Genomic DNA, 454,608 nt, shown 5'->3' on the forward strand with positions numbered 1-454,608 from the left:
GTCCCGTGCCGCGCTGTCTGCGCCGCCGGTGAGGGGGTATTTACGGTTAGACCCACAGAGTCGCAAGCCCCTTTTTCATCTTTTTTGATTTTTTTGTGACGGCCCGCGCCAAACGCCTGTTTCTTAGGGCTTTCGCGTAAAACGCGGGCTTTGCCCCCTCGGCGCACAAGCCTGCGTTGCGGGGGATCTGCGCGGGAAACCCCCGGATTTCGGCCCGAGTCGGGGCAAATCAGCGGGCAAATCACCCCCCGGAGGGCTCACTTTGAGCAAATCACCCCCAAATCGGGGGGCGATTCATTGGCAGAATCTTGAAAAAAACCTGACGGGCTCGGAAATGACCCTCCCGAGGCCTGATTTGGGGCGACTCGCCCGCCGAGCGGCAGGGTGAGTCATCGGGTCACCCGCCACCTCGCCCCCACCCCTCTCTATAGGGTCCTCTATAAGGCCCCCTATAAGGTCGCCTTCAAATGTCCCCTGAGGCCCCTTTCGCGGCGCTTTCTTTGCACTCTCTATAGACGCGTCTCTTTATAGAGGGAGAGACAGAGACCAGACCGGGGCGCGCGCACCGCCCTGCCCCGCCCCGCCCTGCCCCCACTATAGGTGCGACGGCGATTGCATTGGCTGCCCCGGCTCGGCACTAATAGGGATCGGCCCCAATCAGGCCCGACCCCGCCCTGTCCTTTGGCCCGTCCTTTGGGCCGCGCCGATGGCGTTGCAAATGGCTCGGCGGGGCAAGACCCAGGAAAGCAGACGACACGTGACCGACCAAGCCGCCTCCCCCGCCCCCGCATCGCCCTCTGAAGAGCGGCGGCCGAGGGTGTTCGAAATCCTGGTGGAACCCGGCTTTGCCCCGCTCGAGCTCGCCTCGATCATCTCGGTGCTGCAGACCGCCAATGAATTGCAGCCCGGTCTGCGCTTTGACTGGCATGTGACCTCGCCCACCCCGGGCCTCGTCAACAGCCGCTCAGACATGCTGGTCCGGGCCGAGCCCGCCATCGGCACCGATTACCTGCGCGACTATCTCTTTGTGGTGGGCGGCAGTGCCGGGCGGCCCGAGGCCTGGCTGCCCCGGGTCCGCGCCATGCAGAAACTGCAGCGCCCGGTCTTTCTTCTGTCCGAGGCGGCGCGCGACTATATCAAACTGGCCGCGCCGCTGTCCGGTCCGGTCACCGCCCATTGGCGCGATGCCCGCACCCTGACCGAGACCGGCGATTACCCGACGCTGAGCCAGGCGCTTGTTGAGAACAATTCCGGCATTCACACCTGTGCCGGCCGCGCCCATACCGCCGAGATCGTGATCCGGCTTCTGGCCGAGACGCTTTCGCCGCAATATTGCGCCGAGCTGACCAGCGCGATGATCCTCGAGACCGCCCGTGGCTTTTCCGGCGATCAGCCGAGCGGCGCGGGCCAGAACGCCAATTTCCTCGGCAGCCGTCTGGTCAAGGCCATCGCGGTGATGGAACAGAATATCGAGCACCCGCTGCGCACCGCCGAGATCGCCGATGAGGCGGGGATCTCGATCCGCCAGCTCGAGCGGCTCTTTCTCACCCATGTCCAGACGACGCCCGCGAAATATTACACGCGGCTGCGGCTCAAACAGGCGCGCAAGCTCGCCAGCGATACCAAGCTCACCTTTCTCGAGATTGCCATCGCCTGCGGCTTTTCCTCGTCCACCGCGCTCAGCAATGCGTTTCAGCGCGAATTTGGCCTCACCCCCCGGCAGGCGCGCAAGGGCGACAACGCGCCCTCGCGCTAGGATTTCGCCGGCTCGCGGCGGGCTGAAAGGGGCGCAAATCACCACTGTCGTTTTACCGCCGTATTACCGACGGGTTACCGACATGGCATTTTGGCCGGTTTCCTAGCTCGCGTCTTTCGCCGGGGGCAGGATGGTCGATGGCTCGATCCCGCGTTTCTCGGCGCTCTCGCGCACCGCCTTGCGCAGCGCCTTGCTCCGCCCGAGAAGCCGCCGGAACCGGTCTTCGTCCAGAACGAGAAGCGTCGTCGGCGCAATCGCCTTGGCCTCGGCGCGCACGGATTTCTGCATCAAGATGGCCATCTGCCCGAACATCTCGCCGCGCCCCAGCCGCCAGGTCTGGCCCGCGCTTTCCAGCTCGACCGCGCCCGAGGCGATAAAGAACACCCGCTTCGCCGCGCTGTCCTTGCGAATGATCGCCTCGCCGACATTGGCATAGCGCGTCTCGAGCCCCCGGGCCAATTGCCTCAGCGCCCGGTCGCTGAACTCGGCAAAGAGCGGGAACTGCCGCACCAAAGCCGTTCTTTGCAAGGCGATATCGAGCTTGGGCCGGGTCTCTGCCGCCGCCCGCCGCGCGCCAAGATCGGCCATCAGGGACATATAGACCTCGGCCCCGATCAGCCCGTCCTCGCGCATCATCATATATTCGCGCTCTTCGAGCCGCAGCGCCGTGCGCCGGATGAACCGCCGTTCCAGCTCTTCGGCATAGCCCGGATATTGCAGCCGCAACCCTTCGAGCGCGGTCTCCACCGCCTCGATCCGCCGCGACAACAGCTCATGCAAGAGCTCGGCCACCCGCCGGCCATGGATCCGCCGAATGCGCCCGTCGATAAAGCCGCCAAGGTCGCGCAGGATAAGCCGCTGCGACAGCATGAGCTCGAACCGGTCGGTGGTCATCTGCGCCAGCGGCGCCGAGATCCCCAGCCGCCGATTGAGCCAGACCGCCGCCCGAAACCCCTTGCCATAGGCCACGCTCCGCCGCGCCGCCCGCTGATAGCCGCTCCGCCCCTGACTGCGCGCCCCCTCGATGAGCCGCTCGGCATCCGACATGACCTTCTCGGCCATCCGCGCCGAAATCGTCCGCTCGCGGACCCGGTCGATGATCGTGTCGCGCTCGTGACCCGCCAGCACGATCAGGCCGAGCGCGATCCGGTCGCGGTCGAGAATATCGGCACTGTCCTCGGCGGTCTTCACCGCCTCGTCGAGCCGCTCGCCAAAGCGCTTGGCCTCGGATCGCACGATATCGCGGCTGAGGTCGTAATTCTCCGTGGTGCTGGCCAGATCCTCGCGCACGGTCTGCAGCGCCACCGCCACCACCTGCCGCGACAGCGCCTCGTCGATGGGCGACAGCCGGTCAAGCCCGAGCCGCCCGATCACCCAGCGCAGCGTCGTCCCCTGCACAATCAGGGTAAAGAGCGTGAACCCGGTGGCGAGAATGCCCACCACCCGCTGAATATCGCCGGGCACGCGAAAGCTCTCGGTCACCGCCAGCGCCAGCGCCAGTGTCACCGCCCCGCGCAACCCGCCCCAGAGGATGGCCACCCGATAGGGCCGATCGACCGGCGGCGACAGGCGCAGCCTTGCAAGCAGCGGCAAGAGGCCAAAGAGGATCACCATCCGCGCCACCACCGCCGCGACGATCACCACCGCCACCAACAGGATATCGCCAATCCGCACCTCTTCGAGAAGCCGCGGGATCAGCAGGGCCGCGAGAATAAAGATGAGCGCCCCGGCCCAATGCGCCAGCACCCCCCAGAGCTCGCGCAGATTGGTCCAGCTCTGCGGCGGCAACCGCCCCGGCGCCACGAGGTTGAGCGTCAGCCCTGCCGCCACCACCGCGATGACGCCCGAAGCCCCGACAATCTGCTCGGCCCCGATATAGGCGAGATAGGGCAAGGCCACCGACACCGAGATCTGCGCCAGCTCATGCCGGCCAAAGAGCGCCATGATCCAGACCGCAACCCGCGCACAGAGCCAGCCGGTGATCGCGCCCCCGGCAATCAACAGCGGAAACCGCAGCAGCGCATCGCCCAGTTCCGGGTCCGGCGTGCCGAGCATCACGAAGCCCATGAACAGACCAAAGAGCGCGATGGCCGCGGCGTCGTTCAAAAGGCTCTCGCCCTCGATGATCCGGGCCAGACGGCGCGGCGAGGAGATCGAGCGAAAGATCGAGACCACCGCCGACGGGTCCGTGGTCGACACGATCGCCCCGATGAGCAGACAGGCCGCCAGCGGCAGCGCGCTGACCCAGGCCAGCGCATAGCCGACGCTAAAGGTCGCCACCACGACCGCTACCACCGCCAACATGAGGATCGGCACCCAGTCATCGATCATCCGGCGCAGGTTCATGCCCAAGGTCGCCTGAAAGAGCAGCGTCGGCAGAAACACATAGAGGAAGACGTTCGACCGGATCGGCAGATCGAGAATCGCCTCCGCCACCGGGTTGAGCGCATCGGTCAGCTCGGTATGCAGGAAAAACGTGGCCCCGACCCCGATCAGCACGCCAAGAACCGCGAGGATCACGCTATAAGGCAGCCGCAACCGCGCCGCCAAAGGCTCGGCCGCGCCAATCACGAGGAAAAGCGACGCAATAATCGTGGTTATAAGAACGATATCCATAGGTCTGGATTACCAGAAGTAGCCGCCGACGCACCCCCGATTTTCTGTCGCAGGGCGTAGAAAAACGTCAATCTGCGCCCCTGCCTCTCTGAGCGGCACTGTGGCCCGATCGTGATGAGCATTGCGGCAGACGTCCCCAGACATCTGGCGGCTGTGGTTGCATTCCCCGGGCAGCTACTTCTTTACTGAGACGCAGGGACCTCGCGGGCCTTTTTGTGAAATTTTGGTTTGTTGAGATGAAATTTATTCGAATTCTTCTGATTTCAGCCGGCGTTGCCCTGATCCTGATCGCCCTCACCGGCACCGCGCTCCGGCTCAAGGACCGGGCCGATACGAAAAACGCATCCCTGCGGATGACCATCCTGCCCGAGGCCCGTTCACCGGGGCGATATACGGAAAGGCGCAACACCAGCTTTCCCGTCACACAGCCGCAGGTCTATGAGTTCACCCCCTCAGCCGCCATCCGTGACCGTGCCACTCGGCATTGGGGGGTCAATGGGATCACGCCGCGCAATTGGTACACGCTCGTCCCAGCCGCAACCTCCGACTTGCCGCTCGTCATCCTCCTGCACGGGGCGGGCCGCGACGGGTTGTCGATGATCGAGATGTGGCAAGAGGTCTCCGACCGGCACGGGGTGGCGCTCTTGGCGCCGAATTCCTTCGGCTCGACCTGGCCCTTCTCGGCGCCCAACCCCCGTTTCTCCTCGAGATGATCGAAGACCTGCAAACCCGCCATGCCATCGACCCGGCTCGGATCTATCTCTTTGGCCATTCAGACGGCGCGGCCTATGCCCAGCTCCTGCTCAATCGCAGCCAAGGCCCGTGGCAAGCCGCCGCGCTCCATGCGGGCTATCTCCCTGCCGAGGCCGTGCGCGCCCCCGACACGCCCAAGCCCTACCGGCTCTACCTCGGCGACCGCGACCATATCTTCCCGGTCGTAACGGCCCGTGACGCCGGTCAAGCCATGGCCCGAAACGGCCATGACAACAGCCTCATCCTCATCCCCGGCCACACCCATTGGTTCTACACGGCCGGGCCGGAGATTTCTTCGGATGCCTGGCAATGGCTCGATGCGATGCGTGAACGCTGAGCGGCCAGCGCCCAACGCTCGGACGGGCCAAGCCCCTAGAGCTATCGGGAAAATCTCAAAAAAAGGGGATAGTGGCGGAGGGGAAAGGACTGGATTCGGAAGTTCTCCATTTCTTGCGTAACGCCCCTCATATCGGCTGCGCAATCTTGCGCAAATCCGACACGCATTTGAACTTGGGCTGGTCAGCCAAGCCCGAAATCATCTCGGATGCGGTCGATCTGATGCATCCGCTCGTGCAGGATAGTCACGATCCCGATATCGCCATTCGAGAGATGACGCCAATAGACGAAATGGCGCTCATACCGAAAGAAGAAACCATCGACCCCGAAATCGGCCGGGATCGGTTTCGAGGCGACACCGTGGCCCGCGATTTTGTCGAAGGCAGCGAACAGACCGGTGATGTATTTCTCGGCCTGATCCTCGCCCCACCGGTCGCTTGTGTAGCGGTAGATGTCGTCGAGGCGGTGAGATGCCGCCTCCTGGATGCGAAAGGCGGGCACTTGGTCAGGACCGGTTCCGCGCGATCACATCATCCGCCGTCAGGGGCTGATAGCTCTCCTCCGGTGCGGCAAATGCGTGGGTCAGTTCGGCCCTCAACCGGTCGAAGGCTTCCGCCTCCACCCGTTCCTTGTCGCGCCGGATCAGGTCTCGGATGTATTCGCTAACGTTCTCATAAGCGCCATCGTCACCAGTATTCGCCGCGACGAAATCGTTGAGCGCGCCGCTGACGCGGACTGTCATTGTGGTCGTTTTTGACATGGCGTTTTCCTCTCGCCCAATACGTATTCAATATAACCAAAAAAGAACACACAACAAGTGGCCAGCAAATTGAGCGCCTTGCCAGGCAACGAGCCCCTGCGAATAAGAGGCCTTGCCGATTGACAGGCCCAAATCCAATGAAGTGAGCAACCAACTGACTTGCATACCTTTTTTAACTACGCATTCGTCCTCTTGCGGCCACGTGGGTCGTGCGAAAGGAGACGAAAATGCGAGAAACTTGCCTCAATCAGACCGAGCGGGGCAGTTCGGTGGAAGATCAGTCCCAGAACACTTGAGCGGTGGCGTTGGATCAACGAAGGTCCCCAATTCCTGAAAATCGGAGGCAGGGTGATCTACCGCCTCGAAGACATCGAAGCCTTCGAACGCGAAGCATTGAAGTCAGCGGAGGACGAAAGAGACGGTCGATAATCCGATTAGCTACGGTGGGATATACGCCAGTCAGAAAGCGGCTCCTATCTCCCGCTACCCCGATACGCCTAAAGCGGTCGAAAAAAGGGGCTACCTATGCGGTTCCCCCCCGACCGTCCGTACTTCCAAGTTAAGCGTCACAGCTACCGAGTTGACGCACGGCAACCAGCAATTCCGTAATCGCGTCCTCGGCCGCCTCGAGCTTGATCGCCACCATCAGGTTTCCCGCCCCGCCACGCGCTGGAAGCGATTATGGGGTACAGTGCGCCTCTTCTGTTTGGTCGCGATCCTTGCGGTGGCGTTGTCCGTAATCGAAGGAAACAAGCCGGGACAGGTTGCCGTCCCGCGCGATTAGATGGGCCAGCGACACGGAATCGAGCCCGCCCGAGCAGATGACTAAGGTTTTCATTTTTCAGTCCTTGTTTTGATAACCGGGCAGGCTGCGACCGGTGGCAGTGTGAATAGCGAACCACTGATCAAATGGCAACAATCGGAAGAATCCACAACTACCTGCCGAAATTTACCACAGCAAAGACAATCTCCCTTTGCGTAGTTCGGAGACGTTGGCTGCTTAGGTAAAGAGTAACCCGATGTAAGTCTTCCAGTGAGTTCCATTTCTTCGATCCTGTCGGCGAAGGTCGTGATACTGCGCATTTTAGCCCCCGTCGTGGCAGCAGCATTGAGTGAGCCACTGCGCCGAACGGCAGCATTGTCCCACCTTGGTTGAGTTCAGACTTCGCGCGGCGAACATTCGCCTTCCGTTCCTTCTCCGCGTGTGCCACTGGGATCGAAGTGTTTAGGATGCAGGGCGCAAACTATCATGATTTCAAAATCTTACAAGGTGTTCACCAAACCGACGCGGTCAACGCCTCTAGAGAAAATCGGGCTGAAGAGAATGAGTTCGGCACTGCAGCATCAACGCAAGTGCTCAGCCCCACCCGCATAACTCACGAAAACAACGGAAAAACCCGGCCGTGGCCGGATCAGGAGAACGCTTTCGCAGGGGTATCTGGCGGAGCGACAGGGATTCGAACCCTGGAGACGGTCTCCCGCCTACACACTTTCCAGGCGTGCGCCTTCGACCACTCGGCCACCGCTCCGTTGGGCTGCTAATAACGTCAGTTTCGGGGCCTCTGCAAGGGGGGGCGCGAAAAAACGCACCTAGCCCAGTGTGAGGGTCACACGACGGGTCCGGCGACCCCGGCTTTCGATGCGCGAAATGCGCAGATGACCGATCTCTCCGGTGCGTGCCACATGGGTGCCGCCACAGGGCTGCAGGTCGATCTGATCGCCCCCGGTGCCGATCCGCACGAGACGCACCCGGTCGACCCCGCGCGGCGGCATGGCGCCCACGGTCTTGATCAGCTGCGGGTTCTCGGCCAGCGCGGTCTGGGTGATCCACTCTTCCTCCACCGGCAGATCCCGGTCGACCGCCTCGTTGAGCAGCTCTTCGAGCGTCTCGACATCCGCCGAGGCCTCGCCCATGTCGAAATCGAGCCGCCCGCGCCCGTCGCCCACCGCGCCACCGACCACCGGCAGCGGGATCACCACCGACAGGATATGCAGCGCCGTATGCATCCGCATGTGGCGGTGGCGGCGCTCCCAATCGATGCGCTGTTCGAGATGCGCGCCCACCGGCGGCAGGCTGCGCGGCTCGGCCGGCACCAGCACCACCTGATCGCCCTCGCCCCGCACCGCCGTGGCAATGGTCATCTCGGACCGGTCCCAGCTCAACCGGCCGCTGTCGCCCGGCTGACCACCGCCCGCCGGATAGAACACCGTCTGATCGAGCACGATACCGCCCTCGGGCGTATGGGCCTCGACCCGCGCCCGCGCCTGCGCCGCATAGGCATCTTCGTGATAGAGCGCCCGCGTCATGACCTAGCGCCCATCGCCATCGGGATCGGCCTCGGCGCCCACATCGCCATCGGTGAGATGGACCGAGCCCGAGCGTTTCGCCGGGCTGGCCTCGTCCGCCGCGCCCTCGCCACTGGTCCAGCCCTTGCCCGTCTTGGGCCCCACCAGCGTCTCGGGGTTGCGCAGCCAGAGATCGCGCTGGGCAAAGGGCACTTCGATGCCTTCTTCGGTAAAGCGGCGGGCAATTTCGTGGTTCATGTCCGAATGCACGCTCAGCATCCAGTTCACATCGCGCAGGATCGCCCGCACTTCGAATTCGAGCGCATCGGCGCCGAAACTGCGGAAGATCACCGCTGGCGGCGGGTTGATCACCACCATCGGATGCGCCTCGGCAATCTCGCGCAGGATCGCCTCGACCTTGCGGGTGTCGGTGCCATAGGCCACGCCCACCGGCACGATGACCCGGCCCACGGTGTTGCCGCGCGTATAGTTGGTGACGGTGCCGCTGACGAGATCGGCATTGGGCACGATCACATCCGAGCGGTCAAAGGTCTCGATCCGGGTCGAGCGCACCGAGATATCCTTGACATAGCCATGCTGGCCGCCAACCTCGATCCAGTCGCCCTGGCTGATCGGCCGCTCGATCAGCAGGATGATGCCCGAGACAAAGTTCGACACGATGTTCTGCAGGCCAAAACCGATCCCGACCGAGAGCGCACCAGCCACCAGAGCGATATTGCTGAGGTCGATCCCGGCGCTGGTGATGGCGATGATCGCCGACAGGAAAATCCCGATATAGCCAAGGCCCGACACCACGGCGGTGCGGCCGCCCGCATCCATCCGCGTCTTGGGCAGGACGGTGTTGCGCAGCGTGCTTTGCAGGAACCTTGTGAGGATCACACCGAGGGTAAAGACGATGGCCAGCGTCATGAAGACCGAGGGCGAGATGGTGAGCCCGCCCACCGACATGCCGCGCATGAACTTGCCCCAGAGCTCGGTCAGATCGGTCAGCCGCGCGCCCCAGATGAGCGCAAAGACCGGCATCGACAAAAGCACCATGAGAAAGCCCAGGAGCACTGGCACCAGCTCGTCCGAGGTGCCATCGCGGTGCCGCGTGGCAAGCACATAGAGCTCGCCGATGATGCGCTGAACGACCAGCAGACCGCCCAGCACCATCAGCGACAGGAGAGACGGCAGCATGATCGCCGTCGCCGCCTTGAAATAGCCGACCGCCGCCAGCACCGGCGAGATCACCGCAAGGATCATCAGCACCCGCGCCAGAAGCTTGCTCAACCGGCTGCGATAGGTCTCGTTCTCTTCGTCCTGCGCCGTGCCCGTGCCCTGCCGGCCCAGCACCCGCGCCAGCCACAGAAGCAGCAGCCCGGCCACCACGATCACCGGGAAGAGAATGACGACCGAGGCCTCGGTGCTCCATTCGAGTTCCTCGGCCAGCGCATCGATGAAGTAGAAAATCGCGATGACCAGCCCGAGAAACGCGCCATAGACCCGCCCGGCCCGCCGGTCCGCCGCATTGAGCTGCAGCGGCAGGCGCTGCTGGTCGATCCGCGGGAAAATCCGCACCGAGAGCCAGCGCGCCACGAGAAAGATGAAAAACGCCGGCGCCAGCACCGCCAGCACAAGCTCGCTCGTCTCCCCGGTGAGCCCCCCGACCTCGAGCGCCGCGCTGGCAAAGACCAAGCCCAGATAGGGCACGACGATCTCGCCCACCGACACCAGCAGCGACACCAGCCATTGCAGCGGCGTGTTCTTGCGCAGCAGCAACAGCCGCACCAGCCGTTCGACCCAGAACCGGCTGCGGATCATGAACAACAGCCCGACCAGCACCACGAGGATCACGAAGGGCAGCTCGCTCATCACATCGGCGCGGCGCTCTTCGTCCTGAAACGGCGCACTGACCTCGGTGCCGACCTTGCCCACCGTGTCGAGGATGGCGCTGATCCCGACGCTCCAATTCGCCGGGTTGAGCGGCGACGGACCAAGCTCCAGAAGCTCGCGCGCCTGACGTTCGCGGATGATCGTATCGATGGATTTGATCAGCCCATCGGCCCGGCTAAAGGCCACTTCGGCGCGCTGCCGCGGGGCGCGCAACGTCGCAAGCTCTTCGGTCAGCCGCTCGCGCTGCTGGGCGATGGCCTGATCTTCGGTGCCCTCCTCGGGCTTGGCCCCCAGCGCATCGAGCTGCGCCTGCGCGGTCTCGATCGCCGCGCCATTGATCCGCTGCGCCGCCACGAAGACATCGCGCCACCCGGCCAGCTCGGCCCGCAGCTCTTCGAGCGCGGGCGACGACAGCCGCGCCTGCTCGACCGCCTCATCGGCCTTTTGGGCGAGCGTGTCCCAATCGTCGTAATCCGGCTCTGCCGGGGGTTGCTGCGCCTCGGCCACATCCGGCGCGACCAGGGTCATCGTCACGGCGACCGGCAGGGCCAGCGCCAGAACAAGGGCCAGCAGGCGCAGCAGTTTGATCATTCTTCAAACACCCCGGGGATCGAGCGCGGCGCTTCCGAGAGCCAGCCAGGCACCGGCAGGCCTTTCTCGCGCAGGAATTCGGGGTTGAAGAGTTTCGACTGATAGCGCGTGCCGTAATCGCACAGCGGCGTCACGATCGTGTGGCCCGGGCCCATTTCGCGGGCCATGCGGATCGCCCCGGCGACGTTGATCCCCGACGACCCGCCAAGGCAGAGCCCTTCTTCGGCCAGCAGGTCGAAAACGATGGGCAGCGCTTCGCTGTCGGGAATGTTCCAGGCCATGTCCGGCGTAAACCCTTCGAGATTGGCGGTGATCCGCCCCTGCCCGATGCCTTCGGTGATCGAAGACCCTTCGGATTTATGCTCGCCATGTTTGTAGAAATTATAAAGCGTCGCGCCATCGGGATCGGCGAGGCCGATCTTGACGCCCTTGGGCTGTAGCGCCATGCCGACCCCGGCCAGCGTCCCGCCCGAGCCCACGGCACAGACGAACCCGTCGACCTTGCCGCCGGTCTGTTCCCAGATTTCGGGGCCGGTGGTTTCGATATGGGCCTGCCGGTTGGCGACATTGTCGAACTGGTTGGCCCAGATCACGCCCTCATTGGAATGCCGCGCCATCTCTTCGGCCAGACGGCCGGAATAGCGCACATAATTGTTGGGGTTGCGATAGGGCGCGGCGGGCACTTGCACCAGCTCGGCCCCCGCCAGCCGGATCATGTCCTTCTTTTCCTGGCTCTGGGTCTCGGGGATCACGATGACCGTGCGAAACCCCATCGACGCGCCGACAAGCGCCAGACCGATGCCGGTGTTGCCCGCGGTGCCTTCGACAATCGTGCCACCGGGCTTGAGATCGCCGCGCGCCACCGCATCCTTGATGATATAGAGGGCGGCGCGGTCCTTGACCGACTGACCGGGGTTCAGAAATTCAGCCTTGCCCAGGATGTTACACCCTGTCTCTTCACTGGCCCGGCGCAGCCGGATGAGGGGTGTGTTGCCGACCGCAGCGGCCAAATCCTGTGCAATACGCATGTTGTCTCTCCAATTCCGTCCGCCCTGATGTAGGCCCCAGCATAGCGGAACTCAAGCGGATGCACGCAGCCTTTCACGTTCTCTTTGCAGCCACAGAAGCGACAGGATCAACGGCCCGTTGTCTGCCTCGCCACTGTCGAGCAACCCTTGCGCGACCTCATAGTCGATCACATGGGTGCGAATATCCTCATGTTCCGCATCAAGCCCGCCTTGCCCATGGCCCAGCTCGGGAAGATCGCACAAGCCGAGGAAGAGATGGAAATATTCGGTCGAGGCCCCGGGCGTGCAGTAATGCGAGCTGATCCGCTCGATCCCATAGAGCTCGACCCCCGCCTCCTCGCGCGCCTCGCGCCGGGCGGTGGCCTCGGGGCTCTCGCCGCCATCGACCCGGCCGGCAATCGGCTCGAGGATCCAGGGCCGCGGATCGCCCCGCCCATAGGGCCCCATGCGGAACTGCTCGACGAGCAGCACCCGGTCGCGCTTCGGGTCATAGGCCAGCAAAATCGCCGCATCGGTGGCGACAAATACCTCGCGGCGCAGCACATCGCTCATGCCACCGTCAAAGCGCGGATGCCGCAGCTCCATGGCGCGAAAGGTGAAAAACCCTTCGTGCATATTCTCCGACCGGATCAATTCGACCGTCTCGGCGCTTTGGTCGCTGCGCTGCGTCGCAGGCACCCCCGGTGCCGCCGCGATCCGCGCCGCCGCCCGCGACAGGATCATGCCCCGCCGCTGATAGAGCGTCTCGGGCGCAATCCGGCCAAAGCCGCCCATGATCTCCTGCGCCGCCAACCGCTCGAGCGCCCCGGCCCCGCCCTCTTCGGCATCGCCATAGCGTTCCCCCGACACATGGCTGAGGCCGGTGGCCCGCGCATAATGGTCGAGCCGCGCAATCTCGGTATCGCCGATCTCGGCCGGCGCACAGCCATTCAGCACGATGTCGCGCAGTTCCTTGTCGCCCAGAGGGCCATCAAGCTTGGGGGATGTCACAGATCAGCTCCAGCGCCGGTGCAGGGTTTCGGCCAGAAGACCTATCACGATGCCGCCCCCGATCAACAGCCCCAAGAGCGGCAGGTTCAGCAGGTAATAGGCATATTCGGTGGCGATCTCGAAAATCCCGGTCAGCGCGTCCATCAGACCTTTGTAATCGCGGTCGAGCGCATTGGCGAGCATCTGGTTGCAGCTATGGGCAAAGAGCACCCAGAACACCATCGCGCCGACCCCGGTGAGCCCGGTGCTGATCGCGTCGCTGAACCCGGTGCCGAGACGGCTGCCGATCACGGTCCAGCCGCAAAACAGGCCGATCGCCGCGTTCACATAGTTGAACCAGCCGAAATTCGTCTCGGGCGGCATGGTGGGGCGGACGATCTCCGACCCGATCCAGCCGATGGCCGCCAGGCAGAGCGCCGCCACCAGCCGCGCAATCGTGGGCATCTTGTCCGAGGGACGCATGGTGTGATTTCCTCGCCTGCCTGTCCTGTCCTCGCCCTCACTTTCGGGACAAGTCGCGCGTTGCGCAAGGGCGGCGATCACTTTTCGCGCGCTCTGTGGCGCGGGTGGCTCAACCGGGTTTGCGCGCCTCATAGGCCGCCAGCGCCGCCTGCCGCCCCTCTTTCAGCCCGACAATGGGACTGTCGGGATACCGACGCGATACCGACAGGTTCCAGCTTTGCGGAATCGCCTCGAAATAGGCCAGCGCCGTCTCGGGCGGCGCGTCCTGACCTTCGGCAATCCACGCCCGGCGATAGGCCCCGCCCTTGTCGAATTTCTCGGCCTGAGTGTCCGGGTTGAAGACCCGAAAGAACGGCGCCGCATCCGGCCCCGACCCGGCCACCCATTGCCAGCCGAGCGCGTTCGACGCCACATCCCAATCGGTCAGATGCTCCTCGAACCAGCGCTGCCCGACGTGCCAATGGGTCAATAAATGCTTGGTCAAATAGGAGGCGACCACCATCCGCGCACGGTTGTGCATCTTGCCGGTCACATACATCTCGCGCATCGCCGCATCGACGAATTCGACGCCCGTCCGCCCCTGTTTCCAGGCCAGGACCTCCGGGCTGTCCCCCGCCTCGCGCCATGGAAACCCGTCCCATTCCTCGCGCCAATTGCCCGAGACGAGACGCGGCGTGTGATAGATCAGGTGATAGGCAAACTCGCGCCAGACGAGCTCTTTCGCCCATGTCTCCGCCCCCGCCGCCCCCTCCTGCCGCGCCCGCATCGCCGCGTGCCAGCATTGGCGGATCGAGATCTCGCCAAGGCTCAGGTTTTCCGACAGGCCCGAGGTCCCCGCTTCGCCCGGCAGGTCGCGCCGCGCGCGATACTCCGCGATGCCCTGCGCCATGAACGCCCCGAGCCGCCCCTGCGCCGTGGCTTCGCCGACATGCTGATGCGGCAGGCAAACCGCCGCCCCGCGCTGCATCGCCGCCCCCAGCGCCCAGTCGTCCAGATCCTCGCTCTCGGGCCAATGCGCGGGCGCTGTGATCTCCGCAGGCGCCGTCAGCGGTGCCGCCACATCGCGCGACTTCACCGCGTTCCAATAGGGCGTGTAGACCTTGTAATAGCTGCCCTGCCCGGTCTCGACCTCCCAAGGCTCAAAGAGCAGATGCCCGGCATGGCTCTGCGCCTCGACCCCTGCCGCAACCAGCGTCTCTTTCACCCCCCGGTCGCGCGCAATGCTCTCGGGATCATAGGCCCGCGTCCAATAGACCGCGCCCGCGCCGGTCTCCTCGGCCAGCGCCATGAGAACCTCCGCCGCCTGCCCGCTGCGCAGGATGAGACGACTGCCTTTCTCGGCCAGCGCGCGGCCCATGGCCTCGATACCAAGCCCCAGACGCCATTTCGGTGCCGCGCCCATCTGCGCCATCTGATCATCGCGGATCATCACCGGGATCACCGGCCCGCCCCGCGCCACCGCCGCCCGCAGCGCCGGGTGATCGCTCAGCCGCAGATCGCGCCTGAGCCAGAGCAAGGTCGGATTGGTCACCGGGCGCGATCCTTTCTGGACTGGGTTCGTCCAGAGATAGGGCGCGGGCTTACCGGGTCAAAGAATATCGTCCAGCGCGTTGAGCAGCGCATCGATCTCATCGCGGCGCGTGTAATGCACGAAGCTCAGCCGCAGCACGCCGTGACCCGGATCGATCCCCAGCGCCTCGAGCGCGCGCACCGCATAGAAATCGCCGCCCCCCGCCATGATGCCCCGCGCCGCGAGCTGCTCTGCCGCTGCCTCGCCGTTCATGTGGCTCAGCGCAAGCGCCACGGTAGGCGCACGGCGTTCGGCCTGATCGGGCCCCAAAAGACGCACGGCATTACGCCCTTTCACCCCGTCCAGCAGAGGCTGCAACAGCGCCGCCTCATGGTCCCGCATGAGCTGATGCACCCCGTCACAGCGGCTCGCCGCATCGCCCGCGATCCCGTGATGCTCGGCCACCGCGTCGATATAATCGGCCATGCCGGCACAGGCCGCGATCTGCGCATGATCCGGCCCCGCCGGGGTGAATTTCTTGGTCAGGCTCTCGGCGTTGAAGTAATGCGCCTGATTGGGCAATTGCCGCGCCAGTTCACGGCGCATCACCATGATCCCCTGATGCGGGCCATAGGTCTTATAGGCCGAAAACAGGTAAATATCCGGCCCCATCATCCCGACATTGCAAAACCCGTGCGGCGCATAGCTCACCCCGTCGACACAGACAAAGGCCCCCGCCGCATGGGCGCGCGCGGTGATCTCGACCACCGGGTTTTCCTCGCCCACCACGTTCGAACAATGGGGAAAACAGACAAGCCGCACCTTCTCATCCAGCAGATCGTCGAGATCATCAGGGTCAAGATGCCCGGTCTCCGGGTTCATCTTCCATTCGCGGATCTCAAACCCTTCCTCGGCCAGCCGCCGCCACGGGCCGCTGTTGGCCTCATGATCCTGATTGGTGACGATGATCGCCTCGCCCTTCTCCATGAACCCGGCAAAAGCCCGCGCCAGCACATAGGTATTGGCGGTGGTCGACGGGCCAAAGCTCAGCTCGTCCTCGCCCACCCCCAGCAACCCCGCCAGCCGCGCGCGCGCCTCGTCCATCTCGGCCCCGCCGAGACGACTCGCCTCATAGGGCGCATAGGGCTGCACCTTGCGGGCGTTATAGAACCGCGTCAGCCGCTCGATCACCGGGCGGCATGTGTACGACCCACCGGCATTCTCGAAGAACGCCTGGCCCTTGAGGCTCGGCTCGTCAAAGGCCGGGAACTGACCACGCACATATTCAATATCCAACATTGCCATCTGACTGCCTTTCGTCTCTGTCGCCCGCCTCTCTTCTCAGCAGGCCAATTTCGTCTCGTGACAGAACCACCATTGCCCGCAGGGTGCAAGCCGAGGGGCCGCGCGCGGGGTTTGATCTGGGCAGAACCGCCCAAGCTGACCCGACGGCAATTCAAGAAATCCGAAGAAAATTGTAGAAATATGAAATTTACTCCAATTTAAGCCGGTTTTAACCTTGGCTCAGGTCGCTTATAGATACGGAAGCGCCGTTCACCGCCACATGACGGCATGGGCCGCATGGAAGACTATGCGCCACTGACCAAATTCCCTCTCCGCCGGCAGCCTTTCAAAAAGGGAGGAACAGGCTGCCCGAGAGAGACGTTAACCAGAAAAATCCTAACAAATAGGGGACAGAAGGTATGAGTGTAAAACCGCCTTTTACCGATCTCGAGATCAAGACACAGGATTCGGGATTCTACGAAAACAACAGCCTGCCCATCGCACTGGTCTCCAAGGGGATCATGGTTTTGCTGGTGGTCTGGGCGCTGGCCTTCCCGGCCAATGCCAATGGCATGCTGGGCAAGATCAACGGCGCACTGCTCCAGTATTTCAACCAGTTCTACATCGTGATCGTCGGCTTCTTTGCCTTCTTCCTGCTGGTGCTGGCGATTCTTCCCGCCACCGGAAGCAAGCTGATGGGCACCGAGGGCGAAAAGCCCGAGTTCTCGACCTTCTCGTGGTTCTCGATGATGTTCGGTGCCGGTCTCGGCGTCGGTCTGATGGTCTTTGCCACCGCCGAGCCGCTCGGCCTGTGGGGCTCGAACCCGCTGGTGATCGCCGGCGAGGTTGCGCCCAACACCGAAGAGGCGCTCACCGGGGCCTATCGCTGGACCTTTGCGCATTACGGCTTTCACGCCTGGTCGATCTATGTGGTGACCGGGCTCTGCCTGGCTTATTACGCCTATACCCGTGACATGCCGCTGACGATCCGCTCGGCGCTGACGCCGATCTTTGGCAGCGCGCTGAACGGCTTTCTCGGCCATGTGTTCGACGTGCTCGGCGTGGTTGCCACGATCCTCGGCGTGTCGGTCACCATCGGCTTTGGCGTGAGCCAGTTCGTCGACGGTCTCTATGCCATCACCGGCATGGAGTGGATGGTCAGCACGGACGAGGTTCCGGTGCCCACGAAAACCGGCCTGATCGCCGCGCTTCTGGCCATCATGTTCCTGTCGATCCTGTCGGCGGTTTCGGGCGTGGGGCGTGGGGTGAAATACCTGTCGAACCTCAACCTCGTGCTGTCGCTGATCCTGCTGGCAACCTTCGTGGTCTTTGGCTCCTTTGCCTTTGCCATGACGACCTATGGCTCGGCTCTGGTGGATTACATCCTGAACTTCGCCTCGCTGAGCTTCAACGCCTATGGCCCGCAATCGGCCGACGCCTTCGCCGCAGCCCTGCCCGAAGCCGCCCGCCCGCTCGCCGATCAGCTCTATGCCGGCGCCACCAACCCCTGGGGCAGCTTTGCAGGCTTCACCGGTGGTCTTGAGGGCGCCGCAGCCGAGCTCGACGAAGCCACACTCGCCGCCGTCTACGAGGCGGGCAACGCCGGTCGCCAATTCGCTTGGCAGTCGGGCTGGACCACTTTCTACTGGGCCTGGTGGATTGCCTTCTCGCCCTTCGTCGGTCTCTTCCTGGCGCGGATCTCCAAAGGCCGCACCGTGCGCGAGTTCATCATCGGCTGCGTTCTCGCACCGGCGCTGGTCTGCTTTGCCTGGATGACCATCCTCGGCGGCACGGCGATCGACCTCGAACTTTCCGGCGTGGCCGAAGGCGCGATCACCGGCGCATCGCAAACCAATCAGCTCTTCGCGACGCTCGGTCAGATGATCGACGGCGGCCTACTGCAGGGTCTGACGGTGATGTGCGTGGTGCTGATCATGACCTTCCTCGTGACCTCGGCCGACTCGGGCATTCTCGTGATGAACACGATCATGTCGGGCGGCAGCCAGGAAACCTCGATCCGTCACCGCATCGTCTGGGGCATCATCCTGACGCTGGTGATCGGCACGCTAATCCTGGCGGCGGGCGAAAACAACCCGCTCGACGCGCTGAAAAACGCGATGATCATCGGCGCGCTGCCCTTCACCATGGTCATGGGCCTGATGTGCATCTCGCTGATCAAGGCGCTCTGGATGGACAACAAGCGCGAGAAATACGGCGTGGCCGAACAGCCGGCGGAATAACCCCCGCCCCCATGCCATCGGCCTTGAACGGCGCCGCCTCTCGCGGCGCCGTTTTTCTTTGGTCCAAAGCCTCGCCGCATTTGCGCAGGAACCGGGTCGCCCGAGGGCGGCAGCCCCGCCAGATTGGCCGTGCGACCGCCATAGGAGCCCCGCCCATGTCCTTTCAGTCCTTTCAGATCACCGCCCTGCCCCGCGCCCGCTTTGCGCCGCTCTTCGCCCTCACCGACGCCGCGCTGGCGAAACGCGCCATCCACCGCGTCACCGCCGAGGCCGATCATGGCTACCCCTGCCGGATCAGCCTCGAGGACGCGCGCGCCGGTGAAACGCTGCTCTTGCTGAACTATCAGCATCTCGACATCGCCTCGCCCTATGCGGCGCGCCACGCGATCTACCTGCGCGAAACCGCGCCCGAGGCCCGCCCCGCCCCGGGCGACATCCCCCCGGCGCTCTCCTGCCGGATGCTGTCGCTGCGCGGCTTTGACGAGGCGGGCATGATGCAGGCGGCAGAGCTCGCCCAGGGCGGCGATTGCGGGCCGATCCTGACCGCGCTGCTCGCCCGGCCCGACATCGCCTTTGTCGATCTGCACAATGCCGCGCCCGGCTGTTTTGCCGCCCGCGCCTATCCATGCGAAGCTACGGGACACTGACGCGAAAAAGGCGCCGCTCGCGCGACGCCTTCCCCGTTGCTGGCTTGTAAAGCCGCTGCCCCTCGACCGTTACTCGTCGTCCAGCGACAAGGCCACGAAACGCGGCTCGCCGGACCGACGCACCAGAAGCAGCAGCGATTTGCGCCCCGCCTCTTTCGCGTCTTCGATACGGGTTTCGAAATCTTCGACCGTGGCCAGGCTCTGCTGGCCGGCTTCGGTGATCACATCGCCGCCCCGGAGACCCTTTTCATAGGCCTCGCTCTCGGGATCGACATCACGTACCACGAGACCATTGGCCTCGGGCTTGAGATCCAGTTGCTGACGCAGCTCATCGCTCATCTCGCTGAGCGTCAGACCCAGAACATCGCGCTCCACCGGGGCGGGATCTTCGGCATCTTGCGTCTGCGCGGCGGGCACGGTGCCCTCGGCCTCTTCACGACGGCCCAGCGTCACCTTGAGTGTCGTCGTCTTGCCGTCGCGGAACACCACGACGCGCACCGCCTTGCCGACCTCGGCATTGCCAACGCGCCGGACGAGACCGCGGGTGTCTTCGACATCCTTGCCGTCAAAGCTCAGGATCACGTCGCCGGATTTCATGCCGCCGTCCATCGCCGGGCCTTCCGGCACATCGGTGACCAGCGCGCCGCGCGCCTGTTCAAGCCCGATCGCCTCAGCCACATCCTCGGTCACGTCCTGAATGCGCACCCCAAGCCAGCCACGGCGGGTCTCGCCGAACTCCTTGAGTTGTTCGACCACGCGGGTCACCACATTCGACGCCATCGAAAAGCCGATCCCGATCGAGCCGCCATTGGGGCTCAGGATCGCGGTGTTCACGCCGACAACCTCGCCGCTCATGTTGAACAGCGGCCCGCCCGAGTTGCCCCGGTTGATCGCGGCATCGGTCTGAATATAGTCGTCATAGGTGCCGCTCAGCGCGCGATTGCGGGCCGAAACGATCCCGGCCGAGACCGAGAATCCCTGGCCGAGAGGGTTGCCCATGGCCATCACCCAATCGCCAACCCGCGCCGTGTCACTGTCGCCAAAGCTGACAAAAGGCAGCGGCCCATCCGCCGTGACCTTGAGCAGTGCAATATCGGTCTTGGGGTCGGTGCCGATCACCTCGGCCTTGAGCTCGCCGCCCTCGTAGAACTCGATGATGATCTCATCGGCGCTCTCGATCACATGGTTGTTGGTGACGATGAACCCGTCCTCGCTGATGACAAAGCCCGAGCCCAGCGCCGAGGTCCGGCGCGGCTGATCTTCGCCGCCATTGCGATCCCGGAACTCGCGAAAGAAATCCTCAAAGGGCGAGCCTTCGGGCACCATGGGAAGCGTGTCGGTATTCGCGGCGACCACGGTCGAGGTGGTGATATTGACCACCGCCGGGCTGACCTTCTGGGCCAGATCGGCAAAGCTCTCGGGGCGGGCCTGCGCCGCGAGGGTCTGTGCCAGCACCAGGGCCAGGGCGACAGCCCAGAACCACAGGGCGCGCATGGCGCTCGTCGTTTCATGTTTCGCGGTTAGGGCAAGGGCTCTCACGCTTTCCTCCTCTTGAAAACTGCCAGCTCATCTTGCCGAAGATCGGTCTCCGATCCGTCTCCGGCCGATGTCTCTCGTCTCTATGTAGGGTGTCATCCAAAGATAACAAAGTCACAATGGTCCAGTCACGACGCTGTGAAGCCCACGCCTCGGCAAAACCGCGCCGGTTGTGCGCCCTGGCCCCACAGAACCGCCGGGCTCACGCCCCGAGGCTCTTGCCGAGCCAGATCAGAACAAGCCCCAGCGCCATCGCAGCCAACCCCATCAGACGCCGCTGGTCAATCGGCAGTTGCCGCAACACCACCAACATCCGCTCAATAAGCGAAGGGGCCAGCGCATAGGCCAGCCCCTCCACCAATAAGACAAGCCCGAGGGCAAGTGCGGCAACCCCGATCATTGCCGGGGGCTGTCGCTCTTGAAGTAGTTAAAGAACTCGCTGTCCGGCGACAGAACCATGGTCGAGTTCTCGCCCTTGAGCGCCTCGCGATAGGCATTGAGCGAACGGTAGAATTCAAAGAATTCTTCATCCGCGCCAAAGGCCTCGGCAAAGATGGCGTTGCGCTTGGCATCGGCCTCACCCTGGATGATCTCGGCCTGACGCTTGGCGTCCGACACGATCTCGACCTGGGTCCGGTCGGCCTGGGCACGCACCCGCTGCGCCGCCTCGTTACCGCGCGCCACCTCGTCCGCGGCTTCGCGTTCGCGCTCGGCCCGCATCCGGGCAAAGGTCGCTTCGAGGTTCTCGCGCGGCAGGTCGGTCCGCTTGAGCCGCACGTCGATGATCTCGACCCCGAGCGCCTGCGCGTCCCGAATGGCCACGTTACGAATCCGCAGCATGAGAGCCGCCCGGTCCGTGCTCAGAATATCGTTCGAGCTGACCGACCCGAGGATTTCCCGCGTCTTGGCGCGCAGGATGGAATCGAGCCGCTGCTCGGCGAGCGGAATGCCCCCGGCACCGACCGCCTGACGGAAGGTCTGCACATCGCGGATCCGGTAGCGGGCAAAGGCATCGACCACCAGACGACGATCGTCGAGCGGCGTCACCTCGAGAGGCCCGACATCGCGGCTCAGGATACGGTCGTCATAGCGCACCAGCTCCTGCACCAGCGGGATCTTAAAGCCGAGACCGGGGTCTTCCTTGACCTTGACCACCTTACCAAACTGCATGACGAGAACTTTTTCACGCTCGTCCACGATAAAGATCGAGGATAGGGCACCGATGATGACGATCACGAGGATCGGGAAAAGATACTTCAACTTGCTCATCTCATTCACCTCCCGAGCGACGCAGCTCGTTCAGGGGCAGATAAGGCACGACACCGCTGCCCCCCTCCGATGTTTCGTCCAGGATAATCTTGTCCATCCCGCCGAGAACATCTTCCATCGCTTCGAGATAGAGACGCTTGCGGGTCACGTTCGGGGCCTTCTCATATTCGCCCAGAACCGCCGAGAACCGGCTCGCCTCACCCTCGGCCTCGTTGACCACACGGGCGCGATAGCCCTCGGCCACCTCGAGCGTCTGCGCCGCTTCACCGCGCGCCTCGGCCAAAACCTTCGCCGCATAGGCATCGGCCTGTTTCTCGAGACGGTCACGCTCCTGCGCCGCGGCCTGAACGTCGCGGAAGGCGTCGATCACCTGCTCCGGCGGGTCCGCCTTGTCAAAGTTGACCCGGATGATGCTCACACCGCTGTCATAGCTGTCGAGCGTCAGCTGGATCAGATCCTGCAGCCGGTCGGCAATCGATTCACGGTCCCGGTTGAGGATCGGGGCCAGCTCGGATTGCGCGATGATCTCGCGCATGGCGCTTTCGCTCACCGCGCGGATCGTCGCCTGCGGATCCTGCAGGTTGAACAGGTATTTCGCCGGGTCGTTGATGTTCCAGACCACCTGGAAATCGATCTCGACGATGTTCTCGTCGCCGGTGAGCATCAGATTGGCTTCGCTGCCGCGCGGGCCGACGCCAATGTTTTCGCTCTGCTCGCGGGTCACCGCGATCACCTCTGCGGTGACCAGGGGCCAAGGCGCAAAGTTGAGACCGGGACCGGTCGTGTTGCTGTATTCCCCGAGGAAGAGCTCGACGCCCTGCTCTTCGGGTTTCACCGTGTAAAAGCTGGAAAAGGCCCAGAGCCCGATCACCGCCAGAACACCAAGGCCCACGGTGCCGCGCGAAAAGCCGGGGCCGCCTGCGCCGCCCCGGGGGCCGCGCGTGCCATTGCCGCCGCCTTTGCCGCCCATGAGGACGCGCAGCTGATCCTGACCCTTGCGAACCAGATCGTCGATCTCGGGCAACCCGCCACCTTCAGGGGGCTTGCGGCCGCCGCCATTGTTGCCGCCGCCTCCGCCGTTGTTGCCGCGGTTGCCACCGCCGCCCGATTGTCCGCCGCCCCATGGGCCGCCAGAATGTCCAGCCATCAAAAACCTTCCTTTTTCATCCACTCGCCCTGCTCTACGCTGTCCCGGGCGCTCTTCATACCTGTATATGACCGCGCGAAAATCAAGCGCGGCGCACGGGTTCCTTCATGGTCACCAGTTCCTCGGACATGGTCGGATGCACCGCCACGGTCCGGTCGAAATCTTCCTTGGTCGCGCCCATCTTGACGGCGATCCCGACCATCTGGATCAGCTCGCCCGCCCCCGGTGCCACGATGTGACAGCCGAGAACCTTGCGATTGGCACGGCTCACGATGAGCTTCATGAGCACGCGTTCCTCTTGCCCGGCAAAGCTCTCGCGCATCGGTTTGAACGAGGTCGCATAGACTTCGATCTCTTCTTTCTCACGCGCCTCTTCCTCGCTGAGCCCCACGGTGCCCATCTCGGGCTGGGTGAAGATCGCGGTCGGGATGAGCTCGTGATCGACCGGCGTCGGGTTGCCCTTGAACACGGTCTCGACAAAGGCCATGCCCTCGCGGATCGCCACCGGCGTGAGGTTCACCCGGTCGGTCACATCGCCGATCGCATAGATCGACGGCACCGCGGTCTGGCTATACTCATCGACCTTCACCTCGCCCCCCCGGCCAAGCTCGACCCCAAGCTCCTCGAGGCCGAGCCCCTCGGTGTTGGGCGCCCGCCCGGTGGCGAAAAGCACCTTGTCAAAAATCTTCTCGCTGCCATTGGTGGCCTTGGTCCAGATGCCGCCATCGCGCGGCTCCAGCTCGAGGATATTGGTGCCGAGATGCAGATCGACGCCGCCCCGGATCATCTCTTCGGCCACCAGCCCGCGCGCCTCGTCGTCAAAGCCGCGCAGCACCTGCGCACCGCGATAATACTGCGTGACCTGCACGCCCATCCCGTTGAGAATACCGGCAAATTCGCAGGCGATATAGCCGCCGCCGATGATCAGGATCGATTTCGGCAGCTCTTCGAGATGGAAAATGTCGTTGCTGGTGATGCCATGTTCGGCGCCGGGCATATCCGGTTTGACGGGCCGCCCGCCGGTCGCCACCAGAATATGCTTGGCGGTCTTTTCCTCACCGGTCGAAAGCCGCACCGTATGGGCATCCTTGACCGTGGCGCGCACATCATAGGTCTCGACCCCGTTCGAGCCGAGGATCTTGCGATAGACGCCCTCGAGCCGGTCCAGCTCGGCATGAAGCTTGCTGCGGAACGCGCCCCAGTCAAAGCCGCCGGCATGGACGGTCCAGCCATATTCTGCCGCCTGTTTGATCGCGCCGGGAAATTCGCTCGCATAGACCATGAGCTTTTTCGGGACACAGCCGCGGATGACGCAGGTGCCGCCATAGCGGTCTTCTTCGGCCAGCGCGACCTTGGCCCCGGTCTGGGCCGCCACGCGCGCCGCGCGCACACCGCCCGAACCGCCACCGATCACGAACAGGTCATAGTCGAAACTCATCATCTTCCTCCCAAGGCCCGGCCCCTCGGCCCGGCGCAGTCGCTTGTCTCATCCGGACCCTAGCCGCTTTGCCAAGGCACGCCAACCGGCGCGGGCTCAGTCCGACAGGTCCGAGAACAGATTGTCGCTTTCCACGAAATCGAGCCGGTCCTGGCGCACCGTGCCGTCATTGATGTCCCGCACTTCCACGCGGCCATCGCCATAGCCCACGCAGACAATGTCACAGATATCAATGAATAGCCCGTTTTCAACGACCCCCGGCACTTGATTGAGCACCATCGACAATTGCCGCGGGTTGCCGATCCGGCCCAGGTGCAGGTCGAGAATGTGATTGCCCTCATCGGTCACATAGGGCCGGTCGCCGCTCATCCGCAGCGTCACGTCGCGGCCCAGCACATCCATCGAGACCAGCATTTCCTCGACCAGCGCCCGGGTCGTCTGCCAGCCAAAGGGGATCACTTCGATGGGCAGCGGGAAATGCCCGAGGCTTTCGACCTCCTTGCCGACATCGGCGATCACGATCATCTGGTCGCTGGCGGTGGCCACGATCTTTTCTTGCAACAGCGCGCCGCCGCCGCCCTTGATCAGGTTCAGCTCGCCATCGAACTCATCCGCCCCGTCAATCGTCAGGTCGAGCCATTTGGCCTCGTCGAGGCTGACCACGTCGATGCCCAGCTCCTGCGCCAGCGCGGCGGTCCGGGTCGAGGTCGGCACGCCCTTGATGCGCAGCCCGTCCTCGCGCACCATTTCGCCAAGGCACCGCACCATCCAGGCCGCCGTGCTGCCAGTGCCGAGCCCGACGCGCATGCCGTCCTCGACATATTCCACCGCCTTCTTCGCGGCGACGAATTTGGCCTGATCGATGGGCGACAATTCCCCTGACATGATGACGACTCCCCAAATGTCTCGCCGGAGTTATAGGCGAGACATCCGCGCCGTGCGAGGGGCTTTCGCCCGGTTCCGCCCGGTTCTGCCCGGTAGGCGGGGGGCAAAGCCGCGACAAACGGCCCCCATCGGCCCTATCGCCGCCCGGCGCGCCGCGCCGGGGCCGGTCCATCGCTCACGGAGAGGACCAGCCGCGATAGGCCACCTCCGGTCGGCCCGCCTCCCAGATGGCGGCCAGCGCCACCACCGGCAGCGAGAGCAGCAAGAGCAGGCTGAACATTCTCAAGTTGATCCGCATGGGTGCCTCCATTCCAGTGGCTCCCAGGATGGCTGATTCCGGTAAAATCGCGGTTAACCGTGCTTACCCGTGGCCCAGTTCATCTGCCCCGGCGTCTCGACCGCCTCGGGCTGCACCGCCCGCAACCGCTTGAGTGCCGCCACCGGCCGCTCGCCCCCCGCGATCATCAGCCGCAGCGCGATCATCCCCGACCGGCCCCGCCCGGCGCGGCAATGGATGAGCACCCGCCCGCCGCCGCGCAGCGCCGCCAGCGCCCGCGCCTCGATCTCGCCCCAGGTCTTGGTGTCGATCTCGCCGGGCACGCCGTAATCCTCGATCGGAAAATGCAGCCAGCGCGCGCCCTGTTCGACGAACCGCGCGCCCAGATCGGCACAGCCCAGCGCCGCCATTTCCGCGCTTGGCGTCAGGCTGATCACCAGCGCCGGCTTCCAGTCGCGGATATGCGCCATATCGGCGTCGAACTCGCCGTCGCCGCCGGGACAGGGGCAGATCGCGACGATCCCGCCCGCCACCTGCAACGCCTTGATGACCACGCTCATCGCCGGGTCAGAGCCGATCGGCCCCGAACGTGTCGCAGGCCTGCATCCGGCCACTGCGATAGCCCTTGGTGAACCAGCCCGACCGCTGCTCGGACGTGCCATGGGTAAAGGTATGGGGCTGCGGCACCCGCCCGGCGCTGCGCTGCAAATGATCATCGCCGATCATCCGCGCCGCATTCAGCGCCTCGTCGATATCGCCGGGCTCCAGCAGCCCGCCCACCGCCTGCGCCCAGACCCCGCTCAGGCAATCGGCCTGCAGTTCGAGCCGCACGGTGAGCGCATTGGCCCGCGCTTCGCCACTGGCTTGCCGCGCCTCATTGACCTGCCCCAGAATGCCAAGCTCGTTTTGCACATGATGCGCCACCTCATGGGCGATCACATAGGCGGCGGCAAAATCGCCCCCCGCCCCGAGCCGCTGCGCCAGCGTGGCGAAAAACGCCGTGTCGAGATAGGCCTTGCGATCCGCCGGGCAATAGAACGGCCCGGTCGCCCCCGAGGCGCCGCCACAGGGGCTCTGCGTCACCCCGGAATAGAGCACCAGAACCGGCGGGCGATACTCTTGGCCAAGCTGCTCGCGAAAGAGATCGGCCCAGACCTCCTCGGTGGTGGCCAGCACCTTCGAGGTGAACTCGGCCGCGCGTTCCTCTTCCGCCGTCGGCGCGCGCCCCGATTGGCTCTGGGCGTAAGGGTCCTGCCCCTGCAAGAGCGGCGTCACATCGATCCCCGCGAAATAGCCGATGGCGAGCACCACCAGAAGACCGACACCGCCGATCCCGGCCTTGGCGCCGCCCCCGCTGCGGCGGCGATCCTCGATATTCCGGCTGCCCCGGATATTTCTCAAACGCATGTGACCCCCCAAGGTCTGACAGAGATACGCCGTCACGATACGCCCGCGCGGGCCCATCACCAACCAAAAGATGGGGCAACCCGCGCCCCGGTCAAACCGCCCTGCGCGCCCCGCCTCTGGACCCCGCGCGCAAACGCGCCATTATCTACGGCACCTCACAAGGCATCGGATCATGGCCCGCGACGACGACATCTCCAACACGGACAAGGCCACCTTGCGCACCAACTGGGCCGAGGATCGCACCATCATGGCCAATGAGCGCACGTTCAATTCCTGGATGGGCACCGGGCTCGGCTCGGTCGGCGTGGCCATCGCGCTCAAGGCGGTGTTCGGCGATTTCGATCCCACCTGGGCCGCGAAACTCGTGGCGACGCTCTTTTTGCTCACCGCCATCGTGATCTTCTGGGCGGCACGACGGCAAGCGCATAAGACGCTCGACCGGCTGTCGGAAAACGACGCCTGTTCGATGCCGACCAAGAATTTCACCCTGATCACCTCGGTGATGACGGTGGCGACACTGGCCACCGGCGCGGTGCTCTGGGGGCTCTGACCGCCCCCGCCAGCTCACAGGCCAGCCCCCCGCCCAGCTCCCCGTCCTGCGTCCCGACCGAGACCCCCATGGACCAACCGCCGCGCAGGTCTTAACTTGGGGGGCGATCCATTCACGAATCCCGTCAGGACATCTTCATGCAGGATACCGCCAGCGGCGCCTATCAGGTCCTCGCCCGGAAATACCGGCCCGAAACCTTTGCCGATCTCGTCGGCCAGGACGCCATGGTGCGCACCCTGAAAAACGCGTTTCAGGCGGACCGCATCGCGCAGGCCTTTATCATGACGGGCATCCGCGGCACCGGCAAAACCACCACCGCGCGGATCATCGCCAAGGGGATGAACTGCATCGGCCCCGACGGCAATGGCGGCCCGACGACCGAGCCTTGCGGCCAATGCGAACATTGCACCGCCATCATGGAAGGCCGCCATGTCGATGTGCTCGAAATGGACGCCGCCTCGCGCACCGGGGTCGGCGACATCCGTGAAATCATCGACAGCGTCGCCTATCGCGCCGCCTCGGCCCGCTACAAGATCTACATCATCGACGAAGTTCACATGCTCTCGACCAGCGCCTTCAACGCGCTGCTCAAAACGCTCGAAGAGCCGCCCGAACATGTGAAATTCATCTTCGCCACCACCGAGATCCGCAAGGTGCCGGTCACCGTTCTGTCGCGCTGTCAACGCTTCGATCTGCGCCGCATCGAACCCGAGGTGATGATCGCCCTGCTGCGCCGCATCGCCGATTCCGAGACTGCCCAGATTTCCGACGACGCGCTGGCGCTGATCACCCGCGCCGCCGAAGGCTCTGCCCGCGACGCCACCTCGCTTCTCGATCAGGCGATCTCGCATGGGGCCGGCGAAACCACCGCCGAACAGGTGCGCGCCATGCTCGGCCTCGCCGACCGGGGCCGGGTGCTCGATCTCTTCGATCTGATCCTCAAGGGCGACGCCGCCGGCGCGCTCACCGAGATCAGCACGCAATATGCCGACGGGGCCGACCCGCTGGCGGTGCTGCGCGATCTGGCCGAGGTCACCCATTGGGTGTCGGTGGTCAAGATCACCCCCGAGGCCGCCGAAGACCCGACCATCGGCCCCGATGAACGCGCCCGCGGTCAGCAGATGGCCGAGGCGCTGCCGATGCGGGTGCTGACCCGGATGTGGCAGATGCTGCTCAAGGCGCTCGAAGAGGTCGCCGCCGCGCCCAACACGATGATGGCTGCCGAAATGGCGGTGATCCGGCTCACCCATGTCGCCGATCTGCCAAGCCCCGAGGACCTGCTGCGCAAACTGCAATCGACGCCACAGCCCCCGGCACCCGGTCCCAATTCTGGCCCCGGCCCCAATGGCCCCGGCGCAGGCGCGCCCTCTGGCGGCACTCAGGGCAGCGCTCAGGGCAGCACTCAGGGCAGCGCTCAGGCCTCCTCCGGCGCACCGTCGTCTTACCGACAGGATACCGACGCCATGCCGACAGGCGGATCCGGCTATGCGCCCACCGCCTCCGGCTCGGGTTCTGGTTCGGGCTCCGGCTCTGGCGGCGCCCAGACCGCCACCGCGCTCGCCGCCGATCAGGCCCTCTCCCGCTACCCGAGTTTCGAGCATGTGATCGAACTCATCCGCGCCAACCGCGATGTGAAACTGCTGGTCGAGGTGGAAAACTGCCTCCGCCTCGCCGCCTACCGCCCCGGCCGGATCGAATTCGCCCCCACCGAAGACGCCGCCCCCGATCTCGCCCAGAAACTCGGCTCCGCCCTGCAACGCTGGACCGGCAACCGCTGGGCGGTGACCGTGGTCGCCGAGGGCGGCGATGAAACCATCGCCGAGAAACGCGACGCCGCCCGGCTCGCGCTCGAGGCTGAGGCCAAGAAACACGCGCTGGTTCAGGCGGTTATCGCCAATTTCCCAAGCGCCAAGATCCTCGACATCCGCACCCCCGACGCCATCGCCCAAGAGGTGCAGGCCGACGCCCTCCCCGAGGTCGACGAGGAATGGGATCCGTTCGAAGACGACTGAGCCGCCCATGCCACGATCCGCGCATCGCAGCGCCCGGTACGCCCCGCCCTTGTCCCGGGCGGCGCGGACCCGTATCTAGAGCCCAAGCACGCAATTCAGCAAAACCAGCGGAGACAGCACATGTTCAAGGGATTGGGCCAGATGGGCGATATGGCCAAGATGATGAAGGCCGCCCAGGAAATGCAGCAGAAAATGGCCAATCTGCAGGAAGAAATGCACAGCATGACCGTCACCGGCGAAAGCGGTGCCGGTCTGGTCAAGGCCGTCGCCACCTGCAAGGGCGAGCTCAAATCGCTCGACATCGACCCGTCGATTTTCAACACCGATGACAAGGAAGTGGTCGAAGACCTGATCCTCGCCGCGATCAAGGACGCGCAGGGCAAGGCCAGCGACAAGGCGCAGGAGGAAATGGGCAAGCTGACCGAAGGCATGGGCCTGCCCAAGGACATGAAGCTCCCCTTCTAATCGCCTGATCCGACAGGATGAAGGCCGGGCGCCCCTCGCGGCCCCGGCCTTTTTCTTGCGCGCCGTTCAGGTGCTCAGAGAAAGAGCTTGATCACAAAGGCCAAGAGCCCCACCGCCGCGACCCCCGCCAGCCAGAGCGCCACGAACCACGCCCCCTTGCGCAGCCGCGCGCCCATCAGTGATAGCCCTCTTCCGGGTCGACCTTGCCGCGAAACACCCAATAGGCATAGGCGGTATAGCCAAGGATCAGCGGCACCAGAACCACCGCCCCCACAAGGGCAAAGCCAAGGCTCACATCCGGCGCGGCGGCCTGCCAGATGGTGACGCTCGGCGGCACCATCATCGGGTAGAAACTGATCCCGATGCCGATGAAACTCACCACGAAAATCCCCAGCGCCGCAAAGAACGGCTCGTGATCCTTCTCGGCCTTGAGCGAGGCAAAGAACCGCCATGTCAGCACCAGCATCAGCAGCGGCACCACCATGGTCCAGAGGCTTCCGGGCAGGTTGAACCAGCGTTGCAGATAGACCGGGTCCTGAAACGGCGTCATCAGGCTCACCACCCCGATGAGGCCAAGCGTCGCCGCCCCGAGATAGACGGCAAAGCCGCGCATCTGCGCCTGCACCTCGCCCGCCGTCTTCATCACCAGCCAGGCCGCCCCCAAGAGCGCATAGCCCACCACCACCGCCACACCGGTGAGGATCGAAAACGGTGTCAGCCAATCGAACCAGCCGCCCGCATAGGCGCGTTCGCTGACCTCGATCCCCTGCACCAACGCCCCGAGCGCGATCCCCTGACAGAAGGCCGCGATGGTCGAGCCGCCAAAGAATGCCGCGTCCCAGACCTTGCGCCAGCGCGTCGTGCGCCAGCGGTATTCAAAGGACACGCCGCGAAACACCAGCGCCAGCAGCATGAGGATGATCGGCATATAAAGCGCCGGCATGATGATCGCATAAGCCAAGGGAAACACGGCGAAAAGCCCCCCGCCCCCGAGCACCAGCCAGGTCTCGTTGCCATCCCAGACCGGCGCCACCGAATTCATCATCACATCGCGGTCCCGGTCGCTCTTGGCAAAGGGAAAGAGGATGCCAAGCCCAAGGTCAAACCCATCGAGAATGACATAGGTGAGCACCGAAAAGGCGATGAGACCGGCCCAGATGAACGCAAGATCGAATTCCATGTCGCTGCTCCTTAATCCAGAACCGAGGTGTCATGGGACACCTGCTGGGTTGGGGTGATCCCGGCGGCCCGCACCGGCCCGTCGCGCAGACCGAGATGCCGCGTCGCGGCCGGTTTGTTCATCATCCGCAGGATGTAATAGGTGCCCGCCCCGAAGACGAAGAAATAGACCACCACAAAGGCGATGAGCGACGCGGCCACCGCCGGCGCTTCCACCGGCGCAATCGAATCCGAGGTGCGCAACAGCCCATAGACCGTCCAGGGCTGCCGCCCGACCTCCGTCGTCACCCAGCCCGCCAGCACCGCGACAAAGCCGCTCGGCCCCATCATCAGCGCCGCCCGGTGCAGCCAGCGATCCTCATAGAGCCGCCCCCGCGCCCGCCGCCACAGCGCCCAGAGCCCGACCCCGAGCATGGCAAAGCCGAGGCCGACCATCACCCGAAAGCTCCAGAAGACAATCGCAATGGGCGGCTCTTCATCATCGGGCACGGTGTCGAGCCCGGCCAGCGGCGCGTTCAGATCATGCTTGAGGATGAGCGAGCTGAGCTTGGGGATTTCCACCGCGTAATCAATGCGCTTCTCCTCCACATTGGGGATGCCAAAGAGGATGAGCGGCGCGCCATGATCATGGCTGTCGAAATGCCCCTCCATCGCCATCACCTTGACCGGCTGATGTTCGAGCGTGTTGAGCCCGTGCTGATCCCCCGCGAGGATCTGCAAGGGCGTCACGATCACCGCCATCCACATCGCCATGGAAAACATCCGCCGCGCCTCGGCATCGCTGCGGTCGCGCAAAAGATGCAGCGCCCCCACCGCCGCCACGACAAAGGCCGTGGTCAGGTACGCCGCCAGCACCATATGCACCAGCCGATAGGGGAAGGACGGGTTGAACACCACCTTCCACCAATCCTCGGGGATGAACTGGCCCACCTCATTCATGCCATAGCCCGCCGGCGTCTGCATCCAGCTGTTGACCGACAGGATCCAGGTGGCCGACATCAACGTGCCAAAGGCCACCATGAAGGTCGCCAGCATATGGAGCTTGTCACCCACCCGCTCGCGGCCAAAGAGCATGATGCCCAGAAACCCCGCCTCGAGGAAAAAGGCCGACAGCACCTCATAGGCCATCAGCGGCCCGATCACCGGCCCGGCCTTGTCGGAGAACACCGACCAATTGGTGCCGAATTGATAGGACATCACGATGCCCGACACGACGCCCATGCCAAAGGCCACGGCAAAGATCTTTTTCCAATAGGTGAAGAGCCGCAGATAGGTCTCGTCCCGGGTCCGAAGCCAGAGCCCGTTGAGCACCGCCAGATAGCTGGCAAGCCCGATGGAAAAGGCCGGGAAAATGATGTGAAAAGATACGGTAAAGGCGAATTGAAACCGCGCCAGCAGCTCCGCGGAAGCTCCGTCAAACATCTCTGCTCTCCTCGTCGCCACGCGTCACCCGTGCGGCTCTACACAAAATACTGCCCCGCCTGCGAAGGGCTCGGGTACCGGCGGTTGCGGCCAAATGGGCCGCCCCGACATGACTGGGGTACATGGGCATGATACGCTCCTGCGGCTGCTTCCGTACATCCCCCGCAGATCATCCGCGGCGGACCTGTTGCCCAGACGTTGCCACAGCACGCGCCGCAGCCCGATGGCACCAAAGGTCGCGCCCTGCGCGCGCCCGCGCCGAAACCCTTTGTTTTCAGGGATGTAGCACGCGCGCCCCGCGTCACCGTGCCGCGTTTCGACGCGCCGGACCGGGCCCAGCACAGGCAGGACCGGCGCGAGACAACCGGGCACTTCTTCGGCCAAATCCCCGGTTCATCTCCTCCCCGCGATAGGGTAAAACGGCCCGACCCACCCCTGCAAAGGCTTGCGCAGATGAGCAGCACCAAGGATATCGACGCGCTGATCGACATGATGGCCAAGCTGCCCGGCCTCGGGCCGCGCTCGGCCCGCCGCGCCGTGCTGCATCTCATCCGCAAGCGCGAGCACAAGCTGCGCCCGCTCGCCGATCTGATGCAGATCGTCGCCGCCACCGCCCGCGAATGCGACCGCTGCGGCAATGTCGGCACCACCGACATCTGCGACATCTGCCGCGATGACCGCCGCGCCACCGGGCTTCTCTGCGTGGTCGAAGATGTGGCCGATCTCTGGGCGATGGAACGCGCCGGCGCCTTCAAGGGGCGCTACCATGTGCTCGGCGGCACGCTCTCGGCGCTCGATCAGGTGGGCCCGGACGAGCTGCGCATTCCCGGCCTCGTCGCGCGTCTCGCCGAGGAGAACATCACCGAGGTGATCCTCGCGCTCAACGCCACCGTAGACGGTCAGACCACCGCCCATTACATCGCTGATCAGATCGAGGACCGGGTGACGCTCACCTCGCTCGCCAAGGGCGTGCCCATCGGCGGCGAGCTCGACTATCTCGACGATGGCACGATCACCGCCGCGCTCTCGGCGCGCAAGGCCTTCTAGGCCGCTAGCCTTACCCCCAAAAGAGGTAAAGCCGCCTGCCCCTCCCGTGGCAGACGGCCCTTTCCCGCGCGGGTCGGTGGCTCAGAGAACCACGACCTCGAGCGGCGGAAACCCGTTGAAGCCCACAGAGGAATAGCTGCTGGTGTAGGCGCCACAGTTGCGGATCATCACCCGATCCCCCGATTGCAGCGAGAGCGGCAGCTGGATGGGCCGTTTCTCATAGAGAATATCGGCACTGTCACAGGACGGACCGGCCAGAACACAGGGCCCGGTTTCCTCGCCATCGCGCAGCGTGTCGATCTTATAGCGGATCGCCTCGCCCGCGCATTCCGCGAGACCCGAGAACATGCCGATGTCGAGATAGACCCAGCGGTGCAGATCGTCCGGCGACTTGCGCGAGACAAGCATCACTTCGGCGGCGATATGCCCGGCTTCGGCGACAAGGCCACGCCCCGGCTCTGCCATCACATACTCGGGCTGACCGAACCGCGCGCGCACCGCCTCCATCACCTCGGCGGCATAGGCCTGCGGGCCCTGCACGCTCTGGTCGTAATGGGCCGGGAAGCCGCCCCCGAGGTTCAGCACACGCATGTCATGACCGGCGGCACGGGCGGCATGCCACAGCTCGGCCACCTGATCGAGCACCGGCAGCCAGTGACGCGCTTCCTTGGTCTGGCTTCCGACATGGAAGGACAGGCCCACGATATCCACGTCGAGACCGCGCGCATAATCCATCAGCTCGGCCATCGCGCCCGGCGCACAGCCGAACTTGCGGCTCAGCGGCCAGTCGGCATTCTCGTTCTCGACGATCACCCGCAGATAGACCTTGGCGCCCGGCGCGTGCTGGGCAATCTTTTCCAGCTCGGCGTCGCTGTCAGCCGAGAAAAGCTCGACCCCCACCGATTGGGCAAAGGCGATGTCCGAGGGACGTTTGACCGTGTTGCCAAAGGAAATATCCGACCCCTTGGCGCCCTGCGACAGGCAGAGCTCGATCTCGCCACGGCTCGCCGCGTCGAACCGCGCGCCGCGCTGCACCAGCATGGCGATGATTTCCGGGGCCGGGTTTGCCTTGACCGCATAGTGAATGCGCGCCTCACCCAGACCTTCGGCCAGGGCGTCATATTGCTGCGCGATACGACCACGGTCGACGACAAGCGTCGGACGGTCAAACCGGGTCACAGCGATATGGGCTGCTGCTGCGTCGATTCGGATGGCTTCGCCGGCGCCAAAGGCGCCATTCATGGTAGCGGTCATGGTCATCTCCAGAATAGACCTGCCCAATCCCGGGCGTGGATCACAAAAAGGAAACGTTACCGTCGCTACTTAAACTCATGCCCAGAAGGGCCGGCCAGAGGCGCGCGCGTTGGCGTCTGACGGCGCATATAAGGCGTTTTCAGATTCGCGCAACAGGTTTTCTACCCCTTGGGTAAATTTCTCCCGCTCGTCGCGGCGTGAAGGCCGCACCGTCGCTTTACTGTCGCAGTGCCGACGCGATACCGACAGGGCATCCGGCACGAAAAACCCCGGCCCGCACATGCGGCGCCGGGGCTTTATTTCCTAAGGGATGACGCGGCTTAGCGGTCGTCCTCCTCCTCATCATCGCTGCTGTCCGGCAGGTTGAAGAAACTGTCCGCATCCGGCACATGATCGCGGCTCTTGTCGTCCTCGTCATCATGGCTTTCGCTGAGCGTGAAGGTCTCAAGCCCTTCAATTGCCGTGGGCATTTTGGGCTCGAGATCCATCGACAGGCTCTGCTCGGTCGACAGCAGCTTGCGACGCTCGTCATCGCTCATCGTCTCGCCGTCCTTGGCCTTTTTGGCGGCGGCTTTCTGCACGGCCGCGTCCAGCTCGGACTGTTTACACAGGCCCAGAGCCACCGGGTCGATCGGCTGCATATTCGCGATGTTCCAATGGGTGCGCTCGCGGATCGTCTGGATCGTCGGCTTGGTCGTGCCCACCAGCTTGGCGATTTGCGCATCGGCCAGCTCGGGGTGGAACTTCACCAGCCACAGGATCGCGTTGGGCCGGTCCTGCCGCTTGGAGAGGGGCGTATAGCGCGGGCCGCGCCGCTTTTCCTCACCGACAGCCGCCGGGTTGTGCTTGAGCTTGAGCTTGTGCAGCGGGTTCTTTTCCGCCTCGTCGATCTCGTCCTGGGTCAGCTGGCTGTTGGCGACCGGGTCGAACCCTTTGACGCCCTGCGCCACATCGCCATCGGCGATGCCCTGAATTTCCAGCTCGTGCATGCCAACGAAATCGGCAATCTGCTTAAAGCTGATCGTGGTGTTGTCCACCAGCCAGACGGCTGTGGCCTTTGCCATGAGCGGTTTTGCCATCTCTCGCATCTCCTAAACAAATCTCTCCCGTCGCCTGGAAAGGCTGTCCCGGGATTGGGACGGTTTCCGTTGTCGGGGAACTTGGCGCGTATATAGTCGCAGGCAAGACGAAATGAAAGCGGAAATCATGCGCACCCTTCTGATCTGGCTTTTCTCCGCCACCTTGGTCCTCCCTCTGGCCGCCCCTCTGGCCGCCGCCGAGGGCGACCGCCCCGGCGCCTTTGATTACTACGTTCTGGCGCTGAGCTGGTCGCCGACATGGTGCGCGCTCGAAGGCGATGCGCGGCGCTCCGAGCAATGCGAGGACAGCGCCGACACCGGCTGGGTGCTGCATGGTCTGTGGCCGCAATATCATCGCGGCTGGCCGAGCTATTGCCAAAGCGCCGAACGCCCGCCATCCCGCGCCCTGACCCGCGACATGGCGGACATCATGGGCAATCCCGGTCTCGCCTGGTATCAATGGAAGAAACACGGGCGCTGCTCGGGCCTCTCGGCCCCGGCCTATTTCGCCCTGTCACGCGAGGCCTATGACAGCGTCACCCGCCCCGAGGTGTTTCGCAAGCTCAAGGACCCGGTGCGCCTGCCCGCCCATGTGGTCGAAGAGGCGTTTCTCAAGGCAAATCCGTCACTTGAGCGCGACATGATCACCATCACCTGCCGCGCGGGCCGCATCCAGGAGGCCCGCATCTGCCTGTCGAAATCGCTCGATCCGGTGCCTTGCGGGCGCGACGTGATCCGCGACTGCAGCTTGCAAGACGCGCTCTTCGATCCGATCCGGTGACGGCTTTCTTGCAAAGAAAGCCGCCCGAAATCCCTTCAGGATTTCGCCCTAGATCTCGCCCGCCTCTTCCAGAACCTTGCGCGCCACCCGGAAACATTCGAGCCCCTGCGGCACCCCGCAATAGATCGCGATCACATGCACGATGGCGCGGATCTCGTCGCGGCTCACCCCGTTGTTGAGCGCCCCGCGGCAATGCGTTTCCCATTCATGCAGCTTGCCCAGCGCACCCAGCATGGCCAGGTTCATCATACTGCGCGTCTTCGGCTCGATCACCTCATCGCCCCAGCCAAAGCCCCAGCACCACGCGGTCATCGCCTCTTGGAACGGCCGGGTGAACCCATCCGCCGCCGCCAGGTTCTTTTCGACATATTCCGCGCCAAGCGTGCCCTTGCGCTGCTCCAACCCCTTGAGGAAAAGATCCTCGTCAAAAACGCTCATAACCTCATCCTTTGTTGCCCTGTTGTTGCCCTGTCCGGCCCGTCACCTGACGCGGATCGCCACGTTCTTGGTCTGGACGTAATTCCACAGCGCCTCGCGGCCCTTCTCCCGTCCATAGCCCGATTTGCCATAGCCGCCAAAGGGTGTTTCGACCCCGCCGGCGAACCATTCATTGACGAAAACCTGACCGGCGCGGATCTTCTGCGCGGCCCGCGTCGCCCGGTCGAGATCGCGGGTGAACACCCCGCCGACCAGCCCATAGGGCGTGCCGTTGGCAATGGCGATGGCCTCGGCCTCGTCGCGAAAGCTCAGCACCGAAAGCACGGGACCAAACACCTCTTCCTGCGCGATACTCATCTCCGGGGTCACCCCGCCGAGAACCGTCGGCTCGAGAAACGCGCCGGGGATGTTCATCTTGCGCCCGCCCGCGGCCAGCGTCGCCCCTTGGCCCTCGGCCGCGGCCACCATATCGGCGGCGCGATCCCGCTGCGCCTCGCTCACCATGGCGCCCATCGTCGGGCCCATCTCGCCGCGCTCGATCCCCGGCCCGACCGAGAGCGATCTCGCCACGTTCACCGCCCGCTCGATCAACTCGTCGCGGCGGCTTTCATGGACGATCACCCGGCTCATGGCGCTACAGACCTGGCCCGCGTTGAAATAAATCCCCCAGCGGATGTCATTCTCAAACGCCTCGAGATCGGCATCCTCATAGACAATCGCCCCGGATTTACCGCCAAGCTCGAGCACACAGGGCACCACATTCTGTGCCGCCGCCGTGGCGATGGCGATGCCGGTGCGCACCGATCCGGTGAAGACGATCTGGCGCACGCCGGGATGCGACGACAGCGCCGCCCCCGCCTCATGCCCCCAGCCACAGAGGATATTGACCGCCCCCTTGGGCAGGCCCACCGCCTCGGCCGCATGGGCGAAATAGGCATTGCTGAGGGGTGTCAGCTCGGGCGTCTTGATCACCGCCGTATTGCCGGTGGCCAGCGCCGCCGACAACGACCGCGCCGTCATCTCGAGAGGGTAGTTCCACGGGATGATCTGCGCCGACACGCCAAAGGGCTCGTAATGGGTGAAATCGAAATAATTCGCGCCCAGCGGGATCGACCGGCCTTCGACCGTCTCGGCCTGATTGCCGTAATATTCGAAATAGCGCGCCGCACCTTCCACCTCGATCCGCGCCTCCCAGAGCGGCTTGCCCTGTTCCAGCGACAGGATCGGCGCGATCTCCTCCACCCGGTCCAGCAGATAGCGCCCCATGGCCTGCACCATGCGCCCCCGCTCCACCGGCCGCAGCGCGGTGAGCACGCCCGAGAGATGCACCCGTTCCGCCGCCGTCACCGCGCGGTCCACATCACCGGCATCGGCCAGCGCCTGTTCGGCGAGCACCGCGCCAGAGCCGGGGTTGATCACCTCAACCCGCCCCGCGCCGCCATCGACCCATGCGCCGTCGATGTAATTCTGCCAATAGGATTTAATCTCGCTCATGCGGCGCCCTCTCTGTCACAGCCCCCGGCGCAGCCCTCTGCGCGGCGGCTTGCCTGTCCTTACCGGGGCCAGACCTGCCTGCATTCGCGCGTCTGGGCTTTTACCATGGCGACAGAGCTTGCACATTTGCGACTCACCTCCATTTTCTCCGGTCTATCCGCCCGGTGGCCCAGATAATCCCCGGCCAAATCCGCGAGTTACGAGCTCCGCCGCGCCTCGCGATCCTGCCGCATGGACGGTTCGAAATTGCGAAAACAGCCGCGCCCCGCGCTCTTCGCCGCGTAGAGCGCGATATCGGCATCCTCCATGATCCGCGCCTCCGCCGCTTGCGGGTGTGGATAGCGGCACGACAGCGCCCCGCCCGCGCTGGCCGAAATCTGGCAGGGCTGTCCGTCATAGTCGATCGGGGCCTCGAGCCGGGCGATCACCCGCTCGGCAATATCGCGCACTCGCGCCGCATCGGTCACCCCGCTGAGGATGAGAACGAACTCATCGCCGCCCACCCGCAGCAGCACATCCTCCTTGCGGGTCTCGGCCCGCATCGCCCTTGCTGCCAGCTGCAGCACATGGTCGCCCGCCGCATGGCCGAACTGATCATTCACCTCCTTGAAATAGTCGAGATCGAGCTGCACCAGCGCGAAATCCGTCTCCGACGCCATCAGCTGTGTCAGCACCGGGTCGAGCGCGCGGCGATTCTTGAGACCCGTGAGCGTGTCGGTAAAGGCCTGTTCCTCCGCCGCCGCCTTGGCCCCTTGCAGCCGCAGGTTCAGCAATCGCGACGCCTCCATCGCCGCCGTCTTGGCCTCGATGAGATAGAGCATCTCGACCGTCAGATCCGTCGCCGCGAAATCCCGCGCCGTGAGGTTGAGTTGCCGGATCGCCTCGGTCACCGCGATGCCAAAGGACATGTTGACGAGCGCCCCGCCCGATGGGCCGAGCGTGCCGCCCTCCGGCAAGGGGGTCAGCACCGCCTTGAGCGGCAGCCGCGGCGCGCCCCGTGTCATGAGATGCAAGCCCCGCCCGGCCAGTGCCCGCAGATCGTCCATCGTGGCGCTGCGCGCCGGGCGGCGCAGCTCGAAAAGCTCGAGAAACCGCGCGCCGGTCATTTCCTCCTTGGGGCAGAGCCGCGCCAGCGTCGGCCCGGCATGGGCGATATGGCCCGTGGCATCGAGCAGCGCATGCATCGGGCAGAGCTGATCGAGCAGCCCGGCGAGCCCCTCCGCCGCCCCGCTCATGTCCCCTGCCCCGCGGCAAGATCGAACATTTTCCCGCTGCTATACGCCTCGCTCAACAGTTGGATTTGCAAAATCTCCACATCCTTGCCGCCGCCCGCGTGATCAAGCACCACCAGAGCGCCGTAATCATCCGCCATCGCCCGCAGCACCCCGACGAGCACATGCCCAAACCCCGGCCCCGCCGCCGTCGGCACATCACAGCGCAGCTGATAGATATTGCCGCCATGGGCGCTGAGCTCGAGATTGGGAATGTCGAGATCCGGCACGGCGAGCCGCGCCCGCCCGGGCAATTCATCAAGCGATTGCAGGAACTCGACAAAATCGACCCCGCCAAAGCGCAGCAACCGCCGCAACGGGTCGAGCTTTGGGTGCGACACGAGATAGGTCCCGATATCTTCGAGGATGGTGTCCCGCGTCCGGTCGAGCACCTGCTCGGCCCCCGCCAGCACATCACAGGTCAGCGCCGGCTCATAGCTGAGCATCGCCTCGAACTCGGAAAACCCAAGCCCCGCCCGCGCCACGATCAACGCCCAGACATCGCGCCCGTATGTATCGCGAATGAACCGTTCTATCGCGCGATTGATCAGCCCGTGCATCGCCGCCTCCTGAACGTCTGCCCCTTATCTCACCGGGGCAGACTGCCAGAGCGGTCTTAACGGGTGGCAAACAGGTTCAATTGTAAGGATAAAACTCCTGATCGCCGATCCGAAGCGCCTTGCGGCTGACCGGTGCGATCTCAAACTCGCCGTTCAGCACCCGCTGGATATCCTCTTCCTCCAGCGTCGCGGTGCTGCCGATGACAGAGACCCGATGGCTGCCTTCGTCGGGAAAAATCCGCAGCCCGAGCACCTGCACGGAGTTATAACCCGAGCGCCACAGTAAGATCCCCTCGATCTCCTCCACATTCGGATCAAAATCCGCCACGACAAGGACACAGCCCGGCTGGCCATCGCTGAACTTGCGCGCACAGCCCTCCCGCAAACTCATGCGTTCATAGATCGAAACCCGGTCGAGACTGCCCTCGGGCAGCCGCACCCCGACCGGGCGCAGCGGCACGATCTCATGCAGGCTGACCTGACTGGCCTCCTCAGACTCCTGCCTGAATTCATACTCGAATTGCGTCGCTTCCGCGCGCTCGATCATCGCCACGAGACGCGCGTGCTCCGGATGGGTCTCCAGCGCGCGCAGCTCGGCCAGCCCCGCCGTCCCGGCCCGGCCCCAGTCCTGCGCCATCTCCCACAGTGGCAGCTCCTCCACCGCCCCCCCGGCCCGCGCCCGGTCGAGCTGGCTCGCGACGCTCATCCGCTCGGGGTTGAGGAGCGGCGTCAGCCACAGCGCCGAGACCAGAACCACCAGCCCCGCCAGCGCGAGGTTCGCCTGCCGCAGCCGCCCCATCCAGTCGCGCCCCAAAAGCGCCAGCACGGCATAGCTCGCCCCATACCCCAGCACCACCAGCGCCGCCACCAGCGCCGCGATCCGGTCCGGGGTCAGCCCGTATTGCCCGATCCGCACCGCCACCGCATAGACCGCCAGCACCGCGGGCACCGCGATCACCCCGCTCAACACCCGCGCCGCCAGCCGCATCACCGGGCTTTGCACCTCGCCCGCCGTCCCGCCATGCACCGCCGCACTGACCAGCACCACACCGGCGAGGCTCACCCCCGCCAGCGTCACCGCCGGCGACAGCCCGCCCAACAGCCCCGACAGCCCGCGAAACGGCAGCGCCAGGATGAAAATCACCACCACCCCGAGAACCAGCGGCGTCAACAGCCGCAACAGCTGCACAAAGAGATCGGCCGAGATATAGTCGCGCAGCTCGTAGAACACCGACAGGCCAAGCCCGAGCGCCACGCCGCTGATCAACCACGGCATCGGATCGAGATCGATCAGATCGTCGATGATGGTGATCCCCACGAGGCCGAGGAACGTGTCCGACAGGTACAAAAGCCCCCAGACCAGCCCGGTGAAAAGCCCCCCCGCCACATAGCGCAGAACGCTTTCCCAACTGGTGTCGAACAACAGCTGATAATGCCGCCAGCCGCCCCGCTCGCGCAACAGCGCCGCAATGAACGGCGCCGCGATCACCGCCAGCGTGGCCACCGCGACCAGTGGCTTACCGCTGTCGAGAAACTCCGACACATGATCGAAGCGCAGGCTCGCCCAGAGCATGAGCGCGGCACAAACCGCCGCCAGCGCCCCGGCCCCGGCCATCGCGCGGCCCGGCCGCACCGGGCCGAGCATCATCATCAGCGCCGCGAAAAACACCACCACCGCCACCCCGAGCCCGAGCACCAGCCGGTCATAGGCGAGATGATCCGTCAACAGATCGAACACCGCCCAATGGGCGAGCCCCGCCACCGCGCCGACGGCAATCAAGAGCCAACGGGTGCCGAGCACAGAGGCGGCGGGATCGGGCCGGGAATCAGGGGTAAAATCGACGGGCATAGACTGTCCTCACCTGCTGGAACGGCCCCACCTTGCCCGCCCCACCCCCGGTGTCAATGTTTCCGCACCGCCTCCGGCTTGATCGCACGCGCCGGATTTTACAGCGAAACGCCGCTTTTGGATCAGATGCCCCCCCGCGCATCCGCCATGGCTATGCGCGACGCCGGGAATCGCGATTGACAAGACTAGACAGTCATGTCCACCTGCCCGGATTAATCTTCGTTTCCGGTTCAGAGGGGACCGGAACCACCTTGGAGGGGACATTATGTTTCTCAAAAATCTTCTGGCTGCCGGCGCGGCAGCCGCGCTCTTGGCAGGGGCACCGGCCTGGGCCGAGACCCAGCTCAAACTGGCGACCGATTCCGGCGCCAAAGGCTCGCCCTCGGGCGATGCGCTCGACCGTTGGGCGGCGCTGATCGAAGAAGGCACCGGCGGCGAAGTGCAGGTCGATGTGTTCTACCAGAACGAGCTTGGCAGCCAGGCCGAAGTGCTCGACCTGCTGGTCGCGGGCGATCTCGACATGATGATCAACTGGCCGATCACCGCCTATGACAACCGTCTCGGCGTGCTCTTCACCCCCTATATGGTGCGCAGCTGGGACGAGGCGTTCGACGCCTATAAACCCGGCGGCTGGGTCAACGAGATCCTGACCGGCGTCTTCGCCGATCTCGGCCTGCGCTTCTTTGGCCCCTGGCCCGAAGGCTTTAACGGCATCGCTTCGCGTGACAAATACGCGATGACCCCGGAAGAGGCCGCCGATCTCAAGATCCGCGTCCCCGCCATGTTCCCGATGGCGGAATCGGTGCAGGCGCTCGGCTATCAGACCGAAACCATCGACTGGTCCGAAGTCTTCACCGCGATCCAAACCGGCGTGGTTGATGGCGACGGCGCCAACATCATCTACTGGGATTACGAGTATTTCCGCGATGTGCTGGATTACTACAACCAGACCAAGATGCAGTTCATCACCGGCGTGATGACGATGAACGAAGGCTCCTGGGCCGGTCTCTCGGAAGAGCATCAGGCCGTCGTGGCCGAAGCCGCCAACACCGTGATGGAAGAGGCCTTTGCTCAGGCGCAGGAACGCGATCAGTTCTATATCAACAAGGCCAAAGAGGCCGGTATGGAATATATCGAACCGACGCCGGAACAGATCGACGAGATGGCCCGCAAGGTCCGCGCCGAAGTCTGGCCCATGATGGAAGAGCGTGTCGGCAAGGAGATCATGGATCTCGTGCGGGCCAACGCGGCCAAGCTCTGACATGACCGGCGCATTCGCCCGTATGGAAACGATCATCGCCAGCACGCTCAACGTGCTGGCGGTGGTTTCTTCGGCGGTGGTGGTGGGGCTCATGGCCTTTCTCGTCATCGCCCGCTACGTCCTGGAAATCTCTGTCGTCGGCCTGCACGAGCTGATCATGCTCGCGGCCGTCATGCTCTATATGGTGGGGGCCGTCATCGCCTCGCGCAAACGCGAACATCTGACGGTCGACTGGGTCGCGAGCCAGATCACCGACCCGCGCCGCAAGGCCTGGCATGATCTGCTGATCGCGGTGCTCACCGTGGTGATCACGCTCTTCTTCATCACCTGGGCCTATTACATGTTCACCTGGGGCATGAAACGCCCCCAGACCACCCCGGCCTTCCAGATCCCGCTCTGGGTGCCGCAGCTGGCCATCGGCCTCGCGGCGGTGGGGTGTTTTTGTTACGGGCTGCGCGACATTCTCGGCGCGCTCAAACGGCTGAGGCAGGGCTGATGGACGGATTATACGCACTCTACGCCCTGATGCTGCTCATCGCGCTGATGGGCATCGGCCTGCCGGTCGCCTGGTCCTTTGCCGGGGTTCTGGCCTATCTCACCTTCATCTATGACGTGAACCTCAACACGCTGATGTTGCAGGGTTTCCGCTCGCTCAACTCACTGGTGCTGGTGGCGCTGCCGCTGTTCATCCTGACCGGCTATCTGATGCAATCGGGCGGTATCGCCCAGCGCATCATCGCCTTCGTGTCGCGCATGGCCACCGGTCGCGGCGGCATGGGCACGGCGCTGGTGCTCTCGGCGGCGATCTTCGGCGCCATCGCCGGCACCGCCACGGCGGCCATCGCCTCGATCGGCCAGATCATGACCGATCCGCTGGTGGCGCGCGGCTATCCGCGCGGCCGGGTCGCGGCGCTCTTGGGCATCTCGTCGCTCTTGGGCATCCTGATCCCGCCCTCGATCACCATGATCCTCTTTGCGGTGGTCACAAGGCAATCGGTCGCCGCCTGCTTTGCCGCGACCATCGGCCCGGCGATCCTGCTGATCATCGGCCTCGTGCTCTACAACCGCTTTCTGGTGGGCCGCGCCTTTGACGAGATCGACCTGCCCGAGACCGGCAGCCGCGAAGGCTTTGGCCGGGTGACGCTCAAGGCACTGCCGGCGCTGTCGCTGCCGCTGATCATTCTCGGCGGCATCTATGGCGGCATCTTCACTCCGACCGAGGCCGCGGCCGTGGCAGCGGTGACGGCGCTACTGGTGGGCGGGCTCATCTACCGCGAGTTCACCTTCCGCAGCCTCGGGTCGAGCTTTGTGCAGGCCGCCGAGACCACCGGCACGATCATCCTGATCCTGCTCTTCTCGTTCATGATCTCGCGCATCCTCGCCTTCGAGCGGGTGCCGCAGGACCTGACCGAGGCGATCCAATCGGTGGTCACCTCGCCCATCGCGGCGCTCTTGATGGTCAATCTGGTGCTGATCGTGGCCGGCGCGCTGATGGATGACGTCTCGGTCACCGTGGTGATCGCGCCGCTCTTCCTGCCGCTGATGATCGCCAATCAGGTCGACCCGGTGCATTTCGCCGCCATCGTCGCCTGTTCGGTGGTGATCGGGGCCAACAGCCCGCCGGTGGCGCCGACGCTCTTCCTGTCGTGCAAGATCACCCGCGCGCCGATCATGCAGGCGGTGATGCCGGCGCTCGGGCTGATGGGCTTTGTGGCCTTCCCGGTGATGCTGATCACCACCTTCTGGCCGGACCTGTCGCTGGCCATTCCGCGGGCGCTCGACCTGCTCTGAACCGGCTCTGAAATCGGGCCCCTGCCCCCGCATTCGGGGGGCAGGGGCGCACCGTCGTCTTACTGTCGTGATACCGACGTGGTACCGACAGGGGGCAAATCATAGTAATCCCCCCGATCCTCGCCATGCCAATTGCTCTCGACCCGCAGCCCCGTCGGCCCATCGAGCGTGCCCGCCATGATCGAGACATGCCCGCCATGATCCGGCTTCCAGAAGAGGTTGCTGCCACAGGTCGGACAGAACCCCCGCTGCGCCTCTTCTGACGAACGACACCATTGCACTTGGCCCTTGATATCAAGGTCTTCGGGCGCCGCCGCCGTCGCCGCCACATGATGCCCAGAGGCCCGTCTGCATTGGCTGCAATGGCAATAGATCACCTCGCGCAGCGGCCCCGTGACGCGGTATCGCACCGCGCCACAGAGACAGCCGCCCGCCTGCGCGCGCGCCATCAGAAATCCGTCGGCGCACCGCCCTCGGCCTTGCGCCGGGCGACAAACGCTTCCAACTCCTCACGCACCGCCTCATCCATCGGCGGCGCTTCGAATTCGGCCAGAATATCCTTGTAAACTTGGTGCGCCCGCTGCGCCGTCCAGACCGACCCCGCGGCCTCCCAGGCCTCGAAATTGCGCCAGTCGCTCAGGAACGGCTGATAGAAGGCGGTGGTATAGCGGTCCTGCGTGTGCTGGATGCCAAAGAAATGGCCCTGATCGCCCACTTCGCGCACCGCTTCCGTGGCAATCTCATCGGGGCCGGTCGCGGTGATCATCGGATCCATATAGCGCTGAATTTGCTGCAGGATTTCGCAATCCATCACGAATTTCTCCGGGCTGGCGATCAGCCCGCCTTCGAGCCACCCGGCCGCGTGATAGATCATATGCGCCCCCGACTGCACCCCGGACCAGAGGCTGTTCGAGGTCTCCCAGACCGCCTGCCCATCCGGCACGTTGGCGGCACAGACCCCGCTCGCCCGCATCGGCAGCTTGTAGAACCGCGCCATCTGGCCGGTCATCTGCGTCGCGCGCATATATTCCGGCGTCCCAAAGGCCGGCGCGCCCGATTTCATATCCACATTCGAGGTGAACGTGCCAATCGCACAGCCGACCCCGGGCCGGATGAGCTGCGCCAGAACCACCGCGATCAGCCCCTCGGCCAGGCTCTGCGCCACCGCCCCCGCCATGGTCACCGGCGCCATCGCACCGGCCAGCGTGAAGGGCGTGACGACAAGGCCCTGATTGCGCCGCGCCAGCCGCATCCAGCCGTCGAGCATCGGATAGTCATGCTTGAGCGGCGAGGTCGAATTGATGTTGGAATACATCTTCGGGCTGGCTTCGAACTCTTCGTCGCTGTGGCCGCCCGCGATGCGCACCATCTCCATCACATCCTCGACCCGCTCGCGGCCGAGACAATAGGCATGGGCCACCTTGTCGGTCAGCGTGAGCTTGTCATAGAGCACGTCGAGATGGCGGATGCTGGCATGGATGTCCTGCGGCTCCACCGGATAGCCGCCGACGAAATGGATGCAGTTGAAATACTGGCTCAGCTTGAGGAAATTGGCGCACATCTCGCGCGTGCCAGTCACCTTGCGGCCAAGCTCCATGTCCCAATAGCTCGGCGGCGACGAGACATTGCCAAAGTTGAGATGCTTGCCGCCCAGCGTGATCGCCCGCGCCGGGTTGCGCGGGGTGATGGTGAATTCCTCAGGCGCGAGCGCGATCTGCTCCATGACGAAATCGCGGCCCATGCGGACGTTCTCACCGTTGATCGTACAGCCCCCAGAGGCGCGAAAGATCTCGAGCGCTTCGGGGTTCAGGATCTCGATGCCGATCTCTTCGAGAATGCGCATCGTGCCGTCGTGAATGGCGGCGATCCCTTCCTCGGTGAGCGGTTCGGTCGGCCGATCGGTGTTGATCGGCGGGTTCCATGGCATCTGCTCGATGGCCCCCGAGCCGCGCCGCTCGGCATTGCCCGCGCGCCCGCCACCCCGTTTTCTACGTGTCTTGACCTCGGCCATTCCTGTCACTCCCTGCTGGACTGAGGAATAGCAAACACCCAAATTCGGGGCATGGGTCGCAGTTTTGCGACAAGGTGTGTCGTTTTTGATTTTAGCGCCGCGCCCGTCGCGCCCGATGCAACAGGAAGAGCGCCAAAGCGCCCACCACCAGCGCCCCACCCCAGAGCATCCGCGCCCCCGGCGCCTCGCCCACCGCGAGCCAGACCCAAAGCGGACCAAGCACGGTCTCGAGAAGCAGCAAGAGGCTCACCACCGCCGCGCTCACCTGCCGCGACGCCTGCGACAAGAGCATGAAGGACGCGGGCAGCACGACCGCCCCGGTCAGCAGCATCGGCCAGACCGTTCCCACCCACATCGCCTCACCATAAAAAATCGTGGCCCCGACCCCCGCCACCAGCGCCCCGGCCCCGATGGCCAGCGGAATGGGTACATGGTGATGTTTGCGCAGGATCACGAAATTCAGCGCCAGCATCAGCGCCACCAACAGGCCAAGCCCGATGCCAAGCCCCGCCCGCGCGTCCCAGCTGATCCCGTCGCCGCCATGGCCCGACATGGCGATGGCAATGCCCAATAGAACTGCCGCAATCGTGGCCCAGGTCCGCAGCCCGGCCCGCTCGCCCAACAAGAGCCAGCCCAACAGCGCGGCCCAGACCGGCACCACCGCCACCCCCAAGAGCACCGCCGCCACCGGGGCGAGCGCAATGCCAAGGCAGAAAAACAGCGAGTTGAAGAACTGACAGGCCGCGATGCCAAGCCCCGGCGCGCTGCGCAATGCCGCCAGATCGCCCCGCCGGTCGCCCGTGCTGAAGCCCCAGAAGATGACCAGAACCGACCCCATGCAGAGCCCCCGCCAGCCGAGCATCGCCCCGGTCTCCAGCCCCGACAGCCGCATGAGCATCGCATCGGGTGTCAGGATCAACGCCCCGGCCAGCGCCAGCCACAGGCCGCCAAGACCCGTGCCGCGCCCGCCGGCACCGCTCATCCGCGGCTGTCCAGCCAGGCCGGCAAATATCCGATATCGGGCAGCACCACATCCGCATAGGGCGCGAGCTCTGCCTCGGGCGCGGTCCCGGTGAGCACCGCCACCGTCACCATCCCCGCCGCGCGCCCAGCCACGAGATCATGGGTGCTGTCGCCGACCATCGCCACGCGCTCGGGCGCGACCCCCGCGGCCCGGGCAAAGGCCAGCAAGGGCGCGGCATCGGGCTTGGCGCCATGGCCGGAATCAAACCCTGCGATGAAATCGAACGCCTCGCCGATGCCCGAGGCCGCCAGATGCGCCCGCGCGCTGAACTCCGCATCATTGGTCATCACCCCAAGCCGCAGCCCCCGCGCCCTGAGCCCGGCGATGAAATCCACCAGATCGAGCACCGGCACCAACGGCGCTGTCGCCGAAGAGGTCATAAGATAGGTCTCGATCCGCCCGGCCTCCGCCCCCGGCAGGCAGTCCGCCAAGAGCTCGGCCACCTCGCGGTTGGTCCCGGCAATCGCCGGGCTCGTGTCGTGAAACTGCCGCGCGCCAAGATCATAATGGATCGCCCGCGCCAGGTCGGCCGCACGCCCGGCATCGCCGCCGCTCAGATGGTCGATGACGCCGCCCGCCCAGACACCCCAAGTGCCGTGAAAATCGAAAAGCGTGCCATCCTTGTCAAAGAGCAGGCCCTCGATTGCCCGGGCCCCGGCCCCTGCCGCATCCGTTTTCATGTCCAATTGACCGCCTCCCCGCCCGGCAGCGCCTGTCGCGCCCGACCGAGTTTTTCCGGCGCAATCCCCGCCGCTTCGCTGAATTCGATGACCCAGGCATCGTCCATCAGGATGAAATCGAGAACCGAGCCGAGAAAGACCGGATCGCTGGCCCCGGCGCGCAGATCGCCCTCGCTCGCGCCCGAAGCGCCAAGGAACACCGGCAACAGGTCGTCATGTCCGACCAGCCACCCCAGCGCCCTGAGACCGATGGTTTCGGCTGAATTCAGCTCATTTTCTCGCATTTAAACTAACCCGGAAAGGATTTCTTAACTCCCTGCATGGATAGATGGTCACAAGAAAAGGGCAAGTCAGAAAGGCACCCTATGCCGGGCAAGATACTCATCGCAGAGCCGCTGGCGACCAACAGGATCCTCCTGAAGGTCAAGCTGGCGGGTGGCCATTTCGAGGTGATCCAGGCCTCGGATGCGGCCGAGACCCTGCGCGCCATCCGGCTGGAGGCGCCCGATCTCGTGCTGCTCAACAGCGGGCTTGCGGGGAACAATCTTGCCACGCTGATCGACGCCATTCGCGCCCTGCCCGGTCAGGCCGATCTGCCCATCGCCGCGCTGATCACCGAACATCTGCCCGAGGCCGCGCGCCGCGACCTGGCGGGCCGGGTCGATGCGCTTCTTGTGCGTCCGACCACCGACACGCTGCTGCTGGCGCGATTGCGCGGGCTCTTGGTGCAGCGCAACACGCTGCGCGACCTGCGCCTGCAATCGGGCGGCGGCGCGCCGGGCTTTGCCGAACCCGCCGTGCCGCGCCTGCAACCGCCCGGCCATATCGCCATTCTCGCGCCGCAGGGCGCGCCCGGGCAGATGCTTCTGCGCGGGCTGTCGCGCCATCTGCGGCACAGCCTGCGGCTCGTCGATGCCGCCCGCCCCTTTCCCGACCTCACTTCCGGGCCGCGCCCCGATGTGGTGCTGCTCTACCTGCCGGATATGAGCGACCGCGCCGCCCGCGAATTGGTGGCCGAGCTGCGCGCCGCCCGCTCGACCCGCCACGCCGCCGCGCTGGCCCTGCTCGACAGCGGCGCGGAGGAAACCGCGCTCCACCTGCTCGAGGCGCGGGTCGAGGATGTCATGATGGGCCGCACCGATGCCCGCGAACTGGCCGCCCGCTGCGACCGGCTCCTGACCCAGGCGCAGGAGCTCGATCATCTGCGCCGCCAGACCCGCGACGGGGTGCGCGCCTCGGTCACCGACCCGCTCACCGGGCTCTACAACCGCCGCTTCGCGCTGCCCTTTCTCGAACGGGTCTGCTCGGGGCAAGAGGGCGCCGGCACCGACACTCTGGAAACCGGCTTTGCGGTGATGCTGGCCGATCTCGATTTTTTCAAGAATATCAATGATAAATACGGCCATTCCGGCGGCGATCAGGTGCTGCGCCAGGTGGCCGATCATTTCCGCGCCATCCTGCGCGATTGCGACATGGTGGCTCGGATCGGCGGCGAGGAATTCCTGCTGGTCTGTCCCGGCGTCACTCCTGAAGAGGCCCGCCAGACCGCCGACCGCATCTGCCGCGAGATTGCCGACACTGCCATCCCACTCACGGGGTATAGCCAGCCCGTTCATATCACGGTGTCCATCGGGCTGGTGATGGGCCGCGCCGGTCGGGGAGAGCTGTCCCCCACCGGCGGCGAAGCCGAGAAGCTGCTGGCGCGCGCCGATGCGGCGCTCTACGCCTCCAAGGCGCATGGCCGCAACACCGTCACCTATCAGCCGCGCAGCGCCGCCTGAGCCCTGCCCTGAAAAAAATCTGCGCCTTCACCCGGGTCTGACCCGGCGTTACTGCGCGCCCTCCGCGGGCTTGTCCTTGCCACGTTTGCGCATCTTGCGATGCTCTTCCACCCGATCGGCAAACGCCGCGCGCTCGGCGTCGCTCATCTTTGCCAGATGCCCAACCAAGAGCGCCTGACCGGTGGCAATATCGGTCTCGAACATCTGCCGGTGCTGGCTCATCGCCGCGCTCAGCGCTTCGGCGTCAAAAGGCTGCGCCCGCAACGCCGTGAGGATTGCATCATAGGAGGCCCCCCGCTCTTCGCGGCTCGGCCCGTTGGCCTGCCGCGCCGCCCGCAGCGCATCACCCAGCGCCCGCTTGTCCTCGGGCGCGAGCGCCCGGGTCAGCGGCCCGCCAAAGCTGCCATGGCTCTTGCCGCCGCGCCCATGCCCGTCATGCATCCAGACCATGGTGCCGATCGCCCCCGCCACCAGCAGGTTCACCCCCAGCGACAGGGTCAGCAAGAGGCCCAGCCCGCGCCGTTTGCGCGCCGCTGTGGGCCCGTTTCCCGGCATGTCATTTCGCTCGCTCATCAGAACGCTCCTTCCAGGCTCGCATAGGCGTCGCCAGCCATCACGTCGAACACATAGACCTCGCTCTCTCCGGACCAGTAGCCGGTGATCGCCTCTGACGCCAGATCGGGGGCCACACTGCCAACCCAGATCCCCGCCACCGTCGCCGCCGCCAGCCCGGTCATCGCAGGCCAGCCGCCCATCTCCTGCCGCAGCCCCTGCGCCCGGGTCACCAGCCGCGACCAGAGCCCGGCCGAGGCCGCGCCCTGCGGCTGCAAGGCCGCCGCATCCGCCAGAACCCGCGCCATCAGATCATCGCCCGGCACCGGGCTCTGCGCACGCGCCGCCTTGAAAAAGAGCTCGAGCCCGGCAGCCTCTCCGGCGCCCGTTTCCGGCCCTGATTCCGGCCCCCGCATCTCGCCCGTCATGTCTTTCCGGTCCGTCATCCGTCCAACCCCAGTTCCTCGCGCCTCGGTGCCAGCTCCGCCTGCAAGGCGCGTTTGCCGCGCGCGGTCAGGCTTTCCACCGCCTCGGTGCTGATCTCCATGATCCCGGCAATCTCGGGATTGCCCAGACCTTCGATATGCCGCAACACAACCGCTTGACGCTGCCGCTCCGGCAGGCGCATCAACGCCTCTTGCAACGCCTCGGCCCGCGCCTCCTGATGCAGCGCCGCTTCGACGCTCATCTGGCTTTCGTCCACCGGCTCGGCCACCTCGTCGAGCGCCACGCCGCGCCGCCGCCGCAGCCGATCCGTGCACAGGTTCGACGCCACCCGGTAGAGCCAGGTCCCGATCTGGGCCCGGCCCGCTTCCCAGCGCGGCGCGATCCGCCAGAGGCGCAACATCGCCTCCTGCGCCACATCCTCGGCCTCGGCCCGGCTGCCGAGCATCCGCATCGACAGCGCCAGCACCCGCGGCAAATGCCGCTCGGTCAACGCGCGCGCCGCCGCCGCATCACCCGCAGCATAGGCCGCAAGCAACGCCTCGTCATCCGCCAGCCCCGCGCCCTTTGGCGCAGATTTCCGAAACGGTCCTATCATGGGGCCGCGGCCTACCCTTTAATCGTTCCACCTTCAATCCGGTCCAGAGCTTGCCCGACCGGGATCGGCGGCGGGGGACACACCCCCCGCCACCTGAGACACAGCGCAGTCTTACTGCTCTTTCTTGCCGTGTTTCTTGCCGTGACGCTCGCCCATTTTTTCCTTCATGGCGTCGAACTCGGCCTTCGAGATGCCGCCGTCGCCATCGGTGTCGGCCTTTTCGAACATCTTGGCGCCGCGGTCATGGCCCTTCTTGCCCTTCATACCGGCTTTCATCTCGTCCTGGCTGAGCTGCCCATCGCCATCGGTGTCATGACGCTCGATCATCTTGGCGGCATGTTTCGCGGCACGCTCGCTGCCCTTCGCGGCAAGCTCGTCCTGGCTGAGCATACCGTCGCCATTGGCATCCGCCTCCTTGAACCGCGCCTCGCCGCGCGCTTTCATCTCGTCTTGGGTGATCTTGCCATCGCCATTGATGTCGAGCTGCTCAAAGCTCGGACGCTCGTGCTTGCCGGGGCCAGCCGCCACCGCCATCGGCAGGGTCAGGGCAATCGCCGAGCTGAGGGCAACCATTTTGAAAATGTTGTTACGTGTCATCTTTGGGTCTCTCCAAGTCTTTCGGCCCGATCTCTCGCGCCATCTTGTTTGCGGTTTCAGACACCGTTTTCTGCCCGATGTCGCACTTTACACGCAGGGGCTCGGGGCTTCCGTCGCAAAAACTTTGATTTTTTTTTGCAGCCCCCGACGTGTGCCCCACCAAACCGCCTCACCCATGCAACGCCCGGCTGTCGTCCGGGGCCTCCGCCCGCTCGGTCATCCCGTAATCGCGGATCACCTGCGCCACCCGCAGCCGGTAATCGGCAAAGACCCCGCCGCGCCCCTGGCCCTGCGCCGCCCGGTGCTGCACCCGCGCCCGCCACGCCGCCACCGCCGCCTCGTCCCGGAAAAACGACAGCGACAATATCTTGCCCGGCATGCTGAGGCTTTCGAACCGCTCGACCGAGAGAAACCCGTCGCTCTCCTCAAGGATCGGCCGCAGCCCCGATGCGATGTCGAGATAGGCCGCCCGCTGCCCCGGCGCCGGGATCACCTCAAAGATCACCGCGATCATTGCCAGTCCTCCTCGCGCTGCGGTGCCGAGGCCAGCCGCAGAAACGTCCGATCCTCGCGCAGGATAAACCCCTCCGCCTGCGCAAAGGCGTAATTCTCCCGGCCCAGCGGATCGGACGCGAGCCGCGCGCGGTAGGCCTCATACTCTGTCAAGCTCGCCACATTATAGAGCCCATAGGCCAAGGTGCTCGATCCCTCATGCGGCGCGTAATAACCAATGAGATCGGCGCCACAGCGCGGAATGGCTTCGCCCCAATTGCGCGCATAGCGTTTGAACTGCGCCTTTTTCGTCGGATCGATGTGATAGCGGATGATACAGGTCAGCATGATGTTCTCCTTTTGCCATGCCCCTGCCTAGCATGTTGACCCCGTGTCATGGTTCGATTTGGATCGAACTATGAAAAACGGTCCAGACATCGCCCCCATCGCCGCATTGATCGGCGATCCCGCTCGCGCCAACATGCTCACCGCGCTGATGAGCGGCAAAGCCCTCACCGTGAGCGAGCTCGCCGCCGAGGCCGGCGTGACCTTGCAAACCACGAGCTCGCATCTCGCGCGGCTGGAACAGGGCGGGCTGGTGCGGCCCCGCAAATCGGGCCGCCATAAATATTTCGCCCTCACCAGCTCCGAGGTCGCCCATGTGCTCGAGGCGCTGATGGGGCTCGCCTCGGGTGCGGGCCATCTGCGCAGCCGCACCGGCCCCCGCGACGCCGCCCTGCGCAAGGCGCGCAGCTGCTACAATCATCTGGCGGGCGACATGGGCACCAAACTCTATGACGGCCTGCTGGCCCAGGGCCTCCTGATCCACACCGGGGATCAGCCCCAGCTGACCGAGGCCGGCCATGCTGCCATGACCCGCTTCGGCATCGACATGGCGGCGCTCACCTCCGCCAAAACCCCGCTCTGCCGCGACTGCCTGGACTGGAGCGAACGCCGCTCGCATCTTGCAGGCTCCCTTGGCCGCGCCCTGCTCAGCCGGATCGAGACCCGCGGCTGGGCCAAGCGCGTGGCCAAATCCCGCGTCATCCGCTTCTCCCCCACCGGCGAAGCCGCCTTTCTCAATTGGCTCGCCGCCCCCTAACCCTCTCACCACCCCCTAACCGCCCAAAATCCCCCCACGCTTCTTCTGGCCCCAAATATCCCGGGGGTCTGGGGGCAGCGCCCCCGCCTTCCCCCCCCGCCTCACCACAGACCCCTCAACAGGCCTCACTCCCGGCAAATCCCCCCCAACACCCCCCTGCCAACCTGTCGCGCGACATGGCGCCGCAAGCGCCCCATCCCCCCTTTCGCCGCACCGCCGAATGGGCCACATTGCCCCCATGCCGCAACGCGAAGCCCCCGGGACCCCCATGACTGATCAGACCGTGACCACCGCCGAACTGGCCGAGGACCGCCCCATGAAACAGGCGCTCTGGCGCGGCTTTTGCCGCAAATGCCCCAATTGCGGCTCCGGCCCGATGCTGAAAAGCTATCTCAAGGTGCGCGACACCTGCACCGTCTGTCAGCAGGACCTCTCGCATCACCGCGCCGATGATGGCCCGGCCTATCTGACCATCCTGATCGTCGGCCACCTGATGGCGCCGCTCCTGCATGTGATGTTCGTGAATTTCCGCCCCGATCCGCTGGTGCTGGCGACCACATTCACCATTGGCTGCGTCGGGCTTTCGCTCTACCTTCTGCCGAGGCTCAAGGGCGCCGTCGTGGCGTTCCAATGGGCGCGGCGGATGCATGGGTTCGGCACGGCAGACTAGGCCCGCGCCCCCGGCCCGCCCGCCGTCACAGACCGGACCGAAACCAGATAAAGGGCGCCGCCATGAGTATCGACAAGACCGCCATCCGCCACGCCGCCACCGTCATCGTGCTGCGTGACCGGCTGGGCGATCCGCAGGTGCTGATGGGGCAGCGCGGCGCCAAGGCCGCCTTCATGCCCAATAAATTCGTCTTTCCCGGCGGCGCCGTCGATCGCGAGGATGCCGATATCCCGCTGGTGCGCCCGCTGCCCGGGCTCTGCGCCACCCGTCTCGGCGAGGATTGCGACGATGATCTGAGCCATGCGCTCGCCGTGACCGCGATCCGTGAGCTCTGGGAAGAGACCGGCCAGATCCTCGGCACGCCCGGCACTTGGGACGGCACGCCGCCCGAGGATTGGCAGAGCTATGCCGCCACCGGCCATCTGCCCACCGCCCATGCGCTGCAATTCTTCTTTCGCGCCATCACCCCGCCGGGCCGCCCGCGCCGCTTTGACGCGCGGTTCTTTCTGCTGGATGCCGATGAGCTGCAGAGCGATCCCGATGATTTCTCGCAGGCCTGCGACGAGCTGAGCCATCTGCAATGGGTGCCGCTCGCCCGCGCCCGCGAGTTCGACCTGCCCTTCATCACCGAGGTGGTGCTGGCAGAGCTCGCCGATCATGCCAAGCGCGGCGCCCCCCCCGCCTCGGTGCCCTTCTTTCGCAATGATGACGAGGAAAGCCTCTTTCTGCGCCTGCGCGGCCATGCGCCCAGAGCTGCTGACTGATCGGAGCGGCTGACTGATCAGCCAAACACCACCAGCGCCAGAATACTCGTGGTCAACAGCGCAATGCCGAGCATCTCGCGCCCGGTGATCCGCTCGCGAAACACCGCCACCGAGACCAGCATCGAGAAAATCACCTCGACCTGCCCGACCGCGAACACCATCGCCGCGTTTTGCAAGGTGAAGGCGGTGAACCAGCACAGGCTACCGCCGAGCCCCATCACCCCCATCCAGACCGCCTGCCGCCGGGCGCGCCAGACGCGGGCGATCTCCCCCGGTTCGCGCCAGCCGAGCCAAGCGCCAAGCCCCAGCGTCTGCGCCGAGGTCACCATCGCCAGCGTCATCGCCGCCCGCATGAGCGCATCGTCGGATCCGATTTCCAGCGTCGCACCGCGATAGCCCACCGCCGAGATCGCGAAAAACGCCCCCGAGGTCAGCCCCAGCGCCGCCGAGCGATTGGCAAAGCGCCGCCAGCCGCGCCCGCCCGTGGCCACCCCGTCCGACAGGACCAGCACCCCGATCAGCCCCAGAAGGATCGCCGCCAGCGCCCAGAGGCTGATCCGGTCGCCCAGCACGATAAACCCGACAAGCGCGGTCTGGATCACTTCGGTCTTCTTGAACGTAATGCCCACCGCGAAATTGCGCCGCGCAAACAGCGCCACGACACACCATGTGGCAAGGATCTGCGCCAGCCCACCGGTGAGCGCATAGGCCCAGAACAGCGGCCCCATCCCCGCCGGCCGCCAGCCGATCATCACCGCATAGCTGGCCGCCAGCAACAAGGCGAAAGGCGCCGCATAGACGAACCGCGCCCAGGTGGCGCCGCCCGCTGACAGCGCCCCCATGCTGAGCCGTTTTTGCACCATGAACCGCAGCGTCTGAAACGCGGCAGCGGCGATTGCGAGGAGGATCCAGAATTCCATGCCGCCCTCTTGCCCGCATTCCCGGGCCAAGACCAGCGCCTTGTGACAGGCGGCACTTTAGGGGCGGCGTTACTCGCTCGGCAGGAACGGATGCGGTACGGGATCCTTGGCGCGCAGGAAATGCGCCCGGAACACCTCGCCATAAGAGCGATAGCGATAGCCCTCGTTGCGCCGCAGGTAATGCGCTCGGTTGCGCGCATAAAGCCCCGGAAGCTCATACCACGGCGCTTTAGGATGCATGTGATGCACCACGTGGAAATTGTTGTTGAGAAAGAGAAAGGCGAGAATGCCGCGATCCTCGATCACCACGGTCCGCCCCCGCGCCCGCTCATGCGCCCGATGTTCGAGAAAGGTCCGGATCTTCAGCACCGCAAGCGCGCCATAGCAGGCCAGCAGATAGGCCCAGAGCGGCAGCGGCGACAGCGCCACGAGCCACAGCACCGGCAGCACCGCCGCGAGATGCAGCGCCCAGGCCGCCATCACCGCGCGATCCCCGGCCCGGATCAGCCGCCAGTCGCCCTGCACAAAGGCGATCTGCCCCAGCACCGGCCCGATCACGATCCGCCCCAAAAGCGTGTTGTTGAACCGCAGAAGCGCCCGGAACCAGCCCGGCAGCCGCGCCCAGACTTTCGGATCGAGGAAATTCGATTCCGGATCGTCATAGGGATCGGTCAGGATGGAATCGCGATGATGTTCAAGATGTTGCGCCTTGAACCTGAGATAGGGGATGAAGAGCCCCAGACAGGGAAAGAGCAGCGCCGCGTTGACCACCGGATGCCGCGTCGGATGGCCGTGCAGCGCCTCATGGCTGAGCGAGCTGTGCAGCGCCAGCACCGGCACCGGCGCCAGCATCGCCAGCGCCGGATGAACCCCCGCCAGCCCAAAGAGGCACAGCCCCCAGGCCGCATAACAGCCCGCCAGCACCGCAAGCGTCGGCCATTCGACCGCCCGCCGTCTCGTCAGGGATGGCGCGCGACTACCCATGTTCCCGTCCCCAAGAAATCCGCGCCCAGACACGTTCATAGAGCACATAGACAGCAAACCCGATACTCGTGTTCACTAAGGCAATCATACTGCCCATTGCCGCCGATCCGGTTAGGTAAAACCCCACAAGGGCCATGGATAGTAGCCCCAGCACTTGCCATAACACTGCCTTGACCAGGGTCCGGCGACGCGTCTCCATCTTTGTCCTCATATCTGTCCCAACTCCTTGATACCGCGCCGATTTTGCGCTGGGCAGTCGGGAAACAGTTAACAAAGCCCGCGTTATGTGATAAAACTCAACACATGATTGATAAAATCGACAAACGTGATCGCGCCCGGCTGTTTCGCACCCGTCTCGCCGAGGCGCTGCGCCGCGAAGGCCTGTCGCAAACGGCGCTGGCCCGGCGCATCGGCGTCGATCGCTCCACCGTGTCGCAGCTCTTGGGCAGCGATGGTGCCCGGCTGCCCAATGCGCAGGTGGTGGGCGAATGCGCAGCGGTGCTCGGGGTCTCGGCGGATTGGCTCCTGGGGCTCACCGACCGGTCGGAAACGGCGGCGGCGGTGCTGGCGCAATCGGTCACCCTGACCCAGGCCCGCCGCTCGCATGCCGATGACCAGATCTTTCGCTGGCACGAAGAGGCCGAGGGCTACAAGATCCGCCACGTCCCCGCCGGCCTGCCCGACCTGCTCAAGACCCGCGAGATGCTCGAATGGGAATATGCCCCGCATCTGGGCCGCAGCATCGATCAGGCCGTCGCCGCCTCCGAGGACCGGCTCGACTGGGCGCGCCGCACCCAATCGGATTACGAGATCGCCCTGCCGATGTTCGAGCTTTATTCCTTCGCCCGCAGCGAAGGCTATTACGCCACACTCCCCGCCGACATCCGGGCCGCGCAGGCCGAATATCTCGCCCAGACCGCCGAACAGCTCTACCCGCGCGTGCGCCTGACGCTCTTTGACGCGCGCCAGATCTATTCCGCCCCGGTCACCATCTTCGGCCCGCTGCTCGCGGTGATCTATATCGGCCAATCCTACATGGTCTTTCGCGACCGCGAACGGGTCCGCGCCCTCACCGATCATGTCGACCACCTCGTGCGCGAGGCCCAGGTCACCGCCCGCGAATTCCCCGCCCATCTGCGCCGCCTGATGGAAGGCTAGCTCTCGCGCCCCATCAGGGACCGCCGGTAGAGCGCCGGCGTCACGCCGGTTTCGGCCTTGAAGACGCGGGTCAGATGGCTCTGACAGGCAAAGCCGCAGGCGCTCGCGACCTCGGCAATGCTGCCCGCTCCACGCAGCCGCGCTTTCGCCGCCTCGACCCGCCGCATGGTGACCCATTTATGCGGCGAGGTGCCGCGCGACGTCCGGAACATCCGGTGAAAATGATACTCCGAGAGCCCCGCCGCCTCGGCCAGATCCGCCAGCCGGATCGGCCCATCGAGATGCGCGGCGATCCACTCCTCCGCCCGGCCAAGCTGCCGCGAGGTGAGCCCACCGCGCAGCGAGACCCGGCGCTCGGGCAGGCGCTGGATCAGATCGGCCATCGCCTCATCCCCGGCCAGCGCATCCGCCGCCACCGCCGCCTGCGCCAGCCGCAGCAAGGGCTCCGACAGGTCCGGCGACGCCGCATACATCAGCTCCGGCAGATCGAAATAGCGCGCGTCCCGGTCGTGAATGCGCGAAAACCCGGCCCGCAACGCCGCATCCGGCAGCACCAGATGCAGGAACCGGAATGGCGTGGTGATGTCCCACTCAGAGCTCTGCCCCTCCGGCAAGACGCAAATCGCTCCGGGCCAGCCCGCGATCCCCCCGGCATCGAGCCGCCGCGTCCCGGTCCCGCCCCTGAGATAGAGGCTGAACGCATGGCCCTCGGGCCGGTCATAGAACACCCGGTCATTGTGGTTTTCCCAAATGGTCACCGCCCGCCCGGCCCCAAGATCGAGCCGCGCCCGCGCCCGTGCCGTCGGCGATCGTTCAAGATATTCTGATACCGTGTGTCCCATGCCGCCAATCTAGCGCTATCTTCGCCCCGACCAAAACCGCCAAATCGCCCCGCCCGGCGATAACCGCAAGATCGTGCAAGCGCCCCCCGCCGCCACCTGATACCGCCAGCGCAGGAGGCCCCCATGAACAGCACGCTCTTATTTCTCATCACCGTCTTCATCTGGGGCACCAGCTGGATCGGCATCGCGCTTCAGATCGGCCCGGTGCCGGTCGGCGTCTCGGTGCTCTACCGCATCGCGCTGGCGGCGGTGCTGCTGCTTTTGGGGCTGGCCGCGATGGGCCGTCTCAGACGCCCCGCGCAATGGCGCTTTGTCGCGCTACAGGCGCTGTGCCTCTTCAGCCTCAATTTCATCGCGCTCTACAATGCCGCCGTGCTCATCCCCTCGGGGCTTTTGTCGGTGGTGTTTTCCCTGGCCTCGATCTTCAACGCGCTCAACGCGCGGCTCTTCTTTGGCGAGAGGATCACCGCGCGGGTGCTGCTCGCCGGCGGCATCGGGGTCACCGGCCTCGTCTTGCTGTTCTGGGAGGGGCTCGCCATCTCCTTCGATCCCGACACGCTGCGCGGTCTGGGCTGGGCGGCGCTCGGCACGATGATCTTTTCCTGGGGCAACATGGCCTCGCGCCGCAACAGCGCCGCGGGCACGCCACCGATCATCGCCAACGCCTGGGGCATGGGCATCGGCGCGCTGGTGCTCCTCGGCCTCGCCTTCGCCACCGGCCAGACGCTCACCCTCCCGCAAAGCCCGATCTATCTCGCGGCGCTCCTCTATCTGGCGGTCTTCGCCTCGGTGATCGGCTTCACCACCTATCTGATGCTGGTGTCGCAGATCGGCTCGGCGCAGGCGGGCTATGCTACTGTCATGTTCCTCATCGTGGCCCTCGCCGTCTCGACCGTCTTCGAGGGCTATGTCTGGACGCCCACCGCCATGCTTGGCGCCGGTCTCGCGCTCTTGGGCAATGTCGTCATGTTCGCCCAGCCCCGCCGCAAACGCGCCGCCCCGCCCCGCCGGGCGCGGCCTGACCCGCGCGAGATCGGGGTCTTGGCGCGGGCTAAGCAGGGCCAAAACCCCGCAAAACCCCCACTGTCGCTTTACCGACGCAATACCGACGTGCTGCCGACCTGCCGTTTTCGCCCGTCTCAATAGGGCATCGGATGCTGCTTATGCACCTCGTCGAGCGCGCTCAGCACCTCTTGCGAGAGCGTCAGATCCATCCCCGCGATCACATGCTCAAGCTGCTCGAGCCGCGTCGCGCCAAAGATCGACGAGGTCACGAAAGGCCGCTGCACCGTCCAGGCCAGCGCCATATGCACCGGGTCGAGATCATGCTCGCGGGCCAGCGCCAGATAGGCGTCGACCGCGGCAAACACCCGCTCCGACTTGCGCCCACCCATCGTCTCATTGACCGACATGCGTGATCCCTCGGGCACCGCGCCGCCTTGATATTTCCCGCTCAGAAACCCCGCGCCCAGCGGCGAAAACGGCAGCAAAGACACGTCCTCATTGACCATCAGCTCGGCCAGATCGGTATCCGCCATCCGGCACAGAAGCGAATATTCATTCTGGATGCTGGCGACCCTCGGACCCTTTGTTTCCTTGGCGATGCGCAGCCATTCCGCCGTGCCCCAGGTGCTCTCGTTCGACAGGCCAAAGGCGCGGATCGTGCCCCGCTCGACCTCGCGCCCGAGCGCGCCCAGCGCATCCTCCATATGCGCCCGCGTGGCCTCGCGGTCCTGCTCCCAAGGCGCATAGCTCCAGTTTTGCCGGAACATATAGCTGCCCCGGTTCGGCCAGTGAAACTGATAGAGGTCGATCACATCGGTCTTGAGCCGCTTGAGCGATCCCTCGATGGCCTCCGGGATGGTCTGCGATGAAATCAACGCCCCGTCCCGCGCCCCCTTGAACCCCGCACCGGAATGCTTGGTGGCGAGCACGATCTCCTGCCGCTTGCCCGAGGCCGCGATCCAGTCGCCGACGATGCTCTCGGTCACGCCCGTGTCCTCGGGCAGCACCGGATTGACCGGGTACATCTCGGCCGTATCAATGAAATCGATCCCCGCCTCCAGCGCCCGATCAAGCTGCGCATGGCCTTCTTTTGCAGGGGTTTGCCGGCCAAATGTCATCGTCCCGAGACAGAGCGCGCTCACCTCGATCCCCGTGCGTCCCAGTTTGCGTCGTTGCATCACTACCCTCGTTCCGCGTGTCATTCTCTGGGCCGGACCCTAGCGCGATCTGCCGCGGATGGAAGGGCCGGGCCGGACATCGGGGCGGAAAACGACGCAAGTTTGTCGAATTGGGGCTTGCACCCTTTCGCGTCCCTGCCAAGGTGGCCCCGACATGCGCACCTTGATTTCATTCGCCTCCCTTTTCCTGTCTGTCGCCCTGCTTCAGCTCTCCTCCGGTGGTGTCGGCCCGCTCGACGCCCTCTCCGGCATTGCGCTCAATTTCTCCACCGAACAGATCGGTATCCTCGGCTCGTCGCATTTCTTCGGCTTTTTCATCGGCTGCTGGTGGGCACCCCGGCTGATGGGCTCGGTCGGCCATTCGCGCGCCTTCGCGGTGCTGACGGCGGCGGGGGCGATCGGCCTTCTGGCGCATATGCTCTTTATCGACCCCTATGCCTGGGCGCTGATGCGGGTGGCGACGGGGCTTTGCGTGGCGGGCTGTTACACGGTCATCGAAAGCTGGCTCAACACCAAGCTCACCAACGAGACGCGCGGCCGCACCATGGGCATCTACCGGGTGGTGGACATGGGCGCGTCGCTGGTGGCGCAGATGCTGATTTCGGTATTGGATCCCGCAAGTTACGTCTCCTACAACATCCTCGCGATCCTTTGCTGCGCCTCGCTCTTGCCGCTCACCATGACCCGCGTGCGCCAGCCCGAAATCCCCCATGCGCCGCGCCTGCGCCCGATGCTCGCGATCCACTGCTCGCCGCTCGCCGCCGCCGGTGTCGTCGTCGCCGCCCTGTCGAGCGCCGCCTTCCGCATGGTCGGCCCGGTCTATGGCCAACAGGTCGGGCTCGCCACCGATCAGATCGCCTGGTTTCTCGCCAGCTTCGTGCTCGGCGGCGCGCTGGCGCAATATCCCGCGGGCCTGCTTTCGGACAAATACGACCGCCGCCATGTGCTCATCGGGCTGTCCATCGGGGCGATCATCTGCTGCATCATCACCGCGCTCATGCCCACGCTGAGCACCAGCGGCGCGATGCTCGCGGCCTTTGCCTTTGGCCTGTTTTCCTTTCCGATCTTCTCGGTCTCGGCGGCCCATGCCAATGATTTCGCGACCTCCGATCAGCGGGTCGAACTGTCGGCTGCGCTGATGTTCTTCTACGCGCTGGGCGCCATCGCCGCGCCCTATCTCGCGTCAGAGCTGATCGAGGCCTACGGCCCCGGCGCGATGTTCTCGATGATCGCCACCGGCCACGCCGGGCTCATCATCTTTGGCCTCTGGCGGATGCGCGCCCGCCCGACACGGCATCGGCGCACCCGCTATGTCTGGTCGCCGCGCACCAGTTTCATCATCGGCCGCCTCACCGGCCAGAGCCGCGACAGAAACGGGCCCTGACCCCTCTGGCACAGCCGCGCCCCTTGCGCTAAACGGGGCGCAACGAACCGCGAGGCAGGACAGAACCCAATGGCACGCCATCTCATCACCTCCGCCATCCCGTATATCAACGGGATCAAACACCTCGGCAATCTCGTGGGCAGCCAATTGCCCGCCGATCTCTTCGCGCGCTACCTGCGCGGCCGCGGCCACGAGGTGCTGTTTCTCTGCGCCACCGACGAACATGGCACCCCGGCAGAGCTGGCCGCCGCCAAGGCCGGCAAGCCGGTCGAACAATATTGCGCCGAGATGCATGAAATTCAGGCCGAGATCGCCAAGGGCTTCCGCCTGAGTTTTGATCATTTCGGCCGCTCGTCGAGCCCGCAGAACCACCGGCTGACCCAGCATTTCGCAGGCCGCCTCGCCGAGGCCGGGCTGATCGAGGAAGTCTCGGAAAAACAGGTCTATTCCAACGCCGATGGCCGCTTCCTGCCCGACCGCTATATCGAGGGCACCTGCCCCAATTGCGGCTATGACAAGGCCCGGGGCGACCAATGCGAAAACTGCACCAAACAGCTCGACCCGACCGATCTCATTGAGCCGCGCTCGGCGGTCTCCGGCTCGACCGATCTCGAAGTGCGCGAAACCCGCCACCTCTACCTGCGCCAATCCTCGATGCGCGACGAGCTCAACGCCTGGATCGACGCCAAGAAAGACTGGCCCATCCTGACCACCTCCATCGCCCGCAAATGGCTCAATGATGGCGACGGGTTGCAGGATCGCGGCATCACCCGCGATCTCGACTGGGGCGTGCCCGTCAAGAAGGGCGAGGCCGACTGGCCCGGCATGGAAGGCAAGGTCTTCTACGTCTGGTTCGACGCGCCCATCGAATATATCGCCTGCTCGCAGGAATGGGTTGATGCTGGCAAGGGCGACGATTGGGAACGCTGGTGGCGCACTGACAAGGGCGCCGAGGACGTGACCTATACCCAGTTCATGGGCAAGGATAACGTCCCCTTCCACACGCTGAGCTTTCCGGCCACGATCCTCGGCTCGGGCGAGCCGTGGAAGCTGGTCGATTACATCAAGAGCTTCAACTACCTGAACTACGACGGCGGCCAGTTCTCGACGAGCCAGGGCCGCGGCGTCTTCATGGATCAAGCGCTCGACATCCTGCCCGCCGATTACTGGCGCTGGTGGCTGCTGAGCCACGCGCCCGAAAGCTCGGACAGCGAATTTACCTGGGAAAACTTCCAGGCCTCGGTGAACAAGGATCTCGCCGATGTGCTCGGCAATTTCGTCAGCCGGGTGACCAAGTTCTGCCGCTCGAAATTCGGCGAAGAGGTGCCCGCAGGCGGCGCATTGGGCGCGGAAGAGACCGCGCTCATCGAGACGCTGACCACCCGCATCCGCGCCTATGAGGGCCATATGGAGGCGATGGAGGTCCGCAAATCCGCCAATGAGCTGCGCGCCATCTGGGTCGCGGGCAATGAATACCTGCAATCCGCAGCCCCCTGGGCCACGTTCAAGGACGATCCCGAAAAGGCCGCGGCCCAAGTCCGTCTCGCGCTCAACCTGATCCGGCTTTATGCTGTGCTGAGCGCACCCTTCATCCCCGATGCCAGCGCCGCGATGCTCAAATCGATGCAGACCGAGGACGATCAATGGCCCGAAGATGTGGGTGCCGCGCTCGAGACCCTCGCGCCGGGGCATGGCTTTACCGTGCCCGATGTGCTCTTTGCCAAGATCACCGACGAGGCCCGCGAAGACTGGCAGGCGCGTTTCTCCGGCACCCGCGACTGATTGGCCGCCCGAGGGGGCGCTGCCCCCTCGACCCCCGGGATATTTCCCGCCAGAAGAAACAATCAACTGTCCCCCGGCGCTTCTTTTGGCCGAAAATATCCCGGGGGAGGCCGCAAGGCCGGGGGCAGAGCCCCCAACCACGCAGGCTCTTCACGCTTCGCCGCGAGTGCCATGGCGTCAATCCGCCACGCCCCCACCATGCCGCCTTCCCGGCGCACGCGATTTGCGCGATGATCGCACGAGCGAGGAGGAGCCATGATGATCGACCGCCGCCAGTTTCTGAGCCATGGGCTCGCCGCCACCACCGCACTCAGTGCCCTGTCCCCACGGGCCTTTGCCAGCGCGACGGCCAGTACGACCGACAGCGCGACCGACATCCTGCGCGCCGCGCCGGTGAGGGCGCAGATCGCCCCTAGCCCCTACCCCGAGACCGAAATTTGGGCCTATGGCGGCACGCTGCCCGGCACCGAGATCCGCCTTCGTCAGGGCGCGCCCCTGCGCCGCATCTTCGACAACGCCCTGCCGGAGCCAAGCACGATCCATTGGCACGGGATACGGCTCGACAATGCGATGGACGGGGTGGCAGGCCTCACCCAGGAGGCCGTCGCGCCCGGCGCGCAATTCACCTATGAGTTCACCCCGCCGGATGCCGGCACCTATTGGTATCACGCCCACACCCGGTCGTTCGAGCAGGTGGCGCGCGGTCTCTACGGGCCGCTCATCATCGAGGAACCCGAGCCGCCGCAGGTCGATGGCGAAGAAGTTCTGGTGCTCGACGATCTCCTGCTCGATCCGGAGACGGCGCAGTTCGATCCCGATTTCGAGGCCCCGCATGATCGCAGCCATGCCGGGCGGCTTGGCAATCTCATCGTGACCAATGGCCAGTTCGCCCTGCGCCGCGAGGTGCAGCAGCACGCGCGGCTGCGGTTGCGGCTCATCAACGCCGCCAATGCGCGGGTCTTCACCCTCGGTCTTTCGGGGCTCGAGGGCTGGGTGATGGCGCTCGACGGCATGCCACTCGCCACGCCCCTGCCCGCAAGTGAGCCGCTCGCGCTCGGCCCCGGTCAGCGCGCCGATCTCTTTGTCGATGTGGTGGCCGCCGAGGGCGAGATTGCCGATCTGGTGCAGTTCACCCGCGAGGGCGGGCTGTCGCAGGTGGCCTTTGCGGTCACCGGCCGGGCGAGCCTTGCGCGCCGTGACGCGCCTGCCCCCCTGCCGCCCAACCCGGCGATGGAGGTGACCGGGCTGGCCGGGGCCCGCCGTCTTGCCATGCCGATCGAGGGCGGCGCCATGGGCGGGCTGCGCGCCGCGCAGTATCAGGGCCGCGAACAGGGGATGGGCGATCTCGTCGCCGCCAATCAATTCTGGGCGCTGGGCGGCATCGTCGGCCTGTCGGATGCGCCGCTGGCCGAGATGTCCCGGGGCGAGACCGTGCAGCTCGATCTCGACAATCGCACCGCTTTTCCGCATGCGATGCATCTGCACGGGATGCATTTCCGCGAGGTCCTGGCTGATGGCGGCTTTGGCCCCATGCGCGACACGATCCTGATGCAGCGCGGCGAGCGGCGCTCGGTCGCCTTCATGGCCGACAATCCGGGCAAATGGCTCTTTCATTGTCATATGCTGGGCCATGCCGCCTCTGGCATGACGAGCTGGATCGAGGTCAGCTGAGCCGCGTCTCGCGCCACCAGAGGTAAAGGCCTGACCCGATGATGATGGCGCAGCCCACAAGCGTCGCCGCCCCCGGCCGCTCGCCAAAGAGCAGATACCCCGCCACGCTCGCCGTGACGATCTGCGCATAGGTGAACGGGGCGAGCATTGAGGCCCGCGCCAGCTGATGCGCGCCGGTGCTGGCGATATGGCTGAGCCCGCCACAGACCCCCATGAAGAGCACCACGGCCAGCGCCGTGCCGCTCTCGGGCCAGACCCAGGTGCCAAGGCTCAGCGGCAGAAAGACCACGCTCGCCAGCCCCGAGGACCAGAGCTGGATCGAGGCGTTGCTGTCCACCCCCGCCAGCATCCGGGTGAGGATATAATAGAGCGAGGCAAACCCCATCGACCCGACCGAGTAGAGCACCGCCGGATCAAACCCCACGCCCCCGGGCTGGATCACCACCAGCACGCCGCAAAACCCCAGGAGCACCGCCACCAGCCGATGCGCGCCAATGCGCTCGCCCAGCATCGGCACCGACAGCACCGTGATGAGGATCGGCCCGGCGAAAAGGATCACCGTGGTGAGGGTCAGCGGCAGATGCTGTAGCGCCAGAAAATTGAGCAAGGTCGCGAGGATCAGCACCAAGGACCGCAGCAAGAGCCGCCCCGGCGCATTGGCACGAAACACCGCAACGCCTTGTCTGGGCAGGAAAATCGCGCAGGCCATGGCGAAATGCACCGCATAGCGCAGCGCCACCACCTGCAGCGCGGGCCAGGCCAGCTCGGTCAAGAGCCACTTGGCCGAGGCCGAGAGCGAGGTGGCGAACACCGCCGCCACCAGCATCAGCAGAATACCGAGCCCGGCGCGGTCGCCGCTCCGACAGCCAGCCTCCCGGTCAGCTCTCGTAGCGGTCGGCACGGGTGTAGTAATCGTTGAACCCGATCCGGTCGCGCAGCTCGCCAAACTCCATGAGCCGCCCGGTCTCGACCCGGTCCTCGCGCAGCGCCGCCAGCGTCTCGACCGCCGTCGCCATCACCGCCGACAAGAGCGTCAGAGGATAGGCCGCGATCCGGAACCCGATGTCGCGCAGCTCGGCATGGGGCAGGATCGGCGTCGCCCCCCCTTCGAGCATATTGGCCATCTGCGGCCCCGGCAGCTCGTCACAGATGCGGCGCATCTCGGCCTCGGACTGCGGCGCCTCGACGAAAATGATATCGGCGCCAAGCTCGTGGAACATCGCCGCCCGCTCCATCGCCTCGCCGAGCCCATGATCATGGCGCGCATCGGTCCGCGCGAGGATGAGAACATCCTGCTCCTGGCGCGCGTCGACCGCGGCGCGAATGCGGTCATAGGCCACGTCGCGCGACACCACCGCCTTGCCCGGCGTATGGCCACAGCGTTTCGGCGCCACCTGATCCTCGATCATCACCGCCGCCGCCCCGGCCCGGCCAAGCCCCTTGACCGTGCGGATCACATTCATCGCATTGCCATAGCCGGTGTCGCCATCGGCCACGAACGGCAGCCGCGTCGCCTCCGCGATATTGCGCGTATGGTCGAGAACCTCGCCATAAGACATGAGCCCCAGATCGGGCATCCCGATGCGCGAGGCCGAGGCGGCAAAGCCCGACATAAAGCTCATCTCGAACCCGGCCTGCTCGATCATCCGCGCCGAGAGCGCATCATAGCAGCAAGGCGACAGCAAGAGATCATCCCCAGCAAGAAGCTCGCGCAGACGGTCGGCGCGGGGGTTGGGAAATGTTGTCGTCATCGAGCCACCTCATAAGGAATATAGAGCGCCAGCGCCGGCCAGAACCACAAGAGCACCGCCACACAGAGCATGATGCCCGCGAAGGGCAACGCACCCTGCGCCACCTCCTGCAGCCGCGCCCGGGCCACCGCCTGAATGACAAAGAGGTTCATCCCCACCGGCGGCGTGATGAGCGCGGTCTCGATCAGCACCACAAAGAAGATGCCGAACCAGATCGGATCGATCCCGGTGTTGAGCACCGCCGGCAGCAGCACCGGCACCATGATGAGAAGCATCGACAGCGATTCGAGGAAAAACCCCATGATCAGCAGAACCACCCCGACCGCGAGGATGAAGAGCCCCGGCTGCGAGATGTTCTCGGTCAGAAACGCGCTGATCGATTGCGGAATGAGATAGAGCGTGATCGCATAGGAAAACACCTTGGCCCCGGCCACAATGATCAGCACCATCACCGAGGTCTTGAGCGAACCTTCGACCGCCTCGCGCAGCTTGGGCCAATCCATCCGCCCCATGGCAAAGGTGATGATCAGCGCCAGAACAAAGCCAAGCCCGGCGCTCTCTGACGGGGTGGCGATGCCGGTATAGATCGAACCGACGATGGCCACCGCCAGCGCCACCGTGGGCAGCGCCAGACCGGTGGCGCGCATCCGCTCGCCCCAGGTCGCCTTGGCCATCGGCTGATAGGCGGTGGAAAACCGCGAATAGATCACGCCATAGACGATGAAACAGCCCGCGAGGAAAAGCCCCGGGCCGACCCCTGCCAGAAACAGCGTCGGGATCGAGGTTTCGGTCACCACCCCATAGAGGATGAGAGGGATCGACGGCGGAATGAGAATGCCAAGCGTGCCACCGGCCGCCAGCATCCCATAGACGAAACGCCGGTCATAGCCGCGGCTCGACATCTCCGGAATGGCCACCGTGCCGATGGTCGCGGCCGTCGCCACGGACGAGCCCGAGATCGCCGAAAACAGCGTGCAGGACAGGATCGTCGCCACGCCAAGCCCGCCGGGCCAATGGCCGACCCAGCTCTGCACCGCCGCATAGAGATCGCGCCCAACCCCGCCCTTGAGCAACACATTGGACATCAACAGGAACATCGGCACCGCGAGCAGCTCGAAACTGTCCATCGAGCCATGCAACCGCTGCGGCACCGCCACCATCGGCAGACCCTTGAGCGCCAGAAGGATCACCCCCAGCCCGCCCAGCGCCAGCGCCACCGGCGTGCGCAGCAAGAGCAGCGCCATCAGCGCCACAAGAATGAAAACCGCTTCCATCAGTGCTGCCCTTCCAGAATATCATCTTCGGGCAGACCCTCGGTCCAGACCCGGTAAAGCTGCACCCCGCCCTGCAGCATGAGCAGCACGCTGCCGACCCAGACCGGCGCATGGGTGATCATCTTGGGCGGTGCGAGATAGGTGTCGGTCGTATGGCCCGCCAGCGTCGCCTTGAGCCAGATTTGAAAGCCGAAATAACAGGCGGTCCCGGCGAAGATGAACAGCACCAGAATGGCAAAGCTCTCGGCCAGCTTGCGCCAGATCGTGTCGGGGTTGCTCAGGATGATCTCGATCGTCACCATCTCGCGATGTTTGAGGACATAGGCCACGCCGAGATAGACGACCCAGACCTGCAGAACCCGGCTGATCTCGTCGACCCAGACCGTCGGCGCGTTGAACACATAGCGCATCACGATCTCGAAGGTGATGAAAAAGCCGATGGCAAAGAGACACCAGGCGCTGAGCTTGCCGGTCGCCTCGGAAATCGCGTCAATCGCGCGGACAATCATCCCACGTCCCCCGTGATAATTGGTTTTGGTCGCTGAAATAATGGGGCGAGGGAAAGCGCATCGGGCGCTTTCCCTCCTGTCGCGTCACGCGGGCTTATTGCGCGTCGGCGGCCTTGACGGCGTCGACCGCGGCTTTGCCGGTCTCGCCGGTTTCCTCGACAAAGCGATCCACCACGCTGGCAGTGGCCGCGACCCATTCGCCGCGCTGCTCTTCCGAGAGCTCGACCACGGTCATATGGGCCTTCATCTCTTCGATGGTCTCGGCCTCTTCCTTGTAGATCTGGTCGCGCAGCTTTTGCTCAACTTCACGCGCCGCCTCGTCGATGATCGCCTTATGCTCATCCGACAGGGCTTCGTAGAAATCATTGTTGATCACGGCCACGAATTCGATCGCGCTGTCAAAGGTCAGGGTCATGTGATCCATCACCTCATAGAGCTTGCGCGACTTGACCCCGGACGAGCCGGTCATGCCGACATCGACCGCGCCCTGCTGATAGGCCAGAAACTGTTTCGAGCCCGACATCAGCGTCGGCGCGCCGCCCAGGGCCTGCACGGTCCAGCCATGCACCTTGCCATAGGTCCGCACCTTCTTGCCCTCAAGATCGGCGGGCACGGTGATGGCCGAGCCGTTGTTGAGATAGATGTTGCGGCCATAGGCCTGCCACCAGAGCACGCGGTTGTTGGTCTCTTTGAGGATCGCCTCGTCGATGGTCTGACGCAGCGCCGAACCGGGGGCCACGGCGGCCCGGATATGCGCCTCGTTCGAGAAGATGAAGGGGATCGACACCACGTCCACCGCCGGAACCGACCCGGCAAAGCGCCCGATAAAGGCAGAGCCCGCCTCAACCGCACCGCTGCCCACGGCGCCCGGCACTTCCTTGTCCTTGAAGAGCTGCGCCGACGGGAACAACTGCACCTCGAGCGCGCCGCCCGATTTCTCGCCTATGATGCTGGCAAATTCGTTCCAGTTCTGACCGAGCGAATGGGTTTCCGGCAGCTGCAGCGTGACGCGGATGGTCTCGGCCATCGCGGAAATCGGAGCCACGGCAAGCCCGGCGGCGGTGACAGCGCCCATAATCCAATGTTTCACTTTCATTCCTCCCATGAAAATCTAATGGCTACTTCTAAGCATAGATTCTCGGGAGGTGGAATATCTGCGCTGCCCGAATAATAGGCAGTCGCGCCGGGACTTATCACCCGTGATCACCTTGCGTGATCACAGCCCGTGCTCACGCTGCAAAATCACATAGGCGCGCCCGCAATGAACCGCGCCGCCACCTCACCGCTCATATAGCTGACAGAGCCCCCGGCAATCGTCGCCCCGATGCGCCGCGTCTCGGGGTCCACCACTACCAGATCGGCCCGCAGCCCCGGCGCAATCCGCCCCCGATCCAGCAGCCCGAGCATCCGCGCCGGCCCCTCCGAGATCATCGCCCAGGCCGCGCTGAGCGAGGCCAACCCGCCGCGCTCAATCAAATGCACCGCCCGCATGAGCGACGGGTAATGATAATCCGAGGCCAGCGCGCCGACATAACCCATCGCGACCATCTCCATCGCCGAGACATTGCCCTTATGCGACCCGCCGCGCACCAGGTTCGGCGCCCCCATGATCACCGGCTCGCCCGCCTCCGCCGCCGCCTCGACCGCCGCCATCGTCTCGGGAAACTCGGCAATCGTCACGCCGCGCCGCCGCCAGATAGCCCGATCCTCCGCACTCCGATCGTCATGCGAGCCAAGCCGCAGCCCCCGCGCCCGCAGCCGCGCACAGAGCCCGTCGAGCGCCTCACCCACCTCGCCCATCGCCGCATGCATCGCCTGCATATCCGCCAGATGTTTCTCCGGATTGCGCCCGATCCGCAGCGCCTGCCCCGTCAACCGCGGCGGCCGCTTGCCCTTAGCAAGCTCCTCATGCGGCAGGTGATCGTTGAACACGAGATACTCGACCCCATGCCGCGCAACGAAATCCTCCAACGCCGGATAGTGATCGAGCATGGCAATCTCGAACCGCAGCTGATGCCGCAGATCGGTCGCCACACTGCCGCGCAGCGCCGCGATCCCGGCAAAGACACGCTCGGCGAACTCCGGCCCGCGCATCCCCCCTTCCCAGCTGTAGAACTGCGCCATGACGGCGGTGGTGATGCCATTCGCAGCAAGCTCCGCCTCCGCCACCACAAGCCCTTGGTCGACATCCTTCATCGCGCCCCGGCGCGGCGCCAGATGCCGCTCGAACCCGTCGCCATGAATATCGACGATCCCCGGCAGCACCCAAAACCCCGAAAGATCGACCTCACGCCCCGGCGCATCCGCCTCGATCACGCCGCCCGCCACTCGCAGAGGCCGCGCCGCCAGTCCCTCAGGCCACAGCACCTCCGCCCCCACCAGACGCAGATCGAGCCCAGCGCTCATTCGCTCTCGCCCCAGAACAGATCACCCAGCGCCATGTCGCGCTCAAACGCGCCCTTGCGCAAAAACGCCAGAACCTGCGCGATCACCACCGGGTTGTTCATCATGAACGTATGGGTCACCGGCAGCTCGATATGATCCGCCATCCCCGCCACCTTGGTCGAGGCGACCGAGACCTTGCCATCATCCGGCCCCTCGATGAGCGAGGAATAATAAGGGTTGAGTGACCGCGTCCCGGCAATCACCCCAAGCTCGAAATCCACATCCGGAAGCCCCTCGGGCACGCCCCCCGGCCCGGTTTCGAGCTGCGCCCCTGCCGGCCCGTTGATCCATCTGAAAAGCTCAAGACCGCCGAGCTCATCGACAATCTCCGAGCCATGGTTCGGCGGCCCGAGCATCACCACCCGACCGAGCCGCTCCGGCCGGTTGTCGCGCAGCCAATGGCGCAGCAGGATGCCGCCCATCGAATGGGTGACGAAATGCACCGGCCCCGCGCCACATTGCGCCATCGCCCCGGGCAGGGTCTGCCGCGCCAGCTTGTCGATCTCCGCACTGGTCGAACGGTAGCGCGGCGCAATCACCGCATAGCCCTGCGCCTCCAGCGCCTCCTGCAGCACAAGCATCGAATTCTCGGTGCGCGCCAGCCCATGCAAAAGCACCACACAGGCCCCCTCCTCGGCCATCGCCTGAGCGGGAAGAAAACACGACAGAAGTACAGAGATCACACGTTTCATAGCTCTGGAATACGGCTTTTGCGCCGCCCGTAAAAGCCCTGACCCCGCGTCTTTCTGGTGTCAAATACCCCAGCGCCACCTTGCGCCCGGGCGCTGACACCCATCAGTATTCCTGCGCCCGCAACTTGCGCTTTTGCGCCATGACCACCTCGCGCGGCACCCATTTATAGCGGGTGTCGTCGCGCAGCTCGTCCCAGAAAAGCTGACCGCCCAACCGCCAGGGATCGAGCACGATCCCGTCATACATATCGGCCCCCTTGGCGCTGATGATGGCGGTGGAATGCTCGATGCGGAACGGGTTGCTGGCATTGGCAATGGCGCGGTGCATCTCGAGCGTCTCGAACCGCTCGGCCTTGAGCCGCTTTTCCATATCCTGCGCCCAGTGATAGCACAGGCCGCGCGGCTTGATGCCCATATTCACCTTGGAATTATGCACCAAGGGCGGGTCGGTGATCTCATATTGAATGGCAAGCTCACGGCTGTGCTCGAACGAGATCTTTGCGGCACGATAGGCCTCCTCCGGGTCGATCTCCGGGCTCATCGCGGCAATCGCCACGGCGAGCTCCTGCACCTCATCGGGCGTGGCCGTCCCCGGCCCCGTCCCCGTGCCACAGCCCATCACCAGGCTGAGCGCCAGAAAACACAGAAGACCCCAGAATTTACGAAGCATCACAGACCCCTTACCGAATTTTTGCGCGACCTTAGCCGCCCTGTTTCCGCTTGTCGAGCGGCCCGCCCCCGCCGCGTTTCGGCGCCATCACCGACAGCGCCACACCGCCCAGAACCAGCCCCCCGGCCAGCACGAAACGCAAGGTGAGCACCTCGCCAAGCAAGACCATGCCGCCCGCCATGGCGATCACCGGCACCGAGAGCTGCGCCACCGCCGCGACCGAGGCCTCGATGCGCGGCAGCACCGAATACCACAGCGCATAGCCCATGCCCGAGGTGACCGCGCCGCTGAGCACCGCCAGCCAGGCGCCGGTGCTGTCCCAGACCGGCGGCAGGGCGCCCGTTTGGCTGAACCCGAGCCAGAGCAGCACCCCCAGCGGCGCGGTGAGCAGGAAATTCGCCGCCGTCGCATTGAGCGCATCGCGGCTCGCCCGCCCGGCCAGCGAATAAAGCCCCCAGCCGACCCCGCCCAGCGCCATCGACAGCCCATGCCAGAGGCTCACCGTCACCGCCCCATCGGGCCACAAAAGCCAGACCAGCCCTGCCATGCTGAGCGCCGCGCCGAGCCAGCGGCGCGCCGGCATGGTCTCGCCCCTGACGAGGCCGCCGGCGAACATGGTGATCTGCACCACGCCAAAGAGGATGATCGCGCCAAGCCCGGCATCGAGCCCATCGGAGGCCGCCGAGAACGCATAGAAATAAAGAAGAAGCGCCGCCACGCTGAACGCCCGTCCCGGCCCCCAGAGCCGCAGCCCGCCGCGCAGCAAAAGGCACAGGATCAAGAGCGTCAGCGCCCCCGCCACCAGCCGGATCGTGCCAAAGCTCACCGCATCCATCCCCTCGCCCACGAGCCCGGCGCGCGTCAGCACGGAATTGCCCGCAAAGGCGATCATCGTCAGGCAGATGAGCAGGACAAGGCGCATTCAGAGGCTTTCGAACTCGGGCGGATAGACGAGGGTCTCCTGTGGCACATCCGTGCCCGGCCCGGCCAATAACGTCTGCGTGACCGGATAGGGGCTGTGCAGCTTGGCCGCCCGCTCGAGGCTGAACCCGGCGCGGCCATAGAACTCGGGCTGGCCCAGCACCACCACATATTGCCCGCTGAGCCGCGCCCATTCCGCCAACATGCCGATCATCCGCCGCCCGACGCCGCGCCCCTGATGGTCGGGGTCCACCGCCACCGGCGCAAGGCAGAGCCAGCCTTTTGGCCCGCGCATCTGCGACAGGGCGTAATAACCGATGATCGCCTCGCCCTGCGGCTGCACCACCTCGCCCGCCATCCGCCCCGATTTGCGCAACTGGGCGACAAGCTGCGCCTCGGCGCCGCCGCCAAAGGCCGCGCGCAGCAGCGCCTCGACCGCCGGTTCGTCGCCGCGCCGCATCTCGCGGCTGAATTCCTGCCCGATCATCGCTCGTCCCTGTGCCCAATTTATGTGCAACTTATGCGCAACGGCAGGCCTCTGCGCCCCGCCTCCGCCGGTTTCGGCCCATCCCATCCCGCCATACGCGATCCGCGCGGCGCATTCACGCCGAATTTACCATTCTGCCATCGCCCAAGCCGCAACCTGCGTTAAGATGGGCACAGTCATTTCCCCTTCAGGAGTTTTCTGTCATGACCACATCTCTCTCCCGCCGCAGCCTCATCGCCAGCGCCGCCGCCCTGCCGCTCGCCGCAGGTCTCGGCAGCATGGCCCGCGCCACCGCGCCGATGCTCGGCGCCGGGCTCGCCCCCTATCGCCGGGTGACGCTGGGCGAGTTCGAGGTCACCACGATCCTCGCCGGTAGCCGCACCGTGCCCGACCCGCAGACGATCTTTGGCCTCAATGTCGAGCCCGCCGAGTTTGCCGAGGTCTCCGAGGCCGCCAACATCCCCACCGACGCCGCGCGGTTCTATTTCACGCCGACCGTGGTCAACACCGGCGCCCAGCTGGTGCTCTTTGACACCGGGCTCAACGCCGAAGGCACGCTCGCCGCGCTGAGCGCCGCGGGCTATGAGGCCGATCAGGTCGATCTGGTGGTCATCACCCATATGCATGGCGACCACATCGGCGGCTTGATGCGCGAGGACGGCACGCCGACCTTCCCCAACGCGAGCTATGTCACCGGCGCGCAGGAATATGACGCCTGGGCCGCGATGGGCAATGAAGGCTTTGACGCCAAGATGCGCCCGCTCGCTGAACAGACCAAGATGCTCGCCCCCGGCGAAGACGCCGCCCCCGGCATCACCGCCGAAGCGGCCTTTGGTCATACGCCCGGCCATATGAGCTATACGCTCGACAGCGGCGGCAAGAGCCTGGTGATCGGGGCCGATTTCGCCAACCATTATGTTTGGTCGCTGGCCCATCCCGACTGGGAGGTGAAATTCGACATGGACAAGGCCGAGGCCGCCAAATCGCGCCGCGCCCTGCTCGACCGGCTGGCGGCGGACCGCACGCCCTTTATCGGCTATCACATGCCCTTCCCGGCGCTCGGCTATGTCGAGACCCGCGGCGACGGCTATGCCTACGCGCCCGAAAGCTATCAGCTCAGCCTTTGATCCCCGACTGACGCCAACCACCGCCTTAGAAAAGAGGGGCACGCGAGCGCCTGCCCCTCTTCCCCCTGCCGCCCCGCTCTGCCATACTCGGGCCCAACCAAGAAAAGCAGAGCAGCCGCATGTCAGACGACCTCCTCACCCAGATGCCGGATTCCGGCGATTACGATGCCTCCTCCATCCAGGTGCTCGAGGATATGGAGCACGTCCGCCTGCGCCCCGGCATGTATATCGGCGGCAAGGACGACCGCGCCCTGCATCACATGGTGGCCGAGATCATCGACAACTCGATGGACGAGGCGGTCGCCGGCCACGCCACCTGGATCGAGGTCGAGCTGCATGAAAACGGCCATGTCTCGGTGCGCGACAATGGCCGTGGCATCCCCACCGGCCCCCACCCCAAGGACCCGAGCAAATCGGCGCTCGAGATCATCTTCTGCACGCTGAACGCAGGCGGCAAATTCTCCGGCGACAGCTACGAGACTTCGGGCGGTCTGCACGGGGTCGGCTCGTCGGTGGTCAACGCGCTGTCGGATCACCTGCGCGTCGAAGTGGCCCGCAACAAGGAACTCTTCGCGATGGAGTTCTCGCGCGGCGTCCCACAGGGCAAGCTCGAGAAGATCGGCGCCGCCCCCAACCGGCGCGGCACGGCGGTGACCTTCCACCCCGACCCCGAGATCTTTGGCTCGCTCAAGCTCAAACCGCACCGCCTGTTCAAGATGGCGCGCTCCAAGGCCTATCTCTTTTCCGGGGTCGAGATCCGCTGGAAATCCGCCATCCCCGATGGCGACACGCCGATGGAGGCCAAGTTCCACTTTCCCGGCGGTCTCTCGGACTATCTCAAAGAGGCGATGGGCGGGGCCACCACCTATGCCGAAGTGCCCTTTGCCGGCACCGTGTCGTTTGAGAAATTCAACGCGCCGGGCAAGGTCGAATGGGCGATCAACTGGACGCCCGCCCGCGACGGGTTCATCCAATCCTATTGCAACACCGTGCCCACCCCCGAGGGCGGCACCCATGAGGCCGGGTTCTGGGCCGCGATCCTCAAGGGGATCAAGGCCTATGGCGAGCTGGTCGGCAACAAGAAGGCAGGCCAGATCACCCGCGAAGATCTGGTGACCGGCGCCGGGGCGCTCGTCTCCTGCTTTATCCGCGAGCCGGAATTCGTCGGCCAGACCAAGGACCGTCTCGCCACCACCGAGGCCCAGCGCATGGTGGAAAACTCGGTGCGCGACCATTTCGACAATTGGCTCGCCTCCGACACGAAATCAGCCGGCGCGATCCTCGATTTCCTGGTGCTGCGCGCCGAAGAACGGCTGCGGCGGCGTCAGGAAAAGGAAACCCAGCGCAAGACCGCCACCAAAAAGCTGCGCCTGCCCGGCAAGCTGGTGGATTGTTCGACCAATGTGCGCGACGGGACAGAGCTCTTCATCGTCGAGGGCGACAGCGCCGGCGGCTCGGCCAAGATGGCGCGCAACCGGGTCAATCAGGCGCTCTTGCCCTTGCGCGGCAAGATCCTCAACGTGCTCGGCGCGGCCAGCTCGAAGCTTGGCACCAATGCCGAGATCAGCGATCTGACACAGGCGCTCGGCGTCGGGCTTGGCACCAAGTTCAACCTCGACGATCTGCGCTATGACAAGGTCATCATCATGACCGACGCCGATGTCGACGGGGCGCATATCGCCTCGCTCCTGATGACCTTCTTCTTTACCCAGATGCGCCCGATGATCGACGCGGGCCATCTCTACCTCGCCTGCCCGCCGCTCTACCGGCTGACCCAAGGCGCGAAACGCGTCTATTGCCTCGACGAGCCCGAGCGCGACAGCTGGCTTGAAAAAGGCCTTGGCGGCAAGGGCAAAATCGACGTCTCGCGCTTCAAGGGTCTGGGCGAGATGGATGCGAAGGACCTCAAGGAAACCACCATGGACCCCAAGACGCGGAAATTGATCCGCGTGACCATCGACGAGGACGAGCCCGGCGAGACCGGCGATCTGGTCGAGCGTCTGATGGGCAAGAAACCCGAGCTGCGCTTTCAGTATATTCAGGAAAACGCGCGATTTGTTGAGGAATTGGATGTTTGAGTGAGCTGCAACTAGGGAAGCTATATTGAACTATACCCTTGTCGAAGGAATGCTCCCGGCGCGTTTGTTAACTGGCATCGGGATTTACATGCAAACAGCCGCGCATTTAGAGCTGGCTATTTGGCAGATAGTGAACCTTGTAAATGGCATCGATGATACCTCATCCAAGGCCTTTACTGACTCTCTGGAAACCAAGCGGAAAACCGATAAACTTGTAAGAGAATTGCGCGCTTGTGCTAGCCAATGTCGTCTGGGTCTCAATCTGCGAGTTACCAATCTGGCAAACAAAATTAGTTCCGGTCTCGCTCATCGAAATCTTGCTGCGCATGGAGCATTCTTTGTTGAGGCAGGAAGCGGCTCCCTAAAGGTTTCCCATTTCATTTCTCAAGGCAGCAGGCCGAACAAAGAATGGTTCTCGACTGTCGAATCTCTATCCCTTGAAGCCATAGATGAAGCAGTCGAGGAGATAGATCTACTTCTGCGCGAAGCTGTTTCAATCCGCGAGAGCTTGAGAGGAAAAGGCCGCGCTCTTCCGACTTAGGAATCTTGAGGATGGAAATTCGCCGCGTCCCCCAGCCGAAGTAAAAGCTTGCACCCTCCCACACCACAAGGCCCGGGCCTGACCTTGGGAGGGCGCGAATGCGCCTTCCCGGGGGGAAGGTCAGGCGCGGGCCGTGCCGCTTCGCGCCACGTCCCAAGGGGCGCAGAACGCCATCGCCGCCTTCCAAAACTTCGACATCTGCGACAAACTCAAGGGAAGCGCATGAACGGGCGAAACCCAATGCGCTTTCACTGCACCCTCCCACACCACAAGGCCCGGGCCTGACCTTGGGAGGGCGCGCATGCGCCTTCGTCATGCTGAAAGCATGCCTCAGGCATGACGGGAAGGTCAGGCGCCGGGCCGTGCCGCTTCGCGCCACGTCCCAAGAGACGCAGAACGCTCACGGCATTCCTCAAAAAACGGCCCCCCAACAAAAAAAGCCCCGCGAACATCGCGGGGCCAGCCACTCACTCCTGAAACACCCGTGAGGGCCATGGGCCCAATGCGGTGCGTACCGGTCGCTTACTGCGGGATCCGCAGGCGCTGACCGGGATAGATCTTGTCCGGGTCGCTCAGCATCGGCTTGTTGGCCTCGAAAATCTCCGGATAGCGCGCGCCATTGCCAAGCGTCGCCTCGGCGATCTTCCACAGCGTGTCGCCCTTTTTCACCTCGTGGAACTTCGGATCACTGCCCCCGGCATTGTCCTCGACCGCCGCCACGCCATCGGCATTGCCCACGGCCATGATGATCTTTTCCTTGGTCTCCTGATCGACCGCCTCGCCCGAGACCTTCACCACGTCGCCCTCGACATCGATGCTCAGCCCGGCGGTGTTGAGACCCATGCCCTCAACTTCTTTCTTCAGCTCTTCTGCCTTGGGCGTCTTGTCCCCGCCCTTGAGAAAATCCCAAAACCCCATCTGTCATCCCCTTTTGTTTGAAATGGATTGCATGCGCCCATCTTGCCGATCTCCGGTCGGCGCGGAAGGGGAATTGCGGCGGCGATCTCACCCTTGCGCGGGGCTTGGCCGATGGAAAATCCGCACCGTCGCTTTACCGTCGCAATACCGACGTGCTGCCGACATCGCGTTTTGCCCCTCGTCGCGGCAAAATCCCTTTGCTAGGGTCGGCCCATGCGTGCCGTGATTTTCCTCTTCCTTCTCCTCGCCGCCTGTGGTCGCCCCCTGACACCGGCCGAGAAAAACTTTGCAAAACAGATACATGGCGACACGATCGCGGCAGACCGCGTGCGGCTCGTCCAGGGGCTGCCCGTCGATGCGGTGACATTCCGGCGGCAAAAACGCCCCCGGCTCACCTGCCGCGAACGGATCCTCCCCGAACCCGAGGACGAGATCATCACCACCACCCCCGCCGCCGTCGCCCTCTGGAACCATATTCTGCTGTCTAAACCCTATTATCTAAAGGATTATTTCGACAATTACCCAGAGGAAATGGGGCTGCTCTCGGCGATGTTTTTCGCCCATGAGATCACCCATGTCTGGCAATGGCAGAACCGCGCCCGGACCCAATACACCCCCTGGCGCGCCGGCCGCGAACATGGCGGCGGCAAGGACCCCTATCTCTTTGATATTTCATCAGATACGCGGTTTCTCGACTATTCCTACGAACAGCAGGCGAGCATCGTCGAGGAATATGTCTGCTGCGCCACGCTCGACCCAAAGGCGCCGCGCACCGAGAGGCTCAAACGACTGATCCAACAGGAAATGCCGCTGCAGGGGATCTATATTCCGAAAACCGTCTACCTGCCTTGGGACGGGGTCGAGATCAAAGGGATCTGCCGCTAAGTCACGCGGCAAATCCCATGTTCTTACAAGACCTTAGGACAGATCTCCGGCAAGACCCTTGGCAATCAGATCGCGGGTTTCCTGCACCCCGTAGAGCGCCGCAAACGACCCGAAACGCGGCCCCTGGCTCTGCCCCAACAGCACCTCGTAGAGCGCCTTGAACCAGTCACGCAGATTGTCGAACCCGTGGTTCTTGCCGACCGCGAAGACCACCGACTGCAGGAAATCGCCATCCGCGAAATCCGCCTCAGGCAGCGGCTCATCATTGCCCATCATCTTGTTTTTGCGGGCAATCTGATCAAGCGCCACCTCGGCCGAGCCAAAGGCCTCGGCCAGATCCGCCATCGCCGCACGTTCCTGATCCGTCGGCGCGCGGAAGGTCTTCTCGGGCTTCACGAAATCATTGTAATAGCGCACCGCATAGCCCGCCGCCTGATCGAGCTGCGGGTTGGCCTCGGGGCTCGCCTCCGGCGCATAGCGGCGGATATAGCCCCAGAGCGCGTCCTTCTCCTCGGCCCCGGCCACCGACGCAAGGTTGAGCAGCATCGAGAACGGCACGACCATATCGCTCGCCGGCACATCGCCCTCGTGGATATGATAGACCGGATTGGCGAGCTGCTGATCGGCGCTCTGCCCCGCATAGGCGCGCAGCTGCTGGTGATATTCGTCCATCGCCCGCGGAATCACGTCGAAAAACAGGCGCTTGGCCGTTTTCGGCTTTTGATACATGAAATAGCTGAGGCTCTCGGTCGAGGCATAGGTCAGCCATTCATCAATCGAAATCCCGTTGCCCGAGGATTTCGAAATCTTCTGGCCCTTGTCATCGAGGAAGAGCTCGTAGGTGAAATGCTCGGGCTTGCGCCCGCCGAGGATCTCGCAGATGCGGTCATAGATCGGCGTGTTGGTGGAATGGTCCTTGCCATACATCTCGAAATCAACATCGAGCGCCGCCCAGCGCGCGCCGAAATCGGGCTTCCACTGCAGTTTCACATTGCCGCCGGTCACCGGCAGGGTCCATTCCCGCCCGTCTTCGTCGTCAAAGGTGATCGTGTAATCGGTGGCGTTGACCTCTTTCATCGGCACATAGAGCACGCGACCGGTCTCGGGATGGATCGGCAAAAAGATCGAATAGGTCTGGCGACGCTCTTCGCGCAGGCTCTTGAGCATGACTTTCATCACGTCGTCATAGCGTTCGACCGCGCGTTTCAGCACCTCGTCGAACTGGCCGGATTTGTAGAATTCCGTGGCCGAATAGAACTCATATTCGAACCCGAACGTGTCGAGGAACCGGCGCAGCATGGCATTGTTGTGATGGCCAAAGCTTTCATGCGTCTCGAACGGGTCATAGACACTGGTGAGAGGGCGCTGGATGTCCTCTTTCAGGCGCTCCTGATTGGGCACATTGCCCGGCACTTTGCGCATCCCGTCGAGATCGTCGGAAAAACAGATGAGCCGCGTCGGAATGTCCGAGATCACCTCAAAGGCGCGGCGGATCATCGTGGTGCGCAGCACCTCGCCAAAGGTCCCGATATGCGGCAGCCCGCTCGGACCATAGCCGGTCTCGAAGAGCACATAGCCCTTTTCCGGCGGCGCTTTCTCATACCGTTTGAGCACGCGGCGCGCTTCTTCAAAAGGCCAGGCTTTCGATTGCATCGCGGCATCGCGCAGATCAGACATGGGAAACACTCCGGTTGGCCGCGCACCCCTTGTGCGCTTGGGCAAGGCGCTTCCTATTGCCCCTGCCCCCCAAGGTCAATAATCTGCGCACCAACAGCCCTCCGGCCCCAAAGGAATTTCTGATGACCCAACCCGCTCCGCACCCGCTCAGCGCCCAGGATTGCCTGGTCGCGGTGATGATCGCCGTCTCGGCCTCGGATGAAAACATCCGCACGGCCGAGCTCATCAAGATCGAGGTCGCGGTCAACAACCTGCCGATTTTCGCCGATTACGATCTCGACCGGATGCGGCAGACGGCCAATGTGGTGTTTGATCTCTTCGGCCAGGAGGACGGGCTTGATGCGCTCTTTGGGCTGGTGCGCGACAACCTGCCCGAGCCGCTGTTCGAGACCGCCTATGCGCTGGCCTGTGACGTGGCCGCCGCCGATGGCGCGATTGCCGAGGGCGAGCTGCGGCTCTTGGAAGAGATCCGCTATGAGCTCAATATCGACCGGCTCCATGCCGCCGCCATCGAACGCGGCGCCCGCGCCCGGCACCTGACGCTGTGAGCGCTAAGACCATGAGCGCCGACACCCTGACCCCCATCGACGCATTGAGCGCCATCGTCGGCGCGGCCCATGTGCTCACCGGTGACGCCACCGACAGCCACGCCCGCGACTGGGCGGGCGAGCATCAGGGCACGCCGCTGGCCGTGGTGCGGCCGGGCAGCACCAAAGAGGTCTCCGAGGTGCTGAAATGGGCCAATCGCACCGGCACCGCCATCGTGCCGCGCGGCGGCGGCACCGGGCTCACCGGGGCAACGGCAGCGGGCGGCGCGGTGCTTTTGTCGATGGAACGGATGCGCGCCATCCGCGAGATCCGCCCCGAGGCCCGCGTGGCCGTGGTCGAGGCGGGCGCGATCCTGTCGACGATCCATGACGCGGTGGCCGAGCACGATCTGATCTTTCCGCTTTTCTTCGGGGCGCGCGGCTCGGCCATGCTCGGCGGGGCGCTGTCGACCAATGCCGGCGGCTCGAACGTGCTGCGCTATGGCAATACGCGCGATCTCTGCCTCGGCATCGAGGCGGTGCTGCCCGACGGCCAGATCGTCAACCTGATGAGCCAGCTTCACAAGGACAATTCCGGCTATAACCTGCGCCAGCTTCTGGTCGGGGCCGAGGGCACGCTCGGCGTGATCACCGCCGCCGTGCTGCGGCTCTACCCCCGGCCCCGCGCCTATGCGACCGCCATGGTTGCCGCACGCGATGTGAGCGCAGCGCTGCGCCTGCTCAACCGGCTCAAGACCGAAAGCGGCGGCGCGGTGGAGGCGTTCGAATATATGCCCGGCAGCTATGTCGAGGCGCATATGGCCCGCTTCCCCGAGGCCCGCGCCCCCTTTGATGCGCCCCATGACGTCAACATCCTGATCGAGCTCGGCGCCACCGCGCCGCGCGATGCGATCCCGGCCGAGGATGGCACGCTGCCCATCGCCACGCTGCTCGAAACCGCGCTGGCCGACGCCTTTGAGGCGGGCGAAATCCTCGACGCGGTGGTGGCCCAGAGCGACAGCCAGCGGATGGAGATGTGGGCCCGCCGCGAAGCCTCTGCCGAGGTCTGCCTACTGCGCGACCCACTGGTGCATAATGACGTGGCAGTGCCGCTCGACCGGATGCAGGAGCTTCTGGACGAGATCGCCGCAATCATCGCCAGGCTCGACCCCGGCGCGCAGGACATTTCGGTCGCCCATCTCGGCGATGGCAATCTGCATTTCGCCGTCTGGCCCGAAAACCCCGATCCCGCCCTCCATCAAACCATCCATATGGCCGTGGAAGAGGCGGTCGTCGCGCTCGGTGGCAGCTTTTCCGCCGAACATGGCATCGGCACCGAGAAACTGCCCGAGATGCAGGCCTTCAAGGACCCCGCCGCGCTGGCGGCAATGCGCGCGATCAAACAGGCGCTCGATCCCAAGGGCATTCTCAACCCCGGCAAGCTTATCCCGGCGGGCTAAGCCCCGCCAAATGCGTCAGGAAATCTGATCGGCGGGGCGCGCAGCCCCGCCAGTTTCAGCCCCGCCAGATCAGCCCCGCCAGTCAAAGAAATCCGGGCCTGCTTGCGCCAGAAGATCGACCGCCATGGCGCGGCCAAGCTCGGCCCCATCCTCGACCGGCGCGCTGCGATCATCGCAGAGCCGCTCGCTGCCATCGGGGCGCAGGATCTCGCCGCGCAGGCGCAACATGCCGCCCTGCAACTCCGCCAGCCCCGCAATCGGCGTCTCGCAAGACCCGTCGAGCGCCGCCAGAAACGCCCGCTCCGCCGCAAGACGTTGCCCCGTCGGCCCGTGATGAATCGCCTCGAGCATCATCGCCGCGCCGCTGTCGTCGCGCCGCCGCTCGATGCCGATCGCGCCCTGCGCCACGGCAGGCAGCATTTCCTCGGGCTCGAGCGCGCGGGTGATGACCTCGGTCCGCTTGAGCCGGTTGAGCCCCGCCATCGCCAGAAACGTACAGGCCGCCACGCCCTCGTCGAGCTTGCGCAGACGGGTCTGCACATTGCCGCGAAATTCGACCACCTCGAGCTGCGGATGCGCCACCAGAACCTGCGCCCGACGGCGCAGCGACGAACTGCCCACCTTGGTGCCCGGCGCCATCTCCGACAGGTTGCGCCCGGTCGGACAGATAAAGGCGTCGCGCACATCTTCGCGCGGCAAATAGCAATCGATGATGAGCCCCTCGGGCTGCAGCACCGGCATGTCCTTCATCGAATGCACCGCAAGGTCGATATCCCCGGTGAGCAGCGCATCCTCGATCTCGCGGGTAAAGAGCCCCTTGCCACCGATCTCCTTGAGCGGCCGGTCAATGACCCGGTCGCCGGTGGTGGTGATGATCACGATCTCAAAGGCCGTCTCGGGCAGATCAAAGGCCGCGACAAGCCGGTCCCGGGTCTCATAGGCCTGCGCCAAAGCCAGGGGCGAGCCACGGGTGCCGATTTTCATAGGGTGCGACGGAGAGGGTAATTTATGTTCCATGACGCCCGGTTTAGTGATCTGCCAAGGCCGAGGCAAGCCGCCTGCCCTTGACATTATGCCGCCGGGGCGGGACCACGGCGGCACGTGCCGATCCGCACCCGCAAAGGAGATGCCATGACCCGTTCCGACAAACCCATCCTGCGTGCGCTCGCGGGCGAGACCCTGCCCACCCCGCCGATCTGGATGATGCGTCAGGCCGGGCGCTACCTGCCCGAATACCGCGCCACCCGGGCCGAGGCGGGCGATTTCCTGTCGCTGTGCTACAACAGCGATCTGGCGACCGAGGTCACGCTGCAGCCGATCCGCCGCTACGGGTTCGATGCGGCCATTCTCTTTGCCGATATTCTTCTGGTGCCGCAGGCGCTCGGCGCTGATCTGTGGTTTGTCACCGGCGAAGGCCCGCGCCTGTCGACCATCACCGATGCCCAAGGGCTCAACGCGCTGAAACCGGTGAGCGACATCCATGAGACGCTGAACCCGATCTACCAGACGCTGCGCAATCTCTCTGGCGCCCTGCCGTCCGAAACGACGCTCATCGGCTTTGCCGGGGCGCCCTGGACCGTGGCCACCTATATGATCGCCGGGCGCGGCACCCCGGACCAAGGCCCGGCCCATGCGCTCAAAGCGGAAAACCGCCCGGTGTTCGAGGCGCTGCTCGACCGGATCACCGAGGCCACGATCGAATATCTCTCGGCCCAGATCGACGCCGGGGCCGAGGTGATCAAGCTCTTTGACAGCTGGGCCGGCTCGCTCAATGACGAGGATTTCGCGGCCTACGCCCTCGCGCCTGCGCAACGCATCATCGCGGCGCTCAAGGCGCGTCACCCAGAGACGCCGATCATCGCCTTCCCGCGCGGTGCCGGCCCCCGCTACGAGGGGTTTGCCCGCGCCACCGGCGCCGATTGCGTGGCGCTCGACGATGGGGTCGATGCCGCCTGGGCCGCCGCCCATGTGCAGATCGACGGCTGTGTGCAGGGCAATCTCGCTTCGTCGCATATGGTGACGGGCGGCGAGGCGCTGGTGCAGGAAACCCGCGCCATTGTCGACGCGTTGTCACATGGGCCCCATATCTTCAATCTCGGCCATGGCATCACGCCGGACGCCGATCCCGACAATGTACAACGCATGATCGACGCGGTGCGCACCCGCTGATCCCGCCGCCGCTGCAAGGAACCTGACCCATGACCCGCATCATCACCGCCCTGTCCGAGATTTCCGCCAGCTACGACGCGCTCTTCGTCGATCTCTGGGGCTGTCTGCACAATGGCATCACGGCCTTCCCCTCGGCGGTTCAGGCGATGCAAGACTATCGCGCCTCGGGCGGTCTCGTGGTGCTGGTGACCAACTCGCCCAAGCCCCGCGCCGGGGTCGAGGCGCAGTTGTCGCAATTCGGCGTGCCGCGCGAGGCTTATGACACGATTGCCACCTCCGGCGATTCGGCCCGCGCCGCGATGTTTCGCGGCATGGTCGGCGAAAAAGTCTGGTTCATGGGCGAATGGGCGCGCGACGCCGGGTTCTTTGAGCCGCTCGAAATCATCGACAACCCGGCGGCCATCGAACGGGTCGAGCTCAAGGACGCCGAAGGCATCGTCTGCTGCGGCCCTTTCGATCCGCAGGCCGACCCCGAGGTCAACCGGCCCGAGTTCCTCTTTGCCAAGCAAAAGGGGATGAAGCTTCTCTGCGCCAACCCCGACATCGTCGTCGACCGGGGCGACACCCGCGAATGGTGCGCAGGCGCACTGGCGCGGCTCTATACCGAAATGGGCGGCGAAAGCCTCTATTTCGGCAAGCCGCACCCGCCGATCTATGATCTCGCCTATCGCCGTCTCGCAGCCCTTGGCCGTGACATCGACCGGTCGCGCATTCTCGCCATCGGCGACGGCATCCTGACCGACATCGCAGGCGCGCAGGGCGAAGATATCGATTCGCTCTTCATCTCGGGTGGGCTCGCCGCCGCCGAGACCAAGACCGCCGATCATCCCGACCCGCAGGCGCTCGAGACCTATCTCGCGACGCAAGAGGCGCATCCCACCTTTACCATCGGGCGGCTGCGCTAAGGCGCGGCCCCCGGGGAAAATAGGGCTTGATTTTCTGCACCTGCAAAGTAATAAAGTTGCCAACCCGAGGGCGACGGCATTGCAAAATTGCGCGGCGACCTTCGGAACTTTGATCAACGGAGGGTCGGATGTTGGACAATCTGCCGCGCGGAACCATCACCATCGAACAGATCGAGATGGGCATGATGCGCTACCTGCAAAAGGTGGTGACCGACGAGGATATCGAGATGTTCGCGCAGATCTCGACCGACCGGAACCCGGTGCATCTCGACGATGATTACGCGCAGGACACGATCTTTGAGGGCCGCATCGCCCATGGCATGCTCACCGCCGGGCTGATCTCGGCCGTCATCGGCGAACAGCTTCCCGGTCACGGCACGGTCTACATGGGCCAGAGCCTCAAGTTCCTCGCCCCCGTGCGCCCCGGCGACATGGTCCGCGCCGAGGTCGAGGTGATCGGCATCGACCACGCCAAGCGCCGGGTGCAGCTCGACTGCCGCTGCCTCGTCAATGGCAAGAAGGTGCTTGTCGGCGAAGCCACCGTGCTCGCGCCCTCGGGCAAGTTCGACTGATCCCGACGCCCTTCTAGGGCGCGGGTGTGTCGAGATATCTCGAATAGATCCAGCCGCTTTGCGTCTCGGCCCCCGCGCCGACGCTGATCCGGCTCCAATTGCCCCGCGTGCCAAGCCGCAGCACCGGCGCGTCGCGCGTGAGCTTGGCCAAGACCTCATGCCAGACCGCCGGCCCGCCGCGCAGATGCACCGCATCGCCGGTCACCCGCATCGCCTCGGGCAAGGGCAGCTGCGCGGGCAGCCCCTCCGCCATCGACATGGGCAAATCCGGCAGGCGCATCGCCAGCGGCTGCGGCTCAACCCTCGGCCAGAGGATCGCCCTTGCAGGCTCCTCTCCCGCCGCGCCCCCAAGATCCGGCGCGAGAACCGCCCGGCTCTGCGCCGACACCGGCGGCAGGCGCGGCACCGGGCTTGGCGGCGCATCCTCGCCCATGATCATCGACAGGCGCGGCGCAAACCCTGCCGCCACCGGCGCAGGTAAAATCCCCGCCAGCCCCGCCAGATCGAGCCCCGCCAGATCTCCCGACGCCGACGCCTCGCGCGGTACGCTGCCCAGCGGCGCGCGCTGCACCGTTTTCATATCCATTCTATCTGCCGGATTGGCCAACCCGTCGGGACCGGGCTGCATCACGATCGTATAGATCGTGAGCCCAACAAACACGATCGGCCCCATCGCAGAGCCGCGCTGCTCCAACGCCGCGCCGCTCATGGCCCCACGGCCCGCAACGGGGCCCGTCTTTGATCTCTGTCACACATACGCACGCATCCCTCGCACGCGCGCCAGTAAAGCGGCCCGCCCCCCATCGGGCAAGCTGGAAAATAGGGACATTCCTAACGATCCCCCGTTGCACCGCCCCCCGCCCCGCGCTAGGCAACCAGCATGAGGATCATCCGCGACCACAGCTATGTCGATGCCGCCGACCGGGGCGCATCCGTGGCCATCGGCAATTTCGATGGCGTCCATCTCGGCCACCAGGCGGTGATCGACCTTGCACGCAAGGCCGGAGAGGCCGCCGATGCCCCGCTCGGCGTGCTCACGTTCGAGCCCCACCCGCGCCAGTATTTCGCCCCCGAGGCCCCGCCCTTTCGCCTGATGAGCGCCGAAGCCCGCGCCAACCGGCTCGAGAAACTCGGCGTCGAGCGGCTCTACGAGCTCAATTTCAACGCCGCCCTCTCGGCGCTCAGCCCCGAAGAGTTCGCCCGCAATGTGCTCTGCGACGGGCTCGGCCTCGCGCATGTGGTGGTGGGGGCGGATTTCTGCTTTGGCAAGGGGCGCGCCGGCAATGCCGCCGATCTCAAACGCTTTGGAGCCGAGATGGGCTTTGGCGTCACCGTGGCCGAACTTCTCGAAGGCGATCAGGGCGAGGTCAGCTCGACCGCCATCCGCCAGGCCCTCTCCGAAGGCCGCCCGCGCGACGCCGCCGCCATGCTTGGCCATTGGCACCGCATCGACGGGCCGGTGGTGGGCGGCGAACAGCGCGGCCGCGAGCTGGGCTATCCCACCGCGAACATGTCCATCGCCGGGCTGCACCCGCCGAAATTCGGCGTCTACGCGGTGCAGATCGAGGTCATGGATGGCCCCCACAAGGGGCGCTACCACGGCGCGGCAAGCCTCGGCATCCGCCCGATGTTCAACGGCGAGGTGCCCAATCTCGAAACCTTCCTCTTTGATTTCTCCGGCGATCTCTATGGCGCGCATCTCTCGGTGGCGCTGGCCGAATACCTGCGCCCCGAAGAGGTGTTCGACAGTCTCGAGGCCTTCATCGCCCAGATGGATGCCGATTGCGCCCGCGCCCGCGAGATCCTCGAGGCATCATGAGCAGGGCGTTCTCGGACGGGCCAGAGGATCCGATCAACCGCGACGGGCTGCGCCCCCGGTTCTGGGAGACCACGCCGCTCAACCGGATGACCCGCCCGGAATGGGAGGCGCTCTGCGACGGCTGCGGCAAATGCTGCCTCAACAAGATCGAGGATGAGGACAGCGGCGAGGTGGCGCTGACCCGCGTCGCCTGCCGTCTCTTCGACGACACCACCTGCCGCTGCGCGCACTATCCGATCCGCCACCAATTCGTGCCGGAATGTATCTCGCTCGACGCCAACACGCTCGAAACCCACCTCTATTGGATGCCCGAAACCTGCGCTTACAAACTGCTCTGGCAGGGCAAGCCGCTTTATGACTGGCATCCGCTGATCTCCGGCACCGCCGAGAGCGTGCATGAGGCGGGCGTCTCGATGCGCCACCGCACCGTGCCCGAATTCGAGGTCGGCGAGGATGATTGGGAAGACCATATTATAGAGGAGCCAACCTGATGTTTTTCGCTTCCGACAATGCCGGCCCGGCCCACCCGCAGGTCATGCAGGCGCTTCTCGACGTCAATCAGGGCTATGCCAACCCCTACGGGGTCGAGCCGCTGATGGGTGTGGTGCGCGATCAGGTCCGCGATCTTTTCGAGGCCCCCGAGGCGGCGGTCTATCTGGTGGCTACCGGCACGGCGGCCAATTGCCTCGCCCTCGCCACCCTGACCCAGCCTTGGGACACGGTGTTCTGCACCCGGTTCGCCCATATCCACGAAGATGAATGCAACGGGCCGGAATTCTACATGTCGGGGGCCAAGCTCACCCTCGTGGGCCAAGACGACAAGATGAGCGCCGCCGAGCTGCGCGCCGCCATCGACTATGAAGAAACCCGTGGCGTCCATGGCCCGCAGCGTGGCCCGGTCTCGATCACCCAAGTCACCGAACGCGGCCGCGTCTATACGCTCGACGAGCTGCGCGCCCTGACCGAGCTCGCCCATGGCTATAACCTGCCCGTCCATATGGATGGCGCGCGTTTTGCCAATGCGCTGGTGACGCTCGGCTGCACGCCCGCCGAAATGACATGGAAGCTCGGCGTCGACGCGCTGAGCTTTGGCGGCACCAAGAACGGTGCCCCCGGCGTCGAGGCGGTGATCTTCTTCAACCCGGAAAAAGCCTGGGAGTTCGAGCTGCGCCGCAAACGCGGGGCGCACCTCTTTTCCAAGCACCGCTATATGGCGGCGCAGATGAACGCGCTGCTGACCGGGGATCTCTGGCTCAGCTCGGCGCGCCGTGCCAATGCCAATATGGCAAGGCTGGTGGCGGGGCTCAAAACCGTGCCCGGCATGGAATTTCACTTCGAGCCGCAGGCCAATATCATCTTTGGCGCCCTGCCCCGCGCCGCGCATCAGCGGCTGCATGCGGCGGGCGCGGTCTATTACCTGCTCGAGGGCGGGCTCGAGGGCGACCCGGACGAGGCCCTGCCGATGCGGCTCGTCTGCGACTGGTCGATCAGCGACGATCTCATTGATCAATTCGTGGCGCTGGCGCGGGGCTGACCCCGCGCCTCTTCGCGCCCTATCTCACAGACGAAATCTCACAGACGAAATGTGCGGATATGCTCCGGCATCTCGACGCCGGGCAGGTTGCGCGGGTCCGGCTCGGGCGTGCCGACCGTTGTCGTCACCGGGATCACCCCGGCCCAGATCGGCAATTCGTAATCCGCCTCCTCGTCCTTCGGCGGGCCGGTGCGGATCTTGGCGCTGCCCTCGGCAATCTCCATCCCGAGCAGCGTCGTCGCCTTGAGATCCTGCGCATGTTCCTCGCGCAGCCCCTCATAGCGCCCGGGGAACAGCCCGTTCACAAACCGCGCCAGCTTGGCATGTTTCTCCGCCGGGTCTTCGACCTTGAACGCCCGACCAAAGAGCATGACCGACCGCGAATTGACCGAATGATGCATCCCCGACCGCGCCATCACGAACCCGTCGAGGATCGACACCGTGAGGCAGACCTCCGCATCGCGCGAATTGCGCAAGGCCCGGCTCGCCGACGAGCCATGCCAATAGACATGATTGCCCTCGCGCCATTGCAGCGTAGGGGTGACATAGGGTTTCCTATCAATCACATAGCCGACGCTGCACATGGGCTGCGCGTCGAGGATGGCGTTGATCGTCTCACGGTCGAAATGCCCGCGCTCATGGCTGCGGCGCAGGCGGGTTCTGTCGGTGATGTCGAGGGTCTGGGTCATGGCTTGGGCCTTTGTCTTGTCTTGATGGACTAGGCTTAGAGGGGTATTGGTCTATGCAACATGGCCAGTATCGACAAAAAATCTCAGTCCAATTTGACGCAGCCCGGCTTCGAGGCGGCGCTCTTTGCGCTGACGCTCGACCGGTCCCAGCCCGCGCCGCTGCACCAACAGCTCTGCGACGGGCTGCGCGCGCTCTTGCTGCGCGGCGGCGATCTGGCGGGCCTGCCATTGCCGCCAAGCCGCAGCCTCGCGGCGGAACTCTCGGTATCGCGGATGACCGTCACCACCGCCTATGATCAGCTCATGGCCGAGGGCTATCTCACCGCCCGGCGTGGCAGCGGCACCTTTGTCGCGGCCGACCTGCCGCATCTCGCCCCCGCTCCGCAAAACGCCCCGCCGCCCGCGCCGCCCCCCGCCGCGTGGCAGATCTTTCAGACCGGCCTGCCCGATCAATCGCTTTTCCCGCACCGCGACTGGGCCCGCCAGATGGACCGGGCGTGGCGCGCGCCCGACCCGGCGCTTCTGGGCCGTCCCGATCCGTTCGGTTGGATGCCCCTGCGCCGCGCCATCGCCGCGCATCTCGGGGCGTGGCGCGGGCTCGACTGTCAGGGCGAACAGGTGGTGATCACCGGCGGCGCCTGGGACGGGGTCGATATCCTCGCCCGGGCGCTGCTGCCCCCGCCAGCTCAAACCGGTCCCAATCAAACCGGCCCCGCCCAAATCGCGCTCGAAGATCCGGGCTGGGCGAGCCTGCATCACGCGGTGCGCGACACGGGCCACATCCCCCTGCCCCTGCGCATCGACGCAGAGGGCTTTGACCCGGCGCTCATCCCGGACCCCACCGCCGCTGCCATCGTCACCCCCTCGCGCCACTACCCCACCGGCCACCCGATGCCGCTCGCCCGACGGCTCGCCCTGCTCGACTGGGCCGCGGCGCAGGGCACCCTCATCGTCGAGGATGATTACGACAGCGAATTCCGCTACCAGGGCCAACCCCTGCCCGCCCTCGCCGGTCTCGATCAACAGGGGCGCACGATCTATATGGGCAGCTTTTCCAAATTGCTGAGCTCCGCCCTGCGGCTTGGCTATCTCGTCCTGCCAGAGCCCGCCATCGCCCCGGTCCACGCCTATCTCGCCCAGCGCGGCGCGCGGGCCTCGCTCGCGCCGCAACCGGCGCTGGCGGGGTTCATGGACAGCGGCGAATTCGCCACCCACCTCCGCCGGATGCGGCGCAGCTATGCCCGCCGCCAGGTGGTGCTCCTCGACGCGCTCGCCCCCTTGGCCCGCTGGCTCGATCTCGCGCCCGATCCCTCCGGCATGCATCTCTGCGTCCCGCTGCGCCCGTGCCTGCGCGCGCGGACCTGCGACCGCGCCATCGCCGAGGCGGGCCGCGCCCTGGGGCTCCGGATCGGCGCGCTTTCGGCCCATGCGGTGCTGCCCGACGCGCCGCAGGCCCTGCTCTTGGGCTATTCCGGCTTTGACGAGGCCGCGCTGCGCGACGGGGCGGCGCGGCTCTGCCGCCTCATCACAGGGCTCACTTAGGACCGGCTGAGCAGCGCGCCAATCGCCTCGGCCACCGGCTCGGGATGGGTGATGGGCAGCATATGCCCCGCCCCCTCCACGACCACCCGCTCGGCCTGCGGCAGCCGCGCCGCAATGCCATCGAGAATGGCCGGTATGATCGCGGGCGACGCGCCGCCCTCCATGAGCAGCACGGGGCAGGCAATCGCCTCGATCCGCCCCGGGCGCAGCATCCCGCCCGCATCCTCATAAAGCGCCGGACCCGAGCCCGCGATCAGATGCATCTGATCCGCCAGCCTGCGCTGCTGCGGCTCCGGGATCGTGTCCCAATCGGTGCCATCGCCCCAGAGCGCGGTAAAGGCCCGCGCCGCCGCCGCATGATCGCCCGAGGCGAGCCCCGCCGTGATCGCCCGCGTGTCGCCCTCGAACGCCGCGTCGAGCCCCGGCTGATCCGCCAGCGCCAGCGCAAAGAACACCGGCTCGATGAGCGTCAGACTGCGCACCAGCTCGGGCCGCTCCAACGCCAGCCGCAAACCCACCGTCGCGCCAAAGGAATGCCCGATCACATCCACCGGCGCGCCGCCCCCCATCTCGGCGGCAAGGCTCGCGGCAATCTCGGCGCTGAGCCCCTGCAGCTCGGTCTCGCCATCCCAATCGGCACTGCGGCCATGGCCGGGCAGATCAAAGGCCCGCATCGCCAGCCGCTCCGACAGCCGCCGCGCCACCCCGGCCCAACTGCCGCCATGGGCGAGCGAGCAATGAATGAGCAGCGCACCACGCGGCCCGCGACCGAACTCGGTCCAATGGGTCTCGACCCCGGCCATCATCCCCTGTGGCATCGGATCAGAGCTTGCCCTGCAAATGCGCCTGCAGATCGTCGAGCCGGTCCTGACCCCAGAACATCTCGCCACTGTCGACCACATAGAAGGGCGAGCCAAACACCCCGACCGACACCGCCTCTTCGAGATTGGCGGCATAGGTCTCGGCCCCCGACAACAGACCGCTATCGGCCAGCGCCGGATCGAACCCCGCCTGTTCGAGGCAGTCGCGGATCACCGCATCCTCGGCAATGTCGCGATCCTCGGCCCAGCACGCCCGAAGCACCCCATGCACCAGCGCCCCCATATCGCCGCCGCCCGCCGCCTGCGCCGCGATGATCGCATAAGAAGAGGGCGCCGCGTTGGTCGGCCAATGGGCGGGCTGAAAGCTCATCTTCATGCCGGTCTTCTTGGCCTGACGGCGCACTTCCTGATTGCGATAGGCCATGCGCGACGGGTGGCGATCCTTCGGCGCCTGACCGCCCGTGCGGGAAAACAGCGCCATGATATCGAGCGGCTTGTAGGTGATGCTCGCGCCTTCGGCTTCCGCGATTCGCTCGAGCCGCTGGTCGGCGAGATAGGCGAAAGGCGACAAAGTGGTGAAGTAATAGTCGATATGGGCCATTTTCCGGCTCCTCCCTGTGGGGTCACACTTTGCCCGACCCTAAGCGCGTGCTAAGCGGGGTTCAACGTCACGAATCTGTCATTCAGCTCCCCGGACAGGAACCGCACATGCCCCAGACCGCCGAACCCAAGCTTATCACTGGCAATGCCAACAAACCCCTCGCCAATGCCGTGGCCCGACGCATGTCGATGCATCGCGGTGTGCAGGTGGGTCTGTGCGACGCGAGGATCGAGCGTTTCAACGATCAGGAAATCTTTGTCGAAGTTTACGAAAACGTTCGTGGCGAAGACATGTTCATCATCCAGTCGACGTCGAACCCGGCGAATGACAACCTGATGGAACTCCTGATCATGGCCGACGCGCTCCGCCGCAGCTCGGCCCAGCGCATCACCGCCGTGATCCCCTATTTCGGCTATGCCCGTCAGGACCGCCGCACCAAGGCCCGCACGCCGATCACCGCCAAGCTGGTGGCCAACATGATCTATGGCGCAGGCATCGAACGGGTGCTGACCATGGATCTCCACGCGACGCAGATCCAGGGCTTCTTCGACATCCCCGTCGACAACCTCTATGCCTCGCCGATCTTTGCCCTCGACGTGAAGGATCAGTTCAAGGACTGCATGGACGAGGTGATGATCGTGTCGCCCGACGTCGGCGGCGTGGCCCGCGCCCGCGAGCTGGCCAAGCGCATCAACGCGCCGCTCTCCATCGTCGACAAACGCCGCGAAAAGGCCGGCGAAGTGGCGGAAATGACCGTGATCGGCGACGTCTCGGGCAAGAAATGCATCATCGTCGATGACATCTGCGACACCGCCGGCACGCTCTGCAAGGCCGCCGAAGTGCTGCTCGAACATGGCGCCTCCGAGGTCCACGCCTATATCACCCATGGCGTGATGTCCGGCCCCGCCGTCGAACGGGTCAGCAAATCGGTGATGAAATCTCTGGTTCTGACCGACACGATCGCGCCGAGCGAAGCGGTGCGCAACGCGCCCAATATCCGCATCGTGCCGACCGCGCCGATCTTTGCCCAGGCGATCCTGAACATCTGGAACGGCACCTCGGTCTCGTCGCTGTTTGAAACCGACACGCTCGGCCCGATCTATGACGGGATGTATTCCGCGAGCTAATCCTGCCACTTCATGCAGTGAATCAACTTAGGCCGCCAACCCTTGGGTTCGGCGGCCTTTTCATGTCTTGCGGTCCGGGGTGTCAGTAGAGGTCCCAATCATCCTCATGGGCCAGCTCGCCAATCGACATCCAGCGCATCCGCGCCCGCGCCACCCGGGTATCGGCCCAGGTCCGGAACACGCAATCAAACCCGATCTCGGTGATGTTCTCGGCCGAAATTTCCATCCGCGCATTGGTCGAACTGTCGGTGTCCCACATCGACAGCGACACATGCACCATCGGCGGCAGGCGATAGGCTTCGGCGAAATGGATCGAATGACGGCGCGTGCGCTCGCCCGTGCCGGTCCACATCTCGCCACCCTTCTCGTAATCCGAGAAGAGCACCAATTCGCCCTGATCGATTCCGATCAGCCTGTTATCGAGTCTTTTCATTCTTCCAACCGCTCGCACCACTCAAAGTTGATCTAATTAACCAATCTGGCGAAAAAAAGAAGTCTTATGTACAAAAAAGGGCCCGCCATGGCGGACCCTTCTCTATTTTCGCCTGCCGCCGCTTAATGCGAGGAGAGGCCGATTTCGTCGCCCATGGCCACCATATCGGCGAGCAGCTTGGCCGCGTCATCGACAGGGCCCGGCTCGTTCTTGAAGGTTTCCTGAGCGCGGTCGAGCTTTTGCTTGGCGTCATCCACCAGCGCCTTAAAGCTGTCCTGCGTCATGTCACCGCGCGGCACGGCGCGCTCGGCCAGCACCGAAATGCCATCGGCGTTGATCTCGGCAAAGCCGCCGGTCACGACATATTCGCTCTCACCGTCCGGGCCGCTTGCGCGAAGCACACCGGGGCGCAGCGAGGTGATCAGAGGCGCGTGGTCGGCCATCACCGTCATGTCGCCATCGGCGCCGGGGATCTGCACCTCGGTCACCTGAACCGACGCCAGACGGCGTTCCGGGCTGACGAGGTCGAATTGCACTGTTTCAGCCATCTTGGCCTCCGCTTTGGGCACCGGGGGGCGTGGCCCCCCTATGCCGGGATGGTCTGGTCAGGGTGGGCCTGGGGCCCACCCCGCGTCTCTTAGGCCGCGTCGGCAGCCATCTTCTCGGCCTTGGCCACCACGTCGTCGATGCCGCCAACCATGTAGAAGGCACCCTCGGGCAGGTGGTCATATTCGCCGGCAACCACGGCCTTGAACGACCGGATCGTGTCTTCGAGAGGCACCTGAACACCGTCCGAACCGGTAAAGACCTTTGCCACGTCGAAGGGCTGGCTGAGGAAACGCTGGATCTTCCGGGCACGGGCCACGGTCAGCTTGTCCTCTTCCGACAGTTCGTCCATGCCAAGGATGGCGATGATGTCCTGCAGCGACTTGTAGCGTTGCAGGATACCCTGCACGTCACGGGCCACTTGGTAGTGCTCTTCACCAACGATCGCCGGGTCCATCAGGCGCGACGTACTGTCGAGCGGGTCCACCGCCGGGTAGATGCCCAGCTCGGAGATGGCACGCGACAGAACGGTCGTGGCGTCGAGGTGCGCGAACGAGGTCGCAGGCGCGGGGTCGGTAAGGTCGTCCGCGGGAACGTAGACGGCCTGCACCGAGGTGATCGAGCCCGATTTGGTCGAGGTGATGCGTTCCTGCATCGCGCCCATGTCGGTCGCCAGCGTCGGCTGATAGCCCACAGCCGAAGGAATACGGCCAAGAAGGGCCGACACTTCCGAACCGGCTTGGGTAAAGCGGAAGATGTTGTCGACGAAGAACAGAACGTCGGTCCCGGACTGGTCGCGGAACTGCTCGGCCAGGGTCAGACCGGTCAGGGCCACACGCATACGCGCTCCCGGAGGTTCGTTCATCTGACCGTAGACGAGGGCCACTTGGCTCTCTTCCAGGTTATCGGGGTTGATAACGTTGGATTCGATCATCTCGTGATAGAGGTCGTTGCCCTCACGGGTCCGCTCACCCACACCGGCGAACACCGAGAAACCCGAGTGCACTTTGGCGATGTTGTTGATCAGTTCCATGATGAGAACGGTCTTGCCCACGCCGGCACCGCCGAAGAGGCCGATCTTGCCGCCTTTTGCGTAGGGGGCCAGCAGGTCAACCACCTTGATCCCGGTGACCAGAACTTCCGACTCGGTCGACTGTTCTTGGAACTCGGGCGCTTCTTGGTGGATGGCGCGGGTTTCGGTTGCCTTGATCGGGGCCCCCTCGTCCACGGGCTCGCCCACGACGTTGAGGATACGGCCCAGGGTGGCGTTGCCGACGGGCACGGTGATCGGGCCGTCGGTGTCGGTCACTTCCTGACCGCGCACGAGACCCTCGGTGCTGTCCATCGCGATGGTCCGCACGGTGTTCTCACCAAGGTGCTGGGCCACTTCGAGGACCAGTTTCTTGCCGTTGTTGTCGGTGGTCAGGGCGTTCAGAATTTCGGGCAGGTGGTCGCCGAACTGAACGTCCACCACGGCGCCGATCACCTGAGTGATTGTGCCTTTTGCATTTGCCATGTTTCGTCTCCGGTCTCTTAGAGCGCCTCAGCGCCCGAAATAATTTCAATAAGCTCGTTGGTGATGACGGCCTGACGCGAGCGGTTGAACTCGATGGTCAGCTTGTCGATCATCTCGCCGGCGTTGCGGGTGGCGTTGTCCATGGCGGACATCCGCGCGCCCTGTTCCGAGGCCCCGTTCTCCAGCAGCGCGCTAAAGATCGCAGTGGCCACACCGCGCGGCAGCAGATCGGCCAGAATGGCCTCTTCGCTGGGTTCGTAGTCATAGACCACGCCCGCTGCGGCATCCTCGTCACCAGCCTCGGCCTCGGCCACATCGGCAGGGATCACCTGCTGCATGGTCGGGACCTGGCTCACAACGTTTTCGAAACGCGAGAAGAAGATCTTCGCCACGTCGAACTCGCCCGCGTCAAAGCGTGCCAGAATATCGGCGGCGATGGATTGCGCATCGCCATAGCCGAGATTCTTCACTTCGCTCAGGTCGACATGACCAACGAAATGCGCGCTATATTCGCGTTTGAGCGCGTCGCGCCCCTTCTTGCCAACGGTGAGGATCTTGACGGTCTTGCCCTCGGCCAGAAGCTTTTGCGCCTCGACCTTGGCCCGCTTCACGATATTCGTGTTGAAGCCGCCGCACAGGCCGCGCTCGGCGGTCAAGACCACCAAGAGCTGAACCTGATCCGATCCGGTGCCGCGCAGCAGACGGGGGGCGCTATCGCTATCCCCGACCGAGGCGGCAAGCTTGGCCATGACCGCGTTGAACCGCTCCGTATAAGGGCGCGATTGTTCGGCGGCATCCTGGGCCCGCCGCAGTTTTGCGGCGGCCACCATTTGCATGGCCTTGGTGATCTTGCGGGTCGATTTGACCGACTCGATCCTGTTTTTAAGGTCCTTAAGACTCGGCATTGCCTCGTCCCCCCTTATTCGAAGTCGGCCGCGAACTCGTCCAGAGCAGCCTTGAGCTTGTCCTCGGCCTCACCCTTGATCTTCGGATCTTCGTTGGTGATCCAGTCGAGCACGTCCTTGCGCTTGGTGCGCATGTGGTTCAGCAGACCCTCTTCGAAACGGCCGACCTGATTGACGGCGATCTTGTCGAGGTAGCCGTTGGTGCCGGCGTAGATCACGCAGACGATTTCGGCGTTGGTCAGCGGCGCGTATTGCGGCTGTTTCATCAGCTCGGTCAGGCGCGCACCACGGTTCAGCAGCTGCTGGGTGGCGGCGTCGAGATCCGACCCGAACTGGGCAAAGGCCGCCATCTCGCGATACTGAGCGAGCGACAGTTTCACCGGACCGGCGACCGATTTCATCGCGTTGGTCTGCGCCGACGAGCCGACGCGGCTCACCGACAGACCGGTGTTCACGGCGGGGCGGATGCCCTGGTAGAACAGCTCGGTCTCGAGGAAGATCTGACCGTCGGTGATCGAAATCACGTTGGTCGGAATAAAGGCCGACACGTCGCCACCTTGGGTTTCGATGATCGGCAGAGCCGTCAGCGAGCCCGCGCCATTGTCTTCGTTCAGCTTGGCCGAACGCTCGAGCAGACGCGAGTGGAGGTAGAAAACGTCACCGGGATAGGCTTCACGCCCGGGCGGGCGACGCAGCAGCAGCGACATCTGACGATAGGACACGGCCTGTTTCGACAGGTCATCATAGACGATGAGCGCGTGACGGCCGTTGTCGCGGAAATGCTCCGCCATGGCGGTTGCCGAATAGGGCGCGAGGAACTGCATCGGCGCGGGGTCCGAGGCGGTCGCGGCGACGACGATGGAATATTCCATGGCGCCGTTCTCTTCGAGCTTCTTCACCAGCTGCGCCACGGTCGAACGCTTCTGACCCACGGCCACGTAGACGCAGTAGAGCTTCTTGCTCTCGTCGTCGCCGGCGGCTTCGTTGTAGGATTTCTGGTTCAGCATCGTGTCGAGCGCGATCGCGGTCTTGCCGGTCTGACGGTCGCCGATGATGAGCTCACGCTGGCCACGGCCAACGGGGATCATCGCGTCCACCGACTTGAGGCCGGTCGCCATCGGCTCATGCACCGATTTACGCGGGATGATGCCGGGGGCCTTGACGTCGGCGAGGCCACGCTTGGCGGCACCGATCGGGCCTTTGCCGTCGAGCGGGTTGCCGAGCGCGTCAACGACGCGGCCGAGCAGCTCGTCCCCGATCGGAACGTCCACGATCGACTTGGTCCGCTTGACGACGTCGCCTTCCTTGATCTGACGGTCAGAGCCGAAGATCACGACACCGACGTTGTCGGTCTCGAGGTTGAGCGCCATACCCATGACCGCGCCGGGGAATTCCACCAGCTCACCGGCCTGAACATTGTCGAGACCATGCACACGGGCAATACCGTCACCGACCGACAGAACCCGGCCAACCTCGGCCACTTCGGCATCCTTGCCGAAATTCTTGATCTGGTCCTTAAGGATCGCAGAAATCTCTGCAGCTTGGATACCCATTTATCCGACCTCTTTCATTGCATTCTGGAGAGAATTGAGACGCGAGCGGATCGAGGTATCGATCATCTTCGAGCCCATTTTCACGACAAGACCGCCAATGAGGCTTTCATCGACGGTCGCATTGATTTTGACATCCTTGCCGACGCTGGATTTCAGCGTCTTGGCCAGCTTGTCCGCCTGGGTCTTGGTCAGCGCCTTGGCACTGGTCACCTCGGCGGTCACTTCACCCTTATGCTCGGCCAGCATCGCACGCAGCGACTTGACCAGCTGGGGCAGCGTGAACAGACGGCGCTTTTCGGCCATCAGCGCCAGACCCTGGCTCAGCTCAGCCGGCAGTTTCATCTTCTTGGCCAGCGCGGCGATCGCCGCACCTTGCTCGGCCCGGCTGATGACCGGCGAAGCAATCATGGCACGCAGATCGGCACTGGTCTCCAAAGCCTCAGCGAGCGCGTCAACGCCTGCCTCCAGCTTCGGCAGCGCGCTGCTGTCCTGCGCGAGTTCAAAAATCGCCGTCGCATAGCGCGCGGCGATACCGGAGGAAATCGAAGCTGTTTCCGACACGTCCACCCTTCCGACAGTTGGCCCCGGTATTCAGGCAGACACCTGCCTCCGGGGGCGTTGGAGAGCCTTGAGCGGCTCAAATCACTGTGATCGGCGTGGGTCTAGCAGAGCCTTGCCAAGCGGGCAAGCGGCTTGGCCTCCGGGCCAAATCCCGGAAAACTGAGACCGGCCAAGGGCTTACCTTAGGTGCGACGGTTTGTGTCAAGATTGCAGGGTAAAAAAATTACCCGGATTCCTCCCAAGAATCGTGACATGGCGCGGATCGCGGCAAAATCGAGGGTGCGGCGTTACCGCTATCGTAAAACTTTTGCGACAAATCCCTCGGCTCAGCGCACATTCCAATGTCGCAAACCGGCACGGCCCCGGCCCGTCGCCCGCGGATGCCACAGCCACGCCCCCGCGCTCCGAGATGCGCGCTCGCAGCGATTCCCTTCCGCATGCCCTGCGACAATGCCCGCCCATCCGCGCCATTGACGCCCTTTGCGAAACAATGGACGTCGGAGGGCGGCGAATTTACCATCATTTCGACATCCACCTTGACAGGTTCCACCTTTCTGCCTTGATTAAACTTTATTAACGCCTCGTTAAGAGGTTGTGGTTTTTGAGCGTGCGCCTTGGGTTTGGCCCCGACTGTATTCGGCGGCCCTGTTCCCCGCCCAGTGGTTCACGCGATCGACCTTGGTTCGATGCAAGTGGCGTCGAGGCGCGTGACTTTGATGCGCGTGACTTCGATGCGCGTGACTTCGATGCGCGTGACTTCGATGCGATTGACAATGTTAACAAGTACACAGGTGTGTGATGGAAATTATAATACTGGCCAGCCTGGCCCTGATTGGCGGTACCTTCTTCCTCGTTGATGCTCTGACCGACGACGATGACGACAATCCGCCCGAAGAAAACCCCGATATGGAACTCCCCGGCATGGCCGGTGACGACTTCACCGGCGACGACGAAGACGTCGTGCACGGAACCCAGGGCGATGACACGCTCACCGGCTCCGGCAATGCCACCATGCTCGGCCGCGACGGCAATGACACGATCACCCTGACCGACAGCGCCACCGGCTTTGGCGGCGCCGGCGATGACACGATCCATGCGGCCAACACCGCGCAGGCCTCGGGCCATCTGGGCAATGACACGCTCTTTAGCACGCATCAGGCCACCATCGCCGGCGGCGAGGGCAATGACACGCTCACCGCCACCGACAATTCGCTGGCCCAGGGCGGCACCGGCGACGATCTGCTGACACTCGACGACAACGCCCGTGGCGATGGCGGCGTCGGCAATGACACGCTGAACGCCACCGAAAACGCCCGCGCCAGCGGCGGCTCCGGCCACGATACGCTGACCGGCGACGGCAGCACGCGACTGGCTGGCGAGAACGGCAATGACACCCTGACCCTCTCGGGCGAGGCCACCGGCTTTGGGGGCGAGGGCAATGACACGCTCAACATCTCCGGCGAGGCCCATGGCCATGGCGGCGCGGGCGATGACCTGCTGACGGTCTCGGAGGCGGCTCTGGGCAATGGTGGCGCGGGCGATGACACGCTCACCGCCGCCGAGGACAGCACCGCCACCCTGCGCGGCGGGTCCGGCGACGACAGCCTCTCGGCCTATGCGGGCGCGACACTCGACGGCGGCGCAGGCGACGATCTGCTCTCGATCACCACCCCCTCGGAGGCCGATGGCACCGAGACCAGCAGCCTCACCGGCGGCGAAGGGGCCGATACGTTCAACATCACCCACGAGACCGAAGGCGCCACGCGCGAAGAGCTGGCCGCCATCGTCATCAGCGATTTCGACCCCGAGGAGGACATGCTGCAGATCACCAGCGAAGAGCCCTCGAGCGTCGACATCACCCCCGGCACCGATGAGAGCCCAACAGAGCTGCGGCTGAGCTATGAGAACCGCCCCGATCTGCTGATCCAGCTCACCAATGGCGCGACGATCACCCAGTCCGACATCAGCTTCGTGGCGCCCGCCGCCGACACCAGCCCCGAGACAACTCCGGACGCCAGCCCCGAGACAACGCCGGCGGCAGCCCCTGAGGCCACTCCGGCGTCCACCCCCGAGGCGACCCCTGAGGCCACTCCGGCGGCTGATGAGGCGGCGGCCACCGTCTAAAGCCCGGGCCGAGCCCGATCTGATCAGGTCTGATCTGGGCTGTTCTGACCTGATCCGCGCTGGTCCGGCGGTGACACCTGCCGCCGGCCCTCCCCCCCTCCAGAGCGCGCAACGCGGCCGGGTCTCCGGCCGCGTTTTTTTGCGTCCGCCAGAGCCGCGCCGGACCTCGGAGCCACCCGCCTGAGGGCGCCGCCAGGCGCGCCCAATACCCGCAAAACGCGAGCTGCCTAAAAATCGCCGCAATTTAAGCCTTAAATTATAAGAAAATCACAAGTTCGACAAAAACGCGGGCAGCAGGTTCATGGCGTTTATCTCAGAACTGAATTTCAGAGGATCGGCCGCCGCGACCGAATGGGTCGAGATCACCCTCGGTCCCAATGACGACCCCGACGATTTCGTGGTCAGCGTCTACCGCCACAATGGCAACCTGCACAGCAACGCCGGCATCCCCGGCGGCGAAGTGCGCCTGTCGAGCCTGTCCCCCGTCCCCCATCCCGACAACCCGAATTTCACCATCTATATCGTCTCCGTCGGCATCAAAAGCGGCACCAGCGACGGCAATGAAGGCTCGGCCATCGCGCTGACCAACACCACCGAAGGTCAGGTCGTCGATTTCTACGGTACCAAGAGCCAAGGCGCCATCGTTGCCAAAAGCGGTGCCGCCGATGGGGCGAGCTCGGATCCGGTGCTCGACTTCACCAATCTCAACATCGGCCAGAGCTATCAATGGGATGTCTATGGCAATGAATATTACGGCACGATTTCCCTCGGCAGCTCGATCCTCTGCCTGACCTCGGAGGTGTCGGTGCGCACGCCGCTCGGCTATCGCCCCTGCCACAAGCTGCGGCCGGGCGATCTGGTCTGGACCCTCGACCATGGCTATCAGCCCTTGCGCTGGATCGGTCAGGCCAAGATGCCCGCCGCGCTCTTTGCCGCCGAGCCCAAGACCCGGCCGATCCTGCTGCGCCGCGATGCGCTGGCCCCCGGGGTGCCGCTGGCCGATCTTTATCTCTCGCGGCAACATCGCGTGCTTTTGCGCAGCAAGGTGGCCGACCATATGGGGGGCGAGGACGAGGTGCTGATCCCCGCCATTCAATTCGCCACCTCCGAGATCGCCGAGATCGACAACACTCCGCCCGATCTCATCTATATGCATCTGCTGTTCGACCGGCATGAGGTCATCGACGCCAGCGGCGCGCTGGTCGAAAGCCTGATGCTCGGCCCGCAATCGAGCGAGGCGCTCACCCTGGGCCAGTTTCGCGACGCCGCCGGCCACCGCCTGCCCCGCGCGCTCTATGGCTGTGCCAAGACCCCCGCCCGGCCCTTGCTCACCGGCAAGCAAGCCCGCGCCCTGATCGACCGCACCCTCGCCCGGGGCGCGCATCTACAGCCGCCCTGCGACGACCAACCCGCCACCGCGCTCGCCGCCTTCTTCTGATCTGTCGGGTCTCCGCTGGGCCTCCGCGCCCTCACCTCAGCGCTGCTTTTTGCTCTCAAGCCGCCGAATCCGGTTGGTCAATTGCCGCGCCCGGCCATAATCGCCCCGCCGCAATGCCCGCAGCCCGCACTGCCGCAGCAGCAGGACATAAAGCGTGAGACAGAGTCGTTTCATAAGCGTCATGGCCACCTTGCCGATGGGCTGGGTTGTTGTCCGGGGTCACTGGCTGGCAAAAGGCAACCGGGCCTGTGTGAGCAAAGCCGGTGCACGGGGCCCGCGCTCTCGCACACAAGCCCTCAAGTACTTCGTATGCAAATGAAATTGGCAAAGATCGCGTTGGAAATCCAGATGGAATTTGTCTCAGCGCGGGAAATAATCCTCGGGCGTGATCCCCGGTCGCAGCCCCCACCGAGAGGGCAATTTCCGCCACAGTCGCGATACTGTCGTTTTACCGACGGGATACCGACAGGCCATTTTGCGGCTCAGATCGGCTTTACCTTGGGCTTCGGCTGCAGCACTTCGAGCGGGTTGCGCACCGCGTCCTTGACCCCGGTCCCGGTCTGCCCCTGCACCCGTTTGCTGGCCTCCACCATCAAAACCCCGCCCGCGCCGATGATCTCGATCTTGCCGCCAAGCCGCTCCCACATCCCGGCGGTCTTGCGCCAGAACCGCCGCTCGCTCGGCGGCTGATAGAGGGTCGTGACATGGCGCTCAGGCAAGAAACCCTTGGTTTTCAACAAGGTTTCGAGCTGCCCTTGCGAATAGGGACGGCCATAGCCAAAGGGCGTGCGGTCGCTCCGCGACCACAGCCCGGCCCGGTTCGGCAGCACGAAAATTGCCGACCCCCCCGGCCCCAGCGCCCGCCAGCATTCCTCCAAAAGGTCGCCGGGCCGCTCGCTCACCTCCAGCGCATGCACCAGCAAGAGCTTGTCGATCCGCCCGGTTTCCAAGGGCCAAGAGGTCTCTTCGCATAAAACGCTGACATTCGGCATCCCCTGCGGCCAGGCAATCACCCCCTGCTGCGCCGGCATCAGCCCCACCACCCGCCGCGCCTCACTCAGATAGGGGCGCAGGAAGGGCACCGCAAAGCCAAAGCCCGCCACCGTCTGCCCCTTGGCTTCGGGCCAGAATTTCAACAGCTCTTGGCGCAAGGTTTTCTGCGCCGCGCGGCCCAGCGCGCTGCGGTAATAGAAATTCCTCAGATCCTGCACGTCTAGATGCATTGCAGCCCTGCCCCGGATCAGTCACCATGACCCTAGCAGCATTGCATCGAGGGGGAAATATCATGGCGCTGGAAATCGTTACCGTCCCATGTCTGAGCGACAATTATGCCTATCTCGCCCATGATCCGGGCACCGGCACCACCGCCGTGGTCGACGTGCCCGAGGCCGCGCCGATCCTTGCTGCGTTGGCCGAACGGGGCTGGCAGGCCAGCCTCGTGATCCTCACCCATCACCATGACGACCATGTGCAGGGCCTGCCCGAACTGCTGGCTGAACATGCGGCCCAGGTCGCCGGAAATGCCGCCGATGCCCACCGCCTGCCGCCGCTCGACATCGCGCTTGAGGCCGGCGGCACGGTCGACATCGGTGGTGAGACCGGCCATGTGATCGACGTCTCAGGCCACACGATCGGCCATATCGCCCTGCATTTTCCGCAAAGCGCCGTGGCCTTCACCGCCGATAGCTTGATGGCGCTGGGCTGTGGCCGGGTGTTCGAGGGCACGATGGATCAGATGTGGCAGAGCCTGTCGAAACTGGCCTCCCTGCCGCCCGAGACGACGATCTGCTCGGGCCATGAATATACCGCCGCCAACGCGCGCTATGCCTTGTCCATTGACCCGGCGAATTCCGCGCTTATATCAAGAGCCGAGCGGATCGCCACCGCGCGCTCTGCCAACCAACCGACCGTCCCTTCCACCCTATCCGACGAACTGGCCACCAATCCGTTTTTGCGGGCTTCCGACCCGGCGCTCAAATCCGCCCTCAACATGGGCGATGCGTCCGATGCCGAGGTTTTCGCCGAAATCCGACACCGCAAAGACCGTTTCTGACCCGCGCCACACGCATAAGTGCAGCATTGTCAGGAAAAGTGAGCATTTTGTGACAGAAAAACCTTGAAGCTACGGGGATATCGACCAAACTTTAAGGGTATGAGGCCAAGGTCAAAGGACATGCCGTGTCCGGGACCAAATAAGAAGGAGCACAACAGTGCCTTCATTCTCAAACACACTTGAGCAGGCAATTCATGCCGCGCTGGCCCTTGCCAACGCGCGACGCCATGAGTTCGCAACATTGGAACATCTTTTGCTGGCGCTGGTCGATGAACCCGACGCAGCCCGCGTGATGAAGGCGTGTAGCGTCGACACCGAAGAACTGCGCGGCACGCTCGTCGATTTCATCGACGAAGAGCTGAGCAATCTGGTCACCGACATCGAAGGCTCCGAGGCGGTTCCCACCGCCGCATTTCAGCGCGTGATTCAACGCGCCGCCATCCATGTCCAATCCTCGGGCCGCACCGAGGTCACCGGCGCCAATGTGCTGGTGGCGATCTTTGCCGAACGCGAAAGCAACGCCGCCTTCTTCCTGCAAGAACAGGACATGACGCGCTATGACGCGGTGAATTACATCGCCCATGGTGTCGCCAAGGATCCCGCCTTTGGCGAGAGCCGCCCGGTCACCGGTGCGGATGCCGAAGACAGCAGCAGCAGCCACAGCGGCGGCGACGGCACCGAACAGGTGCAGGAAGGCGAAAGCGCGCTGGCCAAATACTGCGTTGATCTCAATCAGAAATCGCGCGCCGGCGATGTCGATCCTCTGATCGGCCGCGCCTCCGAGGTTGAGCGCTGCATTCAGGTGCTCTGCCGCCGCCGCAAGAACAACCCGCTTCTGGTGGGCGATCCCGGTGTTGGTAAAACCGCCATCGCCGAAGGCCTCGCCTATAAGATCGTCAAGGGCGAGACCCCGGAAATCCTGTCCAAGACGACGATCTATTCGCTCGACATGGGCGCGCTTCTGGCGGGCACCCGCTATCGCGGCGATTTCGAAGAGCGGCTCAAGGCGGTGATGACCGAGCTGGAAAACCACCCCGACGCGGTGCTCTTCATCGACGAGATCCATACCGTGATCGGCGCCGGGGCCACCTCGGGCGGCGCGATGGATGCGTCCAACCTGCTCAAACCCGCGCTGCAAGGCGGCAAGCTGCGCTGCATGGGCTCGACCACCTACAAGGAATTCCGCCAGCATTTCGAAAAGGACCGCGCCCTGTCGCGCCGGTTCCAGAAAATCGACGTGGTGGAGCCTTCGGTCGAAGACGCGGTCAAGATCCTCAAGGGGCTCAAACCCTATTTCGAGGATCACCATTCGGTCAAATACACCAATGACGCGATCCAGACCGCCGTTGAACTGAGCTCGCGCTATATCAACGACCGCAAGCTTCCCGATAAGGCGATTGACGTGATCGACGAGGCGGGCGCGGCGCAGCATCTGCTTGCCGCCTCCAAACGCCGCAAGAGCATCGGCACCAAGGAGATCGAAGAGGTCGTCGCCAAGATCGCGCGCATCCCGCCCAAGAACGTCTCCAAGGACGATGCCGAGGTGCTCAAGGATCTCGCCGCCTCGCTCAAGCGGGTCGTGTTCGGTCAGGACACCGCCATCGAGGCGCTCAGCTCGGCGATCAAACTCGCCCGGGCCGGTCTGCGCGAGCCCGAGAAACCCATCGGCAACTATCTCTTTGCCGGTCCCACGGGCGTCGGCAAGACCGAGGTCGCCAAACAGCTCTCCATGACACTGGGCGTGGAGCTTCTGCGCTTTGACATGTCGGAATATATGGAGAAACACGCCGTGTCGCGTCTCATCGGCGCGCCTCCGGGCTATGTCGGGTTCGATCAGGGCGGTCTTTTGACCGACGGGGTCGATCAGCATCCCCATTGCGTGCTGCTCCTCGACGAGATCGAAAAGGCGCATCCGGATGTCTACAACATCCTGCTGCAGGTCATGGATCATGGCCAGCTCACCGATCACAACGGGCGCACCGTGGATTTCCGCAACGTGATCTTGATCATGACCTCGAACGCCGGGGCCGCGGAACAGGCGAAAGAGGCCATCGGCTTTGGCCGCGACCGCCGCGAGGGCGAAGACACCGCCGCGATCGAGCGGACCTTCACCCCGGAATTCCGCAACCGTCTCGATGCGGTGATCAGCTTTGGCGCCCTGCCCAAGGAGGTCATCCTGCAGGTGGTCGAGAAATTCGTGCTTCAACTCGAGGCGCAGCTTCTCGATCGCAAGGTCACCATCGAACTCACGCCCAAGGCCGCCGAATGGCTCGCCGACAAGGGGTATGATTCCAAGATGGGCGCGCGCCCGCTCGGCCGCGTCATTCAGGAACATATCAAAAAGCCCCTCGCCGAAGAGCTGCTCTTTGGCAAGCTCGCCAAGGGCGGGATCGTCAAGGTCGGCATCAAGGACGGCAAGATCGATCTGCGGCTCGACGGGCCGGATCACCCCCGGATCACCCGCAAGAAGCCACCGCTTCTCACGGCCGAGTGATCCTGGGCCTCACCCCACCCCGGGCCGCCGCGTGTCTCATCGCGGCGGCCTTTTCATGGGCAAGCGCCGCACAGGCCGACCCGCTGCCGCGCTTTGCCCTGCCGGTCGATTGCAGCCTCGGGCAGGACTGTTTCCTCCAACAATATGTCGATCACGACCCCGGCCCCGGCACGCGCGAACTCACCTGCGGCAATCAGACCTATGATGGCCACAAGGGCACCGATTTCGCCCTCGCCACCGAGGCCGATCTCGCGCGTGACGTGGGCGTTCTGGCCATCGCGCCGGGCCGCGTCACCGCCGCCCGCAGTGACATGAAAGACGCAACCTATGAACGCGACGCGCCGGAGGCGCTCGGCGGTCGCGATTGCGGCAATGGGCTGATCCTTGAACATGCGGGCGGCTGGACGAGCCAATATTGCCATATGGCAGAGGGCTCGGTCACGCTCGCCCCCGGCGACACGGTCACCACCGGCACGCCACTGGGCCGCATCGGCCTCTCGGGGCGGACCGAGTTTCCCCATCTCCACCTCACCCTGCGCCACGAAGGCCGCGTCGTCGACCCTTTCGCGCCCGACGGCCTGACGGGCTGCGACACGGTGCCCGAGGCCACGCTCTGGGCCCCTGACATCAGCGCCACGACCGGCGGGGTGATGGATCTGGGCTTTGCGCCCCTCGTGCCAGAGTATGACGCGATCCGCGCCGGCACCGCCCCGCGCGAGATCACCTCCGAGGCCCCGGCGCTGGTGCTCTGGGCCTTTGCCCATGGCGGACGCCAAGGCGATGTGATCGAGCTTGAGATCACCGGCCCCCAAGGCCAGATCATCCGCCACCGCGCCCTGCTCAAAAAATCGCAGTCCCGGCTCTTTCGCGCCGCAGGCAAGAAACGCAAATCCGACCGCTGGCCGCCCGGCACCTACCTCGGCCGCGCAACCCTATGGCGCGGCGACCAGATGATCGGTCAGCGCGACACAAGGTTTACCCTGCCCTGATTGCGCCCTGAACGCGCCCTGACGGGTTACTTCCGCCGCCGCTCGACCTTGCGTTTCATCTTGGCGCCCTTGCGCTTGGCTTGCCCCTGCTTGCGCCGAGGTGCCGATCCACGCCGTGCCGAGGCGCCGCGCTTGACCGCCTTGCCCTCGATCGAAATCAGCTCGAGCGCGATCCCCCCCGTCACCGGCACCGCCTCGGCAAGCTTCACGGTCACCCGCTGCCCCATGCCGATCACCCGGCCACTGTCCTGCCCGGTGAGCGTCGCGCTCTCCGCGTCAAAATGGAAATACTCGCGCCCAAGGCTGCGCATCGGGATGAGCCCGTCCGCCCCCGTCTCGTCCAGCCGGACAAAGACGCCAAACCGCGCCACACCACTGATCTTGCCGGAAAATTCCTCGCCGACCCGCTCGCTGAGAAAGGCCGCGAGATAGCGGTCATTGGTGTCCCGCTCAGCCAGCATCGACCGCCGCTCGGTCTGCGAAATATGCTCCGCCGTCTGTTCGAGCCGCTCCACCTCCTGCGGCGACAGCCCATCCTCGCCCCAGCCATGCACCGAAATCAGCGCCCGATGCACCACGAGATCGGCATAGCGCCGAATGGGCGAGGTGAAATGCGCGTAAGATTTGAGAGACAGGCCGAAATGCCCGAAATTCGCCGGCGAATAATAGGCCTGGGTCATCGCCCGCAGCGTCGCCATGTTGATCTGCTCGGCATGGTCCGTGCCCTCCGCCGCCTTCAAAAGACGGTTGAGATGCATGGTCTTGAGCCCCTGCCCCTTGGCCAGGCTAAGCCCCGCCGTCTCGGCCACGTCGCGCAGCGCATCGAGCTTTTCAGGCGCGGGCTCTTCATGCACCCGCAACAGCAGCGGCGATTTCTTCGCCAGCAAGGTTTCCGCCGCCGCCACATTGGCGAGGATCATGAACTCTTCGATCAACCGATGCGCATCGAGCCGCTCGGTGAAATTCACCGACAGAACCTCGCCCTCCTCGCTGAGCACCACTTTGCGCTCCGGCAGGTCGAGATCGAGAGGCTGGCGCGCCGCCCGCGCATCGCAGAGCGCCTCATAGGCGGCATAGAGCGGCCGGATCACCTCCTCCATCAGGGGCGCGACTTTCTCATTCGGCGCGCCATCCATCGCCGCCTGCACCTCTTGGTAATGCAGCGAGGCGGGCGACTTCATGAGCCCCCGCACAAAGCGATGACCGATCTTCTGACCATGGGCATCGATCTGCATCCGCACCGCCAGACAGGCGCGCGGCACGCCCTCATGCAGCGAGCACAGATCACCCGACAGCCGATCCGGCAGCATCGGCACGACACGATCGGGGAAATAGCTGGAATTGCCGCGCTTCTTCGCCTCCCGGTCGAGCGCCGAGCCCGGCGTCACATAATGCGCCACATCGGCAATCGCGACCCAGATCACATGCCCGCCGGCGTTCTTCGGGTCGTCATCCTCATGGGCGAAACAGGCGTCATCATGATCCCGCGCATCCGACGGGTCGATGGTGACCAGAGGCAGCTCGCGCAGATCCTCCCGCCCGTCGAGCCCCGCGGGCTTCATCGCATCCGCCTCGGCGATCACCTCATCGGGAAACTCATCGGGAATGCCATGCTGATGGATCGCGATGAGCGACACGGCCTTGGGCGCGCTCGGATCCCCGAGCCGCGACACGATCCGCGCCCGCGGCAGGCCCATACGGCCCTTGGGTCCGGCCTGTTCCGCCTCGACGAGCTCGCCATCCTTGGCCCCCGCCACGGCCTCCGCCGCGACGATCCATTCCTTGTCGTCGCCCTTGTCGATCGGGTGAATGCGCCCACCCTCGGACCCGGCGCGAAAAATCCCCAGCACCTTGCGCGGGTTGGTCCCAATCCGCCGGATGAGCCGCCCTTCATAGGCGTGGTCCTCATCCGCCACCTCCTGCAGGCGCAACAGCACCTGATCGCCCTCGCCCAGCGCCGGATCGCCCGGCTTGGCCACGATCAACGCCACCGGCGCCGCGCCCTCGCCCGCCCATTCCATCGGATGCGCGAAAAGATCGCCATCGGCATCGGGCACGCCGACCCGCATCACCGCCACCGGCGGCAAACGGTCGGGATCGCGATAGGTCTTCTTGCGTTTCTCGAGATGACCCTCGGCCTCAAGCTCCTTGAGGATGCGTTTGAGGTCGATCCTCGCCGCACCCTTGATGCCAAAGGCACGGGCGATGTCACGTTTCGAAGTCTCGGTCGGGTTGTCCGAAATCCATTGCAGGATCTCGTCCTTACTGGGCAGCTGGCTCATGCCCTTGGCCTAGCACACCCCCAGATGGGCGTCACCCGCAATCGCCGCCCGCCCGCCGCATCGCGCGCGCCCCTGCTCTTTCTGGTGGCAAATACCCCTGCACCGCGCGGGCACCGGGCGCAGAGGCCTGAAATGGCACGGCAAGAACGCCCGAAAAATACCCCTTGACCCTCCAGTGACTGGAAGCCTTATATGAGATGTCGATCGGCCCCCGCATCGGGGCCCAGCGACTCATAGGACATCAGCCATGACCACGGCCCAGACATATCAGCTTTCGCTCTCCAACCTCTCCTGTGCCTCCTGCGTGGGACGGGCCGAGGCGGCGCTCAAATCCGCCCCCGGCGTCTCCGAGGCCCATGTGAACCTCGCCAATGAAAGCGCCCGCATCACAACCGACGCCACCGGCCTCGCCGCCGCCATCGCGGCCCTGCAAAAGGCGGGCTACCCGGCCCGCACCCAAGAGCTCCGGCTCGACATCGCGGGCATGTCCTGCGCCTCCTGCGTCGGCCGCGTGCAAAAGGCGCTGGCCGCCGCCCCCGGTGTGATCGACGCCCATGTGAACCTTGCCGCTGAAAGCGCCTCGGTCACCCTCGCCGAGGGCGCAGGCAACGTGCAAGCCGTGCTCAAAGCCGCCCGCGACGCGGGCTACCCGGCGACATTGCGCTCGGGTGGCCCGGATGGCGGCCCCGACGGCGGTGGCGGCACCGGTGACGCCCCCACGCCCCGCCCGACGCAAAGCGCGCGCAAGGCCGAAGAGGCCCGCCATCTCGCCCGCCGCACCTGGTTTGCCGCCGCCCTCGCCCTGCCGGTCTTCGTGCTGGAAATGGGCAGCCATGTGATCCCCGGCATGCACGCGCTGATCGGCCAGAGCATCGGCCATGAGACGAGCTGGATCCTTCAGTTCCTCCTCACCAGCCTCGTGCTCTTCATCCCCGGCCGCAGCTTCTACACCAAGGGCTTTCCCGCGCTCTTTCGCGGCGCGCCCGACATGAACAGCCTCGTGGCGCTCGGCACCGGGGCGGCCTATCTCTACTCGCTGGTGGCGCTCTTTGCGCCCGCGCTGCTGCCCGCCTCGGCCCGCGCCGTCTATTTCGAGGCGGCGGCGGTGATCGTCGTGCTCATCCTTCTGGGCCGCTGGATGGAGGCCCGCGCCCGCGGCCGCACCGGCGCCGCCATCGAGAAACTTCTCGGCCTGCAGGTCAAAGAGGCCCGCGTCCGCGTCGATGGCGAGATCACCACCCGCGCCGTCGACGATCTGCAACCCGGTGACATCCTCGTGGTGCGCCCCGGCGAACGCATCCCCGTCGATGGCGAGCTGACCGAAGGCCGCGCCAATATCGACGAGAGCATGATCACCGGCGAGCCGCTGCCCGTGGCAAAAACCCCCGGCGACGCGGTCACCGGCGGCACTGTCAACGGCACCGGCAGTTTCGAATTCCGCGCCACCCGTGTCGGCGCGGACACCACCCTGGCCCAGATCATCCGCATGGTCGAAGAGGCGCAAGGCGCCCGCCTGCCGATCCAGGGCCTGGTGGACCGGATCACCCTCTGGTTCGTCCCCGCGGTGATCGCCGTGGCGCTGGCCACGCTCGCCGCATGGCTCGCCTTCGGGCCGAGCCCGGCGCTCTCGCACGCGCTGGTGGCGGCGGTCTCGGTGCTGATCATCGCCTGCCCCTGTGCCATGGGGCTCGCCACGCCGACCTCGATCATGGTCGGCACCGGCCGCGCCGCCGGGCTCGGCGTGCTGTTCCGCAAGGGCGACGCGCTGCAACAGCTCTCCGAGATCGACATCGTCGCCTTCGACAAGACCGGCACCATCACCGAAGGCCGCCCGGAACTCACCGATCTGCATCTGGCCGAGGGCGTGACCCGCGCCGATCTTCTCGCCGCCGTCGCGGCGGTCGAGGCCCGCTCGGAACACCCGATCGCCGAAGCCATCCTGCGCGCCGCCCGCGCGGAAGGCGTGGCAACGCTGGAGGCCAGCGATTTCGAGGCCATCGCAGGCCATGGCGTCACGGCCATGGTGGCCGGCCAAGAGGTGCTCGTCGGCGCCGCCCGGCTGCTGGCCCGCGAGGGCGTCGACAGCTCTCATCTCGACCCGGTGGCCGAGGCCATGGCCGAGCGCGGGCGCACCGCCTTCTATGTGGCGCTCGACGGAGAGGCCGCCGCTGTGATCGGCGTCTCGGACCCGATCAAACCGGCCAGCCGCGCCGCCATCGCCGCGCTGCATGACCGGGGCCTGCGGGTCGCGATGATCACCGGCGACAAAGAGGCCACCGCCCGCGCCATCGCCCGCGAGGCCGGCATCGACACGGTGGTCGCCGATGTGCTGCCCGACGGCAAGGTGGCGGCGCTCGACCACCTGCGCACCCATGGCGAAAAGCTCGCCTTCGTCGGCGACGGCATCAATGACGCGCCCGCCCTCGCCCATGCCGATGTCGGCATTGCCATCGGCACCGGCACCGATGTGGCGATTGAAAGCGCCGATGTGGTGCTGATGTCCGGCGATCTGCGCGGCGTGGTCAACGCGCTGCATGTCTCGGGCGCCACGCTGCGCAACATAAGGCAGAACCTCGTCTGGGCCTTTGGCTATAACGTGGCGCTGATCCCGGTGGCGGCGGGCGTGCTCTACCCGGCCTTTGGCCTCCTGCTGTCGCCGATGCTGGCGGCCGGGGCCATGGCGCTGAGCTCGGTCTTCGTGCTCAGCAATGCGCTGCGCCTGCGCGGGCTCAGCGCCGCGCTCGCAGAAACCCCCGGCGGCACCACCCCCGCCGGGCAGGCCCGCGCCACACAGGAGGTCACCGCATGAATATCGGAGATGTCGCCGACCGCGCCCGGCTGCCCGCCAAGACGATCCGCTATTACGAGGACATCGGCCTCGTGACGCCCGCGCGCCGCCCCAATGGCTACCGCGACTATAGCGAACAGGACATGCACAAGCTGGCCTTTCTCGGCCGCGCCCGGGCGCTTGGCTTTTCGATCGAGGATTGCCGCCTGCTGATGACGCTCTACGAGGATCGCAACCGCGAAAGCGCCGAGGTCAAGGCGCTGGCCAGCGACCACCTCGCCCGGATCGACGAGAAAATCGCCGAGCTCCGGCAAATGCGCGCCACGCTCGCCGATCTGGTCGAGGCCTGCGCCGGCGACCACCGGCCCGATTGCCCGATCCTCGCCGATCTTGGCAAAACGCCCTAGCGGCCCAAGCGGCTCAGCATCTCGCGGGCGGCGGCGCTCACCGCCATGTCGCCCGCGGCCACCGCCTCGGCAAGCTCGGCCATATCCTGCCGCGCCGGTCCGTTCTGCAACTGCGCCAAAAGCGCATGCCGCACCTCTTCCCCGAACCAATAGCGCGCCTGCTCGGCCCGCCGCGCCGCGAAATGCCCGGTCTCACGCCGCCACTGGGTGAGCGCGCACATCTCGCCCCAAGCATCTGAAAACCCGGCCAGTTCCAGCGCCGAGACCGTCATCGCCTTGGGAAATCCCTCCGGGTCCTGCGCCCGTTTGCGCAACAGACGCAATGCGCCCGCGTAATCCGCACAGGTCCGTATCGCGGTGGATTTCAGATCGCCATCGGCCTTGTTGACGAGGATCAGATCGGCAATCTCCATGATGCCGCGCTTGACGCCTTGCAACTCATCGCCCCCCGCCGGGGCCAGCAGCAGCAAGAACAGATCGGCCATCTCGGCCACCATGGTCTCGGACTGGCCGACGCCCACCGTCTCGATCAGCACCACATCGAACCCCGCCGCCTCGCAGAGCGCCACCGCCTCCCGCGACCGCCGCGCCACACCGCCAAGCTGGCTTTGGCTCGGCGAAGGCCGGATAAAGGCGCCCTTGGCCCGCGACAGCCGCTCCATCCGGGTCTTGTCACCAAGGATCGAGCCGCCCGAGCGCGCGCTCGACGGATCAACCGCCAGAACCGCGACGCTCTTGCCCTGCTCGAGCAGATACATGCCAAAGCCTTCGATGAAGGTGGATTTGCCCACCCCCGGCGTGCCCGAGAGCCCGATGCGCAGCGCCTCGCGCCCGCTGCCGCGCAACAGGTCGAGCAGCTCCGCCGCCTGCGCGCGATGGTCGTCGCGGCTGCTTTCCACAAGGGTGATCCCCCGCGACAGCGCCCGCCGGTCGCCGCGCGTGATCCGCTCGCTCAGCTCTGTGATATCCATGTCGCGCCCGGTCCCCCCGCCTGCCATTTCTTGCCGACCCGATACATGCACGGGGCCGCGCGCAGATGTCCAGCCCGAACCGCCCCGCGCCGCCATCGCGCCGCCACCGCACCACTGGCCAATCCCCCGCCGATGACGGATAAAGCGGCCATGACCACGACCCTGCCCATCCATGACTGCCTGCCCGAATTGGTGGCTGCCCTGCGCGCCCATGGCCGCGCCGTGCTGCAGGCCCCGCCCGGCGCGGGCAAGACGACCGTGGTGCCGCTGGCGCTCTTGCAGGCCGGGCTCACCCCGGGGCGCATCCTGATGCTCGAACCGCGCCGCCTCGCCGCCCGCGCCGCCGCCGAACGGCTGGCGGAAACGCTGGGCGAGCGCCCCGGCGACACCGTCGGCTACCGCATCCGGGGCGAGGCAAAATGCGGCTCCCACACCCGGATCGAAGTGGTGACCGAAGGCATCCTGACGCGGATGATCCAATCCGACCCCGACCTGCCCGGCGTCGGCGCGGTGCTCTTTGATGAGTTTCACGAACGCTCGCTCAATGCCGATCTCGGCCTCGCCCTCTGCCTCGAAATCCGCGAGGCGCTGCGCGACGATCTGATCTTGCTGCCGATGTCCGCCACGCTCGACGCAGGCCCCGTCGCCGCGCTCATGGGCGATGCGCCGGTGATCACCTCCGAGGGCCGCAGCTACCCGGTCGAAACCCGCTGGCTCGACCGCCCGCTCGGCCCCAAGGCCCGGCTGCCCGAGGCAACCGCCGACCTGGTGACCGAGGCCCTTTCTGAGACCGAAGGCGGCCTGCTCGTCTTTCTCCCCGGCGAGGGCGAAATCCGCCGAACCGAAGCGCTGCTCGCCCCCCGCCTGCCCAAAGGCTGCGTGCTGCGCCCGCTCTATGGCGCGATGCCCTTCGCCGAGCAACGCGCCGCCGTCGCGCCCGTGGCCTCCGGGCGCAAGATCGTGCTCGCCACATCGATCGCCGAAACCTCGCTGACCATCGAAGACATCCGCGTCGTGGTCGACGCCGGCCGCGCCCGCCGCGCCCGGTTCGATCCCGGCGCCGGCATGTCGCGCCTTGTTACCGAACGCGTCACCCGCGCCGAGGCGACCCAACGCGCCGGCCGCGCCGGCCGTGTCGCGCCGGGGATTTGCTACCGGCTCTGGACCCGCGGCGAAGAAGGCGGGCTCGCCGCCTTCCCCCCGGCCGAGATCGAGGCCGCGGATCTCGCCGGTCTGGCGCTCGATCTGGCGCTCTGGGGCGCCGCACCCGACGCCCTGCCCTTCCTGACCCAGCCCAACCCGCGCAGCTATGCCGAGGCACAGGCGCTGTTGCAGCTCCTCGGCGCGCTCGATGAGACCGGGCGCATAACCGATCATGGCCGCCGCCTCGCCACCATGCCGCTGCACCCGCGTCTGGCGCATATGCTGGCACTGGCCGGTCCCGAGGCCGCGCCGCTCGCCGCCCTGCTGGCCGACCGCGATCCGCTGCCGCGCAGCGCGCCGAGCGATCTGACCCTGCGCCTCGCCGCCCTGCGCGATCCCAAGGGCTTTGCCGCGCGCTCGCCCCACACGCCCAACCGCCCGGCGCTGGCCCGCATCACGCAAGAGGCCAAACGCCTCGCCCGGCTCGCGCCGAAACCGGCGCATCCCGATCTCAGCGCCGCGCAAATGGCCGCGCTCGCCTATCCCGACCGCGTCGGGCTGCGCCGCGCGGGCGACGCGCCGCGCTATGTGCTCTCGGGCGGCAAGGGCGCGATCTTTGCCGAGGAGGACACGCTCGCCGCGACCCGGCTCATCGTGGCCACCGATCTCGACGGCGACCGCCGCGAGGCCCGCATCCGGCAGGCCATCGCCCTCTCCGAGGCCGAGCTGCGCACGCTCTATGGCGACCGCATCGGCTGGCAGGACATCTGCCTCTGGGACAGCCGCGACCGCAGGGTGCTGGCGCGGCGTCACGAACGGTTCGGCGCGCTGGTGCTCGACGACCGCGTCTGGAAGGACGCCCCGCCCGAAGCGCTGGCCCGCGCCATGCTCGACGGGGTGCGCGAGCTGGGGCTGAGCTGGTCCGACCCGGCGCGCCGCTTCCGCGCCCGCGTGATGCTCGCCCGCGCGGGCGGGATGGACCTGCCCGACATGTCCGACGCGGCGCTCCTCGACACGCTCGAGAGCTGGCTACTCCCCTATCTCACCGGCCTGCGCAGCGCCGCGGATTGGAAGCGCTTCGACATGCTCGACGCGCTGCGCGCCCGGCTCGACTGGGGCCAGATGCAGGCGCTCGACCACTCCGTGCCGGGCCGCTTCACCACGCCGCTGGGGCGCGACATCCCCATCGACTATTCCGGCGAGGCCCCGGAAATCTCGCTCCGCCTGCAGGAAATGTTCGGCCAGAAAACCCACCCGAGCGTCGCCGGCACGCCCTTGCGCGTCACGCTCCTGTCCCCCGCGGGCCGCCCGGTGCAGACCACGATGGACCTGCCCGGTTTCTGGGCGAGTTCCTACGCCGACGTGCGCAAGGACATGCGCGGCCGCTATCCCAAACATCCCTGGCCCGAGGACCCGACCGAGGCCGACCCCACCTTGCGCGCAAAGCCGCGCGGCAGGTAGTTCACGCTCTCGACAGCCGCCCATCGCTGTCAGCCCGACCCTGAGCGCCGCCGCATTGTTGTCCCTCGCCCCTCACATCTACCCCAGAGAGGTTGCGACTTTGCTAACGGCCGAGCGAAAAAAACGTCCGATCACAGGCGCGATTTTGACGGGATGTTAACATCCAGATGGCAAGGTTGAGTCAACGCGCGGTGACGAAAGGAGGCGGAAACACGCTCTTGCCGGGGTCGATCACGGAGGTCTCAAGAGCTCATTATTTGATATCTCCCTGAAAACACCCTATATTGCCCTCATCAACGACAAAAACACGAATGGCTCTGCGAGCAGCCGACAGGATAGCTATGACCGATGGATTGAAACGTGCCTGGGCCGAAATGGTCCAGCCCCTGCTGCGGCGACCGCCCGAGCTTCAGGTGGCGGCGCTCTGCCTGCGGACCGGCGACGCCGGGCTCGAAGTGCTGATGATCACCAGCCGGGACACCGGCCGCTGGGTGCTGCCCAAGGGCTGGCTGATGGATGGCTGCGCCACCGCCGAGGCGGCGCTGATCGAGGCTTGGGAAGAGGGCGGCGTCACCCCGACCGAGACCGAGCCCGCCCATATCGGCCATTACCATTACGACAAGCAGCTCGATGGCGGCTACCCGGCCCCGGTGCGGGTCGAACTGTTCCGCGTCGAGGTGGCCGATCTTGCCCGTGACTATCCCGAACGGGCCGAACGCGCCCGGCTCTGGCTCAGCCCCGAACAGGCCGCCGACCGGGTGGACGAGCCGGAACTGGCCGAAATCCTGCGCGCGCTCTGATCCCCACGCCCCACGGCTCCGGTGTCAAAAATTCGTTACAAAATTGTCACGAAGCCCCGGGCAGCGATTGAAACCCGCGGCCAAAGGCTCTAGCGGTCTGCGCGACCATAGCAAACGGGGCCGCGGATGAGCGAACCGACCAGCCACAATCAATGGAAGACCCTCGACAAGGATCTGGGGCGTATTTCCCATATGGAATACGCCACCAGCTATGTGTCGCGCCCGCTTGTCGGCATGGGGATTTCGCTGGCCTTTCTGGTGATCGCCGGGCTTCTCGCCTCGCTCTTTCTGGGCACCGAACCGGAACGCTTCGTCGTCATCACCGCCGCCGTCTTCGGGGCCTATATGGCGCTCAACATCGGCGCCAATGACGTGGCCAACAACATGGGGCCGGCGGTGGGCGCGAACGCGCTCAGCATGGGCAGCGCCATCCTCATCGCGGCGGTCTGCGAAAGCGCCGGCGCGCTCTTGGCGGGCGGCGACGTGGTCTCGACCATCTCCAAGGGCATCATCGACCCCTCCGGCATGTCCGAAACCCGCACCTTCATCTGGGCGATGATGGCGGCGCTTCTGTCCGCCGCGCTCTGGGTCAACCTCGCGACGAAACTCGGCGCGCCGGTCTCCACCACCCATAGCGTCGTCGGCGGCGTCATGGGCGCGGGCATCGCGGCGGCGGGGTTTGGCGCGGTCAACTGGCCCACCATGGGTCAGATCGCCGCCTCCTGGGTCATCAGCCCGGTGCTCGGCGGCATCATCGCCGCCGCCTTCCTCGCGCTGATCAAGGACCGGATCATCTACCGCGACGACAAGATCGCCGCCGCCCGCGTCTGGGTGCCGGTGCTGGTTGGCGTCATGGCCGGCACCTTCGCGGCCTATCTGGCCCTCAAGGGGCTTAAGCGGGTGATCTCCATCGACCTGCCCTCCGCGCTGCTGATCGGGCTCGGGCTCGGGCTGCTGACATGGCTCATCACCCGGCCGCTCATCCGGCGTCAGTCGGAAGGGCTCGAAAACCGCAACCGCTCGCTCAAGACGCTCTTCGGCCTGCCGCTCATCCTCTCGGCGGCACTTCTCTCCTTCGCCCATGGCGCCAATGACGTGGCCAATGCGGTGGGCCCGCTCGCCGCCATCGTCCATGCCGCCCAAGAGGGCAATTTCGCCGACAAGGTCGCGATCCCGCACTGGGTCATGGTGATCGGCGCGGCGGGGATCTCCTTCGGCCTCTTCCTCTTCGGCCCGAAACTGATCCGCATGGTCGGCAGCCAGATCACCAAGCTCAACCCGATGCGCGCCTATTGCGTGGCCCTCTCGGCGGCCATCACCGTGATCATCGCCTCCTGGCTCGGCCTGCCGGTGAGCTCGACCCATATCGCCGTGGGCGGCGTCTTTGGCGTCGGCTTCTTCCGCGAATGGTATATGGAGCGCCGCCTGCGCCAGGGCCTCGCCGCCTCGGGGCAAACCCGCCGCCTGCCCGCCGAAGAACGCCGCCGCCGCAAGCTCGTCCGCCGCAGCCATTTCATGACCATCGTCGCGGCCTGGGTGATCACCGTGCCCGCCGCCGCCGCCATGTCGGCCCTGATCTTCATCCTGCTCAACAGCGCCACGGGCTGATCGTGGAGGCCCCGCGCCCGGCCCCGGCCCGTGCCCCCTTGTGGTACGATATAGTATAACATATCAATTCCGGGAGATTCCCAACCCGGACGCCATCATGCCCCGCACCACAGGCCGCAACTCTCGCCGTAACACGGGCCGCTCGACCCTGCCCGCCAAACGCCACAGCCGGCCCGCGATGCAGGAATATGACCGCCTGCCCGCCGAGCTGCGCCGCTGGCTCGCGGGCGCGCTCTTGCCGTGGCGGCCGCGCTCGGTCGCCCGCGCCTTTGACAAGGCGCTGGCGCGCACCGGCGACCGCCGCCGCGCCCTGGCCGAGCTCGATCAGCTGCAGCGCCGCCTCATCGCCCGCGACGCCGCCGCCATCTGGGGCCGCGACCACCCCGACGCAGGCTAGCGCCCGCCGCCTCAGCCCGGCCGCCCGCGCCGCGATTTGAGCCGCTCATGCGCCTCTGCTGTGCCATCGTGGAACGAGCCGAACCACTTGTCCCAGGGCACTTCGAGATTGCCGTAATTCACCTCGAAATAGCGATGATGCATCTGGTGATGAAACGTCCCCAGCGCCAGCGCCTGCCGATCTTTGACCAGAAGGCTCTCATAGCCCGTATGCGAGGTCGCCGCCGTCAGCGCCTGATGCTGCATATGAAACAGGATATGCAGCGGATGCGCCGGCACGATGACATGGATGAGCACCGAGCTGAAGAACATCAAATGCTCCACCGGATGCATCGACAGCCCCGACCACGGCCCGACATTGACGTTGCGATGATGCAGCCCATGCGCCAGCCGATAGAGCGGCCCCCAATGCAGCGCCCGGTGAATCCAGTAGAAATGGAACGAAATCCACACCGGCGTCAGCGGGAACAACAGCACGAACCACACCGGGCTCCCGGCCCAGCTCAGATGCGGCGCCCAGCCGTTCGCCATGGCCCAGAACATCAGCACCTCATAACCGGTCCAAAACCCCACCCCGCTGGTGAGGCTCCAGAACATATTGTCGCGCACCTGGCCGCCGAAATTGAATTGCCGCCCCTTGGTCATCAGGGGCCGCGCATCGTATTTGAGCCGCTTGCCCTGTCCGTGCCGCATGTAGAAAAACCAATGCAGCCCACCGGCCACGAGACACATGAGCACCATGTTGCGCAGCCAGATCGCCGCGATCCAGTCGAGAGACAGCGTGCGCGCCGCCTCCATCGACGGCTGAAACCACGCCCAGGACACAAGCGCGATGCCGACGAGGATCACATTCTCGGCCAGCGCGAACCAGCGCAGCCGGACCCAGCGCACCATCCGCCGCGGCTCGGGCGGCCAGCTGAAAAACGGCGACACCGCCACCGGCACATCCGGGATATGGTTCCAGCCGGGCAGATGCGGCGCGGGGCTCTCATTCTCGCTCATGGGGCAGCCTTTCCAAGCAGTCTTACTGACAGGTCTCACAGGCCGCCATCCTGCCACGCCGCTCGATCTTGCAAAAACAGAATTAATGTTGAAACTACCTCTGATTATCAGAGGATACGCCATGCCCCACGACCTGCGCCTGTCGCTGCGCGCGCTCCGCGCCTTTGTCACCGTGGTGGATTGCGGCTCGATCACCGGGGCCGCCGCACAGCTTCATATCGCGCCCTCCGCCGTCGCCGCCGCGCTCACCCAGGTCGAGGAAGAGATGGGCGCCGATCTCTTGATCCGCAGCCGCGCCAAGGGGATCACGCCGACGCCCGAGGCACGGGCGCTCGCCGCCCGGCTCCGCGTCCTGCTCGAGGAGTATGGCGAGACGCTCGACTGGGGCCGGCAACAAGCCCGCCGCCTCGCAGGTCCGCTGCGCATCGGCTATTACGCCCCGGTGGCGCCCGCCTTCCTGCCGCATGCGCTCGGGCCGCTTTTGCGCGATCATCCCGGCATCATGCTCGAGCTCAGCGAACATGACAATGACAGCGCGCAAGAGGCGCTCTTGTCCGGCGCGCTCGATCTCATCCTCTTCACCGGCGGCGATCTGCGCCCCGGCATCGCGCTCACCCCGCTGCTCGATCTGCCGCCCTATGTGCTGATGCCCGAGGGCCACCCGCTCGGCCTGATCCCCTGCCCAAGCCTCGCCGATGTGGCCGATCACCCGCTGGTCCAGCTCGACCGCCCCGTCGCCCGCCCCTATGTCGAGCGCCTCTTTGCCACCGCCGGGTTGCGCCCCCGCATCGCCGCCCGGGCCACCGCCACCGAAATGGTCCGAAGCCTCGTCGGCGCGGGCCATGGCATCGCCCTGCTCAACATGCGCCCGCTCACCGACCGCAGCTATGGCAATGACGCGCTCCTGGCCCAGCCGCTCTCGGGCGACCTGCCGCCGCTCCAGCTCGCCGCCGGCCACGCGCTCCGCCACCCCCGCCGCACCGTCACCGCCTGCCTCGAGGCGCTGCAAACCTGGCGCAGAACCCCCGAGGCAAGGGCGCTCATCGTGACCTGAGGGGGCGGGGCCGGAGACACGCCGCCTCCACGGTGCAAAGGGCAGCCCTCGCTAGAAACACTGCTCGTCAAAGCCCAGCTCGACATAGCCCGCCGCGCAGCCCGGCGCGTTCTCAAGCGCGGCCTGCGAAAGCTTACGTATCGTTAAAAACGTGGACAATCCGTCACGCCCCGCATGTAGGGAACTGCCCCCGATTGCGAGCCCGACGTCGAGCTGCCTGACCTGAAAGCTGTCAGGGTATGAGCGATAAAATATCGAATCCACCCCCATCCGCGCTGCGGCCTCAGCCAGGTCTGGTGACAGGAGAAACCTGAAGTTTTGGTTCGTTTGAGGATAGGCATGCTTAAATTCAATGACCGCAAGTGCCTCCGGGTGATGGGGATGAATGAAGGCGGTAACACCCTCGGGCGTGGCTTCCCAAGGCCCTTTTTTTGGAAAGAGAACTTCCAGCGTTCCCTGGAACCGCTCTGGCGCGCGTTCTGTGGTATCGGCATCTGCCTCGACCCACCCGCCAGCCATCAACGTTTTGCGCATCATTTCCGCAGTCTTCTCAAAGTTCGGCGAAGCCATTCCATGCGAATACTTCGCGCAAAGCAGCTTGAGCAATTTGAAGGTCTCTGCAATTTCTTTGCCATCCGGGGGCAGTTTCGGCTTTGCCGCCGGTTCGTTCGGAAACCCCAGTTTCCTTGCAATCTGGTCGGACATCTCGGTGATCAAGGCCTGTGCCCTTGCACGTTCCGCATCAGGATCGGGCTGCGCTTCCTGCACCTTCTTCTCCGCCCCTTCCCGCACCAGCAGAGAGAGCAAGATCAGCCCCCAGAGCGCCACGGCGACGATCGCAACCGGGATCTGAAACAGAAGATCGGGCCATGTCCCACCGGTGATCCGCTCCCCGAGGGCGATCATCATAGCGTAGAGAAACGCGAAAACGAGCGGCGTGGCCAACAACACCAGTATCACCCGCACCTCCTCCGGGCGGGCGTCCCGGCTGCGCCGTACCATGGCCGAGACCAACGGCGGCAAGGCCAGCAACAGCACGGGCATCCAACTGTGGGTGATCAGACGCCAGCCAATCGTGAGCAGCAAAAGCCACCCCAGAAAACAGCCGAAATCGGCGCGCGACATGGTTCCGGAATAGTCGAAACAGCGCCTCAGCGCTGCAAAAAACGGAAAATACTCATAGCACTCTCTACACTCTACTCTGTTCACTCCCGCAGTGTTGCAAGGTTTTGAGACGATTTTTTGGCATCTTTGCGTCCCCACGACGCCCCGCCCTTATGGAACCAAGCCCCGCCCCCACTGCGTTTCACCCCATATGGGTCGTCTCAGATCCCCGCCATGAAGGAGTCCCGCCATGCCCGAGACCGCACGCAATGTTGCCGATGTGACCACCGATCCCGCCACGGCGGCCACCGGCAAAACCGCCGTTCTCTACCGCATGGCCCTGCCAGACCATCTCTGCCCGGCGGGGCAAAAGGCGCGCTGGCTTTTGAAGAGCAAAGGGTTCGAGGTCGATGATCGGCTGTTTCGCGACCGCGCCGAGGTCGACGCTTTTAAGGCCGCCCATGACGTGCCCACCACGCCACAGGTCTGGATCGACGGCGCGCGTGTCGGCGGCTATGACGCGCTGCGCCAGAAGCTGACCGGTTACGACCCGGATGCCACCACCTACCGACCGGTGATCTACCTCTTTGCCGTGGCCGCCGCGACCGCGCTGGCGCTCTCCATCGGCTTTCTCGGCGCGCTCACCTGGCAGACACTGGGCTGGTTCATCTCGCTGTCGATGATCCTGCTCGGCATGCAAAAGCTCCGCGACATCGAGAGCTTTACCACGATGTTTCTCAACTACGATCTGCTGGCGCGAAAATGGGTGCCTTACGCCTATGTCTACCCTTGGGTCGAGGTCGGCGCAGGCGTCCTGATGACCGGCATGATCCTGACGCCCCTGTCCGCCCCCGCCGCGCTCTTTATCTCCACCATCGGCGCGATCAGCGTGTTCAAGGCGGTCTATATCGACAAACGCGAGCTGAAATGCGCCTGCGTGGGCGGCGGCTCGAACGTGCCGCTCGGCTTCGTCAGCCTGACGGAAAACCTGATGATGATGGGGATGGCGATCGTGATGCTCCTGCACCTGGCAGTCTGATCCCGCCACAGTCGCGTTACCGTCGCAATACCGACGTGATACCGCACAGCCGCAAACGCCACCTTGGCAGCCAAATCTCCCTTGCCCGAGAGATCACTCTGCAATACAAAGAACTCCATGACCGAGTTACAGCGCGCCCTGGACGACATCTCGAACATCCGCAGTCAGATTGCGGACGTGCAGCTATTTCAGGGGTTTGGCCCTCTGGTGATCGCTCTCACCGGCGCTCTGGCCCTCGGGCTCGCGACGCTCCAGACCCTGACCGGCGGCGACACGAGCCTCCTCCCCTGGATCGCCCTCGCCTGCCTCAGCACCGCGCTCATCGCCATCGAGACCTACGCCCTCACCCGCCGCACCCACGGCCCAAACGCCTCAAATCTGATCTGGGCGATCTTGCAAAAATTCCTGCCCTGCCTCATCGCTGGGGCCGCGCTCGGCTGGATCATCCTGACGCAAACCCCTGAAATCACGTGGATATTGCCGGGGCTCTGGCAGATCCTCCTTGCGCTTGGCCTCTTTGCCGCGACCTCGATGCTGCCGCGCAACACGCTCTTTGCCGCCGGCTGGTATCTCGTCGCGGGGCTGCTCGTCCTCTTGATCTCGGCCCAGGCCACAGCCATCACCCCTTGGGCCATGGGCCTGCCGTTCGGCCTCGGCCAGATCCTTCTGGCCTGCCTGCTCCATTGGGCCCCGGAAAAGCGCAAAGACACCCGCAAAGGAGACCCCTGCCATGACTGAGGATCGCAACCGCGCCCGGTTTTCCTATGACGGGCTCGAACGGACCATTCACGAAAAGGCCCGGCTCGGGCTGCTGACCTCGCTGGTCTCGCACCCCAAGGGCCTCTCCTTCGTCGATCTCAAACGGCTCTGCGACCTGACCGACGGCAATCTGAGCCGCCATATCAAGGTCTTGCAAGACGCCGGGCTGGTCACCGTGGAAAAGGGCTATGAAAACAACCGCCCCCACACCCATTGCACGATCACCGCCGAGGGGCAGAAACAGTTTTTTGACTACCTCGCCGTGCTCGAAAAAATCGTCAAGGACGCGACCCAAGACGCGGCACGCCCCGCCCCCGCCACGCCCCCCAAACCTGTTGTGTAAAAATTTGAAGGTTAACTTTGTGATGCAGAGTAGTTTGCCCGAGGAAATTTCCCTCTTCCCGATCCCCGACACCGCCTCCGGCCCGCTCACAAGCGCGAAACAATCGCGCTTTCTCATCGGCTATGCGATGCTCTCGCTGATCGGCTTTGCCCTGATCCTCATGCCCGGAGAGGCGCTGCAAACTTTCGGTCTCGGGCTCTTGCTCCCCGGCCTCGGGTTCCTTCCCGCCATCACCGGCCAAGGCGATGTCATGGCCCTCATGCTGCTCGTGGCCGGGCTTCTCGCCTTCGGGCTGAGCCTGGTGATCTGGTTCGCCACCGGCAATGTGATCCTGCCCTGCGCCACTTGGCTCGGCCTCGCCCTTCTCGCCATGTGGACAACCCCCGCGGCGGGCAGCGAAAACGTCCTCTGGCTGCCCCCGGTCCTCCTCACCGGCATACTCTGCCATCAAATCTTTCAAACCTGGCGCCTGCCCCGAAAACGCCGCGCCCTCAACCGGGCACTTCAGGGCTATCGCCCGGCAGAGAGCCCTGCCACCGACACCCCCGACGCGCTCACCGACGCAGACCTCGCCGCCCTGCGCCTGCTCCTCGACCGCGCCCTGCAACCGGTCGAGACCTTCAACGGCTTTGACCAGCTCGATCAGTTCCAGACCGCCGCCCTGCGCTATCAGCTCAATTTCACCTCCTACGCCCTCTCGGCGGTTCAGGCCGCCCACCTTCCTGCCTTCGCAGGCTACATGGCCGAGGCCCAATCCAAGCTGAAGGCTAAGCAGGCCGACCCCCGCGTCTGGCGCTATTGGAAGCTCGAAAACAGCTGGGGCAATCTCGACCGCAATGGCGATCCCTTCGCCCGCGACAACATCATGTATTCCGGCTTTGTCGCGGCCCAGCTTCTCTACCACCAAAAGGCCGTGGGCTATCCGCTCGACGAGGACGCCTTGCGGATGACCTGCATCTCCGACAGGGGTGTCCGCTACCGCTACACGATCCACGAGATCATCGAGACGCTGGTCGCCCAATACGCGCGCGCCAGCTATGGATTGCTGCCCTGCGAGCCGAACTGGGTCTTTCCGCTCTGCAATGCGATCACCGCCACCGCGATCCGCGCCTATGACGCGGCCTATGGCACCGCCCATTGGCAGACAATCGCCCCCGCCTTCCGCCAGCATCTCGAGGCCGAATTCATCGACCCCGACGGGCGATTTCTGCCCTTCCGGTCGAGCTATACGGGCTTTGCCCCGCCCGCCATCGGCGGCGCGGTGCTCCAGAGCTTTCCCTGTCTTTTCTTCAACGCCGTCTTCCCCGACATCGCCCGACGCCAATGGGCCGCGCTGCAGATCGCCCGCGCCGGGCGTGATTGGCGCGCGGTCATCTGGCCGGTGGATGTCGGCAATTACCGTTTCACCCGCGTCGCGGGCTATGCCGCCACAGCCGCCGCCGCAGGGGAAATGGGCGACGCGAGCGCCGCCCGCGCGCTGCAGGACTATCTCGCGCGCGATCTGCCGCTTTGTCTCGCCAATGGCATCGCGCACCGGCCCGGGGCCTCGATCTGGGCCCATGCCAATGAGATGCTCGCCCGCGTACTGCGTGCCGACAGCCTGCGCCATCTCGTGACCGCCCCGCTGCCGACACAGACCCCCTATCTCGCCTCAGCGCCCTATCCCGATGTGCTCGTCGCCAAAGCGCGCTGGCAGGATGGGGGCTTGGCCTTGAGCCTCGTGCCCACCAAACCGGGCACAGAGGTCACGCTTACCGTGGCGGGGCTCGCCCCTCGCACGCGTTGCAGGCTCTGCGCGCCCGAGCCCGCCGAGCTTCTCTCCGACACCTCCGGCGAGGTCAGTTTCTCTGTCACCCTCACTGGTCGGACCAGCCTCACCCTGACCCCGGCAAAAGAGGCGGCCCAATGATCTGCTGCGCCCTCATCGCCCTTCTCTTCGGCGCGCTCCTCTGGATCGCCCGAACCCTTCGCCTCCTGCCCGCCGCCGAGACGGCAAGCCCCCTGAGCTGGACATTAGAGCCGACAGATCCGACAAGCCTGACAGAGACCCCAACACCGCCCGCAGCGGCCCGGAAATTCACCTGGCGTCACCGGGCACGGAGCTTTGGCTTTGCCGCCCATGGCATCAAACTGGTCTTGCGGCGCGAACACAGCGCCTGGCTCCACCTCGGCGCAGCGGCCCTCGCCATCGGCCTCGGCTTCATCCTGCAGATCGACCTCGCCGCCTGGCGCTGGATCATCCTCTGCATTGGCCTGGTGATCGCCGCGGAAATCCTCAACACCGCGGTCGAGACCACCTGCAACGCGATCACCACCGCGCCCCACCCGCTCATCGGCCGGGCCAAGGACATGGCCGCCGGCGCCGTCCTCCTCTGCGCCCTCACCGCCCTCATCCTCGGCGCCCTCACCTTCGCGCCCTACCTGCGAGAAAGCACCGCCGCACCGCAATGGGGCCTCTGCAGCAGCTAGGCGAGACCCCGAAAATCCGGACAGTCGCGTTACCGTCGCAATACCGACGTGTTACCGACGTCGTCTATTCGTCCCACCAGGGGCCGTGGAACTGCCCCTCGACGCCGAATTTTTCGAACCCGTGATAGCCAAAGAAATCGCGCTGGGCCTGGATGATATTGGCGCTGCCCCAGCCCTGCCGCATCGTGTCGTACCAGCTCAACCCCGCCGCGAGCGCAGGCACCGCGTGACCGCTATGCACCGCCTGCGACACGACCTGCCTCAGGCTTGGGATGCACTGCGCCAGCGTCTGGGCGAACCGGGGTGCGAGGATCAGCTCGCCATGGGGGATATCCCCTTGGAATGCTTCTGAAATATCGTCGAGAATGGCCGACCGAATGATACAGCCCGCGCGCCAGATCTCGGCGATCCGCGCCATATCGAGCTGCCAGTCATACTCCTCTGACGCCGCCTTGAGGATGCGAAACCCTTGCGCATAGCTCAGGATCCGCGCCGCCATGAACGCATCCGCCAGCACCTCTTCGCTGCACTCCATCGCGCCCCGTGCGCCACCGAGGATTTTCTCGGCCTCGACGCGGGTGTATTTCTCCGACGACCAGCCCCGCGCGCCCACCGCCGCCTCGATCATGCTGGCCGATTGCCCCATCCGCAACGCCTCGATCACCGTCCAGCGCCCCGTCCCCTTTTGCCCCGCCGCATCCCAGATCACATCAACCATGGGATGACCGGTTTCCGGGTCGGTATAGGTCAAGAGTTTCCCTGTGATTTCCAGCAGATAGGACTTGAGGGGCCCGGCATCCCAGCGCGTGAACATGGCGCCGATTTCCTCGGGAATCTTGGCCGCGCCATGATGCTCGAGCGTGTAGATCTCGGCAATCGCCTGCATGTCGGCATACTCGATCCCGTTATGCACCGTCTTGACGAAATGCCCCGCCCCATCCGACCCGAGATGCGCGACGCAGGGGTCCTCGCCATAGCGCGCCGCGATGGCCTCGAGCAGCGGTTTGAGCTGCGCCCAGCTATGGTCCGAGCCGCCCACCATCATCGACGGCCCATGCCGCGCGCCCTCTTCACCGCCCGACACGCCCATGCCGACGAAATGCAGATCCTGCGTGGCCAGCGCCGCCGACCGCCGCCGCGTGTCGTGGAAATTGGCATTGCCGCCGTCGATGATCGTGTCACCGGGCGACAGAAGCGGCGCAATCGCCTCGATCATCGCGTCCATCGGCGCGCCGGAGGGGATCATGAACAGGATCACGCGCGGCGTCACGAGGCTCGCGACAAACGCCTCAAGCCCTTCTTGGGGAACGATATTTTCCGCAAGCGCCCCGGCCTCGGCGACAAAGCGGGCGATCCAGTCGGCCTCGCGGTTGGTGACGGCCACGCGGATGCCGGCCTCGGCCATGTTCAGCGCCAGTGCGCTGCCCATCGTCCCCAGCCCATAGACCCCGATCTGCGCCTTCGCCATGCCCGTCTCCACCGTGATGTGTCGGGTTCAGGCTAGGCCTTGGCGCAGGATTTGCAAGGCCCGTCGGCTCAGACGCCGAGGCACCAGCGCATCACGGCCTTCTGGGCGTGCAGCCGGTTCTCGGCCTCGTCCCAGATCACCGATTGCGGCCCGTCCATGACCTTGCTCGTGACCTCTTCTTCGCGATGCGCCGGCAGGCAATGCATGAAGAGCGCATCCGGCTTGGCATGGCTCATCAGCGCGTCATTCACCTGATAGGACCGCAGAAGATTGTGCCGCCGCTCCTTGGTGGATTGGCTGTCATGCATGCTGACCCAGGTGTCTGTGACCACGAGATCGGCGCCCTCGACAGCCTTGGCCGCGTCGCGTTCGATCGTCACCTGAACCCCCGCGCGCCGCGCCTCGCCGATGAATTCCTCTTCGGGATCAAGCTGTTGCGGCCCGGTATAGGTAAAATCAAACCCGAACTTACCGGCAGCATGGAGGAAGGAGGCACAGACATTGTTGCCATCACCCGACCAGACGACTTTCTTGCCCTTGATCGGCCCGCGATGTTCCTCATAGGTGAGGATATCGGCCATGATCTGACAGGGATGGGTGCGGTCTGTCAGGCCGTTGATCACCGGCACTTGCGAATGTTCCGCCAGCTCGAGCAGGACGGATTCGTCAAAGGTCCGGATCATGATCAGATCGACATAGCGGCTCAGCACCCGGGCGGTGTCGGCGATGGTCTCGCCATGGCCGAGCTGCAGCTCGGCCCCGGACAAGAGCATGGTCTGCCCGCCCATCTGCCGCACGCCCGCGTCAAAGCTCACCCGCGTCCGCGTCGAGGGTTTTTCAAAGATCAGCGCGACCATGTGATTGGCCAGCGGCTGATCATCATCGGGCGCGCCGCGTTTGCGACCCAGACGGGCCTGTTTCATCTGGCTCGCCTGATCGAGAATATCGCGCAGCGCGCCAGCGTCGGTTTTGTGAATATCGAGAAAGTCGGGCATCTATCGGTCCCCCTTGTTGACCGGTATGGAAAATATGGTGAGAGCAGAGGGCCTTAGAGCCGGTCCTTGATGGCGCGCGCCGCATGGTCGAGCCGCGACACCGCCTCGGTCACCTCGTCTTCGCTGAGCGTCAGAGGCGGCAGGAGGCGGATCACATTGTCGCCTGCGGGCACGGTGATGAGCCCGGCGTCATAGCAGGCCGCCAGCACATCGGTGTTCGGCGCCACGCATTTCAGCCCGAGCATCAGCCCCGAGCCGCGCAGCTCTGCGAAAACCTCTGGATAGGCCTCGACGAGCCCGCCGAGCTTTTGCTGAAGCTGGCTCGCCCGGGTGTTGACCGTTTCGAGAAAACCGGGCGCGGTCACCTCATCCATCACCGCACAGCCCACGGCACAGGCCAGCGGGTTGCCGCCATAGGTCGACCCGTGCGAGCCCGCCGTCATGGCCACGGCGGCCGCCTCGGTGGCCAGCACCGCACCGAGCGGAAAGCCCCCACCGATGCCCTTGGCCACCATCATGATATCGGGCGTGACACCGGCCCATTCATGGGCAAAGAGCCGCCCGGTCCGGCCCATGCCGCATTGCACCTCGTCAAAGATGAGCAAAATGCCCGCCTCGTCGCAAATCTGGCGCAGCGCGCGCAGATCGTGATCGGCCATCGGGCGAATGCCGCCCTCGCCCTGCACCGGTTCGAGCAGCACGGCGGCGGTGCGGCTGTCGATCGCGCCCTTGAGCCCCTCGAGATCACCCCAATCGAGATGTTTGAACCCGGGCAGCAGCGGGCCAAAGCCCTTGGTCATCTTTTCCGACCCGGCGGCCGCGATCCCGGCCGAGGACCGGCCATGGAACGAGCCATGAAAGGCAATGATCTCAACCCGTTCGGGGGCGTTTTTCTCGTACCAGTATTTGCGCGCCATCTTGACCGCGAGCTCACAGCTCTCGGTGCCGGAATTGGTGAAAAACACCGTATCGGCAAAGCTGTGCTCGACCAGCTTGTCGGCCAGCGCCTGCTGTGCCGGGATGTGATAGAGGTTCGACGTGTGCCACAGTTTGCCCGCCTGTTCGGTCAGCGCCGCCACCAGCTTGGGGTGGGCATGGCCCAGCGCGTTCACCGCGATCCCCGCGCCAAGATCGAGAAAACGTCGCCCATCCGCCTCGATGAGCCAGCTGCCCTCGCCTTTGACAAAGCTGAGGGGCGCACGGTTATAGGTCGGCAGAATGGACGGGATCATTGGATATACTCCGCTAAAGACAGGGCATTGAGTGCCGCAGCGTCAGGAAAAGGTCAATCTCTGGGGAAGAAAAGGCGCAATCGCGCCGGGGTCAAACGGGGCTCACGCACTCAGGCGTCGGCGTCGGATATGAAGGCGTCGTTTGATCATGGCCATGGGTTTAGCGTCCGCTCAGCCATTCGGGAAGCAAAAAATGCATTCCTTCCCGTTTTGTCTCTTGCGAGGGTCAGGGGCGGCTGTCACCGATGGCCCATGACCTCGCGCCCCCAGAACCCTGCCCTTGCCGCCCTGCTCACGCTCTGTGCCGCCGGGTTTATTGCCGCCACCACGCTGATCGCCAAGGCGCTGGGCACCGGCGTTCTCGGGCCGCCGCTGCACGCGCTACAGATCAGCCAGGGCCGGTTTCTCTTTGCCCTGATGGCGCTCTCCGGGGCGGCCTTGGTGCTGCGCCCCCGCTTCACCCGGCCCGCGCTCGTGTTGCATCTGGGCCGGTCGAGCCTCGGCTGGGGCGGGGCGAGCTTTATGTTCGCCGCCGCGGCCTTTATCCCGCTGTCGGATGCCACCGCCATCAGCTTTCTCAACCCGGTCTTCGCCATGCTGCTGGCGGTGCCGCTCTTGGGCGAAAAGGTCGGGCCGTGGCGTTGGACTGCTGCTGCCGTGGCGCTTTGCGGGGCGCTCATCCTGACCCGCCCGGGGGGCGGCGCGCTCGAGTTCGGGGCGCTGCTGGCGCTGGGCTCGGCGCTTTGCCTCGGGGCCGAGCTGATCTTGATCAAGCGCCTGTCGGGCCGCGAAGGCATGATGCAGATTCTCTTGCTCAACAATGTGATCGGGCTGTGCATCGCGACGCTCGCAGCCCTCGCCGTCTGGCAAACACCGACGCCCGCGCAATGGGCGGCACTGGCCGGTCTCGGCGCGCTCATGGCCTCGGGACAGGCCTGTTTCGTCAATGCCATGGCCCGCGCCGATGCCAGTTTCGTGGCGCCATTCTTCTATGCGGCGCTGGCCTTTGCCGCGCTCTATGATCTGGCGATCTTTGGCGTTGTGCCGGATGCGGTCTCGCTCATCGGCGGGGTGGTGATCCTCTGCGGCGCGGGGCTTCTGGCCTGGCGCGAAGGCCGGCTCAGGACTTGAGCCGATAGCCCCGGCGGAACATCAGCCACGCCAGCGCCATGATCCCGAGAACGGAGGCAAAGGCCACCGAGAGCGCCAGCACCGGCGAGGCGTCCGAGACGCCGATGACGCCGAACCGCGCACCGTCGATGAGATAGAAGATCGGGTTGGCATGGGTGATATCGCGCAGCACCGGCGGCAGCGCCTCGACCGAATAAAACGTGCCCGACAGGAACGCCAATGGCGTCACGATGAAATTGGTGATGGCCGCCATCTGGTCGAATTTATTGGCAAAAATCCCCGCCACGATGCCGACACCGCCGATGAATGCCGCGCCAAGCACGACAAAGCATAGCGCCCAGATCGGATGCGCCGGGGCCTGCCCGAGCACCAGCCACAGGCCCAGCGCAATCGCCAGCGCCACGATCACCCCGCGCGCCACCGCCCCCGCGAGATAGCCCAGCACCAGCTCTCCAGCGCTCAGCGGCGGCATCAGCGTGTCGACGATATTGCCCTGCACTTTCGAGATGACAATCGACGAGGAGGTATTCGCAAAGGCGTTCTGGATCACCGCCATCATCAGGATGCCGGGCGCAATGAAATGGGTAAAGGGCACGCCCATCACATCGCCGCGCCGAGGCCCGATGGCGATGGTGAAAATCAGCAGGAACAGCCCCGAGGTCACGAGCGGCGCAAGGATGGTTTGCGTCCAGACCGCGAGAAAGCGTTGCACCTCGCGCCGCGCCAATGTCGCCAGCCCCAGCCAGTTGACCGCCCCGAACCGTCTTTCGCCCATTTGCTGATACATGCTGCCCTCGTGCCGATTCCGTTGCTCGTGCCTTGTAACTTGGCCCCCAGTGATTAGAATAGGCCCTTGACCGGATTTTTCAGGGCGGCAATGCACAGGGGATGTGCCCCGCCCCTTTTGCACGGAGTTACCATGTCCTGGAACGACGAACGCGTCGAGATACTCAAGAAAATGTGGGCTGAAGGGCAATCGGCCAGCCAGATCGCCAAGGAACTCGGCGGCGTCACCCGCAACGCGGTGATCGGCAAGGTGCATCGCCTTGGCCTGTCCAACCGCAATGGCGGGGGCGGCACAGGCGGCGCGAGCGCGGCGACCGAGGCCAAGCCCAAGCCTGCCAAGGCGGCTGCGAAACCTGCGCCCAAGCCCAAGAAGGCCGCCGCCGCTGCGCCGCAGCCCAAGGAAGAGCCCGCGCCCAAGCCCGAGCCCGCCGCAGAGGCCGCGCCGAGCCCGGTGCCCGGCAGCCGGATCAAGCCGATCATCCCGGCCGGTCAGCCCCTGCCGCCGCAGCCTTCGGCCAATGAGATCGACCCCAAGGCGCTGGCCAAGGTCAGCGAAGTCGAGAAGAAGGCCAAGAAGCTCACGCTGATGGAGCTGACCTCGCGGACCTGCAAATGGCCCGTGGGCGATCCCGCGACCGATGATTTCTGGTTCTGCGGCCTGCCGTCGCAAGCGGGCAAACCCTATTGCGAGGCCCATGTCGGCGTGGCGTTCCAACCCATGTCGTCGCGCCGGGACCGCCGCCGCTAAATCTCTCGCAGCGCAACGCGCGCGCTTTGTTTCCATGACCCGGCGGCCCTGACATAAGGGCCGCCGGATCGCATTTGCGCCCCCCATAAATCGTGGACAGCTGGCGGATCGGTCGCTTACCCTTGCAGATATATTTGCAAGAGGAGTTTCCAATGACGACAGCGCATGGTTCCGAACACGCGGCGCCTTTTTGGTTCACCTCCCCCGGCGGGGGCGACAGTCTGGCCTGGGTGGCCTTGGGCGGTCTTATTCTCGCGCTCTACGGGCTGGTGGTGCTCTATGCATCCTTTGACCGCTGGGCCGAACAACGCGCCCATGGCACGCCGCTGGCCAAGACGATCCCGACACTGCTGACAATCGCCTTGCTCTACGAGGTCTTCCCCCTCGGGCATGTGAGCATCCTGCTGCCGCTCAGCGCCATTCTCATCGCGCTGATGGCCGATTGGGCGCGGTTCCATGTGGGCGAGGGTCCTGCCGGCGCGCCCGAGACGCGGCCTCATGACACCGCTGTGGCAACCGGCCCGGAGACCGCCCATGATTGAGCTGCTCCTGACCTCCTTTCCCGTCCTCATCCGCTATATTCAGCTGCGCCTGCGCGGCGAGGCGATGACCATTTGGAACATGAAAACCGCGCTCTACGCCTGGGCCTGCCTCGCCTTCGCGCTGTTCGTGACGATCTTTTACTTTCATCCGAAATCCTACACCGGCCTCGTGCCCTTTCGCACCATCTCGGTCGTGGCGCAGGCCAATGGTCCGGTGACCGAGGTGGCCGTCGAAAACGGTCAGGCGGTCAAGGCGGGCGATCTGCTCTTTCGCATTGAAAACAGCAGCCAGACCGCCGCCCTGACCCAAGCCAAGGCCGAGCTTGCGCAGCTCGACGCCGCCGAGGCCAAGGCCAAGGATGCGCTGACCCTCGCCAAGGCGAGCGTCACATCGGCCAACGCCAGCCTCGCCAAGCTGCAGCAGGATCTCGATCAGGCGCAGACTCTGCTGGACCGCAATGTCGGCACCCAGGACAAGGTGCGCGAGCTGGAGGCGGCGGTCATTTCCGCCGAGGCCACGCGCGAGGCGGCCGAGGCGCAGACCGATGTGGCCGAAACCGATCTGTCGCAAAGCATCCCCGCTCAGCGCGCCGTGGCCGAGGCAGCCGTGCAACGCGCCCAGGTCGAGCTCGATCACACCGAGGTCCGCGCCTATGCCGATGGCACGGTGACGCAGATGGCGATGAGCGTCGGCAGCCCCGCGTCACAGCTGGTGCTGCGCCCGGGTATGGTGATCATTCCCGAACGGGGCGAGGACGCCCATCTGCGGGTGATCGCCGGGTTCCCACAGGTCGCCCGCGCCACGCTTTACGAAGGCATGCCCGCCGAGATCGCCTGCGAAAGCAATCTGAACCTGTCGAACCGGGATGCGGTGTTGCCCGCGCATATCGTGGCCATTCAGCCCGCCATCGCGTCGGGTCAGGTCACCCCCGGCGGCGATCTTCTCGAGCCCAGCGCCCGGGCGACACGCGGCTCGATCCTTGTCTATTTCGAACTGCTGCACCCGGAACATGAGGCGATCATGCTCGATGGCAGCGGCTGTATCATCCAGACCTATACCAACCGTCTTCCCGGCGTTTTCGGTCACGTGATCTCGGCCACCGGGGTGGTCAAGGCGGCGGGGCTGCGGCTCAAGGTCTGGGGCGCGCTCATCGCCGGTGTCGGGCTTGGCGGCGGCGGTCACTGAGCCCTGCCACAGTACAAACAGAAAGGGGCCGCACATGCGCGGCCCCTTTGCTTTGCCCGGCATGACGCCCGTCAGTCAAAAAGCTTGAACAGCTCTTTCTTGATCGTGTCCTCGGCCTCTTTCTTGAGCGTATCCTTGAGATCGCCGCCCTCGGGCACCGTCACCCCAAGTTCTTTCTCGATGGCCTTCTGAACCTCTTGGCGCGCCTCTTCCTTGAGCTTTTTCTTCTCTTCCTTGAAGTTGAGATCAATCGCCGCCTCAAGATCGGGATATATCTTGGGATTGGCCCAAGGCCCCTTGATGCGTACCGGAATGGCGAGACCCTTGCGGCTGTCGCCCTCGAGAAGGCTCGGCGTGAACGTATAGTTCAGATCCTGCGCCCCAAGCCCGATCCGTCCGGTGCCCGTGGCCCGTGCCAGCGGCATCGACATCTTGAGATCGTCGCCCTGCATATTGCCATCCTTGATGGCAAAGCTCGCCGACATCTCGTCAAACACCGTGGTGCCGCCGGTGACATCGCCCGAGCGCATCAGCTTGTCGAGGTCAAAGCCGCTGATCACGCCGCGCCCGGTGCCAAGGCTGAGACTGCCGCTCAGGCTGTTCATGATCGCATGGACCGATTGCCCAACGCCGAGAAAATTGAGCGTCATGTCGCCCGTCGTGGCAAAGCGCGTGATCCCCGCCGCATCGGTGAGCAGGCGCTCCATATCCATGCCGCGCGCGGTCATGCTACCGCCGACCGAGAGCCCGCTGCGGTTGTTGGCGACGAATTCGCCGGAGACATTGCCGCCATAGCCGCTAAGCTCCTTGAGCGTGAACACCGCCCGCGAGTTGTCGACCGGGGCGATCATCCGCGTCTGGCCAAAGTTGAACGTGCCGAGGTCGATGCTCTTGGCCGAAAGCGCAATCTGCGCATCGGCCAGGCCCAACGCGCTGGCATCAATCGGCGCCTTGGACCAGCCGGTCTCCACCGCCGTGCCGGTCTCCTTGGTGCCGGCCTCGCCGTCGCTCTCGGGTGCCAGCGCACTGAGATCGAGCGCGCCCGCGTCAAGCTGGGCCTCGATCCGGGGCCGCGCCCCGCCCGGGATGAAATCAACCCCGCCCGTCAGGCTATTGTGGTCGAGCTTGGCGCTCAGGTTGCGCAGCGACAGCCGCCCCGCCTCGCTATAGGTCAGGTCCCCCGCCACCGATGCCGCCCGGCCAAGCCCCTCTGGCAGGTCGAGCGCCGCTTGCCCCAGCGAGGTCATAAACCGCGAGCTGTCTGACAGATCGGCGCTGATCCGCCCCGCCGCTTGCGGCAGGCTGCTCACCTTGCCGGTGAAATCGACGGCACCGCCCTTGGTGCTGACCTTGGCCGTCAGATCCGACACCGCCCCGTCGATCAGATGATCGAGCCGCGCGATGCGGCCGGTGATCGACACCACCTCCTGCGCGGGCCGGAACGAGGCGTCGATCGTCGCCTCGCCCGTATAGGACGGCCAGCGCATGTCGAAATTCACATCCTTGATCTGCGTGGTGCTGCCCGCCTGATCATCGATATAGGTGAGCTGCGCCCCGGTGATGAGCGCCCGGTCCAGCGTCAGCGCCAGCTGCGAGGATTGCGCCGGTGCGCTCTCGGTCCCGGCGCCGGTGGTGGTGACCCCCTCGACATTGAGCTCCCAGTTGACGCGGCCCGATTTGTCCTTTTGCAACAGGATATGCGGGTTCACCGCCTCGAGCCCGGTGATCCGGATCGCCCCGCCAAAGAGCGCCTGAGGATCGACCCCGACCTTGAAACTGTCGGCCTGAAACATCGGGCCCTTGTCGGACCAATCGGCATTGGCGACGGTGGTGCGCCCGGTGCTGATGCCCAGCACGGGGTAGAAACTGACCTTGGTCTCGCCGGTCATCTCGACCGTGCGCCCGGTGGCCTGGGCGATCTGGTCGGCGGCAATGCGGGCAATGCGCTCGCTCGGCAACAAGAGAATTGAACCGACGGCAATGACCACGAACACAAGGGCCAGCACCATCAGGCGAATGATCCAGCGCATGGGTGGGCCTCCGTCCTGCTCTGCTGTGTCTTTTCGCAATGATGGAAGCCGCGGCCCTGATTTACAATAACCGTTTCACTCTTTCCGGCCCGCCCCGGCATGGTTATATGCCCCCCATGAGCACAAACCCACCCGATCTGCGCCCCGATCTGGCGCGCGCCCGCGTCACCGACACCTCCCGTGCTGGCCAGCCCACCATTGGCATGGTGAGCCTTGGCTGCCCCAAGGCCCTTGTCGACAGCGAACGCATCCTGACCCGGCTGCGCGCCGAAGGCTATGGCATCTCGCCCGATTACTCCGGCGCCGATGCGGTGATCGTGAACACCTGCGGCTTTCTCGACAGCGCCAAGGCCGAAAGTCTCGAGGCCATTGGCGAGGCGCTCAAGGAGAATGGCCGGGTGATCGTCACCGGCTGTCTCGGGGCCGAGCCCGAATATATCACCGGGGTGCATCCCAAAGTGCTCGCGGTGACCGGGCCGCATCAATACGAACAGGTGCTCGACGCGGTGCATGGGGCGGTGCCGCCCTCGCCGGATCCCTTTGTCGATCTGCTGCCCGCCTCGAGCGTCAGGCTCACGCCGCGCCATTACAGCTATCTCAAGATTTCCGAGGGCTGCAATCACAAGTGCAAATTCTGCATCATCCCCGACATGCGCGGTCGTCTCGCCTCGCGCCCGGCCTTCGCGGTGATGCGCGAGGCCGAGAAACTGGTCGAGAACGGCGTGCGCGAATTGCTGGTGATCAGCCAGGACACCTCGGCCTATGGCGTTGACATCAAACATGCCGAGGATCGCGGCCACCGCGCCCATATCACCGATCTGGCCCGCGATCTGGGCTCGCTCGGGGCTTGGGTGCGGCTGCATTACGTCTACCCCTACCCGCATGTGCGCCAGCTGATCCCGCTGATGGCCGAGGGGCTGGTGCTGCCCTATCTCGACATCCCGTTTCAGCATTCGCATCCCGATGTGCTCAAACGCATGGCGCGCCCGGCCCATACCTCGAAAACCCTGACCGAGATCGCCGCCTGGCGCGACATCTGCCCCGACATCACCCTGCGCTCGACCTTCATCGTGGGCTATCCCGGTGAAACCGAGGCAGAGTTCCAGCATCTGCTCGACTGGATGGACGAGGCCCAGCTCGACCGGGTCGGCTGTTTCAAATATGAAAACGTCGATGGCGCGCGGTCGAACGACCTGCCCGATCACGTCGCCGAAGAGGTCAAGCAAGAGCGTTGGGAACGGTTCATGGAAAAGGCGCAGGCCATCTCTGAGGCCAAGCTCGCCGCCAAGGTGGGCACCGTCCAAGAGGTGATCGTCGATGACATCGACGCGGACGGCATCGCCACCTGCCGCACCAAGGCCGATGCGCCGGAGATCGACGGCAATCTCTTCATCGACGAAGGCACCGAGGGGCTCTCGGTCGGCGATCTCGTCTCGGTCACCGTCGACGAGGCCGGCGAATATGATCTCTGGGGGCGGTTGGGCTAAGCCCCTTCCAAATAGGCCCGCACACAATCCTGCACATGGCGGAACCTGTCGCCGCCCAGATGCTTGCCGCCATACCAGCGGGTGACCACGATCACGTGGTCACGCAGCTCTTCGCGCTCGAGCATCCGCAGGATGACCTGGCCCGCGCCCGCCTCGCCGTCATCGCCCTTGAGAGGGCCCGCCTCCGAGAAATCCACCGCCCAGCTGTTATGGGTCGCCTTCGCGAATTTCTTGTTGCGCTTCAATTCCTTGAGGAAATCGTCAACGGCGGCGCGATCCCGCACCGCCGCCCCGGAGACCGCGTATTTCGATCCCCGGTCGCTGATCACGTTGAGAAGCTGCCGCATCAGAGCCCGGCGTTGACCCGGCGCACCGTTTCGATCCGCGACTTGTTGGGCGGGTGGGTGCCGAGGAAACGATCGCCCGGATCGGGGATCTGGGTAAAGAACTCGGCCCCGCGCACCGGGTTATAGCCCGCATAGCGCGTGATCACTGTGCCCAGCGCATCCGCCTCGAGCTCGTGATTCTTGGAATAGCTGCGCGCGCCGACATTGGCGCCGAGATCCGCCGCCGCATCGACATTGCCCGAGCTTGCACCGGTGAGCGCCGCAAGCCCGCCGAGGATGATCGCCCCGGCCATGGCATTGTTGCGCTGCTGGTCGAGATGGCGCTCGATGTGATGCGCCGCCTCATGGCCCATCACAAAGGCCAGTTCGTCATCATTGCGCACCTGCGCGATCATCGGCAGGTTGAAGGCCAAGATCGGCCGCCCCGATTTGTCGATGGTCTGGAACGCGTTCGGCGATTTCTGCGGGCGATCGTCGATCACCACTTTGAAATCACAGTTGAGGTTCGAGGTCTGTTGGCGGCACATCCGCTCGGCCACCGGCTCGACGCGGGACACCACGGTCTTGAACCGGCTCACCTGCGCGGCGGTCGGTGTGGTGGCCTTGCTCTGGGCCGATTGCGCCTGCGGCTGGCTCGGCTGCGGGCTGGGCGACTGGGTCGTGGTGGTGCTCACGCATCCCGCAAGAACGAGAAAGCTGGCACAGATCAGTTTACGCATGGAAACCTCGGTTCTACTTGGTCGCTGAATAATCTAGCACGGATCAACCCACTTGCCAGTGCCTTCGCGCGGGACGCTGACATCTTGCAATGATCCGCCAAGCAGGTCAGGGTAAACCCATGTTTTCCATTGAACACGAATTCGACTCCACCGTGATCACGCTCGTCGACGAGGGCGCTGCGCCCTTGCAGGAAGACGTGATCATCAACGCCTTTGAGGAATGCGTGACGCTCACCCAGTTTGACGCGCGCACGGATCAAAGCATCACGATCACCCTCTCGGTGAACCAGCTGCAGGATCTCGCCGCTGCGCTCGATCTGCCCGAAGGCGTCTATCAGCGCGCCCGCCAGCCGCGCTAGGCCAGCCGCGCTAGACCAGTCGCACGAGACCGGCCCGCCGCCACAAGGGCTTGACCCCGGACCGCCCTGCCCCGACATACGGGACATTGCAGTTATCATAGAGGCGGACCCCATAGCATGACCGATCAAAGCCCGGCCCCGGCCGTGATGGAGTTTCTTCTCAGCCGCCGGTCGCGCCCGGCCAAGCTCTTGCAAGCGCCGGCCCCGGATCGCGCCGCCCTCACGCCCATTCTCGCCGCCGCCGCCCGCACCCCGGACCATGGCAAGCTGGTGCCGTGGCGCTTTGTGGTGCTCGAGACGGCAGCCCTACGGCGGCTCGGCGATCTCGTGGCAACCTGTGGCGCCGCCAGCGGCCGCTCGGACGAAGACATCGCCAAGGCCCGCGCCTGCTATGACAGCTCGCCCCTCGCCGTGGTGGTGATCGAGGCGCCGAAACCCTCGGACAAGATCCCCGAGATCGAACAGACCTATTCCGCCGGGGCCGTCTGCCTCGCGCTGCTCAATGCCGCGCTGGCCTCGGGCTGGGGGGCGAACTGGCTCACCGGCTGGCCGGTCTTCGACCGCCATTTCGTCGAGGCGGGGCTCGGCCTCAACACCTCTGAGCGGGTCGCCGGGATCATCCATATCGGCACCGCCGAGACCGCCCCGCCCGACCGGCCCCGCCCCGATCTGGCAGAGATCACCACCTGGATGGACGCATGATTTTCACAAGCTTCTTCAAGGCGCTGGGCCAGCTCAGCGATCCTCGGTTCCGACGCGTCTTCTTTCTCGGCATCGGGCTGAGCTTTGCCCTGCTGATCGCCGTCTACGCGGTCTTCCTCGCCTTTCTGCAATGGTCGCTTGGCGAAGGGGCAGAGCTGCCGATCATCGGCCATGTCACCTGGGTCGATGATCTGCTGAGCTGGGGCAGCTTCTTTCTGATGTTGCTCCTGTCGGTCTTTCTCATGGTGCCGGTCGCCTCGGCCATCACCTCGCTCTTTCTCGAAGACGTGGCGCAGGCGGTCGAGGACCGGCATTATCCGGACCTGCCCAAGGGCCGCAATGTGGGCTTTTGGGACGGGCTGCGCGACACGGTGAATTTTCTCGGCGTGCTGGTCGCCGCGAATATCCTCGCGCTGATCCTCTACATCCTGTTCCCGCCCGCCGCGCTCTTTATCTTCTGGGCGATGAACGGGTTCTTGCTCGGGCGCGAGTATTTTCAGCTCGCCGCCATGCGCCATGTCGGACGCGACCGCGCCAAGGAGCTGCGCCGCGCCCATATCGGCCGGATCTGGATCGCCGGCACGCTGATGGCGATGCCGTTGTCGATCCCGCTCGTGAACCTGCTGGTGCCGATCCTCGGGGCCGCCACCTTCACCCATATCTTCCACGCGGTGACGCGCAAAAGCGGGCTCACCCCATCCGGTTGAACCAGTCGATGTCGCGCACCGTCACCGTGCCGGTGAGGATGACATAGGCGCAAATGGCCCAGATCACAAAGGCCACGCCAGTGGTGATCCAGGCCTTTTTCTTGATGTGATGTTGCTGCGGCGATCCCGAATGGGTGCCCTTGACCACTTCGCCCGCCTCGCCCTGCGTCTGGATGCGGATGGGCAGCGCCACGAGAAAGGTCATGGCCCAGATCACCACATAGAGGACAAGACCGGAGACGGGGCCCATCAGACCTGCTCCAGCTCGACGAGGCAGCCGTTGAAATCCTTCGGATGAAGGAACAGCACCGGCTTGCCATGAGCGCCGATCTTGGGCTCGCCCGAGCCAAGCACACGGGCCCCCGTCGCCTTGAGATGGTCGCGCGCCGCGAGAATGTCATCGACCTCATAGCAGACATGGTGAATGCCGCCCGAGGGGTTCTTTTCAAGGAACCCGTTGATCGGGCTGTCATCGCCCAACGGGTAGAGAAGCTCGATCTTGGTGTTCGGCAGCTCGATGAAGATCACCGTGACGCCGTGGTCGGGCTCGTCCTGGGGCGCACCCACCTTGGCGCCGAGCGCGTCGCGATATTGCGCAGCCGCGGCGTCGAGATCCGGCACGGCAATGGCTACGTGGTTCAGGCGTCCGATCATGGTCAGGCTCTCCCTCGGAATGGTTCTGTCGGCGTTTCTTATGAAACTCCGCGCCTCCCATGACAAGGGTCCGTGGCGGGGCGAAGCGCCGCAGCCCCGCGATTAACCTCGCGTTCACCATCGCTCTGCCATGCTGCGACTCGGCCCAGACTGCACCGCGGCCCAGACAACATCAGGAGACGGTCATGGATGACATTGCTTGCTTTCACCCCGCTCAGGCGCCCAACGCGGGCCGACCGTTGCTGGGCATGACGATCCTCGCCGTTGAGGATAGCCTTTACGCCAGCGATGCGCTCCGGCTCATGTGCCTGCACAGCGGCGCACGCATCCGTCGCGCCGATTGCCTGCGCTCGGCGCGGCGTCACCTGCAGGTCTACCGCCCTTCGGCGATCCTCGTCGATCTCGGCCTGCCCGATGGCGCGGGTGAGGATCTCATCTCGGATCTGAGCACCGCCCTGCCCCGTGTCGCCGCCATCATCGGCACCAGCGGCGATGAGGGCGCCGCCTCCCGCGCCATGCAGGCCGGGGCCGATGCCTTCCTGCCGAAACCCGTGGCCAATCTCGGCACGTTTCAGAATATCATTCTCAACGCCCTGCCCCCCGACAGACAGCCCAGCGGCCCGCGCCCCCTGCGCGACGAGGTGATCCATCCCGACCCGATGGCCTATCGCGACGATCTCGGGCATATCTCGCTGCTGGTCGAGGACACGCTCAGCCCCCGGATGATCCGCTACATCAGCCAGTTTCTCATCGGCATCGCCCGCGCCGCCGAAGATAACGAACTGCTGCTCTGCGCCCAGAGCCTGTCCGAGACGCTCGACCGCAAGGAAAGCCCGGCACGCACCCTCGCCCATCTGGCCGCGCTGTTGCAAGAGCGCGTCGCCGACCGCGCCGCGATCTAAAACCGCGCGCCGCTTGGCGGATAGCGCTTTAACCGCCCGCCGCCCCGGCCTAGCATCGCTGTCGCATCCCAAAGGAGGATCGGCATGAAGAGCGACCGCCCCATCGGCCCGGTGATCGAGAACTGGACGCCCCCGCCCGCCCCCGAGGCCGGGCTCGTGTTCGACGGGCGCTATGCCCGGCTCGTGGCGCTCGACGCCGATGCCCATGCCGCGCTGCTCTTTCGCGCCTTCGACGGCCATGACTGGATCTGGGATTACATGCCGGTCGGCCCCTTCGCCTCGGCCGCGCAGTTTCACCGCTGGATGCGCGAGGCCACGCAATCGCGCGACCCGCTCTTCTTTGCCATCCAGAACAAGGAAACCGGCGATTGGGGCGGCTTTGCCTCCTACCTGCGCATCACCCCGGCCTCGGGGAGTATCGAAACCGGCTCCATCGCCCTCGCCCCCTGCCTGCAGCAAACCCGCGCCGCCACCGAGGCGCATTTTCTCATGATGCAATGGGCCTTTGACGCGGGCTACCGGCGCTATGAATGGAAATGCGACGCGCTCAACCGCCCGTCGCGCCGCGCCGCACAGCGCCTCGGGTTCAGCTACGAGGGCCTCTTCCGACAGGCCACCGTGGTCAAGGGCCGCAACCGCGACACCGCCTGGTTCGCCGTCATCGACAAAGACTGGCCCGCGCTCGCAGAGGCCTACCGCCTCTGGCTCGACCCCGGCAATTTCGACGCCGACACCCGCCAGCACGAATCGCTCTCCGATCTCACCCGACTGGTTCGCGTCGCCGACGATCCCTCGCTCACCGGCTGATCTCCGCGCGGGAACCCGCCGCCCCTCGCCTGCGTTGCATGGCAAAGCCAGCCGAGGAGAGACCCATGCCAGATATCTACACCGCCCTGAAATCCGACCATGACGCGCATCGCAAGCTTCTGGACCGGATCGAGGACACCAGCGGCGCCAGCGAAGACCGTCAGGACGCCTGGACGCAGCTCTACATGGATGTCAAAAGCCATTCCGCCGCCGAGGAAGAGACGTTTTACTCCAAGCTCATCTCGAAAACCTGGGGCCAGGACAGCGCCCGCCATTCCGTGCATGAGCATCAGCAAATCGACGACCTGCTCGAAGAGCTCAACGAGATGGACATGAGCCAGGGCGCCTGGCTGCAAAAATTCAAGAAACTGCGCCATGATTACGAACATCACATCGACGAGGAAGAAGACGAGGTGTTCAGCCGCGCCCGCGAGGTCATCCCCGAGGACGAAATCGAAGGCTATGGAAAACGCTTCCAAGAGCGCAAGGACAAGGAGCTCGGCCTGATCGCGGAAAAACGCGAGGACAGTCTCGAAGACTGACCCTCAGGCCGCACGCCCCCCAAGAACGCCAAAGGCCGGGTCCCTGACCCGGCCTTCTCGCATCTCATCGCCCAAGATCACTCTTCGCGCGGCATTACCCGAAGCCCCAGCTCCATGAGCTGATCGCTGGTGGGCTCCGACGGCGCGTTCATCATCAGGTCTTCGGCCCGCTGGTTCATCGGGAACATGATGACTTCGCGGATGTTTTCCTGATTGGCCAAAAGCATCACGATCCGGTCGATCCCGGCGGCACAGCCACCGTGCGGCGGCGCCCCGTAATGGAAGGCGTTGAACAGCGCGCCAAAGCGGCTCTTGACCTCGTCCTCACCATAGCCCGCCAGCTCGAATGCCTTGAGCATGATCTCCGGCTTGTGGTTCCGGATCGCGCCAGACACAAGCTCATAGCCGTTGCAGGCAAGGTCATATTGCCAGCCCTTGACCGCCAGCGGATCGCCCTCAAGCGCCGCCATGCCGCCCTGCGGCATCGAGAACGGGTTATGCTCGAAATCGATCTCGCCGGTCTCTTCATCCTTCTCGTAGATCGGGAAATCCACGATCCAGGCAAAGGCGAACCGGTCCTGATCGGTGAGGCCGAGCTCTTCGCCAATCACATCGCGCGCCTTGCCGGCCACGCGCTGGAACGCATCGGGCTTGCCGCCGAGGAAAAACGCCGCATCGCCCTCGCCGAGGCCGAGCTGCTGGCGGATCGCCTCGGTCCGTTCGGGGCCGATGTTCTTGGCCAGCGGGCCTGCCGCCTCCATGCCGTTTTCGCCCGCCCGCCAGAAGATATAGCCCATGCCGGGCAGACCCTCTTTCTGGGCAAAGGCGTTCATCCGGTCACAGAATTTGCGGCTGCCGCCGGTCGGCGCGGGGATGGCGCGGATCTCGGTGCCGTCTTGCTCAAGCAGCTTGGCAAAGATCGCAAAGCCCGAGCCGCGGAAATGCTCGCTCACATCCTGCATCTCGATCGGGTTGCGCAGGTCCGGCTTGTCGGTGCCATATTTGAGCATCGCGCTCGCATAAGGGATCTGCGGCCAGTCGCCCGGCGCATCGACCTTGCGGCCGCCGCCGAACTCTTCGAACACGCCCGCAATCACCGGCGCCACCGTGTCGAACACATCTTGCTGCTCGACAAAGCTCATCTCGAGGTCGAGCTGATAGAAATCGGTGGGCGAACGGTCGGCGCGCGGGTCTTCATCGCGGAAACAGGGCGCGATCTGGAAATACTTGTCGAAGCCCGACACCATGATCAGCTGTTTGAACTGCTGCGGCGCCTGCGGCAGCGCATAGAACTTGCCCGGATGCAGACGGCTCGGCACGAGGAAATCGCGCGCGCCCTCGGGGCTCGACGCGGTGATGATCGGCGTCTGAAACTCGCGGAACTTCTGGTCCCACATGCGGCGACGGATCGAGGCCACCACATCCGAGCGCAGCGTCATGTTGCGCTGCATCGCCTCGCGGCGCAGGTCGAGATAGCGATAGCGCAGGCGGGTTTCCTCGGGATATTCCTGATCGCCAAAGACCAGAAGCGGCAGCTCCTGCGCCCGGCCAAGCACTTCGACATCGCGGATATAGACTTCGATCTCGCCGGTGGGCAGCTTGGGGTTGATCAGGCTCTCGGCCCGGGCCTTGACCTCGCCATCGATGCGCACACACCATTCGCTGCGCAGCTCTTCGACCTGCGAAAACACCGGGCTGTCAGGATCACAGAGCACCTGGGTGATGCCATAATGATCCCGCAGATCGACGAACAACACGCCCCCGTGGTCGCGGATGCGGTGCACCCAGCCGGCCAGACGAACGGTCTGACCCACATGGTCCTTGTTGAGATCGGCGCAGGTGTGGCTGCGATATGCGTGCATGATGCTGTCTCCGGGCGCCTCGCGGGGCGCGGGTCTGAGTGATCCTTGGTCGCGCCGATACACCTTGCCCACGGCCTAAAGTCAAGGGCACCGGGGCATTCCAAGGCCAATCCTCTGGCAATCCATGGCCAATCCACGGGCATTCGTGCCACGCACGCCACCCGCAAAAAAGTTAGCAAACCGTTTACAGAACGCTCTCTTTGCGCAAAAATGCTCTTCGATTTGAAAGACGTCCTGCAAATTCCGGGGGCTGTCCGGCAACGACTCCTCTGGAACGGCGCGCAATTCCCGCCCGCCGCTTTGGGAGGAGATCGGACCATGTGGGTACAGGTATTCGACGCGTTTCTCGAACATTTGATCCGGCAGGGACGGCTCACCGTGACCCTGCCCAGCGGCCGCACCCAGAGCTATGGCTCGGGCCAAGGCGCGCCAGAGGTGGCGATCACGCTGCATGACGACACGCTGCCGCGCAAGATCGTGCTGTCGCCCGACATGGCGGTGGGCGAGGCCTATATGGATGGCCGCCTGACCATCGCCGGAGACGATCTGCGCGGCTTTCTTAGCCTCGCGCTGATCAATATCCACGCCCAGGGCCAGCCCTGGTTCCGTCGCCCGCTCGAATATCTCCGCGTGGCGCTGCGCCATCTCAAACAGTTCAACCCCGCCAGCCGCTCGCGCGCCAATGTGGCGCATCACTACGATCTCTCGGGCGAGCTCTATGATCTCTTCCTCGACGCCGACCGGCAATATTCCTGCGCCTATTTCCCTGAACCAGGGATGACGCTCGAGGCGGCGCAAGAGGCCAAGAAACACCATATCGCCCGCAAGCTGCTGATCGAGCCGGGGATGCGGGTGCTCGACATCGGCTGCGGCTGGGGCGGCATGGGGCTCACGCTGGCGCGCGACTATGGCGCCGAGGTCACCGGCATCACGCTCTCCACCGAACAGCACGCCATGGCCAACCGCCGCGCCGAAGAGGCCGGCCTCGCCCAGCGCGCCAAATTCCTGCTCACCGATTACCGCGACATCAGCGGCGAATTTGATCGGATCGTCTCGGTGGGCATGTTCGAACATGTCGGCGTGCCCCATTACGAGACCTATTTCCGCAGCCTGCGCCAATTGCTGACCCCCGAGGGCGTGGCGCTCATCCACACCATCGGCCGGTCCGAGCCCCCCGGCTCCACCTCGCCCTGGATCACCAAATACATCTTCCCCGGCGGCTATGTCCCCGCCATGTCGGAAACCCTGCGCGCCATCGAACATCAAAAACTGGTCACCACCGATGTCGAGGTCTGGCGGCTGCATTATGCCGAAACGCTGAGCCATTGGCTCAGCCGGTTCGAGGACAATATCGACCGCGCCCGCGCGCTTTATGACGACCGGTTCTGCCGGATGTGGCGCTATTACCTTCTGGCGAGCGAGCTCACCTTCCGCCATGCCACGCAAGTGGTGTTCCAGTTCCAACTCGCCCGCGACCAGCGCAGCGTGCCGCTGACCCGTGACTATCTCTACCGTGATGCGGGGCTGAGCACCCGGCGCGCCGCCGAATAAAGGCCCCGCGCGGACTCCCCTCCCGCGCCTTGGGTATTTTCCAACCAGAAAGAGGCCCACGCCCCGCCTCTTTCTGGTTCTAAATACCCTCTGCTCCGGTCGCGCCTCGACGCGCGGCAAAGAAGGCGCGAAGCAGCGCCTCGCTCTCGGCCCCGCCGATCCCGTCGTAGATCTCGGGCACATGGTGGCATTGCGGGTGGCTGAAGACCCGCGCGCCATGGGCCACGCCGCCCGATTTCGGATCGCCCGCGCCATAATAGACCCGCGCCACACGAGCCGCAGAGATGGCGGCGGCGCACATGGCGCATGGCTCGAGCGTCACATAGAGATCGCAGCCCGTCAGCCGCTCGACCCCGAGCGCCGCACAGCCCGCCCGGATCACCAGCATCTCGGCATGGGCCGTCGGATCATGGCCCGCGCGCGTCCGGTTGCCATCGGCGGCGATCACCGCCCCATCCGGCCCTACCAGAACCGCGCCCACGGGCACTTCGCCGCGGGCGGCGGCGGCGCGGGCCTCATCGAGCGCCCGGTCCATATGGCTGCGAAATGTCATCCGTGCTTTTTGCCTCGCTTCCCCCACTACCGCAAGCCGGATGGATAGGGTAAGGGACGCAGCATGTCAGAGACTCCTCCTCCCGGCGATCGGATCGCCAAGGTCATCGCCCGTGCCGGCCTCGCCAGCCGCCGCGAAGCCGAACGCATGGTCGAGGCCGGCCGTGTGACGGTCAACGGCCGCAAGATCGACAGCCCCGCGCTCAATGTCACCCCGAGCGACAAGATCACCGTGGACGGGCGTGCCCTCGCCACGCCCGAGCCGCCGCGGCTCTGGCTCTATCACAAGCCCACCGGGCTGGTGACCACCACCCGCGACGAACAGGGGCGCGACACGATCTTCGACAAGCTGCCCGAAGATCTGCCCCGGGTGATGAGCGTCGGACGGCTCGACCTCAATTCCGAGGGGCTGCTGCTCTTGACCAATGACGGCGGCATCAAGCGGCGGCTGGAACTGCCGTCGACCGGCTGGCTGCGCCGCTACCGGGTGCGGGTCAATGGCCGCCCCAGTGACGCGACGTTCGAGCCGCTGCGCAAGGGTGTGACGCTCGAAGGCGAGCGGTTTCAGCCGATGCAGGTGACGCTCGACCGTCAGCAAGGCGCCAATGCCTGGATCACCGTGGCCATCCGCGAGGGCAAGAACCGCGAGATCCGCCGCGCCATGGAAAGCGTCGGGCTGAACGTCAACCGGCTCATCCGGGTGTCCTACGGCCCGTTCCAGCTCGGTCAGCTCAAATCCGGCGAGGTCGAGGAAATCCGCCCCCGCGTGATGCGCGAACAGCTCGGCCTGACCGAGGAAGAGGCCGGGCGCACGCCGGGCCCTCAGGCCAAGGCCAAGCCGCGCGGCAAACCGCAGCGCCGCCGCAAGTAACCCCTAACCCGGTGTCACGCTCCAGCTGCGGCGATAGGCGCCGGGCGGCTTGCCATAGCGTTTGCGGAACCGCGCCGCGAGCAGCGACGTGCCGGAAAACCCGGTGGCCGAGGCGATCTCGGCGATGCTCATATCCGTCTCATTGAGCAGCGCATGGGCCCGCGCGATTCGCAGGTCGATGTAATATTCCACCGGCGACACGGCAGTGTGCTGTTTGAAAAGCCGCTCCAACTGCCGCCGCGACACGCCCACCTCCTCGCTGATGCTGAGAATGTCGCGCGGCGTCTCGATATTCTCCTGCATCAATCGGATGGCCGCGATGAGATGCGGGTTGCGGCTGCCAAGCGCGGCTGAATAGGCAGATCTCTGCGCCACGCCCTGCGCGCCGCTGCGCGCATGCAGGCACATATCGGCCACGATCAATGCCAGTTCCTTGCCGTGATCGCGTTCGATCAGCCCGAGCATCATATCGGTCGCCGCGCTGCCGCCGCCACAGGTGACAAGCCCGCGATCGGCCTCAAAGAGATGCCCGGTCGGCTCGAGCCTTGGGAAGATTTCGACAAAAGACGGCTGATTTTCCCAATGCAGGGTAAAGCTCCGGTCGCGGATCACCCCGGCCCGGGCCAGCGCAAAGGCCCCGGTGCAGATGCCGCCCACCGCACAGCCATGGGCGTCCTGCCGTGCGATCCAATTGACGATGCGCGGCGAGGCGGTGCCCGCCGGCTCGGTGCCACCACAGACAAAGGCCGCCGCATTGCGCGGCACATCGACCAAGCCGCTGTCGGGGGTGATATGCACACCGCAGGAACAGGTCACCGGCGCGCCATCCTCGGTCATCAGAAACCAGCGATAGAGCGCCTTTCCCGACACCTGATTGGCGATGCGCAGCGGCTCGAGCGCCGAGGTAAAGGCGAGAAGCGTCAGCCGCGGCAAAAGCAGGAAATGGTAATCCTTCGGCGGCCCGTCATAGGCCACCTGCAGGCTCGCGGCCCCTTTGGAGATGAAATTCCGTTCCGTCATGACCGCCTGCTTTAGCATCCTTGTGGCATTCGGCCTATAGGCCGCCGCGCGTTTCGTTTTGTCTTAAAGCGACGTCTGCGCTACATCACCCATCATACGCGTAATTATCTCCGGAGCGGAATTATGGCCGACCTTCTGACCATCGAGAACCTGGGTAACCTGCTGATGTTGTGTTTTTTGCAGGCGGTTCTCGGCTTTGACAACCTTCTCTACATCTCCATCGAGTCCCAGCGCGCACCGGTGGCGCAGCAACGCGCCGTGCGCTTTTGGGGCATCATCATCGCGGTGGCGCTGCGGGTGGTGCTGCTCTTCGTGATGATCAGCCTGATCGACAAGATGGCCGAGCCCTTCGTGGTGTTGAACTGGGTCGGTATCCTCGAAGGCGGGGTGAATTTTGCCACCTGTGTCTTTATTCTCGGCGGCGTTTTCATCATCTACACGGCGGTCAAGGAGATCAGCCATATGCTCAGCGTCGAACATCTGCACACCGATGTCGAAGGCAAGAGCGGCAAATCGGCGGCCAAGGTGGTGATGCTCATCGTCTTCATGAACCTAATTTTCTCGTTCGATTCGGTGCTCTCGGCGCTGGCGATCACCGATGTCTTTGCGGTGCTGGCGACGGCGATCATCCTGTCGGGCGTGGCGATGCTGGTGCTGGCCGACAGCGTGACGCGCTTTCTCGAAAAGAACCGGATGTATGAGGTGCTCGGCCTCTTCATCCTGCTGATCGTCGGTGTGGTGCTCTTGGGCGAGGCCGGTCAGGCCGCGGCCCATGCGATGCATGACGACACGCTGGCGCTCAAGTTCTTTGGCTATGAGGTGGTGCCGATGTCGAAGACGACATTCTACTTCTCGGTCATCGTGCTTTTTGCAGTCGAGATCATCCAATCCGGATATACCCGCAAGCTCAACGCCGAGCGCCGCGCCCAGCAAGGCGGCGCCCGTCACTGAACAGGCCACTTGAGCGGGTCAAAGGCTCGACGGCAAGAGACAGCGGCGGGGGCGATGTTTCGCCCCTGCCAATCTTCCCCCTAGCAAGCCTGCCTTGCATCCCCTAAGTTATTGACGAGAAACCAAGGCTTGTGGGGGTTGAATGTCGGGAACCGGGTTGCAGAAACTGGCCTTTTTTCTGCTTGTCATATTGATCCTCTATGTGACCGTCGCAGGAGGCGTGTGATGGCGCAGAGATATGGCGGCAAATATAGCCCCGACCCCACCGACACCGACCCGACCGAGACCACCCCGGACATCGGCACCTATCGCGATGCGAAACGCACCCGCGCCGGGGGCCGCGTCAATTTCCTCTTCCTCGCTCCGCTGCCGCTGATCTGGCAGGCCTTTGGCAACGGCGCCTCCGCCATGGCGCTTAACCTCTTGGCATTGGGCGCTCTTTTGCTCGCCGCTTGGCTCACCCGCGAGGGCATCATCGCGCAAGAGGCCTATGACGCCCGCAAGGTGGCCCGCCGCCCCGGCGTGCCGCGCAAGATGGCCGGCTCGCTGCTGACCGGGATCGGTCTCGGCCTCGCGGGCTTTGCCGCAGGCGGTGGCACGCTCGCCGCGCTGGTCTATCTGGTGGCCGGCACCCTGCTGCACGGCTTTGCCTTCGGGCTCGACCCGCTGCGCGACAAGGGGATGGAAGGCATCGACCAGCATCAGACCGACCGCGTCGCCCGCGTCGTCGATCAGGCCGAGGCCCATCTCGCCGCCATGCGCGACGCGATCCTGCGCTCGGGCGACCGTCAGGCCGAGGCCCGCGTCGAACGGTTTCAGACCAAGGTGCGCGAGATGCTGCGCACGGTCGAAGAGGACCCGCGCGATCTCACCGCCGCCCGGCGCTATCTCGGCGTCTACCTCAAGGGCGCCACCGACGCGACGATCAAATTTGCCGATATCTACGCCCGCTCCCGCGATGCCGGCGCCCGGTCGGACTACATGATGCTGCTGACCGATCTCGAAGAGAATTTCACCGCCAAGACGCGCAAGCTCTTGCAAGACAACAATTCTGACCTCGAGATCGAGATCAGCGTCCTGCGCGACCGCCTGCAGCGTGAAGGCATCCATCTGGACAGCTAAGTACCCCGAGTTGAGAGGACCCGTTATGTCACAAAGCACCCGCGCCAAGGCCGAGGCCACATTGGCCGAAGTCGAGCAAGTCAGCGCCATGATCCTGCCCGAACCCGCCGACGCCAACGCGGTCGTGCCGCTGCAAGAGGCCGATCAACCGACCAGCGCCGCCATCCAGAAACGGATGGACGAGATCAACATGTCGGACACCAATTCGATCGTCTCCTTCGGCTCCGCCGCTCAGGCCGAGCTGCAGGAAATCTCGCAATCCATGCTGCAGGGCGTCCGCAACAAGGACGTGGGCCCGGCGGGCGACAGCCTGCGCTCGATCGTGACCACGATCCGCGGCTTCTCGGTCTCCGAACTCGACGTGCGCCGCGAACGCAGCTGGTGGGAAAAACTGCTCGGCCGCGCCGCTCCCTTCGCCAAGTTCACCGCCAAGTTCGAAAGCGTGCAGGGCCAGATCGACAAGATCACCGACGATCTGCTGAGCCATGAGCACACGCTGCTCAAGGACATCAAATCGCTCGACCTGCTCTACGAGAAAACCCTGCAATTCTATGACGAGCTGGCGCTTTATATCGCCGCTGGCGAGGAAAAGCTGCGGGTGCTCGACACGGTCGACATCCCCGCCAAAGAGGCCGAGGTTGAGGCCGCGCCCGAAAAAGATCAGGTGATGAAGGCGCAAGAGCTGCGCGACCTGCGCGCCGCCCGCGACGATCTCGAACGCCGGGTGCATGATCTCAAGCTCACCCGCCAGGTGACCATGCAATCGCTGCCCTCGATCCGCCTCGTGCAGGAAAACGACAAGAGCCTGGTGACCAAGATCAACTCGACCCTCGTCAACACCGTGCCGCTGTGGGAAACCCAGCTGGCGCAGGCAGTCACGATCCAGCGCTCCGCCGCCGCCGCCGCCGCGGTGCGCGACGCCAATGACCTGACCAACGAGCTGCTCACCGCCAATGCCGAAAATCTGCGCGAAAGCAACAAGATGATCCGCGAAGAGATGGAACGCGGCGTGTTCGACATCGAAGCGGTGAAACAGGCCAATGCCGATCTCATCGGCACCATTCAGGAAAGCCTGCAGATCGCCGACGAAGGCAAGGCCCGCCGCGCCGCCGCCGAAGAAGAGCTCAAACGCATGGAGACCGAGCTGCGCGACACGCTCGCCTCCGCCAAGGCCCGCCGCGACGGCACCGGCGACAACGCCGGCACCGCGGTCCCGAGCTGATCTTGGCGGGGCCGGGGATGACCATCACGGGGCGCAGATCCGTGCGGACGGGGCTCTTGGCGGCGTGTTTCGCGCTCGCCGCCTGCCTGCCCGCCACGCAGGCGCCCACGCCCCCGGCCCCGGCCCAGCCCACGGCGCTGCGCCCGCCGAGCGCGGCCCAGCCCGCCACGCAACAGCCCTCCGCCTATAGCCAGTCGCTGGCGCAGCGCTACGCCCGGCTCGAACAGCATCTGCAATCGCAGGGGCTGCTACGCACCGATGGCGGCGGCCCGGACACGGTCTTTACCGACACGGACGTGCTGCGCAATTTCGAACGCATCGCCTTTTACGACGAACATACGGTGAGCGGCGCCCGCGCCGCCAACCGCCCCGGCGCGCTGCGCAAATGGACCGGCCCGGTGCGGGTCTCGACGAGCTTTGGCTCGACCGTCCCCGAGGCCCAGCGCGCCAGCGACCGCGCGATGGTCGCGGGCTTCACCCAGCGCCTCGCCCGGGTCACCGGCCATCCCGTCTCGATGTCCGCCAACGCGCCCAATTTCCACGTCTTCTTCATGACCGCCGATGACACGCGCGAGGCCCAGGCGCTGCTGCGCTCGGTCTCGCCCAATGTGAACTCGGCGACGCTCTCGCTCATCGCCAACCTGCCGCCCTCGATCTATTGCCTCGTGACGGCCTTTGGCTCGAACGACAGCCGCTACAGCTACAGCCGCGCGGTGGCCTTCGTGCGCGCCGAACAGCCCGAGCTGATGCGCCGTTCCTGCGTGCACGAAGAAATGGCCCAAGGCATGGGCCTCGCCAATGACAGCCCCCGGGCACGGCCCTCGATCTTCAATGATGATGACGAGTTCGCCCTGCTCACCACCCATGACGAGCTGCTGCTCGGCCTGCTCTACGATCCCGCCCTGCGCCCCGGCATGGGGATCGACGAGGCTCGGCCGATCCTGCGCCGCCTGACCGCCCGCGCCATGGGCAACAGTTAACCCAGAGGAGACCTGATCTATGGGTATTTTCGATTTTCTCACCGGCGAATTCATCGACGTCATCCACTGGACCGATGACACCCGCGACACGATGGTCTGGCGCTTTGAACGCGAAGGCCATGAAATCAAATATGGCGCCAAGCTCACGGTGCGCGAAGGTCAGGCGGCGGTCTTCGTCCACGAAGGTCAGCTGGCCGATGTCTTCACCCCCGGTCTCTACATGCTCGAGACCAACAACATGCCGATCCTGACCACGCTCAACCATTGGGATCACGGCTTCAAATCGCCCTTCAAATCCGAGATCTATTTCGTCAACACGACCCGGTTCAACGATCTCAAATGGGGCACCAAGAACCCGATCATGCTGCGCGACCCGGAATTCGGCCCGACCCGGCTGCGCGCCTATGGCACCTATTCCGTGCGCGTCACGGACCCCGCGAAATTCCTCGTCGAAATCGTCGGCACCGACGGCGAATTTACCATGGACGAGATCAGCTACCAGATCCGCAACATCATCGTGCAAGAGGCCTCGCGCGTGCTGGCAAGCTCCGGCATCCCGGTGCTCGACATGGCCGCCAACACCGCCGATCTGGGCAAGCTGGTCGCCGCCGCCATCTCCGCCACCGTGGCGGAATACGGCCTCTCGATCCCCGAGCTCTATATCGAAAACATCTCGCTGCCCGCCGCCGTCGAAGCGGCGCTCGACAAACGCACCTCGATGGGCGTCGCCGGCGATCTCGGCCGCTTCACCCAATATTCCGCGGCCGAGGCGATGACCGAGGCCGCCCGCAACCCGGCCGGTGGCGGCATGGCCGCCGGTCTCGGCGCCGGCATGGGGCTCGCCATGGCACAGCAGATGTCGGGCCAGCAAAGCCCGCACTCCGGCCCCTGGGGCGCCCGTCCGGCCCAGGCCCAGCCCGCTCCGCCGCCGCCCCCCGTGGAACATGTCTGGCATATCGCCGAGGCCGGCCAAACCCGCGGCCCCTTCTCCAAGGCCGATATGGGCCGCATGGCCGGCGACGGCAGCCTGAGCCGCGACACCCATGTCTGGACCCCGGGTCAGGACGGCTGGCTGCGCGCCGGCGACGTGCGCGAATTGGCCCAGCTCTTCACCGTCATGCCGCCGCCACCGCCGCCCGCAGGCTAGGCGCGCGGCCCCCGCTCTTTCTGGTGACAAATACCCAAATCCAACGCTGGCGCCCTGATGATTCCGCACCAACCAGATACCGACGCGTTACCGACGCAATACCGCTTTCCCTGCGACAATTGCGGCGGCGACTATCGCTATGACCCGGGCGCCGATCAACTGGTCTGCGATTTCTGCGGCAACACGCGCGAGATCGAACGCGCCAGCGCCCCCCACGCCATAAACGAGCTCGATTTTCGCAGCGCCATCAACGACTTGCTGCCCGCGCAAGAAATCGAGGAAACGCACACGGTCAATTGCCCCAACTGCGGCGCGGTGTTCGAGTTCGACGCCGCCACCCATGCCGCCGAATGCCCGTTCTGCGCCACCCCCGTGGTCACCGACACCGGCCCCAACCGCCACATAAAACCCCGCGCCCTCCTCCCCTTCGCCCTCGAGGAACGCGCCGCGCGACAGGCCATGACCGACTGGCTCGGAGGGCTCTGGTTCGCCCCCGGCGGGCTGCAGGAATATGCCCGCAAGGGTCGGAAAATGCAGGGGATTTACGTCCCCTACTGGACCTTCGACGCCGATACGAAAAGCCGCTATCGCGGCGAACGCGGCACGGTCTATTACGAGAACCGCACCGTCATGCGCGACGGCAAACGCCAAACCCAGCGCGTCGCCAAAATCCGCTGGCGCGCTGTCACAGGCCGCGTCGCGCGCTTCTTCGACGACGTGCTCGTGCTCGGCTCCACCTCCCTGCCGAAACGCTACACCGACGCGCTAGAGCCCTGGGATCTCGCGGCGCTCGAACCCTATCGTCCTGAATATCTTGCCGGTTTCCGGGCCGAGGCCTATACGGTCGATCTCGACACCGGCTTTGACGAGGCCCGCGCCCATATGGACCGGGTGATCGCCCGCGACGTGAAATTCGACATCGGCGGCGACCGCCAGCGCATCCACGATATCGACACCGCGATCAGCGACGTGACATTCAAACATATCCTGCTGCCGGTCTGGCTCGCGGCCTATAAATACCGCGGCAAAACCTACCGGTTCGTGGTCAATGGCCGCACCGGCCGGGTGCAGGGCGAACGCCCCTGGTCGGCCATAAAGATCACCATCGCCGTCATCCTCGGGGCACTGCTCGCCGCCGGTCTGGGCTATCTCTACGCCCAGTCGCAATAGGTCTAGCTGCTGCCCGGCCTGCGAAAGAGCCGCGTTTGATCAAAGATCTGATCGAGCTCTTCATAGCGTTTGCGCGCCTCGGGCCAGCGGCTTTCCTGCACGGCGGCGATCATCGCCTCAAGCAGCATCATGGTCGAGATATTGCTGTCCCAGCCCGACGGGATCTCAACCCAGCAGGTGAAGGCATGGTCGCTCACCCGCGCCACCGGCGAGGTCCATTGATCGGTGATCAGTACGACCTTGACGCCGCGCTCTGACGCGAGTTCTGCCAGCCGCAAGAGGTTCGCCTCATAGCGCCGGATATCGAAGATCAACAGCGTGTCCCCCGGCCCCATATCAAGCACGTAATGCGGCCAGGTGGCGGCGGAGGAGGTCATATGCACCACCCCCGGCCGGATCGCCTGAAAATGGGTAAAGGCATAATCGGCGAGGCTCCGGGTGATCCGCCCGCCAACAATATAAAGCTGGCCTTCCGTGCGCGACAGCAACGCCACCGAGGCGTCGAACCGGTCGCTGTCCACATGCGAAAAGGTCTGCGCCAGATTGTGGGTCACCGCCTGCGAAAACCGGTTCAGAAGATGCGCCGCCGGGGCCTCCGAGGCCCAGGCATCGCGGCGTTGTGTCGGCCCCGAGACCTTGGCCTGCAACTCCTGCAACAGCGCCTTGTGGAACTGCGGAAACCCCTTGAAGCCGAGCTTTTGCACCATCCGCGCCACGGTCGGCGTCGACACGTCGGCATTGGCCGCCACCTCGGTGATCGAGGCCAGCCCCGCGCCGGGATAATCCTGCAACAGCGCATTGGCGCATTTGCGCTCGGTCTGGGTCAGATCCTCGTAATGCGCGCGGATCAGATCGCGGACGGTTTCGTCTGTCTCCGGCACCTCGTCCCTCCCTTGGCCCCTCCCGGCGGGCGCCTTTGATCAAATTCTTCTCCGGGCTCACTGTGAATATATTGACAGGCTTTCCCGCTTGTGAAAACATTTTTTCAAAGGGGGACGGAATTTGGCAACTGAATTGCGCGACACTCAGGATTTGCAGGCGGTCGAGCTGATCAACCCACAGGGTCAGGGCGCGGCGGTGATTCTCTGTGAACATGCATCGAACCGTTTTCCCGATGACTTCGGCGATCTAGGCCTCGCAGAGGCGGACCGGCAGAGCCATGCCGCATGGGACCCGGGCGCGCGCGCCGTGGCGCTGGGCCTGTCGCAGGCGCTCGACGCGCCTTTGGTGGCCTCGACGGTCTCGCGGCTGGTCTATGATTGCAACCGCCCGCCGCATGTGGCCTCGGCCATGCCCTCCCAATCAGAGAAAATCTCTGTCCCCGGCAATCGCGATCTTGATGACGCCTCCCGTCAGGCCCGGGTCGATCGGGTCTATCTGCCCTTCCGCGACGCGGTGAACCGGCTCTTGGATGCCCGTGCAGAGGCCGGTCAGCCAAGCCTCCTCATCACCATCCACAGCTTTACGCCCGTCTATAACGACCGCCCCCGCGCCGTCGAAATCGGCATTCTGCATGACGAGGATGCAGGTCTTGCCGATGCGATGCTCGATCAGGCGCACCGCCTGCCGCATCGCCGTGTCGAGCGGAACGAGCCCTACGGCCCGCAGGATGGCGTCACCCATTCGCTCAAGGAATACGGCATCACCCGGGGCCTGCCGAATGTGATGATCGAGATCCGCAACGATCTGCTGACCAATGCCGCTGACGAGGCGCAGATGACCGACGAGATGCTGACGCTTTTGCGCCCGGCGCTCGACGCTCTGGGGGCCGGGGGGTCATCGGGTGCCAAGACCGGGAGGGCACAGAATGCCTAGACTCATTCTCGGCTATATCCACGGGGTCGATGCGATGAACCGGTTCATCGGCCGCATCACCATGTATCTGATCTTTGCGCTGATCGGCGTGCTGCTCTGGTCCTCGGTGTCCAAGACGTTTTTCAACCCGTCGCTCTGGACACTGGAAATGGCCCAGTTCGTCATGGTCGCCTATTACGTGCTCGGCGGGCCCTATTCGATCCAGCTTGGCTCGAATGTGCGGATGGACCTCTTTTATGGCGAATGGTCGCCACGGACCAAGGCCTGGATGGACGGGATCACCGTTCTGTTCTTGATGTTCTACCTCGGCGTGCTGCTCTATGGCGCGGTCGGCTCGACCGCCTATTCGCTCGGCTATTTCGGCACCGAGCCGTTTTCCTTCTTCTGGGATCTGCTGGTGACGCTGGTCACCGAAGGCTCTGACGCGGCGGGGGAAAAGCTCGGCTTTCTCGAACGCAGCCGCAGCGCCTGGCGCCCTTATATCTGGCCGGTCAAGGCGCTGCTCTGTTTCGGCGTCTTCTTGATGCTCCTGCAATGCCTGGCCGAGTTTTTCCGTGACATCGCGCGTCTGCGCGGAGTGGAGGTCTGATGTCCTACGAAATGATCGCGCTGCTGATGTTCAGCTCGATGATGCTGATGTTGCTCACCGGGCAGCGTGTCTTTGGCGCCATCGGCTTTGTCGGCGCGGCGGCGGGGCTTTTGCTCTGGGGCACGGGCGGTGTCGATGTGCCCTTCTCGGCGGCGATGAAGCTGATGAAATGGTATCCGCTGCTCACCCTGCCGATGTTCATCTTCATGGGCTATGTGCTCTCCGAGAGCCGCATCGCCGATGATCTCTACAAGATGTTCCATGTCTGGATGGGCCCGGTGCGCGGCGGTCTGGCCATTGGCACGATCGGCCTCATGGTGCTGATTTCCGCGATGAACGGCCTGTCGGTGGCGGGCATGGCGATCGGGGCGACCATCGCCCTGCCGGAACTGCTGCGCCGGGGCTATGACAAGATCATGGTGACCGGGGTCATTCAGGCCGGATCCTCCTTGGGGATTCTCGTGCCACCCTCGGTGGTGCTCGTCCTCTATGCGATGATCGCGCGGCAACCGGTGGGGCAGCTCTGGCTCGCAGGTGTGCTGCCGGGGCTGTTGATGGCCGCGATGTTCATCATCTACATCTATGTGCGCTGCCGTCTGCAGCCCGATCTCGGCCCGGTCCTGCCGGAAGAAGAGCGCCGCGTGCCGATGGCGGAAAAGATGCGGCTCTTGGGCGCGGGCATCCTGCCGCTGGCGATCTTTGCCGCGATGATGGTGCCCTTCGTCAACGGCTGGACCTCGCTTGTCGAAAGCTCGGCCATCGGCGCGATGACCGCCTTTCTCGCCGCCGTGCTCAAGGGCCGGATGACCCGCGAAGTGTTTGAAAACTCGGTGCGCAACACGCTCGGCATTTCTTGCATGTTCATGTGGATCATCCTCGCGGCCCTGGGCTTTGGCGCGATTTTCGACGGGCTCGGCGCGGTCAAGGCCATCGAAGATCTCTTTACCTCGCAGCTCGGCCTCGGGCCTTGGGCGATCCTGATCCTGATGCAGCTCAGCTTCATCATCATGGGCACCTTTCTCGACGACACGGCGATGCTGGTCATCGTGGCGCCGCTCTATGTGCCGCTGGTGGGCGAGCTCGGGTTCGATCTCATATGGTATGGTGTGCTCTATACGATCACCACGCAGATCGCCTATATGACGCCGCCTTTCGGCTATAACCTCTTTTTGATGCGGGCCATGGCCCCGCCGGAAATCGGGCTTCGCGACATCTATGTGTCGATCATCCCCTTCGTCCTCGTGATGGCTGTCGCGCTGACACTGGTGATGGTCTTCCCGCAGATCGCGCTCTGGCTGCCCGACTATGTCTACGGAAAATAACCACCAAGACCCCGCAAGGGGCACCTCGTTCAACAAAGGAGAGAGACCATGACCACAAGACGCAAGTTCTTAACCACGGCCGCCGTCGGTGCCGCCGCCGCGCCGCTGGCGACCCCGGCCATCGCGCAATCGACGATCAAATGGCGGATGCAGACCTATGCCGGGCCCGCGCTGGCCGAACATGTGGTGAAACCCGCCATCGACATGTTCAACAAGATCGCCGGCGACCGGATGCAGATCGAGCTCTTCTTCGCCGATCAGCTGGTGCCCACGGGCGAGCTTTTCCGCGCCATGCAGCGCGGCACGATCGACGCGGTGCAATCCGATGACGACAGCATGGCCTCGCCCACCGAAGTCACCGTCTTTGGCGGCTACTTCCCCTTTGCCTCGCGCTATTCGCTCGATGTGCCGGTGCTCTTCAACCAATACGGTCTGAATGAAATCTGGGACGAGGAATATTCCAAGGTCGGCGTCAAACATATCTCGGCCGGGTCCTGGGACCCCTGCCATTTCGCCACCAAGGACCCGATCAACAGCCTCGCCGATCTCGAAGGCAAGCGGGTCTTTACCTTCCCCACCGCCGGTCGCTTCCTCGCGCAGTTCGGCGTCGTGCCGGTGACCCTGCCGTGGGAAGACATCGAGGTTGCCGTGCAAACCGGCGAGCTTGACGGCATCGCCTGGTCGGGCATCACCGAGGATTACACCGTCGGCTGGGCCGATGTGACCAACTACTTCCTCACCAACAACATCTCGGGCGCTTGGGCCGGGTCGTTCTTTGCCAACCAAGGCCGCTGGGACGAGCTGCCCGAAGACCTGCAAACGCTGTTCCGCGTCTGCTGTGACCAGTCGCATTACTACCGTCAGTGGTGGTATTGGGGCGGCGAAGCCTCGCTGCGCGTCAATGGCGACAAGATGAAGCTGACCACGATCCCCGACGAAGAATGGGCCAAGGTCGAAGACGCCGCGCTCACCTTCTGGGACGAGATCGCCGCCGAATCCGAGACCAAGGCGCGCGTCGTCGAAATTTTCAAAAAATACAACGCCGACATGCAAAAAGCCGGTCGGCCCTACCGCTACACCTGATAGAGGTTTCGCAATCGGATTTGGCCCGCCTCCGGGTGGGCCAAATTCCTCCACAGGAATTTGGCAAAACGCTTCGCCAAGCGTTTTGGCCGCAACAACAAAGGGCCGCTCATGCTCTCCTTCGATACGTTGAAAGACCAGGTTGCCGATGGCAGCGTCGATACCGTCCTCGCATGCCTCGTGGACATGCAGGGCCGCCTGATGGGCAAACGGTTCCACGCCGGGCATTTCATCGCCAGCGCCTGGGAAGAAACCCATTGCTGCAACTACCTGCTGGCCACCGATCTCGAGATGGCCACGCCCGAAGGCTTTGCCTCGACCTCTTGGGAGCAGGGCTATGGCGATTATGTGATGAAGCCCGATCTCACGACGCTGCGCCCGGTGCCCTGGCTCGAAGGCACGGTGATGGTGCTGTGCGACGTGCTCGATCACCACACCCATGAACCGGTGCCGCATTCGCCGCGCGCCATGCTCAAAAAACAGCTCGCCCGGCTCGACGCCATGGGCTTTGACGCGATGATGGCGACCGAGCTCGAATTCTTCCTCTTCGAGAAGAGCTTTGAAGAGCTGCGCAAGGACGGCTACCGCGATCTGCAGCCCTATTCCGGCTATAACGAGGATTACAACATCTTCCAGACCACCAAGGAAGAGCATGTGATGCGCCCGATCCGCAACCATCTGTGGAACGCGGGCATTCCCATCGAGAATTCCAAGGGCGAGGCCGAGGCCGGTCAGGAAGAGCTCAACATCAAATATGCCGCGGCGCTCGACACCGCCGATTACCACACGATCGCCAAACATGCGGTCAAGGAAATCTCGTGGCAGCAGGGCCATGCCGCGAGCTTCCTGCCGAAATGGCATCACGACAAGGTCGGCAGCTCGAGCCATGTCCACCAATCGCTGTGGAAAGAGGGCAAACCGGCCTTCTATGACGCGAACGACCCTCTCGGCATGAGCGAGCTGATGAAACATTACATGGCGGGCCTGCTCAAATACGCGCCCGACATGACCTATTTCTTCGCGCCCTATATCAACAGCTACAAGCGTTTCGTCAAAGGCACCTTCGCGCCAACGCGGATCATCTGGTCGGTGGACAACCGAACCGCGGGCTACCGGCTCTGCGGCGAAGGCACCAAGGCGGTGCGCGTCGAATGCCGCGTCGGCGGCTCGGACATCAACCCCTATCTCGCCATGGCGGCGCTGCTCGCCGCGGGCATCGCCGGGATCGAGGAAAAGCTGAGCCTGCCCGCCCCGTTCAAGGGCGACGCCTATGGCGAGGACACCGGGCTCATCCCCGGCAATCTGCGCGACGCGCGCGAGGCGCTTTTGGGCTCCTCCATGCTGCGCAAGGCGCTGGGCGAGGAGGTGGTGACGCATTACGCGCGCGCCGCCGAGGTCGAGCTCGAGGATTTCGACCGGATCGTTACCGATTACGAACTCAAGCGCGGGTTTGAACGCGTCTGACACCTGCCCCACCGTGCCGCGCCCGACGCGGGCGGCGGGGCCCCCTACTGGCAAGATCAAGGGCGCCCTTCGCGCCCCTTTCGACAATGAGGACAAGATGAGCACTCTGGAATGTATTTCGCCCATCGACGGCTCGGTGTTCGCCACGCGCGACACGCTGAGCCTGGCGCAGGCCCGCGACGCCGCCGACCGCGCCCGCATGGCCCAGGCGGTCTGGGCGGCCCGACCGCTGCAGGAACGCATTGATCTCGTGATGGCAGGCGTTGCCGCCGTCGGCGCGATGAATGACGAGATCGTGCCCGAACTTGCCCATATGATGGGCCGCCCCATCCGCTATGGCGGGGAATTTGGCGGCTTCAACGAACGCGCGAGCCATATGGCCAAGATCGCCGCCGAAGGGCTGGCCGATATCGAGGTGGGCGAAGACGCCAGTTTCAAACGCTATATCAAGCGCGTGCCGCATGGTGTGGTCTTTGTCGTGGCGCCGTGGAACTACCCCTATATGACCGCGATCAACACCGTGGCCCCGGCCCTCATCGCGGGCAATAGCGTGATCCTGAAACACGCGACCCAGACGCTTCTGGTGGGCGAACGCATGGCGCAGGCCTTTCACGCGGCGGGCGTGCCCGATGACGTGTTCCAGAACGTCTTTCTCGACCATGACACGACCTCGGCGCTCATCGCCGAACGGGCGTTCGATTTCGTCAATTTCACCGGCTCGGTGGGCGGCGGTCGCGCCATGGAACGCGCGGCGGCGGGCACCTTCACCGGCGTCGGCACCGAACTTGGCGGCAAGGACCCCGGCTATGTGATGGAGGATGCCGATCTCGACGCGGCGGTCGACACGCTCATCGACGGGGCGATGTTCAACTCGGGCCAATGCTGCTGTGGCATCGAACGCATCTATGTCCATGAAAGCCTCTATGACGCTTTCGTGGAAAAAGCCGTCGCCGTGGTGCAGGGCTATACGCTCGGCAATCCGCTCGACCCGGAAACCACTATTGGCCCGATGGCGCATGTCCGCTTTGCCCGCGAAGTGCGCGACCAGATCGACGAGGCGCTCGCCGCCGGGGCCGTCGCCCATATCGAAACCATGGCCGCCGATGATGGCGCCGCCTATCTCACGCCGCAGATCCTCACCAATGTGACCCATGACATGCGTGTCATGCGCGACGAAAGCTTTGGCCCGGTGGTCGGCATCATGAAGGTGCGCGACGATGCCGAGGCGGTGGCGCTGATGAACGATAGCGAATTTGGCCTCACCGCCTCGCTCTGGACCGCCGATCTCGACCGTGCCCAGCGCGTCGGCGATCAGATCGAGACCGGCACCGTCTTCATGAACCGCGCCGATTATCTCGATCCCGGCCTGTGCTGGACCGGCTGCAAGAACACCGGGCGCGGCGGCGGCCTGTCGCTGATCGGCTATCACAACCTGACCCGTCCCAAATCCTACCATCTCAAAAAGGTGACATCATGACCCTCACCGGAAACTGGTCCTATCCGACCGCGATGAAATTCGGCCCCGGCCGCATCAAGGAACTGCCCGAGGCCTGCGCCCAGGCGGGCATCAAGAAGCCCCTTCTGGTCACCGACAAAGGCCTCGCGGGCCTGCCGGTCACGGCCCAGGCGCTCGATATTCTCGAGGCGGCGGGGCTTGGCCGCGGCATGTTCTCCGAGGTCGACCCCAACCCGAACGAGAAAAATCTCGACGCGGGCGTCGCGGCCTATAAGGCGGGCGGCCATGATGGCGTCATCGCCTTTGGCGGCGGCTCCGGGCTCGATCTGGGCAAGATGGTCGCCTTCATGGCCGGTCAGACCCGGCCGATCTGGGATTTCGAGGATGTGGGCGATTGGTGGACCCGCGCCGATGCCGAGGCCATCGCGCCCATCGTCGCCGTACCGACCACCGCCGGCACCGGCTCGGAAGTGGGCCGCGCCAGCGTCATCACCAATTCCGAAACCCATGTGAAAAAGATCATCTTCCACCCCAAGGTGCTTCCCGCCGTGGTGATCTGCGACCCGGAATTGACCGTGGGCATGCCGAAATTCATCACCGCAGGCACCGGGCTTGACGCTTTCGCCCATTGCGTCGAGGCGTTCTCGAGCCCGCATTACCACCCGATGAGCCAGGGCATCGCGCTCGAAGGGATGCGTCTGGTGATCGACAACCTGCCCCGAGCCTATGCCGACGGCACAGACATCGAGGCCCGCGCCAATATGATGAGCGCCGCCGCCATGGGGGCCACCGCCTTTCAAAAAGGTCTCGGCGCGATCCACGCCATGAGCCACCCGATCGGCGCGGTGTTCAACACGCATCACGGCACCACCAACGCCGTCTGCATGCCCGCCGTGCTCGAGCTCAACGCGCCGCTGATCAAGGACCGGTTCGATCTCGCCGCCTCCTATCTCGGCATCGAGGGCGGGTTCGACGGCTTCCGCCGCTTCGTGCAGAGCTTCAACGACAGCCTCGGCATCCCGCGCAGCCTGACCGAGCTCGGCGTGACCGAGGACCGGCTCGAGGACATGGTCGCCATGGCGCTCGAAGACCCGTCCTGTGGCGGCAACCCGGTGCCGCTCACCACCGACAATCTGCGCGCTCTGTTCAAGGCGGCGCTCTGACGCGACACCGGGCCCCGCGCCACTGCGTCAGTGCTGAAATGTGAAACGCCCCCGGATGTCCGGGGGCGCTTCTTTTTGTCGTGAGTGATGGTACTTGTTACGCAGGCTTAGCCCTTGGGGCCGCCTGTCTCACCTATATCCCAGAAGACGCCCGCCATGACCTCGAGAGAGCTGCGGCAGACGGATTTCAACACATGCTCGTTCGGCGCATGTTGCGAGCAGCCGCGATAGGAATGCGGCACCCAGATGGTCGGCACACCGAGAATATCGGTGAAACTGTCGTTGGGCAGCGACCCGGCGAGGTTCGGCAGCACATGCAGATCGCCGCCGCTGGTCTTGCGGATCGAGTTGCCGACGAACTCGGCCCAGGGGTGATCGGGATCAAGGCGCGTCGCGGCAAAGAACCCCCGGTCATGCGGCTCGATCCGCACATTGTCGAACCCGGCCCGGTCGAGATGACGGCGCAGCGCGGGGATCACATCCTTAGGGTCGGTCCCCACCACATAGCGCAGCTGACAGCTCGCCCGCGCCCAGCCCGAGATCGCGTTGACCGGCGCATCGGGCACGCCCGACACCATCGCCAGAACCGCAAAGCTGTTCCAGCCAAAGACCCGCTCGGCGGGCGTCAGGCTCTCTTCGCCCCAATTGGGATCGACCGCCGGGCCATCGCCCCCCGCCACCGGCAGATCGCGCAGCGCGTCGCGGATCTTGTCGGTGAGACTGTCTGGCCGCCATTCCGGCACCTTGATCTGGCCACGCCGGTCGGTGATCTCGGCCAGCGCATGGGCGAGGATCATCGCCGGATCGGCCAGAAGCCCGCCCCAATTGCCCGAATGATGCGCGCCCTCATGGGTCTCGACGATGAGATCAAAGGTCGTGCCGCCGCGCGAGCCCATGAACATCGTCGGCACCTCGGGCTGCAGCCGCGGCCCGTCCGATGCGATGAGAACATCCGCCGCGAGCCGATCCTTATAGGCCGCGAAGACCTCGGGCAGCCCGGACGAGCCCACCTCTTCGCTCATCTCGATGACGATCCGCAGGTTAAAGCCGAGACTGCCGCGCACCGCCAGCACCGATTCCAGCGCCGCGATATTGATCAGATGCTGCCCCTTGTTGTCGGCCACCCCCCGGCCATAGAGCCGCTCGCCCTCTTCGACGAGCTCCCAGGGCTGCAACCCCTCGCGCCACATATCATCCTGCCCGCGCACCGTATCGCCATGCCCATAGGTGAGCACCATCGGCAGGCCCTCGCCCTCGCGCCGCTCGCCAATGAGCAGCGGCCCGCCACGCGGATCCGGGTTGGCGATGATCTCGCAGTCAAAGCCCAGCTTGCTCAGCCGGGGCAGCATCGCCTCGTCGAGATAGCGGCGCAGCTCGGCCGCCGCCTCGGGCGCGGGGTTCTGGCTCTCGCTGCGATAGGTGACGAGCTCGGCAAGCTCGCTTTGAAACGCGCCCCTGTCGTAATAATCGGCGACATGGGCAAGTGCGGCGTCTCTGGTCATGGTTTCTCCAATCAGTCTTCCAATGCGGCGTCGCCCCAGGGCGACATGATCTCGGTACAGCCGGTGTTCACCGCGCCCTGCCGCATCACCCCCGCCGGGCAGGCAAAGGCATAGGGCAGCACGGTGCGGCGCGTGGTTTTCATCGGCAGCACCTCGCCGAGCGCCGCCAGCACATCCTCATCCAGCGTCTCATCGGCGATGATCTGACCGCCGCCCGACACATCGATGCGCGGGTTGTGAAAGGCCCCGGCAATATCCATGCCGCCATCGACGACAAAAGACGCGAGCTGCGACACCGCCGAGACGATCTTGCGCCCGCCCGACGCGCCAATGGCGAAACGCTTGTCGCCCACCGCGCCCAGCACCGGGCAGACATTCATCAAACAGGATTTGTCCGGGCCGAGCGAATTGGGTTTGCCCTGTTCGGGGTCGAACCACATGATGCCGTTGTTCATCAAGAACCCGGTCGAGGGCGACACCACACGGCTGCCAAAGATGGACAGAAGCGTCTGGGTATGGGTCACCATATTGCCCGCCCGGTCGACCACCGCGAAATGCGTGGTGCATCCCGGCGCTTCCGGCACTTCGCCCGTGTCGCCCATCTTGCCCAGCCGCTCGGCATAGGCCTGATCGAGCGCCCGCGCATAGGCGGCATAGGCCTGCGCCGGGGTCGACATATCGACGGCTTCGAGCTCTTCCATCACGCGGGCAAAGGTCGGCCCCGCCGTCAGCCCCGGCATCACATGATAGAGCGCATCGCGGTATTTGACCGGCGTCGCTGCCCCCATCCAGGCGCGATAGCCCTTGAGGTCGTCATAGCTGAGCGAGCCGCCTTTTTCCTGCACATCGCGTGCCATGGCCTGCGCCAGATCGCCCTCGTGAAAGGCCCGCGCCCCGCCCCGCGCCACGATATCGAGACTGTCGGCCATCCGCGACTGATCGAGACGGTTGTCGGGGATCGCGGTCCAGCCCGAGCCCTTGGGCCACTGCCCGTCATCGAGGAACATCGCCGCCGCATCCGGGTCCTTGGCAAGCTCGCGCGCGGTCGAGGCGATGATCAGCGCCGCATACCAATCGACGAGCATCCCCTGCCGCGCATGGGCCACCGCCGGCGCGACCAGCTCGGCCCAGGGCATCTTGCCCCAGCGCCCATGCGCCTGGCCCAGCCCTTCGACCGTGCCGGGCACCGCAATCGCGGTGGCCCCTTGCACGTTGCGATCCTCGGTGACCCGCTCCCATGGAAAGAGGTCGCCGGCCTTGCCCTCGCCCGAGAGAGGATAGTCCTCAACCCGCAAGCCCTTGGGCGAGCGCATGCCGAAATTGATCGCCACCGCCTCGCCGCTGTCGGCACGCCAATGCACCGCCGCGCCGCCGCCCGCCGGGCCGCTCATCCATGGCTCGAGCACGCCCACCACAAAGGAACAGGCCACCGCCGCATCCACCGCGTCGCCCCCGGCGCGCAGCACCTCGGCCCCCGCCTCTGCGGCGAGCCGGTGCTGTGATGCCACCACGCCCCCCTTTGTTTCGATCACATGTTTCGTGGTGTGCTGAGACGAAGAGAGCGCGTGCGACATGATTTAAGCGGCGTCCTTGTTGTACATGGGACTTTCGGGATCGTGCAGATGGCATTCGACATGGCCCGCAGGCGTGTCGATGGCGCGCGGGGCTTTGGCCGCGCAATGCTCGGTCGCCATCGGGCAGCGCGGGTGAAAGGCACAGCCAGAGGGCGGGTCGATCGGGTTGGGATAGGTGGCACCCAGCGCGGTTTCCGGCACGCCCAGCCCCGGCTCAGGCGTGAGCACCGAATTGAGCAACGCCTTGGTATAGGGGTGTTTCGGCGCTTCAAAGAGATCGGCCACCGGCGCCTCTTCGACAATCCGCCCGAGATACATCACCGCCACCCGCGTCGCCAGATGCTCGACCACCGCGAGGTCATGGCTGATGAACAGATAGGTGAGGCCAAACTCCCGGCGCAGCTCGCCCAGCAGGTTGAGGATCTGGCTCTGCACCGACACATCGAGCGCCGAGGTCGGCTCGTCGCAGATGACGATCTCGGGCCGCATGACCAGCGCCCGCGCGATGGCGACCCGCTGCCGCTGGCCGCCGGACATCTGGCTCGGATAGGTGTTCATCACCCGCTGCGGCAGACCCACCACATCGAGAATATCCTTCACCGCCTTTTGCTGGCTGGCGTTGTCGCCGATCTTGTGGACCCGCAGCGGCAGCGAAATGATGTCATAGATCGACTTGCGCGGGTTGAGCGAGCTGTAGGGATCTTGAAAGATCGGCTGCAACCGGCTCGCCAGCGCGCGCCGGTCAAGCCCATCGAGAGGCTCGCCATCCACGAGAACCTGCCCCGATGTGGGCGCTTCCAGCCCGAGCAAGAGCTTGGCCATGGTCGACTTGCCACAGCCGCTCTCGCCCACGAGGCCGAGAACCTCGCCCTTGTCGAGCGACAGGCTCACCTCGTTGACCGCTGTCAGCGGCTTGCGCTCGCCAAAGAGACCCTGCTTGACGGTATAGGTCTTCTTGACCTTGTCGAGTTTGAGAACGGGCTCACTCATACGGGCTCTCCTTCGGCGGTCTCGGCGGAGCGGGCCCCGTCGGGATGGATACAACGGAAACGATGCGCGGCATCGCCATGATGCGGGATGGCCTCGCGGCAGGCCGGCTGCGCATGGGCGCAACGGGTGCGGAAGGCACAGCCCGTGACCTCGCCGATGAGCGACGGCACGATGCCCGGAATGGTGCCGAGCGGCGCGCCGCGTTCGGTCTTGCCGGGCTGCGGGATGCAGCGCAGCAGGCCGCGCGTATAGGGATGGCTCGGCGCGGCAAAGATGTCCTTGGCCGGGCCGGTCTCGACCAGCTCACCGGCATACATCACCGCCACCTTGTCGGCGACCCGCGCCACCACGCCAAGATCATGGGTGATCAGGATCATCGCCATGTTCATCTCTTTGGTGAGATCGACCAGGAGCCGCAGAATCTGCGCCTGAATGGTCACGTCGAGCGCCGTGGTCGGCTCGTCCGCGATGAGAAGATCCGGCTCGCACATCAGCGCCAGCGCGATCATCACCCGCTGCCGCAACCCACCCGAAAGCTGATGGGGATATTGCCCCAACCGGCTCGCCGCGGCGGTGATGCCGACCTTTTCCAACAGTTCAATCGCCCGCTCGCGCGCCTTGGCCTTGCTGACCCGGCGGTGCAGCCGCAGGGTCTCGATCAGCTGATCGCCGATCGTATAGGCCGGGTTGAGCGAGGTCATCGGTTCCTGAAAGATCATCGCCATGCGGTTGCCGCGCAGATCGCGCATCACCTTGGGCGAGGCGCTGCGCAGATCGGTCTGGTCAAAGCGCATCTCGTCGGCCTCGCGCTTGATGCCCTTCGACAGAAGACCCATCACCGCCAGCGAGGTGAGCGATTTGCCCGACCCGCTTTCGCCCACGATCGACAGGGTCTCGCCCCGCTTGAGATCGAAATCAATACCGCGCACCGCATGCAGGATACCGCTCCCCGTGGGGATGGTCAGCGTCAGGTTGCGCACACTCAGAAGCGTCTCTTCGGTCATGGCTCAGCTCCGTCCTTCGGGGGCGGTGACGTCACGCAGACCGTCGCCCATGAGATTGATCGCCAGCACCAGAAGGAACAGCACCGCACCGGGGATCAGCACCAGCCAGGGCTCGAACAGCATCATGTTCTTGCCCTCGCTCACCATCAAACCCCAGCTCGGGGTCGGCGGCTGCACGCCCAGCCCGAGAAAGCTCAGCGCCGCTTCGAGCAGGATCGCATGGGCCATCTCGAGGGTGATCACCACGATCAGGTTGTTGAAGATATTGGGCATGATTTCGGTCAAGAGAATGCGCGGGGTCGAGGCGCCGATCACCTGCGCCGCCGCCACGTAATCGCGCCGGCTCACCTGCAGGGTCGAGGCCCGCATCACCACCGCGAACCGGTCCCAGAGCAACAGCCCCAGCACACAGATCACCACGGTAAGCGACCCGCCAAGGATCGCCACCACCGCCAGCGCCACGAGAACCACCGGCATCGCGAGGCGTACGTTGATGAGAAAGGTCACCACCGCATCGACCTTGCCGCCGAAATAGCCCGCCGCGACGCCCATCGCGGTGCCGATGACACCGGAAATCAGCGCCGCCACCGCCCCGATCAGAAGCGACACCCGCGCGCCATAGATCAGACGGCTGAGGTAATCGCGGCCCAGATGGTCGGTGCCGAGCGGATGCTCCCATGTGCCGCCAAGGAAGACGGGCGGCGCCATGCGTTTCATCAGGCTCTGCGCATAGGGATCATGCGGCGCCAGCACCGGCGCGAGGATCGCCACCAGAACCAGCAGGCCAACGATGCCCATGCCAAAGATGAGGCCCTTATGCCCCCGCGCCCGTGCCTTGAGCATTTCGCGCGGGGTCGGCCCTTGGATTTCCGCCGTGAGGGGATCTGTCACATCACTGCTCATATCAGCTACTCCGCATACGGGGGTCGAGCCAGGCGTTGAGAACGTCGGCCAGGAAGGTGAAAACGATGTAGAACATCGAGAAAACGAGGATCAGCGCCTGCACCGTCGGCAGGTCATTGCGGGCGATGCTCTCCCAGGCGAGGTAGCCCGCGCCATGCAGCGCAAAGACGCTCTCGACCACGATCGAGCCGCCCAGCATAAAGCCCATCTGCACTGCCGCGAGGCTCACCACCGGGATGATCGCGTTGCGCAGCGCGTGTTTGAACAAAACCCGCCCCTCGCCCGCGCCCTTGGCCCGTGCCGTGCGGATGTAATCCGAATTGAGAACATCGAGCATCCCGGCCCGCGTCAGCCGCATGATGGCGGGCATCGCGTAATAGCCGAGCACCACGGTCGGCATGATGAAATGTTTCCAGCTCGCGGCCCCCGAAGGCGGCAGCCAGCCGAGCGTGATCGAAAAGATCACGATCAGGATCAGACCGAACCAGAAGGACGGCATCGCCTGCCCCGCCACCGACAGGAACAGCGCCACCCGGTCGATGAGCGAATTGGGCCGGATCGCCGCCACCACGCCCAGCGGCACGGCGGTCAGCAGCGCAAAGCTGATGCCACAGACACCGAGCAGCATGGTCACCTGCAGCCGCTCCGCGATGAGCGACGCCACCGGCAGCTTGAAATAGTAACTTTCCCCGAAATCGCCCTGCACGGCAGACAAGAGCCATTCGCCATATTGCACCAGCATCGGCCGGTCGAACCCATAGAGCCGCCGGATCGCTTCGACATCTTCGCCGCTGGCGGTCTCGCCCGCGAGCGCCGCCGCCGGATCACCCGACAGGAAGAGCAGCGAGAAGCTGATGAAACTGACGGTAAAGGCCACAAGCAACGCGAGGCCCAGACGTTTCAGGATGAAAGGTAACATTTGATAAACCTCGAACTGCACATGACACCACCCGCCGCCTGGCCCTTGGGGCCAGACCTGAAGAGAGGCATCACATGGTCAGGGGATAAGGGGCGCGACCAGGCGCGCCCCTCGCGGTTTGGATCTTACTTCCAGCTCATGTCGACGAACCGCAGCACCTCATCAGGTGTCGGGGTGTAATCGACCTCGCCGGTGAAGACGTAGTTGGTGTTATAGGTGAACATCGGCGCCCAATAGGCCTCTTGCGTGATCTTCTGGATCGCCTTGGTGTAATACTCGATCCGCTCGTCCGGGTTGGTCGAGCTGTCGGCCACGTTGAGCCATTCGAGCACCTCGTCGTCGCGCGTCGAATCGAGCGCGCCGTGCTTGAAGAACTGGCTGACCATGGCCGAGGCGTCGTTGATCGAATAGCTGCCCCAGGTCTGGAACGAGATCGGCACTTCGCCATTCATGTTGAGCTCGCGCAGCGCCGAATATTGCAGCATCTTGAAATCGGTCTGGATGCCGACGGCGTTGAGATAGCTGGCAATCGCCTCGGCATATTGCCGGTCGCGATAGGCGTAGAACTCGATGGTGAACCCATCGGGATAGCCCGCCTCGGCCAGCAGCGCCTTGGCCTTCTCCGGATCGTACTCATATTCGGTCACGTCCTGGATACAGCCGAACTGGCTCGGGAAGCAGGGGGTATAAACCACCTTGCTCTTGCCCTTGAGCAGCGCATCGACAAGCTCTTGACGGTTGATCGCGTGGTTGATCGCCTGACGCACCTTGAGCTTGGTGAACGGGTTGTCCTCACCGCTGCGACCGGCCGAATCCATCTGCAGGTAACCGACCCGCATGGTCGATTCATTGGCGACGGTGAACTGGTCCATCGTGGCGAGCTTTTCCGCCTGATCCGACGGCACCTGCCAGATCAGATCGAGCGAGCCCGAGAACAGCTCGGCCATCTGCGTGTTCACATCCGGGATGGTGCGGATGTCGATCTTGGCAATCTCCGGCTGGCCCTTGGGGCTGTCGTGATAGCTCTCATTGGCCTCCAGCACGAAATGCTGGCCCGGCACCACTTCGGTCACCTTATAGGGGCCGGTGCCCACGGGCTTGAGACCCATGCCCGAGGGTCCGGCCTCGGCGTAATATTCATTCGGGTACATCGACACCGGACCCGACAGGAATTCGATCGCCGCCGGGAACTTGTCCTTGAGCAGGATGCGCACGGTGTAATCATCGACCTTCTCGGCCGATTTCATCCAGTTCACATTGCGCTGCGTCTTGACGCCGTTTTCTTCCTTGGCGACGTAATTGACCGTGAACACCACGTCATCGGCGTTGAACGCTTCGCCGTTGTGGAACGTCACCCCTTCGCGCAGCTTGAGCTCGAGCGTGGTGTCGTCGATCCACTCCCAGCTGGTCGCGAGGTTGCCGATATATTCGTTGGTCTCGGGATCGCGATAGATCAGACCGTCCCAGATCGCCCGCTGCAACACGACGCCTTCGCGCGACGAGTTGAAATAGCTGTCGACGTTCTCGAGCTCTTTGGTGAAGGCCACGTTAAGCGTGCCCGAGGCCTTGTCGGCCAGGGCAGGCATCGCGGTGCTGGCAGCCAGCGCAGCAATGGCAGTGGTCTTGAAAAGGAAAGTTTTCATGTCGGCTCCCTGTGGGTGGCAGTTTTTTGACGGGATGTCGAGTATCACTATTTGACACACAGCATCGTTATATGATCAAGTTAAGCGGAAGAGTCCCGCACCCGTCAAGGGTTTTTGCGGATCATGTCGGGGCTCAATTGGGGGGAGACTTAAAATATGGGCGAAGAGACCGCGCAAAAGCACAGCTCACTTTACGCAGGCACGCTGGCCAAAGGGCTGAAATTGCTCCGCGCTTTCGACGAATCTCATGCCAGCCTGTCGCTCTCGGAACTGGTGCAGCGCACCGGGCTGCAAAAAAGCGCGGTTCAGCGCCTCGCCCACACGCTTCATGTCGAGGGCATGCTCGACCGTGACAGCGCGACCCGGCGATTCCGTCCCTCTCATGCCTGGCTCGAACTGGCCTATGCCTATTACTGGTCCGATCCGATCATCGCCCGGGCGCTGCCGAAACTGGTGGAACTGTCGCAGCAGATCGGCGAGACGGTGAACCTCGCGCAGATGTCGGGCAATCACATCATCTACGCGCTGCGCCTGCCCTCGCAGCGCACACATTTCGCCGCCTCCATCGTCGGCCGCCGGGTGCCCGCGCTCTGCACCGCCTCGGGCCGGGTGATGCTCTCGACCTGGGCCGAAGAGGACCGCTGGCAGGCGGTCGAAACCTGGGAGGTGCACCCCTATACGCATAAGACGATCACCGACCGCGACGCGATCAACGCCGATATCGTCGAATGCCGCCGCAACGGCTATGCGCTCACCCGCGATCAGGTGATCCTCAATGAAATCAGCCTCGCCGCCCCGATCACCGGCCCCGGCGGCCGCTCCGAGGCGGCGGTGCAGGTCTCGGTCTCCGGGCTCAGCTATGATTTTGACGAGGTCCGCGCCCGCATCCTGCCCGCCGTGCTCGACACCGCCAATGGCATCCTCGCCTAAACGGCTCAGCCGCGCCTGTAGAGGCTCCGCATCTCATAATCCTTGCGCGGCCCCCGCACTTGCCAGCGCACGGTGAACTCGGGCCAGCGGCCGAACTCATAGGCCACGTCATATTGATCGGGATCGCACCAATGGCCGGTCTCACCGCCCTCAGGCGGCACCTGATGGAAGAACCGCCCATCGTCGAACCACACCGTCAGATCGTCACGCCACAGATAGCGCCGCTCGGCCTGCATCGCGGGCTGGCCGGGGATCTGCAACAGCCCCCGCTCCTCATAGCGCAGCCCCTCGGGATCGGGCCGCCACATCGCCTCCCCGGCAAAGCGCGCCCGCCCGCCATCCGCCTGAACGATCTCGCGCGAAAGCTGCCAAACCCCTTCGAAATCCGCCAAAACACGGGCAAAACGACCCACTTTCGCGCTCCTGCCTTGTTCCTTTGGGCGCACGGGTCTAAACCCCGCAGCAACCCATCCATCACCACAGGACACCGCTAGCATGATTCCCCGCTATTCGCGCCCCGAAATGGTTGCCGTCTGGTCGCCCGAGACCAAATTCCGCATCTGGTACGAGATCGAGGCCCATGCCTGTGACGCCATGGCCGATCTCGGCGTGATCCCCCGCGAAAACGCCGAGGCCGTGTGGAAGGCCAAGGACGTGGAATTCGATGTCGCCCGGATCGACGAAATCGAAGCCGTGACCAAGCATGACGTCATCGCCTTCCTGACCCATCTCGCCGAACATGTGGGCTCGGAAGAGGCGCGGTTCGTGCATCAGGGGATGACCTCCTCCGATGTGCTCGACACCTGCCTCAACGTGCAGCTGGTGCGCGCCGCCGACATCCTGCTCGCCGATATGGACAAGCTGCTCGCCGCGCTCAAGAAACGCGCGATGGAGCACAAGAACACCGTGCGCGTCGGCCGCAGCCACGGCATCCATGCCGAACCCACCACCATGGGGCTCACCTTCGCCCGCTTCTATGCCGAGATGGACCGCAACAAGCGCCGCCTCGAACAGGCCCGCGAAGAGATCGCCACCGGCGCCATCTCGGGCGCGGTCGGCACCTTCGCCAATATCGACCCCCGGGTCGAGGAACATGTCTGCGCCAAGCTCGGCCTCTCGCCCGAGCCGATCTCGACCCAGGTGATCCCGCGCGACCGCCACGCGATGTTCTTTGCCGTGCTCGGCGTCATCGCCTCGTCGATCGAAAACGTCGCCATCGAAATCCGCCACATGCAGCGCACCGAAGTGCTCGAAGGGGCGGAATTCTTCTCGATGGGCCAAAAGGGCTCGTCGGCCATGCCGCACAAGAAGAACCCGGTGCTGACCGAAAACCTCACCGGCCTCGCCCGTCTCGTGCGGATGACGGTGATCCCGGCGATGGAAAACGTGGCGCTCTGGCACGAGCGCGACATCTCGCACAGCTCGGTCGAGCGCGGCATCGGCCCCGACGCCACCGTGACGCTCGATTTCGCGCTGAACCGGCTGACCGGCGTCATCGACAAGATGCTGATCTTCCCCGAGAACATGCTCGACAACATGAATAAATTCCCCGGCCTGGTGATGAGCCAGCGGGTGCTCCTCGCCCTGACCCAGGCCGGTGTCAGCCGCGAAGACGCCTATTCCATGGTGCAGCGCAACGCGCTCAAGGTCTGGGAAGAGCGTCTCGACTTCCAGGAACTTCTGCTCGCCGATGCCGAGGTTGTCGCCGCGCTGGGCGAAGACGGCATCCGCGCCAAATTCGACATGGACTACCACACCAAACATGTCGACACGATCTTTGGCCGAGTCTTCGGCGAGAGCTGATCCCACCCGACCGACCAAACCCAGGGGCCGCCTCTTAGGGCGGCCCTTTTGCGTCTCCGAAACGCCCCCGCGCCCGAACCGAGGGGTGGGCGCAAGCGCCCGCCCCGTGGGGGCGGTTCGGGCGCTGCCAAATCTCCGATTTGGCCCGGATACAACCCGCGACCGGGCGTCCCCCGCCCCCCCAAACCCGTTAGGCGATTTTTCACCCTTGGCCCCTAGTCTGAGCCGGAACCAGACGAGGATGACCATGGGCTCACCGACATCGCTGGCGCAGATCGAGGGCAGCACCGCGCCCCTGCGTCCTGCCGCCCACCTGACCCGCCGACAAAAGGCCGCGATCATCGTGCGCTTCCTGCTCAAGGAAGGCGCCGAATTGCGCCTCGCCGACCTGCCCGAACCGCTGCAGGAAAGCCTGACCACCCAGATGGGCGCAATGCGCTATGTCGACCGCGAAACGCTCATCGCGGTGCTCGGCGAATTCGCGTCCGAGCTTGAGGCGATGGGCCTCATCTTCCCGCATGGCGTCGCCGGCGCGCTCTCGGAACTGGGCGGCAGGCTCTCGCCCCAGACCGCCTCGCGCCTGCGCAAGGAGGCGGGCGTGCGGCAGATGGGCGACCCGTGGGATCAGGTCCGCAAGGCCGAGCTTTCGGAACTCGCCCCGCTCATTCAGGCCGAATGCACCGAAGTGGCCGCCGTGCTCCTGTCGAAACTCGAGGTGACCCGCGCCGCCGAACTCTTGGGCAAACTGCCCGGCGAAACCGCCCGCCGCATCACCTATGCCGTGTCGCAGACCGAGGCGGTGAACCCGGTCGCCGTCGAACGCATCGGCATGGCCCTCGCCGCGCAGCTCGCCGACAAGCCGGTGATGGCCTTTGCCGACGGGCCGGTGGAACGGGTGGGCGCGATCCTCAATTCCTCGCTCTCCTCGCTGCGCGACGATGTGCTGTCGGGGCTCGAAGAAGAGGACCGCGATTTCGCCGAACAGGTGCGCAAGGCGATCTTTACCTTCGCCCATATCCCCGAGCGGCTCGGCACCGCCGATGTGCCGCGCGTGTTGCGCGAGGTCGATCAGACCCGGCTCGTCACCGCGCTCGCCGCCGCCGGACCGGCCGGGCTCGACAATGTCGCGGAATTCCTGCTGTCGAACATGTCGAAACGCATGTCGGAAAACCTCCGCGAGGCGATGCAGGAGATGGGCACCGTCCGCCCCCGCACCGGCGAGGAGGCGATGACCGAGGTGATCAACGCCATCCGCCGCCTCGACGCGGCGGGCGAAATCTCCCTCGTCACCCCGCAAGACGACGATGAGGAGGAGTGACCCGGTCTGCCGCAGATCCCACCGCTGATCACCGCGCTTGTCCCCGTGTCCCGTCCGCTTTATGTCGGGGCCAGTGAACAACAAGGCGGCCAAGCCCATGTCCAAAGACCCGTTTCTCCCCCGCGCCAGCGAATATGTGGTGAACCTCGTGCTGCGTGGGCTGATCGGGCTGGCGCTTCTCTTGCCCTACCGGACCCGCGTGCCGGTGATGGGCTGGATCACCGCGCGCCTTGTCGCGCCGCTGGCGGGTTATGGCAAACGGGTGCGCGAAAACCTCGCCCAGGTGCGCCCCGATCTCAGCCCCGCCGAGGTCAATCGCCTCGTCCGCTGGGTGCCCGACAATGCCGGGCGCAACATGATCGAGATGTATTCGACCCGCGATTTCATCGAGACCGCGCGCCAATCCACCGTCTCCGGCCCCGGCATGGAGGCGATCCGCAAGGCCCGCGCCGAGAACCGCCCGGTGATCTTTGTCACCGGCCATTTCGGCAGTTTCAACGCCGCCCGCATCGCGATGATCGAACAGGGGTTCGAAATGGGCGTCTTCTACCGCCCGCTCAAGAACCGCTATTTCAACGTCCATTACACCCAGGTCATGGACGCGCTGAGCCAGCCGATGTTCGAACAGGGCAAACGCGGCATGGTCGCCATGGTCAAACATCTGCGCAAAGGCGGCGTGCTGGCCATTCTCAACGATCTCAACGCGCAGGACGGCGTGCCGCTCGATTTCTTCGGCCAGCCCGCGCTGACCTCGCTCGTCACCGCCGAGCTGGCGCTGAAATATGACGCGCCGCTGGTCCCGGTCTGGGGCATCCGCCGCCCCGACGGCCTCCATTTCGACATCCATGTCGAGGCCCCCATCGCCCATGGCGACCCGGTCGAGATGACGCGCGAATTCAACGACCGGCTCGAGGCGCAGGTGCGCGATCACATGGACCAATGGTTCTGGATTCACCGCCGCTGGAAGGATGGCACCGGCGATCTCGCCGAGGCCCGCGCCCGCCATATGCAGGACCGTCGCAATACCGACGCGTAACCGACGCGCCACCGACGTGACATTTTCAGGTTAACTTCGGGTTATTTGGCGATCTGCGCCGCCGCGATCCGACCCAGCCCGGCGCGCTGCACCACCACCACGACCGGCCCATCCCCCGGCGCCTTGGCGTTCAGCGACAGCGGCGTATTGCCCTGCCATTGCGCGATCCGGGTGATCCCGGTGACCACATTGGCATAGGTGAAATCATGCCCGGCATTCTCGCCCCGGGTGATCTTGACCGGGCTTTCAGGCCGGTAGGACACCAGCTGCACATCCCAGCTCTGCCCCGCCCCGCTCACATCGCGCGCGGTGATCTGCAACGCCCGCCCCGCCCGCGTCACATGAAGCCGCACCTGCGCCGGTTTCGCCTGATGCGCCGCAATCAAGGCCTGCACATCCTGCGGCCGATTGCCGACCACATCTTCCTGCCCGTTGATGATCATCTGCGGCGTATAGACCATGCGCCGCCCGGCGACCTTGGCATATTTACGCTGCCGCGCCGTATAGGCGGGATCGGCGAAAATATCCTTCCAGCCGATGTAATCCCAATAATCCACATGCAGCGCCAGCGCGATCACATCGTCGCGCTTGGCCAGCTCATGCAGATACTCATCCGCCGGCGGGCAAGAGGAACAGCCCTGCGAGGTAAAGAGCTCGACCACCACGGCCCGGCCCTGCGCCTGCGCCGCCGATCCCGCGCCAAGGCCCAGAACCAGAGGAAGGGCCAGAGCCAGTCCACACGCTATCGATCTCCATCCTCGCGCCATGCGCCGCTCCGTTCCTTGGTCAGTCTGCTCTATATCACATTGGGCTTTTGCCCTCTGGAAAACCTAGCGTCAAACGGCGCGTGAAACCAATCACGCCTGCGCGATGCCTTGTGACAGCCCGCAAGGCGCTTGAAATTGTGTACACTCGTATACAATTTGCGCTCAGACCCCTTGATCGCTTGCCGCAAATCAGTCAGAAGCAACCCAAGCCAGAGCCATTCCCAGCCGGAAGGAGATCCCAATGCCCATTACCGTTGGTCAGGACACCGCCAAGACGCGCAAGCAACTCACGGTCGGTAGCCAATCCGTATCCTATTACTCCATCGCCGCCGCCGAGGCCGCAGGTCTGGGCGATTTTTCGCGCCTGCCCGCCGCGCTCAAGGTGGTGCTCGAAAACATGCTGCGTTTCGAGGACGGCAAGACCGTCACCACCGATGACATCAAGGCCTTTGCCGATTGGGCAGAGAAAGGCGGCAAGAACCCGCGCGAGATCGCCTATCGTCCGGCCCGTGTCTTGATGCAGGATTTCACCGGCGTTCCGGCGGTGGTCGATCTGGCCGCGATGCGCGACGGGATCAAGGCGCTGGGCGGCGACGCGCAGAAGATCAACCCGCTCAACCCCGTCGATCTGGTCATCGACCACTCGGTAATGATCGACGAGTTCGGCAATCCGCGCGCGTTCCAGATGAACGTCGACCGCGAATATGAACGCAACATGGAGCGTTACCAGTTCCTCAAATGGGGCCAAGGCGCGTTCAACAACTTCCGCGTCGTGCCCCCCGGCACCGGCATCTGCCACCAGGTGAACCTCGAATATCTGGCCCAGACCGTCTGGACCGATGTCGACCAGGACGGCACCGAAGTGGCCTATCCCGACACGCTCGTCGGCACCGACAGCCACACCACCATGGTCAATGGCGCGGCGGTTCTCGGCTGGGGCGTCGGCGGCATCGAGGCCGAAGCGGCCATGCTCGGCCAGCCGATTTCGATGCTCATCCCCGAAGTCGTGGGCTTTGAGCTCACCGGCCAGATGGTCGAAGGCACCACCGCCACCGACCTCGTGCTCAAGGTCGTGGAAATGCTGCGCGAAAAGGGCGTGGTCGGCAAATTCGTCGAATTCTACGGCGCCGGTCTCGACAACCTGCCGCTGGCCGACCGTGCCACCATCGGCAACATGGCGCCCGAATACGGCGCGACCTGTGGCTTCTTCCCGATCGATCAGGAAACCCTGCGCTATCTGGAACTCACCGGCCGCGACAAGGACCGCATCGCGCTGGTCGAAGCCTATGCCAAGGAAAACGGCATGTGGCGCGGCGCCGATTACGCGCCGGTCTATACCGACACGCTGAGCCTCGACATGGGCACCGTGGTGCCCGCCATCTCCGGCCCGAAACGCCCGCAGGACCATATCGCGCTCGACGTGGCCGCCACCGAGTTCGGCAAATGGGTCAAGGGCTTCCGCGAAGGCCGTGACGCCGGCGAGCGGGCCGAGATCCGCTGGGAAGGTGAGGGCGGACAGCCTGAACCGGCCGAGATCCCCGGCGACGAAGGCCACCATCAGCGCGGCTATGTGCCCACCGATGACGGCCATTATCAGCTCCACGACGGCTCGATCGTGATCGCCTCGATCACCTCCTGCACCAACACGTCGAACCCCTATGTGATGATCGGCGCGGGCCTCGTCGCCCGCAAGGCGCGCGAACTGGGACTCAACCGCAAACCTTGGGTGAAAACCTCGCTCGCCCCGGGCAGCCAGGTCGTGTCGGAATATCTCGAGGCCGCCGGGCTTCAGGAGGATCTCGACGCCATCGGCTTCAACCTCGTGGGCTATGGCTGCACCACCTGCATCGGCAACTCCGGCCCGCTGGCGCCCGAGATTTCCAAATGCATCAATGATTACGACCTGATCGGCGTCTCGGTGCTCTCGGGCAACCGCAACTTCGAAGGCCGTATCTCGCCCGACGTGCGCGCCAACTACCTCGCCTCGCCGCCGCTGGTGGTGGCCTATGCGCTGGCTGGCGACATGAATGTCGACGTCACCAAAGACCCGCTCGGCACCGACAAGGACGGCAACCCGGTCTATCTCAAGGACATCTGGCCCACCTCCAAGGAAATCGCCGATCTGGTGCAAAAGACCGTCACCCGCGACGCCTTCCAGTCGAAATATGCCGATGTCTTCAAAGGCGACGAGAAATGGCAGGCGGTCGAGACCTCCGAGGGCGAGACCTATGACTGGCCGCCGCAATCGACCTATGTGCAGAACCCGCCCTATTTCCAAGGCATGTCCAAGGATCCCGGCACGATCTCGAACATCGAAGGCGCACGCGTCCTCGCGGTTCTGGGCGACATGGTCACCACCGACCACATCAGCCCCGCCGGTTCGTTCAAGGAAACCACCCCGGCCGGTCAATATCTGATCGACCGTCAGGTGCCCGTGCGCGAGTTTAACTCCTACGGCTCGCGCCGCGGCAACCACGAGGTCATGATGCGCGGCACTTTCGCCAATATCCGTATCAAGAACGAGATGCTGGATGGGGTCGAAGGCGGCTACACCAAAGGCCCCGATGGCCAACAGACGGCCATCTACGACGCCGCCATGGCCTATCAGGCCCAAGGCACGCCGCTCGTCGTCTTCGGCGGTGAACAATATGGCGCCGGGTCGAGCCGTGACTGGGCCGCGAAGGGCACCGCGCTTCTGGGCGTCAAGGCCGTCATCGCCGAGAACTTCGAGCGCATCCACCGTTCGAACCTCGTCGGCATGGGCGTTATCCCCTTCGAATTCACCGGTGGCGACACGCGCAAGACGCTCGGCCTCACCGGCGAAGAAGAGGTCTCGATCCACGGCCTCGACACGATCAAGCCGCAGCAGGAAGTGCCCTGCACGATCAAGATGGCCGATGGCAGCACCAAGGAAATCACTCTCAAGTGCCGCATCGATACCGCCATCGAGATCGAATATATCGAACATGGCGGCGTGCTGCATTACGTGCTGCGCAACCTCGCCAAATCGGCCTGATCGCCGCGTCACCCGACGCCGCATCCTGAAAAACACGAAACCCCCGGTTCCACACCGGGGGTTTTTTCATGGGGGATTGCCGCGCAAGGCCACGCTGGATTTCGCTCAAGGAGGCCCGAAGGGGGCCCAAGGGGGAATGTCGTGCGCAGATGCCCACTTCTTTTTTTCCCGCCCTGCCCCATGTCTTAGGACAAGCAGATAAGGAAAAACAAAAATGCGCTGGTTCTTGATTACCGCTCAGGCGGCCGCCCTCGTCATCCTCGCCGTTGTCGGCGCACAGGGCGACGCCGCCAACACCCATGATTGCCGGGCGAGCGACGAGGTGAGCCATCTACAATGCGATTATTGAGCCGTCCGAACCGGGTTTAACCGATCTTAACCGGTCTCACTCCGCCAAGGCCCGGTCGAGAGCGGGGCGAAACCGCTGCTCGTAATCACTGCCGACCAGAGGCCCGGCAAAGCGAAAGAGAACCGTGCCATCGCGGCCGATGATAAAGGTCTCGGGCGGCGCGGTGACGCCCCAATCAATGGCGGTGCGCCCTTTCGGGTCATAGCTCACGCCAAAGAACGGATCGCCATCCCGGTCGAGATAGCCATTGGCCTGATCCGCCTCATCCTTGAAATTCACCCCACCAACGCGCAAGCCCTCTTGGGCCAGCGCCTTGAGCGTCGGGTGCTCGGCCCGGCAGGGCGGGCACCAGGAGGCCCAGAAATTCACGATGGTGACCTCACCGCTGCGCAGATCGGCATCGGTCAGCGGCGCCCGCCCCGGCAGCGCCTCGGACGGCAGCGGCGGCGCCTCGCGCCCGACAAAGACCGAGGGCAGCGCATCGGGATCGTCACGCATCATGCCGACGAGAAACAGCCCCGCAATCGCCGCGAAAATCAGCGGCGGCGCCGCCATCAAGGGAGAGATCCTAGCCATCCTGCCTGCTCCGTTTCTCAACTGTCTCAAGCTCGGCCCGCACCCGGCGCGCCCGCGCCACGCTGAGCACCACCAGCGCCACGATCAACGCGAGCGACGCCCCGTAAGAGGCCAGAACCTCGACCGCGTATTTGCCCAGATCCGGCATCATTTCATCCGCTCCCGTGCCAGCAGGACGCGCATCCGCCGCGCCCGGATTTCCGTCCCAGTCCGCATCAGGACCAGCGCCACGAACAACAGGACAAACCCCGCGATACAGACCAGCAGCGGGATATAGAACACATCCGCCACGTTCTCTTCCTTGTCGAGGCTGAGCGACGCCCCCTGATGAAGCCCCTGATTCCAGAAATTCACCGCATAGCGGCTCAGCACCGCAAAGACCGATCCCACCAGACAGAGGATCGAGGTCAGATCGGCGGCGCTGTCATCATCCTCGATCGCGGCCCAAAGGGCGATATAGCCGAGGTAGAACAGGAACAGGATCAAAAACGAGGTGAGCCGCGGGTCCCAGGCCCACCATGTGCCCCACATCGGCTGGCCCCAGATCGCCCCGGTCACCAGCCCGATCACCGTCATCACCGCGCCCACCGGGGCGGCGGCCCGGGCGGCCAGCGCGCTCACATGGTGGCGGCGGATGATCCAGATGAGCGAGGCCACCAGCATCATGAACCAGGCGCTGATCGCCATCATGGCGGCGGGCACGTGCAGATAGATGATCTTGACCGTCGCGCCAAAGCGTTCGGCATCGGGCGTCAGGAAATAGCCCCAGAACAGCCCGACACCCAGGCACAGCGCCGCCAGCCCCGCCACCCAGGGCAAGAGCCGCTCTGACGTGTCGATGAATTTCTTCGGGTTGGCATATTGCCAGATCGCGTTCATGGGCACCGTCCGGTCATCTGAGATTCACCCTCAATACCGCAGCCGAGGCAAAGGGTAAAAGCGCGATTGCGCCGCAGGTGATCCCGGCCAGCAGCAATAACGGGGTTGTGACCGCGCCGCCCTCGCTCGCCCGCCGCACCATATCCGCCCCAAAGATGAGGCTCGGCACATAGAGCGGCAGCACCAGCAGGCTCAGCAGCAGCCCACCGCGCTTGACCCCCACCGTCAGCGCCGCGCCAAAGGCGCCGATCACCGACAGCGCCGGCGTGCCAACGGCGAGCGACAGGGTGAGCGCGCCATAGGCCTCGGGCGCAAGGTTGAGCAAGATCCCCAGCACCGGCGCCAGCAGCACCAGCGGCAGCCCGGTGGTCAGCCAATGCGCCAGCGCCTTGGCGATGATCACCATCTCGAGAGGCAGCGGCGCGGTGGCCAGAAGGTCGAGCGTGCCATCCTCCCAATCGAGCGCGAACATCCGGTCGAGCGACAAGAGGCACGCCAGCAGCGCGCCAAGCCAAAGCACCCCGGGCGCAATGGCGCTATGCAGATCGGCCCGCGGCCCCACCGCAAAGGGCACCAGAACCACCACGATCAGGAAAAACGCCATGGCAAGGCCAAAGCCGCCCCCGGCCCGCATCGCCAGCCGCAGATCCCTTAGCAGCAGCGCCCTCATGCAAAGGCCTCGTCGAAATCGTCGGGCGCGGGCGGCGCGGCGCGGTACTGGCTCACATCCATGTGCTCGACCGGCGCGAGGCCGAGGTCGATATGGGTGGCGATGATCGCCGCCCCGCCTTGATCCAGATGCGCGCGCACGGCGCTGGCAAAGAGCCCGGTCGCCTCTTGGTCGAGCGAAACGGTCGGCTCATCCAAGAGCCAGAGCTTGCGCCCCGCCACGATGAGCCGCGCCAGACCCAGCCGCCGCTTTTGCCCGGCCGACAGGCTCGCCGCCATCCGGTCGCGCAGCCGGTCGAGATCAAAGGTCCTGAGCGCCTGCTCGATGCCGCTGGTGCCGAAAATCTCGGCCCAGAACCGCAGGTTCTCGGCCACGCTTAATGTGGGTTTCACCCCGTCGAGATGCCCGGCGAGCACGATGTCGTCCGGCTCGGCCTCAAGGGTACCGTCGCGCGGCGGTTGCAGCCCCGCAAGCGTCCGCAAAAGGCTCGTCTTGCCGCTGCCATTCGGCCCGCGCAGGACCAGCGCACTGCCCGGCATGATCCGCAGATCGACGCCATCAAGCAGGCCGACCCCGCCCCGCCCGACGCTGAGCGCGCGCGTTTCCAGCAAGGGCCGCGCGTCACTCATCCGCCAACCGGAAGCAACGCCGCCGCCACCCGACGACCTTCCGACAGCAGAACGTTATAGGTCCGGCAGGCCGCGTCCGACGCCATGATCTCGGCCCCGATCCCCGCCGCCTCAAGCTCTGAACGCAGCCCGGCGGGCAGCGGCGCAATCTCGCCCCCGGTGCCGATGAACACCACATCCACCTGCCCCGCCAGCGCCAAGAGCGTCGCGGCATCCTCGAGCCCGCCCCAAGGCTTTGCGCCCTGTTCGGTCACGAGGATCGCCCCCTCCATCACCTGCCCGCCAACCCGGAAAAACCCCGGCCCATAGCCGTCAATCGGGGTCGCAGAGGTGAATGTGATCTCATTGAGTTGCATGGTGCGCTCCTTGGCTCAGATCATGCTCCAGATCGGCAGCCCGCTCAACACCGCAAGCCCGATCACCGTCAGCGCCAGCGCGCGATAGGTCTTCTCAAGCTTCGGATCAAACAGCGCCTGCCCGATCATCGTGGTGATGAAATAGGGCACGGCCAGCACCACCGCCAGCCAGACGATATTCATCTCCACCGTCCCGGAGATGAGCAGATTGGCCACGATCACCACATCCAGCGCCGCGAGAAACAGGATCGTATTGGCCCGCACCGACTGCGCCACCGCCTGCCCCGACAGGTAAAACAGAATGACCATCGGCCCGGTGAGCCCGGTCAGCCCGCCCATCAGCCCGGCCAGCGCCCCGATGACCAACAGACCACCGCGCCCCACCGTGCCAGTAAACCGCCAGCCCGAGACGAGCAGCGCCAGCGTGCCGCCCGCGATCACCGCCACGGTCCAGCGCACCACATCCGCGTCAAGCTGGGTGATGAGCCAGAGCCCCACCGGCACCGTCGGCAAGGCCGCCAGCACCAGCCAGCCGACCTCGGCCCGGTCCCCCTGCCGCCAGGCGCGGGGCAGCAGCGCCGCCGTCGAAAACACCCCGGTGATCACGATGGTGCCGACCACCTGCGCCGGCGCGAGGAACATCCCCGCCACCGGCACAAAGATCAGCGCCGTGCCAAAGCCCGCAAAGCCCCGGACGAGCCCCGCGATAGCCATCGCCAGCGCCAGCCACGCGATCCCCGGCAGGCCGAAGACCGCAAGCAATGCCTCAGGCATCGACATTGGCAAATTGCGTGCCGGCATTGCCATCGGGCTTGGACCAGTCACGCTTGACGCCAAGCTTGAGCAGGATGGTCGAGGCCACGAAGACCGACGAATAGGTCCCGACAATCACGCCCCAGATCATCGCAAAGACAAAGCCACGGATGACATCGCCGCCGAGGAAATAGAGCGCCACCAGCGCCAGAAGCGTGGTGACCGAGGTCATCATCGTCCGGCTCAGCGTCTCGTTGATCGACAGGTTGAGAACCTCGCCAAGCTGCTTTTTCTTGTATTTGCGCAGGTTTTCACGGACCCGGTCAAACACCACCACCGTATCGTTGAGCGAATAGCCCACGATGGTCAAAAGCGCCGCGATAATGGCCAGGTCGAACTGGATCTGGAAGATCGCAAAGACCCCGATGGTCAACACCACGTCATGGACGAGCGCCGCCACCGCGCCCAAGGCGAACTGCCATTCAAAGCGCAGCCAGATATAGACAAGCACCGCGCCGATCGCGAGCATCACGGCAATCACCGCCGTGGTGATCAGCTCGCCCGACACTTTCGGGCCGACGCTCTCGACGGAGGTGAACTTGATATCTGGCACCGCCGCAGCCAGCGCCGCCTCGACGCTGTTGATCAGCTCGGCGGTGACGCTCTCCTGATCGTCCTGGGCCTGAATGCGCACCATGGCGACATTCTGATCGGGGGCAAAGGTCGGATCGAACACTTCGGTGATGGTCACATCGCCGAGGCCAAGCTCTTCGATGGCGCCGCGATAGGTGCCGATGTCGATACTCTCGGCGCTCTCGGTGCGGATCGTCGTGCCGCCCCGGAAATCGATGCCAAAGTTGAGCCCCTGCGCCCCAAAAGAGGTGACCGCCACGAGGATCATCAGAACCGACGCCCCGATCGAGAGCTTCCAGCGCCGGAAGAAATCCCAATTGGTGACCTGCGGCACAAGCTTGAGCGACCGCCCCTGCAGCACCGACTTGGGCCGCTTGCGGTCATACCACATCACCACCAAGAGCCGCGTCACATAGATCGCGGTAAAGAGCGAGGTGATGATGCCGAGCCCCAGCGTGATCGAAAAGCCGCGCACCGGACCCGACCCCATGACAAAGAGGATCACGGCGGTGATGAACGTGGTGATATTGGCATCCACAATCGCCGAGAGCGCCTTTTCATAGCCAAGCTCGATGGCCCGAGCCGGGCCCTTGGCCGTTGCCATTTCCTCACGGATACGCTCAAAAATAAGCACGTTGGCATCCACCGCCATCCCGATGGTGAGCACGATCCCCGCGATCCCCGGCAGGGTCAGCGTCGCCCCGATCAGGCTCAGCAGGCCAAAGATCAGCCCGACGTTCACGATGAGCGCGATATTGGCAAAGAGGCCAAACCGGCCATAGCTCGCCCACATAAAGGCCAGCACCAGCGCGAAGGCCACGAAACAGGCGATCTTGCCCGCCTCGATACTGTCGGCGCCAAGCTCTGGGCCGATGGTCCGCTCTTCGAGGAAATCGAGCCCCGCCGGCAGCGCCCCGGCACGCAGCAGAACCGCGAGATTGGTGGTCTCTTCCACGGTGAACTGACCGGTGATGATGCCCGAACCGCCCGGAATATGGCTCTGGATCACCGGCGCGCTGATCACCTCGCCGTCGAGAACGATGGCAAAGGGATTGCCGATATTCTCGGCGGTGTAATTGCCGAATTTCCGCGCGCCCGTGGTGTTGAACCGGAAGGACACGGCAGGCCGCCCGTTCTGGTCGAAATCGGGCTGCGCATCGACGAGCTCTTCACCGGTCACAACCGGCGCCCGTTCCAGAATGTAATACACCCCCTCTTCGTCGAGCGAGGGCAGGATTTCATTGCCCGCGCCGGGGCGTTCATTGGCATTGCTCGTGCGGCTCACCACCGGCTGGAATGTGAGCTTTGCCGTGGTGCCGATGATCGCCTTGAGCTCTTCGGCACTGCCGATGCCCGGCACCTGGATCAGGATACGCTCGGCGCCTTGGCGCTGAATGGTCGGCTCGCGCGTGCCGACCTCGTCGATCCGGCGGCGGATGATTTCGAGCGCCTGACGCACGGTCCGCTCGTCGGTGGCGCGCTGTTCGGCCTCGCTGAGCCGCACCACGACACTGTCGCCCCGCGCGCTCACCTCGATATCGTTCGATCCGGCCCCGGTCAGCGATGTGACGGGCCGTGCCAGCCCGCGCACCAGCGTCACCGCTTGGCTCACCGCCTCGGGCTTTTGCACCAGCTGCACGACAAGCTCTTCGGCATTTTCTTGCTGCAGGCGGATCGCGCCGACCTCGCCGCGATTGTCCCGCAGCAGGTCGCGCACTTCGGGCCACATGGCCTCGAGCCGCGCCTGATAGACCTCTTGCACCCGCACTTCGACGAGAAGATGCGCACCGCCGCGCAGATCGAGCCCGAGATTGACCAGCCCCGAGGGCAGCCAGGTCGGCCATTGCGCCAGCTCGTCGCTGACGCTCGCCGGGTCCGCCCCCTGCTCGACCAGCTTGGCCGCGTCATTATGCGTCTCGACCCTGTTGTAGAACCCGTTCGGCGCGGCCAGCAGAAGTCCGATGAGAACCACGCCCCAGATGAGAATACGTTTCCACAGATCAATCTTCAGCATGATGCAGGCTTTCGGGCAGTGTCAGAATGTCAGGGTCGCGCGACGCCCGTGGCGCCGCAGGCCCCGGCGCTGCGGATCATCCGCGCGCAGGGGCCCCGGGATCAGCTTTGGATCAGCTTTCCGCCGGTTCGGTCTTCGAACGCACTTCCGAAATGGCATGGCGCAGCACGCGCACTTTGACATTCGGGGCCAGCTCGACCTCAAGCTCACCATCCTGCACGCGCGACACTTTGCCGATGAGACCGCCTTGGGTCACGACGCGGTCGCCCTTGCGCAGGGCTTCGACCATCGCGCGATGCTCTTTGACCTTCTTCTGCTGCGGCCGGATGAGCAGGAAATACATGATCGCGAAGATCAGGATGAGGGGTAGAAACTGGGCCAATGCGTTGCCGCCTTCCATAGGAATTCTCCTTGTCCGATGAAGGGCGTGTCCGCCCGGGAATTTGCGGGGAACCTATGGCCGCGCGGGCCTATTTGCAAGGCGCGAAAACGCCGCTCTGGCGGGGCTCGGACACACTGTCGCAATACCGACGTAATGCCGACGTCCTGCCGACATGGCGTTTTTCGGCCCCATCCCGCAGTCGCGGCCTCAGAGTTTGTTGACCGGCACCTTCAGAACCATGTTGCCATCCTTGTCGCGCGGCACGTCCCCGGCCCGCATATTGACTTGTAGCGAGGGGATGATGAGCTTGGGCATCGACAGCGTCTTGTCGCGATCTTCTCTCATCTTTACAAAGGCTTCGCGGCTCACGCCCTGGCCCACATGGATGTTGTTCTCGCGCTCTTCGCGCACCGTGGTCTGATATTGCACCTCACGCCCACCCGGCCCGTAATCATGGCACATGAAGAGCCGTGTTTCGTCCTCAAGGCTCAGCACCCGCATGATCGAATCATAGAGCACCCCAGCATCCCCTCCCGGAAAATCCGCCCGCGCCGACCCCCCATCCGGCATGAAGAGGGTATCGCCAACAAAGGCTGCATTTCCAATGACATGCGTCATGCAAGCGGGGGTATGACCGGGGGTCAGCAGGGCAAAAGCCCGCAGCTGTCCGATGCTGTATTCGTCGCCATCCTTGAGCAGCCGATCGAACTGCGACCCGTCGCGCTGAAACTCGGTGCCCTCGTTGAACACCTTGCCGAATGTCTCCTGCACCTCGATGATTTTCTCGCTGGTCATCACCTGCCCACCCAGCGCGTCCTGAATATAAGGCGCCGCCGACAGGTGATCGGCATGGACATGGGTCTCGATCAGCCATTGCAGCTCGAGCCCCTTGTCGCGGATATGCGCGATGATCGCATCCGCCCCGTCAAAGGCGATCCGCCCCGCCGCGTAATCGAGATCGAGCACGCTGTCGATCACCGCGCAGGCGGCACTCTCGGGGTCCTTGACCACATAGCTGAACGTGTTCGAGGCCTCATCGAAAAACGCTGTGACCTCAGTGGTTTGGCTCATGTCTTGGCGTGTCATATCGCTTGATCTCACTCGCTCTCGTTGCGCCGCATCATACATGCAGCCGGCTGAATATGTCACGCGAATTGCCCGCGCCTCCGTCCCTCACAGGTTTTTCCGCCCCGAGGGGATCAAACCGTTTCAATGACATGCAATCCTGCATATATTGAACGGGATAACGACTGACGAAGAGGGCCGAGGCGGCATGATCCGCCCGCCTGAACGGATTGTAACCTAAGGTATATAGGGGGGCATATGGCCGATCTTGAAACACAAATGCGCGAAAGCCAGGCTCAGGTCGAAGAGGCCCAGGCCAAGATCGAAGCCATCACCAGCCGCATCCAGAGCGCCCGACAGAAACTCGGCAGCGAGCAAGCGGCCGAATTCGACATCGAAAACGCCACGCTCGAGGATGTCCATGCCCATACCGAGGTGATGAACGCCAATATCGCCGAGCTGATCATGGGGCTCGACGATGTCACCGCCGCCTTTTCCCGCGATTTCGACGAAATGCGCACCAAGACCGGCTGGGAAAGCTTTGTCGGCATCTTCTCCAAGGCAAAATCCGACAGCATGCGCCAGGACCGGATGCGCACCGCCAGCATTGACGACAAGCTGCAGGATCTGATCTCCAAATCCGACGTGATCACCCAGCTGCTCGAAGGCCAGCTCGCGGTGCTCGAAGACCAGAAACAAAAGGTCGAAGCCAACCTGACCGAGACCCTGGACGACCGCGAATTCACCGTGCAAGAGCTCGAAACCGTGCGCACCGAGATCAAGGCGCTCGACCCCGAGATCATCAAGCTCGAAAACGCCATCGCCAGCGAGACCGACGCCGCCGCCCGCACCAAGCTCGAGACCCAGCTCGCCGAGCTCAACACCAGATACAACGCCATGGTGCAGGACGAACAGGTCAAGCTCGCCAAGTCGCAAACCCTTGAACGCTATATCGAAAAGGGCAAAACATGGGTCGACAGCCTGCAAAATCAGGCGGCGACACAGATGGTGCTGATCAACAAGCTGCAGACCGACACCAAACAGCGGGTCGTGCTCTATGATGCGCTGACCAAATCGCTCAAAACCGCCCAGCAACAGGACGTCGCCCACCGCATCAACGAGATCGGCGTCAAGACCGACCAAGAGGCGCAATCCGCCATGGCCGGGATCGGCGCGGCCACCAATCAGAAAATGGCCGACATGCTCGAGGCGCATGAGGATCACATGGTCTTTGCCCGCGACGTGCTCGAGGCCAAGGCCAAGGCCGACGAACGGTTTGCCCGCCGGTTTCAGGATATTGTCGAGAAACATGACAAGAACCTTTATGGCGCCTGAGCTGCGCGTCCTGACCGGGGATGAGGCCGCCCATGGCTAGGGCACCGACCGCAGAAGACCACAAGGCGCTGCGCGACCTTCGGGCGTCAAGGCGCTATTTCGCGACCTTTCGGCAGATTCTCGACCATCTGCCACGGGTCGCCGCCGATATGCGCGCCCGCAACCAGCTCTCCGAGCCCGAGATCGAAATCCTCGCGACCTATCTCACCCAGCTCGGCCACACGTTTCACGCCCTGTCGATGAAATACCTGCTGGTCGGGCGCGACACCGGCCGCCCGGTGCCGCCGCTGACGCTCGACACGCAGGACAGCGGCTTTCCGGTGTTCAACGAGCTGCTGATCATGGCCAATGACGCGCAGCAGGCCGCCACCCATCTCGACAATATGCCGGGGGCCGAGACGCTCAAACGGCAGATGGTCGATCAGATCGTGGCCGAGCGTGACATCCCCACCCGGCTGCAATTCGCGCTGGCACAACGGCTTTATTATCAAGAGCTTGCGCGGGGCGAACTGTTCTGGGCCCAGAATGATCCCCGCGCCATAGTGCTCTATGACCGGGGCAATACCGGCACCCGTCCCCGGCTGCTGATCCATTGGGCGGTCTATGACAGTCAGGTCAACCTGCCCACCATCTACCTGATGGAGCTCGAGGACAGCGGCCGTACGCCGCTTTTGCGCGACACCCGGCGCTGGCCCGAGGTGCAGGCCCATCTCATGGGGCAGGCGCTCGGCGGGCTCAAACTTTTGACCATCGCCAAGGGTTTCGACGACAGTTTCGACGATCTGCACCCGAAATCCCTGCGCCGCCTGCATCTCGGCCCGCTCTACGCCCATGGCTACACCCGGCAGAGCGGCCCACTCCACGAGGTGCTCTCCGAGGCTGCCGCCAGCGTGGATCAGACCTGGGCGCTGGCCTGGACCGACGAGATCCTGCAGAGCGAACGGGTGATAGAGGAACGCGCCGGCTGGTTCGGCACGGTGGAACGCGAAGTCTTCGCGCTCGATCCCTTTTCCGGGCGCGGGGCCGACATCGGCGCCACCCGCATGGACCGGAGCATCATCCTGCCCGAACGCCCCTATCAGGTGCTGACCGAGAAATCCCCGCCGGGCTTTGCCCAGGTGACCAAATATGTGGTGGGCACCGCGGGCCGCGTGCTGCGCTACTAGGCGCTCCTCTTTCGCCGCCCCTCTTTCACCCCTGCCCGCCGCGCCGCTATACTGCGCGCCATGAGTGCAGATTCCCTCCCCGCCTTTCCGCTGCGCCCGGCCCGTGTCCACGAGGTCTGCGGCGCAGGCGCGCGCGGCTTTGCCGCCATCGCCGCCGCGCCGATGACGCGGGTGCTGTGGCTGCGCGAGGCGTGGCTGCGCGAGACGCTCAACCCGGTGGGGCTCTCGGCCTTTCTCGATCCGGCGCGGCTCTTGGTGGCGCAGGCCGCGGACCAGAGTGATCTTCTGGCGGTGGCCGAAGAGGCGCTGCGCGACGGCGCGGTGCCGCTGGTGGTGCTCGAGATCAGCGCCGCGCTCGACCTGCGCGAGGGACGGCGGCTGCAACTGGCGGCCAAGGCCGGGGGGGCGACCGGGCTCTGCCTCATTCCCGAGGGCATGGGCAGCAATGCGGCCGAAACCCGCTGGCAGGCCATGCCGATCCATGACGCGCGGGCCTGCGACGACTCGACTCTGATGCGATGGGATCTTATTAAGAACAAATCGGGAACATTGGGGGCCTGGCATGTTCGATGGTCTACAGAGGCGCGTCGTCTCGATCTGGTTTCCCCGGCTGGCGAGTGACCGGGTTCTGCGGCTGCGCCCGATTGCCGGGCCCTTTGTCCTGACCCTGCGCGAGGCCAATGCAGAACGGCTGCATTGCCTCAATCAGGCCGCCGAACGCCAAGGGCTGCACCGTGGCATGTCCTTTGCCGATGCCCGCGCCTTTTGCCCCGATCTGCAAAGCCGCCCCGCCGATCTTCAGGCCGAGGCGCGGTTTTTGCATGTGCTGCGGCGCTGGGCCACGCGCTATTGCCCCTGGGTCGGGCTCGAAGGCAGCGATGGGCTGGTGCTCGACATCACCGGCTCGGCGCATCTCTTTGGCGGCGAATCGCAGATGCTGGCCGATATGCGCCAAGGCCTCGGCCGCGCGGGCGTGGCGGCCCGGCTCGGGCTCGGCGACACGCGGGGGGCGGCCTGGGCGCTGGCCCGTCATGGCGAAGGCTGTGCCGCGCCCGGCGCGCCCCAGGCGGCGCTCGCCGATCTGCCGGTGGCGGCGCTGCGGCTCGATCCCGATCTGGTGACCGGGCTGCAACGGCTGGGGTTGCGCCGGATCGCCGATCTCGACGCCACGCCGCGCGCGCCGCTCGCCCGCCGCTTTGGTCCCGCGCCGCTCCTGCGGCTCGATCAGGCGCTGGGCCGCCAGCCCGAAGAGATCACGCCGCTGGCCGAGCCGCCGCATTACGGCGTCCGCATGACCCTGCCCGAGCCGATCGGCCTATGCGATGATGTCATGGCCGGGGTGTCGCGGCTCCTTGATCAGCTCTGCGCCAAGCTCGCCCATCACGAGACCGGCGCGCGCAGCCTCTGCCTGACCCTGCGCCGGGTCGATCAAGAGGCCCGCACGGTCGAGCTGCGCCTCGCCCAGCCGCTGCGCGACGCGGCCCGCATCCTGCCGCTCTTTGAGCGCGGCGTCGCGGCGGTCGAGGCGGGCTATGGCATTGATCAGCTGCGGCTCGAGGCGGTGCAGGTGGAACGGCTTCCGGCGCGACAGATCACCCATATGGAGGGCCGCGACGACAGCCAGCTCGACGATCTCATCACCCGCATCGGCACCCGGATCGGGCTCGAGAATGTGCAGCGCTTCCTGCCCGCCGACAGCCATATCCCCGAACGCGGCTTTCTCATCTCGCCGGCGGCCTATTCGCGCCCCGAAGGCAGCTGGTCCGCGCCGCGCCCGCGGCCTCTCGTGCTCTTTCCGCCGGAACCCATCGCGGGCCACGGGCCGCGTCCGCCCGCGCGGTTTCGCTGGCGGCGCATGGCGCTGAGCGTTGCGCGGCTCTGCGGCCCGGAACGGATCGCCCCGGAATGGTGGCTCAGCGATGACAATTGGCGGCGCGGCCTGCGCGACTATTGGCAGGTGCAAACCCATCAGGGGCGGCGGCTGTGGATGTTCTACACGCCACAAGCGCCGGGCTGGTTCGTGCAGGGGGAATTCGCATGATCCCCTATGCCGAACTTGGCGTGACCACGAATTTCACCTTTCTCACCGGGGCCTCGCATCCCGAGGAAATGGTCGCCCGCGCCGCCGAGCTGGGGCTCGAGGCCATCGCCATCACCGACCGCAATTCGCTCGCCGGGGTGGTGCGGGCCTATAAGGCGCTGAAGCTCCTGCGCGACAAGGCGCAAGAGCTGCTGCCGATCCGTTCGCATCGGCGCATCGACAGCAGCTCGCGGCAGGATGTCGGCTGGCAGCGCCCCCTGCCCCGGCCCGAGACCCCGCAGCTGCCGCGCCTGATCACCGGCGCGCGGCTGGTGCTGCGCGACGGGCGCGGCGTGGACTGGCTGGCGCTGCCCACGGATCTGGCCGCCTATCAGCGGCTGACCCGGCTGTTGACCCTGGGCAAACGACGCGCCGAAAAGGGCCAGTGCCATCTCGATCTGGCCGATCTCCTCGCGGGCTGCGCCGGGATGATCCTGATCGCCCTGCCCGAGGATCTGCGCCGCGCTGCGCCGGAGATCCAGCAGATGCGCCGACGCTATCCGGGCCATGTGTTCCTTGGCGCGGCCCCGCGCTATGACGGGTCGGATCAGGCCTATTTCGATGCCTGCGCGGCGCTCGCCCTGCGCTGTGCCGCCCCGATGGTGGCGGTGGGCGATGTGCTCATGCATCGCGCGGCGCGGCGGCAACTGGCCGATGTGCTGACCTGCCTGCGCGAGGGCTGCACCATCGACCATATCGGCACCCGCGCCCTGCCCAATGCCGAACGCCGCCTCAAAGGGGCCGAGGACATGGCCCGGCTGTTTCGCAACCATCCCGCCGCGCTGCGCCGCACGGTGGAGATCGCCGGCAGGTGCAGCTTTTGCCTCAGCGAGCTGAGCTATCAATATCCCGAAGAGGGCAGCCAGCACGAGCCCCCCATGGCGCGGCTGCGCCGGCTGGCCGAAGAGGGGCTGACGCGGCGCTACCCCAAGGGCGCCACGGCCAAGGCCCGCGCACTTCTCGACAAAGAGCTGGCGGTGGTCGAAGAGCTCAAATTCCCGGCCTATTTCCTCACCGTCCACGACATCGTGCAATTCGCCCGCAGCCGGGGCATTCTCTGTCAGGGGCGCGGCTCGGCGGCCAATTCGATCCTGTGCTACCTGCTCGGCATCACCGATGTCTCACCCGAGATGATCGGCATGGTGTTCGAAAGGTTCATCTCGCGCCATCGCGGCGAGCCGCCCGATATCGACGTGGATTTCGAACATGAGCGGCGCGAGGAGGTGATCCAGTGGATCTATGCCACCTATGGCCGCGAACGGGCCGGGCTCTGCGCCACGGTGATCCATTTCCGCACCCGCGCCGCGATCCGCGAAGTGGGCAAGGTGATGGGGCTCTCGCAGGATCTGACGACGCGGCTCTCGGCGGATATCTGGGGGCTGACCAACAGCGGCGCGGATATGGAACGGGCCCGCGAACTGGGGCTCGACCCGGCCGACCGCAGGCTCGCCCAGACGATGCGGCTGATCGGGGAAATCATCGGCTTTCCCCGCCATCTGAGCCAGCATGTCGGCGGCTTCGTCATCACCAAGGGGCGGCTCGACGAGCTCGCTCCGATCGAGAACGCGGCGATGGAGGACCGCACCTTGATCGAATGGGACAAGGACGACATCGACACGCTGGGCATTCTCAAGGTCGATGTGCTCGGGCTCGGCATGCTGAGCTGCGTGCGCAAATCCTTTGACCTGCTGGCCCAGCACGAAGGCCAGAACCTCAGCCTCGCCACCGTGCCGCAGGAGGACCGCCACACCTACGAGATGCTGCAACGCGCCGATGCGGTGGGGGTGTTTCAGGTGGAAAGCCGCGCCCAGATGAATTTTCTGCCGCGGATGAAACCCCGGGAATTCTACGATCTGGTGATTGAGGTGGCCATCGTCCGCCCCGGCCCCATACAGGGCGGTATGGTTCAGCCCTATATCCGCCGCCGGCAAGGGTTGGAGGCGCCCGAGCCCTTCGGCCCGGCGCTCGAAGAGGTCACCCGCCGCACGCTCGGCGTGCCGCTCTTTCAGGAACAGGCGATGCAGATCGCCATGACCGGGGCCGGCTATACCGCCGAAGAGGCCGACCACCTGCGCCGTTCGCTCGCCTCGTTTCGGCGCATGGGCACGATCGGCGAACACCGCGACCGGTTCATCGCCGGCATGATGGCCAATGGCTATGCCCGCGAGGTGGCGGAACGCTGTTTCGGCCAGATCGAGGGCTTTGCCGATTACGGCTTTCCCGAAAGCCACGCGGCGGCCTTTGCGCTTCTGGTCTATGTCTCGGCCTGGCTCAAATGCCATCACCCGGCGATCTTTGCCTGCGCCCTGCTCAACAGCCAGCCGATGGGGTTTTACGCCCCCGCCCAGATCGTCCGCGACGCCCGCGACCACGGGGTCGAAACCCGCCCCGTCTGCCTCAATCACAGCGAATGGGACAACACGCTCGAACGGCGCGGCGACGGGGCGCTGGCGCTCAGGCTCGGGTTTCGCCAGATCAAGGGCCTGCGCGAAGAGGACGCCCGCTGGATCGTCGCGGCGCGGGGCAATGGCTACCGCGATCCCGAAAGCGTCTGGCTGCGCGCCGGGGTCGCGCCTGCGGTGCTGGAACGGCTGGCCGAGGCGGACGGGTTTGCCGATATGGGGCTGACCCGGCGCGATGCGCTCTGGGCGGTGCGGGCGATCCGCGGGCAAAAGCCGCTGCCGCTTTTCAACGATCCCATCGATGGCGAGGCGATCCACGAACCCGCCGTGACCCTGCCGCCGATGCATCTGGGCGAAGAGGTGGTCGAGGATTACGTCTCGATGCGGCTGACGCTGAGGGCGCATCCGATGGAATTGCTGCGCCCGTCGATGCCCGGGCTGACGCGCCATGACGCGCTGCTCACAGCGCCGCTCGAACGGCGCTCGATCTGCGGGCTGGTGATCACCCGGCAACGCCCCGGCACCGCCTCCGGCGTGGTTTTCCTGACGCTCGAGGATGAAACCGGCGTGGCCAATGTGGTGGTCTGGCGCAAGGTGTTCGAACGGTTCCGCCGCCCGGTGATGGGCGGGCGTCTCTTGCGGGTCACCGGACCGCTGCAGCGCGAGGGCCAGGTGGTGCATCTCATCGCGCAGGAGATCGAGGATCTGTCGCACCGGCTGGGCGATCTTGGCCATCCCTTGAGCGAGGTGGTGGGCGGCACCACATCTGTCACCGACAACCTGCCCAAGGAACAGCCCCGCGCCAGCACCCGCAGCCCCAGCGCCCGCCACCCGCGCGATCAGGCCAAGAAGCTCTTTCCAAGCCGCGATTTCCACTGACCCCGCCGCCGGGCATCGCCAATTAAACATGGCAAAACGCCGGGCGCGCCTATACATTTCCTGCTATAAGACCCCGCCCCGCCCGGTCCGGCCCCGCGCAGTAACCCCCTGACATCACGACAGGGATCGCGCCACCCAGGGCCCGCCCGGCGCTCAGGACCGGGGCAGAGGTATGGTAACAGGTCGCGCGCCACGAGGCCGCGCCGCAAGGGGATGCGCAAGATGAGTTTGACCGCCGATATGATGGAGCTGCGCGAGGCAGATATCACCAAACATATGACGGCGGCCACCGCCCTGCTCACCGGGTTCGACCACACCCCCCGCATCGCCAGCGCCGCCCCCGCCGAGGCCACGCCGGAACGCTCGTCCGGGGTCGGCACACGGCGGCGCTTTCGCAGCACGACGCCGGGGCTGGTGACCCGCTCGACCGCGCGGCCCGAGGGGGTGCATCTCATCGCCCGGATCACCGGCACCGATGAGGACGACCCAATCCCCTCGCCACAGCAGGCGACGCTGCTCACCGATCTGCGCCGGGCGCTGGCCATCGCGCTGGCGCTGGCGGAACACTATGCCGAGGCCACCGGTCTCGCCGATCTGCGCCGCGCCAATCTCGCGGGCACGCTGCCCGCCGACAAGAAATCCGACTTTACCGAGCTGATGGCCGCCGAGGCGCTCATCGCGGCCCATGTCTTTGCCAATGCGGCGGCCTATCTCCTCGCCCCCCATGGCAGCGAGACCACGGTCGAGCTCGGCGAGGTCGAAGAGCTGCTGACCGATCACGCCCAGATGGCCTTGCAAGGCGCGCTCTGGGAACTCGATCAAATGCTCGCCCGCGAGGCCCATGACGACAGCCGCGCCATCGCCGCCGCCCAGGCCTATGCCGAACAGCTCATGGAAAAGGCCGCCCTGCGCGCCCAGACCGCACCCCGGCTCGCGCCTTTCACCAATGCGTCCTGGCGCATCGAGGCCGATGATCTGACGATCCGTGGCTTTGCCCCCTCGACCAAGGGCAAATCGCAGACCCTCACCATGAGTTTCAAGAAACCGCATGAGGTGGTGGGCAACCATATCGCGAAATATCAGGCGCTGAAGCTGTCGAAAATGCTCATGGCCTATGATTTCGACCGGCGGCTCAACCCTTTTGCCGAGCTTGGCGGCTTCATCTTCACCTTCATGGGCGATGGCAAGCCGGGCACCGGGAAGACCACGCTCATTCAGATGATGGCCGGGCTGATCAAGGAGTATTGCGACAACGCGGGCTATCCGTTTCGCTATCAGAACCTCTCGACCGACAGTATCGACAGCTATCAGGGCAAATCGGCGCAAAACGCCAAGGCCTTCATCAACAACGTGCTCGATCCGGGCGTGATCGGTTTCGGCACGATCGACGATATCGATCAGCTTGCCGGCAAGCGGGGCGACCGCCAATCCTCCGCCGGACAGCTCGAAATCACCGCCGTGCTGATGGAGAGCTTTGCCGGGGCCAACACCGTGGTGCGCGGCAATTGTACCTTTGGCATGTTCTCGAACTATCCCGAAAATGTCGACGACGCCCTGCGCCAACGCGCCGGGGCCCGGTTCCTCGTCGATGGGCCTCAGACCCGCGAGGATTACATCGACATTCTGGCGCTGCTGATGGGCAAGAACCACGACATCCCGCTCGGCGCACATGAACTTTACGCCGCGCAAGAGATCGAAAAAGCCGTCGCCGCCAGCTTTGAAAGCCATGGCAAACCCCATGAAGAGGGGCTGTTGCGGGTCTACGACCGGGTGGCGGATGAGATCGGCCCGCTCGACACGATTGCCAAGCTCGGCACCTATCTCAAAGGCATCCAAGAGGCCGACGACCGCTTTACCGGCCGGGCGATCAAGAACATCACCGACGCGGTCAAGGTCCGCGCCATGGATTTCGAACTGCCCGATGAATGGATGGAGACCCCCGATCTCTTCCTCTTCCGCGACTATGAGACCAAGAAGGCGATGATCGACGAGCTGCGACAGCCGATCACCATCGACATGGTGCTGCAAGAGATCAACCGCTACGCCGACAGCGAATTCCGCTACGCCGACAAGAGCGACGAAGCCGCGATCGAAGCGATGATCCGCGACTATGGCCGCACCGAAGAGGCCAAGCGCCGCTATCTGGAGCGCAAGGGATGAGGCCCCTGACACGAGCCTATATCGCGTCGCAGGACGGGCCGCGCCCTCCCTGGGGGGCGCCTGCACCACGCCCCCATGGCTCCCTGCCCGCCCCACAAGCGCGCCGGTCGTACCCTGACCACCGTCGCAAACGCGCCCTCCGGGGGGAGGGAGGGCGCGGCCCGGCCGTTGGCCGGGCGGGTTCATACAACGGACAGCCAATATATAACTCGATTTCCAAAAACGAGAAATATACGGGAGGTAACGTGTGACCCTCGGCCAGAAACAATACCATAAAATTAGTCTCACAATGGGAGACCTGAAAGAGAAACTCTCGACCGCCGAACTTGCAGCCCTAAGCGTATCCTCCTTTTGCGCGAGTGAAACCAACAATCTAAAAAAACTCGCAAAGGCTATCAATTACGAGGGCATCGATTCACAAGCCTTAAATTGGCTTATTCTTGGTCAGGAAAGTTCTATTCTAAGAGCCCTTACAGTGCGGCTCTTAGAGTTCCGGAGGTTCGTTCTCAAATGCCAAAACCAAAATGGCGTTCTGGGTAGCATAGCGACTGAAGTCGGAGCGATCATATCCGAGCGCGAAGAATCTCGACCATTTGGCCTCCAAGTCGCGAAACACATGCGCGATCAAGCAAGCGCACACTCGAGCCTTGACGATGCCAAGAAAGCGATAAATCACTCTTCACCCAATACAGAAGTAATATTCTTGGATAGTGAAAACCGCCACAATTCCTACTATTCAATTGGTGATCAAGTCTTTATCTTTGATAATCTATTGCAGCTATCAAACGATATTCATGACATTCGCGGATTGATTAATGAATGGCATCTCTGGGCGATGCAAACTGCAGATGACCTAACTGTTTTTCATGTAAGGTTGATGCACGCGTTGGTATTAGATCGTTTCCCAGACAACCGTGTATCTAACGAAACGATCACATTCCCAAACAACTTAATATCTGATGCCACAGCCCCAATACGTCTCCCAGTGTTCTATGAGAATATGCCCAAATGAACCGCCTCATCCAATCCGGCCTCATGTATGGCAATCTCGTCCACGTGGCCTCGCCCGCGTTGGTGGAGCGCTACAACCGGGCGCTCAAACATCTGACGGGGCGCGAAACCGCGCTCACCGATTTCTACATCGACATCTCGGGCTTCTCGCCGGAGGTCGGCCACGAGCTCGGCGATCCGCTCTATCTCAACCATGCGGGCGTCAACCGGCAGTTCATCCTGCTCAGCACCGCGCAGAAGACCGCGCCGCTGCTTGATGCGAAATTCTCAACCTCGCGCTCGATCCTGCGCCGTTTCATCGACGACAACGAACCCGCGCTCTTTGCTCTCACCGCCCGCGATGCGGTCGCGGGCGAGCTGGTGAATTCGGTCTATGACATGGCCACGCCCGCCCGGCTCTTCGATCTGCGCCGCATCACCATCGAGGCCGACACCACCGGCGGCGCGCTGCGCCACGCGGCCCAGCTCGAACAGAAGATCGGCGAATTTCTGAGCCGCGACGACGGCTGGTATGACGATCTGCTCATCGCCGAGATGATCGATCTGGCGGGCGAGACCGGCGACATCACCCGCAACCCCATCGCCCTGCCCAAGATGGAGTTCGAGCAAGGCAATTTCTGGACCGCCCATTTCGGCGGCACCTATCTCTTTCAGACCGTGGCCCATCCCGCGCTCATCACCGCGGGCGACCGCGCGCCCTTTGACGACGCGCCAATGGTGCATGTCTTTGACCTGAGCCAGCGCAACCAGATCGCCAAGTTTCTCGACCTCAACAAGCTGGTCGAGCCGGTGATCGGCGCGCGCGGCATCGATGCCGCCGCCATCCTGCGCCAGAAGATGGAGTTCGTCCTCGTCGATGCGCTCTGTGCCCATGACATCACCCCGGGCGCGGACAGCGCCGCGCTGCGCCGTCTCGCCGCCCGGCACAGCGCCCTCCTGCCGCCCGAGTTCCACGCGCTCAACAGCCTGGTGACCTGGGCCGAGGCGGGCGGCGACTGGCCGCGGATCGCCTCCGATCACCCGGCCTATTTCTACACCCTGCGCGCCGCCGATCACCCGGATGCCGATCTCGTCAACATGCTCTTGGCCGAACTTGCCCCCAAAGACATCCGACAGCTCTTCATCTGCCACAAATCGCTCTTCTACCGGCTCTATGCCAGCTGGCCCGAGGCCAAGAAGGACTATGCCGTGCGCTTTCTCAAACAGGACTATCAACTGGACAAAGAGGCCACCCGACAGGCACTCTTTGCCCATCAAACGCCACCCCCGCCCCCGAAACGGCCCACCACCGGCCCTTGGGGCCCCGTTCGCCGCTAAGCAGCTAAGGAGACAGACCCATGTTCGCATTGGCCCGGCTCGTCGTCATAGGGTTCTTTGTCCTGACGGTGATCTATATCTGCCTGTCGCTCTGGTCGCGCTCGGTGCGCCGTGGCAAACTCAACGCCGAATGGCAGGAGGGCGGCCACGAGGGCAGCTATGAGGCCTTCATGGACGACGGCCTGCGCGACTATGACCGCTCGCTCCGGCGCAAGCTTATCCTCGGGGTCTATGTGATCCCGGTGATCATCGTCTCGGTGATCATCTACCTGACGAATTTCCACTGAAAGGCCGCTTAATGGTTTACCTCAAATGGGCGTTCTGGCTGACCTTCTGGGCGGCTGTCGCGATCTTCTTTCACTACACGCTGCCGCAGCATGACACGGTGCGCATCGTCAACACCTATGAGGAACGGCAGGATCTGACCGACTGGACCCGGATCTTCTGGTCGGAGCCCGAGGATCAATCGACCTCGCTCGCCAATCGCGACGTGCAGTTCATTCAGGCGGTGCGCCCCAATGGCCGCGCCATCGTCTATCGCAACGAGGACACCGGCTGGCGCTGGCCGCCCTATTTCAAATTCGACACCGCCAATCTCTATACCGAGGCCAATGACGCCGTCTCGACCAAGGCCAACCCGGAATGGTACGTGGTCAAGCACTACGGCTGGCGCAACGAGTTCCTGACGATCTTTCCCAACGCGATCTCGATCAAGCCCGCGCCGGGCCCGGATTACAGCCCGATCCCCTGGCTCAACATCATCATCCTGACGCTGTTCTTTGCCACGGTCTGGGCGATCTGGGTGCGCTGGCGGCGGTTCCGTGCGCGCCGCATCGACCCGGTCTTTGACGATATCGAGGACAGCTGGGACGCCGCCGGAGATGCGATCAATGACCGCCGGTCGCGGCTGCGCCGCTGGCGCGACAGCTGGCGCTCGAAATAACCCAGAGCGCCGCCCTACCAGGGGCGGCGCAGGTCTCGGCAGGTCTTGGCCGTTCTTAGCTGGGCTTAGCCGAGTTTATGCCGCCGATTGCCACTCTCGGGCCGTCCCGGCAGGCTGAGCGTCGCATCGCCCCGCGGCTGGGTCGAGACGATCTTGCCTTTCGACACCACGGCAAGCCGCGCCGGGCGCAGCCGCAGCGCCTCGATCGCATTGCCCGCATCGAGCACCACGAGAGAGGCGAGTGCGCCCTGGCGCAGCCCATACTCCTCGAGCCCCAGAATGGCCGCGTTCTCCTGCGTCACCATGTCGAAACAGCGCTGCATCTCTTCCGGCGCGCTCATCTGCGCCACATGCATCCCCATGAAGGCCACGTCGAGCATGTCGCCGGTGCCGAGGCTGTACCACGGATCGCGCACGCAATCCTGACCCCAGCCCACCCGGATGCCGAGCGCCTGCATCTCCTTGACCCGGGTCAGCCCGCGCCGCTTTGGAAACGTGTCCTGCCGCCCCTGCAGCATGATGTTGATGAGAGGGTTTGGAATGGCCGAGACCTCGGCCTCCGCCATCAGCGGCAAGAGCTTCGAGACATAGTAATTGTCCATCGAATGCATCGAGCTGAGATGCGATCCGGCAACCCGCCCCTGCAGCCCGAGCCGCGTGGTCTCGGCGGCCAGCGTCTCGATATGGCGGCTCTGCGGATCGTCGCTCTCGTCGCAATGCATATCGACCATGAGCCCGCGTTTCGCGGCAATCTCGCACAGCTCGGTGACCGAGGCATCGCCCGCCGCGCGGGTGCGCTCGAAATGCGGGATACCGCCCACCACATCCACCCCCATATCGAGGGCGCGGATCAGGTTTTGATGCGCTGTCGGGTCGCGGTAGAGCCCATCTTGCGGAAAGGCCACAAGCTGCAGATCGAGATAGGGTTTCACCGTCTCGCGCACCTGCAACATCGCCTCCACGGCGCGCAGCTGATCGTCGCAGACATCGACATGGCTGCGGATGGTGAGCAGCCCGAGGCTCACCGCCCAGTCGCAATAGGCAAGCGCCCGCTCGACCATCTCATCGACCGTCACCGTCTGTTTGAGCTCGCCCCAGAGCGCGATCCCCTCCAGCAGCGTGCCGCTGGCATTGATGCGCGGCGTGCCATAGCTCAGCGTCGCGTCGAGATGGAAATGCGGATCGACGAAGGGCGGGCTCACCAGATCGCCGGCGGCTTCGATCACCTCGCCTGCCGTCGACCCGGACAGATCGCCCAGCGCCGCGATCCGGTCGCCGGTGATGCCGATATCCGCCACGCGGCCATCCGGCAGCGTGCCGCCCGTCACCAGAATGTCGAACTCGGCCATCAGCGTTCTCCTCGGTTATAGGGCACCATGAGCGCGGCTGGCACCTCGGCCCGGCGCGACATGAAGATGAGCGCCAGAATCGACAGAATATAGGGGATCATCAGGAAAATCTGATAGGGAATTTCCGCGCCGAGCGGCGTCTGCTGCAACCTGATCTGCAGCGCATCGAACCCGGCGAACAACAGCGCGCCAAGCACTGCCTTGCCCGGCTTCCACGCGCCAAAGACCACCAGCGCGATACAGATCCAGCCACGCCCGTTCACCATCTCGAAGAAGAAACTCGAAAAGGCCGACATGGTCAGGAACGCGCCACCCACGGCCATGAACCCGCTGCCGACCATCACCGCGCCCATGCGCAGCGCGGTGACCGACAGGCCCTGCGCCTCAACCGCGCCAGGGTTTTCGCCGACGGCCCGCAGGGCCAGGCCGAGCGGCGTGCGGTAGAGGGTGAACCACACCGCGAAGGCCAGCACAAAGGCGAGATAGGTCAAAGGTGTCTGCGCAAAGAGCGCCGGCCCGAGGATCGGAATATCCGACAGCAGCGGAATCTCGTAGGGCTGAAACGGCGTGATGCGCGGCGGGCTCGTCACCTGCGGCAGCGCCAACCGATAGGCGAAATAGGCCACAGACGTGGCCAAGAGCGTGATGCCAAGCCCCACCACATGCTGCGACAGGCCAAAGGGCACCGTCAGCGTCGCATGCAGCAGGCCAAAGAGCATCCCCGCCCCCATCGCCACTGCCACCCCGGTCCACAGATCGGCGCCGTAATAGACCGCCAGCCAGCCGGTAAAGGCCCCGAGCACCATGATCCCCTCGATCCCGAGGTTGAGAATGCCGGCACGCTCACAGATCAGCTCGCCCAGCGTCGCAAAGATCAGCGGCGAGGCGATGCGCACAGCTGCGGCCCAGAAGCTCGCCGAAAGAAGAATGTCGATGATATCCGCCATGGCCTACCCCCTCACCACGCGGAACCGCGTCAGCAATATCGCCAGCACCATGAAGAGAAGCGCCGTCGCCAGCAGGATATCGGCGATATAGGTCGGCACCCCGGCGGCGCGGCTCATGCTGTCGGCGCCCACGAAAATGCCCGCGACAAAGATGGCCGAGATCACCACCCCGCCCGGATGCAGCAGCGCCAACATCGCCACGATGATGCCGGTGTAGCCAAAGCCCGGGCTGATATCGAGCGTCAGATTGCCCTTGAGCCCCGCCACCTCGGACCAGCCCGCCAGCGCCGCAAGACCGCCGGACAACAGCGCCGTTTTGACCAGCACCAGATTAACCGGAATGCCCGCAAACCGCGCCGCCTGCGGGTTCTGCCCCACCGCGCGGATCTCATAGCCGAGCGTGGTGCGCGCCTGGAGGATCCAGACCACCGCCGCCGAAATCAGCGCCAGCCCAAACCCCCAATGAAGCCGCAGCCCATCGACGATCCTCCCCAGCCGCGCCGCCCGGTCGAGCGGCTCGGATTTCGGCCAGCCCATGCCCATCGGGTCCTTCAGGGGGCCTTCGAGCAGCATGGAAATAAAGAGCAGCATGATGAAGTTCAAAAGCAAGGTGGTCACCACCTCGTCCACGCCGAGCCGCACCTTGAGCATCACCGGCCCCAAGAGCATCAGCGCCCCGGCCAGCATCGCCGCCCCCGCCATCGCCGGGATCAGCAGGAACCCGGGCAGAAAGCCCAGCGCCCCGGTGCCCAAGAGCACCGCTACCAAGGCCCCGGCATAGAACTGCGCCTCGGCCCCGATATTCCAGAGCTTGGCGCGAAAGGCCACCGCCACCGCCAGCCCGGTGAAAATGAGCGGCGTCGCCCGGTTCAACGTCTCGAGCAGCGCGAATTTCGACCCCGCCGCCCCCTTGAGGATAAGCCCCAGCGTCGCAAAGGGATCAGCCTTGGCCGCCAGCGCCAGCAGCGACGCCACCACCACCGTCAGGCCAAGCGCCACCGCCGGATATCCCAGCGACCGCGCCAGCCCCGGATTGGCCACCGGTTCAAGCCGCATCGTCAAACCCCTGTCCTGCCATCCATACCCCCAGCTCGGCGGGCGTCTTCGTCCCGCGCGCAAATTCCGGCGACAGCCGGCCCTCGGACATCACATGGATGACATCCGACAGCGCCAGCACCTCGTCGAGATCCTCGGAAATGAGCAAGACCGCCGCGCCCGCGTCCCGCGCCGCGATGAGCTGCTCCTGCACATAGGTCACCGCCCCGATATCGAGCCCCCGCACCGGCTGATTGGCGAGAATGATGCGCGGCGCGGCCTCAAAGACCCGACCAAGGATGAGTTTCTGCATATTGCCGCCCGACAGCAGGCGAATACGCGCCTCCGGCCCCGGGCAGCGCACGTCGTATTTCTCGATGATGGCGCGGGTCTGGTCCTCGGCCTCGCGCCAGTTCATCCAGCCCCGCCGCGCGATCGGCGGCTTGGTATAGCTCTCCAGCACCGCGTTCTCGGTGAGGCTGAAATCGGCGATCGTGCCGGTCTTGTGCCGGTCCTCTGGGATGCGCCCGACACCCTGCGCCACCGCCGCGCGCGGGGTCCAGCGGGCGGTCTCGCCCTCGGCCAGATGCATCTCGCCCGATTGCGGCACCTCGAGCCCCGACAGCAGATCGGCCAGCGCCCCCTGGCCGTTGCCGCTCACCCCGGCGAGCCCGGTGATCTGCCCGGCCCGCAGGTCGAGATCAACGGCGCGCAGCCCGGTCTGATTGCCCCGTGCCGCCGTGCTGACCGCCTTGAGCGACATCAGCACCGCGCCGGGACGCGCCTCGCGCGGCGCCGGCGGGGTGATCTCTGCCCCGACCATCATCTCGGCGAGCTTGTGGCGATCCGTCGCCTGCGTCGCCACCTCGCCCACCAGCTTGCCATGGCGCAGCACCAGCACCCGCTGCGAGATCGCCATTACCTCATGCAGCTTGTGCGAAATGAAAATGATCGACAGCCCCTGCGCCACTGCCTTCTGCAAGGTCTCAAAGAGCGCGTCGGTCTCCTGCGGGGTCAGCACCGCGGTCGGCTCGTCGAGGATCAGGATCCGCGCATCGCGGTAGAGTGCCTTGAGGATCTCGACCCGCTGCCGCTCGCCCACCGACAGGCTGCCGATGCGGGCGTCCGGATCGACCACCAGCCCGAAATCGCGCGCCAGATCGCTGACCTTGCGCCGCGCCGCGCCACGGCCCATGCCGAGCTTCCACAAGGGTTCGGTGCCGAGCAGGATATTGTCGAGCACGCTCATATTGTCAGCCAGCGTGAAATGCTGATGCACCATGCCGACGCCCGCCGCCAGTGCCGCCCCCGGCTCGCCCGGCGGCAGCGGCTGGCCAAAGACTTCGACCGTGCCTTCATCGGCCGTGTAATGGCCGAAGAGAATATTCATGAGGGTGGTCTTGCCCGCACCGTTTTCGCCCAGCAAGGCGATCACCTCACCGCGCCGCAGCTCGAAACTGATCCCGTCATTGGCGGTCAGGCTGCCAAAGCGCTTGGTGATGCGGTTGAGGCGCAGGACAATGTCCTGCGCCGTCGTCTTGTCAGTCATCAGGAAGAAGCGGGCTCGTCGTCGTTGATCTCGACGGTGAACTCACCGGCCTTGATCGCCTTGGTCCGCTCTTCGACAAGCGCCATCGCCTCGGCCGGCACCTTGCCTTCAAACGTGCCGAGCGGGGCCAGCGAACAGCCGCCTTCCTTCATGAAGGAATAGACGCCGTAATTCTCGGCCTTGAACGTGCCCGCCTTGTGATTGGCCAGCGCCGCCTGCAGCGTCGGCTCGAAATGCCACAGCGCCGAGGCCACGACCGTTTCAGGGTAATCGGCCTGGGTGTCGATCACGTTGCCAATGGCGAGAATGCCCTTCTCCTGCGCCGCGTCCGACACGCCAAAGCGTTCGGCATAGAGCAGATCGGCACCGTTCTCGATCATCGCAAAGGCGGTTTCCTTGGCTTTCGGCGGATCGAACCACGACCCGATAAAGCTCACCTGGAATTTCGCCTCAGGCTTCACTTCGCGGACACCGGCCATGAAGGCATGCATCAACCGGTTCACCTCGGGGATCGGGAAACCGCCGACCATGCCGATATTGCCGGTCTCGGTCATCGACCCGGCAATGATGCCGCTGAGATAGGACGCATCTTGGATGTAATTGTCGAACACACCGAGGTTCGGATAGTTTTCATCCGCCGGGAAGGACGAGCCCATGAGGAAGGTGGTGTTGGGATATTCCGCGATCACTTCGCGCGCTTCTTGCTCGACCGCGAACATCTCGCCGATGATCATGTCGACGCCGCTGTCGGCATATTCGCGCATGACGCGGGCGTAATCGGTGTTCGAGGTGCTTTCCGAGAATTGATACTCGATCTGACCGGCCTCGACGGCGGCGGTGGCGGCATTGTGGATGCGGCTCACCCATTGCTGCTCAACCGGAACGGTATAGATGGCGGCGACGCTGATCTTTTCTTGTGCGAGCAGGCCGGTCGGCATCGCGCCAAGACCGGCGGTCGCGGCGAGCGCGGCACCGCCCTTGAGAACACCCCGGCGGTTCAGCGGGGCAAACACGGGTTTTGTGAGTTTCATAGTCCTATCCCATCCCAGTTGGCGATTTTTCATATTTTACCAAACGGTAAAGAGCAAAGCGATTCGGGGCAACGACCTTGGGTCCGCCCAAGTTTTCCTGCCCCGAATGTCCCGGCCGGGTCCACCGCCCGGGATCACTCTCTATCCTCTCAATTTGTGGTGCAAAAGCAACGGCACGACAAGGTCTTCCTCGTCGCTGAGATGCCGCGCGAGAAAGCCTTCGAGCCGCGCTGCCAAATCATGCAGCAGCCCTGCCTCATTTCGCGCCTGCCCCTCGTCGAGCGTCACAAGCTGCACCACCCTATTGCCCTGCCGGGTGAACTGGTCGAGCAACGCGTCCATCTCGGCGTGATCCCCTTCGAGCATCTCGAGCCCCTCGGCAAAACGCGGATCGGCGCCTTCGAGCTCCGGAAAGAACTTGCGATCCTCCCAGCTATGGTGCCCGTGCAGGTTGCGCACCAAGAGGTTGCCAAACTCGGCAAACCGCGCCGCGAATTCCTGCGGATCGCGCCCCTTGGTGAGGTAGAGCTCGGTCTCGCCCCGGGCGATCTCGCCGAGCTGCCGAAAGGATTGATGGGCGCCCATCCAATTGCGGATCGAGCGGGTGAAATGCGGATTCTCCGGCCAAGCGTCGCGCGGATAGTCCCGCAGCAGGAAACGCATCTCTTGCGGAAGCGCCTCCCGGCTTATGTCATGTTGTCTGGTCATGACGGGCATATGGGGGCGCGTTACACTATAACAAATGCGCAGCCCCGCACCACAAACGCGCGGGGCCGCACAGAGGCGGCCCCGTCACTTGGTCCTTGCTCCCGGATCAGACCTGACCGGGCAGCCAGAGCACGATCATCGGGAAGGCCACCAACAGGCCGATGGTGATCGCATCCGCGATAAAGAACGGCGTCACGCCCTTGAACACATCCTGCACGCTGAGGTCATCGCGCACGCCCGCCACCACGAAACAGTTGAGCCCGATCGGCGGCGTGATGAGACAGAACTCCGCCATCTTCACCACGAGGATGCCGAACCAGATCGCGCACATCGGCCCCGACATGCCAAAGGTGCTGTCGGCGGCGCTGACAAACTCGCCCCCGTTGAGCGCCATCACTGCCGGATAGACCACCGGCAGGGTCAAAAGCAGCATCCCGATCGCATCCATGAACATGCCCAGCACCGCATAGGCGAGCAGGATGCACACAAGGATCAGCATCGGCGACATGGTGAGCGAGGTGATCCAATCGGCAAAGGCCCCCGGCAGATCGGCAAAGCCGAGAAAGCGCACATAGATGAGAACGCCCCAGATGATGGTAAAGATCATCACGCTGAGCTTTGCAGTCTCAAGCAGCGCATCCTTGAACTGCCCCCAGCGCATGCCGCGATAGAGCGCCATCAGGAACACCACAAAGGCCCCGATCGCCCCGCCCTCGGTCGGCGTGCCCCAGGCATCGCCGCCAAACGGGTTGTAGACGAACAGAACGATGGTCGCGACAACCACGAGGATCGGCAGCGCCGGCGGCAGCGCCACCAGCCGCTCGCGCCAGGTAAAGCCGCCCACCGGCGGGCCAAACCCCTTGATCGACATCGCCATGCCGATGATCAGCAGCGCATAGATCAGCGCCGAGAAAATCCCCGGCAGGAACCCCGCCAGCAAGAGCTTGCCGACGTCCTGCTCGACGATGATCGCATAGATCACGAGGATCGCCGACGGCGGGATGAGCGAGGCCAGCGTGCCGCCCGCCGCCACCACACCGGCTGCGAATTTCTTGTCATAGCCAATGGCGAGCATCTCGGGAATGGCGATGCGCGCAAAGACGGCCGAGGTCGCGACGCTCGCGCCGGACACGGCGGCAAAGCCCGCGGTCGCGAACACGGTCGACACCGCCAAGCCCCCCGGCACCCAGGCGATCCAGCGTTTCGCCGCCTCGAACAGCGCCTTGGTCAGCCCCGCGTAATAGGCGAGATAGCCGATCAGGATAAACGTCGGAATGAGGCTCAGCGATTGCGCGCTCACCTTGGAATGCGGCACCTGCCCGGCGGTCTTGACCGCCACCGTCACCGCCTTGCCGAACCGCGCCGGGTCATAGCCGAACTTGGCCCAGAAAATCCAGATCAGCCCCACCATGCCACAGGCCGCGGCGGCAAAGGCCACCCGCATGCCGAGGATCACAAGCACCAGCATGCCGCCGGTGACGATCAGCCCAATATCAATCGGTTCCATGGTTCTGCCCCTTACCCGTTGCCATCGGACACATGGCGCGCTTCTTCGGCGGCCTGTGTCGCGGCATCCACCACCAGCGGCACCGCCACCGGCTTTTCCGCATTCTCAAGAAAGGCCCGGCCATAGCCGATGATCTGCAGCACCAGCCGCAGGCACAGCACCCCAAAGGCCACCGGCGCCAAGAGCTTCGCCGGCCACAGCGGCAGCGCGATATCCATCGAACTGTCGCGGCTCCACAGCGGCGCGCCGAAATCGAAACTGCGCTGGAAATGCGCCCAGGTGCCCCAGACCAGAAGGACCATCAGGCCAAGCACCACCAGCGTGGTGATCATCTCCACCAGCCACAGCACACGGCCCTTGAGATTGCCCACGACAAGATCCATGCGGATATGCCCGCCGTCGCGCTGCACATAGGAAATGCCCATAAAGGCAATGAGCGGCATCGCCTGCTCGATCCAGTCGACATAGCCCGGTAGCGGCTGGTCAAAGAAATTGCGCCCGCTGACCGATCCCACCGCCAAGAGCATCATCGCGAACACCGCGAGCCCGCTGACCAGCGCCAGAACCCTTTCGATGCGATAGAATTGCCGGTCCACCCGGCTCAGCGTGCTGTCATCGCTCAGCACCGTTCCGCCGCCCGCCATGGCGTGTCCCTCCCGTGATATGTCCCGTTACGATCCGCCCCCATGTCCCGCCGCGCGGGGTGGCGCATCCTGCCCCTCTGGGGCGGCGCTCGGAGGTGCATAAAAAGGCCCCGCCCCCGGATCGGGGGGCAGGGCCGCAAAGGCTTACATGCTGCCCTTGAGTTCTTTCAGCTTCGACGTGGCAAAGTCATAGAGCTCCTGCGCCGGCAGACCGCGCTCACCCATCGAGGTGATCCAGTCCTGCGCCGCGGGGCCAGCCACGCGCTCTTCAAAGGCGGCGAGCGCCTCGGCCGAGAAGGTCACTTTCTCGATGCCACGCTCGTCGAGCGCCGGACCCCAACGCTCCATCGTGTTGCCTTCATAGTTGGCGACATAATGATCGAGCGCCTCGTCGATCGATCCCAGCAGCGCCTCGCGATGCTCGTCCGACAGATCGTTGAGCGCGTCGGTGTTGGCCACAACCGGGCAGTTCACGGTGCCGGGGTTGAGGTTGGTGGTCCACCAGTTGGCGTTCTCGATCGTGCCAAAGGACATATGCGCATGCGGCGCAAAGGCGGCGGCCTTGATCACGCCGCTGTCGAGCGACTGGCGCACTTCGGTGGCCGACATCGAGGTCGGCACCGCACCCACGGCCTTCATCGCCTCACCGATGCCGCCGGTGGCGCGCACGGTCAGACCTTCGAACCCTTCGAGGCTGGTCGGCGCATCGCCGAGACCCACGAGGTTGTATTGCGGCATCGGCGAGGGCATCAGCAGCGTCGCGTTCCACCGCGCCAGGTCTTCCTGCACCGCCGGCTGCGCATAGAGCGCCATGCTCAGCTCGCGCTCTTGCTCGAGCGTCTCAACACCGAGGAACGGCAGTTCGAGCACGGTGATGGTCGGGTTCTTGTCGCGGTGATAGCCGGCACAGAACTGCGCCATCTCGAACGCGCCGATGGAAATGCCGTCGAGGTTCTCCTTGTTCTTCGACAGGCCGCCATAGCTGATGTTGAGGGTGAACTCGCCGCCGGTCTTTTCGCTCACCAGCTCGGCGAGCTTCTCGACATGCTCGGTAAAGGCGCGGCGCTTGCCCCAGAGCGAGACATTCCACTCCACAGCCATCGCCTCACCGGCAAAGCCGAGGGTGATTGCCGCAAGCGCAGTGGTTTTCAGAAATCCGTTCATGGATGATCCTCCCAGTCAAAATCCATTGAATTCGCGAGATCATAACGCGGCAGGTCGATTCGCCAATGAAGTTATCCGCAGGGGGTCAGGGGGCCGCCCTGCGGATTTCCGCAGGGCAACGGCGGGATTTGCTGAGCGTTAGAGAAGCGCATCCTTGTCGAGACCGAGCTTGACGATCTTCTCGTTGAGCGTGCGCCGCCCGATGCCAAGCTGCGCCGCCACATCGTCCATCCGCCCCTCATGCGCCTTGAGCGCGCGGGCGATCATCCCCCGTTCCAGCGCCGCCACCGCCTCGCGCAGCGTGCCGGGCATGTCCTCGGCCACCACATCCGGGCGCAGCGCCTCGGCCATCGACCCCCGGTCGCGCCGCGCCATCAACACCCGCCGCTCCGCCACATGGCGCAGCTCGCGCACATTGCCCGGCCAGTCATGCGCCAAGAGCGCCGCCAGATCCTCGGTGGTGAGCGCCGGCGCAGACATCTCATAGATCGCCGCGTAATGGCGCAGGAAATGCGTGGCCAGCATCTCGAGATCGTCGCGCCGCTGCACCAGAGGCGGCAGCCGCAGCACCACGCCGCTCAGCCGGTAATAAAGATCAGGGCGCAGCCGCCCCGCCGCGATGGCCTCTTCCGGGTCTTCATTGGTCGCCGCCACCACCCGACAATCCAGAGGCACAGGCCCCGGCGCGCCGATGGGCGTCACCTCACCGGTCTCGATCACCCGCAAGAGCTTGGCCTGCACCGCCACCGGACAGGCGCCGACCTCATCGAGGAAAAGCGTGCCGCCCCGCGCCCCCATCAGGCTGCCCTGCCGCTCGCCATGAATGCCGAACATGCCCTCTTCGAAATGCCGCTCCGACAGCGCCGCACAGTTGAGCGCCACAAAGGGCGCCTCGGACCGCGGCCCCAGATCATGCAGCGCCTTGGCGACCACATCCTTGCCGGTGCCGGTGAGACCGCTGAGAAACACCGGCACCATGGCATCGGCCATGTCGATCACCGTCTCGCGCAGCGCCACCATCTCCGGCGTCCCGCCAAGCAACACCCGGTCGAGCCCCGACAGCTGCGCCAGCCGCGCCTTGAGCCGCCCAGCCTGCCGGGTGAGCCGATATTGCTCGCCCGCATGGCGCAGAATGCTGAGCAAGCGGCGCGGGTCATAGGGCTTTTCCACGAAACTATAGGCCCCGGCCTGCATCGCCTCGACCGCCATGGTGATATCGCCATGCGCCGAGATGAGCACCAGGGGCGGCGCGCCCGCGCCCTGCAGGCTGGCCAGCAGGTCGAGCCCCGACATCCCCGGCATCCGCACATCCGACAGGATCACATCGGGCCGCAGCTCGGGCAAGAGATCAGCCACCTGCGCCGCCCGCCCGACGGCGCTCGCCTGCCACCCGGCGGCCTCGGCCAGCTCGACCAGCGAGGCGCGCATCGCCGCATCGTCATCGACGATGAGCAGGTTCAGGGGGGTCGCTTTGCCCTCGGCCATCACATCTCCTCCGCCAGCGGGATCTCCATCCGGAACACCGTGCCGCCGCCCGGCCTGTCCCGCGCCGCAAGACGGCCCTCATGCTCCTTGACGATCCCGCCGGAAATCGCAAGCCCCAGCCCCATGCCCTGCCCCGAGGGACGCGTCGTCACAAAGGGCTCGCTCAGCGCCTCAAGCCCACCGGGGCCAAGCCCGCTGCCACTGTCCGCAATCTCAGCCCAGCCCATGCCCTCCTCAACCCCGGTGCGAAGCACCAGCTGCCGCGTCGCGCTCTCCTCCATCGCATCCGCCGCATTCCGCAGAAGATTGGTCAGCACCTGTTCAAGCCGAAGCTTGTTGCCACGCACCAAAACCGCCGCCGCCGACAGATCCCGCGTGACTTCAATGCCCGCCGTCTCGAGATTGGGCGCCACCAGCGCCAGCGCCTCCGCCAGCGCCGCGTTGAGATCGACCTCGCCCATCTCCGACGCGGTCGGCGCGGCAAAGAACTTGAGCTGCCGAGTGATCCCCTCCATCCGCTCCACCAGCCCACTCAGCCGCGCCGTAAGCCCAGAGGCCCCGGTCGCCCCAGAGGCCCCCGACATCTCCGCCGCCGCCAGATGGTTGCGCATCGCCGAAATCGGCTGGCCCAGCTCATGGGTCACCGAGGCCGCCAATTGCCCGAGCGCCGCCAGCCGGCTGGCCCGCTCCAGCTCGCCCTGCGTGCGCTGCAACCGCCGCTGCGCCGTGCGCCGCTCTTCGATCTCCACCGCCAGTCGCCGGTTCGCCTCGCGCAGCGCCGCCTCCTCGGCCTCCGACCGGCGCAGCGCCGCGCCGATCATCCGGTTGCGCCGCCATTGCCAGCCCGAGAGCAACAGACCGAGCATCACCGCCCCGATCACCACCACCAGCCAGCTGCGCGTCTCGATCTGCGTCTCGCTGCCGAGGTAATGCAGCGTCCAGCCATGCGGCAGGTCGCCCCGCACCAGATGGATCATCCCCTCCCCGGCGACGATCGTCCGCCCCGGCTCATTCTGCTGCCAGTCGAGCGGCTCGAGCGCATGACCGGTGAACTGCCGCGCCGCCTCGATCTCGCGCCGCGCCTCGGGGCTGAGCGGCGTCAGCACCCGGTAGCGCCACGCCTCCTGCGACGAAAGCAGCACCACCCGCGCCGCATCGGCCAAGAGCACAAGCTCGCCGCTCTCCCGCCACGCCCCCTCGAGCCGCGTGAGATCGAGCTTGATCGCAATCACCCCGCGAATGCGCCCCTCGCGGTCGCGCACCGGATCGGCCACGAAATAGCCCGGCAACCCGGTGGTCGCGCCAATCCCGTAGAACCGCCCCTGCCCGCCCGCCAAGGCCTGCCGGAAATAGGGCCGAAACGCATAGTTCTGGCCCACGAAACTCGCGGGCGTGCCGGCGTTCGACGCCGCAATCGTCGTACCATCGGTGCCCATGAGATATATCGCGTCGAGCTTGGCCTGCTCCGCGAAATCGCGCAGCCGCGCATCGAGCGTGCCCGCCACCCCCTGCATCGACGCGGCCATCACGAACGGGTCCCGCGCCAGCACATGGGTGAAATAGGAAAACCGGTCGAGCTCATCCACCACGGTCGACCGGTAGAGCGACACGCGCCCCTCGGCCCGGGCCACTTCCTGCGCCCGGAAATACCGCTCGGACCCCACATAAAGCGCCGCCAACAAGGCCAGCGGCAACAGGGCGAATATGAAAAGGCGCCGCAAAATCATGCGGCACCCTGACGTGATTTCCGGACAAAGTTCAAGCGTGGCGGCGGCTCAGCGGCCCTTCCACACCGGGTCGCGCTTCTCGGCAAAGGCCCGCGCCCCTTCGAGCTGATCCTCGCTGTCATAGAGAATATCGACCGTCTCGAACTGACGCTTGGTGATGCGGTTCATCGCATCCTGGAAGTTCATCCCCTCCGCCTCGCGCACCACTTCCTTGAGCGCCGCATAGACCAGCGGCGGCCCCGAGGCGAGATGATCGGCCAGCGCCCGCGCCTCCTCCATCAGCGTCTCGGCGCTATGGATGCGGTTGATCATGCCCCAGCGCGCCGCCTCTTCCGCATCGATCCAACGCCCGGTGAGCAGCATCTCCATCGCGATGTGATAGGGGATGCGCTTGGGCAGCTTGATCGAGGCCGCATCGGCCACCGTGCCGGACCGGATTTCCGGCAGGGCGAATGTGGCATGTTCGGCGGCAAGGATGATATCGGCGCTCAGCGCCCATTCGAGCCCCCCGCCACAGCAGATGCCATTCACCGCCGCGATCACCGGCTTGTTGAGCCCGCGCAGCTCCTGCAGCCCGCCAAAGCCGCCGACGCCGTAATCGCCATCCACCGCATCGCCATCCGCCGCGGCCTTGAGATCCCAGCCGGGGCAAAAGAACTTTTCTCCCGCGCCGGTGATGATCGCCACCCGCAGCTCTGGATCGTCCCGAAAATCGCGAAACACCTCGCCCAGCGCACGGCTGGTCTGCAGGTCGATCGCATTGGCCTTGGGCCGGTCGAGCGTCACCTCGAGCACATGCCCCCGCCGCTCGGTCTTGACCGGGCTCTCACTCATCTTTGTCTCCCTTCCTGATTAGCGCATCCGCCGCCACCGCCCGCATGGGCGTGACGATCAGCGGGTTGATCTCAATTTCGTCTATCTCATCGGCATGGGCCAATACATAATCCTGCACCGCCATGACGGCGGCGAGGATCGCGCCCATATCCGCCCCCGGCTTGCCGCGATAGCCCGCCAGCACCGGCGCAATCCGCAAGCCGTGCAGGGTGTCGCGCACCGCATCCTCCGTGGTGGGCAGCAAGAGCGAGCCGCTGTCGCGCAGGATCTCGGTCAAGGTGCCGCCCGCCCCAAGGGTGAGCACAAAGCCATGCGCCGGATCGCGCACCACCCCGATCAAGAGCTCGGCCACCCCGCCGTCGATCATCTCCTCGATGAGAAAACTCTCGCCCGGCATGCTGCCCGCCGCCTGCGCCACCGCTGCTGCATCCTTGAGGCCGAGCGCCACGCCCCCGGCCTCGGTCTTATGGGCCAGACCCTCGGATTTGAGCACCACGGGATAGGCCGCCCGCGCCGCCGCCTCAGCCAGCGCCGCGCGGCTCTCGACCCGCTCGGACCGGGGCACCGCCACGCCATGCTCCGCCAGCGCCGCCTTGGCCTCTGCCTCGCTCAGCACATGGGCCACGCCCGTTTCCCGTGCGCCTGTCTTCCGCGCCCCCGGCAGGGTCAGCGGCTCAGGCACGGCTGCCTTGCCCATCCGCGCCGCGATCTCGATGGCGCAGAGCGTCTCATCAAGCCCCAGCATCGGGATCAGCCCCTCTGCAATCGCCCGCGCCGCCACCCGTTCCGACAGCGCCTCGGGCAGGGTCGCCACCAGCGCCAGCGGCTTGCCCACCGCCCGCGCCGCATGGCCCGCCCCTTCGAGCACGCAATCCCAGGCCGCATCGCTACACCGGTCGATGCGCGGAAAATCCACCACGAGACAGCCCATGGCGATCTCTTCCCCGCCCATCATCGCGGCAAAAGCCCGGCCCATAGCCGCCCCGTCACCCCAGATAAACGTGTGGTAATCCAACGGGTTGGCCAGCGCCACCATCGGACCCAGCGCCGCGCGCAGCCCGGTCCGCTGGCCCTCATCGAGCGGCGGAAAGCGAATATCCCGGCCAAGCCCGGTGTCCGCCATCAGGCTCGCCTCGCCGCCCGAGCAGGACATCGACGCCACACCGTTCGAGGCCAGAGGCCCCGCGAAATGCAAAAGCTTCAGCGCCTCGAGAAGCCCCGGCAGGCTCTCGACCTGACCAATGCCCAGCCGCCGCAGCAAGGCCCGCGCCCCCGCATCCGACCCGGCCAGCGAGGCGGTATGCGACACCGCGGCTTTTTGTGCCTGCTCGGATTTGCCGACTTTCAAGGCCACCACCGGCTTGCCCAGCGCGCGGGCTCTTGCGGCCAGCGCCTCAAAGGCCCGCAGATCGCCGATCCCCTCGATATGCAGCCCCAGCGCCGTCACCCGCGGATCCTCGAGCATCGCCGCGCCGATCTCCGACAGGCCGATCTGCGCCTGATTGCCCGCCGTGCCCACATAGGCCAACGGCAAGGCCCGCGCCTGCATGGTGATGTTGATCGCCATGTTCGAGCTCTGGGTGAGCACCGCCACCCCGCGCTCTACCCGCTCGCCACCATGCTGATCGGGCCAGAGCAATGCGCCATCGAGATAATTGATGAACCCGTAGCAATTGGGACCGATGATCGGCATCTCCCCCGCCGCCGCCAACAGCGCCTCCTGCAGGCTGTCGCCATCGCCGGTCTCGGCCTGCGCCTCGCGGAACCCGCTGGCAAAACACACCGCCCCGCCCGCGCCCATGGCCCTGAGCCGCGCCACCGTCTCGATGGTCAGGCTGCGATTGACCCCGATGAACACCGCATCGGGCACCCCCGGCAGATCGTCGAGCGAGGCAAAGGCCGCCACCCCGCCCAGCTCACTGCGGGTCGGATGCACCGGCCAGACCGGCCCGGCAAAGCCCATCTTGGCGCATTGCTCGATGACATTGGCACACCAGGCCCCGCCGCCGATGACGGCAATGGACCGGGGCTGAAACAGACGGGACAGATCACGCATGGCGCGGTGGCTCCAAAAGAGTTTCGCCTTCGGCGAGGATATTTTTCGCCAGAAGAAGTAAGGAATTGTTCATGAATTCGCGCGAGGCTCGGGGCGCGGTACAGGCGGGGACGCCGATGACCGCGCCAGGAGAAGCGCTTTGGCGCAGCCAGACGGGAGGGGGAGTGATCCCTCTCCCGCATCTTCTTCTGGCCGCAAATATCCCCGCCGGAGGCATAAAATCAGGCGCCCAGCGGCCGCAGCATCTCGCGGCTGATGATATGGCGCTGGATCTCGCTGGTGCCTTCCCAGATCCGTTCGACCCGCGCATCGCGCCAGATCCGCTCCAGCGGCAGCTCATCCATGAGCCCCATGCCGCCATGGATCTGGATCGCCTCATCGGCCACCATCGCCAGCATCTCGGTGGCCTTGAGCTTGGCCATCGACATGTCGCTCTCGGTCACGTTGCCCTGATCGAATTTCCAGCCGCCCATCCAGGTCAGAAGCTCCGCCGCCTTGAGCTCGGTCGCCATATCGGCGAGCTTGAAGGACACGCCCTGAAACTTGCCGATCTGCTGGCCGAACTGGCGGCGCTCGGCGGCATACTCCACCGCATGTTGCAGCGCCCGCTCGGCCCGGCCAAGGCAGGTCGCCGCCACCTGAAGCCGGGTCGCGCCGAGCCAGTCATTGGCCACCTGGAACCCCTTGTGCACCTCGCCCAGCACCGCCGATTTCGGCAGCCGGCAATTGTCGAACTCGAGCACCGCATTGGTATAGCCGCGGTGGCTCACATTGCGGTAGCCCTCGCGCACCGAGAACCCCGGCGTGCCCTTGTCGACGAAAAACGCGGTGATGAGCTTCTTCGGCCCGCGCGGCGTCTCTTCCTCGCCGGTCGCCATAAAGACGATCGAGAAATCGGCGATATCGGCATGGCTGATGAAATGCTTGGTGCCGTTGAGGATGAAATCATCGCCATCTTGTTTGGCGCTGGCCTTCATGCCGCGCAAATCCGACCCCGCCCCCGGCTCGGTCATCGCGAGACAATCCCATTTCTCACCGCGAATACAGGGGTAGAGATATTTCTCGCGCTGCTCTTCGCTGCCCGCCAAGAGGATATTCGACGGCCGCGCCACACAGGTCCAGTGCAGCGCGTAATTGGCCCGGCCAAGCTCTTTTTCATACATCAGCCAGGTCAGCGTATCGAGCCCGGCACCGCCCACCTCTTCGGGCATATTGGCCGCATAGAGCCCGGCCTCGATCGCCTTGGCCTGCACCTCGCGGATGATCTCCATCGGCAGGTGGCCGGACCGCTCGACCTCGAGCTCATGGGGATAGATTTCCTTTTCGACAAAGGCCCGCGTCGTGTCGACGATCATCTGCTGTTCTTCGGTCATCGCGAATTGCATGGTCTCACTCCTTATGCGCGGCGGCGAGCGCCTCAACACGGGCCTGAACTTCGGGCAGCGGGTCGCAGGTGCGCCGCGTCTCGAGGCTCACATGCAGCATGAACTGGTCGCAGGTGGCGAGGATCTCGCCATCGCTGGCGCGGCGCATCTCATGCAGACAGCGCAGCTTCTTGCCCGCGCCCTCCGTCACCCGGCTCCAGACCTCGACCATCTCGCCGGCATGGGTCTCGGCGAGGTATTTCACCGTGGTTTCCACCGTGAAATAGCTGTTGCCCGCCTGCACATAGGCGCCATCGGCCCCGACATGCGCCATCACCTCTTCGGCGGCATCCGAGAAGATCTGCCCATAGCGGCCCTCGTTCATATGGCCGTTCACATCGGTCCAATCGACCGGCACCATACGCCGCTGACTGCGCAGCGCGCGGCCATCCTCGGACGCGACAGGCTCCGGGCGGATCGTTTTCTGATGGTCGTTGATCAGCCGCCCCGAGGCATTGCCCTGCTGGCGCAGCGCCCGCATCATCGCGATGAGGTTGCGGTCGCGCTTGCGCTCGAGCTCGCGGATCGACAGATGCCCCGATTGCGCATCCGACTGATCGGCGATGAGATCGACAAGCTCGTCGGTGAACTCGGGCACATCCATGAGCTTGGTCCAGGGCCATTTGAGGCAAGGGCCGAACTGCGCCATGAAATGCCGCATCCCGGCCTCGCCGCCGGCCACGCGATAGGTCTCAAAGAGACCCATCTGCGCCCAGCGGATGCCAAACCCATAGCGGATCGCATTGTCGATCTCTTCGGTGGTGGCGATGCCGTCCTTGACCAGCCAGAGCGCCTCGCGCCACACCGCCTCGAGAAAGCGGTCGGCGATATGGGCGTCGATCTCCTTGCGCACATGCAGCGGATAGAGCCCGAGCGCGGTGAGCATCTCGCTCGCGCGGGCGATGGCCTCGGGCGCGGTGGCCTGCGAAGGCACCAGCTCGATCAGCGGCAAGAGATAGACCGGGTTGAACGGGTGGGTGACCATGATGGTCGATGGGTCCTGCGCGCCCTCTTGCAACTCCGAGGGTTTGAAGCCGCTGGTTGACGAGCCGATGAGAACGCCGGCATTCGCCGTCTGGATCTCGGCCAGCACCTTATGCTTGAGGTCGAGCCGCTCGCTCACGCTTTCCTGCACCCAATCGGCGCCCTCGACCGCCTCGGCAATCGAGCCATGAAAGCTGAGCGTGCCCTCCTCAGGCAGCGCCGTGTCATAGAGCATCGGCAGCGCGCCCCGCGCATTGCCGAGCACCTCGGCAATCTTGCGCTCGGCCTGCGGATCGGGGTCGAACACCCGCACATCCCAGCCGTTGAGCAGGAACCGCGCGGCCCAGCCGCCGCCGATGACGCCACCGCCGATGATCGCTGCTGTCTTGGTCATGTCATTCTCCCTGACATCTGAATTTCTGGCATCAAAGCTGGCACCAATTCTGGCGCCACTTCTGGCCTCAGTTGATGCTTTCCGTGTGGCCATCCACGGCCATGATCTGCCCCGACACTTTGGCCGCGGCGGGCGAGGCGAGGAACAGCGCCATATCGGCGAGCTCATCTGCGCTCACCCAGCTCTTGAGCGAGGTGCATTCCACGTAAGAGGCGCGGATTTCCTCGATGGGCCGCCCGGTGGCGCGGCTCTCATTGGCGAGGACCCGCTCCATCCGCTCGCCTTCGACCGCGCCGGGGGCGATGGCATTGACGCGCACCCCCACCGGGCCGAGCTCCATCGCGAGCGTCTTGGTCAGCCCGTTGATCGCCCATTTCGCCGCCGCATAGGGCGAGCGGTTGGGATAGCCAAAGAGCCCCGCGGTCGACGAGGTGAGCAGGATGAGCCCCGAGCCCTGCGCCCGCATCACCCGCGCCGCCCAGCGGCAGGTGAGAAAGACGCCATGCAGGTTCACCGCCACGCAATCCTGCCAATCCTGATAGCTGATATCCTCGATATGCCCCGCCGGGCCGCCGGTGCCGGCATTGGCAAAGACGATATCCGCCCCGCCCCATTCCTCTTCGACCGCGCCGAGAAACTCGGCCATGGCCGCCTCGTCGCGCACATCCACCGCCGCCCCGATGAGACCGGGCAGCTCGGCGCGCATCGCCTCGACCGCCGCCGGATCGGCGTCACAGATCGCGATATGGTCGCCCTCGGCATGGAACCGGCGGGCATAGGTACGGCCGATACCCGATCCGCCCCCGGTGATCAAAACCCTGCGTGACATGTGTTCACTCCCTGTCAGACCCTGATTGGCCCTGTTAGGCCCTGCTAGGCCCCGTTAGACCGCCCCGCCCACTCCCTCGGGCGGGGGCGATTTCACCCCCCGTCTTCACCCACCGTCGCTTTACCGACGCGATGCCGACGTAAGACCGACCTGCCGTCTTGGCCGGTTTCGGCCCCAGCCGCGCCCGGTCTCAGACCGGGGCGCGTTTGGTCAGGCCGAGCTTGTCGCGCACCTCTTGCGGGCCGATCACCCGGGCGCCGAGACGCTCGATGATCTCGCGGGCGCGGGTCACCAGCTGCTCATTGGTGGCGAGCACCCCGCGATCGAGCATCAGATTGTCCTCGAGACCGACGCGCACATTGCCGCCCGCGAGCACGCTCGCCGCGACATAGGCCATCTGATCGCGGCCCAGGCTGAAGGCCGACCAGGCCCAATCCTCGGGGATGTTGTTGACCATCGCCATGAAGGTGTTGAGGTCATTCGGCGCACCCCATGGCACGCCCATGCAGAGCTGAACCAGCGCGGGGCTTTCGAGAACGCCATCCTTAACCAGTTGTTTTGCATACCAAAGATGGCCGGTGTCAAAGGCCTCGATCTCCGGCTTGACGCCGAGCTCGGTCATCATCGCGCCCATGGCGGTGAGCATGCCGGGCGTGTTGGTCATCACGTAATCGGCCTCGGCGAAATTCATCGTGCCGCAATCGAGCGTGCAGATCTCGGGGCGGCATTCGGCGACATGGGCCACGCGCTCGGTAGCGCCCGCCATATCGGTGCCGGCACTGTTGAGATCGAGCGGGTTCTCGACATCGCCAAAGACCAGATCGCCGCCCATCCCGGCAGTCAGGTTGAGCACCACATCGACCTCCGCGTCGCGGATCCGGTCGGTCACTTCGCGAAACAGCCCCTTGTCCCGGCTCGGCGCCCCGGTCTCGGGATCGCGCACATGGCAATGCACCACCGCCGCCCCCGCCTTCGCCGCCGCAATCGCGCTGTCGGCAATCTGCTCAGGGCTGCGCGGCACATGCGGGCTGCGGTCTTGGGTGCCGCCCGATCCGGTCACGGCACAGGTGATGAAAACGTCTCGGTTCATGGTCAGCGGCATGGTGTTCTCCCAGTCAACATGGCGCGAGAGTATCGCTGGAACCGCGCCAGATTTTGCAGTATCTGACATTCTTGATGCAGAAATGGACAAAAATCCCGGGTGGCCCGGTGCGGATCGGCTTCCTCGTCTTTGACGAGTTCTCCAACCTGTGCATGGCCAATTGCCTCGAGCCGCTCCGCGCTGCCAATGCGGTGACCCATCGCCATGTGTTCGACTGGCAGATCGTCACCCTCGACGGGTTGCCGGTGCAGACCTCCTCGGGCATCGGCATCGTCCCGCACGGCCCGCTCAAGTCCTTGACCTATTGCGATTATCTCTTTGTCCACGCGAGCTATCGGCACCATGATCACGATACCAACGCCGCCCGTCAGGCGCTGCGCCGCGCCGCCGGTCAGGCGGCGGTGACCATCGGGCTCGATGCGGGGCCATGGCTTCTGGCCTCTGCCGGGCTCTTGAACGGGCGGCAGGCGACGATTCACTGGGATCTTCTCCCCGCCTTTTCCGAACGATTCCTTGAGGTTGACGCCGTCCGCGCCCGGCATCTGCGCGACGGGCCGGTGATCACCTGCGCCGGGGCGCTCTCGGCGCTTGATGTGGTGCTTGATCTGGTGAGCCAGCATCTCGGCGAGGCCGCCCGGCTCGATGTCGAGGATCAGTTCATCAAGGGCGATCCCCGCCCCGATGAAACGCCGCATCACGATCCGCTGGTGGGCCGCGCGCTGGCGCTCATGCGCGACCATCTCGAACGGCCGCTGCCGCTCCCCGATCTGGCGCGGCGCTGCTCCTGCCAGCCGCGCACGCTCGACCGGCATTTCCGCCGCGGCCTCGGCGCACCGCCGGGCACGGTCTACCGCCATCTGCGGCTCTCGAACGCGCGTAAAATGCTCGAGGGAAGTGGTCTCGGCGTGGCCGAGGTGGCGCTCAGATGCGGCTATGAATCGCCCGCAGCCCTGTCGCGCGCGATCCGCCAGAGATTTGGCGCAACCCCTTCAGAACTCAGGAAAAGAACGCTCTGACCCGGGAACACCCCGGCTCAGGTCGCCTCGTCTTCGAGATGCAGCTTCATGTCGATGAGGACCTGCTGCAGCTGCGTCGTCTCCCGCAACAGACGCTTGGCCTCATTGACCGTGATCACCCCATCCTCGATGGATTGCTGATACTCGGCCATCAGGATCGCGAACCGCTGGCTGAGCGCGATCACATCGGCGTTCACCCCGCCCTTGTCATCCGCATTGCGCCGGGTGCCGTCAAAGGACAGGCTGATGCCCTTGAGCTCGGCCAGCGCCGCCGTGACATGCGGATAGGACGCCGCCTCTTCGAGCGCCGCCACCGCGTCGATCGGCATGAACCGATCGGCATGTTCGTCATGGTCCGAATAATACCGCCCCAAGGTCGCCTTGGACTTGCCGGTGAGCTCGCACGCGGGCTCGATCCCAACATCCTTGACCAACGCCTCGGTATGTTTCTTCAGATAACCTCTGATCGTTGACATTTACCCATCCCTGCCTACGGCCCCGACGTCGGGGGAACCGTCAAACTCTTTTCCCATTACTGTCTGCCTTTCCAAATGTCACTTGTAAACCAATCCCGAAGTAAACCGGGACAACCTGTTGCTCTGCATCCCCAATGCCGGGCAGCCTGGCGGGGTCGGTACGGATTGGGGCTTTGTCCCTCCTCTTCGTATAAAATACGCTGGATCGAAGCACGTCATCGTCCATCCCCGAAGCTTGGCTTCTAGATGGCGCGCCGAGAGACAGAGTAGATGGCCCCGCCTGCCCCGGTTTGCCCCTATTGCCCCTCATCTACTGGCCCTCATCTCCTGGCCTTCATTTATTGGCCCTCATTTATTGGCCCTCACACCCGCTCGACAATCACCGACCCAACCGAATAGCCCGCGCCAAAGCTGCAGATCAGCCCGACATCGCCGGGCGCCAGATCGCCGGAGTATTTCGCGAATGCGATGATCGACCCGGCAGACGAGGTGTTGGCGTAATCCTGCAAGATGTTGGGCTGCTCTTCCGGCTCCGGCACCCGGCCCAGAACCTTGCGGCCGATGAAATCATTCATCGACTTGTTGGCCTGATGCAGCCAGAGCCGCTTGAGATCCTCCGCCGCCACGCCCTCGTCCTCCATATGGCCCGCGATATGGGCCGAGACGAGCGGCAGCACTTCCTTAAAGACCTTCCGCCCCTCCTGCATGAACTGCATGTCGCGCCGGTCCGCCATCTGGCCCGGCCGGGTGCGCCGGAGAAAACCGTTGTTGTTGCGGATATTGTTGGAAAACTCCGTGGCACAGCGGGTCGACCGGATGAGGAAATGCGCGCCTTGGGCCGCCTCGGCGGGCTCGACCAGCGTCGCGGTGCAGACATCGCCAAAGATGAAATGACAATCCCGGTCGCGCCATTCGAGATGCGCCGAGCAGATCTCGGGATTGACGATAAGCGCGCATTTCGCCGATCCCGCCCGCACCATATCCGCCGCCGCCTGGATGCCGAACGTGGCCGAGGAACAGGCGACATTCATGTCAAAGGCAAAGCCCCCCGCGCCCAGCAATTGCTGAATTTCAATGGCAATGGCGGGATAGGCGCGCTCGTGGTTCGAGGCGGCACAGATGATGAGATCGACCTCTTCCGCCCGCCGCCCGGCCTGCGCCAGCGCCTTTTGCGCCGCGTCTATCGCCATTTCGGCCATCATCGACGGCGCCTCGTCGGCACGGGCTGCAAAGACCGGATGCATGGTCTCGGGATCGAGAACCCCGGATTTGTCCATCACATAGCGCTGCTCGATCCCCGAGGCGCTGAGGATGAACTCGGACGAGGACGGCGCCTTGGCCGCGACCTCTCCCGCCGCAATCGCCTCGGCATTGTCGGCGTTGAACTTTTCGGCATAGGCGTTGAAGGCAACCACCAGCTCGTCATTCGTGATGGTTTGCTCGGGGGTGAATACCCCGGTCCCGGTGATGGCGGGCTGGATCATGTAGTGGCTCCCAAAATAGCCGATCCAACAGACCCGAGCCCTGCCCCGAGGTCAAGCTTGACGCTTGGTCGCTCGCGCAAACTTGAGCGAAACCGCCGCTAAACCCCTGAAAATACCCGGATCAGTTGACCAGATTGGGCGGTGCCTCGCCCGCAAAGAAGGCCCGCAGGTTCTCCACCGCCATATAGCCCATCGCCTCGCGCACCTCGAGCGCGGCGGTCCCGAGATGCGGCAAGAGCACCACATTCTCCATCGCGCGCAGCGCCTCGGGCACCTCCGGCTCATGCTCGTATACATCAAGCCCCGCGCCCGCGATGCCGCCCTCGTCGAGCACCCGGATGAGAGCCGCCTCATCGACGATATTGCCCCGCGCGATATTGACGAGATGGGCATGGCCCTGCATCGCCCGCAGGAATTCGGTGCCGACGAAATGATGGGTCTCGCTGCCGCCCGGCATGGCGATCACCACCACATCGGCCCGCGCCGCGAGCGCCAGAGGGCTGAGCTTTTCCGCCGGGAAATCGAGCTCTTTCACAGACCGGTTGGCATAGAGCACATCCATGCCAAAGCCGAAATGACAGCGCCGCGCGATGGCCTGCCCGATCCGCCCCATGCCGAGAATGCCCACCGTCTTGCCGCTCAGATGCAGGCCGAGCATCTGGGTCGGCTGCCAGCCGGTCCAGCGCCCCGACCGCACCAGCCGCTCGCCCTCGCCCGCGCGCCGCGCCGACATGAGCATGAGCGTCATCGCGACATCGGCGGTGGCATCGGTGACAGCGCCGGGCGTATTGGTCACCGCGATGCCGACCGCGCGCGCCGCCTCGGCGTCGATATGGTTATAGCCCACACCGAAATTGGCGAGGATCTTGCAGCGCGGGTTCTCCGCCTCGGCAAAGGCTTCGGCGCTGAAGAGATCACCAAGCGTCGGCAAGATCCCGTCATAAAGCGCCAGCGCACCGCGCATCTGACCAAGCTTGAGAGGCGCCGCCTCGTCACGCAGCTCGATCTCGAAATGCTTTTCCGCCTCCTGCAGCACGGTGTCCGGCAGGCGTCGTGTGATCAAAACCCGTGTCAATGCATCCGCTCCCCATTGGCAACCGTCTGATCGGGGGCCAAGAGGACGATCCCGCCCTCGGCATCCGACAGGCCCAGCACCAGAACCTCGGACATGAACGGCCCGATCTGGCGCGGCGGGAAATTCACCACCCCCATGACCTGACGACCGACGAGGGTCTCTGGTGTGTAATGCGCGGTGATCTGCGCCGATGTCTTGCGCTCGCCGATCTCGGGTCCGAAATCGATCCAGAGCTTGATCGCCGGTTTGCGCGCCTCGGGAAAGGGCTCGGCCCGCAGCACCGTGCCGACCCGAATATCTACCTTGAGGAACTCGTCAAAAGTGATCTCATCAGCCACGCGCCAACTCCTTTGACCGGTCTGTCGCGGCGGCCACGGTCCGCGCCATCAGGGGCGGCAGGCCGGTTGTCTCATCCATCAGCTGTTCAAGCCCGGCCTGCGTCGTGCCATTGGGGCTGGTGACATTGACGCGAAGCTGCGCCGGGGTCTCGTCCGCCGCCTCGGCCAGCGCCCCGGCCCCGGCCACCGTCGCCTTTGCAAGCTGCATGGCAAGCTCGGGCGCAAGCCCCTGCGCCTCGCCTGCCTGCGCCAGACATTCGATCATGTGGAACACATAGGCCGGGCCAGAGCCGCTGACCCCGGTGACCGCATCCATCTGGCTTTCGCTCTCCAAGCGGACGACCTGCCCCACCGCACGCAGCAGCTCTTCGGCCATGTCGAGATGCGCGGCGCGGGCGTGGCTGTTGCCGATGATGGCGGTGATGCCCCGGCCCACTGCGGCGGGGGTGTTGGGCATCGCCCGGATGATCGGGCTCTGCGCCCCCATCGCCGCCTCAAAGGCCGCAATCGACGTGCCCGCCGCGACCGAGACAAACAGCGTCTCACCATTGCCCATCGCCGCAATCTCGGGCAGCGCATCGCCCATCATCTGCGGCTTGACCGCGATGAGAACGATCGCCGGGGCCTTGGGCAACGCGCCGTTGATGGTGACACCGGTGGATTTGAGCCAATCCGACGGGCGCGGATCAATCACCCAGACGCTTGTGGGCGGCAGACCCTTGGCCAGCCAGCCCTCCAGCATCGCAGATCCCATCTTGCCACAGCCCAATAGGACCAGACCGCCCTCGGCCACCGATTGCATCACCATAAAACCCTCCCGCATGTCGTGTTTCGGGAAGTGTTACGCCCTGCCGTAGGCCTCTGCAATGGCAACCTGCATCGCCTCTTTCGGTTCGCGATTGCCCCAGACCACCAGCTGAAATGCCGGGTAGAACCGCTCGGCGCTGAGCACCGCGGCACGGATCAGCGTGTCGATCTGCTCGGCACAGACCTCCTGCCCGCCCGCCATCAACAGACCATAGCGATAGACCATGAGCTTTTGCTCTTCCCAATAGGTAAAGGCCCCGGCCCAGCATTGGTCATTGACCTCGTTGAGCGTGTGATACAGCGCCGGAAGCTTCTCGGCCGGCGGCTCCATCTCGAAGGTACAGACCAGCCGCAGCGTCTCGTCATAGCCCGACCAGGCCAGCGTGATCGAATAGGTCCGCCACTGGCCTTCCACGGCCATGGCGATCTGATCGTCCCCGATCCGGTCGAATTCCCAGTCATGGTGTTCGGCAACATGCTCCACCAGATCAATGGGATGCATGTCTTCTGAATAAAACTGCTCGGATAATGCCATGGCGCCACCTCGTTTTTTAACTTAGCGCTCGGGAATGGCAGCCTCCCAAGCGCTAGGTGCCTGCTCTAGGGACAGGGGCTATTCCACCTGCCCTTACCAGATATGGTGGGCCAGCAAGCTGCGCCTGTAAAGCAATTTGTTGTGGATAAACGCAATAAGTTGTGGATAGCTTACAGACAGCCACCAACCCTTGGTTGGCGGCCGAAGACCTGCTCCCTGACGAAAATTCATCCCCCAAATGCGAAACGGGCGGCCAAAGCCGCCCGCCGCCGTGTCCCATGCCCCGCCCTAGCGGTTGAGGAATTCGAGCTCGAACTTGTCCTCGTAATCGGGGCGCGGATGCTCTTCATGCAGGGTTTTCACCATGCCATAGATCATCAAGAGCACGATCACCGCGATCGGCAGCCCGGCCACGATCGACGCCGTCTGCAGCGCCGACAGACCGCCGGCCAGCATCAGCACCGCCGCCACCACACCGGCCGACAGACCCCAGAAAATGCGGAACCGCACCGGCGGGTTCTCATCGCCCATCGACAGCATCGTACACATGACGAGCGTGCCACTGTCCGACGAGGTGACGAACCACGAGATCAGCAACAGGGTGATCAGGAAATTGATCGGCGTGGTGAGCCAGTCATAGCCAAAGCCCGCCACCGTCTGGAACACGCCCCGCGCGTAATCGGCATTAACCGCATCGACGACCGCCCCCTCGTTAAAAAGCTCGACCCCCGCCGCCGCGCCACCAAAGACGCCCATCCAGACCATGACCACCGTCACCGGCACAAAGAGCACCGCCAGACAGAATTCCTTGATCGTCCGGCCTTTCGAAACCCGCGCGATGAACATGCCGACAAAGGGACACCAGGCGATCCACCAGCCCCAGTAGAAGATGGTCCACCAGCTTTGCCACTGGTTCTCGGGATCGCCGATGATCTTGAACCCCATGGGCACCACGTTCCACAGGTAATCACCGATCCCCGAAATCGTCACGCCGAGCAAGAACGCCGTCGGCCCAAGGATCAGGAACAACAGCAACAGCCCAAGGCTAAAGAGCACGTTCATCTCCGACAGGATACGCACGCCCTTGCCGACGCCCGACGCCGCCGAGGCGGTGCCCATCACCGTGATAATCGCCACGAGGATAAGCTGATTGGTGAGGTTGTTCTCCAACCAGCCGAGCCGCTCCAGCCCCGCCGCAATCGGTGTGATCCCAAGGCCGAGAGAGGTGGCAATGCCAAAGATCGTGCCAAACACCGCAATGAGGTCCACCAGATGCCCCCAGGGCCCATAGATCCGCTCCTTGAGGATCGGATAGAGCGCCGCCCGCGGTGTCAGCGGCAGATCATGGCGATAGGCGAAATAGGCCAGCGACATCCCCGCCAGCACATAAAGCCCCCAACCATGAAACCCCCAGTGAAAGATCGTCACCGTCACCGCCTTGACCGCGGCATCGGTGCCCCCGGCGGCAATGCCCGCGCCTTCGGCAAAGGGATTGCCCTGAATATGGAACATCGGCTCGGCCACGCCCCAATAGATCAGCCCGGAGCCAAGCCCTGCCGAAAACAGCATGGCAATCCAGGAAAAGGTCGAGAAATCCGGCTCATCCTCTTCCTTGCCAAGCTTGACATGGCCAAAGCGGCTAAAGAGCAGCCAGACCGAGAAAAACAGCGCGGCATTGACCACCAGAACATAGAACCAATCGAGGCTTCCGATGATGAAATTCTTGCCCGCCGAGAACACCTCGGACGACGCGTCCACATCGCGGATCGTGTAGAGGACAAAGGCCAGGATCATCACCATCGACCCCACGGCCATAAAGGTGTTCATCCCCTTGAAAATCCCGGATTTCGCAATGAGATTCTCAGGCAGCTTGGGTTTTGTAAGCGGCATGTTCTCCCCCTCCCCTTAACGTGTTGTGCCAGCAGGGCCCTGCCGGTCATTTTTGTTGAGCCAGGCCTGAAACGCCTCGTCGAGGCGGGCGTGATGCTCAGCCCACCAGGTCGCGTCCGAGACAAGGCTGAGATTGTCGGCATAGCTCGGGCTGTTCGGGATCTGCGCCAGAACCTCCTCCGACAGCAGCGCCAGCGACGATTTGCGCGTCGGCCCGTTGGGCAGGTGGCTCACCATCTGCGCCAGCGAGGTGGAACTGCTCGCATAGCGGATAAACGCGAGCGCCGCCGCCTTGTTGCGGCTGCCTTTCGGGATGCCAAAGAGATCCATCTCGAGGATGCGCCCGTCAAAGACGATGGCGAAATCCGCGCCCTCTTCCTTGGCCGCCGTCGCCCCCGTGGTGGCCCAGATCGACGACAGGACAACCTCGCCCCCGTTCAAGAGCCGCACCGGTTCGCGCCCCGCCGACCAGAGCTGAAGCCCGGGGCGGATCGCCTCCATCACGTCAAAGGCCCGCGCCACGCCCTCCTCGGTCTCGAGCAGCGGATAGACCTCGTCGCGCGCCACCCCATCGGCCATGAGCGCCCATTCCATGATCACCGTCGGATCATTGCGAATGGCGCGGGCGCCGGGATAGGTCTCGACATCAAAGAAATCGGCAATGCCGCTCGGCGGGCTGTCGCCAAAGGCCGCACCGGAATAGGCAAATGCCGTGGCCCATTCGATGACGCCGACACCGCAGGGGCTGAGCGCGCCTGCGACGAAATCCTCCGCCGCCGGCGTGCCATCGCTGCCATCCGGCAACTCGATGTCCGAAATATCCTCCAAAAGCCCCGCGTCACAGGCCCGCAGCAGATCCGCCTGGGTCAGGTCCACCACGTCCCAGATGACATTGGCGGATTCGACCTGATCGCGGATCTCGTCGATGCCGCCATTGTAATGCGCCACATGCAGGCGCTGCCCCGTCGCCGCCTCATAGGGCCGCACAAAGCCGAGCATCTGCGAGCGCATATAAGGCCCGGTCCAGCTGGTGAAGGTGAGATTGGGGATGGTCCCGCCCCCGGCGTCCTGCGCGGACAGAGGGCTCGCGGACATTCCGCAGAGAAACAGCGCGGACGCCAGAAGCCCACAAAGCGGGCGTTGGGTTATCGACATGGCATACTCCTACCGTAAGCAACGAACTGGAAAAATCTTGCTCCTTTTCCTCAGCGATGCAGCAACGGGAGGATCGAAACAGCCGGGCCGCCCCATGGCAAGGGATTTCGGCCACGGCGACCCGGACCCGGCGGTGACGGGACAGGGCGGTCGCTCAGAGCCACGACAGATCGCCCCGCGCTTGCATCCCGGCGCGGGTGGCAGATCATGGATGATGGGGGAGGTGGATCGGCGGGGACCGGCCAGGGCCCGATCAGAGGGCCGAAAGAGGCACTGTCGTTTTACCGACGCAAGACCGACGTGCTGCCGACCCGGCATTTTGCCGGATCGAGGCAGGGCAAAACCTCCTGATCAGCGCCAAAACCGGCACCGTCGCTTTACCGACGTAATACCGACGTGTCACCGACCCGGCTTATTTGCCGGATTGGCCTTCGAGTTTTTCGAGCCGCGCCTTGAGGCTTTCATTCTCTTCACGCGCCTTCTGGGCCATCGCACGCACCGCGTCGAACTCTTCGCGGGTGACAAAATCGCGATCCGCCAACCAGCGGTCGAGCATTGATTTCATTGCCGTTTCCGCCTCGTTCTTCGCGCCCTGCGCCACGCCCATGGCATTGGTCATCAGCTGCGAAATATCGTCGAGCACCTTGTTGCGGGTCTGCATCGCTATCCTCCAGAATATACAGGGGCTATATGGGGTGGATGCCCCCTGTTCTCAAGCACAGAGTTCACCCCCATATGACAGATATGTGATCTCTTGACTCTGCCCCCGGCCCATGGCCAACAGGCCCTATGATAGCCGCGATCCCCTTCCCCGACATCTCGCCCGAGATCTTCACGATCTCGCTGTTCGGCCTCGATTTCTCGCTGCGCTGGTACGCGCTGGCCTATATCGTGGGCATCGTTCTGGGCTGGCGTCTCGTGCTCGCCACGGTGAGCCGCCCGACGCTCTGGCCCGGCGACACATCGCCCATGACACGGACCCAGGTGGACGACCTCCTCACCTGGGTGATCCTTGGCATCATCCTCGGTGGCCGACTCGGATTTGTGCTGTTTTATCAACCCGGTTACTACCTGTCGAACCCCGGTGACATCCTCAAGATCTGGCAAGGCGGCATGGCGTTTCATGGCGGCTTCCTCGGCGTTCTGATCGCCGCCACGCTCTATTTCCGCAAGGAAAACATCCCTTGGCTCTCGGCCGCAGATGTGCTCGCCATGGTCACGCCGATCGGGCTCTTGCTGGGCCGGATCGCCAATTTCATCAATGCCGAGCTTTGGGGCCGCCCGACCGATCTGCCCTGGGGCGTGATCTTCCCCGGCGCGGAGGCTCAGAACTGCGGCACGCTCGCCGGTCTCTGCGCCCGCCATCCGTCACAGCTCTACGAGGCCGCTCTCGAAGGGCTGATCCTCGGCGCGGTGCTGATCTGGCTCGCCTATCGTCGCGGCGCCTTCAAACGCCCCGGGCTGATCCTCGGCCTCTTCGTGGCGGGCTATGGTCTCGGCCGGTTCCTCGTCGAATTCGTGCGCCAGCCCGACGCCCAGTTCATCTCGCCCGGCAACCCGCTCGGCCTTGCCTGGCAGATCGGCGGCTACGGTCTCACCATGGGGCAAATCCTGTCGCTGCCGATGATCGCGGTGGGTCTTTACTTCGTGCTCCGCGCCCGCCGCGCATGACCCCGCTCAAGACCCTGATATCACGGCAGATTGCCGCCACCGGCCCGATCAGCATCGCCGATTACATGACCCTCTGCCTGCTCCATCCCGAGCATGGCTATTACCCCACGCGCGATCCCCTCGGCGTCTCCGGCGATTTCATCACCGCGCCGGAAATCAGCCAGATGTTCGGTGAACTCATCGGCCTCGCCCTGGCCCAGAGCTGGCTCGATCAAGGCGCGCCAGCGCCCTTTGCCCTGGCCGAGCTTGGCCCCGGACGCGGCACGCTCATGGCCGATATCCTGCGCGCCACAAGCAAGATCCCCGGCTTTCACGCCGCCGCCCGCCCGCATATGGTCGAGGCCTCGCCAGCGCTGCGCGCGTTGCAGGCCAAGGCGGTGCAAAACGTCACCCATCACGACCATATCGACACCCTGCCCGAGCTGCCGCTTTTCCTTGTCGCGAACGAGTTTTTCGACGCCCTGCCGCTGCGCCAGTTCCTGCGCAATGGCGATCAGTGGCGCGAACGGCTGGTAGGTCTGGATGAGGGTGGCGCGCTTTGCTTTGGCCTTGCCGCGCCCCTGCCGCTCAAGGCGCTCGACCATCGGCTCGCCGACACCACCGAGGGCGATATGGTGACGCTCAGCCCCGCCTCAGAGGTCATGGCCGAAACCCTCGGCGCCCGGATTGCGACCCATGGCGGCATGGCGCTCCTCATAGATTACGGCGACTGGCAGAGCGCAGGCGACACGTTCCAAGCGGTCAAATCCCACGCCAAAACCGATCCGCTCGAGGCCCCCGGCACCGCCGATCTCACCGCCCATGTGGAATTCGCAAGCCTCGCCCGCGCCGCCGCCCCTGCCGCGCATAGCCGCGCCACGCCTCAGGGCGTCTTTCTCGAACGGCTCGGCATCACCGCGCGGGCGCAGGCCCTGGCCTCCGGGCTCACCGGCGCGGCTCTCGACGCCCATATCGCCGCACATCGCCGCTTGACGCACCCAGAGGAAATGGGGACGCTGTTCAAGGTGATGGCGCTTTACCCCGCGGGCACCGCACCGCCAGCTGGACTTGATCTATGACCCTTGAAATCATCACCGCCGACAGTCTCACCCCGCTGCGCCACGGGTTCTTTACCCGCAAGGGCGGTGCCTCGTCGGGGATTTTTCAGGGGCTGAACTGCGGTCAGGGCTCGTCGGATCAATCCGAGATCGTCGCCATCAACCGCCGCCGCGTGTCCGAGGCGATGCAGGTCGATCAGAGCCATCTCGTCTCGCTCCATCAGGTACATTCGCCCGATGTCGTCCATGTCACCGAGCCCTTTGCGGCCAAGCCCAAGGCCGATGCGATGGTCACCGCGACGCCGGGCATCGCGCTCGGCATCCTGACCGCCGATTGCCAGCCGGTGCTCTTTGCAGATGCCACGCATGGGGTGATCGGCGCGGCCCATGCGGGCTGGAAGGGCGCGCAGCTCGGCGTGCTCGAGGCGACGCTCGACGCGATGGAAGACCTTGGCGCAGAACGGGCCGAGATCTGCGCCGTGATCGGCCCCTGCATCAGCCAATCCGCCTATGAGGTCGGCCCCGATTTCATGGACAGCTTTACCCTGGACGACCCTGAGGCCAGCCGTTTCTTTGCCAATGGGCAGGGCGACCGGTTGCAGTTCGATCTGCCGGGCTATGGGCTCTACCGTCTGCGGCAGGCCGGGGTTGGCCATGCCGAATGGACCGGCCATTGCACCTATCATGATGCGACTCGGTTTTTCTCCTATCGGCGCACCACCCATGCCGGCGAGGTCGATTACGGCCGGCTGATTTCGGTCATCCGTCTCTGAATCTGGCGCGATTTGGGCGAAGACCCGCTAGAAATCGCCGGATTCTGGCCTCAGGAAATTCGCACATTCTGAAAACATCATAGTTTTCAATAGATTGCCGGAATGCGCCTCAGCCACATTCCGCGCCGGTCCGACCTCTCAAATCTCTCACAAATTGTTCTCAAAGCCCAAACATGGCCGCAATATCCCGGCAAATTGTTTCCAGAACGAACAACAGTAAGTCCCAAAAAACGGGGACAGTGTGAGGAGCCAAGACCATGAAGAAGCAACGCCGTTGGATGACATCCGTGATTGAAGCGAGCAAATCCCCCGTTGCGCCGCTGCCCTTCCAGCGCGGCTATCGCAAGGTCAAGGTCGCAACCCCCGTTTCCGCCAAACGCGCGAGCTAACCCTCCCGCGTCCCCGCCGCAGTCTTCCCCCCTCGTGGCAGCAAAAGGCCGTGTCCCCGGATGCGGCCTTTGTGTTCCCGGCCTTTCCTCTGAAGGGCCTGGGCGCGACTCGGATTGTGGCGCGATTACAGGCTGAATTTTCAACAATCCTCACCAGACACCGCGATTACCCCGCGCATCAGCGCCAATTTCAGTGAAAATTTGACATAAATGCGCCGCCCCGGCTCAACTATGGCGAGATTGCAGATTAACTCTGTCTTTCTGTCGCTGTTCGGTGGGGGCCGGTACAGATAAGACCCGAAGGACAAAGGTCATAGATGGTTTATTCCCCCTCGGCGCCCCGTATTGTCGCGCCCCGCACCACACATCCCGCATCCAATCGCCCGGCCTCACGCCCTCAGGACATCCGTCCGACCGCCCAGCGCGTCTATGATGTCTCTTGGCTCAACCGCCATGACGGCTCGGTCCAGCGCTCTCGGGTCGAGGCCCCGGCCGGTCCGATTTTCGAGGCGGCGTTCTCGGCCTTTGCCCGTGGCACGCTCATCACCACGACCCAGGGGCCCGTTGCCGTCGAAGACCTCGTGCCTGGCATGCTCATCCAGACCCGCGAGCGCGGCCCATCGCCGCTGCTCTGGATCGGCTCGATGCAGCTTGCGCCCGACAACATCGCGCCCGTGGCACCGCTGACCCGCGTGATGACCGATGCCTTTGGGCTGGGCCGCCCCTCGCCCGATTTCCTCGCCGGCCCCGGCGCGCGCCTGTTGCAGCGCACCACCGGCGGGCCCGGCGACAACAGCCTGCGCAGCGTGCAGAGCTTTGCCGATGGCCATAGCGTGATCCCGCTGCGCCCGCCAAGCCCGGTGCGGCTCTACCATCTGGCGCTGCAGCGGCACGCGACAATCACCGCGGCAGGGCTCACCACCGAGAGCTTTCACCCCGGCGCGGGGTTCAATTCCATCGTGTCTTATGAGACCTCGGTGCGGTTCATGGCGCTCTTCCCGCATCTGCGCAAAACCTCCGAATTCGGAAGCCTCGCCCATCCGCGTCAGCCCTTGCCAATGCCGATCGAATGATCGCTTGCGCGACGCTCAGGCGTCGCGCGCCAGCCGCTCTTCGAGCACCTCAAAGGGCACGCCGGGATCGTCCTTGGCGCCCCGGATCACCAGCGATGTCTTGACGCTGGCGACATTCTCGGCGGCGGTCAGGTCGCGGGTCAGAAACTGCTGAAAGGTGCTCAGGTCCGGGGCCACGCATTTGAGGATGAAATCCACCTCGCCATTGAGCATGTGACATTCACGAACCAGCGGCCAGCCCCGGCATTTCTCTTCAAAGGCGCTCAGATCGCTTTCGGCCTGACTCACCAGGCCGACGCTGGCAAAGACCTGCACCTCAAAGCCAAGCTCGCGGGCGTCCACATCGGCATGATAGCCCTTGATATAGCCGCTTTCCTCCAACGTGCGCACCCGGCGCAGGCAGGGCGGCGCAGAGATTCCGACACGTTTGGCCAATTCCACATTGGTCATCCGCCCATCGGCCTGCAGTTCGGCCAATATCTTGCGGTCGATCGGATCCAGTCGTGTCGTCGCCATGCGAGCCCCCTTGAATTTCGCGATTGTTATAGCAGCCATGCGCATACACGCAATATTGTTTCGCCCAGAAGCAACATCCTTTCGCACAGGAATTTTTAGGTGACGGCTTTGTCATAAAACTGGGGCTTTCACGTGCGACCGGGGGTGACTATATCCGGTAGCCGAACCCTGCCCATGCTGCCAAGGAGCCCTTTGATGTCCGACCCCCGCCACACCCGTGTCCTGATCATCGGCTCTGGCCCCGCTGGCTATACCGCTGGCGTCTATGCCAGCCGCGCGCTGCTTAACCCGATCCTCGTGCAAGGGATCGAGCCGGGCGGTCAGCTCACCACCACCACCGAGGTGGAAAACTGGCCCGGCGACAGCGAAGTTCAAGGCCCCGATCTCATGGTGCGGATGGAGGCCCATGCCAAGGCGATGGGCTGCGAGATCATCGGCGACATCATCACCGATCTCGATCTGTCGCAACGTCCCTTTACCGCCAAGGGCGACAGCGGCACGGTCTATACCGCCGATGCGGTCATCCTCGCCACCGGCGCGCGCGCGAAATGGCTCGGCCTGCCGTCGGAAGAGAAATTCAAAGGCTTTGGCGTCTCGGCCTGTGCCACCTGTGACGGGTTCTTCTATCGCGGGCAGGAAATTGCGGTGATCGGCGGCGGCAACACCGCGGTCGAAGAGGCGCTGTTCCTGACGAATTTCGCCTCCAAGGTGACGCTGATCCACCGCCGCGATGAGCTGCGTTGCGAAGCGATCCTCGAAGACCGCCTGCGCAAGCACCCGAAGATCGAACTGCTCTGGGATCACATGCTCGATGAGGTCTATGGCACCGACACGCCGCTCGGCGTTGAGGGGATCAAGGTCAAACATGTGAAGACTGGCGAGATCACCGACATCCCCGCTAAGGGCGTCTTTATCGCCATCGGCCACGCGCCCGCCAACGAACTGGTCAAGGATCAGCTCGAGTTGCACGCCGGCGGCTATGTCAAGGTGCAGCCGGGCAGCTCGCTCACCTCCATCCCCGGCGTGTTCGCCGCGGGTGACATCACCGACCCGATCTACCGCCAGGCCGTCACCAGCGCCGGCATGGGCTGCATGGCCGCGCTCGACGCCGAACGGTTCCTCGCCGAAGCCGAATAAGCCCTCCTCCGGGTGGACACCCTGCTGTCCACCCGGAGACCCATACGCGACACCCAAAGTGCCCCGCGCCGCTCTGTCAGGCCTGTCCGCCGCCACAGACGGGCAGACAGCGTTCACAGCGTGCCGATCCCCGCGAGATGAGCGTCCAGCTCTCGCGCCCCCTGTGGAATAAAGGTCTCAATTTCCTCTTTTCTCCACAGCGCTGCTTGAATGCAGCCACAATCCCGGTCTATTTCGCGCCGAAACCGGGCTGACCCGACTGGCAGGCAATTGAAAGTGACCCAATGACGATTTCGAGCAATCTCACCCCCGTACCCGAGCTCTATGTGTCCTATGACAGCGCCCAGAAACTCAAGGTCGAGGCCGCTGACCTCGTCAGCTGGGACCTCACGCCGCGTCAGATCTGTGATCTCGAACTGCTGATGAACGGCGGGTTCAACCCGCTCAAAGGCTTCCTGAGCCAAGCAGATTACGATGGCGTGGTCGAAAACATGCGCCTCGCCGATGGCACGCTCTGGCCGATGCCGATCACCCTCGACGTGTCGGAAGAGTTTGCCGCCAAGCTCGAAGACGGTCAGGACATCGCCCTGCGCGACCAAGAAGGCGTGATCCTCGCCACCATGACCATCACTGACAATTGGACGCCCAACAAGGCGCGCGAGGCCGAGCGCGTCTTTGGCGCCGATGACGATGCGCATCCGGCGGTGAACTATCTGCACAACACGGCGGGCAAGGTCTATCTCGGCGGCCCGGTGACCGGCATTCAGCCGCCGGTGCATTACGATTTCCGCGCCCGCCGCGACACCCCGAACGAGCTGCGCGCCTATTTCCGCAAGCTGGGCTGGCGCAAGGTCGTGGCCTTCCAGACCCGCAACCCGCTGCACCGTGCGCATCAGGAACTGACCTTCCGCGCCGCGAAAGAGGCGCAGGCCAACCTGCTCATCCATCCGGTCGTCGGCATGACCAAACCGGGCGATGTCGATCACTTCACCCGCGTGCGCTGCTATGAGGCGGTGCTCGACAAATATCCGGGCTCGACCACCACGATGAGCCTGCTGAACCTCGCCATGCGCATGGCCGGCCCGCGCGAGGCGGTTTGGCACGGGCTCATCCGTCGCAACCATGGCTGCACCCATTTCATCGTCGGCCGCGACCACGCCGGCCCCGGCAAGAACAGCCAGGGCGAGGATTTCTACGGCCCCTATGATGCGCAGGATCTCTTCCGCGAACATGAGGCCGAGATCGGCATCGAAATGGTCGATTTCAAACATATGGTCTATGTGCAGGAACGCGCCCAGTACGAGCCGATGGATGAGATCACCGACAAGGACGACGTGACCGTTCTCAACATCTCCGGCACCGAGCTGCGCCGCCGTTTGGCCGAAGGGCTCGAGATCCCGGAATGGTTCTCCTTCCCCGAAGTGGTCCGCGAACTGCGACGCACCCGTCCGCCGCGCAGCCAGCAGGGCTTTACCGTGTTCTTCACCGGGTTCTCCGGCTCGGGCAAATCGACCATCGCCAACGCGCTCATGGTCAAGCTGATGGAGATGGGCGGCCGTCCCGTGACGCTGCTCGATGGCGATATCGTGCGAAAGAACCTCAGTTCCGAGCTGGGCTTTTCGAAAGAGCACCGCGATCTCAACATCCGCCGCATCGGCTATGTAGCCAGCGAGATCACCAAGAACGGCGGTATCGCGATCTGTGCGCCCATCGCGCCCTATGCGACCACCCGCCGCGCGGTGCGTGAGGATGTCGAACAGTTCGGCGCCTTCGTCGAGGTCCATGTCGCCACCTCGCTCGAAGAATGCGAACGCCGCGACCGCAAGGGGCTCTACAAGCTGGCGCGCGAAGGCAAGATCAAGGAATTCACCGGGATTTCCGACCCTTACGATGTGCCCGAAAACCCCGAGCTGCGCGTCGAGACCGAGAATGTCGATGTCGACAACTGCGCGCATCAGGTCATCCTGAAGCTCGAACAGATGGGCCTTATCGCGGGCTGATCCGGCGTAACACACAAGACACAAAAGGCGGGCCAAGGCCCGCCTTTTCGCGTTCTAACCGGTCACGGGATTAGCTGTCGCGCAGCAGTTCTGCCGCACGGCGCAGATCCTCGCCCCAATGCGCGGCCTGCGCTTCGGCGGCATCGAGCGCGGGGCGTCGCGCAGCATAATCCTCCTCGGACATGGCAGCCATCGCCGCCATGATCTCTTCGGCGCTCTCGCAGAGGATCATGCCATCGGTGTTGATGAATTCCGCGATATTGGGACAGCCCCAATAGATCGGCACGGTCTTGCACAGGATCGCGTCGACGAGTTTCTCGGTGAAGTAGTTCTTTTCGCGCACATTCTCGATCACGACCGAATAGCGATAAGGTGCCAGCCCCTCGGATTTCTCGCCAAAGGGCGCATAGCCGCCGCCCATCACGTCCAGATCCAGCCCCGCCGCCTGCGCCTGCTCGACAATCTCATGGCGCAGCCGATGCCCGGTCTGCGACCGCTTGGCCGAGGCGATCAGCGAACACATCTTGGTCTTGGTCGTGTCGAGCGAGGACCAACCCGGCACCCATGTGCTGCCAAAGGGATAGAAGAGGCCATTGGAGACCTTGTTCAGCAGCTCCTCATGCGGGGTCAACACCCGGTGGAACCGCCGGTGCGTAAAGCGCAGCCAGCGCATGTGGTTGCCATGGATCACGCTCGGCTCGACCACCATGATCGACACTTTGGCGCGCGTGCCAAAGCCCGGGCGAAGATGCAGCGTCTTGCGCGGATAGACGAGCAGATGATCCTCGGGCCGCAGATCGGCCAAGGTCTGCCCCTCGATCCCCTCAGGCACGCCCAGCGGCCAGATCAGATCGGTCAGCAGAATGCGCCCCGGCCGATAGCCGAGCTTGCGGGCGTTGGGCAGGACGGCAATACGGGGAACATCACGGGACATGGCATGCTCGACTGACTGTTGGCTTGAGAGCTGCCATACTTGCAATTGAGCGTTGCCTCAATGCTTGGCCGTGCGAAGGCCCGGGTGTGGGCCCAGCGCACGGCAATTGGCGCATTAGTGAACCGTCACCGGCTCAAGATCGTTCTGCCGGGCCAGAACAAAGGCGAGCCCACGGTCACGCACCAGCGCAAGACGTTCACCCGCCGCGCTATGGACCGCATAGATGCGCTTGGCCCCGTCGAGCTGTACACGGATTTCCTCGGGCAGTTCGGCCACGTCAACAGAGCGGACATAGGCAATCGGACGGTCCCCTTCGGTCCCGAAATCAAACGGCGTGTTCATGACGTGCTCCTTTTGTTGATCTTGATCGTTTGCACCACGGTCTCGGGCTCGGCACGGGTCAGATCCACATGCAACAGCCCGTTTTCGATCAGTGCGGCGCCCACTTCGACGCCATCCGCCAGAACGAAAGACCGCTGAAACTGTCGCGCGGCGATGCCACGGTGCAAAAACACCCGGTCTTCGCTGTCATCGCGTTGGCGGCCACGAATGACCAATTGCCGATCCTCGACGGTGACCGCTAGGTCATCCTCGCCAAAGCCCGCAACGGCCAGGGTGATACGATAAGAATTGCCGCTGGTTTGTTCGATATTGAACGGCGGATAGCCTTCATTTCCGGATTTCGCGCTGCGTTCCAGCAGCCGCTCCAGTTGTTCGAACCCCAGCATATAGGGATGTGTCCCCAGGGTAAGCTTTGTCATTGCCACGTCCTTGAATTAAGCGACCGGTCCAGTGCAGGGCCCCGTTTACGGCGGCCACGGTCCGAATATGGGCATCCTGCACGCGCCCTGCAAGTGCTTTGAGATCGCGACGCTTTCGCCTATTCTCTGGGTTCCGCTTCCAAAGGAATCACCCGGTTGATGTCTGCATTCGGCGATCTTTCGATGAAATCCGACGACGTGCTGCGTGTTGAGCTCGAAGAGTTTCGCCGCCAGCACCGCGATCTGGACGAGGCCATCACGGCCCTTGCCGAAAAAGGCGCGCGCGATCCGCTGACGCTCAAGCGGCTCAAGCAGCAAAAACTGCGCCTCAAGGACCGCATTTCCTGGATCGAAGACCGGCTGACCCCCGACATCATCGCCTGACCTGGCCCACCGCCGCAAAAGCGTGAAAAATCCTTAAATCCCGCGCTGGAACTCTTCCCAATCGCCGCTATAGTGCGCGCTCCAATTCCAAAGAGGCGGATCATGGCCGAAATCAACGTGGGCATCATCATGGGCAGTCAATCGGACTGGCCGACCATGAAAAAGGCAGCCGAAGTTCTCGACGAACTGGGCGTGGCCTATGAAACCAAGATCGTCTCGGCGCATCGCACGCCCGATCGGCTTTGGGACTATGGCCGCGAGGCCGCAGGCCGTGGGCTCAAGGTGATCATCGCGGGCGCGGGCGGTGCCGCGCATCTGCCGGGCATGATGGCGTCGAAAACCCGCGTGCCTGTCGTCGGCGTTCCGGTGCAGACCCGCGCCCTCTCGGGTGTCGACAGCCTCTATTCCATTGTGCAGATGCCCAAGGGCTATCCCGTGGCCACCATGGCCATTGGCGAGGCGGGCGCCGCCAACGCGGGCCTGATGGCCGCGGGCATTCTCGCCACATCCGACGCGGCGCTGGCCGAGCGGCTCGACGCCTGGCGCGCGGCGCTCTCGGCCTCGATCCCCGAGGAGCCCAAGGATGACTGACGCCCCTCTGCCCACTGGTGCGACCATCGGCATTCTCGGCGGTGGTCAGCTTGGCCGGATGCTCTCGGTCGCGGCGTCGCGGCTCGGCTTTCGCACGGTGATCTTCGAGCCGGGCGCCGACTGCCCCGCCTCGCATGTGGCCGACCGCCATATTCAGGCCGCCTATTCTGACGAGGATGCGCTGCGCGACTTTGGCCAATCGGTCGATGTCATCACCTATGAGTTCGAAAACATCCCGACATCGGCGCTCGACCTGCTCGAGGATCTGGCCCCGGTGCGCCCCGGCCGCGAAGCCCTGCGGGTGAGCCAGGACCGGATGACCGAGAAGGAATTTCTCTCAGGCCTCGGCCTCACCACCGCGCCGTTCGCCGCCGTGGATGATGCCGCGAGCCTTGCCCGCGCGCTCGACCAGATCGGCACGCCCTCGATCCTCAAGACCCGCCGTTTCGGCTATGACGGCAAGGGCCAGGCCCGGCTGCGCAGCCCAGAGGATGCCGAAACCGCGCTTGCCGATATGGCCGGTGCGCCCTCGGTGCTCGAAGGGTTCGTCGAGTTCAGCCACGAGGTCTCGGTCATCGCGGCGCGGGGCACCGACGGCTCGGTCGCCTGTTTCGACCCCGGCGAGAATGTCCACAAGGATGGCATTCTCAGCACCACCACCCTGCCCGCGCGGCTCAGCACCGCGCAGCGCACCGACGCGGTGCTGCTCGCCGGTCGCATCCTCAACGCGCTCGACTATGTCGGCGTGATGGGGGTCGAGCTTTTCGTGACCGCCAAAGGCCTCGTGGTGAACGAGATTGCGCCCCGGGTGCATAACTCGGGCCATTGGACGCAGCAGGGCTGTAGCGTCGATCAGTTCGAACAGCATATTCGCGCCGTGGCGGGCTGGCCCTTGGGCGACGGCGGTCGCTATGCGGATGTGGTGATGGAGAACCTCATCGGCGAGGACATGGACCGCGTGCCCGATCTGGCCCGCGATCCTGCCGTGTCGCTGCATCTCTATGGCAAGGCCGAGGTCAAGCCGGGCCGCAAGATGGGCCATGCCAACCGGGTGATCGGCCCCGCCTCGCGCGGCTAGGCCTCAGGCCGCGAGCGGGCGGCGCACCAGCCTTGCAACCGCCGCCTCGGCCCAGCGCGCCGAGGCCGCGCCAAAGCAATCGTGGATGGAATCGACCGCCACCACATTGCCCAAGGCCAGCCGGCCAAGCAGGCTCAGCCCGCCGCGCGGGCGGCCATCCTCGCCGATCAGCCGCCCATCAGGCGCAATCTTGGCGCCCAGCCCTTCGGCCAGACGGGTCATATGCCCCCGCTTGCACAGCGCCAGCACCAGAGCGTCGCGGCAATGATCGAGCGTCGGCGCAGGCAGGACCGCATCGACCATCACCGAGGCGCTGCTGCTGTCGTCGCCCGGCAGCAATTGCCAGCCCTCCGGCGTCAGCACCACATCCGGGTCGTCCGCGGCATGGAGATCCACCAGCCCGACCTCGATCAGCATCAGCATCTCATGCGCGGCACCGACCGGCGGGCCATAGGAAAATCGCTTGAGCCCCTCGTCGAACTTTTCCAACGCCCGCGCGGTTTCCACATCTGACTGACCGGGATTAAAGCCGCGCCGCAGGGCATCCTGCCACTTGCGCCAGACCTGCCCGATGACATAGCCCGGCGACGGCGGGCGGGTGCCCATGGCCATCTCGATCCCATGGCGAAGCGCCGCGATCGGCGGGTTGCACTCCTGCGCCCCGGGGTGGTCCCGCTCCGTCTCGAGCCAGGCCTCGACCGTCCCCGGCCCACAGTCGACCCCGTCCTCGGCCAAGATACGATAGGTCGGCGCCAGAAGGCTCTGCGCGATTTGCGCCACCGCCGCCTTCGGGCCAAGCCGCAGCGCCGTCGCCAACTCACGCTCAAAGGCGCGGGTTTCGGCCTCGGTGGGCTCATATCTGCGGTCGAGCTGCGCATTGGCCGGTTTCGGTACCGGCGCATGCCCGTTGAGCGAAAAGGGCAGGATCCGCGCCGGCTCGTTTCCTGACGGGTGATACCGCCCTTCGGCAAAATGCCCGCCCTGCCCGAGCGTCAAGAGCCGCAGCACGTCCAGCGTCGAGAGGCCCAGCCCCCGGATCGCCACCGTCCGCCCGCGCCAGCTCTGCGCCGCCGCCATAAGACGGTTCGCGGGATAGGCGGGCAGCATCTCGGCGCCGCTGTCTTGCGCCGCGCCTTGGCGCAAATGCTCTTGCCAGCGGGCAATCTGGGGATCCGGCTCGGTGTCAGGCTGGCCTTGGGTCAAGAGAACCTCATCATAAGGCCCATAGGCCCCTTCCTGCCCCCAGAGATACCAAGCCCCCGCCGTGCCGCGAATGTCGCGCACATATTGCCGCTGATGGGTGATCTGCAGATGCGGCACCGAGTTCGCGAGATAGGTATACCAACGCGCGAGATAGGCCCCGAGAAAGGCGCGCGGCGGGTAGGTTTCACCGTCCTCCCCATCCTCGATCCAATCGATGAGCCGCCCGGGGCCGATGCCCTCGCCTGCGGGATCACCAAGATCAATCGACCGAAGCGGAATGTTGAGAAGGCAGAGATCGCTCTGATCCGGATCGAAATTCGGCCCCGGCCCGGGGATTGGCCCCGGCTCAAAGACATCGACCTCAATGATCCGATCCACCTCTGCGGCGCGCTCTGCCAGCGCGTTGAGCGCCCCAAGGCCGCGCGGCCCCATCCCGATGATGGCGACACGCCCCGCCTTGCTCTGATCCAACATGATTGCCACCGCTCCGCGCTTGTTCCTGTGACAGAGCAACGCGCGAGCGGGGCAAAGCGTTCCGAAGCTTTACGCGGGCATTGATTCCATCAGCTCGCGCCAGCGGTGGCAGGCCACTTCATGGCCGTCGCCGGGCTGTTCCAGCGCCGGCTCTTCCTTGCGGCAGCGGTCGATAACATGCGGACAACGCGTGTGAAATTTGCATCCCGTTGGCTGATTGGTGGGTGACGGGATCTCGCCTTCGAGCTTCTGGGCGCGATCGCTGCTGTCGGGGTCGAGGGAGGGGATGGCGGAGAAGAGGGCGCGGGTATAGGGGTGGCGGGGTGCGGCGAAGATCTTGCGGGTGGGCGCGGTCTCGACGAGCCGGCCGAGATACATCACCGCCACATGGTCACAGGTGTGGGCCACGACGCTCAGATCATGGCTGATGAACATGAAGGTGATCCCAAGGTCGCGCTGCAACTCCTTCAAAAGATTGAGAACATCCGCCTGAATGGACACATCGAGCGCCGCGACGCTTTCATCGGCGACGATGAATTTCGGCCCGGAGACCAGCGCGCGGGCGATGGAAATCCGCTGTCTCTGGCCGCCGGAAAAGGCGTGGGGGAAGCGGCGCAGATGCTCGAGATTGAGCCGACATTTCGCCGCGATCTCGCGAACTCGGGCATCGGTATCGCGTCGGTTTTGCGTCAGTTTCATGACTTCCAAAGGTTCGGCGATAATGTCGCGCACCGTCATGCGCGGGCTGAGCGCGGCATAGGGGTCCTGAAAGATGAGCTGGGCGCGTTTTCGGTAATCCTTGAGCTCGGCACCGTCGAGCGTGGTGAGATCGTAATCAACCTCGTCATCGGTGTAGGAGGCCTCGCCACCGGTGATCGGCACCGCCTTGAGCAGCGCCCGGCCGAGCGTCGTCTTGCCCGAGCCGCTTTCGCCGACGATGCCAAAGAACGCGCCTTTCTCGATATCGAGATCGACCTTGTCCACCGCCTTGAGGATCGACTTGCCGAAGAGCCCGCCGCCGATGCGAAAGCCCACCGACAGGTTGCGTGCGCGGATCAGAGGATCAGTCATGCCCGTCTCCCGAATAGATGTGGCAGGCAACCCGGTGATCGGGGGCGGCCATGCGGTTGCGCGGCTCCTGCAGGCGGCATTCATCGCCGAGGTATTTCGGGCAGCGCGTGTGAAAGACACAGCCCGAAGGCCGGTCGAGCGGTGAAGGAATATCCCCCGGCACCGGGGTCAGCGGCGCGTCGAGATTGTCGAGCTTGGGCAGCGCCGCGAGGAGACCTTGGGTATAGGGGTGTTTGGCATCGCGGATCACCGGCCGCACCGGGCCTTCCTCGATGAGCCGCCCGAGATACATGACCGAGACCTTGTCGGCGGTCTGGGCCACGACGCCGAGGTCATGGGTGATAAAGATGATGCCCATGTGAAACTCGTCCACGAGATCCTTCATCAGGTCGATCACCTGCGCCTGAATGGTCACGTCAAGCGCGGTGGTCGGCTCATCCGCGATCAAGAGCTTGGGCCGGGTCGACAGCGCCATGGCGATCATCGCCCGTTGCCGCATCCCGCCCGAGAGCTCAAAGGCGTATTGATTGAACCGCCGCGCCGCGTCCGAGATGCCGACCCGGTCGAGCATCTCGACCGAGACCTCCTTGGCGCGGGATTTGCTCATGCCCGCGTGAAGCTGGAGCTGTTCGACCATCTGCTTGCCGATGGTGATCGCCGGGGCAAAGCTCGCCATCGGTTCTTGAAAGATCATCGAGATCGCGCCGCCGCGCACCACTTTCATATCGGCGGGGCGGGTCAGCGACAGCACGTCAATCGGCCCCTCGTCGGTGTGCAGGGTGATCCGGCTCTTGGGGCCATAGACCGCGTTGCGCGCATTGAGATGCATGAGCGATTTGGCGGTGACGGATTTGCCCGAGCCGCTTTCGCCGACCAGCCCCATGACCTCGCCACGGTTGAGCGAAAAGCTCACATCATCCACCGCGGTCACGAGCCCTTCGTCGGTCTTGAATTGCAGGGTCAGGTTTTCAACGTCGATCAGGGCCGTCATTTATGCGCATCCGAATAGGGGTCTGCCGCGTCGCGCAGCCCGTCGCCGACAAAGACGAAGGCCATGACGAGGGCGATGAAGAAGAGCACCGGGATGAAATACCATTGGTAGTTCAAGAGCACGTCGGCGCTGGTGGCTTTTTGCAGCATCACGCCGAGCGAGCTCACCGGGTCCTTGAGGCCGAGGCCGATAAAGCTCAGCGCGGTTTCGCTCAGCACCATGTAGGGGAAGGAAATCACCAGATCGACGATGATATAGCTGGTGAAGCTCGGCAGCAGATGCCGCCGGATGACATGGCCCGGCCCGGCGCCACAGAGCTGGGCGGCCAACACATATTCCTGATTGCGCTCGGTGAGCAGATGGGTTCGCACCCGCCGCGCCAGCGTCGGCCAGCCGATGAGCCCGAGGATCATTGATATGTAGAAGAACCTCGCCTCGGCGGTCATCTCGGGCGGCATAAAGGCCGCCACCGCCATGAAGAGCGGGATGGCGGGCACCGTGCGCACCGCATCGGTGATCATCTGGATCACCCCGTCGATCCAGCCGCCGTAATAGCCCGAGACCCCACCGATGATCAGCGCCAGCACAAAGGCGATCACCACGCCGATCGTGCCCACTTTCATCGAGGTCCAGATGGCATGGAGCGTGCGGCTAAAGATGTCCTGCCCGTCCTCGTCGGTGCCAAAGATATGGATCTTGCCGCCTTCGACACCGAAAAGATGCGTGTCCATCTTGATCAGGCCAAAGAGCTTGTAGCGGTCGCCATCGACGAAGAATTTCACATAGAGCCGCTCATCCTCGTTGACCTTGGTCACCCAGCGGAAATTGGTGGCCATCGACCTTTCGCGTTCGACCCCATGGATGAAGGGCCGCGCCGAACAGCCGTTTTTATCGCAGAACATCGGGATCTGCGGCGCGCCGTTGGTATAGTCCTTGTCGCGCCCGGCGATGGTCGGATCATAGGGCGAGAGAAACGGCGCGAAGAGGCCTGAGAGGATCAAAAAGACCAGCACACAGGCGGCGATCATCGCGGCGCGTTGCTTGCGGAACCGGGCCCAGATGAGCTGTCCCTGCGAGGCGGTGAAATAGGCCTCTTTGGCGCGGCGCTCGACGGCATCCTCGGTCTCGACGATGGCGACATGGGGGCCGGTCGTCTGTGCGAGGTTGGGATCGGTCGGGTTCGGGGGGGTGTCACTCATGGCCGGTCACCTCAGGATGCTTTTGCGGACGCGCGGATCGATCACCGCCAGCAGGATGTCGGTGAAGAAATTCAGCGTCACGATGGAGGCGGTCAGCAGAAAGATGATCGCGCCTGCGAGCTGTTGGTCGTTGGAACGCGCCAGCGCCTCGATCAACAACGCGCCCGCCTCGGTCAGGGTCAGGATCAGCGCCACGATGGGCAGTTCGTTGAAGATCCGGTTGAGGTCAAAGCCGAGGCTGTTGACGATCGGGCCGAGCGCGTGCCGCGCCGGGTAGCGCCACAAGAGCTTGCGCCCATGAACGCCGCGGGCGGCGGCGGCGGTGACGTAGAGCTTGCCGATCTCGTCGGACATCAGCGCCCGCACCGTTTGCAGCGCAAAGGCGGTGGCCGACCAGCCTAGGATGAAAATCGGCAGCCAGGCGTGTTTCATCAGGTCAACGAACTTGTCCCAATCCCAGGGCGCGTCGCGGTATTCCTTGCTAAAGAGCCCGGTGAGCGTTTCGCCAAACCAGACGGTCGAGACCAGCATGATCATCAGCGCCAGCAGGAAGTTCGGCATCGCGAGGCCGAGATAGCTAAACAGGCGCAAGCCGTTGTTAAGCCAGGGGTTGTTGGTGGCGGCGGAAATGATGCCCACCGGGATCGCGATGGCATAGGCCAGCGCCAGCGAGGCGAGGCAGATGGTCAGCGAGAGCATGAACTTGTCGCCCAGGAGCTGGGCGATATTGACCCGCAGGATGCAGCTGTCGCCAAATTCGCCCTGGAAGGCGTTGATGATCCAGCTGCCCCAGCGCGCCAGGAACGGCTGATCCAGGCCGAGCCGCTGGCGTTCGATCTCGATATCCTCGACCGAAATGCCAGAGCCTTGGGTGTTCTTGAACGCGAGATAGCGTTCGGCGCAATCGCCGGGCACCAGCTCCATCAGCGAGAACACAACCAGTGACACGATGATCAGCGTGATCAAGGCCATGACGGCGCGTGTCAGCACGAAACGGCTGAAATTCAGCATCACTTTTCCCTGTTATCTGCCTAGGCCGGTCGATGCCGGTTCGGTCGTTTTCTTGGGATGGCGCGGGCGGGGGTGGCCGCCCGGCGCCGATTGCTCAGAGGCGGCCGATCACTCGGTCAGCCACCATTGTGTCGCCCGGTAGGGATAGGTCCGATAGTATTCATAGCTGTGGGTCTTGAACTCGGTGAAGTTCTGCAACCGCTTGCTTTGATAGATCGGGGCCGGGGCGTTGACGGTGCCGATGAAATAGAGGTTCTCGGTCATCGTCTGTACCAGCCGCGCGCCCAGTTCGGCGAACTCGGGGCTTTCCTGATCGGCGGATTGGAAGGCGTTGATATCCGCGATGAGCTGTTTCACCGGCTCCGGCGGTTCCACCCCGGCGGCACCGTCGCTGTCGACCCATTCGGCCCAGAGCATCCCGCTGCGGTTGCCGAAATAGTTCTCGAAGGGCGGCACCCAGAGCTCGTTATTGCCGAGCACGATGGCGAGCGGTTGCCCTTTGCGCCACATGGCCACGTCGAGCTTGTTGGCGGATTGCGCCGAGCGGTATTCGTCGGGCGTGACCTCTTTCACCGTCGACTGGATGCCGACATCGGCCCAGAATTGCGCCACCAGTTCAACCGTCTGACCGGCGATGCCTTGGGTCGAGTAGTTGAGGTTGAGCACCAGCTTGTCGCCATTGGGCAATTCGCGGAAGCCGTCGCCATCGGTGTCTTTCATGCCGATCTCGTCAAGCCGCGCCTTGGCCCCGTCGGGATCGAACTCGGCCATATAGCTTTCCCATTTCGGGTCGGCAAATTCCGGCAGCGGCGAGAAGCCGACATATTGCTTGGGCGTGCCCTGCCCGAAAAAGCCCGTCTCGTTGAGCTCTTCCCGGTTGATCGCCAGCGACATCGCTTCGCGGAATTTCAGATCGCCAAAGACCTTGCGTTTTTCCGGGTCTTCATGGGTCACGTTAAAGCCAAAGGCCCCCATGGTGATCTCGGGACGCAGATAGATGTTATAGCCGCCCTTTTCCTGATTTTCCAAAAGGATAGGCGCCGAGGCGAGCTGCAGCGACTGCGATTTGTAATCGACCTCGTTGTTGACCAGCTTGAGGATACGCACCTCGTTGTCGTTGATATAGACCTCATCCTGTTCGCCGATATACGGGAGCTGCTGGCCCGTCGGATCGACCTGGAAGAAATAGGGGTTGGCCACGAGATGCCGACCCTCGGTGGTGTCGGTCACATAGATATGGCTTTCCAGCGTCGGATAGGTCGCCTTGGGCAGACCCTCGACGAGATCCGGCTTGGACAGCATCGGGGTTGGCGTGTCGGTCCAGTCGGAATTGCCCCAATAGGCCTTGATCGCGTCATAGCCGTTTTCAAAGCCAAGACCCTGCGCCAAGCTGTCGGCATCGGCGTTGATGTCCGGGTGGAACTGACCGAGGAAATGCTTGGGCTGGAAGCCTTGGGCGAAATGGGTGGCGAAATGCGCCAAGAGCCCGGGCTTGGGCGCCGGAAGGTTAAAGACGACGGTGGTCTCGTCGGGCGTGTCCACGGTCATCGTCTCGCCGCCGACAGTCACGTAATCCTTTGGCTTTTCGAAGATATTCGTGTCCAGCATCAGGTTGTCATGCCAGAATTTCACATCCGCCGAGGTAAAGGGCGCGCCATCCGACCATTTGTGGCCTGCGCGCAGCTTGAAGGTGAGCTTGGTGAAATCCTCATTCCATTCCCAAGATTTCGCGACATTGGGCACGATGGTCTGAAGATCGTCGCTATAGCGCACGAGGTTCACATGGCGCACCGACAGAAAGTCGGAGGTGCCCGCCTCGGTCGCGTTCGACAGCACATCGAGCGTGCCGCCATATTGGCCAATGCTGTCATAGGGCACCACGACAAGCGGCTCTGCCGGCAGGCGGTCTGCGAGCGCGGGCAGCGCCTCATTGCCCTTGATGCGGCCGTTCAGGGCCTCGATATCGGGATGCGCCGTAAAGGCCATCTCGCAGCCGGCGGCCTCCTGAAAGGCGCTCAGTTCATATTGCTGTGGGAAGGCGCCGCTTGCGATGCCTTGCATATCCGCCACGGTGATCCCCGGGCATTCGGCCAAGGCCGCGGCGGGCAATGCCACCATCGCCACACCAGTGAGTAAGATCCGTTTCATAACCTCTCCTGTTCCATTTGATCGGCGTGGGGTCTCGCTGCCCCTTGACCGGTTGACCGGGGCCTGTCCTCTGACCCGCCCCGAAAGTTAAACCACTCCGCGCGGCGCATCAGGGATGCCCGCCGAGCCATCTGCTTGATCCAGCCTGTTCCGTTACGTCCCCAAAACACCCCGTCCCGGCGGTGGCCCGGATCACGCCATGCGACATGGCCGATCCGCCCGTTCCCCCGGACACACGCACAGGCCCACGCACTCGGGCCCGTCGATTTCTGCAAGGGGAATGCAAAGGTTTCGTGACACGCTCCATTCCCCATCTCCCTTATGACACTTGCGCAAGGGGCAGCGGTGTCGCCCCTGCCCCGCCGGTGCCGCGCGTCCCGCGCTTGAGCCCCTCGGCGGTGATCATGCTGCGCCGGAACGGCCCGCCGCCATGGCGCATCCGGTGGTCGAGCAGCTGGCGCGTCATCTCGAACAACCTGTCGCGCGCCGCCGCGTCCGCCGAAACCTCGACCTCGTGATCCCCGTCCCGTGCCAACAACACGGGCGGCAGCCCGCCGTTGAAATGCACCAGCACATGATCGCGCGTGCGCAAGACCGATAGGTTGGCCTCCTCCGCCGCCAGCCCCAGATCGCGCTGCCAGCGCGTCGGGGTCAGCGGATCGCCATAGCTCAGCTCGGAAAAGCTGTGGTTGCGCCAGCCCGCCGGGCTCTGCCCCTCGAGAAAGGGGCGCAGGCTCTGGCCGTCCATCGTGTCGGGGATGTCCTGCCCGATGAGATCGAGGATCGTCGGCGCGAGATCGACGGATTCGGTGATCGCCTCGACGCGTTGGCCGAACTGGGCGCGATGGGCCGGGCTGCGGATGATCAGCGGCACATGAAAGGCCGCGTTGCGATAGCTCATCTTGCCCCATTGGTGATGATCGCCGAGCATTTCGCCATGATCCGCCGTCACCACGATCAGCGTCTCGTCATATTGGCCGCTGTCCTTGAGAAAGGCGATGAGCCGCCCGATATGGTCATCGACCTCGGCCGCGAGCCCGAGATAGATCGCGCGCAGCATGGCGAGGTTCTCGTCGCTCTCCTCGAGATCAGGGAAACCCTCGACATTGGCGGCCAGAGGCCGCTGATCCATGGCCGGACCATTATAGGGATGCGCCGCCCGCTCCGCCGCAGCCGGGCGGGGACGTATCGGCGCGGGCAGGCTGTCGCGATCGACCAGCGTGTTATAGGGCGCAGGCGCCACGAGCGGCGGATGCGGACGGATATAGGTGACATGGGCGAACCAGCCCTGCGGCCGGCCGCGCAGATCCTCGATCACCCGGTCGGTGAGAAAGGCGGTGTCGCTATGCTCGGCCCGGTAAAAGGCGGGCGCATCGGGGCGCGGCCCCTCAGAGCGAAAGATCGCCGGATAGTCCGGCACGTCATAGCCCTGCGCCTTGAGAAACCCGCGCCAGGGCCAGCTTTCCTCGAGGCGCATTTCCAGCGCCTCATCAAAGCCCGGCAGCACCTGTTCATAGCTCTGCATCCTGGGATCAGCGGGATCATGGGCGCGCGGATCGACCGCCGCATCGGTATAGCCATAGAGCCGGGGCGCATAGCCCGCGCGCCGCGCCTCGGTCGCGAGATTGGGCACATCTTGGGCCAGCGGCGTGCCATTGCGGGTCACCCCATGGTTCATCGCATATTGCCCGGTCAGGATCGACACGCGCGACGGGCCGCAGGGGTTGGTCACCGAATGATGATGGGCAAAGCTCACCGCGTCGGATTGCAGCGCCTGCAGGTTGCGCATCCGGGCGGAATTGGCCAAGGCACCGGCCACGCAATCCGCGCGCAGCTGATCTATGACGACGAACAGAATGTTCTGCTTGCTGGCCACGCCGGCCCCCTCTGGCAACATTCGCAAACCAGCAAAACCGCAAAGCAGATTCGGATCAAGAAGTTTGCGGTGTTTTGTGTGAATTTGTGCGGAAATATATTCAGGTACCCCCCGGGCCTGCCACCTCATCGCGCAATCTTGCGGAAAATATACGCAATTTAACCTTGCGTTAACGATAACCTGCGTCTGATCGACGGCCCTCTCATGGCGGACCACAGAGCAGTGAGGCACAGGCCACCGCATGACTTCGCATGTTTTTCCACTTATAGACATATTTTCACGCAATCACGCACAGAGCCCATGGACTTATGCGCAAGAATACTATGTATTTAAGGCCAAGGAGCGGGACATGAGCAAACCCACAGACACACACACAACCCATCGCGAGGTCGAGCTTCTCGACACGTTGCGCAGTCTTGGCGGCTCGGCCCGGACCGCGGCGCTCGCCGAGGCGTTGAGCGTGTCGGAGGAAACCGTGCGCCGCACCGTCAAGGCACTGGCCAAGACCGGCATCGTCCACCGGGTGCATGGCGGGGTCTATCTCGCCAATACCGATGCCACTTCGCCGGTGATTTCGCGGCTCGAGAAACACGCCACGGAAAAGACGCTCATCGCCAGCACGGCGGCGGGGCTCATCCCCAATGGCGCCTGTGTCTTTCTCGATGTCGGCTCGACCACCGCCTTTGTCGCCGAGGCGCTGCGCAACCATTCCGATCTCACCGTGGTGACCAACGGGCTGCACCCGGCGCAATCGCTGATGCGGCGCAATGGCAATACGGTCTGGCTCGCCGGGGGCGAGCTGCGCGAGGTCGAGGCCGGCACCTTTGGCAACACCGCGCTCGATTTCGTCGGGCGGTTCAACATCGACATGGCGGTGCTCAGCATCGATGGCATCGACCCGGCCTCCGGGTTCCTGCTGGCCGGGGCCGCCGAGGCCGAGCTCGCCCGCGCCGTGGTGAGCCGGGCCAAGCGTAGCCTCGTCGTCGCCGACCACAGCAAGTTCGGCCAGACCGCGCCCATCGTCGCCTGCCCGCCCGACGCCATCGACATGCTGGTCACCGATGTGCCGCTCGCGCCGCTCTATCGCAAATGCATGGCCGATTGGGACATCGAAACCGTCGTCGCCCGCAAGCCGCGCAAGGGATAGGGTCATGGCCATCCTCGGATTTCTCATCCAGCTCACCGGCGCGACGATGCTGCTGCTCTTTGCGGTGCGGATGGTGCGCACCGGGATCGAACGCGCCTATGGGGCCTCGTTCCGCCGCCGGATCACCACCGCGCGCCACCCGCTGGGCGCGGCCGGGGCCGGGACGGTCATGGCCATCGTGCTGCAGAGCTCGGCCGCCGTGGCGCTGCTGGTCGCGGGGTTTGCCGCCTCGGGGGCGCTGCCCTTCGGCACCGGGCTCGCGATGATCCTCGGCGCCGACCTCGGCTCGGCGCTGCTCATCCAGGTGCTGTCGCTGCGCATCGACTGGCTGGTGCCGGTACTGCTGGCCATTGGTGGCATTCTCTTTCTCAAAACCTCGCGGCGCGGTTTCAAACAGGCCGGGCGCATCGTGCTCGGCATCGCCTTTATCCTGATCTCGCTGCGCTTCCTGCGCGAAACGATGGAGCCGATCCGCGACAGCGCCATGCTGCCCGCCATCGCCGATTATCTGAGCCGCGATTTCATCACCGCCTTTCTCGCCGGGGCGGCGCTGGCCTTTGTCATGCATTCCTCGGTGGCAACGGTGCTGATGTGCGTCACCGTGGTGGCCATCGGCGCGCTGCCGGTGGAGGCCGGGCTGTCGCTGGTGATGGGGGCCAATCTCGGCTCGGCGCTCATCCCGCTCTGGCTGAGCCGGGGGCTGCCGCCCCGCGCCCGCCGCCTGCCGCTCGCCAATCTCCTGCTGCGCGGCAGTCTCGCGCTGGTGGCGGTGGTGGTGATCAACCGCACCGGGCTCATGTCGCTCTGGCCCGCCATGGGACCGGGTCAGGTGCTGATCACCAGCCATATCGCCTTTAACGCCGCGCTGCTGCTCCTGCTGCCGATCTGTGCGCGGCTGGAAAAACCGCTGCTGCGCGCCCTGCCCGACGACATCGGCGCCGAGGCGGCGCTGCCACTGCATCACCGCTCGGTGCTCGATCAGGCGGCGCTCGCCCACCCGGCCCAGGCGCTCGCCTGTCTGCGCCGCGAGGTGCTGCGCATGTCGCAGGTGCTGCAGGAAATGCTCGAACCGGCGATGACCCTCTATACCGATTACCAATCGGCGCAGATGCGGCTCTTGCGGGCCAAGGACAACATCCTCAACCAGGCGCTCGACGACATCCGCCGCTATGCCGCGGAATTGCCCAGCGCCAACGCCAGCAAACGCACCCACAAGGAGCTGCGCGAGCTGATGGAATATGCCATCGCGCTCGAGGCGGCGGGCGATGTTCTGGTCAAGCGGATCACCCAGCTCGCCGAGCAGAAATCCGAAGAACGGCTGAGCCTGACGCCCGCCGGTCTCGACGAGCTGACGCTGATGCATGACCGCATCCTGCAGAACCTCGGGCTTGCGATGAATGTGCTGATCTCCGGCGATGTCGAAAGCGCCCGGCTTCTGCTCGAGGAAAAGGGCGAGATGACCCGCCTGCACCGCGCCACGCGCAAGAAACACCTCAAGCGCCTCAGCACCGGCAACGGGATCAGCCTCGACAGCAGCGACATCCATCTCGAAACCGCCCATGCGCTGAAAGAAATCAACAGCCAGATCGCCGCCATCGCCTATCCGATCCTCTACCGCGAGGGGCAGCTTCTCGACACACGGCTCGTCACCCGGCTCGACCGCGACTACGCCGATCAGGACTAGGGCACCGGCCCCGTGCCAGAAACGCGCAAGAAAAAGGGGGGCCAAGGCCCCCCAGATCCCGCTTAGCGAACTTCGCCGCTTAGCCGCATTTGCTGTGGCCACAGCTGGCACAGGTCATGCAGCCTTCGACCATGCGCATGTCAAACTGACCGCAGGAGGGGCAGGCCTGACCGCGCGGCTGGTTGAGGTTGACCACCTGCGCCTGCGGGTCGGATTTGAGGCCGAGCCCCTCGCCCTCAAGAAACCCGATGCGGATCAGGTGCTGTTCGAGAATGCCGCCAATCGCCGCGAGGATCGAGGGGATGTATTTCCCGCCCATCCAGGCCCCGCCACGCGGATCGAACACGGCCTTGAGCTCTTCGACCACAAAGCTCACATCACCACCGCGCCGGAACACCGCCGAAATCATCCGGGTGAGCGCCACGGTCCAGGCGTAATGCTCCATGTTCTTGGAATTGATAAAGACTTCGAACGGGCGGCGATGACCATTGAGCACGATGTCATTCACCGTGACATAGATGGCATGGCTGCTGTCGGGCCATTTGAGCTTGTAGGTCGCCCCTTCGAGCTCTTGCGGACGGTCGAGCGGATCGGCCATGTAGATCACATCGCCATGCGGTGTCTGCGGCTCGGCATCGGAATTGGCGACGATGGTCGGCTTGGCATCCGATTTCGCCGGGGCCTCAACACTCAGCACACTGCCGGTCACATCATTCGGCCGGTAGGTGGTGCAGCCCTTACAGCCGGTGTCCCAGGCCTGCATATAGACATCCTTGAACGCCTCGAAATCAATGTCCTCGGGGCAGTTGATCGTCTTGGAGATCGAACTGTCGACCCAATCCTGCGCCGCCGCCTGCATCCGCACGTGATCGGCGGGGCTGAGCGTCTGGGCATTGACGAAATACTCGGGCAGCGGCGCGTCGCCGTTGAGGTCGCGCCACATCTGCACGGCGTAATCGACCACCTCTTCCTCGGTGCGCGACCCGTCCTTCTGGAGCACCTTGCGGGTATAGCTGTTGGCAAAGATCGGCTCGATCCCCGAGCTGACATTGCCGGCATAGAGGCTGATGGTGCCGGTGGGCGCGACCGAGGTCAAAAGCGCATTGCGCAGACCGTGTTCGGCAATGAGCGCGCGGGTCTCGGCGTCGAGCTTCTTGATCATCGGCGCCTTGGCATAGGCCTTGGCATCATAGAGCGGGAACGCGCCCTTTTCCCCGGCGAGCCGGGCCGAGGCCGCATAGGAGGCATTGGCGATCCGGGCCATCCAGACGCCGGTCTGCTCGGCCGCCTCGGGCGAGCCATAGCGCAGCCCGACCATCGCCAACGCATCGGCCAGCCCGGTTACGCCAAGCCCGATGCGGCGCTTGTTCTGCGCCTCGGCCTCTTGGGCGGGCAGCGGAAAGCGCGAGATGTCGACGACATTGTCCATCATCCGCACCGCCGTCTCGACCAGATCGTTGAGCGCGCCCTCATCGAGATGCGCCGCCTCCGAGAACGGATCGGCCACCAGCCGCGCCATGTTGATCGAGCCGAGCAGGCAGGCGCCATAGGGCGGCAGCGGCTGCTCGCCACAGGGGTTGGTCGCGGCGATGGTTTCCACATAGTTGAGGTTGTTCTGCGCGTTGATCCGGTCGATGAAGATCACGCCCGGCTCGGCATAGTCATAGGTCGCCTGCATGATCGTGTTCCACAGATCGCGCGCCTGAATGGTGCGGTAGACCTTGCCGTCAAAGATCAGATCCCACGACCCATCCGCGCGTACTGCCTCCATGAACGGATCGGTGACCAGAACCGACAGGTTGAACATACGCAGCCGCGCCGGATCGGATTTGGCGGCGATGAACTGTTCGATATCGGGGTGGTCACAGCGCATCGTGGCCATCATCGCGCCCCGGCGGCTGCCCGCGCTCATGATGGTGCGGCACATGGCGTCCCACACATCCATGAAGCTCAGCGGCCCACTGGCATCCGCGCCCACCCCTTTGACATCCGCGCCACGCGGCCGGATCGTCGAGAAATCATAACCGATGCCGCCGCCCTGCTGCATGGTCAGCGCCGCCTCGCGCAGCATGTCGAAAATCCCGCCCATGTCGTCGGGCACGGTGCCCATGACGAAACAGTTGAAGAGGGTCACGCTGCGCCCGGTGCCTGCGCCTGCGGTGATGCGGCCGGCGGGCAGGTATTTGAAATCCTCCAGCGCCTCGAAGAATCGGCCTTCCCAGTCTGCGGGCGTCTTTTCCGCCTGCGCCAGGGCGCGGGCGATCCGCCGCCACGTATCCTCGACAGAGCCGTCATGAACGGTCCCGTCAGGCTCTTTGTAGCGATATTTCATATCCCAGATGGACGCGGAAATAGGGGCAGCGAAACGTGACATGGCAGGACCGGATTTAGCGTGAAAGAAGGATGCACACACTATCCTTTGTGGTTGCAACGGTCAACCGACGATCTGAGGACCGTGACGTTATCCCTTGATAAGACCGGGATTTTTTCTGCGCCTTTCGCATCTGCCCAGATCAGGCCCAATACCGCCTTTCGCGCCGATTAGCTCAGCACCGAGGGCAGCCAGAGCGTCAGCGCCGGAAAGCTCAGCAAGATCACCACCCGGAACAGCTCGGCCAGAAAGAATGGCGCCACGCCCTTGAAGGTCTCGCCCATCGGGATGTCCTCGGCCAGCGACGAGATGACAAAGACATTCATCCCCACCGGCGGCGTGATGAGCCCGAGCTCGACCACGATGAGCGCCAATATCCCGAACCAGATCTTGAGATCCTCGGTGCTCATGCCATAGCCCGACCCTTCCGCGCCCTGATAGACGCCACCATTCACCTCAACGAGCACCGGCCAGAAGAAGGGAATCACCAAAAGGATCATCGACAGCGAATCCATCAGACAGCCGAGCGCGATCAGCGCCAGCAGCAGCACCACCATCACCGTCATCGGCGCGAGGCCGGAGTTTGCCACCCAGAGCGCCGCCTCCTGCGGCAGGCCCGAGCGCGACATGAAAATCTTGAGCAGCTCCGCCCCCAGCAAGATGAGATAGATCATGCCACTGGTCGATGCCGTCTCGAGCAGCGCCTCGCGGATATGGGCGCGGCTCAGCCGGCCCTGCGCCAGCCCGAAGGCAAAGACCAGAAACACCCCCACCGCCGCCGCTGGCGTCGGGTTAAAGAGGCCTGCGTAAATCCCGCCGATGACCAGCCCAAAGATGACCAGCACCGGAATGAGGCCGAGCGTCGCCTCGACAAACTCTGCCCGCTCCGGCGTGCCGCCGCGCGGTCCTGCTTCGGGCCGCAGCGCGACATAGATCGCGATGGTCAGCAAAAAGAGAATGACCGCCAGCAGCCCGGGAATAAACGCCGCCATGAACATGGTGACGATATTGGCCTCGACGATGATCGCATAGATGATGAGCACCACCGAAGGCGGGATGAGAATGCCGAGAACCCCGCCAGCCGCCAGCGTGCCGGTGGCCAGCGCCCCGGAATATTTGTAGCGCCGCAGTTCGGGCAGCGCGACCTTGCCCATCGTCGACGCCGTCGCCAACGACGAGCCGCAGACCGCGCCAAAGCCTGCACAGCCCGCGATCGCCGCCATCGCCGTGCCGCCGCGCAACCAGCCGAGCCAGGCATTCGCCCCGCGAAACAGCGCCTGGCTTAGCCCCGCCTTGGAGGCCACCGCCCCCATCAGGATGAACATCGGCACCACCGACAGGTCGTAGATGGAAAACTGCCCATAGGCCAAGGTCTTGAGCTGGCTGAGCACCAGCCCCGGCCCGTTGATCACCGCCGTGCCAATGCCACCGACAAGGATCATCGCATAGGCGATGGGCATGCGAATGGCGATGAGCCCGATAAGGCAGATCAGCCCCCCGAGCCCGAGCATCAAGGCGTCAGACATGCGCGTCTCCCCCGCGGGCCACCCGGCCCTCTTCGATCAAGGTACAAAGCGCCGCCAGACACAGCAGCGCGAGCGAGGCGAGCACCGGCACAAAGGCGTACCAGATCGGCACCGCGAGAATGGCCGTGGTATAGTCATAGGCGCGCTGATCCATCAGCCCGTGAAACATCCGCCAGATCAGGATCACCCCAAAGACGAAGGCCACCAGCGCCCCGAGAAAGGTGAACCGCGCGACCCAGCGCGGCGACGCCCCGGCGGTGAAAATATCGGCCGTCACATTGGCCCCGGACACCTGGCAGAAGGGCAAAAAGGCAAAGGCCGCCACCGCCACGCCCATTTCGGTCAACTCGAAATCGCCGGGAAAGGACATGCCAAACAGCGTGCCGATCACCGACACCATGTTGATCCCGACCACCAGCAACAGCACCACACCACCGAACAACGCCCAGAGCGTTGCCAGCTTGCGCACGGCGGCGCAGAACGCGCCGCCATGGGCTTTATCTTGCGTCGTTTGCATCAGCGGGTCGCGTGCTCTGCGATCAGGCCACGCGCCTTTTCGACCAGCGCCGCGCCATCGACGCCTTTGGATTTCACATCCTCGATCCAGCGGTCGACCACCGGTTCGAGAGCGGTCTCAAAGGCGGCGGTTTCCTCTTCGCTGAGGGTGATATGACTGTTGCCCGCCTCAACAGCCATGTTGATGCCGAAATCATCCGAGGCGCGCCAGATCTCGCCCACCTGCTTGGGCCAATCGCCGCCCGAGGCATCGCGGAACGCCTTCTGAATATCCTCCGGAAGCCCGTCCCAGCGCCCTTGGTTCATCGAGACCTGGAAGGTCGAATTGCCAAAGCGATATTCCTCGAAGCCTTCGATCTGATACTGGGTCTGCTCCTGGATCTTGAGCGGCGGAATGATCTCCCACGGGATGAACGCCCCGTCGACCGTGCCTTTTTGCAGCGCGGGCGGCAGTTCCGGCACCGGCATCGCGGCGGGGGCAGCGCCGAGCGCCTCGATCACCCAGCCGCCGGTGCGCGAGGGGATGCGCATCTTTTTCCCGGCGAGGTCCTCGGGCTTGCGCACTTCGCTGTCGCGCATGTGGATGGCATTGCCCGCATGGACATGCAGGAACATCACCTCGACGCCCTTGTAATCGTCCTTGAGATCGCTTTCGAACATCTCGGCCATGGCGATATTCGCCGCCGCCGGATCATTGGCCGCCACCGAGGGCAGTTCAAACACTTCGGTGCGCGGGAAGAGACCCGGCGTATAGCCATTGAGCGTCCAGACCAGATCGACCACGCCGTCGCGCGCCTGCCCGATGAGCTCGGGCGGACGTCCGCCGAGCGTCATCGACGGGAAAATCTCGATCTTGACCCGGCCGCCGGAATTTTCCTCGACCTGCTTGGCCCAAGGTTCGAGCATCTGGGTATGCACCGGCGCCTTGGCGCTCAGGAAATGGTGCAGTTTGAATTCGAACTCGGCCGCATAACCGGCGCTCGCCCCGACAATGCCCAGCGCCAGACCCAATGCCGTGGCGCTCAGTTTCGCTGTGATCTTCATGGCGTCCTCCCTTGCCTATCGGACCTGCGCCCGCGGGCTGCCTCCACAGCCCTCCTGACGCCTGACGCGCCCCGGTCGCACTCCTCCGCCATCCGTTATACTGTCGCAAAAATGCGAGTAAATTGACATTTATGCGCGTTTACTTGCCCTGATTGGCAATCATGTCTCCTCATCCATCGCCGCGACCACATTGCCCACCGCCATGCGGAACACCTGCTCTGCCGGGCTGGGCTGGCTGTCGGGTCGCGTCATGAGCCCCACCGGCCCCACCGTGATCCCCGTGTCAAACGGTAGCCGAACAAGGCTGCCCTCGGCCACCTCCTTGGCGACCACCCCCGCCGAAATGATCCAGATCGCATCGGAATTGCGGGTGAAATTGCGCCCGAACGCGCCCGAGACACTCTCGATCCGGTTCGGCAGCTCGCCAATGCCATGGGCAATCATCATCCGCTCGACCAGCGGCCGGATGGCCGAGGCCGCCGCCGGGAAAATCACCGGCCATTCGCCGATCCGCTTGAGATCGGGCGCCTCGATCAGCGGATGCCCGGGCCGGGTCACGAACTCCACATATTCATTATAGAGCTGGGTGAAGGAAATCCCCTGCATCGTGTCCGGCTGGCCCAGCCGCCCGATGACAAGATCGACGCCACCGCGCCGCAACAGATCAATGAGATAGGAATGCGGGCCGTCGATGAGCCGGATCGTCACCTCCGGCGCCAGCGCCCGAAACTCGCGCACCGCCTCCGGCATGAGCCGCGCCGCCACGCTCGGCAGCGCCCCCACGGTGAGCGTCACCCGCCCCGCCTGCCCCACCTGCTCGACCCCGTCGAGCCCCTGCTGCAGCGCCGCGAGGCTCATCTCGGCGAAATGCAAGAACACCTCGCCCTGCCGGGTGAGCGCCACCCCCGCCCGGCTCCGGGTGAGCATCGCCGCCCCGAGAATATCCTCGAGCTCCTTGAGCGTCTTCGAGATCGCGGGCTGGGTGAGATAGAGCCGCTCGGCCGCGCGTTTCATGCTCTTCTGGCGCACGATCTCGACGAAACACTGGATATGGCGGAACTTGATCCGGCGGTCGATCATCTATTTTCTTTCCACTTTCGATAAGAATACGGTCACACAAGTCATTTTACTTACCGCGATACAGAAGTCATTCTCTTTTCCAACAGTTTGGCGGGTCCGTCTGGGAGGAGAGACATGCGCACTCAGGTCTGCATCATCGGCGGCGGCCCCTCGGGGCTTTTGCTCGGCCAGCTCCTGCACCGTCAGGGCATCGACACCGTCATCCTCGAACGCAAGACCCGCGACTATGTGCTGGGCCGCATCCGCGCCGGCATTCTGGAAACCGGCACTGCCGATCTCTTGCGGCAGGCGGGCGCGGGCGACCGCATGGACCGCGAAAGCTTTGCCCATGAGGGCACGGTCATTGCCTATGGCGACACGCAATTCGGGGTCAATTTCCACGCCCATACCGGTCGCGATGTCATCGTCTATGGCCAGACCGAGCTCACCCGCGATCTCTATGACGCGCGCGAGGCCGCAGGCGCGCCCACCCTCTTCAACGTCGATCACGTCGCCATCCACGACGCCAAGACCGACGCGCCCCATGTCACCTATCATGTGGCCGGCACGGAACACCGCATTGACTGCGATTTCATTGCGGGCTGCGACGGGTTCCACGGCGTCAGCCGCCAGACCATCCCGCTCTCGGTGCGGCGCGAATATGAGAAAATCTACCCGTTCGGCTGGCTCGGCATCCTGTCGGAAACCCCGCCCGTCCATGACGAGCTGATCTATTCCGGCTCCGAACGCGGCTTTGCCCTGTGCTCGATGCGCAGCGCCACGCTCAGCCGCTACTACATCCAATGCGCCCTCTCCGACAGCCCCGAGGATTGGAGCGACGCGAACTTCTGGGAAGAGCTCAAACGCCGCATCCCCGAGGACGCCGCCGACCGGCTGATCACTGGCCCCTCGATCGAGAAATCCATCGCGCCTCTGCGCAGCTTCGTCTGCGAGCCGATGCAATGGGGGCGGCTCTTTCTCTGTGGCGACGCCGCCCATATCGTGCCGCCCACCGGGGCCAAGGGGCTCAACACCGCCGCCTCCGACGTGCATTACCTCTACACCGGGCTGCGACAGCATTACCTCGACGGCGACAGCGACGGGATCGAACGCTATTCCGAACGCGCCCTCGCCCGGGTCTGGAAGGCCGAACGCTTTAGCTGGTCGACCACCAACCTCTTGCACCGCTATCCGCATCAATCGGAATTTGATATCAAGATGCAACAGGCCGAAGTCGCCTTCCTGCGCGACAACGCAGCCGCGCAGAAGGTCTTTGCGCAAAACTACGTGGGGCTTCCATACTGATGCGTATGCTGAACCGGGCCGAGGCCGCGCTGCACTGGCGCGAGGATGGCGACCCCAGCGGTCGCCCGCTGGTCTTTGCCAATTCGCTCGGCACCGATCTGCGGCTCTGGGACGCGCTCCTGCCGCATCTGCCCTCTGGTCTGCGGCTCATCCGTTATGACATGCGCGGGCATGGGCTCTCGTCCTGCCCGCCCGGCCCCTATGACATGGAGACACTCGCCCGCGATGCCGAGGCGCTGATTGATCACCTTGATCTGCGCCATGTCACCTTCATCGGCCTCTCCATCGGCGGCATGGTCGGGCAGGCACTCGCCGCCCGCCACCCCGATCTCCTCTCGGCGCTGGTCCTGTCGAACACCGCCGCCGCCATGGGCACGCCAGAGGCCTGGCAGGCCCGCATTGCCGCCATCCGCGCAGGGGGCCTTGAGGCGATTGCCGACGCGGTGATGGAGCGCTGGTTCGCCGCGCGCTTCCGCGCCACGCCCGAGCTGGCGCTGTGGCGCAATATGCTGACCCGCACGCCGCCCGAGGGCTATATCGGCTGCTGCGCCGCCATCGCCGGGGCCGATCTGCGCGCCACCACCGCCGGGCTCACCCTGCCGACGCTGGCCATCGCCGGGGCCGAGGATGGCGCGAGCCCCCCCGATCTCGTCGCCGACACCGCCCGGCTCATCCCCGGCGCACAGCTCGCGACCCTGCCCGACACCGGCCACCTGCCCTGTGTCGAGGCCCCCGCCGCCTATGCGGCGATCCTGTCCGATTTTCTCAAGGAGACCGCCCATGTCTGAACGCCCCCCGACTGAGCGCCCGACAACCGACCGCTACACGACCGGGATGGACACCCGCCGCCGCGTGCTGGGCGATGCCCATGTCGACCGCGCCGAAGCCTGCAAGAGCGATTTCGACGCCCCCTTTCAGACGCTGATCACCGAAGGCGCCTGGGGCACGGTCTGGGCCAGCGACGCGATAAGCCCGCGCGAACGCTCCATGCTGACCCTCGCGCTGCTGGCCGCCACCGGCAATTTCGAGGAAATCCCCATGCATATCCGCGCCACCGCCCGCACCGGGGCGAGCCAATCCGACGTGATCGAAGCGTTTCAGCATGTCGCCATCTATGCCGGCGTGCCGCGCGCCAATCACGCGATCCGGCTGGCCAAGGAAACCTATGCGGAGATGGAGGCCGAGGCATGAAAACGCCCGCCGAATACTATCAGCGCGACCGCCAGTGGCACGCCCCGGCGCTGACGCCTGAGTATAAAACCTCCGTCTCGCGCGCGCCCGGCTTTCCGCTGCTGAGCCTTGAACAAAGCGCCAGCGAAATCACCGGGCCGAGTTTTCGCAACGACGACATCAACCCGGGCGACAATGACCTCTTGCACAATTACGCCACCGCCGGGCAGAGCGCGATCGGCGAGCGGATCATCCTGCATGGCCGGGTGCTGGACGAAAACGCGCGCCCCGTGCCGCATGTGCTGGTGGAAATCTGGCAGGCCAATACCGGCGGGCGCTATCGCCACCGCAAGGATGGCTATCTCGCGCCCATCGATGCCAATTTCGGCGGCTGCGGGCGCACGCTCACCGATGACCAGGGCCATTACGTCTTTCACACCGTCAAACCCGGCGCCTACCCGTGGCGCAACTGGGTCAATTCCTGGCGTCCGGCGCATGTCCATTTTTCGGTCTTCGGCACGTCTTTCTCGCAGCGGCTCATCACCCAATGCTATTTCGAGGGCGACCCGCTCATCGCGCGCTGCCCCATCGTGCAGACGCTGAAAGACCCCGCCGCCGTGGATCAGCTCACCGCCGCGCTCGACATGAACGCGACGATCCCGCTCGATTCCATCGCCTATCGCTTCGACATCGTGCTGCGCGGGCGGCGCGCGACCTATTTCGAAAACCGCCCCGAGGGAGGCTGACATGGCGCAACGTCTCGACTACCTCAAGGAAACCCCCTCGCAGACCGCCGGGCCTTATGTCCATATCGGCCTCGCCCCCGGCGCGGCCGGGTTCGACATCTACGCGCAAGAGCTCGGCTGGGACATCGCAGGGCCGCATGCGGCAGGCGAACGCATCCGCGTCGAAGGTCTGGTGACCGACGGCACCGGCTCGCCGGTCAAGGATGTGCTGATCGAGGTCTGGCAGGCCAATGCCGCCGGGCATTATGCCCATCCCGAAGACCCCGGCGAGACCGAAGACGGCTTTCGCGGCTGGGGCCGGGTGATCACCGATTTCGACACCGGCGAATGGGGGTTTGACACCGTGAAACCGGGCGCGGTCATGGGCCGCGGCGGGCGTCTCATGGCGCCGCATCTCAATCTCTGGATCGTCGCGCGCGGCATCAACATCGGGCTCAACACCCGTCTCTATTTCGACGATGAGGCCGAGGCCAACGCCGCCGATCCGGTCCTCGGCCTCATCGAATGGGAAAACCGCCGCCAGACGCTCATCGCCCGGCGCGAGATCCGCGACGGCGCGCCCGTCTACCGGTTCGACATCCGCCTGCAAGGCGCGGATGAGACCGTGTTTTTCGACATCTAGGCCCAAGGACCGGACATGACCAAACCCTGCATCCTGTGCTGTGCCATCACCGGCTCGCTGCCGACCAAGGCCAACAACCCCGCCGTGCCGATCACCGTCACGGAACAGATCGAAAGCAGCCACGCCGCCTTTGAGGCCGGGGCCAGCATCATCCACGCCCATGTGCGCAACGATGACGAAACCCCGTCGAGCGATCCTGAGAAATTCGCCCGGCTCAAGGAAGGGCTGGAGAAACACTGCCCCGGCGTGATCGTCCAGTTTTCCACCGGCGGCCGCTCTGGCGCGGGGCAGACCCGTGGCGGCATGCTGCCGCTGCGCCCCGACATGGCCTCGCTCTCGGTGGGGTCGAACAATTTCCCGACCCGCGTCTATGAGAACCCGCCCGATCTGGTGGAGTGGCTGGCGGCGGAAATGCGCGCCCATGACATCACCCCCGAGGTCGAGGCCTTTGATCTCGGTCATGTGCTGCAGGCGATCCGCCTTCATGCCGAGGGCGTGCTCACCGGCAGGCTCTATGTGCAGTTCGTCATGGGGGTGAAAAACGCCATGCCGGTCGACCGCGAGGTGTTCGACTTCTACCGCCACATCCTGCAGAGCCGCGCGCCCGACGCCGAATGGTGCGCCGCAGGCATCGGCGCGGCCCAGCTCACCATCAACGAATGGGCCATCGCCTCGGGCGGTCACACCCGCGCGGGGCTCGAGGACAATGTGCGGCTCGACCGCGACACGCTCGCGCCCTCGAACGCCGCGCTCATCGCCCGCGCCGCCGATCTTTGCGCCAAATACGACCGCCCCGTCGCCACCCCGGCCCAGGCGCGCGAGATGCTCGGCCTGCGCCCGGCCTGAGGCCACAGGGCCGAAATTTATCGCTAACAAGGGCAAAGCCTTGCGTTTTGTCCCTTTCGGCCCTGCGCCCCCCCCTCTATATCGCGGGTAAGTTTCACAAAGCTCAGGAGCACGCCCATGACCATCACCGTCGGCATCAACGGGTTCGGCCGCATCGGCCGCTGCACGCTCGCCCATATCGCGCAATCGACCCGCGACGACATCAAGGTCGTCAAGGTCAACGCCACCGGCCCGCTCGAAACCGCCGCCCACCTGCTCAAATATGACAGCGTGCATGGCCGTTTCGCCAACGAGATCACCCTCGGCGATGGCACGATGGATCTGGGCCGCGGCCCGATGCAGATGTTCTCGACCTATGACATGGACGAGCTCGACTGGTCCGGCTGCGACGTGGTTCTGGAATGCACCGGCAAATTCAACGACGGCGAAAAGGCCAAGAAACATCTCGAGCGCGGCGCCAAGAAAGTGCTCCTCTCGGCGCCCGGCAAGAATGTCGACCGCACCATCGTCTTCGGCGTCAATGACAACGAGCTGCAAGCCTCGGACACGATGATCTCGAACGGCTCCTGCACCACCAACTGCCTCGCGCCGGTGGCCAAGGTGCTCGACGATTCCTTCGGCATCGAGAGCGGCATCATGACCACGATCCACGCCTATACCGGCGATCAGCCGACGCTCGACCGTCGCCACAAGGATCTCTACCGCGCCCGCGCCGCCGCCATGTCGATGATCCCGACCTCCACCGGTGCCGCCAAGGCGCTGGGCGAGGTGCTGCCCGCCCTCAAGGGCAAGCTCGACGGCTCGGCCATCCGCGTGCCGACCCCCAATGTCTCGGCCGTCGACCTGACTTTCGTCGCCAAAAAGGACGTGACCGAGGATGAGGTCAACGCCGCCATGCGCGCCGCCGCCGAAGGCCCGATGAAGGGCGTGCTCGGCTATGATCCCGAACCCAAGGTCTCGATCGATTTCAACCACACCGAAGAAAGCTCGATCTTCGCCCCGGCCCAGACCAAGGTCATCGGCGGCCGCCTCGTGCGCGTGCTGAGCTGGTACGACAATGAATGGGGCTTCTCCTGCCGCATGGCCGATGTGGCCGTCGCGATGGGCAAGCTGGGCTAAGCCCACCCGCCTCCTTGCACCGAAACGTCCCGTCAGGCATACCCGGCGGGACGTTTTCTTTTCGGGCCACCCGCATGACGAACCGCATTGCCTTTTTTCTCGCCCTGCTGATCGTGATCGGCCTGGTGCTCGATTTCACCTATCAGCACGGCGATGGCACGCTCTTCCTCCTGCGCAAGCTGAGCGCCGCGATCGAATGGCTGGCCTTCTGGCGCTGACCGCGGCACCGCCCCCTAGTTCATCCCCATCGCCGCAAGGCTCGCCCGGTCCGGTGCCCCCGTGGTCGCAAGGCCATTCTCCGCCTGCCACGCCCGCATCGCCTGTGCCGATCCCGCGCCCCAGACCCCGTCCGGCGTGCCCGCCTCATAGCCCGCGGAATTGAGCATGGTCTGGATCGCCCGGTAATCCGCCGCCGTCAGGTCGAGCGTCGAAAACCCGCAAGCCGCCGCCGCCGCATCGAACACCGCCTGACCGCCCGCCAGCTGAAAGGTCGCGTCATGGGTCTTGCCGTTCTTCTCGGTCAGCCGGACAAAGAGCTTTTCGGCATCATAGAGCTGCCGGATCATCCGCTGCCCCTGGGCCCCAAAGAGACCGCCGCCCTTGGAACTGGTGAGCTTGGACCAGCGGTCCTGCACCGCGTCCTGCCCATCAATGCGATAGGTCACTGGCACCGTGTTCACATTGTAATCGCTGAGAATATAATCATCGGCGTCAAAGACGACGCTGGTCTCGCCCTCCTTGCAGGAGACATAGAGCTTGGGCGTCGAGAGCTGCAGCCCCTCCTTATATTCCGACACGTTGATGCCAAAGATCTTGGGGCTGTCGTCGATGGCGGCCCGATCCTGCGAGAGCCCCCACCAGCCGTGAATGGTGAATTTCTCGCGATGCAGCTGAGAGAAGATCGCCTTGCTGTAATCAATCTCGGGATGGGCCGCATCGGCCCAGTCCGGCCCCTTTTCCGTCCCCTCGGGCGTGGCGGCGGCACTTTGGGCCGTTGCCGTCTTGGCAGGCGCGGGTTGGGCGCTGCTCTCCCCGGCCACCGGCGGCGTGATGGGCAGGAGGATGCCGTAGGTCGCGGCGAGCCAATTGCCCCGCAGGTTCGCCAATGACAGCTTTTCGGTCTCTACCCGGCTCTGCGCCACCGCGCCGATAAGCCCGCTGGCGCCCTGCGCCTCCTTCTCCGCCGCCGCGACGATCTTTTGCTGCGCAAGGATCTCGGCGAGGATCTTGTCGGCGAGCTCGGGATCGGGCCGCGCCACCGGCAACTCGATCACCCTCTGCGCGCCGCCCGTCTCGCCCGCCACCCGGTTTTCGAGAACCGCCCGGGTGAGCTTGAGCGTCTCGATCCGCGCCTCCATCAGCGTGCTGATCAGCCCCGCGCCATATTTGGCCTTCTGCGCCTCGGCCTCAGCCACGCTTGCGTCAATCTCCGCGATCTCGCGCCGCAGCTCCGAGAGCGGCAGCGCCTCCTGCGCCCCGCCGCCCAGCGGCCAGAGCGCCAACACCAAGGCCCCCGCCGTGAGCCCCGTTTTCAAATTCCATGCTCCAAATCGCCCGGACATGCTGCAAACACGCATTCTCAAATCTCCTGTTTCGACCCCTCCCGATCTGCCGGAGCTTGGTTAATATTTTCTTTACGAATGCCGAGATGCGCGCCCCGCCCAAACGCAAACGGCCCCGCCAGATGGCGGGGCCGCGTGATGTCAGACCCTGTTCAGGGCCGCTGGATCGACCCGCAGATCAGTCCATCGCCTTGAAGTTGAACTCGCCGCCTTCCTTGATGCCCGAGGGCCAGCGCGAGGTGACGGTCTTGGTGCGGGTGTAGAACTTGAAGCTGTCCGGACCATGCTGGTTCAGGTCACCGAACATGGATTTCTTCCAGCCGCCAAAGGTGTGATAGGCGAGCGGCACCGGGATCGGCACGTTGATGCCCACCATGCCGATGTTGACGCGGCTGGCGAAATCGCGCGCCGTGTCACCATCGCGGGTAAAGATCGCGGTGCCATTGCCATATTCATGGTCCATGGCCAGCTTGAGCGCGTCCTCATAGGTCTCGGCGCGCACGGTCGACAGGACCGGGCCAAAGATTTCCTGCTTGTAGATATCCATGTCCGGGGTCACCCGGTCAAAGAGATGCGGCCCGACAAAGAACCCGTCTTCATAACCCTGCAGTTTGAAATCGCGGTTGTCGACGACCAGTTCGGCCCCTTGCTCGACGCCCGAGTTGATGAGGCCGAGGATGCGCTCCTTGGCGGCGGCGGTCACCACCGGGCCGAGGTCGACATCGTCGCCTGCGGTATAGGGCGCAACCTTGAGCTTTTCGATGCGCGGCACCAGCTTTTCGATGAGACGGTCCGCGGTTTCCTCGCCCACCGGCACAGCCACCGAGATCGCCATGCAGCGTTCGCCCGCCGCACCAAACCCGGCCCCGACCAGCGCGTCCGCGGCCTGATCCATATCGGCATCGGGCATCACGATCATGTGGTTCTTGGCACCGCCAAAGCACTGGGCGCGTTTGCCATTCGCCGTGGCGCGGCTGTAGATATATTGCGCGATCGGGGTCGAGCCGACAAAGGACACGCCCTGAATGATCTCGCTGTCGAGCAGCGTGTCGACCGCTTCCTTGTCGCCATTGACGACCTGGAAACAGCCAGCAGGCAGGCCCGCTTCGACAAAGAGCTCGGCCAGCATGAGCGGCACAGAGGGGTCACGCTCGGAGGGCTTGAGCACCACGGCATTGCCGCAAGCCAGCGCCGGGCCGACATGCCACAGCGGCATCATGGCGGGGAAGTTGAAAGGCATGATCGAGGCCACAACGCCGAGCGGCTGGCGCATCGAATACATGTCGATGCCGGGGCCCGCGCTGTCGGTGAACTCACCCTTGAGCATCTGCGGCGCGCCGACGCAATATTCGATCACTTCGAGACCGCGCTGCAGGTCGCCCTTGGCGTCGGGGATGGTCTTGCCATGCTCGCGGCTCAGCGCCTCGGCGAGCTTGTCCATGTCGCGGTTCATCAGCGCGACCATCTTCATCATCACGCGGGCCCGTTTCTGCGGGTTGGTCGCGCCCCAGGCGGGCTGCGCCTTGGCGGCCCGCTCGATCGCATCGGTGGTCTCGTCGACGCTGGCCATCGGGCATTTGTACTGGACCTCGCCGGTGGCGGGGTTGAAGACGTCGTCAAAACGGCCCGACTTGCCTTTGACAAGGGCGCCGTCGATGAAGTGGTGAAGCTCTTGCATGGGAATCCTCCTGATTTCGGCGCCAAGATAGCGTTGCATTTTTGACGGGAAAAGAGGCAATATATCAAAAGCCGTTTTGCGTTTTTGCAAAACCCACCCCCAGACCGGAGCCCGCCCATGTCCGACACAGCCCCCAATTGGGACGATCTGCGCGTCTTTCTCGCCGTGGCCCGGGCCGAGTCGCTCTCGGGCGCGGGCCGGGTGCTCAAGATGGATCCCGCCACCGTCGGCCGCCGCATCGCGCGGCTCGAGCTCGACCTCGGCGCGCCGCTCTTTGCCAAGTCGCCGCAGGGCTATGCGCTCACCCTTGAGGGCCAGCGCCTCCTGTCCCACGCCGCCCGCGCCGAGGATGAGATGATGCGCGCCTTCGAGGATGTCGCCGGCCAGGAAGGCCCGCTGAGCGGCCAGATCCGCCTCGGCGCGCCCGATGGTTCGGCCAATTTCCTGCTGCCCCAGGTCTGCGCCGCCATTGTCGAAAAACACCCCGATCTCGAGGTCCAGATCGTCGCCCTGCCGCGCATCGTGAACCTGTCGAAACGCGAGGCGGACATGGCCATCGGGGTCAGCGCGCCGACCGCCGGGCGGCTCCATGTGGAAAAGATCAGCGATTACAAACTGCACCTCGCCGCCGCCCAGAGCTATCTCGACCGGCACCCGCCGATCACCCGGCTGAGCGACCTGCGACACCACCGCGTCATCGGCTATATCCAGGACATGATCTTCGACCGCGAACTCGATTACCTGAGCGCCACCGGCCTCGACACGGTGCAGCTCGCCAGCAACTCGGTCTCGGTGCAAATCAACTGGATCCGGCAGGGCGCGGGCCTCGGCATCATGCATGATTTCGCCATCCCCTTCACCGACGGTCTGACCAAGATCCTGACCGAGGAGGTGAGCCTGACGCGGAGCTTCTATCTCATCCGTCACCGCGACAATCTGCGCACCGATCGGCTCAACCGCTTTGCCGCCGCGCTCTCCGACGGGATGCGCCGCGAAGTGGCCCGGCTCGAAGCGCTGACTTGACAGGTCGGCCCCTTTTGCGGGACGCTGGTTTACACGCCTGTCACAAAAGGAGTTTCCGCGATGCTCGTGCAACAGATCCTCAAGGCCAAGGGCGATGACAAGGTCATCACCATCAAACCCGGCACGTTGGTCTCGGACGCCGCGCGTATCCTCGCCGAACGCCGCATCGGCGGCCTGGTGGTCTCCGAAGATGGCAAACAGATCCAGGGCATCCTGTCCGAACGCGACATCGTGCGCTCGCTGGCGGTGCGCGGGGCAACCTGCCTGAGCGACCGGATCGACGACATGATGACCCGCAACCCGGTCTGCTGCGCCCGCGGCGACACCTCCGATCAGGTGCTGACCCGGATGACCGAAGGCCGCTTCCGCCACATGCCCGTGGTCGAAGATGGCGAATTGGTCGGCATCGTCACCATCGGTGATGTGGTCTCGTCGCGCCTGTCGGAACTCGCCATGGAAAAGGACGCGCTGCAAGGGATGATCATGGGGCACTAGCCCCGCGTCATGCCCCCATCACGCCCCCCGGCCCGACACCCGGCCCCCTACTCGATCTTGCGTAGAACCACGCAACCCCTTGCAAATCCACGCGCAACCGTGTTGCGTAGCCGCGTTTGAACGACGGAGCCCGCCCATGCGCATCGGATTATACCCCGGAACCTTCGACCCGATCACTCTGGGCCATATCGACATCATCCGCCGCGCGGCGGTCATGGTCGACCGGCTGGTCATCGGCGTGGCCATCAACCGCGACAAGGGGCCGCTCTTCACCCTCGAGGAACGGGTCGACATGATCGAACGCGAATGCGCCAAGCTGAGCGAACAGACCGGCGCCGAAATCATCGTCCACCCGTTCGAGAACCTGCTCATCGATTGCGCCAAGGATGTCGGGGCGCAGGTCATCGTGCGCGGCCTGCGCGCGGTGGCCGATTTCGAATATGAGTTTCAGATGGTCGGCATGAACCGCGCCCTCGATGACAGTGTCGAGACGGTGTTTCTCATGGCCGACGCGGGCCATCAGGCCATCGCCTCGAAACTGGTCAAGGAAATCGCCCGGCTCGGCGGCGATGTGCGCAAATTCGTGACCCCCCCGGTCAATGCGGCGCTGCGCGAGAAACTCGGCTAACCCGCCCCAAACGCACAAATTTCTCCCTTTTTGGGCCAAAACCTGCTAGGCTGCGCCTTGGCAAGTGGTGATTGTGATGTGTCGCAACCGCCCCCGGTCGGGGCATCTCGAATGTTCGCGTCTTTGGGGGGACAGGCCATGTCGCGTATCGCATTGCGTTTTCTACTCACCGGAATCGGATTTTTGCTCTTCGGCATGCTCTGGGGCATCCAGATGGGCATGATCGGCGACCATAGCCAGATGCCCTCTCACGCCCATCTCAATCTGGTGGGCGGGGTGCTCTTCCTGATCTTCGGCCTCTTCTACCATTGCGTCCCCGAGAGCGCCTTGGGCTTCTACTGCCGGGCGCATTACTGGCTGTCGCTGATCGGGGTGGTGACCATGGTCGCGGGCACCGCCTATACGATCGCCGGCGGCCATCACGGGCTGGCCATTCTCGGCTCGTTCATCACCCTGGCTGCCATGGTCCTCTTTGGCGTGGTGGTGATCCGCCATCGCGGCTGAGGTACGAATTTTCTTGGCAAAGCCGCCATCACGCTATTTCTTAAGAAAACTGACGTGTGAGGTGTGTAATGGCCATAGCTGAACCCGATTTCACCATCGGCATCGAAGAAGAATATCTTCTCGTCGATCTCGATAGCTTTGCCCTGGCCGAAGGCCCGCCAGAGCTCTTCGAGGCCTGTCAGGTCGAGCTGCAGGACCAGGTCAGCCCGGAATTCATGAATTGCCAGATCGAGATCGGCACCAAGGTCTGCGCCACTGTGGCCGAGGCCCGCGACGATCTGCGCCACCTGCGCGCCTGCGTCGCCCGGCAGGCGGCCAAGCACAATCTCGCGCCGATCGCCGCCTCCTGCCATCCGTTCTCGGACTGGCGCGATCAAAAGAACACCGACCGCGACCGCTACAACACGCTCAAGACCGATCTGGCGGCGGTGGTGCGGCGGATGCTGATCTGCGGCATGCATGTCCATGTCGGCATCAACGATCCCGACCGGCGCACCGACCTGATGAACCAGCTGAGCTATTTCCTGCCGCATCTTCTGGCGCTGAGCTGTTCCTCGCCCTTCTGGCAGGGACAGGACACCGGGCTCGCCTGCTACCGGCTTTCGGTCTTCGACAACCTGCCGCGCACCGGCCTGCCGCCAAGGATGGAGAGCTTTTCGGAATTTGAGCGCTCGGTCTCGACCCTCGTCGATCTCGGGGTGATCGAGGACAGTTCGAAAATCTGGTGGGATCTGCGCCCCTCGTCGAAATTCCCGACGCTCGAATCGCGCATCTGCGACGTACAGCCCCGGATGGAACATGCGCTCACCCTCGCCGCCCTCACCCAGGCGCTGAGCCGGATGCTCTGGCGGCTCGCCACCCATAATCAGCGCTGGCGCATCTATGACACGTTCCTGCTGTCGGAGAACCGCTGGCGGGCGCAGCGCTATGGCCCCGAACGCGGGCTCATCGACTTCGGCCGGGGCGAGATCGTCGATTTCCCGATCCTCGTCGACGAGATCCTCGAACTCATCGCCGCCGACGCGGGCCATTTCAACTCGCTGCGCGAAGTGGCCGTCGCCCGTGACATGGCCGCCTCGGGGGGCAGCTCGGGCCGCCAGCGCGCCGCCTATGCCGAGGCGCATGAGCGGACCGGCGATCACGACATGGCGCTCAACGCCGTGGTGCAGCATCTGATCAACGAGTTCCACGAAGACCTTTGACGGGGGATTTAGGGCGGTCTTTGGGCCGCCCTGAGACCGCGCCGACCCATTGTTTCCTGCACTGTCGTGTTACCGTCGTTTTACCGACGTGATACCGATGTGACGTTTTCACCGACCCACCGCCGCCGAGGGCGCTTGCAATAGTTCTGCAAATTTTTGTAATTAAACACGCGTTCAATTCAAATCGCACCGCCTTGGGAGGGGCTGCCATGGATTTCGCACTGACAGAAGAACAGACCGCCATCTTCGATATGGCGCAGGCGTTTGCGCAGGACAATATCGCGCCCCACGCCCGCGACTGGGAGGCCCAAGGCACCATCCCCAAAGAGCTCTGGCCGCAGATCGGCGAGCTCGGTTTTGGCGGTCTCTATGTCAGCGAAGAGAGCGGCGGCTCGGGCCTGTCGCGCCTCGATGCGACGCTGGTTTTCGAAGCCTTGTCAATGGCTTGCCCCTCTGTCGCCGCGTTTCTCTCGATCCACAACATGTGCGCCAAGATGATCGACACCTTCGGCAGCGACGCCCTCAAATCGCGGGTCATGCCCGAGGTGCTGGCGATGGAGAAAGTGCTCTCCTACTGCCTGACCGAACCCGGTTCCGGCTCCGACGCCGCCGCCCTCAAGACCCGCGCCGAAAAGACCGATCAGGGCTACCGGCTCAACGGCACCAAGGCCTTCATCTCCGGCGGCGGCTATTCCGACGCCTATGTCGTCATGTGCCGCACCGGCGATGACAGCCCGAAAGGCATCTCCACGCTGCTCGTCGAAGACGGCACCCCCGGCCTCTCCTTCGGCGCTCTCGAGGACAAGATGGGCTGGCGCAGCCAACCCACGGCGCAGGTCCAATTCGACGATTGCACCGTCCCCGCAGGCAATCTCGTAGGCGAGGAGGGGCGCGGATTTTCCTATGCGATGCAAGGACTTGACGGCGGCCGCCTGAACATCTCGGCCTGTTCTCTGGGGGCCGCGCAAACCGCGATGAACCTGACGCTGCAATATATGTCCCAACGCCGCGCCTTCGGCAAATCCATCGACCAATTCCAAGCCCTGCAGTTCCGCCTCGCCGATCTCGAGATCGAATTGCAAGCCGCCCGCACCTTCCTCCGCCACGCCGCGTGGAAGCTCGACACCGGCGCCCCCGACGCCACGAAATACTGCGCCATGGCCAAGAAATTCGTGACCGAAACCGGCTCGCATATCGTCAACCAATGCCTGCAATTGCATGGCGGCTACGGCTATCTCGCCGACTACGGGATCGAGAAGCTTGTGCGCGATCTGCGGGTCCATGAAATCCTCGAAGGCACCAATGAAATCATGCGCTTGATCGTCGCCCGCAACCTTCTGGCCGAACGATGAGCGATCTCTCCATCCGCATCGAAGGCCGCGCCGGGCGCATCACCCTGACCCGGCCCAAGGCGCTCAACGCGCTGAGCTACGAGATGTGTCTCGCCATCGAAGACGCGCTCGACGCCTGGGCCGAGGACGACAGCGTGGCGCTGGTGATCATCGACGCCGAGGGCGACAAGGCCTTCTGCGCCGGCGGCGACATCCAGGAACTCTACAGCCGTGGCCGCGCCGGCGACGTGGCTTACGGCCAGAATTTCTGGCGCGACGAATACCGTCTCAACGCGAAAATCGCCGAATATCCAAAGCCTTACATCGCCTTCATGCAAGGGTTCACCATGGGCGGCGGCGTCGGCATCTCCTGCCACGGCTCGCATCGCGTGGTGGGCGACAGCTCGCGCATCGCCATGCCCGAATGCGGCATTGGCCTCGTCCCCGACGTGGGCGGCTCGCTGCTGCTGGCCCGCGCGCCGGGACGGCTTGGCGAATATCTCGGCTGCACCGGGGCCCGCATGGGACCGGGCGACGCGCTCTTCGCGGGCTTTGCCGATCACTACATCCCCGAAGCCAATTGGCCCGCGCTCATCGACGCGCTTTGCCAAAGCGGCGACACCGCGCCGCTTCTCGCAGCCGCCCTGCCCGCCCCCGAGGCACCACTTGCCGCGCAACAGCCTGCGATTGATGGGTTTTTCTCGGGCGAAACGCTGCTCGACATTCTCAACGCCCTGCGGGCTGATCTCGGCGATTTCGCCGCCGACACGCTCAAGTCGCTCGCCCGCAATTCGCCGCTCTCCATGGCCGCCACGGTGGAAATGATCCACCGGCTGCGTGGCCCCGCCGCCGACATCCGCCGCGCGCTCGAGCTGGAATACCGCTTTACCCATCGCGCGCAGGACAAGAGCGATTTTCTCGAAGGCATCCGCGCCGCCGTGATCGACAAGGACCGCAGCCCCAACTGGCAGCATTCCCTCGACGCGCCGCCCCAGATGGCCGCCACACAGATGCTTTTGCCGCTCGGTGCGGACAAGCTCACATTTGACACGAAAGGTGACATGTCATGAAGATCGGATTTATCGGTTTGGGCAATATGGGCGGGCCGATGGCCGCCAACCTGGCCAAGGCAGGCCATGAGGTGACCGGCTTTGACATGGCCAATGTCGAGATCGAGGGCGTCACGCTCGCCGCCAGCGGGGCCGAGGCCGCGACCGGGGCCGAGGTGGTGATCACCATGCTGCCCAATGGCGACATCCTGCGCAAGGTCGCCGCCGAAATCATCCCCGCCATGTCCAAGGGCGCGGTGTTTCTCGACTGTTCCACCGTCGATGTGGCCAGCGCCCGCGCCGTGGCCGAAGACGCGCAAAAGGCCGGTCTCTCGGCGCTCGACGCGCCCGTCTCGGGCGGCATCGGCGGCGCTTCGGGCGGTACGCTGACCTTTATGGTCGGCGGCGATGACGCGGGCTTTGCCACGGCTAAACCGCTCTTTGACATCATGGGCCAGAAGGCCGTGCATTGCGGCCCCTCGGGCAATGGTCAGGCCGCCAAGATCTGCAACAACATGATCCTCGGCGTCACTATGATCGCCACCTGCGAGGCTTTCGCGCTGGCCGACAAGCTCGGTCTCGACCGGCAAGCAATGTTCGACGTGGTGTCGACCTCCTCGGGCTATAGCTGGTCGATGAACGCCTATTGCCCCGCCCCCGGCGTCGGCCCGCAAAGCCCTGCCGACAATGGCTATAAACCCGGTTTCGCCGCCGAGCTGATGCTCAAGGATCTCCGCCTCGCCCAGCAGGCCGCCGAAGAGGCCGACGCCGACACGCCCATGGGTCAGGCGGCGCGCGATCTCTATGCCCAATTCGTCGAAGGCGAAGACGGTCTGGGGCGCGATTTCTCGGCCATGCTGCCCCGGTTCGAGGCGCGCAAACGCGGCTGATCGCCGACCGGCTCTTTTCTCTTGGAACAACGGCACGGGGGGTCACGTTGGACCCCCCAGAGGCTCACGAGCCCCATCCCGATATTCGGGGTGAAAGCCAAAGGAGAGGAGATCCCATGAAACATCCCCTAACAGCCATCACCCTCATCGCCGCAGGTGCGGCCACCGGCGCATTGGCCACAGGCAGCCCCACGGCCACCTCCGTCGAGGCCCTGACCACCGGGTTTGACAGCGCCCAGGTGATCCGCGTCAAGGACGAGATCAAAGAGGTCGAAAAAGCCGCTGAAAAGGCCGCCAAAGACGCCGAAAAAGCCGCTGAGAAAGCCGAGAAACAGGCAGACAAAGCCTCGGACAAGGCGGCAGACAAGGCTGAGAAACGCGCCGACAAGGCCGCCGACAAAGCCGAGAAACAGGCAGACAAGTCGCTGGATAAGGCCGAGAAAGAGCTCGACAAAGCCGCAGACAAGGCCGAGGACCGCGCCGAGAAAGCCGCAGAGAAATCCGCCGACAAGGCTGAAAAACGCGCCGAAAAGCTCGACGACAAGGTCGAGAAAGCCACTGAAAAGGCCGCGAAACACGCTGAAAAACGTGCCGAGCAAGAGGCCAAAGCCGCTGAAAAGGCTGAGAAATCCCTCGATAAAGACCTGAAGAAGGTCGAGAAAGAGCTCGAGAAGGATCTCGAAAAGGCTCTGAAAGAAACCGATGACGCGGCCCGCGAACGCCATATGGCGATGTTCAAGGCCGATATCGAACGTTCGGCCGAAGAGCGCGAGAAACTCGTGCAGGCCCTGATGGATGCCAAGGCGCCGCAGGATCGCAACATGGTCGAAGTGATCGAACGCACGTCGCTACAGCTCATGACCGAGCCGGTGACCATCGAAAACGCCGATGTGGCCGAGATCATCACCTATCGCAACTGCCCGCCGGGCCTGATGAACAAGACACCGGCCTGCGTGCCGCCGGGGCTCGCCAAACAGGGCGTCACCTATGAGGAATGGGTGAGCTATGACAGCGACCGGCTCGAAGATCTGCTCGAAGAGCGCCGCACCGCCTTTGTCGCGGTCGACAGCGATGCCAGTGCCAGCACCGGCGATGTCGCCGTCGCCACCGATGCCGAGATCGACCTGCTGCTGAGCTCGGATCGGATCGCCACGATCTACGATCTCGACCCGGCCCCCGAAGGTCAGAAATACGCGCTGATCGACGGTCTGCCGGTGCTCCTGACCGACGCCGACTATCTGGCGCTGATCGAGGTGAACGAGCTGGCCCATACGGTCGAGCTCAAGGACACGACCTATGTCTCGCCCGCCGCCGCCCTGACCCAGGCCGAACTGGTGCAGACCTACGCGCTGCCGGAACTGGCCGAGGGCTATAACTACGCCGTGGTCAATGGCGAGGTGCTGATGGTCGAAGACAGCGCCTATGAGATGCTGCAACTCCTGCGCATCGCCCGCGCCGCGCTGTAATCCACCGCGATCCCACAATTCGAAAGGGGCGGCCCGGTGCCGCCCCTTTTGCCCAATGTAGAAAGAACTCTCCCGGTTCGTAGAGTAAAGCCCCCTTCCTTGGACGTGCCACGTTAAACGATCTCGAAATTCTCGGCCTTCTGGCGTGCATCTGCCACCCGGACATCCCCGAGCTGACCCTTCCGTTGAAAAACGATAGACGCGGTGCAATCCGATATCTCTTTATGATGAACGACCAGCCCGAGGGCGGCATCGAATACGACATCCTTCAAGTGAAGTGAGCGCTCCATTAACTCGCATGCGGCTCCAGCCCAATCCAAAAGATCACGCCCTGAAATGTTGTGATCCTCAAGAAAGGCATCTGCCTCTAGGGCACTCCAACTGCGCTCGCTCCACTCAAAGTAGAGAGCAGGCTTGACCGGCACAAATGCTGGCCGCATGGCGTGGGTACCCGGGCGGTAGAAGCCGCCATAGCCCACCACATTGGGCGCAAAACGCGCGCCTTCCAACGTAAAGGCTGCCGCCCCGTGATCGGCCATGAGCTTGAAGAATCTGGTTAATTGCGATTCCAGCTCTTCTGGTAAGCTGATCCTGTCTCGGAGGTCCCGAAAACCGATTGCCCGTGCGACACTGCCAGTCAAATCCACTTGGAGGGAATTTCGTAGCTTCGCAGTCGAGGTGCTAGAAAGCTCTGAGAGACGCCTCCAGAACCGCTCGGCGCAGAACTCCACATATGGCACACTCTTTATAGTGTTAAGGTGGTCAATAAGTGAAGCGTTGGCCTTGAAGCCAAATGCAAAGGCAAGTGCTTCGCTGAGATGCGCCGACGTGACCAGTTTGTGCCTCCTGTTGTGATGCAGGAGATCGCTCTTTACAGATTTGATCTGAAGTTCGGAAAGATAGATGGTGAGCATTACAAAGCCCTTCCTGAGATACGCACTTCCCCTTGCTGTTTGACGAGATGCGCATTCAAAAAGACTTCGAAGTCGCGAAAATCATAATTCAAGAGAACAACGCTTTGAGTCAGCAAGAGCTCAGGAGGTTAGCCTCCAGAAAAAATGCGAGCTATGGGCGTCCCTGTCAAGGCCGATTTGCGTGTCTTGGAAGGAGGGTAGATTTCCACCAATGGATGGCTTTGCCCTTCTCAATTCAAAGTATGAGAAAGGGCAAAGCACCAGTATCATTAAGCTTCAGTACAACCATCGCCCTATTCCGCCGCGATCTTGCGCCCGGCGAGGATCTCCTTGAGATAGCGCCCGGTGTGGCTGCGCGGCGCGTCGGCCACATCCTCGGGCGTGCCGGTCGCGACGATCTCGCCACCGCCATCGCCGCCCTCGGGGCCGATATCCAACAGCCAATCGGCGGTCTTGATCACATCGAGATTATGCTCGATCACCACCACCGTATTACCCTGCTCGACCAATTCGTGCAGCACTTCCAAGAGCTTGCGCACATCCTCGAAATGCAGCCCCGTGGTCGGCTCATCGAGGATATAGAGCGTCCGCCCCGTCGACCGCCGCGCCAGCTCTTTCGACAGCTTGACCCGCTGCGCCTCGCCCCCCGAAAGGGTCGTCGCCTGCTGCCCGACCTTGATATAGCCAAGCCCCACGCGCATCAGCGCATCCATCTTCTCGCGGATCGACGGCACCGCCTTAAAGAACTCCTGCGCATCCTCGACCGTCATGTCGAGAACATCGGCAATCGACTTGCCCTTGAACCGGATCTCAAGCGTCTCGCGGTTATAGCGCGCGCCGTTGCAGGTCTCGCAGGTGACATAGACATCGGGCAGGAAATGCATCTCGATCTTGATGACCCCGTCGCCCTGACAGGCCTCACAGCGGCCGCCCTTCACGTTGAAGGAAAACCGCCCCGGCTTGTAGCCGCGCGCCTTGGCCTCGGGCAGCCCGGCGAACCAGTCGCGGATCGGCGTGAAGGCCCCGGTATAGGTGGCCGGGTTCGACCGGGGCGTGCGCCCGATGGGCCGCTGGTCGATGTCGATCACCTTGTCGAGATGTTCGAGCCCCTTGATCGTCTCACAGGGCGCCGGCGTCTGCCGCGCCCCGTTGAGCCGCATCGACGCGGTCTTGAACAGGGTCTCGATGGTGAGGGTGGATTTGCCGCCCCCCGACACGCCGGTGACACAGACAAACCGGCCAAGCGGGAACTCCGCCGTCACCCCTTGCAGGTTGTTGCCGGTGGCGTTCACCACCTTGATCGCCTTGCCATTGCCGGGCCGACGCTCGCCGGGCACGGCAATCTCGCGCTGGCCCGACAGATATTGCCCGGTGACCGAATTTTCATCCGCCGCCACCACCTCGGGCTTGCCATGGCTGACCACCTGGCCGCCATGCACGCCCGCGCCGGGACCGATGTCAAAGACGTAATCCGCCTCGCGGATCGCCTCTTCGTCATGTTCCACCACGATCACCGTATTGCCCTGATCGCGCAGGTTCTTGAGCGTGGTGAGAAGCCGCCCGTTGTCGCGCTGATGCAGCCCGATGCTCGGCTCGTCGAGCACATAGAGCACCCCGGTCAGACCCGAGCCGATCTGGCTCGCCAGACGGATGCGCTGGCTCTCGCCACCCGACAGCGTGCCGGCATTGCGCGACAGCGTCAGATATTCGAGGCCGACGTTGTTGAGAAAGCCGAGCCGCTCGCGGATCTCCTTGAGAATGGCGCGCGCGATCTCGTTCTTCTGGGCGCTGAGGCTCTCGGGCACGGTCTCGCACCACTCAAACGCCTCGCGGATCGACATGTTGACCACCTGCCCCACATGCAGCCCGGCGATCTTGACCGCCAGCGCCTCTTCGCGAAGGCGATAGCCGTCGCAGGTGCCGCAGGGGCGGTTGTTCTGATAGCGTTCGAACTCTTCGCGGACCCAGTTGCTGTCGGTCTCGCGATAGCGCCGCTCCATGTTGGGAATGACCCCTTCAAAGCTGCGGGTGACCTGATAGACCCGGCCGCCCTCATCATAGCGGAACGGGATTTCCTCGTCCCCCGACCCATAGAGAAACACCTGTTTCACATGGGCGGGCAGGTCTTTCCACTTGGTCTGCGGATCGAACTCGTAATGTTTGGCGATGGCCTCGATGGTCTGCAGGAAATAGGGCGATTTGCCCTTGCGCCACGGTGCCAGCGCCCCGTCATAGACCTTGAGGTTCTGATCCGGCACCACCAGCCGTTCGTCGAAAAACAGCTCCATGCCGAGCCCGTCACATTCGGGACAGGCGCCAAAGGGCGCGTTGAAGGAAAACAGCCGCGGCTCGATCTCGGGAATGGTAAAGCCGCTCACCGGGCAGGCGAAATTCTCGCTGAAGGTGATGCGCTCGGGCTCGCCCTCCTTGGGCGCGGTCTCGAGCACGGCAATCCCGTCCGCGAGGTCGAGAGCGGTGCGGAAACTGTCGGCGAGCCGCGTCTCCATCCCCTCGCGCACCACGATCCGGTCCACCACCACATCGATGTCATGGCGGAATTTCTTGTCGAGCGTCGGCGGCTCGTCAAGCTCGTGAAACGCGCCATTGACCTTGACCCGCTGAAAGCCCTGCTTGCGCAGCTCGAGAAATTCCTTGCGATACTCACCCTTGCGGTCGCGCACGATCGGGGCGAGCAGATAGGCCCGCGTGCCCTCTTCCAGCGACATCACCCGGTCGACCATATCCTGCACCTGCTGCGCCTCGATGGGCTTGCCGGTGGCGGGGCTATAGGGGGTGCCCGCGCGGGCAAAGAGCAGCCGCATATAGTCATAGATCTCGGTCACCGTGCCGACGGTCGAGCGCGGGTTTTTCGAGGTGGTCTTCTGTTCGATGGAAATTGCCGGGCTCAGGCCGCTGATATGATCCACATCGGGCTTTTGCATCATGTCGAGGAATTGCCGCGCATAGGCGCTGAGGCTCTCGACATAGCGGCGCTGCCCTTCGGCATAGATCGTGTCGAAGGCGAGGCTCGATTTCCCCGAGCCCGACAGCCCGGTGATCACCACCAGCTCGTTGCGCGGAATGTTCACATCGATATTCTTGAGGTTATGTTCGCGCGCCCCGCGCACCTCGATATGTGTCTGCTCGGCCATCATCACCCCCGGAATACACCCGCCCTAGATAGAGCCGCGGCGCGACAACGCCAACCCCCAAGGCTGAACAAACTATGAACGCCGTGGATTACCGTCACTTTTTGTCAGCAGGACGCATCTCGCTTTGGCAACGCGCCCGCGCGCGCGTCACTTCTGCGCCAGCGCCCAGGCGCAGATCGGGAAATCGGGATCGTTCTCGAGATCATCCGTCTCGGCATCATAGCCGGGCGGCCAGGGCGTCTCGAAATTGCGCAGCGCCGCCTGCCGGTTGCCCCATTGCTCGGCGCGGATCTTGTCGGGGTGAAACCCCACCTCGATGAGCAGGTTGCGCAGCCCCCGCGCGCTCCACCGGCTGCAATCGATCGGCGCCGCGTGGAAGGGGATGAAGAATGGCACGGCGAGCCAGAAATAGCCGCCGGGCCGCAGCATTTCGCGCACATGGCGCGCCGCCGCATAGGGCCGGTCGAGATGCTCCCAGACCTGATTGGCGAGGATGATGTCGAATGTCCGCACCTCGCCTTCCGAACTGAAGAAGGGCTGATCGCAGATGTCATACCGGGGAAAGCGAAACCGCTTGTAGCTGCGAAATTCAAACCGCCGCCCGGTCTTGCCCGAGATTTCCGCCGCATCCATGTCGTGCAACGGCAGCTCTTCGAGCCACTTGCGCGAGGTCCGCTGCATCACAACCCGGTTAATGCTCGGCATCCCTGCCCTCCCTTGTTTTGGCGCATCTTTCCAGATTGCAGGGCCGAGGGAAAGGCTGCACGGATGCTGGTTGTTCCCGGCGCACCGGGAACAACCTTTTGCAAAGGATCGCTGATCAACCTGGCGTGTAATCCAAACGGATCACCTGATGGCCAGAGAACGCATCGAGGCTTTCCCCTCGCGCTTTGAAACCATACCGAGCGTAGAACTTGCGCCCGATGTGATTGTCGCGAAACACCTCCAGCGTCACTGCCCCCTTGAGGGAGACGGCGTGATCCATCAACGCCCGGCCCAAACCGCGCCCCATGTCATCAGGATGCAGGAACAACCCGCCGACTTCATTGCCCAACAGCGCGACAAAGCCGGCAGGTCTGCCGTCGGCTTCGATCACCCAGATCTCGGCGAGATCAAGCAATGTGTCCCGGATCATCGTTTCGGCCTTTTCCATGATGTCCTGGCCGAGAAAGGGATGCGCCACAGCCGAACTGTCACGCCAAATGTTCAGCACGATCTCACGATCGGCCGCCTTGAAAGGTCTGACCACTGTCAGAGCCTCCTTCGTTTGCCCCTACGGGGCTCTATAAGCATGGATTTCCACAGATCATGCGCCTCCGTCGCGCCCATGGCACGGGAGTTCGCGGCACGTCTTGCAGTCTTCGGCAGTCAGCCTGCCGAAATCAAACGCGGGACATCAAATCTCCATCTCTGTCACGGCCTGCCTAGCCCGGCGCCATCAGACAAGACAAGAGAGCTGGTGACACAGCCTGAAACAAGAGGAGCGTGTCCCCGAAAGGTCACGCTCCCCCGATTGGTCCTGTCAGACTATCGCCAGCTCAGAAATGGATCGCCCGGCCATAGGCGTCGAGCACGCTCTCATGCATCATCTCGCTGAGCGTCGGATGCGGGAAGACGGTGTTCATCAGGTCTTCTTCCGTGGTCTCGAGCTGCCGCCCCACCACATAGCCCTGGATGAGCTCGGTCACCTCGGCGCCCACCATATGCGCGCCCAGCAGCTCGCCGGTCTTGGCGTCGAACACCGTCTTGACCATGCCCTCCGGCTCGCCAAGCGCGATGGCCTTGCCATTGCCGATGAACGGAAAGCGCCCGACCTTGATGTCATAGCCCGCTTCCTTGGCCTTGGCCTCGGTGAGACCGACGCTCGCCACCTGCGGATGGCAATAGGTACAGCCGGCGATGCTCTCGGGGCGGACCGGATGCGGATGCCCCCCGGCGATGAGTTCGGCCACCATGACGCCCTCATGGCTCGCCTTATGGGCCAGCCACGGCGCCCCGGCGATATCGCCAATCGCATAGAGCCCGTCGACCTTGGTGCGGCAATATTCATCGACCACCACATGGGTCCGGTCCACCTCGACGCCGAGTTTTTCAAGCCCCAGCCCCTCGGTATTGCCGACAATCCCCACCGCCGAAATCACCGTATCAAATTCGAGCGTCTCGGTCTTGCCGCCGCGCTCGATATGGGCCGTGACCTTGCCCTTGGCCCGGTCGAGCTTTTTGACGGTGGATTTCTCCATGATCGTCATGCCCTGTTTCTCGAACTGCTTCTTGGCAAAGGCGCTGATCTCGGCATCCTCCACCGGAAGCACCCGATCCATCACCTCGACCACCGTCGTGTCGGCGCCAAGCGTGTTGTAGAAACTGGCAAACTCAATGCCGATCGCCCCCGACCCGATGACCAAGAGCTTCTTGGGCATCCGGGGCGGCATCAGCGCATGTTTATAGGTCCAGACCAGATCGCCATCGGCCTCGAGCCCCGGCAATTCCCGCGCCCGCGCCCCGGTGGCGAGCACGATATGCTTCGCCGTGAGCTCTTCGCTGCCCTCCTCGGTCTTGACCGTGACCTTGCCCTTGGCGGGGATCGTGGCCTCGCCCATGATCGCGGTCACCTTGTTCTTCTTGAGAAGATGCGCCACCCCACCGCTGAGCTGCTTGGCCACCCCGCGCGAGCGTTTGACCACCGCGTCGATGTCATAATCGATCTTCTCGGCGCTGAGCCCGAACTCCTTGGCCCGGTGCATCAGGTGGAACACTTCCGACGAGCGCAGCAGCGCCTTGGTCGGAATACAGCCCCAGTTGAGGCAGATACCGCCCATATGTTCGCGTTCGACCACGGCCACCTTGAGGCCAAGCTGCGCCCCGCGAATGGCCGCTACATACCCGCCGGGACCGGCCCCAATTACAATCAAGTCAAAGCTTTGCGACGCCATACGGCCCTCCTGCCTGAGATATAGTTTGATATTAAACTATCTTGCGAGACACCGCAACGCGACAGCCCACAGGGGCAGCATAACGCCGCCCCCGGTCCATGGATACCCGTCTTTTAGATGGCTTTCGCCCCGCCCGCGCCCCTTAGGCCGCGTCGGCGCTTTGCAATTGGCGCACCGTTTCGCCATAGGCCCCGGCCTTGAGATAGGCCTGCTCCGGCAGGGTCGTGGCTCGATCCAGCGCATCATTGCGATAGGGGAAGCGGCCGAATTTGCGGATCACCTCGCGATGCGCCCGCGCGTGCAGAAGATTGCCCGCCCCGGTCTCGTCGAGCCGCTCACAGATCATCCGGATACAGCGTTCCTGATCGCAGAGATTCTCGGAATGCATCAGGGGCAGGTAAAAGAACTGCCGCGCCGGTTCGTCGATCCGCAGATCCCATTTGCGCCCGATCGCCGCCTTGGCCGCCGCCAGCGCCTCACGGTCGGTGGCAAAGGCCTCGCCCGTGCCCCGGAACATGTTGCGCGGAAACTGATCCATCAGGATCAGATAGGCCAACGTGCCGCTCGGATAGGTGAGCCAGAGCCCATAGGCCCCATCCCGCGCCGCCTCCCATGCGGCCCCGAACCGATCCCGGATCTCCTGATCCAGCTCGTCTGAAACCGCGTACCAGCCTTCGGGGCCGACGTCATCCAACCAGAACTTCAGCACGTCTTCGGGCGATGTCATGGATCTGCTCCTTTTTCATCCATGCAACAGATTTGTAAAATTCTGCCCGGATTAAAGGGGGAATAATAGTCAAACTTTCCTACATTTGCGTCAAAACGCTCACGTTTGCGCTCGCGTTACCGCAACCACTTTCCGATAGTGTCGCAGCCCGTCCCCTTGCCCCATTGGCGCAAAACGCAAACGGGCCCGCCATACGTCTCCGCATGGCAGGCCCGGCCTTGAAAATCACGGAACTCCGCGAAATCTGATCAGTTTTTCTCGCGCGCCGCCTGCACCATGGCTTCGGCCCGCGCCGCGGCCTCTTCTTCCTCTTCCGCCAGCGCCTCGTCGATGGCCCATTCCTGCGCCATTTCGACCGCCATCGGCGAGGCCGAGGGATAGACCACCGCATAGCTATCGGTCTCATGCGAGCTCGGCAGCGCCCGCTGCGTCATCCGATAGGCGGCGTAGATCGCGATGGCATAGCCAAGCACCGCGATGAACATGAAGAACCCCCAGGCGCCGAAATAGCCCATGATCCAGCCGGTGATCACCGGCCCCGCCACCGCGCCAAGCCCGTTGATGAACACCATCCCACCGGCCGCGGCCGCCATGTCGTCATGTTCGAGAAAGTCATTCGTATAGGCGATGAGCAGCGAATAAAGCGGGTTCGACAGCCCCCCGATCATTAACGCCGCGACACAGAGCATCACGAAAATGCTGCCAAGGAACATGCCGATCGTTGCGCCGATCCCGATGATGAGCGCACCGACCAGGATCACCATGCGCCGGTCCATCCGGTCCGACAGCCAGCCCACCGGATATTGCACCAGCATCGCCGAGACGAAAAAGCACGACACGAAGATCGAGATCTGCGCCACGCTCAGACCCGCTTCGGCGCCATAGACCGGCGCCATGCCGAACTGGGCCGAGAACACGCCGCCCAACAGGAACATGCCGACACAGCCCAGCGGCGAGATTTTCATGATCTGCCGCAGGCTGAGCGGTTTCGTCGTGTCAAAGGCGGGCGTCGGGCTCACCGACAGAAGAATCGGCGCAAAGGCGATGGAGACGAGGACCGAGGGGATGATGAAGAGGATAAACCCGCTCGGCTCGCCCAGCACCAACAGACCCTGCGCGCTCACGATGCCGACCATCTGCATGATCATGTAAAGCGACAGCGCCTTGCCCCGGTTCTCGTTGTTGGCCGCATTGTTGAGCCAGCTTTCGGCGGTCACATAGACCCCCGAGAAACAGAAGCCGATGATGATCCGCCCGATGCCCCAAGCAATCGGATCGGGCAGCACCGGATACATGACCATCACCGCCGAGATGAGCGAGCCCAGCGCCGCAAAGACCCGCACATGGCCGACACGGCGGATCATTTCGGGCGCCATGCGCGACCCAAAGAGGAAGCCCACGAAATAGCCGGACATGACCAGAGACATCTCCATGGTGGAGAATCCCTCGATGTCGCCGCGAATACCCAGCAACGTGCCCTGCATGCCATTGCCAACCTGCAACAGCATCATTCCCAGCAACAGCGCCCAAGCGCTTCTCAGCACGTCAATCATTCGCTCGCCTTCTCGGTTTTGGTCACTATGAACCTGCCCCAGCCTAACCGCGCCGACGGAAACGACTCAACAGCCCCTTGATACGCCGCCCGTCGCAGCGATTCACTCCGGTATCAAGAGCGAAGCATCCCCGTAGGAAAAAAACCGGTATTTTTCGGCGATTGCGTGCTCATAGACCCGCGCCATCCGGTCCTTGCCCATGAGCGCCGAGACGAGCATCATCAGCGTTGATTTCGGCAGGTGAAAGTTGGTCATCAGCGCATCGGTCGCGCGAAAGGTGAAGCCGGGGTAGATGAAAATATCCGTCTCGCCCTGCCACGGCGCGATCTCGCCCGTCTCCCGCGATGCCGTCTCGATGAGCCGCAGCGCGGTGGTGCCGACCGGAATGATCCGCCCGCCCGCGGCGCGGGTGGCGGCGATCTCGGCGGCGGCCTCTTCGCTCACCTCGCCCCATTCGGCATGCATCTTATGGGTGGTCACATCCTCGACCTTGACCGGCAGAAACGTCCCCGCCCCCACATGCAGCGTGACATGGGTCATCTCGACCCCCTGCCCGCGCAACGCCGCGAGCAGCGCCTCGTCGAAATGCAGCGACGCCGTCGGCGCGGCCACCGCCCCCTTGTTGCGGGCAAAGACCGTCTGGTAATCCTCGTGATCTTGCGCATCCGCAGGCCGTTTCGCGGCAATATAGGGCGGCAGCGGCATCGCCCCCGCCTCGGCCAGCGCCGCGTCGAAATCGTCGCCCTCAAGGTTGAACCGCAACAGCCCCTGCCCCTCGGATTTGGCGACCAGCACCGCGCTGAGACCGGCGGCGAACTGGACCACCTCGCCCTCGCGCAGCTTCTTGAGCGGCTTGATGAGCGCCCCCCATTGCCCCTGCCCGTCCGGCTCCAACAGCGTCACCTCGATCCGCGCGCCCGCCTCCGAGCCCTCGCGATGCCGCAGCCCGCTGAGCCGCGCCGGGATCACCTTGGTATCGTTGAGCACCAACCGGTCGCCCGGCCGCAGCCATTGCCCGAGATCGCGCACATGCGCATCCCGGATCGCCGCGCCCTCCGCCACCAGAAGCCGCGCCGCCGGTCGCGGCCGCACTGGCCGCGTCGCGATAAGCTCCTCTGGCAGATCGAAATCGAAATCGCTGAGTTTCATGCTCTTGCCTTGTCTTGCATTTGTATCGCCCGCATTCCGCCCGACCTAGCGGTCGCGGTTCGAGCTGAGATCGGGATTTTTCGCCTTGCGCTCTTCGCGGTCTGCGGCCCGTTCGACCCCGGGCGGCGCGCGGCGGAATATGTTGCGAAACATGCCGGGTGTGAAGATGGTGAGCGGCAAAATACGCACATCGGGCTGCGCGGCCGAGCCCTTGAGCTTGTAGTTGAACCCGATGAGCCCCTCGCCCTTGCGGGTGAGAATGCCGCCGATCCCATTCACCAGATAGAGCGGCGAGATCACCCCCTGCATGTCCATCTGCGAAGTGTTCATATGGTAATAGCCATCCATGGTGATCCCCATGGACGCCCCCACCGCCCGGCTCTTGTAGAGGGTGAGCAGATCGGGGCTGAGGCTGAAATCGGCGGCCACCTCGCCGAAATGGATGCCATTGCCGGACATCTGCTCCACCAGCCCGACCACGCTGAGCGAGCTCAACAGCGCCGCCATCGCCGGCGCATCGGTGAGCCAGACATTCGACGCATCGAGCCGCCCGTTATAGGTCCCCGCCTGCGCCGCCGGCCGCAGGATAAGCTCCATCGCCCCGCCCCGCGCCTGTTTCAGCAACCCCGCCGAGCCAAGAACCCCGCCCGCATTGTTCGACACGATGCGAAAGGCGCTGCGCCCCTTCTCCGGAATGATCGTCCCGCTCACCTGCGCGCCACCATTGACGCGGCCCGAAAACTGCCCGCTGGTGCCGCCCGAGGTGTTGAGATTGGCGTTGAACGGCGCCAGCGCAATGCCTTCCGAAATCGTCAGCCGGTCGAGCCGCAGCGTCACCGGCGCGCCCTTGCGGCTGGCACTGCCCGGCCCGGAGCTGAGCGAGGTCTGCCGCAGATCGACCGTGCCGCCGGTCACCTGCACCTCTGGCGTCGCCCCCGCGCCACGGCCCACCAGAGACACCGGCGCATTGAGCCAATTGCCAAGCCGCACCTGCGCGAAATCCGCCCGCTGCAACTGGCCATCCGGGCGCAGGCTGATCTTGCCCCGCGCCGACAGCCCCGCCGCCTCGAGCGCGATCACGTCGATCCGCGGCGGCGTGCCAAGCTGGCCCTCGATCCGCAGGCTGCCCCCGGTCCCCGCCGGCTTGACCCAGCTCAGCTGATCGAGCCGCAGCCCAAGCCCCTGCAGGTTTGACGCGATCGAGAAACTGCCGCCCTTGGTCTTGTTGAGGCTCAGGCTGAGATCGGCCTGCGACTGGCCGCTGACACTGCCCGGCGGCAGATCAATGCCGAACTCTTCGACGAAATCCTGCGACAGGGTGATCTTGCCGCTGACCAGGCTCCTGCCGCCCGCCTCCTCGCCAAAGGCGCTGCGCCAGGTGCCATTGACCGCCACCTGACCGAGCCGCGCCTGCCCGCTGACCGCGATCCCATCGGGATCGGCCGCCAGATCGAGCGTCTCGGCCCGCAACTCCCGCCCCTCAACGAGCGTATCGCTATGCACATCATGCAGATGCCCGCGCATCGCATAGACGATATCCTCGGGCGCCAGTTTCTTCTTCAACAGAAAATCGAGCTGCCCTTCGAGCTGCGCCCGCCCTTCTGCCAGATCAACCGGCTGCTCGGCCTTCTGCAAAAGATGCAAAGGCTCGGAATCGAGTAGCGACAGCGCCGCCGTGATCGAACTGTCGAGGCGCAGCTTGGCCAGCGCCGGGCCGCGTTCGATGGTCACATCCGGCACGATGAAACTGGTGCCCGCGATGTCGATCTTGCCGCCCTGCGCCGCCGTGACAAACCCGGCATCGGCGGCAATGGCAAAGCGGTCGCCATAGAGCGACGCCATGCCCGAGGCCTCCTCGATGGGCGGCATCCCCTTCACGAACTGCGTCTGCAACCCGCTATAGGCAAAGTTGAGATGCACCCCCGGCGGCGCATCCGGATGCAGCCGCACCGCCAGCTGAATATCGCTCAGCTCACCGGCGCTCACATTCTCCGCGACCCAGCGGCGGGTGTTTTCCTTGACCGCCTCGGGCCAGAGCTGCAACAGCCGCTCATGGCTGAGCCCGTCCATCTCGCCATCGAGCACCACGTCCCAGCCCGCCTCGACCGCGCTCAGCGTGCCGCGCATCACCAGCCGCTGCCCGAGATCGCGCAGCACCAGCTCGCCCAGCGACAGCTCGAACGGATCGAGCTTGAGCCGCATCGTCGCATTCACCCCATCGAGCGCGATCGGCTCGGGGTAATAGCCCGCCGGGTTGACCACGATATCGCGCAGCCGGATCTGCGATTGCAGCTCGGTGGGCCAGCCGCTCTCGGCCCCCACCAAGAGCGCCTGCCCCTCGGCCCGCAACCGCCCCCATTTGCTGTCGAGGCTAAGCTCGGTAAACCGGATGGTCTGGCTCTGCGGCGTATAGGTGAAATAGGCCCGCGCCGAGGAAAACCCCACCGGTTTGACCGCGTCATTGGGTTTGAGAACGCCCTGCCCGATATGCAGGCTGGCATCGAGCGGGCCGAGCCCGCCGACCTTGTCCACCGCCACCCGCAGCGCCCCGGAAATCGGCGCCTCCAGCGCCCCGAGCCAGGCCAGCGCGGGCGATTGCCCGGCAATCTCATCGGCGGGCATATCCTCCACCAGAATGGACAGCTGCGCCGCGCTCTCGCCGATCCGGCTGGAAAAGCCAAGCTCGAGATTGGTCGCGTAATCCCGCGCCCCCAAGAGCGAGAAATCGCCGCGCAGCCGCAGCGCATCACCCTCGCGGCTCAGCCCGATCCGCCCGCCATCGACATTCCACGCCCGCCCGGCCCGCGCATCCTCATAGCGCAGCGTGACATTGTCGGCGCTGACATCGGTGAGCTGGCTGAGCGCCGGGGTCTGCAACGCCATGTCGATCGAGGCCACCACCTCGGCAATCGCCACCGCCCGCGCGCCGCCAAGCGCGAGGTCAATCGCCCCGTCCTCATCGCGGCGCAGCGACAGATGTGCACCGCCAAGCCGCACCCGCTTGGGGCGCAGCTCACCGCGCAGCAAAGGCTCCATCGCCAGCACGCCACTGACCCGCGACACCGCCGCAATCGGCGCGCCGCTGTCGCGATGGCTGAACCGCACATCATGCAGCCGCAGCCGCGGGGTCCAGCCCTCTTCGACCATCACCACCGCCCGGCCCAGATCGATGCGCACCGGCCCGGCATCGCGGTTGAGCCGCTCGACCACCTTGACGCGGAGCCAATCCGGCACCGTGACCGGCGTGCCCATCAGCGACAGCATCACCCCCGCCGCCGCCAGCATCAGCACCATAACGCTGATCATCGACCACAGCCCGATCCTGCGGCGACGCCTCTGGCGGGGCGGCCGGTCCTTGGGCTCTGGCGTGGCGGTGTCCTGATCTGTCATCGGTGCTTTCAGTCTTGCCCCATGCGCCCTAATTTGAAAGTCACAATCGGACAAGTGGCCCCGCAACAAGGAGGATCAAACATGCCCGAAAACAGTCTCGTGATCGGCGACATCGCCCCGGATTTTACACTACCCCGCGACGGTGGCGATGAAATTCGGCTGAGCGACCAGCGGCCAAGCCCGGTCGTGCTCTTCTTCTACCCCCGCGACATGACCCCGGGCTGCACCACCGAGGCGACCGAGTTCTCGGCGCTGGCCGACGCCTTTGCCGCCGCCGGGGTGCGGGTCTTCGGCATCTCCAAGGACAGCGTGGCCAGCCATGACCGCTTTGTCGCCAAGAAAGAGCTGCGGCTGCCGCTCCTGTCGGACGAGGCCGGTGACACTTGCGAACGCTACGGCGTCTGGCAGGAAAAAAAGATGTATGGGAAAACTTTCATGGGCATCGTGCGCAGCACATTCCTGCTCGATGGCAATGGCCGGGTGGCCCGCGTCTGGCCCAAGGTCAAGGTCGCCGGTCACGCCCAGGAGGTACTCGACGCCGCACGGGTTCTCTGAGCCGCGCGACGGCGCAGCCCCGCGCCAACACCGCCAACAGGCCGCCGCCGCCTGCTTCGCCCGTCACATGCAAAGCAGGCGGCAAACCGTTGCTCATCGGCAATATTTCGCCATTAGGCGGTGTTTGGCCCAGGCTCAGGGGCCCAAGGCTGGCAAATTTCTTGCCCAGAGGCTACCCGAGCGGCTAAGCAATCCCGGCGCAGCCCGTCACCCCGAGAAACAGGCGCGCATGGGAAGGACAAGATAAGGACGAGTTTTTGCGGACACGTTTGGCAATCCGGCTTCACACCCTCCTCGAGAGGTATTTCCCCGAACGCAGGATCTTTCTGCGCTCGGACACCGACACGCGGTTCATCCGGCTGAAACCGGGGTCCCAGCTTCTCGCCTTCTCGGGGGCGTCGCTGGTCATCTCCTGGACGATCATCGCCACCGCGATCCTGCTGATGGACAGCATCGGCTCGGGCAATTTCCGCGAACAGGCGAAACGCGATCAGCGGATCTACGAAGAACGGCTCAACACGCTCTCCTCCGAACGCGACATGCGCGCCAAAGAGGCCCGCGAGGCGCAGGAACGGTTCAACGCCGTGCTGGCCCAGGTCTCGATCATGCAATCCGAATTGCTGACCTCGGAAACCCGCCGCCGCGAGATGGAAAAAGGCATCGACGTGATTCAGGCGACGCTGCGCCGCACCATGAAGGAACGCGACAGCGCCCGCGATCAGGTGGCCCAGCTCACCGAGGCCGCCGATGGCCAGAACCCGACCCAGCTCGCCAGCACCGACGGCGACCAGACGCAGGCGCTCGATTTCGTGGCCGCCGCCCTCGCCGACACCGCCGCCGAACGCGACCAGGTGATCGCCGACGCCAAGGACGCGCTCCAGATGGCCGAGGACATGGCCTATGAAATGCGCCTGCTGCAGGACCAGAACGACCAGATCTTCAGCCGGCTTGAGGACGCGATGACCATCTCTGTCGAACCGCTCGACAAGATGTTCCGCAAGGCCGGTCTCAACACCGACTCGCTGCTCAACACGGTGCGCAAAGGCTATTCCGGCCAGGGCGGCCCGCTGACGCCCCTGTCGCTCTCCACCAGCGGCGGCGCGCCCTCGCCCGACGCCGACCGCGCCAATGCGATCCTCAATCAGCTCGACCGGCTCAACCTCTACCGCCTCGCCGCCCAGCGCGCGCCCTTCGACACCCCCGTCAAAAGCTCGTTCCGCTTCACCTCGGGCTTCGGGATGCGCTGGGGCCGGATGCACAATGGCACCGATTTCGCCGCCGCCCATGGCACCCCGATCCACTCTACCGCCGACGGGGTCGTGACCCATGCCGGCTGGCAATCGGGCTATGGACGACTGGTTAAAATCCAACATGATTTCGGCATCGAAACCCGCTACGCCCACAACTCCAAGCTCTTTGTGACCAAGGGGCAAAGGGTATCGCGCGGGCAGAAGATTGCTGCTATGGGTAACACTGGACGTTCGACCGGGACCCACCTACACTACGAAGTCCGCGTTGGCGGCAAGCCCATCAACCCCATGATCTACATCAAGGCTGCACGAGATGTTTTCTAAGAGCAAAATCAACGACCCGAGCCCGAAACCTGCCGATTCTTCGGCGCCCAAGACCGACAAGGGCCCCGACATGGCGAAACCCGCCGCACCGCAGGCCGCGCCGAGCGAATTCAAGGCCTCCGCGCCCAAGGCGAAACCGCCCGCATCGGTGCTGTCCTCCGATCTGCACGTCTCGGGCAACCTCAAGACCACCGGCGACATCCAGGTCGAAGGCACCGTGGAAGGCGACATTCGCGCCCATCTGCTGACCATCGGCGAAGGCGCCACCATCAAGGGCGAAGTGATCGCCGATGACGTGGTGATCAACGGCCGTATCGTCGGTCGCGTGCGCGGTCTCAAGGTCCGCCTGACCTCGACCGCACGGGTCGAAGGCGACATCATCCACAAGACCATCGCGATCGAATCGGGCGCCCATTTCGAAGGCTCCGTGCAGCGTCAGGACGACCCGCTCAACGGCAAGCCCAAGTCGGGTCAGGCTCCGGCCGCCGCCGCCGCCCCCGCGACACCCGCCGGTCACTGACCGAGGCTCGCCCCGCGGGGCGCAGCACCCCGCGGCCCGCTTGCCGCGCTCAAGACATCAGGCGCCCTGCCCCCGGCAGCGGCGCCTTTTTCATTGGGCGTGTTCAAACAACCAGTTTTTCACTTCTGTTTTAATGGTTTGCACTCTCTCTGTGAGATTACCTTTGCCACTCATCTCCTCGACACGCGCACCTCGTTCCTTCAGCCATTCAACCATCCCAGCCGTGTCGGGATCTTTCGCATTCGCGCTGTGATAACCCGGATTGAGCCAGTAGACGACGACCTCGTAACCCTCGTTGAAAACATACTCAAAAGACGGTTTGCCAGCTTCACCATATTGAACAGAGCACAGAACCACCCGGCACTCGACATCCGCCAGCCGCTTTGCAAGCGGCGTTCGGGTTTCCTCCGGCGACCCGTTGATCAGAAAAACATCGGCCCAGACGCCACGAAACAGCTCGAGCCCTCGGTGACGACGGCTGGTCTGGACACGCTTGCCAAACAGCGCGTACCAGGTTGTCGATTTGCCGGAATCCCCGTCCCCCATAATACACAGAAACAACTTCTTCATCGCTTAATGCCTCCAATCTTTACCCGGCACATCTTTCACGACAATCCGCACTTGGTCTAGGTCATATGACTTACCCTTCCGGGCCTACCGCCCCGCCGCGATGGCCAGCCCATCGGTGACGGCGGTGAACACGTCGCGATAGACATGCTCGGCCCCGGGCATCAACGCCCGCATCACCTGTGGCACCACATTCATCAGGCTCGACCCGCCGACATAGATCACCCGCTCGATCTCGTCCGCGCGCCGCCCGGCCAGCGCCAGCGTCTCCGTCACCCCGCGGTGCAGCGCCTGGCCATGCGGCGCGAGGCTCTGCGCCAGCGCCACGGGCGGCAGCCCGGCATCGAGCCCGCGCTCGAGAATGCCGAGATCGATCCGCGCGTCGCCCGCGCCTGCATTGGCCGCGATCTTGCCGCGCTCCACCGCAAAGGCCAGATCATGGCCCAGCTCATCCTCGAGCACCGCCAAGAGCCGCGCCAACCGGTCCGGCGCGCAAGCCAGCCGCTGCATGTCCTGCACCGCCCGCCGGTTCGAGGGCGTATAAAGAAACGGGATTTTCTCCCATGTCGCCAGATCGTTGAAGATCTGCTGCGGCATCGGCGTGGTCTCGTCGCCCAGCACTTTGCGCAGCTGGCTGCCCCGCCCCAAGAGCGGCATCACATGGTCGATGCTCAGGCTGCGGTCGAAATCCGTGCCGCCGATCCGCACCCCGTGGTTGGCGAGAATCTCGACGCCAGTCTCCCCGGTGCGGAACACCGAGAAATCCGAGGTGCCGCCGCCGATATCGACGATGAGCCCGGTCTCGCCCGCCCGCTCCAGCGCACCGCTGGCAATCGCCGCCGCCTCCGGCTCGGCCATGAAGCGCACTTGGGCAAACCCCGCCGCCTCGTAACAGGCGCGCAGATCCGCCTCGGCCTGCGCCTCGCGCGGATCATCCACCCCGTGGAACACCACCGGCCGCCCCGACAGCACCGCGTCGAACCGCAGCCCCGTCTCCCGCTCGGCCCGCGCTTTGATCTCGGCCAGAAAGCCGCCGATGATCTCGACGAAGGTCACCTGCCGGTTCAGAAGCTGGCGCTTCTCATGCATGAGCGGCGTGCCCAGCACCCGTTTGAGCGCCCGCATGAACCGCCCCTCATCCCCATTGAGCAGCGCCTGATTGGCAGGCTCGCCCAAGAGCGTCTCGCGGCTCTCAAAGTCGAAAAAGAACGTGCTCGGCAAGGTCACCTCACCCGGCGCCATCTCGATCAGCCGCGGCTGGCCCTCGACCAGATAGCCCGCCGCCGAGTTGGACGTGCCGAAATCGACCCCAAGCACCGGCCCCGCCGCGCCCGCCGCCTTCGCCGCGCCCACCGTCGCTGCGTCTGCCACCGTCGCGGCGCCAGCCACCTTCGTTGCGCCCGCCGTCGTTGCGTCTGCCACCTTCGCTCCGCCTGCCGCCGTCGCTGCGCCTGCCACTGTCGCCGTATCTGCCGCCGCACCCGCCGCCGACGCCGCGCCAGCTGCTGTGCCCGACGCCGTCGCTGCGACCGGCGCAGTCGCCGTCACGCCCGTCGATCCTTCTGCCGCCTGCCCCATCTGCCGCCCTCCACTGCACCACGCGAAAGGCCGCGTCTAGGCAAGCACAGCGCAAAGGTCAACCAAGGCAAAGGTCAACCAACGACCACCGGTCCAACGTCCCCGCTTGAGCCGGGGGCTTAAGTCGCGCACCGAGGGTCTTTAACCGCGCATCTTGAGCCACGTATCTTGCGCACCTAAAGCCGCGCATCTTGGACCGCGCCTCCGCACAGGTGCCCAAAAGCCTCCCTCGGTCAAAAGGCCGCAATGCCACACCCGCACCGCAACAAAGCGGCAACGCCCCAACAGACCTCAGAGATTGAGCGAGGCCCATTGTGGCCGTCACCTTGCGATCTGCAGCCCATTCCGCCACCATTTCCCTCGCGCATTTGCACCGACGTCATTTCCAAGAGGACATTCCATGCAGGATAAATACGCAGGCGACATTGGCGATTACATCAAGCTCGGGCTCCTCCGCGCCCTGCAACCCGGCCGCAAACTTGGCATCGCCTGGTATCATTACCCCGACGAACCCGCGCGCAACGACGGCAAGCACATCGCCTATCTGGACGATCCCGACCGCTACCAGCATTACGACCCCGCTCTCTACCAGCAGCTTCGCGGCGTGGTCGCCTCGGGCCGCTCGATTGCTGCGCTGCACCCGACCCTGCCCGATGCGGTCTTCTCAGCCAGCGCTCTGGACGTGGCCGATATCCCTCACAATCAACGCCGTCTCTGGCGACAAGACTGGTTCGCGCAGACCCTCAAAGAGCTGCGAGAGTGCGATCTGGTCTTTGCCGATCCCGACAACGGCCTCGTCGATGACGGGGACCACCGCAAAGGCACCAAAACCTTTGCCAAGCAGATGCCGCTTGCCGAGGCATTGCGCTTGGCAGAGGGCCGCACCGCCGTGATCTATCATCACAACACGCGCCGCCCCGGTGGACATGATGCCGAGGTCGATTTCTGGCTCGGTCAGCTGCCTCCCGGCGCGATGGCGGTGCGCGCGCGCAAGTTCAGCTGCCGCAGCTTTTTCATTCTGAACCCGGATGAGGTGCTGCGTCACCGGGTCGAAAGCTTCTGCGCCAAATGGCGGGGCTGTGGTGTCTCCTTGCATGATTGAACTCTGACCCCACCGTACGGTCGAGATGTTAAAAAACCGTTGCGTACGGGGCGTTTACCATAGCCAATCGGGCCATTTTCCAACATCCATACAGTCGCGATACCGACGTGATGCCGACGCGTTGCCGAATGTTCGTTTTCTTACAATTTCAACGGGTTAACACCCCGAATCACGCCTCGAGCTCGGCATCCCAATAGAGGAAGTCGAGCCAGCTCTCATGCAGGTGGTTCGGCGGGAATTTCCGGCCCGTGTTGCGCAGCTCGTCCGAGGCCGGCGCCCGCGGCGGCTTGCGCAGCGACATGCCCGCCCGGCGCAGGCTTTTCGACCCTTTGCGCAGGTTGCAAGGCGAACAGGCGGCGACCACATTCTCCCAGCTGGTGATCCCCCCCGCCGCCCGCGGCACCACGTGATCGAAGGTCAGATCGCCCTTGGTGCCACAGTACTGACAGCGGAATTCGTCCCGTAAAAAAAGATTAAAGCGCGTGAAGGCCACGCGCTTTTGAGGTTGTACATAATCTTTGAGAACGATGACCGACGGGATCCTGATCTCGGTGCTCGGGGACCGGACCCAATGGTCATATTCGGCGACGATATCCACCCTGTCGAGCCAGGCCGCCTTGATCGCCTCCTGCCAGGACCAGAGCGACAAGGGATAGTAGCTCAGCGGTCGGTAATCGGCATTCAGCACCAGCGCCGGATGATCCCGGAGCGCGCCCGGACTTCGGACAAACTCGGTTCTGAAATCGCTGCGCTCCATCACGGTCATGATCCTGATCCCCATGTATAGGGTAACTATATCCGGTGTTTGCGATCTGGCAAGACACCAGATGCACCCACCGGATACCGGGATCAAATGACAGGCATGTGACGGGGTGATGACAGAACGGCGATGCCGTTCAGAGTTGCTCCATCACCTCGTCGGAGGCTTCGAAATTGGCGGTGACGCGCTGCACGTCATCATCATCTTCAAGCGCCTCGATGAGCTTCATCAGCTTCTGCATCCCGTCGAGATCCATCTCGGTCGTGGTGGTGGGTTTCCACACCAGCTTGGTCGAGTCACTTTCGCCCAGCTCACCTTCGAGCGCGCCCGCCACCTCGTTGAGGTCGGTATCCGCGCACCAGATGATATGGCCGTCTTCCGAACTTTCGACATCCTCGGCACCGGCCTCGATCGCGGCCATCATCACCGTGTCGGCATCGCCGATCTCGGCGGCATAGCTGATCTCGCCCTTGCGCTCGAACATAAAGCCGACACTGCCGGTCTCGCCAAGGTTACCGCCGTTCTTGGAGAAGGTCGAGCGGACATTGCTCGCGGTGCGATTGCGGTTGTCGGTCATCGCCTCGACGATCACCGCCACGCCATTGGGGCCATAGCCCTCATAGCGGATTTCCTCGTAATCCTCGGCCTCGCCACCAATCGCTTTTTTGATAGCGCGTTCAATGACATCCTTGGGAACCGAGCTCGACTTGGCCTCTTTCACCGCGAGCCGCAGCCGCGGGTTTTTCTCGGGGTCCGGGTCGCCCATCTTGGCGGCCACGGTGATCTCCTTGGCCAGCTTCGAGAACAGTTTGGACCGGGCCGCATCCTGACGCCCCTTGCGGTGCTGGATGTTGGCCCATTTGGAATGGCCTGCCATGAGAAGACTCCGGTGACATTGATGCAATTTCGCCCCATATAGATCACCCGGGCCAAGGGCCGCAAGCCGGTTGCGTTTTCACGCGCTTTCCGCTTGGCTCGGCAGAGCCCTCAAGGACTCGATCATGACCCCTGACCAGATCATTCTCTTCTCGCTTTTCGCCGCCGTTTTCGCGCTCTTGCTCTGGGGGCGCTGGCGTTATGATCTCGTGGCTTTCACCGCGCTCATGGCGGGGGTGGTGCTCGGGGTGGTGCCGGTCGATGGCGTCTTCGCGGGCTTTGGCCATCCGGCGACCATCATCGTGGCGCTGGTGCTGGTGGTCTCGGCCGGTCTGATGCGGTCGGGGGCGGTGTTTCTCATCACCCGGACGCTTGTCGACAGCTCGCGCAGCTTAGGCGCCCATATCGCGCTGATGGGCGGGGTTGGCGGGGTGCTGTCGGCCTTTATGAACAACGTGGCGGCGCTGGCGCTCTTGATGCCCGTCGACGTGCAGACGGCGCGCAAGGCCGGGCGCTCGCCGGGCCTGTCGCTCATGCCGCTGAGCTTTGCCACGATCCTTGGCGGCATGGTGACGCTCATCGGGACGCCGCCCAATATCATCATCGCGGCCATTCGCGAAGAAAGCCTCGGCGCACCCTTTGCCATGTTCGATTTCGCCCCGGTGGGCGCGGTGGCGGCGCTGGCCGGTCTGACCTTTGTGGCGCTGATCGGCTGGCGGCTGATCCCCTCGCGGGACGATGCCACGCTCGACGCCTCGGACATCGCGCAATATGTGGCCGAGCTGACCGTGCCGGAGGACAGCAAGCTCATCGGGCAGCGGCTTGGCGAGCTGGATGAGACGGCGCATAAATCCGACGTGGCGCTTCTGGGCATCGTGCGCGAGGGCAAGCGGCTCTATGGGCGGGCCCGCAACGCGGTGCTGCGGGCCGGCGATACGCTGGTGCTCGAGGCGGTGCCAGAGGCGCTGGACGAGTTTCGCACCGCGCTCAACCTCGCCTTTTCCGACGCGGACCGCGAAGAGATGCTGCAGGCGGCGGGCGAAGGGCTCGACGTGGTGGAACTGGTGGTGCCGCAAAACGCCCATATCATCGGCAAGAGCGCCCTCAGCCTTGGCCTCCATTGGCGGCAACGCTCTGTGTTGATGGGGATTTCCCGTCAGGGCCGCAAGATCACCTCGCATATGCGGCGCACGCCGATCGAGGCGGGCGATATCCTGCTTATCCTGGTGCCCAAGGATCGCGGCGGCGATGTGGCCAATTGGCTGGGGGCGCTGCCGCTGGCCGATCGCGGGCTTGCCGTGACCCAAAACAGCAAGACATGGCTCGCCATCGGGTTCTTTGCCGGGGCGGTTGCGGCGGCGAGCTTTGGCCTCATCTACCTGCCCATCGCGCTGGGCCTCGTGGTGGTCGCCTATGTGCTCACCGGGATCGTGCCGATCAAGGAGCTCTACGATCATATCGAATGGCCGGTGGTGGTGCTGCTCGGCTCGATGATCCCGCTCGGCGCGGCGCTCGAGACCTCGGGCGGGACCGAGCTGATTTCCGGCGGGCTGGTCAGCCTCACCGCGGGGCTGCCGGCCTGGGCCATTCTGACGGTGCTGATGGTGGTGACGATGAGCCTGTCGGATGTGCTCAACAACACGGCGACGACGATTGTCGCGGCCCCTGTGGGCATCCAGATGGCGCAGGCGCTCGACGTGTCGCCCGACCCGTTCCTGATGGCGGTGGCGATTGCGGCCTCTTCGGCCTTTCTCACGCCCATCGGCCATAAGAACAACACGCTCATCCTCGGCCCCGGCGGCTATCGTTTTGGCGATTACTGGCGCATGGGGCTGCCGCTCGAGGTGATCGTCATTGCGGTGTCGATCCCGGCGATCCTCGTGGTGTGGCCGCTCTAGCGCGACCTTGGCCCGGCCGGTCCCTCGTGGAGAGGTCCGGCCGGGGTATTTCTGACCAGAAAGAGGCCTAACGGATCAGGCAACCCACCAGCGTTCGGCCCAGCGGCCGCCGTCCAGCTCCCAGTTCGAGGCGACCTCGGGACCATGGGCGATCTTGTTGGTGGTGGCGAAGATATAGTTGCCAAAGCCCCAGACCAGCGCGCCGCCATCGTCGCGCACGAGGCGCTGCATTTCGCCATACATCTCGGCGCGCAGGGCCTCATCAAGCTCGCCCCGGGCCTTGATCAGCAGCTCGTTGAACCGGTCATTTTGCCAGAATGTGTCGTTCCATTTGGCGTCCGCCGCGTAGCCGGTGCTGAACATCCAGTCGCAGGTCGGGCGGCCGCCCCAATAGGAGGCGAGGAAGGGTTTCTTCATCCAGACATCCGACCAATAGCCATCGCTCGGGCGGCGGTCGACAGTCAGGTTGATGCCTGCAGGGGCGAGATGTTCCTTGTAGAGCACCGTGGCATCGACCGCGCCGGAAAAGGCCGCGTCGGCCGCCGAACAGGAGATGTCGATGCTGTCGTAGCCCGCCTTTTTCAGGTGGAACTTGGCCTTGTCGGGGTCATAGGCGCGCTGTTCGATGGAGCCGTCGTGATAGGGCATCTTGGGGGCGATCGGGTGGTCATTGCCGATGGCGCCGCGCCCGTTGAGGATGGTCTGCACCATGGCCTCGCGGTTGATGCCGTATTTCAGCGCGAGCCGCAGGTCCTTGTTGTCGAAAGGTGCTGCGGTGGTGTTCATCGGGAAGGTGTAATGCAGGAAGCCCGTGGCCTCGACCACGTTGATATTCGGCATTCTTTCCAACAGGTTGATCGTCTTGAGATCGACGCGGCTGATGATGTCCATCTCGCCGGTCTGCAGCGCGTTGGTGCGGGCCGAGACATCGCCGACATAGAGGATCTCGATCTCATCGAACCAGGCGCGGTCGGATTTCCAGTAATCGTCGCGGCGGGTGAGCAGGGTACGGACGCCGGGATCGTGGTCGGTGAGCACGTAGCCGCCGGTGCCGATATAGTCGCGCCAGTTCACTTGGCCGTCCTCGAGGGGGAGCATGAGGAAGTGGTAATCGGCCATGAGATACGGGAAATCGGCGTTGGGGCCGATCAGTTCGAAAATGACCGTGTCGTCGCCATCCTTGCGGTAGTCGGCGATGGTTTCGGCGGTGGAGCGCATGCTCGATCCGCTGTCTTCGCCGGCGTGGTATTTGATCGAGGCGATGACATCATCGGCGGTGAGTTTGCGGCCATCCGAAAAACTCACTTCGGGGCGCAGTTTGAAGGTCCAGGTCTTGGCGCCGTTGGAGCCTTCCCAGCTCAGCGCGGCGTCGCCCACGAGGCTGCCGTCGGCGGCGATCTCGGTCAGGGTGGAATGGGTCGCGAGCCCCACCGAGAGCATGTAGATATCGGTGTAAGTCCAAGGGTTTAGTGTGTCCTGGCTCGAGCCTTCGGCCATCGCGATACGGATCGAGCCGCCGCGTTTCGGGGTCTGGGCGAGACCGGGCAGGCCGGTCATTGTGGCGAGGCCGAGGGCGGCACCGCCGGCCAGCACGCTGCGGCGGGACGGGGTTTGGAACAGATGTGTCATGATGGGTCTCCTCACTGGCTACGGGGGGTGGCACGCAACAGGTCCCTGCCCCGGACTTCGGCGCCACCATGGCGCTGACGCGGGGTAAGGTCTAGCCATCAAATGATACGGGTCTGTGACCACGCGCGAGAGACCGCCGAAACGCGACACGCCCGGCCAAAAAGCCGGGCGTGCGGAGGGTCGGTAACGCGTCGGTATTACGACGGCAGCGCGTCGGTCACACCGACATGCAAATATATTTCATCTCGAGATAATCCTCGATGCCGTGATGGCTGCCTTCGCGGCCAAGGCCCGATTGCTTGACCCCGCCAAAGGGCGCGACCTCGGTCGAGATGATGCCGGTGTTGACGCCGACGATGCCATATTCGAGCGCCTCGGCCACTTTGTAGACGCGGCTCAGATCCTTGGCGTAGAAATAGCTCGCCAGACCGAAGATCGTGTCATTGGCCATGGCGATCACATCGTCCACATCGTCGAACTTGAACAGCGGCGCCAGCGGGCCAAAGGTCTCATCCGTGGCGACGGCCATGTCCTGGGTCGCGCCGGTGATGATGGTCGGCGGCAGGAAGTAGCCTTCGCCCTCCATCGGCTCGCCGCCGCCGAGGATGACCTCGGCGCCTTTCGACTTGGCGTCGGCCACATGTTCCTGAACCTTGGTGATGGCGTCCGAGTTGATCAGCGGGCCGAGCTGCGTGCCATCGTCGAGACCGTCGCCGATCTTGAGCTTGCTGACCGCCTCGGCGAGTTTCTTGGAGAAGGCGTCATAGACACCGGCCTGCACATAGATCCGGTTGGCGCAGACGCAGGTCTGACCGTTGTTGCGGAATTTGCACATGATCGCGCCTTCGACCGCGGCATCGAGATCGGCATCGTCGAACACGATGAAGGGCGCGTTGCCGCCCAGTTCCATCGAGCATTTCATCACCTGATCGGCGGCCTGACGGAGCAGGATGCGGCCCACTTCGGTGGAGCCGGTGAAGGTCAGTTTGCGAATGCCGGGGTTTTCGCAGAATTCCTTGCCGATCTCGCTCGAGCGCGACGAGGTCACGATGTTGAACACGCCTGCGGGCACGCCGGCACGTTCGGCCAGAACCGCCATGGCGGTGGCCGAGAGCGGGGTTTCCGCCGCCGGACGACCGACAAAGGCACAGCCCGCGGCGAGCGCCGGGGCGGCCTTGCGGGTGATCATCGCGTTGGGGAAGTTCCACGGCGTGATCGAGGCGGCGACGCCGATCGGCTGTTTGATCACGGTGATCCGCTTGTCGCGCTGATGGCCGGGGATGGTTTCGCCGTAGATGCGTTTGGCCTCTTCGCCGAAGAATTCGAAGAAGGAGGCGCCATAGGCGATCTCGCCCTTGGCTTCGGCCAGCGGCTTGCCCTGTTCGGCGGTGAGGATGGTGGCCAGGTCGTCGGCGTTTTCCATCATCAGGTCGAACCATTTGCGCAGCACGGCGGCGCGTTCCTTGCCGGTCCAGCTCGCCCAGTCTTTCTGGGCGGCGACAGCGGCGTCGATGGCTTTGGAGACTTGGGCGCGGCTCAGGTCGGTGACTTGCGCGATGACATCGCCACGGGCCGGGTTGGTCACGTCGAACGTGCCGCCTTCGCCGTCAATCCATTCGCCGTTCACATAGGATTTCTCAGCCAGAAGCGAGGGGTCCTTCAGAAGCGATTTCAGGTTCGTGTCAGTCATCATTTTCTCCCGTATAAATCTTCCCGCACAGCCAAATCAGGTTGCAGGCGGCTTGTCCAGAGCAAGACCCTTGCAAGAATGCGGCGCACGGCGGGGCAAATGCGGCGCGGGTGGCTATTTGCCGAAACGTGCCTGCCATGTGGGCAGGGTGTCGCCGGGGGCGGCGGTCGCGGCATGGATGGCGCGGGCGATGGCGCGGGTCATGGTGATCGCCCCGGCATGGCCCAGCGCGAGAAGATCGGCCGCGCCCGCCACAGGCCGCGCCCCGGTGGCGGCAGCAAAGACCAGATCGCCGTCCATCGGCGTATGCGCGGGCACGATGGCGCGGGCAAAGCCGTCATGGGCGGCGATGGCCATGCGGGTCGCTTGGGCCTGGGTCAGCGCCGCGTCGGTGGCGACGATGGCGATGGTGGTGCTTTCATGCTGGCCGAGCTTGGTGACGGGCCAGAGGTCGGGCGTGCCCGCGCCGCGCCCGCCAAACTCGGCGTCGAGTTCCCACGGCGCGGCCCAGAATTCCGGCCCCTCACCCATCACCACAGAGCCGAGCGCGTTGACCGCGACCAGCGCCCCGACCGTATGGCCCGAGGGCAGGACGAGCGAGGCGGTGCCGAGCCCGCCCTTGAGATTGGCGGTGGTGGCCCCGGTGCCTGCGCCATGGCTGCCAAGCGCCACGTCGGGTGAGGCCGCCGCGAGCGCCGCCTGCCCCAGCGCCTTATAGGGGTTGTCGGTCCAATTCTTGTCGCCACCGTTGAGCAGGTCAAAGAGGATCGCGCCGGGCACAATCGGCACGCGCTGATCGCCGACGGCAAAGCCCCGCCCCATGGCGCGCAGCCCGTCGGCCACGCCCGAAGCCGCGTCGAGCCCGAAGGCCGAGCCGCCGGAGAGCACCAGCGCATCGACCTCTTCGACGAGCTTATCTGGAGCGAGCAGATCGGTTTCGCGGGTGCCGGGCGCGCCGCCCATGACATGCACCCCGGCGGTGAAGGGCCGGTCGCCCAAGAGCACGCTCACCCCGGTCTTGATCCGGTCGTCCTGTGCCTGGCCGACGCGCAGCCCGGCGACATCGGTGATGGCGTTGCGCGGTCCCGGTCGGATGGTCATGTTGCGATGGTCATGGAAATTTTGCCCCCTGTCGCAAACCATCTTGCCAGAATCCGCGCGATGGGCAACATAGCATCCGGGCATGGGGCGATGGCGTCGCTCCGCAAGGCCTTATCCCAATCAGTCCTGAACGCCGGGACCTTCTGTCTTAGGAGGGTCACTATGACTGCACGTCCTGAAATGTACCGGTTCCACAACGGGCAAAAGGCACCGCTGCCCTTTGCCGTGGAAGAATATGAAGCGCGTATCAAGGGGCTGCGCGCCATCATGGAGGAGGCGGGCATCGGCGCGGTCGTGCTCACCTCGATGCACAATATCGCCTATTACTCGGGGTTTCTCTATTGCGCCTTCGGGCGGCCCTATGGGCTCGTCGTGACCGAGAGCGACTGTGTGACGATTTCGGCCGGGATCGACGCGGGCCAGCCGTGGCGGCGGTCGTTTTGCGACAACATCACCTATACCGATTGGCAGCGCGACAATTACTGGCGCGCGGTGCGCTCGGTGGCGGGCGAAGGCGCGGTGGTCGGCTATGAGGGCGATCACCTGACGCTGGTGCAGCGCGACAAGCTCGAGGATTTTCTGCGGCCTGCGGCGACGCTCGATGTGGCGGAGCGCACGATGCGGCAGCGGATGCAGAAATCACCGGCCGAGATTGCGCTCATCCGCAAATGCACGGCGATTGCCGATGTCGGCGGCTATGCGATCAAGGATGCGGTGCGCGTGGGCACAAGCGAGATCGAGGTGGCCATCGCCGGGCGCGATGCGATGGAGCGTGAGATCGCCAAGGTCTTTCCCGATGCGGAATATCGCGACAGCTGGGTCTGGTTTCAGTCGGGGATCAACACCGATGGCGCGCATAATCCGGTGACGGGGCGGGTTCTCGAACATGGGGATATCCTCAGCCTCAATGCCTTTCCGATGGTGTCGGGCTATTATGTGGCGCTCGAGCGGACGATGTTCGTGGGCGAGGTCGATGACGCCTCGCGCAAGATCTGGGAGGCCAATGTGGCGGCGCATGAATATGGCATGTCGCTGCTCAAACCCGGGGTGAGCTGTGCCGAGGTGACGCATCAGATCAACGCGTTTTTCGAGGAGCGGGATCTGCTGCAATATCGGATCTTTGGCTATGGTCACAGCTTTGGTGTGCTGTCGCATTACTACGGGCGCGAGGCGGGGCTTGAGCTGCGCGAGGATATCGACACGGTGCTGGAGCCGGGGATGGTGATCTCGATGGAGCCGATGCTCACCCTGGGGGCAGATCAGCCCGGGGCGGGCGGCTACCGCGAGCATGATATTCTGGTGATCACCGAGGACGGCAACGAGAATATCACCGGCTACCCCTATGGGCCGGAGTTCAATATTATCCGCTGACCCGGCTTTGGGACGAAAAGCGCGGGCCATGGTTTGGCCTGCCGGTGACGAAGACGAGGAGAGAGAGCCGCCAGCGCCGACTGGCGGTTCTTGGCCAGACGTCGGATGAGGGCCTTTTGGCGGCGCGCTTCGGGCACCGGGCGGGCCGGAGGATAGGGCAGGATACCCTGGGCGAGACAGGGGAAGAGCGCGATGAACTCTTCGCGCTGGTCGCGGCTCAGGGAGCTGAGCGCTTGCGGACCGGGGTAAAAGCTCTCGGTCGGGGCGCCTTCGGCGAGGATGATCTCATGCCGGTCCAGGACCAGATGGTAATAGGTTATCTCCGGCATCTCGACCACGCCTTCCGCCAGCGAGGAGATCCCCGGCAGGCCGACCAACCGATGCGCCGGGAGGAGAATTTCGTCGGTGTCGAACATGCGTTGAACGACGGGTGACGAGATCATCATGCGATGCTGGGGCGAAACCAGAAGATCGCGTTCCGGGAGCCCCTGCCCCAGCGCGCCGGTCTCGATCTTCACGGGCACCAGCTTTGCGTCTTGCGCCAGAGCCTCCGCACTCAGCCTGCGGTGCAGCACCTTGCGCAAGATCGCTTGACCGCCGTGCCACAGCGAGACCTCATCCCCCTCGCGGAGCGTTTCGACCTGCCGCGCCCCCGTCGGTGTGCTGACCGAACAGCCCGCCACGAGGCAATGGATCTTCCCATTCTCAAAGGCCACCACGCCGACGGTTTCGTTCAGGTGGTCGGTTTCCGCATTCGCCGACTGTTCCTCCTGAATATGCATCTGGACATTGGAGTTGGTCGGGTTTGACATGACCACGCTCGCGGGATCCAGGCCATTCAGCGTTTGGGTTTCGCCCAGCACGACGGGATTGGTAAATGTATCGCCCAATGGCAAGGTATCGGGGATTTCGTCCACACCGGTAAAGGAATTGGCCGTGCCGCTGGAGGCAGAGCCGCCCGGCTGAATGGCGATCCAGCCGACACTCTCCTGCAAATGGCTGCCGTTTTGACCTTCTTCTTCTTGCAGCCGGAGGTTGAAGCCGCTTGCGGTGATGGCGTGGGGATCGCTGTCGACCGTTGTCGTATCGTTGTTGGACATGACCGAGGTCAGCACCACCGGCGGCGCTGTGAACCCGCCCGTGAGCGACACCGCACTATCGGTGTGGTTGGCTGACGTCGTCCCCGCCTCAACGATCCGTCCATCGGGCAAGGTGTGAACCCCTTCCTCGATGGCAAGCCAGTTGATCGTCTCGTTCGTCTCGTGCCCGCCGTTGCTGTATTCCCATTCTTCGATGATGAAGGTAAAGGCCGTGGTATTGCCATCGGCATCGAGCGTTTCGTCGATAACGCGCAGAACAAAGGGATCGGAGCCATTCTGGGTGGCCGTAAAAGCGAAAACCGGATTGGTCAGCGGGTCGGTCAGTGTAACCGTGATCGGCGTGTTTGCCGTCGGGGAATTGGCAACAAGGGTGCCTGCCTCACCAAAAGCCATAATAAAGCCCTACTCGTACAATTTGTTTACACTTCTCCCACACATATTTCCCGGGAGATGATTATGTTTAACTCGGTGAACAACTTTTTCAAAGTTTGGCTCTCCATTCTCCAGAGTTCAGCCAAATGCGTGCTTCACACGACACAGCCAGATTGCCATCTCTATAAGTCCAGTTTAAACGGCATCTATGGCAATTCCGGTCGAGACATTCTTTCTCTCCCCCGATGGCGAAGGGACGCTTCAGGCGCGCATTCAGCAGATGATCGCCGAAGGCATCCTGTCGGGCCGATTCAACAAGGGTGAAAAGCTGCCCTCGTCGCGCAAGCTGGCGGCGCATCTCGGCGTGAGCCGGATCACCGTGACGTTGGCCTATACGGAATTGCAGGCCAATGATTACCTGACATCGCGGGACCGATCGGGGTTTTTCGTCTCCGACAACGCGCCCGAGCCGCCGGATTTCCCGCTGCGGCAGGCGCGGCAGGACGGGATCGACTGGTCGCGGGCGCTGGGCCGGCGCTATACCGGCGGGGCGACGCCGGAAAAGCCGCAGAACTGGGCCGCCTTCCCCTATCCGTTCATCTATGGGCAGACCGACCCCAAGCTCTTTGACCATGCCAATTGGCGGCATTGCGCGCTGCGCGCCTTGGGGCAAAAGGATTTCCGGGCGCTGACCTCGGATTACTATGATCAGGACGATCCCAAGCTGGTCGAGTTCATCCTGCGCCATACCCTGCCCCGGCGCGGCATTCTGGCAGAGCCGGATGAGATCCTCGTCACCATGGGGGCGCAGAACGCGCTCTGGCTCACGGCGCAGGTGCTGTTGACCCAGCGCCGCACGGCGGTGATCGAAGACCCGTGTTTCCACGCGCTGCGCGATATTCTCATGCAGTCGCGCTGTCACCTGACGGCGGTGCCGGTGGACAGTGACGGGCTGCCGCCAGAGGCGCTGCCGGACCGGGCGGATGTGATTTTCACCACGCCGAGCCACCAATCGCCGACCAATGCGACCATGCCGCTCGAGCGGCGCAATGCCCTTTTGGCCAAGGCGCGGGATATGGATGCGCTCATCGTTGAGGATGATTACGAGTTCGAGATGTCCTTCTTGCGGGCACCGTCGCCGGCGCTCAAATCGCTCGATCAGGATGGGCGGGTGATCTATGTGGGCAGTTTCTCCAAATCCATTTTTCCGGGTCTGCGGCTTGGCTATATGGTCGGGCCGCGTCCCTTTATCCGCGAGGCGCGGGCGCTGCGGACCTCGGTGCTGCGTCACCCGCCGGGACATATGCAGCGCACGGCGGCCTATTTCCTGTCGCTGGGCCATTACGATGCGCTCATCCGGCGCACCGGTCAGGTCTATGCGCGGCGGCGGTCGCATATGGTCGAGGCGCTGACGCAGCATGGGCTCGACATCGAGGGGACGGGGATTTTCGGCGGCTCGTCGATCTGGATGCGCGCGCCCGAGGGGGTCGATACCGCCGAGCTCGACGCGAGCCTGCGCCAGCAAGGGGTGCTCATCGAGCCGGGCAAGCCGTTCTTTCACCGCCCCGACCCGCCGAGCAACTATTACCGGCTCGCCTATTCCTCGATACCGTCGGAGCGCATCCGCGACGGTATCGCCATCCTGGCCCGGCAGTTGCGGCAGGCGGCAAGCCCCGGCGTCACTTAGGGCGCGGCGGTGAGGTGCGGAGCCGCGTTTTCCCCTAACAACCGGCGCTTCCAAGAATAAATCTTACCCGAGTGATGAGTAATTATTATGGGTAAGACACATGGACAATCTGCTTTTGCGGACCTTTCTCGAGGTCGCGTCCACCGGATCCTTCATCAATGCGAGCGAGCGTCTCTTTGTGACGCAATCGGCGGTCAGCCTGCGGATACAGCGGCTCGAGGATTCTCTTGGCAAACCTCTGTTCACCCGGTCGAAATCCGGGGCGGAGATGACACAGGCGGGGCGCGAGTTCGAACGCTACGCGCTGTCGCTCATCAAGATATGGGAGGAGGCGCGGCAGCATGTCGGCCTGCCCGATGGCTATACCAAATCGCTGACGATCGGGGCGCATTATTCGCTCTGGCCGCGGCTCGGGTTTCGTTGGCTCGATGCGTTGCAAGAGACGATGCCGGCACTCAACATCCGCGCCGAGCTTGGCATGCCGGACCGGTTGATCCGCTATCTCACCGAGGGGCAGATCCAGGTCGCGCTCACCTATACGCCGCAGCTGCGGGCCGGGTTGTCGGCCCATAAGCTCGCCGATGAGACGCTTGTGCTGGCCTCGGCGCGACCGGCGGAGATGGGCGAGCTTGGCGAGGATTACGTCTTTGTCGACTGGGGGCCGGAGTTCGTGCAGGCGCATCGGCTCGAACTGCCGGAGCTTGGGCAGCCGGGGCTGAGCCTGTCGCTCGGCGCGATGTCGGCGGAGTATGTGCGCGGGCGCGGCAAGGCGGCCTATCTGCCGGCGCGCTATATCAAGCCCTATCTCGATGACGGCAGCCTGCACCTCGTGCCGGGTGCCCCCCGATTCCCATTTCCCATCTGGTCGGTCTGGCGGGACGACATTGACGAGGACATTCACGGTCGGGCGCTTGCCTCACTTGTTGCAGTTCAGTCACAACTCGCCCAGATGGAGGGGGAAGTTTTGCAGGATTTGCGCATGATCTCGCCTAGTCGAAACAGCGAAACCCTTGGAAACACTGGATAGTTGTCTTGTGATGAGAAAAACTCGGGACATCGGTGAGTGGATTCAATTTCTCTCATCCATGCCCCCCGCCTATCTCGCATTCCAGCAGAAATGCTCTCGGCCTTTCGGGTCGAGCCTGTACGATTGTGAAAGGATTACCCCATGCAAAAACGCAATGCACTTGCCGTTTCCGCTCTGGCTCTGATGATGGCAGCACCGCTGCATGCACAGGGTGCGCTGACTGGCGTTGACAGCCTCGATGATCGCATCGACGACATTCAAGAAGATGTGAATGACGAGCTGACCCAGGCGGACCGTCGCGACCGTTACGACAACCAATATGCACAAGGTTGGTCCGGTAGCGTTGCCGCTGGTTTCTCGACCACCTCGGGCAACACCGACACCGCGGACCTCGATATCGCTGGCCGTCTCCGCTATGGCAGCGGCCCCTGGAACCACACCTTTGGTTTCGCGGCCGAGTTCTCGGAAACCAACGGCACCCGTGACGAGGAAGAATACTACGGCACCTATGACGTGAACCGTTACATCTCGAAAGACGTGTATCTGTTCGGTCTGGCCTCGGCCCGTTACGACAAGTTCGACACCAACAAAGTCGACGCCTTCCTTGGCTTCGGTCCCGGTGTTCGCGTCATCAACACCCCGCAGGCCAGCTGGCGTCTGCAAGCGGGCCCCGGCGTGCGTTACGTCGAGGATCAGCTCGGCAACGACACCACCGAAGTCGCGGGCATCGTGTCCTCGCGTTACTTCTACTCGCTCACCGACACCATGTCGTTCTCGATGGATACCGACGTCCTGTTCTCGGACAACGATACCTTCGTGACCAACGACGCGGGCCTGAACGTCAAGGTCTCGAACAAGCTGTCGGCGCGTTTCTCGTACCGCACCGAGTGGGACAGCGATCCGCTGCCCGGCCTCGAAGACACCGACAACTCGTTCGGCGTGTCGCTGGTCTACGGCTTCTAAGCCAGGCCTGACACAGGCTGAGACAATTTCCCGGGGGCGGTGCGCCGCCCTCGGACCCTAGCCTTCTTTGCGAAGAAAGGACCGGGACGATGCATGATCAATCCCATGGATTGCGGCAACCAGTCGGGCAGATAGACCCGCTCACCATCACATCGACGAACCTCGTGATCGGTCACCGGCTGACCGGGGCCAGCGCCGGCCCGCAGCTTGTCGTCGCAGGGGTCTGCCCCTCGGCCGATGCGGTGTTCGAGCGGATTCTGTCGATCCCCACCCTGCCCTGGATGCGCGGCAATCTTGTGCTCTTGCGGCTGGACCGGCTCGAGGATGCGGCCGAAATGCTGCATGAAATTCAACATATTGGCACGATCGACCGGACGATATTCCTGCCCTGGCCGGACACCGAGGTGCCGTCCAAGCCGTTGATCCGGCAGAGCTATCACATGGTGCTGCGCGCCTGTACCGAGCTTGGCATGATCGCCGGACGGGGCGTCAAACTGCAGGGCTGAGCCGGGCATTCCCGCTTGAGCCAGCGGGCGCTCTGCTTTACCCAAGGCGCATGACAAACCGCGCTTTCACCGTTGCCATTGATGGCCCCGCCGCCGCCGGAAAAGGCACTGTTGCCCGCGCCTTGGCGGCGCATTTCGGCTTTGCCCATCTCGATACCGGGCTGCTGTACCGGGCGACGGGGCTTCGGACGCTGGACGGGACGGACCCGGTTGAGGCGGCCAAGACCTTGAAAGCAAAGGATTTGGAGCAGGATGATCTGCTGCGGACCCCGGATGTGGCGCAGGCGGCGAGCCGGGTGGCGGCGCTGCCCGAAGTGCGGGCGGCGCTGGTCGATTTTCAGCGCGCCTTTGCCCGCCGGTCGGGCGGCGCGGTGCTCGACGGGCGCGACATCGGAACGGTGATCTGCCCCGATGCGGATGTGAAACTCTATGTCACCGCCTCGGATGATATCCGGGCGCAGCGACGGCATAATGAGCTTGTAAACAAGGGGCATGAGGTCACGCTCGACGAGGTGGCCGCCGACCTCAGAAGCCGCGATGCGCGCGACAGCGCCCGGGCCACGGCGCCGCTCAAACCCGCCGTGGATGCGGTCGAGCTCGACACCTCGCGGATGAGCATCGACGAGGCCGTGGCCGCCGCCATCGCCGAAACCGAGCGCCGGATCGCCGCCAAGGGCTGAGCCGTAAGGGTCCGAAAATGGCACGTCGGTATTGCGTCGGTAACACGACAGCAAAGCGACAGTGTGGATTTTGCCCGGTCTAAACGCCCCGACCCTGCCGAGAATAGGCTGGCGAAATAGCCAAACGCGCCTTGCCATCAAGGCGGAAATGGACTATTAGCCGCCCCTGTCGATAAGGCGGGTAACGCTGGACAACACTGAGATCGAGCAGGGTCGGACATTCCGGCCCTCTTTGTTTTGCCTTTTGCGCCCCGGCCTCGGCCTGCGCATCGGCAGTGTCCGGACCGTCTGACCAACGAAACCCTCAAGACCGGCGGAGACAACCGCTCGGCCCGAAAAAACGCTTGTAAAGGAACCTGAGACCACATGGCTCAAAACACATCGATGGAGGAATTCGAAGCCCTCCTGAACGAAAGCTTCGAAATGGACACACCCGAAGAAGGGTCTGTTGTCAAAGGCAAGGTCATCGCAGTCGAAGCGGGCCAAGCCATCATCGACGTCGGCTACAAAATGGAAGGCCGCGTTGATCTTAAAGAATTCGCAAATCCCGGTGAGACGCCCGAAATCGCCGTTGGCGACGAGGTTGAAGTCTTTCTCCGCGCGGCCGAAAACGCCCGTGGCGAAGCTGTCATCAGCCGTGAGATGGCCCGCCGCGAAGAAGCCTGGGATCGTCTGGAAAAAGCCTATGCGGACGAGCTCCGCGTTGATGGTGCGATCTTTGGTCGTGTCAAAGGCGGCTTTACCGTTGATCTCGGCGGCGCCGTGGCCTTCCTGCCCGGCAGCCAGGTTGACGTCCGCCCCGTGCGCGACGCCGGCCCGCTCATGGGTCTGAAGCAACCCTTCCAGATCCTGAAAATGGACCGTCGCCGTGGCAACATCGTTGTGTCGCGCCGTGCGATCCTCGAAGAATCGCGTGCCGAACAGCGCGCCGAAGTCATCGGCAACCTCACCGAAGGTCAGGCCGTCGATGGTGTGGTCAAGAACATCACCGAATACGGTGCCTTCGTTGACCTCGGCGGTGTTGACGGTCTGCTCCATGTCACCGACATGGCATGGCGTCGCGTGAACCACCCGAGCGAGATCCTGGCGATCGGCGAAACCGTCAAGGTTCAGGTCATCAAGATCAACAAAGAAACCCACCGTATCAGCCTCGGCATGAAGCAGCTGCAGGACGATCCGTGGGATCTGGTTGGCGCCAAGTACCCGCTCAGCTCGGTCCACACTGGCCGCGTCACCAACATCACCGATTACGGTGCGTTTGTTGAGCTCGAGCCCGGTGTTGAAGGTCTCGTTCACGTCTCGGAAATGTCCTGGACCAAGAAGAACGTGCACCCCGGCAAGATCGTCTCCACCTCGCAAGAGGTTGAAGTCATGGTTCTGGAAATCGATGCCGCCAAGCGTCGTGTCAGCCTTGGCCTCAAGCAGACCCAGCGCAACCCGTGGGAAGTCTTTGCAGAGACCCATCCCGAGGGCACCGAAGTCGAAGGCGAAGTCAAGAACATCACCGAATTCGGTCTCTTCGTCGGTCTCGACGGCGACATCGACGGCATGGTTCACCTCTCCGACCTCAGCTGGGACGAGCGTGGCGAAGACGCCATCCAGAACTACCGCAAGGGCGACATGGTCCACGCGGTCGTGTCGGAAGTCGACGTCGAGAAAGAGCGTATCTCGCTCTCGATCAAAGCGGTTGGCGGTGACAAGTTCGCCGAAGCCGTTGGCGGCGTGAAGCGCGGCTCGATCATCACCGTTGAAGTCACCGCGATCGAAGATGGCGGTATCGAGGTGGAATATGAAGGCATGAAATCCTTCATCCGCCGTTCGGACCTCAGCCGTGACCGTGCCGAACAGCGCCCCGAGCGTTTCTCGGTTGGCAACAAGGTCGATGTGCGCGTGACCAACGTGGACAGCAAGACCCGTCGCCTCGGCCTGTCGATCAAAGCGCGTGAAATCGCGGAAGAGAAAGAAGCCGTGGAACAGTATGGTTCGTCCGACTCGGGCGCCTCGCTGGGCGATATCCTTGGCGCAGCCCTGAAGGGCGGCGACGAGTAATCGTCTCTCCTTGGCAAGAGTTGAGCGGCCCCGCCTGATTGGCGGGGCCGTTTTTTTGTGGCGCGGGTGGCTTGGCGCGCCTCGGAACAAAGCGGCGGGGCCTCTGGTTTCTTCTCTCAAGAGAGAAGGAGACGCAGATGACCGTACGGTTCGAACAGATACTGGCCGATGGGGTGGCGGAATGTTCCTACCTCCTTGGCGATGATGCCACGGGCACGGCCGCCGTGGTCGACCCCACCCCCGATGTCGAGATTTACCTCGAGACGGCGCGCAAATACGGGCTGTCGATCACCCATGTGTTCGAGACCCATATTCATGCCGATTTCATGAGCGGCGCGCGCGAGCTGGTGGCGCGGCTGGGCGGGGCGCCTGCGCTTTGCGTCAGTGTCGAGGGCGGGGCGGAATATGCGTTCGATCACACAGCCCTGCGCGATGGCGATGCGTTCCGTTTTGGCGATCTGCGGATCGAGACGCGGCACACGCCGGGGCATACGCCCGAGCATGTGTCGTTCTTTCTTTATGAGGGGGACAAGGAGGAGCCTTGGGGCGTGCTGTCGGGCGACAGTTTCTTTGTCGATTCCGTGGGGCGGCCTGATCTTCTCGGGGAGGAGCAAACGGAGGAGCTCACCCGGCAGCTCTTTGACACGGTGCAGGAGATCTACATGGCGCTCGATGATGGGGTGATTATCTATCCCTGTCATGCGGCGGGCTCGGCCTGTGGGCCGGATATTGGCGACCGGATGTCGACCACGGTGGGCTATGAGCGGGCGCATAACCCCTATGCGCAGATCACCGAGTTCGAGGCGTTTCGCGAGACGATGGAGCAAGACGCGCCGCCGGTGCCGACGCATTATCCAAGGCTCAAGAAGGTGAATGCGAAGGGCCCCGAGGTGCTGGGCAATCTGCCGCGTATTCCGGCGCTGGTGCCGGAGAAATTCGCCGAGGCAATGGGCGGGGGGCAATTGCTCGATACCCGCGATATGCTCGGCTTTGGCAGTGGCCATATCGCCGGGGCGCTCAATATCGCGGGGCGGCCGGAGATGTCGGTCTGGGCCGGTTGGCTGCTCGACCCCGACGAGCCGATCTATCTGGTGACCGAGACGGATGGCGATGTGGATCGGGTGCTCACCCTCCTGTGGCGGGTGGGGTTCACCAAGTTTGGCGGCTATCTCGCCGGGGGCATGGGCGCGTGGCGCGAGGAGGGCCGCGAGATGCGGCAGATCCCGCAGATCACGGTGCATGACCTCAAGGCCGCCGGAGATAGCGTGACACCGCTCGATGTGCGCAAGGATGAGGAATGGCAGGGCGGCCATATCCCCGGGGCGGAACATGCGTTTCTGGGCGAGCTGCGCGAGGCGATGGAGGATCTCGACCGGTCGCAGACCTATGCCACCTATTGCGCCAGCGGTTTTCGCGCCAGCATCGCGTCGAGCCTTCTGGCGGCGCATGGGTTCGAGAAGATACGCAACGTGCCGGGCAGCTGGAAAGCCTGGACCGCCGCCGGTTACGAGGTCGTCTGCCCGGACTAGGCCGATGGGGGCGCGCGCTCTAACCCATTGATAGGCTTGCCCGGTTGCGGAGCGGCTGCCACAATGGCCGAATGCTTGGGGATATCATCGACATAGGCTTTCGCCCCTATGCGCCTTCGGACAGGGCATGGGTGCGGCGCGTGAACCTGCGCCAATACCGCGAGGTCGAAGGGTTTGACGCGGGGTTTGACGCGGCGCTCGATGCCAGTCTGGCGCGGATCGAGGCGCAGCGGACGGGGGGCCGTGTGGCCTTTCTCATCGCCGAAGCGGCGGGGCAGCCGGTCGGCACGCTGTTTCTCTGTCGTGAGAGCGACGAGAGCGCGCGGATCAGGCTCTTTTATCTCGATGAGGCGTGGCGCGGGCGGGGCGTCGGGCGGCGGATGCTCGATCAGGCGATCGGGGCGGCGCGGGGCCATGGCTATGCGCAGATTTGCGTGTCGACCTTCACCCGGCATGGCGCGGCCTGTCGTCTCTATCATGCGCGGGGGTTTCAGGGGGTGGTGCATCCACCTGCCGAGGTCTTTGGGCAATGCCTCGTGCAGGTGGATTATCACTTGTGGCTGACGCCCGAGGACCGGGCGGCAGATCAGGCGGCGCGTTTGCCGTAGTAGAGCCCGACCACATGTTCGGCCTCGGCGAAGAAGAGCCAGCGCGAGGCGGCGACGCCTGCCAGATGGCTCAGCACCGCGACGAGGGCGAAGAGATGGGTGAAGGGCAACAGCAGCAGCACGACGGGCAGCGCATAGCCAAGGACGAGCGACAGGAGGCGCAGCTTCTGCGCATGTTTGCGGCCCACCTCATGCACGAACTCCCGCAGGAGATAATTGGTGCCGGTGTGCGGCGGCTCAAACGCGCGGACCGCGCCGATTGAGCCAAGCCCGGTGGCTGTGGCGAGATTGGTGCCGCTCTCGGAGAGCGCCCGGTCGCCGCGCGCCCACCACAGCACCTGCATCACCGCCGCGACCGGCAAGAGCACCAGCGCCATGGCCACCTGCCCCGCCAGAAGCGCGCCGCCGGCCAGCGAGATCGACAGGTAGAGCGCCGGGGTCAGCGGGGTTTTCCAGCGCGGCACGGTGCGCAGCTGAGCATAGATCATCGAAGTGGCGAAAACCGTGGCGAGCGCCAGAGCCGCGCCGAGCAGGCCGAGCGGCTGCCAAGAGGCACCGGCAAAGACCAGCCCTGCGCCAAACAGCGCCATGACCAGCAATGTCGCGACCGAGGCCCAGCCTTCGCGCGAGAGCCAGGAGCTGCGCCATTGGGTGAAGGCCTTGAGCGCGCGTTCGGGGCGGCCAAGGTGAAAGGTCGAGGCCATCAGCCCGCCCACGGCCAGCAGATAGGCGATGGCAAAGAAGGCGAAGGCGGTCCAGCCGGTGACGGCGGGCAGGCCGAGACCGAGCCAGAACAGCAGGCCGAAACCCAGACCCGACAGGGTGGTGAATACGATGACGGAAGGGGCCGGATGCATCAGATCTTCTCCAGTGTACGGTCAAGCCAGCCGAGAAAGCCCTTGGGCTCTTCGGCGACGGGGGCGAGGAAGGGGGCGAGCACGTCGATGTCGCCCTCGCCCTGGGTCGCCTCGGCGCTGCGGTCCATCTGGTCCTTGGGGCGCGGCGGCAGGTATTTGTTGACGGGTTTGGTGCCCTGTTCGGGCATCAGATCCATGCCGCCACGGTCGGCGACGAGGCGGCTCACATCGCTGTCGGGATCGCCGAGATCGCCGAAATGGCGGGCCCCGGCGGGACAGGTGCGCACGCAGGCGGGGACGCGGTCCACCTCGGGCAGGTTGTCGTTATAGATGCGGTCGACGCAGAGGGTGCATTTCTTCATCACCCCTTCGGCCTGATCGAGCTCGCGCGCGCCATAGGGGCAGGCCCAGGCGCAGAGGCCGCAGCCGATACAGTCGCTTTCATTGACCAAAACGATGCCGTCCTCGGTGCGCTTGTAGCTTGCCCCGGTGGGGCAGACGGTGACGCAGGGCGCGTCTTCGCAATGGAGGCAGGATTTCGGGAAATGGATGAGCTGGGCGGCGGGCTGAACCTTGGCGCTGTCGGCCAGAGGCTGGACCTCGTAGCTGTGGACGCGGTTGAGGAAGGTGCCCGAGGGATCGGCGCCATAGGGTTCCTGATCCGAGAGCGGCGCGCCGTAGTTCTGGGTGTTCCAGCCCTTGCAGGACACGACGCAGGCATGGCAGCCGACGCAGGTGTCGAGATCGATCACGAGGCCGAGCTTCTTTTCGGTTTTGCTGGGGAGCGTGGTCATCGGGTCAGGCCTCCATGAGAGAGGTTGCAGGGGACAGGGGGGCGCGAGAGAGCTGGGGTGTGATCATTTGCCCACCTCCCAGCGCAGCTCGTCCGGGCCCTGCCCCACCGGCGATTTGATCGGCGGCTGGCTCGGTTGGCTTTCGGCCGGGGGCGGATCGGCGCGGGTGATTTTCACGCGCAGATCGAACCAGGCGGCCTGACCGGTGACCGGGTCGGAATTGGCCCAGCGCAGCCCGTCGCCCTTGGGCGGCAGCAATTCGTGGATCAGATGGTTGAGCAAGAAGCCCTTGGTGGCCTCGGGCGCGTCCTTGTCGAGCGCCCAAGCGCCCTTGCGCTTGCCGATGGCGTTCCAGGTCCAGACGGTGTTTTCATTGAGCGCCGCCATATGGGCCACCGGCACGGTGATCTTGCCATGGGCCGAGGTGACCTCCGCCCAATCGCCCTCGGCAAAGCCGTTGGCCTGCCAGATCTTGGTCGGCACATAGAGCGGGTTGCGGCCGTGGATCTGGCGCAGCCAGGCGTTCTGACTGCCCCAGCTGTGATACATGGCCATCGGCCGCTGGGTCAGGGCGTGCACCGGGAATTCCTCGGTGTCGACGACGTCATCCTCGAAGGGCGCGTACCAGACCGGCATCGGGTCGAGCGTGCGGCGGATGCGGTCGCGCAGATGTTCGGGCGGCTGACGCTCGCCATGGCCATCGGCGGCGAGGCGGAATTTCTGCATCGTCTCGACGTAGAGTTCAAAGAGATAGGGCTGCGGGCTGTCATAGAGGCCCATGCCGACGGCCCAGTCCTGATAGGCGGCGTTCCACGGTTTGTAGTAATTCGCGCCCTCGGGGATGTGGTTCACGAAGAAGCCGCCGTTTTCGATATAGCGGTCGATCTGGTCGGAATTGGGGGCGCCGCGACCGTGGCTCTCACCATCCTCGCCGCGCCAACCGGCGAGCGGGCCGATGCCCGGCTTGCGCTGATGGTTGGTGATGTAATCGGCGTAATCGGCGTATTTCTGGGTGCCGTCCTCGTTGACGAAACCCGGCAGGCCAAGCCGCGCGCCGAGATCGCAGAGCGCCGATTGAAAGCCGCGCACGTCGCGGTCGGGTTCGACCACGGGCCAGCGGATCGCATCCGCCGCCGCGTCGGCCTCGCAGATCGGGCGGTCGAGCAGGCTGATGCAATCGTGGCGTTCGAGATAGGTGGTGTCGGGCAGGATCAGGTCGGCATAGGCGACCATTTCGCTGCTATAGGCATCGGAATAGATGATGCGCGGGATGACATAGTCGCCGCTCTCGTCCTTGTCGGTGAGCATCTTTTGCACGCCGCCCACATTCATCGACGAGTTCCACGACATGTTGGCCATGTACATGAAGAGCGTGTCGATCTTGTAGGGATCGCCCGCATGGGCGTTGGAGATCACCATATGCATGAGCCCATGGGCCGACATCGGGTTTTCCCAGGTGTAGGCCTTGTCGATGCGGGCGGGGCTTCCGTCCTCTTTGAGGCAGAGATCGTCGGGGCCCTGGACATAGCCCAGATGCGGCCCGTCGAGCGGCTTGCCCGGGGTCACGCCACAATGGGGCGCGGGGTGGGCGCGCACCGGTTTCGGATAGGGCGGTTTGAAGCGGAAGCCGCCGGGCACTTCGACCGTGCCGAGGAGGATCTGCAGCAGGTGCAGCGAGCGGCAGGTCTGGAAGCCGTTGGAATGGGCCGAGATGCCGCGCATGGCGTGAAAGCTCACCGGGCGGCCGGTCATCGTCTTGTGGGTCTCGCCGCGGAAATCCGTCCATTCATGGTCGAGCTCGAAGGCCTCGTCAAAGGCGACGCGGGCGATTTCGGCGGCGATGGTGCGGATCTTGGCGGCGGTGATGCCGCAGGTTTCGGCGACGGCGTCGGGGCTATATTGCGGGTCCATATAGCGTTCGGCCAGCATCTGCATGACGGTGATATGGGTGACACCGTCCTTTTCATAGCTGGCGCCGAGATCAGGGCGCACGCCCTTTTGGTCAAAGGCGGCGGGCTTGCCGGTCTTGCGGTCGATGACCAGCGGCTTGCCATCCTCGTCGCGCAGGAAGAGGCCCTTTTCGGGGCCCTCCGCGCCGTTGATCAGCACCGGCGCGTTGGTGAAGCGGGCGAGATAGTCGAGGTCGATCTTGCCGGCGCGCAGAAGTTCGTGGATCAGCGACAGGATGAAGAGACCGTCGGTGCCCGGCGTGATGCCGACCCAATCGTCGGCAATGGCGTTATAGCCCGAGCGGATCGGGTTGACGCCGATGACCCGGGCGCCGCGCGCCTTGATCTTGCCGAGGCCCATCTTGATCGGGTTGCTGTCGTGATCTTCGGCGACGCCGAAGAGCATGAAGAGCTTGGTATGATCCCAGTCGGGCTGACCGAATTCCCAGAAGGCCCCGCCCATCGTGTAGATGCCTGCCGCCGCCATGTTGACCGAGCAGAACCCGCCATGGGCGGCATAGTTCGGCGTGCCGAAATTCTGGGCGAAGAAGCTGGTGAAGGATTGGCTCTGGTCGCGGCCAGTGAAGAAGGCGAGTTTTGACGGGTCTTTTTCGCGCAGCGGCGCGAGCCAGTCGGTCGCGATCTTGAGCGCCTCGTCCCAGCTGATTTCCTCGAACTCGCCCGAGCCGCGCGGGCCGACCCGTTTCAGCGGCGAACGGAGCCGCGAGGGGGCGTTGTGCTGCATGATCCCGGCGCTGCCCTTGGCGCAGAGCACACCCTGGTTCACCGGGTGATCGCGGTTGCCCTCGATATAGGCGACCTTGCCCTCGCGCATATGCACGTTGATGCCGCAGCGGCAGGCGCACATGTAGCAGGTGGTCTTGCGTATCTCGTCCGAGACCTTGGGAGAGGTGTCGATCCGCGGCTGGTGATGGGTCATCCGAAATTCCCTGTCTGTTGCCGGGTCACGTTAGGGCAGAGATCCCGCCCTCGCGAACCATTTTTCCAATTCTTGCCGGGTTTGACGAATGATCGTCTGCGAAACCCCGAAATTCCGTATCTTTTCCCGTCAACCGGCCGCCATGGATTGCAGCACGGTGACGGCGATCATCTGGGTCACGTCCTCGGCCACGCAGCCGCGCGAGAGGTCGTTGGCGGGATGGGCCAGCCCCTGCAGGATCGGGCCGATGGCCGCATATCCGCCGAGCCGCTGGGTCAGCTTGTAGCCGATATTGCCCGCGTCGAGATTGGGGAAGATCATGACATTGGCCTGACCGGCGACGGCGCTGCCGGGGGCCTTGGCGGCGCCCACCGATGGCACGAAGGCTGCGTCGAACTGCAGCTCGCCATCGGCCTCGAGATCGGGGTGACGCGCGCGCAGCGTGGCCAGCGCATCGGTGACCTTGGTCACCCGGTCATGTTTGGCGCTGCCCATGGTGGAAAAGGACAGCATGGCGATCTTGGGCTCTTCGCGCATCAGGGCGCGGCAGGAGCGGGCCGACATGGCGGCGATCTCGGCCAGCTCGTCGGCGGCGGGGTCGATCACCAGACCGCAGTCGGAATAGAGCATGGTGCGGCCGGTCTCGGTGCCCTCGGGCGGGTACATGAGGAAAAAGCTCGACACCATGGCGGCGTCGGGGGCCTTGCCGATCACCTGCAGCGCGGTGCGCACCACGTCCGAGGTGGTGGCGACGGCGCCGCCCACGGTGCCGGTGGCATGGCCCTCGCGGACCAGCATCGCGGCATAGGTCAGCGGCGCCCGCACGGCGCGGGCGGCAGCGGCCTCGTCAACGCCTTTGTGCTGGCGCAGCGCGTGAAAGGATTTGGCAAAACGATCTGTGAGATTAGAGGTTTCGGGGTCATGCACGGCGATGCCGGGCCCCTCCTCTGCGCCTTGTCGGGTCAGTTCGGCGCGGACCGCGTCGCCCTGACCCACAAGGATGATGTCGGCGGCCCCGGCGGCCTGAGCCGCCAGCGCCCCTTCGACGATGCGGGGGTCTTCGCCCTCGCTCAGCGCGATGGTCGCGCGATTGGCTGGCGGCGCCGCCAGAAGCAACCGGATCGGTGACTGTGGCATGCGCCGCCCTCCTCCCTTTGACTTAGTCGACCTGCTGTTCGCGCATGTCGGCGGGGTCGATGCCGGCCACGGCGACGGGTTTCTTCATCGCGTCGCGGCGGAAGGGCTCGCCCAGCTCCTGGTTGATCATGGCCTCGATCAGCGTGGTGGTGCCGGCCTTCTGGTCCTTGATCGCCTGATCCAGCGCATCGGTGAGCTCGTCCATGGTGCGGGCGACGACGCCTTTCAGGCCACAGGCCTTGGCGATGCCCGCGTAGGAGACCTGTTCGTCGAGCTCGGTGCCGACGAAATTGTCATCGAACCACAGGGTCGAGTTCCGCTTTTCCGCACCCCATTGGTAGTTGCGGAAGACCACATGGGTCACGGCGGGCCATTCACCGCGGCCGATGGCGGTCAGTTCGTTCACCGCGATGCCGAAGGCACCGTCACCGGAGAAGCCCACAACCGGCGTGTCGGGGCAGCCGATCTTGGCGCCGACAACGGCGGGCAGACCATAGCCACAGGGGCCAAAGAGACCCGGCGCCAGATATTTGCGGCCTTCCTCGAAGGAGGGGTAGGCGTTGCCGATGGCGCAGTTGTTGCCGATGTCGGAGGAGATGATCGCCTCTTTCGGCAGCGCGGCCTGAATGGCACGCCAGGCCATGCGGGGGCTCATCCAGTCGGGTTTTGCGCCACGGGCACGTTCGTTCCAGGTGGTGCCGGGATCGTCCTGCTCGTGGTCCATCGAGCTCAGCTCTTGCGCCCAGGCCGATTTGGTCTTGGCGATGGTGGCCTTGCGCTCTTCGCGGTCTGCGTCACCGGCGGTGTCCGACAGTTTGGCGAGGATGGTTTTCGCGACTTTCTTGGCGTCGCCGACGATGCCGACGGCAACCGGCTTGGTCAGGCCGATGCGCTCGGGCTTGACGTCGACCTGAATGATCTTCGCGTCTTTGGGCCAGTAGTCGATGCCATAGCCCGGCAGGGTCGAGAACGGGTTGAGACGGGTGCCCAGCGCCAGCACGACGTCGGCCTTGTTGATCAGCTCCATACCGGCCTTGGAGCCGTTATAGCCGAGGGGACCGGCGTGCAGCGGGTGCGAGCCGGGGAAGGCGTCGTTGTGCTGATAGCCACAGCAGACCGGGGCGTCGAGACGCTCGGCCAGTTCGGCGGTGGCGGGGATGGCGCCTGCGAGGATCACGCCGGCACCGTTGAGGATGACCGGGAACTTCGCTTCGGACAGCAGTTTTGCCGCCTCGTCGAGGGCCTCTTCGCCGCCCGAGGGGCGTTCAAAGTCGACGATCTTCGGCAGTTCGATGTCGATCACCTGGGTGAAGTAGTCGCGCGGCACGTTGATCTGTGCCGGGGCGCTGTAGCGCTTGGCATTGAGGATCACGCGGTTCAGGACTTCGGCCATGCGCGACGGGTCGCGGACCTCTTCCTGATAGCAGACCATGTCCTTGAACGCGGCCATCTGTTCGACTTCCTGGAAGCCCCCCTGACCCATGGTCTTGTTGGCGGCCTGCGGCGTCACCAGCAGCAGCGGCGTGTGGTTCCAATAGGCGGTTTTGACGGCGGTCACAAAGTTGGTGATGCCGGGGCCGTTCTGGGCGATCATCATCGACATCTTGCCGGTGGCGCGGGTGTAGCCGTCGGCCATCATGCCGCCGGACCCTTCGTGGGCGCAGTCCCAGAAGGTGATCCCGGCTTTGCCGAAAATGTCGGAGATCGGCATCATGGCCGAGCCGATGATCCCGAACGCATGCTGGATGCCATGCATCTGCAGCGTTTTCACAAAGGCTTCTTCAGTCGTCATTTTCATGGGTTTGTCCTCAGGCTGACTGGCGCGAAACAGCATCGCGCCTGTAAATTCTGCGCCGAACCTACTGACAAGCCCGCCCAGCCCATAGGGCCAGATTCAAGAATGGCATAGAGCCAGTGAAAATATAAATGAGATTTTTCGTCTCAATAATTTTGTTTTTTACACCGGAAACGTCCAAATCAGCCCAGAGCGCGGTCGAGCGCCTGTTCGAGATCGGCGATGAGATCATCGGCGTCCTCGATCCCGATCGACAGGCGCAGGAGTGCGGGATGCACCTTGAATCCCTCGCCCGAGACGGTCTTGCGATGTTCGATCAGGCTCTCGACCCCGCCAAGCGAGGTGGCGGGGTAGAAGAGCTGACAGAATCGGGCGACATCAATGGCCGCCTGTTCGTCGCCCTTGACGATGATCGACATCATGCCGCCGTACATGCCATGGGTCTGACGTTTGGCAATGTCGTGGTCCGGGTGGCTTTCGAGCCCGGGGTAGAGCACTTTGCGCACCTGCGGGTGGCCTTCGAAATGGGTGGCGATGCGCAGCGCGTTGAGCGTCGCGCGTTCATAGCGCAGGGTGAGCGTGCGCATGCCGCGGATGAGCAGGAAGGCGTCAAAGCTCTGCAGCACCGTGCCTTGCAGCTTGCGATGGCCTTCGATCTCTTCCCACCAGGCGTCCATGTTGCGCACCGAAAGCGCCCCGGCGGTCACGTCGGAATGGCCGTTGAGATATTTCGTGGCCGAATGGAACGAGAAATCCGCCCCGAGTTCGAGCGCCCGCGTGGCGCAGGGCGGCGTGCCGGTGCAATCGGTCAAGAGCTTGGCCCCGGCGGCATGCGCCAGTTCGGCCGCGCCCGCGATGTCGGTCACGTCCCAATCGGGGTTGTTGGGGCTTTCGACCCAGACCAGCCGGGTCTTGCCCTTGCGGCAGGCGTCGCGCAGCGCGTCGAGATCGCCGGGACGGTAATAGCTCACCTCGAGGCGGTGCAGTTTGGCGTAGCGCTGAAACTGTTGCAGCACGCCGTGATACATGACCTCGGGCACCACCACGTGATCGCCGGTCTTGAGCGTGTCGATCACCGACATGCAGGCCGACATGCCGGAGGAAAACAGCATGCAATCCGCCGCCCCTTCGAGATCGGCGATGATCGCCTCGGCCTGTTCCGTGGTCGGGTTGCCATCGCGGCGGTACATATAGCTGCGCCGCACCGCATAGTCTTCGTCGCGGGCATAGGTGGCGCTGGGCTGGATCGGCGGCACGATGGCGCCGGTCTCGCGGTCGAGATAGCGCAGGGCCTGGGCCAGCTTGGTCGAGGGCGAGAGCGGGCGGTTGCGACGGTCGGACATGGGGGGTCTCCTGAGGTTGGCGACAAGGTACGCCTGTCGCCGCCATGCGCAAGCCCTAACCGGCGGGATCGGGCGCGGGATTGCCGCCGCAGACGAGCACCGCGACACGTTCGCCGGGCGCGGGCCGGTAGGCGCCCGACAGCAGCGCCGCCAGCGCCGTGGCCCCGGCCGGTTCGACCCATTGCCGCAGCTCGCGCCAGAGCAGCACCTGGGCCTCGGTGATGGCAGCGTCGTTGACCAGAACAGAGGTCACGCCGGTCGATTGCGCCAGATCGAAACAGATGTCGCCGATGCGCCGCGCGCCAAGCGCATTGGCCGCCACGCCAGAGACCTCGACATCGCAGGGCGCGCCCGCCGCCAGCGCCGCATTGAGCGCGCAGGAGGTTTCCGGTTCCACCGCCACGATGTTGCGCCGCCCGTCGAGCCAGGCCATCGCGCCGCCGATGAGACCGCCGCCGCCGACCGCGATGAGCACGGTATCGGCGTCGAGCCCCTGATCCTCCCACTCCGCCATGAGCGTGCCCTGCCCCATCACGGTGGCCGGCGCGTCATAGGCGTGGATCTGCATCGCGCCGGTCTCGGCCTCATGGGCGCGGGCGGCGTCGAGCGCATTGGCATAGGCGCCGGGCACCACATGGAGATCGGCGCCGAGCCGTTCGATGAGCCCGATCTTGGCGGGGCCGGCCATTTCGGGAACGAAGATCGCCGCGCGATGGCCGAGACGCCAGGCGGCCCAGGCCACCGCCGCACCGTGATTGCCGCCCGAGGCCGCGACGAGCCCCGCCTTTGGCACATCCTGCGACAGGAGCGTGTTGATCGCGCCGCGCGCCTTGAAGCTGCCGGTGTGCTGCATCTGTTCGAGCTTGAGCGCGATGGGGCCGCCGTCCCAGAGCCCCGTCACCTCGATCACCGGGGTGCGCCGCACATGGGGGGCGATCCGGGTCAGGGCCGCCGCGATATCCGTTTTCCAATCCATGTCTTTGCCTCGCTTTATCTTCCCAAGTCCTCGGGAAACCTATAGGTCTGGACCTAAACTCCTAGTGAAGGATGCGAGTAGATGAAAGACGAGCGCAACAGCCAGTTTCGCGATGCCCATTCCGACCGGAGCACCGCCGAACAGGTGCCCGACACGCCGCAAACCCGCGCCCCGGCCTATCGGCTGGCCTTCAACGATCCCGATTTCATGTGCCGGGACGAGCTGCGCCCGGTGCGGCTTCAGCTCGAGCTGCTCAAGCCCGAGATGATCCAGAACGAGCGCGGCATCAAGAGCACCGTGGTGCTCTTTGGCGGGGCGCGCATTCCCGATCCCGAGCATAAGGAAACGGCCCGTACCAAGACGCTGGCCGAGCTGTCGCATTACTATGACGAGGCGCGCAAATTCGCCCGGATGATGACGGAAAAATCCATGCAGAGCTATGGTCAGGAATTCGTCGTGGCGACGGGGGGCGGTCCGGGTGTGATGGAGGCGGGCAACCGTGGGGCCGCCGATGCGGGCGGCAATTCCATCGGGCTCAACATCGTGTTGCCCTTTGAGCAGGCGCCGAACGAATATGTGACGCCGGGCCTGTGTTTCAACTTTCACTATTTCGCCATCCGCAAGATGCATTTCCTGATGCGGGCCAAGGCGATCTGTGTGTTTCCCGGCGGCTTTGGCACGCTGGACGAGCTGTTCGAGGCGCTCACCCTCATTCAGACGGCGCGGATGACACCGGTGCCCTTCCTGCTCTTTGGCGAGAAGTTCTGGCGCTCCATCATCAACTGGGAGGCGCTGTCGGAGGCAGGCACGATTTCGGCCGAGGACCTCGAGCTGTTCCGCTTTGTCGAGACGGCGGACGAGGCCGTCGGCATCATCGACGGCTGGTATAATGACGAGACCTGCTAGGGGCTAAGCGCCCCGGTCCCGGCGCAGGGCTGCTGCCATTCAGTGCAGCAGATGTGCCGGGAGCCCGCAGATGTCCTGCCCCTTGAGAAGCGACGCGACGATGCGGCCCTCATCGGTGTCGCGGATGGCATAGCCATAGCCGCGCAGGCGGTGTTGCCATTCACGATCCGAAATCGCCATGCGACGCTCGCGCATCACGATTTCCATGACTTTCGACTGCTCGTTGTTCTGGGTCAGCATTGTTTCTTGCCCTTGTTTAATCCCATTGAATGACACCGGATTATCCCCGGTGCGTGGCAAGATTTCAGTCGGATTGTGGCGGCAAAGGGATCATTTCGCGGCCCCCTTGCCTTAATGGCACAGGGCCACGCGCCCCGGATACGGGGCCGAGACAGCCATGTAAGGGAAGCGCGGGGCGCTTAGGGCGCGCCGCGCGTTTCGGCCTCGATCTCGCGGCGCGATTTGCGGGCGCGTTCGGTAGCGGATTTGAGCTGACCACAGGCCGCCATGATGTCTTCGCCGCGCGGGGTGCGGATCGGCGAGGCATAGCCCGCCTTGTAGATGATATCGGCAAAGGCACGGATGCGGTTGTTGGACGAGCGTTTGTAGGGTGCGCCGGGCCATTCGTTGAAGGGGATCAGGTTGATCTTGGCCGGAATGGCGTGATCCTTGATCATCTGGATCAGGCGGCGGGCGTCGTCATCGGTGTCGTTGACCCCGTCGAGCATCACATATTCAAAGGTGATCCGTTCCGAGTTCGAGACCTTGGGATAGCTCGCCAGGGCCTGCAGCAATTCCTCGATATTCCAGCGCTTGTTGATCGGCACCAGCTTGTTGCGGGTCTCGTCGGTGGTGGCGTGGAAGGAGATCGCCAGCTGACAGCCGATTTCCTGCGCGGTGCGGGCAATCTCCGGCACGACGCCAGAGGTCGAAAGCGTGATGCGGCGGCGCGAGAGCTGAATGCCCTCGGCGTCCATGGCGATCTTCATCGCGTCGCGCACATTGTCGAAATTATAGAGTGGCTCGCCCATGCCCATCAGCACGATGTTCGACAGAAGGCGGGTTTCATCCTTGGGCGCGCCCTGTTCGGGCCATTCGCCAAGGTCATCGCGCGCCATCATCACCTGACCGATGATTTCGCCTGCGGTCAGGTTGCGCACCAGTTTCTGGGTGCCGGTGTGGCAGAAGGAACAGGTGAGGGTACAGCCGACCTGCGAGCTCACACAAAGCGTGCCGCGGTCTTCCTCGGGGATATAGACCACCTCGACCTCGTGACCACCGGCGATTCGCACCAGATATTTGCGGGTGCCGTCCGAGCTCACCTGTTTCGACACGACTTCGGGGATTTCGATGACGAACTTCTCGGCCAGCTCGGCGCGGTAGGCCTTGGCGAGGTTGGTCATCGCGTCGAAATCGCGCACGCCCCATTGGTAGATCCATTGCCAGATTTGCGAGACCCGCATCTTGGCCTGTTTTTCCGGGGTGCCATGGGCGATGAGCACATCGCGCATCTTGTCGCGGGTGAGGCCCACAAGGTTGACCGGCCCCTCCGGCAGCTTGCGCGGAATGGTCATGACATCCTGGGTGATGGGCGCGTCCGTGGACATGGCGATACCTCGGGCTGAGACAAAGGATTGCCCCACCTATAGCAGATCGCGGTGAAAGAAAACCCGTGGCAGCGCCGTCAAGCGCCGCGTTTAGCGGGTTTGCGCCTCTTGCAACCATCGCTGCACATAGCGCCGGGCCGCACCGCAGGAGATGGGCAGGCTCTCGCCCCGCGCCAGATGGCAGGCGATGGCGGTGGCGAGGCTACAGCCGGTGCCGCGCCGTCCACGCTTGAGCCGGGGCGCGGCATAGCTGCGCGGATCGCCCACGCCATAGAGCCAGTCGATGCTCTCATCGCCCGCGCCGTGACCGCCCTTGATCAGCACCGCTTGCACCCCGAGCCCGAGGATCCCGGCGCCCTGCATCTCGCGGTGGGTGTCGGTGTGGGCCTCAGCCCCACCACTGAGCTCTGCCGCCTCGGCGAGGTTGGGGGTCAGCAATGTGAGACCGGGCAAGAGCGGGCGCAGCATCTCTGGCCCGCCGAGCGCACCGCCGGAGCTGGCCTTCAGCACCGGGTCGAGGACGCGGGGGGCGGGACAGTCTGCGAGCGCCTGCGCCACCGCCTCGGCGGCCTCAAGGCTGCCCAACATGCCGATCTTGACCGCGCCCACCGGGCCGGTGGCCAAGGCGGCGGCGATCTGTTCCGCGATCATCGCGGGCGGCACCGGATGGATGGCGACGACGCCCGTATCGGTCTGGGCGGTGACGGCGGTGACCACGGGGCGTGGCGTCAGGCCGAGATCACGGGCCACCTGCGCGTCGCGGGTGAGCCCTGCGCCGCCGCTGCTGTCGGTGCCGCCGATGGTGAGGATCGCGCTCATGCCGCCACCGCGGCGCAGAGCGCGATGTCATAGCGCCCCACCTCGGCCAGGGCCCGCGCCGCGCGCCAGGATCTGAGCCCGGTCTGACAGCCGAGCACCACCCGGCGGGCGGGATCGAGCGCCAGCCCTGTCACCGCCTCGGGCCGGGCGCGGCGGGCCTGCGGCACAAAGGGCGTGGGGGCCTCAGCCTCGGGGCGCAGCTCGATCACCTGATCGCCGTCGCACAGGAGGCCCGCGTCGATGAAGGGCCAGCGCTGGCTGGGTTCCGGCGCGCCGAGAAAGCTGAAACTGCTGGGCGCATAGCTCTCCATGTCGAGGGTGACGAGCCGCCCGGCGGGGCGCGGCTCTTGCCCGGCAAGATGGGCGAGCGCCAGCTGCGCGCAGAGCGTGCCGGTCATGCCGACCACCGGGCCGAGCACGCCGGCGGTGGCGCAGGTGGCGGCGGTCTGTGGCAGATCCGGGAACACCGCCCGCAGGCTCGGGGCCGCGCCGCAATACATCCCGGCATAGCCGCGCGCGCCCAGAACCGAGCCGCTGACCAGAGGTGTGCCCGCCGCGAGACAAGCGTCCGAGAGGATGTAGGAGACCGCGAAACTGTCGGCCCCGTCGACCACCAGATCGGCCCCCGCCACCAGATCCGGCGCGCGCGACGGCGTCAAGCTCGCCACCTCGGCGGTGATGTCGAGCGCGGGCGCGAGCGCGCGCAGATGACGCGCGGCGGCCTCGGCTTTGGGCGCGCCGATGTCGGACATGCGGTAGAGCACCTGCCGGTGCAGGTTGCTTTCCTCGACATGATCGGGATCGAGCAGGGTGATCCGGCCGATGCCCGCCCCGGCCAGATATTGCAGCACCGGCACGCCGAGCCCGCCCGCGCCGATGACCAGCACATGCGACGCCGCCAGCCGCGCCTGAGCGGCGGTGCCGATGATCATCTCTTGGCGGGCGTGGCGGCTCATGCCGGGGTCAGGTCGGCGGCGTCGCAGGCCGCGATCCATTCGGCGGTGCGCGCCAACGGATCGGCGGCGCGCTGGATATCGGTCACCACCGCCGCGCTGTCGGCCCCGGCTGCAAAGACAGCGGGCAGCCGTTCGGGCGTCAGCCCGCCAATCGCCACCAGCGGCACCTTGCCTGCCCGCGCCTTCCAGTCGCGCACCCGGTCGAGCCCCTGCGGCCCCCATTTCATCTTTTTCAACAAGGTCGGATAGACCGGGCCGAGCGCCACATAGGCCGGGCCCTTGTCGAGGGCGCGGTCAAGTTCCGTCTCATCATGGGTCGAGAGGCCAAAGCGGACGCCCGCCCGGCGCAGCGCGGTGAAATCGGCGCTGTCCATGTCTTCCTGTCCGAGATGGACGAAATCACAGCCCTCTTCGAGCGCGATCTGCCAGTAATCATTGACCACCAGCTGACAATTATGGGCGGCGCAGACTTCGCGGGCGGCGCGGATCTGGGCGCGGGTCTCCGCCGCGTCACGGTCCTTGATGCGCAGCTGCACGAGCCGCACGCCCAAGGGCACCAGCGCCCGCAACCAGAGCACATCGCTCACGAGCAGGTAGAAACGATCCATCATGCCAACTCCGCCAATCCCAGAAGCGGTGTCGAGGGCACCGCCATGTCACGCCGTTCCATCGGGTTTGCCTCGAACCCGGCGCGGCCCGCCTCGATCGCGCCCGCCATGGCCCGCGCCATGGTGACCGGATCCCCGGCCCGCGCCACCGCCGTGTTCAAGAGCACCGCATCCATCCCGAGCTCCATCGCGGCGCAGGCATCCGAGGGCCGCCCGATCCCCGCATCCACCACCAGCGGGATGTCGGGGAAATGCGCCCGCATGGTGCGCAGCGCCTCGGGGTTGCGCAGCCCCTGCCCCGATCCGATGGGCGCGCCCCAGGGCATCAGCACCCGGCAGCCCGCCGCAACGAGCCGTGCGCCGACCACCAGATCATCGGTGGTATAGGGAAACACCTCGAACCCATCGGCACAGAGGATTTCCGCCGCCTCGACGAGGCCAAAGACATCGGGTTGCAACGTGTCGCTGTCGCCGATCACCTCGAGCTTGATCCAGTTGGTGCCGAAAAGTTCACGCGCCATGCGGGCGGTGGTCACCGCCTCCTGGGCGCTGTGGCAGCCGGCGGTGTTGGGCAGGATATGCGCGCCGCTTTCGCGCAGGATGTCCCAGAACCCCGCGCCGCTACCCTCTGCCGTTTCGCGCCGCAGGCTGACGGTGATCACTTCGGTGCCCGAGGCGGCGATGGCCTCGGTCAGGATTTTCGGCGACGGGTATTGCGCGGTGCCCAGCATCAGCCGCGAGGTCAGGGTCTTTCCATAAAGCGTCAGCATCTCAGCCTCCCTGCATCGGCGCCAGCACTTCGAGCCGGTCACCATCGTTGAGCTGCGTGTCCGCCCGCGCCTCGCGGGGGACAAAGACACCGTTGAGCGCGGTGGCGGTGGCCTGCGCCTCAAAGCCAAGCTCGGCCAGCGCCGCGCCGAGCGTCTTGCCCTCTATGTCACGCGGGCAGGCGTTGACGATCAGTTTCATCTTCTGTGTCTCCCAGCAAGTTGCGTGCCGCCCGCCGGGCCATGGCCGGGGCGAGCAGAAATCCGTGACGGTAGAGCCCGTTGAGATAGAGCGTGCCGTCGCGGTGGATGAGCTGCGGCAGGTTGTCGGCAAAGGCCGGGCGCAGCCCCGCGCCGATTTCCTCGACGCTGGCCTCGGCAAAGCCCGGATGCACCGCATAGGCCGCGCCGAGAAGATCGGCGAGCGAGCGCAGGCTCGGCGGGCGGGTGGACGAGCTCTCGACGCTGGTCGCGCCGATCATGTAGAGCCCCGCGCCGCGCGGCACGAGATAGAGCGGCGCGCGCGGATGCAAGAGCCGCAGGGTGCGGCTGATCTCGACATCCGGGCAGCGCAGGATCGCCATCTCGCCGCGCACCGGGCGCAGGCGCGGCAAGGGCGCCGCCATGCCGGTACAGTCGAGATCGACGCGCTCTGGCCCGGTCTCGCCCAGACAGAGCGTGCCGCCAAGGCCGGTCACCTGAGCGGCGAGATCGAGAAGCGCCCGACGCGGGTCGAGATGGGCCTCTTGCGCAAAGAAGAGCCCGTGACGAAACCGCCCCGCCAGCGCCGGTTCGAGCGCGGCAACCCGCGCCTCGTCCAGCGTCTCATGGCCCGTGCTGCGGCGGGCGAATTGGGTGAGATCGGCGCGGTCGCGCCCGGCGGCGAGCACCAGGGTGCCGCGCTGCGTCACCGGCGTCACCTCGCCCCAGAAGTCGAGCGCCTCGCGGCCGAGGTCAAGCACCTCGGGCTCGGCGCTCTCGGCCTCGCACCAAGGCGCCAGCATGCCGCCGGCAAAGCGGGCCACGCTGGCCGCGCCGATCCTCTCGGCGCGGTCATAGAGCGTGACCGCCGCGCCCCGGCGCAAGAGCACCAGGGCTGTGGTGAGGCCGGCGAGGCCGGCCCCCCGGATGGTGATCATTCCGCAGGCTCCGCCTTGGCATCCGACGCCTCGGGCGCGGGCACATAGAGCTCGCCCCCTTCGCGGAACTTGGCGGCCATCGCCTCCATCCCTTCCTTCTGGGCCTCGGCGCGGATGTCGTGGCTGATCCGCATCGAGCAGAATTTCGGCCCGCACATGGAGCAGAAATGCGCCACTTTATGCGCCTCTTTCGGCAAGGTCTGATCGTGGAAATCGCGCGCGGTTTCGGGATCGAGCGCGAGGTTGAACTGATCCTCCCAGCGGAATTCGAACCGGGCGCGGGAGAGCGCATCGTCACGACGCTGCGCGCCGGGCAGACCCTTGGCCAGATCGGCGGCATGGGCCGCGATCTTGTAGGTGATCACGCCGGTTTTCACGTCGTCGCGGTCGGGCAGGCCGAGATGTTCCTTGGGCGTCACATAGCAAAGCATGGCACAGCCGAACCAGCCGATCATCGCCGCGCCAATGCCGGAGGTGATATGGTCATAGCCCGGCGCGATATCCGTGGTGAGCGGCCCAAGCGTGTAGAACGGCGCCTCGTGGCAACATTCGAGCTGCTTGTCCATGTTCTCCTTGATCTTGTGCATGGCGACATGGCCCGGCCCTTCGATCATCACCTGACAATCCTTGGCCCAGGCGATCTTGGTCAGCTCGCCCAGCGTTTCCAGCTCGGCAAATTGCGCCTCGTCATTGGCATCGGCGATCGAGCCGGGGCGCAGACCGTCGCCCAGCGAGAAGCTGACATCGTATTTGCGGCAGATGTCACAGATTTCGTCGAAATGCTCGTAGAGGAAGCTTTCCTTGTGGTGATGCAGGCACCATTTCGCCATGATCGAGCCACCGCGCGACACGATGCCGGTGACGCGTTTCGCGGTCATCGGCACCATATGCAGACGGACACCGGCGTGGATGGTGAAATAATCGACGCCCTGTTCGGCCTGTTCGATGAGCGTGTCGCGGAACACTTCCCAGGTCAGGTCTTCGGCGATACCGTTCACCTTTTCCAGCGCCTGGTAGATCGGCACCGTGCCGATCGGCACCGGGCTGTTGCGGACGATCCATTCGCGGGTGTTGTGGATGTTGCGACCGGTCGAGAGATCCATCACCGTGTCGGCACCCCAGCGGATCGACCAGACCAGTTTATCCACCTCTTCCTCCATCGAGGAGGAGACCGCGCTGGTGCCCATATTGGCGTTGATCTTCACCAGGAAGTTGCGGCCGATGATCATCGGCTCGAGCTCGGGGTGGTTGATGTTGGCGGGGATGATGGCGCGACCGGCGGCGACCTCGTCGCGGACAAACTCGGGCGTCACGTAATCGGGGATATTGGCGCCCCAATCATTGCCGTCGCGCTCTTCCTTGACGGCTTCGCGCAGCTGGTTCTCGCGGATGGCGATATATTCCATCTCGGGCGTGACGATGCCGGCGCGGGCATAGGCGAGCTGGGTCACGGCGACGCCATCCTTGGCGCGCAGGGGTTTCGGGCGCACCGGGAATTCCGGCGTCAGACGGTCACCCTGAACAAAGCCGTTGTCCTCGGGCTTGACCTCGCGGCCCTCATATTCCTCGACATCGCCCCGGGCGACGATCCAGTCGCGGCGCAGCGGCGCCAGACCCTGACGGATATCGGTGAGTACATCGGGATCGGTATAGGGGCCCGAGCTGTCATAGACCGGCAGCGGCGGCTCGCCCGCGGTCGGGTGGACCGAGATTTCGCGCATCGGCACGCGGATATCCTTGTGGATCTCGCCCGCGACATAGATTTTGCGCGAGGCGGGCAAGGCGCCCGTGGTGATCTTGGGATTGGGTACGTTCATTTTGGTGCTCCTCAAGCCAGTACTCTGAAGGACACCAGAAGACGTTTGGCTGGGAGCAGGGGACTTCCCCTTTGTCGGATCGCGCAGTTCGCCCCATCGGGCCAGTGAGCGCACCTAGCTTCCTACGCCAGTATCAACTGGGTCAGGTTCAAAGGGTCGCGTCACCGTGCATCTGCACTGTCAGCCTCTCAGTCCCCTAGGCGGGACCCCCCTGCGTGCAATCAGTGGTAGTGGGAATCACCTGCGCTGACAAGAGGGCAGGCCCCGTGCCACGCAAAACGGCCCGAGGTTGCCCCGGGCCGTCGTAAGATCTCGCCTAAAATCAGCGGCTTACTTGCAGCGCTTTTCGGCCTCGCCCATCGCGGCGGTGTAGCCCGAGAGCGAAAACGTGTCCTTGGTCTGGGTGCCGCGGCTCGACCGTGCGGTGAGCGTGGCGTTCGATCCGGCCTTCATCGCGGCGATGATCTTGGCGTCGTCGGCCTTGCTCGCGGGCCAAGCCCATTCGCCCTCGGTGAAGAGATCGAAGGAAGTGCCATCGACGTCGATTTCCACCGTCGAGCCACCGGCGAAAGGATAGCCGCCGGTAAAGGCCACCTGCCCTGCCACGCCCGCATCGGGGCGGAAGAAGGTCATCAACAGGATCGAGCCGCGGCGCACCGCCACAACCCGCCCGTCGCGCGTGTTCACCGTTTCGGTCGGCGCCGAGACGGCCCAGCATTCCTTGGGGTTCTTGTCTTCGAAGACACTCCAGGCGGTGTTGGCCGCCACTTGGTTGGTGCTTTCCTGTGCCGCTGCGGGCAAGGCCGCGCCCGTCAGCGCCGCTGCCGCCACAACCCCGGTGAGTGCTCCGCGAATTTGCGTAAATACCATGTTCGTCCAGCCTCCAGACTGTCCCTTTACCTCAATTTCATGACCGTCCGCTTTATCACGCCCCGGTTTCCGGGCTATACGGTCAATTCCTGCTCGACATTGCAACATTAGCCTGAAACAGGCCAGAAACGAAAGGTCGAATTGGCGAAATCCCGCACATGGCGCGGCCCCCCGGAGGTAACATGACGCAACCCCATCCCCTTGTTGAAATCTGGCGTGGCCCCTTGGCCGAGAGCCTGCATTCCGGCCATGCGGTCATCTGCGACGCCAATGGCAACATCCGCGAAGCCTGGGGCGATCCCGCGACGCTCATCCTGCCGCGCAGTTCGGCCAAGATGCTGCAGGCGCTGCCGCTGGTGGAAAGCGGTGCGGCAGAGGCGGCGGGGCTGTCGTCCGAGCGGCTGGCGCTGAGCTGTGCCTCGCATTCCGGTGCGCCGATCCATGTCGAGCGGGTGCAGCGCTGGCTGGCCGATCTCGGGCTTGGCGATGATGATTTCCGCTGTGGCGTCCAAATCCCCATGGGCGAGCCCGAGCGCGACGCGATGCTGCGCGCCAATGGCACGCCCTGTCAGGCGCATAACAATTGCTCGGGCAAACATGCGGGCTTTCTCACCCTCGCCCAGCATCTCGGCGCGGGGCCCGAATATATCGACCCCACCCACCCGGTGCAGCAGGCCTGTCTGCAGGCCTTTGAAGAGGTCACCGGCGAGACCAGCCCCGGTTTCGGCATCGACGGCTGTTCCGCCCCGAACCACGCCTGCACCCTGCATGGCATGGGCCGCGCCATGGCGCAGTTCGCCGCCGCCTCTGAGGGCGCGGATGCCCGGCAGACGGCGATGGTGCGGCTCTGGCAGGCGATGGTCGCCCATCCCGAGTTGGTCGCCGGGGAAACCCGGGCCTGCACCGAGCTGATGCGCGCCTGTTCCGAGCCGGTAGCGCTCAAGACCGGGGCCGAAGGGTTTTTCATCGCGATCCTGCCCAAGCGCGGGCTGGGCGTGGCGCTCAAGGTCACTGATGGCGCGACCCGCGCGTCGGAATGCGCGATCACCGCGCTTTTGGTGCGGCTTGGGGTGCTCTCGGCCGATCACCCGACCGCCAAACGCTATATGAACGCGCCCATCCGCAACTGGCGCGGGGTGACGACCGGCATGATCCACCCCGATGCGCGCCTGCTGAGCTGATTGCGCTTGCGCCCCGCCCCGGAACGCGCCAGTTTGGCGGCACTCTCAGGGCGGGGCGAAACTCCCCACCGGCGGTAACGGGGCCAGCCCCCGAAGCCCGCGAGCGGCCCCGGTTCTCCGGGGTGTCAGCAGACCCGGTGCAATTCCGGGGCCGACGGTCATAGTCCGGATGGAAGAGAGCGACAGGATAGGGGCCATGCGGCCCTGCCTCCTTTCGTTTGATGCTCTGGGTGACGTGTCAAATGTGAAAGGAGACCCCGATATGACACTTCCCCGCTACGCCTTTATCAAGGCCAACTGGCATTCCGATATCGTCGACCGCGCGCTCGACGGTTTTGCCGAACTGATCCCGATGGATCAGATCGACGTCTATGACGTGCCGGGCGCGTTCGAGATGCCGCTGCTGGCCCGCGATCTCGCCCAGACCGGGCGCTATGCCGCCGTGGCCGCCGCCGCCTTTGTCGTCGATGGCGGCATCTATCGCCATGATTTCGTGGCCCAGGCCGTGGTCGATGGGCTGATGCGCGCGGGCTTTGACAGCGGCGTGCCGGTGCTCTCGGTGTCGCTCACCCCGCATCACTATCAGGAAACGGATCACCACAACGCGATCTACCGCGCGCATTTCGTCGAAAAAGGCCGCGAGGCCGCCCGCGCCGCGCTCAAGATCACCGAGACCCGCGCCGCGCTGCGCCCGGCGGTGGCGGCGGCCTGATCCGCATCCTCTTGTAGAAACGCCAAGCTGACCCCACGTTAACGAATGTTAATATTTCGTTAACGTGGATCGTCACATGAAAAGATATTTCTGGATTATGAGCTTGGCGTTTTTGCCGCAACCTGCCGCCGCCGCGGAGTGCGACCCCAATTATTCAGGGGCCTGCGTGCCGATTGCCTCGGACGTGGATTGCGCCGGGGGATCGGGCAACGGCCCCGCCTATGTCCAAGGCCCGGTGCGCGTCGTGGGACGCGACATCTACGGGCTGGACCGCGACAATGACGGGATTGGCTGCGAGAATGGCTAGGTGCTGACGCTCTGGGCCTTACCCCAGATAGGCACGCAGATTGGCGGGCGGGTCGGCAAAGAGCGGCCCGGTCTCGCGCGGGGCATGGGCCATGCCATCGCTGACCACCACCACCTCATCGGCGATGCGCTGAGCGTCGCCCGGATCATGGCTCACCATCAACAGGCTCGCGCCGGTCTCACGCGCGAGCTCGGCCACCATGTCGAGCATCTCGGCCCGAAGTGCCGGCCCAAGCGCGGCAAAGGGCTCGTCCAGCAAGAGAAGCGCCCGGCGCTGCAACAGCACCCGTGCCAGCGCCACCCGCGCCCGCTGCCCGCCCGAGAGCGCCGCAGGTTTGCGCCCGCCAAGCCCGTCGAGCCCCACCCGCGCCAGCGCCTCGGCCACCGCCGCCTCGCCCGCATGGGCGAGCGATGGCCCAAGGCCCAGCCCGGCGTTCTGCGCCACGGTCAGATGCGGGAAGAGATTGCCATCCTGAAAGAGCATCGCCACGGGGCGCGCATCGGGGGCGGCGGCGCTGATGTCGCGGCCCTGCCATGTGATGCGCCCCTCGGCCAGCGGCACGAACCCCGCCACCGCCTCGAGCAGCGTCGTCTTGCCCCCGCCCGACGGGCCGATCACCGCCACCAGCCGTCCCGGCGCCAGCGCCCAGTCAGCGGCGAGGCGAAACCCGTCATTGTCGATGACACAGTTCTCAAGCTTCAGCATGATACCGCCCTCCCCGGTCGATGATGTAGAACAGCGCCAGCGACAGCAGGAGCAGCAAGAGCGCCGCCCCCGCCGCGCTCTCCATCCGATAGGCGCCCATGAGGCGATAGATCTGCAAGGGCAGCGTCGCCGTGTCGGGATCGGCAAAGAGCGCGATCACCCCGAGATCGCCCATCGACAGCGCCGCGGTGAGCCCTGCGGCAAAGCCGATCTGCGGCCGCATCCGGGGCCAGAGCACCAGCCGCACAAACCGCCCGCCGGTGAGCCCAAGGCTCAGCCCGAGCCGCCCCTCGCCCGCCAGCACATCGCGCGCCCGTGGCCCGAGGATGCGCAGCGCAAAGGGCAGCGCCATCAACGCATTGACCAGCGCCGTCACCGGCAGCGCCATGGCAATCGGATCGGTCAGCGGCCGCATCAGGATGAAAAGCCCGGTGCCGATCACCAGCGGCGAGGCGGCCAGGCCCAAGAGCCCCGAGAGCTCGACCATACGGGCAAGTATGCCGCTGCGCCCCCGACCGCCCCGCGCCGCCGCGATGGCCATCGGCAGCGCCACGATCAGCACCAGAACCGTGCTCGCCCCCGCCACAGCGAGCGAGATCGCCGCCGAGCGCCAGACTTGCCCCGGCAGGCCGATCATCCCGCCCAGCCCGGCAAGGACCACCGCGCTCAGCGGCAGCAGCAGAAAGAGCGCCGCCAGCCCGATCCAGCCCGCGTCGAGCCCACGGCGCAGCGCCCCCTGCCCGTCCCAGCGCCGGATCGCCCGGTCGAGCCCCGCGCCAAAGCCTTCGCCACTGCCAAGCCGCAGCGCCACCCAGGCAGTCACCCCGGTGAGCACCAGCTGCACCAGCGACAACAGCGCCGCGCGCCCGAGGTCAAAATCAAAGGTAAAGGCCTGATAGATCGCCAGTTCGATCGTGGTGGCCCGTGGCCCCCCGCCCAGCGTCAGCGCCACCGCGAAACTGGTGAGACAGAGGGCAAAGACCACCGCCAGCGCGCCCGGCACCACCCGCATCAGCATCGGCAGCTCTATCAGCCGCCACATCGACCAGCCCTCGATGCCAAGCTGTGCGGCGAGGCGGAACCGCTCGCCCGGCACCTCCTGCCAGCCCTGCAAGATGAGCCGCGTCGCCAGGGGCAGGTTGAAGAACACATGCGCCAGAACGACGCCATGCAACCCGTAGATGCTCAGCGGGGGCAGGCCGAACTGGCCCAGGATCTGACTGATCCAGCCGCCCCGGCCAAAGACCGTCACCAGCCCCAGCACACCGACGATCACCGGCAGGATAAAGGGCGCGCCCATCAGCCCGATGAGCGCCGCCCGACCGCGAAACCGCCGCCGCGCCAAGGCGCGGGCGACCGGCACCGCCAGCCCGACGCTGAGCAGTGCCGACAGGCTCGCCTGCAGCAGGGTAAAGCGCAGCGCCGACCAGTCCGCAGGCCCGAAAAGCCCCGCGCCACCCTCGGCCCGCAGCGCCACGGTGAGCAATGTGCCAAGGATCACCGCCGCCACGCCAAGCGCGGCGACGAGACCCGGCGTGCCGCTTACCGGCTGAGCGCGGTCAGCCATTCATCCAGCGCGGGCTTGCGCAGCGCCTCGGCCTCGTCTGCCGTGTAGAACAGCGCCTTTTCCGGCTGGGTCAGCGTCTCGAACCCTTTGGGGAGACCGGCCTCGGGGGTCACCGCCGGGTACATCCAATTGGTGGTGGGCAGGATCGACTGCGCCGCGTCCGACACCATGAAGGCGAGGAACTGGCGGGCGAGATCGGGCTGATCGCTGCCCTTGAGCATGCCGGCCACTTCGACCTGCATGTAATGGCCCTCGTCAAAAAGCGCCGCCGCCTTGCTGGCGTCCTCCTCGGCAATCAGGTGATAGGCGGGCGACGTGGTATAGCTCAGCACCATATCCGCCTCGCCCTCGAGGAACAGGCCATAGGCCTCGGACCAGCCCTTGGTGACGGTCACGATATTGTCCGACAGCCCCTCCCAGATCGCCGGGGCCTCGTCGCCATAGGCCGATTTGACCCAGTAGAGCAGACCGAGACCGGGGGTCGAGCTGCGCGGGTCCTGAATGACGATCTTGGTGTCGCTCTCGGCCAGCGCGCGGAAATCGCCCGGTGCGGCAAAGCCCTCGTTATGGACAAAGGCGAAATAGCCCCAGTCATAGGGCAGGAAATTGGCATCCTCCCAGACAATCGGCAGGTCATATTCGGCGCTCACCTCATGCGGCGCAAAAAGCCCGGTCTCCGCCGCCGCCGCCATCAGGTTGGTGTCGATGCCGAGCACCACATCCGCCTCGGAATGCGCCCCTTCGAGCCGCACCCGCGCCAACAGCGCCGCGCCATCCTCGATCCCCACGAGGTTGAGATCGCAGCCACAGCTTTCCTCGAACGCCCCCTCGATCTTGGGCCCCGGACCCCAGTCCGAGACGAAACTGTCATAGGTATAAACGGTGAGCTCGGGCGTGTCGGCGATCCCCGCCCCCGGCAGCGCCCCGCCCAGACATCCCAGCGCAATTGCAATCTTCTTCATGGCACTCTCCTTGGCGGCGCGAGGGGCAAGGAGAGGCAATGTCGTGCAATCCTTCCCTCCGCCGGTTCTAGCCGGTTCAGGTTCAACGGGTTCGCACAGCGTCTCAGTTCGCACGGGCCAGCGGCCCACAGGAACACCCCGAGGTCTCCAGAAAACTAAAGCCCGCCGCCCCGGGTTGCAAGGCCGCTCACTCGGCGAGCAAGAGCTCGATGCCGCGCGACTGGATCATCCGGGCGATGTCTTCGGGCGGGGCCTCGTCCGACACCAGAATGTCGAACCGGTCGGCATGGTCGAGCACCACGGGCGCGCGTTTGCCGAATTTCTCGGCCACGGTCACCACGATGCGCACCTGCGCGTTCTGGGCGGCGATGCGGGCGATATTCGCCTCTTCGAAATCATGCAGCATAAATCCCATTTCGGCATTCACCGCACCGATGGAAAACACCGCGAACTGGGTGTTGAACCGCCCCACCAGATCAATCGCCTCGGCCCCGAAGGCACCGCCATCATGCGACCGCAGCTCGCCGCCCGCGAGAAACACCCGGTTGCCGTTCCGGGTGGCCAGGGTCTGCGCCACAAAGATCGAATTGGTCACCACATAGAGGTTCTTATGGCTGCGCAGCGCCATCGCCACATAGGCGGTGGTCGAGCCCACATCGAGAAACACCGAATCGCCATCGCTGATCGTCGCGGCGACCCGCGCCGCGAGCCGGGTCTTGATCTCGGCCTGGGTGTCCATCCGGTTCTGAAACGGTGCCTCGTTGAGCCGATGCACCAGATGCACGCCGCCATGCACCTTGCGCACCACCTCATTGTCCTCGAGCGAGCGGATATTGCGTCGGATCGTCTCATTGGACACGCCAAGCCGCTCGGCCAGAAAGCTCACCCGGCAGGAGCCACCGGCGCGGCGCAGCTCGGTGAGGATTTCTTCTTCGCGCTGATTTGTGGTTTTCGCGAGGCTACTCATACGGGATCGGGCCATTTCACTAGGATCGGGGAGGCCAGACTAGGCAGTTTGCCACAAAATGCCAAATCCAAACCGCTGGAAAATTAAATGATGTGGCAAACTGTGGTTTTTATTGACAGGTGCCCGAGTCGTATTGCACGGTTTTCCCGGGAGACTTGCGGTGTTGCGGTGAAAACCCAACATTTTGCAACATGGGAGGCTGGTTTGAACCAACAAGAACGTATGCGTCGCATCATGGCGCTGCCCTGCTGGACGGGCGAGGTGACCCTGTCGCCGCTCGAAGGTGGGATCACCAATCTCAACTACCTCGCCGAGGATGCGGCGGGCCGCTACGCGGTGCGGGTGGGCTCGGACATTCCCGAACATCACGTGATGCGCTTCAATGAGCTGAGCGCCATGCACGCGGCCTATGCGGCGGGCGTGGCCCCGGCGGTGAAATATGCCGAGCCCTCGGTCACCGTGCTCGATTTCGTCGACAGCCATACGCTTACTGCCGAGGATGTGCGCGCGCCCGAGATGCTGCCGCGCATCATCGACCTGGTGAAACGCTGCCACCGCGACGCGCCGAAACATCTGCGCGGCCCGGCGCTCATCTTCTGGGTCTTTCATGTGATCCGCGATTATGGCGCGACGCTGGCCGAACGGCAGAGCCCGCACGGCCCGCTGATCGACGAGCTGGTGTCGCTCGGCAACAGCCTCGAAGAGGCGGCGGGGCCTTTCGACATGGTCTTTGGCCACAATGATCTGCTGGCGGCCAATCTGCTCGACGATGGCACGCGGCTCTGGCTCATCGATTACGACTATGCCGGCTTCAACAGCCCGCTTTTCGATCTCGGCGGGTTGGCGTCGAACAACGGCCTTTCGGAGGCGCAGGAAGTGGCCTGTCTCGAACACTATTTCGAGGCCCCCGTCACCGGTGATCTGCTGCACCGCTATGCGGCGATGAAATGCGCCTCGCTCCTGCGTGAAACCATGTGGAGCATGGTGTCGGAACTCACCTCCGAGCTCGACTTCGACTACGCCGCCTACACGGCCGACAACCTCGCCGCCTTCCGGCAATCCCATACCGATTTCCTGACTATGTAAGGACCCTACTGGATGACTGACCTGCCAACCTCAGCCAAGGCCGTGATCATCGGCGGCGGCATCGTCGGCGTTTCGACCGCCTATCACCTGGCCAAGCTGGGCTGGACCGACACGGTGCTGCTCGAACGCAAGAAACTGACCTCGGGCACGACCTTTCACGCGGCGGGTCTCGTCGGCCAGCTGCGCTCTAACGCCAATATCACCCAGCTGCTGGGCTATTCCGTCGATCTCTACAACAAGATCGAGGAAGAGACCGGGCTCGGCACGGGCTGGAAGATGAACGGCGGCCTGCGCCTCGCCTGTAACGAAGAACGCTGGACCGAGGTCAAGCGGCAGGCCACCACCGCCCATAGTTTCGGCCTCGAGATGGAGCTTCTGACGCCGTCGGAGGCGCAGAAACTCTGGCCCTTGATGAATGTCGATGACGTGGTGGGCGCGGCCTATATGCCGACCGACGGTCAGGCCAACCCTTCGGACATCACCCAGGCGCTGGCCAAGGGCGCGCGCATGGCGGGGGCGTCGATCTTTGAGGACACCAAGGTCACCGATATCGAGATCGAGGATGGCCGCATCCGCGCGGTGATCACCGATCAGGGCCGCATCGAATGCGAAAAGGTGATCTGCTGCGCCGGGCAATGGACCCGCGATTTCGCCGCGCGGTTTGGCGTCAACGTGCCGCTGGTGCCGATGGAGCATCAATATATGGTCACCGAGGCGATCGAGGGCGTGACCTCCGATCTGCCGACCCTGCGCGATCCCGACCGGCTCACCTATTACAAGGAAGAGGTCGGCGGGCTGGTGATGGGCGGCTACGAGCCGAACCCGATCCCCTGGGCCAAGACCGGCATTCCCAAGGGCTTTCACTACTCCCTGCTCGACAGCAATTTCGACCATTTCGAACAGCTGATGGAGCTGGCGCTCGGCCGGGTGCCCGCGCTGGAAAGCGCCGGGATCAAGACGCTGACCAACGGCCCCGAGAGCTTTACCCCCGATGGCAATTTCATCATCGGCGAGGCGCCCGAGCTGCGGAATTTCTATGTCGGTGCCGGGTTCAACGCCTTTGGCATCGCCGCCGGCGGCGGCGCGGGCATGGCGCTGGCGGAATGGGTCCACAAGGGCGAGCCGCCGTTCGACCTCTGGTCCGCCGACATCCGCCGTTTCGGCGCGCCGCATTTCGACACCGATTGGGTCCGTACCCGCACCATCGAGGCCTATGCCAAGCACTACACGATGGGCTGGCCGCATGAGGAAAACCGCTCGGGCCGGCCCTGCCGCAAATCGCCGCTCTATGATCGGCTGGCGGCACAGGGGGCGTGTTTCGGCGAAAAGCTCGGCTGGGAGCGACCCAATTGGTTCGCCGATGCCTCACAGGGCGAAGAGCCGCGCGACATCTATACCTTCGGGCGTCAGAACTGGTTCGACGCGGTCGGGCGCGAACACCGCGCCGCGCGCGAGGCGGCGGTGCTCTTTGATCAGAGCTCCTTTGCCAAATTCGCCCTCAAAGGCCCCGATGCCGTCGAGGCGCTCAACTGGATCGCCGCCAATGACGTGGACAAGCCGGTGGGCGCGCTCACCTACACCCAGATGCTCAATGATCACGGCGGCATCGAATGCGATCTGACCGTCGGGCGGGTGGCGCGGGACGAGTTCTACATCGTCACCGGCACCGGCTTTGCCACCCATGATTTCGACTGGATCCGCCGCAACATCCCCGAGGGTCTCAACTGTCAGCTCTTCGACATCACCTCGTCCCGCGCGGTGCTGTCGCTGATGGGGCCGAAATCGCGCGACATTCTCGCGGCGGTGACCTCGCAGGATGTGAGCAACGAAGCCTTCCCCTTTGGCACGCTCAAACCCATCGGCATCGCGGGCTGCCGCGTCGATGCGCTGCGCGTCACCTATGTGGGCGAGCTCGGCTGGGAGCTGCACCTGCCGGTCGAATTTGCCACCACGGTCTATGACGCGCTGATGGCGGCGGGGGCCGATCACGGGCTGATCAACGCGGGCTACCGCGCCATTGACTCGCTGCGGCTCGAAAAGGGCTATCGCGCCTGGGGCTCGGACATCGGGCCGGATCACACGCCGTTCGAGGCCGGTCTCGGCTGGGCGGTCAAGCTGCGCAAGGACATCCCCTTCAAGGGGCGCGCCGCGGCCAAGGACCAGAATGAAGGCGGCGTGAAAAAGCTCATGGCCTGTTTCACCACCGATCCCGAAGTGGTGCTCTTGGGGCGCGAGACGATCTATCGCAATGGCGAGCGGGTCGGCTGGCTCACCAGCGGCGGCTATGGCTACACGGTCGAGAAATCCATCGGCTACGGCTATGTGCGCCACCCCGATGGCGTCACCCGCGATTTCGTCGAAAGCGGCAGCTATGAGCTCGAGGTCGGCACCGAACGGGTGGCCTGCGAGGTCCATATGACACCGCTCTACGACCCCGCCATGACACGGGTCAAGGCATGAGCCCGACCCAAACAGATCCTGACTGGCGCGGGCCTCTCTCCGCCCGCGCCATTGGGGCGCCCGGAAGGTGGTTCCGGGCGCATCTATTCCGGAGCCCCGCATGACCACAGCCAAGACCACAGCCAACAGCACCGCCATCCCCACCGAGTTCTGCCTCGCCCTCGCGACAGAGGCGGCCGAGACGGCCAAACGGTTCTTTCGCCGCCCCATCGGGGTGGAATTCAAAGCGGATGAAAGCCCCGTCACCCAGGCCGACCGCGCCATCGAGACGCTGGTGCGCGACCGGATCACAGCGCGCTATCCCGATCACGGCATCGTCGGCGAAGAGCACGGGATCGAAGGCGCGGATCGCGGCCGGATCTGGGTCATCGACCCGATCGACGGCACGCGGTCGTTTATCTCGGGCCACCCGCTCTTTGGCTTTCTGCTCGCCCATCTCGACCAAGGCGTGCCACAGCTCGGGCTGATCGGCATGCCGATGCTGGGCGAGACCTATCTCGGCCTGCGCGATGGCGGGGCGAGCTGCAATGGCAAGCCGATCCGCGCCTCCAATCAGACGATGCTCGGCCTCGCCACGGTCTATATCAACGAGGGCGACAAGATCGCCACGTATCATCCCGCGCTCTTTCAGAAACTCCTGCGGTTGGGCCGCACCCGGCGCTTTGGCTATGATTGCTACCCCCACGCGCTTTTGGCGGCGGGGCATGTGGATGTGGTCATCGACTATGATCTCAAACCCTATGATTTCCTCGCGCTGCGCCCGGTGGTGACCGGCGCGGGCGGCGTGCTCACCGATTGGCAGGGCCGCACACCGGGGCTCGATTACGAAGGCCCGGTCGTCTCGGCCGCCACGCCCGAATTGCACGAAGAGGTGCTCGACATCCTGAAAGATCACCCCGCCCCGGCACCACGCCCCGGCGGATAAGACCTGACCGGTCCGGGGCACGCCCCGGCCCGATCCAAATGACGACAAGGCCGATCAAGCGGCCGCATCATTTTGCAACATGGAGACAGACCTATGGAAATGATAGGGACGGTAATCATCTACATCATCATGGCCTGCGCCGTGCTCGGCGCATTCGCCTATATCCGAAACCCTGAAAGCGGTCTCGGCAAGGAATTCCAAGAGGGGCTCTATTCCATCGGCCCGATCTTCGTGCCGGTGGCCGGGATCATGGCCGCGATCCCCTATCTGTCGGAATTCGTCAGCGCCGTGGTCGGCCCGCTCTTCATGCTGATCGGCGCGGATCCGGCCATCGCCGCCACCACGATCATCGCCATCGACATGGGCGGCTATCAGCTCGCCGATGTGCTGGCGCAGAGCCGCGAAGCGTGGATCATCGCCTCGCTGGTCGGCTATATGGCGGGGGCCACGATCATCTTTTCGATCCCGGTCGGGCTCGCCATGCTCAAGAAATCCGATCACAAATATATGGCGCTCGGCATCATGTCGGGCATCCTGAGCGTGCCTCTGGGCGTGTTCATCTCGGCCATGCTGATCATGGTCGGCGATGTGCAGGTGCGCCCCGATATTGCCGCCAGCGGCGACGCCACCCTGTCGCTCGCCCTCGGGATGGGCTCGATCCTGCGCAACCTCGCGCCGCTGGCGATCTTCTGTGTCGCCATCGCGCTTGGCCTGCGCTTTGCGCCCAATGCGATGATCCGGGGCTTTCTGTGGTTCGGCAAGATCATGTATGCGGGCATCACGCTGGTGCTGGTGTTTTCCATCGTGGAATATTTCACCGGGCTCTTCACCAATGTGCTCGGCGGTTGGGGCTTTGACCCGATCATCGCCGACGAGGCCGATCAGTTCCGCGCGCTCGAGATCGCGGGCTATATCGGCATCATGCTCGCCGGGGCCTTCCCGATGGTCTATCTGATCACCAAATATCTCGCCGGTCCGATGCAGGCCATGGGCCATGCCATCGGCGTCTCACCCCGGGGCGCGGCGGGTTTGCTGGCGGCGGCGGCCAATGTGCTCGCCATGTATCGGCTGATCGGCGACATGCCGGCCCGCGACAAGGTGCTGGCCATCGCGTTCTGCGTCTGCGCCGCCTTCTCCTTTGGCGACCACCTGGCCTTTGCCGCGAATTTCCAACCGTCGATCATCCTGCCGCTCTTGCTGGGCAAGCTCGGCGGCGGCATCTGCGGCTTTGTCATCGCGCTTTGGCTCTCGGTGCCCAAGGCGCTCGAGTTGGAGGCGGAAGAGCCCGCCTTGGCAGATCCCCAACCCGCCTGATCCGGCTCTCCCCGTGCCGACAGGCCCCTCGCCCCCGCAGTCCGCTGTGGGGGCGTTTTTCGTGGCGCGGGTCCCTGCCCGTTTTTGTCGCAAATATCTCGCAGCGTGGCTAATTTACATCCACACCCTCCAAAGTTTCGGCTAGGCTGCGGCCAAATCAGGGCCACGTAGGCCCCTGCTTTCAATTGAAAATTGTCCCAATGTTGCGTGCGAGAAACCGAACCACCGGCACCGGGCCGCCTTGAGACGGGCGGCCCCGCCCAAAAGACGACAAAGAATTTTACAAAGATGAGCGCATGAGCTGCCTGACCAATTTCGACGTCTCCACCGTATCGCTCTCGGTGCTGGCCCTCTGGGCGGTCTCGGGGCTGGTGCTGATCTGGGTCGCCCGGTCACACCGCTTCGCCGGCAAACCCGCCTTTATCCTGACCTTTGCGGCGATGCTCTGGTGGCTCTTCACCGTGGCGGCGGATTTCGCCTCTGTCGGGCTCGACTGCAAGGTCGCCTGGTCGCTCGCCGCCTGGCCCGGTATCGCGCTCTTGCCGATTGCCTGGGCCTTTTTCCTCTTTGACTACACGCTCAACCCCGACCGCCACAGCAAGCGCCGCCGCCCCTATACCTATATCGGCGTGCCGCTCGTGGTGAGCCTCGTGGCGCTCACCAATGGCCAGACCCATATGCTCTACACCGAGGCCACCTATCTGATCGAAGACGCGCCGCATCCTTATGTGGTCTTTGATCACGGGCCGCTCTTCTATGCGGTGGCGGCCGGGCTCTATGTCTTTGTGCTGAGCTCGCTCGGCGTGCTGCTCTATGCCTTCCACCGCGCCACCGTGGCGATCCGGCCCTTTCTCGGCGTGCTGCTGGTCATCACCGCAGCACCTCTCAGCGCGAATTTCGCCTATATCGTCTGGGGTTTCACGGTGTTCGGCTTTGATCCGACACCGTTCATGTTCACCGCCGCGCTGCTCGCCTTCAGCTGGCTTCTGACCAACAACACGATGATGGACACCGAGGCGCAGGGCCGCAGCCTGATCTTCTATGCCACCAGCGATCCGGTGCTGATCACCGATTCCGAATTCCGCTTTACCGGCGCCAATCCCGCCGCGACCGAGATCTTTGGCCCGCTGCTGCCGAAACCCGGCGGCTCGCTGCGCAGCCTGCTCGCCCTCGCCCCGATCCTCAACACGCTCGACCGCGATCAGAGCACCGCACGCGGCGCGCCGGTGCCGCTCGCCGACCGCATATTCGAGCCCCGCATCCTGCCCATCGAGAGCCCCATTCGCACCCGCCGCAACCTGCTCGGCTGGACGATCTCGCTCGTCGATATCACCGAACGCGAACACTCGGCCCAGGCGCTGCGCGAGGCGCTGGTCCGGGCCGAGGCCGCCAATCACGCCAAATCGCAATTCATCGCCATGATCAGCCATGAGCTGCGCACCCCGATGACCTCGGTCAAGGGCGGGCTCGATCTGGCGCTCAACGGCTTTCCCGGCGAGCCGAGCGAACCCATCCGCAAGCTTCTCAACATCGCCCAGCGCAACAGCATGCGGATGCTCAAACTCATCGACGACGTGCTCGACCTGCAAAAGCTCGATCTCAACACGCTGCGCCTGCACCCGGTGGCGCTCGATATGGATGAACTTCTCGCCAATCTGCTCGAGGAACATGCAGGTCAGGCGGATCAGGCCAAGGTGCGGCTCACCATCGTCTCCGACAAGATCGGCCAGCAGGTCCATGTCGATCCCAACCGGGTGCGGCAGGTGGTCGGCAATGTGATCTCCAACGCGATCAAGTTCTCCCCCGAGGGCGCCCATGTCGATCTCTCGGTGCAGCTCAAACCCGAGGCGCTCCGCCTCTCGGTCCGCGACAGCGGCATCGGCATCCCGGCCAAATCCGAGGACCGCGTGTTCGGCCGCTTCCACCAGATCGAAAGCGACCTGACCCCGACCCATGGCGGCTCGGGGCTCGGCATGCATATCGCCAAGGTGCTGATCGAACGGATGGGCGGCGCGATCTCCTACGAGAGCGTGCTCGGCCAAGGCACCGTCTTTCACATCGATCTGCCGCTCGCCGCCTGACCCGGCTCAGAGATCCTTGACCAGCCGCAGCGCGTCGTAAATCGCCGCATGGGTGTTGCGGGCCGACACTGCATCGCCGATCCGGAAAAGCTGAAACGCCCCCGCCTCGTGGCGCAGGACCTCCTGAGGCCGCCCCGCGACCAGCGCCTCGTGATCCACCGCCCCGCCATTGCGGCTCAGCGGTTTGAGATCGAAATAGAGCGTATCGAGCGGCAGCGTGCCATAGTTCACCACCACCTGATCATAGCTCTGCTGACGGCTGAAATCGCTGTAATCCGTGCCGATCGTCGCGGTGAGCCGATTGCCCGACCGTTCCACCCCCAAGAGCCGCCGCGCTACGGTAAAGGTGACATCCTTGTCCTGCAGCGCCCGCATATAGGGCACCAGGTTCATCGCCATGATATCGGGGGCAAAGGTGCGATCCGGCGTCATCACCTCGACCTTGGCCCCCGCCTTGGCCGCAATCTCCGCCGCCTGCAGCGCCGGGTGATCGCCGCTCTCATCATAGATGAGGATATGGCCCGCCGGTTTCACATCGCCCGCGATGATGTCCCAGGCCGAGACCACATGCGCGGCCTCCTGCCCGGACTCGAAGAGCTCGAGATTGGGCAGCCCGCCGGTGGCCACGATCACCACATCCGGGTCGAGCGCGGTCACATCCTCGGCCTCGGCCCAGGTGTTGAACCGGAACGTCACATCGCGCGCCGCGCATTGCGCCATCCGCCAATCGATGATCGAGATCATCTCGCGGCGGCGCGGGCTCTGCGCGGTGAGCCGCACCTGCCCGCCGGGATCGGGCTGCGCCTCGAAAACAGTGACGTCATGGCCGCGCTCGGCCGCGACCCGCGCCGCCTCGAGCCCCGCCGGACCGGCGCCAACCACGACGATCTTGCGCCGTGTCTCAGCCGGCGCAATCGTGTGCGGCATCGACAATTCGCGCCCGGTGGCGGCGTTGTGAATGCAGAGCGCCTCGCCCGCCTGATAAATCCGGTCGAGACAATAAGTGGCCCCGACGCAAGGCCGTATATCCTCTTCGCGCCCCTCCATGATCTTCTTGACCACATGCGGATCGGCCATATGGGCGCGGGTCATCCCCACCATATCCAAAAGCCCCGCCTCCACCGCATGGCGCGCGGTCGCCACATCGGGAATGCGCGCCGCGTGAAAGGTCGGCATCCCGGTGCGCTTTTTCACCTCGCCCGCGAAATCGAGATGCGGCGCGCTCGGCATCCCCTGCACCGGGATCACATCGGTCATCGCCGGATCGGTGTGGATGCGGCCCCGGATCACGTTGAGAAAATCGAGCTGCCCGGTCCCCGCCAGCTTCTCGGACATCTCGAGCCCCTCCTCCGGGGTGATGCCGCCCTTTTGCGCCTCATCCGCCGTATAGCGGAAACCGACGATGAACTCATGTCCCACCCGCTTGCGGATCGCCGCCAGCACATCAAGCGGAAAGCGCATCCGGTTCTCGAGCGTATCGGCCCCATAGGGCCCGACCAGATCATTGGTCAGCGGCGACCAGAACTGATCGAGAAGATGGCCATAGACCTGCAATTCGATGCCATCCATGCCGCCCGCCTGCATCCGCTCGGCGGCATCGGCGAAATCCGTGATGATCCGGTCAATATCCCAATCCTCGATGAGCTTGGGAAAGGCGCGATGCGCCGGTTCGCGATGCTTGCTCGACGACACCGAGGGCAGCCAATCGCCCTTGTTCCAGGTGGTGCGACGGCCCAGATGGGTGAGCTGGATCATCACCGCACAGCCATGTTCGTGGCAGGCATCGGTCAGGTTCTGGATCCACGGCACCACCTCGTCCTTATAGGCGAGCACATTGTTGAACACCGGCGGGCTGTCCTTTGACACCGCCGCCGATCCCGCCGTCATCGCCAGCGCCACCCCGGCCCGCGCCCGTTCCTCGTGATAGGCGCGATAGCGGTCCTTGGGCATCCCATCCTCGGGATAGGCCGGTTCGTGACTGGTGGTCATGATCCGGTTCTTCAAGGTGAGATGTTTGAGCTGATAGGGCTGAAGCAGGGGGTCTGTGCTCATGATCTGGGTCTCGGTACCTGGAGGGTCTGGGTCTGGGTCTGGGAAACTGGGCTTGGAAATCTGGGGCTCTGGCGGGCTTGACACAGGTGTCAGGAGAAAGCCTGCGCCACAATTGACATATGTGTCAAGTCTTATAGCATGGCGCCATGACCAGACCCGCCCCCCGCCAGCGTCAACGCGGCTCCAAAGACCTGTGGCTCGACGCCGCCTATGAGATGCTGATCTCCGAGGGGATCGAGGCCGTCAAAATCATGCCGCTGGCCAAGCGGCTCAACCTGACGCGCACCGGCTTTTACTGGTTCTTCAAGGATCTCGCCGAATTGCATGCGGCGATGATCGAACGCTGGCAGAACCGCAACACCGACGCGCTGGTGGCGCAATGCGAAAAACCCGCCGACAGCCTCTGTGCGGCGCTGTTTCATGTGATGGATTGCTGGCTCGACCCGGCGCTCTTTGACGGGCGGCTCGATCTCGCGATTCGCAACTGGGCGCGCAATGATGCGGCCCTTCTGGCGCGGGTCACCGCCGCCGATACCCGCCGCATCGAGGCGGTGCGCGACCTCTTCCTGCGCCACGGCTTTGCCCCGGAACAGGCCCAGGTGCGCGCGCTCACCGTCATGCTCACCCAGATCGGCTATAGCTCGATGGACATCACCGAGCCGCGCGCCGAACGGCTCGCCCGGGTGCAGCATTATGTCGAGCTTTTCGCCGGCACCCCGCCCACGCCCGAGGAGGCGGCCGAGTTTCTCGCCCGCCACGCCCCGGCGTAATCCCGGTTCACATCTCTACGATGGGTGCCACCTCGACGCTGCCCGCGCCGCCTTCGAGGATCGGACAGCCCCGCGCCAGATCGCACGCCGCCGCCATGTCCGCGGCCTCGACAATCGTATAGCCCGAAAGCGGGTTGGCCCCGCCATCGTCGCGCAGCCCGTCCGCCGTCACCGTCTTGGACATGCCCACCGGGTTGCCCATGTCGAGACAGGCCGCGCCCATCCCTTCGAGCCACCCCTGCCACGCGCCCATGATCCGGGCGATCTCGGCATCGTCATCGGGGTTGGGGGCGCTGCCCCCGTGATAGGCGAAGATGAATTTCGGCATGACCGTATCTCCTTGCAAAGGGGGTCGCCCGCACCCCGCCAGAGGCGAAAATCGCCACTGTCGCGATGCCGACGTGATACCGACAGGATACCGACATCGCGTTTTTGCCGCGAAGAGTTTCTGTGAGACCCCGTCAGACGGTCACAAAATCGCTCTTGGCATAGCCCTGAAGATAGAGAAGCGCGGTCAGATCGCCGTGGTTGATCCGAATGTCGCATTCCGCCGCCACACTGGGCTTGGCATGCATCGCCACCCCCGCCCCGGCCCGGTGCAACATGCCGAGATCATTGGCCCCATCCCCGACCGCGATCACATCCGCCTCGGCAATACCGAGCCGCGCCGTGATCTCTTCGAGCGCGGCCACCTTGGCCTCGCGCCCGAGGATCGGCATTCCGACCTCCCCGGTGAGCTTTTTGTCGCTGATAATCAACGTGTTGGCGCGGTTTTCGTCAAAGCCCAGATCGGCCGCCACATGGGCGGTAAAGGCGGTAAACCCGCCCGACACCAAGGCCGCATAGCCGCCCTTCGCGCGCATCGTCGCGATGAGGGTCCGGCCGCCTTCGACATAGGTGATCCGGCTGCCCAGAACCTTGTCGATCACCGCCTCATCGAGCCCCTTCATCAGCGCCACCCGCTCGATCAGCGCCCCGTCGAAATCGAGCTCGCCATTCATCGCCCGCGCGGTGATCGCTTTGACATGCTCGCCAACGCCTGCCTCCTCGGCCAGCTCGTCAATACATTCCTGCGCGATCATGGTGCTGTCCATATCCGCCAGAAGCATGGATTTACGTCTGTTTTCAGCCGGTTGCACGATCATGTCGACCCGCTCTTTCTGCAGGTCGGCCCAGACATCCCAGCGATTCCCCGGCACCTCCGCCAGGGTGAATTCCGCCGCCTCATCGGGGGCCAGCCACTGGGCATCACCGCCACCCCAGGCATTGCGCAGGCTCTCGACCAGAGCCGGGGCAAGCCCGTCTTTGGCGGCGATCAGGGAAACGACATACATGGGCGGAAATCCTCTCGTTGCTTGGGCTTCGACTAGCCCAGAACGCCGCCTTTGACCAGATACCAGCCACGCCACAGAGCGGGACGCAAGTTTCCGATCCGCTCCATTTCGCGTCGCAATTCACCCCCAAACCGCCGCATGGGCGTCATTTTCCCTGTTGCGGCGGCGCAGAAATCCCCCTAACCCTATCCGCGGGACACCCTTCCCCAACGAAGGGCGCTTATCTGGAAGGATAGCATCAATGGCTATTGACTACCCGGCAACGCGGCCGGCCAACCCGCGTTTTTCCTCTGGCCCCTGCGCCAAAATCCCCACCTTCGATCTGTCCAAACTGTCGGGCGCGCCTTTGGGCCGCAGCCACCGCGCAGCTGTCGGCAAGGAGCGGCTCAAATCCGCCATCGAAGGCACACGTGAAATTCTCGGCATCCCCGCCGATTACCGCATCGGTATCGTGCCCGCCTCGGACACCGGCGCCGTCGAAATGGCGCTGTGGAACCTGCTGGGCGAGCGCCCGGTTGAAATGCTCGCCTGGGAAAGCTTTGGCGCAGGCTGGGTCACCGATGTGGTCAAACAGCTCAAGCTCGACGCCGTGGTCCGCGACGCCCCCTATGGCGAGATCGTGAACCTTGCCGAGGTCGACACAGACAAGGACGTGGTGTTCACCTGGAACGGCACCACCTCCGGCGTGCGCGTCCCCAATGGCGACTGGATCAAATCGGACCGCGACGGCCTGACGATCTGCGACGCCACCAGTGCCGCCTTCGCGCAGGACCTGCCTTGGGACAAGCTCGATGTCACCACCTTCTCCTGGCAGAAGGTGCTTGGGGGCGAGGCCGCCCATGGCATGATCGTGCTCAGCCCGCGCGCCGTCGCCCGGCTCGAGAGCTATACCCCCGCCTGGCCGCTGCCCAAGATCTTCCGCCTGACCAAGGGCGGCAAGCTCATCGAAGGCATCTTTGAAGGGGCGACGATCAACACCCCCTCGATGCTGGCGGTCGAAGACTATCTTCTCGCCCTCGACTGGGCGCGCGCCAATGGCGGGCTCAAAGGGCTCATCGCCCGGGCCGATGCCAATGCCGGGGCGATTGCCAAATTTGTCGCAGCCACCCCGTGGCTCGAGAACCTCGCCCAAGATCCCGCTACCCGCTCGAACACCTCGGTCTGTCTGAAATTCGCCGATGCGCGGATCACCGATGGCGCAGGCTTTGCCAAGGCGGTCGCCAAGCGGCTCGAAGCCGAAGGCGTGGCCTATGACATCGGCGCCTATCGCGACGCGCCGGCCGGTCTGCGCATCTGGTGCGGCGGCACGGTGGAAACCTCCGATATTGAGGCGCTTTTGCCTTGGATCGACTGGGCCTTCCAATCGGAAATCGAGGCGCTGTCTCAGCCCGCGTGACCCGATTTCTTGCAAAGAAATCAGTCCGGGCTCTTTTCAAGAGCCCGGCCCGCTCCCAACATCTGCAATGAAGGACCAGACACATGGCTCCCAAAGTTCTCGTTTCCGACAAGCTCTCTGAAACCGCCGTCCAGATTTTCCGCGACCGCGGCATCGACGTGGATTTCCTGCCCGACGTGGGCAAGGACAAGGACAAGCTCGCTGAAATCATTGGCCAATATGATGGTCTCGCCATCCGTTCGGCCACCAAGGTCACCGAGAAAATCCTCGACGCCGCCACCAATCTCAAGGTGATCGGCCGCGCCGGGATCGGCACCGACAATATCGACAAGGACGCCGCCTCGAAAAAGGGCGTGATCGTCATGAACACGCCTTTCGGCAACATGATCACCACCGCCGAACATGCCATCGCGATGATGTTCGCCGTGGCACGTCAGCTGCCCGAAGCCTCTGCCTCGACCCATGCCGGCAAATGGGAAAAGTCGAAATTCATGGGGGTCGAGCTCACCGGCAAGACGCTCGGCGTCATTGGCGCGGGCAATATCGGCGGCATCGTCTGCGACCGCGCCCGTGGCCTCAAGATGAAGGTCGTGGCCTATGACCCCTTCCTGAGCCAGGAAAAGGCCGACAAGATGGGCGTCGAAAAGGTCGATCTCGACACGCTCGTCGCGCGCGCCGATTTCATCACGCTGCATGTGCCGCTGACCGATCAGACCCGCAACATCCTCTCCGCTGAACGGCTCGCCCAGACCAAGAAGGGCGTGCGCATCATCAACTGTGCCCGGGGCGGTCTGGTCGATGAGGCGGCGCTGGCCGAGCTGCTGAAATCCGGCCATGTGGCGGGTGCGGGCTTTGACGTGTTCTCGCAGGAACCGGCGACCGAAAACCCGCTCTTCGATCTGCCCAACGTGGTCTGCACCCCGCATCTGGGCGCCGCCACCACCGAGGCACAGGAAAACGTGGCGCTGCAGGTGGCGGAACAGATCTCCGACTATCTGCTGACCGGGGCCGTGTCGAACGCGCTCAACATGCCGTCGGTCACCGCCGAAGAGGCCAAGGTGATGGGCCCCTGGATCAAGCTCGCGGGCCATCTGGGCAATTTCATCGGCCAGATGACGGACGAGCCGATCAAGGCGATCAACATCCTCTATGACGGTGTGGTGTCGCAGATGAACCTCGAGGCGCTGACCTGTTCGGCGGTCGCGGGCATCATGAAATCGGTCAACCCCGAGGTGAACATGGTCTCGGCCCCGGTCATCGCCAAGGAACGCGGCGTCAAGATCTCGACCACGCATCAGGACAAATCGGGCGTCTTCGAGGGCTATATCAAGCTCACCGTTGTGACGGCCGAGCGGGAACGTTCGATCGGTGGCACGGTCTTCTCGGATGGCAAGCCGCGCTTTATCCAGATCAAGGGCATCAATATCGACGCCGAGATCGGGGCGCATATGCTCTACACCACCAATGAGGACGAGCCGGGCATCATCGGCATGCTGGGTCAGACCATGGGGCAGAACGGCGTCAACATCGCCAACTTTACCCTGGGCCGCTCGCAGGCCGGCGGTGAGGCCATCGCGCTTCTCTATGTCGATGCCGAAGTGCCCGCCCCGGTGATCAAGCAGCTCGAAGACACCGGCATGTTCAAACAGGTCCGGCCGCTGCAATTCGACGTGGCCTGACGCACAGACCCTTGCCGCCCCCGCCCTTCGCGCCCTAACCTTCGGGCAGCGACAGGCGGGGGCGGTGACATGAAAGACAGGCTACGGGAAGAGATCGAGGCGCGACGCGAGGATCTGATCGCGCTGACGCAGGATCTGATCCGCATCCCGACGCTCAATCCGCCGGGCCGCCATTACCGCGACATTTGCGACTATCTCGACCGCAGGCTTTTGCACGCAGGGTTCGAGACCGAGCTCATCCGCGCCACCGGCGCCCCTGGCGATAGCGACAAATACCCCCGTTGGAACATCGTCGCCCGCCGCGCCGGAAAACATCCCGGCGACTGCGTGCATTTCAATTCGCATACCGATGTGGTCGAGGTCGGCCATGGCTGGACCACCGACCCCTTTGGCGGTGAGGTGATCGACGGGCGCATCTATGGCCGGGGCGCCTGTGACATGAAGGGCGGCCTGGCCGCGTCGATCATCGCCGCCGAGGCCTTTATCGACCTCTGCCCCGACTTCTCCGGCGCCATCGAGATCAGCGGCACGGCGGATGAGGAATCCGGCGGGTTCGGCGGCGTCGCCTATCTCGCCGAACGCGGCTATTTCGATCCCGCCCGGGTCCAGCATGTGATCATCCCCGAACCGCTCAACAAGGACCGCGTCTGCCTCGGCCATCGCGGCGTCTGGTGGGCCGAGATCGAGACACGCGGCGAGATCGCCCATGGTTCGATGCCCTTTCTCGGCGATTGCGCCGTGCGCCACATGGGGGCGGTGCTCGACGAGATGGAGCGCAGCCTCTTCCCGGCGCTCGCCCGCAAGCGCACCGAGATGCCCGTCGTCCCCGAAGGCGCGCGGCAATCGACGCTCAACATCAATTCGATCCATGGCGGCGAGCCGGAACAAGAGGCGGATTACACCGGCCTGCCCTCGCCCTGCGTGCCCGACCGTTGCCGGATGGTGGTCGACCGGCGCTTTCTCATCGAGGAAAACATCGACGAGGTGCAGGCCGAGATCACCGATCTTCTCGACCGGATCGGCGCGAGCCGCGCCAATTTCGACTATGGTCTGCGCGAATTGCACCGGGTCCTGCCGAGCATGACCGACCGCGACGCGCCGATCGTGACCTCGGTCGCCCGCGCGGTCGAAGAGGTGATGGGCCGCGCCCCCGATTACGTAGTCTCGCCCGGCACCTATGACCAGAAACATATCGACCGGATCGGGCGGCTCAAGAACTGCATCGCCTATGGGCCGGGCATTCTCGATCTGGCGCATAAGCCCGATGAATATGTCGGCATCGACGACATGATCGAGGCGGCGCAGGTCATGGCGCTGAGCCTCCATGATCTGCTTGGCCCGAAACCGGCCTAGCCGTCACTCCACCGCGATATTGTCGATGAGCCGCACCCCGGCGAGCCACGCCGCCGCAAAAAGCCGCGCCGGGCGGGCCGGATCGAGGGCGGTGACAAGGCTCAGGTCGTCATTGGCGCGAATGTCGATGTAATCCACATCGCCAAAGCCCTGCGCCTGCAGGCGCTTGATCGCCGCCTGGGTGAGCTCGGCCGGGTCTTCCCCGCTAAGGAACCCTTCGACAATCCGCTCCATTTCTTCATGCAGCCGGGGCGCCGTCACCCGCGCCCTGTCGGACAAGAGCAGGTTGCGCGACGACATCGCCAACCCGTCGATCTCGCGGATCGTTGGACAGCCATGCACGGTGATCGGAATATCGAGATCGCGCGCCATCCGCCGAACCACCTGCAATTGCTGGAAATCCTTTTCGCCGAAAAACGCGTCGCTGGCCGAGGTCTGCAGGAACAGCTTGGCCACGACCGTCGCCACCCCTTCGAAATGGCCGGGCCGATAGGTGCCGTCCATCACATCGGTGAGCCCGCTCACGCTGACCGTGGTGGCAAAGCCGTCGGGGTACATCTCGTCACCATCGGGCACATAGATCGCATCCACCGAGAACCGCCGCAGTTTGCGCGCGTCATCCTCTTCGGTGCGCGGATAATTCTTGAGATCCTCGGGATTGTTGAACTGTTTCGGGTTGACGAAGATCGTCACGATCACCCGCTCACAGCTCTCTTCCGCCGCCTTCACCAGCGACAGATGCCCGTCATGCAGCGCGCCCATGGTGGGCACCACGCCGATCTTTTCCCCGGCCATCTGCCAGCCCCGCGTCATGGCGCACAGCTCGGCGAGGCTCCGAATGATCGGCGCGGTCATGTGGCGGCCTTTTGGGGCTGTTCGGCGGCAAAGGTATGCTCGCTGGCTGGAAACTGCCTTGCCCGCACCTCGTCGGCATAGGTGGCAATCGCCGCCTCGCCCTGGGTGCCGAGATCGGCATAGCGTTTGACGAACTTCGGCTTGAAGGCGGTAAAGAGGCCGAGCATGTCATCGACCACGAGGATCTGCCCATCACAGCCCGCCGACGCGCCGATGCCGATGGTCGGGATTGCGACCTCTTCGGTGATCCGATCGGCCATCACGGCGGGCACTTTTTCCAGCACCACGGCAAAGGCCCCGGCCTCTGCCACCGCCCGCGCATCGGCCAGAAGCTTCTCCGCCCCCGCATCGCGCCCCTGCACTTTATAGCCGCCAAGCGTGTTGATCGACTGCGGCGTGAGCCCGACATGCGCCATCACCGGCACGCCCCGCGCCACCAGAAACGCGATGGTCTCGGCCATATGGGTGCCACCTTCGAGCTTGACCGCGCCCGCGCCCGTCTCGGCCATGAGCCGCGCGGCGTTGCGAAACGCCTGTTCGGGGCTTTCCTCGTAGGAACCGAACGGCATGTCGATCACCATCATCGCCCGGCTCAGCCCACGGGCCACGGCTTGCCCATGCAGGATCATCATCTCCATCGTCACACCGAGCGTCGAGGGCAGCCCATGCACCACCATGCCGAGGCTGTCGCCAACGAGGACAAAATCGCAATGCGCGTCCATCATCTTGGCCATAGGCGTGGTATAGGCGGTCAGGCTGACAATCGGCGTACCGCCCTTCATCGCCCGTATATCATCGGGCATAGGCGCGGTTTTCCTCGCTGTGGCACTCATCTTTTGTCCTCCCAGACCGGCAGTTACGCCGCGTTGCAGCGATGCCTAGCAATTCCGCCACGCGATTTCCACGAAAAACCGCCCCGCGCCCTTGACGCGGGCCGTGGCGTCACGAAACTCATGCGCCATGATCCTGACCGCTCTTTCCCGATGACCGCGCCGCTGCGCATCGACAACCGCGCCGCGCGGCGGCTCTGGCTCGATGTCACCGGGCTCGGGCCGACGCCCACCGGGCCGCTCGATGTGCTCGGGATGATCCGGCGGCTGGGCTTTGTGCAGATCGACACGATCCGCAACGTGACCCGCGCCCATAATCACATCCTGTGGTCGCGCAATCAGAACTACCGCGAGGGCATGCTCTGGCCGCTTCTGGGCCGGGACCGGGCGATTTTCGAACATTTCACCCATGACGCCTCGCTCTTGCCGATGGAGGTTCTGCCCTATTGGCAGCGCCAATTCGACCGGCTCGGCGCCAAGGCGCGGCGCGCCGCCTGGTTTCAATCGGGGCTCGCCCAGGCCGAGATCGCCAGCATCCGCGCCCGGATCGAAACTGAGGGCCCGCTCTCGACCCATGCCTTTGAAACCAAGGCAGAAAGCCGCGAAATGTGGGCCCGCCCGCCGCATAAAAAGGCGCTGGATCAGATGTGGTACGCGGGCGATCTCGCCACCTGCTACCGCGAGAATTTCGTCAAATTCTACAACCTTCCAGAACGGGTCTTTCCCGCCCCCCTGCGCGACGCCCATCCCGATCCGGACGCCGTGGACTGGCTCTGCCGCGCGGCGCTTGACCGGCTGGGCTTTGCGACGCCCGGCGAGGTACAGCGTTTTTGGGCCGCGATGGACGCGAGCGAGACGCGCGACTGGGTCTCACATGCCACCGATCTCGTCCCGGTCGAGGTGGAGAGCGCCGACCGCCGCTGGACCGCCGCCCTTGCGCCTGCGGACATCGAGGCACGGCTCGCCCGCGCCCCGGCCCCGAGCGCCCGGCTTCGCCTGCTCAACCCGTTCGATCCCGCCATCCGCGACCGTGTACGGCTCGAACGGCTCTTCGGCTTTGCCTATCGCAATGAAATGTTTGTGCCCCCGGCGCAGCGCCGCTGGGGCTATTACGTCTACCCGCTGCTGGAAGGCGACCGCTTCGTGGGCCGGATCGAGCTCAAGGCAGATCGCGGCAAGGGCCAGATGCGGGTGACGGGCTTTTGGCCCGAACCCGCCATCCGCTGGGGGCCCGCCCGCTATGACCGTCTCGACGCGGAACTGGCGCGCTTTGCCCGTCTCGCCGGGGTCACTGAGATCCTCTGGGAGGCTGCGACCGCCCGCGCCTGACACGTCACGCCTCTTGCGCGAAATGCGCGGCGGCCGCCTCGGCAAAGACCTGCATAAGCCGGGTCTGCCGATGCCCGCGCAGATGGCCGATCACCACGCGCCCCGCCGTCGGACTGTCGCTGAGCGGTCGCGCCACCACCCGCCGCCCGTCATAGGTCCGATCATGGCGCGGCCGCGTCACCAGCACGGAATAGCCAAGCCCCTGCCCCACCATGCCGCGCACCAGCTCCATCGAGGGCGAGGTATGGGCGACATTGGCCTCCACCCCGGCGGCCCGGAAAAGCCCCAAAAACCAATCCCGGCTCGGCGGCATGTCGAGCAGGATCAACGGCTCTGCCGCCAGATCACGCAACCGCACCTCCGCCTGCCCCGCCAGCCGATGCCCCTCAGGCAAGAGCGCATAGGGCTGCGGCGCCGCCAACACCCGCGACGCAACGCTCTCGGGCAGGTCGATATCGTAGAGCAGCACCATATCCACCGCCCCCGCCTCCAGCGCCGCCAGCATCGCCGCCTGCGAGCCATCGCGCACCGCGAGCCGCAGCTCGGGATAGTCCCGCCCGAGCCGCGCGATCAGCGCTGGCAGCACCAGCGGCGCCAGCGTCGACACCGCCCCGATGGTCAGCTCACCGGCAAGCCCCGCCCCCGCATCCCGCGCCGCCCGGCCGAGCTCTCCGGCATGGGCCAGAAGGCTCCGCGCGGCGGGAAGAATGGTGCGCGCAGAGGCGGTTGGCGTCACCCCCTGCGCGTGCTGCCGCAACAAGAGCTGCACGCCGAGCTGCGCCTCCATCTTGGCCAGTGCCACGGAAATCGTCGGCTGCGACACATTGAGCCGCGCCGCCGCCCCGGCGACCGAGCCTTCGTCCACCGCCGCCAAGAGATATTCGAGCTGTCTGAGCGTAAAATCCTGCATGACTACATAGTATATGACTATGCCAATCCCAAAAAGAATGAATTTTGATTATTCACGGACCACCCCTATGCTCGCCCCACCCGGACCGCGCAGCAAAGGACGCCCCGCATGACCCGCCATGACAGCACGCTTTCGCCCCTCGCCGAACTGGCCTCCAACGTGGCCCAGCCCTTTGAACGCGCCCGTGCCATGCCGAAATCGGTCTATACGAGCGACGAGTTCCTCGCTGCAGAGATCGAGAATGTGTTCAAACAGGACTGGTTCTGCGTCACCCGCGCCGATGCGCTGCCCAATCCGGGCGATTACACCACGCTCGAACTCGCCGGTCAGCCGATCATGGTGATCCGCGACCGCGAAGGTCAGCTCCGCGCCCAGTCCAACGTCTGCCTGCACCGCATGTCGACCCTGCTTGAGGGTTCGGGCAACACCCGCGCCATCGTCTGCCCCTATCACGCCTGGACCTACAATCTCGACGGGCGGTTGCGCGGCGCGCCCGCGATGACCCTCAACGAAGCCTTCTGCAAGGACGGTCAGGCCCTGCCACAGGTGCGCTGCGAGGAATGGCACGGCTGGGTGATGATCACGCTCAACCCCGATGCCCCGCCGGTCTCCGAGACGCTCGCCGGTGTCGCCGATCTGGTCGGCGATTACGAGATGGAGAATTACCAGCAGACCTTTTTCGAGACCCACCGCTGGGACACCAACTGGAAGGTGCTGGCCGAGAATTTCATGGAAAGCTATCACCTGCCGGTCTGCCACGCGGGCACCATCGGCGGGCTGTCGAAGCTCGAGGAAATGGTCTGTCCGCCGGGCGAAGAGGCGTTCAACTATCACTGGATTCTGAAAGAGCCGGATTTCGTGCTGGGCAATGCCCATCCGACCAACACCCGGCTCAGCGGGGAACGCCGCCGCACGACCTTTCTGCTGGCGATCTACCCGAGCCTGCTGATCACGCTGACCCCCGGCTATTTCTGGTATCTGTCGCTGCACCCGCATGGGGTCGGTCAGGTCGAGATCCGCTTTGGCGGCGGCATGGCCCCGGAGTTTGTCAACGACCCCGAGGCACAGAGCCATTTCAACGCGCTCAAGGCCCTCTTGGATGACGTGAATGTCGAGGATCGCGGCTGCACCGAAAAGGTCTACAACGGGCTTTGCTCGGACATGGCCACCCCCGGCCATCTGAGCCATCTGGAACGCCCGAACTATGATTTCGCGCAGTATCTCAACGCACGGGTGAACGGCGGCTGACACCGCGCGCGCCTGCGCCGGGATATCTGGAAAAAACGCCGCCCGGAACCGACGGAACCGGGCGGCGTTCGCGTATCAAAGACATAGCGCAACACCGCCCGCCCCCGGAGCCCCCACGCGGGTCGCCCCGGGCCACGGGCCAAAAGGACAGCCGCCGCATGAGATCCAAGCTTTTCTTCGGCACCGTGGCCCTCGCCGCGTTGCAGATCACCCCGCTCGCCGCCCATGACACCCCCATTCCCGTGGTCGACACCGCGCAGGCCGTCGAGGCCGCCCAATGGTCCGACAATGTCACGATCACCATCGACCAGGCCGCCCAGACCTTCCGGTTTCAATCCGACGGCATGCCGAGCCATGGCTTTGCCGAGAAATACCTGATCCCCAACAATCCGACCCAACAGCCCTTCTCGGACAAGCCCGCCGAGGCCTTTACCCCGGTGAGTTCGGCAGAGTATTTCAAACCCTCGCCGGTCGACACCACGATCACCACACGCCCGACCTATACCGAGGAGGTCACCGACACCTCGCTCGGCCGCATCGGCGTGGCCATCAGCGGGGCGCAGATCTTCAACGATTACGAGAACTTTGAACGCTCCGTCGTGGCGCAGGATGATCAGGTCGTGCATGACCACGTGGCCTTTCTCGACGCATGCAACGGTCATACGCTCGCCGATGGGACAAATTACCATTACCACGGCGTGCCGGTCTGCATCACCGATGATCTCGAGACCCAGGGCAGCCATTCCGTGATGATCGGCGTGATCGAGGACGGGTTTCCGGTCTATGGCAATCAGGATGCCGAGGGCGCGATCGTCACCAATGCCGATCTCGACGAATGCAGCGGCCACTTTGGCGCGACGCCGGAATTCCCCGAGGGCATCTACCACTATCACCTGACCAAGGACGAAGCGCCCTATATGATCGACTGCTACCATGGCGAGGTCGAGGTCACCGCACAGCAGGGTGCCCCCGGTGGCGGCCCGGATTTCGCCGCAGCCGCAGCAACGCTCGGTATCAGCACAGAGGCGCTGCGCGACGCGCTCGGCACCTCCATGCCGCCCGATTTCGCCGCCGCAGCCGCCACGCTCGGGCTGAGCGAAGACGCCCTGCGCGCCGCCCTGCCGCCGCCGGGTCAACCGCGTCCGTAACACTCACGATCACTTGAAATCTGGACCGCCTTCAGGGCGGTCCAGCCCCGGCTCACAGCCCGGTTTCGAGCCGATCCAGCAAGGTGTCGAGCATGCTGTCGCAGCGCTCGATCTGGCTCACTTCGACGAACTCATCGGGCTTGTGCCCCTGCATCATCGACCCCGGCCCACAGACCACCGTCGGAATGCTGAGCTCTTGCGAGAAGAGCCCGCCTTCGGTGCCAAAGGCCACTTTGCAGGTCGCATTGCCGCCGGTCAGCGATTTGACAAAGCCCACCACCTCGGCGGTGCCCGGCGTGTCGAGACCGGGGTAGGAGAAGTTCTCGGAAATCTCGATGCTGGCCTCCGGCGCATGGTCGCGCACCCGGGCGACGATCTCTTCGGCCCGGTCGCGAATACCGGCGAGGATCTTCTGCGGGTCGTCCTGCGCCAGATTGCGGATCTCGAAATCCACCTCACAAAGGTTTGGCACGATGTTGAGCGCCACGCCGCCCTGCATCTTGGCCGCATGGACGGTGGTATAGCTCACGTCGTAATCGCCATCCTGCGCCCCGCGCTCGCGCAGATCATCCTGCACCTCGCGCAGCACGCTCACCAGATCACAGCCCAGATGCAGCGCGTTCATCGCCAGCGGGGCCAGCGCCGAATGCCCCTCGCGCCCGACACAGCGCGCCTTGAGGGCGATCTTGCCCTTATGGCCGGTGGCCACAGTGAGGCTGGTGGGCTCGCCCACGATACACATCGCAGGCCGCACCGGCGCATCGCGCAACAGGTCGATCATCGACCGCACCCCCTGACAGCCGATCTCCTCGTCATAGGAAAAGGCCAGATGCAGCGGTGTCTTGAGCTCGCGTTTCGCGGCCTTGAGGCCCGCGGCCAGCGCACAGGCGACAAAGGCCTTCATATCCGCCGTGCCGCGCCCGAAATACTTGCCGTCTTCCTGGGTCAGGCGAAAGGCGGGCTTGGTCCAATCCTGCCCATCCACCGGCACCACATCGGTATGCCCCGAGAGCATCACGCCCCGGCCATCGCGCGGCCCGATGGTGGCGAGCAGATTGGCCTTCTTGCCATCGCTGTCGGGGATCAGCTCGGCCTCGACGCCGACATCGGCAAGCAGCCCCTGAATGAACCGCATCAAATCGATGTTGGGGTTGCGGCTGACCGTGTCAAAGCCGATGAGCCGGTCCAAAATCTCTGCGCTGTTCATCCTGTCTCTCCCGGATTGCCTCTCGGCACGGGTTTGCCGGGTTTCCCCGCCGGGATCAAGCGCTCAGACGATGCGGGAAAAGCCGCTGATGAGCTGCCGCAGCCCGAGCGCCGCACCGGCCAGGATCGCCGCGAAGGTCACCGGCGCGCTATAGGCCAGCACCGACATGGCCGAGACCCCCTGCCCGATGGTACAGCCCATCGCCAGCACCGCCCCAAACCCCATCAACACCGCGCCGAGGATCTGCCGGCGCAGCTCGCGCGGGTCCTCGCAGGCCTCCCAGCGGAAATGCCCCTTGATCGCACTGCCCAAGAGCGCCCCCGCCAGCACGCCAAGCACCGAGCCGACGCCAAAGCTGAGCCCGCCGCCGCTGCTGGTCATCACATAGAGCATGGTCTCGCCCAGCGGTGCGGTGAAACTGTGGCTCTCGATGGGGATGAGGGTGAACCCGCCCCGCGCCAGATGCACCGTCCCGGCCCAGCCGCTGACAATCGCCAGCCCCACCGCCACCGCCCAGAAAAGCGCCCGCCGGTCGCCCCGCAATACCGGCGAGACGAGCAGCGCCAGCACCGCCAGCGTCCAGAGGCCGAGACCCACCGCCCAGACCGGCAGCCCGGTGATCCAGCCCAAGAGCGCCGCCAGATCGCGGCTCTGAATATCAAGCGCCGTGCCATGCACCAGCCACAGCCGCAGACCGGCCAAGGGCCCCGAGATCGCCGCATAGGCCGCCATCCCCATCACCAGCACGATCACCCAGGACCGCAGATCGCCGCCCCCCGCCCGCGCCAGCGCGCCAAAACCGCAATTGCCCGCCAACGCCATGCCGTAGCCAAAGAGACCGCCGCCCAGCGCCGCGGCCAGCGGCGAAAACGGCGACATATGGTAAATCGTCCGCCCCAGCGGCATGAGCCCCAGCGCCATAAGCGAAAACACCCCGAGCCCCGCGACCGCCATCGCCATCAGCCACATGCGCAGCCGCAGCGAACTGCCCTGATAGAGCAGGTCTTCGATCGCGCCGAGGGTACAGAACCGCCCGAGCCGCGCCGCCAGACCCAGCACGATACCGCCCGCGCCCCCGACAAGAGCGACGAGAAACGGATCGGGCAAGGCAGCGCTCAGCACGGCCCGTCAGCCCGGATTGCAGAAAATGTCGTAGACCACGTCGAGAACCCGCACCGCCCGTGGATCGCTCAGCGCGTAATAGATCACCTTGCCCTCGCGCCGGGGCCGGACAAGCCCCTCCTGCCGCAGCCGCGACAATTGCTGCGACACCGCCGCCTGCCGCGACGACAACAGCTCTTCGAGCTCGGTCACGGATTTCTCGCCGCTGGCCAGGTGACACAGGATCATGAGCCGCCCCTCATGGCTGATCGCCTTGAGGAAATTCGACGCATCACAGGCGTTTTTCATCATCCGCGTGATGTCCTCATCGGACATATCCTTGGAGATGAGAGGCAAGTTCATGCGCGCCGCCTTGGCTGTGTCGGGGTCCGCGATGGGTAGCGCAGCCCCCGCCATATCGCAAGAATCTTGGGGGTTGGCCGCTTGCATTGCCGGGTCGTCGTGGATTTCGCGCCTCACTGCGGCACCTCCTCTTTCGCCTCTGGCAGGGCCGTGGCCCCCGTCTCCGGCAGGGCTGTGGCCTCGGGATGCGCCTCGAGCATCTGCCCCAGCAGGAACCAGAAAAACTGATCCCCGGCATAGCCTTCGATGCGCTGCAACTCGCGCCCCTCCTCCATCAACACGAAGGTCGGGGTAAAAACCGGGCGGCTCTTGAATTCCAGATCTTCGGGCAGATCATGCAGATCGACCCGGCGCAGCGGCGCACGCTTGCCCTCTTCGGTCTTGGGATAGGCGGGCGCGATCTCGCGGTCCCAGGCCTCGCACCAGGGACAGCCGACCTGCTCGACCATCACCAGCTCGGCGGCGCGCAGCGGCTGGGTCGTGATCAGCGCGCACAGCGCCGACACCAGGACCACGCGCGCCCGTCCGGCCCACGCCATCCTTTGCGGCCTCGCAGCCCGCATCGTTCCCGTCGCCCTATGCACCCTGGCTCTTCCCCGCGCCTGTCCCACCCGGATCGCCCGAGGGTTGTTCTTGCTAAAATATTCTTATTCTGGAATATGATCAAGCCACGGCTCCGTGATAGCCGCCAACCGGCGAGGTCCCGCATGTTCGATGTCTCCATCCTTGGCGCGATGCTCGGGGGGCTTCTGGTGTTCTTTTCGCCCTGCGTCCTGCCCATCGTGCCGTTTTACCTGAGCTATATGGCCGGGGCTTCGATGGCCGAGATCAGCGCCGATGGCCGCCTCGCGCCGGGGCTGCGCCGCCGCGCCGTGCTGGCCTCGGTGATGTTCTCGCTGGGCATCATCACGGTCTTTGTGCTGCTCGGCGCCGCCGCCTATGGGCTGAGCCAGACCTTCCGCGGCTTGCAGACCGAATTTCGCATCTTCGCCGCCATCGTCGTGGCGCTGATGGGGCTGCATTTCCTCGGGGTGATCCGCATCGGCTTTCTCAACCGCATGGTACAGCTCGAGGCGGGCGACACCTCCAACATGTCGGTGCTCGGGGCCTATGTCGTCGGCCTCGCCTTCGCGGCGGGCTGGACGCCCTGCGTTGGTGGCGTGCTCACCGCCGTGGTGTTCACCGCCAGCACCGAAGAGACCGCGCTGCGCGGGCTGATCTTGCTGATCACCTTCGGCATCGGGATGACCGCGCCTTTCGTGGTGGCCGCGCTCTTTATCGGGCCGTTCCTGCGCTTTGCCGCACGGTTCCGCCGCCACCTGCCCAAGGTGGAAAAGGCGATGGGCCTCTTGCTCTTGGTCTTTGCGGCGCTCATCGCAACTGATACAATTAACCTGATCGCCAACTGGATGTTGACCGCCTTCCCCGCCTTCCAGAAGATCGGAAGCGGGTTCTGACCGCGGCCCTTCCGGCGCGCCTCTTTCGAAAGGACATGCCATGCCCCGTCTCTTCGCCCTCGCCGCCGCCGCCCTGCTCGCACTGGGCCTGACCACCGCGATTCCCACCACCGCCGCCGCTGTCGAGCTCGGCGATGACGGGCTACACAAGACCGATTGGATGCGCGACACGTTCAAGGACCTGCGCGAAGACCTCGCCGAGGCCAATGCCGAAGGCAAACGGCTCGCCATCATCATGGAACAGCGCGGCTGCGTCTATTGCACCCAGATGCATGAGGAAATCTTTCCGCAGCCGGTGCTTGCCGACTATATCCGCGACAATTTCTTCGTCGTGCAGATGAACCTGCATGGCGACACCGAAGTGACCGATTTCGACGGCGAAGCGCTGAGCGAAAAGCAGGCGGCGCGTAAATGGGGGATGCTTTTCACCCCGACGATTCTCTTCTTGCCGGAAGAGGTGGCCGAGGATCAGACCGCCGCCCATTCTGCGGTGGCGGTGATGCCCGGCGCCTTTGGGCTCGGCACCACGATCGACATGTTCACCTGGGTGGCGGAAAAGCGTTATGAGCTTGATAATGGGGAGGATTTTCAACGCTACCACGCCCGCCGCATCCAGGAGCGCGACAACGGAAGCACCGACTGACGACCCATGACGCGGCAGCGGCGGGCTGCGATTTCATCTTGCCCGCTATACAGAGCCTGCGTATTGATATACAAAAAAATGAATATGTTTGGGAGGACACATGGCAAAGACACTTACCCTTAGTGTAGGGCTGGCATTGGCTGCTACGTGCGTTTCCGCCGCGGAAATCGCACCCAGCGATGTCACCTACGAGGACGGCGCTGTGGCGCAGTCGCTCTCCGGTGCGGCAGGCGATGCCACGCGAGGGCGCGAAATCGTCGGCAACAAGAGCCTTGGCAATTGCGTTGCCTGTCACATGATCAGCGATCAGGCCGAAGTGCCGTTCCACGGTGAAATCGGCCCGCCGCTCGATGGTGCGGGCGAACGCTGGTCCGAGGCAGAGCTGCGCGGCATCGTCGCCAACGCGAAGATGATGTTCGACGGCTCGATGATGCCCTCCTTCTACAAGACCGAAGGCTTCATCCGCCCCGGCAAGGCCTATACCGGCAAAGCCGCAGACGATACGTTCGGCCCGATCCTGACGGCCCAGCAGATCGAGGATGTCGTCGCCTATCTGACAACCCTCAAAGAGTGATTGCGGCCCGGCCCGTCGCGGCTGGACCAAGGATTCCAGGAGTTTAAAATGCAGCTTTCACGACGCAATGTGATGATCATGGGCACCGGCGCCTTTGTCGCCTTCGGCCTGCCCATGAGCGCCAATGCCAAGGGCGAGGATGAAATCGCCGCCTTCACCGGCGGCGCGGAGATGGCCGACACCGGCATCACCCTCACCGCCCCCGAGATCGCCGAAAACGGCAACACCGTTCCGATCGAGGTCTCCGCCCCCGGCGCGACCGAAATCATGGTGCTGGCGCTCGGCAACCCGGTGCCGCCCGTGGCCACGTTCAAATTCGGCCCGCTCGCCGCGAGCCAACACGCCTCCACCCGTATCCGCCTCGCCGGAACACAGGATGTCGTGGCCATCGCCAAAATGGCGGACGGCAGCTTTGCCAAGGCATCGAGCACCGTCAAGGTTACCATCGGCGGCTGCGGCGGCTGATCCTCAATTCAGGAGATTTAGAAGATGGCAAAAGATGTAAAACCACGCGTCAAGGTGCCCAAGAAGGCCGCCGCCGGTGAGAGCATCACCATCAAGACGCTGATCAGCCACAAGATGGAAAGCGGCCAGCGCAAAGATGGCGATGGCAATGTGATCCCGCGCTCGATCATCAATCGCTTCACCTGCGATTTCAACGGAGAGAACGTGATCGACGTGACGCTGGAACCGGCGATCTCGACCAACCCGTTCCTCGAATTCGAAGCCACCGTCCCGGAAGCCGGCGAATTCCACTTCACCTGGCATGACGATGACGGATCGGTTTACGAGGACAAGAAAGCAATCGAAATCGGATAAGCGCCGGTCATTCAGGGAGGATACCAATGATAAAAAGAACCGTGGCACTGGGCGCTTTGGGGTCGCTGCTTCTGGCGGCAGCCCCGGCACTGGCCGGACCGGTCGATGACACGCTCGTGGTCAATGACGAGATCGAAATGACCACCCGCACCGCCGCGCCCGAACATCTGTCGGACGTGATGGACGAGGTGATCTCAGGCTGGCATTTCCGCGGCGATGAAACCCGCCTGATGCAAGCCGATGATTTCGACAATCCCGGCATGATCTTCGTCGAACAGGCCCGCGATTCCTGGGGCGAGGTCGAAGGCACCGAGGGCAAATCCTGCGCCTCCTGCCATAACGAACCCGAGAGCCTCGCCGGCGTCCGCGCCGTCTATCCGAAATGGAATGAAGAGGCGGGCGAGGTGCGCACGCTGGAAATGCAGGTCAATGACTGCCGCGTGAACCAGATGGGCGCGGAAGAGCTGAAATATACCAGCGTTCCGATGCAGTCGATGGTGTCGCTGATTTCCTCGGTGTCGCGCGGCATGCCCGTCAATGTGGCGATCGACGGCCCGGCCCAGGAGACCTGGGAAAAGGGCAAGGAGATCTACTACACCCGTTTCGGTCAGCTCGAACTGGCCTGCGCGAATTGCCACGAAGACAATTACGGCAACATGATCCGCGCCGACCACCTGAGCCAGGGCCAGATCAACGGCTTTCCGGTCTACCGGCTCAAGAACACCAAGCTGAACGCGGCGCATGACCGGTTCAAAGGCTGTATCCGCGACACCCGCGCGGAAACCTTTGCCCCCGGCAGCCCCGAGTTCGTGGCGCTCGAGCTCTATGTCGCCTCGCGCGGCAATGGTCTCTCGGTCGAAGGGCCGTCGGTCCGCAACTAACCTGCAAGAGCCTCGCGCCGCTTTGCCGTGGCGCGAGGCTTTTTTGCCTCCGAAAACATTCAATTTTCCGCATATGTGCGATGGGTAGGACGATATGATCTCTCGGCGTGATTTTCTGCAAACGAGCATGGCGGCGGCCGCGCTGCTCGGGACATCGGGCTTTGGCAGCTGGGCGCGGCTCGCGGCGCAACAGGCGCTGAGCCAGGATCAGCTTCTGGAATTTGACACGTTCGGGAATGTCTCGCTGATCCATGTCACCGACATTCACGCCCAGCTCAAGCCGATCTATTTCCGCGAACCTTCGGTCAATCTCGGCGTCGGCCCGAACAAGGGCGAGGTGCCCCATGTCACCGGCGCTGATTTCCGCCGTCTCTACGGGATCGACGATGGCAGCCCCGCCCATTACGCGCTGAGCTCGGGCGATTTTGCAGCCCTCGCCGCGGGCTATGGCCGCGTCGGCGGGCTCGACCGGGTCGCCACCGTGATCAACGCCATCCGCGCCGACCGGCCCGATGCGCTCTTGCTCGATGGCGGCGACACCTGGCACGGCTCCTACACCTGCTATCACAGCCAGGGGCAGGATATGGTCAATGTGATGAACGCGCTCAAACCCGACGCGATGACCTTCCATTGGGAATTTACCCTCGGCTCCGACCGGGTGACCGAGCTGGTCGAAGGCCTGCCCTATGCGGCGCTCGGCCAGAACATCTTTGACGCCGAATGGGACGAACCGGCGGAGCTTTTCAAGCCTTACGAATTTTTTGAGCGTGGCGGCGTGAAAATCGCCGTCATCGGTCAGGCCTTCCCCTATATGCCGATCGCCAACCCCGGCTGGATGTTCCCGGAATACTCTTTCGGCATCCGCGACGAACATATGCAGCAGATGGTCGACGAGGTCCGCGCCGAAGGCGCCGAGCTGGTGGTTTGCCTGTCGCACAATGGCTTTGACGTGGACAAGAAAATGGCCGGGATCGTCACCGGCATCGACGTGATCCTATCGGGCCATACCCATGACGCCCTGCCCGAACCGGTGCAGGTCGGCGACACGATCATCGTGGCCTCCGGCTCGAACGGCAAATTCGTGAGCCGCGTCGATCTCGACGTGCGCGACGGGCGGATGATGGGCTTTCGGCACAAGCTCATCCCGATCTTCTCGGATGTCATCACCCCCGATGCCGAGATCGCGGCGCTCATCGACGAACAGCGCGCGCCGCACGCCGAGGCGCTGGCCGAGGTGATCGGGCGCACCGACGGGCTGCTCTACCGGCGCGGCAATTTCAACGGCTCCTGGGATGACCTGATTTGCGACGCGCTCCTGACCCGTCGCGAGGCCGAGATCGCGCTCTCGCCCGGCGTCCGCTGGGGCCCGTCGCTGATCCCCGGACAGGACATCACCCGCGAAGACATCTGGGGCGTCACCTCGATGACCTACCCCGAGGCCTATCGCAGCGAGATGACCGGCGAATTCCTCAAGATCGTGCTCGAAGACGTGGCCGACAATATCTTCAACCCTGACCCCTATTACCAACAGGGCGGCGACATGGTCCGCACCGGCGGGCTGGGCTACAAGATCGACATCTCCAAGCCGCAGGGCGAACGGATCACCGACATGACCCTGCTCGCCACCGGTGAGGCGATCGACCCGGCCCGCAACTATGTGGTGGCCGGCTGGGCGAGCGTCAATGAAGGCACCGAAGGCCCGCCGATCTGGGACGTGGTCGAAGAACATATTCGCGATCTCGGCACCGTCTCTCCCGCCGAGAACACCTCTGTTACCGTCACCGGCCTCTAAGGTACGAGGCCCCGCCCCTTTCTGAGAGGAGCCCCCATGATCCCGACCCCCAGACTATCTGCCACGCTCGTCGCGGTGGCGCTCGCAGCCCTCCCGGCCCTGCCGGTGATGGCCGAGGGCGAGCTCCACCGCGTCGCCATCCATGTCGATGAAAGCGACCCGCAGGTGGTGAATATGGCGCTGAACAATGTCGCCAATCTCACCCGCCATTACGAGGCGCTGGGCGATGAGGTGATGGTCGAGCTCGTGACCTACGGGCCGGGGCTTCTCATGCTCATGGCGGGCGAGAGCCCGGTCGAAGACCGGATTTCCGCCATGTCGCTCGAATATGAAAACCTCAGCTTCGCCGCCTGCGGCAACACCCATCGCGCCATGAGCGACCGGGCCGGGACCGAAATCCCGCTGGTGGACGAGGCCAAGATGGTGCCCTCGGGCGTCGTCCGGCTGATCGAGCTGCAGGAAGAGGGCTACGCCTATATCCGGCCCTGACAGGGCCACCCATCGCCGCTGTCGGGGCTCCGGCAGCTTTGACCACTCACAGTAAGAAAGGCCCCGGATGTCCATGACTTTGAAGCCTTCCCGCCGCGCGTTCCTGCGTGGCTCTGCCGCCGCCGCTGGCGCGGGGGCGCTCGCCACCTCGGCGCGGGCGCAATCCGCCGATCCGCTGATCACCGAGGTCCAGCCCTGGGCCAGCGGTCTCGGCGACGGTGTCGATGCCACGCCCTATAGCCTGCCGATCCGCTTTGAGGCGGATGTGATCCGCCGCAATGTCGATTGGCTCACCGCCGATACGATCAGCTCGATCAACTTCACGCCGATCCATGCGCTCGACGGTACGATCACGCCGCAGGGCTGCGCTTTTGAACGCCACCATTCCGGTGCGATCGAGCTGCGCAAACAGGATTACCGCTTGATGATCAACGGCTTGGTCGACCGGCCGCTGGTCTTCACCTATGAGGATCTCGAACGCTTCCCGCGCGAAAACCATGTGTATTTCTGCGAATGCGCCGCCAATTCCGGCATGGAATGGGCCGGGGCCCAGCTCAACGGCGCGCAGTTCACCCATGGCATGATCCACAACATGGAATATACCGGCGTGCCGCTGCGCGCCCTGCTCGAGGAGGCCGGATTCGATGCCTCGGCCAAATGGGTCTATGTCGAAGGCGCTGATGCCTCGTCGAACGGCCGCTCGATCCCGATGGAGAAGGCGCTCGACGATGTGTTCGTCGCGTTCAAGGCCAATGGCGAGGCGCTGCGCAAGGAACATGGCTATCCCGTGCGGCTCGTGGTGCCGGGCTGGGAAGGCAATATGTGGATCAAATGGCTGCGCCGCATCGAAGTGCTCAACGCGCCGGTGGAAAGCCGCGAAGAGACGTCGAAATACACCGATACCCTGGCCGACGGCACCAGCCGCAAATGGACCTGGGAGATGGACGCCAAATCCGTCATCACTTCACCGAGCCCGCAATCCCCCATCACTCACGGAACCGGGCCATTGGTGATCACCGGGCTGGCCTGGTCGGGGCGCGGGGCCATCACCCGCGTCGATGTTTCCAAAGACGGTGGCATCACCTGGGAAACCGCCCGGCTGGCCAAGCCCGGTGAACGGATGGCGATGTCGCGCTTCTATCTCGACACCGATTGGGACGGCAGCGAGATGCTCCTGCAGGCCCGCGCCATGGACGAAACGGGCTATGTCCAGCCGACCAAGGATCAGCTCCGCGAAGTGCGCGGCGAAAACTCGATCTATCACAACAATGGCATCCAGACATGGTGGGTAAAACCCAATGGGGAGGCAGAAAATGTCGAAATTTCTTAAACTCACCGCCGCGCTGATCTGCCTTGCCGGCACTGCCGGGGCCGATACTCTGGGCCTTGGCCGCCCCGCTCTGCCCGAGGAAATCGCCGCCTGGGATCTCGACGTTCTGCCCGATGGCACCGGCCTGCCCGAGGGCTCCGGCTCGGTCGAGGATGGCGAGGCGCTCTTTGCCGATTATTGCGCGATCTGCCACGGCGATTTCGCCGAAGGCGTCGACAATTGGCCGAAACTGGCGGGCGGCGACGGCACGCTGGCGGATAAGGACCCGCTCAAGACCGTGGGCAGCTACTGGCCCTATCTCTCGACCACATGGGATTATGTCCACCGCTCGATGCCCTTCGGCAATGCCCAGACGCTGAGCGATGACGAGGTCTATGCCATCGTCGCCTATATCCTCTATTCCAATTATATCGTCGAAGAGGATTTCGTGCTCAGCCGCGACAATTTCCTCGAGGTCGAGATGCCCAATGCCGACGGGTTCATCATCGATGACCGGGCCGAGACGGAATATCCGCGTTTCGCGGGCGAGCCCTGCATGACCGGCTGCAAGGACGCGGTCGAGATCACCATGCGCGCCGCCGTGCTCGACGTGACGCCCGAGGAAACCAAGGCCAAGAAGGTGCAGCAGCTGGTCGACGCGACCAACCCGCGCAACCCGGCCAAGGCCGCCGCCGACCCCGCGCCCGCAGCCGAGGCCGAGCCCAAGGCAGAGCCCGCCGCCGAGGCAGCCCCGGAAGCTGCAGAAGCCCCTACCGCCCCCGATCCGGCCCTCGTGGCCGAGGGCGAAAAGCTCTTTCGCAAATGCAAGGCCTGCCATCAGGTCGGCGACAAGGCGAAAAACCGCTCGGGCCCGATCCTCAACGGCGTGGTGGACCGCGCCGCGGCCACGGTCGACGGGTTCAAATACTCCAAAGGCATGGTCGCCGCCGCCGAAGACGGGCTGACCTGGGACGACGCCACGCTGCGCGCCTTCCTGACCAAGCCCAAGGACGTGGTGAAAGGCACCAAGATGAGCTTTGCCGGCTTCAAAAAAGACGCCGAGCTCGACGCGATCATCGCCTATCTTTCGACATTTCACGACTGATCTGCGATACTGACACCGGCTCCCTCCGGGGGGCCGGCCCCTCTGACCACCGGAGATGTCGCCATGACACGGATCACCACATCGCTCTTCGCCACAGCCCTCGCCGCCCTCGTGGCCGGGCCCTCTTCGGCCGGGGATCACGCCGTGCTGCTGCCTTATAAGGGCAGTTTCGATGACGCGACCTTTGCCGTGGAAAACGCCATCATCGGGCGCGGCCTCGTCGTCGACTATGTGAGCCACGCGGGCGAAATGCTGGCCCGGACCGCCGCCGATGTCGGCTCGGATGTGAAACTATTTGAAGAGGCGGATATCTTTCTCTTCTGCTCGGCGGCCCTGTCGCGCAAGGTGATGGAGGCCGATCCCACCAATATCGCCCATTGCCCCTATTCGGTCTTCGTCTACGAGCGCGAGGGCGAGGTGGTCATCGGCCACCGCACCTTCCCCGAAGGCCCGATGCAAGAGGTGCAGGCGCTCTTGTCCGAGATCGCCACCGAGGCGGCGGAGTAACCGCCCGGAACACAACCAGCCCGGAACAAGGTGCATAGCACCGCCGGGCAGCGCCCGATCACCGAGCCGGGCAAGCCCGTCCGCGGGGGGGCGCACATCCCTCGTGCAGGCCAGTTTATCTCGCCACCCCAACCCGACCTCACCGACCCATAGGACCGTGCCAAAGCGCCCGCCCAGGGGGCGGACGGGCGCTGCCCGGCGGCGCTACGCGCCTTGTCCCGGGCCTCCTCTCCCCAACAAAAAAGGGCGGCCCCAAGGACCGCCCTCCAATCTCTTAACACCCCACGTCACTCCGCAGGTTGCAGCACCGGCCCACGGTTGAGCGCACGGTCGGCAATAAGCGCCCCCGCCGCGATCGACCCCAGCGCGACCAGCGCCGCAAGGCTGAGCATCGACACGCCCGAGAGACCCGCCCCCACGGTGCAGCCCCCGGCCAGCACGCCGCCAAAGCCCATCAGCGCCGCCCCCGCCGCATAGCGCAGCGTCTGACCGGCAGTCTCAAAGCTCGCGAATTGCAGCTCGCCGCGCAGCAGCGCCGACAGGAACGCGCCGCCAAAGACACCGCCCACAAGGCCCACGCCAAAGCCCGCCGGGATCGAGCTGCTCGCCACGGTCCAGAACAGGCTGTCGGCCCAGGTCGAGGTAAAGGCCAGCGATTGCACCGGCTGCGGCTCGAACTCATCAAAGAAGAGAAGCCCGGTCGCCACCCAGCCCGCCGTGATCAAGAGACCGATCACCGCCGCCAGCGCCACATGCAGCGGACGCGGACGCAGCCAGGCCACAGCCGCGACCAGCCCTGCCACCAGAACCGCACCCCAGGTCACCGCGCCACCGGGCAGCTCGGCCAGCGACGCCAGCCCCGTGTCCACCGTGACCGAGCCCAGCGCCACGCGCAGCGGCGCGAACACGCCCTTGAGCGTGGCATGGGCCACCACGGCAAAGATCAACAGCACCGTCAGCGCCCGCAGGTTGCCAGTGCCGCCCAGCACGGTCAGACGGCTGATGCAGCCCCGGGTCAGCACCATGCCGACGCCAAAGCTCAGCCCGCCGACCGCCACCGCCAACAGCGGCAGCTCGCTCACCATGAGCCGGTGATCCGACAGATCGACCCAGCCCAGCGCAATCGCCGCCGTGGTGCCGGCCACGGCCACCGCCAGCGCGCTGAGCCATGTGCCCAGCGCCGCGCGCTGATCCGACCCGGCCACAAGGCCACGGCGCAGACAGAAGCGGCTGATCTGGGCGGCCACGCCAAACAGCAGGCCAAGCGCCAGCCCGACAAAGAGCTGCGCCCCTTGCGCGTCAAACGGCAGATCATAGGTTTCGAACAACATGGCGGTCTCGCCTCCGGGGATTCGAGTGAATTTCGAAGTCCGCCCTTACATCGTACTTTATATACAGGGGTCAAGAGCGGCCCTATGGGACATCATTCCCATAGGGCCGCCACTTGCGGAATATCATTCCGATCTGGTGGCATTCATGACCAAAGCGCCCCGGCCCGCCGCGCCGCCCTCGTCATTTCCGTCCTATTTTGCGCTCACTCGAATTCCATCTGCTCGAACACCCGACCGGCGTTTTTGGTGGCCAGCTCCTCGAACGTGTCGAGATGGGCATAGGGCGACTGATCGACATAATAGGCCTCAGACAGATCGCCCCCCGCCTCGAGATGTTCGCCAATCTTTTCACGCAGATAGACGAGGTAGTCGCGGGTATAGCGGCGCACCTGCGCCATATTGGTCGGATGGCCATGGCCGGGGATCACATAGGTCGCGCCCAGAGGCTCGAACGCGGTCTCCCATGTCTCGATCCAATCGGCGGTATAGGTATGCTCAAAAATCGGCAGCATTCGCTCGTGAAAGGCCATGTCGCCCGAGATCACAAGGCTCTGCTCGGGCAGCCAGACCACGATATCGCCGGGACTATGCGCCGGGCCGAGATACCGCGCCTCGATCCGCATCTCGCCCATCTCGACAATGTATTCGTCGCTGAAACTCTCGTCGGGCAGGTGGATTTCGGTCCCCTCGCCCTGCTCCCCGGCATAGGCCCGCATCCCGCGCAGCACCTGCGCGCCATACTCCTCGATCTCGGCGGCGGCCTCCTCATGGGCCACCACCTTGACCCCCTGCTCGGCCCAGTAATTGCTGCCCAGCATCGCATGGCCCTGCCCGTTCTCGAGCAGCACCAGCTTGACCTCCTGATCGGTCACCGCGCGGATCTCGTCATGCAGCGCCTTCGCCAACCCATAGGACGCGCCCGCATTGACCACAACCACCCCATCGCCGGTCACGATAAAGCTCAGGTTGTTGTTATGACCCGCGTTCTCATAGGTCGGCGGCGCGGTGGCCCCGATGGCCGAAAACACATGCGGGATCACCTCGACCGGTTTGTCATAGAGCATCGAACCGGGGTATTTGTCGGCAATCTCCTCGCTCGCCGCCGCCATACCGGCCCATAGCAGCGCGACCATCATCGCCCCCCGCATCACGCGCCCTCCGCCACAAACCGATAGGCCTCGCCCGCCCGCTCGATCCGGCCAAGCCCGCCGTCGGGCAGGTGATAGCCAATCAGCCGCATCTCCTCCGTCACCAGCATGTCGAGCAGCCGCAGCCGCGTCGCCGCCCCCTGCGCCGGGTCCTGATCCGAACCCAGCTCCCAGCTCGGCCGCGCCAGCGCCACATGGCCGTTGACGATCGCATCCCCCGCCACCAAGAGCGCCTCGCTCCCGCCCTGCAGCACAAAGGACATATGCCCCGGCGTATGGCCATGGCTCGCCAGCGCCACCAGCCCGGGCAGGATCTCCTCGCCATCCGCCACCGCCGTGATCCGCTCTTCCACCAGCTCGAGCCGCCGCGCCGCGCCCACCGCGAAACTCGCCCGCGCCTCGCCGATCGTCTCCACCGTCTCCGGGTCGCGCCAATAGTTCCACTCGGCATCGCCCATCAGATGCGCCGCCTCCGAAAACACCGGCTCGTCGAAATCATCGAGCACCCCCCAGAGGTGATCGGGATGACCATGGGTGAACACCACATGGGTCACATCCTGCGGCGCCACACCGATCACATCGAGCGCCTCAATGAGCTCCCCGGCGCTTTCCATAAACGCAGGCCCCGCGCCGCAATCAAAGAGCACCACCGCCCCCTCGCGCCGCGCCAGCGTCACGTTGCAGGGCGAGGCGATCATCTCCCCCGAGAGCCCCTGCGCCTCGAGGATCGGGGCCAGCTCGGCCTCGGGCAGCCCGTCAAAATAAAACCCGCGCGGCAGGCTGAGATGGCCATCGCTGACGCTCGTCACCTGCCAGTCGCCCACCGTTGTGCTGACCTGCGCCCAGAGCCGCCCGGACGCGCCAAGCATCATCCCCGCCCCCGCCAGCGCCAGAAACTCTCTGCGTGTGCTCGCCATTTGATCCCCCCTTTGGCCCGCATGGCCCCTATGACCCGTGTGACCCATATGACCCGCGCCGCAGGCCAGATATTTATTCCATTTCATGAATATGATCCCCGCCCGCCCCCTTTGGCAAGCGTCGATTGCCACCCGCGCGACAGCCCGCCGAGCGAAAGCTTAGCTTACACAAATGGTTAGGATAATCCACTTTTGGTAAGCGATCCCGGGTGCTACCCTGCGCCCAGCCCGGCAGGGCTTTGCCACCGCCGCCCCTCCCATTTCGGACAGATCATGACGCCCAACCCCTTTTCCCCCGACACCAAACGCCCCAAGACCACCGAGGGCGTGTTTTCCGCCGCCGAAGTCGGGCTCGCCAACCGCAATTCCGGGCTGCTTCTCGAAACGCTGACCCGTGACATCACCCCCACCGGGGCGCATTACCTGCTCAACCATTTCGACGTGCCGCTGATCGACGAGGCGGAGCACAGGCTTACCTTCTCCGGCGCTTTCGACGCGCCCTATAGCCTGACGATGGACGAGATCCGCGCGCTGCCCAGCGAAACCCTGCCGGTGACGCTCGAATGCGCCGGCAATGGCCGCGCCGGGGTCAGCCCCCGCGCCTATTCGATGCCCTGGATGTATGAGGCGGTCGGCACCTCGGAATGGACCGGCACGCCGCTCGCGCCGCTCATCGCCCGCGCCAAGCCACAGAATGGCGTGCAGGATTTCGCCTTCACCGGGGCTGATTTCGGCTTTGACAAGGGCCAGCCCCATGCCTTTGGCCGCTCGCTCACCCCTGATGAGCTGGCCGCGCTCGACGTGATGCTGATCTGGGGCATGAACGGCCAGCCCCTCTTGCCGCAACATGGCGCGCCGCTGCGCCTCATCGTGCCCGGCTGGTATGGCATGGCCTCGGTCAAATGGCTCACCGACATCTCGGCGCTGACCTCCCGCTATGACGGGTTCCAACAGGTGCAGACCTACCGCTTTCGCACAGATGAAAACGATCCGGGCCGCCCAGTGACCACGATCCGCGTCAAATCGCTGATGGCGCCGCCGGGCGTGCCCGACTGGATCAGCCGCGAACGCTGGCTCGAACCGGGGCGCGTGACGCTGCGCGGCCGCGCCTGGTCCGGTGGCGGCACGCCCATCGCCCGGGTCGAGGTGGAAACCCCCGAGGGCTGGCAAGAGGCGACGCTTGATGCCCCTGTCGGGCGCTACGCCTGGACCGGCTGGCATCTCGACTGGCAGGCCACCCCCGGTCGCCATGTGCTCGCCTGCCGCGCCACCGATGCCGAGGGCCGCACCCAGCCCATCGAGCCGCCCTTCGACATGGCGGGCTTTGCCAATAATGCGGTGCAGAAAACCGTGGTCCATGTGGCCCAACCGGACGCGATCCAGAAAGACAGCTGAATGACCCAAGATAAGAAACGCGGTGCCGACCATCTCGTCGCCGCCCTGATCCGCGCCGGTGTGCGCCATGTCTTCGCGCTGTCCGGCAACCAGATCATGCCGGTTTTCGATGCCGCGCTCGGCACCGATTTGCGGCTCCATCACACCCGCCACGAGGGCGCGACCGGCTTCATGGCCGAGGCCTATGCCCAGATGACCGGCGAGGTCGGCGTCGCCATGGTCACCGCCGGCGGCGGGCTCGGCAATGCGCTCACCGCGCTGATCTCGGCCACCTATTCGCAAACGCCGATCCTGCTCATGTCCGGCGACAGCCCGGTGTCGGGCGACGGCACCGGCGCCTTTCAAGAGATGGATCAGATCGGGCTCACCCGGCCGCTCACCAAGGCGAGCGAACGGATCACCGACCCGGCGCAGTTTCCCGAAACCGTGGCGCGGCTTCTCTCCATCGCCCGCGACGGCATCCCCGGCCCGGTGCACCTGTCACTGCCCGACGACATGCTGCGGATCGAAACACCCGCGCCCGCGCCCTACCCCGAGGTAACGCTCCCGACCACCGATCTGCCCAGCAGCGCCACGCCCGATCTCGACCGGCTGACCGCGGCGCTTGGGGCCGCGCAAAAGCCGCTGGTGATCCTCGGCCCGCTGCTGTCGGACACCCGCTACCCGGGTCTCGCCGACACGCTCCGCCGCGCGCTCGCCGCGCCGGTCTTCTGTGTCGAAAGCCCCCGAGGTCTCAACGACCCGATGCTGGGCCGCTGGAAAGAGGCGCTGCGCGAGGCCGATCTCGTCGTCTCGCTGGGCAAGCCGGTGGATGTGACCCTCGGCTTTGGCAAGACCGAAAACGCCCCCAACGCCCGCTGGCATGTGGTGACACCGGACGAGCGCGACGCCGGGATCGCACGCGGCAATCTTGGCGAAAGGCTCGATCAGCTCTGGTCCGCCGATCCCCGCGCCGTGGCGCAGGCGCTCACCGAGGCGACACCCACCGCCGACCGGGCTGCCTGGGTCGATCATGTCACCACCCTCATCGCCGCCCAGGTGCCCGAGGCCGCCGACAGCGCCCGGCTCGACAGCGCCTCGGTCTGCCACGCCATTCAGCGCGTCGCCCAGGACAGCCCCAACCCGGTGGTGATCCGCGATGGCGGCGAGTTCGGGCAATGGGCGCAGGCGCTCATCCGTGCGCCCCGCATGCTCACCAATGGCGTCTCCGGCGTCATCGGCGGCGGGCTCTGCTATGCGCTCGGCGCCCGCGCCGCCGATCCCACGGCGAGCGTCTTCACCATGATGGGCGACGGCACCGTGGGCTTTCACCTGCCCGAGTTCGAAACCGCCTTGCGCGAGAACCTCCCCTTCGTGGCGGTGATCGGCAATGACCATCGCTGGAACGCCGAGTACCTCATCCAGCAGCGCGACTATGGCGCCGACCGCACCCATGGCTGCGAGCTCTCGGGCGCGCGCTATGATCTGGCGGTGGAGGCGCTGGGCGGCTTTGGCGCCCATGTCACCCGTCATGAGGATCTCGAACCGGCGCTCCGCGCCGCTCTGGCGAGCGGGCTGCCCGCCTGCGTCAATGTCGAGATCGAGACCATTCCCGCGCCGAAATTCCCCTGACCGGCCCCTCGGCCCAGCACCCGCCCGGACCTGTTAACCTTTGGTCCGGGCCGCAAAACCCGCACTGTCGCGTGACCGACGTGATACCGACGTGTCACCGACAGGCCATTTTGGCGGGGTTTCGGTGAATTAACCCTTTGTCCCGCGCGGTATTTTCGCCGCGCAATCCTCGTGCAATCCTCTCACGTTTGAGAGAGGCTGTTGAAACGATCCGGCCTCAACAGTGGGATTCTGCCGCCACCGGCCCCATATTCGGCTCAACCCAATGACTGACGGACGGAGGACCGACATGACCTATCGCAAAGACCAAGACGCCATCGCCCGCCTCACCCCCGAACAATACCGCGTGACCCAGGAAAACGGTACCGAACGCCCCGGAAGTGGCGAGTATCTCGACAATAAAGAGCCTGGTATCTATGTGGATATCGTCTCTGGCGAGCCGCTGTTCGCCAGCTCGGACAAATACGAATCCGGCTGCGGCTGGCCCAGCTTTACCAAGCCGATCGTCACCGATCATATCCATGAGCTGCGCGACACGACTCATGGTATGATCCGCACCGAGGTGCGCTCATCCCATGGCGACAGCCATCTGGGCCATGTGTTCCCCGACGGGCCGGCGGAGACCGGCGGCCTGCGCTATTGCATCAATTCCGCCAGCCTGCGGTTCATCCCTCGCGACGAGATGGAGGCCGAAGGCTACGGCGACTACCTGGATCAAGTGGAGGATATCCGATGACTGAACGTGCTGTACTCGCTGGCGGTTGTTTCTGGGGCATGCAGGACCTGATCCGCAAGCTTCCCGGGGTTATTTCCACCCGCGTCGGCTATACCGGCGGCGACGTGCCCCACGCCACCTATCGCAACCACGGCACCCATGCCGAGGGGATCGAAATCCACTACGATCCGGCCAAGACGAGCTTTCGCGAGCTGCTCGAGTTTTTCTTCCAGATCCACGACCCGACCACCGCCAACCGTCAGGGCAATGACATGGGCGCGAGCTATCGCTCGGCCATTTACTATGTCGACGAGACCCAGAAACAGGTGGCGCTCGACACGATTGCCGATGTGAACGCCTCCGGTCTCTGGCCGGGCCAGGTGGTGACCGAGGTCGAGCCGGTGGGCGATTTCTGGGAGGCCGAACCCGAGCATCAGGATTATCTCGAGCGCTTCCCCAATGGCTATACCTGCCATTTCCCGCGCCCCGACTGGGTGCTGCCCAAGCGCAAGGCCGACAGCGCCGCCTGAACGCCTCAACACGCCATGGCCGGGCGGCCCCTGCCGCCCCGCCGCGCCCCACCTGTCCGAAAGCCCCCGCTTTCGGCAAACAGAGAGGACGTGCCATGCAATTCGGAGGACTTCATCACCCCGCGCCCGAGCTGCGCGTCACCCACTGGATCGACGCCAAGGGTGCCCCGCTGGAGCGCCCGCTTCGGCTGGCCGATCTGGGGGCTGGATATAAAATACTCTATTGTTTTCAACACTGGTGCCCCGGCTGCCATTCGCGCGGCTTTCCGACGCTGCGGCTGCTGCAGGACCGGCTGGCCGATAGAAACGTGGGCTTTGCCGTGATCCAGACGGTGTTCGAAGGGGCGCAGGAAAACACGCCGGACAAGCTGCGCCTGAACCAGGAGCGCTACGGGCTGCACATGCCCTTTGGGCACGATCTCCCGCCCGAGGGCGAACGTTACCCGACCTTCATGGAGGATTACCGATCCGGCGGCACGCCATGGTTCACCGTGATCGACCCCGAGGGGCGCGTGGTGCATGCCGATTTCCGTCTCGATGCGGCCCGGCTTCTGGGGGCGCTCGACGCGGAAACGCTCGACTTTGATGACGCCTGCCATACCACCACAGGCAGCGCCCGGGATGACCTGGCTTAGACCCGATAGCCGGTCATCTGGGCCATAAGATGCCCCTCTGCGCCGCGCTCGCGGCGCAGGCTCAGCGGCGAGCAATTGTGGATCTGCCGGAACACTTTGGAGAAATGCGAGGCCGAGCTAAAGCCGCAGGCCATGGCGATCTCGATCACCGTGAGATCGGTCTGCAGGATGAGTCGATAGGCCTTTTGCACGCGGAATTCATTGTAATAGCGTTTGGGCGACCGCCCGAGGTGATGTTTGAACAGCCGCTCAAGCTGCCGGGTGGAAATCCCCACCTCTTCGGCAATCTCCGAGGGCGTCGGCGGCATCTCGATCTCGCGCTCCATGACGTTGAGCGCCTTGACCACCACCGGATGCCGGACGCTTTCCCGCTCGGCGGCGGTCATCCGGGTTTCGCGCTGAATGGCGTGGATGTTGGTGTAATTCATATTGGCCGCGACCCCGGTCGCCACCTCGCCGCCCAGCGCCCGGGTGAACAGCGCCAGCATCAGGTCGATCGCCGTGGTCCCGCCTGCGGTGGTGAAATAGCCGTCCTCGAGCACGTAGAACTCATCACAGAGCGGCACGGTGTCGAAGATTTCCGCGAAACTTTCGCTGTTCTCCCAATGGATCGTCGCGCGGCGATCATCCATCAGCCCCGCCTTGGCCAGTGTATGCGCCGCCGTGCAGAGCCCGCCCACCGGCAGGCCCCGCCGCGCCATGCGCCGCAGATAGGCCAGCACCGCGTCGGTGCTGCCCGCGTCCACCTCGACCCCGCCGACCACAACGAGCGTGTCACCGGGCCGCAGATCCTCGAGCCCCATGTCGAGCGCGGCGGAAAAGCCCAGAGAAGATTGTTTCGACACCCCGCCTTCGCCACAGAGCGCCCAGCTGAATTGCTGAAATTTCAGCACCTTATTGGCCTGACGCAGCGCCTCGAGCGCGGTGGTCAGCGACAGGTGCGAGAAATTATCGAGAAGCAGAAAGACAAACCGCGCAGGCCCCTGACCGCCCCGGTCGAAATGCATCGCCCAGTAATCCTTGGCGGGTGTCGTCGGGGATATGTCGCGGCGGCTCATCGGGTCGGCGTCCTGCATTCTCGTCGCAACGCAAAATCTCGGCGCCACTGGCGCATCTCGTTGCGGCCCCTGTGATAGCCCGCGCGCCGCCCGTTCACAATGGGCAGCGCACGAGGGAAGCGCGGGCCAGATCTTAGGGCGCGATATCGGCGCCGAAATTCTGCGCCGGATCAAGCTCGGGCGCGCGATGGCCCGGTTGCGGCCCGAAATCGCCGGGTGCACGGGCGACAAACCGGCCATGCCCCGGCTCGACCATGAGCGTGCCGTTGTCGATCACCCGGGTGCCCCGGGTGAGCACCGTGGTCGGCCAGCCGGTCAGCTCGATCCCCTCGAAGGGCGTGTAATCCATATTGTCATGCTGATCCTCGACCGTCACCTTGCGGGTCTCTTTCGGGTCCCAGATGGCAATATCGGCATCCGCACCAATGGCCAGCGTGCCCTTGGTGGGCAGCATGCCATAGAGCCGCGCGGCATTGGTGCTCGACAGGGCGACAAACTGACTGGCCGAAATCCGGCCCTTGACCACCCCTTCCGAGAAAAGCAGCGGCAGGCGCAGCGCAATCCCCGGCATGCCATTGGCGATCTGTTTGAACGTGGCCTCAGGCCCGTTGGCGAGCTTGCCGGTCTCGTCAAAGCGATAGGGGGCGTGATCGGAGGAAAACACCGTGAAGGTGCCCGCCTCTAGATGACGCCAGAGCGCGGCCTGCGTGGCCTCGTCGCGCACCGGGGGCGAGCACATGAACTTGGCCCCCTCCATGCCGGGACGGTCCAGATCCTGCCGCGTCAGAAAGAGATATTGCGGGCAGGTTTCGGCATGGATCTTCGCCCCGTCGAGCCGCGCGCGGCTCACAAGATCCGCCCCTTCGCGGGTCGAGACATGCACGATCATCAGCGCCGCATCCGCCAGTTTGGCAAGGCTGATGGCGCGGTGAATGGCCTCTTCTTCGGCGAGCGCCGGGTGGCTCACCGCGTGATAGCGCGGCGCGGTCAGCCCCTTGTCCAAAAGGCGTTTCGACATCCATTTGATCATGCCATTGTTCTCGGCATGGACCATGGTCAGCGCGCCATGGGCCTTGGCCACGGTCAGGATGTCGAGAAACTGGCTGTCGTCGATATTCATCAGATCATAGGTCATGAAGACCTTGAACGAGGTGATGCCGCGCCGGAACGCCTCGGGCAATTCGCGGGTCAGCGCCTCTTCGCTCGGGTTCGCAACGATGAGGTGATAGCTATAGTCGATGACCGACGCGCCCTCGGCCCGGCTGTCATAAAGATCGAGCGTTTCCAGCACGCCCATATGGCGATGCTGCGCCGCGAAGGGCACGAAACAGGAGTTGCCGCCATAGGCCGCGCTGATCGAGCCGCTGCGATAATCATCCGCCGTCATGCCGCCGGTCGCGCTTTCTTGTGCGATATGGCAATGGGCCTCGATGCCGCCGGGCATCACCAGCTTGCCGGTGGCGTCAATCTCATCCGCCGCGCGGAGCCCTTCGCCCTGCGCCACGATACGCCCGTCGCGAATGCCGAGATCGCCCTTGTAGCTCTCGGAGGCGGTGACCAATGTGCCGTTCTTGATGACCAGATCGTAACTCATCTCCATCCTCCTCAGACCGATTTGATCGACCCGCCATCACAGCGGATCAGGCTTCCGGTGACATAGCTGGCCTGGGCACTTGCGAGAAAGGCCGCCACCGCGCCGAACTCTTCCACCTTACCATAGCGCCCCGCCGGGATCGCGGCCCGTGAGGCCTTGCGCACGGCGTCGATGTCCTGACCGGTGCGTTTGGCGGCGGCGGCGTCAAGCTCGTCCACCCGGTCGGTATGGATACGGCCCGGCAACAGCATGTTGACGGTGATCCCCTCGCCCGCGAGGTCATTCGACAGCGATTTCGACCAGCCCACCAGCGCGGAGCGCAGCGCGTTCGAGAGCCCAAGGTTGCGAATGGGTTGCAGCACACCGGACGAGCCCACGGTGATGATCCGGCCCCAGCCAGCCTCGCGCATATCGGGCAGAACCGCCTGGGTGATCTCGGCCAGCCGCAGCACCATCGTATCGAAATGCGTGGCAAGAAGCGCCGGATCGACATCCGCCATCCGGCCCGGCGGCGGCCCGCCCGTGTTGTTCACAAGAATGTCGATGCGGCCCAGCGCCGCCCGCGCCGCCGCGACGAGACCCGGCACCGCGCCCGCGTCATTGAGATCAAAGACATGGGTATGGGCCGTGCCCTTGCCGCGCGCGTTGATCGCCGCCGCATTCGCGGCAAGCGCCTGCGCGTTGCGCCCGGTGAGCAGGACATTCGCCCCTTCCTCGGCCAGCGCCTGCGCGATCCCAAGCCCAAGCCCGCGCGAGGATGACAACACCAGCGCGCCCTTGCCGCTCAATCCCAGATCCATCTCCATCTCCCTGCTGCCGGCGCCGCCCTGCGGCCCGGTGGTTTTCGCTTTGCCCCATGACTGGCAGTTTCGCGGCAGAGGTCAAGCCGTTGCCCCGCTGGTCAAAATTAGGGCAAGCCACCGGGGGTAACCATCGCGATACCGCGCCTAACGGGACGAATACCCAAGCAAAGTCAGATATTTAAGCGCTCAATTCGCCTTTGCATATCAATTAATCAAACACGTTTTTTGACCGCATTTATAAGATGTGCATATAGAAATATCGAAAGTTTAATAAGGCTGACGCCATTATTTCTATGACCAAACGGCGTGAAATTTATAGTTATGAGCTCAATCATAATGAATCACAGGGAAGTTCAACCATGCTTACGCGCCTCTTAGCGACTGCGGCCATCACGGCCGCGATGATCACCGGGCCAGCTCTCGCCAAGGACAGCTATACCGTTGCCCTCGACGGGACCTTTGCCCCCCATGCCATGCCCAAGCTCGACGGTGGGATCGAAGGCTTTAACGTCGATCTGGCCAATGAGATCGGCAAGCGTCTCGGCGCCGAGATGAATATCGTCGCCACGCAATTCTCGGGCATCCTGCCGGGGCTGCAGGCCGGCACCTATGATTTCGTCGTCGCCCCCACCACGATCACCGAGGAGCGCGCCAATAACCTGCTCTTCTCCGAAGGCTACCTGAACACCGACTTTCAATTCGTGGTCAAGGCCGGCACCCCTGAGATCACCGATCTCAAGGAGTTCAATGGCAAGGTCATCGCCGTGAACAAGGGCTCGGCCTATGACAGCTGGGCGCGCGAGCTGGCCGATGAAATCGGCTGGACCGTGGAAAGCTTTGGCAGCAACACCGACGCCGTCCAAGCCGTCATCTCGGGTCGCGCCTTTGCCAATGTCGCGGGCAACACCGTGTCGGCCTGGGCCGCCAAGAAGAACCCCAATATCGAGACCAGCTTTCTCTATTCCACCGGCAAGGTTTGGGGGATGCCCTTCCGCAAGGAAGACACCGAATTGCGCGACACGGTCGAAAACGTGATCGAATGCATGAAGATCGACGGCACGATTGCGGCCATGCATGAAAAATGGTTCGGCATGCCTCCCGCCGAAGGCTCGGTCGCCCTGACGCCGCTGCCCGGCCATGGCCAGCCCGGTTTCGACGGCTATGCCGAAGATGGGCACACCCCCGGCTGTTAACCTCTCTCTCCCCGAGACTTGGCTTCGCCGCCCTGTGCGGCGGAGCCCTTTTCCGCCCCGTTTCCGCCCCCTCCGAACACAGCCGAAAGACCTGCCCTCATGAACGCCCCCACGCAACGCCCCTCGCTCGAGGTTCGCGGCCTGCACAAGCATTTCGGAACTTTCCACGCGCTGAAGGGCGTCGATATCAGCGTCGAACATAGCGAGCTGGTCTTTGTGCTCGGGCCGTCCGGATCAGGCAAATCCACCATGCTGCGCTGCTGTAACCGGCTCGAAGAACCGGACGCGGGCGACATCTTTCTCGAAGGCGATCCGGTCACCGGCAAAGGCGTCGACCTCAACGCCATACGCCAGCGTATTGGCATGGTGTTTCAATCCTTCAACCTCTACCCGCATCTCTCGGCGCGCCGCAACGTGACGCTGGCCCTGCGCAAAGTGCTCGGCCAGTCGCGCGACGAGGCGGATGCCCGCGCCATGGCGGCGCTCGAACAGGTCGGCCTTGCGGATAAATCCGAAAACTTGCCCGCCGCCCTGTCCGGCGGTCAGCAACAGCGCGTCGCCATCGCCCGCGCCCTCGCGCTCGAACCGCAGGTGATGCTCTTTGACGAACCGACCTCGGCGCTCGACCCCGAGCTTGTGGGCGATGTGCTCGCCGTGATGCGCGAGTTGAAAGAGACCGGCATGACCATGCTGGTCGTGAGCCACGAGATGCAATTCGCCCGCGAGGCCGCCGACCGCGTCATCATCATGGATGACGGGCAGATCGTCGAACAGGGCAGCCCCGAGCGGATTTTCGAGAATCCGAACCACGCCCGCACGCGCAGCTTCCTGTCGCGCGTCACCGGGGGCGCCTGAGATGGAAACAGAGGCGCTCAGCGGGCTCGAACGCTTTGCCCAGACCTTTCTCAACTGGGAGGTGCTGGTCAAATACGCCCCGTCGATCCTTGCCGGGGTCGGGGTCACCGTCTGGCTGTCGGTGCTGATCATCCTCGTCGGCATGACGCTCGGCACGCTTCTTGCCTGCCTGCGGGCGTATCGCGTCGGACCGCTCTCCTTTCTCATCGTGGTCTTTGCCGATGTGTTCCGCGCCCTGCCGCCTCTGGTGGTGATCCTTCTGGTCTTTTTCGGCCTGCCCAATGCGGGTATTTACCTGTCGGCCTTCATGGTGCTCTTTGTGGTGCTGACGCTGATCCTCGCGGCCTTTGCCGAGGAAATCCTCTGGGCGGGCATCACCTCGGTCGACAAGGGCCAGTGGGAGGCCGCGCGCTCGACCGGGCTCGGGTTCACCCAGACGCTCGGCTATGTGGTCTTGCCGCAGGCGATGCGCCTTGCGATCCCGCCGCTCACCAACCGTGCCATCGCCATCACCAAGATGACCGCCCTTGGCACGGTGATCGGGGTGCCCGACATTCTCAATCAGGCCACCACAGCCCAGAGCTTTTCCGGCAACGCCTCGCCGCTCCTGCTGGCGGCGCTGGCCTATGTGCTGCTTTTCCTGCCCTTCGTGATCCTGTCGCGCTGGCTCGAACGGCGCTACTCGTGGAAAAAGGCGTGATCCGATGGACCAGTTGATCGAACAATTCTTCAATATCGAGATCATGATCGCCGCCTGGCCCACGATCCTGCGCGGGCTCTGGATGACGCTGGCGATCTGTGCCGTGGTCATTCCCATGGGGCTTTTGGGCGGGCTCTTTGCGGCGCTCGGGATGCTGAGCCAGAACCGCGCGCTGCGCTGGGCGACGGTGGGGTTTGTCGACTTTTTCCGCGCGATCCCGCCGCTCGTGCTGCTGATCTTTGTCTATTCCGGCCTGCCCTTTGCCGGGCTGCGCCTGTCGCCCTTTGCCGCAGTCGCCATCGCCTTCTTGCTCAACAACTCGGCCTATTACGGCGAGATCTTTCGCGCCGGCATCGGCTCGGTCGGCACGGGTCAGACCGAGGCGGCGCGCTCGACCGGGCTCGGCGCGTCCCAGACCATGGCCTATGTCGTGCTGCCGCAGGCGGTGCGCAACGTGCTGCCCGATCTCATCTCCAACACGATCGAAGTGGTCAAGCTCACCTCGCTCGCCTCTGTCGTGTCGCTGGCCGAGATGCTCTATGCCGCCGATATGGCGCGCTCGGTCACCTATAGCGCCTCTCCGCTCGTGCTCGCGGCAGGCATTTACCTCGTCATTTTGTGGCCCCTCGTCCGGCTTGTCAGCCGGTTCGAACGCCGCATCGCTCATTAGACCAGTTCAAGGAAGGAAACGCAGATGCGTGAGATTGTCATTGGCGGCGCCCAGATGGGCCCTATTCAGAAGGCCGACACGCGCGAGGAGGTGGTCGAACGGATGATCGCCCTGTTGCAGCAGGCCAAAGGGGCGGGCTGTGATCTCGTGGTGTTTCCCGAACTCTGCCTGACCACGTTTTTCCCGCGCTGGTACATGGAAGATCAGGCCGAGGTCGACCAATGGTTCGAACGCGAAATGCCCAATGCCGCCACCGCGCCGCTCTTTGCCGCCGCCCGCGAGGCGCAGGTTGCGATCTCCTTCGGCTATGCCGAGCTGACACCCGAGGGGCGGCATTTCAACACCTCGATCCTCACAGACCGCGACGGCAACATCGTCGGCAAATACCGCAAGACCCATCTGCCCGGACACTCCGAATTCGACCATGATCGCGCCTTTCAGCATCTTGAAAAGCGTTATTTTGAACCGGGCGACACCGGCTTTCAGGTGTGGCGCAACATGGATGCGATCATGGGCATGTGCATCTGCAACGACCGGCGCTGGCCCGAGACCTATCGCGTGATGGGGCTGCAAGGGGTCGAGCTGGTGATGCTTGGCTATAACACGCCCTCGGTCAATTCGCAGGATTCGGTCGAAGGGCTGGAAAAGCGGCTCTATCATTCGGAACTCTCGATGACTTCGGCGGCCTATCAAAACGCCACCTGGGTGGTCGGCGTGGCCAAGGCGGGCGACGAGGACGGTCATCCGCTCATGGGAGGCAGCATGATCGTCGATCCCAATGGCTACGTGATGGCCCGGGCCGAAACCGAGGGCGATGAATTGATCGTGCATGCCTGTGACATGGACGCCTGCAGCTTCGGCAAATCGACCATCTTTGATTTCGCGCGCCATCGCCGGATCGAACATTACGGGCTGATCTGCAGTCAGACCGGCGTCGTCTTGCCGGATTGAGCCCCTGACATGCTGGACATCGACCTTGGCAAGCTCGACCCGCGGGACCGCTACAAGCTCTTGTGCGGTGTGGTGATCCCGCGGCCCATTGCCTGGGTCACCACCTGCAATTCCGACGGGTCGACCAACCTCGCGCCCTTTTCATTCTTCAATGTTTTCGGCGCCGATCCGGCCACCGTGATCCTCGGGCTTGAACATCATGCGGATGGCACGCCCAAGGACACCACCCGCAACATCGAGCGCACGGGCGAGTTCGTGGTCCATATGCTGACTCCCGATCTCAACGCCGTGATGGTCGACAGCGCCGCCAGATACGCCCCGGGGGCGAGCGAGACCGAGGCGCTAGGCCTCGCCACGCAGCCCTCCAGAATGGTCGCTCCGCCCCGGCTTGCCCTTGCGCCCGTGGCGCTCGAATGTCGCAAGACCGTCGCTTTGTCGCTCAGCCCCGAGCGCTGCATTCTCGTCGGCGAGGCGCTGGCGATCAGCGCGCGTGACGGGCTCATCGATCTTGACACCTGCTATGTAAACTGGGGCGAGTCCCTGCCCACCGCGCGGCTCTTTGCCGACCGGTATGCGCGGCTCGTGGAAAGTGATCGCCTGACCATTCCGGCCCCTTTGGCCGAGAGCTCAACGAGGACAGAATGACCAATCGTTTCGACCGCCACGCCCAGGGCGTCTATATCATCGCCGCCACCCCCTTTGCCGAGGATGGCAGTCTCGATCTCGAGAGCACCGACCGGATGGTCGATTTCTATCTCGACTGCGGTGTCACGGGCATGACAATTCTCGGCATCATGGGCGAGGCCCCCAAGCTCTCGGGCGAGGAATCCGCCCAATTTGCAACCCGTGTGCTGGATCGCGTGGCGGGCCGCGTGCCGGTGATCGTGGGCGTGTCCGGGGCCGGGCTCGACCCGATGAAGGCGCTGACCGACCGAGTGATGGCGGCCGGTGCCGCGGGCGTCATGGTCGCCCCGATGCCGAGCCTGCAAACCGATGCCCAGCAGAAGAAATACTTCGCGCAGGTCTGTCAGACGCTCGGCCCCGATGTGCCGATCTGCCTGCAGGATTATCCGATGACCACCAAGGTCAATTTCTCGACCGAGACCCTGCTCGACATCTTCCGCGACAATCCGCAGATCATCATGCTCAAACACGAGGACTGGCCGGGGCTGAACAAGCTCGACCGGATGCGCGCCGAGACCGACACCGATCAGATCGACCGGATCTCGATCCTCGTCGGCAATGCGGCGCTCTTCTTGCCGCAGGAATTGCAACGCGGCGCCGATGGGGCGATGACCGGCTTTGCCTATCCCGAGATGCTGGTCGAAGTGGTGCGCCGGCATCAGGCCGGCGATGTGGACGGGGCCGAAGACCTCTTTGACGCCTATCTGCCCATGGTCCGCTACGAACAACAGCTCGGGCTCGGCCTCGCCATCCGCAAGGAAATCCTGCACCGGCGCGGCGTTCTCGCCTCGCCCAAGGTCCGCGCCCCCGGCCCCGTGATGAGCGCCGCCGACCATGCCGATCTCACCCGCCTCATGGCGCGGCTTGACCAAAAGCTCGCCGCGCTCGACACTTGACCCCGCGCCCCTCAGAAAGCCCAACCATGCCCGACACCCGCCCCGGCCCGATCCTCGTCATCAACCCGAACTCCAACACCCATGTGACCGACGGGCTCGTCGATGCGCTGGCCCCCTTTGCCACGCCGCACGGGCCCGAGATCGAATGCCTGACCCTCGCGGAAGGGCCGTTCGGCATCCAGAGCCAGATCGACAGCGACAGCGTGATCCTGCCGCTCACCCGGCTGGTGCAGTCGCGCCCCGATGCCTCGGCCCATGTCATCGCCTGCTATTCCGATCCCGGGCTCGACGCCTGCCGCTCGATCAGCCCGGTGCCGGTCTTTGGCATCCAGGACGCGGGCGTGCTCACCGCCATGGCGCGGGCCGATCTCTTTGGGGTGATCGCGGTGGCCGAGCCCTCCATCGCGCGGCACCGGCGGACCATGGCGCGGATGGGCGTTCTGGGGCGGCTGGTGGGCGAAATTGCCCTCAACATGAGCGTCGATGAAACGGCACGCGGCGCGGGCACCTTTGACCGGCTGGTCGAGACGGGCGGCGCGCTGCGCGACCGGGGCGCGGGCGCGATCCTGCTGGGCTGTGCCGGGATGGCGCGGCATCGCAAACCCCTCGAAGAGGCGCTGGGCGTCGTGGTGATCGACCCGGTGCAGGCGGCGACGGCCATGGCGCTTGGCACTGTATTGGCGGCCAATATATGAAGATTTCGCGCAAAAATGACCTGTCGCTTCGCCTGCTCGAGGTCTTTGGCGCGATGATGACCCATCAGACCACGGTGCAGGCGGCCGAGGATCTGGGGATTTCACAGCCTGCCGTGTCCCTGGCGATCCGGCAGCTCGAGGAACAGCTCGGGTTTCAGCTCTTCGAGCGGCGCAACCGGCGGCTTGTCCCGACACAGGAGGCGCGCATTCTCTTCACCGAGATCGAGCCGATTTTCCTCAACCTGCGCAGCCTCGAGACCCGCGTGCGCGACCTGCGCGAGGGCCGGTCAGGCGTGCTGCGGGTGCTTGCCACGCCGCCGCTTGGCCATTCGGTCATGCCGCTGGCGCTCAAGCGATTTCTCAAGACACGTCAAGGCGTTAGCGTTCAGTTCGACATCCGCCGGATGGAGAATGTGATCGAGGCGGTCGAGGCGGGCACGGTGGATTTCGCCTTTTTGCTGGGGATGCAATCGCATCCGGGCATTGATGTCACGGTGATGAAAGTGACGCCGATGGTGGCGCTTTTGGCCAAGGATCACCCGCTGGCGGCCAAGCCCTTTGTCACGGCGGGCGACTGCGCCGAGCATGGGCATATGGGGCTCGGGCTCGACCGGGGGTCGCGGCTCGGGGTGCTGCTGCGGCAGGCGTTCGAGGCGGCCAATGCGCCTTATCGTCCGGCGGTCGAGGTGCGTTACTGCCATTCAGCGGCGGTGCTCGCCAATGCCGGGTTGGGGATTGCCATCGTCGACAGCTATACCCCTGCAATGATTGCGAAAATGGACCTCGTCGTGAAACCGTTCACGCCGTCGATCCAGATGAATGCCTGCCTGTTGACGCGTAAGGACACGGTGCTGCCGCGGCTGGCGTCGGATTTCGTCAAGGAAGTGTCACAGGTGATGGACGAACATGAGAGCCAGCCCGCAGGCGTGCCGCTGCGCTAGACTGCCTCGGCCATCGCGCCAAGATAGCGCGCCAGATTGTCGCCCAGCGCGGGCTGCATATAGCCGCCTTCCTGGACGTTGAGCACCGGCAACCCGAGGCTGGCGATGGCGCGGGCGATCTCGGCGAACCCGTCGGTTGTGACCTTAAGCCCTTGAAAAGGATCGCCTTCATGGGCATCGAGCCCCAGTGCCACAACGATGACCGAGGCCCCGAACGCGTCGATATGGGCCAAGGCCCGGTCGAGCGTGGCGAGGTAGTCGGCATCGCCCTGACCGCGAGCCAGCGGCAGGTTGAGATTGAAGCCCGCGCCGCGGCCTTGGCCGGTCTCGCAGGCGGCGCCGGCGAAGAAGGGGTAGAACTGGGCGGGATCGACATGGAGAGAGACGGTCAGCACGTCGTCGCGGTCGTAGAAAATGCCTTGGGTGCCATTGCCGTGGTGGACGTCGATATCGAGGATCGCAGGGCGGTGACCGGCTTGGCGCAGCTGTTCGGCGGCGATGCCGGAATTGTTGAGAAAGCAAAAGCCGCCCGCCAGCTCGGCATAGGCGTGATGGCCCGAGGGACGGCAGAGCGCATAGGCGGTTTTATCCCCCGAAAGCAACGCTTTGGCCCCGGTCACAGCGGTCTGGGCGGACCAGTAGATCGCCTCCCAGGACTGGGCCGAGATCGGGCAGGAGGTGTCGGCATTGTGAAAGGCCATCAGGGCCTCGGTGTCATAGGAATAATTCATGCTGCGGTCCGGGCAGGTGCGGCTTGGCACGACCTCGGACAGATCGCCCACAAGGGCCGATCGACGGGCATGAATCGTTCGCAAAAAGTCGATATAGCGCGGCGTATGCAGCGCAGAAATCGGAGCGATTCCATGGTCTTGCGCCGGAGTGAGGGCACAGCCCGCCCGCGCCACACCATCGAGCAGAACATCGACACGCGCCGGGCGATCGGGGTTTTCGATGATCTTGCCATCGAGCAGGCGGAACTGCGGATCGTGGCGGCGTTGGCGGTCGTCGAAAATGGCTTTCATCGGGCTGTCCTGTCGTGTCGGTACTACGTCGGTATTTCGACGGTAACGCGACTGTGGCGATATTGGCGGCATTGGCAAGACCCGCAGCCCGAGTTTCAGGCAGTGCCCACCCCGGAAAACCGCATCATGTATTTTTTGTGTCGACTCAATTTCGACCATATGTATATTGGATACATCTGCCGCGCCCGGAGAAGGTGACGCGGACAGCCCAACAGAGGAGACGACCATGAACTTCACCCTGAAAACCCTTGCCGCCGCCGGTGCGCTGGCGCTGATCGGGTCGGCGTCGCTGGCCCAGGATGTGACCTGGCGCGTGCCGACCTCGGTTCCCGAAGGCTCGCCCTTCTATGTCAATTTCCTGGAACGCTTTGCCGACAACGTGACGCTGATGACCGATGGCGCGGTCGAGGTGCAGCCCTTTGGCGCCGGTATTCTCGTGCCCGCGCTGCAGGTCTATGACGGGGTCAAGGACGGCATCGTCGAGGCCGGCCATTCGACGCCGAGCTATCTGGTCAACCAGAACCCGGTCAACGCGATCTTTGCAGGCTTTCCCGGCGGCATGGGCCCCGAGGCCTATGTGACCTGGATCTATGAGGCGGGCGGTCAAGAGAAGCTGTCGGAGCTGCGCGCGCAAGAGGGGCTCAAATCGCTGATCGTCGGCATCGGCTCGTCCGAGATCATGGCGCATAGCAACAAGGAAATCCGCAGCACCGAGGACCTCAAGGGTCTCAAGTACCGGACCTCTGGCCCCTGGGCCGAAGTGATGCGCGACTATTTCGGCGCGGTGCCGACCGTGGTGCCCCCCGGAGAGATCTACACGCTGCTCGAGCGTCGCGGCGTCGATGCCATCGAATGGGCCCCGCCCTCGGCCAACCTGCCCGAAGGGTTCCACGAGGCGGCCCCCTATATCATCACGCCGGGCATCCATCAGCCCACCTTCCTGTGGGAAGTGGTTCTCAAGCAAGAGACCTGGGACGCGCTCGACGAGGCGCTCAAGCCCAAGATCGAAGCGGCGGCCGAGCTGACCACGCTGCAGGCTCTTCTCAACTTCTATGACAAGGACATGAAGGCGATGGAGACCTTTGCCGGGAGCAAGGCCGAGGTGATCGAGCTGGACCAATCGGTGCAGGACGAGCTCTCTGCTGCGGGTGTCGACTGGATCAAGAAGAAAGCCGCCGAAGATGCCGGTATGGCCGCCATTCTCGACGAATATCTCGCCTATAAGGATCGTTGGGCCGCGCAGAGCGGGTATCTGATCCGCAACGGCCACTGATCCAGCAAGGGAGGCATAGGGATGCAGATGATCCTCAAACTCGTCGACCGGATATCCAGCGTGCTGGATTATGCGGCACAGGCCATGGTGCTCATCCTGATTGCCTCGATGCTCTATGAAGTTGCGGCGCGCTATCTGTTTGGCGCGCCGACCCTCTGGGCCTTCGACATTGCCTATATGAGCACCGGCACGCTGTTCATTCTGGGCTGTGCCCAGACGCTGCGCGAAGATGCCCATGTGCGCGTCGATCTTTTGTCGTCGCGGATGCCGGCGCGGCTGCGCGACATGATCGACGGGGTGGCATTTTTGCTGGTGCTGGCGCCGATCATGGGCTGGCTCAGCAAGATCGCGGGCGAGCGGGCGCTGCGCGCCTATGTGCATGGCGAGGTCGAACATGTGAGCCCTTGGGCGCCGCTGATGTGGCCGTTCTACACGGTGCTGGCGCTGGGCATGGCGGGGCTGACGCTGCAGCTCGCGGCGGAAGGCTGGCGCGCCTTTGCGGGGCAGCGCAAACCGCCCGCCCCGCATGACGCGCCGCCGCTCGACCTGCCCAAATTCGACACCGCCACATCCCCCAAGTCCGAGGCCTGACCCATGGAAATCGCAGCATTGATGTTCCCGGCGCTCTTCGCGCTGATCCTTCTGGGCCTGCCCATCGCTTTTTCGCTGGCCATCGTGGCCGTGGGCGCGGCGATCACGGCCTTTGGGCCGGTGGCCTTTAACCAGCTCTATGGCTCGTTCTACACCGCCTCGACCAATTTCATCCTGTCGGCGATTCCGATGTTCATCCTGATGGGCGCGTTGCTCGAACGCTCGGGGATTGCCGAGCGTCTTTACCGGGTGATGAACATGTGGCTTGGCCGTCTGCCCGGCGGGCTGGCGATTGCGACGATTGCCATGGGCGCGGTGTTTGCCGCCGCCGCCGGAGTGGTCGGCGCGGTCGAGGTGATGATCGGCATGATGGCGATCCCGGCCATGCAGAAGGCGCGGTATGACAATGTGCTCATCGCCGGGACGATCTGTGCCGGTGGCTCGCTTGGAACGATGATCCCGCCCTCGGTGATCGCGGTGATGTATGCCTCGCTGGCGCAGATGTCGGTGGGCAAGCTGCTGGCGGGGATGATGCTGCCGGGGCTTTTGATGGTGGTGCTGTTCCTTGCCTATATCTTTGTGCATGGGCTGTTGCGTCCGGTGCCTCTGGCGCCTGAGACGCGCGACGAATGCGGCCGCCCGCTTGGCGAAAAGCTCTGGATCACGGCGCAGGTGATGGTGCCGGTCTTTGGCTTGATCTTCGCGGTGCTCGGCTCGATCCTGGCCGGGATCGCCTCGCCCACCGAGGCGGCGGCGGTGGGGGCGGCCGGAGCGCTGTTGCTCACCCTCGCCAATGGGCGGTTTTCGCTGCCGATGCTCGGCGCGTCGCTGCGGGTGACGGTGCGGATCTCGGCGATGATCCTGCTCATCGTGGCGGCCGGGACGATGTTCATGAGCAGCTTTGCCGCCAATGGCGGGGCGCGGATGATCCGTGATTTCATCGAGAGCGCGGGGCTTGGCACGGCGCAGATGCTGATGTTCTTTCTTCTGGTGGTGTTCGTGCTGGGCTTTGTCCTCGACTGGACGGCGAATGTGCTCATCTGTGTGCCGCTCTTCACCCCGTTCATCCGCGAGGCCGGGGTCGATCCGATCTGGTTCGCGACGATGGTGCTGGTGGTGATCCAGACCGGCTATCTCACGCCGCCGATGGCGTCGTCGATCTTCTACCTCAAATCCATCGCGCCGCCGGACATGACCTATGGCCAGATGTGCCGCGGCGTGCTGCCCTTTATCGCTATGCAGGTGTTCACGCTGATCCTCATCGCGCTCTTCCCGGCGCTGGTGACCTGGCTGCCAGAGCGGATCGTCGGGTTCTGATCCCAGGCTTGGGCGGGCTCGCCTCGCCCAGGTAGCGTTCTCGCGGCTTGTCATCGGGCTTGGGCCGCGCCTATGTCATGTCTGTTTACCGGAGGGTGTTTCATGTGTTCCAAACCCGTCACCAAGGCCAAGCTCCGCAAGCGCGGGTCGGGGGCGCAGACGGTCTATGAGGTGCTGCGCGACGAGATCATCGAGCTCACCCGGGCGCCGGGCAGCCCGATTGACGAGGCGCAGCTGGCCGAGCGGCTGTCGATGTCGCGCACGCCCATTCGCGAGGCGCTGGTGCGGCTGGCGGGCGAAGGGCTGGTCACTGCGCTGCCGAACCGGACGGCGGTGGTGGCCAATATCGATTTCCTCAACCTGCACACGTTTTTCGACACGATCACGCTCATGTACCGGGTCACCGCGCGGCTCGCGGCGCAGTATCATCAGCCCGAGGATCTCGATCCCATCCGGCAGTGGCAGGCGCGGTTCGTGCAGGCGGTGACCGAGCAGGATGCGCTGGCGATGATCGCCACCAACCGCGAGCTGCACGCAGCCATCGCGGCGGCGGGGCGCAACCATTATTTCGAAGGGCTGTGCCTGCGGGTGCTCGACGAGGGGCGGCGGCTGTTGCGGCTATATTATTCCTCCTTCGAGGACCGGCTGCCGCAGGCCTATGCCGCCGAACACGAAGAGATCATCGCCGCCATCGAGGCCCGCGATGTGGAGCTCGCCGATCGGCTGGCGTCCGACCATGCCGATCAGATCGTGGCGCAGATCCGCGGGCTGATTGCCCGCGACCGGCGGCAGAAGATGGTGCTCTGACGCCCTGCCCCCTTGCCCGCTAGCGGCGCAGCTTGGCGGCGGCGGAGAGGGCGCCGTCGAGGCTGGTGGTCACGTGGTCGACATCCTCTTGCGACAGGCAGAGCGGCGGGACCATGCGCAGGCATTGCTGAAACGGTCCGGATTTCGACAGGATGATGCCCTCGGCGCGGCAGGCCTCGAAGGCCTCAGCGGTCATCTCCTTATCCGGGGTCTTGCTGTCGCGGTCGGTGACAAACTCCAGCGCCAGCATCAGCCCCTTGCCGCGCACATCGCCGATGGCGGAATGCTTGTCCTTGAGATCCTGCAGCCGTTCCAAGAGCTTGGCCCCAACGACCCGCGCGTTCTCTTGCAGGCCTTCGTCGCGCATCACGGCGAGCACGGCGCGGGCGGCGGCGGCAGAGGTCGGGTTTGCCCCATAGGTATGGAACATGAATTTCTCCGCCATCGGCGCGGCGACCTCTTTCTTGGCGACCACCGCGCCGATGGGAAAGCCATTGCCGAGCCCCTTGGCCATCACCACGATATCGGGCACGACGCCATCCGCCTCAAACCCCCAGAAATGATCGCCGGTGCGGCCAAAGCCCGATTGCACCTCATCCGCGATATAGAGCCCGCCCGCCGCGCGCACCCGGTCGGCGGCCCCGGACATATATCCCGGCGGCATGGCGATGATGCCGCCATAGCCCTGCACGCTTTCGACAAAGATCCCGGCGAGCTTGCCGGAGGTGGCGGTCTGAATGGTGCGGGTGATCTCGTCGAGATAGGGATCTGTCCCCTCGCCAAAGATGCCGCGATACTGGTTGGGCTCTGGCACGAAGGCCACGTTGCCCGGCATCCCCGGATGCCGCCAGCCCGCGATGCCGGTGATCGATTGCGCCGCCGCCGTCGGCCCGTGATAGGCGGTGCGCAGCGCCAGCAGATCGAGATTGCCGGTATAGGTGCGCGCCATGGTCATGGCGAGATCAATGGCCTCGGAGCCGGAATTGGTCAGATGCACCACCCAGTCATGGCCTTTCGGCATGGTCGCGGCCAGTTCCTCGGCGAGATGGGCGGGCGTCGGATGATAGAACATGGTGGTGCAATGGGTCAGCTCCTGCGCTTGATCCATGGCGGCGGCGACGACGCGCGGGTGCGAATGGCCGACCGAGATACAGACATTCATGCCGAGAAGATCGGTATATTTGCGCCCGTCCGTGTCCCACAGATACTGGCCCTGCCCCTTCTTGAACACGATGGGATCGCGGAAGGGCGTGAACCGGGTGAGCGAGGCCGCGTAATATTGATCGCGCCGCGCGGCGGTGCTGTCGAAATTCCAGTCGGTGTGCAGGGGATGTTCGTTCATGGCGTTGCTCCGGGTTTCATGCGGGTGTCGTCAGGATCAAAAGGCGCCTGCGGCAGGATCGTGGCCGCGCGGCGCTGTCCGAGGATGGAGACGCTGAGCCCGTCGCGCGCGGTGGCGTCGCGCAGATAGGCCAGCGCCAGAACCTTGCCGGTGCGATGACCATAGGCGCCCGAGGTCACGATGCCTACCGGCCGGTCGCCTTGCCAGACGCTATGGGCGTAAAACGGATCAACCTCGCCCGTCTCGATCTCCAGCAGGACCATCTCCCAAGCCGGGTCGCGGGCGAGGCCGTCGCGCAGGTCCTTGCGGACAAAGGCAGTCAGACCTGCCTCGAGCGGGCTGCGTTCGGTGGTGAGGTCACTGCCCCAGCCGCGATAGCCCTTCTCGAGCCGCATGGAATTGGCGGCATAGGCCCCATAAAAGCCAAGGCCATGGGGCTTGGCCCGGTGTTCCAGCAGCTCAAAGAGCGCGGTGGCGGCACCGCGCGCGACATGCAGCTCCCAGCCGCATTCGCCGATGTAAGACAGACGCAAGGCGCGGATGGCGATGCCGTCGAGCGTCGTCTCGCGGGCGCTGAGCCAGGGCATATCGACCAGCTCGGGGCAGGTCTCCGGCGCTTTGGGGCCCATCACCGCGATCACCGCGAAATCTTCGGTGACATTGCGGATTTCGACATCCATGCCCTTGGCCCTGCGGCGCAGCAGGTCGAGGTCGATCTCTTCGGCGGCGGCGGCGGAGGTCAGATAGGCGTGGTCCTCGGCGAGCCGGGTGACGGTAAACTCCGACAGAACACCGCCCGCCGGGGTCAGCCCATGGCAAAGCCCGATGCGGCCCGGATGTGGCGCGCGATTGGCCCCGAGGGTTTCGAGAAACGCGCCCAGATCCGCGCCGGTGATCTCGAACTTGGAGAAGACCGAGAGATCGGCCATGGCCACGCGCGAGGTGGCGGCGCTGACCTCGCGGGCGACCGGCGCGAACCAATTGGCGCGGCGAAAGCTTTCCTCAGGCCTCGCATTTGGCGTCTCCGAGAACCAATTGGGCCGTTCCCAGCCATGCGCCGCCCCCATCACCGCGCCACGGGCGATCATCAGGTCATGCAGCGGCGACAGGCGCAGGCCGCGCCCGGCGGGGCGTTCCTCATGCGGGTAATGCACGCCGAATTGCAGGCCGAAACATTCCACCGCCTTGGCCACGCGATACTCGCGGTCGGCCCAGGCGCCAAAGCGGCGGCTGTCGACCGCCAGCGCATCCATCGGCGGCGCGCCATGGGTCATCCAATGGGCGAGGAACCAGCCCGCGCCGCCGCCCTCCATCACCCCCATCGACGAGCCGGTCAAAAGCCAGGCGGTGTCGTGGCCATGGGCCGGACCGATGAGCGGGTTGGCGTCGGGGGTAAAGGTGATCGGCCCGTTGACCACGGTTTTCACGCCGCCGGTTTCGAGCGCCGGGAGACGCGCCATCGCGGCCTCGATGATATGGGCGACACGATCGAGATCGGGCGGCATCAGCTCGGCCCCGAAGGCGGGCGGCACGCCATCGACGGACCAGACCTGCGCCTCTTTCTCATAAGGCCCAAGGATCAGCCCGTCGCGTTCCTGGCGCACGTACCAGCTCTCCTCCGGGTCGCGGATCATTGGCAGCTCTGGCAAGCCGCCCGCGATCCTCTCGGCCACGGCGGGGATGGTGTCGGTCACCAGATATTGGTGCAGCACCGGCACGGAGGGGATGTTCACCCCCATCATCTGCCCCACTTCCCAGCCCCAGGTGCCGGCAGCATTGACCACATGCAGGCTCTCGACCGGGCCTTTGGCGGTTTCGATCTGCCAGCGGCCGCGGTCGTGGCGGATCGCCTCGACCGGACAGTTGCGCCAGATCTGCGCGCCGCCCTTGCGGGCCATTTCGGCCATGGCTTGCGTCGCCAGCGTCGGGTCGACATGGCCATCGTCAGGCTCGTAGATGCCACCGATCAGCCCGTCGAGACGCGCCAGCGGATGCAGCTCTGCGATGCGGTCAGGCGTCAGCACCTCGAGCGGATAGCCGGTGAATTCTGACAGCCCCGCGACATGACGAAACTCGTCCATCCGGTCGGGATTGCGGGTGATGCGCATCGCGCCCGAGCGGTGAAAGCCGCAGTCGCGGCCGGTCTCTTGCGGCAGGATGTCCCGGTAGAGCCGCACCGAGGTGGCGCGCAGCTCCTGAATGGTGGCGTTATGGGCGAAATGGGTGCAAAGCCCCGCCGCATGCCAGGTCGAGCCATGGGTCAGGTCGTTCTTTTCAACGAGCAGCAGATCGCGCCATCCGGCCTTGACCAGATGGTAGAGCAGCGACACGCCCATCGCGCCGCCGCCGATGATGACCACTTGCACCTTGGTCATGCGCGCATCCTTTCATGAGTGGGATCAAAGGCCGGGCGGCGGAGCGGCGTGGCCGCATGGTCCTGCCCGGCAATCCTGACGCAGAAGTTTCGCGCGCAGCTGTCGTCCAGCGTCTCGCCCGGCTCGGTGTCGATCAGCGCGAAACAGAGGTTGAGCCCGGTGCGCGGGCCGCGCGCGCCGGAGGTGGTAAAGCCCACGTGACGGCCCGCCTCAAAGACCGGCTCGTCATGCAAGAGAAGCGGGGCGCCAGTGACCTCCAGCAAGAGGAGCCGTCGGCGCAGGCCTTGGGATTGTTGCGCCGCGAGCGCCTCTTTGCCGGTGAAATTCTTGCGCCAGTCGATGGTAAAGCCAAGCCCCGCCTCGAGCGGCGTGATCGCGGGGCTGAGGTCATGGCCCCAATGCTTGAACCCTTTCTCGATGCGGCAGCCATCGAGGGCGAAATGGCCAAGCGGCCGGGCCCCAGCGGCATAGAGCCTGTCGAAGACACGCGGCGCGATGCTGTTGGGCAGGGTCAGTTCCCAGCCGTATTCGCCGACAAAGCTGATCCGCGTGGCGCGGGCGCGGTGGCCGTCGATCAGCAGATCGCGCAGCTCGCCCAAGGGCGCGGCGGCCCAGGCGGTGTCTTCGTCCCAGGCGCGCAGCATATGCGCCGCCCCTGCCCCCATCACGCCGAGCGTGCAATAGGCCTCGGTGCGGTCGGTGAGGGTCACGGTGCTGGGCAGGGCGCGGCGCAGATAGGCCAGATCGCGGGCGCGGGTGGCGGCGCCCGAAGTGATGTGGAAATGATCCTCGGCGAGGCGCGAGACGGTGACATCCATCTCGATCCCACCGCGCGGGTTGAGGATCTGGCTATAGACCGCGCGGCCCGGCGGCACATCCATCTGCGCGGTGCAGAGATCATTGAGCGCTTGCGCCACGTTCGGCCCGCGCAGGTCGATCTTGGTAAAGGGGCTCAGATCAATGAGCGCCGTGCCCTGGGCCATCTGGGCGGCCTCTGACTCGGCTGCGGGCCACCAGGGCTGCGCCCCCACCGAATAGGGCTGAGCCGCGCCATACCAGAGCCCGCGCTCCCACCCGGCGGTCTGGCCGAACTGTGCCCCCGCCTTGGCCCAGCAGTCATGCAGCGCCGAGCGGCGCAGATCGCGGCCCGATTTGGGCTGTTTATAGGGCCAATGCAGGGCAAAGAGATCGGCCACCGCCTCGTCCATGCGGGCCGCCATATGGGCCGGGGCGGCGCGCGCCGGATCGACCCGCGCCACATCCACCTCCCACATGTTCATCGGCGGATGGCCGTCCACCATCCAATTCGCCAGCGCCCGGCCAATGCCGGCCGAAGACATAACACCGACCGAATTCATCCCCGCCGCCACAAAGAGACCGTCGACCGCAGTTTCGCCCACCAGCGGCCGGGTGTCGGCGGTAAAGCTCTCAGGGCCGTTCATGAAATGCTGAATGCCGGTGGTGGCCAACCCCGGGCAAAGATCGAGCGCCGCCTCCATGAAGGGGCTGAATTGCTCCCAATCCTCGGCCATTTCGAGAAAGGCGCGGTTGCCCTCCGGCCCATAGGGATCCCAGCATTTGGCCTTCGGTTCAAACCCGCCGATGACCAGCTTGCCCGCGTCGCCCTTGAGGTAAATGCCGCGATCCAGATCGCGGATCACCGGGAAGGGATCGGGCAGATCGGGGATGATCTCCGTCACCACATACATATGCTCGACCGCCTGCAGGGGCAGCGCGACACCGGCCGTGGCGGCAAGCTCGCGCGACCAGGCGCCGGTGGCGATCACCACCTGATCGGCCCGCATTTCGCTGCCATCGGCGAGGGCGACCCCGGTGACGCGGCGGCCCTCGACCAAGAGCCGCGCGACCTCGACGCCTTCGCGCAGGGTCACGCCCCGGTTCTTCGCACCGCGCGCATAGGCCATGCAGAGATCGACCGGGTTCACATTGGCATCCTCGGGCACATGGAGCGCGCCGACATGCTGCGACAGATCGAGCATCGGCAGACCCACCGCCTCGGCGGCGATGACCGAAGGCGTCAGCCCCTGCGTGCGGCCCAAGTCCGCGATGCGGTGCAGCTCGTCCAGCCGTTCCGGCACCCGGGCCAGCCAATAGCCGCCGGTGCGCCGATAGCCGGTGGCCATGCCGGTCTCGGCCTCGAGCTCTGGAAAGACCTCCAAGGCGGCCGAGGCCAGCGCCGTCATACTCGGCGTGGCGCGCAGCGGGCCGACGATCCCCGCCGCGTGCCACGAAGTGCCCGAGGTCAGGCGGTTGCGTTCCAACAGCGTCACATCCGCCGCGCCGCGCTTGGCCAGATGATAGGCCACCGAGAGACCGATGGCACCGCCGCCGATGATCAACACCCGGCGCATCAATAGTAATCCTGATCAGGTTTTTCGGCCTTCCGCGCCGCGATATAGTCCTGCAGCGCCGCGTCGATCTCGGGGTCGAGACCGGGGTCTTCATAGCTTTCGAGCTGCGACTTCCAGAGCGCATTGGCGCGTGCGCCCGCGTCCTTTTCCCCGGCGGCGCGCCAATGTTCAAAGGCGTTGTCATCCGGCGTCCAGGGCCGGAAGAGCGCGCTCATGTAATTGGCCTGCGTATGCTCGGAGCCCAAGAAATGCTGCCCCGGTCCGGTCTTGGCGATTGCCTCCATCGCCTGCGCGTTCTCGCTCATGTCGATGCCGTCGAAGAACCGCCCGATTTTGCCGCAGAGATCATGGTCGATGATGGTTTTCTCGAACGAGGTGACCAGCCCGCCCTCGAGCCAGCCGGTCGCGTGGTTGATCAGATTGGCCCCGGCAAACATCGACATCAAAAAGCCCCAGGCCGCCTCTTGCTGGCTCTGCGCATCGGGGAGCTTGGACGAGCTGAGCGTGCCGACGGTGTGCAAAGGCACCCCCAAGCGGCGCGCCAATTGCCCGGCGGCCAGTACCAAGAGCCCCGCCTCGGGCGTGCCAAAGGTCGGCGCGCCGGTCTTCATCGACATGGTCGAGGCAAAGCTTCCCATCAGGCAGGGCGCGCCGGGGTTCACCAGCTGGGTGAGCGTCATGGTGGCCATGGTTTCGGCCAAGATCTGCGCCAGCGTCCCGGCCACGGTGGCGGGCGACATCGCGCCGGTCAGAACCCAGGGCGTGCAGGCCACCGGCTGTCCGGCGCGGGCATAGGTCTTGAGCGCGCCGGACATATGGCTGTCGAGGACCAGCGGCGCGTTGGTGTTGGAGACACAATAGAGCACGGCGTTCTCCGCCATGAAGTCGGCCCCGAAGACGATCCGCGCCATGTCGATGGCATGGCCCGCCCGCTCGGCCCCGATGAAGGCGCCCATAAAGGCCCGGTCGGAGTGGCGGATATGGCCATAGAGCATGTCGAGATGGCGCTTGTTGGCCGGCAGATCCACCGGCTCGCAGACCACGCCGCCGGAATGGTGCAGCCATGGCAGCGTGTGGTGCAGCTTCACCAGGTTGATGAAATCCCGGTAGGAGGCATAGCGCCGCCCCCGGTCGAGATCATGCACGAAGGGCGGCCCCCAGGACGGGCAGAGCACGCTGGCCTCGCCGCCGAGCTGCACCGAATTGGCGGGGTTGCGCGCGTGCTGGATGAACTGTGCGGGCGCGGTGGCGGTGATGGTCCGGCGGCAGAACCCGGGCGCGAAACGCACCCGCGTGCCATCCACATCACAGCCTGCCCGGCCGAATATCTCGAGGATTTCGGGATCGCCCTGAAACTCCATCCCGGTCTCGGCGAGGATCGTGTCGGCATTGGCCTCGATCTGTTCGAGCCCGGCCTCGCTCAGCACATTGAAGGTCGAGAGCTTGCGCAGGATGAAGGGCGCGCGCGGCTCTGACGCCGTCTGCTGGGGGTGGGCGCCACGGCGCCGGGAGCTGCGGGTTCGTTTCATGGGATCACGTTGCTACGGCGCTTGACACAAGCCAAGAAATTCCCCTCAGTATTGAAATCTCTTATACTAAGGATGCGCCATGCTGGATCGAACCGGCTTCCCTCCGGGGCTCATGCGCTCTCTCGAAGTGTTCCTTGCAGTGGCGGCCACCGGGCAGATGCGCGCCGGGGCCAAGCTCTTGAACCTGTCGCAGCCGGCCGCATCGCAGCATATCGCGGCGCTGGAAGAGGCCTTTGGCACCCGGCTTCTTGATCGTGGCACGCGGCCCGCGCGATTGACCCATGCCGGGGCGCGGCTGTTGCTCAAGGCGCAAAAGATCCTCGACGCGGTGTCCGAGATGGAAACCGAGCTGCGCCATGTCGGGCAGAAATCGCTCTCGCTCTTGCGGGTGGGGCTGCAGGCCTCGATCGCCACCACGCTCACCCCGCCGCTCATCGCCCTCGCGCAAGGCGCCTTTGGCGTCAAGGACATGACGCTCTATGCCGGGCAGAGCGGCAATCACGAACAGCTCTTGCGCACCAAACAGGCCGATCTCGCGATCACCTCCAACCCGTTTCTCGATATGGATGGGCTCGAACGGCATCATGTGCTGAGCGAGCAGTATCTGTTGGTGCTGCCCAAGGATTACAGCGGCCCCGAGGACAGTCTCGAGACGATCCAGTCGCGGCTGCCACTGGTGCGGTTTGGCGACACGACCCATGCCGGACGCCAGATTGCCCAGCATCTGCGGCGCCTGCGATTCGAGCCGAGCAAGGTCATTCAGGCGGACCGGTCGAGCATGGTGACCTCCTGCGTCGCGGCGGGACAGGGGTTCAGCCTGCTGACGCCGACGCTGCTTATCGATGGGCTGGTCGAGAACATGAGCCTGCGCATCCGCGACCTGCCGGTGCCGGGCCTGTCCCGGACCCTCACCGTGGTGTCCCGCAAGGGCGAGCTGCACGATCTGCCACAGGAGTTTGCCAAGATGTCCCAGCAGACCCTGCTGGCCCAGATCGTCGCCCAGATGGGCGAGATCGGCGCGGCCAGCGTGAGCTGTGACTAGCGCCCGCCCCGGGGTCTGGTTCGGAAGGGCCGATCCGTGGCTTAGGAAGCGCCTTCTTGGCCGATCCCCGCCCGGCCCGCCATGCTATGACGAAAGAACCGCCCCAAGGAGACCGAGATGCAGTTTCACGCTGACACCACCTGCGCCCATCGCACCGGGTTTGTGACCGCCGAGCTCTATTACTGGCATGACACGCTCAATTGGTGCGGCTTTCTCGAACCCGGGCTCGAGATGCAGCCGGGGCTGCATTTTGAACATCCCGAGACCAAGCGCCGCCTGCAGAACCTCGTAGAGGCGACCGAGCTTGCCCCCAAGCTCGCATCGCACCGGCCACGACCGGCGGGCGATGAGATCCTCCGCCTCGTTCATCCGCAGAGCCATATCGACCATCTCGCCAAAATCTGTGCCGCGGGCGGCGGCGACGCGGGCGAGCTCACCCCGGTGGGCCCCGCGAGCCTTGAGATCGCGCGGCTGGCGGTGGGCGGGGTCACCGCGGCGGTGGATGAGGTGATGACGGGGGACTGGGACAATGGCTATGTGCTTTGCCGTCCGCCGGGGCATCACGCGCTGCCCGAGAAGGCGATGGGGTTTTGCCTCTTTGCCAATGCGGCCATCGGCGCGAAATACGCCCAAGAGCGGCATGGCATCGGCCGCGTCGCGGTGGTCGATTGGGACGTGCATCATGGCAATGGCACCGAGGCGATCTTTTACGACGACCCTTCGGTGCTGACGATTTCGCTGCATCAGGACAATCTCTTTCCGCTCCACTCCGGCCCGATGGAGGCGCTGGGCGAAGGCGCGGGGCTTGGCCATAACCTCAACATCCCGCTGCCCCCCGGCACCGGCACCGGCGGCTATAAACACGCGTTCGACGAGCTGGTCCTGCCGGCGCTCGACGCCTTTGCGCCCGAGCTGATCCTTGTGGCCAGCGGGTTTGATTCCTGCGCCATGGACCCGCTCGGCATGCAGATGCTGAAATCGAGCGATTACGCCTGGATGATGGGTCAGCTCATGGAGCTCGCCACGCGCCATGCGGGGGGGCGGATCATCGTCACCCATGAGGGCGGCTATTCCCCGCAATATGTGCCCTATTGCGGGCTTGCTGTGCTCGAAACCCTCGCCGGCACCAGCCAGCGCCTCACCGACCCCTATGACGAGATCATCGCAGCCTTTGGCGGCCAATCGCTCAGCCATGATCAGCAGCTGCGCATCGCCCAGGTGAAAGAGATGTTTTTCGGGGGATGATGGGGCCAGCCGCCACGGGGGCAAGGCCTTGGGCCTGTGGCCCTGACACGCCATCCGCCGCCGCGATCTGACGGGAGGGTCAGGTTGGGCCTGATGGCATATGTTGGATAATCTGGTCGGAGTGAGAGGATTCGAACCTCCGACCCCTGCCTCCCGAAGACAGTGCTCTACCAAGCTGAGCTACACTCCGACCGTGGCGCACCAGTTACTGGCAAAGCGCGGGCTTTGCAAGACGGGAGTTGCGAGAATCTTGGCCCGGCCGGCAAAGCCCTCTGCGCCCGGCCCGATCACCAGCCCGATCACCAGCCGGGCGGGCGGCGCGCCGGAAAGCTGCCATAGTCAAAGAGCACATCCTGCCCGTCGAACACCACCCGACGCGGGCGTCCCTGCGCATCGAAAAGCACCGGCACCTCATGACCGTCCATCGCGATCACCGTCTCGCGGCAGCCGGTGCCGCCATCGGGACAGGGGGCGGCGCGGCGTTTGGGACTGCCGCCATCCGGGGCGGCGGCCTTGCGCAGCCTGGACCAGGAAAACCGTTCGGCCCAGATACGCGGCATCTGCGACATGAAATCGCCCTCTGCATCATGCGCACCCGGATAGTCAAAGACAAGCCCCGCGCTGCCCTGTTTCATCTTGCCGAGGATCATCCCCTTGGCCATGGCGGGCACATTGACCCAGTGCCCGCCCTGCCAGGCCGCTAGGTCCTGCGCGCCGAAATACATGGCCTCGCCGCCCGGCGCGATGATCTCGGTATAGCTGCCGCGCGCCACATAGGTGAAGACGGCGGGCCCCATGGTCAGCCGGACCATGCAATCCTCTGCCGCCACGTCAAAGGTGCCGAGGGCGACACGGCTGCGCTTGGGGCGTTTCGGGGTGATGCCGGTCTCGCCCCGCGTCACCGGGCTGTCGATGTCGAGCGAAACGGTGATCTTGCCCGCCCGCGCAGGTGTCACGACCAGCCCCTCGACCGTGCCATTGTCGCTGTGCAGCCGCCAGTTGCCCGGGGCGAGATCGCCAAACCCATCGACGAGAAACGCCCCCGCCTGCCCGGCCTGAAAGCAATCGGGCGGGGTGAAATCCACCGGCCGCGTGCCGATCTTGAGCAGAAACTTCGCAGCCCCCGCCGCCCTGTCCGGCGCGGGCGTATAGGCCACGCGGAAAAACCCGAGCTCAGGCGGCGGGGCGTTGCCATCCACCAACAACGCATCGCGGTGCCGTTCGGGGGCGAGCCGATGCTCGCGGATCAGCGACAGATCGGATTTCTCCAGCGCCCCCGCAAGCCAGAGATCTGCCACGAAAACATTCTCCGAAGGCAAGCTGTCAGGCGTGGCGGCCACCTCCAGAGATACAAGCATCGGATGCGCGGCGAAACCCGTGGCGCGGCCTTCGAGTGCCACCTCCTTGGCTTCGCGCGGCGAGGCGAGGCTGAACTCGTGCCGGGCAATATCCCCGTAGTAGAGATAGCGGCTGGTCCGGCCAAGCTGCGTCTCTTGCGTAGGTTCGACATTGTTGAACCGCGCCACATAGCGGGGAAAGAACTGATCGAAACTCTGTCCGCCGGTCAGCCGCGTGTCGTAGAAGAGCGACATGCCAGTGCCGCCGCGCAGCCCGGCATTGGTAGAAGCGTCCAGTATCTCCGGCTCCGCGAGCCAGCCCACCCCGTCCGCGCTGCCGATCGCCTCGCCGAGCGAGATCAGGTAATCCCATTTCCCATAGCCGGGATCGTCCTGCCCGTCATGGAACTCCCGGTCGAGCACCATATGGTATTTCGGCTCATAGACACCCGGCGCGCCGCCCTGCTTGCGGGTCCAGGCCGCGGCAACAGCGGTGGCGACCGCTTCGTTGATCCAGATGAGCGCACCGGGATCGCGGGCGGGCTGCACCGCATGGACATATTCATGCACTAGGGTATCTACACTGTCGCTGTCGCCCACCGCCCGCACCGGCAGGTTCAACCGCCCTTTGTTGAGCGGGTTGAGACGGAAACAGGCGGCGCTGCCCTCGGAGCAACCGACATCGGACGGGGCATCCTCGCGGACAAACCGCAGCCCCTTGCGCCCGTCCTGCGCAGCCTCGAGGTTCTCGCGCGCCACCGGAAAGCCCAGCTCGGCCATCCAGCCTCGTGCCGCCTGAAGCTCTTTCAGGGTCGCGCGCGCCTGTCCGCGGGTCTCGGCATCAAGGCTTTCGGCGTCGCAGAGCCCATCCGAGACGCAAAAGAGCTGAAAGCTCTCGCTTTCGGTGACGATTGCCGCCTCCGGGCTGGCCTGGGCCAGGGGCGGCGGGGCCCATGGGACAAGCGATGCCCCCAAGGCCAGCGCGGCGGCGATGGCCCGAGTTTGGTTCGGTCGGATAGCGCGCGGCAGGAAAGAGCCTGTCATGAAAATCCTCTATGTCCCAATGTCCCAATGTCCCTTGATCCTTGGCCCCTGGCACAGGGTCCGAGGCCGGGGCCGGTCCGGGCGATACAATGGGGCCATGAAACCGGCTCTGGGGGCGTTTCGTCAAGGGGAAGTCCCGGACGATGGTCCAGCACGAAAAACCCCCGGTGCGCGGGGCACCGGGGGCGGATCAGCATGACGCCAAGCGCGGATCAGAGGCTCTGGTCGAGCGCCTCGATCACCTTGTCGCCCATCTCGGCGGTCGAAAGCGGCGTGCCGCCTTCGGGACCCATGAGATCGGCCGTGCGCGCGCCGGAGGCGAGCACCGCTTCGATGGCGTTCTCGAGACGGGTCGCCTCGTCGCCCTGATCAAAGCTGTAGCGCAGCGCCATGGCAAAGCTCAGGATACAGGCGATCGGGTTCGCCTTGCCCTGACCCGCGATGTCGGGGGCCGAGCCATGTACCGGCTCGTAGAGCGCCTTGGGCCGGCCATTGGCCATCGGTGCGCCGAGCGAGGCCGAGGGCAGCATGCCGAGCGAGCCGGTGAGCATCGCGGCGCAATCCGACAGGATGTCGCCAAAGAGGTTGTCGGTGAGGATCACGTCGAATTGTTTCGGCGCCCGCACGAGCTGCATCGCGCCATTGTCGGCATACATATGCGACAGCTCGACCTCGGGGTAGTCCTTGCCGACGCGGGTCGCGACTTCGCGCCAGAGAATGCCGCTCTCCATCACATTGGCCTTCTCCATCGAGCAGACTTTCTTGTTCCGGCGCATCGCCAGTTCGAACGCGGCGCGGGCGGCGCGCTCGATCTCGCTCTCGGTGTAGCGCTGGGTGTTGATGCCGACGCGCTCATTGCCTTCTTCGAAGATGCCGCGCGGCTCGCCGAAATAGACGCCCGAGGTCAGCTCGCGCACGATCATGATGTCGAGACCGGCGACCACGTCCTTTTTCAGGCTGCTGAAATCGGCCAGCGCGTCAAAGCATTGCGCCGGGCGCAGGTTGGCGAAAAGGTCCATTTCCTTGCGCAGGCGCAGCAGGCCGCGCTCGGGTTTGACCGAGAAATCGAGCTCGTCGTATTTCGGGCCACCCACCGCGCCGAGCAGCACCGCGTCGACCTCTTGGGCGCGCGCCATCGTGTCGTCATGCAGCGGCACGCCATGCTTGTCATAGGCCGCGCCGCCCACCAGATCCTCGCTCACATCAAAGGCCAGGTCGCGCTTGGCGCCGAACCAGTCGATGACCTTGCGCACCTCGGTCATGACCTCGGGGCCGATCCCGTCGCCGGGCAGGATAAGAAGCGAAGGTGTGCTCATCTGGGCAGTCCTTTTTGATGGTAAAATTTCTTGCCCAACCGCGTAGCGCGTGGCGTGGGGGTCGTCAAGGAAGCCCGGCCTGCCGTCCGCGCCTGTGCGCCCCACGCAAAAGGCCCGCCCGGCGTCTGCCGGACGGGCCTTGGTTGGATCTGGTTGGGTCTCGCTCGGTCGCCGATCAGGCGTTGGGCAGGATCACGATCTCGACCCGGCGGTTCTGGGCGCGGCCCTCTGCCGTCAGGTTCGAGGCGAGCGGCTGATCTTCGCCACGGCCATAGGTCTGAATACGGCTGAAGGACACGCCGCCATTCATCAGCACATCCGCCACCGCATTGGCGCGGCGCTCCGACAGCGCCTGGTTATGCGCGGCCGAGCCGGTGTTGTCGGTGTGGCCGACCACCTGCACCGTGGTGTCGGGATAGCTCTGCAGGCTGCGCGCCACGGTCAGCAGATCGCCGCGCAGGCCCGAATTCACCGTCGAGCTGTCGATGGCAAAGAGAATGTCCTGCGGCATGGTCACGATGAGACGGTCGCCGGTGTTGTTGACGGTCACGCTGTCATTGTTGAGATCGCGTTCGAGCTCGGCCGCCTGCTTGTCCAGCGCATTGCCGATGGCGGCGCCGCCGAGGGCCCCGATGGCGCCGCCGATGACCGCGCCCTTGCCCTTCTTGTCGCTGGCCGCAGCGCCGGTGATCGCGCCCACCACACCGCCGATCAGCGCGCCCTGCTTGGCGCGGGCGTTGGGGTCATTGCCTTGCAGATGCGCGGGCTCCGCGCAGGCCGTGACCAAAAGAAGGGACGTCCCTGCCATGCAGGTGATAATCTGTTTTGCTCGCATCATGGCGTTGCCTCTTGCTCCATTGCCCAAACTCTTGGGCGCATATTTTAGGGCCCAATTGACTGGGTCTGTGCTAAGTATAGGCTTAGGATTGCCGATCCCCAAGTATTTGACAGGGGGAAATAAGCGGCAATTCGCGCATGACAAGTTCATTATCACGACCACGCATTCACGTATGAGGTACCCGCCATGTCCGGCCAAGCACAGCACAGTCCAGAGCCGCCTCAGCCTGAGATCCAGCAGCCTGAGACCCGCTCCCTTGAGACACGCAACAAGGAAACCGCCATCGCCTTTTATGACCTGATGTTCAATCAGGCCGATCCCCGCCGTGCGGTCGAGAGCTATGTCGGCGCGGATTACATTCAGCACAACCCGCATGTGCGCGACGGCAAGGCCGGGTTCATCGATTATTTCGAACGCATGGCGCGCGAGTTTCCCGAGAAGAAAGTGATCATCAAACGCGCCGTGGCCGAAGAGGATCTCGTGGTGCTGCATTGCCACCAGATCTGGCCCGGCTCGGATGATTACGCAGGCATGGACATTTTCCGTTTCGATGCCGGCGGCAAGATCGTCGAACATTGGGACGTGCTGCAGGTGATCACCGGGCTTTCCGCCCATGAGAACGGGCTGTTCTGAACCCGCTACCCGGCTTCGGCCCGCGCGCTTTCCCAGGCGAGGATCGTCCGTTTTACCGGCAAGCCCCAGTGATAGCCGCCAAGCCCGCCGGATTTCCGCAAGGCCCGGTGGCAGGGGATGAGCAGGCTGATCGGGTTGCGCCCAACGGCGGTGCCCACCGCGCGCACCGCCTTGGGACGGCCGATGCTCTGGGCGATCTCGGAATAGGTGGTGACCTGTCCCGACGGCACCCGCAACAGCGCCTCCCAGACCTTGATCTGAAACGGCGCCCCGATCAGGTAAAGCGGCGCCTCGCCGCCCTCGCGCAGCCCATAGGCGGTCTCGACCCAGGGCCGCAGCGCCTCCGGGTCTTCCACGAAACTCGCCGCGGGCCAGCGCCCGCGCAGATCCTCCATCGTGGCCTCGCGCCCCATCTCGGCGGCAAAGCCGATGCCGCAAATGCCACGCTCGGTGCCCATCACGAGGCTCTCGCCAAAGGGGCTGTCGAACCAGCCCCAGCGGATGCAGAGCCCGGCCCCGCCGCGCGCATAGTCACCGGGGCTCATCGCCTCCCAGCGCAGAAAGAGATCATGCAGCCGCCCCGCCCCCGACAGCCCCGCCGCATCGGCGGTCTCGAGCATGGTGAACCGCTCATCCAAGAGCGCCTTGGCATGGCCCAGCGTGAGATATTGCCGGAACCGTTTTGGCGAGACCCCGGCCCAGGCCGAGAACAGCCGCTGAAAATGCGCCGGGCTCATATGCATGGCCGCCGCCAGCTCATCGAGCGTCTGCCCGGCCGCGCCGCTGTCGATCAAATCAATCGCGCGGCGCATCACCTGATAATGATATCCCTGTGGCTCACTCATCCGACACTCCTTGGGGCAGCCTTTACACATGTCTCCGCCGGAGACTAGCCCGCCGCCCCCCACCCGCGCGACCCGAATATTGCGCATCCCGGCAAATCCGGTCATAGCTTTGGCCATGGCCAAGCAGCTCGATTATCACACGATCCGCGAGATCTTTGCCCGCTTCCACGCGGCCGAGCCCGAACCCAAGGGCGAGCTCGAACATGTCAACGCCTATACGCTGGTGGTGGCGGTGGCGCTCTCGGCGCAGGCCACCGATGCGGGCGTCAACCGCGCCACGCGGGCGCTCTGGCCGATTGCCGACACGCCGCAGAAAATGCTCGACCTCGGGCTCGAGGGGCTGACCGAACATATCAAGACCATCGGGCTCTTCCGGCAAAAGGCCAAGAATGTGATCCGCATGTCGGAAATCCTCGTCAATGAATATGGCGGGGTGGTGCCCAATTCCCGCGCCGCCCTCGAGAGCCTGCCGGGCGTCGGCCGCAAGACCGCGAATGTGGTGCTCAACATGTGGTGGGGCCTGCCCACCCAGGCCGTCGACACCCATATCTTTCGCGTCGGCAACCGCACCGGCATCGCACCGGGCAAGGATGTGGTGGCGGTGGAACGCGCCATCGAGGACCAGATCCCCGCCGATTACCAACATCACGCCCATCACTGGATGATCCTGCACGGGCGCTATCACTGCAAAGCGCGCAAACCGATGTGCCCGACCTGCATCATCCGCGATCTCTGCCAATTCGAGGACAAGACCCTATGAGCACCTATCAGGCCGTCGGCATCGGAAATGCCGTTGTCGATGTGATCTCGCAATGCGAGGACGCGTTTCTGCAAGAGATGGGCATCGAAAAAGGCGTCATGACGCTGATCGATCAGGACCGCGCCGAGGCGCTCTATGCGGCAATGCAGAACCGCACCCAGGCCCCCGGCGGCTCGGTCGCCAACACGGTGGCGGGCATGGGCGCGCTGGGCCTGACCACCGGCTTTATCGGCCGCGTCAATGACGACGCGCTCGGCCGCTACTACGCCAAGGCGATGAGCGACGTGGGCAGCCATTTCGTCAACGCGCCGGTGCCCGGCGGCGACCAGACCAGCTCGCGCTCGATGATCTTCGTCTCGCCCGATGGCGAACGCTCGATGAACACCTATCTCGGCATCTCGACCGAGCTCGGCCCCGAAGATGTCGACGACAGCGTCGCAGGCGAATGCGATCTGCTGCTGCTCGAAGGCTATCTCTACGACAAACCGCGCGGCAAGGCGGCCTTTACCGAGGCCGCGCGCATCTGCCGCGAGGCGGGCGGGCTGGCGGGGATCTCGCTCTCGGACCCGTTCTGCGTCGACCGCCACCGCAGCGATTTCCGCGCCCTGCTGCGCGAGCTCGATTATGTGATCGGCAATGATCACGAATGGCGCGCCCTCTACCAGACCGAGGATCTCGACGCCGCCCTGACCCAGGCCAGCCGCGACACGCGGCTCGTGGTCTGCACCCGCTCGGGCGACGCGGTGACGATCCATCGCGGCGAGGATGTGACCAAGGTGCCCGTCACCCCGATCAAGCCGCTCGACACCACCGGCGCGGGCGATCAATTCGCCGCCGGTTTCCTCTTTGGGCTCGTCTCCGGCGTGCCGATGGCGGTGGCCGGGCGCATGGGCTGTATCGCGGCGGCAGAGGTGATCACCCATTATGGCGCGCGCCCCGAGGCGGATGTGCTGGAGATGTTCCGCGCCGAAGGGCTCGTCTGAGCCCCGTCTGAGCCCGGCGGCAGCCGCCGGATGTGGGTATTTGGACCCAGAAAGAGGCGCATCTTCTGGCTTGAAATATCCCGGGGTGAATTGGCCGCAAGGCCAAGAGGGGCCGCGCCCCTCTTCACCGCGTGCCTCTAGTCGCCGAGCTTGGCGTGGACCTCGTCGAGATCGATCTCGCCGGTCGGCATCTTGTTCGACGGGTCTTCAAAGTCGTATTTGAACAGCTCGAAATCGCGGTGATAGATCTCGTAGACGAGATGCATCGCCAGATCGTCAAAGTAATCTTCGACCGGATGGGCGCGTTTCGGGCCGTGGCCTTCGCTTTCGTTAAAGCGCGGGATGGTGTCGAGATCGACCTGTTTCGGCGTCTCGATGGCGCTCAGCACCTCGCCCATGCCCTCGTTGAACTTCTCGGTCCAGAAGATCTTGTCGTAGCGGCCGCCGTTGACGATGAAGGTCGAGATATGGCCGGCCTGGGCCGACCAGTGGATGTCGGGCTCCATCGGGCGGCGCCAGCGGATGGTGTCGCGGGCAAAGAGCAGGAAGCGGCGGAAGCTCTTGATCTGGTCGAACTCCTGCTTGCCGTCCTCGCCGCCGACCTCGATGCCGTATTTCTGGATCAGCAAAGGCACCAGCTTGCCGCGATAGCGGCTGCCATTGCGCTGAATGCCGCAGATCTTGTCAAAGAAGGAGGACAGGATGCGGGTGTAGGGGTTGCGCACGCAGGTGAAGGCGTAGGAATCATGCGCCTGAACGTTGCGCGTGATCAGCGCCTGACTCTCGTCCAGCGCCCATTTGTGCATGCCGCCCTTGGCGTCATGGATGTCGCCATCAAAGAAGGTCCCGTGATCGGAGTAATACATGATCTGGCCGATGGTCGAGCAGGCGCATTTCGGCACCACTCGATAGACCACACTTTCGCTCTCGGTCATCCATGTCCCGGGAAAGCCCATATTCCTCACCTCCAACCACGGACCGCTTCGTTGCGCCGTCCATGTTCCATTCAACAAAAAAACCCGAAATGCCTGTTTATTCAATGCTTATTCAGCACTATCACTGTAAACAATCCTAAAACTGAGGGCCAGTCGTTTCCAGTATGGCGAAAATCGCATATATCCTTTTGTGTCACAAAGACCCCGAGGCCATCATCGGTCAGGCCGAGATGCTGACCGCGGCGGGGGATTATATCGCCATCCATTTCGACGCCCGGGCCAAGCCCGAACATTTCGCCCGCATCCGCGAGGCGCTGGCCGACAATCCCAATGTGGCCTTTGCCCGCAAGCGGATCAAATGCGGCTGGGGCGAATGGTCCTTGGTGCAGGCGACGCTCTATGCGGTCGAGGCGGCGGTCGAGGCTTTTCCCCGGGCCACGCATTTCTACATGCTGTCGGGCGATTGCGCGGCGATCAAATCGGCGCATTACGCGCATGAGTTTCTCGATGCCCGCGATGTCGATTACATCGAAAGCTTTGATTATTTCGACAGCGACTGGATCAAGACCGGCATCAAGGAAGAGCGGCTGATCTATCGCCACTATTTCAACGAGCGCAACAGAAAGCGGCTGTTCTACGCCTCGATGAACCTGCAGCGCCGGCTTGGCCTGTCGCGCGCGATCCCCGCCGATATCCAGGTGATGATCGGCAGCCAATGGTGGTGTCTGCGCCGCCGCACCATCGAGTGGATTCTCGAGTTTACCCGCAGGCGGCGCGATGTGATGCGGTTCTTCCGCACCACCTGGATCCCCGACGAGACCTTCTTTCAGACGCTGGTGCGCCATGTCGTCCCCGATCACGAGATCGAGACGCGCACGCTCACCTTCCTGATGTTCACCGATTACGGGATGCCGCAGACCTTTTACAATGATCACTATGATCTGCTGCTGAGCCAGGATTTCCTCTTTGCCCGCAAGATCAGCCCCGAGGCGACCGAGCTCAAACAGCGGCTCGGCGCGCTCTATTCCGACGAGGCGGCGACGTTCAAGATCTCCAACGAGGGGCGGTCGCTGTTCAAATTCCTTACCGGGCGCGGCCGCATCGGGCGGCGCTTTGCCATGCGGTTCTGGGAGACCGAGAGCACGCTCGGCCGGCAGCGCGAATTGATGATCGTGGTCTGCAAGAAATGGCATGTGGCCAAGCGGCTTTTGACCGCGGTGCGGCAGGCGACGAACCTGACGGCGATCGAATATCTGTTCAACGAGGACAGCACGCCGCTGCCCGATCTCGGCGGCATTCAGTCGACGATGGAGAAACGCCACCGCCACCGCCGGGCGCTGATGCGGATGCTGTTTGACTATTACGAGACCGATCAGATGATCATCTGTCTCGATCCCGCCAGTCTCGATCTCTTGCAGGATTTCTGCGGCGACCGGTCGGTCACACGGCTGCTCGAGGTGCAATGCGACTTCACCGACGAATATCTCATCGGCCATGCCATGCGCGTCGGGCTCGCGGGGGAACAGACACCGCAGGAAACGCTGGAACGGCTGTTGCCGACGATCCGCTCGGACATGACGTTTGAGAGCGACCGCATCCGCGATGCCGAGTTCGAAAATCACTTCACCATGCGACAGTCCGACAGCACCGAGGAAAACGCCGCCAAGATCGCCCGCTTCCTTGACATCTCGGCGGACAAGGCCATTGAAATAGCGCAAACCGATCACCTCTACGCGGATTGACCGCGAAAGGACCTGCATGCCCTACGATTATGATGACCAGAATATCTTTGCCAAGATCCTGCGCGGCGAGATCCCCAATGACACCGTGCTCGAGACCGAGCACAGCCTTGCCTTCAACGACATCGCGCCGCAGGCGCCGGTGCATGTGCTGGTGATCCCCAAGGGGCCCTATGTCTGCTATGACCATTTCGCCAGCACCGCCAGCGATGCCGAAATCGTCGATTTCAACCGCAGCGTCGCCGATGTCTGCCGGATGACCGGCGTGGCGCCGGGGGCCGCCGGGGCGGGCTATCGCGCGATCACCAATTGCGGCGAGGATGGCGTGCAGGAAGTGCCGCATTTCCATCTGCACATCCTCGGCGGCCGGATGCTCGGCCGGATGCTCGCCAAGGACTGACCTGACCGGCCTGAGCCTCCTGCATAAGACAGCCGGGCGCTCAGGACACCCGGCGTTCCGTCGGCGCAAAGGGGCTCAGCCCGAGCCAAGTCTGCATCCTTGCCGCGATCTCGCGATCCCCCGACAGATCGAGCCGCTCGCGCAGCTCCTGCACCGTGGCCAGCCCCATCCAGATCATCGTCATGCTGTGCAGATCGGTGGTCACCAGCAGGTCGAGCTCGAACCCCGGATCATCGCGGCAGAGCTCGACATCGCCCGAGGGCTCGACCACCAGCCAATAATTCTGTTGTCGCGGCGGCAGTTCGGGAAAGCAGAACTGGATCAGACAGCGCCGGTTCGGCAGCGGCGCAGGGTCGAGATTGCGGTGCATATCCCACATCAACAGCGAGGCATCGAGATTGCGCAGCGACAGCCGCGATTCCACCCATTTCTGCCCCCAATTGCCCACCGCCTCGACCACCGGCAGGAGATCCCGCCCCGCTTCGGTGAGCCGGTATTCATGCACGCCGCTTTGATGCGACAGAAGATGGCGCTCGATCACGCCGAAATCTTCGAGCTCGCGCAGCCGCGTCGCCAACAGGCTGCGCGACATTTTCGGCACCCCGCGCCGCAGATCGTTGAACCGGGTGGTGCCTGCCACCAGCTCGCGGATGACCAGCATCATCCAGCGGCGGCAGAGGATTTCCGCCGCCATCGCGACGGGACAAAATTGACGGTAACTGCTATGGGCCATGGGTTCTCCCTCACTCGGAAACCATTGTCGCGCCCCGCCCTCCACGGGCCGAATGGCCCTCCACGTGCCGAATGAACAGGCCGAAGAGGCGGGCCGCATGGCGGCGAGTATAGCACAACCCTAGCGTTCTCGCGCCTCCTCGCTCCAGTTCAGAAACTGGACCTCGTGGTACAGACCCTGCACTATCTGGCCGCCGCCTCTCTCTGCGATGCTGTCCGGGCTTTCACATCCCACGGGGACATCAGGAGAGGATAGGATCATGAGTGTAACATTGAAAACGCTGAGCGGCGGCACGCGAGAGCTTGCGGCAGAGACGCTGGCGGCGCTGGAAGGCGGGCTGCGCGGGGCGCTCATCGCGCCAGACGAGGCGGGCTATGACGTTTCGCGCACGATCTGGAACGGGATGATCGACCGGCGGCCCGGTCTGGTGATCCGGGCGCTCGGCACTGGCGACATCCAGATGGCGGTGAATTTCGCCCGCGACAATGGTTTGCTGATGGCGGTCCGCGCGGGCGGGCATCAGATTGCCGGGCTGGCGGTGATCGACGGCGCGCTCCTGCTCGACCTGTCGCAGATGCGCTCGGTCCATGTCGATGCGGCGCGGCGGCGGGTGCATGTCGATCCCGGCGCGCTTTTGGGTGATATGGACCGCGAGACCCAGCTCTATGGGCTGGCGGTGCCCTCGGGCGTCAATTCCACCACCGGCATCTCGGGGCTGACGCTGGGCGGCGGCTTTGGCTGGATCACCCGCAAATTCGGCATGACCGTCGACAATCTCATCTCGGCCGAGCTGGTCACAGCGGATGGTCAGCTCCGCCATGTGAGCGCCGAGGAGAACCCCGATCTCTTCTGGGCGATCCGCGGCGGCGGCGGCAATTTCGGCGTGGTGGCCGCCTTCGAGTTCCAGGCGCATCCGCTCGGGCCCGAGGTCCTGTCGGGGTTGATCGTGCATCCTTTCGCCGAGGCGCGGGAACTCTTGCAGGAGTTTCGCGGCATTTGCGACCGGGCGCCGGACGAGCTCACCGTTTGGGCGGTGATGCGCAAGGCGCCGCCGCTGCCCTTCCTGCCCGAGGCGTGGCACGGGCGCGAGGTGCTGATCTTTGGCGCCTGCTATGCCGGCGACATGGCCGAGGGCGAGGCCGCCATGGCAGAGCTGCGCGGCCTTGGCGCGCCGATTGCCGATGTGATCTCGCCGCATCCTTTCACCGGCTGGCAGGCGGCCTTTGATCCGCTGCTCACGCCGGGGGCGCGGAACTACTGGAAGAGCCATGATTTCACCGCGCTGAGCGATGGGGCCATCGACGCGATTCTCGCCGCCGCCGCCGATCTCCCCGATCCGGCCTCGGAGGTGTTCATCGCCCATATCGGCGGGGCCATGGCGCGGGTCGCCAGCGACGCCACCGCCTTTCCCCAGCGGCAGGCGCATTTCACCATGAATGTGCACACCCGCTGGGAGGACCCGGCCAAGGACCGCGCCTGTATCGGCTGGGCGCGCGATCTCTTTGACGCCACCGCGCCGCATGCGGCAGGCAGCGTCTATGTGAATTTCATCCCCGAGGATGAGCCGGGCCGCCTCGCCGAGGCCTATGGCGGCAATCTCGCCCGGCTGGCCGAGATCAAGGCGCGCCATGACCCCGGCAATCTCTTCCGGGCCAATCACAATATCGCGCCGCAGAAAATACCGGTGGCGGCGAAATAAAACCGGAGACGGCGAAATAAATCTGCTGTTTCAACCCGGTCCCGGCCTGCCCCGCGCGGGCCGGGGCCATACTGTCGCGATACCGCCGTAATACCGACGTGTTACCGAAACCTTGGATGTGAGCGCCGAAAACGCCCTTTCAGAGGGTCTGATTCCTCGGGCGATTCGCCCAGCAGACCTGTCAAAGTTTGACATTTCTGCCACCAAATTCACGGATTTGGGAACCAATCACCGTCTTTATGCGCTTTTCTCATTGCACACGGGGTGGTGACTGGACCTATGACAACAGGCACCATATTTTTAAACCCGACAGTTTTGTAAACGCCGCAACCGAGGACTTAACCCATGTTGACCAGACGCCATTTCGTGATTTCGGCGGCAGCCATGTTTTCGGCCCCCATCGCCAGCCCCGCGCTGGCCGCACCGACGACGAACCGGTCGAAATGGTCGCAATGGGATGCCCAGGTCACACCCGCCGATTATGATCCCTTCACCTCGAACCCCTGGGGCCTGCACCCGCGCTTTCTGCCGCAGGTGGTCGAGGCCAATGACGGGCTGCGTTCGGGTGACATCCATGTCGATGCGGTGGCCCGCTATCTCTATCACATTCAGCCCGACGGCACCGCGATGCGCTATGGCGTGGCCATCGCCCGCGGCAATCTCTACGAGCCGGGCACCTATTCGATCCGCCGCAAGGCGAAATGGCCGACCTGGACGCCCACCGCGAACATGATCAAACGTGATCCGCATCTCTATGCGCAGCACGCCGATGGCATGGACGCCGGCCCCAATAACCCCTTGGGATCACGCGCTCTTTACCTCTATGTCGGCAATCGCGACACTTATCTGCGCATCCATGGCTCGCCCAACCAACGCTCGATCGGCGGCCGGGCAAGCTCGGGCTGCGTGCGCATGGTGATGGCCCATATCAACGACCTCTACGAACATGTGAAGATCGGCGCCACGGCGCATCTCTACGCCCCCGAGGTCTGATCCAGCCAGACATGAAAAAGGCGCGTCCCACGGGGCGCGCCTTGTGCGTTTCTTAGAGGCCGCTGAACGACCCCGTGTCGCCGGTCAGACGGATTCTGGCGGGCGCGAACAGATCGGCTGACCATTGCGCGCGCGCAGCGGCAGCATCGTCGTCTCGACCGGGCCGCGATAGCGATAGAGATAGCAGCCGTCATTGGGATCGATGCTCACCGCCGTCAGATCCTGATTCGGCGCCGCCATCTCGATCAGGCTGGGCGGCAGTTCGTTGAGAAAGCCCTCGGGCGATGTGTTGGCCTGCGGCATCGGCTCACAAGCCGCCAGCAGCACAGGGGCAAAGGCCATTAGCCAAAATTGTTTTTTCACGATCGTGATCTCCCTTGGTTTGCCGGCAGGATGGGCGATTCTTTGCTGAAAAACCAGCGCTTTCCGCCCATCCCGCCGCTGATCCAAGGGCGGTGTGATCGCTCAGTCGCGCTCGATCGCGATGGCCGTGCCTTCGCCGCCACCGATGCAGATCGCCGCCACCCCGCGCTTGAGCCCCCGCGTCTCGAGCGCGTTGAGCAGGGTCACCATGATCCGCGCCCCCGAGGCCCCGATCGGATGGCCGAGCGCACAGGCCCCGCCGTTCACATTCACCACATCGCGCGGCAGGCCCATCTCATGCATGAAGGCCATCGGCACCACGGCAAAGGCCTCGTTCACCTCCCACAGATCGACATCCGACACCGACCAGCCGATCCGGTCGAGCAGCTTGCGCGCGGCGGGCACCGGCGCGGTGGTGAACCAGCCCGGCGCTTGCGCATGGCTGGCATGGCCGACGATGCGCGCCCGGATGTTGAGCCCCTGCGCCTCTGCCGCCGCCCGCGACGCCAGCACCAGCGCCGCCGCCCCGTCCGAGATCGAGCTCGAATTGGCCGCCGTCACCGTGCCGCCCTCGCGAAACGCTGGCCGCAGCGTCGGGATCTTTTCCGGCCGTGCCTTGGCCGGTTGTTCATCCTCCGACACGGTCACATCGCCCTTGCGCGAGGACAGGGTCACAGGCGCGATTTCCCCTGCAAACGCACCGGATTTCTGCGCCGCCAACGCCCCTTCGAGCGAGCCGATCGCATAGGCGTCCTGCGCCTCGCGGGTGAATTGGTAATGCTCGGCGCAATCCTCGGCGAAGGTGCCCATCAACCGGCCCTTGTCATAGGCATCTTCGAGCCCGTCGAGGAACATGTGATCGACCACTTCGCCATGGCCGATCCGCGCCCCACCGCGCATCTTGGGCAGCATATAGGGCGCGTTCGACATGCTCTCCATGCCGCCCGCGATCATCGTCTCGGCATGGCCGAGCGCGATCTGGTCAAAGCCCATCATCGCGGCCTTCATGCCCGAGCCGCACATCTTGTTAAGCGTGGTCGCCGGCACCTCTTCGCCAAGCCCCCCGGCAAAGCCCGCCTGCCGCGCCGGCGCCTGGCCCTGCCCCGCGGGCAACACACAGCCCATCAGCAGCTCGTCCACCGTTGCGGCCTTGGCATCGGCCAGCGCGGCCCGGATCGCCGCCCCGCCGAGCGTCGCCGCCGGCACGCCATCAAAGGCGCCCTGAAATCCCCCCATGGGCGTCCGCGCCGCCCCGGCAATCACCACGTCTTTCATGATCTCATCCTCCTCGTTTGGGTCTGAATACCGAATGGTAAGGTTTTAGGTCTAGCCTCAGCCGTACTAGTACCTATGTGCGGAGGTGACATGGAGCTGTCCAGCAATCCGATACCCGGGCCGCCCGGCGGCGCGGGGGCCACGGTGATCACGGTCAATGCCGCGCGCATTGATGCCTCGGTCGCCATTCAGTTCAAGGACGCGATGCGCGGGCTCACCGCGGGCGGCGCGGGTGATGTCATTCTCGACCTCTCGCAGGTGAGCTTTGTTGATTCGAGCGGGCTTGGCGCGATTGTCGGCGCGATGAAGGCGCTGGAGGCCGACCGCAACATGCATCTCGCCGGGCTGACGGCGGATGTGGACAAGGTGTTTCGCCTGACACGGATGGACACCGTGTTCGCCATCCACGCGCATGCCAGCGATGCCCGTGCGCAACTGGCTGGGTGATGCAGGCAGATGACTGATGCCAGCGCCCTGCCCCGGCCCCTCATCCGGCCCCTCATGCGGCCCGGTTGAGAGATGACCGATCAATCGGATCCCATCGGCTTTGCGCTCGCCCTCCGGGCGAACCCGCTGGCCGTGCGCACCGCGCTGGCCGACACGCGCGGCTGGCTCGCCTCGCGTCGCTTGACCGAGGCGTTTTGCAGCACGGTCGAGATCGCGGTCGCCGAGGCGCTCAACAATGTGGTCGAACATGCCTATTACCGGCGGCGCGAGGCGGGGTTTTCGCTGGTCGCGCGGCCCTTTGGCGACATTCTCTACATCGAGATCCGCGACAAGGGGCATGCGATGCCCGACCATCGCCTGCCCGACACGCCGCCCCCCGAACCGGGGGAGGACCGCGCCAGCCTGCCGGAGGGCGGATTTGGCTGGCACCTGATCCGCAGCCTCGCCGATACGCTGACCTATCGCCGCGAGGGCGATGAAAACTGCCTGATCCTCGGCTTTACCATCTCGCCCGAGACCCGCCTGCCCCGCGACGGCTGATCCCGCCGCGCTTTTGGGATAGGCGCGGCCTTATTCCCTTGATCCTGCGGCCCAAGGCCCATGACGCTGATCAGTCCCCGGCCGGTGGGATCACAACCCTCAGGGGCGCGGCGGAAAGTTAACTCTGCCGCAAATTGGTCAAACTCTGCCCCTATTGCGGTCAGGAATCACCGGCATACAGGATCCTGTAGCTGCATAAGGCTTCCCTCGGCGCCGCGTTTAACAGCCCCCACCCAGTACGCGGCGTCGAGGTTTTATGCATCTCCCCGGGCTCGCGCGCCTCCCGCGTCAGCCCTTTATTCATTCGCACAGATATGAACCCCCTGCCTGCCCCGCCCGATCCCCGGATATCTGCGCGGCGGCAATTGGCTTTTCCCGCGCGCGCGCCTAGTCTCCGTCCCAAGACAAGGAAGGAGCCTTTCATGCGAGATTTTCACCGGCCTGGCCGTTCCCCCGTTCTGGCCCAAAACGGGATGTGCGCCACGTCGCACCCTCTTGCCGCACAGGTCGCCGTGTCGATCCTCCAGGACGGCGGCAATGCGATGGATGCGGCGATTGCCGGGGCGGTGCTGCTCGGCCTGTGCGAGCCGCAGATGACCGGGCTTGGCGGCGATTGCTTTGTGCTCTGGGGCCGCCCCGGCGAGGCGATCAAGGGCTATAACGGCTCGGGCCGCGCGCCCGCCGCGCTCGACGCTGCCGATCTGCGCGCCCGCGGGCTCAAAACCGTGCCTCTGCAAGAGGTCGAAGCGGTGACCATCCCCGGCGCGGTCGAGGCCTTCTGCAGCCTCGCCGAGACCGAAGGCAAGCTTGGCATCGACCGGCTTCTCGCGCCAGCGATCCGCTATTTCGACGAGGGCGTGCCGGTCGCGTCGCGCGTGGCCTTTGACTGGCCCATCGCCGCCAGCGCCCTCAAGGGACATGGCAAAACCCATTTCCTCAACAACGGCCAGCCCTATCGCGAAGGCGAGATCTTCAAGAGCGCGGGCCAGGCCGAGGCGCTGCGCCATGTGGCCCGCTCTGGCAGGGCCGGGTTCTACGAGGGTCCCGTGGCCGAGGACATGGTCGCCGCCCTGCGCGCGGCGGGTGGTGTGCATACGCTCGACGATTTTGCCAACCATCGAGGTAATGACACCACGCCCATCTCGGGCCAGTACAAGGACCATGAGATCGTCGAGCATCCGCCCAACGGCCAAGGCGCCACGGGCATTCTCATGGCCAATATCCTGTCGCGTTTCGACATTGCCGGGATGGACCCCTGGGGTGCCGAACGCGCCCATATCGAGGCCGAGGCGGCCAAGCTCGCCTATGACGCGCGCGACCGGATCATCGCCGACCCCGACCATACGGCGCGGGTGCAATTCATGCTGAGCGAGGATCTGGCCGACGGTCTGGCGGCGCTCATCGACCCGGCCCGCGCCATGTCCCATGTCTCGCGGCTCACCGAGGCGGTGCATAAGGAAACCATCTATATCACCGTGATCGACCGTGATCGCATGGCGGTGTCGCTCATCTATTCGACCTTCCACGGTTTTGGCGCGGGGCTCGCGTCCGAGACCTTCGGCATCGGCTTTCAGAACCGTGGCGCGGGCTTTACCCTCGCCGAGGGCCATCCGAACGAGCTCAAGGGTGGCAAGCGGCCGATGCACACGATCATCCCGGGTGTGCTGCGCAATGCGGGCGGCATGGTGATGCCCTTTGGCGTGATGGGCGGCGCCTATCAGCCCAATGGCCATGCGCGGCTCGTCTCGAACCTTCTGGATTTCGACATGGATATTCAGGCCGCCATCGACGCGCCCCGGGCCTTTGCGGCGGGCGGCAAGATGCAGGTGGAACGCGGCTATGATGACAGCGTGCGCGCCAAGCTCGCCGATATGGGGCATGAGGTTGAAATCCCCGAGACCGCCATCGGCGGCGCACAGGCGATCGTGGCCCGGCCCGACGGGCTCTTGATCGGCGGGTCGGACCCGCGCAAGGACGGCTGCGCGCTGGGCTATTGAGGCCCGGCGCACCCCGGCGCATGCAACAGTGGCGCGGCCCGGTCAAACCCGGTCGCGCCGCCTAGTTCAGATGGAAATGGAGCGGGTATTGCCCGTCTTCGAACGGCCCGAAGAGGTCGGGAATGTCAGGATGTTCCACCGGCACGCCCGAGTAATCGGCGATCAGATTCTGTTCGCTCACATAGGCGACATAGTAGCTCTGATCATTCTCGGCGAGCAGATGATAGAAGGGCTGATCCCGGGTCGGGCGGCTGTCTTCGGGAATGGAATCATACCATTCCTCGGTGTTCGAGAACTCAGGGTCGACATCAAAGACAACACCGCGAAAGGGATGTTTCTTGTGCCGGACAACCTGTCCGAGATTATATTTCGCGCGTGTTTTTAACATATCATTGCAGCCCCTAACCAGTGATCCTAAAGGTTTCAAGGGGGATTTGTCCAATGGAGAAGCCGGGAAAGATGAGAAACAGTCTGTGAACCTCGTCGTGACAGTTATCGGCGTCGTCGCCCCTGTTTTCTTGCTCGCGGGCATCGGATTTGGCTGGATGCGGCTGGGGTTCGACTACCCGTTGCAGTTCGTCTCGCGGCTGGCGATGAACCTCGCGGTGCCGGCCCTTGTCTTTACCGCCTTGATGCAGGCCGAGGCCGATCTAGCGGCGCTGGGCCGGGTGGCGCTGGCCGCCGGGCTGGCGCATCTGGCGGTGGCTCTGGTGGGCTGGGGGCTCTTGCGTGGGCTGGGCTTTGACCTGCGCACCTATCTGGCGCCTTTCCTCTTTGGCAACACCGGCAATATCGGCCTGCCGCTGGCGCTCTTTGCCTTTGGGCAAGAGGGGCTCGAGATCGCGGTGGTGGTGCTGGCGATCTCGGCCTTGGGCTATTTCACCTTTGGGATCAAGCTGGTGGCGGGGCGCGGCGCCGGGCTTCGGATGCTGCGCGAACCGATGATCTGGGCGACGCTCGCCGGGGCGCTCTGCCTCTGGCAAGGCTGGCAGACGCCAGACATCGTGACCAAGACGCTGACCCTGCTGGGGCAAATGGCGATCCCGCTCATGCTCATCACCCTTGGTGTGGCGGTGGGGCGGCTGTCCCCCGGCAAGATCGGCCCTGCCGTGGCGCTGAGCGTCGTGAAATTCGCGGTTTGCGCCGGGGTCGGCTGGGGCATCGGCCACTGGTTCGGGCTGGGCCCCGTCGCCTTTGGCGTTCTGGTGCTGCAGATGGCCACGCCGGTCGCGGTCACCGGCTATCTACTGGCCACGAAATACGAGGCCGATGCCGAGGCGGTCGCCGGGCTGGTGGTGGTCTCGACCCTGCTCGCCGTGCCATTTCTGTCGCTGTTGCTGTCGGTGCTGATCTGAGCGGCGCAAAGACGCGCGGGACGCAAAATTCCCGTTTTCATGTCACCGCGAAATGCGCTAAAATGCTAAAAAAATATAATGAAAGCGAGAGGCAGATGAGCAGACGTCTTTACGCGCTGGTATTGTTGACACTTGTTGCGGCCTGTGGCCGGGGCGGCGGCGTTGGGGAATCCCCCGACGGGCTGGACAATGCCTGCACGATTCTCAGTCAACGACCGGGCTATCTTCGCGCCTTCCAGGCGACCGAACGCAAATGGGGCGTTCCGGTGCATGTGCAGATGGCCACGATCTATCAAGAAAGCAAGTTCGACAGCGATGCGCGGACGCCGTTCCGCTATACGCTGGGCGTGATCCCGATGGGGCGGATCAGTTCGGCCTATGGCTATAGCCAGGCGCTCGACGGGACTTGGGAAGAATATGTCGAAGAGCGCGGCCAGCACCGGGCGCGGCGCGACAACATCCGCGACGCCACCGATTTCATGGGTTGGTACATGGTCGGCACCCGGGATCGGCTCGGCATCCCGCTGCATGACGCGCGCAACCAATACCTCGCCTATCACGAGGGGCGCACCGGCTACAAACGCGGCACCTATAACGGCAAGCCGTGGCTGGTGGGCGTGGCCTCCAAAGTGGCCGACCGCGCCGAAACCTACCGGCGTCAGCTGCGCAGCTGTAGCTGATCTCCCGCGCCAGACGCGACACAAAGAGAAACCCCGGCCGGGCCGCCGCCCTGCCGGGGTTTTTCGTGTTCTGAACGGGTCAGCTGTCGCTTAGCGGTCCTTGGCAGCCCCCGGCTTGAGGCCCGGAATGACAAACTTGTCATTGCTGAAATTGCCGCCCTTGCGCAGCCCGCCAAGCACCACGGTGGTGCGGGCGCCGTCGCCATCATTGATGATCCACTGCCGCAGCTCGACCGGTGAGCCGGTAAAGACCAGCTCGATATTGCCATATTCGGGATGGGCGGGATCCTGCGCCTGCACGATGGTTTTCGCGCCATCGACACGGTGTCCGGTGACCATGCGGGCGCGGGTCAGATCGACATTGCGCGCCAGAATGATCGACAGCGGCGTCCGGTTGAGCGGAAAGCCCTGCGGCGGCTCGTTCGACTTGCCGTCGATGACCCCCACGGTCGAGCCGTCAGAGACCACGAGCGTGCGATCGGGCGGCGCATATTCGAAGCGGACCCGACCGGGGCGCTTGATGATCACCCGGCCCTTGCTCACGGTGCCATCGTCATTGATCTGGGTGAAATCGCCGCTGGCGGTGGTGATACCGTTGAGATAGCGCGAAATCTCGCCCAGCGAGAGCTTTTCGGCGGCGGTGGCCGGGATCGGTGCGGCCAGCGCCACACAGGCGGCCCCGGTGGCCAGTATCTGTCTGCGGTTCATCATCGACTGTTCTACTCCTTCATACCTGATGCCGCTGTGGCAGTCTCTGCTCTGGGCGGCACCTTGAGGCTCAATTTGGGGTCTTGGCCCCTGTTATGCGATATCAAACCCCGCTTACATGGATATCAGCATGTATAGCCCGCCGATCAAGGCCGCCACTGCGGCGGCCAGACCGACCAGCATCAAAACGCCGTCCCGCACCGTCACCGCAAGGCCAATGATGGCGATGGCCAACATCGGGATCACAGCGGCAAAGGGCAGGAATTCGAGCGGCGGCACCATGATGCACAGCACGATCACGGCCAGCGCGCCGACCATCTGGGCCACCTTGCCGGTGAACCGTGGCAGGCGTTCGCCCACATGCCGATCGAGCCATTCCGCCGCGGCGTGGATCTTGCGCGTGGCCTTGTCGACCTTGTCGTCGCTCACCGCGCGGCAGCCGATCCAGTCGGGCAGCCAGAAATGGTCGCGCCCGACAAGGATCTGCACCGCGATGAGCACGATCACCAGAGCCATGAGTGACGGCAGCCCCGGAATGCCGCCGAGCGGCGACACGACCACCAGCGCGGGGACAAAGATCAGCGGCCCAAACCCGCGATGGCCCAGCGCCTCGACCATGTCGCGCACCGAAACCTCATCGGATTGTTCGCCAAGATCTTGCATCTCTTCCACCATATCGGTGGCTTCATGCATCTCCGCCATGACCCTTCCCCGCGCCTCTTCCCCAAGTGGTGTACCAAGTGCTGTACTCTGGGGGGCAACGCCCGGGCGCGAAAAAGGTTCAGCTCTTTATTGGCGCATTACTGCTCGGGGACGAGGATCTCGCGCTTGCCAACATGGTTGGCCGAGCTGACGAGCCCCTCTTCCTCCATCTGCTCCACAAGGCGCGCGGCCTTGTTATAGCCGATGGCCAGCTTGCGCTGAATATAGGAGGTCGAGCATTTGCGGTCCTGAATGACGATCTGCACCGCCTGATCATAGAGCGCGTCTTCGCCATCGGTATTGCCGCCGGTCGACAGGCCGAGCACCGCATCGATGCTCTCGGCCTTTTCCTCGTCCGGGCCTTCGACCACGCCACCGATATAGGAGGGCGGGCCATAGGCCTTGAGGTTGTTGACCACTTCCTCGACCTCTTCGTCGCTGACGAACGGCCCGTGGCACCGGGTGATTTTCGCCCCGCCCGCCATATAGAGCATGTCGCCCATGCCCAGCAGCTGTTCGGCGCCCATTTCGCCAAGGATGGTGCGGCTGTCGATCTTCGACGTCACCTGGAAGGAAATCCGCGTGGGAAAGTTCGCCTTGATCGTGCCGGTGATCACATCGACCGAGGGCCGCTGTGTCGCCATGATGAGGTGAATGCCGCTCGCCCGCGCCATCTGCGCCAGACGCTGGATGCAGGCCTCGATCTCCTTGCCCGCGACCATCATCAGGTCGGCCATCTCGTCGACGATCACGACGATATAGGGCATTTTCTCGGGTGCGAATTGCTCGGTCTCGAACACGGGCTCGCCCGTTTCGTCATCGAACCCGGTCTGCACGGTGCGCGAGAACATCTCGCCCTTGGCCTGTGCGTCGGCCACCCGGCCATTATAGCCCGCGATGTTGCGCACGCCCATCTTGGACATCTTGCGATAGCGCTCTTCCATCTCGGCCACGACCCATTTGAGCGCGACAACCGCCTTCTTGGGGTCGGTCACCACCGGGCTCAGCAGATGCGGAATGCCGTCATAGACACTCAGTTCGAGCATCTTCGGGTCGATCATGATCAACCGGCAGTCATCCGGGGTGAGCTTGTAGAGAAGGCTCAGGATCATCGTGTTGATCGCCACCGATTTGCCCGAGCCGGTGGTCCCGGCGATGAGCAGGTGAGGCATCTTGGCGAGGTTCGCGACGATCGGATCGCCGCCAATGTCCTTGCCGAGTGCCAGCGGCAGTTGCTGGTTGCCATCGCCGAAATCGCGGGTCGCGAGGATCTCGCGAAGCACCACCATCTCGCGGTTGTCATTGGGCAGCTCGATGCCGATGACCGACCGCCCCGGCACGGTGGAGACCCGCGCCGACAGGGCCGACATCGACCGCGCGATATCATCGGCAAGCCCGATCACCCGGCTCGCCTTGAGACCCGGCGCAGGTTCGAGCTCGTACATGGTGACGACGGGGCCGGGACGGACGCTGACGATATCGCCCTTGACGCCGTAATCGTCGAGAACCGCTTCGAGCATCCGGGCGTTTTCCTCGAGCGCCTCGTCGCTGAGGTGATGGCGCTGGATGGTTTCCGGGCTGCGCAGCAGGCTCAGCGGCGGCAGTTCATATTGCACCGCGTTGCGCTCTTCGAATTCGAGGCTCGGCTGGGCTTCGGCGGCGGCACGGGTCGAGGGCTGGATCGCCTTGCGCGGCGGATGCTGCACGACTTTCTTGGGCTCCGGCACCGGAATGCGCGGCGTCACGGGTGCGGCAGTGGCGGCAACATTGGGCGTGTCGGCGGGCACATAGAGCGCCTCGTCCGGCTGGGTTTGATAGGGATCGTCGCCATAGGGCAGATCGTCGAGATCGGCCTCGAGATAACCCGCCTCGGCATAGCCTGCCTCAACATAGCCCGCGTCATAGCCCGCGTCCGCCATGGAAGGCTCGGCATGGGATACATCGGCATAGGCCGGCTCTGCATAAACGGGCGCGGCATAGGTCGGTGCCGGATGCGGCATCGAGGGCCGCTGTGCTGCGGTGAGCGGCGGCTCGGGCGGCAGCCCGGCGGCCGGGGCGGTCAGCGGCGGTTCCGGCGGCAGACCCCGGCGCGGCGCAGAGGTGTCGAGCACCAGAGGGATCGGCCCACGGCCACGGCCCTTGGTCAGCGGCGCGACGCTTTCAACGCGGAGCGACGGGCTCTGACGCACGCGGGTCTTGATGACATCGGCGATCTTGGCGCGAATGCGGTCCTCACCCACCGGTTCGACATTGTCCATCACGGGGGCCGCCTGCAGGACCGGTTCCGGCGTGGGCTCGGGGCGACGAATGAGCGACGGCATCCGGGCGAGCAACCCGCCGGATTTCTGCGGTGCCTCGGCTGCGGCGGGCGCCGGGGCGGCGCCGCGCTGGGCCACGATGCGCGGCGCACTATGGCTGGCCTGCGTCGGCTCGATCAGATCGCTGAGATCGCTTTGTTCCTCATAATCCCGCGCCGTGCCCCGGGTGAGACGCGGCGGCACGATGGTCACGCGCGGCTCGTCGCTGATCCGCGCGTCACGCGGGCCAGAGGCCGCCATCGCCGGGCGTGCCTCGGCGCGGCGGGCGCGGCGCTCGGCATGTTTCTCGGCCCCGGTGCGTGCGACAAAGGCGGCGCCAGTCGCGCCCCGGCCCACCATCGTGATGATCCAGTTATAGGTCATGATCAGGCTGACCAGCAGATAGCGGCCAATCCGGCCAAGCTCATCGCGGTCAAAGCCCAGAACAAAGGCCCCCATGCCGAGCGCCGCCAGACCCAGGAGCAGCGAGAAGAAGCGGAAGGCAAAGCTGCCGGACATTGGCTGAATATTGACCAGAACGCCAAAGATCGTGTCGCCAAAAAGCCCGCCAAGACCAAAGGTATGGACCTGGCCCCAGACTTCACCGGGGGTGAGCGTCGTGCAATAGATCGACAGCACCGCAATCCAGATCGGCGCAAAGATCAGCCGGTTCATGGCGCGCTCCTGCCCCCGGTGCAGCACGAACCGTGCGCCCCAGACCGCCAGCAGCGCGGCAAAGCCCCAGGCCCCGAGGCCGATGATCATGAACAGCGCCGCCGAGAGCTTGGCCCCGAAGGCCCCGAGCCAGTTCTGCACGGGCGCATCCACTGCCGACATCCAGCTCGGATCGTCGGGGCTGTAGGAGCCGAACATCAACGCCACGATCAGGCCGGCCACAATCAGCCCGAAGCCCAGCAATTCCTTGCCGCGTCGCTCGATCACCTCAGCCATGTTGCTGTCCAACAGCGGATCACGTCCTCGTGCCTGATAAGCCATGTTGCCCTCGTCCTCGTCATCTCTGGAGACAGTCACGCAGGCGGATAAGCCCTTGTGCCATCTCGTCTTTTGGAGCCACCAACGCGGCTCTTATATAGTGCTTGCCGGGGTTGCCCCCGTCCGTGTCACGGCTCAGATAGGCGCCGGGAAGAACCCGCACGCCGGTTTCTGTCCAAAGCTTGAGCGCCGCCGCCTCGCCGTCCTCGACGGGCAGCCACAGGAAAAACCCGGCCTGCGGACCCTGGTAGCCGGGGAAATCCGCCATGATCTCATCTGCGAGCGCGTATTTCTCGCCATAGGCGGCGCGGTTCTCGATCACATGCGCCTCATCCGCCCAGACGGCGGCGGCGGCATGCTGCAGCGGCATCGGAAGCGGCGCCCCCGCATAGTTGCGCAGCTGCCGGATGCGGGTGATGCTTTTCGGCCCGCCCGCCACGAAACCGCTGCGCAGCCCCGGCAGGTTCGACCGTTTCGACAGCGAATGAAAGATCACCACGCGTTCGGGATCTGCGCCCATCTCGCGCGCCACCTGCAAGGCCCCCACCGGCGCCTCGCCGCGGTAAATCTCGGAATAGCATTCATCGGCGAAGATGTAGAAATCATGCTTTTCGGCGAGACCGATCAGATGCTCCCAATAGGATCTCTCGGCCACCGCACCCTGCGGGTTCGACGGCGAACAGAGATAGGCCACCGCCACCTGATCGAGCACCTCGGGCGCCACCGCGCCGAAATCGGGCAGAAACCCGGTCTCTGCCGTTGCGTTGAGAAACACGGGCTCGGCCGCCACGCTCAGCGCGCCGACCATATAGACCTGATAGAACGGGTTCGGGATCAGAACCTTGGGCCGCGCGCCGCCCTTGGCCTCGGGGCAAAGTGCCATCATCGCGTTATAGAGCCCTTCGCGCGTGCCGTTGAGCGCCATCACCTCGCGCTCGGCATCGACCGTCACGCCATAGCGCCGGGCGATCCAGGCGGCAATCTCTGCGCGCAGCTCGGGAATGCCTTCATTGACCGGGTAACGGCCAAAGCCTTCGGCATGCTTTGCGATCACATCCGTGACCCAGGCCGGAAACGCGTGTTTCGGCTCGCCTATGGTCATATGTACCGGCTCACCCCCGGCCTCATGCACGTCCAACAGGGCGCGCAGACGCGGGAATGCGTATTCCGGCAGGGTTGAAAACCGCTCGGGAAACATCAGAAAATTGCCTCAGGTTACGGGATCATTGTCGCCCCGTTTCCTGTGAATCTACCTGCCGATCCCTCTCAGGTCCAGCAAAACCACGCGGCTTGCCTCAAATTGTGGCATTTTGGGCGAGACCGGCCCTAATCTGGCCAAAAGACCCTGTTTCCAACCCCTTAGGACAGCGCCGCCTCGGCCGCTGCCGCCACCCGCAAGAGGCGTTCTTCGCCGAATGCCGCCCCGCAGAGCATGATGCCACAGCTCGGCACGCCGGTGGGCAGGCTCATCGCCGCCAGCCCCATGAGATTGCCCACCCGGGTGTTGCGCAGGGCCAAAAGGTTCTCGGTCACGTAATAGCTGTCGTCGGTCAAGAGCCGCTCGGCATTGGGCGGCAGGATCGGCGACGACGGCATCAGCACCGCGTCATAGCCCGCCACCCGCGCCGCCCAGGCCTCGCGCAGCGCGTTGAGCTTGCGCCAGCCCGCGATGTAATCCGAGGCCAGCGCCTCGCGCCCGCCCTCGAACCGCTCGCGGATCGGCGGAAACATGACCTCGGGATTGGCGGCGATCGTCTCGCCCCAGATGCCATAGGCCTCGGCGGTGAACAAAAGCCCCGAGAGCGGCATCGCCTCGGCCACTTCCGGCGCGTCGAGCCGCTCGATCTTGGCACCGGCGGCATGCAGACGCTCTACCGCATTCTCATAGGCGGCACGCGGCGCGTCGCGGATCTCGTCGAGAACCGTGGTCTGCAGCGCCGCAAAGCGCATCCCCTCGAGCCGCGCGCCCCGCAGATCGACCGGTGTGCCGCTGCCATCGAGCGCCGCCAGCATGAGCGCGCAATCCTCGACGCTGCGCCCAATCGGCCCCACCGTATCGAACCGTTCACAAAGCGGCACAACCCCCTTGGACGAGAGCCGCCCCGAGGTGGTCTTGAGCCCGACAAGATCGTTCCACGCCGCCGGAATGCGCACCGAGCCACCGGTATCGCTGCCGATCCCGCAGGCCGCGAGACCAAAGGCGACGCTCGCCGCCGCCCCCGATGACGACCCGCCCGGCACCGCCTCTGGATCGTTGATACAGGGCGGCGTCGCGGTGCGCGGGTTGAGCCCGAGCCCGGAAAAGGCCAGTTCGCTCATATGGGTTTTGCCAAGGCAGACGAGCCCCGCCATCGTCGCGTTGCGCAGCACGTCGGCATCCGTCTCCGGCACCCGCCCTGCGAGCAGTTGCGACCCCGCCTCGGTCGCCACACCGGCGCTGTCAAACAGGTCTTTCCAGCTGATCGGCACCCCGTCGAGCGGCCCCAGCCGCTGACCGAGCTGCGCCCGCCGCGCCGCCGCCCGCGCCTCGGCCCGGGCGCGGTCCTCGGTCACCACCGAATAAATGCGCTTGGCATTGGGATGGGCGGCAATCGCCTGCAGATAGGTCTCGCACAGCGCCTCGGCGTCGATCTCGCCCCGGCCGATCCCCCGGCCCAGCTCTGCCGCGCTCATCGAAAGCCATTCCTGCATGTCCCGCCCCTTCCCGTCCCGGTAAATTCTTGCGTCGAAACGACGCTAGACGGGTTGGCGCGCATGGACAATCCCACAGCTTGGGCCATATTTGGCACATGACGGATTTACAGAGTTTCGACAGCGATATCGTGATCGTCGGCGGCGGTCTTGGCGGCCCGGCGCTGGCCCTCGGCTTGGCGCAGGCCGGTTTCACTGTGACGGTGATCGACGCCGCGCCGCTGTCCGCCCATGAGGCCGCCGATTTCGACGGGCGCAGCTATGCGCTGGCGCTGGCGTCGGTGCGGCTGCTCGACCGGCTCGGGCTCTGGGACCGGGTGGAGGACAACGCCCAGCCGATGGTCGAAATCAAGGTCTCCGACGGGCGCGCGGGCGAAGGCCCGCTGTCGCCCTTCTTTCTGCATTTCGACCATGCCGAGATCGAAGAAGGCCCGATGGGTCATATGCTCGAAGATCGCTTTTTGCGCCGCGCCCTGCTCGACGCGCTCGAGGCAGAGCCAAAGATCACCCATTTCGCAGGCGAAACCGTCGTGGCCCAATCCTGCGACAGCGCACGCGCCGAGGTAACGCTGGCCTCGGGGCGCAGCCTGACGGCGCGGGTGCTCGTCGGTGCGGATGGGCGCAGCTCGGGCACCGGGTCGCGGGCGGGCATCCCCCGTCGCGGCTGGGATTATGGGCAGACCGCGCTTGTCGCCGCCATCGAGCATGACGCGCCGCATCACGGCATCGCGCATCAGTTCTTCATGCCCTCGGGCCCGCTCGCCATCCTGCCCCTGCCCGGTAATGTGAGCTCGATCGTCTGGAGCGAAACCGCCGACACGGCGGCCGAATTCATGGCGCTCGATGATGCCGGGTTTCTCGACATGCTGCGGCCCCGGTTCGGCGATTTTCTGGGCGACATCCGGCTGCGCGGCAAACGCTACAGCTACCCTCTCGCGCTGAGCCTCGCGGAGCGGTTCACCGACACAAGGCTGGCGCTGGTCGGCGACGCGGCGCATGGGCTGCACCCGATTGCGGGCCAGGGGCTCAACGCTGGGCTGCGCGATGTGGCGGCTCTGGTGCAGGTCCTGCGCGAGGCACAGGCGCGCGGCGAAGACATCGGCGCGCCGGATGTTCTCGGTCGCTATCAGCAATGGCGGCGCTTTGATACGACCACGCTGGCGATGACGACGGACCTGACGAACCGGCTGTTTTCCAACGACAATCCTCTGGCACGGCTGACCCGGGACATTGGCATGGGGCTGGTCAACGCGCTGCCGCCGCTGCGCCGCGGGCTGATCCGCGAGGCCGCCGGGCTCACCGGCGACCTGCCCGATCTCATGCGCTGACCGGGTTACTTTACGCCCCGGTCACGCACCTTGACCCGTTCAATCCCCATCAGAATATCGAGCATCCGCTTCTGCGGCCCGGTGTGGCCGTGCTGCGCCTCGATATTGTAATAATCGCCCAGCTGGTTGAGCACGATGTAGTTCGAAAACGAGCAATCATTGCCCTCGGGCCGGACATGTTCGTAGATCACATTGACCTGCGCCTTGTGCAGCTGCGCCACGAGCTTTTGCGCCGCCCCGTTTTGCTCGAAGGGCTGCGTGCCCGCCAGCAGGATCGCGTCATCCTCATCGCCGCCGCCCGGCGCGGGCAGCCCTTTCATCACCGCGCTTTGGCGCGCCGCGCTGATCCCGCCCGAGCCGCCATTGCCGGTATGGCCATTGGCGTTGTTGTGCAGTGTCAGCACGAACCCCGGCCGCCGGCCCCGCAGGTCGGTGAGAAACTTGGTAAAGATCGGCGCCGGTTTGCGCCGCATCTGGGCACAGGGGGCGGTCGCCTGCGCCGTCGCACCAAAATTGCGGTTTGGATCCTGCCCCTGATAATCGCGGCTGTCGCCGGTCTCCAGCGCGACAAGCTTGCCGCCATATTTGCGCACCGCGTAGAGCGCCGTATCAAAGGCCGAGTTCTCATTGTCATGCAGCAGGAAAATCGTCGGCCCCTGCTGATGCTTGCTGTTCTCGATCACGGTGAACCGCCACGGCACGCCATGTTCGGCGATCTCGATTTCCGAGATACAGACATCTTGCGAAAGCTGCGCCGCATGGCGGCGCACGTCCTTGTCGCGCAGCTGATCCGGCGCGAGACAGCCCTCGCCCGATTGCGCCATCGCCATCTGTCCCAGCGCCAGCCACGCCAGCGCCCCCCATACGATCACCTTGCTCATTGCCTGCTCCCTGATCGGGTTCATTTTGCCGACAGGCGGAAAAATCCCCGCCCGCAGTAACCATTATAGAGCTCGGCCTCGAGCATCGGCCCGCTGATCGAAGTCGGGTTCTTGGGCCGCGGCGTCACGCCCTCGCGGGTGATCGACAGAAAGCTGTTGTCGCTGATCGTGCCGCGCCATGTATGCCCGCCGGAGGTAAAGGTGATATGGCCCCGCTCGAGATAGGCATCGCCCGAGTAATAGGGCTTGCAGATCCGCGCCTTGGCCCCGCTATAGCTGCCGTGATAACCGCGCTCGAACCGGAACACCCCGGAGAGAAGATTGCCGCCCACCTGACTGCCGCCGGGCACCGCGTCATCGGGCTTGCCCGCGCAGTATTTCTCGACGACCGCCTGGCTCGTCTCGCCCTCGACAAAGCCCGGGTTCATCCGCGCAAAGGCCGCCAGCGCCTTGTGCTGCCCACAGCTCAGCGATGCGCCGCCCTCGGCGGTGGCCATCTGGGTCTGGCTCGGGGCGGTGCCCCCGGCGCTGGTCCCGGCCGAGTTGTGGCAGAGCTTGTTCAACTCATCGATCGTGTATTTGCCAATGTCGGCACTGCCGAGCGTTGGACAGCCTACGTTCATCTTGAACTGTTGCGCCTCTCCCGGCCCCGCCCAGAGCCCGGCCCAAAGCCCGGCCAAGGCCAGACCCGCGATCCCCAGAAATTTACTCATCGCATTTCGCTTGTGAAACATAGGCAATCCCCACGCTGGAAAGTGTAATTTCGTCTGTCGTTTCCGTCAAAAACCCCTGTCGGAAGGATATGAACCGTTCGGCCTTGCGGCCATGGTGAATATCCGCCCCCGCCAACTCATCCCCAAGATCGTAAAACATTTCTGTCAGGTTGCGGGCATCCACATTATATTTCTTCGCCCGCCAGCCCATATAGCCCCCGGCCAGAAAATCTGCGTGCAATTCGATACATTTGACGCGGTGCGGGTTGGTCTCGACCAGCATGTTGAGCAGCCCATGCTTGGCCTGAAACGCATGCGCCGCCTCATGGGCGAGCACCGCAATCGCGCGGTTGATGTTGCCGGGCGGGTTGGCGATATCGAGGAAAAACTCGCTGCCGACCACGAGATAATTGCCCTGCACATCGTAATAGGCACCGTATTCCTCGTCATCCATGCAGAAGGCGTCAAAGCGGAAATCAAAAAACTCCTCGATATCCCCCCGCGCGCCAAGAAGGATCTGGCGCATGATGTCGCTCTCGATCTCTTCCGCCGGGTATTGAAACTCTCCCCCGCATCCCGTCTGGGCCGAGGCCCCCTGCCCTGCGCCAAGGAGCGTGATGCTCAGCAGGACCCAGAGCGCCCAGGAGAGATATGCGCGCCGCCGCGCCATCGTCTCAATGCGCCTCGACCGTGCTGAAAATCCAGTCGCGGTGGTCCGAGACCCGGGCATAGACCCCGGGGAACCCCTTCCAGGCACAGCCCTTGCCAAAGCTCACAACACCCACCTGCAAGAACCCGGTCGGCCCGTCGCGCACGATCAACGGTCCGCCGCTGTCGCCCTGACAGCTGTCCTTGCCGCCCTCTTCATAGCCCGCGCAGAGATGCGGGCCCTGCCCCGGCCGGATGCCCGGACCATAGCCCTTGCGGCAGGTCTCGGTCGGCAATTGCCGCACATTCACCGCCATCAGATAGGCCGACGCCGCGCCGCCCGATTGCAGCGCGCCCCAGCCCGCCACCTCGGAACAGGTCCGCACATCGGCCAATTTGGCCTCGACCGTTTTCGACGGCAGGATCGCCAGCTGGCTGTTGGGAATATCAAACGGCTCCGACAGTTTGAGCAGCGCCACATCATGCAGGTTCATATCCGCCGGATCATAGCCCGGATGCGCG

At 64.6% G+C, this 454,608-nt stretch carries 426 protein-coding genes, 2 tRNA genes, 1 pseudogene and 3 riboswitches (1 of these 432 only partly in view); of the genes and pseudogenes, 199 read left to right on the top strand and 230 right to left on the bottom strand.

The window, feature by feature from the left end:
* The first annotated feature begins 757 nt into the window (after positions 1-757).
* Positions 758-1,756, top strand: coding sequence for a GlxA family transcriptional regulator (locus tag WA237_RS09240; protein ID WP_040618054.1), 999 nt, complete (start codon positions 758-760; stop codon positions 1,754-1,756).
* 102 nt (positions 1,757-1,858) lie between these two features.
* On the opposite strand, the gene WA237_RS09245 is transcribed toward WA237_RS09240, so the two are convergent.
* On the bottom strand, positions 1,859-4,372 hold the full coding sequence (locus WA237_RS09245; protein WP_336097475.1) for a cation:proton antiporter: 2,514 nt from the start codon (positions 4,370-4,372) through the stop codon (positions 1,859-1,861).
* A 236-nt stretch (positions 4,373-4,608) separates the two neighbouring features.
* On the opposite strand from WA237_RS09245, the gene WA237_RS09250 reads away from it, so the two are divergent.
* Both WA237_RS09250 and WA237_RS09255 read left to right on the top strand, forming a co-directional pair.
* Positions 4,609-5,085, top strand: a complete 477-nt coding sequence (locus WA237_RS09250) for a hypothetical protein (protein ID WP_336097476.1) — start codon at positions 4,609-4,611, stop codon at positions 5,083-5,085.
* Complete coding sequence (locus WA237_RS09255) at positions 5,082-5,462, top strand: dienelactone hydrolase family protein (protein WP_336097477.1); 381 nt, start codon at positions 5,082-5,084, stop codon at positions 5,460-5,462. The genes WA237_RS09250 and WA237_RS09255 overlap by 4 nt, the downstream gene beginning before the upstream one ends.
* Positions 5,463-5,644: 182 nt before the next feature.
* Here WA237_RS09255 and WA237_RS09260 read toward each other — a convergent pair whose 3' ends face one another.
* The 11 genes and pseudogenes from WA237_RS09260 to WA237_RS09310 form a co-directional block, all read right to left on the bottom strand.
* Positions 5,645-5,962: a type II toxin-antitoxin system RelE/ParE family toxin gene (locus WA237_RS09260; RefSeq protein ID WP_336097478.1), complete on the bottom strand. Its 318-nt coding sequence runs from the start codon at positions 5,960-5,962 to the stop codon at positions 5,645-5,647.
* A 4-nt stretch (positions 5,963-5,966) separates the two neighbouring features.
* Positions 5,967-6,221 carry a ribbon-helix-helix domain-containing protein gene (locus tag WA237_RS09265; RefSeq protein WP_336097479.1) on the bottom strand — a complete coding sequence of 85 codons (255 nt, stop codon included), beginning with the start codon at positions 6,219-6,221 and terminating at the stop codon, positions 5,967-5,969.
* 709 nt (positions 6,222-6,930) lie between these two features.
* Positions 6,931-7,059: pseudogene (locus WA237_RS09270) on the bottom strand (7-cyano-7-deazaguanine synthase); the annotation flags it as partial.
* A gap of 601 nt (positions 7,060-7,660) precedes the next feature.
* Positions 7,661-7,750 (bottom strand) — tRNA-Ser (locus WA237_RS09275).
* A 61-nt stretch (positions 7,751-7,811) separates the two neighbouring features.
* The gene (locus WA237_RS09280) at positions 7,812-8,528 is read right to left on the bottom strand and encodes an alanyl-tRNA editing protein (protein ID WP_336097480.1); all 717 of its coding nucleotides are present in this window, start codon (positions 8,526-8,528) and stop codon (positions 7,812-7,814) included.
* A gap of 3 nt (positions 8,529-8,531) precedes the next feature.
* A complete protein-coding gene (locus WA237_RS09285; RefSeq protein ID WP_336097481.1) occupies positions 8,532-10,994 on the bottom strand; it encodes a DUF3772 domain-containing protein in 2,463 nt (820 codons plus the stop codon).
* The gene (locus WA237_RS09290; protein WP_009814447.1) at positions 10,991-12,022 is read right to left on the bottom strand and encodes a cysteine synthase A; all 1,032 of its coding nucleotides are present in this window, start codon (positions 12,020-12,022) and stop codon (positions 10,991-10,993) included. Before WA237_RS09290 ends, WA237_RS09285 begins: the two co-directional genes overlap by 4 nt.
* A gap of 51 nt (positions 12,023-12,073) precedes the next feature.
* Complete coding sequence (locus WA237_RS09295; RefSeq protein ID WP_336097482.1) at positions 12,074-13,012, bottom strand: NUDIX domain-containing protein; 939 nt, start codon at positions 13,010-13,012, stop codon at positions 12,074-12,076.
* A 3-nt stretch (positions 13,013-13,015) separates the two neighbouring features.
* Positions 13,016-13,474 carry a TrgA family protein gene (locus WA237_RS09300; protein WP_336097483.1) on the bottom strand — a complete coding sequence of 153 codons (459 nt, stop codon included), beginning with the start codon at positions 13,472-13,474 and terminating at the stop codon, positions 13,016-13,018.
* A 109-nt stretch (positions 13,475-13,583) separates the two neighbouring features.
* Entirely contained in the window at positions 13,584-15,005 is a 1,422-nt protein-coding gene (locus WA237_RS09305; protein ID WP_336097484.1) for a cryptochrome/photolyase family protein, read from the bottom strand.
* 57 nt (positions 15,006-15,062) lie between these two features.
* On the bottom strand, positions 15,063-16,289 hold the full coding sequence (locus WA237_RS09310) for an aminotransferase class V-fold PLP-dependent enzyme (protein ID WP_336097485.1): 1,227 nt from the start codon (positions 16,287-16,289) through the stop codon (positions 15,063-15,065).
* A gap of 398 nt (positions 16,290-16,687) precedes the next feature.
* On the opposite strand from WA237_RS09310, the gene WA237_RS09315 reads away from it, so the two are divergent.
* Together WA237_RS09315 and WA237_RS09320 are read left to right on the top strand one after the other, a co-directional pair.
* Positions 16,688-18,508 carry a BCCT family transporter gene (locus WA237_RS09315; RefSeq protein ID WP_336097486.1) on the top strand — a complete coding sequence of 607 codons (1,821 nt, stop codon included), beginning with the start codon at positions 16,688-16,690 and terminating at the stop codon, positions 18,506-18,508.
* A 155-nt stretch (positions 18,509-18,663) separates the two neighbouring features.
* Positions 18,664-19,155, top strand: a complete 492-nt coding sequence (locus WA237_RS09320; RefSeq protein ID WP_336097488.1) for a DUF1203 domain-containing protein — start codon at positions 18,664-18,666, stop codon at positions 19,153-19,155.
* A 69-nt stretch (positions 19,156-19,224) separates the two neighbouring features.
* On the opposite strand, the gene WA237_RS09325 is transcribed toward WA237_RS09320, so the two are convergent.
* The 9 genes from WA237_RS09325 to ypfJ all read right to left on the bottom strand — a co-directional run bounded on the left by WA237_RS09325 (position 19,225) and on the right by ypfJ (position 27,114).
* Complete coding sequence (locus WA237_RS09325; protein WP_009814440.1) at positions 19,225-20,649, bottom strand: DegQ family serine endoprotease; 1,425 nt, start codon at positions 20,647-20,649, stop codon at positions 19,225-19,227.
* A gap of 244 nt (positions 20,650-20,893) precedes the next feature.
* Complete coding sequence (locus WA237_RS09330; RefSeq protein ID WP_009814439.1) at positions 20,894-21,091, bottom strand: DUF2065 family protein; 198 nt, start codon at positions 21,089-21,091, stop codon at positions 20,894-20,896.
* Positions 21,088-21,960, bottom strand: coding sequence for a protease modulator HflC (gene hflC, locus WA237_RS09335; RefSeq protein ID WP_336097489.1), 873 nt, complete (start codon positions 21,958-21,960; stop codon positions 21,088-21,090). Before hflC ends, WA237_RS09330 begins: the two co-directional genes overlap by 4 nt.
* 1 nt (position 21,961) lies before the next feature.
* Positions 21,962-23,107, bottom strand: coding sequence for an FtsH protease activity modulator HflK (hflK, locus tag WA237_RS09340; RefSeq protein ID WP_009814437.1), 1,146 nt, complete (start codon positions 23,105-23,107; stop codon positions 21,962-21,964).
* Between the two features lie 82 nt (positions 23,108-23,189).
* Complete coding sequence (gor, locus tag WA237_RS09345; RefSeq protein ID WP_336097490.1) at positions 23,190-24,545, bottom strand: glutathione-disulfide reductase; 1,356 nt, start codon at positions 24,543-24,545, stop codon at positions 23,190-23,192.
* A 96-nt stretch (positions 24,546-24,641) separates the two neighbouring features.
* The gene (gene rpiA / locus WA237_RS09350) at positions 24,642-25,430 is read right to left on the bottom strand and encodes a ribose-5-phosphate isomerase RpiA (RefSeq protein ID WP_009814435.1); all 789 of its coding nucleotides are present in this window, start codon (positions 25,428-25,430) and stop codon (positions 24,642-24,644) included.
* A gap of 175 nt (positions 25,431-25,605) precedes the next feature.
* The gene (locus tag WA237_RS09355) at positions 25,606-25,728 is read right to left on the bottom strand and encodes a hypothetical protein (RefSeq protein ID WP_336097491.1); all 123 of its coding nucleotides are present in this window, start codon (positions 25,726-25,728) and stop codon (positions 25,606-25,608) included.
* Between the two features lie 53 nt (positions 25,729-25,781).
* Positions 25,782-26,267: a phosphatase domain-containing protein gene (locus WA237_RS09360; RefSeq protein WP_336097492.1), complete on the bottom strand. Its 486-nt coding sequence runs from the start codon at positions 26,265-26,267 to the stop codon at positions 25,782-25,784.
* A 7-nt stretch (positions 26,268-26,274) separates the two neighbouring features.
* Positions 26,275-27,114 (bottom strand): KPN_02809 family neutral zinc metallopeptidase, encoded by an 840-nt coding sequence (gene ypfJ / locus WA237_RS09365; protein WP_336097493.1) that lies wholly within the window; start codon positions 27,112-27,114, stop codon positions 26,275-26,277.
* A 172-nt stretch (positions 27,115-27,286) separates the two neighbouring features.
* On the opposite strand from ypfJ, the gene WA237_RS09370 reads away from it, so the two are divergent.
* From WA237_RS09370 to WA237_RS09380, 3 genes are all read left to right on the top strand, one after another.
* Positions 27,287-27,664: a DUF202 domain-containing protein gene (locus WA237_RS09370; protein WP_336097494.1), complete on the top strand. Its 378-nt coding sequence runs from the start codon at positions 27,287-27,289 to the stop codon at positions 27,662-27,664.
* 137 nt (positions 27,665-27,801) lie between these two features.
* On the top strand, positions 27,802-29,676 hold the full coding sequence (locus tag WA237_RS09375; protein ID WP_336097495.1) for a DNA polymerase III subunit gamma/tau: 1,875 nt from the start codon (positions 27,802-27,804) through the stop codon (positions 29,674-29,676).
* 120 nt (positions 29,677-29,796) lie between these two features.
* Positions 29,797-30,141, top strand: coding sequence for a YbaB/EbfC family nucleoid-associated protein (locus WA237_RS09380; protein WP_009814429.1), 345 nt, complete (start codon positions 29,797-29,799; stop codon positions 30,139-30,141).
* A 74-nt stretch (positions 30,142-30,215) separates the two neighbouring features.
* On the opposite strand, the gene WA237_RS09385 is transcribed toward WA237_RS09380, so the two are convergent.
* The 3 genes from WA237_RS09385 to WA237_RS09395 are packed head-to-tail and all read right to left on the bottom strand — an operon-like array spanning position 30,216 to position 32,742.
* Positions 30,216-30,317 carry a DUF2474 domain-containing protein gene (locus tag WA237_RS09385; protein WP_336097497.1) on the bottom strand — a complete coding sequence of 34 codons (102 nt, stop codon included), beginning with the start codon at positions 30,315-30,317 and terminating at the stop codon, positions 30,216-30,218.
* Positions 30,317-31,321 (bottom strand): cytochrome d ubiquinol oxidase subunit II, encoded by a 1,005-nt coding sequence (cydB, locus tag WA237_RS09390; protein ID WP_336097498.1) that lies wholly within the window; start codon positions 31,319-31,321, stop codon positions 30,317-30,319. Before cydB ends, WA237_RS09385 begins: the two co-directional genes overlap by 1 nt.
* A gap of 11 nt (positions 31,322-31,332) precedes the next feature.
* Positions 31,333-32,742 (bottom strand): cytochrome ubiquinol oxidase subunit I, encoded by a 1,410-nt coding sequence (locus tag WA237_RS09395; RefSeq protein WP_009814426.1) that lies wholly within the window; start codon positions 32,740-32,742, stop codon positions 31,333-31,335.
* Between the two features lie 453 nt (positions 32,743-33,195).
* Between WA237_RS09395 and recR the strand changes: the two genes are divergently transcribed.
* Positions 33,196-33,789 (top strand): recombination mediator RecR, encoded by a 594-nt coding sequence (gene recR, locus WA237_RS09400; RefSeq protein ID WP_009814425.1) that lies wholly within the window; start codon positions 33,196-33,198, stop codon positions 33,787-33,789.
* An 81-nt stretch (positions 33,790-33,870) separates the two neighbouring features.
* On the opposite strand, the gene WA237_RS09405 is transcribed toward recR, so the two are convergent.
* Both WA237_RS09405 and WA237_RS09410 read right to left on the bottom strand, forming a co-directional pair.
* Positions 33,871-35,049, bottom strand: a complete 1,179-nt coding sequence (locus tag WA237_RS09405) for a type III PLP-dependent enzyme (protein WP_009814424.1) — start codon at positions 35,047-35,049, stop codon at positions 33,871-33,873.
* 314 nt (positions 35,050-35,363) lie between these two features.
* On the bottom strand, positions 35,364-36,122 hold the full coding sequence (locus tag WA237_RS09410; RefSeq protein ID WP_336097499.1) for a DUF1013 domain-containing protein: 759 nt from the start codon (positions 36,120-36,122) through the stop codon (positions 35,364-35,366).
* A gap of 127 nt (positions 36,123-36,249) precedes the next feature.
* Between WA237_RS09410 and WA237_RS09415 the strand changes: the two genes are divergently transcribed.
* A complete protein-coding gene (locus tag WA237_RS09415) occupies positions 36,250-36,903 on the top strand; it encodes a ribonuclease T2 (RefSeq protein ID WP_336097500.1) in 654 nt (217 codons plus the stop codon).
* A 48-nt stretch (positions 36,904-36,951) separates the two neighbouring features.
* Here WA237_RS09415 and WA237_RS09420 read toward each other — a convergent pair whose 3' ends face one another.
* The 5 genes from WA237_RS09420 to WA237_RS09440 all read right to left on the bottom strand — a co-directional run bounded on the left by WA237_RS09420 (position 36,952) and on the right by WA237_RS09440 (position 42,515).
* The gene (locus tag WA237_RS09420) at positions 36,952-37,341 is read right to left on the bottom strand and encodes a carboxymuconolactone decarboxylase family protein (RefSeq protein WP_009814421.1); all 390 of its coding nucleotides are present in this window, start codon (positions 37,339-37,341) and stop codon (positions 36,952-36,954) included.
* A gap of 42 nt (positions 37,342-37,383) precedes the next feature.
* Positions 37,384-38,835, bottom strand: a complete 1,452-nt coding sequence (locus tag WA237_RS09425) for an aldehyde dehydrogenase family protein (protein ID WP_336097501.1) — start codon at positions 38,833-38,835, stop codon at positions 37,384-37,386.
* 197 nt (positions 38,836-39,032) lie between these two features.
* Positions 39,033-40,070, bottom strand: coding sequence for a diguanylate cyclase domain-containing protein (locus WA237_RS09430; RefSeq protein ID WP_336097502.1), 1,038 nt, complete (start codon positions 40,068-40,070; stop codon positions 39,033-39,035).
* Positions 40,067-40,666, bottom strand: a complete 600-nt coding sequence (locus WA237_RS09435) for a heme NO-binding domain-containing protein (RefSeq protein ID WP_009814418.1) — start codon at positions 40,664-40,666, stop codon at positions 40,067-40,069. The genes WA237_RS09430 and WA237_RS09435 overlap by 4 nt, the downstream gene beginning before the upstream one ends.
* 76 nt (positions 40,667-40,742) lie before the next feature.
* Positions 40,743-42,515: a DUF4153 domain-containing protein gene (locus WA237_RS09440; RefSeq protein WP_336097503.1), complete on the bottom strand. Its 1,773-nt coding sequence runs from the start codon at positions 42,513-42,515 to the stop codon at positions 40,743-40,745.
* 265 nt (positions 42,516-42,780) lie between these two features.
* On the opposite strand from WA237_RS09440, the gene dctP (WA237_RS09445) reads away from it, so the two are divergent.
* Genes dctP (WA237_RS09445) through WA237_RS09455 form a run of 3 tightly spaced genes read left to right on the top strand, consistent with a single transcriptional unit; the run spans position 42,781 to position 45,567 of the window.
* Positions 42,781-43,776, top strand: a complete 996-nt coding sequence (gene dctP, locus WA237_RS09445; RefSeq protein ID WP_009814416.1) for a TRAP transporter substrate-binding protein DctP — start codon at positions 42,781-42,783, stop codon at positions 43,774-43,776.
* Between the two features lies 1 nt (position 43,777).
* Positions 43,778-44,272 carry a TRAP transporter small permease gene (locus tag WA237_RS09450; RefSeq protein ID WP_156783375.1) on the top strand — a complete coding sequence of 165 codons (495 nt, stop codon included), beginning with the start codon at positions 43,778-43,780 and terminating at the stop codon, positions 44,270-44,272.
* Positions 44,272-45,567 carry a TRAP transporter large permease gene (locus WA237_RS09455; RefSeq protein ID WP_336097504.1) on the top strand — a complete coding sequence of 432 codons (1,296 nt, stop codon included), beginning with the start codon at positions 44,272-44,274 and terminating at the stop codon, positions 45,565-45,567. The genes WA237_RS09450 and WA237_RS09455 overlap by 1 nt, the downstream gene beginning before the upstream one ends.
* A gap of 59 nt (positions 45,568-45,626) precedes the next feature.
* Here WA237_RS09455 and WA237_RS09460 read toward each other — a convergent pair whose 3' ends face one another.
* The 5 genes from WA237_RS09460 to WA237_RS09480 form a co-directional block, all read right to left on the bottom strand.
* Complete coding sequence (locus tag WA237_RS09460) at positions 45,627-46,016, bottom strand: GFA family protein (RefSeq protein ID WP_336097505.1); 390 nt, start codon at positions 46,014-46,016, stop codon at positions 45,627-45,629.
* Positions 46,016-47,578 carry a trimethylamine methyltransferase family protein gene (locus WA237_RS09465; RefSeq protein ID WP_216015050.1) on the bottom strand — a complete coding sequence of 521 codons (1,563 nt, stop codon included), beginning with the start codon at positions 47,576-47,578 and terminating at the stop codon, positions 46,016-46,018. The genes WA237_RS09460 and WA237_RS09465 overlap by 1 nt, the downstream gene beginning before the upstream one ends.
* 91 nt (positions 47,579-47,669) lie before the next feature.
* Positions 47,670-48,560, bottom strand: coding sequence for an EamA family transporter (locus WA237_RS09470; RefSeq protein WP_336097506.1), 891 nt, complete (start codon positions 48,558-48,560; stop codon positions 47,670-47,672).
* Entirely contained in the window at positions 48,557-49,282 is a 726-nt protein-coding gene (locus WA237_RS09475) for an HAD family hydrolase (protein ID WP_336097507.1), read from the bottom strand. Before WA237_RS09475 ends, WA237_RS09470 begins: the two co-directional genes overlap by 4 nt.
* Positions 49,279-49,566 (bottom strand): DUF3572 domain-containing protein, encoded by a 288-nt coding sequence (locus WA237_RS09480; protein WP_009814409.1) that lies wholly within the window; start codon positions 49,564-49,566, stop codon positions 49,279-49,281. The genes WA237_RS09475 and WA237_RS09480 overlap by 4 nt, the downstream gene beginning before the upstream one ends.
* Before the next feature lie 81 nt (positions 49,567-49,647).
* Here WA237_RS09480 and WA237_RS09485 point away from each other — a divergent pair, with 81 nt between their 5' ends.
* Positions 49,648-51,063, top strand: a complete 1,416-nt coding sequence (locus WA237_RS09485; RefSeq protein WP_336097508.1) for a GGDEF domain-containing response regulator — start codon at positions 49,648-49,650, stop codon at positions 51,061-51,063.
* Positions 51,064-51,111: 48 nt separating this feature from the next.
* On the opposite strand, the gene WA237_RS09490 is transcribed toward WA237_RS09485, so the two are convergent.
* The 6 genes from WA237_RS09490 to WA237_RS09515 all read right to left on the bottom strand — a co-directional run bounded on the left by WA237_RS09490 (position 51,112) and on the right by WA237_RS09515 (position 54,094).
* On the bottom strand, positions 51,112-51,636 hold the full coding sequence (locus WA237_RS09490) for a periplasmic heavy metal sensor (protein WP_336097509.1): 525 nt from the start codon (positions 51,634-51,636) through the stop codon (positions 51,112-51,114).
* A complete protein-coding gene (locus WA237_RS09495) occupies positions 51,636-52,061 on the bottom strand; it encodes a hypothetical protein (RefSeq protein WP_336097510.1) in 426 nt (141 codons plus the stop codon). Before WA237_RS09495 ends, WA237_RS09490 begins: the two co-directional genes overlap by 1 nt.
* Complete coding sequence (locus WA237_RS09500) at positions 52,058-52,657, bottom strand: RNA polymerase sigma factor (protein ID WP_286910316.1); 600 nt, start codon at positions 52,655-52,657, stop codon at positions 52,058-52,060. Before WA237_RS09500 ends, WA237_RS09495 begins: the two co-directional genes overlap by 4 nt.
* Before the next feature lie 111 nt (positions 52,658-52,768).
* Positions 52,769-53,254 carry an EF-hand domain-containing protein gene (locus tag WA237_RS09505; protein WP_336097511.1) on the bottom strand — a complete coding sequence of 162 codons (486 nt, stop codon included), beginning with the start codon at positions 53,252-53,254 and terminating at the stop codon, positions 52,769-52,771.
* A 169-nt stretch (positions 53,255-53,423) separates the two neighbouring features.
* On the bottom strand, positions 53,424-53,768 hold the full coding sequence (locus WA237_RS09510; protein WP_336097512.1) for an antibiotic biosynthesis monooxygenase family protein: 345 nt from the start codon (positions 53,766-53,768) through the stop codon (positions 53,424-53,426).
* Positions 53,765-54,094 (bottom strand): NIPSNAP family protein, encoded by a 330-nt coding sequence (locus tag WA237_RS09515; protein ID WP_336097513.1) that lies wholly within the window; start codon positions 54,092-54,094, stop codon positions 53,765-53,767. Before WA237_RS09515 ends, WA237_RS09510 begins: the two co-directional genes overlap by 4 nt.
* Before the next feature lie 70 nt (positions 54,095-54,164).
* Here WA237_RS09515 and WA237_RS09520 point away from each other — a divergent pair, with 70 nt between their 5' ends.
* The 3 genes from WA237_RS09520 to WA237_RS09530 all read left to right on the top strand — a co-directional run bounded on the left by WA237_RS09520 (position 54,165) and on the right by WA237_RS09530 (position 56,282).
* Complete coding sequence (locus WA237_RS09520) at positions 54,165-54,848, top strand: ArsR/SmtB family transcription factor (RefSeq protein WP_336097514.1); 684 nt, start codon at positions 54,165-54,167, stop codon at positions 54,846-54,848.
* 268 nt (positions 54,849-55,116) lie between these two features.
* The gene (locus WA237_RS09525; RefSeq protein WP_040618504.1) at positions 55,117-55,518 is read left to right on the top strand and encodes a DUF983 domain-containing protein; all 402 of its coding nucleotides are present in this window, start codon (positions 55,117-55,119) and stop codon (positions 55,516-55,518) included.
* Between the two features lie 62 nt (positions 55,519-55,580).
* Positions 55,581-56,282, top strand: a complete 702-nt coding sequence (locus WA237_RS09530) for an NUDIX hydrolase (protein ID WP_336097515.1) — start codon at positions 55,581-55,583, stop codon at positions 56,280-56,282.
* Positions 56,283-56,299: 17 nt separating this feature from the next.
* Here WA237_RS09530 and WA237_RS09535 read toward each other — a convergent pair whose 3' ends face one another.
* The 3 genes from WA237_RS09535 to WA237_RS09545 all read right to left on the bottom strand — a co-directional run bounded on the left by WA237_RS09535 (position 56,300) and on the right by WA237_RS09545 (position 58,397).
* Positions 56,300-57,202, bottom strand: coding sequence for an EamA family transporter (locus WA237_RS09535; protein ID WP_336097516.1), 903 nt, complete (start codon positions 57,200-57,202; stop codon positions 56,300-56,302).
* A gap of 69 nt (positions 57,203-57,271) precedes the next feature.
* Positions 57,272-58,186: a fatty acid desaturase gene (locus WA237_RS09540; protein WP_336097517.1), complete on the bottom strand. Its 915-nt coding sequence runs from the start codon at positions 58,184-58,186 to the stop codon at positions 57,272-57,274.
* Positions 58,179-58,397 (bottom strand): DUF2061 domain-containing protein, encoded by a 219-nt coding sequence (locus WA237_RS09545; protein WP_336097518.1) that lies wholly within the window; start codon positions 58,395-58,397, stop codon positions 58,179-58,181. Before WA237_RS09545 ends, WA237_RS09540 begins: the two co-directional genes overlap by 8 nt.
* Before the next feature lie 92 nt (positions 58,398-58,489).
* On the opposite strand from WA237_RS09545, the gene WA237_RS09550 reads away from it, so the two are divergent.
* Positions 58,490-59,344 (top strand): helix-turn-helix domain-containing protein, encoded by an 855-nt coding sequence (locus WA237_RS09550; protein ID WP_336097519.1) that lies wholly within the window; start codon positions 58,490-58,492, stop codon positions 59,342-59,344.
* Here the strand turns inward: WA237_RS09550 and WA237_RS09555 are convergent.
* On the bottom strand, positions 59,341-60,186 hold the full coding sequence (locus WA237_RS09555; protein WP_336097520.1) for an AraC family transcriptional regulator: 846 nt from the start codon (positions 60,184-60,186) through the stop codon (positions 59,341-59,343). The two genes, WA237_RS09550 and WA237_RS09555, sit on opposite strands and share 4 nt — an antisense overlap.
* A 123-nt stretch (positions 60,187-60,309) precedes the next feature.
* Between WA237_RS09555 and WA237_RS09560 the strand changes: the two genes are divergently transcribed.
* Positions 60,310-61,332, top strand: a complete 1,023-nt coding sequence (locus WA237_RS09560; RefSeq protein WP_336097521.1) for a DMT family transporter — start codon at positions 60,310-60,312, stop codon at positions 61,330-61,332.
* Here the strand turns inward: WA237_RS09560 and WA237_RS09565 are convergent.
* Positions 61,326-62,369 carry an aldo/keto reductase gene (locus WA237_RS09565; RefSeq protein WP_336097522.1) on the bottom strand — a complete coding sequence of 348 codons (1,044 nt, stop codon included), beginning with the start codon at positions 62,367-62,369 and terminating at the stop codon, positions 61,326-61,328. The two genes, WA237_RS09560 and WA237_RS09565, sit on opposite strands and share 7 nt — an antisense overlap.
* A 154-nt stretch (positions 62,370-62,523) precedes the next feature.
* Between WA237_RS09565 and WA237_RS09570 the strand changes: the two genes are divergently transcribed.
* The 3 genes from WA237_RS09570 (at position 62,524) to WA237_RS09580 (ending at position 67,206) form a co-directional block, all read left to right on the top strand.
* Positions 62,524-63,753, top strand: a complete 1,230-nt coding sequence (locus WA237_RS09570) for an MFS transporter (protein ID WP_336097523.1) — start codon at positions 62,524-62,526, stop codon at positions 63,751-63,753.
* 69 nt (positions 63,754-63,822) lie between these two features.
* Positions 63,823-65,535, top strand: coding sequence for a methionine--tRNA ligase (gene metG, locus WA237_RS09575; RefSeq protein ID WP_336097524.1), 1,713 nt, complete (start codon positions 63,823-63,825; stop codon positions 65,533-65,535).
* Positions 65,536-65,790: 255 nt separating this feature from the next.
* A complete protein-coding gene (locus tag WA237_RS09580) occupies positions 65,791-67,206 on the top strand; it encodes a multicopper oxidase family protein (RefSeq protein ID WP_336097525.1) in 1,416 nt (471 codons plus the stop codon).
* On the opposite strand, the gene WA237_RS09585 is transcribed toward WA237_RS09580, so the two are convergent.
* From WA237_RS09585 to WA237_RS09630, 10 genes are all read right to left on the bottom strand, one after another.
* On the bottom strand, positions 67,199-68,107 hold the full coding sequence (locus WA237_RS09585) for a DMT family transporter (RefSeq protein ID WP_336097526.1): 909 nt from the start codon (positions 68,105-68,107) through the stop codon (positions 67,199-67,201). The genes WA237_RS09580 and WA237_RS09585 overlap by 8 nt on opposite strands.
* Positions 68,085-68,957 carry an isocitrate lyase/PEP mutase family protein gene (locus WA237_RS09590; protein ID WP_336097527.1) on the bottom strand — a complete coding sequence of 291 codons (873 nt, stop codon included), beginning with the start codon at positions 68,955-68,957 and terminating at the stop codon, positions 68,085-68,087. The genes WA237_RS09585 and WA237_RS09590 overlap by 23 nt, the downstream gene beginning before the upstream one ends.
* The gene (locus WA237_RS09595) at positions 68,954-70,231 is read right to left on the bottom strand and encodes a TRAP transporter large permease (protein ID WP_216015029.1); all 1,278 of its coding nucleotides are present in this window, start codon (positions 70,229-70,231) and stop codon (positions 68,954-68,956) included. Before WA237_RS09595 ends, WA237_RS09590 begins: the two co-directional genes overlap by 4 nt.
* Positions 70,231-70,740 (bottom strand): TRAP transporter small permease, encoded by a 510-nt coding sequence (locus tag WA237_RS09600; protein WP_009814387.1) that lies wholly within the window; start codon positions 70,738-70,740, stop codon positions 70,231-70,233. Before WA237_RS09600 ends, WA237_RS09595 begins: the two co-directional genes overlap by 1 nt.
* A gap of 94 nt (positions 70,741-70,834) precedes the next feature.
* Positions 70,835-71,836, bottom strand: coding sequence for a TRAP transporter substrate-binding protein DctP (gene dctP, locus WA237_RS09605; RefSeq protein WP_336097528.1), 1,002 nt, complete (start codon positions 71,834-71,836; stop codon positions 70,835-70,837).
* Positions 71,837-71,982: 146 nt separating this feature from the next.
* Entirely contained in the window at positions 71,983-73,146 is a 1,164-nt protein-coding gene (locus tag WA237_RS09610; RefSeq protein ID WP_336097529.1) for an alpha-D-ribose 1-methylphosphonate 5-triphosphate diphosphatase, read from the bottom strand.
* Positions 73,143-73,826: an alpha/beta fold hydrolase gene (locus WA237_RS09615; RefSeq protein ID WP_336097530.1), complete on the bottom strand. Its 684-nt coding sequence runs from the start codon at positions 73,824-73,826 to the stop codon at positions 73,143-73,145. Before WA237_RS09615 ends, WA237_RS09610 begins: the two co-directional genes overlap by 4 nt.
* A 154-nt stretch (positions 73,827-73,980) precedes the next feature.
* Positions 73,981-74,547 carry a hypothetical protein gene (locus WA237_RS09620; protein WP_336097531.1) on the bottom strand — a complete coding sequence of 189 codons (567 nt, stop codon included), beginning with the start codon at positions 74,545-74,547 and terminating at the stop codon, positions 73,981-73,983.
* A 31-nt stretch (positions 74,548-74,578) separates the two neighbouring features.
* Positions 74,579-75,469: a DMT family transporter gene (locus WA237_RS09625; RefSeq protein WP_336097532.1), complete on the bottom strand. Its 891-nt coding sequence runs from the start codon at positions 75,467-75,469 to the stop codon at positions 74,579-74,581.
* Positions 75,470-75,955, bottom strand: coding sequence for a GNAT family N-acetyltransferase (locus WA237_RS09630; RefSeq protein ID WP_336097533.1), 486 nt, complete (start codon positions 75,953-75,955; stop codon positions 75,470-75,472).
* 203 nt (positions 75,956-76,158) lie between these two features.
* Here WA237_RS09630 and WA237_RS09635 point away from each other — a divergent pair, with 203 nt between their 5' ends.
* From WA237_RS09635 to WA237_RS09645, 3 genes are all read left to right on the top strand, one after another.
* Positions 76,159-77,082 carry an MBL fold metallo-hydrolase gene (locus WA237_RS09635; RefSeq protein WP_009814380.1) on the top strand — a complete coding sequence of 308 codons (924 nt, stop codon included), beginning with the start codon at positions 76,159-76,161 and terminating at the stop codon, positions 77,080-77,082.
* 119 nt (positions 77,083-77,201) lie between these two features.
* Entirely contained in the window at positions 77,202-79,160 is a 1,959-nt protein-coding gene (locus WA237_RS09640) for a DNA topoisomerase IV subunit B (protein WP_009814379.1), read from the top strand.
* Between the two features lie 25 nt (positions 79,161-79,185).
* Positions 79,186-79,701 (top strand): hypothetical protein, encoded by a 516-nt coding sequence (locus WA237_RS09645; RefSeq protein ID WP_336097534.1) that lies wholly within the window; start codon positions 79,186-79,188, stop codon positions 79,699-79,701.
* 522 nt (positions 79,702-80,223) lie between these two features.
* Here WA237_RS09645 and lysM read toward each other — a convergent pair.
* Positions 80,224-80,619, bottom strand: a complete 396-nt coding sequence (lysM, locus tag WA237_RS09650) for a peptidoglycan-binding protein LysM (protein WP_216015022.1) — start codon at positions 80,617-80,619, stop codon at positions 80,224-80,226.
* A 213-nt stretch (positions 80,620-80,832) separates the two neighbouring features.
* Here lysM and WA237_RS09655 point away from each other — a divergent pair, with 213 nt between their 5' ends.
* Positions 80,833-81,504, top strand: coding sequence for a hypothetical protein (locus WA237_RS09655; RefSeq protein ID WP_336097535.1), 672 nt, complete (start codon positions 80,833-80,835; stop codon positions 81,502-81,504).
* Positions 81,505-81,537: 33 nt separating this feature from the next.
* On the opposite strand, the gene WA237_RS09660 is transcribed toward WA237_RS09655, so the two are convergent.
* Complete coding sequence (locus tag WA237_RS09660; protein ID WP_216015020.1) at positions 81,538-83,181, bottom strand: lysine--tRNA ligase; 1,644 nt, start codon at positions 83,179-83,181, stop codon at positions 81,538-81,540.
* Between the two features lie 122 nt (positions 83,182-83,303).
* Between WA237_RS09660 and WA237_RS09665 the strand changes: the two genes are divergently transcribed.
* A complete protein-coding gene (locus tag WA237_RS09665) occupies positions 83,304-83,729 on the top strand; it encodes a tellurite resistance TerB family protein (RefSeq protein WP_040618500.1) in 426 nt (141 codons plus the stop codon).
* Between the two features lie 11 nt (positions 83,730-83,740).
* Positions 83,741-85,168, top strand: a complete 1,428-nt coding sequence (locus WA237_RS09670) for an FAD-binding oxidoreductase (RefSeq protein ID WP_336097536.1) — start codon at positions 83,741-83,743, stop codon at positions 85,166-85,168.
* Positions 85,169-85,237: 69 nt separating this feature from the next.
* On the opposite strand, the gene hemC is transcribed toward WA237_RS09670, so the two are convergent.
* A complete protein-coding gene (hemC, locus tag WA237_RS09675; RefSeq protein ID WP_336097537.1) occupies positions 85,238-86,185 on the bottom strand; it encodes a hydroxymethylbilane synthase in 948 nt (315 codons plus the stop codon).
* Between the two features lie 114 nt (positions 86,186-86,299).
* On the opposite strand from hemC, the gene hemE reads away from it, so the two are divergent.
* The 3 genes from hemE (at position 86,300) to WA237_RS09690 (ending at position 88,814) form a co-directional block, all read left to right on the top strand.
* Entirely contained in the window at positions 86,300-87,337 is a 1,038-nt protein-coding gene (hemE, locus tag WA237_RS09680; RefSeq protein ID WP_336097538.1) for a uroporphyrinogen decarboxylase, read from the top strand.
* A 29-nt stretch (positions 87,338-87,366) separates the two neighbouring features.
* Entirely contained in the window at positions 87,367-88,242 is an 876-nt protein-coding gene (locus tag WA237_RS09685) for a TIGR01459 family HAD-type hydrolase (protein ID WP_336097539.1), read from the top strand.
* A gap of 128 nt (positions 88,243-88,370) precedes the next feature.
* Positions 88,371-88,814, top strand: coding sequence for a MaoC family dehydratase (locus WA237_RS09690; protein WP_009814370.1), 444 nt, complete (start codon positions 88,371-88,373; stop codon positions 88,812-88,814).
* Positions 88,815-88,827: 13 nt separating this feature from the next.
* On the opposite strand, the gene WA237_RS09695 is transcribed toward WA237_RS09690, so the two are convergent.
* Positions 88,828-89,523, bottom strand: a complete 696-nt coding sequence (locus WA237_RS09695) for an SH3 domain-containing protein (protein ID WP_336097540.1) — start codon at positions 89,521-89,523, stop codon at positions 88,828-88,830.
* A gap of 171 nt (positions 89,524-89,694) precedes the next feature.
* On the opposite strand from WA237_RS09695, the gene WA237_RS09700 reads away from it, so the two are divergent.
* Genes WA237_RS09700 through WA237_RS09710 form a run of 3 tightly spaced genes read left to right on the top strand, consistent with a single transcriptional unit; the run spans position 89,695 to position 92,167 of the window.
* The gene (locus WA237_RS09700; protein ID WP_336097541.1) at positions 89,695-90,633 is read left to right on the top strand and encodes a bifunctional riboflavin kinase/FAD synthetase; all 939 of its coding nucleotides are present in this window, start codon (positions 89,695-89,697) and stop codon (positions 90,631-90,633) included.
* Positions 90,630-91,124: a YcgN family cysteine cluster protein gene (locus tag WA237_RS09705; RefSeq protein ID WP_336097542.1), complete on the top strand. Its 495-nt coding sequence runs from the start codon at positions 90,630-90,632 to the stop codon at positions 91,122-91,124. Before WA237_RS09700 ends, WA237_RS09705 begins: the two co-directional genes overlap by 4 nt.
* Positions 91,124-92,167 (top strand): threonine aldolase family protein, encoded by a 1,044-nt coding sequence (locus tag WA237_RS09710; RefSeq protein WP_336097543.1) that lies wholly within the window; start codon positions 91,124-91,126, stop codon positions 92,165-92,167. Before WA237_RS09705 ends, WA237_RS09710 begins: the two co-directional genes overlap by 1 nt.
* Positions 92,168-92,205: 38 nt before the next feature.
* Here the strand turns inward: WA237_RS09710 and WA237_RS09715 are convergent, their stop codons facing one another.
* Positions 92,206-92,856, bottom strand: a complete 651-nt coding sequence (locus WA237_RS09715; RefSeq protein WP_336097544.1) for a pyridoxamine 5'-phosphate oxidase family protein — start codon at positions 92,854-92,856, stop codon at positions 92,206-92,208.
* Between the two features lie 93 nt (positions 92,857-92,949).
* On the opposite strand from WA237_RS09715, the gene pdxR (WA237_RS09720) reads away from it, so the two are divergent.
* Complete coding sequence (gene pdxR / locus WA237_RS09720) at positions 92,950-94,398, top strand: MocR-like pyridoxine biosynthesis transcription factor PdxR (RefSeq protein ID WP_336097545.1); 1,449 nt, start codon at positions 92,950-92,952, stop codon at positions 94,396-94,398.
* Here pdxR (WA237_RS09720) and WA237_RS09725 read toward each other — a convergent pair.
* Positions 94,395-95,216 (bottom strand): alpha/beta fold hydrolase, encoded by an 822-nt coding sequence (locus WA237_RS09725; RefSeq protein WP_336097546.1) that lies wholly within the window; start codon positions 95,214-95,216, stop codon positions 94,395-94,397. The two genes, pdxR (WA237_RS09720) and WA237_RS09725, sit on opposite strands and share 4 nt — an antisense overlap.
* A gap of 4 nt (positions 95,217-95,220) precedes the next feature.
* Positions 95,221-95,820, bottom strand: a complete 600-nt coding sequence (locus WA237_RS09730) for a 2-hydroxychromene-2-carboxylate isomerase (RefSeq protein WP_009814362.1) — start codon at positions 95,818-95,820, stop codon at positions 95,221-95,223.
* 107 nt (positions 95,821-95,927) lie between these two features.
* On the opposite strand from WA237_RS09730, the gene WA237_RS09735 reads away from it, so the two are divergent.
* Positions 95,928-96,947 (top strand): ribose-phosphate pyrophosphokinase, encoded by a 1,020-nt coding sequence (locus WA237_RS09735; RefSeq protein WP_009814361.1) that lies wholly within the window; start codon positions 95,928-95,930, stop codon positions 96,945-96,947.
* A gap of 82 nt (positions 96,948-97,029) precedes the next feature.
* Here the strand turns inward: WA237_RS09735 and WA237_RS09740 are convergent, their stop codons facing one another.
* The 6 genes from WA237_RS09740 to WA237_RS09765 form a co-directional block, all read right to left on the bottom strand.
* Positions 97,030-97,380: an H-type lectin domain-containing protein gene (locus tag WA237_RS09740; protein ID WP_009814360.1), complete on the bottom strand. Its 351-nt coding sequence runs from the start codon at positions 97,378-97,380 to the stop codon at positions 97,030-97,032.
* A gap of 122 nt (positions 97,381-97,502) precedes the next feature.
* A complete protein-coding gene (locus WA237_RS09745; RefSeq protein WP_040618498.1) occupies positions 97,503-97,928 on the bottom strand; it encodes a F0F1 ATP synthase subunit epsilon in 426 nt (141 codons plus the stop codon).
* Between the two features lie 89 nt (positions 97,929-98,017).
* Complete coding sequence (atpD, locus tag WA237_RS09750; RefSeq protein ID WP_009814358.1) at positions 98,018-99,442, bottom strand: F0F1 ATP synthase subunit beta; 1,425 nt, start codon at positions 99,440-99,442, stop codon at positions 98,018-98,020.
* 17 nt (positions 99,443-99,459) lie between these two features.
* A complete protein-coding gene (locus WA237_RS09755) occupies positions 99,460-100,347 on the bottom strand; it encodes a F0F1 ATP synthase subunit gamma (RefSeq protein WP_009814357.1) in 888 nt (295 codons plus the stop codon).
* Between the two features lie 14 nt (positions 100,348-100,361).
* Positions 100,362-101,900 (bottom strand): F0F1 ATP synthase subunit alpha, encoded by a 1,539-nt coding sequence (gene atpA, locus WA237_RS09760; RefSeq protein WP_336097547.1) that lies wholly within the window; start codon positions 101,898-101,900, stop codon positions 100,362-100,364.
* A complete protein-coding gene (locus WA237_RS09765; protein WP_009814355.1) occupies positions 101,901-102,461 on the bottom strand; it encodes a F0F1 ATP synthase subunit delta in 561 nt (186 codons plus the stop codon). It lies immediately after the preceding gene.
* A 798-nt stretch (positions 102,462-103,259) separates the two neighbouring features.
* Here WA237_RS09765 and WA237_RS09770 point away from each other — a divergent pair.
* Positions 103,260-104,585: a calcium-binding protein gene (locus WA237_RS09770; RefSeq protein WP_336097548.1), complete on the top strand. Its 1,326-nt coding sequence runs from the start codon at positions 103,260-103,262 to the stop codon at positions 104,583-104,585.
* Between the two features lie 301 nt (positions 104,586-104,886).
* Positions 104,887-106,023, top strand: a complete 1,137-nt coding sequence (locus tag WA237_RS09775) for a Hint domain-containing protein (protein ID WP_336097549.1) — start codon at positions 104,887-104,889, stop codon at positions 106,021-106,023.
* A gap of 36 nt (positions 106,024-106,059) precedes the next feature.
* Here WA237_RS09775 and WA237_RS09780 read toward each other — a convergent pair whose 3' ends face one another.
* Positions 106,060-106,197 carry a hypothetical protein gene (locus WA237_RS09780; RefSeq protein ID WP_336097550.1) on the bottom strand — a complete coding sequence of 46 codons (138 nt, stop codon included), beginning with the start codon at positions 106,195-106,197 and terminating at the stop codon, positions 106,060-106,062.
* 308 nt (positions 106,198-106,505) lie between these two features.
* On the bottom strand, positions 106,506-107,246 hold the full coding sequence (locus WA237_RS09785; RefSeq protein WP_009814351.1) for a class I SAM-dependent methyltransferase: 741 nt from the start codon (positions 107,244-107,246) through the stop codon (positions 106,506-106,508).
* Positions 107,247-107,308: 62 nt separating this feature from the next.
* On the opposite strand from WA237_RS09785, the gene gloB reads away from it, so the two are divergent.
* The 3 genes from gloB to WA237_RS09800 all read left to right on the top strand — a co-directional run bounded on the left by gloB (position 107,309) and on the right by WA237_RS09800 (position 111,559).
* Positions 107,309-108,076, top strand: a complete 768-nt coding sequence (gene gloB / locus WA237_RS09790) for a hydroxyacylglutathione hydrolase (RefSeq protein WP_336097551.1) — start codon at positions 107,309-107,311, stop codon at positions 108,074-108,076.
* A gap of 157 nt (positions 108,077-108,233) precedes the next feature.
* Positions 108,234-110,570 (top strand): ATP-dependent Clp protease ATP-binding subunit ClpA, encoded by a 2,337-nt coding sequence (clpA, locus tag WA237_RS09795; protein WP_040618045.1) that lies wholly within the window; start codon positions 108,234-108,236, stop codon positions 110,568-110,570.
* The gene (locus WA237_RS09800) at positions 110,567-111,559 is read left to right on the top strand and encodes a M23 family metallopeptidase (RefSeq protein ID WP_336097552.1); all 993 of its coding nucleotides are present in this window, start codon (positions 110,567-110,569) and stop codon (positions 111,557-111,559) included. Before clpA ends, WA237_RS09800 begins: the two co-directional genes overlap by 4 nt.
* A 26-nt stretch (positions 111,560-111,585) precedes the next feature.
* On the opposite strand, the gene rnr is transcribed toward WA237_RS09800, so the two are convergent.
* A complete protein-coding gene (rnr, locus tag WA237_RS09805; protein ID WP_336097553.1) occupies positions 111,586-113,841 on the bottom strand; it encodes a ribonuclease R in 2,256 nt (751 codons plus the stop codon).
* Between the two features lie 247 nt (positions 113,842-114,088).
* Here rnr and WA237_RS09810 point away from each other — a divergent pair, with 247 nt between their 5' ends.
* The gene (locus tag WA237_RS09810; RefSeq protein WP_336097554.1) at positions 114,089-116,650 is read left to right on the top strand and encodes a heavy metal translocating P-type ATPase; all 2,562 of its coding nucleotides are present in this window, start codon (positions 114,089-114,091) and stop codon (positions 116,648-116,650) included.
* Positions 116,647-117,036, top strand: a complete 390-nt coding sequence (cueR, locus tag WA237_RS09815) for a Cu(I)-responsive transcriptional regulator (protein WP_009814345.1) — start codon at positions 116,647-116,649, stop codon at positions 117,034-117,036. The genes WA237_RS09810 and cueR overlap by 4 nt, the downstream gene beginning before the upstream one ends.
* Here the strand turns inward: cueR and meaB are convergent.
* On the bottom strand, positions 117,033-118,007 hold the full coding sequence (meaB, locus tag WA237_RS09820) for a methylmalonyl Co-A mutase-associated GTPase MeaB (protein ID WP_336097555.1): 975 nt from the start codon (positions 118,005-118,007) through the stop codon (positions 117,033-117,035). The genes cueR and meaB overlap by 4 nt on opposite strands.
* A gap of 150 nt (positions 118,008-118,157) precedes the next feature.
* Here meaB and hrpB point away from each other — a divergent pair, with 150 nt between their 5' ends.
* The 4 genes from hrpB (at position 118,158) to WA237_RS09840 (ending at position 123,416) form a co-directional block, all read left to right on the top strand.
* Positions 118,158-120,611, top strand: coding sequence for an ATP-dependent helicase HrpB (gene hrpB, locus WA237_RS09825; protein ID WP_336097557.1), 2,454 nt, complete (start codon positions 118,158-118,160; stop codon positions 120,609-120,611).
* 341 nt (positions 120,612-120,952) lie between these two features.
* A complete protein-coding gene (locus WA237_RS09830; protein ID WP_216014999.1) occupies positions 120,953-121,411 on the top strand; it encodes an NUDIX hydrolase in 459 nt (152 codons plus the stop codon).
* Positions 121,412-121,537: 126 nt separating this feature from the next.
* A complete protein-coding gene (locus tag WA237_RS09835) occupies positions 121,538-123,019 on the top strand; it encodes an inorganic phosphate transporter (RefSeq protein ID WP_336097558.1) in 1,482 nt (493 codons plus the stop codon).
* A 97-nt stretch (positions 123,020-123,116) separates the two neighbouring features.
* Positions 123,117-123,416, top strand: a complete 300-nt coding sequence (locus WA237_RS09840; RefSeq protein ID WP_336097559.1) for a DUF6525 family protein — start codon at positions 123,117-123,119, stop codon at positions 123,414-123,416.
* A gap of 11 nt (positions 123,417-123,427) precedes the next feature.
* On the opposite strand, the gene WA237_RS09845 is transcribed toward WA237_RS09840, so the two are convergent.
* The gene (locus WA237_RS09845; RefSeq protein WP_336097560.1) at positions 123,428-124,417 is read right to left on the bottom strand and encodes a sterol desaturase family protein; all 990 of its coding nucleotides are present in this window, start codon (positions 124,415-124,417) and stop codon (positions 123,428-123,430) included.
* A 121-nt stretch (positions 124,418-124,538) separates the two neighbouring features.
* Between WA237_RS09845 and WA237_RS09850 the strand changes: the two genes are divergently transcribed.
* Entirely contained in the window at positions 124,539-125,471 is a 933-nt protein-coding gene (locus WA237_RS09850) for a LysR family transcriptional regulator (RefSeq protein ID WP_336097561.1), read from the top strand.
* A 51-nt stretch (positions 125,472-125,522) separates the two neighbouring features.
* Here WA237_RS09850 and WA237_RS09855 read toward each other — a convergent pair whose 3' ends face one another.
* On the bottom strand, positions 125,523-126,596 hold the full coding sequence (locus WA237_RS09855) for a hypothetical protein (protein WP_336097562.1): 1,074 nt from the start codon (positions 126,594-126,596) through the stop codon (positions 125,523-125,525).
* A gap of 229 nt (positions 126,597-126,825) precedes the next feature.
* Between WA237_RS09855 and WA237_RS09860 the strand changes: the two genes are divergently transcribed.
* From WA237_RS09860 to WA237_RS09880, 5 genes are all read left to right on the top strand, one after another.
* The gene (locus WA237_RS09860) at positions 126,826-127,614 is read left to right on the top strand and encodes a glutaredoxin family protein (RefSeq protein WP_336097563.1); all 789 of its coding nucleotides are present in this window, start codon (positions 126,826-126,828) and stop codon (positions 127,612-127,614) included.
* A 117-nt stretch (positions 127,615-127,731) separates the two neighbouring features.
* The gene (locus tag WA237_RS09865) at positions 127,732-128,352 is read left to right on the top strand and encodes a hypothetical protein (RefSeq protein ID WP_336097564.1); all 621 of its coding nucleotides are present in this window, start codon (positions 127,732-127,734) and stop codon (positions 128,350-128,352) included.
* Positions 128,345-128,716 carry a transcriptional regulator gene (locus tag WA237_RS09870; protein WP_336097565.1) on the top strand — a complete coding sequence of 124 codons (372 nt, stop codon included), beginning with the start codon at positions 128,345-128,347 and terminating at the stop codon, positions 128,714-128,716. The genes WA237_RS09865 and WA237_RS09870 overlap by 8 nt, the downstream gene beginning before the upstream one ends.
* A 22-nt stretch (positions 128,717-128,738) precedes the next feature.
* Complete coding sequence (locus WA237_RS09875) at positions 128,739-130,625, top strand: linalool dehydratase/isomerase domain-containing protein (protein ID WP_336097566.1); 1,887 nt, start codon at positions 128,739-128,741, stop codon at positions 130,623-130,625.
* Positions 130,622-131,185, top strand: coding sequence for a diacylglycerol kinase family protein (locus WA237_RS09880; protein WP_336097567.1), 564 nt, complete (start codon positions 130,622-130,624; stop codon positions 131,183-131,185). The genes WA237_RS09875 and WA237_RS09880 overlap by 4 nt, the downstream gene beginning before the upstream one ends.
* Before the next feature lie 64 nt (positions 131,186-131,249).
* Here the strand turns inward: WA237_RS09880 and gndA are convergent, their stop codons facing one another.
* The 3 genes from gndA to WA237_RS09895 form a co-directional block, all read right to left on the bottom strand.
* Positions 131,250-132,653, bottom strand: a complete 1,404-nt coding sequence (gene gndA / locus WA237_RS09885; RefSeq protein ID WP_336097569.1) for an NADP-dependent phosphogluconate dehydrogenase — start codon at positions 132,651-132,653, stop codon at positions 131,250-131,252.
* Positions 132,654-132,721: 68 nt separating this feature from the next.
* Positions 132,722-133,648, bottom strand: coding sequence for an ornithine carbamoyltransferase (gene argF, locus WA237_RS09890; RefSeq protein WP_009814330.1), 927 nt, complete (start codon positions 133,646-133,648; stop codon positions 132,722-132,724).
* Positions 133,649-133,701: 53 nt separating this feature from the next.
* A complete protein-coding gene (locus WA237_RS09895) occupies positions 133,702-134,880 on the bottom strand; it encodes an aspartate aminotransferase family protein (protein ID WP_336097570.1) in 1,179 nt (392 codons plus the stop codon).
* Between the two features lie 252 nt (positions 134,881-135,132).
* On the opposite strand from WA237_RS09895, the gene WA237_RS09900 reads away from it, so the two are divergent.
* A complete protein-coding gene (locus tag WA237_RS09900) occupies positions 135,133-136,011 on the top strand; it encodes a DMT family transporter (protein WP_336097571.1) in 879 nt (292 codons plus the stop codon).
* On the opposite strand, the gene WA237_RS09905 is transcribed toward WA237_RS09900, so the two are convergent.
* A complete protein-coding gene (locus WA237_RS09905) occupies positions 136,001-136,798 on the bottom strand; it encodes an ABC transporter permease (RefSeq protein WP_336097572.1) in 798 nt (265 codons plus the stop codon). The genes WA237_RS09900 and WA237_RS09905 overlap by 11 nt on opposite strands.
* Before the next feature lie 132 nt (positions 136,799-136,930).
* Here WA237_RS09905 and WA237_RS09910 point away from each other — a divergent pair, with 132 nt between their 5' ends.
* The 3 genes from WA237_RS09910 (at position 136,931) to WA237_RS09920 (ending at position 139,273) form a co-directional block, all read left to right on the top strand.
* A complete protein-coding gene (locus tag WA237_RS09910) occupies positions 136,931-137,545 on the top strand; it encodes a GcrA family cell cycle regulator (RefSeq protein WP_009814325.1) in 615 nt (204 codons plus the stop codon).
* Positions 137,546-137,697: 152 nt separating this feature from the next.
* On the top strand, positions 137,698-138,087 hold the full coding sequence (locus WA237_RS09915; protein WP_336097573.1) for a hypothetical protein: 390 nt from the start codon (positions 137,698-137,700) through the stop codon (positions 138,085-138,087).
* The gene (locus WA237_RS09920) at positions 138,080-139,273 is read left to right on the top strand and encodes an HlyD family secretion protein (RefSeq protein ID WP_336097574.1); all 1,194 of its coding nucleotides are present in this window, start codon (positions 138,080-138,082) and stop codon (positions 139,271-139,273) included. Before WA237_RS09915 ends, WA237_RS09920 begins: the two co-directional genes overlap by 8 nt.
* A 71-nt stretch (positions 139,274-139,344) precedes the next feature.
* Here WA237_RS09920 and WA237_RS09925 read toward each other — a convergent pair whose 3' ends face one another.
* Complete coding sequence (locus WA237_RS09925; protein WP_336097575.1) at positions 139,345-141,303, bottom strand: AsmA family protein; 1,959 nt, start codon at positions 141,301-141,303, stop codon at positions 139,345-139,347.
* Positions 141,304-141,419: 116 nt separating this feature from the next.
* On the opposite strand from WA237_RS09925, the gene rimO reads away from it, so the two are divergent.
* Positions 141,420-142,790, top strand: coding sequence for a 30S ribosomal protein S12 methylthiotransferase RimO (rimO, locus tag WA237_RS09930; protein WP_336097576.1), 1,371 nt, complete (start codon positions 141,420-141,422; stop codon positions 142,788-142,790).
* On the opposite strand, the gene WA237_RS09935 is transcribed toward rimO, so the two are convergent.
* Both WA237_RS09935 and WA237_RS09940 read right to left on the bottom strand, forming a co-directional pair.
* On the bottom strand, positions 142,787-143,137 hold the full coding sequence (locus WA237_RS09935; protein WP_009814320.1) for a YigZ family protein: 351 nt from the start codon (positions 143,135-143,137) through the stop codon (positions 142,787-142,789). The two genes, rimO and WA237_RS09935, sit on opposite strands and share 4 nt — an antisense overlap.
* Positions 143,137-143,856 carry a M48 family metallopeptidase gene (locus WA237_RS09940; RefSeq protein WP_009814319.1) on the bottom strand — a complete coding sequence of 240 codons (720 nt, stop codon included), beginning with the start codon at positions 143,854-143,856 and terminating at the stop codon, positions 143,137-143,139. The genes WA237_RS09935 and WA237_RS09940 overlap by 1 nt, the downstream gene beginning before the upstream one ends.
* Before the next feature lie 119 nt (positions 143,857-143,975).
* On the opposite strand from WA237_RS09940, the gene WA237_RS09945 reads away from it, so the two are divergent.
* From WA237_RS09945 to WA237_RS09955, 3 genes are all read left to right on the top strand, one after another.
* A complete protein-coding gene (locus WA237_RS09945) occupies positions 143,976-144,215 on the top strand; it encodes a hypothetical protein (protein ID WP_286908430.1) in 240 nt (79 codons plus the stop codon).
* 117 nt (positions 144,216-144,332) lie between these two features.
* Positions 144,333-144,917: a nitroreductase family protein gene (locus tag WA237_RS09950; RefSeq protein ID WP_336097577.1), complete on the top strand. Its 585-nt coding sequence runs from the start codon at positions 144,333-144,335 to the stop codon at positions 144,915-144,917.
* The gene (locus WA237_RS09955; protein ID WP_336097578.1) at positions 144,914-145,624 is read left to right on the top strand and encodes an EI24 domain-containing protein; all 711 of its coding nucleotides are present in this window, start codon (positions 144,914-144,916) and stop codon (positions 145,622-145,624) included. Before WA237_RS09950 ends, WA237_RS09955 begins: the two co-directional genes overlap by 4 nt.
* On the opposite strand, the gene WA237_RS09960 is transcribed toward WA237_RS09955, so the two are convergent.
* Both WA237_RS09960 and mce read right to left on the bottom strand, forming a co-directional pair.
* On the bottom strand, positions 145,608-145,874 hold the full coding sequence (locus WA237_RS09960) for a DUF1467 family protein (RefSeq protein ID WP_009814315.1): 267 nt from the start codon (positions 145,872-145,874) through the stop codon (positions 145,608-145,610). The genes WA237_RS09955 and WA237_RS09960 overlap by 17 nt on opposite strands.
* Positions 145,874-146,278 carry a methylmalonyl-CoA epimerase gene (gene mce / locus WA237_RS09965; RefSeq protein WP_009814314.1) on the bottom strand — a complete coding sequence of 135 codons (405 nt, stop codon included), beginning with the start codon at positions 146,276-146,278 and terminating at the stop codon, positions 145,874-145,876. Before mce ends, WA237_RS09960 begins: the two co-directional genes overlap by 1 nt.
* Positions 146,279-146,463: 185 nt before the next feature.
* Here mce and WA237_RS09970 point away from each other — a divergent pair, with 185 nt between their 5' ends.
* The 3 genes from WA237_RS09970 (at position 146,464) to WA237_RS09980 (ending at position 148,529) form a co-directional block, all read left to right on the top strand.
* On the top strand, positions 146,464-147,180 hold the full coding sequence (locus WA237_RS09970) for a response regulator (protein ID WP_336097579.1): 717 nt from the start codon (positions 146,464-146,466) through the stop codon (positions 147,178-147,180).
* Between the two features lie 84 nt (positions 147,181-147,264).
* Positions 147,265-147,987 carry a GNAT family N-acetyltransferase gene (locus WA237_RS09975; protein WP_336097580.1) on the top strand — a complete coding sequence of 241 codons (723 nt, stop codon included), beginning with the start codon at positions 147,265-147,267 and terminating at the stop codon, positions 147,985-147,987.
* A 65-nt stretch (positions 147,988-148,052) separates the two neighbouring features.
* Positions 148,053-148,529, top strand: a complete 477-nt coding sequence (locus tag WA237_RS09980) for a hemerythrin domain-containing protein (protein ID WP_336097581.1) — start codon at positions 148,053-148,055, stop codon at positions 148,527-148,529.
* Positions 148,530-148,606: 77 nt separating this feature from the next.
* Here the strand turns inward: WA237_RS09980 and aspS are convergent, their stop codons facing one another.
* Complete coding sequence (gene aspS / locus WA237_RS09985; RefSeq protein ID WP_336097582.1) at positions 148,607-150,391, bottom strand: aspartate--tRNA ligase; 1,785 nt, start codon at positions 150,389-150,391, stop codon at positions 148,607-148,609.
* A 318-nt stretch (positions 150,392-150,709) separates the two neighbouring features.
* Between aspS and WA237_RS09990 the strand changes: the two genes are divergently transcribed.
* On the top strand, positions 150,710-151,942 hold the full coding sequence (locus tag WA237_RS09990) for a cyclopropane-fatty-acyl-phospholipid synthase family protein (RefSeq protein ID WP_336097583.1): 1,233 nt from the start codon (positions 150,710-150,712) through the stop codon (positions 151,940-151,942).
* Between the two features lie 79 nt (positions 151,943-152,021).
* Here the strand turns inward: WA237_RS09990 and WA237_RS09995 are convergent, their stop codons facing one another.
* Complete coding sequence (locus WA237_RS09995; protein ID WP_286908448.1) at positions 152,022-152,495, bottom strand: nucleoside deaminase; 474 nt, start codon at positions 152,493-152,495, stop codon at positions 152,022-152,024.
* Positions 152,496-152,558: 63 nt separating this feature from the next.
* On the opposite strand from WA237_RS09995, the gene WA237_RS10000 reads away from it, so the two are divergent.
* Positions 152,559-153,365: a pseudouridine synthase gene (locus WA237_RS10000; protein WP_336097584.1), complete on the top strand. Its 807-nt coding sequence runs from the start codon at positions 152,559-152,561 to the stop codon at positions 153,363-153,365.
* A 3-nt stretch (positions 153,366-153,368) separates the two neighbouring features.
* On the opposite strand, the gene WA237_RS10005 is transcribed toward WA237_RS10000, so the two are convergent.
* Positions 153,369-154,385 (bottom strand): GlxA family transcriptional regulator, encoded by a 1,017-nt coding sequence (locus WA237_RS10005; protein ID WP_040618040.1) that lies wholly within the window; start codon positions 154,383-154,385, stop codon positions 153,369-153,371.
* Positions 154,386-154,508: 123 nt separating this feature from the next.
* Between WA237_RS10005 and WA237_RS10010 the strand changes: the two genes are divergently transcribed.
* From WA237_RS10010 to WA237_RS10035, 6 genes are all read left to right on the top strand, one after another.
* Entirely contained in the window at positions 154,509-155,336 is an 828-nt protein-coding gene (locus tag WA237_RS10010) for a TerC family protein (RefSeq protein WP_336097585.1), read from the top strand.
* A 225-nt stretch (positions 155,337-155,561) separates the two neighbouring features.
* On the top strand, positions 155,562-156,458 hold the full coding sequence (locus WA237_RS10015) for a 5-bromo-4-chloroindolyl phosphate hydrolysis family protein (protein WP_336097586.1): 897 nt from the start codon (positions 155,562-155,564) through the stop codon (positions 156,456-156,458).
* Positions 156,459-156,483: 25 nt separating this feature from the next.
* Positions 156,484-157,680 (top strand): toxic anion resistance protein, encoded by a 1,197-nt coding sequence (locus WA237_RS10020; RefSeq protein ID WP_009814303.1) that lies wholly within the window; start codon positions 156,484-156,486, stop codon positions 157,678-157,680.
* A gap of 17 nt (positions 157,681-157,697) precedes the next feature.
* Complete coding sequence (locus WA237_RS10025) at positions 157,698-158,660, top strand: DUF2927 domain-containing protein (RefSeq protein ID WP_336097587.1); 963 nt, start codon at positions 157,698-157,700, stop codon at positions 158,658-158,660.
* A 19-nt stretch (positions 158,661-158,679) separates the two neighbouring features.
* The gene (locus WA237_RS10030; RefSeq protein ID WP_336097589.1) at positions 158,680-159,807 is read left to right on the top strand and encodes an SPFH domain-containing protein; all 1,128 of its coding nucleotides are present in this window, start codon (positions 158,680-158,682) and stop codon (positions 159,805-159,807) included.
* Between the two features lie 57 nt (positions 159,808-159,864).
* Complete coding sequence (locus WA237_RS10035; protein ID WP_336097590.1) at positions 159,865-160,977, top strand: primosomal protein N' (replication factor Y) - superfamily II helicase; 1,113 nt, start codon at positions 159,865-159,867, stop codon at positions 160,975-160,977.
* A gap of 2 nt (positions 160,978-160,979) precedes the next feature.
* Here WA237_RS10035 and WA237_RS10040 read toward each other — a convergent pair whose 3' ends face one another.
* Positions 160,980-161,858: a MurR/RpiR family transcriptional regulator gene (locus WA237_RS10040; RefSeq protein WP_336097591.1), complete on the bottom strand. Its 879-nt coding sequence runs from the start codon at positions 161,856-161,858 to the stop codon at positions 160,980-160,982.
* A gap of 121 nt (positions 161,859-161,979) precedes the next feature.
* Here WA237_RS10040 and WA237_RS10045 point away from each other — a divergent pair, with 121 nt between their 5' ends.
* From WA237_RS10045 to WA237_RS10075, 7 genes are all read left to right on the top strand, one after another.
* The gene (locus tag WA237_RS10045; RefSeq protein ID WP_336097592.1) at positions 161,980-162,792 is read left to right on the top strand and encodes an N-formylglutamate amidohydrolase; all 813 of its coding nucleotides are present in this window, start codon (positions 161,980-161,982) and stop codon (positions 162,790-162,792) included.
* Positions 162,785-163,381: a TRAP transporter small permease subunit gene (locus WA237_RS10050; protein WP_040618037.1), complete on the top strand. Its 597-nt coding sequence runs from the start codon at positions 162,785-162,787 to the stop codon at positions 163,379-163,381. The genes WA237_RS10045 and WA237_RS10050 overlap by 8 nt, the downstream gene beginning before the upstream one ends.
* Entirely contained in the window at positions 163,381-164,703 is a 1,323-nt protein-coding gene (locus WA237_RS10055; protein WP_009814296.1) for a TRAP transporter large permease, read from the top strand. The genes WA237_RS10050 and WA237_RS10055 overlap by 1 nt, the downstream gene beginning before the upstream one ends.
* A 48-nt stretch (positions 164,704-164,751) precedes the next feature.
* Positions 164,752-165,786, top strand: a complete 1,035-nt coding sequence (locus tag WA237_RS10060) for a TRAP transporter substrate-binding protein (protein ID WP_009814295.1) — start codon at positions 164,752-164,754, stop codon at positions 165,784-165,786.
* A 111-nt stretch (positions 165,787-165,897) separates the two neighbouring features.
* Positions 165,898-167,250: a glutamine synthetase family protein gene (locus WA237_RS10065; protein ID WP_040618488.1), complete on the top strand. Its 1,353-nt coding sequence runs from the start codon at positions 165,898-165,900 to the stop codon at positions 167,248-167,250.
* Positions 167,251-167,347: 97 nt separating this feature from the next.
* Entirely contained in the window at positions 167,348-168,727 is a 1,380-nt protein-coding gene (locus tag WA237_RS10070) for an aldehyde dehydrogenase family protein (protein ID WP_040618036.1), read from the top strand.
* Positions 168,724-169,869, top strand: coding sequence for an iron-containing alcohol dehydrogenase (locus WA237_RS10075; RefSeq protein ID WP_336097594.1), 1,146 nt, complete (start codon positions 168,724-168,726; stop codon positions 169,867-169,869). The genes WA237_RS10070 and WA237_RS10075 overlap by 4 nt, the downstream gene beginning before the upstream one ends.
* Before the next feature lie 107 nt (positions 169,870-169,976).
* On the opposite strand, the gene WA237_RS10080 is transcribed toward WA237_RS10075, so the two are convergent.
* From WA237_RS10080 to WA237_RS10110, 7 genes are all read right to left on the bottom strand, one after another.
* Positions 169,977-171,371 (bottom strand): M20 family metallopeptidase, encoded by a 1,395-nt coding sequence (locus tag WA237_RS10080; RefSeq protein ID WP_336097595.1) that lies wholly within the window; start codon positions 171,369-171,371, stop codon positions 169,977-169,979.
* Between the two features lie 11 nt (positions 171,372-171,382).
* Positions 171,383-172,945, bottom strand: coding sequence for a gamma-glutamyltransferase (locus WA237_RS10085; protein ID WP_336097597.1), 1,563 nt, complete (start codon positions 172,943-172,945; stop codon positions 171,383-171,385).
* Positions 172,946-172,948: 3 nt separating this feature from the next.
* A complete protein-coding gene (locus WA237_RS10090) occupies positions 172,949-173,935 on the bottom strand; it encodes an ABC transporter ATP-binding protein (RefSeq protein WP_336097598.1) in 987 nt (328 codons plus the stop codon).
* Complete coding sequence (locus WA237_RS10095) at positions 173,932-174,939, bottom strand: ABC transporter ATP-binding protein (RefSeq protein ID WP_009814288.1); 1,008 nt, start codon at positions 174,937-174,939, stop codon at positions 173,932-173,934. Before WA237_RS10095 ends, WA237_RS10090 begins: the two co-directional genes overlap by 4 nt.
* Before the next feature lie 3 nt (positions 174,940-174,942).
* Positions 174,943-175,842: an ABC transporter permease gene (locus tag WA237_RS10100; RefSeq protein WP_009814287.1), complete on the bottom strand. Its 900-nt coding sequence runs from the start codon at positions 175,840-175,842 to the stop codon at positions 174,943-174,945.
* Between the two features lies 1 nt (position 175,843).
* The gene (locus WA237_RS10105) at positions 175,844-176,761 is read right to left on the bottom strand and encodes an ABC transporter permease (RefSeq protein ID WP_009814285.1); all 918 of its coding nucleotides are present in this window, start codon (positions 176,759-176,761) and stop codon (positions 175,844-175,846) included.
* 125 nt (positions 176,762-176,886) lie between these two features.
* Positions 176,887-178,404, bottom strand: a complete 1,518-nt coding sequence (locus WA237_RS10110) for an ABC transporter substrate-binding protein (protein WP_040618035.1) — start codon at positions 178,402-178,404, stop codon at positions 176,887-176,889.
* A gap of 156 nt (positions 178,405-178,560) precedes the next feature.
* Between WA237_RS10110 and WA237_RS10115 the strand changes: the two genes are divergently transcribed.
* Positions 178,561-179,334, top strand: coding sequence for an IclR family transcriptional regulator (locus WA237_RS10115; protein ID WP_216014964.1), 774 nt, complete (start codon positions 178,561-178,563; stop codon positions 179,332-179,334).
* A gap of 5 nt (positions 179,335-179,339) precedes the next feature.
* Here the strand turns inward: WA237_RS10115 and WA237_RS10120 are convergent, their stop codons facing one another.
* Positions 179,340-179,747 carry a DUF6314 family protein gene (locus tag WA237_RS10120; RefSeq protein ID WP_336097600.1) on the bottom strand — a complete coding sequence of 136 codons (408 nt, stop codon included), beginning with the start codon at positions 179,745-179,747 and terminating at the stop codon, positions 179,340-179,342.
* Positions 179,748-179,829: 82 nt separating this feature from the next.
* Between WA237_RS10120 and purB the strand changes: the two genes are divergently transcribed.
* The 3 genes from purB to WA237_RS10135 all read left to right on the top strand — a co-directional run bounded on the left by purB (position 179,830) and on the right by WA237_RS10135 (position 183,491).
* Complete coding sequence (purB, locus tag WA237_RS10125) at positions 179,830-181,137, top strand: adenylosuccinate lyase (RefSeq protein WP_009814280.1); 1,308 nt, start codon at positions 179,830-179,832, stop codon at positions 181,135-181,137.
* Positions 181,138-181,378: 241 nt separating this feature from the next.
* A complete protein-coding gene (locus tag WA237_RS10130; RefSeq protein ID WP_420854380.1) occupies positions 181,379-182,455 on the top strand; it encodes a flagellar motor switch protein FliG in 1,077 nt (358 codons plus the stop codon).
* A 97-nt stretch (positions 182,456-182,552) separates the two neighbouring features.
* On the top strand, positions 182,553-183,491 hold the full coding sequence (locus tag WA237_RS10135) for a lysophospholipid acyltransferase family protein (protein WP_336097601.1): 939 nt from the start codon (positions 182,553-182,555) through the stop codon (positions 183,489-183,491).
* A 41-nt stretch (positions 183,492-183,532) separates the two neighbouring features.
* On the opposite strand, the gene WA237_RS10140 is transcribed toward WA237_RS10135, so the two are convergent.
* A complete protein-coding gene (locus tag WA237_RS10140; RefSeq protein ID WP_336097602.1) occupies positions 183,533-184,258 on the bottom strand; it encodes a DUF1223 domain-containing protein in 726 nt (241 codons plus the stop codon).
* A 241-nt stretch (positions 184,259-184,499) separates the two neighbouring features.
* On the opposite strand from WA237_RS10140, the gene acnA reads away from it, so the two are divergent.
* Both acnA and WA237_RS10150 read left to right on the top strand, forming a co-directional pair.
* Positions 184,500-187,274, top strand: coding sequence for an aconitate hydratase AcnA (gene acnA / locus WA237_RS10145; RefSeq protein ID WP_336097603.1), 2,775 nt, complete (start codon positions 184,500-184,502; stop codon positions 187,272-187,274).
* A 214-nt stretch (positions 187,275-187,488) separates the two neighbouring features.
* Positions 187,489-187,623, top strand: coding sequence for a hypothetical protein (locus WA237_RS10150; RefSeq protein ID WP_009814275.1), 135 nt, complete (start codon positions 187,489-187,491; stop codon positions 187,621-187,623).
* A gap of 36 nt (positions 187,624-187,659) precedes the next feature.
* Here WA237_RS10150 and WA237_RS10155 read toward each other — a convergent pair whose 3' ends face one another.
* From WA237_RS10155 to WA237_RS10200, 10 genes are all read right to left on the bottom strand, one after another.
* Complete coding sequence (locus tag WA237_RS10155) at positions 187,660-188,199, bottom strand: DsbE family thiol:disulfide interchange protein (RefSeq protein ID WP_040618033.1); 540 nt, start codon at positions 188,197-188,199, stop codon at positions 187,660-187,662.
* Positions 188,192-188,350 carry a heme exporter protein CcmD gene (gene ccmD / locus WA237_RS10160; RefSeq protein ID WP_216014959.1) on the bottom strand — a complete coding sequence of 53 codons (159 nt, stop codon included), beginning with the start codon at positions 188,348-188,350 and terminating at the stop codon, positions 188,192-188,194. The genes WA237_RS10155 and ccmD overlap by 8 nt, the downstream gene beginning before the upstream one ends.
* On the bottom strand, positions 188,347-189,078 hold the full coding sequence (locus WA237_RS10165; protein WP_216014958.1) for a heme ABC transporter permease: 732 nt from the start codon (positions 189,076-189,078) through the stop codon (positions 188,347-188,349). The genes ccmD and WA237_RS10165 overlap by 4 nt, the downstream gene beginning before the upstream one ends.
* A gap of 13 nt (positions 189,079-189,091) precedes the next feature.
* Complete coding sequence (gene ccmB, locus WA237_RS10170) at positions 189,092-189,748, bottom strand: heme exporter protein CcmB (RefSeq protein WP_216014957.1); 657 nt, start codon at positions 189,746-189,748, stop codon at positions 189,092-189,094.
* Positions 189,745-190,377 carry a heme ABC exporter ATP-binding protein CcmA gene (ccmA, locus tag WA237_RS10175; RefSeq protein ID WP_336097605.1) on the bottom strand — a complete coding sequence of 211 codons (633 nt, stop codon included), beginning with the start codon at positions 190,375-190,377 and terminating at the stop codon, positions 189,745-189,747. The genes ccmB and ccmA overlap by 4 nt, the downstream gene beginning before the upstream one ends.
* Positions 190,374-190,733, bottom strand: a complete 360-nt coding sequence (locus tag WA237_RS10180; protein ID WP_009814269.1) for an Mth938-like domain-containing protein — start codon at positions 190,731-190,733, stop codon at positions 190,374-190,376. The genes ccmA and WA237_RS10180 overlap by 4 nt, the downstream gene beginning before the upstream one ends.
* A gap of 15 nt (positions 190,734-190,748) precedes the next feature.
* A complete protein-coding gene (locus WA237_RS10185) occupies positions 190,749-191,513 on the bottom strand; it encodes a sulfite exporter TauE/SafE family protein (RefSeq protein ID WP_336097608.1) in 765 nt (254 codons plus the stop codon).
* The gene (gene secD, locus WA237_RS10190) at positions 191,500-194,133 is read right to left on the bottom strand and encodes a protein translocase subunit SecD (RefSeq protein WP_009814267.1); all 2,634 of its coding nucleotides are present in this window, start codon (positions 194,131-194,133) and stop codon (positions 191,500-191,502) included. The genes WA237_RS10185 and secD overlap by 14 nt, the downstream gene beginning before the upstream one ends.
* A 112-nt stretch (positions 194,134-194,245) precedes the next feature.
* A complete protein-coding gene (yajC, locus tag WA237_RS10195; RefSeq protein WP_009814266.1) occupies positions 194,246-194,533 on the bottom strand; it encodes a preprotein translocase subunit YajC in 288 nt (95 codons plus the stop codon).
* Positions 194,534-194,722: 189 nt separating this feature from the next.
* Positions 194,723-195,586, bottom strand: a complete 864-nt coding sequence (locus WA237_RS10200; RefSeq protein ID WP_336097609.1) for an MBL fold metallo-hydrolase — start codon at positions 195,584-195,586, stop codon at positions 194,723-194,725.
* Positions 195,587-195,838: 252 nt separating this feature from the next.
* Between WA237_RS10200 and WA237_RS10205 the strand changes: the two genes are divergently transcribed.
* From WA237_RS10205 to WA237_RS10250, 10 genes are all read left to right on the top strand, one after another.
* Positions 195,839-196,915 (top strand): hypothetical protein, encoded by a 1,077-nt coding sequence (locus WA237_RS10205; protein ID WP_216014954.1) that lies wholly within the window; start codon positions 195,839-195,841, stop codon positions 196,913-196,915.
* Between the two features lie 32 nt (positions 196,916-196,947).
* Positions 196,948-198,081: a hypothetical protein gene (locus WA237_RS10210; protein WP_336097610.1), complete on the top strand. Its 1,134-nt coding sequence runs from the start codon at positions 196,948-196,950 to the stop codon at positions 198,079-198,081.
* 60 nt (positions 198,082-198,141) lie between these two features.
* A complete protein-coding gene (locus tag WA237_RS10215) occupies positions 198,142-198,702 on the top strand; it encodes a hypothetical protein (protein ID WP_336097611.1) in 561 nt (186 codons plus the stop codon).
* Positions 198,644-200,122, top strand: a complete 1,479-nt coding sequence (locus WA237_RS10220; RefSeq protein WP_336097612.1) for a Y-family DNA polymerase — start codon at positions 198,644-198,646, stop codon at positions 200,120-200,122. The genes WA237_RS10215 and WA237_RS10220 overlap by 59 nt, the downstream gene beginning before the upstream one ends.
* Positions 200,119-203,442 carry an error-prone DNA polymerase gene (locus WA237_RS10225; protein WP_336097613.1) on the top strand — a complete coding sequence of 1,108 codons (3,324 nt, stop codon included), beginning with the start codon at positions 200,119-200,121 and terminating at the stop codon, positions 203,440-203,442. The genes WA237_RS10220 and WA237_RS10225 overlap by 4 nt, the downstream gene beginning before the upstream one ends.
* 222 nt (positions 203,443-203,664) lie before the next feature.
* Complete coding sequence (locus WA237_RS10230; protein ID WP_336097614.1) at positions 203,665-205,602, top strand: AAA family ATPase; 1,938 nt, start codon at positions 203,665-203,667, stop codon at positions 205,600-205,602.
* 247 nt (positions 205,603-205,849) lie between these two features.
* Positions 205,850-206,614 carry a hypothetical protein gene (locus WA237_RS10235; protein ID WP_336097615.1) on the top strand — a complete coding sequence of 255 codons (765 nt, stop codon included), beginning with the start codon at positions 205,850-205,852 and terminating at the stop codon, positions 206,612-206,614.
* Positions 206,611-207,930, top strand: coding sequence for a DUF6638 family protein (locus tag WA237_RS10240; RefSeq protein ID WP_336097616.1), 1,320 nt, complete (start codon positions 206,611-206,613; stop codon positions 207,928-207,930). The genes WA237_RS10235 and WA237_RS10240 overlap by 4 nt, the downstream gene beginning before the upstream one ends.
* A 20-nt stretch (positions 207,931-207,950) precedes the next feature.
* Positions 207,951-208,217 carry a hypothetical protein gene (locus tag WA237_RS10245; RefSeq protein ID WP_009814257.1) on the top strand — a complete coding sequence of 89 codons (267 nt, stop codon included), beginning with the start codon at positions 207,951-207,953 and terminating at the stop codon, positions 208,215-208,217.
* An 11-nt stretch (positions 208,218-208,228) separates the two neighbouring features.
* Positions 208,229-208,873, top strand: a complete 645-nt coding sequence (locus WA237_RS10250; RefSeq protein ID WP_336097617.1) for a DUF1523 family protein — start codon at positions 208,229-208,231, stop codon at positions 208,871-208,873.
* Positions 208,874-208,938: 65 nt separating this feature from the next.
* Here the strand turns inward: WA237_RS10250 and WA237_RS10255 are convergent, their stop codons facing one another.
* From WA237_RS10255 to WA237_RS10335, 17 genes are all read right to left on the bottom strand, one after another.
* A complete protein-coding gene (locus WA237_RS10255; protein WP_336097618.1) occupies positions 208,939-210,222 on the bottom strand; it encodes an amidohydrolase family protein in 1,284 nt (427 codons plus the stop codon).
* Positions 210,222-211,169, bottom strand: coding sequence for an ABC transporter permease (locus WA237_RS10260; RefSeq protein WP_009814254.1), 948 nt, complete (start codon positions 211,167-211,169; stop codon positions 210,222-210,224). The genes WA237_RS10255 and WA237_RS10260 overlap by 1 nt, the downstream gene beginning before the upstream one ends.
* A gap of 3 nt (positions 211,170-211,172) precedes the next feature.
* Complete coding sequence (locus tag WA237_RS10265) at positions 211,173-212,225, bottom strand: ABC transporter permease (RefSeq protein WP_286908531.1); 1,053 nt, start codon at positions 212,223-212,225, stop codon at positions 211,173-211,175.
* Entirely contained in the window at positions 212,215-213,753 is a 1,539-nt protein-coding gene (locus WA237_RS10270) for an ABC transporter ATP-binding protein (protein ID WP_009814252.1), read from the bottom strand. Before WA237_RS10270 ends, WA237_RS10265 begins: the two co-directional genes overlap by 11 nt.
* The gene (locus WA237_RS10275; RefSeq protein ID WP_216014944.1) at positions 213,753-214,784 is read right to left on the bottom strand and encodes a BMP family protein; all 1,032 of its coding nucleotides are present in this window, start codon (positions 214,782-214,784) and stop codon (positions 213,753-213,755) included. Before WA237_RS10275 ends, WA237_RS10270 begins: the two co-directional genes overlap by 1 nt.
* Before the next feature lie 141 nt (positions 214,785-214,925).
* Positions 214,926-215,492, bottom strand: coding sequence for a hemerythrin domain-containing protein (locus tag WA237_RS10280; RefSeq protein WP_336097619.1), 567 nt, complete (start codon positions 215,490-215,492; stop codon positions 214,926-214,928).
* Between the two features lie 106 nt (positions 215,493-215,598).
* Entirely contained in the window at positions 215,599-216,999 is a 1,401-nt protein-coding gene (locus WA237_RS10285; RefSeq protein WP_216014942.1) for a TRAP transporter large permease, read from the bottom strand.
* 11 nt (positions 217,000-217,010) lie between these two features.
* Positions 217,011-217,643: a TRAP transporter small permease subunit gene (locus tag WA237_RS10290; protein ID WP_336097620.1), complete on the bottom strand. Its 633-nt coding sequence runs from the start codon at positions 217,641-217,643 to the stop codon at positions 217,011-217,013.
* A gap of 144 nt (positions 217,644-217,787) precedes the next feature.
* On the bottom strand, positions 217,788-218,807 hold the full coding sequence (locus WA237_RS10295) for a C4-dicarboxylate TRAP transporter substrate-binding protein (protein ID WP_216014940.1): 1,020 nt from the start codon (positions 218,805-218,807) through the stop codon (positions 217,788-217,790).
* A 138-nt stretch (positions 218,808-218,945) separates the two neighbouring features.
* Positions 218,946-220,292 (bottom strand): sigma-54-dependent transcriptional regulator, encoded by a 1,347-nt coding sequence (locus WA237_RS10300; RefSeq protein ID WP_009814246.1) that lies wholly within the window; start codon positions 220,290-220,292, stop codon positions 218,946-218,948.
* Positions 220,292-222,019 carry an ATP-binding protein gene (locus WA237_RS10305; RefSeq protein ID WP_336097621.1) on the bottom strand — a complete coding sequence of 576 codons (1,728 nt, stop codon included), beginning with the start codon at positions 222,017-222,019 and terminating at the stop codon, positions 220,292-220,294. Before WA237_RS10305 ends, WA237_RS10300 begins: the two co-directional genes overlap by 1 nt.
* Before the next feature lie 48 nt (positions 222,020-222,067).
* Positions 222,068-222,853 (bottom strand): carnitinyl-CoA dehydratase, encoded by a 786-nt coding sequence (locus tag WA237_RS10310; RefSeq protein ID WP_009814244.1) that lies wholly within the window; start codon positions 222,851-222,853, stop codon positions 222,068-222,070.
* The gene (locus WA237_RS10315) at positions 222,846-224,909 is read right to left on the bottom strand and encodes an acetate--CoA ligase family protein (protein WP_336097622.1); all 2,064 of its coding nucleotides are present in this window, start codon (positions 224,907-224,909) and stop codon (positions 222,846-222,848) included. Before WA237_RS10315 ends, WA237_RS10310 begins: the two co-directional genes overlap by 8 nt.
* A 221-nt stretch (positions 224,910-225,130) precedes the next feature.
* On the bottom strand, positions 225,131-226,294 hold the full coding sequence (locus WA237_RS10320) for an acyl-CoA dehydrogenase family protein (RefSeq protein WP_336097623.1): 1,164 nt from the start codon (positions 226,292-226,294) through the stop codon (positions 225,131-225,133).
* 4 nt (positions 226,295-226,298) lie between these two features.
* Positions 226,299-227,711, bottom strand: coding sequence for a carnitine 3-dehydrogenase (locus tag WA237_RS10325; protein ID WP_336097624.1), 1,413 nt, complete (start codon positions 227,709-227,711; stop codon positions 226,299-226,301).
* Between the two features lie 67 nt (positions 227,712-227,778).
* Positions 227,779-228,540, bottom strand: coding sequence for an SDR family oxidoreductase (locus WA237_RS10330; RefSeq protein ID WP_336097625.1), 762 nt, complete (start codon positions 228,538-228,540; stop codon positions 227,779-227,781).
* Between the two features lie 190 nt (positions 228,541-228,730).
* Positions 228,731-229,642, bottom strand: a complete 912-nt coding sequence (locus WA237_RS10335) for a 3-keto-5-aminohexanoate cleavage protein (RefSeq protein WP_009814239.1) — start codon at positions 229,640-229,642, stop codon at positions 228,731-228,733.
* Positions 229,643-229,716: 74 nt separating this feature from the next.
* Here WA237_RS10335 and WA237_RS10340 point away from each other — a divergent pair, with 74 nt between their 5' ends.
* Entirely contained in the window at positions 229,717-230,658 is a 942-nt protein-coding gene (locus WA237_RS10340; protein ID WP_336097626.1) for a GlxA family transcriptional regulator, read from the top strand.
* Between the two features lie 17 nt (positions 230,659-230,675).
* Here the strand turns inward: WA237_RS10340 and WA237_RS10345 are convergent, their stop codons facing one another.
* The 9 genes from WA237_RS10345 to WA237_RS10385 all read right to left on the bottom strand — a co-directional run bounded on the left by WA237_RS10345 (position 230,676) and on the right by WA237_RS10385 (position 239,079).
* A complete protein-coding gene (locus tag WA237_RS10345; protein WP_009814237.1) occupies positions 230,676-231,134 on the bottom strand; it encodes a hypothetical protein in 459 nt (152 codons plus the stop codon).
* A 362-nt stretch (positions 231,135-231,496) separates the two neighbouring features.
* Positions 231,497-232,618, bottom strand: coding sequence for a beta-ketoacyl-ACP synthase III (locus tag WA237_RS10350; protein ID WP_336097627.1), 1,122 nt, complete (start codon positions 232,616-232,618; stop codon positions 231,497-231,499).
* A 121-nt stretch (positions 232,619-232,739) separates the two neighbouring features.
* Positions 232,740-233,693, bottom strand: coding sequence for a 2-hydroxyacid dehydrogenase (locus tag WA237_RS10355; RefSeq protein ID WP_009814235.1), 954 nt, complete (start codon positions 233,691-233,693; stop codon positions 232,740-232,742).
* A complete protein-coding gene (locus tag WA237_RS10360) occupies positions 233,690-234,031 on the bottom strand; it encodes a tRNA-binding protein (RefSeq protein WP_009814234.1) in 342 nt (113 codons plus the stop codon). Before WA237_RS10360 ends, WA237_RS10355 begins: the two co-directional genes overlap by 4 nt.
* The gene (proC, locus tag WA237_RS10365; RefSeq protein WP_336097628.1) at positions 234,024-234,839 is read right to left on the bottom strand and encodes a pyrroline-5-carboxylate reductase; all 816 of its coding nucleotides are present in this window, start codon (positions 234,837-234,839) and stop codon (positions 234,024-234,026) included. Before proC ends, WA237_RS10360 begins: the two co-directional genes overlap by 8 nt.
* 33 nt (positions 234,840-234,872) lie before the next feature.
* Positions 234,873-235,373: a YbjN domain-containing protein gene (locus WA237_RS10370; RefSeq protein ID WP_336097629.1), complete on the bottom strand. Its 501-nt coding sequence runs from the start codon at positions 235,371-235,373 to the stop codon at positions 234,873-234,875.
* Between the two features lie 288 nt (positions 235,374-235,661).
* Positions 235,662-237,263 carry a BCCT family transporter gene (locus tag WA237_RS10375; protein ID WP_336097630.1) on the bottom strand — a complete coding sequence of 534 codons (1,602 nt, stop codon included), beginning with the start codon at positions 237,261-237,263 and terminating at the stop codon, positions 235,662-235,664.
* A gap of 15 nt (positions 237,264-237,278) precedes the next feature.
* Positions 237,279-238,418 (bottom strand): extracellular solute-binding protein, encoded by a 1,140-nt coding sequence (locus WA237_RS10380; RefSeq protein WP_009814230.1) that lies wholly within the window; start codon positions 238,416-238,418, stop codon positions 237,279-237,281.
* Positions 238,419-238,830: 412 nt separating this feature from the next.
* A complete protein-coding gene (locus WA237_RS10385) occupies positions 238,831-239,079 on the bottom strand; it encodes an accessory factor UbiK family protein (RefSeq protein WP_009814229.1) in 249 nt (82 codons plus the stop codon).
* 128 nt (positions 239,080-239,207) lie between these two features.
* On the opposite strand from WA237_RS10385, the gene lgt reads away from it, so the two are divergent.
* The 5 genes from lgt to WA237_RS10410 all read left to right on the top strand — a co-directional run bounded on the left by lgt (position 239,208) and on the right by WA237_RS10410 (position 243,361).
* A complete protein-coding gene (gene lgt, locus WA237_RS10390) occupies positions 239,208-240,089 on the top strand; it encodes a prolipoprotein diacylglyceryl transferase (protein ID WP_336097631.1) in 882 nt (293 codons plus the stop codon).
* On the top strand, positions 240,086-241,147 hold the full coding sequence (locus WA237_RS10395) for a class I SAM-dependent methyltransferase (protein WP_336097632.1): 1,062 nt from the start codon (positions 240,086-240,088) through the stop codon (positions 241,145-241,147). Before lgt ends, WA237_RS10395 begins: the two co-directional genes overlap by 4 nt.
* Complete coding sequence (gene pgeF / locus WA237_RS10400) at positions 241,144-241,899, top strand: peptidoglycan editing factor PgeF (protein WP_336097633.1); 756 nt, start codon at positions 241,144-241,146, stop codon at positions 241,897-241,899. The genes WA237_RS10395 and pgeF overlap by 4 nt, the downstream gene beginning before the upstream one ends.
* Before the next feature lie 257 nt (positions 241,900-242,156).
* Complete coding sequence (locus WA237_RS10405) at positions 242,157-242,288, top strand: hypothetical protein (RefSeq protein ID WP_276514674.1); 132 nt, start codon at positions 242,157-242,159, stop codon at positions 242,286-242,288.
* 317 nt (positions 242,289-242,605) lie between these two features.
* On the top strand, positions 242,606-243,361 hold the full coding sequence (locus WA237_RS10410) for a Hint domain-containing protein (protein ID WP_336097634.1): 756 nt from the start codon (positions 242,606-242,608) through the stop codon (positions 243,359-243,361).
* Between the two features lie 15 nt (positions 243,362-243,376).
* Here the strand turns inward: WA237_RS10410 and WA237_RS10415 are convergent, their stop codons facing one another.
* Entirely contained in the window at positions 243,377-243,877 is a 501-nt protein-coding gene (locus WA237_RS10415) for an Lrp/AsnC family transcriptional regulator (protein WP_009814224.1), read from the bottom strand.
* A 195-nt stretch (positions 243,878-244,072) separates the two neighbouring features.
* Here WA237_RS10415 and trxB point away from each other — a divergent pair, with 195 nt between their 5' ends.
* The gene (gene trxB / locus WA237_RS10420; RefSeq protein WP_336097635.1) at positions 244,073-245,014 is read left to right on the top strand and encodes a thioredoxin-disulfide reductase; all 942 of its coding nucleotides are present in this window, start codon (positions 244,073-244,075) and stop codon (positions 245,012-245,014) included.
* A 284-nt stretch (positions 245,015-245,298) separates the two neighbouring features.
* Positions 245,299-247,014, top strand: a complete 1,716-nt coding sequence (locus WA237_RS10425) for a bifunctional sulfate adenylyltransferase/adenylylsulfate kinase (RefSeq protein ID WP_336097636.1) — start codon at positions 245,299-245,301, stop codon at positions 247,012-247,014.
* A gap of 70 nt (positions 247,015-247,084) precedes the next feature.
* Here WA237_RS10425 and WA237_RS10430 read toward each other — a convergent pair whose 3' ends face one another.
* The 3 genes from WA237_RS10430 to WA237_RS10440 form a co-directional block, all read right to left on the bottom strand.
* Positions 247,085-247,948, bottom strand: a complete 864-nt coding sequence (locus WA237_RS10430; protein ID WP_336097637.1) for a glycosyltransferase family 10 domain-containing protein — start codon at positions 247,946-247,948, stop codon at positions 247,085-247,087.
* 114 nt (positions 247,949-248,062) lie between these two features.
* Entirely contained in the window at positions 248,063-248,290 is a 228-nt protein-coding gene (locus WA237_RS10435; RefSeq protein ID WP_009814220.1) for a DUF1150 family protein, read from the bottom strand.
* Positions 248,287-248,709 (bottom strand): Hsp20 family protein, encoded by a 423-nt coding sequence (locus WA237_RS10440; RefSeq protein WP_040618027.1) that lies wholly within the window; start codon positions 248,707-248,709, stop codon positions 248,287-248,289. Before WA237_RS10440 ends, WA237_RS10435 begins: the two co-directional genes overlap by 4 nt.
* Before the next feature lie 159 nt (positions 248,710-248,868).
* Between WA237_RS10440 and WA237_RS10445 the strand changes: the two genes are divergently transcribed.
* The 3 genes from WA237_RS10445 (at position 248,869) to WA237_RS10455 (ending at position 250,762) form a co-directional block, all read left to right on the top strand.
* Positions 248,869-249,093: a YdcH family protein gene (locus tag WA237_RS10445; RefSeq protein ID WP_009814218.1), complete on the top strand. Its 225-nt coding sequence runs from the start codon at positions 248,869-248,871 to the stop codon at positions 249,091-249,093.
* Positions 249,094-249,195: 102 nt separating this feature from the next.
* A complete protein-coding gene (gene purE / locus WA237_RS10450; protein ID WP_009814217.1) occupies positions 249,196-249,684 on the top strand; it encodes a 5-(carboxyamino)imidazole ribonucleotide mutase in 489 nt (162 codons plus the stop codon).
* Positions 249,677-250,762, top strand: a complete 1,086-nt coding sequence (locus tag WA237_RS10455) for a 5-(carboxyamino)imidazole ribonucleotide synthase (protein WP_040618026.1) — start codon at positions 249,677-249,679, stop codon at positions 250,760-250,762. The genes purE and WA237_RS10455 overlap by 8 nt, the downstream gene beginning before the upstream one ends.
* A 3-nt stretch (positions 250,763-250,765) precedes the next feature.
* Here WA237_RS10455 and WA237_RS10460 read toward each other — a convergent pair whose 3' ends face one another.
* The 7 genes from WA237_RS10460 to WA237_RS10490 form a co-directional block, all read right to left on the bottom strand.
* Positions 250,766-252,439: an FAD/NAD(P)-binding protein gene (locus WA237_RS10460; protein ID WP_336097639.1), complete on the bottom strand. Its 1,674-nt coding sequence runs from the start codon at positions 252,437-252,439 to the stop codon at positions 250,766-250,768.
* A gap of 69 nt (positions 252,440-252,508) precedes the next feature.
* Positions 252,509-253,510 carry an ABC transporter ATP-binding protein gene (locus WA237_RS10465; RefSeq protein ID WP_336097640.1) on the bottom strand — a complete coding sequence of 334 codons (1,002 nt, stop codon included), beginning with the start codon at positions 253,508-253,510 and terminating at the stop codon, positions 252,509-252,511.
* Entirely contained in the window at positions 253,503-254,501 is a 999-nt protein-coding gene (locus tag WA237_RS10470) for an ABC transporter ATP-binding protein (protein ID WP_009814213.1), read from the bottom strand. Before WA237_RS10470 ends, WA237_RS10465 begins: the two co-directional genes overlap by 8 nt.
* The gene (locus WA237_RS10475; RefSeq protein ID WP_336097641.1) at positions 254,498-255,700 is read right to left on the bottom strand and encodes an ABC transporter permease; all 1,203 of its coding nucleotides are present in this window, start codon (positions 255,698-255,700) and stop codon (positions 254,498-254,500) included. The genes WA237_RS10470 and WA237_RS10475 overlap by 4 nt, the downstream gene beginning before the upstream one ends.
* Positions 255,701-255,706: 6 nt before the next feature.
* On the bottom strand, positions 255,707-256,711 hold the full coding sequence (locus WA237_RS10480) for an ABC transporter permease (RefSeq protein WP_009814211.1): 1,005 nt from the start codon (positions 256,709-256,711) through the stop codon (positions 255,707-255,709).
* 108 nt (positions 256,712-256,819) lie between these two features.
* Complete coding sequence (locus tag WA237_RS10485) at positions 256,820-258,859, bottom strand: ABC transporter substrate-binding protein (protein ID WP_216014919.1); 2,040 nt, start codon at positions 258,857-258,859, stop codon at positions 256,820-256,822.
* Between the two features lie 319 nt (positions 258,860-259,178).
* Entirely contained in the window at positions 259,179-260,735 is a 1,557-nt protein-coding gene (locus WA237_RS10490; protein WP_336097642.1) for a sulfatase-like hydrolase/transferase, read from the bottom strand.
* Between the two features lie 349 nt (positions 260,736-261,084).
* Between WA237_RS10490 and WA237_RS10495 the strand changes: the two genes are divergently transcribed.
* Positions 261,085-261,882 (top strand): DeoR/GlpR family DNA-binding transcription regulator, encoded by a 798-nt coding sequence (locus WA237_RS10495; RefSeq protein ID WP_009814208.1) that lies wholly within the window; start codon positions 261,085-261,087, stop codon positions 261,880-261,882.
* 4 nt (positions 261,883-261,886) lie between these two features.
* Complete coding sequence (locus WA237_RS10500) at positions 261,887-263,566, top strand: Na/Pi cotransporter family protein (protein WP_216014917.1); 1,680 nt, start codon at positions 261,887-261,889, stop codon at positions 263,564-263,566.
* A gap of 79 nt (positions 263,567-263,645) precedes the next feature.
* Here the strand turns inward: WA237_RS10500 and WA237_RS10505 are convergent, their stop codons facing one another.
* From WA237_RS10505 to pcaQ, 5 genes are all read right to left on the bottom strand, one after another.
* Complete coding sequence (locus WA237_RS10505; RefSeq protein ID WP_336097644.1) at positions 263,646-265,940, bottom strand: adenosylcobalamin-dependent ribonucleoside-diphosphate reductase; 2,295 nt, start codon at positions 265,938-265,940, stop codon at positions 263,646-263,648.
* Between the two features lie 167 nt (positions 265,941-266,107).
* The gene (locus WA237_RS10510) at positions 266,108-267,463 is read right to left on the bottom strand and encodes a TRAP transporter large permease (protein WP_336097645.1); all 1,356 of its coding nucleotides are present in this window, start codon (positions 267,461-267,463) and stop codon (positions 266,108-266,110) included.
* Entirely contained in the window at positions 267,456-267,980 is a 525-nt protein-coding gene (locus WA237_RS10515) for a TRAP transporter small permease (protein ID WP_336097646.1), read from the bottom strand. Before WA237_RS10515 ends, WA237_RS10510 begins: the two co-directional genes overlap by 8 nt.
* Complete coding sequence (locus tag WA237_RS10520; RefSeq protein WP_336097647.1) at positions 267,980-269,023, bottom strand: TRAP transporter substrate-binding protein; 1,044 nt, start codon at positions 269,021-269,023, stop codon at positions 267,980-267,982. Before WA237_RS10520 ends, WA237_RS10515 begins: the two co-directional genes overlap by 1 nt.
* A gap of 159 nt (positions 269,024-269,182) precedes the next feature.
* Entirely contained in the window at positions 269,183-270,103 is a 921-nt protein-coding gene (gene pcaQ, locus WA237_RS10525) for a pca operon transcription factor PcaQ (protein ID WP_336097648.1), read from the bottom strand.
* A gap of 114 nt (positions 270,104-270,217) precedes the next feature.
* Here pcaQ and pobA point away from each other — a divergent pair, with 114 nt between their 5' ends.
* From pobA to WA237_RS10565, 8 genes are all read left to right on the top strand, one after another.
* A complete protein-coding gene (pobA, locus tag WA237_RS10530; RefSeq protein WP_336097649.1) occupies positions 270,218-271,387 on the top strand; it encodes a 4-hydroxybenzoate 3-monooxygenase in 1,170 nt (389 codons plus the stop codon).
* Entirely contained in the window at positions 271,387-272,175 is a 789-nt protein-coding gene (gene pcaD / locus WA237_RS10535; protein WP_336097650.1) for a 3-oxoadipate enol-lactonase, read from the top strand. The genes pobA and pcaD overlap by 1 nt, the downstream gene beginning before the upstream one ends.
* The gene (gene pcaC, locus WA237_RS10540; protein WP_216014910.1) at positions 272,168-272,578 is read left to right on the top strand and encodes a 4-carboxymuconolactone decarboxylase; all 411 of its coding nucleotides are present in this window, start codon (positions 272,168-272,170) and stop codon (positions 272,576-272,578) included. Before pcaD ends, pcaC begins: the two co-directional genes overlap by 8 nt.
* Positions 272,575-273,303: a protocatechuate 3,4-dioxygenase subunit beta gene (gene pcaH / locus WA237_RS10545; protein ID WP_336097651.1), complete on the top strand. Its 729-nt coding sequence runs from the start codon at positions 272,575-272,577 to the stop codon at positions 273,301-273,303. The genes pcaC and pcaH overlap by 4 nt, the downstream gene beginning before the upstream one ends.
* A gap of 1 nt (position 273,304) precedes the next feature.
* On the top strand, positions 273,305-273,925 hold the full coding sequence (pcaG, locus tag WA237_RS10550; protein WP_336097652.1) for a protocatechuate 3,4-dioxygenase subunit alpha: 621 nt from the start codon (positions 273,305-273,307) through the stop codon (positions 273,923-273,925).
* Positions 273,926-273,940: 15 nt separating this feature from the next.
* Positions 273,941-274,771: a 3-keto-5-aminohexanoate cleavage protein gene (locus WA237_RS10555; RefSeq protein WP_216014907.1), complete on the top strand. Its 831-nt coding sequence runs from the start codon at positions 273,941-273,943 to the stop codon at positions 274,769-274,771.
* 117 nt (positions 274,772-274,888) lie between these two features.
* The gene (gene gap, locus WA237_RS10560) at positions 274,889-275,890 is read left to right on the top strand and encodes a type I glyceraldehyde-3-phosphate dehydrogenase (RefSeq protein WP_286910935.1); all 1,002 of its coding nucleotides are present in this window, start codon (positions 274,889-274,891) and stop codon (positions 275,888-275,890) included.
* Between the two features lie 74 nt (positions 275,891-275,964).
* Positions 275,965-276,108, top strand: a complete 144-nt coding sequence (locus WA237_RS10565) for a hypothetical protein (protein WP_009814194.1) — start codon at positions 275,965-275,967, stop codon at positions 276,106-276,108.
* Between the two features lie 15 nt (positions 276,109-276,123).
* Here the strand turns inward: WA237_RS10565 and WA237_RS10570 are convergent, their stop codons facing one another.
* Together WA237_RS10570 and WA237_RS10575 are read right to left on the bottom strand one after the other, a co-directional pair.
* The gene (locus WA237_RS10570; protein WP_336097654.1) at positions 276,124-277,425 is read right to left on the bottom strand and encodes a peptidoglycan-binding domain-containing protein; all 1,302 of its coding nucleotides are present in this window, start codon (positions 277,423-277,425) and stop codon (positions 276,124-276,126) included.
* Between the two features lie 205 nt (positions 277,426-277,630).
* Complete coding sequence (locus WA237_RS10575; RefSeq protein ID WP_216014905.1) at positions 277,631-279,130, bottom strand: CoA-acylating methylmalonate-semialdehyde dehydrogenase; 1,500 nt, start codon at positions 279,128-279,130, stop codon at positions 277,631-277,633.
* A 117-nt stretch (positions 279,131-279,247) separates the two neighbouring features.
* On the opposite strand from WA237_RS10575, the gene WA237_RS10580 reads away from it, so the two are divergent.
* From WA237_RS10580 to WA237_RS10620, 9 genes are all read left to right on the top strand, one after another.
* Complete coding sequence (locus WA237_RS10580) at positions 279,248-280,153, top strand: LysR family transcriptional regulator (protein WP_336097655.1); 906 nt, start codon at positions 279,248-279,250, stop codon at positions 280,151-280,153.
* 60 nt (positions 280,154-280,213) lie between these two features.
* On the top strand, positions 280,214-280,648 hold the full coding sequence (locus tag WA237_RS10585; protein WP_009814190.1) for a CBS domain-containing protein: 435 nt from the start codon (positions 280,214-280,216) through the stop codon (positions 280,646-280,648).
* 136 nt (positions 280,649-280,784) lie between these two features.
* Positions 280,785-281,276 carry a pantetheine-phosphate adenylyltransferase gene (coaD, locus tag WA237_RS10590; protein WP_009814189.1) on the top strand — a complete coding sequence of 164 codons (492 nt, stop codon included), beginning with the start codon at positions 280,785-280,787 and terminating at the stop codon, positions 281,274-281,276.
* A 138-nt stretch (positions 281,277-281,414) separates the two neighbouring features.
* Positions 281,415-281,780, top strand: a complete 366-nt coding sequence (locus WA237_RS10595) for a hypothetical protein (protein ID WP_336097657.1) — start codon at positions 281,415-281,417, stop codon at positions 281,778-281,780.
* Positions 281,781-281,848: 68 nt separating this feature from the next.
* Positions 281,849-282,982 (top strand): carboxylate-amine ligase, encoded by a 1,134-nt coding sequence (locus tag WA237_RS10600; protein WP_336097658.1) that lies wholly within the window; start codon positions 281,849-281,851, stop codon positions 282,980-282,982.
* A 209-nt stretch (positions 282,983-283,191) separates the two neighbouring features.
* Entirely contained in the window at positions 283,192-284,334 is a 1,143-nt protein-coding gene (locus WA237_RS10605) for an acyl-CoA dehydrogenase family protein (protein WP_336097659.1), read from the top strand.
* Positions 284,331-285,383, top strand: a complete 1,053-nt coding sequence (locus WA237_RS10610) for an enoyl-CoA hydratase/isomerase family protein (protein WP_336097660.1) — start codon at positions 284,331-284,333, stop codon at positions 285,381-285,383. The genes WA237_RS10605 and WA237_RS10610 overlap by 4 nt, the downstream gene beginning before the upstream one ends.
* Complete coding sequence (gene mmsB / locus WA237_RS10615; RefSeq protein ID WP_336097661.1) at positions 285,380-286,252, top strand: 3-hydroxyisobutyrate dehydrogenase; 873 nt, start codon at positions 285,380-285,382, stop codon at positions 286,250-286,252. The genes WA237_RS10610 and mmsB overlap by 4 nt, the downstream gene beginning before the upstream one ends.
* Positions 286,253-286,368: 116 nt before the next feature.
* On the top strand, positions 286,369-287,718 hold the full coding sequence (locus WA237_RS10620) for a hypothetical protein (RefSeq protein ID WP_336097662.1): 1,350 nt from the start codon (positions 286,369-286,371) through the stop codon (positions 287,716-287,718).
* A gap of 113 nt (positions 287,719-287,831) precedes the next feature.
* Here WA237_RS10620 and WA237_RS10625 read toward each other — a convergent pair whose 3' ends face one another.
* The 9 genes from WA237_RS10625 to WA237_RS10665 form a co-directional block, all read right to left on the bottom strand.
* Positions 287,832-288,632: a hypothetical protein gene (locus WA237_RS10625; RefSeq protein WP_336097663.1), complete on the bottom strand. Its 801-nt coding sequence runs from the start codon at positions 288,630-288,632 to the stop codon at positions 287,832-287,834.
* 293 nt (positions 288,633-288,925) lie between these two features.
* On the bottom strand, positions 288,926-291,784 hold the full coding sequence (uvrA, locus tag WA237_RS10630) for an excinuclease ABC subunit UvrA (protein WP_336097665.1): 2,859 nt from the start codon (positions 291,782-291,784) through the stop codon (positions 288,926-288,928).
* Positions 291,785-291,931: 147 nt separating this feature from the next.
* Positions 291,932-292,489 carry a class I SAM-dependent methyltransferase gene (locus tag WA237_RS10635; RefSeq protein WP_336097666.1) on the bottom strand — a complete coding sequence of 186 codons (558 nt, stop codon included), beginning with the start codon at positions 292,487-292,489 and terminating at the stop codon, positions 291,932-291,934.
* Positions 292,490-292,604: 115 nt separating this feature from the next.
* Entirely contained in the window at positions 292,605-293,033 is a 429-nt protein-coding gene (locus WA237_RS10640; protein WP_336097667.1) for a GNAT family N-acetyltransferase, read from the bottom strand.
* Between the two features lie 289 nt (positions 293,034-293,322).
* Positions 293,323-294,717 carry a dihydrolipoyl dehydrogenase gene (lpdA, locus tag WA237_RS10645; RefSeq protein WP_336097668.1) on the bottom strand — a complete coding sequence of 465 codons (1,395 nt, stop codon included), beginning with the start codon at positions 294,715-294,717 and terminating at the stop codon, positions 293,323-293,325.
* A 142-nt stretch (positions 294,718-294,859) separates the two neighbouring features.
* Complete coding sequence (locus WA237_RS10650; protein ID WP_009814178.1) at positions 294,860-295,444, bottom strand: DUF924 family protein; 585 nt, start codon at positions 295,442-295,444, stop codon at positions 294,860-294,862.
* Between the two features lie 248 nt (positions 295,445-295,692).
* On the bottom strand, positions 295,693-296,997 hold the full coding sequence (locus WA237_RS10655; protein ID WP_336097669.1) for an MFS transporter: 1,305 nt from the start codon (positions 296,995-296,997) through the stop codon (positions 295,693-295,695).
* Between the two features lie 102 nt (positions 296,998-297,099).
* Positions 297,100-298,146, bottom strand: a complete 1,047-nt coding sequence (gene queA / locus WA237_RS10660; RefSeq protein ID WP_336097670.1) for a tRNA preQ1(34) S-adenosylmethionine ribosyltransferase-isomerase QueA — start codon at positions 298,144-298,146, stop codon at positions 297,100-297,102.
* A gap of 45 nt (positions 298,147-298,191) precedes the next feature.
* A complete protein-coding gene (locus tag WA237_RS10665; RefSeq protein ID WP_336097671.1) occupies positions 298,192-301,536 on the bottom strand; it encodes an AsmA-like C-terminal region-containing protein in 3,345 nt (1,114 codons plus the stop codon).
* Between the two features lie 81 nt (positions 301,537-301,617).
* Between WA237_RS10665 and WA237_RS10670 the strand changes: the two genes are divergently transcribed.
* The 3 genes from WA237_RS10670 to WA237_RS10680 all read left to right on the top strand — a co-directional run bounded on the left by WA237_RS10670 (position 301,618) and on the right by WA237_RS10680 (position 304,185).
* On the top strand, positions 301,618-302,091 hold the full coding sequence (locus WA237_RS10670) for a peroxiredoxin (protein ID WP_009814174.1): 474 nt from the start codon (positions 301,618-301,620) through the stop codon (positions 302,089-302,091).
* 257 nt (positions 302,092-302,348) lie between these two features.
* Positions 302,349-303,665 carry a M23 family metallopeptidase gene (locus WA237_RS10675; RefSeq protein WP_336097672.1) on the top strand — a complete coding sequence of 439 codons (1,317 nt, stop codon included), beginning with the start codon at positions 302,349-302,351 and terminating at the stop codon, positions 303,663-303,665.
* Positions 303,655-304,185, top strand: a complete 531-nt coding sequence (locus tag WA237_RS10680; RefSeq protein WP_009814172.1) for a bactofilin family protein — start codon at positions 303,655-303,657, stop codon at positions 304,183-304,185. Before WA237_RS10675 ends, WA237_RS10680 begins: the two co-directional genes overlap by 11 nt.
* A gap of 90 nt (positions 304,186-304,275) precedes the next feature.
* On the opposite strand, the gene WA237_RS10685 is transcribed toward WA237_RS10680, so the two are convergent.
* Together WA237_RS10685 and WA237_RS10690 are read right to left on the bottom strand one after the other, a co-directional pair.
* Complete coding sequence (locus tag WA237_RS10685; protein WP_336097673.1) at positions 304,276-304,755, bottom strand: hypothetical protein; 480 nt, start codon at positions 304,753-304,755, stop codon at positions 304,276-304,278.
* A gap of 84 nt (positions 304,756-304,839) precedes the next feature.
* Positions 304,840-306,330, bottom strand: coding sequence for an Hsp70 family protein (locus WA237_RS10690; RefSeq protein ID WP_336097674.1), 1,491 nt, complete (start codon positions 306,328-306,330; stop codon positions 304,840-304,842).
* Between the two features lie 400 nt (positions 306,331-306,730).
* Here WA237_RS10690 and WA237_RS10695 point away from each other — a divergent pair, with 400 nt between their 5' ends.
* Positions 306,731-307,432, top strand: a complete 702-nt coding sequence (locus WA237_RS10695; protein ID WP_336097675.1) for a hypothetical protein — start codon at positions 306,731-306,733, stop codon at positions 307,430-307,432.
* A 169-nt stretch (positions 307,433-307,601) separates the two neighbouring features.
* Here WA237_RS10695 and WA237_RS10700 read toward each other — a convergent pair whose 3' ends face one another.
* Positions 307,602-308,189, bottom strand: coding sequence for an HNH endonuclease (locus WA237_RS10700; RefSeq protein ID WP_040618472.1), 588 nt, complete (start codon positions 308,187-308,189; stop codon positions 307,602-307,604).
* Positions 308,190-308,328: 139 nt separating this feature from the next.
* Entirely contained in the window at positions 308,329-309,069 is a 741-nt protein-coding gene (locus tag WA237_RS10705) for a YebC/PmpR family DNA-binding transcriptional regulator (protein WP_009814168.1), read from the bottom strand.
* A 124-nt stretch (positions 309,070-309,193) separates the two neighbouring features.
* Between WA237_RS10705 and WA237_RS10710 the strand changes: the two genes are divergently transcribed.
* The gene (locus tag WA237_RS10710; protein WP_336097676.1) at positions 309,194-310,966 is read left to right on the top strand and encodes an SLC13 family permease; all 1,773 of its coding nucleotides are present in this window, start codon (positions 309,194-309,196) and stop codon (positions 310,964-310,966) included.
* A gap of 75 nt (positions 310,967-311,041) precedes the next feature.
* On the opposite strand, the gene WA237_RS10715 is transcribed toward WA237_RS10710, so the two are convergent.
* The 3 genes from WA237_RS10715 to WA237_RS10725 all read right to left on the bottom strand — a co-directional run bounded on the left by WA237_RS10715 (position 311,042) and on the right by WA237_RS10725 (position 315,380).
* Positions 311,042-312,595, bottom strand: coding sequence for an ABC transporter substrate-binding protein (locus WA237_RS10715; RefSeq protein WP_009814166.1), 1,554 nt, complete (start codon positions 312,593-312,595; stop codon positions 311,042-311,044).
* 217 nt (positions 312,596-312,812) lie between these two features.
* Positions 312,813-314,285: an NAD-dependent succinate-semialdehyde dehydrogenase gene (locus WA237_RS10720; RefSeq protein ID WP_336097677.1), complete on the bottom strand. Its 1,473-nt coding sequence runs from the start codon at positions 314,283-314,285 to the stop codon at positions 312,813-312,815.
* A 114-nt stretch (positions 314,286-314,399) separates the two neighbouring features.
* Positions 314,400-315,380: a P1 family peptidase gene (locus WA237_RS10725; RefSeq protein ID WP_336098088.1), complete on the bottom strand. Its 981-nt coding sequence runs from the start codon at positions 315,378-315,380 to the stop codon at positions 314,400-314,402.
* Positions 315,381-315,548: 168 nt separating this feature from the next.
* Here WA237_RS10725 and WA237_RS10730 point away from each other — a divergent pair, with 168 nt between their 5' ends.
* The gene (locus WA237_RS10730; protein WP_336097678.1) at positions 315,549-316,757 is read left to right on the top strand and encodes an aminopeptidase P family protein; all 1,209 of its coding nucleotides are present in this window, start codon (positions 315,549-315,551) and stop codon (positions 316,755-316,757) included.
* On the opposite strand, the gene WA237_RS10735 is transcribed toward WA237_RS10730, so the two are convergent.
* Positions 316,727-318,250 carry a Hint domain-containing protein gene (locus WA237_RS10735; protein WP_336097679.1) on the bottom strand — a complete coding sequence of 508 codons (1,524 nt, stop codon included), beginning with the start codon at positions 318,248-318,250 and terminating at the stop codon, positions 316,727-316,729. The two genes, WA237_RS10730 and WA237_RS10735, sit on opposite strands and share 31 nt — an antisense overlap.
* A gap of 187 nt (positions 318,251-318,437) precedes the next feature.
* On the opposite strand from WA237_RS10735, the gene pdxR (WA237_RS10740) reads away from it, so the two are divergent.
* From pdxR (WA237_RS10740) to WA237_RS10775, 8 genes are all read left to right on the top strand, one after another.
* Positions 318,438-319,916, top strand: coding sequence for a MocR-like pyridoxine biosynthesis transcription factor PdxR (pdxR, locus tag WA237_RS10740; protein WP_336097680.1), 1,479 nt, complete (start codon positions 318,438-318,440; stop codon positions 319,914-319,916).
* Positions 319,917-320,016: 100 nt separating this feature from the next.
* Positions 320,017-320,943 carry a LysR family transcriptional regulator gene (locus WA237_RS10745; RefSeq protein ID WP_336097681.1) on the top strand — a complete coding sequence of 309 codons (927 nt, stop codon included), beginning with the start codon at positions 320,017-320,019 and terminating at the stop codon, positions 320,941-320,943.
* A 141-nt stretch (positions 320,944-321,084) separates the two neighbouring features.
* On the top strand, positions 321,085-321,906 hold the full coding sequence (locus WA237_RS10750) for a DUF481 domain-containing protein (RefSeq protein ID WP_254655678.1): 822 nt from the start codon (positions 321,085-321,087) through the stop codon (positions 321,904-321,906).
* 89 nt (positions 321,907-321,995) lie between these two features.
* Complete coding sequence (locus WA237_RS10755; protein WP_009814157.1) at positions 321,996-322,412, top strand: hypothetical protein; 417 nt, start codon at positions 321,996-321,998, stop codon at positions 322,410-322,412.
* A gap of 50 nt (positions 322,413-322,462) precedes the next feature.
* Positions 322,463-323,092, top strand: a complete 630-nt coding sequence (cmk, locus tag WA237_RS10760) for a (d)CMP kinase (RefSeq protein WP_336097682.1) — start codon at positions 322,463-322,465, stop codon at positions 323,090-323,092.
* A 366-nt stretch (positions 323,093-323,458) separates the two neighbouring features.
* Positions 323,459-325,141, top strand: coding sequence for a 30S ribosomal protein S1 (gene rpsA / locus WA237_RS10765; RefSeq protein WP_198011664.1), 1,683 nt, complete (start codon positions 323,459-323,461; stop codon positions 325,139-325,141).
* Between the two features lie 137 nt (positions 325,142-325,278).
* A complete protein-coding gene (locus tag WA237_RS10770; RefSeq protein ID WP_336097683.1) occupies positions 325,279-326,670 on the top strand; it encodes an MBL fold metallo-hydrolase in 1,392 nt (463 codons plus the stop codon).
* 71 nt (positions 326,671-326,741) lie between these two features.
* A complete protein-coding gene (locus WA237_RS10775) occupies positions 326,742-327,278 on the top strand; it encodes a GNAT family N-acetyltransferase (RefSeq protein ID WP_336097684.1) in 537 nt (178 codons plus the stop codon).
* Here WA237_RS10775 and WA237_RS10780 read toward each other — a convergent pair.
* From WA237_RS10780 to WA237_RS10810, 7 genes are all read right to left on the bottom strand, one after another.
* Positions 327,257-328,135, bottom strand: coding sequence for a dimethyl sulfoxide reductase anchor subunit family protein (locus tag WA237_RS10780; protein ID WP_336097685.1), 879 nt, complete (start codon positions 328,133-328,135; stop codon positions 327,257-327,259). The genes WA237_RS10775 and WA237_RS10780 overlap by 22 nt on opposite strands.
* Positions 328,135-328,929, bottom strand: a complete 795-nt coding sequence (locus WA237_RS10785; protein ID WP_009814150.1) for a 4Fe-4S dicluster domain-containing protein — start codon at positions 328,927-328,929, stop codon at positions 328,135-328,137. The genes WA237_RS10780 and WA237_RS10785 overlap by 1 nt, the downstream gene beginning before the upstream one ends.
* Before the next feature lie 63 nt (positions 328,930-328,992).
* Positions 328,993-331,818 carry a molybdopterin oxidoreductase family protein gene (locus tag WA237_RS10790; protein ID WP_336097686.1) on the bottom strand — a complete coding sequence of 942 codons (2,826 nt, stop codon included), beginning with the start codon at positions 331,816-331,818 and terminating at the stop codon, positions 328,993-328,995.
* A 129-nt stretch (positions 331,819-331,947) separates the two neighbouring features.
* Positions 331,948-332,955 (bottom strand): phosphate acetyltransferase, encoded by a 1,008-nt coding sequence (pta, locus tag WA237_RS10795; protein ID WP_336097687.1) that lies wholly within the window; start codon positions 332,953-332,955, stop codon positions 331,948-331,950.
* Between the two features lie 22 nt (positions 332,956-332,977).
* Entirely contained in the window at positions 332,978-334,753 is a 1,776-nt protein-coding gene (gene xsc / locus WA237_RS10800) for a sulfoacetaldehyde acetyltransferase (RefSeq protein ID WP_336097688.1), read from the bottom strand.
* Positions 334,754-334,932: 179 nt separating this feature from the next.
* A complete protein-coding gene (locus tag WA237_RS10805; protein ID WP_336097689.1) occupies positions 334,933-336,093 on the bottom strand; it encodes a trans-sulfuration enzyme family protein in 1,161 nt (386 codons plus the stop codon).
* Between the two features lie 55 nt (positions 336,094-336,148).
* Positions 336,149-337,069 (bottom strand): threonine/serine dehydratase, encoded by a 921-nt coding sequence (locus WA237_RS10810; protein ID WP_336097690.1) that lies wholly within the window; start codon positions 337,067-337,069, stop codon positions 336,149-336,151.
* Positions 337,070-337,150: 81 nt separating this feature from the next.
* On the opposite strand from WA237_RS10810, the gene WA237_RS10815 reads away from it, so the two are divergent.
* Positions 337,151-337,975 carry an LOG family protein gene (locus WA237_RS10815; protein WP_009814144.1) on the top strand — a complete coding sequence of 275 codons (825 nt, stop codon included), beginning with the start codon at positions 337,151-337,153 and terminating at the stop codon, positions 337,973-337,975.
* Between the two features lie 39 nt (positions 337,976-338,014).
* Here WA237_RS10815 and WA237_RS10820 read toward each other — a convergent pair whose 3' ends face one another.
* The 10 genes from WA237_RS10820 to WA237_RS10865 all read right to left on the bottom strand — a co-directional run bounded on the left by WA237_RS10820 (position 338,015) and on the right by WA237_RS10865 (position 346,558).
* Entirely contained in the window at positions 338,015-338,215 is a 201-nt protein-coding gene (locus WA237_RS10820) for a hypothetical protein (RefSeq protein WP_216014871.1), read from the bottom strand.
* Positions 338,216-338,394: 179 nt separating this feature from the next.
* Positions 338,395-339,582 (bottom strand): 23S rRNA (adenine(2503)-C(2))-methyltransferase RlmN, encoded by a 1,188-nt coding sequence (rlmN, locus tag WA237_RS10825; protein ID WP_009814142.1) that lies wholly within the window; start codon positions 339,580-339,582, stop codon positions 338,395-338,397.
* 90 nt (positions 339,583-339,672) lie between these two features.
* The gene (gene thiD, locus WA237_RS10830) at positions 339,673-340,401 is read right to left on the bottom strand and encodes a bifunctional hydroxymethylpyrimidine kinase/phosphomethylpyrimidine kinase (protein WP_336097691.1); all 729 of its coding nucleotides are present in this window, start codon (positions 340,399-340,401) and stop codon (positions 339,673-339,675) included.
* Entirely contained in the window at positions 340,398-341,357 is a 960-nt protein-coding gene (locus WA237_RS10835) for a HesA/MoeB/ThiF family protein (protein ID WP_336097692.1), read from the bottom strand. Before WA237_RS10835 ends, thiD begins: the two co-directional genes overlap by 4 nt.
* The gene (locus tag WA237_RS10840) at positions 341,354-341,965 is read right to left on the bottom strand and encodes a thiamine phosphate synthase (protein WP_336098090.1); all 612 of its coding nucleotides are present in this window, start codon (positions 341,963-341,965) and stop codon (positions 341,354-341,356) included. Before WA237_RS10840 ends, WA237_RS10835 begins: the two co-directional genes overlap by 4 nt.
* Positions 341,965-342,735 carry a thiazole synthase gene (locus WA237_RS10845; RefSeq protein WP_009814137.1) on the bottom strand — a complete coding sequence of 257 codons (771 nt, stop codon included), beginning with the start codon at positions 342,733-342,735 and terminating at the stop codon, positions 341,965-341,967. The genes WA237_RS10840 and WA237_RS10845 overlap by 1 nt, the downstream gene beginning before the upstream one ends.
* Position 342,736: 1 nt before the next feature.
* The gene (thiS, locus tag WA237_RS10850) at positions 342,737-342,934 is read right to left on the bottom strand and encodes a sulfur carrier protein ThiS (protein WP_216014868.1); all 198 of its coding nucleotides are present in this window, start codon (positions 342,932-342,934) and stop codon (positions 342,737-342,739) included.
* Positions 342,903-343,871: an FAD-dependent oxidoreductase gene (locus tag WA237_RS10855; protein ID WP_336097693.1), complete on the bottom strand. Its 969-nt coding sequence runs from the start codon at positions 343,869-343,871 to the stop codon at positions 342,903-342,905. The genes thiS and WA237_RS10855 overlap by 32 nt, the downstream gene beginning before the upstream one ends.
* Complete coding sequence (gene thiC, locus WA237_RS10860; protein ID WP_336097694.1) at positions 343,868-345,688, bottom strand: phosphomethylpyrimidine synthase ThiC; 1,821 nt, start codon at positions 345,686-345,688, stop codon at positions 343,868-343,870. Before thiC ends, WA237_RS10855 begins: the two co-directional genes overlap by 4 nt.
* Positions 345,689-345,790: 102 nt before the next feature.
* Positions 345,791-345,911, bottom strand: a riboswitch (TPP riboswitch).
* Between the two features lie 107 nt (positions 345,912-346,018).
* Positions 346,019-346,558, bottom strand: coding sequence for an invasion associated locus B family protein (locus WA237_RS10865; RefSeq protein WP_336097695.1), 540 nt, complete (start codon positions 346,556-346,558; stop codon positions 346,019-346,021).
* 182 nt (positions 346,559-346,740) lie between these two features.
* Here WA237_RS10865 and WA237_RS10870 point away from each other — a divergent pair, with 182 nt between their 5' ends.
* The 3 genes from WA237_RS10870 (at position 346,741) to WA237_RS10880 (ending at position 348,758) form a co-directional block, all read left to right on the top strand.
* Entirely contained in the window at positions 346,741-347,739 is a 999-nt protein-coding gene (locus WA237_RS10870; RefSeq protein ID WP_336097696.1) for an asparaginase, read from the top strand.
* A gap of 37 nt (positions 347,740-347,776) precedes the next feature.
* Positions 347,777-347,924, top strand: a riboswitch (FMN riboswitch).
* A gap of 77 nt (positions 347,925-348,001) precedes the next feature.
* Positions 348,002-348,451, top strand: coding sequence for a 6,7-dimethyl-8-ribityllumazine synthase (locus WA237_RS10875; RefSeq protein ID WP_009814131.1), 450 nt, complete (start codon positions 348,002-348,004; stop codon positions 348,449-348,451).
* A gap of 97 nt (positions 348,452-348,548) precedes the next feature.
* Positions 348,549-348,758: a hypothetical protein gene (locus WA237_RS10880; RefSeq protein ID WP_336097697.1), complete on the top strand. Its 210-nt coding sequence runs from the start codon at positions 348,549-348,551 to the stop codon at positions 348,756-348,758.
* Positions 348,759-348,776: 18 nt separating this feature from the next.
* Here the strand turns inward: WA237_RS10880 and WA237_RS10885 are convergent, their stop codons facing one another.
* The 4 genes from WA237_RS10885 to WA237_RS10900 form a co-directional block, all read right to left on the bottom strand.
* Entirely contained in the window at positions 348,777-349,463 is a 687-nt protein-coding gene (locus tag WA237_RS10885) for a thiamine ABC transporter ATP-binding protein (RefSeq protein ID WP_336097698.1), read from the bottom strand.
* The gene (locus WA237_RS10890) at positions 349,450-351,030 is read right to left on the bottom strand and encodes a thiamine/thiamine pyrophosphate ABC transporter permease ThiP (RefSeq protein WP_336097699.1); all 1,581 of its coding nucleotides are present in this window, start codon (positions 351,028-351,030) and stop codon (positions 349,450-349,452) included. The genes WA237_RS10885 and WA237_RS10890 overlap by 14 nt, the downstream gene beginning before the upstream one ends.
* Positions 351,006-351,992: a thiamine ABC transporter substrate binding subunit gene (gene thiB, locus WA237_RS10895; protein WP_336097700.1), complete on the bottom strand. Its 987-nt coding sequence runs from the start codon at positions 351,990-351,992 to the stop codon at positions 351,006-351,008. Before thiB ends, WA237_RS10890 begins: the two co-directional genes overlap by 25 nt.
* A gap of 36 nt (positions 351,993-352,028) precedes the next feature.
* A riboswitch (TPP riboswitch) is annotated at positions 352,029-352,143 on the bottom strand.
* A 36-nt stretch (positions 352,144-352,179) separates the two neighbouring features.
* Entirely contained in the window at positions 352,180-352,959 is a 780-nt protein-coding gene (locus WA237_RS10900; protein WP_009814126.1) for a DeoR/GlpR family DNA-binding transcription regulator, read from the bottom strand.
* A gap of 204 nt (positions 352,960-353,163) precedes the next feature.
* Between WA237_RS10900 and WA237_RS10905 the strand changes: the two genes are divergently transcribed.
* From WA237_RS10905 to WA237_RS10925, 5 genes are all read left to right on the top strand, one after another.
* Positions 353,164-354,045 (top strand): choline/ethanolamine kinase family protein, encoded by an 882-nt coding sequence (locus tag WA237_RS10905; protein ID WP_156783366.1) that lies wholly within the window; start codon positions 353,164-353,166, stop codon positions 354,043-354,045.
* 12 nt (positions 354,046-354,057) lie between these two features.
* Positions 354,058-356,505, top strand: coding sequence for a GcvT family protein (locus WA237_RS10910; protein ID WP_336097701.1), 2,448 nt, complete (start codon positions 354,058-354,060; stop codon positions 356,503-356,505).
* A 100-nt stretch (positions 356,506-356,605) separates the two neighbouring features.
* Positions 356,606-357,430, top strand: coding sequence for an inositol monophosphatase family protein (locus WA237_RS10915; protein WP_336097702.1), 825 nt, complete (start codon positions 356,606-356,608; stop codon positions 357,428-357,430).
* A gap of 93 nt (positions 357,431-357,523) precedes the next feature.
* Entirely contained in the window at positions 357,524-358,744 is a 1,221-nt protein-coding gene (gene eutH / locus WA237_RS10920) for an ethanolamine utilization protein EutH (protein WP_009814122.1), read from the top strand.
* A gap of 296 nt (positions 358,745-359,040) precedes the next feature.
* Positions 359,041-360,825, top strand: a complete 1,785-nt coding sequence (locus WA237_RS10925; RefSeq protein WP_336097704.1) for a sensor histidine kinase — start codon at positions 359,041-359,043, stop codon at positions 360,823-360,825.
* Positions 360,826-360,831: 6 nt separating this feature from the next.
* Here WA237_RS10925 and WA237_RS10930 read toward each other — a convergent pair whose 3' ends face one another.
* Positions 360,832-362,877: an NADH:flavin oxidoreductase gene (locus tag WA237_RS10930; RefSeq protein WP_336097705.1), complete on the bottom strand. Its 2,046-nt coding sequence runs from the start codon at positions 362,875-362,877 to the stop codon at positions 360,832-360,834.
* 146 nt (positions 362,878-363,023) lie between these two features.
* Here WA237_RS10930 and WA237_RS10935 point away from each other — a divergent pair, with 146 nt between their 5' ends.
* Positions 363,024-363,647, top strand: coding sequence for a TetR/AcrR family transcriptional regulator (locus WA237_RS10935; RefSeq protein WP_336097706.1), 624 nt, complete (start codon positions 363,024-363,026; stop codon positions 363,645-363,647).
* A gap of 7 nt (positions 363,648-363,654) precedes the next feature.
* Here WA237_RS10935 and WA237_RS10940 read toward each other — a convergent pair whose 3' ends face one another.
* Together WA237_RS10940 and serB are read right to left on the bottom strand one after the other, a co-directional pair.
* Positions 363,655-363,975 carry a hypothetical protein gene (locus WA237_RS10940; protein ID WP_336097707.1) on the bottom strand — a complete coding sequence of 107 codons (321 nt, stop codon included), beginning with the start codon at positions 363,973-363,975 and terminating at the stop codon, positions 363,655-363,657.
* 133 nt (positions 363,976-364,108) lie between these two features.
* Complete coding sequence (gene serB, locus WA237_RS10945) at positions 364,109-364,981, bottom strand: phosphoserine phosphatase SerB (RefSeq protein ID WP_336097708.1); 873 nt, start codon at positions 364,979-364,981, stop codon at positions 364,109-364,111.
* A 241-nt stretch (positions 364,982-365,222) separates the two neighbouring features.
* On the opposite strand from serB, the gene WA237_RS10950 reads away from it, so the two are divergent.
* The 3 genes from WA237_RS10950 (at position 365,223) to WA237_RS10960 (ending at position 369,409) form a co-directional block, all read left to right on the top strand.
* A complete protein-coding gene (locus WA237_RS10950; RefSeq protein WP_336097709.1) occupies positions 365,223-366,377 on the top strand; it encodes a phosphoserine transaminase in 1,155 nt (384 codons plus the stop codon).
* 83 nt (positions 366,378-366,460) lie between these two features.
* Positions 366,461-368,056 carry a phosphoglycerate dehydrogenase gene (gene serA, locus WA237_RS10955; protein WP_009814115.1) on the top strand — a complete coding sequence of 532 codons (1,596 nt, stop codon included), beginning with the start codon at positions 366,461-366,463 and terminating at the stop codon, positions 368,054-368,056.
* Positions 368,057-368,125: 69 nt separating this feature from the next.
* The gene (locus tag WA237_RS10960) at positions 368,126-369,409 is read left to right on the top strand and encodes an acetylornithine deacetylase/succinyl-diaminopimelate desuccinylase family protein (RefSeq protein WP_336097710.1); all 1,284 of its coding nucleotides are present in this window, start codon (positions 368,126-368,128) and stop codon (positions 369,407-369,409) included.
* A 3-nt stretch (positions 369,410-369,412) separates the two neighbouring features.
* On the opposite strand, the gene panC is transcribed toward WA237_RS10960, so the two are convergent.
* Together panC and panB are read right to left on the bottom strand one after the other, a co-directional pair.
* Positions 369,413-370,264 carry a pantoate--beta-alanine ligase gene (panC, locus tag WA237_RS10965; RefSeq protein ID WP_336097711.1) on the bottom strand — a complete coding sequence of 284 codons (852 nt, stop codon included), beginning with the start codon at positions 370,262-370,264 and terminating at the stop codon, positions 369,413-369,415.
* Positions 370,261-371,097: a 3-methyl-2-oxobutanoate hydroxymethyltransferase gene (gene panB / locus WA237_RS10970; RefSeq protein WP_216014849.1), complete on the bottom strand. Its 837-nt coding sequence runs from the start codon at positions 371,095-371,097 to the stop codon at positions 370,261-370,263. Before panB ends, panC begins: the two co-directional genes overlap by 4 nt.
* 120 nt (positions 371,098-371,217) lie before the next feature.
* Between panB and WA237_RS10975 the strand changes: the two genes are divergently transcribed.
* Entirely contained in the window at positions 371,218-372,423 is a 1,206-nt protein-coding gene (locus tag WA237_RS10975; protein ID WP_336097713.1) for a winged helix-turn-helix domain-containing protein, read from the top strand.
* Positions 372,424-372,427: 4 nt separating this feature from the next.
* Here WA237_RS10975 and WA237_RS10980 read toward each other — a convergent pair whose 3' ends face one another.
* Positions 372,428-373,333, bottom strand: a complete 906-nt coding sequence (locus tag WA237_RS10980) for a LysR family transcriptional regulator (protein ID WP_336097714.1) — start codon at positions 373,331-373,333, stop codon at positions 372,428-372,430.
* Between the two features lie 108 nt (positions 373,334-373,441).
* Between WA237_RS10980 and WA237_RS10985 the strand changes: the two genes are divergently transcribed.
* Both WA237_RS10985 and WA237_RS10990 read left to right on the top strand, forming a co-directional pair.
* Positions 373,442-374,581 carry an aromatic ring-hydroxylating oxygenase subunit alpha gene (locus WA237_RS10985; protein WP_336097715.1) on the top strand — a complete coding sequence of 380 codons (1,140 nt, stop codon included), beginning with the start codon at positions 373,442-373,444 and terminating at the stop codon, positions 374,579-374,581.
* A 158-nt stretch (positions 374,582-374,739) separates the two neighbouring features.
* Entirely contained in the window at positions 374,740-375,729 is a 990-nt protein-coding gene (locus tag WA237_RS10990; RefSeq protein ID WP_336097716.1) for a YHYH protein, read from the top strand.
* A 52-nt stretch (positions 375,730-375,781) separates the two neighbouring features.
* Here WA237_RS10990 and argE read toward each other — a convergent pair whose 3' ends face one another.
* The 4 genes from argE to WA237_RS11010 form a co-directional block, all read right to left on the bottom strand.
* Positions 375,782-376,936, bottom strand: coding sequence for an acetylornithine deacetylase (gene argE / locus WA237_RS10995; RefSeq protein WP_336097717.1), 1,155 nt, complete (start codon positions 376,934-376,936; stop codon positions 375,782-375,784).
* A gap of 63 nt (positions 376,937-376,999) precedes the next feature.
* Positions 377,000-378,058: a YeeE/YedE family protein gene (locus tag WA237_RS11000; RefSeq protein WP_336097718.1), complete on the bottom strand. Its 1,059-nt coding sequence runs from the start codon at positions 378,056-378,058 to the stop codon at positions 377,000-377,002.
* Positions 378,059-378,064: 6 nt separating this feature from the next.
* Positions 378,065-378,400: an ArsR/SmtB family transcription factor gene (locus WA237_RS11005; RefSeq protein WP_040618460.1), complete on the bottom strand. Its 336-nt coding sequence runs from the start codon at positions 378,398-378,400 to the stop codon at positions 378,065-378,067.
* Between the two features lie 113 nt (positions 378,401-378,513).
* Complete coding sequence (locus tag WA237_RS11010) at positions 378,514-378,915, bottom strand: hypothetical protein (RefSeq protein ID WP_336097719.1); 402 nt, start codon at positions 378,913-378,915, stop codon at positions 378,514-378,516.
* A 192-nt stretch (positions 378,916-379,107) separates the two neighbouring features.
* Here WA237_RS11010 and WA237_RS11015 point away from each other — a divergent pair, with 192 nt between their 5' ends.
* From WA237_RS11015 to WA237_RS11065, 11 genes are all read left to right on the top strand, one after another.
* On the top strand, positions 379,108-379,857 hold the full coding sequence (locus WA237_RS11015) for a cytochrome c biogenesis CcdA family protein (RefSeq protein ID WP_009814103.1): 750 nt from the start codon (positions 379,108-379,110) through the stop codon (positions 379,855-379,857).
* 40 nt (positions 379,858-379,897) lie between these two features.
* Positions 379,898-380,500: a SoxW family protein gene (locus tag WA237_RS11020; protein ID WP_336097720.1), complete on the top strand. Its 603-nt coding sequence runs from the start codon at positions 379,898-379,900 to the stop codon at positions 380,498-380,500.
* 100 nt (positions 380,501-380,600) lie between these two features.
* Complete coding sequence (gene soxX, locus WA237_RS11025) at positions 380,601-381,074, top strand: sulfur oxidation c-type cytochrome SoxX (RefSeq protein ID WP_040618014.1); 474 nt, start codon at positions 380,601-380,603, stop codon at positions 381,072-381,074.
* 48 nt (positions 381,075-381,122) lie between these two features.
* Positions 381,123-381,539 (top strand): thiosulfate oxidation carrier protein SoxY, encoded by a 417-nt coding sequence (soxY, locus tag WA237_RS11030; protein WP_040618013.1) that lies wholly within the window; start codon positions 381,123-381,125, stop codon positions 381,537-381,539.
* A gap of 24 nt (positions 381,540-381,563) precedes the next feature.
* Complete coding sequence (gene soxZ, locus WA237_RS11035; protein ID WP_009814099.1) at positions 381,564-381,893, top strand: thiosulfate oxidation carrier complex protein SoxZ; 330 nt, start codon at positions 381,564-381,566, stop codon at positions 381,891-381,893.
* Positions 381,894-381,919: 26 nt separating this feature from the next.
* Entirely contained in the window at positions 381,920-382,774 is an 855-nt protein-coding gene (soxA, locus tag WA237_RS11040; protein WP_216014840.1) for a sulfur oxidation c-type cytochrome SoxA, read from the top strand.
* A gap of 94 nt (positions 382,775-382,868) precedes the next feature.
* Positions 382,869-384,566: a thiosulfohydrolase SoxB gene (soxB, locus tag WA237_RS11045; protein WP_336097721.1), complete on the top strand. Its 1,698-nt coding sequence runs from the start codon at positions 382,869-382,871 to the stop codon at positions 384,564-384,566.
* Positions 384,567-384,602: 36 nt separating this feature from the next.
* The gene (locus WA237_RS11050; RefSeq protein WP_336097722.1) at positions 384,603-385,055 is read left to right on the top strand and encodes a DsrE family protein; all 453 of its coding nucleotides are present in this window, start codon (positions 384,603-384,605) and stop codon (positions 385,053-385,055) included.
* A 73-nt stretch (positions 385,056-385,128) separates the two neighbouring features.
* Positions 385,129-386,385: a sulfite dehydrogenase gene (gene soxC / locus WA237_RS11055; RefSeq protein ID WP_442970259.1), complete on the top strand. Its 1,257-nt coding sequence runs from the start codon at positions 385,129-385,131 to the stop codon at positions 386,383-386,385.
* Positions 386,369-387,469 (top strand): c-type cytochrome, encoded by a 1,101-nt coding sequence (locus WA237_RS11060; protein ID WP_336097724.1) that lies wholly within the window; start codon positions 386,369-386,371, stop codon positions 387,467-387,469. Before soxC ends, WA237_RS11060 begins: the two co-directional genes overlap by 17 nt.
* A gap of 63 nt (positions 387,470-387,532) precedes the next feature.
* Positions 387,533-387,976 (top strand): DUF302 domain-containing protein, encoded by a 444-nt coding sequence (locus WA237_RS11065; RefSeq protein ID WP_009814094.1) that lies wholly within the window; start codon positions 387,533-387,535, stop codon positions 387,974-387,976.
* 287 nt (positions 387,977-388,263) lie between these two features.
* Here the strand turns inward: WA237_RS11065 and WA237_RS11070 are convergent, their stop codons facing one another.
* From WA237_RS11070 to WA237_RS11080, 3 genes are all read right to left on the bottom strand, one after another.
* Positions 388,264-389,307, bottom strand: a complete 1,044-nt coding sequence (locus WA237_RS11070) for a YeeE/YedE family protein (RefSeq protein WP_336097725.1) — start codon at positions 389,305-389,307, stop codon at positions 388,264-388,266.
* Positions 389,308-389,510: 203 nt separating this feature from the next.
* Positions 389,511-390,455 carry an MBL fold metallo-hydrolase gene (locus WA237_RS11075; protein WP_336097726.1) on the bottom strand — a complete coding sequence of 315 codons (945 nt, stop codon included), beginning with the start codon at positions 390,453-390,455 and terminating at the stop codon, positions 389,511-389,513.
* Positions 390,455-391,372, bottom strand: a complete 918-nt coding sequence (locus WA237_RS11080) for an MBL fold metallo-hydrolase (protein WP_336097727.1) — start codon at positions 391,370-391,372, stop codon at positions 390,455-390,457. Before WA237_RS11080 ends, WA237_RS11075 begins: the two co-directional genes overlap by 1 nt.
* Before the next feature lie 273 nt (positions 391,373-391,645).
* On the opposite strand from WA237_RS11080, the gene WA237_RS11085 reads away from it, so the two are divergent.
* The 5 genes from WA237_RS11085 (at position 391,646) to WA237_RS11105 (ending at position 396,258) form a co-directional block, all read left to right on the top strand.
* Positions 391,646-392,767 carry a sulfite oxidase gene (locus WA237_RS11085; protein ID WP_336097728.1) on the top strand — a complete coding sequence of 374 codons (1,122 nt, stop codon included), beginning with the start codon at positions 391,646-391,648 and terminating at the stop codon, positions 392,765-392,767.
* Complete coding sequence (locus WA237_RS11090) at positions 392,768-394,378, top strand: thiamine pyrophosphate-binding protein (RefSeq protein ID WP_336097729.1); 1,611 nt, start codon at positions 392,768-392,770, stop codon at positions 394,376-394,378. It begins immediately after the preceding gene.
* Between the two features lie 289 nt (positions 394,379-394,667).
* A complete protein-coding gene (gene msrB, locus WA237_RS11095; protein ID WP_336097730.1) occupies positions 394,668-395,114 on the top strand; it encodes a peptide-methionine (R)-S-oxide reductase MsrB in 447 nt (148 codons plus the stop codon).
* A complete protein-coding gene (gene msrA, locus WA237_RS11100; protein ID WP_216014829.1) occupies positions 395,111-395,623 on the top strand; it encodes a peptide-methionine (S)-S-oxide reductase MsrA in 513 nt (170 codons plus the stop codon). Before msrB ends, msrA begins: the two co-directional genes overlap by 4 nt.
* Before the next feature lie 95 nt (positions 395,624-395,718).
* A complete protein-coding gene (locus WA237_RS11105; protein WP_336097731.1) occupies positions 395,719-396,258 on the top strand; it encodes a peroxiredoxin family protein in 540 nt (179 codons plus the stop codon).
* Here the strand turns inward: WA237_RS11105 and WA237_RS11110 are convergent.
* From WA237_RS11110 to WA237_RS11120, 3 genes are all read right to left on the bottom strand, one after another.
* A complete protein-coding gene (locus tag WA237_RS11110; protein WP_336097732.1) occupies positions 396,255-397,334 on the bottom strand; it encodes a GlxA family transcriptional regulator in 1,080 nt (359 codons plus the stop codon). The two genes, WA237_RS11105 and WA237_RS11110, sit on opposite strands and share 4 nt — an antisense overlap.
* A gap of 115 nt (positions 397,335-397,449) precedes the next feature.
* Entirely contained in the window at positions 397,450-398,910 is a 1,461-nt protein-coding gene (gene hydA / locus WA237_RS11115) for a dihydropyrimidinase (protein WP_336097733.1), read from the bottom strand.
* 11 nt (positions 398,911-398,921) lie between these two features.
* Positions 398,922-399,710, bottom strand: a complete 789-nt coding sequence (locus WA237_RS11120) for an SDR family oxidoreductase (RefSeq protein ID WP_336097734.1) — start codon at positions 399,708-399,710, stop codon at positions 398,922-398,924.
* Between the two features lie 362 nt (positions 399,711-400,072).
* On the opposite strand from WA237_RS11120, the gene WA237_RS11125 reads away from it, so the two are divergent.
* The 9 genes from WA237_RS11125 (at position 400,073) to WA237_RS11165 (ending at position 407,298) form a co-directional block, all read left to right on the top strand.
* A complete protein-coding gene (locus WA237_RS11125) occupies positions 400,073-400,906 on the top strand; it encodes a transporter substrate-binding domain-containing protein (RefSeq protein ID WP_336097735.1) in 834 nt (277 codons plus the stop codon).
* 99 nt (positions 400,907-401,005) lie between these two features.
* On the top strand, positions 401,006-401,761 hold the full coding sequence (locus WA237_RS11130; protein WP_009814081.1) for an amino acid ABC transporter ATP-binding protein: 756 nt from the start codon (positions 401,006-401,008) through the stop codon (positions 401,759-401,761).
* Between the two features lies 1 nt (position 401,762).
* Positions 401,763-402,461, top strand: coding sequence for an amino acid ABC transporter permease (locus WA237_RS11135; protein WP_336097736.1), 699 nt, complete (start codon positions 401,763-401,765; stop codon positions 402,459-402,461).
* A gap of 4 nt (positions 402,462-402,465) precedes the next feature.
* On the top strand, positions 402,466-403,131 hold the full coding sequence (locus WA237_RS11140) for an amino acid ABC transporter permease (RefSeq protein WP_009814079.1): 666 nt from the start codon (positions 402,466-402,468) through the stop codon (positions 403,129-403,131).
* A gap of 24 nt (positions 403,132-403,155) precedes the next feature.
* Complete coding sequence (locus tag WA237_RS11145; protein ID WP_336097737.1) at positions 403,156-404,082, top strand: N-carbamoyl-D-amino-acid hydrolase; 927 nt, start codon at positions 403,156-403,158, stop codon at positions 404,080-404,082.
* Between the two features lie 9 nt (positions 404,083-404,091).
* Positions 404,092-404,727 carry a flavin reductase family protein gene (locus tag WA237_RS11150; RefSeq protein ID WP_336097739.1) on the top strand — a complete coding sequence of 212 codons (636 nt, stop codon included), beginning with the start codon at positions 404,092-404,094 and terminating at the stop codon, positions 404,725-404,727.
* Positions 404,724-405,662 carry a dihydrodipicolinate synthase family protein gene (locus tag WA237_RS11155; RefSeq protein WP_336097740.1) on the top strand — a complete coding sequence of 313 codons (939 nt, stop codon included), beginning with the start codon at positions 404,724-404,726 and terminating at the stop codon, positions 405,660-405,662. Before WA237_RS11150 ends, WA237_RS11155 begins: the two co-directional genes overlap by 4 nt.
* A 26-nt stretch (positions 405,663-405,688) precedes the next feature.
* On the top strand, positions 405,689-406,357 hold the full coding sequence (locus WA237_RS11160; protein WP_336097741.1) for an aspartate/glutamate racemase family protein: 669 nt from the start codon (positions 405,689-405,691) through the stop codon (positions 406,355-406,357).
* On the top strand, positions 406,354-407,298 hold the full coding sequence (locus WA237_RS11165) for a LysR family transcriptional regulator (RefSeq protein ID WP_336097742.1): 945 nt from the start codon (positions 406,354-406,356) through the stop codon (positions 407,296-407,298). Before WA237_RS11160 ends, WA237_RS11165 begins: the two co-directional genes overlap by 4 nt.
* On the opposite strand, the gene WA237_RS11170 is transcribed toward WA237_RS11165, so the two are convergent.
* Positions 407,295-408,320, bottom strand: coding sequence for a histone deacetylase family protein (locus WA237_RS11170; protein WP_336097743.1), 1,026 nt, complete (start codon positions 408,318-408,320; stop codon positions 407,295-407,297). The genes WA237_RS11165 and WA237_RS11170 overlap by 4 nt on opposite strands.
* A gap of 226 nt (positions 408,321-408,546) precedes the next feature.
* On the opposite strand from WA237_RS11170, the gene dctP (WA237_RS11175) reads away from it, so the two are divergent.
* From dctP (WA237_RS11175) to WA237_RS11190, 4 genes are all read left to right on the top strand, one after another.
* Complete coding sequence (gene dctP, locus WA237_RS11175) at positions 408,547-409,593, top strand: TRAP transporter substrate-binding protein DctP (protein ID WP_009814072.1); 1,047 nt, start codon at positions 408,547-408,549, stop codon at positions 409,591-409,593.
* A gap of 21 nt (positions 409,594-409,614) precedes the next feature.
* Complete coding sequence (locus WA237_RS11180) at positions 409,615-410,184, top strand: TRAP transporter small permease subunit (protein WP_336097744.1); 570 nt, start codon at positions 409,615-409,617, stop codon at positions 410,182-410,184.
* Between the two features lie 3 nt (positions 410,185-410,187).
* Entirely contained in the window at positions 410,188-411,501 is a 1,314-nt protein-coding gene (locus WA237_RS11185; RefSeq protein ID WP_336097745.1) for a TRAP transporter large permease, read from the top strand.
* Between the two features lie 102 nt (positions 411,502-411,603).
* Positions 411,604-412,308 (top strand): GntR family transcriptional regulator, encoded by a 705-nt coding sequence (locus tag WA237_RS11190; RefSeq protein WP_336097746.1) that lies wholly within the window; start codon positions 411,604-411,606, stop codon positions 412,306-412,308.
* Positions 412,309-412,327: 19 nt separating this feature from the next.
* Here WA237_RS11190 and WA237_RS11195 read toward each other — a convergent pair whose 3' ends face one another.
* Genes WA237_RS11195 through WA237_RS11210 form a run of 4 tightly spaced genes read right to left on the bottom strand, consistent with a single transcriptional unit; the run spans position 412,328 to position 419,926 of the window.
* On the bottom strand, positions 412,328-413,650 hold the full coding sequence (locus WA237_RS11195) for an aspartate aminotransferase family protein (RefSeq protein WP_336097747.1): 1,323 nt from the start codon (positions 413,648-413,650) through the stop codon (positions 412,328-412,330).
* On the bottom strand, positions 413,647-416,025 hold the full coding sequence (locus tag WA237_RS11200; protein WP_336097748.1) for a GcvT family protein: 2,379 nt from the start codon (positions 416,023-416,025) through the stop codon (positions 413,647-413,649). Before WA237_RS11200 ends, WA237_RS11195 begins: the two co-directional genes overlap by 4 nt.
* Complete coding sequence (locus WA237_RS11205) at positions 416,022-418,397, bottom strand: FAD-dependent oxidoreductase (protein WP_336097749.1); 2,376 nt, start codon at positions 418,395-418,397, stop codon at positions 416,022-416,024. Before WA237_RS11205 ends, WA237_RS11200 begins: the two co-directional genes overlap by 4 nt.
* Complete coding sequence (locus WA237_RS11210) at positions 418,397-419,926, bottom strand: trimethylamine methyltransferase family protein (RefSeq protein WP_336097750.1); 1,530 nt, start codon at positions 419,924-419,926, stop codon at positions 418,397-418,399. The genes WA237_RS11205 and WA237_RS11210 overlap by 1 nt, the downstream gene beginning before the upstream one ends.
* Before the next feature lie 79 nt (positions 419,927-420,005).
* Here WA237_RS11210 and WA237_RS11215 point away from each other — a divergent pair, with 79 nt between their 5' ends.
* Together WA237_RS11215 and WA237_RS11220 are read left to right on the top strand one after the other, a co-directional pair.
* Positions 420,006-420,968 carry a LysR family transcriptional regulator gene (locus tag WA237_RS11215; protein WP_336097752.1) on the top strand — a complete coding sequence of 321 codons (963 nt, stop codon included), beginning with the start codon at positions 420,006-420,008 and terminating at the stop codon, positions 420,966-420,968.
* A gap of 117 nt (positions 420,969-421,085) precedes the next feature.
* On the top strand, positions 421,086-422,213 hold the full coding sequence (locus WA237_RS11220; protein WP_336097753.1) for a class II histone deacetylase: 1,128 nt from the start codon (positions 421,086-421,088) through the stop codon (positions 422,211-422,213).
* 113 nt (positions 422,214-422,326) lie between these two features.
* Here the strand turns inward: WA237_RS11220 and WA237_RS11225 are convergent.
* The 4 genes from WA237_RS11225 to WA237_RS11240 form a co-directional block, all read right to left on the bottom strand.
* Positions 422,327-422,403 (bottom strand) — tRNA-Pro (locus WA237_RS11225).
* A 109-nt stretch (positions 422,404-422,512) separates the two neighbouring features.
* Positions 422,513-424,594: a hypothetical protein gene (locus tag WA237_RS11230; protein WP_336097755.1), complete on the bottom strand. Its 2,082-nt coding sequence runs from the start codon at positions 424,592-424,594 to the stop codon at positions 422,513-422,515.
* A 212-nt stretch (positions 424,595-424,806) separates the two neighbouring features.
* Positions 424,807-425,910 (bottom strand): 3-isopropylmalate dehydrogenase, encoded by a 1,104-nt coding sequence (gene leuB / locus WA237_RS11235; protein ID WP_009814058.1) that lies wholly within the window; start codon positions 425,908-425,910, stop codon positions 424,807-424,809.
* A 175-nt stretch (positions 425,911-426,085) separates the two neighbouring features.
* Entirely contained in the window at positions 426,086-426,718 is a 633-nt protein-coding gene (locus WA237_RS11240; RefSeq protein WP_286910109.1) for an OmpA family protein, read from the bottom strand.
* A 216-nt stretch (positions 426,719-426,934) separates the two neighbouring features.
* On the opposite strand from WA237_RS11240, the gene WA237_RS11245 reads away from it, so the two are divergent.
* Positions 426,935-427,381, top strand: a complete 447-nt coding sequence (locus WA237_RS11245) for a nuclear transport factor 2 family protein (RefSeq protein WP_336097758.1) — start codon at positions 426,935-426,937, stop codon at positions 427,379-427,381.
* Positions 427,382-427,386: 5 nt separating this feature from the next.
* Here WA237_RS11245 and WA237_RS11250 read toward each other — a convergent pair whose 3' ends face one another.
* Positions 427,387-428,226 (bottom strand): bifunctional helix-turn-helix domain-containing protein/methylated-DNA--[protein]-cysteine S-methyltransferase, encoded by an 840-nt coding sequence (locus WA237_RS11250; RefSeq protein WP_336097759.1) that lies wholly within the window; start codon positions 428,224-428,226, stop codon positions 427,387-427,389.
* 115 nt (positions 428,227-428,341) lie between these two features.
* Here WA237_RS11250 and nth point away from each other — a divergent pair, with 115 nt between their 5' ends.
* Together nth and WA237_RS11260 are read left to right on the top strand one after the other, a co-directional pair.
* Positions 428,342-428,986, top strand: a complete 645-nt coding sequence (gene nth, locus WA237_RS11255) for an endonuclease III (protein ID WP_336097761.1) — start codon at positions 428,342-428,344, stop codon at positions 428,984-428,986.
* Positions 428,983-429,969: an adenosine kinase gene (locus tag WA237_RS11260; protein WP_336097763.1), complete on the top strand. Its 987-nt coding sequence runs from the start codon at positions 428,983-428,985 to the stop codon at positions 429,967-429,969. Before nth ends, WA237_RS11260 begins: the two co-directional genes overlap by 4 nt.
* A gap of 137 nt (positions 429,970-430,106) precedes the next feature.
* Here WA237_RS11260 and WA237_RS11265 read toward each other — a convergent pair whose 3' ends face one another.
* Positions 430,107-430,925, bottom strand: a complete 819-nt coding sequence (locus WA237_RS11265) for a sulfotransferase family protein (RefSeq protein WP_040618009.1) — start codon at positions 430,923-430,925, stop codon at positions 430,107-430,109.
* A gap of 143 nt (positions 430,926-431,068) precedes the next feature.
* Between WA237_RS11265 and WA237_RS11270 the strand changes: the two genes are divergently transcribed.
* Both WA237_RS11270 and WA237_RS11275 read left to right on the top strand, forming a co-directional pair.
* On the top strand, positions 431,069-432,646 hold the full coding sequence (locus WA237_RS11270; RefSeq protein WP_216014804.1) for a DUF5928 domain-containing protein: 1,578 nt from the start codon (positions 431,069-431,071) through the stop codon (positions 432,644-432,646).
* 16 nt (positions 432,647-432,662) lie between these two features.
* Positions 432,663-433,043: an HIT domain-containing protein gene (locus WA237_RS11275; RefSeq protein WP_009814050.1), complete on the top strand. Its 381-nt coding sequence runs from the start codon at positions 432,663-432,665 to the stop codon at positions 433,041-433,043.
* 40 nt (positions 433,044-433,083) lie between these two features.
* Here WA237_RS11275 and WA237_RS11280 read toward each other — a convergent pair whose 3' ends face one another.
* Positions 433,084-433,776: a winged helix-turn-helix transcriptional regulator gene (locus WA237_RS11280; RefSeq protein ID WP_040618008.1), complete on the bottom strand. Its 693-nt coding sequence runs from the start codon at positions 433,774-433,776 to the stop codon at positions 433,084-433,086.
* Positions 433,777-434,035: 259 nt separating this feature from the next.
* On the opposite strand from WA237_RS11280, the gene WA237_RS11285 reads away from it, so the two are divergent.
* Positions 434,036-435,475 carry an FAD-binding oxidoreductase gene (locus WA237_RS11285; RefSeq protein WP_336097766.1) on the top strand — a complete coding sequence of 480 codons (1,440 nt, stop codon included), beginning with the start codon at positions 434,036-434,038 and terminating at the stop codon, positions 435,473-435,475.
* A 345-nt stretch (positions 435,476-435,820) separates the two neighbouring features.
* Positions 435,821-436,468: a L,D-transpeptidase gene (locus tag WA237_RS11290; protein ID WP_009814046.1), complete on the top strand. Its 648-nt coding sequence runs from the start codon at positions 435,821-435,823 to the stop codon at positions 436,466-436,468.
* Positions 436,469-436,552: 84 nt separating this feature from the next.
* Here WA237_RS11290 and WA237_RS11295 read toward each other — a convergent pair whose 3' ends face one another.
* Together WA237_RS11295 and WA237_RS11300 are read right to left on the bottom strand one after the other, a co-directional pair.
* The gene (locus tag WA237_RS11295; protein ID WP_442970260.1) at positions 436,553-436,831 is read right to left on the bottom strand and encodes a hypothetical protein; all 279 of its coding nucleotides are present in this window, start codon (positions 436,829-436,831) and stop codon (positions 436,553-436,555) included.
* A 102-nt stretch (positions 436,832-436,933) separates the two neighbouring features.
* Complete coding sequence (locus tag WA237_RS11300) at positions 436,934-438,106, bottom strand: thiolase family protein (protein ID WP_009814044.1); 1,173 nt, start codon at positions 438,104-438,106, stop codon at positions 436,934-436,936.
* Between the two features lie 90 nt (positions 438,107-438,196).
* On the opposite strand from WA237_RS11300, the gene WA237_RS11305 reads away from it, so the two are divergent.
* The 3 genes from WA237_RS11305 to WA237_RS11315 all read left to right on the top strand — a co-directional run bounded on the left by WA237_RS11305 (position 438,197) and on the right by WA237_RS11315 (position 441,090).
* Positions 438,197-438,553 (top strand): STAS domain-containing protein, encoded by a 357-nt coding sequence (locus WA237_RS11305; RefSeq protein ID WP_336097767.1) that lies wholly within the window; start codon positions 438,197-438,199, stop codon positions 438,551-438,553.
* 72 nt (positions 438,554-438,625) lie between these two features.
* Positions 438,626-439,093, top strand: a complete 468-nt coding sequence (locus WA237_RS11310; RefSeq protein ID WP_216014799.1) for an ATP-binding protein — start codon at positions 438,626-438,628, stop codon at positions 439,091-439,093.
* Between the two features lie 422 nt (positions 439,094-439,515).
* Positions 439,516-441,090: a gamma-glutamyltransferase family protein gene (locus WA237_RS11315; RefSeq protein ID WP_336097768.1), complete on the top strand. Its 1,575-nt coding sequence runs from the start codon at positions 439,516-439,518 to the stop codon at positions 441,088-441,090.
* A 61-nt stretch (positions 441,091-441,151) separates the two neighbouring features.
* On the opposite strand, the gene hspQ is transcribed toward WA237_RS11315, so the two are convergent.
* Positions 441,152-441,478 carry a heat shock protein HspQ gene (gene hspQ / locus WA237_RS11320; protein WP_216014797.1) on the bottom strand — a complete coding sequence of 109 codons (327 nt, stop codon included), beginning with the start codon at positions 441,476-441,478 and terminating at the stop codon, positions 441,152-441,154.
* Positions 441,479-441,563: 85 nt separating this feature from the next.
* Here hspQ and WA237_RS11325 point away from each other — a divergent pair, with 85 nt between their 5' ends.
* The gene (locus tag WA237_RS11325; RefSeq protein WP_336097770.1) at positions 441,564-442,445 is read left to right on the top strand and encodes an AEC family transporter; all 882 of its coding nucleotides are present in this window, start codon (positions 441,564-441,566) and stop codon (positions 442,443-442,445) included.
* Between the two features lie 95 nt (positions 442,446-442,540).
* On the top strand, positions 442,541-443,125 hold the full coding sequence (locus tag WA237_RS11330) for a transglycosylase SLT domain-containing protein (protein ID WP_040618446.1): 585 nt from the start codon (positions 442,541-442,543) through the stop codon (positions 443,123-443,125).
* Positions 443,126-443,215: 90 nt separating this feature from the next.
* Here the strand turns inward: WA237_RS11330 and WA237_RS11335 are convergent, their stop codons facing one another.
* The 5 genes from WA237_RS11335 to WA237_RS11355 all read right to left on the bottom strand — a co-directional run bounded on the left by WA237_RS11335 (position 443,216) and on the right by WA237_RS11355 (position 450,516).
* On the bottom strand, positions 443,216-443,836 hold the full coding sequence (locus WA237_RS11335) for a LolA family protein (RefSeq protein ID WP_216014795.1): 621 nt from the start codon (positions 443,834-443,836) through the stop codon (positions 443,216-443,218).
* 111 nt (positions 443,837-443,947) lie between these two features.
* Positions 443,948-444,535, bottom strand: coding sequence for an exopolysaccharide biosynthesis protein (locus WA237_RS11340; RefSeq protein WP_336097772.1), 588 nt, complete (start codon positions 444,533-444,535; stop codon positions 443,948-443,950).
* A 98-nt stretch (positions 444,536-444,633) separates the two neighbouring features.
* Positions 444,634-447,828, bottom strand: a complete 3,195-nt coding sequence (locus WA237_RS11345) for a DNA translocase FtsK (protein ID WP_336098095.1) — start codon at positions 447,826-447,828, stop codon at positions 444,634-444,636.
* A gap of 16 nt (positions 447,829-447,844) precedes the next feature.
* Positions 447,845-449,023, bottom strand: coding sequence for an aminotransferase class I/II-fold pyridoxal phosphate-dependent enzyme (locus WA237_RS11350; protein WP_216014792.1), 1,179 nt, complete (start codon positions 449,021-449,023; stop codon positions 447,845-447,847).
* 161 nt (positions 449,024-449,184) lie between these two features.
* On the bottom strand, positions 449,185-450,516 hold the full coding sequence (locus tag WA237_RS11355; RefSeq protein WP_336097773.1) for an amidase: 1,332 nt from the start codon (positions 450,514-450,516) through the stop codon (positions 449,185-449,187).
* A 98-nt stretch (positions 450,517-450,614) separates the two neighbouring features.
* Between WA237_RS11355 and WA237_RS11360 the strand changes: the two genes are divergently transcribed.
* Positions 450,615-451,844 (top strand): UbiH/UbiF/VisC/COQ6 family ubiquinone biosynthesis hydroxylase, encoded by a 1,230-nt coding sequence (locus WA237_RS11360; protein ID WP_336097774.1) that lies wholly within the window; start codon positions 450,615-450,617, stop codon positions 451,842-451,844.
* A gap of 5 nt (positions 451,845-451,849) precedes the next feature.
* Here the strand turns inward: WA237_RS11360 and WA237_RS11365 are convergent, their stop codons facing one another.
* The 4 genes in view from WA237_RS11365 to WA237_RS11380 are tightly spaced (at most 20 nt apart) and all read right to left on the bottom strand, a layout consistent with a single transcriptional unit that may run on beyond the window.
* Positions 451,850-452,725, bottom strand: coding sequence for a hypothetical protein (locus WA237_RS11365; RefSeq protein ID WP_336097776.1), 876 nt, complete (start codon positions 452,723-452,725; stop codon positions 451,850-451,852).
* 20 nt (positions 452,726-452,745) lie between these two features.
* Complete coding sequence (locus tag WA237_RS11370; protein ID WP_336097778.1) at positions 452,746-453,438, bottom strand: hypothetical protein; 693 nt, start codon at positions 453,436-453,438, stop codon at positions 452,746-452,748.
* On the bottom strand, positions 453,431-454,108 hold the full coding sequence (locus WA237_RS11375; protein WP_336097780.1) for a hypothetical protein: 678 nt from the start codon (positions 454,106-454,108) through the stop codon (positions 453,431-453,433). The genes WA237_RS11370 and WA237_RS11375 overlap by 8 nt, the downstream gene beginning before the upstream one ends.
* 4 nt (positions 454,109-454,112) lie before the next feature.
* On the bottom strand, positions 454,113-454,608 hold the 3' portion of the coding sequence (locus WA237_RS11380; protein WP_336097782.1) for a serine protease. The gene runs 347 nt beyond the window's last position; only the last 496 of its 843 coding nucleotides appear in the window; its start codon lies off the right edge, out of view — the gene reads right to left on this strand; the stop codon is at positions 454,113-454,115.

The sequence above is a fragment of the Roseovarius sp. CH_XMU1461 genome (assembly GCF_037027165.1).
In the GTDB taxonomy this organism is placed as follows: Bacteria; Pseudomonadota; Alphaproteobacteria; order Rhodobacterales; family Rhodobacteraceae; genus Roseovarius; species Roseovarius nubinhibens.

Excerpts from the sequence above, each read along its gene's own strand:
- WA237_RS09490 (WP_336097509.1), bottom strand. The coding sequence starts at position 51,636 with ATGAGCGAGCGAAATGACATGCCGGGAAACGGGCCCACAGCGGCGCGC.
- WA237_RS09395 (WP_009814426.1), bottom strand. The coding sequence starts at position 32,742 with ATGTTTGACGGAGCTTCCGCGGAGCTGCTGGCGCGGTTTCAATTCGCC.
- WA237_RS09920 (WP_336097574.1), top strand. The coding sequence starts at position 138,080 with ATGATTGAGCTGCTCCTGACCTCCTTTCCCGTCCTCATCCGCTATATT.
- WA237_RS11265 (WP_040618009.1), bottom strand. The coding sequence starts at position 430,925 with ATGGGCTTTCCCGGGACATGGATGACCGAGAGCGAAAGTGTGGTCTAT.
- WA237_RS10575 (WP_216014905.1), bottom strand. The coding sequence starts at position 279,130 with ATGCAAGAGCTTCACCACTTCATCGACGGCGCCCTTGTCAAAGGCAAG.
- WA237_RS10585 (WP_009814190.1), top strand. The coding sequence starts at position 280,214 with ATGCTCGTGCAACAGATCCTCAAGGCCAAGGGCGATGACAAGGTCATC.
- WA237_RS09410 (WP_336097499.1), bottom strand. The coding sequence starts at position 36,122 with ATGGCAAAACCGCTCATGGCAAAGGCCACAGCCGTCTGGCTGGTGGAC.
- WA237_RS10405 (WP_276514674.1), top strand. The coding sequence starts at position 242,157 with ATGAAGAAGCAACGCCGTTGGATGACATCCGTGATTGAAGCGAGCAAA.
- WA237_RS09995 (WP_286908448.1), bottom strand. The coding sequence starts at position 152,495 with ATGACATTTCGCAGCCATATGGACCGGGCGCTCGATGAGGCCCGCGCC.
- WA237_RS09705 (WP_336097542.1), top strand. The coding sequence starts at position 90,630 with ATGAGCAGGGCGTTCTCGGACGGGCCAGAGGATCCGATCAACCGCGAC.
- WA237_RS10295 (WP_216014940.1), bottom strand. The coding sequence starts at position 218,807 with ATGAACGGATTTCTGAAAACCACTGCGCTTGCGGCAATCACCCTCGGC.
- rlmN (WP_009814142.1), bottom strand. The coding sequence starts at position 339,582 with ATGTCCACGGACGCGCCCATCACCCAGGATGTCATGACCATTCCGCGC.
- pcaH (WP_336097651.1), top strand. The coding sequence starts at position 272,575 with ATGAAAACGCCCGCCGAATACTATCAGCGCGACCGCCAGTGGCACGCC.
- WA237_RS11005 (WP_040618460.1), bottom strand. The coding sequence starts at position 378,400 with ATGAACTTGCCTCTCATCTCCAAGGATATGTCCGATGAGGACATCACG.
- WA237_RS10580 (WP_336097655.1), top strand. The coding sequence starts at position 279,248 with ATGTCCGACACAGCCCCCAATTGGGACGATCTGCGCGTCTTTCTCGCC.
- WA237_RS10000 (WP_336097584.1), top strand. The coding sequence starts at position 152,559 with ATGTCAGAGACTCCTCCTCCCGGCGATCGGATCGCCAAGGTCATCGCC.
- WA237_RS11080 (WP_336097727.1), bottom strand. The coding sequence starts at position 391,372 with ATGGCGAGCACACGCAGAGAGTTTCTGGCGCTGGCGGGGGCGGGGATG.
- WA237_RS09360 (WP_336097492.1), bottom strand. The coding sequence starts at position 26,267 with ATGAGCGTGGTCATCAAGGCGTTGCAGGTGGCGGGCGGGATCGTCGCG.
- gloB (WP_336097551.1), top strand. The coding sequence starts at position 107,309 with ATGGCGCTGGAAATCGTTACCGTCCCATGTCTGAGCGACAATTATGCC.
- WA237_RS09355 (WP_336097491.1), bottom strand. The coding sequence starts at position 25,728 with ATGCGGATCAACTTGAGAATGTTCAGCCTGCTCTTGCTGCTCTCGCTG.
- WA237_RS10345 (WP_009814237.1), bottom strand. The coding sequence starts at position 231,134 with ATGTCAACGATCAGAGGTTATCTGAAGAAACATACCGAGGCGTTGGTC.
- WA237_RS11135 (WP_336097736.1), top strand. The coding sequence starts at position 401,763 with ATGGAAACAGAGGCGCTCAGCGGGCTCGAACGCTTTGCCCAGACCTTT.
- hydA (WP_336097733.1), bottom strand. The coding sequence starts at position 398,910 with ATGAGTTACGATCTGGTCATCAAGAACGGCACATTGGTCACCGCCTCC.
- WA237_RS10805 (WP_336097689.1), bottom strand. The coding sequence starts at position 336,093 with ATGTCCGACCGTCGCAACCGCCCGCTCTCGCCCTCGACCAAGCTGGCC.
- WA237_RS09905 (WP_336097572.1), bottom strand. The coding sequence starts at position 136,798 with ATGTATCAGCAAATGGGCGAAAGACGGTTCGGGGCGGTCAACTGGCTG.
- WA237_RS11280 (WP_040618008.1), bottom strand. The coding sequence starts at position 433,776 with ATGGCCCATAGCAGTTACCGTCAATTTTGTCCCGTCGCGATGGCGGCG.
- WA237_RS10085 (WP_336097597.1), bottom strand. The coding sequence starts at position 172,945 with ATGTCGCACGCGCTCTCTTCGTCTCAGCACACCACGAAACATGTGATC.
- ypfJ (WP_336097493.1), bottom strand. The coding sequence starts at position 27,114 with ATGCGTTTGAGAAATATCCGGGGCAGCCGGAATATCGAGGATCGCCGC.
- WA237_RS10840 (WP_336098090.1), bottom strand. The coding sequence starts at position 341,965 with ATGGATCGTTTCTACCTGCTCGTGAGCGATGTGCTCTGGTTGCGGGCG.
- WA237_RS09460 (WP_336097505.1), bottom strand. The coding sequence starts at position 46,016 with ATGGCGCGCGCGCAGGCGGGCGGCTGTCTCTGTGGCGCGGTGCGATAC.
- WA237_RS10960 (WP_336097710.1), top strand. The coding sequence starts at position 368,126 with ATGAAAGACAGGCTACGGGAAGAGATCGAGGCGCGACGCGAGGATCTG.
- pcaG (WP_336097652.1), top strand. The coding sequence starts at position 273,305 with ATGGCGCAACGTCTCGACTACCTCAAGGAAACCCCCTCGCAGACCGCC.
- WA237_RS10465 (WP_336097640.1), bottom strand. The coding sequence starts at position 253,510 with ATGACTGATCCTCTGATCCGCGCACGCAACCTGTCGGTGGGCTTTCGC.
- WA237_RS11345 (WP_336098095.1), bottom strand. The coding sequence starts at position 447,828 with ATGGCTTATCAGGCACGAGGACGTGATCCGCTGTTGGACAGCAACATG.
- WA237_RS10600 (WP_336097658.1), top strand. The coding sequence starts at position 281,849 with ATGGCCATAGCTGAACCCGATTTCACCATCGGCATCGAAGAAGAATAT.
- msrB (WP_336097730.1), top strand. The coding sequence starts at position 394,668 with ATGACCTATCGCAAAGACCAAGACGCCATCGCCCGCCTCACCCCCGAA.
- WA237_RS11060 (WP_336097724.1), top strand. The coding sequence starts at position 386,369 with ATGTCGAAATTTCTTAAACTCACCGCCGCGCTGATCTGCCTTGCCGGC.
- WA237_RS10650 (WP_009814178.1), bottom strand. The coding sequence starts at position 295,444 with ATGACATCGCCCGAAGACGTGCTGAAGTTCTGGTTGGATGACGTCGGC.
- WA237_RS11220 (WP_336097753.1), top strand. The coding sequence starts at position 421,086 with ATGCAGTTTCACGCTGACACCACCTGCGCCCATCGCACCGGGTTTGTG.
- WA237_RS10095 (WP_009814288.1), bottom strand. The coding sequence starts at position 174,939 with ATGACCGAAGAGACGCTTCTGAGTGTGCGCAACCTGACGCTGACCATC.
- cmk (WP_336097682.1), top strand. The coding sequence starts at position 322,463 with ATGACAAACCGCGCTTTCACCGTTGCCATTGATGGCCCCGCCGCCGCC.
- WA237_RS10515 (WP_336097646.1), bottom strand. The coding sequence starts at position 267,980 with ATGCAAACGACGCAAGATAAAGCCCATGGCGGCGCGTTCTGCGCCGCC.
- lpdA (WP_336097668.1), bottom strand. The coding sequence starts at position 294,717 with ATGGCGTCGCAAAGCTTTGACTTGATTGTAATTGGGGCCGGTCCCGGC.
- WA237_RS09450 (WP_156783375.1), top strand. The coding sequence starts at position 43,778 with ATGACCGGCGCATTCGCCCGTATGGAAACGATCATCGCCAGCACGCTC.
- WA237_RS09880 (WP_336097567.1), top strand. The coding sequence starts at position 130,622 with ATGATCTGCTGCGCCCTCATCGCCCTTCTCTTCGGCGCGCTCCTCTGG.
- WA237_RS10075 (WP_336097594.1), top strand. The coding sequence starts at position 168,724 with ATGACCCTCACCGGAAACTGGTCCTATCCGACCGCGATGAAATTCGGC.
- serA (WP_009814115.1), top strand. The coding sequence starts at position 366,461 with ATGGCTCCCAAAGTTCTCGTTTCCGACAAGCTCTCTGAAACCGCCGTC.
- WA237_RS09745 (WP_040618498.1), bottom strand. The coding sequence starts at position 97,928 with ATGGCTGAAACAGTGCAATTCGACCTCGTCAGCCCGGAACGCCGTCTG.
- WA237_RS09900 (WP_336097571.1), top strand. The coding sequence starts at position 135,133 with ATGACCTCGCGCCCCCAGAACCCTGCCCTTGCCGCCCTGCTCACGCTC.
- hspQ (WP_216014797.1), bottom strand. The coding sequence starts at position 441,478 with ATGTTAAAAACACGCGCGAAATATAATCTCGGACAGGTTGTCCGGCAC.
- WA237_RS10440 (WP_040618027.1), bottom strand. The coding sequence starts at position 248,709 with ATGACAAAGCTTACCCTGGGGACACATCCCTATATGCTGGGGTTCGAA.
- WA237_RS09730 (WP_009814362.1), bottom strand. The coding sequence starts at position 95,820 with ATGGCCCATATCGACTATTACTTCACCACTTTGTCGCCTTTCGCCTAT.
- WA237_RS10030 (WP_336097589.1), top strand. The coding sequence starts at position 158,680 with ATGGGTATTTTCGATTTTCTCACCGGCGAATTCATCGACGTCATCCAC.
- secD (WP_009814267.1), bottom strand. The coding sequence starts at position 194,133 with ATGCTGAAGATTGATCTGTGGAAACGTATTCTCATCTGGGGCGTGGTT.
- WA237_RS10270 (WP_009814252.1), bottom strand. The coding sequence starts at position 213,753 with ATGACTGACAAGACGACGGCGCAGGACATTGTCCTGCGCCTCAACCGC.
- WA237_RS09700 (WP_336097541.1), top strand. The coding sequence starts at position 89,695 with ATGAGGATCATCCGCGACCACAGCTATGTCGATGCCGCCGACCGGGGC.
- WA237_RS10255 (WP_336097618.1), bottom strand. The coding sequence starts at position 210,222 with ATGGCCGAGTTCGACATTCTGGTGACGGGCGGCACGCTGCCGGATGGC.
- gap (WP_286910935.1), top strand. The coding sequence starts at position 274,889 with ATGACCATCACCGTCGGCATCAACGGGTTCGGCCGCATCGGCCGCTGC.
- WA237_RS10790 (WP_336097686.1), bottom strand. The coding sequence starts at position 331,818 with ATGACCCATCACCAGCCGCGGATCGACACCTCTCCCAAGGTCTCGGAC.
- pgeF (WP_336097633.1), top strand. The coding sequence starts at position 241,144 with ATGACCCTTGAAATCATCACCGCCGACAGTCTCACCCCGCTGCGCCAC.
- uvrA (WP_336097665.1), bottom strand. The coding sequence starts at position 291,784 with ATGGCCGAGCAGACACATATCGAGGTGCGCGGGGCGCGCGAACATAAC.
- WA237_RS11070 (WP_336097725.1), bottom strand. The coding sequence starts at position 389,307 with ATGTTGTTCGAAACCTATGATCTGCCGTTTGACGCGCAAGGGGCGCAG.
- dctP (WP_336097528.1), bottom strand. The coding sequence starts at position 71,836 with ATGAAAGTGAAACATTGGATTATGGGCGCTGTCACCGCCGCCGGGCTT.
- panB (WP_216014849.1), bottom strand. The coding sequence starts at position 371,097 with ATGAGTGCCACAGCGAGGAAAACCGCGCCTATGCCCGATGATATACGG.
- WA237_RS10070 (WP_040618036.1), top strand. The coding sequence starts at position 167,348 with ATGAGCACTCTGGAATGTATTTCGCCCATCGACGGCTCGGTGTTCGCC.
- WA237_RS10435 (WP_009814220.1), bottom strand. The coding sequence starts at position 248,290 with ATGAACACGCCGTTTGATTTCGGGACCGAAGGGGACCGTCCGATTGCC.
- WA237_RS09600 (WP_009814387.1), bottom strand. The coding sequence starts at position 70,740 with ATGATTGTCCGCGCGATTGACGCGATTTCCGAGGCGACCGGCAAGCTC.
- purE (WP_009814217.1), top strand. The coding sequence starts at position 249,196 with ATGGCCGAAATCAACGTGGGCATCATCATGGGCAGTCAATCGGACTGG.
- hrpB (WP_336097557.1), top strand. The coding sequence starts at position 118,158 with ATGACCACGACCCTGCCCATCCATGACTGCCTGCCCGAATTGGTGGCT.
- WA237_RS11165 (WP_336097742.1), top strand. The coding sequence starts at position 406,354 with ATGAAGATTTCGCGCAAAAATGACCTGTCGCTTCGCCTGCTCGAGGTC.
- WA237_RS10320 (WP_336097623.1), bottom strand. The coding sequence starts at position 226,294 with ATGCAATTCGCGATGACCGAAGAACAGCAGATGATCGTCGACACGACG.
- WA237_RS09245 (WP_336097475.1), bottom strand. The coding sequence starts at position 4,372 with ATGGATATCGTTCTTATAACCACGATTATTGCGTCGCTTTTCCTCGTG.
- xsc (WP_336097688.1), bottom strand. The coding sequence starts at position 334,753 with ATGAAAATGACGACTGAAGAAGCCTTTGTGAAAACGCTGCAGATGCAT.
- WA237_RS11185 (WP_336097745.1), top strand. The coding sequence starts at position 410,188 with ATGGAAATCGCAGCATTGATGTTCCCGGCGCTCTTCGCGCTGATCCTT.
- WA237_RS09455 (WP_336097504.1), top strand. The coding sequence starts at position 44,272 with ATGGACGGATTATACGCACTCTACGCCCTGATGCTGCTCATCGCGCTG.
- WA237_RS09775 (WP_336097549.1), top strand. The coding sequence starts at position 104,887 with ATGGCGTTTATCTCAGAACTGAATTTCAGAGGATCGGCCGCCGCGACC.
- eutH (WP_009814122.1), top strand. The coding sequence starts at position 357,524 with ATGGAAATGATAGGGACGGTAATCATCTACATCATCATGGCCTGCGCC.
- WA237_RS09655 (WP_336097535.1), top strand. The coding sequence starts at position 80,833 with ATGCGTGCCGTGATTTTCCTCTTCCTTCTCCTCGCCGCCTGTGGTCGC.
- WA237_RS11260 (WP_336097763.1), top strand. The coding sequence starts at position 428,983 with ATGAGCACCTATCAGGCCGTCGGCATCGGAAATGCCGTTGTCGATGTG.
- WA237_RS10060 (WP_009814295.1), top strand. The coding sequence starts at position 164,752 with ATGACCACAAGACGCAAGTTCTTAACCACGGCCGCCGTCGGTGCCGCC.
- WA237_RS10620 (WP_336097662.1), top strand. The coding sequence starts at position 286,369 with ATGAAACATCCCCTAACAGCCATCACCCTCATCGCCGCAGGTGCGGCC.
- proC (WP_336097628.1), bottom strand. The coding sequence starts at position 234,839 with ATGGTGATGCAATCGGTGGCCGAGGGCGGTCTGGTCCTATTGGGCTGT.
- soxY (WP_040618013.1), top strand. The coding sequence starts at position 381,123 with ATGCAGCTTTCACGACGCAATGTGATGATCATGGGCACCGGCGCCTTT.
- WA237_RS09940 (WP_009814319.1), bottom strand. The coding sequence starts at position 143,856 with ATGCGTAAACTGATCTGTGCCAGCTTTCTCGTTCTTGCGGGATGCGTG.
- WA237_RS10625 (WP_336097663.1), bottom strand. The coding sequence starts at position 288,632 with ATGCTCACCATCTATCTTTCCGAACTTCAGATCAAATCTGTAAAGAGC.
- argE (WP_336097717.1), bottom strand. The coding sequence starts at position 376,936 with ATGAACAGCGCAGAGATTTTGGACCGGCTCATCGGCTTTGACACGGTC.
- WA237_RS10350 (WP_336097627.1), bottom strand. The coding sequence starts at position 232,618 with ATGATCCAGCCCGCCATCACCGGGACCGGGGTATTCACCCCCGAGCAA.
- WA237_RS10220 (WP_336097612.1), top strand. The coding sequence starts at position 198,644 with ATGTTCGATGGTCTACAGAGGCGCGTCGTCTCGATCTGGTTTCCCCGG.
- WA237_RS09980 (WP_336097581.1), top strand. The coding sequence starts at position 148,053 with ATGCCAGATATCTACACCGCCCTGAAATCCGACCATGACGCGCATCGC.
- WA237_RS09480 (WP_009814409.1), bottom strand. The coding sequence starts at position 49,566 with ATGCGAGAAAATGAGCTGAATTCAGCCGAAACCATCGGTCTCAGGGCG.
- WA237_RS09560 (WP_336097521.1), top strand. The coding sequence starts at position 60,310 with ATGAACAGCACGCTCTTATTTCTCATCACCGTCTTCATCTGGGGCACC.
- WA237_RS11305 (WP_336097767.1), top strand. The coding sequence starts at position 438,197 with ATGGAGCTGTCCAGCAATCCGATACCCGGGCCGCCCGGCGGCGCGGGG.
- WA237_RS10890 (WP_336097699.1), bottom strand. The coding sequence starts at position 351,030 with ATGGCTGACCGCGCTCAGCCGGTAAGCGGCACGCCGGGTCTCGTCGCC.
- WA237_RS10985 (WP_336097715.1), top strand. The coding sequence starts at position 373,442 with ATGACCCGCCATGACAGCACGCTTTCGCCCCTCGCCGAACTGGCCTCC.
- WA237_RS10055 (WP_009814296.1), top strand. The coding sequence starts at position 163,381 with ATGTCCTACGAAATGATCGCGCTGCTGATGTTCAGCTCGATGATGCTG.
- WA237_RS11275 (WP_009814050.1), top strand. The coding sequence starts at position 432,663 with ATGCCCTACGATTATGATGACCAGAATATCTTTGCCAAGATCCTGCGC.
- WA237_RS10035 (WP_336097590.1), top strand. The coding sequence starts at position 159,865 with ATGATTCCGCACCAACCAGATACCGACGCGTTACCGACGCAATACCGC.
- WA237_RS11340 (WP_336097772.1), bottom strand. The coding sequence starts at position 444,535 with ATGGCGGAGATGCATGAAGCCACCGATATGGTGGAAGAGATGCAAGAT.
- WA237_RS10260 (WP_009814254.1), bottom strand. The coding sequence starts at position 211,169 with ATGGCGGATATCATCGACATTCTTCTTTCGGCGAGCTTCTGGGCCGCA.
- WA237_RS09660 (WP_216015020.1), bottom strand. The coding sequence starts at position 83,181 with ATGTCTGATCTGCGCGATGCCGCGATGCAATCGAAAGCCTGGCCTTTT.
- WA237_RS09755 (WP_009814357.1), bottom strand. The coding sequence starts at position 100,347 with ATGCCGAGTCTTAAGGACCTTAAAAACAGGATCGAGTCGGTCAAATCG.
- WA237_RS09850 (WP_336097561.1), top strand. The coding sequence starts at position 124,539 with ATGCCCCACGACCTGCGCCTGTCGCTGCGCGCGCTCCGCGCCTTTGTC.
- WA237_RS10135 (WP_336097601.1), top strand. The coding sequence starts at position 182,553 with ATGTCCAAAGACCCGTTTCTCCCCCGCGCCAGCGAATATGTGGTGAAC.
- WA237_RS10300 (WP_009814246.1), bottom strand. The coding sequence starts at position 220,292 with ATGGCCGAGGGCAAAGCGACCCCCCTGAACCTGCTCATCGTCGATGAC.
- gor (WP_336097490.1), bottom strand. The coding sequence starts at position 24,545 with ATGAGTTTCGACTATGACCTGTTCGTGATCGGTGGCGGTTCGGGCGGT.
- WA237_RS09500 (WP_286910316.1), bottom strand. The coding sequence starts at position 52,657 with ATGATAGGACCGTTTCGGAAATCTGCGCCAAAGGGCGCGGGGCTGGCG.
- WA237_RS09425 (WP_336097501.1), bottom strand. The coding sequence starts at position 38,835 with ATGAGCGAGATTAAATCCTATTGGCAGAATTACATCGACGGCGCATGG.
- WA237_RS09990 (WP_336097583.1), top strand. The coding sequence starts at position 150,710 with ATGTGGGTACAGGTATTCGACGCGTTTCTCGAACATTTGATCCGGCAG.
- WA237_RS10950 (WP_336097709.1), top strand. The coding sequence starts at position 365,223 with ATGGCTATTGACTACCCGGCAACGCGGCCGGCCAACCCGCGTTTTTCC.
- WA237_RS10780 (WP_336097685.1), bottom strand. The coding sequence starts at position 328,135 with ATGCATCCGGCCCCTTCCGTCATCGTATTCACCACCCTGTCGGGTCTG.
- thiB (WP_336097700.1), bottom strand. The coding sequence starts at position 351,992 with ATGAAGAAGATTGCAATTGCGCTGGGATGTCTGGGCGGGGCGCTGCCG.
- WA237_RS10445 (WP_009814218.1), top strand. The coding sequence starts at position 248,869 with ATGTCTGCATTCGGCGATCTTTCGATGAAATCCGACGACGTGCTGCGT.
- WA237_RS09960 (WP_009814315.1), bottom strand. The coding sequence starts at position 145,874 with ATGGGCCCCGTCTCCGGTCTTGTCCTCTATGTGGTGATCTGGGCCATG.
- WA237_RS10505 (WP_336097644.1), bottom strand. The coding sequence starts at position 265,940 with ATGTCACGTTTCGCTGCCCCTATTTCCGCGTCCATCTGGGATATGAAA.
- WA237_RS10395 (WP_336097632.1), top strand. The coding sequence starts at position 240,086 with ATGACCCCGCTCAAGACCCTGATATCACGGCAGATTGCCGCCACCGGC.
- WA237_RS10730 (WP_336097678.1), top strand. The coding sequence starts at position 315,549 with ATGACTGCACGTCCTGAAATGTACCGGTTCCACAACGGGCAAAAGGCA.
- WA237_RS11015 (WP_009814103.1), top strand. The coding sequence starts at position 379,108 with ATGTTCGATGTCTCCATCCTTGGCGCGATGCTCGGGGGGCTTCTGGTG.
- WA237_RS11290 (WP_009814046.1), top strand. The coding sequence starts at position 435,821 with ATGTTGACCAGACGCCATTTCGTGATTTCGGCGGCAGCCATGTTTTCG.
- WA237_RS09555 (WP_336097520.1), bottom strand. The coding sequence starts at position 60,186 with ATGGGACACACGGTATCAGAATATCTTGAACGATCGCCGACGGCACGG.
- WA237_RS09440 (WP_336097503.1), bottom strand. The coding sequence starts at position 42,515 with ATGCCCGTCGATTTTACCCCTGATTCCCGGCCCGATCCCGCCGCCTCT.
- WA237_RS11160 (WP_336097741.1), top strand. The coding sequence starts at position 405,689 with ATGCCCGACACCCGCCCCGGCCCGATCCTCGTCATCAACCCGAACTCC.
- WA237_RS09315 (WP_336097486.1), top strand. The coding sequence starts at position 16,688 with ATGAGTGTAAAACCGCCTTTTACCGATCTCGAGATCAAGACACAGGAT.
- rnr (WP_336097553.1), bottom strand. The coding sequence starts at position 113,841 with ATGAGCCAGCTGCCCAGTAAGGACGAGATCCTGCAATGGATTTCGGAC.
- WA237_RS09950 (WP_336097577.1), top strand. The coding sequence starts at position 144,333 with ATGACCGATCAAAGCCCGGCCCCGGCCGTGATGGAGTTTCTTCTCAGC.
- WA237_RS10005 (WP_040618040.1), bottom strand. The coding sequence starts at position 154,385 with ATGACGGAACGGAATTTCATCTCCAAAGGGGCCGCGAGCCTGCAGGTG.
- WA237_RS10115 (WP_216014964.1), top strand. The coding sequence starts at position 178,561 with ATGGGCGAAGAGACCGCGCAAAAGCACAGCTCACTTTACGCAGGCACG.
- mmsB (WP_336097661.1), top strand. The coding sequence starts at position 285,380 with ATGAAGATCGGATTTATCGGTTTGGGCAATATGGGCGGGCCGATGGCC.
- WA237_RS10150 (WP_009814275.1), top strand. The coding sequence starts at position 187,489 with ATGCGCTGGTTCTTGATTACCGCTCAGGCGGCCGCCCTCGTCATCCTC.
- pdxR (WP_336097680.1), top strand. The coding sequence starts at position 318,438 with ATGGCAATTCCGGTCGAGACATTCTTTCTCTCCCCCGATGGCGAAGGG.
- WA237_RS10835 (WP_336097692.1), bottom strand. The coding sequence starts at position 341,357 with ATGAGCCGCCACGCCCGCCAAGAGATGATCATCGGCACCGCCGCTCAG.
- WA237_RS09840 (WP_336097559.1), top strand. The coding sequence starts at position 123,117 with ATGCCCCGCACCACAGGCCGCAACTCTCGCCGTAACACGGGCCGCTCG.
- WA237_RS10875 (WP_009814131.1), top strand. The coding sequence starts at position 348,002 with ATGACACTTCCCCGCTACGCCTTTATCAAGGCCAACTGGCATTCCGAT.
- WA237_RS09520 (WP_336097514.1), top strand. The coding sequence starts at position 54,165 with ATGAAAAACGGTCCAGACATCGCCCCCATCGCCGCATTGATCGGCGAT.
- WA237_RS10065 (WP_040618488.1), top strand. The coding sequence starts at position 165,898 with ATGCTCTCCTTCGATACGTTGAAAGACCAGGTTGCCGATGGCAGCGTC.
- WA237_RS10205 (WP_216014954.1), top strand. The coding sequence starts at position 195,839 with ATGGCCGATCTTGAAACACAAATGCGCGAAAGCCAGGCTCAGGTCGAA.
- WA237_RS10090 (WP_336097598.1), bottom strand. The coding sequence starts at position 173,935 with ATGAGTGAGCCCGTTCTCAAACTCGACAAGGTCAAGAAGACCTATACC.
- pta (WP_336097687.1), bottom strand. The coding sequence starts at position 332,955 with ATGCCACAGTCACCGATCCGGTTGCTTCTGGCGGCGCCGCCAGCCAAT.
- WA237_RS11130 (WP_009814081.1), top strand. The coding sequence starts at position 401,006 with ATGAACGCCCCCACGCAACGCCCCTCGCTCGAGGTTCGCGGCCTGCAC.
- WA237_RS11140 (WP_009814079.1), top strand. The coding sequence starts at position 402,466 with ATGGACCAGTTGATCGAACAATTCTTCAATATCGAGATCATGATCGCC.
- WA237_RS11105 (WP_336097731.1), top strand. The coding sequence starts at position 395,719 with ATGCAATTCGGAGGACTTCATCACCCCGCGCCCGAGCTGCGCGTCACC.
- rimO (WP_336097576.1), top strand. The coding sequence starts at position 141,420 with ATGAGCACAAACCCACCCGATCTGCGCCCCGATCTGGCGCGCGCCCGC.
- WA237_RS10430 (WP_336097637.1), bottom strand. The coding sequence starts at position 247,948 with ATGTCCCGTGATGTTCCCCGTATTGCCGTCCTGCCCAACGCCCGCAAG.
- WA237_RS10245 (WP_009814257.1), top strand. The coding sequence starts at position 207,951 with ATGTTCGCATTGGCCCGGCTCGTCGTCATAGGGTTCTTTGTCCTGACG.
- WA237_RS10690 (WP_336097674.1), bottom strand. The coding sequence starts at position 306,330 with ATGGGGCAGGCGGCAGAAGGATCGACGGGCGTGACGGCGACTGCGCCG.
- WA237_RS09640 (WP_009814379.1), top strand. The coding sequence starts at position 77,202 with ATGTCAGACGACCTCCTCACCCAGATGCCGGATTCCGGCGATTACGAT.
- pcaC (WP_216014910.1), top strand. The coding sequence starts at position 272,168 with ATGTCTGAACGCCCCCCGACTGAGCGCCCGACAACCGACCGCTACACG.
- WA237_RS10370 (WP_336097629.1), bottom strand. The coding sequence starts at position 235,373 with ATGGCATTATCCGAGCAGTTTTATTCAGAAGACATGCATCCCATTGAT.
- msrA (WP_216014829.1), top strand. The coding sequence starts at position 395,111 with ATGACTGAACGTGCTGTACTCGCTGGCGGTTGTTTCTGGGGCATGCAG.
- purB (WP_009814280.1), top strand. The coding sequence starts at position 179,830 with ATGATTCCCCGCTATTCGCGCCCCGAAATGGTTGCCGTCTGGTCGCCC.
- WA237_RS11335 (WP_216014795.1), bottom strand. The coding sequence starts at position 443,836 with ATGATGAACCGCAGACAGATACTGGCCACCGGGGCCGCCTGTGTGGCG.
- WA237_RS09845 (WP_336097560.1), bottom strand. The coding sequence starts at position 124,417 with ATGAGCGAGAATGAGAGCCCCGCGCCGCATCTGCCCGGCTGGAACCAT.
- WA237_RS10980 (WP_336097714.1), bottom strand. The coding sequence starts at position 373,333 with ATGCAGGATTTTACGCTCAGACAGCTCGAATATCTCTTGGCGGCGGTG.
- WA237_RS10325 (WP_336097624.1), bottom strand. The coding sequence starts at position 227,711 with ATGACCAAGACAGCAGCGATCATCGGCGGTGGCGTCATCGGCGGCGGC.
- WA237_RS10210 (WP_336097610.1), top strand. The coding sequence starts at position 196,948 with ATGGCTAGGGCACCGACCGCAGAAGACCACAAGGCGCTGCGCGACCTT.
- WA237_RS10750 (WP_254655678.1), top strand. The coding sequence starts at position 321,085 with ATGCAAAAACGCAATGCACTTGCCGTTTCCGCTCTGGCTCTGATGATG.
- WA237_RS09910 (WP_009814325.1), top strand. The coding sequence starts at position 136,931 with ATGTCCTGGAACGACGAACGCGTCGAGATACTCAAGAAAATGTGGGCT.
- WA237_RS09380 (WP_009814429.1), top strand. The coding sequence starts at position 29,797 with ATGTTCAAGGGATTGGGCCAGATGGGCGATATGGCCAAGATGATGAAG.
- WA237_RS09415 (WP_336097500.1), top strand. The coding sequence starts at position 36,250 with ATGCGCACCCTTCTGATCTGGCTTTTCTCCGCCACCTTGGTCCTCCCT.
- WA237_RS10275 (WP_216014944.1), bottom strand. The coding sequence starts at position 214,784 with ATGAAACTCACAAAACCCGTGTTTGCCCCGCTGAACCGCCGGGGTGTT.
- WA237_RS11120 (WP_336097734.1), bottom strand. The coding sequence starts at position 399,710 with ATGGATCTGGGATTGAGCGGCAAGGGCGCGCTGGTGTTGTCATCCTCG.
- WA237_RS10885 (WP_336097698.1), bottom strand. The coding sequence starts at position 349,463 with ATGCTGAAGCTTGAGAACTGTGTCATCGACAATGACGGGTTTCGCCTC.
- WA237_RS10415 (WP_009814224.1), bottom strand. The coding sequence starts at position 243,877 with ATGGCGACGACACGACTGGATCCGATCGACCGCAAGATATTGGCCGAA.
- pobA (WP_336097649.1), top strand. The coding sequence starts at position 270,218 with ATGCGCACTCAGGTCTGCATCATCGGCGGCGGCCCCTCGGGGCTTTTG.
- WA237_RS09780 (WP_336097550.1), bottom strand. The coding sequence starts at position 106,197 with ATGAAACGACTCTGTCTCACGCTTTATGTCCTGCTGCTGCGGCAGTGC.
- WA237_RS11270 (WP_216014804.1), top strand. The coding sequence starts at position 431,069 with ATGGCGAAAATCGCATATATCCTTTTGTGTCACAAAGACCCCGAGGCC.
- trxB (WP_336097635.1), top strand. The coding sequence starts at position 244,073 with ATGTCCGACCCCCGCCACACCCGTGTCCTGATCATCGGCTCTGGCCCC.
- WA237_RS09665 (WP_040618500.1), top strand. The coding sequence starts at position 83,304 with ATGACCCAACCCGCTCCGCACCCGCTCAGCGCCCAGGATTGCCTGGTC.
- WA237_RS10910 (WP_336097701.1), top strand. The coding sequence starts at position 354,058 with ATGACTGACCTGCCAACCTCAGCCAAGGCCGTGATCATCGGCGGCGGC.
- WA237_RS10485 (WP_216014919.1), bottom strand. The coding sequence starts at position 258,859 with ATGAAACGGATCTTACTCACTGGTGTGGCGATGGTGGCATTGCCCGCC.
- dctP (WP_009814072.1), top strand. The coding sequence starts at position 408,547 with ATGAACTTCACCCTGAAAACCCTTGCCGCCGCCGGTGCGCTGGCGCTG.
- WA237_RS09785 (WP_009814351.1), bottom strand. The coding sequence starts at position 107,246 with ATGCATCTAGACGTGCAGGATCTGAGGAATTTCTATTACCGCAGCGCG.
- WA237_RS10155 (WP_040618033.1), bottom strand. The coding sequence starts at position 188,199 with ATGGCTAGGATCTCTCCCTTGATGGCGGCGCCGCCGCTGATTTTCGCG.
- WA237_RS11330 (WP_040618446.1), top strand. The coding sequence starts at position 442,541 with ATGAGCAGACGTCTTTACGCGCTGGTATTGTTGACACTTGTTGCGGCC.
- WA237_RS11110 (WP_336097732.1), bottom strand. The coding sequence starts at position 397,334 with ATGCAGGACGCCGACCCGATGAGCCGCCGCGACATATCCCCGACGACA.
- soxA (WP_216014840.1), top strand. The coding sequence starts at position 381,920 with ATGATAAAAAGAACCGTGGCACTGGGCGCTTTGGGGTCGCTGCTTCTG.
- WA237_RS10265 (WP_286908531.1), bottom strand. The coding sequence starts at position 212,225 with ATGCGGCTTGAACCGGTGGCCAATCCGGGGCTGGCGCGGTCGCTGGGA.
- soxX (WP_040618014.1), top strand. The coding sequence starts at position 380,601 with ATGGCAAAGACACTTACCCTTAGTGTAGGGCTGGCATTGGCTGCTACG.
- WA237_RS10240 (WP_336097616.1), top strand. The coding sequence starts at position 206,611 with ATGAACCGCCTCATCCAATCCGGCCTCATGTATGGCAATCTCGTCCAC.
- ccmD (WP_216014959.1), bottom strand. The coding sequence starts at position 188,350 with ATGATGCCGGATCTGGGCAAATACGCGGTCGAGGTTCTGGCCTCTTAC.
- serB (WP_336097708.1), bottom strand. The coding sequence starts at position 364,981 with ATGTATGTCGTTTCCCTGATCGCCGCCAAAGACGGGCTTGCCCCGGCT.
- WA237_RS11245 (WP_336097758.1), top strand. The coding sequence starts at position 426,935 with ATGTCCGGCCAAGCACAGCACAGTCCAGAGCCGCCTCAGCCTGAGATC.
- WA237_RS09595 (WP_216015029.1), bottom strand. The coding sequence starts at position 70,231 with ATGGAAGCGGTTTTCATTCTTGTGGCGCTGATGGCGCTGCTCTTGCTG.
- WA237_RS10315 (WP_336097622.1), bottom strand. The coding sequence starts at position 224,909 with ATGCGTGATCTGTCCCGTCTGTTTCAGCCCCGGTCCATTGCCGTCATC.
- WA237_RS10335 (WP_009814239.1), bottom strand. The coding sequence starts at position 229,642 with ATGCCGCTGACCATGAACCGAGACGTTTTCATCACCTGTGCCGTGACC.
- WA237_RS10230 (WP_336097614.1), top strand. The coding sequence starts at position 203,665 with ATGAGTTTGACCGCCGATATGATGGAGCTGCGCGAGGCAGATATCACC.
- WA237_RS11090 (WP_336097729.1), top strand. The coding sequence starts at position 392,768 with ATGACCCAAGATAAGAAACGCGGTGCCGACCATCTCGTCGCCGCCCTG.
- WA237_RS11300 (WP_009814044.1), bottom strand. The coding sequence starts at position 438,106 with ATGAAAGACGTGGTGATTGCCGGGGCGGCGCGGACGCCCATGGGGGGA.
- WA237_RS09955 (WP_336097578.1), top strand. The coding sequence starts at position 144,914 with ATGATTTTCACAAGCTTCTTCAAGGCGCTGGGCCAGCTCAGCGATCCT.
- WA237_RS09550 (WP_336097519.1), top strand. The coding sequence starts at position 58,490 with ATGATTGATAAAATCGACAAACGTGATCGCGCCCGGCTGTTTCGCACC.
- WA237_RS09620 (WP_336097531.1), bottom strand. The coding sequence starts at position 74,547 with ATGCTTCGTAAATTCTGGGGTCTTCTGTGTTTTCTGGCGCTCAGCCTG.
- WA237_RS09300 (WP_336097483.1), bottom strand. The coding sequence starts at position 13,474 with ATGCGTCCCTCGGACAAGATGCCCACGATTGCGCGGCTGGTGGCGGCG.
- WA237_RS09975 (WP_336097580.1), top strand. The coding sequence starts at position 147,265 with ATGAAGAGCGACCGCCCCATCGGCCCGGTGATCGAGAACTGGACGCCC.
- recR (WP_009814425.1), top strand. The coding sequence starts at position 33,196 with ATGAGCAGCACCAAGGATATCGACGCGCTGATCGACATGATGGCCAAG.
- atpA (WP_336097547.1), bottom strand. The coding sequence starts at position 101,900 with ATGGGTATCCAAGCTGCAGAGATTTCTGCGATCCTTAAGGACCAGATC.
- WA237_RS10480 (WP_009814211.1), bottom strand. The coding sequence starts at position 256,711 with ATGCTGAATTTCAGCCGTTTCGTGCTGACACGCGCCGTCATGGCCTTG.
- WA237_RS09690 (WP_009814370.1), top strand. The coding sequence starts at position 88,371 with ATGTTGGACAATCTGCCGCGCGGAACCATCACCATCGAACAGATCGAG.
- WA237_RS09565 (WP_336097522.1), bottom strand. The coding sequence starts at position 62,369 with ATGCAACGACGCAAACTGGGACGCACGGGGATCGAGGTGAGCGCGCTC.
- WA237_RS11180 (WP_336097744.1), top strand. The coding sequence starts at position 409,615 with ATGCAGATGATCCTCAAACTCGTCGACCGGATATCCAGCGTGCTGGAT.
- WA237_RS10880 (WP_336097697.1), top strand. The coding sequence starts at position 348,549 with ATGAGCTTGGCGTTTTTGCCGCAACCTGCCGCCGCCGCGGAGTGCGAC.
- WA237_RS10495 (WP_009814208.1), top strand. The coding sequence starts at position 261,085 with ATGAGCAAACCCACAGACACACACACAACCCATCGCGAGGTCGAGCTT.
- thiD (WP_336097691.1), bottom strand. The coding sequence starts at position 340,401 with ATGAGCGCGATCCTCACCATCGGCGGCACCGACAGCAGCGGCGGCGCA.
- WA237_RS09860 (WP_336097563.1), top strand. The coding sequence starts at position 126,826 with ATGCCCGAGACCGCACGCAATGTTGCCGATGTGACCACCGATCCCGCC.
- WA237_RS10140 (WP_336097602.1), bottom strand. The coding sequence starts at position 184,258 with ATGGCGCGAGGATGGAGATCGATAGCGTGTGGACTGGCTCTGGCCCTT.
- WA237_RS09870 (WP_336097565.1), top strand. The coding sequence starts at position 128,345 with ATGACTGAGGATCGCAACCGCGCCCGGTTTTCCTATGACGGGCTCGAA.
- WA237_RS09590 (WP_336097527.1), bottom strand. The coding sequence starts at position 68,957 with ATGACGACAACATTTCCCAACCCCCGCGCCGACCGTCTGCGCGAGCTT.
- WA237_RS09530 (WP_336097515.1), top strand. The coding sequence starts at position 55,581 with ATGAGTATCGACAAGACCGCCATCCGCCACGCCGCCACCGTCATCGTG.
- WA237_RS10820 (WP_216014871.1), bottom strand. The coding sequence starts at position 338,215 with ATGCTGACCCAGAACAACGAGCAGTCGAAAGTCATGGAAATCGTGATG.
- WA237_RS09320 (WP_336097488.1), top strand. The coding sequence starts at position 18,664 with ATGTCCTTTCAGTCCTTTCAGATCACCGCCCTGCCCCGCGCCCGCTTT.
- WA237_RS10915 (WP_336097702.1), top strand. The coding sequence starts at position 356,606 with ATGACCACAGCCAAGACCACAGCCAACAGCACCGCCATCCCCACCGAG.
- WA237_RS11145 (WP_336097737.1), top strand. The coding sequence starts at position 403,156 with ATGCGTGAGATTGTCATTGGCGGCGCCCAGATGGGCCCTATTCAGAAG.
- WA237_RS11050 (WP_336097722.1), top strand. The coding sequence starts at position 384,603 with ATGATCCCGACCCCCAGACTATCTGCCACGCTCGTCGCGGTGGCGCTC.
- WA237_RS10455 (WP_040618026.1), top strand. The coding sequence starts at position 249,677 with ATGACTGACGCCCCTCTGCCCACTGGTGCGACCATCGGCATTCTCGGC.
- WA237_RS11190 (WP_336097746.1), top strand. The coding sequence starts at position 411,604 with ATGTGTTCCAAACCCGTCACCAAGGCCAAGCTCCGCAAGCGCGGGTCG.
- WA237_RS09265 (WP_336097479.1), bottom strand. The coding sequence starts at position 6,221 with ATGTCAAAAACGACCACAATGACAGTCCGCGTCAGCGGCGCGCTCAAC.
- hemC (WP_336097537.1), bottom strand. The coding sequence starts at position 86,185 with ATGGAACATAAATTACCCTCTCCGTCGCACCCTATGAAAATCGGCACC.
- WA237_RS11085 (WP_336097728.1), top strand. The coding sequence starts at position 391,646 with ATGACGCCCAACCCCTTTTCCCCCGACACCAAACGCCCCAAGACCACC.
- WA237_RS09250 (WP_336097476.1), top strand. The coding sequence starts at position 4,609 with ATGAAATTTATTCGAATTCTTCTGATTTCAGCCGGCGTTGCCCTGATC.
- WA237_RS10710 (WP_336097676.1), top strand. The coding sequence starts at position 309,194 with ATGACCCCTGACCAGATCATTCTCTTCTCGCTTTTCGCCGCCGTTTTC.
- WA237_RS09695 (WP_336097540.1), bottom strand. The coding sequence starts at position 89,523 with ATGAGCGGCGCGGCGTTGGAGCAGCGCGGCTCTGCGATGGGGCCGATC.
- WA237_RS10930 (WP_336097705.1), bottom strand. The coding sequence starts at position 362,877 with ATGAGCACAGACCCCCTGCTTCAGCCCTATCAGCTCAAACATCTCACC.
- WA237_RS09725 (WP_336097546.1), bottom strand. The coding sequence starts at position 95,216 with ATGCCACAGGGGATGATGGCCGGGGTCGAGACCCATTGGACCGAGTTC.
- WA237_RS09465 (WP_216015050.1), bottom strand. The coding sequence starts at position 47,578 with ATGGCCGAGGTCAAGACACGTAGAAAACGGGGTGGCGGGCGCGCGGGC.
- WA237_RS11240 (WP_286910109.1), bottom strand. The coding sequence starts at position 426,718 with ATGGCAGGGACGTCCCTTCTTTTGGTCACGGCCTGCGCGGAGCCCGCG.
- WA237_RS11215 (WP_336097752.1), top strand. The coding sequence starts at position 420,006 with ATGCTGGATCGAACCGGCTTCCCTCCGGGGCTCATGCGCTCTCTCGAA.
- WA237_RS09615 (WP_336097530.1), bottom strand. The coding sequence starts at position 73,826 with ATGGCCGAGGAGGGGGCCTGTGTGGTGCTTTTGCATGGGCTGGCGCGC.
- WA237_RS11250 (WP_336097759.1), bottom strand. The coding sequence starts at position 428,226 with ATGAGTGAGCCACAGGGATATCATTATCAGGTGATGCGCCGCGCGATT.
- ccmA (WP_336097605.1), bottom strand. The coding sequence starts at position 190,377 with ATGAGTGACGCGCGGCCCTTGCTGGAAACGCGCGCGCTCAGCGTCGGG.
- WA237_RS10290 (WP_336097620.1), bottom strand. The coding sequence starts at position 217,643 with ATGGCGGGCGGCGGAACGGTGCTGAGCGATGACAGCACGCTGAGCCGG.
- metG (WP_336097524.1), top strand. The coding sequence starts at position 63,823 with ATGGCACGCCATCTCATCACCTCCGCCATCCCGTATATCAACGGGATC.
- WA237_RS09875 (WP_336097566.1), top strand. The coding sequence starts at position 128,739 with ATGCAGAGTAGTTTGCCCGAGGAAATTTCCCTCTTCCCGATCCCCGAC.
- WA237_RS10285 (WP_216014942.1), bottom strand. The coding sequence starts at position 216,999 with ATGGAACCGATTGATATTGGGCTGATCGTCACCGGCGGCATGCTGGTG.
- rpiA (WP_009814435.1), bottom strand. The coding sequence starts at position 25,430 with ATGTCAGGGGAATTGTCGCCCATCGATCAGGCCAAATTCGTCGCCGCG.
- WA237_RS10680 (WP_009814172.1), top strand. The coding sequence starts at position 303,655 with ATGTTTTCTAAGAGCAAAATCAACGACCCGAGCCCGAAACCTGCCGAT.
- WA237_RS10130 (WP_420854380.1), top strand. The coding sequence starts at position 181,379 with ATGACCATGGGCTCACCGACATCGCTGGCGCAGATCGAGGGCAGCACC.
- WA237_RS11365 (WP_336097776.1), bottom strand. The coding sequence starts at position 452,725 with ATGAGCAAGGTGATCGTATGGGGGGCGCTGGCGTGGCTGGCGCTGGGA.
- WA237_RS11200 (WP_336097748.1), bottom strand. The coding sequence starts at position 416,025 with ATGACCAAGGTGCAAGTGGTCATCATCGGCGGCGGCGCGATGGGCGTG.
- WA237_RS09280 (WP_336097480.1), bottom strand. The coding sequence starts at position 8,528 with ATGACGCGGGCGCTCTATCACGAAGATGCCTATGCGGCGCAGGCGCGG.
- WA237_RS11020 (WP_336097720.1), top strand. The coding sequence starts at position 379,898 with ATGCCCCGTCTCTTCGCCCTCGCCGCCGCCGCCCTGCTCGCACTGGGC.
- WA237_RS09495 (WP_336097510.1), bottom strand. The coding sequence starts at position 52,061 with ATGACGGACCGGAAAGACATGACGGGCGAGATGCGGGGGCCGGAATCA.
- mce (WP_009814314.1), bottom strand. The coding sequence starts at position 146,278 with ATGATCGGACGCCTGAACCACGTAGCCATTGCCGTGCCGGATCTCGAC.
- WA237_RS09830 (WP_216014999.1), top strand. The coding sequence starts at position 120,953 with ATGACCGATGGATTGAAACGTGCCTGGGCCGAAATGGTCCAGCCCCTG.
- WA237_RS10670 (WP_009814174.1), top strand. The coding sequence starts at position 301,618 with ATGCCCGAAAACAGTCTCGTGATCGGCGACATCGCCCCGGATTTTACA.
- WA237_RS09915 (WP_336097573.1), top strand. The coding sequence starts at position 137,698 with ATGACGACAGCGCATGGTTCCGAACACGCGGCGCCTTTTTGGTTCACC.
- WA237_RS09290 (WP_009814447.1), bottom strand. The coding sequence starts at position 12,022 with ATGCGTATTGCACAGGATTTGGCCGCTGCGGTCGGCAACACACCCCTC.
- WA237_RS10755 (WP_009814157.1), top strand. The coding sequence starts at position 321,996 with ATGCATGATCAATCCCATGGATTGCGGCAACCAGTCGGGCAGATAGAC.
- WA237_RS10250 (WP_336097617.1), top strand. The coding sequence starts at position 208,229 with ATGGTTTACCTCAAATGGGCGTTCTGGCTGACCTTCTGGGCGGCTGTC.
- WA237_RS10200 (WP_336097609.1), bottom strand. The coding sequence starts at position 195,586 with ATGAGCCAAACCACTGAGGTCACAGCGTTTTTCGATGAGGCCTCGAAC.
- lysM (WP_216015022.1), bottom strand. The coding sequence starts at position 80,619 with ATGGGGTTTTGGGATTTTCTCAAGGGCGGGGACAAGACGCCCAAGGCA.
- WA237_RS10975 (WP_336097713.1), top strand. The coding sequence starts at position 371,218 with ATGCGCCATGATCCTGACCGCTCTTTCCCGATGACCGCGCCGCTGCGC.
- hflK (WP_009814437.1), bottom strand. The coding sequence starts at position 23,107 with ATGGCTGGACATTCTGGCGGCCCATGGGGCGGCGGACAATCGGGCGGC.
- WA237_RS10105 (WP_009814285.1), bottom strand. The coding sequence starts at position 176,761 with ATGTTACCTTTCATCCTGAAACGTCTGGGCCTCGCGTTGCTTGTGGCC.
- cydB (WP_336097498.1), bottom strand. The coding sequence starts at position 31,321 with ATGGAATTCGATCTTGCGTTCATCTGGGCCGGTCTCATCGCCTTTTCG.
- WA237_RS09970 (WP_336097579.1), top strand. The coding sequence starts at position 146,464 with ATGGATGACATTGCTTGCTTTCACCCCGCTCAGGCGCCCAACGCGGGC.
- WA237_RS09630 (WP_336097533.1), bottom strand. The coding sequence starts at position 75,955 with ATGATCGGGCAGGAATTCAGCCGCGAGATGCGGCGCGGCGACGAACCG.
- WA237_RS10310 (WP_009814244.1), bottom strand. The coding sequence starts at position 222,853 with ATGAGTGAGAGCCCGGTCAAGACCGAGCGGCGGGGGCATGTGCTCGAG.
- thiS (WP_216014868.1), bottom strand. The coding sequence starts at position 342,934 with ATGAAACTGATCGTCAACGCCTGCCCGCGTGACATAGAGGGCAAGACG.
- WA237_RS11205 (WP_336097749.1), bottom strand. The coding sequence starts at position 418,397 with ATGCGCCGGGTGTTGATCATCGGCGGCGGTGCCATCGGTCTCTCGGTG.
- WA237_RS09505 (WP_336097511.1), bottom strand. The coding sequence starts at position 53,254 with ATGACACGTAACAACATTTTCAAAATGGTTGCCCTCAGCTCGGCGATT.
- WA237_RS09715 (WP_336097544.1), bottom strand. The coding sequence starts at position 92,856 with ATGACCCAGACCCTCGACATCACCGACAGAACCCGCCTGCGCCGCAGC.
- WA237_RS09625 (WP_336097532.1), bottom strand. The coding sequence starts at position 75,469 with ATGCGCCTTGTCCTGCTCATCTGCCTGACGATGATCGCCTTTGCGGGC.
- WA237_RS10280 (WP_336097619.1), bottom strand. The coding sequence starts at position 215,492 with ATGACCAGACAACATGACATAAGCCGGGAGGCGCTTCCGCAAGAGATG.
- rpsA (WP_198011664.1), top strand. The coding sequence starts at position 323,459 with ATGGCTCAAAACACATCGATGGAGGAATTCGAAGCCCTCCTGAACGAA.
- WA237_RS10330 (WP_336097625.1), bottom strand. The coding sequence starts at position 228,540 with ATGTCACGCAGGGTTTTGATCACCGGGGGCGGATCGGGTATCGGCCGT.
- WA237_RS11310 (WP_216014799.1), top strand. The coding sequence starts at position 438,626 with ATGACCGATCAATCGGATCCCATCGGCTTTGCGCTCGCCCTCCGGGCG.
- pcaQ (WP_336097648.1), bottom strand. The coding sequence starts at position 270,103 with ATGATCGACCGCCGGATCAAGTTCCGCCATATCCAGTGTTTCGTCGAG.
- soxZ (WP_009814099.1), top strand. The coding sequence starts at position 381,564 with ATGGCAAAAGATGTAAAACCACGCGTCAAGGTGCCCAAGAAGGCCGCC.
- leuB (WP_009814058.1), bottom strand. The coding sequence starts at position 425,910 with ATGAGCACACCTTCGCTTCTTATCCTGCCCGGCGACGGGATCGGCCCC.
- WA237_RS11125 (WP_336097735.1), top strand. The coding sequence starts at position 400,073 with ATGCTTACGCGCCTCTTAGCGACTGCGGCCATCACGGCCGCGATGATC.
- WA237_RS10745 (WP_336097681.1), top strand. The coding sequence starts at position 320,017 with ATGGACAATCTGCTTTTGCGGACCTTTCTCGAGGTCGCGTCCACCGGA.
- WA237_RS09855 (WP_336097562.1), bottom strand. The coding sequence starts at position 126,596 with ATGTCGCGCGCCGATTTCGGCTGTTTTCTGGGGTGGCTTTTGCTGCTC.
- WA237_RS10475 (WP_336097641.1), bottom strand. The coding sequence starts at position 255,700 with ATGAGTGACACCCCCCCGAACCCGACCGATCCCAACCTCGCACAGACG.
- WA237_RS10180 (WP_009814269.1), bottom strand. The coding sequence starts at position 190,733 with ATGCAACTCAATGAGATCACATTCACCTCTGCGACCCCGATTGACGGC.
- WA237_RS11195 (WP_336097747.1), bottom strand. The coding sequence starts at position 413,650 with ATGAACGAACATCCCCTGCACACCGACTGGAATTTCGACAGCACCGCC.
- queA (WP_336097670.1), bottom strand. The coding sequence starts at position 298,146 with ATGAAACTCAGCGATTTCGATTTCGATCTGCCAGAGGAGCTTATCGCG.
- WA237_RS09610 (WP_336097529.1), bottom strand. The coding sequence starts at position 73,146 with ATGAGCGCTGGGCTCGATCTGCGTCTGGTGGGGGCGGAGGTGCTGTGG.
- WA237_RS10520 (WP_336097647.1), bottom strand. The coding sequence starts at position 269,023 with ATGAAGATCACAGCGAAACTGAGCGCCACGGCATTGGGTCTGGCGCTG.
- WA237_RS10565 (WP_009814194.1), top strand. The coding sequence starts at position 275,965 with ATGACGAACCGCATTGCCTTTTTTCTCGCCCTGCTGATCGTGATCGGC.
- WA237_RS10460 (WP_336097639.1), bottom strand. The coding sequence starts at position 252,439 with ATGTTGGATCAGAGCAAGGCGGGGCGTGTCGCCATCATCGGGATGGGG.
- dctP (WP_009814416.1), top strand. The coding sequence starts at position 42,781 with ATGTTTCTCAAAAATCTTCTGGCTGCCGGCGCGGCAGCCGCGCTCTTG.
- WA237_RS10080 (WP_336097595.1), bottom strand. The coding sequence starts at position 171,371 with ATGACCAGAGACGCCGCACTTGCCCATGTCGCCGATTATTACGACAGG.
- WA237_RS09385 (WP_336097497.1), bottom strand. The coding sequence starts at position 30,317 with ATGGGCGCGCGGCTGCGCAAGGGGGCGTGGTTCGTGGCGCTCTGGCTG.
- WA237_RS11360 (WP_336097774.1), top strand. The coding sequence starts at position 450,615 with ATGACGGATTTACAGAGTTTCGACAGCGATATCGTGATCGTCGGCGGC.
- WA237_RS09375 (WP_336097495.1), top strand. The coding sequence starts at position 27,802 with ATGCAGGATACCGCCAGCGGCGCCTATCAGGTCCTCGCCCGGAAATAC.
- WA237_RS10635 (WP_336097666.1), bottom strand. The coding sequence starts at position 292,489 with ATGCCGAGCATTAACCGGGTTGTGATGCAGCGGACCTCGCGCAAGTGG.
- WA237_RS09670 (WP_336097536.1), top strand. The coding sequence starts at position 83,741 with ATGAGCGCCGACACCCTGACCCCCATCGACGCATTGAGCGCCATCGTC.
- nth (WP_336097761.1), top strand. The coding sequence starts at position 428,342 with ATGGCCAAGCAGCTCGATTATCACACGATCCGCGAGATCTTTGCCCGC.
- WA237_RS10015 (WP_336097586.1), top strand. The coding sequence starts at position 155,562 with ATGGCGCAGAGATATGGCGGCAAATATAGCCCCGACCCCACCGACACC.
- soxC (WP_442970259.1), top strand. The coding sequence starts at position 385,129 with ATGACTTTGAAGCCTTCCCGCCGCGCGTTCCTGCGTGGCTCTGCCGCC.
- WA237_RS09255 (WP_336097477.1), top strand. The coding sequence starts at position 5,082 with ATGATCGAAGACCTGCAAACCCGCCATGCCATCGACCCGGCTCGGATC.
- WA237_RS09925 (WP_336097575.1), bottom strand. The coding sequence starts at position 141,303 with ATGCGCTGGATCATTCGCCTGATGGTGCTGGCCCTTGTGTTCGTGGTC.
- WA237_RS09330 (WP_009814439.1), bottom strand. The coding sequence starts at position 21,091 with ATGATCGGGGTTGCCGCACTTGCCCTCGGGCTTGTCTTATTGGTGGAG.
- WA237_RS10940 (WP_336097707.1), bottom strand. The coding sequence starts at position 363,975 with ATGCCGAAATTCATCTTCGCCTATCACGGGGGCAGCGCCCCCAACCCC.
- WA237_RS10735 (WP_336097679.1), bottom strand. The coding sequence starts at position 318,250 with ATGGCTTTTGGTGAGGCAGGCACCCTTGTTGCCAATTCCCCGACGGCA.
- WA237_RS10665 (WP_336097671.1), bottom strand. The coding sequence starts at position 301,536 with ATGACAGATCAGGACACCGCCACGCCAGAGCCCAAGGACCGGCCGCCC.
- WA237_RS09310 (WP_336097485.1), bottom strand. The coding sequence starts at position 16,289 with ATGGCAATGTTGGATATTGAATATGTGCGTGGTCAGTTCCCGGCCTTT.
- WA237_RS10425 (WP_336097636.1), top strand. The coding sequence starts at position 245,299 with ATGACGATTTCGAGCAATCTCACCCCCGTACCCGAGCTCTATGTGTCC.
- WA237_RS10685 (WP_336097673.1), bottom strand. The coding sequence starts at position 304,755 with ATGAAGAAGTTGTTTCTGTGTATTATGGGGGACGGGGATTCCGGCAAA.
- WA237_RS11075 (WP_336097726.1), bottom strand. The coding sequence starts at position 390,455 with ATGCGGGGGGCGATGATGGTCGCGCTGCTATGGGCCGGTATGGCGGCG.
- WA237_RS10775 (WP_336097684.1), top strand. The coding sequence starts at position 326,742 with ATGCTTGGGGATATCATCGACATAGGCTTTCGCCCCTATGCGCCTTCG.
- WA237_RS10770 (WP_336097683.1), top strand. The coding sequence starts at position 325,279 with ATGACCGTACGGTTCGAACAGATACTGGCCGATGGGGTGGCGGAATGT.
- WA237_RS10705 (WP_009814168.1), bottom strand. The coding sequence starts at position 309,069 with ATGGCAGGCCATTCCAAATGGGCCAACATCCAGCACCGCAAGGGGCGT.
- WA237_RS09535 (WP_336097516.1), bottom strand. The coding sequence starts at position 57,202 with ATGGAATTCTGGATCCTCCTCGCAATCGCCGCTGCCGCGTTTCAGACG.
- WA237_RS10925 (WP_336097704.1), top strand. The coding sequence starts at position 359,041 with ATGAGCTGCCTGACCAATTTCGACGTCTCCACCGTATCGCTCTCGGTG.
- WA237_RS10185 (WP_336097608.1), bottom strand. The coding sequence starts at position 191,513 with ATGTCGATGCCTGAGGCATTGCTTGCGGTCTTCGGCCTGCCGGGGATC.
- WA237_RS09285 (WP_336097481.1), bottom strand. The coding sequence starts at position 10,994 with ATGATCAAACTGCTGCGCCTGCTGGCCCTTGTTCTGGCGCTGGCCCTG.
- gndA (WP_336097569.1), bottom strand. The coding sequence starts at position 132,653 with ATGGCGAAGGCGCAGATCGGGGTCTATGGGCTGGGGACGATGGGCAGC.
- atpD (WP_009814358.1), bottom strand. The coding sequence starts at position 99,442 with ATGGCAAATGCAAAAGGCACAATCACTCAGGTGATCGGCGCCGTGGTG.
- WA237_RS10695 (WP_336097675.1), top strand. The coding sequence starts at position 306,731 with ATGCAGGATAAATACGCAGGCGACATTGGCGATTACATCAAGCTCGGG.
- WA237_RS11170 (WP_336097743.1), bottom strand. The coding sequence starts at position 408,320 with ATGAAAGCCATTTTCGACGACCGCCAACGCCGCCACGATCCGCAGTTC.
- WA237_RS11150 (WP_336097739.1), top strand. The coding sequence starts at position 404,092 with ATGCTGGACATCGACCTTGGCAAGCTCGACCCGCGGGACCGCTACAAG.
- WA237_RS10870 (WP_336097696.1), top strand. The coding sequence starts at position 346,741 with ATGACGCAACCCCATCCCCTTGTTGAAATCTGGCGTGGCCCCTTGGCC.
- WA237_RS10605 (WP_336097659.1), top strand. The coding sequence starts at position 283,192 with ATGGATTTCGCACTGACAGAAGAACAGACCGCCATCTTCGATATGGCG.
- coaD (WP_009814189.1), top strand. The coding sequence starts at position 280,785 with ATGCGCATCGGATTATACCCCGGAACCTTCGACCCGATCACTCTGGGC.
- WA237_RS09685 (WP_336097539.1), top strand. The coding sequence starts at position 87,367 with ATGACCCGCATCATCACCGCCCTGTCCGAGATTTCCGCCAGCTACGAC.
- WA237_RS09835 (WP_336097558.1), top strand. The coding sequence starts at position 121,538 with ATGAGCGAACCGACCAGCCACAATCAATGGAAGACCCTCGACAAGGAT.
- WA237_RS10555 (WP_216014907.1), top strand. The coding sequence starts at position 273,941 with ATGACCAAACCCTGCATCCTGTGCTGTGCCATCACCGGCTCGCTGCCG.
- WA237_RS10510 (WP_336097645.1), bottom strand. The coding sequence starts at position 267,463 with ATGTCTGACGCCTTGATGCTCGGGCTCGGGGGGCTGATCTGCCTTATC.
- WA237_RS09370 (WP_336097494.1), top strand. The coding sequence starts at position 27,287 with ATGGCCCGCGACGACGACATCTCCAACACGGACAAGGCCACCTTGCGC.
- meaB (WP_336097555.1), bottom strand. The coding sequence starts at position 118,007 with ATGGATATCACAGAGCTGAGCGAGCGGATCACGCGCGGCGACCGGCGG.
- WA237_RS10500 (WP_216014917.1), top strand. The coding sequence starts at position 261,887 with ATGGCCATCCTCGGATTTCTCATCCAGCTCACCGGCGCGACGATGCTG.
- WA237_RS10815 (WP_009814144.1), top strand. The coding sequence starts at position 337,151 with ATGAAAGACGAGCGCAACAGCCAGTTTCGCGATGCCCATTCCGACCGG.
- WA237_RS11375 (WP_336097780.1), bottom strand. The coding sequence starts at position 454,108 with ATGGCGCGGCGGCGCGCATATCTCTCCTGGGCGCTCTGGGTCCTGCTG.
- WA237_RS10655 (WP_336097669.1), bottom strand. The coding sequence starts at position 296,997 with ATGATTGACGTGCTGAGAAGCGCTTGGGCGCTGTTGCTGGGAATGATG.
- WA237_RS10215 (WP_336097611.1), top strand. The coding sequence starts at position 198,142 with ATGAGTGCAGATTCCCTCCCCGCCTTTCCGCTGCGCCCGGCCCGTGTC.
- WA237_RS11285 (WP_336097766.1), top strand. The coding sequence starts at position 434,036 with ATGAGTGTAACATTGAAAACGCTGAGCGGCGGCACGCGAGAGCTTGCG.
- WA237_RS10865 (WP_336097695.1), bottom strand. The coding sequence starts at position 346,558 with ATGGTATTTACGCAAATTCGCGGAGCACTCACCGGGGTTGTGGCGGCA.
- WA237_RS10720 (WP_336097677.1), bottom strand. The coding sequence starts at position 314,285 with ATGACTGACACGAACCTGAAATCGCTTCTGAAGGACCCCTCGCTTCTG.
- WA237_RS11350 (WP_216014792.1), bottom strand. The coding sequence starts at position 449,023 with ATGTTTCCCGAGCGGTTTTCAACCCTGCCGGAATACGCATTCCCGCGT.
- thiC (WP_336097694.1), bottom strand. The coding sequence starts at position 345,688 with ATGAACGTACCCAATCCCAAGATCACCACGGGCGCCTTGCCCGCCTCG.
- WA237_RS11065 (WP_009814094.1), top strand. The coding sequence starts at position 387,533 with ATGACACGGATCACCACATCGCTCTTCGCCACAGCCCTCGCCGCCCTC.
- WA237_RS09510 (WP_336097512.1), bottom strand. The coding sequence starts at position 53,768 with ATGATCGCGGTGATCTTTGAGGTGATCCCGGCGCCGGGGCAGCGGGCG.
- WA237_RS09475 (WP_336097507.1), bottom strand. The coding sequence starts at position 49,282 with ATGAAAACGGATGCGGCAGGGGCCGGGGCCCGGGCAATCGAGGGCCTG.
- aspS (WP_336097582.1), bottom strand. The coding sequence starts at position 150,391 with ATGCACGCATATCGCAGCCACACCTGCGCCGATCTCAACAAGGACCAT.
- WA237_RS10990 (WP_336097716.1), top strand. The coding sequence starts at position 374,740 with ATGAGATCCAAGCTTTTCTTCGGCACCGTGGCCCTCGCCGCGTTGCAG.
- lgt (WP_336097631.1), top strand. The coding sequence starts at position 239,208 with ATGATAGCCGCGATCCCCTTCCCCGACATCTCGCCCGAGATCTTCACG.
- WA237_RS10410 (WP_336097634.1), top strand. The coding sequence starts at position 242,606 with ATGGTTTATTCCCCCTCGGCGCCCCGTATTGTCGCGCCCCGCACCACA.
- WA237_RS09545 (WP_336097518.1), bottom strand. The coding sequence starts at position 58,397 with ATGAGGACAAAGATGGAGACGCGTCGCCGGACCCTGGTCAAGGCAGTG.
- WA237_RS10100 (WP_009814287.1), bottom strand. The coding sequence starts at position 175,842 with ATGAGCAGTGATGTGACAGATCCCCTCACGGCGGAAATCCAAGGGCCG.
- WA237_RS09735 (WP_009814361.1), top strand. The coding sequence starts at position 95,928 with ATGCCCCAGACCGCCGAACCCAAGCTTATCACTGGCAATGCCAACAAA.
- WA237_RS09935 (WP_009814320.1), bottom strand. The coding sequence starts at position 143,137 with ATGCGGCAGCTTCTCAACGTGATCAGCGACCGGGGATCGAAATACGCG.
- WA237_RS10340 (WP_336097626.1), top strand. The coding sequence starts at position 229,717 with ATGCAGAAATGGACAAAAATCCCGGGTGGCCCGGTGCGGATCGGCTTC.
- WA237_RS10050 (WP_040618037.1), top strand. The coding sequence starts at position 162,785 with ATGCCTAGACTCATTCTCGGCTATATCCACGGGGTCGATGCGATGAAC.
- WA237_RS09710 (WP_336097543.1), top strand. The coding sequence starts at position 91,124 with ATGTTTTTCGCTTCCGACAATGCCGGCCCGGCCCACCCGCAGGTCATG.
- WA237_RS09740 (WP_009814360.1), bottom strand. The coding sequence starts at position 97,380 with ATGAAAAGACTCGATAACAGGCTGATCGGAATCGATCAGGGCGAATTG.
- WA237_RS11315 (WP_336097768.1), top strand. The coding sequence starts at position 439,516 with ATGCGAGATTTTCACCGGCCTGGCCGTTCCCCCGTTCTGGCCCAAAAC.
- WA237_RS09895 (WP_336097570.1), bottom strand. The coding sequence starts at position 134,880 with ATGATCCCGTCCATTCTGCCGACCTATAACCGTGCGCCCCTCAGCTTT.
- WA237_RS09570 (WP_336097523.1), top strand. The coding sequence starts at position 62,524 with ATGCGCACCTTGATTTCATTCGCCTCCCTTTTCCTGTCTGTCGCCCTG.
- WA237_RS09470 (WP_336097506.1), bottom strand. The coding sequence starts at position 48,560 with ATGAGCGGTGCCGGCGGGCGCGGCACGGGTCTTGGCGGCCTGTGGCTG.
- WA237_RS09325 (WP_009814440.1), bottom strand. The coding sequence starts at position 20,649 with ATGCGCGCCCTGTGGTTCTGGGCTGTCGCCCTGGCCCTGGTGCTGGCA.
- hemE (WP_336097538.1), top strand. The coding sequence starts at position 86,300 with ATGACCCGTTCCGACAAACCCATCCTGCGTGCGCTCGCGGGCGAGACC.
- hflC (WP_336097489.1), bottom strand. The coding sequence starts at position 21,960 with ATGAGCAAGTTGAAGTATCTTTTCCCGATCCTCGTGATCGTCATCATC.
- WA237_RS11370 (WP_336097778.1), bottom strand. The coding sequence starts at position 453,438 with ATGAGTAAATTTCTGGGGATCGCGGGTCTGGCCTTGGCCGGGCTTTGG.
- ccmB (WP_216014957.1), bottom strand. The coding sequence starts at position 189,748 with ATGAGGGCGCTGCTGCTAAGGGATCTGCGGCTGGCGATGCGGGCCGGG.
- WA237_RS09525 (WP_040618504.1), top strand. The coding sequence starts at position 55,117 with ATGACTGATCAGACCGTGACCACCGCCGAACTGGCCGAGGACCGCCCC.
- WA237_RS09515 (WP_336097513.1), bottom strand. The coding sequence starts at position 54,094 with ATGCTGACCTGTATCATCCGCTATCACATCGATCCGACGAAAAAGGCG.
- WA237_RS09540 (WP_336097517.1), bottom strand. The coding sequence starts at position 58,186 with ATGGGTAGTCGCGCGCCATCCCTGACGAGACGGCGGGCGGTCGAATGG.
- WA237_RS10785 (WP_009814150.1), bottom strand. The coding sequence starts at position 328,929 with ATGACCACGCTCCCCAGCAAAACCGAAAAGAAGCTCGGCCTCGTGATC.
- WA237_RS09580 (WP_336097525.1), top strand. The coding sequence starts at position 65,791 with ATGATGATCGACCGCCGCCAGTTTCTGAGCCATGGGCTCGCCGCCACC.
- WA237_RS09405 (WP_009814424.1), bottom strand. The coding sequence starts at position 35,049 with ATGACCATGACCGCTACCATGAATGGCGCCTTTGGCGCCGGCGAAGCC.
- WA237_RS09485 (WP_336097508.1), top strand. The coding sequence starts at position 49,648 with ATGCCGGGCAAGATACTCATCGCAGAGCCGCTGGCGACCAACAGGATC.
- WA237_RS11155 (WP_336097740.1), top strand. The coding sequence starts at position 404,724 with ATGACCAATCGTTTCGACCGCCACGCCCAGGGCGTCTATATCATCGCC.
- WA237_RS10375 (WP_336097630.1), bottom strand. The coding sequence starts at position 237,263 with ATGCCGCTTACAAAACCCAAGCTGCCTGAGAATCTCATTGCGAAATCC.
- WA237_RS10810 (WP_336097690.1), bottom strand. The coding sequence starts at position 337,069 with ATGGATTGGAAAACGGATATCGCGGCGGCCCTGACCCGGATCGCCCCC.
- WA237_RS09430 (WP_336097502.1), bottom strand. The coding sequence starts at position 40,070 with ATGAGCGGGGCGGCGGAGGGGCTCGCCGGGCTGCTCGATCAGCTCTGC.
- WA237_RS09435 (WP_009814418.1), bottom strand. The coding sequence starts at position 40,666 with ATGCACGGGCTGATCAATCGCGCGATAGAACGGTTCATTCGCGATACA.
- panC (WP_336097711.1), bottom strand. The coding sequence starts at position 370,264 with ATGACCGCGCCGATCATTCGGAGCCTCGCCGAGCTGTGCGCCATGACG.
- WA237_RS10380 (WP_009814230.1), bottom strand. The coding sequence starts at position 238,418 with ATGTCGATAACCCAACGCCCGCTTTGTGGGCTTCTGGCGTCCGCGCTG.
- WA237_RS11230 (WP_336097755.1), bottom strand. The coding sequence starts at position 424,594 with ATGACAGGCTCTTTCCTGCCGCGCGCTATCCGACCGAACCAAACTCGG.
- WA237_RS10010 (WP_336097585.1), top strand. The coding sequence starts at position 154,509 with ATGGCCGACCTTCTGACCATCGAGAACCTGGGTAACCTGCTGATGTTG.
- WA237_RS09420 (WP_009814421.1), bottom strand. The coding sequence starts at position 37,341 with ATGAGCGTTTTTGACGAGGATCTTTTCCTCAAGGGGTTGGAGCAGCGC.
- yajC (WP_009814266.1), bottom strand. The coding sequence starts at position 194,533 with ATGGAAGGCGGCAACGCATTGGCCCAGTTTCTACCCCTCATCCTGATC.
- WA237_RS10110 (WP_040618035.1), bottom strand. The coding sequence starts at position 178,404 with ATGAAAACTTTCCTTTTCAAGACCACTGCCATTGCTGCGCTGGCTGCC.
- WA237_RS10900 (WP_009814126.1), bottom strand. The coding sequence starts at position 352,959 with ATGAGTAGCCTCGCGAAAACCACAAATCAGCGCGAAGAAGAAATCCTC.
- argF (WP_009814330.1), bottom strand. The coding sequence starts at position 133,648 with ATGCCCGACTTTCTCGATATTCACAAAACCGACGCTGGCGCGCTGCGC.
- WA237_RS10025 (WP_336097587.1), top strand. The coding sequence starts at position 157,698 with ATGACCATCACGGGGCGCAGATCCGTGCGGACGGGGCTCTTGGCGGCG.
- WA237_RS09635 (WP_009814380.1), top strand. The coding sequence starts at position 76,159 with ATGACCACATCTCTCTCCCGCCGCAGCCTCATCGCCAGCGCCGCCGCC.
- WA237_RS11210 (WP_336097750.1), bottom strand. The coding sequence starts at position 419,926 with ATGAAACGAACCCGCAGCTCCCGGCGCCGTGGCGCCCACCCCCAGCAG.
- soxB (WP_336097721.1), top strand. The coding sequence starts at position 382,869 with ATGATCTCTCGGCGTGATTTTCTGCAAACGAGCATGGCGGCGGCCGCG.
- WA237_RS10715 (WP_009814166.1), bottom strand. The coding sequence starts at position 312,595 with ATGACACATCTGTTCCAAACCCCGTCCCGCCGCAGCGTGCTGGCCGGC.
- WA237_RS10935 (WP_336097706.1), top strand. The coding sequence starts at position 363,024 with ATGACCAGACCCGCCCCCCGCCAGCGTCAACGCGGCTCCAAAGACCTG.
- WA237_RS10305 (WP_336097621.1), bottom strand. The coding sequence starts at position 222,019 with ATGATTTTGCGGCGCCTTTTCATATTCGCCCTGTTGCCGCTGGCCTTG.
- WA237_RS11355 (WP_336097773.1), bottom strand. The coding sequence starts at position 450,516 with ATGCAGGAATGGCTTTCGATGAGCGCGGCAGAGCTGGGCCGGGGGATC.
- WA237_RS09770 (WP_336097548.1), top strand. The coding sequence starts at position 103,260 with ATGGAAATTATAATACTGGCCAGCCTGGCCCTGATTGGCGGTACCTTC.
- acnA (WP_336097603.1), top strand. The coding sequence starts at position 184,500 with ATGCCCATTACCGTTGGTCAGGACACCGCCAAGACGCGCAAGCAACTC.
- WA237_RS10225 (WP_336097613.1), top strand. The coding sequence starts at position 200,119 with ATGATCCCCTATGCCGAACTTGGCGTGACCACGAATTTCACCTTTCTC.
- WA237_RS10595 (WP_336097657.1), top strand. The coding sequence starts at position 281,415 with ATGTCGCGTATCGCATTGCGTTTTCTACTCACCGGAATCGGATTTTTG.
- WA237_RS10855 (WP_336097693.1), bottom strand. The coding sequence starts at position 343,871 with ATGATCACCATCCGGGGGGCCGGCCTCGCCGGCCTCACCACAGCCCTG.
- WA237_RS10845 (WP_009814137.1), bottom strand. The coding sequence starts at position 342,735 with ATGCTGACGCTTTATGGAAAGACCCTGACCTCGCGGCTGATGCTGGGC.
- WA237_RS10610 (WP_336097660.1), top strand. The coding sequence starts at position 284,331 with ATGAGCGATCTCTCCATCCGCATCGAAGGCCGCGCCGGGCGCATCACC.
- WA237_RS10700 (WP_040618472.1), bottom strand. The coding sequence starts at position 308,189 with ATGGAGCGCAGCGATTTCAGAACCGAGTTTGTCCGAAGTCCGGGCGCG.
- WA237_RS10470 (WP_009814213.1), bottom strand. The coding sequence starts at position 254,501 with ATGACGGCCCTGATCGACGTTGAAAACCTGACCCTGCAATTCAAGACC.
- WA237_RS09810 (WP_336097554.1), top strand. The coding sequence starts at position 114,089 with ATGACCACGGCCCAGACATATCAGCTTTCGCTCTCCAACCTCTCCTGT.
- pcaD (WP_336097650.1), top strand. The coding sequence starts at position 271,387 with ATGCGTATGCTGAACCGGGCCGAGGCCGCGCTGCACTGGCGCGAGGAT.
- cueR (WP_009814345.1), top strand. The coding sequence starts at position 116,647 with ATGAATATCGGAGATGTCGCCGACCGCGCCCGGCTGCCCGCCAAGACG.
- WA237_RS09865 (WP_336097564.1), top strand. The coding sequence starts at position 127,732 with ATGACCGAGTTACAGCGCGCCCTGGACGACATCTCGAACATCCGCAGT.
- WA237_RS09945 (WP_286908430.1), top strand. The coding sequence starts at position 143,976 with ATGTTTTCCATTGAACACGAATTCGACTCCACCGTGATCACGCTCGTC.
- WA237_RS10165 (WP_216014958.1), bottom strand. The coding sequence starts at position 189,078 with ATGAACGCGATCTGGCAATATGCCAACCCGAAGAAATTCATCGACACG.
- WA237_RS10385 (WP_009814229.1), bottom strand. The coding sequence starts at position 239,079 with ATGCAGACCCGCAACAAGGTGCTCGACGATATTTCGCAGCTGATGACC.
- WA237_RS10020 (WP_009814303.1), top strand. The coding sequence starts at position 156,484 with ATGTCACAAAGCACCCGCGCCAAGGCCGAGGCCACATTGGCCGAAGTC.